Annotated in this window: 418 protein-coding genes, 34 tRNA genes, 6 rRNA genes, 1 other RNA gene, 22 pseudogenes, 2 riboswitches and 2 other annotated features (2 of these 485 running past the window's edge); of the genes and pseudogenes, 100 read left to right on the top strand and 381 right to left on the bottom strand. The window is 42.0% G+C overall.

The genetic code is table 11. The features are described 5' to 3' along the window. The 15 genes from bgaA to miaA all read right to left on the bottom strand — a co-directional run. On the bottom strand, positions 1–2,441 hold the start of the coding sequence (bgaA, locus tag M9H69_RS03670) for an LPXTG-anchored adhesin/beta-galactosidase BgaA (protein WP_250315942.1). It extends 4,795 nt beyond the left edge of the window; the window shows 2,441 of its 7,236 coding nt (coding positions 1–2,441); the start codon lies at positions 2,439–2,441; its stop codon lies beyond the left edge, outside the window. A 406-nt stretch (positions 2,442–2,847) separates the two neighbouring features. Then, a complete protein-coding gene (locus M9H69_RS03665; RefSeq protein ID WP_250315941.1) occupies positions 2,848–3,405 on the bottom strand; it encodes an SMI1/KNR4 family protein in 558 nt (185 codons plus the stop codon). Between the two features lie 14 nt (positions 3,406–3,419). Then, entirely contained in the window at positions 3,420–5,168 is a 1,749-nt protein-coding gene (locus M9H69_RS03660) for a glycoside hydrolase family 13 protein (protein ID WP_250315940.1), read from the bottom strand. Positions 5,169–5,364: 196 nt separating this feature from the next. Further along, positions 5,365–6,321: a hypothetical protein gene (locus M9H69_RS03655; RefSeq protein ID WP_250315939.1), complete on the bottom strand. Its 957-nt coding sequence runs from the start codon at positions 6,319–6,321 to the stop codon at positions 5,365–5,367. 18 nt (positions 6,322–6,339) lie between these two features. After that, on the bottom strand, positions 6,340–7,089 hold the full coding sequence (locus M9H69_RS03650; protein WP_250315938.1) for a hypothetical protein: 750 nt from the start codon (positions 7,087–7,089) through the stop codon (positions 6,340–6,342). Then, on the bottom strand, positions 7,086–7,673 hold the full coding sequence (locus tag M9H69_RS03645; RefSeq protein WP_250316167.1) for an SMI1/KNR4 family protein: 588 nt from the start codon (positions 7,671–7,673) through the stop codon (positions 7,086–7,088). Before M9H69_RS03645 ends, M9H69_RS03650 begins: the two co-directional genes overlap by 4 nt. Before the next feature lie 44 nt (positions 7,674–7,717). Beyond that, the gene (locus M9H69_RS03640) at positions 7,718–8,782 is read right to left on the bottom strand and encodes an ankyrin repeat domain-containing protein (RefSeq protein ID WP_250315937.1); all 1,065 of its coding nucleotides are present in this window, start codon (positions 8,780–8,782) and stop codon (positions 7,718–7,720) included. Positions 8,783–8,784: 2 nt separating this feature from the next. Beyond that, positions 8,785–9,222 (bottom strand): hypothetical protein, encoded by a 438-nt coding sequence (locus M9H69_RS03635; protein WP_250315936.1) that lies wholly within the window; start codon positions 9,220–9,222, stop codon positions 8,785–8,787. Positions 9,223–9,240: 18 nt separating this feature from the next. Beyond that, positions 9,241–9,456 (bottom strand): hypothetical protein, encoded by a 216-nt coding sequence (locus tag M9H69_RS03630; RefSeq protein ID WP_250315935.1) that lies wholly within the window; start codon positions 9,454–9,456, stop codon positions 9,241–9,243. Then, positions 9,428–9,775 (bottom strand): hypothetical protein, encoded by a 348-nt coding sequence (locus tag M9H69_RS03625; RefSeq protein ID WP_250315934.1) that lies wholly within the window; start codon positions 9,773–9,775, stop codon positions 9,428–9,430. The genes M9H69_RS03630 and M9H69_RS03625 overlap by 29 nt, the downstream gene beginning before the upstream one ends. A 202-nt stretch (positions 9,776–9,977) precedes the next feature. After that, positions 9,978–10,733: an SDR family NAD(P)-dependent oxidoreductase gene (locus M9H69_RS03620; protein WP_250315933.1), complete on the bottom strand. Its 756-nt coding sequence runs from the start codon at positions 10,731–10,733 to the stop codon at positions 9,978–9,980. A gap of 20 nt (positions 10,734–10,753) precedes the next feature. After that, positions 10,754–11,683, bottom strand: coding sequence for a ribonuclease Z (gene rnz / locus M9H69_RS03615; protein WP_250315932.1), 930 nt, complete (start codon positions 11,681–11,683; stop codon positions 10,754–10,756). Positions 11,684–11,697: 14 nt separating this feature from the next. Then, the gene (locus M9H69_RS03610) at positions 11,698–12,321 is read right to left on the bottom strand and encodes a cystathionine beta-lyase (protein WP_250315931.1); all 624 of its coding nucleotides are present in this window, start codon (positions 12,319–12,321) and stop codon (positions 11,698–11,700) included. Next, positions 12,314–13,552, bottom strand: coding sequence for a GTPase HflX (gene hflX / locus M9H69_RS03605; RefSeq protein ID WP_250315930.1), 1,239 nt, complete (start codon positions 13,550–13,552; stop codon positions 12,314–12,316). The genes M9H69_RS03610 and hflX overlap by 8 nt, the downstream gene beginning before the upstream one ends. Further along, positions 13,545–14,429 (bottom strand): tRNA (adenosine(37)-N6)-dimethylallyltransferase MiaA, encoded by an 885-nt coding sequence (gene miaA / locus M9H69_RS03600; RefSeq protein WP_000850168.1) that lies wholly within the window; start codon positions 14,427–14,429, stop codon positions 13,545–13,547. Before miaA ends, hflX begins: the two co-directional genes overlap by 8 nt. A gap of 120 nt (positions 14,430–14,549) precedes the next feature. On the opposite strand from miaA, the gene M9H69_RS03595 reads away from it, so the two are divergent. Further along, positions 14,550–14,720, top strand: coding sequence for a DUF3042 family protein (locus M9H69_RS03595; protein WP_001051782.1), 171 nt, complete (start codon positions 14,550–14,552; stop codon positions 14,718–14,720). Between the two features lie 73 nt (positions 14,721–14,793). On the opposite strand, the gene M9H69_RS03590 is transcribed toward M9H69_RS03595, so the two are convergent. Then, complete coding sequence (locus M9H69_RS03590) at positions 14,794–15,237, bottom strand: flavodoxin (RefSeq protein WP_250315929.1); 444 nt, start codon at positions 15,235–15,237, stop codon at positions 14,794–14,796. A gap of 102 nt (positions 15,238–15,339) precedes the next feature. On the opposite strand from M9H69_RS03590, the gene M9H69_RS03585 reads away from it, so the two are divergent. Together M9H69_RS03585 and M9H69_RS03580 are read left to right on the top strand one after the other, a co-directional pair. Next, positions 15,340–16,275, top strand: coding sequence for a DHH family phosphoesterase (locus tag M9H69_RS03585; RefSeq protein ID WP_250315928.1), 936 nt, complete (start codon positions 15,340–15,342; stop codon positions 16,273–16,275). 95 nt (positions 16,276–16,370) lie between these two features. Beyond that, the gene (locus M9H69_RS03580; RefSeq protein ID WP_000710762.1) at positions 16,371–16,613 is read left to right on the top strand and encodes a type B 50S ribosomal protein L31; all 243 of its coding nucleotides are present in this window, start codon (positions 16,371–16,373) and stop codon (positions 16,611–16,613) included. A 122-nt stretch (positions 16,614–16,735) separates the two neighbouring features. On the opposite strand, the gene M9H69_RS03575 is transcribed toward M9H69_RS03580, so the two are convergent. The 7 genes from M9H69_RS03575 to M9H69_RS03545 form a co-directional block, all read right to left on the bottom strand. Beyond that, a complete protein-coding gene (locus M9H69_RS03575; RefSeq protein WP_250315927.1) occupies positions 16,736–18,070 on the bottom strand; it encodes an Nramp family divalent metal transporter in 1,335 nt (444 codons plus the stop codon). A 221-nt stretch (positions 18,071–18,291) separates the two neighbouring features. After that, positions 18,292–21,468 carry a carbamoyl-phosphate synthase large subunit gene (carB, locus tag M9H69_RS03570; RefSeq protein ID WP_250315926.1) on the bottom strand — a complete coding sequence of 1,059 codons (3,177 nt, stop codon included), beginning with the start codon at positions 21,466–21,468 and terminating at the stop codon, positions 18,292–18,294. 448 nt (positions 21,469–21,916) lie between these two features. Further along, positions 21,917–22,996: a carbamoyl phosphate synthase small subunit gene (locus tag M9H69_RS03565; protein WP_000166845.1), complete on the bottom strand. Its 1,080-nt coding sequence runs from the start codon at positions 22,994–22,996 to the stop codon at positions 21,917–21,919. A 49-nt stretch (positions 22,997–23,045) separates the two neighbouring features. Further along, positions 23,046–23,969 carry an aspartate carbamoyltransferase catalytic subunit gene (locus tag M9H69_RS03560; protein WP_250315925.1) on the bottom strand — a complete coding sequence of 308 codons (924 nt, stop codon included), beginning with the start codon at positions 23,967–23,969 and terminating at the stop codon, positions 23,046–23,048. An 18-nt stretch (positions 23,970–23,987) separates the two neighbouring features. Further along, a complete protein-coding gene (gene pyrR / locus M9H69_RS03555) occupies positions 23,988–24,509 on the bottom strand; it encodes a bifunctional pyr operon transcriptional regulator/uracil phosphoribosyltransferase PyrR (protein WP_000850018.1) in 522 nt (173 codons plus the stop codon). Between the two features lie 210 nt (positions 24,510–24,719). Further along, positions 24,720–25,349, bottom strand: a complete 630-nt coding sequence (nth, locus tag M9H69_RS03550) for an endonuclease III (protein WP_000244437.1) — start codon at positions 25,347–25,349, stop codon at positions 24,720–24,722. Continuing rightward, a complete protein-coding gene (locus M9H69_RS03545) occupies positions 25,350–25,892 on the bottom strand; it encodes a YceD family protein (RefSeq protein WP_000773192.1) in 543 nt (180 codons plus the stop codon). Between the two features lie 168 nt (positions 25,893–26,060). On the opposite strand from M9H69_RS03545, the gene M9H69_RS03540 reads away from it, so the two are divergent. Together M9H69_RS03540 and M9H69_RS03535 are read left to right on the top strand one after the other, a co-directional pair. After that, on the top strand, positions 26,061–26,390 hold the full coding sequence (locus tag M9H69_RS03540) for a hypothetical protein (RefSeq protein ID WP_000389554.1): 330 nt from the start codon (positions 26,061–26,063) through the stop codon (positions 26,388–26,390). A 492-nt stretch (positions 26,391–26,882) separates the two neighbouring features. After that, positions 26,883–28,442: an ATP-binding cassette domain-containing protein gene (locus M9H69_RS03535; RefSeq protein ID WP_250315924.1), complete on the top strand. Its 1,560-nt coding sequence runs from the start codon at positions 26,883–26,885 to the stop codon at positions 28,440–28,442. Positions 28,443–28,486: 44 nt separating this feature from the next. Here M9H69_RS03535 and htpX read toward each other — a convergent pair whose 3' ends face one another. Further along, complete coding sequence (gene htpX, locus M9H69_RS03530; RefSeq protein WP_061416545.1) at positions 28,487–29,386, bottom strand: zinc metalloprotease HtpX; 900 nt, start codon at positions 29,384–29,386, stop codon at positions 28,487–28,489. A 1-nt stretch (position 29,387) separates the two neighbouring features. Continuing rightward, positions 29,388–29,948 carry a LemA family protein gene (locus M9H69_RS03525; protein ID WP_143989420.1) on the bottom strand — a complete coding sequence of 187 codons (561 nt, stop codon included), beginning with the start codon at positions 29,946–29,948 and terminating at the stop codon, positions 29,388–29,390. Positions 29,949–30,041: 93 nt separating this feature from the next. On the opposite strand from M9H69_RS03525, the gene rsmG reads away from it, so the two are divergent. Together rsmG and M9H69_RS03515 are read left to right on the top strand one after the other, a co-directional pair. Further along, the gene (rsmG, locus tag M9H69_RS03520; RefSeq protein WP_000801953.1) at positions 30,042–30,755 is read left to right on the top strand and encodes a 16S rRNA (guanine(527)-N(7))-methyltransferase RsmG; all 714 of its coding nucleotides are present in this window, start codon (positions 30,042–30,044) and stop codon (positions 30,753–30,755) included. Between the two features lie 255 nt (positions 30,756–31,010). Beyond that, a complete protein-coding gene (locus M9H69_RS03515; RefSeq protein WP_195215527.1) occupies positions 31,011–32,294 on the top strand; it encodes a uracil-xanthine permease family protein in 1,284 nt (427 codons plus the stop codon). A gap of 44 nt (positions 32,295–32,338) precedes the next feature. Here the strand turns inward: M9H69_RS03515 and M9H69_RS03510 are convergent, their stop codons facing one another. The 9 genes from M9H69_RS03510 to M9H69_RS03470 all read right to left on the bottom strand — a co-directional run bounded on the left by M9H69_RS03510 (position 32,339) and on the right by M9H69_RS03470 (position 41,312). Then, positions 32,339–33,244 (bottom strand): DMT family transporter, encoded by a 906-nt coding sequence (locus tag M9H69_RS03510; RefSeq protein WP_247917977.1) that lies wholly within the window; start codon positions 33,242–33,244, stop codon positions 32,339–32,341. Between the two features lie 8 nt (positions 33,245–33,252). Beyond that, positions 33,253–34,188 (bottom strand): serine hydrolase domain-containing protein, encoded by a 936-nt coding sequence (locus M9H69_RS03505; protein WP_250315923.1) that lies wholly within the window; start codon positions 34,186–34,188, stop codon positions 33,253–33,255. After that, positions 34,185–34,910, bottom strand: coding sequence for a CppA family protein (locus tag M9H69_RS03500; RefSeq protein ID WP_250315922.1), 726 nt, complete (start codon positions 34,908–34,910; stop codon positions 34,185–34,187). The genes M9H69_RS03505 and M9H69_RS03500 overlap by 4 nt, the downstream gene beginning before the upstream one ends. Positions 34,911–35,020: 110 nt before the next feature. Next, a complete protein-coding gene (gene gla, locus M9H69_RS03495) occupies positions 35,021–35,890 on the bottom strand; it encodes an aquaglyceroporin Gla (RefSeq protein WP_250315921.1) in 870 nt (289 codons plus the stop codon). 156 nt (positions 35,891–36,046) lie between these two features. Next, entirely contained in the window at positions 36,047–37,213 is a 1,167-nt protein-coding gene (locus M9H69_RS03490) for an ATP-grasp domain-containing protein (RefSeq protein WP_250315920.1), read from the bottom strand. Between the two features lie 12 nt (positions 37,214–37,225). Then, positions 37,226–37,966 (bottom strand): esterase family protein, encoded by a 741-nt coding sequence (locus tag M9H69_RS03485; RefSeq protein WP_070657005.1) that lies wholly within the window; start codon positions 37,964–37,966, stop codon positions 37,226–37,228. A gap of 20 nt (positions 37,967–37,986) precedes the next feature. Then, complete coding sequence (locus M9H69_RS03480; RefSeq protein WP_250315919.1) at positions 37,987–38,811, bottom strand: alpha/beta hydrolase; 825 nt, start codon at positions 38,809–38,811, stop codon at positions 37,987–37,989. Positions 38,812–38,946: 135 nt separating this feature from the next. Then, positions 38,947–40,161, bottom strand: coding sequence for a tRNA uracil 4-sulfurtransferase ThiI (gene thiI, locus M9H69_RS03475; protein WP_084872808.1), 1,215 nt, complete (start codon positions 40,159–40,161; stop codon positions 38,947–38,949). An 8-nt stretch (positions 40,162–40,169) separates the two neighbouring features. After that, positions 40,170–41,312 carry a cysteine desulfurase family protein gene (locus M9H69_RS03470; RefSeq protein WP_084872806.1) on the bottom strand — a complete coding sequence of 381 codons (1,143 nt, stop codon included), beginning with the start codon at positions 41,310–41,312 and terminating at the stop codon, positions 40,170–40,172. Between the two features lie 137 nt (positions 41,313–41,449). Between M9H69_RS03470 and M9H69_RS03465 the strand changes: the two genes are divergently transcribed. Next, positions 41,450–41,875 carry a DUF6556 family protein gene (locus M9H69_RS03465; protein WP_033605538.1) on the top strand — a complete coding sequence of 142 codons (426 nt, stop codon included), beginning with the start codon at positions 41,450–41,452 and terminating at the stop codon, positions 41,873–41,875. 43 nt (positions 41,876–41,918) lie between these two features. On the opposite strand, the gene M9H69_RS03460 is transcribed toward M9H69_RS03465, so the two are convergent. The 5 genes and pseudogenes from M9H69_RS03460 to M9H69_RS03440 all read right to left on the bottom strand — a co-directional run bounded on the left by M9H69_RS03460 (position 41,919) and on the right by M9H69_RS03440 (position 48,907). Further along, the gene (locus tag M9H69_RS03460; protein ID WP_284453900.1) at positions 41,919–44,216 is read right to left on the bottom strand and encodes a DNA translocase FtsK; all 2,298 of its coding nucleotides are present in this window, start codon (positions 44,214–44,216) and stop codon (positions 41,919–41,921) included. A 131-nt stretch (positions 44,217–44,347) separates the two neighbouring features. Beyond that, complete coding sequence (locus M9H69_RS03455) at positions 44,348–45,136, bottom strand: HEAT repeat domain-containing protein (RefSeq protein WP_250315917.1); 789 nt, start codon at positions 45,134–45,136, stop codon at positions 44,348–44,350. Positions 45,137–45,296: 160 nt separating this feature from the next. Beyond that, positions 45,297–47,262 (bottom strand): annotated as a pseudogene (locus M9H69_RS03450) (fructose-specific PTS transporter subunit EIIC). Then, positions 47,259–48,170 carry a 1-phosphofructokinase gene (gene pfkB, locus M9H69_RS03445; RefSeq protein ID WP_250315916.1) on the bottom strand — a complete coding sequence of 304 codons (912 nt, stop codon included), beginning with the start codon at positions 48,168–48,170 and terminating at the stop codon, positions 47,259–47,261. The pseudogene M9H69_RS03450 and the gene pfkB overlap by 4 nt, the downstream one beginning before the upstream one ends. Then, positions 48,167–48,907 carry a DeoR/GlpR family DNA-binding transcription regulator gene (locus M9H69_RS03440; RefSeq protein ID WP_250315915.1) on the bottom strand — a complete coding sequence of 247 codons (741 nt, stop codon included), beginning with the start codon at positions 48,905–48,907 and terminating at the stop codon, positions 48,167–48,169. Before M9H69_RS03440 ends, pfkB begins: the two co-directional genes overlap by 4 nt. Positions 48,908–49,068: 161 nt before the next feature. Between M9H69_RS03440 and M9H69_RS03435 the strand changes: the two genes are divergently transcribed. Further along, positions 49,069–49,156, top strand: a tRNA-Ser gene (locus tag M9H69_RS03435). A 154-nt stretch (positions 49,157–49,310) separates the two neighbouring features. Here the strand turns inward: M9H69_RS03435 and ssrA are convergent. The 4 genes from ssrA to M9H69_RS03415 all read right to left on the bottom strand — a co-directional run bounded on the left by ssrA (position 49,311) and on the right by M9H69_RS03415 (position 52,526). Continuing rightward, positions 49,311–49,658: a transfer-messenger RNA gene (gene ssrA, locus M9H69_RS03430) on the bottom strand. Between the two features lie 60 nt (positions 49,659–49,718). After that, positions 49,719–50,354, bottom strand: a complete 636-nt coding sequence (locus tag M9H69_RS03425) for an SGNH/GDSL hydrolase family protein (RefSeq protein WP_250315914.1) — start codon at positions 50,352–50,354, stop codon at positions 49,719–49,721. Position 50,355: 1 nt separating this feature from the next. Beyond that, positions 50,356–51,183: a Cof-type HAD-IIB family hydrolase gene (locus M9H69_RS03420; protein ID WP_250315913.1), complete on the bottom strand. Its 828-nt coding sequence runs from the start codon at positions 51,181–51,183 to the stop codon at positions 50,356–50,358. A 23-nt stretch (positions 51,184–51,206) separates the two neighbouring features. Beyond that, positions 51,207–52,526: a CapA family protein gene (locus tag M9H69_RS03415; protein WP_250315912.1), complete on the bottom strand. Its 1,320-nt coding sequence runs from the start codon at positions 52,524–52,526 to the stop codon at positions 51,207–51,209. 155 nt (positions 52,527–52,681) lie between these two features. Here M9H69_RS03415 and def point away from each other — a divergent pair, with 155 nt between their 5' ends. Together def and rlmB are read left to right on the top strand one after the other, a co-directional pair. Then, positions 52,682–53,293 carry a peptide deformylase gene (gene def / locus M9H69_RS03410; protein WP_250315911.1) on the top strand — a complete coding sequence of 204 codons (612 nt, stop codon included), beginning with the start codon at positions 52,682–52,684 and terminating at the stop codon, positions 53,291–53,293. Positions 53,294–53,337: 44 nt separating this feature from the next. Continuing rightward, on the top strand, positions 53,338–54,066 hold the full coding sequence (gene rlmB, locus M9H69_RS03405) for a 23S rRNA (guanosine(2251)-2'-O)-methyltransferase RlmB (protein WP_195215510.1): 729 nt from the start codon (positions 53,338–53,340) through the stop codon (positions 54,064–54,066). Positions 54,067–54,102: 36 nt separating this feature from the next. On the opposite strand, the gene trxB is transcribed toward rlmB, so the two are convergent. The 7 genes from trxB to M9H69_RS03370 form a co-directional block, all read right to left on the bottom strand. Next, the gene (trxB, locus tag M9H69_RS03400) at positions 54,103–55,014 is read right to left on the bottom strand and encodes a thioredoxin-disulfide reductase (protein ID WP_250315910.1); all 912 of its coding nucleotides are present in this window, start codon (positions 55,012–55,014) and stop codon (positions 54,103–54,105) included. Between the two features lie 65 nt (positions 55,015–55,079). After that, positions 55,080–55,304, bottom strand: coding sequence for a DUF4059 family protein (locus tag M9H69_RS03395; protein ID WP_000926603.1), 225 nt, complete (start codon positions 55,302–55,304; stop codon positions 55,080–55,082). A gap of 77 nt (positions 55,305–55,381) precedes the next feature. Continuing rightward, positions 55,382–56,125 (bottom strand): amino acid ABC transporter ATP-binding protein, encoded by a 744-nt coding sequence (locus tag M9H69_RS03390; RefSeq protein WP_061597819.1) that lies wholly within the window; start codon positions 56,123–56,125, stop codon positions 55,382–55,384. After that, the gene (locus tag M9H69_RS03385; RefSeq protein WP_061597820.1) at positions 56,125–56,925 is read right to left on the bottom strand and encodes an amino acid ABC transporter permease; all 801 of its coding nucleotides are present in this window, start codon (positions 56,923–56,925) and stop codon (positions 56,125–56,127) included. Before M9H69_RS03385 ends, M9H69_RS03390 begins: the two co-directional genes overlap by 1 nt. A gap of 156 nt (positions 56,926–57,081) precedes the next feature. Then, positions 57,082–57,438 carry an arsenate reductase family protein gene (locus tag M9H69_RS03380; protein ID WP_250315909.1) on the bottom strand — a complete coding sequence of 119 codons (357 nt, stop codon included), beginning with the start codon at positions 57,436–57,438 and terminating at the stop codon, positions 57,082–57,084. A gap of 12 nt (positions 57,439–57,450) precedes the next feature. Next, positions 57,451–57,966, bottom strand: coding sequence for a methylated-DNA--[protein]-cysteine S-methyltransferase (locus M9H69_RS03375; RefSeq protein WP_198006243.1), 516 nt, complete (start codon positions 57,964–57,966; stop codon positions 57,451–57,453). Next, entirely contained in the window at positions 57,963–58,457 is a 495-nt protein-coding gene (locus M9H69_RS03370) for a GNAT family N-acetyltransferase (protein ID WP_000405849.1), read from the bottom strand. Before M9H69_RS03370 ends, M9H69_RS03375 begins: the two co-directional genes overlap by 4 nt. A gap of 134 nt (positions 58,458–58,591) precedes the next feature. On the opposite strand from M9H69_RS03370, the gene M9H69_RS03365 reads away from it, so the two are divergent. Both M9H69_RS03365 and trhA read left to right on the top strand, forming a co-directional pair. After that, positions 58,592–59,038, top strand: coding sequence for a DUF1836 domain-containing protein (locus M9H69_RS03365; protein ID WP_250315908.1), 447 nt, complete (start codon positions 58,592–58,594; stop codon positions 59,036–59,038). Beyond that, positions 59,035–59,682 carry a PAQR family membrane homeostasis protein TrhA gene (gene trhA / locus M9H69_RS03360; protein ID WP_001097972.1) on the top strand — a complete coding sequence of 216 codons (648 nt, stop codon included), beginning with the start codon at positions 59,035–59,037 and terminating at the stop codon, positions 59,680–59,682. The genes M9H69_RS03365 and trhA overlap by 4 nt, the downstream gene beginning before the upstream one ends. Positions 59,683–59,701: 19 nt before the next feature. Here the strand turns inward: trhA and pdxT are convergent, their stop codons facing one another. From pdxT to nox, 3 genes are all read right to left on the bottom strand, one after another. Next, positions 59,702–60,283, bottom strand: coding sequence for a pyridoxal 5'-phosphate synthase glutaminase subunit PdxT (pdxT, locus tag M9H69_RS03355; protein ID WP_250315907.1), 582 nt, complete (start codon positions 60,281–60,283; stop codon positions 59,702–59,704). Next, complete coding sequence (pdxS, locus tag M9H69_RS03350; RefSeq protein ID WP_250315906.1) at positions 60,284–61,159, bottom strand: pyridoxal 5'-phosphate synthase lyase subunit PdxS; 876 nt, start codon at positions 61,157–61,159, stop codon at positions 60,284–60,286. Positions 61,160–61,309: 150 nt separating this feature from the next. Further along, entirely contained in the window at positions 61,310–62,689 is a 1,380-nt protein-coding gene (gene nox, locus M9H69_RS03345; protein ID WP_250315905.1) for a H2O-forming NADH oxidase, read from the bottom strand. A 307-nt stretch (positions 62,690–62,996) separates the two neighbouring features. Between nox and M9H69_RS03340 the strand changes: the two genes are divergently transcribed. Genes M9H69_RS03340 through M9H69_RS03330 form a run of 3 tightly spaced genes read left to right on the top strand, consistent with a single transcriptional unit; the run spans position 62,997 to position 65,812 of the window. Further along, positions 62,997–63,926, top strand: a complete 930-nt coding sequence (locus tag M9H69_RS03340; RefSeq protein WP_284453903.1) for an FAD:protein FMN transferase — start codon at positions 62,997–62,999, stop codon at positions 63,924–63,926. A gap of 18 nt (positions 63,927–63,944) precedes the next feature. After that, positions 63,945–64,550, top strand: coding sequence for an NADPH-dependent FMN reductase (locus M9H69_RS03335; protein WP_250315903.1), 606 nt, complete (start codon positions 63,945–63,947; stop codon positions 64,548–64,550). A 17-nt stretch (positions 64,551–64,567) separates the two neighbouring features. Then, positions 64,568–65,812 (top strand): NAD(P)H-dependent oxidoreductase, encoded by a 1,245-nt coding sequence (locus M9H69_RS03330; RefSeq protein WP_000673667.1) that lies wholly within the window; start codon positions 64,568–64,570, stop codon positions 65,810–65,812. An 83-nt stretch (positions 65,813–65,895) separates the two neighbouring features. On the opposite strand, the gene M9H69_RS03325 is transcribed toward M9H69_RS03330, so the two are convergent. The 5 genes and pseudogenes from M9H69_RS03325 to M9H69_RS10405 all read right to left on the bottom strand — a co-directional run. Beyond that, positions 65,896–66,153 carry a DUF896 family protein gene (locus M9H69_RS03325; protein WP_000377481.1) on the bottom strand — a complete coding sequence of 86 codons (258 nt, stop codon included), beginning with the start codon at positions 66,151–66,153 and terminating at the stop codon, positions 65,896–65,898. 44 nt (positions 66,154–66,197) lie between these two features. Then, positions 66,198–68,234, bottom strand: a complete 2,037-nt coding sequence (gene glyS, locus M9H69_RS03320) for a glycine--tRNA ligase subunit beta (RefSeq protein WP_250315902.1) — start codon at positions 68,232–68,234, stop codon at positions 66,198–66,200. Between the two features lie 212 nt (positions 68,235–68,446). Continuing rightward, the gene (gene glyQ, locus M9H69_RS03315) at positions 68,447–69,364 is read right to left on the bottom strand and encodes a glycine--tRNA ligase subunit alpha (protein WP_000038736.1); all 918 of its coding nucleotides are present in this window, start codon (positions 69,362–69,364) and stop codon (positions 68,447–68,449) included. Positions 69,365–69,687: 323 nt separating this feature from the next. Continuing rightward, positions 69,688–74,199: a S8 family serine peptidase gene (locus M9H69_RS03310; RefSeq protein ID WP_250315901.1), complete on the bottom strand. Its 4,512-nt coding sequence runs from the start codon at positions 74,197–74,199 to the stop codon at positions 69,688–69,690. 234 nt (positions 74,200–74,433) lie between these two features. Next, positions 74,434–75,305: pseudogene (locus tag M9H69_RS10405) on the bottom strand (IS30 family transposase); the annotation flags it as partial. Here M9H69_RS10405 and M9H69_RS03300 point away from each other — a divergent pair. Continuing rightward, positions 75,297–75,431 (top strand): annotated as a pseudogene (locus M9H69_RS03300) (transposase); the annotation flags it as partial. The pseudogenes M9H69_RS10405 and M9H69_RS03300 overlap by 9 nt on opposite strands. A gap of 71 nt (positions 75,432–75,502) precedes the next feature. On the opposite strand, the gene gtfB reads toward M9H69_RS03300, so the two are convergent. The 4 genes and pseudogenes from gtfB to M9H69_RS10400 all read right to left on the bottom strand — a co-directional run. Next, the gene (gtfB, locus tag M9H69_RS03295) at positions 75,503–76,831 is read right to left on the bottom strand and encodes an accessory Sec system glycosylation chaperone GtfB (RefSeq protein ID WP_250315900.1); all 1,329 of its coding nucleotides are present in this window, start codon (positions 76,829–76,831) and stop codon (positions 75,503–75,505) included. Positions 76,832–76,861: 30 nt separating this feature from the next. After that, the gene (gene gtfA / locus M9H69_RS03290; RefSeq protein ID WP_250315899.1) at positions 76,862–78,391 is read right to left on the bottom strand and encodes an accessory Sec system glycosyltransferase GtfA; all 1,530 of its coding nucleotides are present in this window, start codon (positions 78,389–78,391) and stop codon (positions 76,862–76,864) included. A 14-nt stretch (positions 78,392–78,405) separates the two neighbouring features. Continuing rightward, positions 78,406–79,089 (bottom strand): hypothetical protein, encoded by a 684-nt coding sequence (locus tag M9H69_RS03285; protein WP_250315898.1) that lies wholly within the window; start codon positions 79,087–79,089, stop codon positions 78,406–78,408. 213 nt (positions 79,090–79,302) lie between these two features. Further along, positions 79,303–79,821: pseudogene (locus M9H69_RS10400) on the bottom strand (IS30 family transposase); the annotation flags it as partial. Here M9H69_RS10400 and M9H69_RS03275 point away from each other — a divergent pair. Further along, positions 79,817–80,218 (top strand): annotated as a pseudogene (locus M9H69_RS03275) (transposase); the annotation flags it as partial. The pseudogenes M9H69_RS10400 and M9H69_RS03275 sit on opposite strands and share 5 nt — an antisense overlap. A 37-nt stretch (positions 80,219–80,255) precedes the next feature. Continuing rightward, positions 80,256–80,738 (top strand): annotated as a pseudogene (locus M9H69_RS03270) (transposase); the annotation flags it as partial. Positions 80,739–81,102: 364 nt separating this feature from the next. On the opposite strand, the gene M9H69_RS03265 reads toward M9H69_RS03270, so the two are convergent. Both M9H69_RS03265 and M9H69_RS03260 read right to left on the bottom strand, forming a co-directional pair. Further along, positions 81,103–84,507 (bottom strand): mucin-binding protein, encoded by a 3,405-nt coding sequence (locus M9H69_RS03265; protein ID WP_250315897.1) that lies wholly within the window; start codon positions 84,505–84,507, stop codon positions 81,103–81,105. 364 nt (positions 84,508–84,871) lie between these two features. Further along, positions 84,872–85,807: pseudogene (locus tag M9H69_RS03260) on the bottom strand (IS30 family transposase). Between the two features lie 89 nt (positions 85,808–85,896). Here M9H69_RS03260 and M9H69_RS03255 point away from each other — a divergent pair. Next, positions 85,897–86,097: pseudogene (locus M9H69_RS03255) on the top strand (transposase); the annotation flags it as partial. Between the two features lie 43 nt (positions 86,098–86,140). Here the strand turns inward: M9H69_RS03255 and M9H69_RS03250 are convergent. The 6 genes and pseudogenes from M9H69_RS03250 to M9H69_RS03225 all read right to left on the bottom strand — a co-directional run bounded on the left by M9H69_RS03250 (position 86,141) and on the right by M9H69_RS03225 (position 96,647). Then, positions 86,141–87,316, bottom strand: a complete 1,176-nt coding sequence (locus M9H69_RS03250) for a family 1 glycosylhydrolase (protein WP_084919713.1) — start codon at positions 87,314–87,316, stop codon at positions 86,141–86,143. 40 nt (positions 87,317–87,356) lie between these two features. Beyond that, complete coding sequence (locus M9H69_RS03245; protein WP_250315896.1) at positions 87,357–90,662, bottom strand: hypothetical protein; 3,306 nt, start codon at positions 90,660–90,662, stop codon at positions 87,357–87,359. A 330-nt stretch (positions 90,663–90,992) separates the two neighbouring features. Continuing rightward, positions 90,993–91,988 (bottom strand): accessory Sec system protein Asp3, encoded by a 996-nt coding sequence (asp3, locus tag M9H69_RS03240; RefSeq protein WP_250316164.1) that lies wholly within the window; start codon positions 91,986–91,988, stop codon positions 90,993–90,995. Between the two features lie 35 nt (positions 91,989–92,023). Further along, positions 92,024–93,586, bottom strand: coding sequence for an accessory Sec system protein Asp2 (gene asp2, locus M9H69_RS03235; RefSeq protein ID WP_250315895.1), 1,563 nt, complete (start codon positions 93,584–93,586; stop codon positions 92,024–92,026). Continuing rightward, the gene (asp1, locus tag M9H69_RS03230) at positions 93,573–95,165 is read right to left on the bottom strand and encodes an accessory Sec system protein Asp1 (RefSeq protein WP_250315894.1); all 1,593 of its coding nucleotides are present in this window, start codon (positions 95,163–95,165) and stop codon (positions 93,573–93,575) included. The genes asp2 and asp1 overlap by 14 nt, the downstream gene beginning before the upstream one ends. A 499-nt stretch (positions 95,166–95,664) precedes the next feature. Continuing rightward, a pseudogene (locus M9H69_RS03225) lies at positions 95,665–96,647 on the bottom strand (IS30 family transposase). A gap of 130 nt (positions 96,648–96,777) precedes the next feature. On the opposite strand from M9H69_RS03225, the pseudogene M9H69_RS03220 reads away from it, so the two are divergent. After that, positions 96,778–97,895: pseudogene (locus M9H69_RS03220) on the top strand (IS3 family transposase). Positions 97,896–98,141: 246 nt separating this feature from the next. Here M9H69_RS03220 and rpsR read toward each other — a convergent pair. The 7 genes from rpsR to M9H69_RS03185 form a co-directional block, all read right to left on the bottom strand. Continuing rightward, entirely contained in the window at positions 98,142–98,381 is a 240-nt protein-coding gene (gene rpsR / locus M9H69_RS03215) for a 30S ribosomal protein S18 (RefSeq protein ID WP_000068664.1), read from the bottom strand. A 31-nt stretch (positions 98,382–98,412) separates the two neighbouring features. Next, on the bottom strand, positions 98,413–98,883 hold the full coding sequence (locus tag M9H69_RS03210) for a single-stranded DNA-binding protein (protein ID WP_000609613.1): 471 nt from the start codon (positions 98,881–98,883) through the stop codon (positions 98,413–98,415). An 11-nt stretch (positions 98,884–98,894) separates the two neighbouring features. Further along, a complete protein-coding gene (gene rpsF / locus M9H69_RS03205) occupies positions 98,895–99,185 on the bottom strand; it encodes a 30S ribosomal protein S6 (protein WP_195216784.1) in 291 nt (96 codons plus the stop codon). A 135-nt stretch (positions 99,186–99,320) separates the two neighbouring features. Continuing rightward, positions 99,321–100,526 (bottom strand): MFS transporter, encoded by a 1,206-nt coding sequence (locus M9H69_RS03200; protein ID WP_250315893.1) that lies wholly within the window; start codon positions 100,524–100,526, stop codon positions 99,321–99,323. 125 nt (positions 100,527–100,651) lie between these two features. After that, on the bottom strand, positions 100,652–101,995 hold the full coding sequence (gene asnS, locus M9H69_RS03195; protein ID WP_434481177.1) for an asparagine--tRNA ligase: 1,344 nt from the start codon (positions 101,993–101,995) through the stop codon (positions 100,652–100,654). A 152-nt stretch (positions 101,996–102,147) separates the two neighbouring features. After that, a complete protein-coding gene (locus M9H69_RS03190) occupies positions 102,148–103,326 on the bottom strand; it encodes a pyridoxal phosphate-dependent aminotransferase (protein ID WP_250315892.1) in 1,179 nt (392 codons plus the stop codon). A 9-nt stretch (positions 103,327–103,335) separates the two neighbouring features. After that, positions 103,336–103,812, bottom strand: coding sequence for a DUF5590 domain-containing protein (locus M9H69_RS03185; RefSeq protein WP_250315891.1), 477 nt, complete (start codon positions 103,810–103,812; stop codon positions 103,336–103,338). A gap of 248 nt (positions 103,813–104,060) precedes the next feature. Here M9H69_RS03185 and M9H69_RS03180 point away from each other — a divergent pair, with 248 nt between their 5' ends. Then, a complete protein-coding gene (locus M9H69_RS03180; protein ID WP_250315890.1) occupies positions 104,061–104,609 on the top strand; it encodes an NAD(P)H-dependent oxidoreductase in 549 nt (182 codons plus the stop codon). Between the two features lie 31 nt (positions 104,610–104,640). Here M9H69_RS03180 and yaaA read toward each other — a convergent pair whose 3' ends face one another. The 4 genes from yaaA to M9H69_RS03160 form a co-directional block, all read right to left on the bottom strand. Next, on the bottom strand, positions 104,641–105,369 hold the full coding sequence (yaaA, locus tag M9H69_RS03175; RefSeq protein ID WP_250315889.1) for a peroxide stress protein YaaA: 729 nt from the start codon (positions 105,367–105,369) through the stop codon (positions 104,641–104,643). Positions 105,370–105,444: 75 nt separating this feature from the next. Beyond that, on the bottom strand, positions 105,445–107,040 hold the full coding sequence (locus tag M9H69_RS03170; protein WP_250315888.1) for a hypothetical protein: 1,596 nt from the start codon (positions 107,038–107,040) through the stop codon (positions 105,445–105,447). An 11-nt stretch (positions 107,041–107,051) separates the two neighbouring features. Next, a complete protein-coding gene (locus M9H69_RS03165; RefSeq protein ID WP_250315887.1) occupies positions 107,052–107,462 on the bottom strand; it encodes a peptide deformylase in 411 nt (136 codons plus the stop codon). Between the two features lie 103 nt (positions 107,463–107,565). After that, positions 107,566–110,262 (bottom strand): cation-translocating P-type ATPase, encoded by a 2,697-nt coding sequence (locus M9H69_RS03160; protein WP_250315886.1) that lies wholly within the window; start codon positions 110,260–110,262, stop codon positions 107,566–107,568. 307 nt (positions 110,263–110,569) lie between these two features. Here M9H69_RS03160 and mntE point away from each other — a divergent pair, with 307 nt between their 5' ends. After that, positions 110,570–111,757 (top strand): CDF family manganese efflux transporter MntE, encoded by a 1,188-nt coding sequence (mntE, locus tag M9H69_RS03155; protein WP_250315885.1) that lies wholly within the window; start codon positions 110,570–110,572, stop codon positions 111,755–111,757. Positions 111,758–111,794: 37 nt separating this feature from the next. Here the strand turns inward: mntE and M9H69_RS03150 are convergent, their stop codons facing one another. The 8 genes from M9H69_RS03150 to cdaA form a co-directional block, all read right to left on the bottom strand. Further along, complete coding sequence (locus M9H69_RS03150; protein WP_250315884.1) at positions 111,795–113,666, bottom strand: ABC-F family ATP-binding cassette domain-containing protein; 1,872 nt, start codon at positions 113,664–113,666, stop codon at positions 111,795–111,797. Then, on the bottom strand, positions 113,663–114,862 hold the full coding sequence (locus M9H69_RS03145; RefSeq protein ID WP_284453899.1) for a CCA tRNA nucleotidyltransferase: 1,200 nt from the start codon (positions 114,860–114,862) through the stop codon (positions 113,663–113,665). Before M9H69_RS03145 ends, M9H69_RS03150 begins: the two co-directional genes overlap by 4 nt. Further along, positions 114,859–115,626: a 4-hydroxy-tetrahydrodipicolinate reductase gene (gene dapB / locus M9H69_RS03140; protein ID WP_250315883.1), complete on the bottom strand. Its 768-nt coding sequence runs from the start codon at positions 115,624–115,626 to the stop codon at positions 114,859–114,861. Before dapB ends, M9H69_RS03145 begins: the two co-directional genes overlap by 4 nt. 263 nt (positions 115,627–115,889) lie before the next feature. Further along, on the bottom strand, positions 115,890–116,738 hold the full coding sequence (locus M9H69_RS03135) for a DegV family protein (RefSeq protein ID WP_221161006.1): 849 nt from the start codon (positions 116,736–116,738) through the stop codon (positions 115,890–115,892). 2 nt (positions 116,739–116,740) lie between these two features. Next, the gene (locus M9H69_RS03130; protein ID WP_001050095.1) at positions 116,741–117,115 is read right to left on the bottom strand and encodes a DUF1149 family protein; all 375 of its coding nucleotides are present in this window, start codon (positions 117,113–117,115) and stop codon (positions 116,741–116,743) included. Positions 117,116–117,188: 73 nt separating this feature from the next. Further along, the gene (gene glmM, locus M9H69_RS03125) at positions 117,189–118,541 is read right to left on the bottom strand and encodes a phosphoglucosamine mutase (protein WP_250315882.1); all 1,353 of its coding nucleotides are present in this window, start codon (positions 118,539–118,541) and stop codon (positions 117,189–117,191) included. A 28-nt stretch (positions 118,542–118,569) separates the two neighbouring features. Continuing rightward, positions 118,570–119,352, bottom strand: coding sequence for a CdaR family protein (locus M9H69_RS03120; RefSeq protein ID WP_001230923.1), 783 nt, complete (start codon positions 119,350–119,352; stop codon positions 118,570–118,572). Continuing rightward, on the bottom strand, positions 119,339–120,196 hold the full coding sequence (gene cdaA, locus M9H69_RS03115; protein ID WP_001011078.1) for a diadenylate cyclase CdaA: 858 nt from the start codon (positions 120,194–120,196) through the stop codon (positions 119,339–119,341). Before cdaA ends, M9H69_RS03120 begins: the two co-directional genes overlap by 14 nt. Positions 120,197–120,332: 136 nt before the next feature. Between cdaA and M9H69_RS03110 the strand changes: the two genes are divergently transcribed. Further along, complete coding sequence (locus M9H69_RS03110) at positions 120,333–121,301, top strand: NAD(P)/FAD-dependent oxidoreductase (RefSeq protein WP_250315881.1); 969 nt, start codon at positions 120,333–120,335, stop codon at positions 121,299–121,301. 32 nt (positions 121,302–121,333) lie between these two features. On the opposite strand, the gene whiA is transcribed toward M9H69_RS03110, so the two are convergent. The 9 genes from whiA to M9H69_RS03065 form a co-directional block, all read right to left on the bottom strand. Further along, complete coding sequence (whiA, locus tag M9H69_RS03105) at positions 121,334–122,245, bottom strand: DNA-binding protein WhiA (RefSeq protein WP_250315880.1); 912 nt, start codon at positions 122,243–122,245, stop codon at positions 121,334–121,336. Next, positions 122,242–123,219 (bottom strand): YvcK family protein, encoded by a 978-nt coding sequence (locus tag M9H69_RS03100; protein ID WP_250315879.1) that lies wholly within the window; start codon positions 123,217–123,219, stop codon positions 122,242–122,244. The genes whiA and M9H69_RS03100 overlap by 4 nt, the downstream gene beginning before the upstream one ends. Next, complete coding sequence (gene rapZ, locus M9H69_RS03095) at positions 123,216–124,106, bottom strand: RNase adapter RapZ (protein WP_250315878.1); 891 nt, start codon at positions 124,104–124,106, stop codon at positions 123,216–123,218. Before rapZ ends, M9H69_RS03100 begins: the two co-directional genes overlap by 4 nt. Before the next feature lie 51 nt (positions 124,107–124,157). Then, on the bottom strand, positions 124,158–124,538 hold the full coding sequence (locus tag M9H69_RS03090; protein ID WP_250315877.1) for a RidA family protein: 381 nt from the start codon (positions 124,536–124,538) through the stop codon (positions 124,158–124,160). Between the two features lie 9 nt (positions 124,539–124,547). After that, positions 124,548–125,135: a ribosome biogenesis GTP-binding protein YihA/YsxC gene (gene yihA, locus M9H69_RS03085; protein ID WP_020900580.1), complete on the bottom strand. Its 588-nt coding sequence runs from the start codon at positions 125,133–125,135 to the stop codon at positions 124,548–124,550. An 8-nt stretch (positions 125,136–125,143) separates the two neighbouring features. Continuing rightward, positions 125,144–126,376 carry an ATP-dependent Clp protease ATP-binding subunit ClpX gene (gene clpX, locus M9H69_RS03080; protein ID WP_250315876.1) on the bottom strand — a complete coding sequence of 411 codons (1,233 nt, stop codon included), beginning with the start codon at positions 126,374–126,376 and terminating at the stop codon, positions 125,144–125,146. A gap of 201 nt (positions 126,377–126,577) precedes the next feature. Then, positions 126,578–127,084: a dihydrofolate reductase gene (locus tag M9H69_RS03075; protein WP_250315875.1), complete on the bottom strand. Its 507-nt coding sequence runs from the start codon at positions 127,082–127,084 to the stop codon at positions 126,578–126,580. Positions 127,085–127,202: 118 nt separating this feature from the next. Continuing rightward, the gene (gene cmk, locus M9H69_RS03070) at positions 127,203–127,877 is read right to left on the bottom strand and encodes a (d)CMP kinase (protein WP_000849413.1); all 675 of its coding nucleotides are present in this window, start codon (positions 127,875–127,877) and stop codon (positions 127,203–127,205) included. A gap of 9 nt (positions 127,878–127,886) precedes the next feature. Continuing rightward, the gene (locus M9H69_RS03065) at positions 127,887–128,393 is read right to left on the bottom strand and encodes an SAG1386/EF1546 family surface-associated protein (protein ID WP_049549902.1); all 507 of its coding nucleotides are present in this window, start codon (positions 128,391–128,393) and stop codon (positions 127,887–127,889) included. Between the two features lie 45 nt (positions 128,394–128,438). Here M9H69_RS03065 and M9H69_RS03060 point away from each other — a divergent pair, with 45 nt between their 5' ends. Further along, positions 128,439–128,642 carry a ferredoxin gene (locus tag M9H69_RS03060; protein ID WP_250315874.1) on the top strand — a complete coding sequence of 68 codons (204 nt, stop codon included), beginning with the start codon at positions 128,439–128,441 and terminating at the stop codon, positions 128,640–128,642. Between the two features lie 87 nt (positions 128,643–128,729). Here the strand turns inward: M9H69_RS03060 and M9H69_RS03055 are convergent, their stop codons facing one another. The 7 genes from M9H69_RS03055 to M9H69_RS03025 all read right to left on the bottom strand — a co-directional run bounded on the left by M9H69_RS03055 (position 128,730) and on the right by M9H69_RS03025 (position 136,026). Then, the gene (locus M9H69_RS03055) at positions 128,730–129,701 is read right to left on the bottom strand and encodes a glycosyltransferase family 2 protein (RefSeq protein WP_250315873.1); all 972 of its coding nucleotides are present in this window, start codon (positions 129,699–129,701) and stop codon (positions 128,730–128,732) included. Then, positions 129,685–130,704 (bottom strand): UDP-glucose 4-epimerase GalE, encoded by a 1,020-nt coding sequence (galE, locus tag M9H69_RS03050; RefSeq protein ID WP_250315872.1) that lies wholly within the window; start codon positions 130,702–130,704, stop codon positions 129,685–129,687. The genes M9H69_RS03055 and galE overlap by 17 nt, the downstream gene beginning before the upstream one ends. Positions 130,705–130,827: 123 nt before the next feature. Continuing rightward, complete coding sequence (locus M9H69_RS03045; RefSeq protein ID WP_250315871.1) at positions 130,828–131,001, bottom strand: hypothetical protein; 174 nt, start codon at positions 130,999–131,001, stop codon at positions 130,828–130,830. 6 nt (positions 131,002–131,007) lie between these two features. After that, a complete protein-coding gene (locus M9H69_RS03040) occupies positions 131,008–132,111 on the bottom strand; it encodes an NAD(P)/FAD-dependent oxidoreductase (RefSeq protein WP_250315870.1) in 1,104 nt (367 codons plus the stop codon). Between the two features lie 16 nt (positions 132,112–132,127). Next, positions 132,128–132,925, bottom strand: coding sequence for a Nif3-like dinuclear metal center hexameric protein (locus M9H69_RS03035; RefSeq protein ID WP_250315869.1), 798 nt, complete (start codon positions 132,923–132,925; stop codon positions 132,128–132,130). Continuing rightward, positions 132,912–133,589 (bottom strand): tRNA (adenine(22)-N(1))-methyltransferase, encoded by a 678-nt coding sequence (locus M9H69_RS03030; protein WP_250315868.1) that lies wholly within the window; start codon positions 133,587–133,589, stop codon positions 132,912–132,914. The genes M9H69_RS03035 and M9H69_RS03030 overlap by 14 nt, the downstream gene beginning before the upstream one ends. Before the next feature lie 100 nt (positions 133,590–133,689). Then, positions 133,690–136,026 (bottom strand): cation-translocating P-type ATPase, encoded by a 2,337-nt coding sequence (locus tag M9H69_RS03025; RefSeq protein ID WP_250315867.1) that lies wholly within the window; start codon positions 136,024–136,026, stop codon positions 133,690–133,692. A 133-nt stretch (positions 136,027–136,159) separates the two neighbouring features. Here M9H69_RS03025 and M9H69_RS03020 point away from each other — a divergent pair, with 133 nt between their 5' ends. Continuing rightward, positions 136,160–136,909, top strand: a complete 750-nt coding sequence (locus tag M9H69_RS03020) for a lysophospholipid acyltransferase family protein (protein WP_061598145.1) — start codon at positions 136,160–136,162, stop codon at positions 136,907–136,909. Positions 136,910–136,951: 42 nt separating this feature from the next. Here M9H69_RS03020 and M9H69_RS03015 read toward each other — a convergent pair whose 3' ends face one another. The 35 genes and pseudogenes from M9H69_RS03015 to pbp2b form a co-directional block, all read right to left on the bottom strand. Beyond that, the gene (locus M9H69_RS03015) at positions 136,952–137,644 is read right to left on the bottom strand and encodes an alpha/beta hydrolase-fold protein (protein ID WP_250315866.1); all 693 of its coding nucleotides are present in this window, start codon (positions 137,642–137,644) and stop codon (positions 136,952–136,954) included. Next, complete coding sequence (locus tag M9H69_RS03010; protein ID WP_250315865.1) at positions 137,625–138,635, bottom strand: ABC transporter substrate-binding protein; 1,011 nt, start codon at positions 138,633–138,635, stop codon at positions 137,625–137,627. The genes M9H69_RS03015 and M9H69_RS03010 overlap by 20 nt, the downstream gene beginning before the upstream one ends. A 19-nt stretch (positions 138,636–138,654) precedes the next feature. Beyond that, complete coding sequence (locus M9H69_RS03005; protein WP_250315864.1) at positions 138,655–139,410, bottom strand: ABC transporter ATP-binding protein; 756 nt, start codon at positions 139,408–139,410, stop codon at positions 138,655–138,657. A 1-nt stretch (position 139,411) separates the two neighbouring features. After that, positions 139,412–140,458: a FecCD family ABC transporter permease gene (locus M9H69_RS03000; protein WP_250315863.1), complete on the bottom strand. Its 1,047-nt coding sequence runs from the start codon at positions 140,456–140,458 to the stop codon at positions 139,412–139,414. A 160-nt stretch (positions 140,459–140,618) separates the two neighbouring features. After that, a complete protein-coding gene (locus M9H69_RS02995) occupies positions 140,619–141,230 on the bottom strand; it encodes a CadD family cadmium resistance transporter (protein WP_000531728.1) in 612 nt (203 codons plus the stop codon). 479 nt (positions 141,231–141,709) lie between these two features. After that, complete coding sequence (rpsO, locus tag M9H69_RS02990; RefSeq protein ID WP_001018251.1) at positions 141,710–141,979, bottom strand: 30S ribosomal protein S15; 270 nt, start codon at positions 141,977–141,979, stop codon at positions 141,710–141,712. 144 nt (positions 141,980–142,123) lie between these two features. After that, positions 142,124–144,832 carry an FtsX-like permease family protein gene (locus M9H69_RS02985; RefSeq protein WP_250316161.1) on the bottom strand — a complete coding sequence of 903 codons (2,709 nt, stop codon included), beginning with the start codon at positions 144,830–144,832 and terminating at the stop codon, positions 142,124–142,126. Then, complete coding sequence (locus M9H69_RS02980) at positions 144,828–145,529, bottom strand: ABC transporter ATP-binding protein (RefSeq protein WP_000323386.1); 702 nt, start codon at positions 145,527–145,529, stop codon at positions 144,828–144,830. Before M9H69_RS02980 ends, M9H69_RS02985 begins: the two co-directional genes overlap by 5 nt. 118 nt (positions 145,530–145,647) lie before the next feature. Continuing rightward, on the bottom strand, positions 145,648–146,340 hold the full coding sequence (locus M9H69_RS02975; protein WP_000240120.1) for a phosphoglycerate mutase: 693 nt from the start codon (positions 146,338–146,340) through the stop codon (positions 145,648–145,650). Between the two features lie 188 nt (positions 146,341–146,528). Next, positions 146,529–146,909 carry a hypothetical protein gene (locus tag M9H69_RS02970; protein WP_250315862.1) on the bottom strand — a complete coding sequence of 127 codons (381 nt, stop codon included), beginning with the start codon at positions 146,907–146,909 and terminating at the stop codon, positions 146,529–146,531. 327 nt (positions 146,910–147,236) lie between these two features. Further along, positions 147,237–150,029: an isoleucine--tRNA ligase gene (gene ileS, locus M9H69_RS02965; RefSeq protein ID WP_250315861.1), complete on the bottom strand. Its 2,793-nt coding sequence runs from the start codon at positions 150,027–150,029 to the stop codon at positions 147,237–147,239. Positions 150,030–150,280: 251 nt separating this feature from the next. Beyond that, the gene (locus M9H69_RS02960) at positions 150,281–151,075 is read right to left on the bottom strand and encodes a DivIVA domain-containing protein (RefSeq protein WP_250315860.1); all 795 of its coding nucleotides are present in this window, start codon (positions 151,073–151,075) and stop codon (positions 150,281–150,283) included. An 8-nt stretch (positions 151,076–151,083) separates the two neighbouring features. Continuing rightward, positions 151,084–151,875, bottom strand: coding sequence for an RNA-binding protein (locus M9H69_RS02955; RefSeq protein ID WP_250315859.1), 792 nt, complete (start codon positions 151,873–151,875; stop codon positions 151,084–151,086). Continuing rightward, positions 151,872–152,132 carry a YggT family protein gene (locus M9H69_RS02950; protein WP_000576499.1) on the bottom strand — a complete coding sequence of 87 codons (261 nt, stop codon included), beginning with the start codon at positions 152,130–152,132 and terminating at the stop codon, positions 151,872–151,874. Before M9H69_RS02950 ends, M9H69_RS02955 begins: the two co-directional genes overlap by 4 nt. Next, positions 152,132–152,662, bottom strand: coding sequence for a cell division protein SepF (locus M9H69_RS02945; protein ID WP_250315858.1), 531 nt, complete (start codon positions 152,660–152,662; stop codon positions 152,132–152,134). Before M9H69_RS02945 ends, M9H69_RS02950 begins: the two co-directional genes overlap by 1 nt. A gap of 9 nt (positions 152,663–152,671) precedes the next feature. Further along, positions 152,672–153,343, bottom strand: coding sequence for a YggS family pyridoxal phosphate-dependent enzyme (locus tag M9H69_RS02940; protein ID WP_250315857.1), 672 nt, complete (start codon positions 153,341–153,343; stop codon positions 152,672–152,674). Positions 153,344–153,346: 3 nt separating this feature from the next. Next, complete coding sequence (ftsZ, locus tag M9H69_RS02935; protein ID WP_250315856.1) at positions 153,347–154,603, bottom strand: cell division protein FtsZ; 1,257 nt, start codon at positions 154,601–154,603, stop codon at positions 153,347–153,349. Positions 154,604–154,619: 16 nt separating this feature from the next. Next, positions 154,620–155,990 carry a cell division protein FtsA gene (ftsA, locus tag M9H69_RS02930; RefSeq protein WP_250315855.1) on the bottom strand — a complete coding sequence of 457 codons (1,371 nt, stop codon included), beginning with the start codon at positions 155,988–155,990 and terminating at the stop codon, positions 154,620–154,622. A 233-nt stretch (positions 155,991–156,223) separates the two neighbouring features. After that, positions 156,224–156,928 (bottom strand): YwaF family protein, encoded by a 705-nt coding sequence (locus tag M9H69_RS02925; RefSeq protein ID WP_250315854.1) that lies wholly within the window; start codon positions 156,926–156,928, stop codon positions 156,224–156,226. A gap of 196 nt (positions 156,929–157,124) precedes the next feature. Then, positions 157,125–157,736, bottom strand: a complete 612-nt coding sequence (locus tag M9H69_RS02920; protein WP_250315853.1) for an NUDIX hydrolase N-terminal domain-containing protein — start codon at positions 157,734–157,736, stop codon at positions 157,125–157,127. Further along, positions 157,723–159,096: a UDP-N-acetylmuramoyl-tripeptide--D-alanyl-D-alanine ligase gene (locus M9H69_RS02915; protein ID WP_250315852.1), complete on the bottom strand. Its 1,374-nt coding sequence runs from the start codon at positions 159,094–159,096 to the stop codon at positions 157,723–157,725. Before M9H69_RS02915 ends, M9H69_RS02920 begins: the two co-directional genes overlap by 14 nt. Positions 159,097–159,179: 83 nt before the next feature. Then, positions 159,180–160,223, bottom strand: coding sequence for a D-alanine--D-alanine ligase (locus tag M9H69_RS02910; RefSeq protein WP_250315851.1), 1,044 nt, complete (start codon positions 160,221–160,223; stop codon positions 159,180–159,182). 237 nt (positions 160,224–160,460) lie between these two features. After that, a complete protein-coding gene (locus M9H69_RS02905; protein WP_250315850.1) occupies positions 160,461–160,988 on the bottom strand; it encodes a thiol-disulfide isomerase in 528 nt (175 codons plus the stop codon). Positions 160,989–161,041: 53 nt separating this feature from the next. Further along, positions 161,042–161,671 carry a hypothetical protein gene (locus tag M9H69_RS02900; RefSeq protein WP_250315849.1) on the bottom strand — a complete coding sequence of 210 codons (630 nt, stop codon included), beginning with the start codon at positions 161,669–161,671 and terminating at the stop codon, positions 161,042–161,044. Then, positions 161,668–162,283: pseudogene (locus M9H69_RS02895) on the bottom strand (hypothetical protein). The gene M9H69_RS02900 and the pseudogene M9H69_RS02895 overlap by 4 nt, the downstream one beginning before the upstream one ends. Continuing rightward, positions 162,280–162,912 carry a hypothetical protein gene (locus M9H69_RS02890; RefSeq protein WP_084920137.1) on the bottom strand — a complete coding sequence of 211 codons (633 nt, stop codon included), beginning with the start codon at positions 162,910–162,912 and terminating at the stop codon, positions 162,280–162,282. Before M9H69_RS02890 ends, M9H69_RS02895 begins: the two are co-directional and overlap by 4 nt. After that, entirely contained in the window at positions 162,909–163,517 is a 609-nt protein-coding gene (locus tag M9H69_RS02885) for a hypothetical protein (protein ID WP_250315848.1), read from the bottom strand. The genes M9H69_RS02890 and M9H69_RS02885 overlap by 4 nt, the downstream gene beginning before the upstream one ends. Next, complete coding sequence (locus tag M9H69_RS02880; RefSeq protein ID WP_084920141.1) at positions 163,514–164,131, bottom strand: hypothetical protein; 618 nt, start codon at positions 164,129–164,131, stop codon at positions 163,514–163,516. The genes M9H69_RS02885 and M9H69_RS02880 overlap by 4 nt, the downstream gene beginning before the upstream one ends. 14 nt (positions 164,132–164,145) lie before the next feature. Then, positions 164,146–165,671: pseudogene (locus tag M9H69_RS02875) on the bottom strand (virulence protein). 181 nt (positions 165,672–165,852) lie between these two features. Next, entirely contained in the window at positions 165,853–166,485 is a 633-nt protein-coding gene (locus tag M9H69_RS02870; protein WP_084920143.1) for a hypothetical protein, read from the bottom strand. Next, positions 166,475–168,133, bottom strand: coding sequence for an LXG domain-containing protein (locus M9H69_RS02865; protein WP_250315847.1), 1,659 nt, complete (start codon positions 168,131–168,133; stop codon positions 166,475–166,477). The genes M9H69_RS02870 and M9H69_RS02865 overlap by 11 nt, the downstream gene beginning before the upstream one ends. Continuing rightward, positions 168,124–168,480 carry a hypothetical protein gene (locus M9H69_RS02860; RefSeq protein ID WP_250315846.1) on the bottom strand — a complete coding sequence of 119 codons (357 nt, stop codon included), beginning with the start codon at positions 168,478–168,480 and terminating at the stop codon, positions 168,124–168,126. The genes M9H69_RS02865 and M9H69_RS02860 overlap by 10 nt, the downstream gene beginning before the upstream one ends. A gap of 3 nt (positions 168,481–168,483) precedes the next feature. Continuing rightward, positions 168,484–168,759: a TIGR04197 family type VII secretion effector gene (locus M9H69_RS02855; RefSeq protein ID WP_250315845.1), complete on the bottom strand. Its 276-nt coding sequence runs from the start codon at positions 168,757–168,759 to the stop codon at positions 168,484–168,486. A 305-nt stretch (positions 168,760–169,064) separates the two neighbouring features. Further along, positions 169,065–169,661: a recombination mediator RecR gene (gene recR, locus M9H69_RS02850; RefSeq protein WP_000966754.1), complete on the bottom strand. Its 597-nt coding sequence runs from the start codon at positions 169,659–169,661 to the stop codon at positions 169,065–169,067. A 10-nt stretch (positions 169,662–169,671) separates the two neighbouring features. Continuing rightward, a complete protein-coding gene (pbp2b, locus tag M9H69_RS02845; RefSeq protein ID WP_250315844.1) occupies positions 169,672–171,714 on the bottom strand; it encodes a penicillin-binding protein PBP2B in 2,043 nt (680 codons plus the stop codon). A 255-nt stretch (positions 171,715–171,969) separates the two neighbouring features. Between pbp2b and M9H69_RS02840 the strand changes: the two genes are divergently transcribed. After that, the gene (locus tag M9H69_RS02840) at positions 171,970–172,821 is read left to right on the top strand and encodes a MurR/RpiR family transcriptional regulator (RefSeq protein ID WP_250315843.1); all 852 of its coding nucleotides are present in this window, start codon (positions 171,970–171,972) and stop codon (positions 172,819–172,821) included. Positions 172,822–172,836: 15 nt separating this feature from the next. On the opposite strand, the gene M9H69_RS02835 is transcribed toward M9H69_RS02840, so the two are convergent. The 24 genes from M9H69_RS02835 to nrdR form a co-directional block, all read right to left on the bottom strand. Next, a complete protein-coding gene (locus tag M9H69_RS02835) occupies positions 172,837–173,721 on the bottom strand; it encodes an ROK family protein (protein ID WP_250315842.1) in 885 nt (294 codons plus the stop codon). Positions 173,722–173,738: 17 nt separating this feature from the next. Then, complete coding sequence (locus M9H69_RS02830) at positions 173,739–174,656, bottom strand: dihydrodipicolinate synthase family protein (RefSeq protein ID WP_250315841.1); 918 nt, start codon at positions 174,654–174,656, stop codon at positions 173,739–173,741. Between the two features lie 169 nt (positions 174,657–174,825). Continuing rightward, on the bottom strand, positions 174,826–175,470 hold the full coding sequence (locus M9H69_RS02825) for a YesL family protein (protein ID WP_250315840.1): 645 nt from the start codon (positions 175,468–175,470) through the stop codon (positions 174,826–174,828). 20 nt (positions 175,471–175,490) lie between these two features. Further along, positions 175,491–175,943: a YhcH/YjgK/YiaL family protein gene (locus tag M9H69_RS02820; protein WP_250315839.1), complete on the bottom strand. Its 453-nt coding sequence runs from the start codon at positions 175,941–175,943 to the stop codon at positions 175,491–175,493. 444 nt (positions 175,944–176,387) lie between these two features. Continuing rightward, the gene (locus M9H69_RS02815) at positions 176,388–177,227 is read right to left on the bottom strand and encodes a carbohydrate ABC transporter permease (protein ID WP_001183243.1); all 840 of its coding nucleotides are present in this window, start codon (positions 177,225–177,227) and stop codon (positions 176,388–176,390) included. 15 nt (positions 177,228–177,242) lie between these two features. After that, the gene (locus tag M9H69_RS02810) at positions 177,243–178,109 is read right to left on the bottom strand and encodes a carbohydrate ABC transporter permease (protein ID WP_250316160.1); all 867 of its coding nucleotides are present in this window, start codon (positions 178,107–178,109) and stop codon (positions 177,243–177,245) included. A gap of 219 nt (positions 178,110–178,328) precedes the next feature. Next, positions 178,329–179,657 carry an extracellular solute-binding protein gene (locus M9H69_RS02805; protein WP_000672118.1) on the bottom strand — a complete coding sequence of 443 codons (1,329 nt, stop codon included), beginning with the start codon at positions 179,655–179,657 and terminating at the stop codon, positions 178,329–178,331. Between the two features lie 113 nt (positions 179,658–179,770). Further along, the gene (locus tag M9H69_RS02800) at positions 179,771–180,469 is read right to left on the bottom strand and encodes an N-acetylmannosamine-6-phosphate 2-epimerase (protein ID WP_001135658.1); all 699 of its coding nucleotides are present in this window, start codon (positions 180,467–180,469) and stop codon (positions 179,771–179,773) included. 233 nt (positions 180,470–180,702) lie between these two features. Further along, the gene (locus M9H69_RS02795; protein WP_250315838.1) at positions 180,703–184,095 is read right to left on the bottom strand and encodes an SIALI-17 repeat-containing surface protein; all 3,393 of its coding nucleotides are present in this window, start codon (positions 184,093–184,095) and stop codon (positions 180,703–180,705) included. Between the two features lie 337 nt (positions 184,096–184,432). Further along, positions 184,433–185,413: an acetylxylan esterase gene (locus tag M9H69_RS02790; RefSeq protein WP_250315837.1), complete on the bottom strand. Its 981-nt coding sequence runs from the start codon at positions 185,411–185,413 to the stop codon at positions 184,433–184,435. A 317-nt stretch (positions 185,414–185,730) separates the two neighbouring features. Further along, complete coding sequence (gene recG / locus M9H69_RS02785; protein ID WP_250315836.1) at positions 185,731–187,746, bottom strand: ATP-dependent DNA helicase RecG; 2,016 nt, start codon at positions 187,744–187,746, stop codon at positions 185,731–185,733. An 18-nt stretch (positions 187,747–187,764) separates the two neighbouring features. Continuing rightward, entirely contained in the window at positions 187,765–188,868 is a 1,104-nt protein-coding gene (gene alr / locus M9H69_RS02780; protein WP_250315835.1) for an alanine racemase, read from the bottom strand. After that, entirely contained in the window at positions 188,858–189,220 is a 363-nt protein-coding gene (gene acpS / locus M9H69_RS02775) for a holo-ACP synthase (protein ID WP_250316159.1), read from the bottom strand. The genes alr and acpS overlap by 11 nt, the downstream gene beginning before the upstream one ends. A gap of 44 nt (positions 189,221–189,264) precedes the next feature. Further along, positions 189,265–190,296 (bottom strand): 3-deoxy-7-phosphoheptulonate synthase, encoded by a 1,032-nt coding sequence (locus M9H69_RS02770; protein ID WP_250315834.1) that lies wholly within the window; start codon positions 190,294–190,296, stop codon positions 189,265–189,267. Between the two features lies 1 nt (position 190,297). Then, a complete protein-coding gene (locus tag M9H69_RS02765) occupies positions 190,298–191,329 on the bottom strand; it encodes a 3-deoxy-7-phosphoheptulonate synthase (RefSeq protein ID WP_084940561.1) in 1,032 nt (343 codons plus the stop codon). A gap of 79 nt (positions 191,330–191,408) precedes the next feature. Next, positions 191,409–193,922, bottom strand: coding sequence for a preprotein translocase subunit SecA (gene secA, locus M9H69_RS02760; protein ID WP_001274107.1), 2,514 nt, complete (start codon positions 193,920–193,922; stop codon positions 191,409–191,411). A 142-nt stretch (positions 193,923–194,064) separates the two neighbouring features. Continuing rightward, positions 194,065–194,355, bottom strand: a complete 291-nt coding sequence (locus M9H69_RS10380) for a hypothetical protein (protein WP_350027870.1) — start codon at positions 194,353–194,355, stop codon at positions 194,065–194,067. A 131-nt stretch (positions 194,356–194,486) separates the two neighbouring features. After that, the gene (locus M9H69_RS02755) at positions 194,487–195,083 is read right to left on the bottom strand and encodes a LemA family protein (RefSeq protein WP_250315833.1); all 597 of its coding nucleotides are present in this window, start codon (positions 195,081–195,083) and stop codon (positions 194,487–194,489) included. Positions 195,084–195,243: 160 nt separating this feature from the next. Further along, positions 195,244–196,095, bottom strand: coding sequence for a TPM domain-containing protein (locus M9H69_RS02750; protein WP_250315832.1), 852 nt, complete (start codon positions 196,093–196,095; stop codon positions 195,244–195,246). A gap of 223 nt (positions 196,096–196,318) precedes the next feature. After that, entirely contained in the window at positions 196,319–197,629 is a 1,311-nt protein-coding gene (gene der, locus M9H69_RS02745) for a ribosome biogenesis GTPase Der (RefSeq protein ID WP_250315831.1), read from the bottom strand. 13 nt (positions 197,630–197,642) lie between these two features. Further along, positions 197,643–198,356 carry an NADPH-dependent oxidoreductase gene (locus M9H69_RS02740; protein WP_250315830.1) on the bottom strand — a complete coding sequence of 238 codons (714 nt, stop codon included), beginning with the start codon at positions 198,354–198,356 and terminating at the stop codon, positions 197,643–197,645. After that, positions 198,353–199,249, bottom strand: a complete 897-nt coding sequence (gene dnaI / locus M9H69_RS02735; protein WP_250315829.1) for a primosomal protein DnaI — start codon at positions 199,247–199,249, stop codon at positions 198,353–198,355. Before dnaI ends, M9H69_RS02740 begins: the two co-directional genes overlap by 4 nt. Further along, the gene (locus M9H69_RS02730; protein WP_250315828.1) at positions 199,250–200,413 is read right to left on the bottom strand and encodes a DnaD domain protein; all 1,164 of its coding nucleotides are present in this window, start codon (positions 200,411–200,413) and stop codon (positions 199,250–199,252) included. It lies immediately after the preceding gene. Continuing rightward, a complete protein-coding gene (gene nrdR, locus M9H69_RS02725) occupies positions 200,414–200,887 on the bottom strand; it encodes a transcriptional regulator NrdR (RefSeq protein ID WP_001203678.1) in 474 nt (157 codons plus the stop codon). 140 nt (positions 200,888–201,027) lie between these two features. Here nrdR and M9H69_RS02720 point away from each other — a divergent pair, with 140 nt between their 5' ends. Genes M9H69_RS02720 through M9H69_RS02710 form a run of 3 tightly spaced genes read left to right on the top strand, consistent with a single transcriptional unit; the run spans position 201,028 to position 202,837 of the window. Further along, entirely contained in the window at positions 201,028–201,393 is a 366-nt protein-coding gene (locus M9H69_RS02720) for a GntR family transcriptional regulator (RefSeq protein WP_000119122.1), read from the top strand. A gap of 4 nt (positions 201,394–201,397) precedes the next feature. After that, on the top strand, positions 201,398–202,093 hold the full coding sequence (locus tag M9H69_RS02715) for an ABC transporter ATP-binding protein (protein ID WP_000173183.1): 696 nt from the start codon (positions 201,398–201,400) through the stop codon (positions 202,091–202,093). A 15-nt stretch (positions 202,094–202,108) separates the two neighbouring features. Next, positions 202,109–202,837: an ABC transporter permease gene (locus tag M9H69_RS02710; RefSeq protein WP_000498776.1), complete on the top strand. Its 729-nt coding sequence runs from the start codon at positions 202,109–202,111 to the stop codon at positions 202,835–202,837. 98 nt (positions 202,838–202,935) lie between these two features. Here the strand turns inward: M9H69_RS02710 and M9H69_RS02705 are convergent, their stop codons facing one another. Further along, positions 202,936–203,790, bottom strand: coding sequence for a helix-turn-helix domain-containing protein (locus M9H69_RS02705; protein WP_000427008.1), 855 nt, complete (start codon positions 203,788–203,790; stop codon positions 202,936–202,938). Positions 203,791–203,891: 101 nt separating this feature from the next. On the opposite strand from M9H69_RS02705, the gene M9H69_RS02700 reads away from it, so the two are divergent. Next, on the top strand, positions 203,892–205,112 hold the full coding sequence (locus tag M9H69_RS02700; RefSeq protein ID WP_350027871.1) for a caspase family protein: 1,221 nt from the start codon (positions 203,892–203,894) through the stop codon (positions 205,110–205,112). Positions 205,113–205,124: 12 nt separating this feature from the next. Further along, on the top strand, positions 205,125–206,303 hold the full coding sequence (locus M9H69_RS02695) for an N-acetylmuramoyl-L-alanine amidase family protein (RefSeq protein WP_084920179.1): 1,179 nt from the start codon (positions 205,125–205,127) through the stop codon (positions 206,301–206,303). 112 nt (positions 206,304–206,415) lie between these two features. On the opposite strand, the gene M9H69_RS02690 is transcribed toward M9H69_RS02695, so the two are convergent. Beyond that, entirely contained in the window at positions 206,416–207,111 is a 696-nt protein-coding gene (locus M9H69_RS02690) for an LrgB family protein (protein WP_001288938.1), read from the bottom strand. After that, on the bottom strand, positions 207,104–207,481 hold the full coding sequence (locus M9H69_RS02685; protein ID WP_250315826.1) for a CidA/LrgA family protein: 378 nt from the start codon (positions 207,479–207,481) through the stop codon (positions 207,104–207,106). The genes M9H69_RS02690 and M9H69_RS02685 overlap by 8 nt, the downstream gene beginning before the upstream one ends. 196 nt (positions 207,482–207,677) lie before the next feature. Between M9H69_RS02685 and M9H69_RS02680 the strand changes: the two genes are divergently transcribed. The 7 genes from M9H69_RS02680 (at position 207,678) to queF (ending at position 211,225) form a co-directional block, all read left to right on the top strand. After that, on the top strand, positions 207,678–208,058 hold the full coding sequence (locus tag M9H69_RS02680) for a MarR family winged helix-turn-helix transcriptional regulator (protein WP_250315825.1): 381 nt from the start codon (positions 207,678–207,680) through the stop codon (positions 208,056–208,058). A 96-nt stretch (positions 208,059–208,154) separates the two neighbouring features. After that, positions 208,155–208,376 (top strand): DUF4649 family protein, encoded by a 222-nt coding sequence (locus M9H69_RS02675; RefSeq protein WP_000570266.1) that lies wholly within the window; start codon positions 208,155–208,157, stop codon positions 208,374–208,376. Between the two features lie 15 nt (positions 208,377–208,391). Next, positions 208,392–208,706, top strand: a complete 315-nt coding sequence (trxA, locus tag M9H69_RS02670; RefSeq protein WP_001029581.1) for a thioredoxin — start codon at positions 208,392–208,394, stop codon at positions 208,704–208,706. 203 nt (positions 208,707–208,909) lie between these two features. Next, entirely contained in the window at positions 208,910–209,563 is a 654-nt protein-coding gene (gene queC, locus M9H69_RS02665; protein ID WP_250315824.1) for a 7-cyano-7-deazaguanine synthase QueC, read from the top strand. Next, complete coding sequence (gene queD, locus M9H69_RS02660; protein ID WP_250315823.1) at positions 209,563–210,006, top strand: 6-carboxytetrahydropterin synthase QueD; 444 nt, start codon at positions 209,563–209,565, stop codon at positions 210,004–210,006. The genes queC and queD overlap by 1 nt, the downstream gene beginning before the upstream one ends. Next, positions 209,999–210,715: a 7-carboxy-7-deazaguanine synthase QueE gene (gene queE, locus M9H69_RS02655; protein WP_250315822.1), complete on the top strand. Its 717-nt coding sequence runs from the start codon at positions 209,999–210,001 to the stop codon at positions 210,713–210,715. The genes queD and queE overlap by 8 nt, the downstream gene beginning before the upstream one ends. A gap of 18 nt (positions 210,716–210,733) precedes the next feature. Beyond that, positions 210,734–211,225 (top strand): preQ(1) synthase, encoded by a 492-nt coding sequence (gene queF / locus M9H69_RS02650; protein ID WP_000082587.1) that lies wholly within the window; start codon positions 210,734–210,736, stop codon positions 211,223–211,225. A 298-nt stretch (positions 211,226–211,523) separates the two neighbouring features. On the opposite strand, the gene M9H69_RS02645 is transcribed toward queF, so the two are convergent. Both M9H69_RS02645 and M9H69_RS02640 read right to left on the bottom strand, forming a co-directional pair. Further along, positions 211,524–212,192 (bottom strand): MIP/aquaporin family protein, encoded by a 669-nt coding sequence (locus tag M9H69_RS02645; protein WP_250315821.1) that lies wholly within the window; start codon positions 212,190–212,192, stop codon positions 211,524–211,526. Positions 212,193–212,337: 145 nt separating this feature from the next. Beyond that, positions 212,338–212,685, bottom strand: a complete 348-nt coding sequence (locus M9H69_RS02640; protein WP_125848464.1) for a winged helix-turn-helix transcriptional regulator — start codon at positions 212,683–212,685, stop codon at positions 212,338–212,340. Between the two features lie 150 nt (positions 212,686–212,835). Here M9H69_RS02640 and M9H69_RS02635 point away from each other — a divergent pair, with 150 nt between their 5' ends. After that, positions 212,836–213,225: a nuclear transport factor 2 family protein gene (locus M9H69_RS02635; protein ID WP_250315820.1), complete on the top strand. Its 390-nt coding sequence runs from the start codon at positions 212,836–212,838 to the stop codon at positions 213,223–213,225. Between the two features lie 168 nt (positions 213,226–213,393). On the opposite strand, the gene pepF is transcribed toward M9H69_RS02635, so the two are convergent. From pepF to M9H69_RS02605, 6 genes are all read right to left on the bottom strand, one after another. Next, positions 213,394–215,190 carry an oligoendopeptidase F gene (pepF, locus tag M9H69_RS02630; RefSeq protein ID WP_250315819.1) on the bottom strand — a complete coding sequence of 599 codons (1,797 nt, stop codon included), beginning with the start codon at positions 215,188–215,190 and terminating at the stop codon, positions 213,394–213,396. A gap of 10 nt (positions 215,191–215,200) precedes the next feature. Beyond that, positions 215,201–215,944 carry a 16S rRNA (uracil(1498)-N(3))-methyltransferase gene (locus tag M9H69_RS02625; protein ID WP_250315818.1) on the bottom strand — a complete coding sequence of 248 codons (744 nt, stop codon included), beginning with the start codon at positions 215,942–215,944 and terminating at the stop codon, positions 215,201–215,203. Position 215,945: 1 nt separating this feature from the next. After that, entirely contained in the window at positions 215,946–216,896 is a 951-nt protein-coding gene (gene prmA / locus M9H69_RS02620) for a 50S ribosomal protein L11 methyltransferase (RefSeq protein WP_250315817.1), read from the bottom strand. Between the two features lie 137 nt (positions 216,897–217,033). Continuing rightward, on the bottom strand, positions 217,034–217,468 hold the full coding sequence (locus M9H69_RS02615) for an NUDIX hydrolase (protein ID WP_000421346.1): 435 nt from the start codon (positions 217,466–217,468) through the stop codon (positions 217,034–217,036). A gap of 49 nt (positions 217,469–217,517) precedes the next feature. Beyond that, positions 217,518–218,060, bottom strand: a complete 543-nt coding sequence (locus tag M9H69_RS02610) for a hypothetical protein (RefSeq protein WP_076984747.1) — start codon at positions 218,058–218,060, stop codon at positions 217,518–217,520. 37 nt (positions 218,061–218,097) lie between these two features. Beyond that, positions 218,098–218,568 (bottom strand): DUF3013 family protein, encoded by a 471-nt coding sequence (locus tag M9H69_RS02605; protein ID WP_250315816.1) that lies wholly within the window; start codon positions 218,566–218,568, stop codon positions 218,098–218,100. Between the two features lie 115 nt (positions 218,569–218,683). Here M9H69_RS02605 and M9H69_RS02600 point away from each other — a divergent pair, with 115 nt between their 5' ends. From M9H69_RS02600 to M9H69_RS02580, 5 genes are all read left to right on the top strand, one after another. Then, positions 218,684–219,955 carry a replication-associated recombination protein A gene (locus M9H69_RS02600; protein ID WP_084939878.1) on the top strand — a complete coding sequence of 424 codons (1,272 nt, stop codon included), beginning with the start codon at positions 218,684–218,686 and terminating at the stop codon, positions 219,953–219,955. Positions 219,956–220,217: 262 nt separating this feature from the next. Then, positions 220,218–220,290, top strand: a tRNA-Lys gene (locus M9H69_RS02595). A 57-nt stretch (positions 220,291–220,347) separates the two neighbouring features. Next, positions 220,348–220,803 carry a hypothetical protein gene (locus M9H69_RS02590; RefSeq protein ID WP_063641718.1) on the top strand — a complete coding sequence of 152 codons (456 nt, stop codon included), beginning with the start codon at positions 220,348–220,350 and terminating at the stop codon, positions 220,801–220,803. Positions 220,804–221,026: 223 nt separating this feature from the next. After that, a complete protein-coding gene (locus M9H69_RS02585) occupies positions 221,027–221,542 on the top strand; it encodes a DUF308 domain-containing protein (RefSeq protein ID WP_000672740.1) in 516 nt (171 codons plus the stop codon). Between the two features lie 62 nt (positions 221,543–221,604). Continuing rightward, a tRNA-Lys gene (locus tag M9H69_RS02580) sits at positions 221,605–221,677 on the top strand. 138 nt (positions 221,678–221,815) lie between these two features. Here the strand turns inward: M9H69_RS02580 and M9H69_RS02575 are convergent. Both M9H69_RS02575 and M9H69_RS02570 read right to left on the bottom strand, forming a co-directional pair. Further along, complete coding sequence (locus M9H69_RS02575) at positions 221,816–222,904, bottom strand: AI-2E family transporter (protein ID WP_250315815.1); 1,089 nt, start codon at positions 222,902–222,904, stop codon at positions 221,816–221,818. A 9-nt stretch (positions 222,905–222,913) separates the two neighbouring features. Continuing rightward, positions 222,914–224,203, bottom strand: coding sequence for a DUF308 domain-containing protein (locus tag M9H69_RS02570; protein WP_250315814.1), 1,290 nt, complete (start codon positions 224,201–224,203; stop codon positions 222,914–222,916). A gap of 801 nt (positions 224,204–225,004) precedes the next feature. On the opposite strand from M9H69_RS02570, the gene M9H69_RS02565 reads away from it, so the two are divergent. Continuing rightward, on the top strand, positions 225,005–226,150 hold the full coding sequence (locus M9H69_RS02565) for a low temperature requirement protein A (protein WP_250315813.1): 1,146 nt from the start codon (positions 225,005–225,007) through the stop codon (positions 226,148–226,150). A 519-nt stretch (positions 226,151–226,669) separates the two neighbouring features. Here M9H69_RS02565 and M9H69_RS02560 read toward each other — a convergent pair. Beyond that, on the bottom strand, positions 226,670–227,929 hold the full coding sequence (locus M9H69_RS02560) for a S41 family peptidase (RefSeq protein WP_000750496.1): 1,260 nt from the start codon (positions 227,927–227,929) through the stop codon (positions 226,670–226,672). Positions 227,930–228,008: 79 nt separating this feature from the next. After that, positions 228,009–228,464, bottom strand: coding sequence for a GNAT family N-acetyltransferase (locus M9H69_RS02555; protein WP_057489309.1), 456 nt, complete (start codon positions 228,462–228,464; stop codon positions 228,009–228,011). Between the two features lie 69 nt (positions 228,465–228,533). Between M9H69_RS02555 and M9H69_RS02550 the strand changes: the two genes are divergently transcribed. Further along, entirely contained in the window at positions 228,534–229,193 is a 660-nt protein-coding gene (locus tag M9H69_RS02550; protein ID WP_057489308.1) for a prepilin peptidase, read from the top strand. Here the strand turns inward: M9H69_RS02550 and trpA are convergent. From trpA to M9H69_RS02480, 14 genes are all read right to left on the bottom strand, one after another. Beyond that, on the bottom strand, positions 229,165–229,941 hold the full coding sequence (trpA, locus tag M9H69_RS02545) for a tryptophan synthase subunit alpha (RefSeq protein ID WP_001127003.1): 777 nt from the start codon (positions 229,939–229,941) through the stop codon (positions 229,165–229,167). The genes M9H69_RS02550 and trpA overlap by 29 nt on opposite strands. Further along, on the bottom strand, positions 229,934–231,157 hold the full coding sequence (trpB, locus tag M9H69_RS02540) for a tryptophan synthase subunit beta (RefSeq protein ID WP_000331254.1): 1,224 nt from the start codon (positions 231,155–231,157) through the stop codon (positions 229,934–229,936). The genes trpA and trpB (M9H69_RS02540) overlap by 8 nt, the downstream gene beginning before the upstream one ends. Beyond that, positions 231,135–231,734 carry a phosphoribosylanthranilate isomerase gene (locus tag M9H69_RS02535; protein WP_000169925.1) on the bottom strand — a complete coding sequence of 200 codons (600 nt, stop codon included), beginning with the start codon at positions 231,732–231,734 and terminating at the stop codon, positions 231,135–231,137. The genes trpB (M9H69_RS02540) and M9H69_RS02535 overlap by 23 nt, the downstream gene beginning before the upstream one ends. Continuing rightward, on the bottom strand, positions 231,721–232,488 hold the full coding sequence (gene trpC, locus M9H69_RS02530; protein WP_000076563.1) for an indole-3-glycerol phosphate synthase TrpC: 768 nt from the start codon (positions 232,486–232,488) through the stop codon (positions 231,721–231,723). Before trpC ends, M9H69_RS02535 begins: the two co-directional genes overlap by 14 nt. After that, a complete protein-coding gene (trpD, locus tag M9H69_RS02525) occupies positions 232,485–233,489 on the bottom strand; it encodes an anthranilate phosphoribosyltransferase (protein WP_250315812.1) in 1,005 nt (334 codons plus the stop codon). The genes trpC and trpD overlap by 4 nt, the downstream gene beginning before the upstream one ends. A 10-nt stretch (positions 233,490–233,499) precedes the next feature. Continuing rightward, positions 233,500–234,066, bottom strand: coding sequence for an aminodeoxychorismate/anthranilate synthase component II (locus tag M9H69_RS02520; protein WP_250315811.1), 567 nt, complete (start codon positions 234,064–234,066; stop codon positions 233,500–233,502). Beyond that, positions 234,063–235,424: an anthranilate synthase component I gene (trpE, locus tag M9H69_RS02515; protein WP_250315810.1), complete on the bottom strand. Its 1,362-nt coding sequence runs from the start codon at positions 235,422–235,424 to the stop codon at positions 234,063–234,065. The genes M9H69_RS02520 and trpE overlap by 4 nt, the downstream gene beginning before the upstream one ends. A 305-nt stretch (positions 235,425–235,729) precedes the next feature. Then, positions 235,730–235,955, bottom strand: a binding site (T-box leader). Continuing rightward, the gene (trpB, locus tag M9H69_RS02510) at positions 235,952–237,130 is read right to left on the bottom strand and encodes a tryptophan synthase subunit beta (RefSeq protein ID WP_045592556.1); all 1,179 of its coding nucleotides are present in this window, start codon (positions 237,128–237,130) and stop codon (positions 235,952–235,954) included. It overlaps the preceding feature by 4 nt. A 162-nt stretch (positions 237,131–237,292) precedes the next feature. Next, positions 237,293–237,524, bottom strand: a binding site (T-box leader). Between the two features lie 33 nt (positions 237,525–237,557). After that, positions 237,558–238,787 (bottom strand): DegT/DnrJ/EryC1/StrS family aminotransferase, encoded by a 1,230-nt coding sequence (locus M9H69_RS02505; protein ID WP_212576532.1) that lies wholly within the window; start codon positions 238,785–238,787, stop codon positions 237,558–237,560. A gap of 42 nt (positions 238,788–238,829) precedes the next feature. Beyond that, positions 238,830–239,522 (bottom strand): sugar transferase, encoded by a 693-nt coding sequence (locus M9H69_RS02500; RefSeq protein WP_000922228.1) that lies wholly within the window; start codon positions 239,520–239,522, stop codon positions 238,830–238,832. Between the two features lie 104 nt (positions 239,523–239,626). Next, entirely contained in the window at positions 239,627–241,369 is a 1,743-nt protein-coding gene (locus M9H69_RS02495) for an ABC transporter ATP-binding protein (RefSeq protein ID WP_250315809.1), read from the bottom strand. Beyond that, positions 241,359–243,104, bottom strand: a complete 1,746-nt coding sequence (locus M9H69_RS02490; RefSeq protein ID WP_084873448.1) for an ABC transporter ATP-binding protein — start codon at positions 243,102–243,104, stop codon at positions 241,359–241,361. Before M9H69_RS02490 ends, M9H69_RS02495 begins: the two co-directional genes overlap by 11 nt. Positions 243,105–243,310: 206 nt before the next feature. Next, a complete protein-coding gene (locus tag M9H69_RS02485) occupies positions 243,311–243,946 on the bottom strand; it encodes a DUF421 domain-containing protein (protein WP_000174434.1) in 636 nt (211 codons plus the stop codon). Continuing rightward, on the bottom strand, positions 243,943–244,398 hold the full coding sequence (locus M9H69_RS02480; protein WP_000675323.1) for a DUF3290 family protein: 456 nt from the start codon (positions 244,396–244,398) through the stop codon (positions 243,943–243,945). Before M9H69_RS02480 ends, M9H69_RS02485 begins: the two co-directional genes overlap by 4 nt. 133 nt (positions 244,399–244,531) lie before the next feature. Here M9H69_RS02480 and M9H69_RS02475 point away from each other — a divergent pair, with 133 nt between their 5' ends. From M9H69_RS02475 to M9H69_RS02460, 4 genes are all read left to right on the top strand, one after another. After that, positions 244,532–245,359, top strand: coding sequence for an exodeoxyribonuclease III (locus M9H69_RS02475; protein WP_084873450.1), 828 nt, complete (start codon positions 244,532–244,534; stop codon positions 245,357–245,359). An 11-nt stretch (positions 245,360–245,370) separates the two neighbouring features. Further along, complete coding sequence (locus M9H69_RS02470) at positions 245,371–245,757, top strand: bleomycin resistance protein (protein ID WP_061588685.1); 387 nt, start codon at positions 245,371–245,373, stop codon at positions 245,755–245,757. Between the two features lie 346 nt (positions 245,758–246,103). Then, positions 246,104–246,199: riboswitch (purine riboswitch) on the top strand. Positions 246,200–246,318: 119 nt separating this feature from the next. Continuing rightward, the gene (locus M9H69_RS02465) at positions 246,319–246,900 is read left to right on the top strand and encodes a xanthine phosphoribosyltransferase (RefSeq protein WP_061588686.1); all 582 of its coding nucleotides are present in this window, start codon (positions 246,319–246,321) and stop codon (positions 246,898–246,900) included. After that, positions 246,900–248,162 (top strand): nucleobase:cation symporter-2 family protein, encoded by a 1,263-nt coding sequence (locus M9H69_RS02460; RefSeq protein WP_033584292.1) that lies wholly within the window; start codon positions 246,900–246,902, stop codon positions 248,160–248,162. Before M9H69_RS02465 ends, M9H69_RS02460 begins: the two co-directional genes overlap by 1 nt. A 32-nt stretch (positions 248,163–248,194) precedes the next feature. Here M9H69_RS02460 and M9H69_RS02455 read toward each other — a convergent pair whose 3' ends face one another. The 3 genes from M9H69_RS02455 to M9H69_RS02445 form a co-directional block, all read right to left on the bottom strand. Then, positions 248,195–248,599: a PaaI family thioesterase gene (locus tag M9H69_RS02455; protein ID WP_084873451.1), complete on the bottom strand. Its 405-nt coding sequence runs from the start codon at positions 248,597–248,599 to the stop codon at positions 248,195–248,197. 69 nt (positions 248,600–248,668) lie between these two features. Further along, positions 248,669–250,150: a UDP-glucose--hexose-1-phosphate uridylyltransferase gene (locus M9H69_RS02450; protein ID WP_084873453.1), complete on the bottom strand. Its 1,482-nt coding sequence runs from the start codon at positions 250,148–250,150 to the stop codon at positions 248,669–248,671. Positions 250,151–250,168: 18 nt separating this feature from the next. Continuing rightward, positions 250,169–251,347: a galactokinase gene (locus M9H69_RS02445; protein WP_084873455.1), complete on the bottom strand. Its 1,179-nt coding sequence runs from the start codon at positions 251,345–251,347 to the stop codon at positions 250,169–250,171. A gap of 164 nt (positions 251,348–251,511) precedes the next feature. Here M9H69_RS02445 and galR point away from each other — a divergent pair, with 164 nt between their 5' ends. After that, positions 251,512–252,516 (top strand): DNA-binding transcriptional regulator GalR, encoded by a 1,005-nt coding sequence (galR, locus tag M9H69_RS02440; protein WP_084873456.1) that lies wholly within the window; start codon positions 251,512–251,514, stop codon positions 252,514–252,516. 33 nt (positions 252,517–252,549) lie between these two features. Here the strand turns inward: galR and M9H69_RS02435 are convergent, their stop codons facing one another. Further along, positions 252,550–253,440, bottom strand: a complete 891-nt coding sequence (locus M9H69_RS02435) for a cation diffusion facilitator family transporter (protein WP_084873458.1) — start codon at positions 253,438–253,440, stop codon at positions 252,550–252,552. Between the two features lie 132 nt (positions 253,441–253,572). On the opposite strand from M9H69_RS02435, the gene M9H69_RS02430 reads away from it, so the two are divergent. Together M9H69_RS02430 and M9H69_RS02425 are read left to right on the top strand one after the other, a co-directional pair. Next, complete coding sequence (locus tag M9H69_RS02430; RefSeq protein ID WP_250315808.1) at positions 253,573–254,127, top strand: TetR/AcrR family transcriptional regulator; 555 nt, start codon at positions 253,573–253,575, stop codon at positions 254,125–254,127. A 28-nt stretch (positions 254,128–254,155) separates the two neighbouring features. After that, positions 254,156–254,488 (top strand): hypothetical protein, encoded by a 333-nt coding sequence (locus tag M9H69_RS02425; RefSeq protein WP_000935020.1) that lies wholly within the window; start codon positions 254,156–254,158, stop codon positions 254,486–254,488. A 34-nt stretch (positions 254,489–254,522) separates the two neighbouring features. Here M9H69_RS02425 and pnuC read toward each other — a convergent pair. Next, positions 254,523–255,029: pseudogene (gene pnuC, locus M9H69_RS02420) on the bottom strand (nicotinamide riboside transporter PnuC); the annotation flags it as partial. A 39-nt stretch (positions 255,030–255,068) separates the two neighbouring features. On the opposite strand from pnuC, the gene M9H69_RS10360 reads away from it, so the two are divergent. From M9H69_RS10360 to M9H69_RS10355, 5 genes are read left to right on the top strand one after another with little or no spacing between them, the layout of a single operon-like run. Next, positions 255,069–255,764 carry an IS6 family transposase gene (locus M9H69_RS10360; RefSeq protein ID WP_001015294.1) on the top strand — a complete coding sequence of 232 codons (696 nt, stop codon included), beginning with the start codon at positions 255,069–255,071 and terminating at the stop codon, positions 255,762–255,764. Beyond that, positions 255,757–256,014 carry a plasmid replication protein gene (locus M9H69_RS02405; RefSeq protein ID WP_001287840.1) on the top strand — a complete coding sequence of 86 codons (258 nt, stop codon included), beginning with the start codon at positions 255,757–255,759 and terminating at the stop codon, positions 256,012–256,014. The genes M9H69_RS10360 and M9H69_RS02405 overlap by 8 nt, the downstream gene beginning before the upstream one ends. Before the next feature lie 12 nt (positions 256,015–256,026). Beyond that, positions 256,027–256,254, top strand: a complete 228-nt coding sequence (locus tag M9H69_RS02400) for a hypothetical protein (RefSeq protein WP_001152920.1) — start codon at positions 256,027–256,029, stop codon at positions 256,252–256,254. Further along, a complete protein-coding gene (locus M9H69_RS02395) occupies positions 256,242–256,403 on the top strand; it encodes a hypothetical protein (RefSeq protein WP_250315807.1) in 162 nt (53 codons plus the stop codon). Before M9H69_RS02400 ends, M9H69_RS02395 begins: the two co-directional genes overlap by 13 nt. A 14-nt stretch (positions 256,404–256,417) precedes the next feature. After that, positions 256,418–256,546, top strand: coding sequence for a hypothetical protein (locus M9H69_RS10355; protein ID WP_002878297.1), 129 nt, complete (start codon positions 256,418–256,420; stop codon positions 256,544–256,546). A gap of 81 nt (positions 256,547–256,627) precedes the next feature. Here the strand turns inward: M9H69_RS10355 and M9H69_RS02390 are convergent, their stop codons facing one another. From M9H69_RS02390 to M9H69_RS02330, 13 genes are all read right to left on the bottom strand, one after another. Continuing rightward, positions 256,628–257,428, bottom strand: a complete 801-nt coding sequence (locus M9H69_RS02390) for an energy-coupling factor ABC transporter ATP-binding protein (protein WP_000103848.1) — start codon at positions 257,426–257,428, stop codon at positions 256,628–256,630. Next, positions 257,415–258,251, bottom strand: a complete 837-nt coding sequence (locus M9H69_RS02385; RefSeq protein WP_000343048.1) for an ABC transporter ATP-binding protein — start codon at positions 258,249–258,251, stop codon at positions 257,415–257,417. The genes M9H69_RS02390 and M9H69_RS02385 overlap by 14 nt, the downstream gene beginning before the upstream one ends. Beyond that, positions 258,227–259,018, bottom strand: coding sequence for an energy-coupling factor transporter transmembrane component T (locus M9H69_RS02380; RefSeq protein ID WP_250315806.1), 792 nt, complete (start codon positions 259,016–259,018; stop codon positions 258,227–258,229). Before M9H69_RS02380 ends, M9H69_RS02385 begins: the two co-directional genes overlap by 25 nt. After that, on the bottom strand, positions 259,018–259,620 hold the full coding sequence (locus M9H69_RS02375; protein WP_000846130.1) for a hypothetical protein: 603 nt from the start codon (positions 259,618–259,620) through the stop codon (positions 259,018–259,020). The genes M9H69_RS02380 and M9H69_RS02375 overlap by 1 nt, the downstream gene beginning before the upstream one ends. Before the next feature lie 337 nt (positions 259,621–259,957). Next, on the bottom strand, positions 259,958–261,478 hold the full coding sequence (locus M9H69_RS02370) for an ABC transporter permease/substrate-binding protein (RefSeq protein WP_250315805.1): 1,521 nt from the start codon (positions 261,476–261,478) through the stop codon (positions 259,958–259,960). Continuing rightward, entirely contained in the window at positions 261,471–262,199 is a 729-nt protein-coding gene (locus M9H69_RS02365) for an ATP-binding cassette domain-containing protein (protein ID WP_250315804.1), read from the bottom strand. Before M9H69_RS02365 ends, M9H69_RS02370 begins: the two co-directional genes overlap by 8 nt. Positions 262,200–262,271: 72 nt before the next feature. Then, the gene (locus M9H69_RS02360) at positions 262,272–262,715 is read right to left on the bottom strand and encodes a MarR family winged helix-turn-helix transcriptional regulator (RefSeq protein WP_250315803.1); all 444 of its coding nucleotides are present in this window, start codon (positions 262,713–262,715) and stop codon (positions 262,272–262,274) included. Positions 262,716–262,858: 143 nt separating this feature from the next. Next, positions 262,859–264,052: an O-antigen ligase family protein gene (locus M9H69_RS02355; protein WP_250316158.1), complete on the bottom strand. Its 1,194-nt coding sequence runs from the start codon at positions 264,050–264,052 to the stop codon at positions 262,859–262,861. A 132-nt stretch (positions 264,053–264,184) separates the two neighbouring features. Beyond that, a complete protein-coding gene (gene gtfA, locus M9H69_RS02350; RefSeq protein ID WP_250315802.1) occupies positions 264,185–265,627 on the bottom strand; it encodes a sucrose phosphorylase in 1,443 nt (480 codons plus the stop codon). Between the two features lie 205 nt (positions 265,628–265,832). Then, on the bottom strand, positions 265,833–266,666 hold the full coding sequence (locus tag M9H69_RS02345; protein WP_250315801.1) for a carbohydrate ABC transporter permease: 834 nt from the start codon (positions 266,664–266,666) through the stop codon (positions 265,833–265,835). A 16-nt stretch (positions 266,667–266,682) separates the two neighbouring features. Next, positions 266,683–267,555 (bottom strand): carbohydrate ABC transporter permease, encoded by an 873-nt coding sequence (locus tag M9H69_RS02340; protein WP_250315800.1) that lies wholly within the window; start codon positions 267,553–267,555, stop codon positions 266,683–266,685. A gap of 18 nt (positions 267,556–267,573) precedes the next feature. Further along, a complete protein-coding gene (locus M9H69_RS02335) occupies positions 267,574–268,824 on the bottom strand; it encodes an extracellular solute-binding protein (protein WP_250315799.1) in 1,251 nt (416 codons plus the stop codon). 12 nt (positions 268,825–268,836) lie between these two features. Continuing rightward, complete coding sequence (locus M9H69_RS02330) at positions 268,837–270,999, bottom strand: alpha-galactosidase (RefSeq protein ID WP_250316157.1); 2,163 nt, start codon at positions 270,997–270,999, stop codon at positions 268,837–268,839. Between the two features lie 107 nt (positions 271,000–271,106). Between M9H69_RS02330 and M9H69_RS02325 the strand changes: the two genes are divergently transcribed. Together M9H69_RS02325 and birA are read left to right on the top strand one after the other, a co-directional pair. Next, entirely contained in the window at positions 271,107–271,967 is an 861-nt protein-coding gene (locus M9H69_RS02325) for an AraC family transcriptional regulator (protein ID WP_250315798.1), read from the top strand. After that, the gene (gene birA, locus M9H69_RS02320; RefSeq protein WP_235080914.1) at positions 271,964–272,902 is read left to right on the top strand and encodes a bifunctional biotin--[acetyl-CoA-carboxylase] ligase/biotin operon repressor BirA; all 939 of its coding nucleotides are present in this window, start codon (positions 271,964–271,966) and stop codon (positions 272,900–272,902) included. The genes M9H69_RS02325 and birA overlap by 4 nt, the downstream gene beginning before the upstream one ends. 104 nt (positions 272,903–273,006) lie before the next feature. Here the strand turns inward: birA and M9H69_RS02315 are convergent, their stop codons facing one another. Continuing rightward, the gene (locus tag M9H69_RS02315) at positions 273,007–273,711 is read right to left on the bottom strand and encodes a hypothetical protein (RefSeq protein ID WP_250315797.1); all 705 of its coding nucleotides are present in this window, start codon (positions 273,709–273,711) and stop codon (positions 273,007–273,009) included. Between the two features lie 221 nt (positions 273,712–273,932). Between M9H69_RS02315 and M9H69_RS02310 the strand changes: the two are divergent. Next, positions 273,933–274,907, top strand: a pseudogene (locus M9H69_RS02310) (transposase). A gap of 62 nt (positions 274,908–274,969) precedes the next feature. Here the strand turns inward: M9H69_RS02310 and M9H69_RS02305 are convergent. From M9H69_RS02305 to rlmD, 23 genes are all read right to left on the bottom strand, one after another. After that, positions 274,970–275,057 (bottom strand) — tRNA-Ser (locus tag M9H69_RS02305). A 6-nt stretch (positions 275,058–275,063) separates the two neighbouring features. Continuing rightward, positions 275,064–275,137: transfer RNA gene (locus tag M9H69_RS02300), tRNA-Ile, on the bottom strand. 33 nt (positions 275,138–275,170) lie between these two features. Beyond that, positions 275,171–275,241 (bottom strand) — tRNA-Gly (locus M9H69_RS02295). Positions 275,242–275,257: 16 nt separating this feature from the next. Then, positions 275,258–275,330: transfer RNA gene (locus M9H69_RS02290), tRNA-Phe, on the bottom strand. Between the two features lie 3 nt (positions 275,331–275,333). Continuing rightward, a tRNA-Met gene (locus M9H69_RS02285) sits at positions 275,334–275,407 on the bottom strand. Between the two features lie 11 nt (positions 275,408–275,418). Next, positions 275,419–275,508, bottom strand: a tRNA-Ser gene (locus M9H69_RS02280). An 11-nt stretch (positions 275,509–275,519) separates the two neighbouring features. Then, a tRNA-Ile gene (locus M9H69_RS02275) sits at positions 275,520–275,593 on the bottom strand. A 13-nt stretch (positions 275,594–275,606) separates the two neighbouring features. Then, positions 275,607–275,680: transfer RNA gene (locus tag M9H69_RS02270), tRNA-Met, on the bottom strand. Between the two features lie 5 nt (positions 275,681–275,685). Next, positions 275,686–275,759, bottom strand: a tRNA-Pro gene (locus M9H69_RS02265). A 15-nt stretch (positions 275,760–275,774) separates the two neighbouring features. Beyond that, a tRNA-Arg gene (locus tag M9H69_RS02260) sits at positions 275,775–275,848 on the bottom strand. An 11-nt stretch (positions 275,849–275,859) separates the two neighbouring features. Next, a tRNA-Leu gene (locus tag M9H69_RS02255) sits at positions 275,860–275,945 on the bottom strand. Between the two features lie 7 nt (positions 275,946–275,952). Then, positions 275,953–276,024, bottom strand: a tRNA-Gly gene (locus M9H69_RS02250). 27 nt (positions 276,025–276,051) lie between these two features. Then, positions 276,052–276,124, bottom strand: a tRNA-Thr gene (locus M9H69_RS02245). 12 nt (positions 276,125–276,136) lie between these two features. Then, a tRNA-Leu gene (locus M9H69_RS02240) sits at positions 276,137–276,218 on the bottom strand. A gap of 5 nt (positions 276,219–276,223) precedes the next feature. Next, positions 276,224–276,296, bottom strand: a tRNA-Lys gene (locus tag M9H69_RS02235). Positions 276,297–276,320: 24 nt separating this feature from the next. Next, positions 276,321–276,393 (bottom strand) — tRNA-Asp (locus M9H69_RS02230). Between the two features lie 4 nt (positions 276,394–276,397). Further along, positions 276,398–276,470 (bottom strand) — tRNA-Val (locus tag M9H69_RS02225). Positions 276,471–276,474: 4 nt separating this feature from the next. Then, positions 276,475–276,590 (bottom strand): 5S ribosomal RNA (gene rrf / locus M9H69_RS02220). Between the two features lie 76 nt (positions 276,591–276,666). Then, positions 276,667–279,569, bottom strand: a 23S ribosomal RNA gene (locus tag M9H69_RS02215). Between the two features lie 122 nt (positions 279,570–279,691). Beyond that, positions 279,692–279,764, bottom strand: a tRNA-Ala gene (locus tag M9H69_RS02210). A 51-nt stretch (positions 279,765–279,815) separates the two neighbouring features. Beyond that, positions 279,816–281,364, bottom strand: a 16S ribosomal RNA gene (locus M9H69_RS02205). Together the 16S, 23S and 5S rRNA genes with 19 tRNA genes alongside form the textbook arrangement of a ribosomal RNA operon. 244 nt (positions 281,365–281,608) lie before the next feature. Next, a tRNA-Glu gene (locus M9H69_RS02200) sits at positions 281,609–281,680 on the bottom strand. A gap of 67 nt (positions 281,681–281,747) precedes the next feature. Beyond that, positions 281,748–283,103 (bottom strand): 23S rRNA (uracil(1939)-C(5))-methyltransferase RlmD, encoded by a 1,356-nt coding sequence (gene rlmD, locus M9H69_RS02195; RefSeq protein WP_250315796.1) that lies wholly within the window; start codon positions 283,101–283,103, stop codon positions 281,748–281,750. 37 nt (positions 283,104–283,140) lie between these two features. On the opposite strand from rlmD, the gene recX reads away from it, so the two are divergent. Continuing rightward, positions 283,141–283,917 (top strand): recombination regulator RecX, encoded by a 777-nt coding sequence (recX, locus tag M9H69_RS02190; RefSeq protein ID WP_250315795.1) that lies wholly within the window; start codon positions 283,141–283,143, stop codon positions 283,915–283,917. 88 nt (positions 283,918–284,005) lie between these two features. Next, a complete protein-coding gene (gene ntdP, locus M9H69_RS02185; RefSeq protein ID WP_000775318.1) occupies positions 284,006–284,539 on the top strand; it encodes a nucleoside tri-diphosphate phosphatase in 534 nt (177 codons plus the stop codon). Positions 284,540–284,609: 70 nt separating this feature from the next. Here ntdP and M9H69_RS02180 read toward each other — a convergent pair whose 3' ends face one another. The 16 genes from M9H69_RS02180 to M9H69_RS02105 form a co-directional block, all read right to left on the bottom strand. Next, entirely contained in the window at positions 284,610–285,377 is a 768-nt protein-coding gene (locus M9H69_RS02180; RefSeq protein ID WP_000567567.1) for an epoxyqueuosine reductase QueH, read from the bottom strand. A gap of 137 nt (positions 285,378–285,514) precedes the next feature. Further along, positions 285,515–287,137, bottom strand: coding sequence for a chaperonin GroEL (gene groL / locus M9H69_RS02175; protein WP_084938825.1), 1,623 nt, complete (start codon positions 287,135–287,137; stop codon positions 285,515–285,517). A 15-nt stretch (positions 287,138–287,152) separates the two neighbouring features. Next, on the bottom strand, positions 287,153–287,437 hold the full coding sequence (gene groES / locus M9H69_RS02170) for a co-chaperone GroES (protein ID WP_000917328.1): 285 nt from the start codon (positions 287,435–287,437) through the stop codon (positions 287,153–287,155). Positions 287,438–287,745: 308 nt separating this feature from the next. Further along, positions 287,746–288,141, bottom strand: a complete 396-nt coding sequence (locus M9H69_RS02165) for a single-stranded DNA-binding protein (RefSeq protein ID WP_250315794.1) — start codon at positions 288,139–288,141, stop codon at positions 287,746–287,748. Positions 288,142–288,217: 76 nt separating this feature from the next. Further along, positions 288,218–288,979 (bottom strand): SDR family NAD(P)-dependent oxidoreductase, encoded by a 762-nt coding sequence (locus M9H69_RS02160; RefSeq protein WP_250315793.1) that lies wholly within the window; start codon positions 288,977–288,979, stop codon positions 288,218–288,220. A gap of 41 nt (positions 288,980–289,020) precedes the next feature. After that, on the bottom strand, positions 289,021–289,647 hold the full coding sequence (gene ytpR / locus M9H69_RS02155) for a YtpR family tRNA-binding protein (protein ID WP_250315792.1): 627 nt from the start codon (positions 289,645–289,647) through the stop codon (positions 289,021–289,023). Positions 289,648–289,662: 15 nt separating this feature from the next. Then, a complete protein-coding gene (locus M9H69_RS02150; RefSeq protein WP_250315791.1) occupies positions 289,663–289,980 on the bottom strand; it encodes a thioredoxin family protein in 318 nt (105 codons plus the stop codon). Continuing rightward, entirely contained in the window at positions 289,977–290,276 is a 300-nt protein-coding gene (locus M9H69_RS02145; protein WP_009755236.1) for a DUF4651 domain-containing protein, read from the bottom strand. The genes M9H69_RS02150 and M9H69_RS02145 overlap by 4 nt, the downstream gene beginning before the upstream one ends. A gap of 177 nt (positions 290,277–290,453) precedes the next feature. After that, a complete protein-coding gene (locus M9H69_RS02140; protein WP_250315790.1) occupies positions 290,454–292,061 on the bottom strand; it encodes a CTP synthase in 1,608 nt (535 codons plus the stop codon). A gap of 317 nt (positions 292,062–292,378) precedes the next feature. Next, on the bottom strand, positions 292,379–292,969 hold the full coding sequence (gene rpoE, locus M9H69_RS02135) for a DNA-directed RNA polymerase subunit delta (protein ID WP_000418415.1): 591 nt from the start codon (positions 292,967–292,969) through the stop codon (positions 292,379–292,381). Between the two features lie 273 nt (positions 292,970–293,242). Continuing rightward, on the bottom strand, positions 293,243–293,956 hold the full coding sequence (locus M9H69_RS02130; RefSeq protein WP_250315789.1) for an MAE_28990/MAE_18760 family HEPN-like nuclease: 714 nt from the start codon (positions 293,954–293,956) through the stop codon (positions 293,243–293,245). A gap of 7 nt (positions 293,957–293,963) precedes the next feature. Then, positions 293,964–295,211, bottom strand: coding sequence for a DUF262 domain-containing protein (locus M9H69_RS02125; protein WP_250315788.1), 1,248 nt, complete (start codon positions 295,209–295,211; stop codon positions 293,964–293,966). A gap of 55 nt (positions 295,212–295,266) precedes the next feature. Next, positions 295,267–297,918 carry a valine--tRNA ligase gene (locus tag M9H69_RS02120; RefSeq protein ID WP_250315787.1) on the bottom strand — a complete coding sequence of 884 codons (2,652 nt, stop codon included), beginning with the start codon at positions 297,916–297,918 and terminating at the stop codon, positions 295,267–295,269. A gap of 11 nt (positions 297,919–297,929) precedes the next feature. Continuing rightward, positions 297,930–298,988 (bottom strand): hypothetical protein, encoded by a 1,059-nt coding sequence (locus tag M9H69_RS02115; RefSeq protein ID WP_250316156.1) that lies wholly within the window; start codon positions 298,986–298,988, stop codon positions 297,930–297,932. A 57-nt stretch (positions 298,989–299,045) separates the two neighbouring features. Beyond that, the gene (locus tag M9H69_RS02110; RefSeq protein WP_250315786.1) at positions 299,046–299,612 is read right to left on the bottom strand and encodes a GNAT family N-acetyltransferase; all 567 of its coding nucleotides are present in this window, start codon (positions 299,610–299,612) and stop codon (positions 299,046–299,048) included. A gap of 279 nt (positions 299,613–299,891) precedes the next feature. Then, positions 299,892–300,287 (bottom strand): helix-hairpin-helix domain-containing protein, encoded by a 396-nt coding sequence (locus tag M9H69_RS02105; protein ID WP_042902047.1) that lies wholly within the window; start codon positions 300,285–300,287, stop codon positions 299,892–299,894. A 280-nt stretch (positions 300,288–300,567) separates the two neighbouring features. On the opposite strand from M9H69_RS02105, the gene M9H69_RS02100 reads away from it, so the two are divergent. After that, entirely contained in the window at positions 300,568–300,810 is a 243-nt protein-coding gene (locus M9H69_RS02100) for a DUF898 family protein (RefSeq protein ID WP_250315785.1), read from the top strand. A 42-nt stretch (positions 300,811–300,852) separates the two neighbouring features. Here the strand turns inward: M9H69_RS02100 and M9H69_RS02095 are convergent, their stop codons facing one another. The 14 genes from M9H69_RS02095 to M9H69_RS02030 all read right to left on the bottom strand — a co-directional run bounded on the left by M9H69_RS02095 (position 300,853) and on the right by M9H69_RS02030 (position 312,246). Further along, on the bottom strand, positions 300,853–301,107 hold the full coding sequence (locus tag M9H69_RS02095; RefSeq protein ID WP_000119707.1) for a DUF1912 family protein: 255 nt from the start codon (positions 301,105–301,107) through the stop codon (positions 300,853–300,855). A 9-nt stretch (positions 301,108–301,116) separates the two neighbouring features. Further along, entirely contained in the window at positions 301,117–302,451 is a 1,335-nt protein-coding gene (locus M9H69_RS02090; protein ID WP_250315784.1) for a DUF438 domain-containing protein, read from the bottom strand. After that, positions 302,451–302,684 carry a DUF1858 domain-containing protein gene (locus M9H69_RS02085; protein WP_000368739.1) on the bottom strand — a complete coding sequence of 78 codons (234 nt, stop codon included), beginning with the start codon at positions 302,682–302,684 and terminating at the stop codon, positions 302,451–302,453. Before M9H69_RS02085 ends, M9H69_RS02090 begins: the two co-directional genes overlap by 1 nt. A gap of 108 nt (positions 302,685–302,792) precedes the next feature. Continuing rightward, complete coding sequence (locus tag M9H69_RS02080) at positions 302,793–302,975, bottom strand: hypothetical protein (protein WP_000505781.1); 183 nt, start codon at positions 302,973–302,975, stop codon at positions 302,793–302,795. Positions 302,976–303,191: 216 nt separating this feature from the next. Continuing rightward, on the bottom strand, positions 303,192–303,542 hold the full coding sequence (gene rbfA / locus M9H69_RS02075) for a 30S ribosome-binding factor RbfA (RefSeq protein ID WP_001273601.1): 351 nt from the start codon (positions 303,540–303,542) through the stop codon (positions 303,192–303,194). Positions 303,543–303,793: 251 nt separating this feature from the next. Then, a complete protein-coding gene (gene infB / locus M9H69_RS02070) occupies positions 303,794–306,586 on the bottom strand; it encodes a translation initiation factor IF-2 (RefSeq protein WP_250315783.1) in 2,793 nt (930 codons plus the stop codon). A 16-nt stretch (positions 306,587–306,602) separates the two neighbouring features. Next, positions 306,603–306,902 (bottom strand): YlxQ-related RNA-binding protein, encoded by a 300-nt coding sequence (locus tag M9H69_RS02065; RefSeq protein ID WP_001041396.1) that lies wholly within the window; start codon positions 306,900–306,902, stop codon positions 306,603–306,605. Then, a complete protein-coding gene (gene rnpM, locus M9H69_RS02060; protein ID WP_250315782.1) occupies positions 306,895–307,188 on the bottom strand; it encodes an RNase P modulator RnpM in 294 nt (97 codons plus the stop codon). Before rnpM ends, M9H69_RS02065 begins: the two co-directional genes overlap by 8 nt. Before the next feature lie 21 nt (positions 307,189–307,209). Further along, the gene (gene nusA / locus M9H69_RS02055; protein ID WP_000032280.1) at positions 307,210–308,346 is read right to left on the bottom strand and encodes a transcription termination factor NusA; all 1,137 of its coding nucleotides are present in this window, start codon (positions 308,344–308,346) and stop codon (positions 307,210–307,212) included. Between the two features lie 42 nt (positions 308,347–308,388). Then, entirely contained in the window at positions 308,389–308,868 is a 480-nt protein-coding gene (gene rimP, locus M9H69_RS02050) for a ribosome maturation factor RimP (RefSeq protein WP_000338695.1), read from the bottom strand. Between the two features lie 126 nt (positions 308,869–308,994). Further along, complete coding sequence (gene trmB / locus M9H69_RS02045) at positions 308,995–309,630, bottom strand: tRNA (guanosine(46)-N7)-methyltransferase TrmB (RefSeq protein ID WP_001266088.1); 636 nt, start codon at positions 309,628–309,630, stop codon at positions 308,995–308,997. Beyond that, positions 309,627–310,421: a cell cycle regulator CcrZ gene (ccrZ, locus tag M9H69_RS02040; RefSeq protein WP_250315781.1), complete on the bottom strand. Its 795-nt coding sequence runs from the start codon at positions 310,419–310,421 to the stop codon at positions 309,627–309,629. Before ccrZ ends, trmB begins: the two co-directional genes overlap by 4 nt. 47 nt (positions 310,422–310,468) lie before the next feature. After that, complete coding sequence (locus tag M9H69_RS02035) at positions 310,469–311,518, bottom strand: ABC transporter permease (protein ID WP_250315780.1); 1,050 nt, start codon at positions 311,516–311,518, stop codon at positions 310,469–310,471. Next, positions 311,515–312,246, bottom strand: coding sequence for an ABC transporter ATP-binding protein (locus M9H69_RS02030; RefSeq protein ID WP_131200793.1), 732 nt, complete (start codon positions 312,244–312,246; stop codon positions 311,515–311,517). Before M9H69_RS02030 ends, M9H69_RS02035 begins: the two co-directional genes overlap by 4 nt. Before the next feature lie 67 nt (positions 312,247–312,313). Here M9H69_RS02030 and M9H69_RS02025 point away from each other — a divergent pair, with 67 nt between their 5' ends. From M9H69_RS02025 to M9H69_RS02015, 3 genes are all read left to right on the top strand, one after another. Next, positions 312,314–312,724 carry an HIT family protein gene (locus M9H69_RS02025; protein WP_001278323.1) on the top strand — a complete coding sequence of 137 codons (411 nt, stop codon included), beginning with the start codon at positions 312,314–312,316 and terminating at the stop codon, positions 312,722–312,724. A gap of 9 nt (positions 312,725–312,733) precedes the next feature. Further along, positions 312,734–313,012, top strand: a complete 279-nt coding sequence (locus M9H69_RS02020; protein ID WP_000777742.1) for a hypothetical protein — start codon at positions 312,734–312,736, stop codon at positions 313,010–313,012. Between the two features lie 63 nt (positions 313,013–313,075). Next, complete coding sequence (locus M9H69_RS02015) at positions 313,076–313,735, top strand: hypothetical protein (RefSeq protein ID WP_250315779.1); 660 nt, start codon at positions 313,076–313,078, stop codon at positions 313,733–313,735. Positions 313,736–313,812: 77 nt separating this feature from the next. Here M9H69_RS02015 and dnaJ read toward each other — a convergent pair whose 3' ends face one another. The 12 genes from dnaJ to M9H69_RS01955 all read right to left on the bottom strand — a co-directional run bounded on the left by dnaJ (position 313,813) and on the right by M9H69_RS01955 (position 329,661). Next, positions 313,813–314,949, bottom strand: a complete 1,137-nt coding sequence (gene dnaJ, locus M9H69_RS02010; protein WP_001066316.1) for a molecular chaperone DnaJ — start codon at positions 314,947–314,949, stop codon at positions 313,813–313,815. Positions 314,950–315,404: 455 nt separating this feature from the next. Next, positions 315,405–317,228, bottom strand: coding sequence for a molecular chaperone DnaK (dnaK, locus tag M9H69_RS02005; RefSeq protein ID WP_009730619.1), 1,824 nt, complete (start codon positions 317,226–317,228; stop codon positions 315,405–315,407). 489 nt (positions 317,229–317,717) lie between these two features. Then, positions 317,718–318,233, bottom strand: a complete 516-nt coding sequence (gene grpE / locus M9H69_RS02000; RefSeq protein ID WP_250315778.1) for a nucleotide exchange factor GrpE — start codon at positions 318,231–318,233, stop codon at positions 317,718–317,720. A 26-nt stretch (positions 318,234–318,259) separates the two neighbouring features. After that, a complete protein-coding gene (hrcA, locus tag M9H69_RS01995) occupies positions 318,260–319,294 on the bottom strand; it encodes a heat-inducible transcriptional repressor HrcA (protein WP_195217384.1) in 1,035 nt (344 codons plus the stop codon). Between the two features lie 160 nt (positions 319,295–319,454). Further along, positions 319,455–319,967 carry a DUF2812 domain-containing protein gene (locus tag M9H69_RS01990; RefSeq protein WP_250315777.1) on the bottom strand — a complete coding sequence of 171 codons (513 nt, stop codon included), beginning with the start codon at positions 319,965–319,967 and terminating at the stop codon, positions 319,455–319,457. 34 nt (positions 319,968–320,001) lie between these two features. Continuing rightward, positions 320,002–320,577, bottom strand: coding sequence for a DUF2812 domain-containing protein (locus tag M9H69_RS01985; protein ID WP_250315776.1), 576 nt, complete (start codon positions 320,575–320,577; stop codon positions 320,002–320,004). Further along, entirely contained in the window at positions 320,577–320,897 is a 321-nt protein-coding gene (locus tag M9H69_RS01980; protein WP_250315775.1) for a PadR family transcriptional regulator, read from the bottom strand. Before M9H69_RS01980 ends, M9H69_RS01985 begins: the two co-directional genes overlap by 1 nt. 112 nt (positions 320,898–321,009) lie before the next feature. After that, a complete protein-coding gene (gene glnA, locus M9H69_RS01975; protein ID WP_001122897.1) occupies positions 321,010–322,356 on the bottom strand; it encodes a type I glutamate--ammonia ligase in 1,347 nt (448 codons plus the stop codon). 36 nt (positions 322,357–322,392) lie between these two features. Then, complete coding sequence (glnR, locus tag M9H69_RS01970) at positions 322,393–322,749, bottom strand: transcriptional repressor GlnR (RefSeq protein WP_007519249.1); 357 nt, start codon at positions 322,747–322,749, stop codon at positions 322,393–322,395. Between the two features lie 76 nt (positions 322,750–322,825). After that, the gene (locus M9H69_RS01965; RefSeq protein ID WP_007519247.1) at positions 322,826–323,353 is read right to left on the bottom strand and encodes an FUSC family protein; all 528 of its coding nucleotides are present in this window, start codon (positions 323,351–323,353) and stop codon (positions 322,826–322,828) included. Positions 323,354–323,488: 135 nt separating this feature from the next. Next, the gene (locus M9H69_RS01960; protein WP_001096770.1) at positions 323,489–324,688 is read right to left on the bottom strand and encodes a phosphoglycerate kinase; all 1,200 of its coding nucleotides are present in this window, start codon (positions 324,686–324,688) and stop codon (positions 323,489–323,491) included. Positions 324,689–324,936: 248 nt separating this feature from the next. Then, positions 324,937–329,661, bottom strand: a complete 4,725-nt coding sequence (locus M9H69_RS01955) for an endo-beta-N-acetylglucosaminidase (RefSeq protein WP_250315774.1) — start codon at positions 329,659–329,661, stop codon at positions 324,937–324,939. Between the two features lie 333 nt (positions 329,662–329,994). On the opposite strand from M9H69_RS01955, the gene M9H69_RS01950 reads away from it, so the two are divergent. Further along, positions 329,995–331,626 (top strand): Na/Pi cotransporter family protein, encoded by a 1,632-nt coding sequence (locus M9H69_RS01950; protein ID WP_250315773.1) that lies wholly within the window; start codon positions 329,995–329,997, stop codon positions 331,624–331,626. Between the two features lie 96 nt (positions 331,627–331,722). Here the strand turns inward: M9H69_RS01950 and M9H69_RS01945 are convergent, their stop codons facing one another. Continuing rightward, positions 331,723–332,019: a bacteriocin immunity protein gene (locus M9H69_RS01945; RefSeq protein WP_250315772.1), complete on the bottom strand. Its 297-nt coding sequence runs from the start codon at positions 332,017–332,019 to the stop codon at positions 331,723–331,725. Positions 332,020–332,040: 21 nt separating this feature from the next. Further along, positions 332,041–333,105 (bottom strand): glutamyl aminopeptidase, encoded by a 1,065-nt coding sequence (gene pepA / locus M9H69_RS01940; protein WP_250315771.1) that lies wholly within the window; start codon positions 333,103–333,105, stop codon positions 332,041–332,043. 234 nt (positions 333,106–333,339) lie between these two features. Between pepA and M9H69_RS01935 the strand changes: the two genes are divergently transcribed. The 4 genes from M9H69_RS01935 to M9H69_RS01920 all read left to right on the top strand — a co-directional run bounded on the left by M9H69_RS01935 (position 333,340) and on the right by M9H69_RS01920 (position 337,065). Continuing rightward, complete coding sequence (locus M9H69_RS01935; protein ID WP_250315770.1) at positions 333,340–334,299, top strand: ABC transporter permease; 960 nt, start codon at positions 333,340–333,342, stop codon at positions 334,297–334,299. Beyond that, the gene (locus M9H69_RS01930; RefSeq protein WP_250315769.1) at positions 334,289–335,245 is read left to right on the top strand and encodes an iron chelate uptake ABC transporter family permease subunit; all 957 of its coding nucleotides are present in this window, start codon (positions 334,289–334,291) and stop codon (positions 335,243–335,245) included. Before M9H69_RS01935 ends, M9H69_RS01930 begins: the two co-directional genes overlap by 11 nt. Beyond that, positions 335,242–335,994 carry an iron ABC transporter ATP-binding protein gene (locus M9H69_RS01925; RefSeq protein ID WP_250315768.1) on the top strand — a complete coding sequence of 251 codons (753 nt, stop codon included), beginning with the start codon at positions 335,242–335,244 and terminating at the stop codon, positions 335,992–335,994. Before M9H69_RS01930 ends, M9H69_RS01925 begins: the two co-directional genes overlap by 4 nt. 99 nt (positions 335,995–336,093) lie before the next feature. Further along, entirely contained in the window at positions 336,094–337,065 is a 972-nt protein-coding gene (locus tag M9H69_RS01920) for a siderophore ABC transporter substrate-binding protein (protein ID WP_000858286.1), read from the top strand. Between the two features lie 31 nt (positions 337,066–337,096). Here M9H69_RS01920 and yidD read toward each other — a convergent pair whose 3' ends face one another. The 10 genes from yidD to M9H69_RS01870 form a co-directional block, all read right to left on the bottom strand. Beyond that, positions 337,097–337,339 carry a membrane protein insertion efficiency factor YidD gene (gene yidD / locus M9H69_RS01915; protein WP_002876431.1) on the bottom strand — a complete coding sequence of 81 codons (243 nt, stop codon included), beginning with the start codon at positions 337,337–337,339 and terminating at the stop codon, positions 337,097–337,099. Next, positions 337,339–338,061, bottom strand: coding sequence for a pseudouridine synthase (locus tag M9H69_RS01910; RefSeq protein WP_001222211.1), 723 nt, complete (start codon positions 338,059–338,061; stop codon positions 337,339–337,341). The genes yidD and M9H69_RS01910 overlap by 1 nt, the downstream gene beginning before the upstream one ends. After that, positions 338,048–338,617: an SMC-Scp complex subunit ScpB gene (scpB, locus tag M9H69_RS01905; RefSeq protein ID WP_000105288.1), complete on the bottom strand. Its 570-nt coding sequence runs from the start codon at positions 338,615–338,617 to the stop codon at positions 338,048–338,050. Before scpB ends, M9H69_RS01910 begins: the two co-directional genes overlap by 14 nt. An 18-nt stretch (positions 338,618–338,635) precedes the next feature. Next, positions 338,636–339,364, bottom strand: coding sequence for a segregation/condensation protein A (locus M9H69_RS01900; RefSeq protein WP_250315767.1), 729 nt, complete (start codon positions 339,362–339,364; stop codon positions 338,636–338,638). Then, positions 339,364–340,098, bottom strand: coding sequence for a site-specific tyrosine recombinase XerD (gene xerD, locus M9H69_RS01895; protein WP_284453897.1), 735 nt, complete (start codon positions 340,096–340,098; stop codon positions 339,364–339,366). The genes M9H69_RS01900 and xerD overlap by 1 nt, the downstream gene beginning before the upstream one ends. Then, complete coding sequence (gene cbpB / locus M9H69_RS01890; protein WP_000560697.1) at positions 340,095–340,556, bottom strand: cyclic-di-AMP-binding protein CbpB; 462 nt, start codon at positions 340,554–340,556, stop codon at positions 340,095–340,097. Before cbpB ends, xerD begins: the two co-directional genes overlap by 4 nt. Beyond that, positions 340,553–341,074, bottom strand: coding sequence for a metallophosphoesterase (locus tag M9H69_RS01885; protein ID WP_250315765.1), 522 nt, complete (start codon positions 341,072–341,074; stop codon positions 340,553–340,555). The genes cbpB and M9H69_RS01885 overlap by 4 nt, the downstream gene beginning before the upstream one ends. Then, on the bottom strand, positions 341,050–342,021 hold the full coding sequence (locus M9H69_RS01880; RefSeq protein WP_250315764.1) for a nucleoside-triphosphate diphosphatase: 972 nt from the start codon (positions 342,019–342,021) through the stop codon (positions 341,050–341,052). Before M9H69_RS01880 ends, M9H69_RS01885 begins: the two co-directional genes overlap by 25 nt. After that, positions 342,018–342,812, bottom strand: a complete 795-nt coding sequence (racE, locus tag M9H69_RS01875) for a glutamate racemase (protein WP_007522320.1) — start codon at positions 342,810–342,812, stop codon at positions 342,018–342,020. The genes M9H69_RS01880 and racE overlap by 4 nt, the downstream gene beginning before the upstream one ends. A 207-nt stretch (positions 342,813–343,019) precedes the next feature. Further along, a complete protein-coding gene (locus tag M9H69_RS01870; RefSeq protein ID WP_250315763.1) occupies positions 343,020–343,265 on the bottom strand; it encodes a YneF family protein in 246 nt (81 codons plus the stop codon). Between the two features lie 324 nt (positions 343,266–343,589). On the opposite strand from M9H69_RS01870, the gene M9H69_RS01865 reads away from it, so the two are divergent. Next, a complete protein-coding gene (locus M9H69_RS01865; protein WP_250315762.1) occupies positions 343,590–348,713 on the top strand; it encodes an SIALI-17 repeat-containing surface protein in 5,124 nt (1,707 codons plus the stop codon). Positions 348,714–348,781: 68 nt separating this feature from the next. Here the strand turns inward: M9H69_RS01865 and mraY are convergent, their stop codons facing one another. The 4 genes from mraY to rsmH are packed head-to-tail and all read right to left on the bottom strand — an operon-like array spanning position 348,782 to position 353,301. Then, positions 348,782–349,762, bottom strand: a complete 981-nt coding sequence (gene mraY, locus M9H69_RS01860; RefSeq protein WP_250315761.1) for a phospho-N-acetylmuramoyl-pentapeptide-transferase — start codon at positions 349,760–349,762, stop codon at positions 348,782–348,784. Position 349,763: 1 nt separating this feature from the next. Then, complete coding sequence (gene pbp2X, locus M9H69_RS01855) at positions 349,764–352,019, bottom strand: penicillin-binding protein PBP2X (protein ID WP_250315760.1); 2,256 nt, start codon at positions 352,017–352,019, stop codon at positions 349,764–349,766. A 3-nt stretch (positions 352,020–352,022) separates the two neighbouring features. Beyond that, the gene (gene ftsL, locus M9H69_RS01850; RefSeq protein WP_250315759.1) at positions 352,023–352,340 is read right to left on the bottom strand and encodes a cell division protein FtsL; all 318 of its coding nucleotides are present in this window, start codon (positions 352,338–352,340) and stop codon (positions 352,023–352,025) included. A 10-nt stretch (positions 352,341–352,350) separates the two neighbouring features. Then, on the bottom strand, positions 352,351–353,301 hold the full coding sequence (gene rsmH, locus M9H69_RS01845; protein ID WP_000159388.1) for a 16S rRNA (cytosine(1402)-N(4))-methyltransferase RsmH: 951 nt from the start codon (positions 353,299–353,301) through the stop codon (positions 352,351–352,353). A gap of 163 nt (positions 353,302–353,464) precedes the next feature. Between rsmH and M9H69_RS01840 the strand changes: the two genes are divergently transcribed. The 4 genes and pseudogenes from M9H69_RS01840 to M9H69_RS01825 all read left to right on the top strand — a co-directional run bounded on the left by M9H69_RS01840 (position 353,465) and on the right by M9H69_RS01825 (position 355,120). Beyond that, positions 353,465–353,659 (top strand): helix-turn-helix transcriptional regulator, encoded by a 195-nt coding sequence (locus tag M9H69_RS01840; protein ID WP_001082467.1) that lies wholly within the window; start codon positions 353,465–353,467, stop codon positions 353,657–353,659. Positions 353,660–353,674: 15 nt separating this feature from the next. Beyond that, positions 353,675–354,217 (top strand): DUF3278 domain-containing protein, encoded by a 543-nt coding sequence (locus tag M9H69_RS01835; protein WP_250315758.1) that lies wholly within the window; start codon positions 353,675–353,677, stop codon positions 354,215–354,217. A 10-nt stretch (positions 354,218–354,227) separates the two neighbouring features. Beyond that, positions 354,228–354,568, top strand: a pseudogene (locus M9H69_RS01830) (hypothetical protein). Between the two features lie 12 nt (positions 354,569–354,580). Then, on the top strand, positions 354,581–355,120 hold the full coding sequence (locus M9H69_RS01825) for a DUF3278 domain-containing protein (RefSeq protein ID WP_250315757.1): 540 nt from the start codon (positions 354,581–354,583) through the stop codon (positions 355,118–355,120). Between the two features lie 113 nt (positions 355,121–355,233). Here M9H69_RS01825 and M9H69_RS01820 read toward each other — a convergent pair whose 3' ends face one another. Genes M9H69_RS01820 through M9H69_RS01805 form a run of 4 tightly spaced genes read right to left on the bottom strand, consistent with a single transcriptional unit; the run spans position 355,234 to position 358,129 of the window. Further along, positions 355,234–355,842, bottom strand: coding sequence for a TipC family immunity protein (locus M9H69_RS01820; protein WP_250315756.1), 609 nt, complete (start codon positions 355,840–355,842; stop codon positions 355,234–355,236). Between the two features lie 10 nt (positions 355,843–355,852). Then, positions 355,853–357,505, bottom strand: a complete 1,653-nt coding sequence (locus M9H69_RS01815) for a T7SS effector LXG polymorphic toxin (RefSeq protein ID WP_250315755.1) — start codon at positions 357,503–357,505, stop codon at positions 355,853–355,855. Continuing rightward, on the bottom strand, positions 357,495–357,854 hold the full coding sequence (locus M9H69_RS01810) for a hypothetical protein (protein ID WP_250315754.1): 360 nt from the start codon (positions 357,852–357,854) through the stop codon (positions 357,495–357,497). Before M9H69_RS01810 ends, M9H69_RS01815 begins: the two co-directional genes overlap by 11 nt. Further along, positions 357,851–358,129, bottom strand: a complete 279-nt coding sequence (locus M9H69_RS01805) for a TIGR04197 family type VII secretion effector (RefSeq protein WP_250315753.1) — start codon at positions 358,127–358,129, stop codon at positions 357,851–357,853. The genes M9H69_RS01810 and M9H69_RS01805 overlap by 4 nt, the downstream gene beginning before the upstream one ends. A gap of 201 nt (positions 358,130–358,330) precedes the next feature. On the opposite strand from M9H69_RS01805, the gene M9H69_RS01800 reads away from it, so the two are divergent. From M9H69_RS01800 to M9H69_RS01790, 3 genes and pseudogenes are all read left to right on the top strand, one after another. Then, positions 358,331–358,807, top strand: coding sequence for a glutathione peroxidase (locus M9H69_RS01800; RefSeq protein ID WP_250315752.1), 477 nt, complete (start codon positions 358,331–358,333; stop codon positions 358,805–358,807). A gap of 341 nt (positions 358,808–359,148) precedes the next feature. Further along, positions 359,149–365,289, top strand: coding sequence for an alpha-L-fucosidase (locus M9H69_RS01795; RefSeq protein WP_250315751.1), 6,141 nt, complete (start codon positions 359,149–359,151; stop codon positions 365,287–365,289). A gap of 192 nt (positions 365,290–365,481) precedes the next feature. Continuing rightward, positions 365,482–365,715 (top strand): annotated as a pseudogene (locus M9H69_RS01790) (IS3 family transposase); the annotation flags it as partial. A gap of 33 nt (positions 365,716–365,748) precedes the next feature. Here the strand turns inward: M9H69_RS01790 and M9H69_RS01785 are convergent. Beyond that, the gene (locus tag M9H69_RS01785) at positions 365,749–366,261 is read right to left on the bottom strand and encodes a GNAT family N-acetyltransferase (RefSeq protein WP_250315750.1); all 513 of its coding nucleotides are present in this window, start codon (positions 366,259–366,261) and stop codon (positions 365,749–365,751) included. A gap of 141 nt (positions 366,262–366,402) precedes the next feature. On the opposite strand from M9H69_RS01785, the pseudogene M9H69_RS01780 reads away from it, so the two are divergent. After that, positions 366,403–366,561, top strand: a pseudogene (locus M9H69_RS01780) (site-specific integrase); the annotation flags it as partial. A 107-nt stretch (positions 366,562–366,668) separates the two neighbouring features. Here the strand turns inward: M9H69_RS01780 and M9H69_RS10395 are convergent. From M9H69_RS10395 to M9H69_RS01770, 3 genes and pseudogenes are all read right to left on the bottom strand, one after another. Next, positions 366,669–366,776, bottom strand: a pseudogene (locus tag M9H69_RS10395) (30S ribosomal protein S9); the annotation flags it as partial. A 94-nt stretch (positions 366,777–366,870) separates the two neighbouring features. Continuing rightward, positions 366,871–367,818, bottom strand: coding sequence for an AEC family transporter (locus M9H69_RS01775; protein ID WP_250315749.1), 948 nt, complete (start codon positions 367,816–367,818; stop codon positions 366,871–366,873). Positions 367,819–367,895: 77 nt separating this feature from the next. Continuing rightward, complete coding sequence (locus M9H69_RS01770; protein ID WP_250315748.1) at positions 367,896–369,521, bottom strand: malolactic enzyme; 1,626 nt, start codon at positions 369,519–369,521, stop codon at positions 367,896–367,898. 358 nt (positions 369,522–369,879) lie between these two features. On the opposite strand from M9H69_RS01770, the gene M9H69_RS01765 reads away from it, so the two are divergent. Next, the gene (locus tag M9H69_RS01765) at positions 369,880–370,233 is read left to right on the top strand and encodes a helix-turn-helix domain-containing protein (RefSeq protein WP_250315747.1); all 354 of its coding nucleotides are present in this window, start codon (positions 369,880–369,882) and stop codon (positions 370,231–370,233) included. A gap of 134 nt (positions 370,234–370,367) precedes the next feature. Then, entirely contained in the window at positions 370,368–371,270 is a 903-nt protein-coding gene (locus M9H69_RS01760) for a LysR family transcriptional regulator (RefSeq protein ID WP_250315746.1), read from the top strand. A gap of 53 nt (positions 371,271–371,323) precedes the next feature. Here the strand turns inward: M9H69_RS01760 and M9H69_RS01755 are convergent. Together M9H69_RS01755 and M9H69_RS01750 are read right to left on the bottom strand one after the other, a co-directional pair. Beyond that, a pseudogene (locus M9H69_RS01755) lies at positions 371,324–372,255 on the bottom strand (ISL3 family transposase); the annotation flags it as partial. Between the two features lie 149 nt (positions 372,256–372,404). Further along, a complete protein-coding gene (locus tag M9H69_RS01750; protein WP_250315745.1) occupies positions 372,405–375,179 on the bottom strand; it encodes a cation-translocating P-type ATPase in 2,775 nt (924 codons plus the stop codon). Between the two features lie 265 nt (positions 375,180–375,444). On the opposite strand from M9H69_RS01750, the pseudogene M9H69_RS01745 reads away from it, so the two are divergent. Further along, a pseudogene (locus tag M9H69_RS01745) lies at positions 375,445–375,630 on the top strand (transposase); the annotation flags it as partial. Positions 375,631–375,722: 92 nt separating this feature from the next. Here the strand turns inward: M9H69_RS01745 and rpsI are convergent. From rpsI to M9H69_RS01690, 11 genes and pseudogenes are all read right to left on the bottom strand, one after another. After that, a complete protein-coding gene (rpsI, locus tag M9H69_RS01740; protein WP_000075969.1) occupies positions 375,723–376,115 on the bottom strand; it encodes a 30S ribosomal protein S9 in 393 nt (130 codons plus the stop codon). 18 nt (positions 376,116–376,133) lie between these two features. Continuing rightward, positions 376,134–376,580, bottom strand: a complete 447-nt coding sequence (rplM, locus tag M9H69_RS01735; RefSeq protein ID WP_002876943.1) for a 50S ribosomal protein L13 — start codon at positions 376,578–376,580, stop codon at positions 376,134–376,136. Between the two features lie 210 nt (positions 376,581–376,790). Continuing rightward, on the bottom strand, positions 376,791–377,990 hold the full coding sequence (locus tag M9H69_RS01730) for an ABC transporter permease (protein ID WP_001245399.1): 1,200 nt from the start codon (positions 377,988–377,990) through the stop codon (positions 376,791–376,793). Next, a complete protein-coding gene (locus M9H69_RS01725; RefSeq protein WP_250315744.1) occupies positions 377,987–378,880 on the bottom strand; it encodes an ABC transporter ATP-binding protein in 894 nt (297 codons plus the stop codon). The genes M9H69_RS01730 and M9H69_RS01725 overlap by 4 nt, the downstream gene beginning before the upstream one ends. 252 nt (positions 378,881–379,132) lie before the next feature. Further along, entirely contained in the window at positions 379,133–381,538 is a 2,406-nt protein-coding gene (gene pheT / locus M9H69_RS01720) for a phenylalanine--tRNA ligase subunit beta (RefSeq protein WP_250315743.1), read from the bottom strand. A 75-nt stretch (positions 381,539–381,613) separates the two neighbouring features. Continuing rightward, positions 381,614–382,088: pseudogene (locus tag M9H69_RS01715) on the bottom strand (GNAT family N-acetyltransferase). Between the two features lie 24 nt (positions 382,089–382,112). Further along, complete coding sequence (gene pheS, locus M9H69_RS01710; protein ID WP_250316155.1) at positions 382,113–383,159, bottom strand: phenylalanine--tRNA ligase subunit alpha; 1,047 nt, start codon at positions 383,157–383,159, stop codon at positions 382,113–382,115. A gap of 310 nt (positions 383,160–383,469) precedes the next feature. After that, positions 383,470–383,889: a chromosome partitioning protein ParB gene (locus M9H69_RS01705; RefSeq protein ID WP_250315742.1), complete on the bottom strand. Its 420-nt coding sequence runs from the start codon at positions 383,887–383,889 to the stop codon at positions 383,470–383,472. A 27-nt stretch (positions 383,890–383,916) separates the two neighbouring features. Next, on the bottom strand, positions 383,917–384,567 hold the full coding sequence (locus M9H69_RS01700; RefSeq protein WP_250315741.1) for a phosphatase PAP2 family protein: 651 nt from the start codon (positions 384,565–384,567) through the stop codon (positions 383,917–383,919). Beyond that, on the bottom strand, positions 384,557–385,120 hold the full coding sequence (locus M9H69_RS01695) for an ECF transporter S component (protein WP_250315740.1): 564 nt from the start codon (positions 385,118–385,120) through the stop codon (positions 384,557–384,559). The genes M9H69_RS01700 and M9H69_RS01695 overlap by 11 nt, the downstream gene beginning before the upstream one ends. A gap of 153 nt (positions 385,121–385,273) precedes the next feature. After that, positions 385,274–385,492, bottom strand: a riboswitch (FMN riboswitch). Positions 385,493–385,532: 40 nt separating this feature from the next. Continuing rightward, positions 385,533–386,036 (bottom strand): tRNA (cytidine(34)-2'-O)-methyltransferase, encoded by a 504-nt coding sequence (locus M9H69_RS01690; RefSeq protein WP_007522363.1) that lies wholly within the window; start codon positions 386,034–386,036, stop codon positions 385,533–385,535. Between the two features lie 401 nt (positions 386,037–386,437). Here M9H69_RS01690 and trkA point away from each other — a divergent pair, with 401 nt between their 5' ends. Together trkA and M9H69_RS01680 are read left to right on the top strand one after the other, a co-directional pair. Then, positions 386,438–387,787, top strand: coding sequence for a Trk system potassium transporter TrkA (gene trkA / locus M9H69_RS01685; RefSeq protein ID WP_250315739.1), 1,350 nt, complete (start codon positions 386,438–386,440; stop codon positions 387,785–387,787). A 3-nt stretch (positions 387,788–387,790) separates the two neighbouring features. Further along, the gene (locus M9H69_RS01680) at positions 387,791–389,230 is read left to right on the top strand and encodes a TrkH family potassium uptake protein (protein ID WP_001043438.1); all 1,440 of its coding nucleotides are present in this window, start codon (positions 387,791–387,793) and stop codon (positions 389,228–389,230) included. 88 nt (positions 389,231–389,318) lie between these two features. On the opposite strand, the gene M9H69_RS01675 is transcribed toward M9H69_RS01680, so the two are convergent. The 5 genes from M9H69_RS01675 to M9H69_RS01655 all read right to left on the bottom strand — a co-directional run bounded on the left by M9H69_RS01675 (position 389,319) and on the right by M9H69_RS01655 (position 395,800). Then, positions 389,319–390,248, bottom strand: coding sequence for an ATP-binding cassette domain-containing protein (locus M9H69_RS01675; protein WP_001291313.1), 930 nt, complete (start codon positions 390,246–390,248; stop codon positions 389,319–389,321). 10 nt (positions 390,249–390,258) lie between these two features. After that, complete coding sequence (locus M9H69_RS01670; RefSeq protein WP_000159803.1) at positions 390,259–391,326, bottom strand: ABC transporter ATP-binding protein; 1,068 nt, start codon at positions 391,324–391,326, stop codon at positions 390,259–390,261. 8 nt (positions 391,327–391,334) lie between these two features. Next, positions 391,335–392,261 (bottom strand): oligopeptide ABC transporter permease OppC, encoded by a 927-nt coding sequence (gene oppC / locus M9H69_RS01665; protein ID WP_000103693.1) that lies wholly within the window; start codon positions 392,259–392,261, stop codon positions 391,335–391,337. Then, the gene (locus M9H69_RS01660) at positions 392,261–393,757 is read right to left on the bottom strand and encodes an ABC transporter permease (protein ID WP_221161208.1); all 1,497 of its coding nucleotides are present in this window, start codon (positions 393,755–393,757) and stop codon (positions 392,261–392,263) included. Before M9H69_RS01660 ends, oppC begins: the two co-directional genes overlap by 1 nt. 66 nt (positions 393,758–393,823) lie before the next feature. Beyond that, positions 393,824–395,800, bottom strand: a complete 1,977-nt coding sequence (locus M9H69_RS01655) for a peptide ABC transporter substrate-binding protein (protein WP_250315738.1) — start codon at positions 395,798–395,800, stop codon at positions 393,824–393,826. Between the two features lie 303 nt (positions 395,801–396,103). Between M9H69_RS01655 and M9H69_RS01650 the strand changes: the two genes are divergently transcribed. Continuing rightward, positions 396,104–396,174: transfer RNA gene (locus M9H69_RS01650), tRNA-Cys, on the top strand. A gap of 133 nt (positions 396,175–396,307) precedes the next feature. Here the strand turns inward: M9H69_RS01650 and M9H69_RS01645 are convergent. The 11 genes from M9H69_RS01645 to M9H69_RS01595 all read right to left on the bottom strand — a co-directional run bounded on the left by M9H69_RS01645 (position 396,308) and on the right by M9H69_RS01595 (position 405,098). Continuing rightward, complete coding sequence (locus M9H69_RS01645) at positions 396,308–397,639, bottom strand: hemolysin family protein (RefSeq protein ID WP_250315737.1); 1,332 nt, start codon at positions 397,637–397,639, stop codon at positions 396,308–396,310. A gap of 135 nt (positions 397,640–397,774) precedes the next feature. Next, the gene (locus tag M9H69_RS01640) at positions 397,775–398,599 is read right to left on the bottom strand and encodes a DNA/RNA non-specific endonuclease (RefSeq protein WP_250315736.1); all 825 of its coding nucleotides are present in this window, start codon (positions 398,597–398,599) and stop codon (positions 397,775–397,777) included. 40 nt (positions 398,600–398,639) lie between these two features. Further along, on the bottom strand, positions 398,640–398,834 hold the full coding sequence (locus M9H69_RS01635; RefSeq protein ID WP_061415718.1) for a DNA-directed RNA polymerase subunit beta: 195 nt from the start codon (positions 398,832–398,834) through the stop codon (positions 398,640–398,642). Beyond that, positions 398,821–400,104 carry a UDP-N-acetylglucosamine 1-carboxyvinyltransferase gene (murA, locus tag M9H69_RS01630; RefSeq protein ID WP_084874506.1) on the bottom strand — a complete coding sequence of 428 codons (1,284 nt, stop codon included), beginning with the start codon at positions 400,102–400,104 and terminating at the stop codon, positions 398,821–398,823. Before murA ends, M9H69_RS01635 begins: the two co-directional genes overlap by 14 nt. A 23-nt stretch (positions 400,105–400,127) precedes the next feature. Beyond that, complete coding sequence (locus tag M9H69_RS01625; RefSeq protein WP_084911818.1) at positions 400,128–400,358, bottom strand: DUF1146 family protein; 231 nt, start codon at positions 400,356–400,358, stop codon at positions 400,128–400,130. 55 nt (positions 400,359–400,413) lie between these two features. After that, positions 400,414–401,451 (bottom strand): SepM family pheromone-processing serine protease, encoded by a 1,038-nt coding sequence (locus M9H69_RS01620; RefSeq protein WP_250315735.1) that lies wholly within the window; start codon positions 401,449–401,451, stop codon positions 400,414–400,416. Next, positions 401,435–401,923, bottom strand: a complete 489-nt coding sequence (coaD, locus tag M9H69_RS01615) for a pantetheine-phosphate adenylyltransferase (protein ID WP_250315734.1) — start codon at positions 401,921–401,923, stop codon at positions 401,435–401,437. The genes M9H69_RS01620 and coaD overlap by 17 nt, the downstream gene beginning before the upstream one ends. Beyond that, positions 401,913–402,452, bottom strand: coding sequence for a 16S rRNA (guanine(966)-N(2))-methyltransferase RsmD (gene rsmD, locus M9H69_RS01610; protein ID WP_250315733.1), 540 nt, complete (start codon positions 402,450–402,452; stop codon positions 401,913–401,915). The genes coaD and rsmD overlap by 11 nt, the downstream gene beginning before the upstream one ends. A 64-nt stretch (positions 402,453–402,516) precedes the next feature. After that, the gene (asnA, locus tag M9H69_RS01605; protein WP_000747987.1) at positions 402,517–403,509 is read right to left on the bottom strand and encodes an aspartate--ammonia ligase; all 993 of its coding nucleotides are present in this window, start codon (positions 403,507–403,509) and stop codon (positions 402,517–402,519) included. Between the two features lie 109 nt (positions 403,510–403,618). Then, positions 403,619–404,302, bottom strand: a complete 684-nt coding sequence (locus M9H69_RS01600; RefSeq protein ID WP_084940416.1) for a Bax inhibitor-1/YccA family protein — start codon at positions 404,300–404,302, stop codon at positions 403,619–403,621. Positions 404,303–404,357: 55 nt separating this feature from the next. Next, entirely contained in the window at positions 404,358–405,098 is a 741-nt protein-coding gene (locus M9H69_RS01595) for a TrmH family RNA methyltransferase (protein ID WP_009730686.1), read from the bottom strand. A 33-nt stretch (positions 405,099–405,131) separates the two neighbouring features. On the opposite strand from M9H69_RS01595, the gene M9H69_RS01590 reads away from it, so the two are divergent. Then, positions 405,132–405,410, top strand: a complete 279-nt coding sequence (locus M9H69_RS01590; protein WP_001174620.1) for an acylphosphatase — start codon at positions 405,132–405,134, stop codon at positions 405,408–405,410. A 77-nt stretch (positions 405,411–405,487) separates the two neighbouring features. Beyond that, positions 405,488–406,417, top strand: coding sequence for a membrane protein insertase YidC (gene yidC / locus M9H69_RS01585; protein WP_033588985.1), 930 nt, complete (start codon positions 405,488–405,490; stop codon positions 406,415–406,417). Positions 406,418–406,489: 72 nt separating this feature from the next. On the opposite strand, the gene pflA is transcribed toward yidC, so the two are convergent. The 12 genes from pflA to M9H69_RS01525 all read right to left on the bottom strand — a co-directional run bounded on the left by pflA (position 406,490) and on the right by M9H69_RS01525 (position 417,161). Beyond that, a complete protein-coding gene (gene pflA / locus M9H69_RS01580; protein ID WP_001288279.1) occupies positions 406,490–407,284 on the bottom strand; it encodes a pyruvate formate-lyase-activating protein in 795 nt (264 codons plus the stop codon). Positions 407,285–407,405: 121 nt separating this feature from the next. Further along, positions 407,406–408,662, bottom strand: a complete 1,257-nt coding sequence (locus M9H69_RS01575) for a diaminopimelate decarboxylase (RefSeq protein ID WP_250315732.1) — start codon at positions 408,660–408,662, stop codon at positions 407,406–407,408. Between the two features lie 66 nt (positions 408,663–408,728). Beyond that, complete coding sequence (gene purR / locus M9H69_RS01570; RefSeq protein WP_002874197.1) at positions 408,729–409,556, bottom strand: pur operon repressor; 828 nt, start codon at positions 409,554–409,556, stop codon at positions 408,729–408,731. Positions 409,557–409,660: 104 nt separating this feature from the next. Beyond that, positions 409,661–410,602 (bottom strand): 3'-5' exoribonuclease YhaM family protein, encoded by a 942-nt coding sequence (locus M9H69_RS01565; protein ID WP_250315731.1) that lies wholly within the window; start codon positions 410,600–410,602, stop codon positions 409,661–409,663. Next, complete coding sequence (rmuC, locus tag M9H69_RS01560; protein ID WP_250315730.1) at positions 410,592–411,848, bottom strand: DNA recombination protein RmuC; 1,257 nt, start codon at positions 411,846–411,848, stop codon at positions 410,592–410,594. Before rmuC ends, M9H69_RS01565 begins: the two co-directional genes overlap by 11 nt. A gap of 1 nt (position 411,849) precedes the next feature. Continuing rightward, positions 411,850–412,512, bottom strand: a complete 663-nt coding sequence (locus M9H69_RS01555; protein ID WP_250315729.1) for a thiamine diphosphokinase — start codon at positions 412,510–412,512, stop codon at positions 411,850–411,852. Further along, positions 412,475–413,131: a ribulose-phosphate 3-epimerase gene (gene rpe / locus M9H69_RS01550; protein ID WP_250315728.1), complete on the bottom strand. Its 657-nt coding sequence runs from the start codon at positions 413,129–413,131 to the stop codon at positions 412,475–412,477. The genes M9H69_RS01555 and rpe overlap by 38 nt, the downstream gene beginning before the upstream one ends. Positions 413,132–413,141: 10 nt before the next feature. Further along, positions 413,142–414,020, bottom strand: a complete 879-nt coding sequence (rsgA, locus tag M9H69_RS01545; protein ID WP_250315727.1) for a ribosome small subunit-dependent GTPase A — start codon at positions 414,018–414,020, stop codon at positions 413,142–413,144. Position 414,021: 1 nt separating this feature from the next. After that, positions 414,022–414,894, bottom strand: coding sequence for a 16S rRNA (adenine(1518)-N(6)/adenine(1519)-N(6))-dimethyltransferase RsmA (rsmA, locus tag M9H69_RS01540; RefSeq protein WP_250315726.1), 873 nt, complete (start codon positions 414,892–414,894; stop codon positions 414,022–414,024). 19 nt (positions 414,895–414,913) lie between these two features. Further along, on the bottom strand, positions 414,914–415,621 hold the full coding sequence (locus tag M9H69_RS01535) for a dimethyladenosine transferase (RefSeq protein ID WP_250316154.1): 708 nt from the start codon (positions 415,619–415,621) through the stop codon (positions 414,914–414,916). Between the two features lie 203 nt (positions 415,622–415,824). Then, a complete protein-coding gene (gene rnmV / locus M9H69_RS01530) occupies positions 415,825–416,388 on the bottom strand; it encodes a ribonuclease M5 (protein ID WP_250315725.1) in 564 nt (187 codons plus the stop codon). Next, complete coding sequence (locus tag M9H69_RS01525) at positions 416,388–417,161, bottom strand: TatD family hydrolase (protein ID WP_250315724.1); 774 nt, start codon at positions 417,159–417,161, stop codon at positions 416,388–416,390. The genes rnmV and M9H69_RS01525 overlap by 1 nt, the downstream gene beginning before the upstream one ends. A 151-nt stretch (positions 417,162–417,312) precedes the next feature. Between M9H69_RS01525 and M9H69_RS01520 the strand changes: the two genes are divergently transcribed. Further along, entirely contained in the window at positions 417,313–419,157 is a 1,845-nt protein-coding gene (locus M9H69_RS01520) for an APC family permease (RefSeq protein WP_250315723.1), read from the top strand. Positions 419,158–419,356: 199 nt separating this feature from the next. On the opposite strand, the gene rpmH is transcribed toward M9H69_RS01520, so the two are convergent. Beyond that, entirely contained in the window at positions 419,357–419,491 is a 135-nt protein-coding gene (gene rpmH / locus M9H69_RS01515; protein ID WP_000831902.1) for a 50S ribosomal protein L34, read from the bottom strand. A gap of 144 nt (positions 419,492–419,635) precedes the next feature. Continuing rightward, entirely contained in the window at positions 419,636–420,850 is a 1,215-nt protein-coding gene (locus M9H69_RS01510) for a pyridoxal phosphate-dependent aminotransferase (RefSeq protein WP_195217332.1), read from the bottom strand. A gap of 246 nt (positions 420,851–421,096) precedes the next feature. Between M9H69_RS01510 and M9H69_RS01505 the strand changes: the two genes are divergently transcribed. Continuing rightward, entirely contained in the window at positions 421,097–421,549 is a 453-nt protein-coding gene (locus M9H69_RS01505) for a universal stress protein (protein WP_000079165.1), read from the top strand. A gap of 33 nt (positions 421,550–421,582) precedes the next feature. On the opposite strand, the gene M9H69_RS01500 is transcribed toward M9H69_RS01505, so the two are convergent. Further along, the gene (locus tag M9H69_RS01500; RefSeq protein ID WP_250315722.1) at positions 421,583–422,977 is read right to left on the bottom strand and encodes a Cof-type HAD-IIB family hydrolase; all 1,395 of its coding nucleotides are present in this window, start codon (positions 422,975–422,977) and stop codon (positions 421,583–421,585) included. A gap of 65 nt (positions 422,978–423,042) precedes the next feature. On the opposite strand from M9H69_RS01500, the gene M9H69_RS01495 reads away from it, so the two are divergent. Then, on the top strand, positions 423,043–424,005 hold the full coding sequence (locus M9H69_RS01495) for an asparaginase (RefSeq protein WP_250315721.1): 963 nt from the start codon (positions 423,043–423,045) through the stop codon (positions 424,003–424,005). Positions 424,006–424,058: 53 nt separating this feature from the next. Here the strand turns inward: M9H69_RS01495 and ccpA are convergent, their stop codons facing one another. Next, positions 424,059–425,069 carry a catabolite control protein A gene (ccpA, locus tag M9H69_RS01490; RefSeq protein WP_007519606.1) on the bottom strand — a complete coding sequence of 337 codons (1,011 nt, stop codon included), beginning with the start codon at positions 425,067–425,069 and terminating at the stop codon, positions 424,059–424,061. Between the two features lie 203 nt (positions 425,070–425,272). Here ccpA and M9H69_RS01485 point away from each other — a divergent pair, with 203 nt between their 5' ends. Further along, the gene (locus M9H69_RS01485; protein WP_000886045.1) at positions 425,273–425,590 is read left to right on the top strand and encodes a DUF960 domain-containing protein; all 318 of its coding nucleotides are present in this window, start codon (positions 425,273–425,275) and stop codon (positions 425,588–425,590) included. Between the two features lie 50 nt (positions 425,591–425,640). On the opposite strand, the gene M9H69_RS01480 is transcribed toward M9H69_RS01485, so the two are convergent. From M9H69_RS01480 to M9H69_RS01450, 7 genes are all read right to left on the bottom strand, one after another. Next, positions 425,641–426,924, bottom strand: a complete 1,284-nt coding sequence (locus M9H69_RS01480) for a DUF308 domain-containing protein (protein WP_250315720.1) — start codon at positions 426,922–426,924, stop codon at positions 425,641–425,643. Next, on the bottom strand, positions 426,917–427,738 hold the full coding sequence (folK, locus tag M9H69_RS01475) for a 2-amino-4-hydroxy-6-hydroxymethyldihydropteridine diphosphokinase (RefSeq protein WP_250315719.1): 822 nt from the start codon (positions 427,736–427,738) through the stop codon (positions 426,917–426,919). The genes M9H69_RS01480 and folK overlap by 8 nt, the downstream gene beginning before the upstream one ends. Before the next feature lie 41 nt (positions 427,739–427,779). Continuing rightward, positions 427,780–428,334 carry a GTP cyclohydrolase I FolE gene (folE, locus tag M9H69_RS01470; protein ID WP_000380933.1) on the bottom strand — a complete coding sequence of 185 codons (555 nt, stop codon included), beginning with the start codon at positions 428,332–428,334 and terminating at the stop codon, positions 427,780–427,782. Continuing rightward, positions 428,315–429,637 carry a bifunctional folylpolyglutamate synthase/dihydrofolate synthase gene (locus M9H69_RS01465; RefSeq protein WP_250315718.1) on the bottom strand — a complete coding sequence of 441 codons (1,323 nt, stop codon included), beginning with the start codon at positions 429,635–429,637 and terminating at the stop codon, positions 428,315–428,317. Before M9H69_RS01465 ends, folE begins: the two co-directional genes overlap by 20 nt. Position 429,638: 1 nt before the next feature. Next, a complete protein-coding gene (folP, locus tag M9H69_RS01460; protein WP_033585464.1) occupies positions 429,639–430,613 on the bottom strand; it encodes a dihydropteroate synthase in 975 nt (324 codons plus the stop codon). A 75-nt stretch (positions 430,614–430,688) separates the two neighbouring features. Further along, positions 430,689–431,396 (bottom strand): CPBP family intramembrane glutamic endopeptidase, encoded by a 708-nt coding sequence (locus M9H69_RS01455; RefSeq protein ID WP_033585462.1) that lies wholly within the window; start codon positions 431,394–431,396, stop codon positions 430,689–430,691. A gap of 54 nt (positions 431,397–431,450) precedes the next feature. Then, complete coding sequence (locus M9H69_RS01450) at positions 431,451–432,869, bottom strand: NCS2 family permease (RefSeq protein ID WP_250315717.1); 1,419 nt, start codon at positions 432,867–432,869, stop codon at positions 431,451–431,453. A gap of 187 nt (positions 432,870–433,056) precedes the next feature. On the opposite strand from M9H69_RS01450, the gene M9H69_RS01445 reads away from it, so the two are divergent. The 4 genes from M9H69_RS01445 (at position 433,057) to M9H69_RS01430 (ending at position 436,955) form a co-directional block, all read left to right on the top strand. Then, positions 433,057–433,869 (top strand): Cof-type HAD-IIB family hydrolase, encoded by an 813-nt coding sequence (locus M9H69_RS01445; protein ID WP_250315716.1) that lies wholly within the window; start codon positions 433,057–433,059, stop codon positions 433,867–433,869. Between the two features lie 282 nt (positions 433,870–434,151). Then, entirely contained in the window at positions 434,152–435,141 is a 990-nt protein-coding gene (locus M9H69_RS01440; protein WP_042768291.1) for a PTS sugar transporter subunit IIB, read from the top strand. Positions 435,142–435,216: 75 nt separating this feature from the next. Continuing rightward, positions 435,217–436,029, top strand: coding sequence for a PTS mannose/fructose/sorbose transporter subunit IIC (locus M9H69_RS01435; protein ID WP_250315715.1), 813 nt, complete (start codon positions 435,217–435,219; stop codon positions 436,027–436,029). A gap of 14 nt (positions 436,030–436,043) precedes the next feature. After that, positions 436,044–436,955: a PTS system mannose/fructose/sorbose family transporter subunit IID gene (locus tag M9H69_RS01430; RefSeq protein WP_250315714.1), complete on the top strand. Its 912-nt coding sequence runs from the start codon at positions 436,044–436,046 to the stop codon at positions 436,953–436,955. Positions 436,956–437,012: 57 nt separating this feature from the next. Here the strand turns inward: M9H69_RS01430 and M9H69_RS01425 are convergent, their stop codons facing one another. From M9H69_RS01425 to M9H69_RS01395, 7 genes are all read right to left on the bottom strand, one after another. After that, positions 437,013–439,241: an HAD-IC family P-type ATPase gene (locus M9H69_RS01425; RefSeq protein WP_250315713.1), complete on the bottom strand. Its 2,229-nt coding sequence runs from the start codon at positions 439,239–439,241 to the stop codon at positions 437,013–437,015. Positions 439,242–439,404: 163 nt separating this feature from the next. Then, positions 439,405–440,739: an aminopeptidase C gene (gene pepC, locus M9H69_RS01420; protein ID WP_250315712.1), complete on the bottom strand. Its 1,335-nt coding sequence runs from the start codon at positions 440,737–440,739 to the stop codon at positions 439,405–439,407. A 109-nt stretch (positions 440,740–440,848) separates the two neighbouring features. Continuing rightward, complete coding sequence (locus M9H69_RS01415; protein WP_250315711.1) at positions 440,849–441,571, bottom strand: pseudouridine synthase; 723 nt, start codon at positions 441,569–441,571, stop codon at positions 440,849–440,851. Between the two features lie 178 nt (positions 441,572–441,749). Continuing rightward, a complete protein-coding gene (locus M9H69_RS01410; RefSeq protein ID WP_139689538.1) occupies positions 441,750–441,980 on the bottom strand; it encodes a GlsB/YeaQ/YmgE family stress response membrane protein in 231 nt (76 codons plus the stop codon). A 9-nt stretch (positions 441,981–441,989) separates the two neighbouring features. Continuing rightward, the gene (locus M9H69_RS01405; protein WP_250315710.1) at positions 441,990–443,231 is read right to left on the bottom strand and encodes an aminopeptidase; all 1,242 of its coding nucleotides are present in this window, start codon (positions 443,229–443,231) and stop codon (positions 441,990–441,992) included. Positions 443,232–443,252: 21 nt separating this feature from the next. After that, complete coding sequence (locus M9H69_RS01400; protein WP_139689540.1) at positions 443,253–443,405, bottom strand: hypothetical protein; 153 nt, start codon at positions 443,403–443,405, stop codon at positions 443,253–443,255. 19 nt (positions 443,406–443,424) lie between these two features. Next, positions 443,425–447,816 carry a PolC-type DNA polymerase III gene (locus tag M9H69_RS01395; protein WP_250315709.1) on the bottom strand — a complete coding sequence of 1,464 codons (4,392 nt, stop codon included), beginning with the start codon at positions 447,814–447,816 and terminating at the stop codon, positions 443,425–443,427. 218 nt (positions 447,817–448,034) lie between these two features. Here M9H69_RS01395 and M9H69_RS01390 point away from each other — a divergent pair. Beyond that, positions 448,035–448,523, top strand: a pseudogene (locus M9H69_RS01390) (transposase family protein); the annotation flags it as partial. 166 nt (positions 448,524–448,689) lie between these two features. Here M9H69_RS01390 and M9H69_RS01385 read toward each other — a convergent pair. From M9H69_RS01385 to pbp2a, 19 genes are all read right to left on the bottom strand, one after another. Beyond that, a tRNA-Pro gene (locus tag M9H69_RS01385) sits at positions 448,690–448,763 on the bottom strand. A gap of 15 nt (positions 448,764–448,778) precedes the next feature. Beyond that, a tRNA-Arg gene (locus M9H69_RS01380) sits at positions 448,779–448,852 on the bottom strand. Between the two features lie 11 nt (positions 448,853–448,863). Continuing rightward, positions 448,864–448,949 (bottom strand) — tRNA-Leu (locus M9H69_RS01375). Between the two features lie 7 nt (positions 448,950–448,956). Then, positions 448,957–449,028: transfer RNA gene (locus M9H69_RS01370), tRNA-Gly, on the bottom strand. A 27-nt stretch (positions 449,029–449,055) separates the two neighbouring features. Next, positions 449,056–449,128: transfer RNA gene (locus M9H69_RS01365), tRNA-Thr, on the bottom strand. Positions 449,129–449,140: 12 nt separating this feature from the next. Continuing rightward, positions 449,141–449,222, bottom strand: a tRNA-Leu gene (locus M9H69_RS01360). Between the two features lie 5 nt (positions 449,223–449,227). Beyond that, positions 449,228–449,300: transfer RNA gene (locus M9H69_RS01355), tRNA-Lys, on the bottom strand. 24 nt (positions 449,301–449,324) lie between these two features. Beyond that, positions 449,325–449,397, bottom strand: a tRNA-Asp gene (locus tag M9H69_RS01350). Between the two features lie 4 nt (positions 449,398–449,401). Beyond that, positions 449,402–449,474: transfer RNA gene (locus tag M9H69_RS01345), tRNA-Val, on the bottom strand. Between the two features lie 4 nt (positions 449,475–449,478). Further along, positions 449,479–449,594 (bottom strand): 5S ribosomal RNA (gene rrf, locus M9H69_RS01340). Positions 449,595–449,670: 76 nt separating this feature from the next. Beyond that, positions 449,671–452,573, bottom strand: a 23S ribosomal RNA gene (locus M9H69_RS01335). A gap of 122 nt (positions 452,574–452,695) precedes the next feature. After that, positions 452,696–452,768: transfer RNA gene (locus tag M9H69_RS01330), tRNA-Ala, on the bottom strand. A gap of 51 nt (positions 452,769–452,819) precedes the next feature. Further along, a 16S ribosomal RNA gene (locus M9H69_RS01325) occupies positions 452,820–454,368 on the bottom strand. Between the two features lie 244 nt (positions 454,369–454,612). Next, a tRNA-Glu gene (locus tag M9H69_RS01320) sits at positions 454,613–454,684 on the bottom strand. Positions 454,685–454,749: 65 nt separating this feature from the next. Further along, positions 454,750–455,223 (bottom strand): hypothetical protein, encoded by a 474-nt coding sequence (locus M9H69_RS01315; RefSeq protein WP_001049389.1) that lies wholly within the window; start codon positions 455,221–455,223, stop codon positions 454,750–454,752. A gap of 120 nt (positions 455,224–455,343) precedes the next feature. Beyond that, positions 455,344–455,880 (bottom strand): transcription termination/antitermination protein NusG, encoded by a 537-nt coding sequence (gene nusG, locus M9H69_RS01310; protein ID WP_000376728.1) that lies wholly within the window; start codon positions 455,878–455,880, stop codon positions 455,344–455,346. Between the two features lie 51 nt (positions 455,881–455,931). Next, entirely contained in the window at positions 455,932–456,108 is a 177-nt protein-coding gene (gene secE, locus M9H69_RS01305; protein WP_000505776.1) for a preprotein translocase subunit SecE, read from the bottom strand. Between the two features lie 9 nt (positions 456,109–456,117). Then, entirely contained in the window at positions 456,118–456,270 is a 153-nt protein-coding gene (gene rpmG / locus M9H69_RS01300; RefSeq protein ID WP_009755504.1) for a 50S ribosomal protein L33, read from the bottom strand. A 52-nt stretch (positions 456,271–456,322) separates the two neighbouring features. Beyond that, a complete protein-coding gene (gene pbp2a / locus M9H69_RS01295) occupies positions 456,323–458,518 on the bottom strand; it encodes a penicillin-binding protein PBP2A (RefSeq protein WP_084912008.1) in 2,196 nt (731 codons plus the stop codon). An 86-nt stretch (positions 458,519–458,604) separates the two neighbouring features. Here pbp2a and M9H69_RS01290 point away from each other — a divergent pair, with 86 nt between their 5' ends. Continuing rightward, on the top strand, positions 458,605–459,480 hold the full coding sequence (locus M9H69_RS01290; RefSeq protein ID WP_080566840.1) for an RluA family pseudouridine synthase: 876 nt from the start codon (positions 458,605–458,607) through the stop codon (positions 459,478–459,480). A 70-nt stretch (positions 459,481–459,550) separates the two neighbouring features. Here M9H69_RS01290 and gap read toward each other — a convergent pair whose 3' ends face one another. Both gap and M9H69_RS01280 read right to left on the bottom strand, forming a co-directional pair. Next, positions 459,551–460,561 carry a type I glyceraldehyde-3-phosphate dehydrogenase gene (gap, locus tag M9H69_RS01285; protein WP_000260673.1) on the bottom strand — a complete coding sequence of 337 codons (1,011 nt, stop codon included), beginning with the start codon at positions 460,559–460,561 and terminating at the stop codon, positions 459,551–459,553. Positions 460,562–460,738: 177 nt separating this feature from the next. Beyond that, positions 460,739–461,373, bottom strand: the end of a protein-coding gene (locus tag M9H69_RS01280) for an ABC transporter permease (RefSeq protein ID WP_198006247.1). It continues 667 nt past the right edge of the window; only the last 635 of its 1,302 coding nucleotides appear in the window; its start codon lies beyond the right edge, outside the window; the stop codon is at positions 460,739–460,741.

Below are 461,373 nucleotides of genomic sequence, written 5' to 3'. Positions count from 1 at the left end.
TTTTTGTTGAAGGTCTTAACTCCAAGAGATTGACCGTTCAAGAACAATTCAACGCTAGCAGCGTTAGAGTAAGCACGAACTGGAATCTTACCTTGAGCATCTTCTACTTTAGAGGCCAAGTCTCTATTTTCCCAGTTCCAGTGAGGAAGGAGGTGCACCATAGGTTTCTTCTTAGCAGAAACCCATTGGCTTTGGTAGAGGTAGAAGTCATGTTTTGGAATTCCCGCTGTATCTACAATACCAAAGTAAGAGCTCTTAACAGGAGTTTGGTTTTGGTTGTGCCATGGTGTAGGCTCACCGATATAATCTGTACCTGTCCAGATAAATTGTCCAGCATAGCCAGCATTGTCACGGTCAAAAGTCCATGAATCTGTTGCAGTTTTACCCCAACCAACACGGTCATTACCATAGTCAGACTGTTCGTAATTACGCTCAGGTCCGTTACTATGTTTCAATTCCTGTTCAGGGCGATAGTAACTTCCACGTGTACGGGTAGCTGAAGATGTTTCTGAACCGTAAATCAACCAGTTTGGATGTTTCGCACGAAGTTTCTTGTAGTTATCTTCTGAGTAGTTAAATCCAACCGCATCCAGTTCATCAGCAATTTTCTCATGTCCACCACTACCATTACCGAAACGGAACTTATCTGCTCCCATGGTAACGTAACGAGTTTTATCAACATCCTTGATAACTTTTACCAAACGTTTAACAGTTGCTAGAGAGTGGGCATCCCCATTAGCTTCACCGATTTCATTACCAATTGACCACATGAAGACAGCTGGGTTATTTTTGTCTCTTTCGACCATGGTACGAAGATCGTAGTCAGACCATTTTTCACCTTTTCTTGCTTCTGGGTGAGTGGCATCTTTTTCAAAGAAACGTCCGTAGTCATAAGGTTTCTTGCCATTATACCAAGTATCAAAGGCCTCTTCCTGAACGAGTAAGCCTAGTTCTGCTGCGATTTGCAGGGTTTGAGGACTTGCAGGGTTATGAGTTGTACGGATGGCGTTAACCCCCATCTCCTTCATTTGTTTGAGACGACGGTATTCTGCTTTATAGTTTTCTTCTGCTCCAAGCGCTCCGTGGTCATGGTGCAAGGAAACACCATGGAATTTAATGCGTTCGCCATTCAAAGAGAAGCCTTCATTTGGTGTCCAGTGATAGTAACGGTAACCAAACAAATCCTTCTTAGCATCCACCAATTGACCATCGCGGTACACTCGCGTAATCAATTCATACAAGGCAGGTTTGTCATTTAAAACTGTCCAGAGTTTTGGTTTTTCAACTTCTAAAATAGCATCTAGGCTTGTTGACTCATGTGCTTTCAAGGTACGACTTGCTGTACGAACCACGCCTGTTACGGCCTGACCACCACGTTCAACAATTTGATATTCTGCCACAAGCTCATGGTCTTTATCGTCTGTATTGACGATTTTGCTGGTCACATGAGTTTCAACCTTGCCATGTTGCTGTTGTTCTAATTTTGGCGTTAAGATAGTTGTTCCATTTTTCTCAACATGAACCTTATCTGTCACTTGCAAGGTCACATCACGGTAAATACCACTTCCTGAGTACCAACGGCTACTTGGTTGTTTGTTAACAGCATGGACAGCAATCACATTCTCACGACCATCTTTGTGAAGGTATTTGGTGATATCATATGAGAACTGGTTATAACCATTTGGATAATGTCCCACTAACTGGCCATTGACATAGACTTGAGAGTCCATGTAGACGCCATCAAAGGTCACACGAACATTTTTCTTGAGATCTTTTTCATCAAGTTTAAAGGTCTTGCGATACCAAGCTTCACCACCATTGAGCTGTCCACCTTCGTTTTGGGCAGGTGATTGATGGTCAAAATCGTTAAAGATACTCCAGTCGTGTGGGAGATCCAATTTTTGCCATGTTGATACATCGGCATCTGATTTCACAGCTTCTTTAGGATTCGCATTGAGTTTAAAGTGCCAATTTTGATTAAAATTCACTTTTCTATCTTCAATCATTTGATTCACTTCTTCATTTGTCGCAGCTTTCAAATCTTCCTTGACAGGCTTTTCTTGACTTGAAGCTTGAGATTCTACCTTTGGAGCTGTTTCTTCAGGTTTTAGTGACGCTTTCTCCTCTTTTGGAGCTACAGGTTCATCTTCTTTCTTCTCTGGCTTGCTTGCTTCAATTGGAGCAGCTTGACTTTGGTCGACACTTGTAACATCCTTGTGCTCTGCTACAGCTTGATCTTCTTTTTCCTCCACTGCCGGACTTTCCTCTTTTGCTTGTTCCACAGTGCGGGTGATAGGAGTTTCATCAGCGAAAACTGGTGATTCTCCAACAACACTTCCTCCAAATAGAACCGTACAGGTTCCAATCATCACAGAGCAAGCGCCTACGGCAAACTTACGAATGCTGTAGACTCTTTTACGATTCCAATGGCCTTTTTCCATAAAATCCTCCTTTAGTAACCGCTTCCATTTTCTTATAAGCGTATTACTTTTTCATAGCCTTTTACCCCTATTTTATAAAATAATATAGGGAATTTCAATACCCTAAACACAAAAAATCATATTTTTGATTGTTTTTTCTATAATTAGTAGAAAAGTTTAAAAATCTGAATGTACATTTAATGAATGGTTTTACTAAAAAAAGGCGGTGGGACAGAAATAGATAGACAAAGTCTCGATTTCGTAGTCCCAGCCCCGCGAGGATGATTAGGAGCTTTTTGGAGTCTAAAAGACGAACAAAAAGTTCAATTAGCTACTGCGTCAAAGTTTGATTGCTAATAAAAAGTGAGGTCGGGATTTTTTGTCCCAACCTCTTTTACGGACTATCAAACTGATATTTCCTTATAGATTATTGACTAGATTTCCCCTTTTCCAAAAGCTTGACCATCTCATTTTTACGTTCTTCTAGCTCTGCAATTTGATGGAGTAAAAGTCCTGAAAAATCACATTCAAGCTCTTCAGTTTCGCCACTATTATACCAATCTAGAGCTACTATATGATTGTCCTTATCAAAGCAAAAAATCACATCTCCATCCCCGATGATAGACAGAAATGGAATATAATCCACAAAGCCCAGAGCGTGTAATTCCTTGGTTTTAAGACGAATGTCTAAGAAGTCTGGGATGCCATTTGCAATTCCCAAGACCTTAATACCTCGACAGAAGGTCCAAAATGGTGCTACATCGTAAGCCTTGGCTCTTGGCCATAGCTCTTCTCTGACTTCCATAAAGAGACCTCCCAGAGATGACATGGTGAATACCCTGAAATCTTCTGGCAGACGAATGCCGTATTGATTTTCAAAATCCTGAACATCTTCTTCCGATGGTTCATTACCCATGCAGGCGACAACCTGATAAGTTTCCTTATCATAGTGACGAAAATACTCATAAACTTCCTTGAGTGCCATTATTTTAATCCTTTTTACTCAGAAATAATAACTACAAATCCATCTGATAAGATAACCTCTTGTTCATCTTTAAGATGGCAATGACTCGCTAAATCAACAGAGTCTCTTTCTAAAACAAAATTCTCTTTAGACTGATTAAAGATTGCCTGAACTTCTTTTCCTTGGTAGTTCCAGCTCAAAGCAAGAACATCTGGTTTCACTTCTTGCAAGCAATATGAACCATGCTGAATCATATTTGCCACTTCCTTACGGACCTTGATTAATTTCTTCATGAAATTCAGCATATCATTGTCCCCAGACACACGGTCCCAAGGCATGACACGACGGCAGTCGGGATCTGGTCCACCTATTAATGCAAGCTCTGTTCCGTAATAGATACAAGGAGTCCCTTTTTGAAGGTAGAGGAAGGTTAAAGCAGCCTTGACATGTTGCACATTGCCTTTGGCAGTTGTGAGGATACGCTCTGTATCGTGAGAATCCAGAAGGTTAAACATCACTTCTGAGATTTGTTGCTTGTAGTACATTGACTGGCTATTGATTTCTGAAATAAACTGCTCTGTCTTTTTATGCTGACGCAAGAAATAATCCTTGATACTTTCAGAGAGCGGGTAGTTCATGACAGCATGGAACTCATCCCCTTTTAGCCAAGGTTGAGACGTATGCCAGATTTCACCTAAAATATACAAATCAGGCTTTTTAGCGAGAACTGCCTTTCTAAAATCTTTCCAGAACTGATGGTCAATTTCATTGGCAACGTCCAAACGCCAAGCATCGATATCAAAATTCTCAATCCAGTAGGTCGCAACACTTAAAAGATAGTCTTTGACTTCAGGATTTGCTGTATTTAACTTAGGCATATAGCTAGCAAAGGCAAAGGTATGATAAGGTAGTTCTCTCGCGTTTTTCAGTTTATCCTCTGTAATTGGGAATTCTTGAATATGGAACCAATCTTTATAAGGTGACTTTTCTCCATTTTTTAGAACATCCTGCCATTGGGCAGACTGGTCGCCAATATGATTAAATACCGCATCTAGCATGATCTTGATACCACGTTTGTGAGCTTCCTCGACTAGAGTAGCAAAGACTTCCTTGTCTCCAAAGTGACGGTCGATTTCAAAATAATCCGTCGTATCGTACTTATGATTGGTTGTAGCTTCAAAAATCGGACATAGATAAAGTCCAGTGATTCCCAAATCTTTTAGATAGTCCAGATGGTCGATAATCCCTTGCAAGTCTCCACCAAAAAAATCATCCCTGTTAGGCGCAATGGCAGAATCCCACTCTCGAGCTCCATCAGGAGTTAGATTAGGATTTCCATTAGAAAAGCGTTCTGGGAAAATCTGATACCAAACGGTATTTGAAACCCAGTCAGGAACTTGACAACCGTCAATTTCGTGAATATAAGGAAGCTTAAAGCCATTGCCTTCAGCATCCAAGTTTTCTTGAGTATGTTCTACACAACCCTTATCACCGTAGAAAACACCCTGACTCTCCTCATCAAGGAGTTCAAAGAGATACTGAATCCGTGCAAAATCAACAGAGACCGTAACCTGCCAATAATCAAACAAGGCGTCTGAAGTTACTTTAGTCATTTCTTTCTTGGCTTCATACTTATCCTCGATAAAGATAAAGGGATCTCCATAATGTAAAATGACTTGCTGGACATCATTTTTCTTGGTTCTGATTCGGATATGTAGCTGACCTTCTTTGTAAAGATAAGCATACTCTGATTCTGGTCTATGATAAATGGCTGTTAATTCCATATTTTGTCTCCTAAATAATCATCATCAACAAAAACGCAAACGTTTTCATAATTGCTATTTCTAGTATACTATTTTAAGATTCGATTTGCAATACTTGGTCAAATTTGACAAGAAAACACCTCAAAATAAATATTGCAGACTAACCAAGAAATTTCAGCACCTATCTATAAAAAGCTCCCAAACTCAGCCTCACAGCCTAGTCAATCCGACAAAGGGCAAGTTCTTTTAATCCTCTGTCGTAAAGGAAGGTTAAACAAAAGTTGTCTGTCATATTTTGAAGCTTGTGTTTACTCATTCCTCTAGGCAAGGCTATATCGCACCATTCTCTCGTTGCCAGAGAAAATAGCTTTTGCTTACCCTTCCAGTCATCATTCTTAAATAAGGGGCTCAGGATAAGATAAGGCGAATCCGTAAAAATTCCATTGACACCAGCTTTTTTGCCTAAAGCCTTTAAATGTTCAGATTCTAATAACTTTTCGATAATACGACCATCACTAGAGATTTTAACAAGAGCATAATAGTCCATGCCCCATTTATTGACAGAGGTTTGACTTTCTCCAGAGCTAAAGGCATAGAGCTCTTGCTTCCAAGATTTCATACTATCGATTTTAGGACAAAAACTTGAGTTCGTGTCGTGGTGATTTAACTCTTTTTTATCAATATGCGAATAAGTGGTCCACTTCGCCTGCTTTTTCTCTCGATCAAATTCTAAAAGGGCAAAGTTTCTTGCCTGATTTGTATAAACTTGATTTTCAAAACACACGGGTATCTGGTCGCTATCTGATACGATTTGAAAATATCTCTCTTGTGCCTTTTTAGGAAGTATACTTTGCGGATCCTTTATGGCAATGATTTCTGGATGAGAAAAATCACCAGTATAATAGACTATTTCCTTGCCAGCCTTGATGATGCCAATATTTTGTCCATCTGTAAAGAGTAGAGGCTCTTCCTCCCAAACATGGTCACAATACCAAGCATCTATCTCCTTCACACCCAAAGGAGATACTTCTAGCAGACAGTAGCGATTGCAAGCTTCTTTCTCACTGGTTAAGACAAAGGCTCTACCATCAGGTAACATGACAGAATTGAAAACACTATTGTAGTCCTTGTCTAGTTCCCATTTATTCAATAGACTTAACTTTAACTTCCCCATTTCCTCTCTCCTAATCCATCACCACTCGTTGATGGCAAATAGAATGGCTGATCTAATATTTCTTAGCAATTGATCTGAAAGTTCATCGTATACTTGACCCAGTCCCTTGTCTTGTGCCAGCCATCCAGGTTCATCATTCCAGGAGCCCATTCCTCCAAAAACATCCGCTGCACTTGCAGCTCTAAATATGCTTAGATGTTGCGGTGGAATTTGAGGTTCTGCCAGTCCTTTACCAGATTCTGGGTCTAGCAAAAAGTTTCTAGCAGAGTGAAAGACTTTGGCAAAGTTGTCACATTCAATTTTAATTGCTAAATCTTCTATACGAGCCAATATGTCCTTAAATTCTTCGATATTATTTTCATAGTGGGGAATGTCTTGAGAAGACCTTTCCCATTCATACTCGGTGTAGGTAACATCCCAGCCCCTGCCTGCGGAAGCAGATTTCCAATTTGGTAGGAAATAACTTGCCTTCCCATCTTTATAAAAACAGAGAATTGAACTCTGTGTCGTATTGGAAAAACCTAAAATACCTCTGTCATTTACTGAGATAGGGCAAAATAATTGTAAGTCCTTCAAACCCTTTTCCTTAAGATTTTCAAACCAATCAGATACAGATAGTTCTATAACTTCCCCTTTTTCTGACGGCAAAATTTGAAAGCTCAACTTATTTGTATATTTTTCAGGCTTATAGCATATTTCTTTACCACTTTTTAAAGCCTTCCTAGCTGCTGCCACGATACAGGCAATCTGATACATTTGTCCGTTCATATGATCTCATCCATTATCCCTTCAATCAGATTTGTAAGGCTTTCAGCCGCATAGATCACCTGATCAGGATCATGGATGTAACAAATAATCTGCCCTTCCTGACCCTCCTGGTCTGGATCAAAATCCAGCATAAGATAACAAGAGTCACAATACTGGGCAAAAGGAAGCCATTTTTTATTAAAAAGATAGGGCTTTATTCTACTATCACGCATGTTTTCTAGGTCTTGACTAGAAAAATAGTCGGGAAATTCTGTTAACAAAGCATCCCTATTTTGAAAGTACTTTTTACAAGTCTCAATTTCCTGTAGACTCATGAGAGAAAAAGTCAAATCTCTCTGGTCAATTACACAAGGTAAAATAGAGAGGTATTTACTCCCATTTTTATAGCTATAGAGCTCTTTGAAGTCACTAGGTAGACGAATGCCAAATATTTCCTCAAAGGCTTGAAGCTCTTCCTCAGAAGCACCAGAAATGCCCTGATAATCTTCCAGATATCCTTCCTCTACAGGATCATCCAAATCCCAGTCTTCAAAACACTCACAAATATAAGTTTCTATTTTTTTAACTTGGTCAATTAGTTGCATCATTTCACCATGATTTCTTTATTTTAACTAGCTTAAAATTTCTTTCAACGATTATAACTTGGTTCTTCTAGATGAATGGGGTTAGGATTTTGCTTAATCCAAGCAAGAGCAAATTGGCAGAGACGGTCCAGACTTGCTTCATCATCATTCTCTTTGCTGTGGATTTGCGCAATGACTTGCTTGATTTCTTCTAATTCTTGATCTGAAAGAGAGCTTCCTAAAGACAGGTATTGAGGGAGAGCTTGAAGCATTTTTCTATAGTCTCTGTCCCAGTTGGCCCCACCATTGCGATCCAGTTCATCTCGAACTCTGCCTGGTATACGGATAGCTTCTCCCTGAACAGTTTTGGCTGGCCCACTCGAAGGGATTAAGAAGGACCAAAGTTCCTCATATTGTTCCTCCCAGGATCCTTCTACTAGCTTAATCGGTGAAACTCCATCGTGGGTTATTCGTTTGGCTACAGGCTTAACATCAAATATCTCATAGAGCTTCGTTAAGCCTTTATCTGCAGCCTCTATGTAGTCAGGATGGATACCTTCTCTGTGAAATTCAAAATCCTTACCAATATTTTCAACCTTTTCTTTCATAGCAGAAGTTTTCTTAGCGCCCGCCTCTACCAACATGGTGGCAATTTCAGCTGTTTGGGCAATATAAATCCCCCGACAAACCATCAAGACTGAAGCTAGAGGAGTTCTACCCATATCATTTTTGGCATTAACATCTGCTCCTTTGTCAATCAGAAGTTTGACAGTCTTAGGATGGAAAAACTCAGCTGCTACATGTAGGGGTGTCTCACCATAGGTATTGGTTTTTTCAATGTCTGCACCCAATTCGAGCAAGAGTTTTACAGTATCTCTCCCCATGGTTGCCTGACGATACAAAGGAGTTGCTCCATAATAATCAGGGATATTGATATCTAGGCCCTTTTCTACCAGCCAGATAACCAATTCATCCGGGACTCCTCCCATATGCAGAGGTGTACATAAGCTAAATCTTCCATCATGAGCGGTTAATTCACAACGATCATAGACTGCTTTAAGGGCTTCAATATTTCCTTCATCCATTAAATCCTTAAACTCTTTTGGTAATGTAACTCTTTTCTTTGCCATTTTTAGTTCCTTTCTTCTGATTCAGCATCTAGGGCAAGCCAATGAAGTTTGTCAACCGTTTTCAAAGTCAGGACTTGTCCATCATAATCATTTTTCAACTCAAGACCGTTTTGCTCAATAGATATATGATTGTACCAGTGGTCTAGGCTGGCGTATTCCCCCGTATGAATGTTGATGAGCATGCTCGTTATGGGATTCCAAGTCCCTTTCTTAACTGTTTCTGCTAATAGGTAGTAAGCATCTAAAAATATGAGATTTCTCCCATAGATCCAAAAGGGCAGATCAAGCCCCAACAAAGGCAACTTGGCAGAAAAAATCTCATCACCGTGTGGTGGAACGGTTTCATAATGAAATTCTATCTCACTGCCATAATAGGCAATCAGGGCTCCGTGACATCCGATATTTTGAGGAATCCCTTCCTCAGCTACAATAAATTCCATGACCTGCTCCTTCTATTTTCAATCATAAAACCCGACCAGACTCTGCCAAAATATCAAACTGGACGCATGACCTATTCTAGTCATCAAGCGGATGAAGTCACTTTCACAACCCTTCCAAACTGCAGATTGGGCCGTTCCCATGGCTCTAACAAATGCTAGAAAATCTGGTGTCAGCCATATTTTTTCATCATAGTTCATCTCTGCATCAAGAGCATAGACCGCCCCAGATTGCAATGATGATCAAGCCTCTTTCTTGTAGAGTCGAGTAATCGTGGTATTCCAAATTGCGATTGATCAGCCAAGTAAGACTAGTGTCGTCCCCATATCCAAACTGGTAACTTAAAAAACCGACCTGCCCCCAGTTATAGACCAGAATATACTTCCTAAAAATCGGATCCAAATCTTGTATTTGTAGTTGTTTTTTCAAACGATCCAATTCAGACACAGGCACTTCAGTATGGCTCAGGACAATTCCTTCTCTTATCTCAGGGTCAAGCCCTTGTATCGCTTCCTCAATAATGGAAATAATTTGGTCAATTGTCAATAATTCCATTGTCAACCTCCGGCTATACATAGGGCATTATCTAGGGTAAGCTAGCTGGTTTGGGACTTCATTTATCTAATGAACTTTCTTATCTCAATTATACTCCAAAACTATCAAATAGAGATAAACTACCAGTATTTTCAGGGATTATTTTTGATCAACAACTTCTCCTTATTAAAGCAAAAAGCCATTCCTCAAGGGAACAGCTTTCTCACTTATAATTAAAGATTTCTCTTGCCAACTTATCTGCTAGCTTGGGAAAGAGGGTATAAAACTTATGGGCTAGATTGAGTAAGACTGGGAGATTAAGCTCTCGTTTATTTCTTCCTATGGTCTTAACGATTTTTTTCGCAACCGTATCTGGCTCCAGCAGGAAACGGTCAACCGACTTGAGGTAGCTACCATCTGGGTCTGCCTGGTCAAAAAAGGCAGTACGAATAGGTCCTGGATTGACCGTTGTCACATAGACTCTATAGGGCATAAGTTCAAGGCGAAGAGCATTTGAAAAACCAATAGCCGCAAACTTGGTCGCTGAGTAGAGACTGGACTTGCTAGTCGCTATCAACCCTGCCATGCTAACGATATTGATGATATGGCCTTTTCGACTTTCCTTCATTCGACACCCAATGCGACGAGAAAGGTTCATCAGGGCAAAGGTATTAACCTCAAACATCTGATGAATGTCTTTGTCAGAAATCTGGTCGAAATCTTCAAAAATTCCATATCCAGCATTGTTAATCAAGACATCAATCTTGCCATAACGGAGATAGAGGTCAGCGACCAGAGTTTCTAGGGCTGAGTCATCAGTAATGTCGATTTCAATCCATTCCACATTAGGATGATTTCCGTAGAGTTGTGCCAGTTTTTCCTTGTTTCTACCTAGCAAGATCAATTGGTCATCTGGCAAGAGTTTGACCATTTCTTGGGCTAAGCCACCGCTAGCTCCGGTAATGAGAATAGTACGCATACTTATCCTTTCTCAATCTTCTAGATTTCCACTTCTTCCAAGTCTTTAACCACATGGACATTCTCAAAAATACTAGCTGCATCTTTCTTAAGCTGGCTGATATCTTTTGAAAGGAAACGAGCACTGATATGATTGAGCAAGAGGCGCTTAGCACTGGCTTCTGCTGCTACTTGTGCTGCCTGCATATTGGTTGAGTGACCGTGATTGCGAGCAATTTTTTCATCTCCCTTGCCATAAGTCGACTCATGGACAAGGACATCGGCATTGACAGCTAAACGCACACTAGCATTGGTTTTTCGGGTGTCTCCTAGAATAGTGATAATCTTACCAGGACGGGGAGCTGAGATATAGTCTGCCGCCTTGATTTCAGTCCCATCATCCAAAACAACATCCTGGCCGTTTTTGATTTTTCCAAAAAGCGGACCAAATGGGACACCAGCAGCCTTGAGCTTCTCAGCATCCAAGGTTCCTTCCAAGTCCTTTTGCATGACACGATAGCCAACACAGAAAATAGTGTGGTCCAGCTCCTCTGCATACACAGTGAATTTATCGGTCTCAAGGATTTTCCCTAGAGAATCTTGGCCAAACTCATGAAAATGAATGCGGTAAGGCAGACGAGAACCTGACACACGAAGACTAGTTAAGACAAAGGACTTGATCCCTTGCGGTCCATAGATGTCCAAATCTGTCTGCTCTTCATTGGCCTGAAAGGCACGACTAGAAAGGAATCCTGGCAAGCCAAAGATATGGTCTCCATGCAGGTGAGTGATAAAGATTTTGCTGACCTTACGTGGTCGAATCGTGGTTTCCAGAATGCGATTTTGCGTTCCTTCTCCACAGTCAAAGAGCCAAACTTCGTTAATCTCATCCAAGAGTTTCAGGGCGAGACTTGAGACGTTGCGGGCTTTAGAGGGCTGACCAGCCCCCGTTCCTAAAAATTGAATATCCATTTGATACTTTCTAATTAATCAATATATAACATGGCTGTGCGGTTTTCCGATCGGAAATAGCGCTTGCCAGAAAAAGCAACAGCTTCTTGTAATAAATCCTCTTGGCTATAACCTTTGAGACGTTTGCAACCATCAGCCAAGCTTTCCAAATCTGTCAAAGCTGTGAGACTCTCCACACTAACAACTTCTTCGTCTCCGGCATCCTTCATGTAAATCTTTCCAGACTCTTCAAAGACGAGTTGATGGGGGAAAATTTGCGCAATCTCAAAAAGCAAGTCATTCGAGATTTCCTCTTCATTTTCAGAGAAAATCCTTCCCAGTCCTTCACTCTCGTAGCAAAATCCAAAAGATTTGCCAGATAAATTAAGACGAATGAAAGGCTTATTTTCAAAGGTGAAACTTGGCTCAGCATTGTAGAGGTTCAATTCCTGGCTTAGTTCTGCAAAATAATCCGTCGCAGCTTCAGGACTCTTTTTCTGGTAGAGTTCTGCAAAGTAAGCATTCACTACACTGGGCGGAGGGGTAATGAGAGCCAACTGCTCTTGTTCTGTTTTGCCAGCTAGAAGTTGATCCAGATAGACCTTATCCAGACTTGTATAGCCCCCATATTTTAGAGCCAAGGTTTTAATATCAGTCATAAAATTCCGCTAACCTCCATTTGTTTTTCTCCGAAATATAGCCTGTAATCGCTTCTCCATCATCTTGGTAGTCACGATCTTCAAGAATCGCTACACTTTCCAAATCATGAATCTTGTAGGACTTAGAAAAAGGCACCCGTAGAGTAAAGGATTCAAAAATATCCTTGATTTTCTCTAAAAATAAAGCCTGCAACTGCTCACGACTATCCTCAGACTTGGCAGAAATGAGGGCATACGGCGTTTGAGTAGGCGTGAAATCCTCCACCAAATCCGCTTTATTATAAAGGGTCAGACGAGGAATATCCTCCATATCCAAGTCTTTCATGATAGACAGAACCGTTTTTTCATGCTCCTCGTGATAAGGATTGCTGGCATCAATGACATGAACCAGAAGGTCTACATGCTTACTTTCTTCCAAGGTTGACTTAAAACTGGACACCAATTCTGTTGGCAAATCTTGGATAAAGCCAACAGTATCAGTCAAGGTAACCTGAAGATTGCCTCCCAGATGGATACTCTTAGTCGTCGCGTCCAGAGTCGCAAAGAGTTCGTCCGCTTCATACTGGGTCTTACTGGTCAAGGTGTTCATGATGGTTGACTTCCCAGCATTGGTATAACCAATCAAACCAATCTTAAAGGTACTTGACTCCAAGCGTTTTTCTCTGACTGTCGCTCGATTCTTCTCAACTACCTTAAGCTGACGCTCAATATCTGTGATTTGATTGCGAACACTACGTCGGTTCAGTTCCAACTGACTCTCACCTGGACCACGGGAACCAATTCCCCCTGCCTGACGGCTGAGCATAATTCCCTGACCAACCAAGCGAGGTAAGAGGTACTTAAGCTGGGCCAAATGCACTTGAAGTTTTCCTTCATGGCTTCGAGCTCGCATAGCAAAGATATCCAGAATCAACTGCATACGGTCAATCACCTTGACACCCAGAACTTCCTCTAGATTGACATTTTGCCGTGGTGTCAGACGATTATTGACGATGACAGTGCTAATTTCTTCCGCATCTACCATCAGTGCAATCTCTTCCAACTTACCAGAGCCAACAAAGGTCTTGGAATCATATTTTTCACGTTTTTGTCTGTAGCTATCGACTACGACTGCCCCAGCTGTCTTAGCCAGACTGGCCAACTCTTCCATGGACAGGTCAAAATTATCCATGCCCTGCAGTTCAACACCAATTAGCAGGACCCGTTCTTCTTTTTTCTCCGTTTCAATCATTTAAAAACTCCTCAATCTGGCTTAGAATACGCTCCTTCACGCCAGACTCTCCTATCTGATAAAAGGTCACCTGCATGCGATTACGGAACCAGGTCAACTGACGCTTGGCAAAACGACGGGTAACCTGTTTGAGACTCTCACTAGCTTCCTCTAAAGTCTGCTCCCCACGGAAATATGGAAATAGTTCCTTGTAGCCAATTCCTTTGGCTGCCTGCGCATCAGGGTAATGGTCAAAAAGCCACTTGGCCTCATCCAAAAGCCCAGCCTCAAACATCAGATCCACTCGGTTGTTGATACGTTCATAAAGCTGACTACGCTCATCATCTAAGCAGATAATCAGAGGTTCATACAAAGTCTCTTGATTTTCCAAATCCTGACCAAAATGGGCAATCTCCAAGGCGCGCATGGCACGACGACGGTTAAACTGGGGAATTTCAAGACCTGCTTGCTTCACGAGATGGGCTAATTCCTCATCTGAATAAGGCTCCAAGCTAGCCCGATAAGCTAAAATCTCCTCATGAGGTGTTTCTCCACCTAGATGGTATCCTTCCAGCAAGCTCTGGATATAAAGCCCTGTACCACCCGCGATAATAGCAAGCTTACCACGGTTATGAATATCCTCAATAGCCTTCTTAGCTTCTGAAACAAAATCAAAAGCCGAGTAAGACTCGGTCACCTCTCTGACATCAATCAAATGATGAGGAACAGATGCTTGCTCCTCTGGGCTGGCCTTGGCCGTCCCAATATCCAACCCTCTGTATACTTGCTGACTGTCACCGCTGACCACCTCTCCACCAAAGCGCTTGGCTACTTCAATAGCAAGGGCTGTCTTCCCAACAGCAGTCGGTCCAACAATCACAATTATTTTTGTTTTCATCTTTTTTCCTTGAAAAATTCCCATTTTTTCGTTACTATTATTATATCACAAAAAGGTCAGTCAGAAAAATGCTACCTCTTAAGGAGCCTGGCTGATCGGGAAGATAAAGGAGGAAGACTCATGGCTAAAGGATTCGCAAAAGGTCTTGTAACAGGTGTCGCGGGAACTGTCGCTGCCGTTGCAGGTGCAGTATACGCAATTAAAAAGAAAGTGATTGAGCCAGAAGAGCAAAAAGCAGCTTTCATCGAAGAAAACCGCAAAAAGGCAGCTCGCCGTCGCGTATCACATTAATATACAAAAGAAGTTGAGAAATCTCAACTTCTTTTGTATATTAATGTGACTTCCAGTCAGCGCAGTTTGATTCTTATCCTACTTTTGCAGCCAATTCTTCTGCGAATTGTTCCAAGCGTTCGATGTCTTCTTCTTCGGCAGAAAGGTCTACTTTAACGCACTCTGAACCTTTTTCTGCTCCTGTCGCTACAAATACGCGATCAAAGTCATCAACAGCCTTACAGAATTCGTCGTAGAAGGTATCACCTGATCCAACAACCCCGTAGATTTTGCCATTCAAGTTGATATCTGCTAGGTCTTCGTAGAAGTCCATCATCTCATCAGGCAATTCTCCATCACCATAAGTATAGGTCGCAACGATTGCGATGTCCGCCTCCAAGAAGTCTGAAGCGTCAACAGTTGTACATTCATCCACATCGACATCCAAGCCCAAGTCACGTAATTTGTCTGCTACAATATCTGCAATTTCTTCGGTATTACCGGTCATACTGGCAAATACAATTTTTGCTAATGCCATATCGTCCTCCTCAATTTATCTTCCTCCATTATATCATATCTTTTTCATTTTAAAAATAAAAATTCTTGTGCTACAATGAAATGAGAAAGAATTGAGGTTATTATGGAAATTTGCCAGCAAATATTAGAGAAAATCAAAGAATACGATACCATTATCATTCATCGTCATATGAAACCAGATCCTGATGCCATAGGGAGTCAGGTAGGCTTGAAAGCTCTTCTTACACACCATTTTCCAGAAAAGACCATCAAAGCAGTCGGTTTTAACGAACCAACTCTATCCTGGATGGCGGAAATGGATACTGTCCAAGACAGTGACTACCACGAAGCTCTTGCTATTATTTGTGATACAGCGAATCGTCCTCGTATCGATGATAAACGCTATGAACAAGCTGCTTTCACCATCAAAATCGATCACCATCCAAATGATGATATCTATGGTGACCTATCTTGGGTGGATACAAGTTCAAGCAGTGCTAGTGAAATGATTGCTCTATTTGCTCAAGAAAATCAGCTGGCTTTGTCTAGTGAAGTGGCACGACTTCTCTATGCAGGAATTGTCGGGGACACTGGGCGTTTTCTCTACCCTTCAACTAGTGCCCGTACCTTTAGAATAGCTGGCCAGCTCCGAGAAGTTGATTTTGACTTTGCTGGATTGTCTCGTCAAATGGATACCATGAGCTTCAAGATTGCAAAATTGCAAGGGTATGTTTATGATCACTTAGAAGTTGATGATAATGGGGCTGCACGCGTTCTGCTTACTCAAGACATCTTGGAAAAATATAAGGTTACGGATGCTGAAACGGCTGCGATTGTCGGGGCACCTGGTCGAATTGATACCGTTAAGGCTTGGGCCATCTTTGTTGAGCAAGTTGACGGTCACTTCCGTGTGCGTATGCGCAGTAAAATCACCCCTATCAATGAAATTGCCAAAGAACACGACGGAGGAGGACATCCATTAGCTAGTGGCGCCAATTCCTATAGTCTAGAAGAAAACGAAATCATCTATCAAAAGTTAAAAAACTTGCTTAAAAACTGATAAAATACTTGCCAAACTTATCAGAATCTGATAGACTAGTAAGGTAACAATCTATGGCTCGCAAAGAGACCATGGCAGAAAGGAAATATTGCAAAATGAAAAAAGATATCCATCCAGAATATCGCCCAGTTGTCTTCATGGACACAACTACTGGTTACAAATTCCTTAGCGGTTCAACTAAACGCTCTAACGAAACTGTTGAGTTTGAAGGCGAAACTTACCCATTGATCCGTGTGGAAATTTCATCAGACTCACACCCATTCTACACTGGACGTCAAAAGTTCACTCAAGCAGATGGACGCGTGGATCGTTTCAACAAAAAATACGGTCTCAAATAATCATAAAAAGAACAGTTACTACTGTTCTTTTTTTTACTTCTTTTTATGTTTTTATGAACCAACCACTGCTATTATCTCAATATCAAGCTTCAAGCTAGTACCGAAAACTAATTTGAACAAGTTTAAAAAATATCAAAAAGAAGTTTGATATTGAGAATGGTTAAGATAATGGAAACTGCGTAACCTAGGATTGTGTTCCACTTGGCATTGGTGAATTCTCCCATCAGTGACTTTTTAGAGGTTAGATAAATCAAGGGGAAAATTGAAAACGGAAGAGCGATTGAAAGAAAGACCTGTGAATAGACCAATAACTGATCCAAGGTTTTTTCTTGATACCCAAATAAAACGGCGACTATAATCACAGGTAGCAAGGCAAAAATACGGGTACCGATACGGATAAGCCACTGAGGCAATCTTAGATGTAAGAAACCTTCCATGACAATCTGTCCTGTCAAAGTGCCTGTAATGGTCGAATTTTGACCACTTGCTAAGAGGGCTAGAGCAAATAAAGTTGACAAGGTTGAGCTGGCTATCGCTCCTGCTATTGTCGAATCCTGTAAAGCATTATACATTTGGGAGAAAGCTGAAATTTCAGATGCATGACCAAAAAAGAGGGAGGCACCTAAAATGAGAAGTAAGGAATTGACAATAAAGGCTAGGGACAACTGAAGATTTGAATCCCAGGTCATAAAGCGAACTGCTTTTCGAACATCCTTCTTATCTTTGTGATTGATTTTCCTTGTTTGGGATAGAGAGGAATGGAGATAGAGATTATGGGGCATGACTGTCGCTCCTACAATCCCTAGAGCCAAGGTCAATTGACTTTCATGACCCGGTAACGGTGTTTCAAATAAAGTTGAAGTTGGCAAATAACCACCAATGATCCCCTGGATACTTGGATTGGCTAAGGCCACAAGATAGGTAAAGATGGCTAATATGGTTAAAATAAGGGTCGTAACAATAGCTTCAATTTTTTTGAAACCAAATTTCATCAACAACAACAAAAGAAACACATCTAAAACGGTTAAGAGGATAGCAATCATAATCGGTATTTTAAACAAAAGATTTAAGGCAATCGCTGAACCTAGAACCTCAGCCAAGTCTGTCGCCATTAAAGCTAATTCTAAAATCACCCACAAACTATAGCGAAGCCACTTGGGAGCATGATGAGCTGTTGCTTGTGCTAGGTCCATCCTAGTCACGATACCGAGCTTCCCAGCCATCTGTTGTAGCTGCATAGCAATGATGGATGAAATTAAAATAACAAATAAAAGGCTGTACTTGTAGGAGGCGCCACCAACCACACTGGTGATCCAATTTCCAGGATCCATGTAGCCAACTGCCACAAGTGCACCAGGTCCTAAGAATGCTTTTAGATTTTGCCAAAAATGATTGTTATTTGGAGTCTCAATAGATTGATTGATCTCAGAAAGAGAGACTTTTTCATAAGAGGACATAGGGATTTCCCACTTTCTAATCTGTCTTTACATATTTCTTAATAGAATATTTTTTTGAAAGAATGATGAAAATAGTTTACCTATTTCCAATTCACCCTTATTATATCACATTTTAGAATGATTCCTAATAAAAGAAATGATAGTTGAAATAGGCAATATCAGTATTGTAAAAGCCAGCGTTTTTTGACGCTGGCTTTAAAACTGTGAAAAATATTTCTCAACTAGATCGCTTCTGTGACAAAACTACGGCTTTCAAGCACCTTAAGCATGGCATTAGCAGTATCTAGGGCTGTAAAGAGTGGCACACCGTGTTCAATGGCTGAACGACGGATTTGCTCACCATCTTCGTCAGCAGTTCGTTTGGTTCCGACAGTATTGATGATCGCTTGGATTTTTCCTTTACGAACATAGCTTGGGATATCCTGTTCATCGTCACCAATCTTACCAACAGGTTGGGCTTCTAGTCCATGACTGGCAAAGAAGGTTGCTGTCCCTTCTGTTGCGAGGATACCATAGCCAATATTTTGGAAACGGCGAGCCAAGTCCAAGGCTTCATCTTTAGCATCATCTGCAATAGTGAATACAACATTCCCGAAGGTTGGTAAGTGAAGATAAGAAGCTTCAAAGGCCTTGTACAAAGCTTTTTCAAGAGTTGTATCAGAACCCATAACTTCACCTGTTGACTTCATTTCAGGGCCTAGTAAGCTGTCTACCTTAGCTAGTTTCGTAAAGGAGAAGACAGGCGCCTTGATATGAACGCGAGTGCTTTCTGGATAAAGGCCATCTTGGTAGCCAAGTTCTTCAAGACTTTGACCAAGAATGAGCTTAGTTGCTACCTGAGCCATCGGAATATTGGTCACTTTAGAAAGGAATGGCACCGTACGGCTGGCACGTGGATTGACCTCAATAACATAGACTTTTTCGTCCTTGATGACAAACTGGATGTTCATCATCCCAAGACAATTAAGACCGATTGCTAGGCGTTTGGTATAGTCTGCGATGGTTTCCTGCACCTTTTGAGACAAGGTTTGTGGTGGGTAAACGGCCATTGAGTCACCTGAGTGGACACCGGCACGTTCGATGTGCTCCATGATACCAGGGATAAGGACATTTTCTCCGTCTGAGATGGCATCAACTTCACACTCTTGCCCAACAATGTAAGAGTCAACAAGAACTGGGTGGTCTGGACTAGCCTTAACAGCTGTACGCATGTAAGAACGGAGGTCTTCTTCGTTTTCAACGATTTCCATAGCACGTCCACCTAAAACATAAGATGGGCGAACTAAGACTGGGAAACCAATCTTGCGAGCTGCAAGCACAGCTTCTTCTTCATTAGTTGCTGTTTGACCTGGTGGCTGAGGAATATCCAAGTCTTTAAGGGCCTGCTCGAAGAGGTCACGGTCTTCGGCACGGTCTAAGTCAGCGACTTGCGTACCAAGGATGGTCACACCTGCTTTTGCCAATGGCTCCGCAAGGTTGATAGCTGTTTGACCACCAAACTGAACGATAACGCCTTTTGGTTGCTCCAAGTCGATAACATTCATCACATCTTCGAAAGTCAATGGTTCAAAGTAGAGCTTGTCAGATACCGAGAAGTCTGTAGAAACGGTCTCTGGGTTTGAGTTCATGATAATAGCTTCATAACCAGCGGCCTGAATAGCCTTAACCGAGTGAACAGTTGCGTAGTCAAACTCAACCCCTTGACCGATTCGGATTGGACCCGAACCTAGGACTAGTACAGATTCCTTGTCAGACTTGATAGACTCATTTTCCCATCCATAGGTTGAATAGAAATATGGCGTTTCAGAGTCGAACTCTGCCGCACAAGTATCGACCATCTTGTAGACTGGGACAATCTTGTTTTCCAAGCGAAGTTGACGAACTTGATCGGCAGTCGTTTCCCAAAGCTCCGCAATCTTACGGTCTGAGAAACCATTGAGTTTAGCTGTTTTCAAAACTTCTAAATCTTGTGGATGGGCACCCAATTCTTGCTCGATTTCAAAGATATGCAAGAGTTTATCCAAATAGAAGATATCAATCTTGGTCAATTCAGAAATTTCTTCTGGTGTGTAACCACGGCGAATAGCTTCTGAAACGTAGAAGAGACGGTCATCTTGGGCTTTCACAACCTTTTCAATCAAAGCATCATCAGAAACTGCTGCAAGTTCCGGCATTTCATTGTGGTGCACCCCAATTTCAAGGGAGCGACAGGCCTTAAGGAGAGATTCTTCGATGTTTCGACCGATAGCCATGACTTCTCCAGTGGCCTTCATCTGTGTCCCAAGACGGCGCTCACCTTTTTCAAACTTGTCAAATGGGAAACGTGGAATCTTGGCAACCACGTAGTCAAGGGCTGGTTCAAACATGGCATAGGTTGAACCCGTGACTGGGTTAATAACCTCATCCAAGGTCAAACCGACGGCAATCTTAGCTGCCAATTTAGCAATCGGATAACCCGTCGCCTTAGAAGCAAGGGCTGACGAACGCGATACACGAGGGTTTACTTCGATAACATAGTACTTGAAGCTATGCGGATCAAGGGCCAGCTGAACGTTACACCCACCTTCAATCTTGAGAGCGCGGATAATGCTCAAGCTCGCGTCACGAAGCATTTGGTTTTCATAGTCTGACATGGTTTGCGCAGGGGCGAATACAATGGAATCTCCTGTATGAATTCCAACTGGGTCAAAGTTTTCCATGTTACAAACAACGAGGGCATTGTCAGCTGAATCGCGCATGACTTCGTATTCGATTTCTTTGAAACCTGCGATTGAACGTTCAATCAAACATTGGGTAACAGGTGACAGTTTCAACCCATTTTCAGCGATTTCACGCAATTCTTCCTCGTTGGCACACATACCACCACCAGTACCACCTAGGGTAAAGGCTGGACGGACGATAACTGGGTAACCGATTGAAGCAGCAAAGGCTACCGCTTCTTCAACTGTGTTGACAATTTCAGATTCTGGAATTGGTTGCTCAAGCTCTTCCATCAATTGTTTAAAGAGGTCACGGTCCTCCGCTTGATCAATAGCAGATAATTTAGTACCCAGAAGTTCTACTCCCAATTCATCTAGAATACCGTTTTTAGACAATTCCATGGCCATATTGAGCCCTGTTTGACCACCAAGAGTTGGAAGCAAAGCATCTGGGCGTTCCTTACGGAGAATACGTGTCACAAACTCCAGTGTAATCGGTTCGATGTAGACCTTGTCCGCAATTTCCTTATCCGTCATGATAGTGGCAGGGTTTGAGTTCACCAAGACAACCTCATAACCTTCCTCTTTCAAAGACAAGCAAGCCTGGGTCCCAGCGTAGTCAAACTCAGCAGCCTGACCAATAATAATCGGACCAGAACCAATCACCATAATTTTTTGAATATCAGTACGTTTAGGCATTTTTAAGATATTAAGGGCGTCAAGCAGACAAAGCTAAAATAGGAGTTATGACGAAGAACTATCAGTTCTAGGAATAACTATCTTTTTAGCGCCGTCCGTAGCCCGTATTCAGTTCAGCAAATACGGACCACCCTTCTCCTTTCTATTCGGCAACTCTCAGGTTGCCATTAAATAAATTCTCCGACGATTTTTTAGAGAAACGATATTTTTCGATAAAAAATCTAGTGCAGGGAGTTTTTAGTTCGCCCGATAGGGACTAAAAGAAACGCCCTGCCTTTCTATTCGTCGCCTCACAGAGCGACATGAAATAAGATATAAAGGACGAATAGAAAGCGATTGAATTTTAGGAAACCAAGGAAGGATTGACAATCCAAGTCGGTTTCTCTAAATTCCGAGCTTTCCGTCCGTGTTCAGTTACATAAGTTCTCCGACGAGCTTTTACTCGTTCTTAGTTTGATTGTTTAAAAGCTTCCATCATCTCGATAAACTCGTCAAAGAGGTAGCTTGCATCATGAGGACCAGGAGCTGCGTCTGGGTGGAATTGTACAGAAAAACCTGGTTGGTATCTGTGGCGAACTCCTTCAACTGATTTATCATTGATTTCTTCGTGGGTAATGATCAAATGATCTGGCAAGTCCTCACGGCTAACTGCATAACCGTGGTTCTGGCTGGTGAAGTCTATACGGCCTGTAGCAATCTCACGTACCGCGTGGTTAAATCCGCGGTGACCAAACTTCATCTTGTAGGTCTTAGCCCCATTTGCCATGGCAAAGAGTTGGTGTCCCATACAAATTCCGAAAATTGGAATTTTTCCTTGCACACCACGAATCATGTCCAGTGCTTCTGGAACATCTTCTGGGTTACCTGGACCATTTGACAACATAACTCCGTCAGGATTGAGGTGGAGAATTTCTTCCGCTGTTGTTGAATACGGAACGACGGTCACATTACAGTTTCGTTTGGAAAGTTCACGTAAAATTGAGTGTTTAAGACCAAAGTCTACTAAGACCACACTCAAACCAACTCCTGGAGCTGGATAGGAAGTTTTAGTAGAAACCTGCTTGATATTGTCTGTCGGCAGGACTGTTGCTTGAAGCTGGTCAGTTACATGGTCCATACTGTCTCCAACATGAGTCAAGGTTGCACGCATAGTACCGTGCTTACGAATAATCTTGGTAAGTGCACGCGTATCAATTCCTGAAATCCCTGGAATTTTCTTGGCTTTCAAAAATTCATCCAACGTCATTTGGTTGCGCCAGTTGCTAGCTCGACGTGCTTCTTCAAAAACGACAACTCCCTTACAAGTCGGAATAATGGATTCGTAATCATCACGATTAATTCCATAATTTCCCACCAAAGGATAAGTAAAGGTCAAGATTTGTCCATTATAAGACTGGTCTGTAATGGACTCTTGGTAGCCGGTCATCCCTGTGTTAAAGACGATTTCGCCTGTTACATCAATATCTGCTCCGAAGGCCTTGCCTTCAAAAACTGTGCCATCTTCTAATACTAGAAGTCTTTTTGTCATATTTTCACCTCTCGTGGACGCTCACTGGCGTCTTTTAACGTCTTGTGTTTTAATTGGCGTTTCTACTCGCCAATACGGATTCTAAGATTGCCATTCGAACAAAGACACCGTTGGTCATTTGTTGGACAATGCGTGATTTTGGAGCTTCAACCAAGTGGTCAGCAATTTCCACATCTCGATTAACTGGAGCTGGGTGCATGATTATTGCTGTTTCTTTTAAGCGATCATAACGTTCTTGAGTCAAACCATGTTGGGCATGGTAGTCTTCTTTTGAAAAGACTGCACCACTATCATGGCGTTCATGTTGAACGCGGAGCAACATCAAAACATCCACCTGATCAACAATCTCATCAATAGTTACAAACTGTCCATAGTCCGCAAACTCTTGACTTCTCCATTCCTCAGGTCCTGCAAAGAAAAGTTCAGCTCCCAAGCGTTTCAAAATTTGCATATTGGATTTGGCAACACGTGAATGATCCAAGTCACCTGCAATAGCAACCTTGAGACCCTCAAAGTGACCAAATTCCTCATAAATGGTCATCAAATCAAGCAAGCTCTGACTAGGATGTTGACCTGAACCATCTCCACCATTGATGATGGAAGTCTTAATGGTTGGACTCGTAATCAATTCTTTGTAATAATCGACCTCTGGGTGGCGAATCACGCAGACATCTACACCAAGCGCAGACAAGGTTAGGATTGTGTCATACAGTGTCTCACCCTTGTTTACTGAGCTGGTCTTCACATCAAAGTCCAGTCGCTCCAGCCCTAGCTTAATCTCTGCCACTTCAAAGGACTTATGTGTCCGTGTAGAATCCTCAAAGAAAAGATTTGAAACAATCGGATGGTCTTCATAAGGAAGCTGGGCTCCATTTTTAAACTCAATTCCTCGCTTAATCAATTTCATCACTTGATCGACAGTGAGGTCTTCCATGGACACCACATGGTTCAATGCTTGTTGATTTTCTGACATGGCTACTCCTTCAGCTTTCTAAGCTTCTTCAGTAATCAGAACTCTGTCTTGGCCATCAAGTTCTGTCATCTCTACGATGATTTCTTCAGAACGACTGGTTGGGATATTTTTCCCAACGTAATCTGGACGGATTGGCAATTCTCTATGTCCACGATCTACTAGCACCGCAAGACTCACGCGCGCAGGACGACCATGTCCGACAATGTTATCGATAGCAGCACGGATGGTACGACCTGTATAAAGCACATCATCCACCAAGATAACTTCACGGTCTGTCACATCAACAGAAATCAAAGAAGTATCTTCTCCGCTTTTAACATCATCACGGAAAGGTTTGGTGTCCAATTCCACAACAGGAACAGTGATATTTTCCAACTGCTCCAAGCGTTCTTTGATACGATGAGCGATGAAAACACCACGCGTTTTTATCCCAGCTAGGATAATCTTATTCAAATCTTTATTGCGCTCAATAATCTCATAAGTAATTCGCGTAATCGCTCGTTTGACAGTCAATTCGTCTACAACTTCTTTTGTCTTCATGACAAACCTCCAAAAAGAAAAGTCTCCTTCTACAAGGAGACTTGAAATGTATAGCCAAGCGAGCCCTACTATAAATAGTATAGACTTCACCCTTCTACTTTATCGCGCTCCTTGCCTGCCTCACGGGACAGGTTTAAAGGACTATTTAGTTATCATTTACTATAGCACAAAGCACCCTTAAAATCAAGCAAAAACTTTTTCAGAGTCCCCTTAAACATTACTAAAATCATATAATTGGGGATAGTGATCGCATTCTGGATTTTTGGGATGGCAGATAGCTCGTCCAAAGTAAATCATGGCCTGGTGGGCTGCTAACCACTCTTCTGGTGGTAGAACGTCCATGACACGTTTTTCTACTTCAAGTGGCGTAGCTGATTTTTTAACGATATCGTGATGCTTACAGATCCGCTCCACATGAGTGTCCACTGCAAAAGCTGGAATTCCAAAGCCCACACTCATGACAACATTGGCTGTCTTGCGACCAACTCCTGCTAGACTTTCTAATTCCTCTCGAGTCTGAGGCACTTGACCGTCAAAATCGTCTAGTAACTGTTGGGCACATTTTTTAAGAAATTTAGCCTTATTTCGATACAGTCCTAGACGGGAAATATGTGAGGCAATTTCACTTTCAGTCGCGACAGACATGGCTTGAGGCGTTGGAAAGGCTGCAAAGAGGCCTGGTGTGGCCTTATTTACTGCGGCATCTGTGGTCTGGGCTGACAACATCACTGCAACCAGTAGTTCAAAATGATTAGTAAAATCAAGACTAGGCTTAGCATCTGGAAAAAGGGCAATAATTTCCTCTATGACATGACGGGCACGTTTCTTGGATAAAACCATCTACTCGTCTCCATTAAATAGTCCTTGTAAACCTGCAAAAGGACTGTTTTCTTCTTTCTTGACTGCTTGTTGGGCTTGGTATTCTTCCTCAGTCATGATTTGCCAGTCATTTCCTGACACAAATCCTTGGCCCGCCTCTTCTTCTGCCGTCAAGACCTTGATTGGGATATTGAGCAAGATATTATCTGCTACGCTCTCAGCAAGGTCGATTTCCCCATTTTCGATAGGCAAGACCAAGTCATCATCTAGAACTTCCTGGTCTAGTTGATTGGTTGCTCCTTCCATGAAAACCTCTGTCACTGGATAAGACTCTGCCAACTCAACTGGCTCCATACTGCGGCTGGAAGCAAGAACAATGGTATATGACAACTGATAGTCTAAAAAATACAGACGGTCTTCATACTGCACCTTCCCCACTGCAAGGATATCTTTGACATCTAAAATCTCTTGATTTCGTTTACGCAAGTCTGCTGCCAGGTCTAAAGCTTGTTCAAAGTGTAGACCTTCAGGCTGCTTACGAATTTCTTGAATATTTAACTTCATATTTCCTCCATAAAGATGTACTCACTTGATTATACCATGAAAAGGCTATAAATCAGCTTTCCAAACTTTGATATTAAAACCTCATTTTTTAACATATTTACTATGACATATTTCCTATTTAGTGCTATACTATAGGCAAGAATACACCAGAGCAGGGAGGATGCTCATATGGAAGACAAAGCACTCATCACTGAAGCTTACCAACTACTTTCCGAGTTAAATAAAAGCTACCAAAGCTGTAAACAAGGTACAACCGATGATTTCCGTCTACAAGAACTGCTAAATACTACTCTGCAAGAGCTTAAAAAAGCAGAAAAGTTGGATAATAGTATCTTAATCGACCTTGAGAAATTTTACCAACGTACCAGTCTATTGATTGGACTTGGTAGTCTAAAACTAAACGATCAAGCACGCACCGCTTGGCGCAACTATGACAAGTTCCATTACCAGCATGTCAAACACGTACTGACTCTCTATGGACCTGTTTTCGGATTCTGATACTTTTCGAAAATCTCTTCAAACCACGTCAGCTTCCCCTTGCCGTTGGTATGGGTTACTGACTTCGTCAGCTCTATCTGCAACCTCAAAGCTGTGCTTTGAGCAGTCTTCGGATCGCTTCCTAGTTTGCCCTTTGATTTTCATTGAGTATAAAAACTAGAATTTCCTGTTTTCTATTGACAAAATTTCCTCAAAAGTATAGGATAGAGGTACTAATACTCGGAGGTAAGGGAGACATGAACAACTAAGTCTATCAAATAAAGAACCTTTATTTAGTAGATCTTGTTTTTGTCTCTTTTTGCATGCTCTTTTTATACTAGATTTTCTAGTATCTTGTCCCCATTGAAAATCAAAAAAACTAGAAAGCTAACCGTCTGCTCCTTTTAGGTTGGGGTAGGCAGCTCCAAGCTAGTTTGACGACCTTTTCAACGAGGATAATAGAGTTTTTAACAGTGACTTTGGGCTCTACTAGATAAAGTAGAGCTTTTTGTTATGCACTATCGACATTCTAGAAAGGGCAACAATATGATAAAAATCAATCATCTAACCATCACGCAAAACAAAGATCTACGAGATCTTGTATCTGACCTAACCATGACTATCCAAGACGGGGAAAAGGTTGCTATTATTGGTGAAGAAGGAAATGGCAAATCGACTTTACTACGAGCTTTAATGGGGGAAGCATTACCTGATTTTACTATCAAGGGCGACATTCAGTCTGACCTTCAATCACTGGCCTACATTCCTCAAAAACTAGCTGAGGACCTGAAAAAGAAAACTCTACATGACTACTTCTTTTTGGATTCTGCTGATTTAGACTACAGTATTCTTTATCGTTTGGCGGAGGAGTTGCACTTTGATAGCGACCGTTTTGCTAGCGATCAAGAAATTGGCAGTCTATCAGGGGGCGAGGCTTTGAAAATTCAGCTCATACATGAATTAGCCAAACCCTTTGAGATTCTATTTTTAGATGAACCTTCAAATGACCTAGACCTTGAGACGGTTGATTGGCTAAAAAGTCAGATTCAAAAAACCAGGCAAACTGTTATTTTCATCTCCCATGATGAAGACTTTCTTTCTCAAACGGCAGATACTATTGTCCACTTGCGACTGGTCAAGCATCGAAAAGAAGCGGAAACGCTAGTCGAGCATTTAGACTACGATAGCTATAGTGACCAGAGAAAGGTTAGTTTTGCCAAACAAAGTCAGCAAGCTGCTAACGACCAGAGAGCTTATGACAAAACCATGGAAAAGCATCGTCGCGTCAAGCAAAATGTAGAAACTGCCTTGCGTAACACTAAAAACGATGTTGCTGGGCGCTTACTGGCTAAAAAGATGAAAAATATACTCTCTCAAGAAAAACGCTTTGAAAAGGAAGTCCAGTCCATGACCCAAAAGCCACTTGACGAGGAACAAATCCAACTTTTCTTTTCAGACATCCAACCATTACCGGCTTCTAAAGTCTTAGTCCAACTGGAGAAGGATAGTTTGTCCATTGACGAGCGCATTTTAGCTCAGGAGTTACGACTAACGATCCGTGGCCAAGATAAAATCGGTATCATCGGGCCAAATGGTGTTGGGAAATCAACTCTGTTAGCCAAGTTACAAAAACTGCTCAGCGCCAAAAGAGAGATTTCGCTTGGTTTTATGCCACAAGATTACCATAAAAAACTGCAATTGGATCTATCTCCAGTAGCCTATCTCAGCAAAACTGGGGAAAAAGAGGAACTACAGAAAATCCAATCCCACCTAGCCAGTCTCAATTTCAGCTATCCAGAGATGCAGCACCAAATTCGCTCCCTATCTGGCGGTCAACAGGGTAAACTTCTACTTTTGGATTTAGTGTTGCGAAAACCAAACTTTCTACTTCTGGATGAGCCTACACGTAATTTTTCTCCCACTTCTCAACCCGAAATCAGAAAACTCTTTGCCTCCTATCCAGGCGGTCTAATCACTGTTTCGCATGACAGACGCTTCTTAAAAGAGGTCTGTACGAGTATCTATCGTTTGACAGAGGAAGGTTTGGAAGTCGTTGATTTACAAGATTTATAAATGTTGAACATAGCAAAAATCCAGAGACGAGCTCTGGATTCTTTTTACATGTGTTTCAAGCGTTCGATTCGTTCTGATATAGGTGGGTGGGTGTAAAATAGTTTTTGGAGTCCACCACCTTTCTTGGGATCATTGATGTACAGAGCGCTGCTGGCATCATCGACATGGTGATGCATTGGCTCGCTATTATCCAACTTGCGCAAGGCATTGATCATCCCTTGAGGATTGCGAGTCAGCTCCACACTGGATGCATCCGCCAGAAATTCCCTCTGACGGGAAATTGCAAGTTGCACCAAAGTTGCCGCGAGAGGTGCTAGAACAATGGCTAAGAGAGAGATAACAAGCATGATAATCTCCAAACCATTTCCATCGCGATCATTATCACTCCGTCTGCGACCTGCGCCACCCCACCACATCATCCGTCCTGCCATACTAGACAGAAGGGTAATAGCACTGGCAAGGGCAACAGCAATGGTCGAAATGCGGATATCGTAGTTTCGGATATGACTGACCTCATGCCCCATAACAGCTTCCAGTTCCTCGCGATTCATGATAGCCAGAAGACCCGAAGTAGCTGCGACAGCTGCATTCTGCGGATTCGAACCTGTTGCAAAGGCATTTAAAGAAGAATCCTCAATGATGAAAACACGCGGCATAGGAATCTGAGCGACCATGGCCATATCTTCCACTACATGGTAGAGGTCTGGTGCTGTTTGCTCATCAACCTCACGCGCCCCATTCATAGACATGACAATCTCTGTCGATTGAAAGATCATGGTCAGAGCGTAGATAAGACCGATAATCAAGGCAATAATCATACCCCCAAGACCTGAGCGCATGAAGAGATAGCCAACCGCATAACCAACCAAGGCCAAGAGTAGGAAGAAAACCAGCAACAAAATCCAAGTTTTTCGTTTATTGCTCGCAATTTGATCAAACAACATCTTAGTCACCTAAACCGCTAAAGTCAACTTTAGGAACTGCCTTTTCCTCTTCAGGTGTTTGAAGGAAGTCTGCAGCTTTAAAGCCAAATAGTCCTGCGATGATATTACTTGGGAAGCTTTCAAGTTTTACATTGTAGTTGCTGACAACACTGTTGTAGAGTTGGCGAGAGTAAGAAATTTTATTTTCTGTATTGGTCAACTCTTCTTGCAATTTGATAAAGTTAGCACTAGCTTTCAATTCTGGGTAATTCTCTGCTACTGCAAAGATACCAGAAATCTGGCGGGTAAGGGCATCACTGGCCTTCATAGCTTCTGCTGGTGAAGTTGCTGCAGCTACTTGTCTACGAAGTTCTGTTACTTTTTCCAAGGTAGAACCTTCATATTTGGCATAGCCTTTGACTGTTTCAATCAAGTTTGGGAGGAGATCATTACGACGCTTCAACTGAACATCGATCTGGCTCCAAGCCTCCTTGGTCTGCATACGATTTTTAACCAAACCGTTATAGCTAACAATCACAAAAATAACAATCAGAGCCAAAACTCCAAGAATAATCCAAGTCATAATCTTATTCCTTTCTGCTTTTAGATTACTACCAGTATATCAAAATTTTAACGAATATGGTAAAATAAGATGATACTAGAGAAGGAAAGTACTATGAAACCAGAAACATTTTACAGCCTACTAGCTGAGCAAAATCTTCCACTTTCGGACCAGCAAAAGAACCAATTTGAACGATATTTTGAACTCTTGGTCGAGTGGAATGAAAAGATTAACCTGACCGCTATTACAGACAAAGAAGAAGTTTATCTCAAACATTTTTATGATTCGATTGCACCTATTCTGCAAGGCTTGATTTCAAATGAAACTATCAAACTTCTTGATATCGGGGCTGGGGCAGGATTTCCTAGTCTACCCATGAAAATCCTCTATCCTCAGTTAGATGTGACCATCATTGATTCGCTCAATAAGCGCATCAACTTCCTTCAGCTTTTGGCTCAAGAGTTGGATTTGGATGGTGTTCACTTCTACCATGGACGAGCAGAAGACTTTGCTCAAGACAAGAACTTCCGTGCCCAGTTTGATGTGGTGACAGCTCGTGCAGTTGCCCGTATGCAAGTCTTATCTGAGTTGACCATTCCCTACCTTAAAGTTGGTGGAAAACTACTGGCGCTCAAGGCCAGCAATGCTCCTGAGGAATTGTTAGAAGCCAAGAATGCTCTCAATCTCCTCTTTAGCAAGGTAGAGGACAACCTCAGCTACGCCCTTCCAAATGGAGATCCCCGTTATATCACAGTGGTCGAAAAGAAAAAGGAGACGCCTAACAAGTACCCAAGAAAGGCCGGCATGCCAAACAAACGCCCACTTTAATTTTTTTAGTAAAAAAATTATTTACAAAACGGACCTCGCTCTCCCATTTCCAGGCTCGGGAAAAATTCGTTTACAAAACGAATTTTTTCTGCTATACTATCCTAAGCAAAGGTTTTTAATGTCATCCTGTGAGGTGACGAAGGCGCAGATTTATATAAATTTTTAAAAGATAACTATTTTTTAAAAAGTCTTACTCTGAGGGCCTATTGCTATAAAATAATGGGCTCTTTTTTGGTGCCCAAAAGTGAGGTTTTTATGAAACAGGAATCAACTGTTGACTTGTTACTAGACGTTGATCAACGTCCTTCTGCTGGTAAAGGTATTCTTCTCAGCTTCCAGCACGTATTTGCCATGTTTGGTGCAACCATTCTCGTTCCCTTAATTTTGGGAATGCCTGTATCGGTTGCTCTCTTTGCTTCTGGTATTGGAACACTTATCTACATGATTTCTACTGGCTTTAAGGTTCCAGTTTATCTAGGTTCTTCATTTGCCTTTATCACGGCTATGTCTCTAGCCATGAAAGAAATGGGGGGCGATGTATCTGCCGCTCAAACTGGAGTTATCCTGACTGGTTTGGTCTATGTCCTTGTAGCAGCAAGTGTTCGTTTTGCAGGTACGAAATGGATTGACAAACTCTTGCCACCAATTATTATCGGACCTATGATTATCGTTATCGGTCTTGGACTTGCTGGTTCAGCTGTAACGAATGCTGGACTTGTAGCAGATGGAAACTGGAAAAATGCCCTTGTAGCCGTTGTTACGTTCTTGATTGCAGCCTTTATCAATACAAAAGGAAAAGGTTTCCTCCGTATCATTCCTTTCCTCTTTGCCATCATCGGTGGATACCTATTTGCCCTAGTTCTTGGATTAGTTGACTTCACTCCTGTTCTTCAAGCCAACTGGTTTGAAATTCCTGGTTTCTATTTACCATTTAATACGGGTGGTGCCTTTAAAGAGTACAACTTGTACTTCGGTCCTGAAACCATCGCCATCTTGCCAATCGCTATTGTAACAATTTCAGAACACATTGGAGACCACACAGTTTTGAGCCAAATCTGTGGCCGTCAATTCTTGAAAGATCCAGGTCTTCACCGTACTCTTCTCGGTGACGGTATCGCGACATCTGTATCAGCCTTCCTCGGTGGACCAGCTAATACGACTTACGGCGAAAATACAGGGGTTATCGGGATGACTCGTATCGCTTCTGTCTCTGTTATCCGTAACGCGGCCTTCATCGCCATTGCACTTAGCTTCCTTGGTAAATTCACTGCCTTGATCTCAACAATCCCAAGTGCTGTGCTTGGTGGCATGTCCATCCTTCTCTACGGAGTTATCGCCAGTAACGGGCTAAAAGTTTTGATTAAAGAGCGCGTTGACTTCAGCCAAATGCGTAACCTCATCATAGCTAGTGCCATGTTGGTACTTGGACTTGGTGGAGCCATCCTCAAACTCGGCCCAGTTACACTTTCAGGTACTGCTCTATCAGCCATGACAGGAATTATCTTAAACTTGATTTTGCCACACGAAAATAAAGAATAATCATCTATACACACAAAATCCACTCGATTGAGTGGATTTTTTTATTACTTACTCTTTATTTCCAGCAGTAAATCTTTCAAAGAAATAATGGTCACGGCTAGTAAAATCATAGCCATACCGACAAAATCAATCGCATAAAACTGTTCCTTCATAATCAGAAAGGCAAAGAAAACGGCTGAAATTGGCTCTATGGAAGCTAATAAACTAGACTTAACAGGGCCTATCAGACTAGCCCCTTTTAGGAAAGCTGTATAGGCAAAAACCGTTCCGATGATGATAATCCCAGCAAATGCAAAGAGAAGATCTAAGCTAGTCGGTATGCTGGCCTGTAAAACTCCTGTGAAAGGAATAGCCACTACACCAGAAATAACCATACCGACACCAATCACCAAAATACTGCCCCACTTCTTAATCAAAGCAATGGGAAGGATGATATAGAGGGCATAGGTTAGGGCAGAAAAGAGGCCCCAGAAAAGACCAGCAGGTGTGACAGACAACTGGTCAAGTTCCCCATGCGTCGCGATAAGAAACGTTCCTCCAATTGCTAAACCAATTGAAATAATCTCAGCCAGAGTAGGCGCCACCTTGTCCTTGATACAAGTATAAACCAAGATCCCAACGGGGCATACATACTGGAGAACTGTCGCCGTGCCAGCATTGGTTTCCTGAATGGCAGAAAGATAGGCAAACTGGTTTAAGAAAAGTCCAAACAAGGCAAACAACAGCAGAGATAAAAGACTTTTTCTGTCTTTTAAAAAAGCATAGAGTTTATCCTTTGCAGTCATATAGGATAAGACTACCAGTGCCAAACCTGCAATGATAAGCCGCAGATTGGTCAAGACTAGAGCAGAAATCCCGTGTGCCATCAGGTATTGGCCACTGGTTCCAGACAAGCCCCAAGCAATCCCTGCCACTACTGTATACAGAGTTCCTTTTACGGTTTTTGACATGCTTCTCCCTACTCCTCTTGACGAATGATTTTCATGACTTGATTTCGGTCAACTATCCACTGGGCACGCTCATCCTTTTCATACGTTCGATTGGACAGAAAGATGACAGCTTCCTGCTTCTCCCGATTCCACATAATAAAGGTACCTGTATAACCCGTATGGTCGAGCCAAGCTCCTTCCAGATTCCAGGCTAGGGAACGCTCCTTATCATCTAAAGGAGAGAAACTTCGGCTCAAATCTGCCGCAAAATCATCTTTCAAGTAATGTTCCAGAAAGATCTGTAAATCCTTAACAGTCGAAAACAAACCAGCACTTCCAGCGTGTTTCCCTAATAGACGGGCTTTGGGATCGTGAATGATTCCGACCTCCACTCCTTTCACTGTTGGTACAGCTTGCTCAATGGGGCCGAACTGAGTCTCTTTCATCCCCCATGGTTCCAAAACTTGTTTTTTTATAATCTGATCCAAGTCTTGGTTAAAGATTTTTTCCAAAACAAAGCCTAAGAGTAAAAAGTGAACATCTGAGTATAGAAAAGCAGGCTGATTTCGTCTATTGAGGTGAAACATGGCTTCTCTCAATTCCTCTGCACTTAACTTGTCACGGTTGGGAATGAAGGGGTCTAAATCTGTAGCATGGGTCAGAAGCTGCCGTATAGTGATATCAGGATAATCACACTCCGATAAAAAATCCGTCACTGGTATATCAATGTCTAGTTTCCCCTGCTGCCACAAGAAGGTAAAAACCGTCCCCACTCCCACGACCTTACTCACACTAGCCAGATCATAAACCAAACCGCTTTCTGTCTTCAAGCCCCGTTCTGGATCACTCAACCCTAGATAAGACTCTTTCCATTCACCATCCTTATAATACGCAAAAGAGGCCCCGGGATAAATCCCTGCCTCGATTTGATTTTCTATTTTTCTTAGAATTTTTTCCCACTTCATGCTTCTTCAAACCACAATTCAATGTTATTGGTATCTTTACCCAGGAAGAATTTTTCAGACTTAGGGACAAAGTAGCCTGTCTTTTCAAATTTCTGACGAAGACTGGTTAGATCAAAATTTCTTACTAAAAATTTCAACATCGTCAAGTCCCAAGTGACATTGTTTTCAACAGCCAAATCTAGTCCTTGCCCTTTAGTAAAAGTGATTACTTGCGCTACTCCTTCAGGATCAAGTAAGCTCTCTGTCCCCTCAGGCAAACGCAACTCCATAGAAACCTCAAATTGGCTCAAGTATTTTATACCTGTATTTGAATAAAATTCAGGAACAGTTTCCAGTGGAACCAAATCTCTTATATCATTTTCTGCATGAACAAGGATCACATCCTCTTCAGGAGAAACAATCTCAAAAGCATATCCACGACTTCCTTTAAACAAGCGAGGAAGAGACTTCATTTGAGAAAGAAGGGCCTCGATTTCGGAAGGATCCTCAACCTTTATCAAGAGCCTAGCTAGCTTCTTAAGTCCTTCAACTCTGCGAGTTCGCATGCTTGGAGCCTCTTCTAAAATCAATCTCTCCGTACCCGTCTGGTCGCCTAATGAAAGAAAGGCAGACTCTTCTAGTAAGGGTTTCATTCCTAGAGTTTCAATATAAAATATCTCATTTAATTTTCGATTATTAACTTTCAAAGTCGGAACGATCCGAACAATCTCATTCACATTCATAAATTCCTCCAACTCTTTTATTTTAAAGGATTTTCGAATATTTTACAAGCCATATCTATTTTATTTAGAAATTTTACAAGAAAAAAACTGGGATTCCCCAGTTTCATTTCTTATAGGTAAAGTAGTTTAAAGATTGCTACTGCTGCAATTCCCGCTGCAATTGGAGCTACAACCGGAACCCATGCATACCACCATTTTGAATCACCCTTGTGTTGACCAAGAACTGATTTTGGAAGGAGTTCGTGAAGAAGACGTGGTCCAAAGTCACGAGCTGGGTTCAAACCAGGTCCAGTAGGTCCACCGAGTGAAGTTACCAAGGCCATTACTAGGAAACCAAGTCCTAAATGAGCAACTGAAAGACCTGCTGCTGTGTGTGGTGCTATTTGAGCCTTAATAGCTAATTCAGAAAAGTCAACTGTTTGATTAGCCTGCGTTGCCATTTGCTTCATGTATTGCATTACTTCCGCACCAAAAAAGTTTTTAGTCATTCCTAGGGCTGCAAAGAACAGAACAAACGAACCGACAAACTCATTGATAAAACCATTTACACTTGCTGCGAAACGTGATTCTTTTGTACCGTGATCAACATTTGAAATCGTTGAGAAAGTACCCAAAATGTTATTAGAATTCTCTGTTTTCAAGTAGTAAGGACGGTGAGTTGCAACAACCATAGCTTGACCAAAAATCGCTCCTAAAACTTGCGCAAGGATATAATATGGTACTTGTCCCCAAGGGAAAAGTCCACTCACAGCAAGTCCAAGTGTGAAGGCTGGGTTGATGTGGTTCCCAGATACATTACCGAACATCAAGGCTGGGATCATAACCCCCATACCGTAACCAACCGCGATAACGAGCCAGCCACTTTGGTGACCTTTCGTACCTTTAAGTTCAACGTTAGCAACTGCACCATTACCAAGAATGATCAGAATGGCAGTTCCCAAAAATTCAGTGGCATATTTAATAGCCCATGTAAAATCCATTTGATAGATTCTCCTTAATTTTTTTAGACAATCCTTATTCTATCAATTTTTAGGCCTTTTAGCAACCGATTTTCTAAAAGAATCTCTGGAAAACGCTTTATTTAACTTATCTTTAAGAAAAGGACAAAAGAAGTCAAACTCCTTTCATCCTATTCCTTACTCTTGACGTTGACCAAAGTCTGCTAACATCTGATCCAGCTCCTCACGACTTGGAGTTGTCAACATATAGAGGATATCTCCTTGTAACTCTGCAAAGGCTGCTGGCATGATTTTCTTAGCCTTAAAACCTCCTTGGTATTTAGCTAGTAACTCCTCTTCTGAGTAAACATAATGAGAACTTAAACGCCGAGCAGTCGCCAAGCAATAGAGGGGTTCAAAATATGAACCAGGGAATGGCTCTCCTGCTACGATAGCCGCATAACCTCGGTAGAGGTCAAAAGAGTGGGCATAATTGTAAACATCAATGGTAAAACCACCTGCCGGACGGTTATTATACTCAATAGCGATATAGTCATCTCCCTCACGGAAGAATTCGATATGGAAGAAACGCTCCTTCATGCCAAATTCCTTGACAATGGCTTCACCATACTTACGCAATTTTGGATCCATATCCTTGAGAACATAATAGGCATTATCCATCTTGTAAAGCATGAGATCCAGTGGTGTATGGGCGTAGTCAAAAGTCGTTGAAAAGACAATCTTACCGTCCTTGTCCACTATTCCGTCAAAGGTACAGATTTCGCTAGAAGTGACAAATTTTTCAAAGAAATAGACGGTTGAATGGTCCCATTCTGCCTTAAAACGGTCCACATCTGTTTGGTTTTCAAGTTTAAAGGTTGCTGCTGCTCCCACACCGTTGTCTGGTTTGGCAATCAATGGTAAACCGATCTCCTCCACAGCCTGAGCTACATCGGTCTCTGTTTTAATCACTGCTCCCGGAACAACAGGTACTCCTGCCTTTTGGAAATGTTTTTTCATTTCAGACTTAAACTTGGTCTTTTTGAGGTCATCGGGTTTAGCACCAAAGACATTGAATTGCTCACGAAGGGCTGCATCCAGCTCAAGCCAGTATTCATTGTGGGACTCGATGCGGTCGATAGGACCGTGCTTGTAGAAAAGAAAGGCAACTGCACGTTTGACTTCGTCTATGTTCTCAAGATTGTCCACACGGAAATACTCGGTTAGGCTATTGCGCAAAGGTTCATCTAGTTGTTCGTAAGGCTCCTGACCAATTCCCAAAACGGTGATGCCTTTATTAGCTAGCTCGATGGTAAACTGTTGAAAGTTTTGTGGATAGTAGGGTGAAATAACAAGATAATTCATAGGCAACTCCTTTTATAGATTCATGTGACCAAGGAAATAAGGCATTTGTTTACGCCACCAATCCCAGTCATGGGCAACATCATGTCCCCACTCAGCAAACCAGGCAGGGATTTGTTTCTTGTCAAAGGCTTCTTTCAGTTTGTAGAAGGACGGCAGACCATCTTGTTCCCAAGCACCGAGACCCGTACAGACGACAATCTCCGCCTGACGGTAACGATCGATAAACCAGCCGTCATTCTGATTCCAAATATAGTCAACTGGTGAGTTTTGATAAATGGCATCGTCATTGTAGTAATCTCCAACAAAGAAACGTGCGTCGTAAACACCGCTGAGAGCAATCACTTTGGTAAAGACATCTGGATGCTGGAGGAAGAAATTGAGTGCATGGTAGGCCCCCATCGAGCAACCCGTCGTCATCATACCGTCAAACCAACCTGTCTTATGCTTGATAAAAGGAATGGCTTCCTCAATCACATAGCGTTCGTAAGCGCGATGCATCTCCGCCTGGTCATGACCATTTTTCCAAGTGGCCAACCAGCTCTCACTATCAACGCTGGAGAGAGTAAAGAACTGAACACGGCCTTCTTCGATAAAGGAAGCACAGGCATCAATCATGCCAAAATCATAGTATTCGTTGTGACTGCCACCAGATGAAGCAAAAACCACAACTGGAATCCCAGCATGTCCATAACGGTTGAGGTACATTTCACGGTTGAGATTGCCACTCCAGTGGCTGAGATTTTCAATATGCATTGGCTTTCTCCTTTCTTAACTTACCATTTCTCTGCAAAAAATCGAAGACAGTCTGGCAAATTTTCCGACCATGGAATCTCACTATGGATGGCACCAGACTGAACTTTCAAGACCAGATTATCCAAGCCTACTCCACCTGCAATCAAATCACGGTAATACCGAAGCGACGAATCGATATAGGCTTGTTTGATATTGCCAGCCATTAGGGTCTTGTCCGTATCGTCTGCTTCTTCTGTTCCTACATAGATGAAAATGCGCTGTTCAGACGACAATTTCTTACGCTCGATATAGCGGTTAAAGGCTTCTTGGTGAAGCCAGTTAGCAGATGAGAAGACACCTAGACAACCAATTCTTTCTTGGTACTCTAGTCCGATAAACTGGGTAATATTGCCTCCTAGAGACGAACCAATCATAGCCGTATGCTGGCGATCAGCTTTGGTACGGTAGGTCTCATCGATAAAAGGCTTGACCACCTTCATGACAAACTCAGCATACTCCACACCCTTACCGCCAAACTGCTGGCCTGGGATAGGAGATTCTTGAAACTTCCAAGCTGCGTATTCATTCATTCTTCCCATACCATCATTGTCGATGGCTACAACAATCATGCGGCTGATGTCAGGATTTCGCTTAATGGCTGGAATAATTTTCCAAGAGTGTCCGATATAGGACTCCTTGCTGTAAAAGACATTTTGCCCGTCATGAAAGTAAACAACAGGGTAAAAACGGTCTGTGTCTTTCTCGTAGTCCTTAGGCAGGAGCACACGCACACGACGCTCCTTTCCTGTATAAGGTACCTTGAGTTTGTGTTCTTTCATTTTTAAGTAAAAGTAGGAATGATTCATTGTCAGAAAACTCTCTATATTCAAAATTTTATCTCATTATACCATAAAAATAGAAAAAAAGTCAGTTTTGTTTCCATTTTTGGATTAAAAACTAACTTTTTCATTTATTTTTCTGAATTCTTCTGGATTTTCTGATTAGAGGAGATTATCAATCAGGTTATCAACCTCATCTTTTTCAGCTTGAGGTGTAATCTCAGTAATCATGATCCCAGCTACTGCTCGCTCAACCAAACCTTCAACATCCATGCGTTCTTCATACTGCTCCGCATTCTTAATCTTAGGATTGGTCTTAGGACGATCAGGTGCAAAAATAGTACAGCAGTCCTCAAAAGGCTGGATAGAAATTTCAAAGGTATCGATTTCCTGCGCAATGTCAATGATTTCCAACTTGTCCATAGTAACCACAGGGCGGATGATAGGAGTGTTGGTCACAGCGTTGATAGCCTGCATGCTCTCCAGAGTTTGGCTGGCTACTTGACCAAGACTTTCCCCATTGATGATAACCAAACCATTTCGTACCTCACGGATACGGTCGGTAATCCGCATCATAAAACGACGGGTCAAGGTCATGAGGTAGGCTTCTGGCGCTTTAGCCTTGATTTCCTCTTGAATCTCAGTGAAAGGCACCTCGATAAACTGGATATTCCCACCAAACTTGGTTAATTTACGAGTCAAATCTTGGGCTTTTTTGAGAGCACCTGGACTAGTGTAAGGTGGGCTGGCAAAGTGAACGGCCTCAATATCTACCCCACGTTTAAGAGCTAGATAACCTGCCACAGGTGAATCAATCCCTCCTGACAACATGAGCATCCCCTTACCAGAAGTCCCCACAGGCAAGCCACCTGCTCCTCGAATAGTCTCATAAGAAATATAAGCCGCTTCCTCACGAATCTCCACCTGAAGATTGATATCAGGATTTTTCATTTGAGCTTGGACATTTGGAATAGCTTCGAATACTGCTCCACCAAGTGTTTGGTTGAGTTCACGACTGTCGAGTTCAAAGTTGTGGTCGCTACGCTTACTAGAAATCTTAAAGGTCATGCCTTCCTTGTAGATATCTGTCATGATCTCTTGGACAGAAGACTTCAGAACTTCTACAGATTTTTCAACCTTATATACTGGAGAAAAATTCTGAATCCCGAAGACTTGTTTGAGAGATTCTGCAACTGCTGTGTAGTCGGCTCCATTCAGGTAAGCGTGGGCACGGTCGCGATCAGCGGTTACCTTAACTTGGGGATAGATGGACAAGACGTCCGAAATATTATTACGAAGTTTATTGATGAACCGCATACGGTTTTTGCCCTTGGTTGATAACTCTCCGTAGCGAATCATAATTTCTGAATACTGCATGAATGCTCCTATCTTACTTTTCTAGTTTGATTGTAAATTAATTTTAGTTTGGTCAAAAACTGCTCAACCTGACTCATATCATTTTCAAGGTCCAGACTTAGACGCACAGCTGACTGAGCCTTATCTTTGTCCACTCCCATGGCAATCAAGGTCCCCGCAGGTTTTCCAGCCTTGGATGAACAAGCCGAGGTTGTGGAGATGAAAATATCATAGTCTTCAAATGCGTGAACAATGACTTCACCACGAACACCCTTGATTCCAAAAGTCAGGAGATGAGGGGCAAAGTCTTCCTCATCTGAAAAGACAAAAATATCTGGATAGTCCAAAAGCGCTTGGCGAATGACTGATTTCATCTGCCCTGCCTTATTAGTAAAGATAGCTAACTTTTCCATAGACAAACGGAGAGCCTTGGCTGTCGCTGCAATCCCTGCTACATTTTCAGTTGTTGAACGATAATCACGCTCTTGACCACCACCTGTCAAAAGAGGCGTAATTTTCTTACCAGACTTGATATAGACAAAGCCAACACCTCGGACACCATGAAATTTATGACTTGAGAAGGTCGCAAAATCTACACGATCTGTCAGATATTTTTCAGTCGGAATCTTAGCGAGTGCCTGAACTGCATCAACGTGGAAGGAAATAGTTGGCTTGTCTGCCAACAGTTCTGAGATGGCCTCAATAGGTTGAATAGACCCAATTTCGTTGTTTACTGCCATGATGGAGACGAGGGTCGTATCAGGTCGTATCAAAGCTCCTAGAGCCTCAACATCCACAAACCCTTTCTCATCAACTGGAGCAAAATCCACCTCAAAACCTTGACTTTTCAGCCAAAGGGCTGATTCCTTGACTGCTGGATGTTCAATGGCTGATACAATGATGTGCTTGCCAAACTGGGCTTTTTCAAATGCCACACCCTTGATGACCCAGTTATCTCCTTCTGTTCCACCAGAAGTAAAGAAGATTTCATCACTCTTCTTGCCAATCAAATCTGCAATTTGCTGCCGGGAAGCATCTAAAATTCGTGTTGCCTGATCTCCCAAACGATGGAGACTGGATGGATTTCCTACAATTTTCGAAGCGACCTGCGTATAGGTTTCAAGTGCTTCAGGATAAGGCTTGGTCGTTGCCGAATTATCAAAGTAGATCATGTTTTCTCACGCTTTCTAAAATCACTTCTTCTATTGTATCATGAAACGAAGCTTGCGACAAGAAAGGGCAAGTCCTCTTTTTTTAAGATTTTTTTAAAGAAATGAGGTATAATAAATCATAATTAAAGGAGAGTATCATGTCTAACTATCATAGAACTTCAAAACCAAAAACAGAACACATCAAAAAGGGATTTACTGTCTTTCAAAAAACGATTGCTACCATCGGTAGTATCCTTGGTCTAATCACCGCTACTATTACCATCATGAACGCTATGGATAATAACAAAAACAACAAAAAAGAACCAACGACAACTCAAACAACTGTTGTCAAGGAGATTCAAAAGGAATCCCCTCAGGAAAATACTACACCTAACAAGGACAACACTTCTACTAAAGAAAATACCCCGCAAGAAGAAACTCCTCAATCCAATAAAAAGGAAGAGCAAAAAGAAGAGAAGAAAACAACAACTCAGGGTTCTTCTACACCTTCCTCAACAAAAGAAACAACTGATAGTGGAAACTCGTCCAAAACGACTAGTTCCGAAAACAAAAGCAATCAATAACTACTAAAATAGCTTCCTTCCAGCTTTGGAAAGAAGCTATTTTTTATTGTTGCAATACTTTTCGTGGTTTGGTTCCTTCAGCTGGACCGATAACACCCGCCATTTCGAGTTCTTCCATAAGGCGGGTCGCACGGTTAAATCCAACCGACAAACGACGCTGAATCATCGAAGCGCTAGCTTTCTGAGTTTCGATAACCAAAGCCTTAGCTTCTTCAAAAAGCGGATCGCCGCCAGCTTCACCATCTGAAAATTCTCCTTCATTTTCAGAAACCTCACCTGGATCAAAACTCTCATCGTAGTCCGCATCCGCCTGAGCCTTGATGAAGTTTACAATGCGCTCGACATCGTCATCTGAGATGAAGGATCCTTGTAGACGGACTGGGTGATTTTCATCGATTGGTTTAAAGAGCATATCTCCTCTACCAAGCAATTTTTCTGCTCCATTTTCATCCAAGATGGTTCGTGAGTCTGTACCTGATGAAACTGCAAAAGCCACACGAGACGGGACATTGGCCTTGATAAGACCAGAGATAACATCGACTGATGGACGTTGCGTTGCGAGAATCATGTGAATCCCTGCGGCACGCGCCTTCTGTCCGAGACGAATGATGGCATCTTCCACTTCCTTGCTAGCCACCATCATGAGGTCTGCCAACTCATCTACAATGACAACAATTAAAGGCAGCGCTACTTGTTTGTACTCGGATTGGCTATTAAATTCCTCGACCTTAGCATTGTAACCAGCGATATTTCGCACACCAACCTTAGCGAAGAGTTCATAACGGTTTTCCATCTCATCCACAACCTTTTGCAGAGCCTTGCTGGCCTTGCGTGGATTGGTCACAACTGGAATCAAGAGATGAGGAATGTCATTGTAAACCGATAACTCAACCATCTTTGGATCCACCATCATAAACTTGACTTGGTCTGGTCTTGCTTTCATAAGAATGCTAGCGATAATACCGTTAACTGCGACTGATTTTCCTGATCCTGTCGAACCTGCAACAAGTAGGTGGGGCATCTTAGAAAGGTCAAAGGTGCGAGCAGTTCCATTGACAGCCTTCCCTAGGGGAATTTCGAGGAGATTCTCTGGTTTAGTCTGAGACTGTTCCCAGAGCTCACGGAAGGAAACAGTCGCAATTTCAGAGTTAGGAACCTCAATTCCGACTAAGGATTTACCAGGTATTGGAGCCTCAATCCGAACATCCTTGGCCGCCAGAGCAAGCGCTAAGTCGTCTGCCAGATTGGAAATGCGGTTAACCCGTACACCGACTGCTGGTTTGACTTCATACTTGGTTACTGATGGGCCGATTTCAGCCCGTTCAACCGTTACCTTGATACCGAAGCTAGCAAAGGTTTCTTCTAAGATTTTGATATTTTCTCGAACAATCTTCTTTTCCTTGGACTGATCTTTGGGTTTATCTGGCGCAAAGAGTTGCAAGCTTGGCAGCTTGTATTCAAGGGCTTCCTTAGCAGAAAAATCAACCTGCACCTCTTCATCCTCAAAGTCTTCTTCCACATCTGGAACGTCAAAATCAGCTTGAGGGAGGATAATCTCCGGTTCACTCCATTCTTTTTCAGGAATTGGCGGAAGATCATAGTCTGGAACTTCTGATAAGATTTCTCCCGTTTCAGGATCTACAGGAGGAAGCGGTAGTGCATCCTGTTCTTCTTGTTCTCTCTGAATTCTAGCAGCTTCTTGACGAGCCTTCTCTTCTTCTCTCTTGATGAAGCGTTCCTGTTTTCTCTGTTCCTGTTTTTCCATGAAGGATCTGAACTGAGCTCCAATAAAGGCTGCAACATCATAAATAGACCAAGGACTGACCAAGAGAGCCCCAACTAGAATCAAAAGAACTCCAATAAAGTACGATCCGATATTGGAGAAAAGAAAGGATATGGGGATATAAAGTCCAACACCTAGCAGACCTCCACCAGCAAAGCTAGTCACCCGGATACCAGTCAGATCCGTCATAACTTGAGCCAAGGTCCCTTTTAGAACTGACTGCTCCAAACCAAACTTCCAGACAAGATAGGCCTCAAAAATTAAGAGTAAGCCAGCGAAAATACAGAGAAATCCTGACAGAAGTCCTTCTCGCTTACGTATCCATTTAAATAGAAAGAGATAAATGAGGAAGGCAAATATTGCCAGATAAGCTAGGCTACCCACCAGCAAGCGAATTAAATTGTAAAGAGTGATACCTGCTGCACCGAGCTTGAGGGCCGCAATAATCAACAATAAGGCAATTCCTAAGGAAATCGACATCCTCTGGATAGCCTGTTTTCTTTCGAGTTCTGCTTTAGACGGTCTCCGTCTTGTTTTACTTGTATTTTTGTTTGCCATGCTTCTATTATACCATATTTCAGAAACATCTAGAGAAATCAAAAAAATGACTGCATCTACTAGACACAATCATCTTTCGTTGATATTTCTGAATTTTCTATTCTATATGATTTTTCAACAACCTTGTCTCACTACTTCTTCAAAAATCTAATTGCTGATTTTCTTGCCTTCTCAATCTTCTCAATTTCCAACTTCTCTACAGCAGATGTAGGAATCCATTTTTTCCCAAATAAAACTTGAGCTGCTTCTATCATCAGAGCACAAGCCCGAAAGTCCTTTTCTTCTGGAATCGCCTCTCGAAACAAATCCTTCGTTTTCTCCATCAAGACTTCTTTTTCAACTTGATGAAAAGATAATTGCATCAAACTACTGGCAGACCAGGCACGACAAAGTGCATCTTGGTCAGTCAAGAGATGTTGCCCTAAGATTTCTATCTCACTTATTGAACCAATCCAACCTAGGGCAATGATTAGCTTTCTACGATTCGAAGCTTCTGAACTAGGTAAAAGAGATATTAGAACAGGAAGTACTTGCTTGCAAGAAGATGCATAAAAATCTCTATGTCTTACTTTGGAAAGGATTTTCGCTAGGAAATAAACAATCAAAATGCGTTGACTCTCATCTTCCTCTTGATTGAGAGTTTCCAAAAGATAGTCTATTCCCTCCTGCCCATGCTGGTCAAAACTTGCTTCAAAATTTAGGTCAGTTCCTTCCTCCCAATCGTTGCAAATGAGTTCAAAATGAAAGGCAATTTCTGGGCTCCTACCTAAATCAGCTATAAAATGAATTCGTTTAGAATCAGGAAAATCTTCCTCTACCAAGCTGGCATAGGTTCCTTGTAACGCTTCTTTTGTATGACTTTTGCGACCGAACTGTTCCTTTTCTAGTTTGTCGATTCCTTCTTTTCTAGAATCACTCATGACACTTATCTCCTCTAAGATATTTGTAGAACTTCAGCATTCTATCATTTAAATTCTCTAAGATTTACCTCTATTATATCACTTTGAAGACCGTTCTCCCTAACTCCATCATCAAAAAATGACTGCCCACTTTCGTGTTCAGTCATTTGAGTATTTGTGATTATTTTTCTAATGGTTTACGAAGGGAACCATAAACCACACCACTTACAATCGCACCAATCAAGACAAAGACTAGGTAAAGTAGGGCATTTGAAGTTAGAGCGATAACGAAGATTCCTCCGTGTGGTGCCATCAATTTGATACCAGCAAGACCAACGAGTCCTCCTGCTACTGCAGAACCAAGGATGAAGCTTGGGATAGCACGAGCTGGGTCAGCTGCACCAAACGGAATCGCTCCCTCAGTGATAAATGACAAGCCCATGATAATGTTTGTCAAACCAGAGTTACGTTCTTCTTTGGTAAATTTATCTTTGAAAAGAAGGGTTGCGACAAAGATAGCAAGTGGTGGAACCATTCCTCCCGCCATAACTGCTGCCATGGCTACAGAACCACCTGAGGAAACAGTCGCTGCAAGCGTACCTGTACCAAAGACATAGGCTGCTTTGTTGACTGGTCCACCCATATCAACAGCCATCATTCCACCAAGAACGATACCGAGAAGGACAGCTGAGCCTCCTCCAAGACCGCCTAGAAAGTCATTCATAGCAGTGTTGATTGCTGCCATCGGGATGTTAACAGCTAGCATAACAAATCCAGTCAAGATTGTTCCAAGAAGTGGCAAGAGTAGGATAGACTTAGCACCTTCAAGTGAACGAGGAACTTTAACGTATTTCTTGATAGCAAGAACCAAGGCTCCTGCGATAAATCCACCAACAAGGGCACCTAGGAAACCAGATGATACACCTGCAAGAGTTGAAGTTGCTTCACCACCTGCTGCATAAGGGATTTTACCAAAGGCAAAACCTTCTTTGGCAATAGCACCAGCCACAAAACCAGCTACCAAACCTGGTTTTTCAGCAATAGAGTAGGCTACATAACCAGCAAAGACTGGAAGCATCAAGCCAAAGGCAGCCCCACCGATTTTCATGAACATGGAAGCTAGCTCATGGTAGGATCCGAGATTGCCAAGACTATCCTGTGGCACACCAAAAGCTCCGTCGATCAAGAAAGCAAGGGCAATCATGATACCACCACCGATAACGAATGGTAACATTTGAGATACACCACTCATCAAGTGTTTGTAGAAAGCGCCACCAAGGCTTTGTTTTTCGTTGCTTGCTGTTGCAGCCTTTGCTCCATTAGCAGCACGATAAACTTCAGCATCTCCTGAAAGAGCCATGTTAATCAATTCTTCCGTCTTACGGATACCGTCAGCAACTGGACGATTAACCAATGGTTTGCCATCGAAACGATCCATCTCGACCGCCTTGTCTGCAGCGATGATAACAGCTTTAGCCTTACGGATGTCTTCTGCAGTTAGTTGGTTACCTACACCACTAGCACCATTGGTTTCAACCTTGATCCCAACACCCATTTCAGCAGCTACTTTTTGAAGGGCCTCTTGGGCCATATAAGTGTGGGCGATACCTGTTGTACAAGCTGTAACAGCTACGATAAAGTCAGCAGATTCATTTACAGGTGCTTGGACAGGCTCCTCAGCTTTTTCTGAAGCTTGGTCAAAAAGTGCAATCACTTGGTCAGCTGATTTCACTTGACGAAGTTTGTCAGCAAAACCGTCCTTCATCAAGTATTGAGACAATTCTGCCAAGGCAGCCAAGTGAGTATCATTAGCGCCTTCTGGAGCTGCAATGAGCTGCAATCATGAAGAAGAGGTCAGTTGGTTGCCCATCCAAGCTCTCATAGTCAACACCCTTGTTTGACTTAGCAAAGAGAACTGTTGCTTCTTTGACAGCAGAGTTTTTACTGTGAGGCATAGCGATTCCATCACCCAAACCAGTAGAAGTGAGAGCTTCACGCGCTAAGATTCCTTCTTTAAAGGTTTCAAAATCCGTCACATAACCGTGATCTACCAAGCTATGAATCATCTCTTCGATAGCTGCTGTTTTTTCAGTCGCCTGCAAATCCAGCAACATGACATCTTTTCTCAATAGGTCTTGAATTTTCATCGTTTTTCTACCTCAACTTTTTCATAAGTTTCTTTTATAAATGCTGCAGTTGCCAAGTCATCAGAGAAAGTAGTTGCTGTCCCACAAGCCACTCCCCACTTGAAGGCTTCTACTGCGTCTTTTGATTTGACAAATTCACCTGTAAATCCAGCAACCATAGAGTCACCAGCACCAACTGAATTTTTCACTGTTCCCTTGATAGGTTTTGCGAAGTAAGCTCCCTCAGATGTGACAAGAAGTGCACCGTCTCCAGCCATAGAAATGATGACGTTTTGTGCTCCTTTGGCCAGTAACTGACGAGCATAGTTCTCGATTTCATCTAAACTTTCGAGTTTCACTCCAAAGATAGCTCCAAGTTCGTGATTGTTTGGTTTAACCAAAAGTGGCTGATAGTCCAAACTATCAATCAATGTCTGTCCTTCAAAGTCACAAACCACTTGCGCACCAGTCTGGCGTGTCAAAGCAATCAAATCCTTGTAGATAACATTGCCTAGGTTCTTAGCACTCGAACCCGCAAATACCACCGTATCATCTGCTGTCAAACTAGATAGGATAGCTTTCAATTCTTCTAGCTGAGCTGGTTCCACATTTGGACCCGTTCCATTGATTTCTGTTTCTTGGTCTGCTTTGATTTTAACATTGATACGAGTATCTTCTGCTACTTGGACAAAACGTGTTTCGATTTCCTCTTCTGCCAGAGTATCTGTGATAAATCTACCAGTAAATCCTCCAATAAATCCAGTCGCTGTATTTGGAATATCCAAGCGTTTCAAAACACGACTGACATTAATTCCTTTCCCACCAGCAAACTTATCATCACTGTCCATACGATTGACACTTCCAACTTGAACTTGGTCCAAGCGAACGATATAGTCAATGGATGGATTGAGTGTGACTGTATAAATCATACTTCTATTACCTCCGTTTTCTTCTTAATAGCCTGCAAGAGCTCATGCCCTTGACTTGTGATGACAATAGCGCGTTTAAGTGGTGCTACCTTGGCAAAGCAAGTTTGACCAATCTTAGACGAATCGGCCAAGACATAGGTTTGTTTGGCATTCTCCAAAATAGCACGTTTCACAGCTCCCTCCTCCATATCTGGAGTCGTATAATAACCATCGTCGACACCATTCATCCCGATAAAGGCACGGTCAAAGTGCAATTGATTGATTTGATTAAGAGCAACACCACCGATACATGCATCTGTTGCCATCTTGACACTTCCTCCAACCATGACAGTTGGAATCTGTTTTTCAACCAACTGAACCGCATGGTGAATGGAGTTGGTCACAACTGTAATATTCTTATTAACCAATTCCTTGATTAAAAAAGCAGTTGTCGTTCCAGCATCAATAAAGATAACATCTTGTTCCTTGATGAGAGAGGCTGCTTTTTGAGCAAGCAACTTCTTCTCTTGAAGGTTTTTGACAGATTTTTCTTGAATGGTTTCTTCTTCCTGCAAGGAGTGAGGTAATTCTGCTCCACCATGCACACGGCGAAGCTTGTTTTCCGCCTCCAACTCGTCCAAATCTCTTCTTACCGTTGATTCTGATGTTTCTAATAGACTAACCAATTTTTCTAGAGAAACTACATGATGTTGATTTAACTCCTCTAAAATCAGTTGCTTTCGCTCAGTTTTTAACACCAAATCACCTCCTGTTATCGTTTACACTATTCATTCTAGCACAATCCCTACCAAAGTCAAGCATTTTTTATCATTTTCTTTCAAAATCTATCATTTTTCTTATTTCCAAAATTTTTATTGCAAGATAAGTGGCTTTATGGTAGACTATTTGAGTAGGTATTGGAAGATTACTCAAGAGGCTTAAGAGGCCGTGTTGGAAACGCGGTAGGCGTGTAACAGCGTGCGTGGGTTCGAATCCCATGTCTTCCGTAGAAAAGAAAAATTATTTTTTTAGATACAACAAATGTTGTATCTTTTTTTGTATCCCTTTTTCGCAAAAGAATACCAAGGAATACCAAAGATAAAAATAAAAAACGTTGATTTAACAACGTTTTACCAAGAATTGCAAAAGAATGCAAAGGAATAATGGAGCCGGTGGGAGTCGAACCCACGTCCAAACATCTGCCAACATATTTGTCTACAACCATAGGTTATGTATTGTTTTAACAGTCCCTCGACACATAACTCAAGCCTAGGAACTGCGAGTCTATTAATCTCTTATCAAACCACTAGACAAGGCTTGATCGTATCTCGCTAATCATAAGACCTGTCATTGAACACGAGCAATCCAAATCAGGTCACGCCTGCTGGTTTTTAGGCAGCTAAAGCGTAAGAAGTGTTATTTTTTGCAGTTATATTTAACTGAGCGTTTACGTCGCCACACGGGTTGCAAAATATGCCTCATAATGCCTGTCGAATCCGTAACGACCCCAAAAGACAATAGAACCATTATAACCTATCTTCATAAAAAATGCAAAATCAAGCCACCTCTTTAGAAAAGATACTCTTTTAAGGCTTCCGATAAGGCTTGATAACCGGCTACACTTAGATGGAGGCCATCTGTTGTATAGTCTTTTTTGAGTTGCCCTTCTGAATCTGTCAAACTATCATAAATCGGCACAAAATCTACCTGCATATAGGCGGATACTAGAGCCTCATAGGCTTGATTCCATTCTCTAATCTTTTCATTGGTTCGGATATAAACAGTCTGCTTGTATTTCTCTCCCTCATTGACTGGCAAAATGGATAGGAGCTTTATTTGTGACAACGGATAATCTCGGGCAATTGATTGGATCACTCGCTCAAGATTATCCAAGGCTTCATTTATAGGAATATCTTTTCCGATATCATTTGTCCCAATTAGGAGAACAATTTGATCCACAGCATCACCATAAAGATGGGCATCTAGATTCTCTAATAACAGTTTCGTCTGGTAGCCTCGGATGCCACGATTGACAATCGTCTTTGCAGTCCCAAACAACTCTTGCAATGGGTAGTATTCTACAATCGAATCGCCGATAAAAATTACATCTGGCTCTAGAACAGAAACTTGATTCAATTCACGATACTTGGTTTGAATCTTCTCCTGCTCTTTTAGGAGCCAATTTTCTAATAACTGTACTGCCACCTTATCCCTCTTTCTCTAACCAATTTTCTAGAACTTGATAAACACCAGCCTGGCTGTTAGCTGGTGCTAGTGCAGTCGCAACTGCCTTGGCCTCATCATCTGCATTTTCCATCGCATAGGCAATACCAGCCATCTCCAACATCTCGACATCATTTTCACTGTCACCAAAAGCCATAACTTGTTCCGATTGCAAATTCCAGCGCTTGAGTAATTCTTCCAATCCCCAAGCCTTGTGAACACCAGCCTGTAGGATATCGATACAACCATAACCACTGGAAACAGCTCTTACATGCCCATCAAAGAGATCATTGATTTCCTGCAAAACAGAACTAGAACGTTCTTCACCGACGACCATGCTCATCTTTAACACTCCACCGAAGAGGTCCGAGCTGAGCTCTTCAACAAAGTTTGTATGCCGATAGAGTTTTTCAATCATCTCAGGAGTCATAAATTTATCAAGTTCTGTAAAAACAGTTCCTTTCTTGACAAAACTCCCATTCATACTAGTGACAACAAATTGATCTCGACACTCCCTCCCTTTAAAATGAACTAAAGCCTTGTCAACCATAGCATCATCCCAAGTCTGTGCTTGAATCAGTTTATTATTTTCAAAAATACGCGCCCCATTGGCAACTACTAGGATCACTCGTTCAGCCAAGTGTCCCAATAGTTCTCTCATACGATGAACTTCATTCCCCGTCGCAATGACAAAACGGATATCCCTTTGATCCAGCTGATCTAAAATCTTTTCCAAGCGGGGCAGATCCAGCTGACCTCTCGGGTCTAGCAAGGTTCCATCCATGTCTGTTGCAATTAATTTAATCGTCATCCTATCTCCTTTAGGGTGAGCACCTACCACTTCAACCCTACATGTTCATTCATTTCTTTATAGGCCGTGTCAATTCGTTCCTTGGTCGCCTCGTCCAACTGATCACGATGACTGCCTCCCTCGATGAAGTCCTCTAGGATATAGGTCTGATAGAGGAAGAGCGGATAGCCTTCTGGAGAGTAAGTTCCTTTTGGAGTTCGATTAACCCAAGTTGGATGCGCTTTGGCAGTTTCAATCCTAGTCTTGCCATCTTTTTTCTTAATGGTCACATCCATGAGAACTCCTCGCTCCGTCCATTTGGCATTTTCCTCGTCTTGCATGGTTTCAATGCGTTGATTTGAGAGGAAATTTCCCATGGAATAGATGATCAATTTTTTGTCACCATCTTTTTCAACGGTTTCAGCAGGTTCAACGACATGAGGATGCCCTCCAAAGATAATATCAGCTCCCCAGTCAATCATCTTGTGGTACAGTGTTTTCTGTTCTTCCGTTGGTTCTAATTGGTACTCAATTCCCATCTGAGGCATGATGACAGTAATATCCGCTTCTTGCTCAGCTCGTTCAATTTCTGCCTTCATCTTATCTTCATTCAGGTCAGAAAGATAGCGATTATAATCCTCTTGAGAGATATACTGCTCAATGCCATTAAAACCGTAAGAATAGGCCAGGAGAGCTACCTTGATACCATTGACTTCCTTGATAACTAGCGGAGCTTGGTCACGGGATTCATGTGTATAGACTCCTATGGGTGTCATTCCTGCCTTTTCAATAGCTTCTGCTGTCGAAACCACTCCCTCTATCTGAGAATCCAAGATGTGATTGTGAGCCAAGTCTAGAACTTGATAGCCTGCATCTTTGATCGCATCCATGACTTCTCCAGGTGCATTAAAGAGAGGATAACCTGCCAAATAGTGATCCTTGTTCACCGTTCCTTCAAAGTCACCAAGCACTAAGTCCGCTTGCTTGAGCCATGGTTTTACATATTCAAAATTTTCGTGGAAATCGTAGCTACCGTCTTCTTTCAGAGCCGTTCGGTAGATAGGAATATGGTAGAGAAGGTCACCATTTGCCATGATACGGGCTGTCGTTTCATCAGACTGATCTTCCTTGGATTGACCAGACGTCCGAGCAGAATCAAGAGTTTGACCACTCGGACTTGTTCCCTTGTTCCCTTGTACTGCTTGGCCCAACAAGTTCAGCCCCATAGACAAGGTAACTGCAAGTAGCAACACCGTAATAAACTGAGCATTTGTCCAAGATTTATAATTCCTAAAGAAACCAATACCACTCTTCAACAATCCAAAAATAGGACCATGAGACCGTCTATCTTGTCGCTTTTCCATCTTTATCCCCCCCTTGCTTTTACTGCAAGCCTTTTCTTCTATTATACCACAGACAAAAGAGGAATACCGTTTATTATATTATTTTTTAGGAACTTCTGTGACTTTCTTTCTCGTCTATTTTGTGTTATCATGTAGAGGTAATGAAAGGAGAGAAAATGTCTGCTATAGAACGTATTACAAAAGCTGCTCATTTAATTAATATGAACGATATTATCCGTGAGGGGAATCCGACTTTACGCGCGGTTGCTAAGGAGGTCACTTTCCCACTGTCTGACCAGGAAATCATCCTTGGAGAAAAGATGATGCAATTCCTCAAAAATTCTCAGGATCCTGTTATAGCTGAAAAGATGGGGCTCCGCGGTGGGGTTGGATTGGCCGCTCCTCAGTTAGATATCTCAAAACGCGTTATCGCTGTTTTAGTGCCAAATATTGTGGAAGAAGGTGAAACTCCACAGGAAGCCTACGACCTGCAAGCTGTTATGTACAATCCAAAAATCGTCTCTCACTCTGTTCAGGACGCCGCCCTCGGTGAAGGAGAAGGGTGCCTATCTGTCGACCGTGTAGTTCCAGGCTATGTTGTTCGTCATGCCCGTGTCACTGTTGATTACTTTGACAAGGACGGAGAAAAACACCGTATCAAGCTCAAAGGATACAACTCTATCGTTGTCCAACATGAAATTGATCATCTAAACGGAATCATGTTTTACGATCGTATCAATGAAAAAGATCCCTTTGCTATCAAAGATGGACTCCTCATCCTCGAATAAAGAAAATCCCGTTGCAAGACGGGGTTTTGTGTTATAATAGAGGCATGAAAACAAATGATATTGTCTATGGCGTCCACGCCGTTACAGAAGCCCTCCTTGCAAACACAGGAAACAAACTTTATCTCCAAGAAGATCTAAGGGGAAAGAATGTTGAAAAAGTCAAGGAACTAGCTACTGAGAAAAAGGTATCCATTTCTTGGACTTCAAAAAAATCCCTCTCTGAAATGACCGAAGGTGCTGTCCACCAAGGTTTTGTTTTACGAGTGTCCGAATTTGCCTATAGCGAGTTGGATCACATCCTTGCAAAAACACGTCAAGAGGAAAATCCACTTCTATTGATTCTGGATGGTCTAACTGACCCCCATAATCTAGGTTCTATCTTAAGAACTGCTGATGCGACCAATGTTTCAGGTGTCATCATTCCCAAGCACCGTGCTGTCGGAGTGACTCCTGTCGTTGCCAAAACGGCCACAGGTGCTATTGAGCATGTACCGATTGCCCGAGTGACCAACCTCAGTCAAACCCTAGAAAAACTCAAGGATGAAGGATTCTGGACCTTTGGAACGGATATGAACGGTACTCCTTGCCACAAGTGGAATACAAAAGGGAAAATCGCCCTCATCATCGGAAATGAAGGAAAAGGCATCTCTAGCAACATCAAAAAACAGGTCGATGAGATGATTACCATTCCCATGAATGGACATGTTCAAAGTCTCAATGCAAGTGTGGCCGCAGCCATTCTCATGTACGAAGTTTTCCGAAACAGACTATAAAAAAGTTTCCAATCACTTGATTGGAAACTTTTTTGCTTAACTATGTTCTGTGATAAATTTATAGGCTTCTTGACCAGCGATAGCCCCATCCCCAACTGCTGTTGTTACTTGGCGAAGGTCTTTCTGGCGAACATCTCCAACCGCAAAGATACCTTCAATGGCTGTCTTCATGTGGTTATCTGTTACAATCCAGCCTGACTGGTCTTGAATATTCAATTCTTTAACAAAATCGCTAACAGGATCCAAACCAACATAGATAAAGACACCTCCAAAGGCTTGCTCTGTTACTTGACCTGTTTTCACATTTTCAAATACGACAGATTCTACTCGGTTTTCACCCTTGATTTCCTTAACTACAGAGTCCCAGATAAAGTTGACTTTCTCATTTGCAAAAGCACGGTCTTGCAAGACCTTTTGAGCACGAAGTTGGTCACGACGGTGAACGATAGTAACAGTCTTGGCAAAGCGAGTCAAGAAGAGAGCTTCTTCTACCGCTGAATCTCCACCACCGACTACGAGCAAGTCTTGGTCACGGAAGAAAGCTCCATCACAGACTGCGCAGTAAGAAACACCACGACTATTCAGTTCTTCTTCTCCGGGAACACCCAAGAGACGGTGTTTTGACCCAGTTGCCACGATGACAGTACGGGTTTCGTAAACTTGATCATCAGTGATTACCTTCTTATAGTCCCCCTGGTCTTCAATATTTTCAACATAGCCATAAAGATGCTCCACTCCAAGGTTTTCAAGTGGTTCAAACATTTTTTCAGCCAATTCAGGGCCACTGATGTTGGCATAACCTGGATAGTTTTCAATATCAGATGTATTGTTCATTTGCCCGCCCGGCAGACCACCTTCAATCAAAGCCACTTTCAGATTGCTTCGGGCAGCATATAAGACAGCCGTCATTCCCGCAGGCCCAGCACCGATAATAATCGTATCGTACATTTTGATTCCTTCTTTCTTGTTGTAACTATCTTTATTCTAACTCATTCTTGCTGATCACGCAAGGATTATGCCTTGAAAACCAAGAGCAAACTCATGACGGCAAAGGATAACACCGGAACGACCAAAACTCCAATCATAATCATATCATAGAGATGAGCTTGACGAGCCTTGGCTGTCTTGTCCACACCAGACATGGCTCTCAATCCAATCCAAATCCCCAAAAAAATTACAACCAGGATGGTCGTTAAGATCAAACTCTCGAAATATAAAGAAAACAGTTGCAGCAGCATGATCTCTCTCGTTTCTATCTTTTTTAAAGAGTAAACTCAGCTAGTCCAACTAACTGAGTTTTCCTTTTTCTATTATATCAAATATAAGTCCGTTTGTAACTAGCGAAGAATTCTTTTGTTCGTTCTTCTTTCGGATGATTGATGATTTCATCCGGTGTGCCAGACTCGATGATTTTCCCCTTATCTAGGAACAAAATCTTATCTGCAACTTGGGCTACAAAAGACATGTCATGACTAACCAAAATCATGGTCTGACCTGACTTGGCAGCATCTGCAATAGACTTTTCTACCTCACCGACCAATTCTGGGTCGAGGGCTGAAGTGGGTTCGTCCAAGAGCAAGACATCTGGTTTCATAGCAAGCGCACGCGCGAGGGCAACCCGTTGCTTCTGTCCACCTGATAAGTGGCGAGGATAATGGTTTTCACGGTCAGAAAGACCAACCTTGGCCAACTCTTCCTTAGCGATTTTGGTTGCTTCCTCGTCCGATAATTTCTTAACAACAACCAAACCTTCCTTGACATTGTCAAGAGCAGTTCGGCGCTCAAACAAATTAAACTGTTGGAAAACCATAGACAACTTGCGACGAAGGGTTAGGATTTCTTCTTGGCTAATCTGAGAAAAATCAACTTTAAAATTGTCAATCTGAATCGTTCCACTATCTGGAGTTTCAAGGTAGTTCAAACTACGAAGAAAGGTTGATTTCCCAGCTCCAGATGAACCAATCAAAGCCACTACCTCACCTTTTTGGATATCTAAGTTTAGATGATTCAAGACTGTCTGTCCTGAAAAGGATTTGCTTAAATTTGAAATCTTAATCATTAACGAAGGTCCCCTTTCACATCTGTAGATACTGCACCCGGCGCTGAAATAGCCATTTTTCTCTCGATGAAACGACCGAGGCTTTCAATTCCGATATTGACTACCCAATAAACAAGGGCTACGGAGATGAAACGCTCAAAGTAACGATAATCTGCTCCACCCAAAATTTGAGCCTGGGCAAAGACTTCCACAACCCCCGCACTAAAGGCTAGAGAAGTTCCCTTGGTCAAACCGATAAGAGAGTTAATCAAAGTCGGTGTCGCTACCACCGCTGCATTGGGAATAATCACACGACGATAAACTTGAGCACGAGTCATACCCAGACTACGCGCCGCCTCAATTTCACCTGGGTTAACAGAAAGGATGGCTGCACGAATCGTTTCACTTGCATAAGCCGCCTCATTAAAAGCAAAGGCCACAATCGCAAAAAACGCCGCTGGAATCGCATTGATATTAAAACCAGTTCCCCATTGTTGATTGAGTGCTTTCAGAGCAAGTGGAATCCCGTAGTAGGTCAACATAAGTTGGACTAGGATTGGGGTGCCTTTTAAGAAGCTGACAAAAAAGGCCTGCAAGGGATATAGAATCTTAACACGATTGATTTTAACAATGGCGAAAACCAAGGCCAGCACCAAGCCAAAAATCGCACCTCCAAGCGTCAACATCAAGGTTGTAGGCAGTTGTTGGACAATCCTTGGAATTCCATCAAAAACCGAACGCAAGCTAAAGAGCTTACCATCCGGAATGAGCTGCATCAAACTTTGGTACCAATCTGATGCTAAAAATGTTGTAACAGTCATAAAAACATCCTCTCCTGATAATGATTCATTCTACCATACTTCTGCTCACAAGCAAATTATTTGCTACGGGTAAAGCAGACTTTGTCTACCTTCTAGTTTATCACACTTTAAAACAGGGAAGCTATATATTTTACCTATCAAGGAGATAGATAAAAACTATTTCAAGCCCAGTTCCCCGTAGGATTTTCTATAGCCGATTTGCTTAACAGCACCATTTTCCACTAAGATTGGGCGTTTTAACAACATGCCATCACTAGCCAGAAGCTTGGCTGCTTCTTGTTTTGACAAACTTCCCACCTTATCTTTCAGGCCCAGTTCACGGTATTTGATCCCGCTGGTATTGAAAAATTGTTTCACTTCAAAACCGGAAGTTTCTAACCAGTTCAAGATCATTTCTTCACTTGGTGTTTCTTCTACAATATGGATATCTTGATAGTCAAGTCCGAGTTGGTCTAGTTCATTTTTTGCTTTCTTACAAGTTGAACATTTTGGGTATTCGATAAATTCTAACATCTTCTTTTCTTTCTATTTTTTATTTTCTTGAAATGCTGCACCTTCATGTTGCAAGAGCCAGGCTTTCTTTTCGACTCCCGATGCATAGCCTGTCAGACGATTGCCTGATCCCAGCACACGGTGACAGGGTACGAGGATGGACCAAGGATTACGCCCCACTGCTCCGCCAATAGCTTGGGCAGAATCCACCTGCAAATCTTTCGCTATTTGACCGTAAGTCACTGTTTGACCATAAGGAATGCTCTGTAAGTAGGCCCAGACCCACTTTTCAAAATCCGTCCCAATGGGAGCCAAGGGTAGTTTTGACAAATCCTGGGATTGCCCATCAAAGTAAACATCTAAATGGGAAACAATTTGATCCAATATCGGATGACTGGCAACCTCTTCTATCTGTTCAGCTGTCAAACCTCTCTCAAAATGAGTTTGGTCCTGTACCCAAATTCCATACAGATATTGCTCGTCAGCAACTAAGGATAAGGTTCCAATTGGCGACGGGTAGAGCATTTTTGCGTACCTTTTTCCCATCATTTTTTTAATTTCTGATAGGCCAAGCGTTCCCCATCAACTGGAACTTTACCGACCTGTTGGAAACCTAGCTTTTCAAAGATATGCTGCATGGCCTTGTTTTGTGCATGCGTATCTGAACGAAAATCTAGGTAATCAAATCCTTCAATCAAGCCTTCTAGGAAAGTCTGAGCAACACCTTGTCCTTGTACATCTGCTGCCACAGCGATACGGTGAAAGACCAGATATTCTGATTCTTCCCCCTGCCAACTTCCTTCATAAATGGCTTCATAGGCTTCCTCTGGGCTCTTGGTCACAGCAGCATAGGCTAGCAGTTCTCCCTCTTCCAAGGCCACATAAGCTTGGCCTGAGATAATATCATCAATAATGATGTCAGCATTTGGATAGCCATTTTGCCACTGGCCACTACCAGACTTAGCTAAACACTTTTTGGCATCCTCCATCACCTGCATAATCGCATCTACTTCGTTTGGAAAAGCTAAACGAATCTCCATCTCTTCCCCTCATTTCTAACTAATTTCTCTCATCATAGCATAATTTAAAGCTTTCTACAAGCAGTTGAAACTTGACTTTTATTTTTTATTATTTTATAATCTAGTTATCGAAACTAGATAAAAAGGAGTTGGAAATGAATTCTAACTTTTCCTACCCAAAATGGGAAGACATTCCAAACATTGACCTCTATCTGGATCAGGTTTTGCTTTATGTCAATCAAGTCTGTGCCCCTATCTCTCCAGATAAAGACAAGGGGCTAACAGCATCCATGGTCAATAACTATGTCAAACATGGTTACCTGACAAAGCCTGACAAGAAGAAATACCAACGCAAACAGATTGCCCGTTTGATTGCCATCACTACTCTCAAGTCTGTCTTTTCGATCCAAGAAATCGCCCAGACACTTAATACTCTACAAACTCAAGCAAGTTCAGACCAGCTCTACGATGCTTTTGTGGACTATATGAACCATGGGATTGATCCAGAAAATCCTATTATCCAAACTAGCTGTCAAACGGTTAAACTCTATCATCAAACTCTGGACTTAATCCTTATCAAAGAAGAGGAGGAAAACCAATGAATACCAGTCTAAAGCTCAGTAAAAAACTCAGTTTTGGAGAGGAAATTGCTAATAGCGTGACCCATGCTGTAGGTGCCGTTATCATGCTCATCCTACTCCCTATTTCATCCACCTATAGTTATGAAGCACATGGATTTTTATCGTCTTTTGGCGTTTCTATCTTTGTTATCAGTCTATTTCTCATGTTCCTCTCGTCAACCATTTACCACTCTATGGCCTATGGTTCGACCCACAAATACGTCTTGCGAATCATCGACCATTCTATGATTTATGTGGCTATCGCAGGCTCTTATACGCCCGTCGTCTTGACTTTGATGAATAACTGGTTTGGCTATCTGATCATTGCCATTCAGTGGGGAACAACCATCTTTGGCATCCTCTATAAAATCTTTGCTAAAAAGGTCAATGAGAAATTCAGCCTTGCCCTTTACCTGATTATGGGCTGGTTGGTTCTAGCTATCATTCCTGCCATTATCAGTCAAACAACGCCAATTTTCTGGAGTCTCATGGTAACTGGCGGACTCTGTTATACAGTTGGAGCTGGATTTTACGCTAAGAAAAAACCTTATTTCCACATGATTTGGCATCTCTTTATCCTAGCGGCATCTGCACTTCAGTACATCGCCATTGTTTATTACATGTAAAAAAGTTGAGAATCTTTTCTCAACTTTTTTCTTTACACATATTGATAAAACACTGGTGCAAGCGAGCATCATCTGTCAATTCTGGATGAAAAGAGGTTACCAGCATATTTTTTTCTTGCGCAGCAACGATTTGATTATCAACTGTTGCTAGAATTTCTACACCCTCTCCAACACTACTGATAATCGGACCACGGATAAAGGTCATGGGAATCTGACCGACTCCCTTACATTCTGCCTCTGTATAGAAGCTTCCTAGTTGGCGCCCATAGGCATTACGCTCAACTACTATGTCCATAGTCGCTAGATGACTTTCTTCCTGAGAAGTGATTTCCTTAGCCAGCAAAATCAAGCCTGCGCAAGTACCAAAAACTGGAAGTCCAGATAAAATAGCTTCTCGGATGGGAATCAACATGTCCTGGTCACGCAAGAGTTTGCCCATAGTCGTAGACTCGCCTCCTGGCAAAATCAAACCTGACAAGTCACTCTGATATTGTTCAAAATCCTCTAAATTTCTGATTTCAACACTAACAACACCTAACTTTTCTATCACTTTTGCATGTTCTGCAAAGGCACCTTGCAAGGCCAATATTCCAATTTTCATCTATTTTCCTCGCTCAGCCATGAGAATTTGGATTTCATTCTCATTAATTCCAACCATAGCTTCCCCTAGGTCTTCAGAGATTTGAGCCAAAATTTGAGGATTTTGGTAGTTGGTTACGGCTTTAACAATAGCACTTGCTCGTTTAACAGGATCGCCTGACTTGAAAATACCTGAACCGACAAAGACGCCCTCTGCCCCCAATTGCATCATTAACGCAGCATCTGCTGGTGTTGTCACACCTCCGGCTGCGAAGTTGACAACTGGTAATTTTCCATGTTGGTGGACGTATTGGACTAATTCAACAGGGACTTGCAAGTCCTTGGCAGCCACATAGAGCTCATCTTCGCGTAGATTTTGAATGCGGCGAATTTCTTGATTCATCATACGCATATGGCGAACGGCTTGGACGATATCTCCTGTACCCGGTTCTCCTTTTGTCCGAATCATGGAAGCTCCCTCAGCGATACGACGCAAGGCTTCACCCAAATCCTTAGCTCCACAGACAAAAGGAACTTGGAATTCTTTCTTGTCCACATGGAAACGATCGTCTGCTGGAGACAGCACTTCACTCTCATCGATATAGTCAATCTCAATAGCCTCTAAAATCTGAGCTTCAACAAAATGCCCGATTCTGACCTTGGCCATCACTGGAATACTGACCGCTTCTTGGATTTCCTTAATCATCTTTGGATCACTCATACGAGAAACTCCACCAGCTGCACGAATATCAGCTGGAATCCGTTCCAAGGCCATAACAGCTGCCGCACCAGCAGCCTCTGCGATACGAGCCTGTTCAGGGTTCTGAACGTCCATGATAACCCCACCTTTGAGCATCTGTGCCAAGTTTTTATTTAGTTCATAACGATTTTCAGTCATTTCTTTATCCTCATCATTTGTATTGGTAGCTACCATTTCATTTTAAGCCAGATTAGAATGAAGTACAAGATAGAAAAACAATAATTGTCTGGGTACAGTAACATAAAAAACTATCTGACCTTAATTTAAGGCCAGATAGCTCAGCTATTGTTATTTTTCAGCTGTAAGTGCAGCCATTGTAATGTAGTTGTATGGTTTGTTGAAATGTGGCAAGAAGAATAGGTCTGTCAATGCCAACTTATCAATTGTCACATGTTCTTGGATAGCAAGCGAGAACATATGGATTCCCATACTGATAGCAGAATCACGTGATACCATTTGAGCGCCAAGAATTTCGCGACTGTCTTTGTCAAAGACAATCTTGATGGCAACCTCGTGGTTGTCATGCTTCATAAATTCTGGTTTTTGAAGATCGTTAAAGCCAGTTTCAGTTGCATTGTAACCTGCTGCTTTTGCTTTTTCAAGAGTCAAACCAGTTGAAACCATGTGAAGACCATAGATTGAAATACCGTTTGAACCTTGCACACCGATTCCTTCCAATTCATGTCCACAAGCGTTATAAGCACCAACGATACCAGTACGTACAGCATTAGATGCAAGAGCGATGTAGCTTGTATCTTTACGAGCATTGTCATAAACAGTTGCACAGTCACCAACAGCGTATACACCTGGGATAGATGTTTCTTGTTTCTTGTCTACAAGGAAGGCACCGTTGCGGAAAAGTTCAATCTTACCATCTGCAAGAGCTGTGTTTGGACGGAAACCAACAGCAAGAACCACCATATCCACATCAAATGTTTCTTTGTCTGTTACCAAGCGTTCAACTTTACCATCACCTTGGATTGCTTTAACTGTTTGACCAAGTGCCAAGCGGATGTTATGGTCTTCCAAGTTTTTCGCCATCATTTGGGTAAAGTCTTTGTCATAGTAGCCGTTCAAAACAGTGTCTACAATATCAACAAGCACCACTTCTTTTCCAAGACGTTCGAAAGCTTCAGCCAGCTCAACACCGATATAACCACCACCAACAACGGCAATGCGCTCAAGGTGTTTGCTCTTGTCAGCAAGTTTTTCGATGACTTCTTCTGCATTTTGGTACAACTTAACAAATTGTACATTTTCAAGAGTTGCTTTGAATTCGCGGTTGCCCTTAACGATTTCAACACCTTCAATTGGAGGCAAAATTGGAGTTGAACCAGTAGCAAAGATTAATTTATCATAAGACTCTTTGTGTTCTTTACCTTCAACTTCAGCAGTCACAACTTTGTTATCGTAGTCAATTGAAAGAACTGGTGAGTTCATGTAAATTTTAGCACCTTTTGCTTCCAATTTTTCTTTATCAGAGTAGAAGAGACCTTCTGGGCCATCAATTTGTTCCCCGATCCAAAGCGCCATTCCACAACCAAGGAATGAAATATTTGAGTTTTGGTCAAATACTACGATTTCGTTCTCATGACCAAAGTTATCCAACATCGTATTAATACAAGCTGTACCAGCGTGGTTAGCACCAACTACAACGATTTTACTCATAGAAAAATTCCTACCTTTAATTTTTGATTTACTATTCTAGTATATCATTTACTGTTAGCGTTTACAAGACATTTGCTCAGAATTCTCTTTTTTTCAGAAAAAAATACACTTATTATTAACAGGCCTTATTTTTCTATCGTTTTCGTTCTAATTTTGAGCATATTTCTTGACTTTTTGTCAAAATTCATTTGTGAAAACGCTGACTTTATGGTATGCTAGTTATATGGAAATAAAATGTAAGGGGTTTAATTTTTCTTTAACCAACTTATATTGAATGATTTCCTATGAAAAGAAAGGAGCTGGTAGCTTGCCTCTTCATTCACGTTCTGAACGGCTAATGGGAACAACTATCACGATTTCATTAGTAGATGAGCGGGCAGAAATCCTGCTTCAGGGCGCTTTTGACTTGCTCAAAGAGCTCGAATACCGCTTCAACGCCAATAGTCAAGAATCCGAACTGATGGAAATCAACTACCAGGCTGGAATCACACCTGTTAAGGTTCATCCTGACCTGTTTGAACTGATTGCTCTTGGACTAGAGCACAGCCTAGCTCCCTCTAGCCATCTAAATATCAGTATCGGTCCCTTGATTCAAACCTGGCGAATCGGCTTTGCAGATGCACGACTTCCAGAGTTAAACGAAATCGAAGCTGTCTTGCCTCTAGTTAACCCGCATTTTATTAAGTTGGATCCGACTAACTCTACTATTTTTTTAGAGAAGAAAGGAATGAAGCTTGATTTAGGTTGTTTAGCCAAGGGCTATAGTGCAGATAAGGTTGCCCAGTATTTGAAAACACACGGTGTCACCTCTGCCTTGATCAATCTCGGAGGAAATATCCTCACCATCGGGAATAACCAAGCCAAAGAAGGGAAAGCCTGGCAAATCGGTATTCAAGATCCGCGAAATCCTCGTGGCAATCATCTCCTAACCATTCCTGCTTCTAACAAATCCGTTGTTACTTCAGGTATCTATGAACGTCACCTGACAGTAGATGGAAAAGACTATCACCATATCTTTGATAGTGAGACAGGATTTCCTGTCGAAACCAATCTTGCTAGCCTAACGATTGTCTCTAGTAAATCCATTGATGGTGAGATTTGGACAACCCGCCTTTTCGGAGAACGAAGCGCTTCTATCCTCTGGCAAGTCGAAAGTATAGATGGGATTGAAGCCATCCTCATCGACAAAGAGGGACGCCTTGCATGTTCTTCAGGCCTTCAAAATTGTATTATGTAAAAAGAGAAAGGAAATCTCATGCTAAAACTTATTGCCATTGTTGGAACGAACTCTAAACGTTCTACAAACCGCCAACTGCTCCAATACATGCAAAAACACTTTGCTGATAAAGCTGAAATTGAACTCGTTGAAATCAAGGATATCCCTGTTTTCAATAAGCCAGCAGATAAGCAACTTCCAGATGAAATTCTTGAAATTGCTGCTAAAATTGAAGCATCTGACGGTGTGATTGTCGGTACTCCTGAGTACGACCACTCTATCCCTGCAGTTTTGATGAGCGCTCTTGCTTGGCTATCTTACGGTATCTACCCACTTTTGAACAAACCAATCATGATCACTGGTGCTTCCTATGGTACACTTGGTTCATCTCGTGCCCAATTGCAGCTTCGTCAAATCTTGAACGCTCCTGAAATTAAGGCAAATGTTCTACCAGATGAATTCTTGCTTTCTCACTCTCTTCAAGCATTTAACCCAAGTGGCGACTTGGTTGACCTTGATGTTATTAAAAAATTTGATGCCATCTTTGATGACTTCCGTATCTTTGTGAAGATTACTGAGAAATTGCGCAATGCACAAGAATTGCTTCGCAAAGATGCTGAAGAATTCGACTGGGAAAATTTGTAAGATAGGAGACCGAAAGAATGAAATTTGTTGGACTTGTTGGATCAAACTACGATCAATCATATAACCGCAAACTCTTGGAATTTATCCGTCGAAATTTCAAATTCAAATTTGAATTAGAAGTTCTTGAAATCGACGAAGTTCCAATGTTTAACCAAGACGAAAAATGGGACGAAAGCTTCCAATTGCGTTTCTTGTATAACAAGATTACACGTGCTGATGGTGTCATTATCGCTACTCCTGAGCACAACCACACTATCTCAGCTTCACTCAAATCTGTACTCGAATGGCTTTCATACGAAGTTCATCCATTTGAAAACAAGCCTGTTATGATTGTGGGTGCATCATACTATGACCAAGGAACATCACGTGCCCAAGTTCACCTTCGTAAAATCCTTGACGCTCCAGGTGTTAATGCCTACACGCTTCCAGGTAACGAATTCCTTCTTGGTAAAGCTAAGGAAGCTTTTGATAACGACGGAAATATCACCAATGAAGGAACTGTTAAATTCCTTGAAACTTGCTTAGATAACTTTGTAAAATACGTAGGAGTCGTTTCGAAATTGAAAAAACCAAAACCAATCGAACCAGAAGACTTGGATTGTGGAAAACCAATCGCTACAACCATCACAGAAGTTGATCCTGACGATCCAGAATGGGTAGAAAAAGTTGCTGCAATCACTGGAGCTGTTTCTGGTGATACCTATGTCAAACTGGACCACGGTATCCTGACAGTTAACCAAATTGATATGTTCTTGAAAGCTATGCCATTTGAATTGACATACGCTGACGATAACAACCAATTCCTCTACTACAATAACGCTCACCAAGATCCAGACACCATGTTTGCCAAACGTGTACCACCTCAATCAGGTAACCGTATGTCGACTGTTCACAATTCTCTTCCACCAGCACGTATGAAGAATGTAGAGTGGGTTATCGGAACACTTCGTAACGGAAACCAAGAATACGTCCGTACAATCGTTCCAGGTTCTCCTGCAGGTGTCATCAACACCCACAACTACCAAGCGATGTACTATCCTGACGGATCATACGCTGGTATCAATGAAATTGTCTTTAACTTCCAACCATGGCTTGACTGGTACCTAAAAGAGACTGGTCAACGTTTGGTAGGTGGTAGCGGACCATTTGCTCCTGCCGCTGGAGGTCATGGGGATGCTGATGCTACTTCTGGTGCTTCTGATTCAGGTGACGCTGGAGGCCACGGTGGTGGCGCAGACGCTACTTCTGGCGCAAGCAACTAAGAAACACAAAAGGAGCCAAATGGCTCCTTTTTTTTATTGCAACAGAAAAGGGGATTGTAAATCATCTACAAACCCCTTTCATTTTATGAGTTAGGATCATCCAAACTACGACCATGTAAACCTTTTTCACGTTGCACTTGGCGTAGTTTTTCTGGCGTTACGTCATTTCCTTCCTCGTCCACAATTTTAATTCCTTCAATATGGTGACGAACAGCACGACGATATCCTTCAATGTATTCCTCACGAAGTTTAGCTTGTTCCACTTTTTCAGCAGAAGTTAAGCCTTCTGTTTTTTTCTTTTTAGCGAGCTCGTTGATACGAGCGATTTTTTTTGAATCCATGTTTATCTCCTTTGTAAAAAGATACAGTTTGTTTAATAGAGAGTCTACTTGGTATTGATTTGGTTAAAGCGTGCAAGCTTAGCTGCTTTCCTGGTTAATTGCGACAAGATGGCCAATCGATTTTGACGAATATCTTGATCATCGGTCATTACCATAGTATTCTCAAAGAAAGCATCAATAATTGGGCTAAGCGCAAAGAGTTGTTCTAATTGCTGACTTGCAGTCCCTGATAAAACGAGTGACTCTACTGCTTCCGCCAAGGCTTTCTCTTCTTCATTTTCAAAAAGAGCAGAATCAACTGTTTCAGATCCTTCAGCTTTCTCAGACAAGTTGAAAGCACGTGAGAGAGATTCGACAGATGATTTGAAGTTTTCTTCTTTGCTTGCTTCTACAAGAGCACTTACTGCTTCCAACATATCCGCCACGACAAAGTTCGAGCTTGCAAGAACCGCTTCCTTAATGTCTTTTGGAGTTGAACCCATCATCTTATCAACACGAGCCTTGATAAAGTCCATGACCTCTGCTTTATTTCCATAAGTCAAGCTGTCAAATTTCAAAGTGTAAAGGCTATCAATCAACTCATCCATAGCAATGTGCCAACCAAAAGCATCCAAAATACGAACTACACCTTGCGTTGCACGACGAAGGGCATAAGGGTCATTAGAACCTGATGGAATCAAGCCCACTGAGAAGAAACTCAAAATCGTATCCAATTTGTCTGCAATGGCTAGAATGGCTCCGATCTTGCTCTCTGGGAGAGCTCCATCCGCTGATGTAGGCATGTAGTGTTCACGAATGGCAGCCGCAACTGCTGGAGTTTCACCAGCAAGAAGGGCATATTTCTCACCCATAATTCCTTGGAGTTCATCAAACTCACCAACCATCCCTGTCAACAAGTCAAACTTATAAATGGATGCTGCGCGGGCAAGATCAATCGTTTCATCCACTGATAAACCAGCTTTTTCCGCCAAAAGGACGGCAATCTGACCTGTACGAATCATGTGTTCACGAAGGGAACCAATCTTTTCGTGGAAGGTGACGTTGTTTAATTTTTCAACAAGGTCAGAAATAACCAATTTTTGGTCTTCACGCCAGAAGAATTCACCGTCTTCCAAACGGGCAACCAAGACTTTTTCATTACCCTTGATGACATTTTCCAAATACTCTGCATTTCCATTACGAACAGAAATGAAGTTTGGCAAGAGTTTACCATCCTGATCACGAACAACAAAGTAACGTTGGTGTTCCTTCATCGAAGTCACCAAAACTTCTTCTGGAACTTCAAGGTATTTGGCATCAAAACTTCCCATGAAGGCAGTTGGGTATTCAACCAAGTTCAAGACTTCGTTCAGCAAGTCAGCATCAATCTCGATACGTACACCATGTTTTGCCTCGATTGCCTTGATTTGGTCAACAATCATTTGCTCACGTTCACGAGGATCCGCGATTACAAACTGTGCACGAAGGTCTTCTTCATAGCTCAATGCTGACTGAATCTTGGTTTCTTGTCCCAAGAAACGATGACCACGGCTCACACGACCACCCTTGATATCAAGGAAATCCAAATCAAACTCTTGCTCGTCCAAGAGAACTGTCAAAGTGTGTACAGGGCGGATATACTCAAAAGTGTTGTTAGCCCAGTGCATGCTGACAGGGAAAGTCAAGGACTTCAAGACATCTACAACACCTGGAACAATGTTCTCAACTGGTTGGCCCACTTCTTCCTTGGTAACATAGACATATTCTTCACCCTTGATTTCACGGAATTCAATATCTTCAACTGTCAAGCCTTTCCCACGGACAAATCCTTGAGCTGCTTTGGTGAAGTTTCCATCACCATCCAAGGCAATTTTCTTTGCTGGTCCCTTGAAATCTTCTGTCAAATCAGACTGTTTGTCCGCAAGACCAGTCACACGAACAGCCAAACGACGTGGTGTTGAGAAAGTTTGAATGGCTTCAAAAGACAGGCGGTTTTCCTTGAGGAAGGCTGCCATTTTTTCACCTAGTTGTTTTTCACTTGGAGTTACTACGTAGGCTGGTAACTCTTCAAGACCGAGTTCTACTAATAAGTTTTTTGTCATATTTTTTTCTCCAAAAAGTATCTTTTTATTTTCCAGTTTGCCTTATGTGATTGGCACGCAAGCAACCAACTTCGTTGTTTCATTGCTAAAATTGGAGCCAAAAGTCTCCAATTTTGCCTAGTATCCTTAGCTTCACTAAGGATACCTTCATCACTGCGGCAACTGGCTAAGGGCTCACTCTGTTCGCCCATTTTCGCAATTTGTCACTCTCTTTACTCAGCGTCTTCTGCTAAGAGTTTAGCTCTTGTTTCTTCATCCAAGAGTGGATAACCCAGGCGCTTGCGTTCTGCGACAAAGGTTTTGGCTACGACACGGGCCAAGTTACGGATACGAGCGATATAGCCCGCACGCTCGGTTACAGATACGGCACCACGCGCGTCAAGCAGGTTAAAAGTGTGTGAACATTTGAGAACATAGTCATAGGCAGGATGAACCAAGCCCTCTTCCAAGGCACGACCAGCTTCCTTTTCAAACTTATCAAAGTTTTCAAGCAACATTTCTTGATCCGAAATTTCAAATGAATATTTTGAGTGCTCGTACTCAGGCTGGATGAAGATTTCTCCATATTTTACGCCATCGGCCCACTCGATATCATAGACAGAGTCCACTTCTTGAATGTAAGAAGCCAAACGTTCCAAACCATAGGTAACTTCCGCAGTCACAGGGCCAGTTGCCAATCCACCAACTTGTTGGAAATAAGTGAACTGAGTGATTTCCATCCCATCAAGCCAAACTTCCCATCCAAGACCAGCTGAACCAGTCGATGGATTTTCCCAGTTATCCTCAACGAAACGAATATCGTGTTCCAAAGGATTGATTCCCAATTTTTCCAAAGATTCAAGGTAAAGTTCCTGAATATTTGATGGAGATGGCTTCATAACCACTTGGAATTGGTGGTGTTGGTAGAGACGGTTAGGGTTTTCCCCATAACGACCGTCAGCAGGACGACGTGATGGCTCTACATAAGCCGCATTCCATGGCTCAGGCCCGATAGCACGAAGGAAAGTGTAAGGACTCATCGTCCCCGCACCTTTTTCATTATCATAAGCCTGCATAAGCATACAACCTTGGTCATTCCAAAATTGTTGCAAGGTAAGGATGATCTCCTGGAAAGTCAATTTTTTAGACATTGTTTACTCCTTTTTTTATAAATTCTTGTGACTTTGGATACAAAAAGAACCGTGTCTTTACTCCTAAGTCTGTGACCTAGGGGCGTCAGAAACGCGGTTCCACCCTAATTTATTACTTCATTGTTTTAAAAAATACGACAGAAAGCGCCAGTTTCTTACCTTGTCCTACTTGGCTCCCACTATCCCAAGCTCGCTTGAAGAACGCCATAAGACTTTCTTTCCTAGCTAGTATTATAGCAGATTTCCTAGCTAGTGTAAACCAAAAATGAGTCTGAAAACAAAGTTTCAGACTCATTTATCAGTAAAGCTTCAGAAACTCCTGTTTAAGGATGTCTTCTTGCTTTTGGTTTTTTGCCATGCAGATTTCTCTTGGCTTGTTTCAATGCTGTAATGGCATCTTTGACATCTTCTTGGCTCGCTCCTGGATCATTTAAGAGTTCCTGTGCTTCTTTAAAGACTAGAAGATAAGCTGCTTTTTCTTTCTTATCTGCATAGATAAATCTCGCATTCTTTTCTTGGAAGAGACGTTCATCCTTGACCAGTTTCTTTAAACTAGAGAAGTCTGTGGCCTTGCCATTTAGTTTGCTTTTAGCTGTTGCTAGGACAATGAGAGATTGGTCAATTTGATCCTGTTTGACTTTAGGATCCACAGCAAGTAAGGCGATTTCTTGGAAGGCACGATCATAAGCTCGACGTACTTTTTCCTTGGCATTAGCATATCGTCCAGTTTTAGTCGTTGCATAGTAAGCTTTCATAGCTTCTTTCAAGGCTGCCACGTTCGAATCTTTTCCATCCAAAGCCTTACCAGCAGCTTCAAGACTAGCGAGAACTCCATCAATCAATTCTTGTTTCAACTTGCTTGACAAGGCTGACCGCGCCACTTGGAAAGCTTGGTCATAAGCTTTTCTCTTATCTGCACTACTATTAAAGTAACGAGACGTTTCTACCAGTTCTTTTTGTTGATTTACCGCAGCAATCAAGGCCAACTTAGACACAACAGATAGGCGCAAAGCATTATTTCGACCTGGATGAACGAGCAAGGAAACGAGATTTTCAAGGAGTTCATATCCAGTCGGTAAGCCGATCTCTACAGTATAACGACCTATAGCAACTTTCTTACCGAAGGCGTATTGACCGTATTTTTCAGCAGGAAGAGTGATACTTGTCCCATCTTCTCCTTTCAGAACTACTGTAGTTGTCTTTGGAACTGCTTGATTGAAGGAAACAGATACTGGTGCATACTCTAGGAGTTTTGCTAGGAAGGTAATGGTTTGGAAACTATTTTCTTCCGTCAGGTCAAACTCTTGGGACAAGGCACTGATAAATTTCAATTCTGTTCGGTCATAACTGAAAATTTCTGCCGTATAATGACCAAACTGTAAGAAATGAATCGCTTTTGACTTGTCGACATCAACATATTGCCCCTCGCTATTTTTAATTCGATAGACGTAGAGGGTATCAATATCTTGGTTTGTTTTCGCATCCTTCAAGGCGATTTTCACTCGACCACTATTTTGATCGCGCACAAGTTCAGCAAGCGAGATATAGTCTACATTTCCTGCATAGTCCTCTACAAGATAGTAAATATTAGCCTTGTCAACATCCTTAGGAAGTGTATAACTACCGTCAGCATTGGCCTTGATTAGATGGGTGTTTTCAAACGCACGCATTCCAGACTGGTCTTTCCCAGTTAGAACCATGGTCCCTTTCTGGTCAAATGGTGTAATATAGAAGACTTTTTCTGAAAGGATACCGCCTTGACCAACGTCTTTTGGTTTGCGAGCTACGAATTCTTGATTTCCATCTTTAAAGCGAATATATCCACTTGTGATGACAGGTTTTTGAGTATCAATTTGAATTTTAAAGGTCGTGTATTGTTCTTTGGCACCTGGAACGTCTGGTGTATAACTGATAACATAGTCATATAAACCATCCGCAACGGTATTGCCATCAAAATCTTGACCTCTCCAAGCAGTATTATCTAAAATATAGCTCTTCAGATTTCTACTGTCTCCATCAAAATAATTCTTACGGAGATCCCTTGCATCGCCCTCCCAAATAGGATGTTCATGCTTGGTATCCGTAGCTGCATAAACTGTTGCCCGAAGATTTACAAGATTTCTCAAAGCAACCGTTTTGTATTCAACCAGATCTTTGTTTCCATCATCGTTTGGAGAAATGGCAATACGGACATTCCCTTTTTCATCCAACTGAAGAACATGCTTACCTTCAGCATTTTGTTCAATCCCAAGAACGGTAATTCTGCGTCCTTGGCGTTGGCCTTGAGAAACAAGAAGGTCATTTTGCAAGGTTGCTAGATAGGTCGCATCATTAGAGTAGTTAACTGCAGGATTTTCCTTGTCTACTTCCGTGTAAAATCCGTTTTTCCCTTCTCGAACAAGGTTGTAAATTGGTTTTTCGACAGCGGGGAGATTTTGGAATTCACCTCGGAAGCCCATAAATGCAAGACTTACAATATCCCCATCATCTGCTGGATCTACAAAGCGAACAAACCCTTCAAGGAAATAGCCATTTGGCATTTGTTTGCTGAGTTCAGCAGCAAATTTTCGAGCATCCACTTTAACAGTGACTGTTTGACTGCTGTGGGCTTTGACCGTCACTTCAGGCCAGACTGTCTCCGTTAGTTTTCGAGGTCGAAGGGTGAATTTTCCATCTTGGACTTCATCTGTATTGGTATTCACCACCATCTTGAGAGTACGGTCAGTATCTGAAATATTGTGTACAGTGACCTTGAAAGTAAATTGGTCTCCAACATTTCCTAAAGTCACGCTTGGATAACCATTTTCACCCGTTACATAGAGGTCGGTTGAAACTGCAGCAGCTGTATCCACAATACCAGAACCTTGCTGACGAGGAGAGGTATAAGTGCCTGTGTCCTTATTAACATGTGGTTTTGCAGTTGACATGATCAAGGCCTTGACAGTCTCTGATACTTGCTCAGGAGTCAATTCTGGATGGTGTTTTTGAAGGTATTCCTTAACCAGAACTGCAACACCCGTAACGTGAGGAGCCGCCATACTGGTTCCGCTGATACTACCGTAGGTATTGTCATTAAAGGATGAGTAGATATTGCCACCAGGAGCTGTTACGTCTGGTTTCAATTGTCCATCAGTAGTCACTCCCCAACTTGAAAAGTCAGATAGCTGATTGGCTACATCAGAAGGGCGATTATCCATCTTGTCATTAAAAACAATCTTATATTTTCCTGATTTTAAGGCTTCACCATACTGTTTAGAAATGAATACAGAAGGAATTTTCTTTGCTTCATCATCAATAGCCATATTGATGTTTGCGCCCTCTACATTATTGTAGATCAAAGCACCAACTGCACCGTGTTTTCGTGCATTTTTGATCTTCTCTGAAAAGTTCATGGCTCCACGCTGAATGAGGGCCAGTTTCCCAGTTAAATCCAACTTCGCAAAGTCTTCTTCACGACCTAACCCTGCTTCGACATATTCATACTCTTTTCCTTTTTCAAAGTCCTTATCTGCCTCAGGTTGATTATAATCAAATTTTCCGTTATGAAGGCCGGCATTTCCCTCTAGACCTTTGACTTCAAAAACCGCTGTTGTCAATGTTTTGTTGTTGACAGAAGCAACTGAAATTGAGTCTTCAACAGTGGATGGATTTCCAACTAAGCCATAGTCTGGGTTTTCAGCTAGTGGTTTTGAATAACCATTTCCGAATGTATTGCTATTTCCTGCTGAGATAAGAACAGAAACTCCCTTGGCACGAGCCCGTTTGATAGCATCCACAATATCAGAACCAGCATCTACCATAGAACCAGTGCTAGATCCCAAACTCATATTAATAGCATCTGCTCCCAAGGCAACTGCGTCATCAATCGCCTTTACATAAAGAGCCGAACTGGTCGTCTTTTGGCGATCTGAAAAGACACGCATAAACATGACTTGGGATTCTGGTGCAACACCATAGACCTTTTCACCATTCGGTGCTTCTTTATCAGGGTTTCCAGCTGCAATCCCTGTTACGTGCATCCCATGAGAAGTTCTTTCTGCTTCTTTGATCTTATTTGTTCCGTCAAAGTAGTCATAGGCATAGACAACCTTATCGCTATACCATTTACCGTAGTCGATTCCAGCAGCCTTTTTAGCTGCTTCGATGGCTTCCTTGTTTTTAAATTTTGCTTTTGACGGATCCGAAATTCGAAGAACCTCATGATTCAAATCAAGCCCAGAGTCAATTATGGCAACAACGGTCCCTGTCCCCTTGTAACCAGCCTTCCAAGTTTTCGGTACTGTGATGATATCATTGCTTGAAAGACTATTTGGTTTTGCAGACTCAGTTTTTTCTTGTTCTTTTTCAGTGGTTGTTGTTTCTCCAGTAGTTTTAGGAGCTGTCGTTGCTTGAGTCTCTTTTTTCTCTATGGTAGAGGCCTTCTCAGTGGCAGGCGCAGTAGTCGTATCGACTGTTGTTTCTTTTTGGACGACACCTTGATTTTCTTCATTTGCAACTGCGCTATCTTTTCCTGATTCTTGAGATTCGACAGTTTTATCAACTGGGGCTTCTACCCTAGCATCTTGTTTACTAGCATCCTCTTTAGAAGTTTCAACTTCCTGTTTCTCTCCAGCTACTGGAGCTATCACATTAGTATTGGTTTGGTCAGTTGAAGAGCTTGAGTGTTTATCATCTTTTATCTCTGTCTTGATTTCCTGAGTTTGAGCTTGATTTTCACCTGTACTCTGCTCATTGGCATTAACTTGACTTGCTCCAAAAACCAAAGCAGTCCCCAGCAAAACTGAAGCAAGACCAAATTTGTATTTCCGTAATGAAAAACGTTGTCGTCTATCCATAAATAATCTCCTTTTTCTTTAAAGTATACCCATTATAACGCAAATAATCAAAAATTTTCATAAAAATCTGAATTGTCACAAAAATGTAATATTTGCGTATGTAATGTTCTTATTTAGTTTTATTGTTCGTGTTATTTGCTATATCAAACCGATATTTTCTGGATTCATTCATTTATTTCAACTTCTGAAACTATTTTATTATGCAAATAATTTGGATTTTTCTACCTTGAATTGTCAAATTAAGTGCACATTTTCTTCATAGAAGACTTCATAAGGAGTTTTCCAGTTAAGACATTTGCGTGGCCTATTATTAAGTTTGTTCTCCCACAGCTGAATGGTGTGCTCATCAACGAATGTTAAATCACTTCCTTTTGGAAAATATTCTCTTAGTAGTCCATTCGTATTCTCATTAGTCCCTAGTTGCCAAGGTGCATGAGGGTCAGGAAAATAGACCTATACCTTTAATTTGTCAGTCAAGTCTTGATGATTCGTGAATTCTTTTCCTCTATCTGGAGTGACGGTTTCTTCCGGTAAGGGCTCCAACATTTGTACCATAGCCTCTATGACAAGTTTGCTTTTCTTGACAGCTACCTTCTGAATTTTTAGAAAACGAGAATAGCGATCCGTTAGAGTCACTAAGCAAGCTTTTCCAGTTTTACCTGTAACCGTATCTGCTTCCCAATCACCGACCCTAGCTCGCTTGTTTGCTTCTTCGGGTTTTTCGTGAATGGTATGAGAAATAGAAATTCGCCCTCTTTTTCGACATAACCTTTTGTATGACGTGTTTTCCCACGATGGCGGAGCTTGCGAAGGACACCACGAGCACCATGTGAAAGCCTGTTGTCAAAGTGACCGCGATAGATGGCTCTATAGATTGTTTGATAACTAATAACAGCTTTTCCATACTCTAATCGTAACCGACCTTCTATTTCTTAAGGATACCATTGATAATCGAGAAATAGATGTTTGATGGTATTACTCAAATTGTGGTCTATTTCAAGCATCCGTTTCCGCCCACAGTGTGATTTAGCAATATGGTAAGATTCCTGTGCCTGATTGGGAGAATAACTTCCTGATTTTGTATGTCGTTTCCACTCGCAACTAATAATCTCATTAAACTCATCAAACGAAATGCCTTTGGTTTTCGGAACTTTGAAAACTTCAAAAAACAGATTTTCATCACTCTGAACATCAAAAAAGAAAGGACAAAATTTGTCCTTTCTCGATCTTAGCTGACTTCAACCCACTACAGTTGACAATGAGCCTTTAAAAGTTATTTCACCTAATATAAAAGTATTCACAGCTAAAGAATAGTCTGATATTGTCCTAAATCAGACTGATTTGCTGCTTCTTTCTGTTTAGAAAGAGCCTCATTCATCTCTGATGAATGAGCAAGGACACTTTGAATCTTCTCTACCATGCCTGAAACATTTTCTGCTGGGTAAATGTGACTATCTGCAGTAAATCGATGGCTATGACAAGTGTTTGTGAAGCTGAGAATCAACATATTGTTCTCAAAGGCCGTGCGACAGGCATTAAGGATTTCATCGCTGATATTGATATCTAAATACAAATCACATTTCTCAAAAAGCTCAGTAACTCTAGCTGGGCGGATATTTGGATAAAGCGAAACATTTGCGAAACGATTTAGTCCCATTAAATGACTGGACATTTCTGTAATCGCTCCAATATGAAAATGAACATTTGGTAGCTTAGTCACAAGTTCTTCAATCTGCTCAAGCTGATCACTATTAGTCAAAATCAAGGCTTTCGGATTCATGTTATTAAGGCGTTGATAAGCATAGATATATCCAAGATTGTGGAAATAGTTTTTTTCTTCAGGAGCCACCAAGTTTTGAATTTTCTCATAAGCCTGCTTATCTTGAACAGCAATACGAACGTTTCGATTCGTTAGCTTCATAGCCGCTACCATATTACCTGGTAACTCTTCTCCAATAGGCTCTTGCCAGAAAAGAACATCCTCTGCATAACCATTTTTAGGAGGAAGAGAATAGGCCACAAAGAAAGGAGTCGATAGCGAATTATAAATAATTCGATCTGTATCGTACCCACGATATTGGAGGTAAAAGATAATAAATTCTTGTTTGGATTTAAAGATATGTCGTTTTCCTTCAAGTGTCAGGATAATATCATCCGTCAAATGATTTTCCATAATCACCACGACGTTGCTCTGGTCAAAATAGCGAGTATGGGTCGGACGTTGTGACTTATCATAAGTTATCTGCGCAAAAAGTCGCCCTTTACGATTGTAAATATCTGCTACTCGAACTTGTCCCTCTGAATCCAACCATTCGACAGCCCGAACGCGTCTTTCGTGAGTTGGTTGACGATAAAAAATATTAGCACGTTTCTTACCCATGTCTAGAATTTCGCCATTCACATTACTAGAGCGAATTTCCCATAAGTGAGGTTTTGGAACCAGATTAAAATAAAGAGGTCGACTTTCTGGTGTCTCTAAATCTCCTGTGAAATAACTATAAGGAGACTCAACATCTGGAGCAAGATAACCATCGTCTTGGACAACAACAATGGGACAATCTAGCCCTGCTGTTTTTAGTGAACGTAACAAATCAAAACTTGCCTGATCACATCGTTCAAACAAACAAATCATAGTTTTTATACCTTTCTTTCTGAATACTATTTAGTTTGTCTGAGCAGATTGGACAAGATCAGACCAACGCTGAGCGATATGCTCATCAAGATAAGGTTTGGCTACCTCATAAGATACACGAGACAAATCTTCCTGAGAATGTTGAGTTAATAACTGAACAATCTTTTCCGCATATTCTGTCGTCATGGCGTCCAGATTATCTGGGCGAGCCTTGGGAATCAGGTAGCCATTTTCTCCATCGCGAATAAAGGTCGGATTACCATAACGTACATCAAATCCAATAATAGGCAGACCAGAGCCTACTGCTTCTAGCAAGGTCAGACCAAATCCTTCACTAGTGGATGCAGTCAAATAAGCTGAATAGTTCTTATAAACATCTGTTAGATGATGATGCCCCATTAAACGGATATAATCTCCTGCCTCCAAATCTTCAATCAAGTTCCGAAGCATAGCCTCCTCACTACCAGTACCATAGATGTCAAAAGTGAGCCTTGGCAAATGTTCATGTGCCTTCACCACAGAGCGAAGCAGCCAATCAATGTGTTTTTCACTTACTAATCGAGAAGCTGTCATCACACTAAAAGCCTTCCGTTCCCCCTTTGGTCGACGTAGCTTATCCAAACTCCCCACAGGAATAGTCCATATTTCCTTTGGTTTAATATTTGTATACTGTGCAAACTGCTCTGTGAGAAGTCTTGTCTGAACATCCGTCGAATTGATGATGTAGTCTACCTCATCAGCATATTCAAACTGATACTCGTAATAATTATTCCACAAGATATAGTCTTTTTCTGCAGGATTTTCACTGAAGTGGTCAGCATGAACGATAACAGCTAATTTGGCCTTCCCTTTATTAGCAAAAATCGGTTGCCCAATATCTGTCCCCCTATCCAAAATCAGTAAGTCTTTGTCGGTCAACTCTAAACTTCTCATGAAATGGGCAACAAATTCCTGCTTGGAGTAGAAAACATGATTTGGAAAACGATAGATTTGTGTCTCCTGCTTGCCGTTCACCTCATCGATAATCTCTTCATAGGCTACACTACCATCTTCATTAAGCCAGGTCCGTTGGTAGAGACGAGCACGACCATCTACAGGACTATAATACTCAACAAAGTTCTTGACGTAAGTATAATATTCCTTCTGAATCAGACATCCCCGTGAAACAATTTCTGCTCGATCAATCAACTCATTATCCATATCGCTAGCATAACAAGTCACAAAATCATTGTCTCCAAATATAACTCGGAAAGTTTTATTTTCAGGATTACGGATAATCTCTAGGGGCTCTCTATCAAAACCACCTAAAACGTGAGCTAGGGTGTAGGTCGTGGGCGCAATTTCAACATCAGTGAAATACTGATAAAGCCAGATAACTTCAGAATCTTTGAATCCGATATTTCTGGTCAGATGCTCAATATTATCAGATGAAATAAAATCCATAAAGATGAATTTTGCATCTAAACTCACACTGCGAAATAATCTTGCTCGATAGATTTGAGCATACTCCACTCCACTGCTCGCCCAGCCTATTCCCAGATTGATGTTATAAATTGTCATAAATCATATTCCTCTTACAAAAAGGTATCGTCTTCAACTCTTGAAAGATGTTTGGTATTTTCCTCTTGTTGCTCTTCTTTAGTTAGCTCATTCTCAAAAGAAATGAGGTAATTAACAGGAGCTGAACTTTCTGAACCTGTCTTGGCAGTAATGTTTTCAATCTTTACAACTTCTATTTGAGGTACGGAATCCTTTGACTTCTCTTCCTCTCCTGCAAACAAGTCTAATTCTTCTTGCTCTTCGTCAGCCAAAGAATCTTCAAACAGAGTTGCAGCATCAATTTCTTTATCTAGATTTTCATCTTCTAAAAAGCCATCAACCTGATTTAGAAGCTTCTTTATTTTTTCCTTTTGTAAATGATATAATCTCTCAGCTTCTATACGTTTTTTTGTCAAGATATCAATCTCTTCCAGAATAGATTCGCGTATATCCAGATAATCCTTTTGTGCTTTTTCTAAAACTTCTTTGGCTTCTTGCTCTGCACTTTTATGAGCCGAAATGACAAGTGATTTCGCATAAATAACAGCTTCACCTATTTCTTTTTCTTTATCCTTCATAGAATCAATTTTTTTACGCAAAGATTCGATTTTTTCATTTTTTTTCCGAATTTCACTATAAAACTCTTCCTCCAAGGATTCGATGCAATCGTCAACTTCCTTCGCACGATAACGGCCGAACAATGTTTTTCTAAGTCGCATTCTGCTCCCTCTATTCTTTATTTATATAATATATACCACGATACCCATTGTAGCATAGATTAGCTTGTATTGCCATTATTTTCTAACTCTCACACCCCAAATAACGGCCCATATCTGGACAGTTTATAAAACTATAAACAACGGCTCTATAATATTTGTAGTGGGTAAATTCCCTATGGATATTATGGAGCCTATTTATTGTATCTTGAATTATCAAATTAAGTGCACATTTTCTTCATAGAAGACTTCATAAGGAGTTTTCCAGTTAAGACATTTGCGTGGCCTATTATTAAGTTTGTTCTCCCACAGCTGAATGGTGTGCTCATCAACGAATGTTAAATCACTTTCTTTTGGAAAATATTCTCTTAGTAGTCCATTCGTATTCTCATTAGTCCCTAGTTGCCAAGGTGCATGAGGGTCAGGAAAATAGACCTATACCTTTAATTTGTCAGTCAAGTCTTGATGATTCGTGAATTCTTTTTCTCTATCTGGAGTGACGGTTTCTTCCGGTAAGGGCTCCAACATTTGTACCATAGCCTCTATGACAAGTTTGCTTTTCTTGACAGCTACCTTCTGAATTTTTAGAAAACGAGAATAGCGATCCGTTAGAGTCACTAAGCAAGCTTTTCCAGTTTTACCTGTAACCGTATCTGCTTCCCAATCACCGACCCTAGCTCGCTTGTTTGCTTCTTCGGGTTTTTCGTGAATGGTATGAGAAATAGAAATTCGCCCTACTTTTCGTATGCACTTAACCAATAAAGAGATTCTAGACAAGTTTTTGAGCTATTCAGAAGACTTGAAACACCACTATAATCTCTATCAACTCTTGCTTTTTCACTTTCAGAATAAGGAGCCGGAGAAATTTTTCGGACTCATTGAGGACAATCTAAAGCAGGTTCATCCTCTCTTTCATACTGTCTTTAAAACCTTCCTCAAGGACAAAGAGAAAATCGTCAATGCCCTTCAACTACCCTATTCAAACGCCAAATTGGAAGCCACTAATAATCTCATCAAACTCATCAAGCGCAATGCCTTTGGATTTCGGAACTTTGAAAACTTCAAAAAACGGATTTTTATCTCTCTGAACATCAAAAAAGAAAGGACGAAATGTGTCCTTTCTAGATCTTAGCTGACTTCAACCCACTACAGTTAACAAAGAGCCAAATAAGTTACTTAGGCTTTCTGAACGCAGACAAGGTGTTTTAGAGGAGATGGTAACATTGGCTCAACCTTTGCCAGAATACGAGATTCTTCTCTCTATTCCTGGAAGAGCTGAAACCACAGCGACAAATATTATTGGCGAACTTGGTGACATTCGTCGATTCCACTCTGCCAATCAAATCAATGCTTTTATTGGCATTGAACTCAGACACTATGAATCTGGGGACTTTCTAGCCAAGGAACACATCACCAAACGTGGGAATCCCTATGCCAGAAAGATTCTCTTTAAGTGCATTCATAATATAGCTTCACCTAGCCACACCAACCCTTGTCATATCGCAGACTTCTATGAGAAACGGAAAAGACAATCGCAAGTGACTTCAACCAAACCACACACGATTGCCTCTATACATCGTCTCATCACAACAATGTATTACCTCATAACGCATAACAAACTTTATGATTATACTTCTACCCAAAATCGGTAAAATTGTTTATGCCATATTATTGTAACACCTTATAAAAAATCACTAGATAAGGTGTTGGTTTTGTGTACACTTTTTACACTAAACTTTAGTTTTAAAAAGACAATTTCCTTAGTTGGACTATGAAACTCAAACTATTTTTTATCGAATACCTTGATATGCTTGACAAATAGTAGAAAAGGACTTAGTCCGGTGCAATACAGAACTAAATCCTTTCAATAATTATTTGTCTAACTTTTTAGATAGTATACAAGTCAGGCAACTAAGATTGGCTACAGGCCTTTTCCCACTAAATCATCCATCTTTAAACTATTTACAGTATTTCTTCAATGAATGACTGGACTGTTTATACCTTATAAAAAGTTTATTAGTTCTCTTTTTTATGACGTCCTGCCAAACCAAGAATTGATAGAAGTAAGCCTAGACCTGTCAGCGTTGCAAGGTTGGAACCAACTTGGGATTCACCTGTTCGTGGAAGAGTAGGTGCAGGGCGTTCAGAAGTGAACGGTTTCGTTGGAGGCTCTGGTTTAACTGGAGTATCCGGAGTATTAGGAACTTCTGGAGTTACTGGTGCCGCAGTATAATGTACATCCTTAACAATATTCTCTTGGGTGACTGCTTCAGACGGAACTGTCTCGACATCTACGCTATAGCCTGGAATCACTGGCGATGGGACTGCATCATAGTTTACTTTGTCGCTTGTCCAAGGTGTTGTTGAAACCTCTGTGCCTGTGATTTTATCTTTTGTTACTGTACGAGTCCAAGTCGCTGTTTGCACCTTATCTGCTGGTGTTTGTTCCCCAGCACCGTGGTAACGAACAGTCAAGTTTACATCCTTGCTTTCTTGGATATCAGTTGTACCATGCTTCAAGTGAACAACCACATTTTGATCGTGGCTACTGTCAAGGTCGAACTTAGCTGGAAGCTGGTCTTTAGAAACCAATTCATAACCTTGAGCTAGATAAGCATTCACCATTAAATCATATTTTTCTCGGGCACTGTCTGGAAGAGGAGTATCAGAGCCTCCGCTGGTAAGTACTTCCTTATCTTTCAGCGTTTTTTGAGCAGTGTCGTCAATGATGGTATAGGTTACTTTTTGCTTATCTGCTTTATAGGTAACCGTTTCTTCAATATCTGCGCTATCTCCCGTAATCTGTTCAACGGCTGCTACAGTTGCCTTATCTGGTGTATAACCATCAACAGTTGGAGAAACTACCTCTGGGAAGGTGCTCTCTGACGGACTCCAGACGCCTTCCTGGATGATCCGGCCAGCCACCAAATCCTTGGTATTGGTCCGCTTGAACTCCAGCGTCTGAACCTTAGACTCTGCTGCCTGGCTCGCGTCCTCATAGACATACTGGATCGTCTCGTTCACCGTTTTCGTTTCTTCAACTGGAACCGTCTTATGGCGCAGACGCACCGTGACATTCTGATCCGTCGCATCGTCGGTATCAAACTGAGTCGGAAGAGATTCTTGCGATACCAACTCATAGCCCTGGGCCTGATAGTCGGAGACAACTTGGTCATACTTCGTCTGCGCCTGTGTTGGAACCGCCCCCTTAGAAACGCCCGTTTCCAGCAGCACCCGTTCTGCCAGAGTGCGGCTGTCTGTCTCATCAATGACCGTATAAGTCAGTTGCTGCGCATTGGCCTTGTAGGTGACCTTACGTGCCACATCGTTGCTGGTTGCACTGATGTTCGCAACTGCATCAACTGTCGGAAGATCCGCTGTGTACCCTGCAATTACAGGAGAGGTTACCTCTGGGAAGGTGCTCTCTGACGGACTCCAGACGCCTTCCTGGATGATCCGGCCAGCCACCAAATCCTTGGTATTGGTCCGCTTGAACTCCAGCGTCTGAACCTTAGACTCTGCTGCCTGGCTCGCGTCCTCATAGACATACTGGATCGTCTCGTTCACCGTTTTCGTTTCTTCAACTGGAACCGTCTTATGGCGTAAATGGACTTCAAAGGTTTGAATAGTTTCATCGTACGTCACACCGACGCTTGGATAATTATCTGAAACAACTTCATAGTGTAAGTTTTGGTAATACTGAAGCGTTGCGGCAGTCCTATAGGTATCTGTTTGACCATAATAACCCATCAGCTCTTTAGTCTCTAAAATCTTCTTATTATCGTCATCATCAAGATAAACAACCCTGGCACCTCCTATTGCCTCAATATAATAGTTATATACATTTGTAACCCCCAACCTCACTGTGCCCATTGCATTTTCACTTGACGATACATATTTATAAACTTTTCCATTGAAATGCACCCGTTCTTCATGTGACGCTACATAAGATTCTCCTGTGGGCGTCCCTTTAGGCTTAATTATTTGTGTTTCGGTCAGTTTAGTCGTTGTTCCTTGAATATAATTATCAAGCAATACTGTTCCGGCTGTGTTGTAACTGAAAAAATTATAACTGAGGTCAGGCTTCGTTAAAATAAAAGGAGAAGGTAACCTACTTGTAATTGCTAACCAGTACCCGCTATCAAACTCTGAATCCCTACGCATGGTAAACGAGATAACATCGCCATTATCTATTACACCAGCGATACTAGTCTTATAAAAATCCGGATGGTTATATCTATCTGGGATATTTTGTGTCGGACTACTTGCAGCTAAACGATTATCAGATTGTTTTTCAACATACGAACCAGTTATTTTTACTGGTTTGAAGTTATAGTCTGCTATCCCCTCTTCATGCTTCTTTCCATCAGCACGTATCGTTTTTGACAAACTTGTCAGTGCCAATATAGCTGGAGCTGCTTGCTTAAATTGGATGATATTATTATTCTCGTCATAAAAACGAATTTTTACACCATATCTAGAAGGAGCAGTTAAGTTATAAAAAGTATAAATTCCCTTAGTTGGATCTTTCTCAGCAAAACCGATTATTCCTATCCCATTATTTAAATTTTTTACTTCATAAACAACTTTAGCAATTTTTGTACCATTATAGCTAGAATTTTGTAGATTTGTGTAAGTAGCTGTTATAGTTTGACCTTTGTTAATTTTGGGAATCACAAAATTCCCTGATGCAGAAGTTTTGTATGCAGCTATTGGATTATTAGCAAATGTCCTACCACTACCTATATATTCTTCATATGAGTACGCTCTAGGCGCATCTTGCTGACCGAATTCTGTCGTCCCACTAATTGATAAACTAGCATTCGGCTCACTTTGAAAGTTTAACCCCTGAGTTACAACTTCACTAAGATAACCGGGCTTTTGAGTGTTACTTTGAGCTGTTGCATAATCACTGTTATATTTATCAGTTGACTCTCGTATACTTTGGGCTTGCTCTTTTTCACGAGCAATTGCATCAGCCTCTAAGTTTGCAGCTTCTTCTTGTGTATTAGCTGTTCCAATGTTCTCAGTTGGTTTTTGTTTTACTTCAATATTAGAAGCTTGAGCAGTAGCAATAGCATCTTTTAATTCTTGATTTTCAACTGTTACATTTGGCTGTCCTTCAGCAGGATTCCCAGCAGCTACCATCGAAACAGACACAGGTGCTGATGAAGCTGCCAACGATTTTGCTTCAGCAACTTCGGCTGCAACAGTTTTCGCTTGAACAATCAAGCTGGTATCAGAAGCTTCTGCTACAGGAGCTAAGGCGGTTGTCTTAGTAGCCTTAATTTCATCAGCTACCACACCTTCATGGAAGCTAAACATTGCAATAATCCCAAATATTAGAACTCCAATCGCACCATAAACTTTATTCTTACGGATTGAACCATGTCCCTTTATTTCACCAGTTTTCTTAAACATTAATATATTATATTCCTTTTTATAATTAATTAACTCTCTTGATCTAATTCCTCCTAAAAGAGAAATAACAAGAGATTTTTATGCTAAATCTCAAGCTTTTATCATCACTTATAGTGGCTTCATATTTGATTTAATATCAACAATCTATCTTACTTTTTTAGTTTGCTAATATAATAAAACAGATAGTCCAGAGGGTTTAAATAACTATCTCTAAACTGTCTGACGATACTTAAAAAATTAATCACCTCATATTGTATATTATACTTTAGTTAGTGGAATAATTCAATCAATATGCAAGTAAAATATACAAAGATTGTGTAATTTCGTTTTTGTATAAGATAAATTGCAAGAATAAGCGCAACATTTACTCTAACTCATCCACTAGAGCTTCATAAGCAGTTCTGTAAGCTAAACATTTTTGTGGTCGGTGATTGATATCATATAAGGCCTTGTTCAAAGCCTCATCAGATATAGCAGCTAAATCTGTTTTCTTTGGGAAGTATTCTCTTAGTAAGCCATTTGCGTTTTCATTGCTTCCTCTCTGTCAAGATGAATAGGCGTCCGCAAAGAAAAAGGAAATTCCTAAATTCTCTACCAGAGGATAGCAGGCGAACTCTTTTCCCCTGTCTGAAGTAAAGGTTTTAAGAGTCTCTTTTGGAAATAGCTTACAAAGTTGTTCGATGGCTGAAAACATGGCTTTGGCTGTTCTATCTGGTATCTTGAAAGCTAAGTAAAAACGAGTTTTTCGCTCTAGAAAAGTCGCTAAACATCCCTTGCTTTTGCCTCTGGAAGACACTACAGTATCAAGTTACCAGTGGCCAAAAGTTTTACGATTCCGGATCTCTTTAGGACGTTTGGCAATCGACCTGCCAATCCTAAATCTTCCACGTGTTTCTTTAGGTTGTCGAGTTTTGCCTTTACGACGAAGGATACTCAAATCCAGATCAATCAAACCAGCATAGAGCCAGTTATAGATGGTTTTAAAACCTACCATTGGCTTTTTTTCAAGCTGATAGCGACCACAAATCTGTTCAGGCGACCAGGAGCATTTTAAACAGTCCTCAATTTCCTTTTTCAACGTTGGTGTCAAACGAGACTTCCGACCTTTTTGCTTAGCCCTGTGGTCGTACTGTTCCTGTGCTAAGACGGCGGAGTAAGCATTTTGGCATCGTCTTAACTCTCTTGAAATGGTAGACTTATAGACGCCAAGTTTACTTGCAATTTGGCAAGGTTTCAAACCTAATTCCAAGTAGGTTTCTATCTTTATTCGGTCGGTTATGGTAAGATGGAAGTAGCTCATAGTTTTTCCTCGGGTTCTGTTTGTATGGTTACTTACAGCTTACACCAATGAAACGCTATGAGTTTTTTTGGTGCACTATATTTTACAATTTATCGAAAGATAAGGACAATATTGTGAATGCGCTAAAACTGCCCTACTCAAATGCAAAACTTGAAGCTACTAACAACCTCATCAAGGTCATCAAGTGCAATGCTTTCAGCTTTCGGAACTTTGATAACTTTAAAACTAGAATTCTCACCGCTTTGAACATTAAAAAGGAGAGGAACAAAATGATCCTCTCCAGGTTGTAACTTTTCTTCAACCCACGACAGTTGACAAAGAGCCACTTTTATTTTAAAAATCAAGTTCCACCCAGCTGAGAGGTGTATAGCCTAAAAGTTCAACACCATCAAACTCTACTGCTTTAACGATTCCTTGAATATTTGTTTTCAATTCTTCCATAACAGAGTTATCTGCATCATCCAAGACGAGTTCATCTTCTACGACAAACAATGCTTTTTGGTAACGATCATATAGACTATTCATAACCAAACGAAGACCGACTGGATTAGCTGATTTTTTAGTTCTAGTCTCAGCTACATACTTATCAGCAAAAACTTCTTCAGAGTTATTAGATGCATGATAACTAAAACTTACAAAATCAACTGTTCCTCTGTTTAAGATAGAAAGATCTTCATCTGAAATATCTAAAGCAATCTGCTCACGTTCCAAGCGACGCAAGAAGTGGTTCGGATAATAACCACGAACTTGAACATCCGTAAATAAATAGTTTTTACGATTCTTAACTTCAGCTTCCATAGCATCCATAGCATTGTCAATTTGCTGGCTATAGTTTTGACTAACGACAAGCATTCCACCAAACTGAAACTCTGGATTGATTGTTTTACCTAATTGAACGACGCGGGCAGAAGCAACTAATTGATAATGAGCTGCTTGCCAGATTAACTGTTCACGATTCTCACTATTTTCAAATAATAATCCTCCCCCCAAAAATGGTAAATGGTGCAAAATATTAAACTCATTGAATGTAATCCAGTATCTCACCTTGTCTTTAAAATAACGGAAAACGGCTTCTGCATAGCGCTCAAAGAGTTCAATCATCTGACGATTTCTCCATGCACCATATTTTTCATGTAGGTTAAGAGGGATATCAAAATGACTGAGGGTAACAATTGGCTCGATGCCTTTTCTCAGAACTTCGTCAATGATTATTTCATAATATTTCAATCCTTCTTCACTTGGCTGCAACTCTTCTCCAGTTGGAAATAGATGAGCCCAAGAGATAGAGATACGATAGGCATTAAAGCCCATGGATTGAATCAAATTCAAATCCTCAATATAGTTTCTTGAACTGATCGGTTTAGATTGTCCTAGTAAATCGTAAAAACCTAGTGGTACTGTTTTATAGTCGATTTTCCCGTGCAACACTCCTCCACGAAATTCACCAACTGAAAGAACATCTGTTGTTCCTAAACCTTTCCCACTATTTGACAAAAAATTTCTAATCATGACGACTCCTTCTATTTTTTCTTTATAAATTAGATTGTTATTATTTAAAAATATCATTATTTATTAAATGATTCTTTCTGCCCTTGTTATGAATAATAGAGCTCAAACCAGATAATCTACTTACGACATTTTTAAACTCACGAGATAGTTGCTGAAAAGCTGGTTTTTGCATATTCCCTTCCTTCTCTTGCCCTATCCATGAATTTCCATTCTCAGAATCCCCCCATGGCTGAGTTACTTGAATACTTGTCTCATACACAAACTCAGAAGAACTTTCAGAGAATGATTCAGATTCTAAAATGCCGGTTTCTTCACTATCGGATACAAGATCTGATGTGATGAGTGAAACGGAGTCGCTATCTTGTTGGGATTCTGATTCACTGTAACTCTCGCTTTCTGATACAAATTCAGAAGAACTTTCAGAGAATGATTCAGATTCTAAAATGCCGGTTCCTTCACTATCGGATACAAGATCTGATGTGATGAGTGAAACGGAGTCACTGTCTTGTTGGGATTCTGATTCACTGTAACTCTCGCTTTCTGATACAAATTCAGAAGAACTTTCAGAGAATGATTCAGATTCTAAAATGCCGGTTCCTTCACTATCGGATACAAGATCTGATGTGATGAGTGAAACGGAGTCACTGTCTTGTTGGGATTCTGATTCACTGTAACTCTCGCTTTCTGATACAAATTCAGAAGAACTTTCAGAGAATGATTCAGATTCTAAAATGCCGGTTCCTTCACTATCGGATACAAGATCTGATGTGATGAGTGAAACGGAGTCACTGTCTTGTTGGGATTCTGATTCACTGTAACTCTCGCTTTCTGATACAAATTCAGAAGAACTTTCAGAGAATGATTCAGATTCTAAAATGCCGGTTCCTTCACTATCGGATACAAGATCTGATGTGATGAGTGAAACGGAGTCACTGTCTTGTTGGGATTCTGATTCACTGTAACTCTCGCTTTCTGATACAAATTCAGAAGAACTTTCAGAGAATGATTCAGATTCTAAAATGCCGGTTTCTTCACTATCGGATACAAGATCTGATGTGATGAGTGAAACGGAGTCACTGTCTTGTTGGGATTCTGATTCACTGTAACTCTCGCTTTCTGATACAAATTCAGAAGAACTTTCAGAGAATGATTCAGATTCTAAAATGCCGGTTCCTTCACTATCGGATACAAGATCTGATGTGATGAGTGAAACGGAGTCGCTGTCTTGTTGGGATTCTGATTCACTGTAACTCTCGCTTTCTGATACAAATTCAGAAGAACTTTCAGAGAATGATTCAGATTCTAAAATGCCGGTTCCTTCACTATCGGATACAAGATCTGATGTGATGAGTGAAACGGAGTCACTGTCTTGTTGGGATTCTGATTCACTGTAACTCTCGCTTTCTGATACAAATTCAGAAGAACTTTCAGAGAATGATTCAGATTCTAAAATGCCGGTTTCTTCACTATCGGATACAAGATCTGATGTGATGAGTGAAACGGAGTCACTGTCTTGTTGGGATTCTGATTCACTGTAACTCTCGCTTTCTGATACAAATTCAGAAGAACTTTCAGAGAATGATTCAGATTCTAAAATGCCGGTTCCTTCACTATCGGATACAAGATCTGATGTGATGAGTGAAACGGAGTCGCTGTCTTGTTGGGATTCTGATTCACTGTAACTCTCGCTTTCTGATACAAATTCAGAAGAACTTTCAGAGAATGATTCAGATTCTAAAATGCCGGTTTCTTCACTATCGGATACAAGATCTGATGTGATGAGTGAAACGGAGTCACTGTCTTGTTGGGATTCTGATTCACTGTAACTCTCGCTTTCTGATACAAATTCAGAAGAACTTTCAGAGAATGATTCAGATTCTAAAATGCCGGTTTCTTCACTATCGGATACAAGATCTGATGTGATGAGTGAAACGGAGTCACTGTCTTGTTGGGATTCTGATTCACTGTAACTCTCGCTTTCTGATACAAATTCAGAAGAACTTTCAGAGAATGATTCAGATTCTAAAATGCCGGTTTCTTCACTATCGGATACAAGATCTGATGTGATGAGTGAAACGGAGTCGCTATCTTGTTGGGATTCTGATTCACTGTAACTCTCGCTTTCTGATACAAATTCAGAAGAACTTTCAGAGAATGATTCAGATTCTAAAATGCCGGTTCCTTCACTATCGGATACAAGATCTGATGTGATGAGTGAAACGGAGTCGCTGTCTTGTTGGGATTCTGATTCACTGTAACTCTCGCTTTCTGATACAAATTCAGAAGAACTTTCAGAGAATGATTCAGATTCTAAAATGCCGGTTTCTTCACTATCGGATACAAGATCTGATGTGATGAGTGAAACGGAGTCACTGTCTTGTTGGGATTCTGATTCACTGTAACTCTCGCTTTCTGATACAAATTCAGAAGAACTTTCAGAGAATGATTCAGATTCTAAAATGCCGGTTCCTTCACTATCGGATACAAGATCTGATGTGATGAGTGAAACGGAGTCGCTATCTTGTTGGGATTCTGATTCACTGTAACTCTCGCTTTCTGATACAAATTCAGAAGAACTTTCAGAGAATGATTCAGATTCTAAAATGCCGGTTTCTTCACTATCGGATACAAGATCTGATGTGATGAGTGAAACGGAGTCGCTATCTTGTTGGGATTCTGATTCACTGTAACTCTCGCTTTCTGATACAAATTCAGAAGAACTTTCAGAGAATGATTCAGATTCTAAAATGCCGGTTCCTTCACTCTCAGACAAAAAATCTCTGACTGACAAGGACTGCGAAACACTAATTGATTCTAACTCTGCTACACTAGCACTTTGACTAGACAATAAGCTTTCCGAATCAGAGACATATAAACTATGACTCATAGATTCTTCAACAGAAGAAACAGAGAGAGATTCTGATACCGAAAAAGAATCACTAATCGAGTACGAATTAGACATTGAATTGCGCAAAGAGTAGCCCTTTTCAGAAATGCTTTGACTATAAGATTCACTATAAGAAACTGCGATGAATTCACTTAGTGAAGCAAGTGCACTAGTCGATAAACTCAAGCTAACATTTTTTATCAATTCAGCCATGTTTAAACTATTTTTTTCTTGAAAAGCTTCTAGAACTTCCATAACTGAAACAGACTCTAATGGTAATTCAAAACTCTCACTGGCCTTCCTCACCATTTCTTTTTGTACCTTCACCTTTTTGCTAACAGGTTTCAATTCAGTTACGTCAGAATAGTGAACATCATAATCATTCTCTTCCTCATTGACCAATCGCTTGATTTTCGATAACAGGAGTTGAAATCCTGATAACTCTTCTTTTTTACTCATTATATTATTTTTTCTCCTAAAAAACTATTTATCACCACTATTATAAGGTTTGAAGTTCAATCTGTCAAAGCATTACCCGGAAAAGAACACTAATTTTCTTTTGTTACTCACATCAATATAAAAATAAGTTTTATTATATACAATATGTAAGTTTCAGTTTATTATTTTTTCACACATAATATTTCCCAAAATTTTTTAAACCAAAATGTGAGAAACTTTTATAGCGAGCCGGACTGTGATGCTTTCTATTATCCCATTTCGCTAAAATTTATCACACCTTAGCTAGAATTTGCTATAAATTTTAGTCAAGTAATCCATAGAAAGTTGTTCTCAGTTTATATTTCTCCTCATCCACTCTTCTGTTGTCTCTAAATCTATATTCTGTAATAAAACCGACTGATTTAATAGATAGACAAAATTGAATAATTCTTGAGTTTCAATTTTTAAACTTGCAAATTTTTTAACTCTGGTTGAATCAAATCGATATAGCAATAAATCCCTAAAAATCGGATAATTCACTCGTTTTCGATGACGTTCCAGTAAGCGATGATAGTCTAATTCAGCTAGAAAATTATCTGTCACTAAAGCATAGGAAGTTGAAAATTGTTTTGAGTAAAACAGAGCTGCAATATTTGAAATAGGCCCATAGCCAATAAAAGCCACTTTTTCAAAAGCATAATGTCCTGACAAATCCTCAATTTTTTCAAGTAAAATTCTGAAAAAATCTTTTTCCATATATAAAAGTGCATCTTTGTAAGAAGAATTCACCATCACTAAGTTTGAAAAATGTTTTTGCACTCTTTCTGGAACAAAACCTGTCCGATTGAGATCAGGCTCTGTAAAGCAAACGTAAATGGTATTCTTCTCATTGTCCTTATGAAGCAAATCTGAAATCCAATAACGAGCAACTGTATAGTCTGCCACACCTTCTTGGGCAATATAAATCCCTTCAAACAAGAACCTCTGACAACCTCCACTGACCAATTGAATTTTATAATGATGGGTGTCAGTTGGCACATAAACACTCGCTATCTCCTCGGGTTTCACACTATGAGAAAAAATTTCCTCATCAGCCGAATCTATAAAGATAACTTTTAAATAAGTTGAATTCTCAGGAAGAGTTTCTAGGTAGCTTCCAATGACATATTTCTCTCCCCGCTTCAAATCAGGAAGTTGGCTTGTATTTCTCAAATCCTGATAATTGGCTTTCGAGTACCATTCGTGAATAACTGTCCCAGACGGCATAAATTGATTCTCATATAAAACTCGACCATCCTCTAAGACCCTGACAGATGAACCATATAAATACTGAGATACACTTTGCATATCCCAATAAGCAAAATAGACTTCCTCCTTATATCTCACGAATTAAACTTCCTTTCAAAACCATTCATTAATAGTGCTATGTATTGATTAAAAAACCATCCAACAACACCCTGCGTATCATCATTATGTCGTCCCTCAAATCCCTTGCTGATCATGCTAACCTTATCATTACGATTTTCGAGCTCTTCCTCCAAGGCAGAATAAGCACGGCCATCATAATCATCCTGACACATATAAGCTATGATAAATTTTGTCCTTGAAAAATCAGCAGCTCTAAAGGATTTCCAAAAATACTCATTTAGTTTTGTTGCTGTTTCATCAGATGGCTTGCCCATCGTACGATAAAGGATGTCCAAAGACGTTGGGAATCCGCCAGGACGGAGGGAAGACTCATTTACAGCAATATCACCTAAATTTACCAAGGGTTTACCGACAATAACAGTGTGAGGTTCTAGTTTAGAAGCATAATAGAGAGCGCCAAATGTCCCCATTGATAAACCAGACAAAACTAGCTGATCAGCTGTAAATTCTAATTCATCCAAACAATGATGAATCACTTGAATAAGCTTTTGCTCTAACTCATCTGACCCAAGATAAAAGCCACCACCCTCTAAACGCGGATCTCCAATTAATAAAAAGGGAGCTCCCATACCAGCCATCATATCGAATCCTTCAAAGCCTTCTGCTTGACGATAACCTGAAAAATATACATTGAGAGGTGGTTTCAAATCACCCGGATGGAAGAAATAAATCAGTTCCTCTCTATTTTTATCAATAATGCGATTCCCACCAACTAACAAGTCACCATAGCCTAAATGAGAATCTCGATGATGAAGAGGACCTATTTTCACGATGCCTTGTCCCTTAGCTTGAATACTAATGCTTAGATAGTAGGAATCCTGCGTGTCTAAAACTAGAGGCTTGTCATAGACCGCTTCATCATAAATCCATTCTTGCATTGGAGAAAGCGCGACAGGATACCCTTTGATAATATAGCGGACTGAGCAGTCTCCTAAGATCCTAAATTCTGGCCACAAGTCCAAAGGGGTATCTGCATCCAGATAAATATTATACTGATAGTTCGCTAGGGGTTGATAATCCTCCCCGAATTCTCCAGCCAAACTGAGATAATTGCTTCCTTCATAATTAATCTGGCCACTAAAGCAAGGATGAACTGCTAAATGATTTACTTTGAGCTTGGAACCACTTTGCTGAGAAAAAAAAGCACGAGAAAAACGGTACAAAATCTGCTCAGGATTTTCAAATTGCGACTTGACTGCTCTCTTACGAAACAAGAATGTTTTCAAATCTTTCGTAGTAATCTGGCAACGTTCATGGTAAAACAAACGATAAGGCTGAATCAGGCTATCCAGAACAGTGATGTATTCGAAATGTTCTAGCGTATCCACCAATATAAGGTCATAAACCTTTGCAAGCCTTGCCCTATCTTCTCTGCATCCACTCAACATCTCAATATCAGTAGGCACAAATGACACCATCCCCTCTGGCTTAACAAATGTCCACCTTATATTACTAGGAATATCATATTGCTCCTGCCAGTTCTCATCAGCAATTTGTAGAACACTAATCTCTCTCATTTTCCTTTAATTCCTTTATTGTGTTTTTCCACATTTCGATAATTTCTCCCTTTTTGTACTGCTCGATCTTACTAGATGAATGTTCCTTGCATTTATATGCAGACTCTATATCCGTCAAGTAATACAAGACTACATTTTTAAGGTCAGAAATATCAGTTAGAATCGATCCATTTTCTCCATGCTTGACATAAGATGAACTATATAAATTAATCTGAGGTATCCCCCCACTTATCCCAACAATTTGTGTGAATTTATCTGCTGGGCTTCCCAAATCAAGGATGACGCGAACATCTTTCATCATTTTTGCCATTTCAGCAGAACTGTGGAACGTCCTAAACTCCATTCGCTCTCTGAAGTTCTTCTCATTATCAAAAGTAGCTTTTTGATCTATGGAGTTTATGCCTCCATGAATTGATGTTTTTTCTTCTAAAGCTAGCTTGTTTAATAAATATTCTTTGACAAATTGTCTGATAAATACTACTCTTTCAGACTCCAAACTTTGAGTTCCAATCAATAACTTCATCCACTCATCCTCTAGCATCATATCAAATATGGTCCTAAAGACAGTTTGAAGATGTTCTTCAGGTAAAGTATCAACATTGACATAGACAGTTGCTGGCTTTTCCTGCTGGCTTTCTTCTGCCTGCAGACGAATGTCATAAGGAGCCACCTCATAATAAGGGGGAAGCTGGGCTTTGCCGATCAGTTCATACATCTTTTGAACCTTACTGAAACTATCAACAATAAAGAATGGTGTACCTTGCAAATTCTCTAGGATTTCTTCTCTGTTCTCAATTGGGTAGCGTTCAGCAAAGAAAGAGAAGGCAAGATTGTAATGCCTCTTAGCCTTGTGGAAAAGATGGTTATGTTGAGGATCTGCTGAAACAATGAGCATATCATCTCTTGTTAGGGCAGAAGATAAATACTGGTCCAGTTTTTCCTTGATTAGCTCCTCAATATCACTATAAACATCCTTTGCGAATGCTTCTTGGACTTCAGGATTGACAAGCACTTGATGATTATCTCTTGTCAAGAATTCCCTAAACTGCCACTGACCTTGTGGATTCAGATAATCTTGATGGTCTGGCTGATTATTTTCAAAATAAATCACACTAGAAACTATGCCTCGATCATCAAAGACCAAACGGTGATCCATCTGATTATTTTTAAAATAGATAATATCGAAAATATTGCCAGTCTGAGAAAAATTAATCTGGGCATAGTGGTTCTGATTTAAATAAACATCTACAAGAAAGGGAGTATAAAAGAATTCCGCTCCCTGTGGCCATTTCAAATCATCCAAACCGAGCTTTCGGGGCAAAACATCTGTCAAACTTTGTAGACTATCAAACAGATTCCACATACCAGCTGGCTCGATTTTCTCCTGATAACAGAGGATTCGAATATGGGGCGAATAGTTCAACACTAGAATTCTACTATCCTTACCAGCAGATTGAAACATCTGTAATAAGTTCATGGTATCATCAAACATCATCTGTTTTGATGAACAATAAAAAGGCAAAGCAGTTGAATACCATTTCCTACCTTGACAATACCAAGATGGTACAAAGTAAAACATTTCCCTCTATCTCCTTAGCATTCAATTTTTCATTGTAGTCAGTTCCAATTTTCAAGATGTGCATATTTCCTATGGAACAAGCGATAATACGGGAGAAGTCTCCTAGAGATACACCTTGATAAAGCATAAGAATAAACCAATTCTCAAAACAAATCCCTTGATTTCCAAGCATTTTCATCTGAGAAATGACATAAAAGTCTCTGAAAGACGATCTATTTTTGTTAGATTAATTTCTTATTTTTTCTGAGTGAATCGTTCTATAAAAATCCACCAATCCCCTTTAGTATAGCATATTTAGCGACTTTCTTCAAACGTATCTTAGCTCTTTAAAACTACGCTGATTGCAAAGTTAGCAGAAAATTGTTCGCGGTCCATCTTCTTTTTTGAAGCCAGCAAACAGAATCACAACAAATCTACATAACTTTATTGGCTCTATAATATTTGTAGTGGGTAAATTCCCTATGGATATTATGGAGCCTATTTATTGTATCTTGAATTGTCAAATTAAGTGCACATTTTCTTCATAGAAGACTTCATAAGGAGTTTTCCAGTTAAGACATTTGCGTGGCCTATTATTAAGTTTGTTCTCCCACAGCTGAATGGTGTGCTCATCAACGAATGTTAAATCACTTCCTTTTGGAAAATATTCTCTTAGTAGTCCATTCGTATTCTCATTAGTCCCTAGTTGCCAAGGTGCATGAGGGTCAGGAAAATAGACCTATACCTTTAATTTGTCAGTCAAGTCTTGATGATTCGTGAATTCTTTTCCTCTATCTGGAGTGACGGTTTCTTCCGGTAAGGGCTCCAACATTTGTACCATAGCCTCTATGACAAGTTTGCTTTTCTTGACAGCTACCTTCTGAATTTTTAGAAAACGAGAATAGCGATCCGTTAGAGTCACTAAGCAAGCTTTTCCAGTTTTACCTGTAACCGTATCTGCTTCCCAATCACCGACCCTAGCTCGCTTGTTTGCTTCTTCGGGTTTTTCGTGAATGGTATGAGAAATAGAAATTCGCCCTCTTTTTCGACATAACCTTTTGTATGACGTGTTTTCCCACGATGGCGGAGCTTGCGAAGGACACCACGAGCACCATGTGAAAGCCTGTTGTCAAAGTGACCGCGATAGATGGCTCTATAGATTGTTTGATAACTAATAACAGCTTTTCCATACTCTAATCGTAACCGACCTTCTATTTCTTAAGGATACCATTGATAATCGAGAAATAGATGTTTGATGGTATTACTCAAATTGTGGTCTATTTCAAGCATCCGTTTCCGCCCACAGTGTGATTTAGCAATATGGTAAGATTCCTGTGCTTGATTGGGAGAATAGCTTCCTGATTTTGTATGTCGTTTCCACTCGCAACTAATACTAGACGGATGACGATGAAGCAACTTAGCAATTTGAGAAAAATTTAGGCCTTACATACGGTAAATGAGAATACTTTCACGCTCATCTATGGTAAAATGATGGTAGCTCATAAGATTTCCTTTCGTAACTAGTTTTGTTCAATTCTATTTTACTAGAAAATCGGCACTACCCCCATAAAATGAGACACAAGAAAAACACTCCTGTTGAAATCTGGTAAACTAGAAACAGGAGTGTTTTGTTATGGTAAAAAAAGCCTATTCAGTAGAAACTAAGTTAGCCTGTATCGAAATGAAGAAGATAGGTAAATCAAATAAGGTTATCATGGATACCCTCGGTGTTAAAAATGTCAGTCAGGTGAAGACTTGGTGGAGATGGTATCAGAATGATGAATTGTACCGTTTCTACCAACCTGTGGGGAAACAATATACTTACGGTAAAGGGATGAAACAGTTATCTGAAGTCGAACAGTTACGTTTGCAGGTAGAATTACTAAAAAAGTATCTGATCTTGGTAAGAGAATCGACAAAGTAAATCTTATCAAGCTAGTGGAAGAGTATCAGAAAACCTACCCTGTATCTCTTATTTTAGAGTATTTCAGCGTCAAACGCTCAACCTTTTATCGCTGGAAACAGGAGCGTAAGAATTCTCAAAAAAGAGACGAAATAGCAGATAAAATCGAAAAACTCTGTATGGAAAATCACTTTATTTACGGCTATCGAACCATCACTCGCTTGCTCAAGAAAGTTTATAACCTCGTCGTAAATCGCAAGAAAATCTATCGTATCATGAAGGAAAAAGGCTGTCTCTTCCGTGTACGGCCCAAGAAGGGGACTGAATTAGGAAAGCCTTACCATGTAACAAACAATAAGTTGGATCGTGATTTTCAGGCAGGCAAGCCTATGGAGAAGCTGGTAACGGACATCTCCTACCTCTACTTTGGCAACTGTAGGCTCTTCATGGAACTCTATAATCGTGAAATTGTGGCTTATACCATCTCAGATTGCCAGGATACGGATTTTGTGCTTGACACGCTTCATCAACTCGAATTACCTCAAAGGACACTCTTACACAGTGATCAGGGGTCTGTCTACACCTCCAAAGCCATACTATCAGGCTTGTACTGAAAAAGGCATCACCCGCTCCATGTCCCGTAAAGGAACGCCAGCAGCTAATGCCTATATCGAATGATTCCATTTTGTTCTCAAGTCTGAAACCTTCTATCTCCATAAGTGGAGAAACTTAACCAAAGATAGTATAACAGATATTGTCAAAAATTACATCCTATTTATAATGAAACTAGAATTCAACAGAAATTAAATGACCAGTCTCCTGTAGAGTACAGAAAACTGGTCGCATAAGAGGGGTTTTCTCTTGTCCCAGTACGGAGTGCAGTGCCGGTTTTTTTCGTTCTCTCATTTCCATGCTCGTAAAAAAAGGCCCACCCGGGTCTTAATTCGCTTTCTTATTTTCAAACTCATGAAAAAGAGGTCTACCTGGACCCAACTCGCTCTCTCATTTCCATGCTCGTAAAAAAGACCCGTAAGGGTCTTAATTCGCTTTCTTGTTTTCAAGCTCATGAAAAAGAGGTCCAGTGGACCTCTTTTTTAATCTTCGTTTACGAAAGGCATCAAAGCCATTACGCGAGCGCGTTTGATAGCTGTTGTTACTTTACGTTGGTTTTTAGCTGAAGTTCCTGTTACACGACGAGGAAGGATTTTCCCACGTTCTGAAACAAAACGGCTAAGAAGCTCAGTATCTTTGTAATCAACATATTCAATTTTGTTTGCTGCGATGTAATCAACTTTTTTACGGCGTTTGAATCCGCCACGACGTTGTTGAGCCATGTTTTTTCTCCTTTATAGTATTAATTGTCCATTAGAATGGTAAATCATCATCTGAAATGTCCAATGGATTTGTTGCTCCAAATGGATTTTCAGAACGTGAAAAGTCTGGTACTGGGTTTGCAGGTGCTGATTGACCAGCAGTTGGTGCAGAATAAGCTCCACCTGAATGTCCTTCGCGCACTCCGCGACTTTCCAACATTTGGAAATTATCCGCCACGACTTCTGTTACGTAAACACGTTGTCCTTGCTGGTTATCGTAACTTCGAGTCTGAATACGACCTGTGATCCCGATAAGAGAGCCTTTTTTAGCCCAGTTAGCAAGATTTTCAGCTTGTTGGCGCCACATAACGACATTGATAAAATCAGCCTCACGTTCGCCATTTTGACTCTTGAATGTACGGTTTACTGCAAGAGTAAAAGTCGCAACTGCTACATTTGATGAGGTATAACGCAACTCAGCGTCACGCGTCATACGCCCTACAAGTACAACATTGTTAATCATAATCTACCTTCTTACGCGTCAAGTTTGACGATCATGTGACGAAGAATGTCAACGTTGATTTTTGAAAGACGGTCAAACTCTTTAAGAGCTACGTCGTCGTTTGCTTCAACGTTAACGATGTGGTAAAGTCCTTCACGGAAATCTTGAATTTCGTATGCAAGACGACGTTTTTCCCAATCTTTTGATTCAACAACAGTTGCACCGTTGTCAGTCAAGATAGAGTCAAAACGTGCTACCAAAGCGTTTTTCGCTTCTTCTTCAATGTTTGGACGAATGATATAAAGAATTTCGTATTTAGCCATTGATATGTTCCTCCTTTTGGTCTAATGACCCCCAGTCTTTGCAAGGGGTAAGTGAGGTTCGCTCACAATAAACCATTATACTAGAAAAACTGACAGATAGCAAGTAAAAAAGATAAAAGTGAAAAAATAACTTTATTACTTAGAAATAACATCCTCTTTGAGTTCCAAAGCTCTGGCCATCTCTTTCAAAATGAAAAATAGCAAAAAGCTGGCTAGCACTAAAACGAGCCCTAAGTAAAGGAAGGCTACTACAAATCCTAGATAGTCAATCAACCATCCTGTCAGAGGAAAAATGATGATCATACTTAGGCTGAACATCATAGAGTAGACACTTAGCATGGTTGCCCGTACCTCGCTTGGGAGTCGCTTTTGTAAATCATTATCAAAAATCGGCTGAAAGAGGGCATATAAGGCGTTACTGAGCCAATAAATCAAAATGTAAATCAGTGGCGTACCAAAATAGGAAAGCAAATAAGTTCCTCCCGTCAAGAGTACAAGAATTGGAAAGAGTTTTAAGGCTGAATACCTCTTTCCAATCTTACTTGCTAGATAAACTGCCCAGATATTCAAAACACTGCCGATCAGCATGACTATCGAAATCTGCCACCCTTCTAAGTCAGGCAGTTGATTTTGATAGTAAAAATAAAACATGCACATCAGTGTCCCGATGATTTGGGAAAGAATCATCCAACTAAAAAGACTGGGGTTTCTCCGCAACTCCTCTTTGACAGTCCAGATTATTTTTTTCATTGTCAGACGCTCAGATTTTTGTGCTTTAACACTAGGCTCTTTTAGCATCCAAGTTAGGAAAAGAACGATTATCGAAGTAACAATCATGATATAGTAGGTCAAGTGCAATTGACCATGGACAAAAAATCCCGCTAAAACAGTCCCCAAAGACCGAGTTCCTTCTGCTACTCCTGACATAAAACTTGAGATAGTCAAGTAGCGCTCTTTTAATCCAGCCTCCACGGCCGAATCATAAACCATAGCTGCACTCGTCCCCGAATCAAAATTATAAGACAAGGCACTCACCACCATAGCGAGTGCGTAAATCCAAAAATTACCTTGTCCTAGTAACATGAGAATAGACGACGCTATTCCAGCTATTCGACTTAAATATAGATTGGTTTTATAGGAATAGCGGTCAGCTAACATTCCAGAGGGAATTTCACAGATGACACTGGTGGCATGAAAAATACTTTCCAATAAGCCAATCTGCCAAAGCGACATCCCGTTTTGACTGAGAAATAGAATCCAAAAGCTGGTAATGCCCAGAAAGGCAAAAAATTCCACACCAGCCATGAGACCGATATTCTTCCGGTAATTTCGTTTAAACATAGTTTCTCCTTTAACAAGTGTATTTGTATCTTTGTGTTTGTCACTTGTTAAACTGTGCTTTACATGTTCTCCACCTCTTCTTTCTTCTACTTTGAAAAAACGCCCCTAGGGCGTTTTGATTTATTTTATGGTTTGATACGGTGCAACATACGTGGGAATGGAATGGCTTCACGGATGTGTTTGGTTCCAGCTGCGAAGGTTACCATACGCTCGATACCGATACCAAATCCACCGTGTGGCACTGTACCGTATTTACGAAGGTCAAGGTAGAATTCGTATTCTGTACGATCCATTCCAAGTTCTTCCATCTTAGCGACAAGGGCATCATAGTCTTCCTCACGCATAGAACCACCGATGATTTCTCCATATCCTTCTGGTGCAAGCAAGTCTGCACAAAGCACGCGCTCTGGATTTCCAGGAACTGGTTTCATGTAGAAGGCCTTGATAGCTGCTGGATAGTTGATAACGAAGGTTGGGACACCAAAGTGGTTTGAAATCCAAGTTTCGTGTGGTGAACCAAAGTCATCTCCATGCTCCAAATGCTCGTAATCAGCATCTTCATCGTTTTCATGTTCTTGCAAGAGGTCAATAGCTTGATCGTAAGTGATTCGTTTGAATGGCTCTGCAATGTAGCGTTTCAAAAGCTCTGTATCGCGTTCCAAAGTTTCCAAGGCTTGAGGAGCACGGTCAAGAACACCTTGAAGAAGGGCTTTAACATATGCTTCTTGCAAGTCAAGTGACTCATCATGTGTCAAGTAAGAGTACTCCGCATCCATCATCCAGAACTCAGTCAAGTGACGGCGTGTTTTTGATTTCTCCGCACGGAATACTGGACCAAAGTCAAATACGCGACCAAGAGCCATAGCACCCGCTTCAAGATAAAGCTGACCTGATTGGCTCAAGTAGGCTGGTGTCCCAAAGTAGTCTGTTTCAAAGAGTTCTGTTGAATCTTCAGCCGCATTTCCTGAAAGGATTGGGCTATCAAACTTCATGAAGTCGTTCTTGTCAAAAAACTCATAGGTTGCATAGATAATAGCGTTACGAATTTGCATGACCGCTACTTGCTTACGAGAACGGAGCCACAAGTGACGGTTGTCCATCAAGAAGTCTGTTCCGTGTTCTTTTGGCGTGATTGGATAATCTTGAGATTCACCGATCACTTCGATATCTGTGATATCGAGCTCATAACCAAACTTAGAACGTTCGTCTTCTTTGACAATTCCTGTCACATAAACAGACGTTTCTTGGCTCAAGTGTTTGATCGTTTCAAATTTTTCAAGACCTACCTCTTCACCAAATTTTTCAATAAAGTTTGGTTTGAAGGCAACTCCTTGGAAAAAGGCTGTTCCGTCACGCAATTGCAAGAAGGCAATTTTCCCTTTTCCTGATTTATTGGCAACCCAGGCTCCGATGGTCACTTCTTGACCAACGTAGTCTTTTACTTCGATGATTGTTACACGTTTTGTCATAATCTATCTTCCTTTTTTCGTTTAACTTGTCCGAAGACATCATTACCCACTATTTTACCATAAATAGACTGCGATAGCTAGGTTCGACTAGAGAAAATTCGCGAGATTTTCGTTACAAAAAATCTTCGCCAAAAAGGCGAAGATTTTGAGTTTTATTTTTCCATAAATTGATGCAAGCGACGAATGGCTTCTTTCAAGGTGTCCAAGTCAGTTGCATAACTAAGACGAACATTTTCTGGTGCTCCAAATCCAGCTCCTGTAATCAAGGCCAGACCAACTTCCTCAAGAATAGCCGTTGTAAAGTCCGTCACATCGGTATAACCCTTCATCTCCATCGCTTTTTTAACATTTGGGAAGAGATAGAAGGCTCCTTGGGGCTTGACAACTTCAAATCCTGGCACTTGGCACAAGAGAGGATAAATGGTATTCAAACGTTCCTCAAAAGCCTGGCGCATGGTTTCGACAGAGTCTTGTGGCCCAGTTAGGGCTTCAATGGTAGCATATTGCGATACGGCAGTCAGGTTAGAGGTTGTTTGTCCTGTTAGTTTGCTCATAGCAGCAATAATCTCAGGATTTCCCACAGCATAACCTACCCGCCAACCAGTCATGGCATAGGCCTTAGATACACCGTTAATCACGATGGTTTGCTTGCGAATGGCTTCTGACAGACTAGAGATTGGAACAAATTCGTTCCCGTTATAAACCAAACGACCATAAATATCATCTGCTAGGATAAGGACATCATGCACAACAGCCCAATTTCCGATAGCCAAGAGTTCCTCACGAGAGTAGATCATACCGGTCGGATTCGATGGCGAATTGAGAACCAAGACCTTGGTCTTATCTGTTCGAGCTGCTTCTAGCTGCTCTACTGTTACTTTAAAGTGATTGTCTTCCTTTGCCTGGACAAAGACTGGCACACCTTCTGCCATCTTGACCTGGTCTCCATAGCTGACCCAGTAAGGTGTAGGGATGATGACTTCATCACCTGGATTGACCACAGCCATAAAGAAGGTGTAGAGAGAGAACTTAGCACCAGTGGCAAAGGTAACCTCGTTAGCCGCTACGGAATACCCATAGTAGCGTTCAAAATAGGTATTAACCGCAGCCTTTAAGTCTGGTAGACCTGAAGCAACTGTATAAAAGGAAGCACGGCCATCACGAATCGCTTCCACCGCCGCATCCTGAATATTTTCAGGAGTATGAAAATCTGGCTGTCCCAAGGTTAAGAAAAGAACATCCTTTCCTTGAGCTTTTAATGCTTTGGCTCTTGCATCACTGGCTAGAGTAACACTCTCTTCCATTTCTAGTACACGCTTGGATAGTTTCATATGCCCTCCTTATTGGATCACTGCTCCTGTTTCAAAGTCCACCAGATAGTAGTGGTTTCCTGATTTAACTTCCCAAATCGGCTTGTCCTGATAGCGACCAAAGGTGACTTTGTCAATATCGCTAGCTCCTTTTTCCCTCGAAATCGTCGCTGCCTTGTCTTGAGAAATCCCCTTATCAAGCTGATAAACGTAAATCTTATGTTCATTCTTTTCAATCAGTACGGCAATGGCCTCTTGCTTTTTATTATGTCCTAAAACGCTGTAATAACCTTCTAGTCCATTATAAAAATCAACCTGATCTGCCTTTTCCAATTCTGCATACTGCTTGGCCAGTTTTTCTCCTTCAACCCTAGCATCTTGATAGGGTTTCATGCTGAGTGATATCAGATAAAGAAAGGAAGTCGTCATGACTAGCAGTACCAGAGAAATGCCGATTCCATATTGTATAAGTAGCTTATTTTTTGCTTTTTTCTGTCTTAGTTTCACTTGTCTATTTTACCATCTCTCCTCCTTTATTACAAGTGAAGACAGGAACATTCCGAGATTATTTTCCCTTTGAAATTAAATACAATATCTGCCTGTCTATCAAATACTGTTTTCTCAGAACTAAGTTTTTCCACCCCTAACAAGTAAACTTAGCTGAGCACATTTATTGCTAATTAGTATTATTTGTTGTAACATAGATGGTGACAAAAGAGTTCACTCTTTGAATTTTAAACTAAAGGAGACACGTCATGTCTAAAAAAGTACTATTTATCGTCGGTTCATTACGCCAAGGTTCTTTCAACCACCAAATGGCCCTCGAAGCTGAGAAAGCACTTGCCGGAAAAGCGGAAGTTAGCTATCTTGATTATTCAGCTGTTCCTCTCTTCAGCCAAGATCTTGAAGTTCCAACTCATCCAGCTGTAGCTGCTGCTCGTGAAGCAGTCCTTGCTGCGGATGCAATCTGGATCTTCTCTCCAGTCTACAACTTCTCTATCCCTGGAACAGTGAAAAACTTGCTTGACTGGCTCTCTCGTGCCATTGATTTGTCTGATACACGTGGTGCTTCTGCCCTCCAAGACAAGTTTGTTACTGTCTCATCTGTAGCCAATGCCGGTCACGAACAACTCTTTGCGATTTATAAAGACCTCTTGCCATTTATCCGCACACAAGTCGTTGGTGACTTCACTGCTGCACGTGTTAATGACTCTGCTTGGGCAGACGGAAAATTGGTGTTAGAAGAAGCAACTGCTTCATCACTTGAAAAACAAGCTGAGGACCTTCTTGCAGCCATCAACTAATCCAGCAAAAACCAGCTCGAATGAGCTGGTTTTATGCTTGTTTCACAAAGACGAGTTCTAAGTTACTTGATAAATCAGGTCGGTATTCAAAGCCGGCGAAGCGGAGCTTGCGAGCTTGGTCAACCGTTTGGACTTGGCCCTCTATTAGAGCTGTCAGAAAGGCACCACGCGCTTTCTTTGAAATGGTTGAGTGGATTTTCAACTGGCCTGCCTTGTCCTCCATAAATTTGAAGGTCACCATCTTTTCTCTGATTTCCTTAGAAAATACGGTTTCAAACTCTGATGACAAGAGAGAAAAAATCAAGTCCTCATCCTGTAGTGCCTCATCGTAGGCTGATTTCCAATGGCTCTTTAGGGTTTTTCCAGCGACTTTTAACTTCATCAAAAAGTCCAAACGGTGAGGAGCCATAGGTGATAAGGCTGGGACAACGCCATACAAAGCCGAGGTAATTAAAACATGATTTTTAAGATAGGCTTGTTCAGTCTCAGTCAACTCATCTCGCTTGATGTGGCGATACATGAGACCGTCAAAGAGTTTCAAAGCTGGATAATGTTTAGCCCTCTGATCTTTTAGAGCTTGAATATGAGCGTATTCTTCTTCTGCTTTCTCAGCTGATACCTTGTAAAAGCTCTCTAATTCACTGGCTGAGTAGCACGCCAGTGAGTCAAGGACTGCCTGACTTTCTTCACTCAAGGGGAGCGCTTCGACAAGAGGAAGGTTTGTGTTCATTTCTTTGGCTGTTGGGATTAAAATTTTCATATTGTTAGTGTAGCATATTTTTCAATCGTGACCAAGAATTTCATCTGAAAACCTCGGTATTAGCCGAGGTTTCTTTTACTTGACTTTAAATGTTTTGAGGAAATTATCTTTTCCAACCTGACCTTCGAAGGATTGACCATTTTCAAGGTAAGGAAGGTCGTCCGATACTGAGGCCTTGACCTTATAGATTTTGCCATCAACTTTGAAGAAGTAGACGGTATCACCCTTGATGACAGCTGATTTAAGATCTGATACGATACCTTTGATATTTTTCACCGTTTCGTTATCCAGCTCGAGGTCATTTTTATTGGCATATTTGATGAGGAGTTCATCTACCGTAGCTGCTACGATGACGTTTTGGTACTCCACTGCATCGACCAATGCATACTCCTTGACCAAGCCTGCATTGTCCTTCAAGCCCATGATATAGAGAGGTTTGTCATTGAGATTAACAAGGATAGGGAAGGTAGCCCTGTAGGCCTTCTCCTGAACCGCTCCTTCAGCTGAAGCACGGGCAGATTCTTCGGTTGCTGAAGCTAGATTGTACTTGGTGATTTCACCAGTGCGCATGTTTTCAAGGATAAATCCTAGATTACTTTCGTCAGCATTTGCTGAAGTCACACCCGTGTAGAGATAAATGTCATTTCCGATAGAAAGATAGTTATAGCCCTCTGTCGTTTGGGTAACATTTTTCTTAGAAATCAAGGCATTCCAGAAGCCATCTTTATATTTGCCGTTGTAGTTGATTTGCTCGATGGTTTCTTCGGCTGGATATACACGATCCACCCATTCTGGCACTTCATCCAAGCTGTATTCCTTAGTTTCTCCATTGGTGGCGTCTAAGATAATAACAGATGAAGGACGAGGCACTCCTAGACCAAACTGTTTTTGATAAACGGTTGCTACATAGAAGGGATTGCCTTCATCATCCACCTCAAAGGATGGCGTTTTAAAAATCTTGGTCGGATACTTGATCCGAAGATGGCGTTTGACGTCTCGGTTAAAATACTCAGAGTCCGAATACTTCATCGGTGTTTTTAAATCTACCAATTCCGCATTTCCTGTCACCATATCAACCTTGATATACTCGCCAATCCCCTTGGACTGATTATTAAACCATTTAATCGGGTCGGCATATTCCAAAGGTGTCACCCGATAGGGCTTGCCATCAACTGTCAGCTGGGTATAAGTATCTGCTGCTACGTACTGGGAGACCTTATCCGTCAGAGACCCCAGGTAACGGTCACCAATCTTTTCTGCAGTGCTCCGATCTAGGATTGGAACCTTACTGGTATCACTCTTAGGAAAATCTTTAAAGTCTTTTTCTGTGATGGACACCACATTAGCATAATTTTTTGCTTGGAAAAAGCTAGAAGTTACTAGGCTTACCAGACCAGCAAGGGCAAAGATGAGTCCCGCGGCCAGCAACAATCCTCCACCTAGTCTATTAAAATGAATCCCTTCCAGATTGAGTTCGTTGGCAACCTTGCCATGACGTAGGTGAACTGTCTTGAGAAGATTGGTATCCTTGCGGAAGCTAAACAAAATTCCCATCACCACCAAATGTCCGCATAGGAAAAAGATAAATTCCCAACTCGTAAGATTAAGTGGTGGTAAAAAGATATACCAGGTCGTTGCGATAAAAACAAGTTCAAAGAGTATGCGTTTCATCTGAGTTCCTCCTAAATAATTCGTCCTTCCAAATGATCCAGTTCATGTTGGCAGATCTGAGCTGGAAAACCTGTCAGCGTAATGGTCTGTTCCTGCCACTTGCTATCGCGATAGGAAACCGTAATCGTTTCATAACGAGTCGTTGATCGCACCCCAGTCAAAGACAAACAACCTTCCTCTGTCTCGTAAGGTCCTTTATAAGAAAGAAGAATGGGGTTAAACATGACCAAGGGAACTAGGCCAAGGTTAAAGATAATGACACGCTTCTGCACGCCAATCATATTGGCCGCCAGACCGACACAGGTCTCGCGATTGGCCAGCAGGGTATCCTGTAAATCTCTAGCCAGATAAAGGTCTTCCTGGCTTGCAGCTTTCGAAACTTGCGACAGGAATAAGACATCTCGGACAATTTTCTTTTCCATTTCTTTCGCTCCTTGCCATTTTACTTTATTATAGCATAAAAGTGGATAACTCCTAACTATTCTCCTCAAATGCAAAAAAAGCCATCCGAAGATGACTTTCTTTTTAAATCGCGTTCTTATCAAAACCAAGCTTGCGTTGAACAAACTTAACGATTTCTACGATAAGTATCATTGAGAAGCTTCCAGCCAGAACAATGGCCCATTGTGACAAGTCTAGTTTGCTTACGTGGAAGATGCTTTCTAATGGGTCGATAACAATAGTTGATGCTAGTAAAATAAATGAAACCAAGATTGACCAGTTGAAAGTTTTAGATTTAAATGGACCAACAGTCAAAATAGACTGGTAAACAGATTTAACGTTGTAGGCATGGAAGAGCTGGATCAAACCAAGTGTTGCAAAGGCCATAGTAAGAGCATCAGCGTGGATAGCTTGATTGTCACCCACATGAACTGGGTAAAGAAGGGCAAGACCATAAACGGACAGAACAAGGGCGCCTTGAAGGAGACCTTGATAGATAATGGAACTCATGACCCCACCTGAGAAGAAGCTTGACTTGCGTCCACGTGGTTTGTGGGTCATAACACCTGGCTCAGCTGGCTCAACACCGAGAGCAATAGCTGGGAAGGTATCCGTTACCAAGTTAATCCACAAGAGATGAACTGGCTGTAGGACATCCCAACCAAACAAGGTTGACAGGAAGATGGTTAATACTTCAGCCGTATTGGCAGAAAGAAGATACTGAATAGTCTTTTGAATGTTTGAGAAGACCTTACGTCCTTCTTCAACTGCGACGATAATGGTCGCAAAGTTGTCATCCGCAAGAATCATATCAGAAGCCCCCTTAGAAACCTCTGTACCAGTTATTCCCATACCGATACCGATATCAGCTGTTTTCAGAGCTGGCGCATCATTAACACCATCACCTGTCATGGCAACGACCTTACCTTGATTTTGCCAAGCTTTCACGATACGAACCTTGTGTTCTGGAGATACACGCGCGTAAACAGAGTATTGACCAACGACTTTTTCAAATTCTTCATCTGAAAGTTCGTTCAATTCCGCACCTGTCAGAACATGGTCCGCCGTATCTTTTTCATCAATGATTCCCAGACGTTTGGCAATGGCTTCCGCTGTGTCTTGGTGGTCACCAGTGATCATGATTGGACGGATTCCTGCTTCTTTAGCCACACGAACGGCTTCTGCTGCTTCGGCACGTTCAGGGTCAATCATCCCAATCAAACCAGTAAAGATCAAGTTGTTTTCAAGCTCTTCAGAAGTAAGATTTTCTGGAATACTATCGATAATCTTATAAGCTCCTGCAAGGACACGCAGAGCTTGATGAGCCATGTCAGAGTTATTTGTGTGAATTAATTCAGTGACTTTCTTATCAATCGGAGCGACATCTCCAGCCTTATCACGAGCAACACAACGTTTCAAGAGTTGATCTGGAGCCCCTTTGACTGCTACGAGGAATTTACCATCTGGCAATGGATGAACCGTTGACATGAGTTTACGATCTGAGTCAAACGGCAATTCAGCTACACGAGGATATTTCTCTAAGAACCCTTTAACATCGTAGCCCTTGTCCAAGGCATACTGGATGAAGGCTGTTTCCGTTGGATCCCCGATCAGGTTTCCTTCCGCATCAATCTTGGTATCATTAGCCAAGACAACTGAACGAAGTAGTGGCATGTCCAAGCCAAGTTCAATATCATCAGCTGAATCATGTAGGACTGCGTCATAGAAGACTTTTTCGACTGTCATCTTGTTCATAGTAAGCGTACCAGTCTTATCAGAAGCGATGATTTCAGTTGAACCAAGCGTTTCAACTGCTGGCAACTTACGAACGATAGAGTTTCGTTTTGCCAAAACTTGAGTACCAAGGGCAAGAACGATGGTCACGATAGCAGGAAGTCCTTCTGGGATGGCTGCAACAGCAAGCGCAACAGAGGTCATCAACTCACCAAGTGGATCTTTGCCTTGGATGAAGACTCCAACTACAAAAGTAACAAGGGCAATAACCAAAATTGCATAGGTTAAGACCTTAGAAAGGTTGTTCAAGTTTTGTTTAAGAGGTGTATCCGTCTCATCAGCATCTTGGAGCATGCCAGCGATATGACCCACTTCAGTATACATACCTGTATTGACAACAACACCAAGACCACGACCATAAGTCACGTTTGAGTTTTGGAAGGCCATATTGACACGGTCACCAATACCAGCATCTGCAGCAAGCTCGACTGTCAAGTCTTTTTCAACTGGAACAGACTCACCTGTCAAAGCCGCTTCTTCGATTTTAAGAGAGTTGGCTTCTAGCAAACGTAGGTCTGCTGGTACCACATCACCAGCTTCAAGGGCAACGATATCTCCTGGCACCAATTCTTTGGAATCAATCTCTGCCATGTGCCCATCACGAATAACGCGAGCAGCTGGACTGGACATAGACTTGAGGGCCTCGATGGCTTCTTCTGCTTTTCCTTCTTGGTAAACACCAAAGGCAGCGTTGATGATAACCACGGCTAGGATAATGATGGCATCTGCGATATCTTCACCACCAGATGTTATGACTGATAAGATAGCTGCAGCAATTAGGATGATAATCATCAAATCCTTAAACTGTTCAATGAATTTAACCAAGAGAGATTTTTTCTCACCCTCTTCCAGTTCATTGCGTCCATATTCAGCTTGGCGTTTTTGCGCTTCGCTTGACGAAAGGCCTTGCTCAGTTGCTTCAACTGACTTCAAGACCTCTTCAGGACTTTGAGTATAAAACGCTTGGCGTTTTTGTTCTTTTGACATGCGTCTCCTCCTTGACATTGTGTGCAAAACAAGTTCTCTTTTTGTTTTATGACAAACAAAAAGAGACTTGTTAATCATAACAAGTCTCGCTGTTTAAGATAGGGCCGGAAGGTATACTTTGCAGTACACAATTCGGAATGACGACACTATCACAGGTTTCTGCCAGCTACTCCCTTGAGTAGTACTATTATATCAAAATTTGAAAAGTTTTCAATCATTAAAATTCGATGAAGGTGGACTAAATTTGAATTTTCCCGCAAAAACCAGTATAATGAAAGAATATTACTTATACTGAAAAGGAAGTTTGATGAAACAATCAATCTCAAATCTCAAGTTAGCTGAGCGTGGTGCCATTGTCAGTATCTCGACCTACTTACTCTTGTCTGCGGCAAAATTAGCAACTGGTCATCTACTTCATTCATCCAGTTTGGTAGCGGATGGTTTCAACAACGTATCCGATATTATCGGAAATGTTGCTCTTCTGATTGGCATTCGGATGGCTCGCCAGCCTGCAGACCGTGACCACCGCTTTGGACACTGGAAGATTGAAGATTTAGCTAGTTTGATCACTTCCATCATCATGTTCTACGTTGGCTTTGATGTGCTTCGGGATACCATTCAGAAAATTCTCAGTCGGGAACAAACGATTATCGATCCTCTGGGAGCATTTCTAGGAATCATTTCTGCAGCGGTTATGTTTGTCGTTTATCTCTATAACACACGCCTCAGTAAGAAATCCAAATCCAAAGCTCTAAAGGCAGCAGCTAAAGATAATCTTTCCGATGCAGTCACCTCGCTTGGTACTTCCATTGCTATCCTAGCCAGCAGTTTTAATTATCCGATTGTGGATAAATTAGTCGCTATCATCATCACTTTCTTTATCTTAAAGACAGCCTATGATATCTTTATCGAATCGTCCTTCAGTCTTTCAGATGGTTTTGATGACCGGCTACTAGAAGACTACCAAAAGGCCATCATGGAGATTCCAAAGATTAGTAAGGTCAAGTCCCAAAGAGGGCGTACCTATGGTAGCAATATCTACCTTGATATCACGCTGGAGATGAATCCTGATTTATCAGTCTATGAAAGTCACGAAATTGCAGACCAGGTCGAATCCATGCTAGAAGAGCGTTTTGGAGTATTTGACACCGATGTCCATATCGAACCTGCTCCTATACCTGAAGACGAAATTTTAGACAATGTCTACAAAAAACTACTCATGCGCGAGCAATTGATTGACCAAGGAAACCAACTAGAAGAACTCCTTGCTGAGGACTTTATCTATATCCGTCAAGATGGAGAGCAGATGAATAAAGAGGCCTATAAGGCTGAAAAAGAACTTAAAGCTGCAATTAAGGACATTCAGATTACCTCCATTAGTCAGAAAACCAAGCTCATTTGCTATAAGCTAGATGGCATCGTCCACACCAGTATCTGGCGTCGCCATGAGACTTGGCAAAATATCTTTCATCAAGAGACTAAAAAAGAAGAATAGAAAACTCCTGTCGTAATGACAGGAGTTTTCTATTCACCTAACTATCAAAGTCACTTAGGTATTCATAGCGTTCGTATTTTTCAAGGAGTTCTTCATTTTTCTCATCTAGCTCTTTCTGAAGCGTCGCTAGTTTGCCAAAGTCAGAACCATTTGCCTGCATCTCTTCTTCAATAGCAGCGATACAATTTTCCAAGGTTTCAATATCCCCTTCAATGCTTGCCCACTCCTTCTTTTCTTGGTAGGTCATACGTTTCTTGTCTTCACGTACCTTGACCACTTTCTCCTTTTCGGCCTTTTGCACTTGATTGGCCATCTCTGTTTCAAAGGCTTTTTCGTCAAGATAGTCTGTGTAATGACCAAAGAAAGGACGAATCTTGCCATCCTCAAAAGCAAGAATCTTAGTTGCTACCTTATCCAAGAAATAGCGGTCATGGCTAACTGTCAAGACAGGGCCTGCAAAACCTTGCAAGAAATTCTCTAAGACTGTTAAGGTCGCAATATCTAGGTCATTTGTCGGCTCATCCAAGAGAAGAACATTTGGTTTTTCCAAGAGCAATTTGAGAAGATAAAGGCGTTTTTTCTCTCCACCAGACAATTTCTCAATCAAGGTTCCATGCGTCGAACGTGGGAAGAGGAACTGCTCTAGCAACTCTGCAATGGAAGTCGTAGAACCACCACTAGTCTTAACCTCTTCTGCTACTTCCTGCAGGTAATTGATGACCCGTTTGCTTTCATCCAAGCCTTCAATTTGTTGAGAGAAATAGGCGATGCGAACAGTTTCCCCTCTCACAACTTGTCCTTCAGTTGGCTCAAGACTTCCTGCAATCAAGTTGAGTAGGGTTGATTTCCCAACACCGTTGTCCCCAACGATACCGATACGGTCTTTAGCTTGCACCAAAAGGTTAAAATCTTGCAAAATAGGCTTGTTCTCATAGGCGAAGGAAACATTCTGAAACTCGATGACTTTTTTTCCAATCCGACTGGTTTCAAAGTTCATGGTCAAGTCTGCCTCAGCAACGCCGCCTGAAACTTCTTTTTTCAAGTCATGGAAACGATTGATACGAGCCTGCTGCTTGGTCGCACGCGCTTGCGGTTGTCTGCGCATCCAGGCTAATTCTTGCTTATAGAGTTGTTCTTTTTTGTGGAGCATAGCTACGTCACGCTCATCCTGCTCTGCTTTGAGGCGAACATAGTCCTGATAATTTCCCTGATACTCGGTCAAGCCTGCTCGGTCCAGCTCGAAAATTCGCGTTGACAGCGCATCTAGGAAATAACGATCGTGGGTGATAAAAAGGACGGTTTTCTTGGAATTTTTCAAAAAGAGGGTCAGCCACTCAATGGTTGCAATGTCCAGGTGGTTGGTCGGCTCATCCAGTAGCAAGAGATCGTGGTCTCCAAGAAGAACTTGCGCCAACTGAACCCGTCTTCTCAGACCACCTGACAATTCACCAACTGGAGTCGACAAATCCTGAATACCCAACTTGCTGAGAACCGTCTTGACCTGACTCTCGATTTCCCAAGCTTGGAGAGAGTCCATCTCTGCCATGACCCGTTCCAAACGAGCCTGCTTGTCCTCGCTGTAGTTGAGCATGATCAACTCATACTCACGAATGAGCTGAATTTCCTTGAGGTCGCTGGAAAGAACCGTATCCAAGACCGTCTTGCTATCATCAAAATCTGGATTCTGAGTCAAGTAGCCAATCTGATAATCATTCTTAGCTGAAAAGGGGCTAACGTCCCCATCAAAGCCAGAAGTGCCAGAAAGGACGTCCAAAAGGGTTGTCTTACCCGTTCCATTAACACCAATCAGACCAATTCTATCCAAATCATGGATAATAAAGGAAATATCCTTAAAAACGGTCTTGTCACCAACGGATTTGCTTAGTTTTTCAACGATAAAATCACTCATTTTTTCTCCCTCAGGTAAGCATGGATTGCTTGACGATCATTTTCCAACTCTCCATCGACAATGGCAAACTCAATCTCCGTTAAAATCTCTCCCAAGTCTGGTCCTGGCTGGTAACCATATTCCTTAATCAGAACTCCTCCGTTAATCTGGATTTCTTTCTTATCATGAATGGTCAAACTCTGGTAAGTTTCTGTGATGGCTTGTGGGTTGACTTCTTTCCCTTGAGCCTGACGAAGACGTTCAGCTTGTAGAAGGGAATCCAAGTCAAAGCGGTAACAATCGCGCTTGCTCAGCTCTCCTTCTTCTCGCAAAACCAAAATAGTCAGCAAATCCTGTACTTGCTTGGCAAACTGGCGTGAGGTTTTCCAAGCTTTCAAAAATGGCTGTGCATCTTTAATCTCCAAAGCCCACAACAGAGCTGCCCAGGCTTGTTCAGAAGATTCAAAAGTGAAATCAGTCTCCAAAACAAACAGTCTGTTGAGCTTGCCCTGGCTTCCTGCCATGTCTGGAAGATAGTCATAAGCTCGACTCTCAATCATGGAAGACAGACCAACTCGCCAAAAAGGAGCCAGCAAGAGTTTATCAAACTCAACGAAGGTGCGCTCCACAGAAATTTTCTCCAAGAGTGGCGTCAAAGTCTTCATCGCCACAAAAGTTTCTGGTTCAAGTTTAAAACCGAGACTGGCCTGAAAGCGGAAACCACGCATAATACGCAGAGCATCTTCGTTGAAACGCTCACTAGCCACTCCAACTGCTCGCAAGACTTGGTTTTTCAAATCTTCTAAACCATGGAACAAGTCAATAATTTCGCCTGTCTCATCCAAGGCAAAGGCATTAACTGTGAAATCACGGCGCTTGAGGTCCTCTTCTAGCGAACGCACAAAGGAAACCGCACTGGGTCTACGATAGTCCACATAGACATCCTCTGTTCGAAAGGTTGTTACCTCATACTCCTCGTCCCCATCTAGGACCAAGACGGTTCCGTGCTCGATTCCGATGTCAGCTGTACGAGGGAAAATATGCTTGGTTTCTTCTGGATAGGAAGAAGTCGCAATATCCACATCGTGGATGGGACGATTGAGGAGGGCATCTCGAACAGAGCCCCCAACAAAATAGGCCTCAAAGCCTGCTTCTTTAATTTTTTCTAATACTGGTAAAGCCTTCTGAAATTCAGAAGGCATTTGCGTTAATCTCATAATAAGTGTTCTAATCCATAGACAAGCTCATGACGCTTGACAACTTCTTTGATTCCCAAATTCACCCCTGTCATGAAGGAGCTGCGATCATAGGAGTCATGACGAAGGGTCAATCCTTCCCCCTGATTGCCAAAGATGACTTCCTGATGGGCTACCAAGCCTGGTAGACGGACTGAGTGTATGCGCATGCCATCAAAGTTAGCACCACGAGCACCTGCAATCAATTCTTCCTCATCAGGCGCACCTTGCTGAATAGACTCTCGAACTTCCGCCATTAACTCGGCAGTTTTAATAGCTGTTCCACTCGGAGCATCCTTTTTCTTGTCATGATGGAGCTCGATAATCTCCACATTTGGGAAATATTTGGCAGCCTGCACCGCAAATTGCATCAGCAAGACAGCTCCCAAGGCAAAGTTAGGCGCAATCAAGCCACCCAAATCTTGTTCACGGGAAAATGCTTTGAGTTCTGCAATTTCTTCACTAGTGAAGCCTGTTGTTCCAACCACTGGAGCAAAGTCATTTTCAAGGGCAAAGCGCGTATTTTCGTAAGCAACGGCTGGTGTAGTAAAATCTACCCAGACATCTGCTTCAAATCCGGCTAAATCAGCCTTATCATTGAAGACAGGAATTCCCTGCCATTCTGACTCAGACTCAAACGGATCCAAAACCGCGACCAAGTCCAAGTCCGGATCAGCAAAGACCATCTGACAGGCAGCTTGGCCCATCTTTCCCTTAAACCCGGCGATAATTACTCGAATACTCATCTCTACTCCTGTCTAAGATACAAAGCCTGTAAGAACATAAAGTGAAAATAGGAGTTCTGATCAAGGAGTGTCTACTCCTTGGAAGAACTATCTTTTTCACACAGGGTTCTAGGCGTGTTCAATTATCAAGATACAAAGGACGTTAGTTACACATGAAAAATATGGAATGACGCTGACTTTCCACGAAAGGAAAGACAGGCATCTTTTTCAAGAGGCAGGCAGGCCATGTTCAATTTCTAAGATACAAAGCTTGTAAGAACAATCTAGACGACTGGCGTATAGCTTAAAGCGATACTACCTTCTCCAAGGTGGGTTCCAATGACACTACCAAAGGTATCAATTGGAATCTCATCAGTCACACCACTCTCCATCAAAAGCTGACGTAAGTCCGCTGCCTTTTGAGGAGCATTGCCATGGATGACTGTGATACGGTAATTCCCATCTTTTGTCGACTCTTTGATGATTTCCACCAAACGTTTGATTGCCTTCTTTTCTGTACGAACTTTTTCGTAAACTTCAATCACACCTTGGTCATTGAAGTAAAGAATGGGCTTGATACTGAGGAGATTCCCTAAGATGGCTGCCCCATTTGACAGACGTCCTCCCTTAACCAAGTGGTCGAGGTCATCTACTATGATAAAGGCTGAATTATCAGCAATTTGAAGAGCTAATTTCTCCTGAATCTGAGCAAAATCATCGCCCTGTTCTGCCCATTCAAAGGCACTCTCTACCATAAATCCTAGAGGGGAACTTGTGATATGGGTATCTGGAAAGGCAATGGTCAAGCCATCATACTCATCCAACATGTATTGGATGTTCTGATAAAAACCTGAAATCCCTGACGAAAGAAAGAGTCCCAAAACATGGGTATAACCTTGTCCTTTCAAGGAACTTAGAATCTCATCCAATTTGGCAATACTTGGTTGACTGGTTTTAGGCAATTCTGCAGACTGAGCCATTTTTTGATAAAATTCCTCAGCAGTCAGATTGACACCTTCAACATACTCCTCCCCATCAATATTGACAGGAATATCCAAGATAAATAGATTCTCTCTTTGCAGCGTCTTCTCCTCTAAATAGGCTGAAGAATCTGTAATGACAGCTAATTTCATGACTAAAACTCCAAATTGATCCCTGGAAGATCCAAGGCGATTTCTGTTACTTCATACGTCAAACGGTTGAGCATGTTCAAGCATGGACGTGCCAAGGTTTCAACTTCTTCTTGGTTAAATTCACTTGGTTCGTTAACAATACGACCTTCCACATGGTTAACTTGAGAAATCGTTCCACTGATAACAAATTTGTCAAAGACAATCATAAAGCTCAAGATAACAACTAGCGAGGTTACTTGGTTTTCTTGGTCGTATTGGAGCAACTGGAAATTCACATCTACCTTGGTTTCAGGAGCCCCATTTTCATTTTCCCATTCAAAGTTACGAGCATCAAAGTGATACTGGCTAACAAATTCTTGTTCTCGTTTAAGATTCATTTCTCTCTCCCATTGCTACAATTTACTATGCAATTGTACCACATTTTTATCATTTCATCTAGTTTTCTAGGCTTTAGTCAATACCGATCTCATCTTTAACAACAGTAGCAATCGTATCTACATAGTAATTGACTTCTTCTGTTGTAGGTGCCTCTGCCATAACTCGCAATAGAGGTTCGGTACCACTTGGGCGAACAAGGATACGGCCGTTTCCTGCCATTTCTCCTTCCATCTTTTCGATGATTGCCTTGATGGCTGGTACTTCCATGGCTTTTTCTTTCATGGCATTTTCCACTCGGATATTGACCAGTTTTTGTGGGTAAATCGTTACTTCTGATGCCAGTTGAGACAAGGTTTTACCGGTTTCCCGTATAACTTTTGTTAGTTGAACGGCAGTTAACTGTCCATCACCTGTCGTATTGTAATCCATCAAGATAACGTGACCAGACTGTTCACCACCAAGGTTGTAGCCTGATTTTCTCATTTCTTCGACAACATAGCGGTCACCAACTGCAGTGACTGCTTTGTTAATGCCAGCACTATCCAAAGCCTTGTGGAAACCAAGGTTAGACATGACGGTTGTCACGATGGTGTTTTGAGCCAACTGGCCTTTTTCAGAAAGATATTTCCCGATGATGTACATGATCTTATCACCATCGACGATGTCGCCATTTTCATCAACAGCAATCAAACGGTCACTGTCTCCGTCAAAGGCCAAACCAATAGCTGACTGGCTTTCTTTGACCACTTCTTGAAGAGCTTCTGGATGTGTAGAACCCACATTCAAGTTGATATTAAGACCATCTGGAGTCTCACCAATAACAGTTATTTGAGCCCCAAGGTCTGCAAAGATTTGACGAGCACTCGTAGACGCTGCACCGTTTGCTGTGTCCAAGGCCACTTTCATTCCTTCAAGAGGAGTTCCAGTTGAAACAAGGTAGCCTTCATACTTACGTAAACCTTCTGGATAGTCCACTAAGGTTCCCAAGCCTTCGGCACTTGGACGAGGAAGGGTGTCTTCTGTAGCATCCAGCAAGGCTTCTATTTCTGCTTCTTTTTCATCATCAAGTTTGAAGCCATCCCCACCAAAAAATTTAATTCCATTATCAAGGGCTGGGTTGTGACTAGCGGAAATCATGACACCTGCACTGGCTCCCTCAGTTTTGACCAAGTAAGCTACTGCTGGTGTTGCAAGGACACCGAGTTTGTAGACGTGAATCCCTACAGAGAGGAGACCTGCCACTAAGGCTGATTCTAACATTTCTCCTGAGATACGTGTATCACGTCCTACAAAGACTTTAGGGGCTTCTGTTTCGTGTTGGCTAAGAACATAACCACCAAAACGTCCCAGTTTAAAGGCCAATTCTGGCGTCAGTTCTACGTTTGCTTCTCCACGGACTCCATCGGTCCCAAAATATTTACCCATTTTATTTATCATCCTTTTCTATTATTTATTATTGTTTAGACGAATCTGATTTTGTTTCTGAACTCGTTGAAGACGAACTGCCTTCTGAGGAACTTGTTGACGAGTTACTTGAACTAGACGTTGCTGTTTTTGTTGTAATTTTCATAGTTGTGTCAAACGGCATAATGACGCTTGGTAAGACATTTCCATTTTTATCGACTGCTTGTAGAGGAACAGAGGACGAGTAGTTTCTAGTTATCCGTTCACTCGTCGGTAAGATGGCAATGACACGATCTACTTTGGAGAGGGTTTCCTCATCACTAATAACCGTTACTTTTTCATCTGATACAGTAACTGTATCGATTTTCACGCGAGAATCAATCTGACTAGGATCAATCTCCGGCACAACAATGACATTGTCTCGTTTTGCTTTTTTACCAACCTTCACTGTTATCTTTTGCGGTGTCGCAACAGCCGTCAAACCACTCGGTAAATTTTCAATAGTCAGAGGAACTTCGATGGTTCCTACACTAGCATCAGAAAGATCAGCCGTCACCTTAAATTTGCGGGTACTTTCCTGCATCTCACTCGCCAAAGCAACTCTGTTTGACCCTGTTAGAAAGACCGTCACCTCAGATGTAAAACCACTGATAAAATACTGATCACTGTCATACTGAATATCAATTGGGACATTAAGAACTGTGTTTGTATAAGTCTCCGTCCGCACCTGTCTGGCACTGTTGCTATTCTGATAGTTTGTCAAAGTTGCATAGATAAAGAGAATGCAGGCGAAAAAGAAGGAAGAAATGATGTATAGACTATTTTTTCTCATGTTTCAATCCTCCTAGCAAGCGCTCTTTCAGACCTTGCTTTTTCTCTGATTTTGGAAGTAAGATTCTTCTTAATTCAGATTCAAACTCTTCCAAGGTCAAATCGTGCTTAAAGACTCCATTATAGGTGATGGAGATTCCACCCGTTTCTTCCGAAACCACAAAGGTAAGAGCATCTGATACTTCCGACAAACCAATCGCCGCCCTGTGACGCGTTCCAAACTCCTTGGAAATCCCGGTATCTTCAGTCAAGGGTAGATAGGCTGAAGTTACAGCAATTCGGTCTTCCTTGATAATGACAGCACCATCATGCAAGGGAGTATTGGGAATAAAAATATTAATAAGCAATTCAGCCGAAATTTTAGCATCTAAAGGGATCCCTGTCGAGATGTATTCCTGCAAGGTTCTTACTCGCTGAACCACTACAAGCGCCCCAATCTTACGAGGACTCATGTATTCAACTGATTTCACAAATGCACGAACCATCTGCTCTTCCGCACTGATAGGGGCATTGGAGAAGAAATCAGTAGCCCGGCCCAATCGCTCCAAACCTGTTCGAATCTCTGGTGAAAAGATAACCACCGCTGCAATCACCCCGTAGGTGATGATCTGATTGATCAACCAGGAAATAGTCGTTAAACCAATCATATTGGAAAGAATCTGGGCTAGAATAAAAACTAAGACTCCACGGACCAATATCATAATCTTGGTGCCTGCAATAGCTTTAGTAAAATGATATAAAATATAAGTCACAATGAGAATATCAATCAGATTGGTGACTATACTCCAAGGACTTGAAAACAAACTCGTCCAGTATTGTAAATTGGATAATTGTTGAAAATTCATCCTTGGCCTCCTCCCTGTCAAAACACTTTACTCATCATTATACCATTTTTTGCCCATTTTTTCCCTATCCTACCTCATTTTAAATTAAGCAAAAATATGATAAAATAAACTGACTAGAAAAAACAAAGGAGAAATCATGTCTCAACTCTATGATATTACCATTGTAGGTGGCGGTCCTGTCGGGCTCTTTGCTGCCTTTTACGCCCACCTACGCCAAGCCAAAGTCCAAATCATCGACTCTCTTCCCCAGCTCGGTGGTCAACCAGCTATCCTCTACCCTGAAAAGCAAATCCTTGATGTTCCAGGTTTTCCAAACTTAACCGGAGAAGAGTTGACCAATCGCTTGATTGAACAGCTAAACGGCTTTGATACTCCCATTCATCTCAACGAAACCGTTCTTGAGATTGAAAAACAAGAAGAAGGCTTTGCCATTACAACCTCTAAAGGTAGCCACCTGACTAAAACAGTTATCATTGCCATGGGTGGTGGTGCCTTCAAACCACGTCCGCTCGAATTAGATGGCATTGAGAACTATGAAAATATCCACTACCACGTTTCCAATATCCAACAATACGCTGGGAAGAAAGTAACCATCCTTGGTGGTGGGGACTCAGCAGTGGACTGGGCTCTGGCTTTTGAAAAAATTGCACCAACTACCCTTGTTCACCGTCGAGATAACTTCCGCGCCTTGGAACATAGTGTGCAAGCCCTGCAAGAATCGTCTGTAACCATTAAAACACCGTTCGTCCCTAGCCAACTTCTCGGAGATGGAAAAACACTCGACAAACTAGAAATCACCAAAGTCAAATCAGATGAAGCCGAAACTATCGAAGTAGACCATCTCTTTGTCAACTATGGTTTTAAATCATCTGTCGGAAATCTTAAAAACTGGGGTCTAGATCTCAACCGTCATAAGATTATCGTCAATAGCAAGCAAGAATCTAGCCAAGCAGGTATCTATGCTATCGGCGACTGCTGTTACTATGAAGGAAAAATTGATTTGATTGCGACAGGACTGGGGGAAGCTCCAACAGCTGTTAACAATGCCATCAACTACATCGACCCTGACCAAAAAGTGCAACCAAAACACTCAACAAGTTTATAAGAAAAGAACCACGGATTGAACAATCCGTGGTTTTATAATTCATCTGCAATCTTGTTTATTTTTCGGAGTCTGTGGTTGACGCCACTTTTGGTTAAGGGATTGCTCAGGCTATCTGCCAACTGCTGGATAGAGTAGTCTGGATGCTGGATTCGCAACTGAGCCACCTCTTGCAAATCCACAGGTAAATTTTCCAAACCCATTCTATCTTTGATTTTACTGATATTATTAATGGTCTTCATACTAGCAGAAACCGTCCGAGCGATATTGGCTGTTTCAGCGTTATTGGCTCGATTGAGATCGTTACGAGTTTCACGCAAAATCTTGACACGCTCAAAATTATCACGCGCCTGCATGGCCCCAATCACGATCAAGAAATCCATGATGTCTTCTGCACGCTGGAGATAGGTAACTGCACCTTTCTTGCGTTCAATAACCTTGGCGTCCAATAAAAACTGCTGAAGGAGAGAGGCCAATCCTTGGGCATGGTCCAGATAAACAGAACTAATCTCCAACTGGTACTTGCCAGACTCAGGATCTCGGATGCTACCATTTGCCAGAAAGGCCCCACATAAGTAAGCACGACCAGCCTCCTCATCCGCTAAGATATCGGGATCAATGCCTGTCTCCAAACCAAAGAAGGAATCCGCAAGCCGCAAATCAGCTAAAAGCTCCTGCACCCTCTCATCGGTATAGACCGTGTAGACACGATTCTTACGAAGATTGCTCCTCTGATGATGTCGAATTTCTGACTTAATATCATAAAAATGGAGAAAGGACTCATAGAGGTGCCGAGCTAACTTGGCATTTTCAGTCACGACGGAAAAGGTCAAGCCTGAAGTCGAGAGACCGATACTGCCAGACATCTTGATAATGGCAGACAATTCATGACGACTGAGATGATGTTGACCAAGAATTTCCTCTTTTACTGCAACTGTAAAACTCATTTTCTCACCTGTATAATGCGCATCAATTCATCTACAATCAAATCGCCATCATGGAAGGCACCTCCATTTTCCAAACGAAGGAAGTTGGATGAAATCACACGAGGAACCTGCTTGCAAAGACCAGCAAAGTCATGCTCTACCTGAACCAAATATTCATCAAAACGGTTGGTATCCATGTATTCTCTAGGAACCTTTTCGATATTGACCAAGACCGTGTCGATAAAAGGCCGACCTAAGTGTCGATGGAGAACTTCCACATGGTTACTGTCTGAAAAGTGCTCTGTTTCCCCACGCTGGGTCATGATATTGCAGACATAGGCGATCTCTGCCTTAGTCTCCAAGAGAGCCTGCCCAATCTCCTCAATGACAATATTTGGCAAAATCGATGTAAAGAGTGAACCAGGCCCCAAGACAACCATGTCACTCTCGAGAATGGTAGTAACTACTCGACGGCTGGCTTGGGGTGTTTCATCATCCAAGGTATTGGTCACATAGACATGGTCGATCATGCCTGGATGATCAGCAATATGGCTCTCACCTGCTACCTCAGAACCGTCTTTAAAGACTGCATGCAGTGTCAAAGGCTGATCGCTTGATGGGTAGATTTTTCCTGTTGTGTGGAAAAAGAGACTTAGCAACTGCATGGCATTATAAGTGGACCCCTGCATTTCAGAAAGCCCTGCTATAATGATATTTCCTAGAGGATGACCCGCAAAAGCACCAGCGTCTTCTGAAAAACGGTACTGAAAAACCTTCTCATAAAACTTAGGCATATCCGACATGGCTACCAGGACATTGCGAAGATCACCTGGTGGTGTCAGCTGTTGGATATTCTTTCTTAGCTCACCAGAAGAGCCACCATCATCAGCTACCGTTACGATGGCCGCAATATCAACATCCTTTTCTCGCAAGCTTTTCAAAATGACGGGGATACCTGTTCCTCCACCAATCACCGTTATCTTTGGTTTTCTCATGAACGGTTTACCGTTTCCTTTCTTCTGTCTTTGTCACGATGGCTTTCATTGACAGGCCAATTTTTAGCAAGGTCCTCAGCAATTCGTTTGGCAAAGGCAACACTACGGTGCTGTCCACCTGTACATCCTACTGCAATGGTCAAGACGGACTTGCCTTCTTTTTTGTAACTTGGCAAAATGGGTTCAATCAAAGCGAGTAAGTGCTGATAGAAACTTTCCGATTCTGCATGTTTCATGACATAGTTGTAGACAGGCTCATCCATTCCCGTTTGATTGCGCAGTTCTGGTAGGTAATAGGGATTTGGCAAGAAACGGACATCAAAGACCAAGTCTGCATCAATAGGGATACCATACTTGAATCCAAAAGACATGACTTCGATACGAAAAGACTGGGCTTGCTCTTGGTCTGAAAATTGCTGAGCAATGGTTTTACGAAGTTCACGCGGAGTGAGTTCGGTCGTATCCACCACATTTTGGCTCATGTTTTTCAAAGGTGCCAAGAGTTCACGTTCCAGCTTGATGCCATCTAAAATCCGACCATCTGCTGCTAGAGGGTGACTTCGTCTGGTTTCCTTGTAACGAGCGACCAATTCCTTATCTGCTGCGTCTAAAAAGAGAATTTTGAAATCCAAATCATCTTGGTTTTCCAATTCATCCAAGACAGCTTGAATCTCAGAAAAGAAAGAACGGCTACGCATGTCGACTACTAGGGCTAACTTGTGGTCATCATCCTTGGTCTCTACCAACTGTAAAAACTTTGGCAAGAGGGCTGGTGGCATATTGTCAATGGTAAAATATCCCAAATCTTCAAAAGACTGAATGGCTACCGTTTTCCCTGCACCACTCATCCCTGTCACAATCACCAGGTGAAGTTGTTTCTTTGTCATCTATCTCTCCTTATATCAAAAAAAGTTTGGCAGAGCCAAACTTCAACTAGCTTATCCAATCTCTGCGATTACTTCAATTTCGACTTTTACATCACGAGGAAGACGTGCAACCTCTACAGCTGAACGAGCTGGAAATTCCTCTTTAAAAGCAGTCTGGTAAACCTCATTAAAAGGAACAAAATCGTTCATATTGCTCAAGAAGCAAGTTGTTTTGACAACGTGGTCAAAGTCTGTTCCTGCTTCAGCCAAAATCGCACCGATGTTTTTCAAGACTTGTTCTGTCTGTTCTTGAATGGTCTCTCCTACGATTTCACCAGTTTCAGGAGATAGGGGAACTTGACCGCTAGCAAATAAAAGATTGCCAACGATTTTCCCTTGAACATAAGGTCCGATAGCCTTTGGAGCTTTATCTGTATGAATTGTTTTTGCCATTTCTTTCCCTCACAATTTTTCTAATATTGCATCCCAAGCCTGATCCATCCCCGCCTTGCTGACAGATGAAAAGAGGATGAAGTCGTCACTTGGGTCAAAGTTTAATTTCTTTTTGATTGCTGATTCATGCTTGTTCCACTTACCACGAGGAATCTTGTCTGCCTTGGTCGCAACGATGATAACCGGAATTTCATAATACTTGAGAAATTCGTACATCTGCACATCATCTGCTGACGGGTCGTGGCGGAGGTCCACCAGACTGACCACTGCACGAAGATTTTCCCGAGTGGTCAGGTACTCCTCAATCATGCGCCCCCACTTTTCACGTTCCTTTTTTGAAACGCGGGCATAACCATAACCTGGTACATCCACAAAACGCATCTTGTCATCAATATTAAAGAAGTTGAGAAGCTGGGTTTTCCCAGGTTTCCCTGATGTACGGGCAAGATTCTTGCGGTTTAGCATGGTGTTGATAAAGCTAGACTTGCCAACATTGGATCGTCCTGCAAGGGCAATCTCTGGCAGTTCATCCTGCGGATAGTGAGACTTATTAGCCGCACTGAGCAAGATTTCAGCATTGTGTGTATTAAGTTCCATACTCACCTCTAGGCTGTTTCTAGGATTGGTTTTTCCGTTCCATCGACAGCTTCTTTTGTGATGCGGACCAATTTCACATTTTCCTGACTTGGTACTTCAAACATGACATCTAGCATGGTTTCTTCGATGATGGAGCGAAGACCACGAGCCCCTGTCTTCCGTTCAATGGCCTTATTGGCGATTTCTCGCAGGGCTTCGTCGTCAAATTCCAACTCAACGTCATCATAAGAAAGCAAGGTTTGGTATTGTTTCACCAAGGCATTTCTTGGCTCTTTCAGGATGCGAACCAAGTCATCGACCGTCAATTGCTCAAGAGCTGCAAAGACAGGCAAGCGTCCAATCAACTCAGGAATAATCCCGAATTTTTGAATATCTTCTGCGATGATTTCTTGCATGTAAGAGCTGTTCTCATCAATCGCCTTGTTATTTTGGCCAAAACCGATGACTTTTTCCCCCAGACGTTGTTTGACGATTTCTTCGATGCCATCAAAGGCACCACCCACGATAAAGAGGATATTCTTGGTGTCCACTTGAATCATCTCTTGTTGTGGATGTTTGCGTCCACCTTGAGGCGGTACGCTGGCTACAGTTCCCTCGATAATCTTAAGAAGGGCTTGTTGCACCCCTTCACCAGAAACGTCACGTGTGATCGACACGTTCTCGCTCTTCTTGGCAATCTTGTCAATTTCATCAACGTAGATAATCCCACGTTCTGCACGTTCGATGTTAAAGTCAGCAGCCTGCAAGAGTTTGAGGAGAATATTTTCCACGTCCTCACCCACATACCCAGCCTCAGTAAGAGCTGTCGCATCTGCAATCGCAAAAGGCACGTTCAAGCTCTTAGCCAAGGTCTGGGCCAAGAAAGTTTTCCCAGAACCCGTTGGGCCAATCATCAAGATGTTTGACTTCTGCAAATCCACATCTTCTGACTCTTCACGCGTATCATGGAAATTGATGCGTTTGTAGTGGTTGTATACAGCTACTGCCAAGGCACGTTTGGCACGATCCTGACCAATCACATAGTGGTTCAAGATATTGAGGAGCTCGATTGGTTTTGGCACTTCAGACAAGTCTGCCAAGACTTCCTCAGCCAACTCCTCCCGAATGATTTCCTGGGCCAACTCCACACATTCATTACAGATAAAGGCGTTGTTCCCAGCGATTATTTTCTTTACTTCTTCTTGGCTCTTGCCACAAAATGAGCAATAAACCATCATATCATTTTTCCTATTTGTAGGCATGATTTCCTTCCGTTCTAATTTATCATTCTATCTAAAATAAGGTCATATAAAAAGCGTGGACACTGTTTACTAGATTGGTAAAAGCATTCAACCAGAGTAAGGCAGACAGTCCATAGCGCTTCTTACGAAAAGCCTGTGCTCCAGTCAAAATACAGATTACACACAAAAAAGCTGTAAAAAATCCAAATATACTGCGCTCCATTAGACTTCCTTTCTATCTCGGTATTCGATGGTAAAATCATAGTCGTTTTTCTCATCTCGCTCATAAGATTTGCTTGCGACTGTCTCAAAACGAGACAAGTCAAACTCCTCAGGGAAATAGGTATCTCCCTCCACCTGAGCATGAATCTGTGTCACAATGATTTCATCTAAATAAGGCTCAAAAGCCTGAAAAATCTGCTTTCCGCCAATGATATAGAGATTTTTTTCCTGACTCTGATACCACGCTAAAACAGACTCCACATCTTGAAATACGAGCGCCCCATCTATGACTTCTTCGCTATTGCGCGTTAAAATCAGGGTTTGCCGTTTTGGAAGCAGACGACGTCCCATGCCATCAAAGGTCACTCGCCCCATCAGTATAGCATGATTTAAAGTTGTTTCCTTAAAATGTTGCAACTCTGCCGGCAAATGCCAAGGGAGACGATTTTCCTTCCCAATCACACCTTTTTCATCCTGGGCCCAAATGGCTATGATTTTCTTTGTCATGCTTCCGTCCTTTTTATTGATATTACTATTCTATCAAAATTCTCCCAAAAAGACTGTTTTGAAACGCGCGCAAAAGAGAGAAAAGGAGCAGGCTTCATTTAGCCTGCTCCTCTCGTCCCTAGGACATATATTTTTTTGCTTCTGATTCAATTTTTTCGACCACTTCTTGGATACTTAGTCCAGTTGTGTCAAGATAAACTGCATCCTCAGCCTGTTTGAGAGGTGAGGTTTCACGATGACTGTCCTTGTAATCACGCGCAGCAATCTCTTCTTTCAACGTTTCCAAATCTGTCTCAATGCCTTTGGCAATATTTTCCTTGTAACGACGCTCTGCTCTTTCTTCAACAGAAGCCACTAAGAAAATCTTGAGTTCAGCTTGTGGTAAAACAACTGTCCCGATATCACGCCCATCCATGACGATACCACCTTGCTGAGCAATCTCTTGCTGGAGCGAAACCAGTTTCTCACGCACCTCAGGAATGGCAGCAATGCTTGAAACCTTGTTGGTCACTTCATTTTCACGAATCGGATGCGTAATATCAACATCCCCTACAAAAACAAGTTGCTCACCTGTTTCTGAACGACCAAAACTAATGGGGTGTTGGTTAAGAAGCTCAAGAAGTTGGTCTACATTTCCTGCATTCAACTGGTGTTTGAGCGCTATATAAGTCGCAGCACGGTACATAGCACCTGTATCGAGATAAGTATAACCAAAATCCTTAGCGACAATCTTTGCGACCGTACTCTTACCACTCGAAGCTGGACCATCGATAGCAATTTGAATTGTCTTCATGACCGACTCCTATCTTGTCTTAATCACATCACCTGGGTTGGCAAACCAAGATCCAGATGACATGTGAGAAGGATTTAGAGCCTCTAGCTGGGCAATGGAAATCCCTGCACGTTGAGCAAGAGCTGCTTCTCCCTCTCCAGGATGTACTGTAAGTGTTCCTTCACCTTCTGTATGTTCTTCCGAACTGCTCTCTGAAGGTGTTGATTCAGAAGAAGCTGTTTCCTCTACCTTGCTACTTGAAGATGATGATGCTTCTACTTTAGAACTTGAACTTGTAGAAGGAGACGATGCATCATAGAAGTCCTTCAAAGATGAAGTACGATTGCTTCCTCCGGTTGATAGGTAAATCAATACAACTACCATTGCTACAACGATTACAAAGAAGAGGCTAGCTAGAACTGTCAAGACACGATTGGCAACAACGCCTTTCCCTTTTTGTTTCCGGTGTCGACGCTCTGATCTTGTTTCTTCCTCATTGTTTTCGTAAATATCTTCTTGCCACGGTTCTTTTTCCATACCTTACTCCTTGTTTTTTTTACATTTTCTTATTACAATATAAATATGAAAGTCACACTTATACCCGAACGGTGCATCGCCTGCGGGCTTTGCCAAACCTACTCTGAACTCTTTGATTACCATGATAATGGAATCGTTCGATTTTACGATGATCCAGTTGAATTGCAAAGAGAAATCGCTGAGAGCAGCGATGTTCTGGAGGCCATCAAAAATTGTCCTACAAGAGCACTTCTAAAAGATCCATCGTAGGAAGCAGGGAATGAATGTTATTGATTTTTTCTCATTTTTCCCACACTTACTAGTTTAGCATATTTCTAGGTAAAATTATAGTCTTTTTCAGTTATTTTTTCCTTCAATAATAGAAAGGTCACTTTTTTCTTTGACGAGATAGAGTGGTCTTTTTTTGGTTTCTAGATAAATCTTACTAATATACTTACCGAGAATACCAATCGTCAGAAGTTGAATCCCTCCAAGAAAGAGGATGACAGCCATCAAAGACGTCCAACCAGATGTCGGATTTCCCAAGATAAGAGTCCGAAACACTACAAAAAATGTCATCACAAAAGAAAGAAAACAAGATAGGAGTCCCGCTACAAAGGCTATACTCAAGGGAAAATCTGAAAAGTTAAGAATCCCTTCAATCGAGTAGAAAAAGAGTTGTCTAAAACTCCAACTGGTCTTGCCAGCCTGTCGTTCAACGTTTGGATAATCAAGATAGTGCGTTTTAAAACCCACCCAGGCAAAGAGTCCTTTAGAAAAACGATTGGACTCGGTCAGGGTTAAAATAGCATCTACCACAGACCTTCTCATCATGCGAAAATCACGGACACCTGAGGGTAGAGCCACTGGGCTAATTTTTTGCATGAGGCGGTAAAAGAGGTCAGCACAGAAACTGCGGAAAAAGGGTTCCCCCTCCCGACTAGTTCTCCGTGTCCCAACACAGTCTAAGTCTGCATTCTGGTCTAGTAAGGCCTTCATTTCGAGCAACATACTTGGAGGGTCCTGGAGGTCTGCATCCATCACGACCACCAGGTCCCCAGTCGCATACTGCAAACCTGCGTATAAGGCTGCCTCTTTCCCAAAATTTCGAGAGAATGAGACATAACGGACCGCAGGATTTTGCTCCCGATAGGCCTTCAAAAGCTCTAAGGTCCCATCACTTGAGCCATCGTCTACAAAGACATATTCGACCTCTGCTCCCAAGTCAGGAAGCAGAGCTTCCACAGACTGATAAAAAAGAGGAAGTACTTCCTCTTCGTTTAGACAAGGGACGATGATTGAAATCATCATCTTAGTCTTCAAATCCATTTGGATGCTTGCTTTGCCAACGCCATGCGTCTTCACACATTTGGGTGATGTCGAGTTCTGCTTCCCATCCGAGCTCTGCTTTGGCTTTTGCTGGGTCTGAGTAGCAGGCAGCGATATCACCTGGGCGGCGTTCTACGATGCGGTAAGGAATAGGACGTCCCACTGCTTTTTCCATATTTTGGATAATTTCAAGAACAGAGTAGCCCTTGCCTGTTCCAAGGTTATAAATGTTAAGGCCAGACCCCTTTTGGATTTTTTGAAGAGCTGCAACGTGACCTTTAGCCAAGTCAACAACGTGGATATAGTCACGAACACCAGTGCCATCTTCCGTATCGTAATCGTCTCCGAAGACTTGCACTTGCTCTAATTTTCCAACAGCTACCTGAGTCACATATGGTAAGAGATTGTTTGGAATACCGTTTGGATTTTCTCCTAAATCTCCACTCTCATGTGCTCCAATTGGATTAAAGTAACGAAGCAAGACCACATTCCATTCTGAGTCTGCTTTGTAGATATCGGTCAAGATTTCTTCTAGCATGAGTTTGGTACGACCATACGGATTGGTCACTGAAAGTGGGAAATCTTCTAAGATTGGAACTGTGTGAGGATCTCCATATACTGTCGCAGAAGAACTGAAGATGATATTCTTACAGTTTGCTTCTTCCATAACTTTTAAAAGACTAAGAGTTCCAGCGATATTGTTGTCATAGTAGGCAAGAGGGATACGGGTTGATTCGCCAACAGCCTTCAAGCCCGCAAAGTGAATGACACCAGTCGGTTCTTCCTGCTTGAAAATATCTCTGAGAGTATCCGTATCACGGATATCCGCCTCATAGAAAGGCACTTCAACCCCTGTAATTCTCTCAACAACTTCTATACTTTTACGATTGCTATTGACAAGATTATCCACTACAACCACTTGATGACCTGCTTGGATCAACTCAATAACAGTGTGGGTTCCGATAAAACCTGCTCCACCTGTTACCAAAATTTTTTCTTGCATCTTTTTTCCTCGATTCTCGAATTATTTTTTCTTATTTTACCATTTTTGATAGGGAATGTCATTTGCCATCCTAGAGGGGAGACTAAAATTTCAGTAAAATGCTTATACTCTTCGAAAATCTCTTCAAACAACGTCAGCTTCACCTTGCCGTGGATTGGTATGGTTACTGACTTCATCAGTTCGATCCACAATCTCAAAACAGTGTTTTGAGCTGACTTCATCAGTTCTATCTACAACCTCAAAGCCATGCTTTGAGCAGCCTGTGGCTAGCTTCCTAGTTTGCTCTTTGATTTTCATTGAGTATTATTCGCTTTTTACTCGTTTGACATAGTTTGCAATTGGATAGTTTACTGGGTCCAGAGTCAATTCCTTGTCTTGGATTAGTTGAGCTAAATGGTAACCAATGATAGGACCCGTTGTGAGGCCTGATGAACCTAGACCACTAGCCGCATAGACACCTGCTAAGCCTGGCACCTGTCCAAAGAAAGGGGAGAAATCACGAGTATAAGCACGGATTCCCACACGCTCAGCTCTGGAAGTCGCTTTAGCTAAGGCTGGATAGTGAGGTAAGGCTGCCTCCTCCATTTGTTGGAGCAAGGTTTCATCTACTGTCAAATCAAATCCCATATCATTTTCGTGGGTAGCGCCCAAGGACAATTTCCCACCTGCAAAAGGGATCAAATCCCACTCCCCTTCTGGCATGACAACAGGATAGGATTCCATATCTTTGGAAATCTGATAATCTTGGAGTTGCCCTTTCTGAGGACGAACATCTACCTCATATCCTAAAGGTTCCAAAATATCCCCCAACCAAGCTCCCGTCGCTAAAACAACCAATTCAAACACCTCTTCGCCAATCTGATAGCCGGATGCTAATGGTGTCAGACTCACTTTTTCTTTGACCAGCTTGACTTGACTGGCTTCTAGCAAACGAGTCACTAAGAGGTGGCCATCTACTCTCGCCCCACCAGAAGCATAGAGCAAGTGGTCAAATCCCTGCAAACCAGGGAATAATTCATTTGCAGACGCTTGGTCCAGAATAGCTAACTGGCCTATCAAGGGAGATTCTTCCCTGCGCTGAAGGGCTAGCTCATAGAGTTCTTTCAACTTGGATTCGTCCTTTTTCAAGAGAAAAACTCCTGAGCGTTGGTAAAAGTCGATTTCCTGATCAGACTTTTCTAAATCAGCCAACAAATCCACATAAAAGTCAGCCCCCAAGCGTGCCATCTTGTACCAAGCTTTATTACGTCGTTTTGAAAACCAAGGACTGATAATTCCCGCTGCTGCCTTGGTAGCCTGTCCCTGCCCATGGTCAAAGACGGTTACCTCAAGGTCACTTTCTTTCGAGAGGTAGTAGGCAACTGTTGCCCCCACAATCCCTGCTCCAATAATGGCAACTTCTTTCATTGTTTTCACTTTCTAACTAGATATGGTGGAAAGGATTGGTCGATGCTTGACTAGGCAAAATCTCAATAGGCCAGCCCTTTTCTGCCTTCCATTGGGCAAGGAGCGCAGTAATTTTTTCGACAAAAAGGATTTCGATATAGTGGCCCGGGTCCAGCGCCAACAAGCCATCTGACAACATATCCTGAGCTGTGTGGTAGTAGATGTCACCAGTAATATAGACATCTGCCCCCTTTGCCAAAGCATCAGGATAGAAAGACTGACCACTACCACCGCAAATGGCAACTCTTGAAATTTCCTTCTTCAAATCACTCTCTTGATAATGCACCATGCGAAGACTATCTAGACCAAAAACATGTTTGACATGACTGGCAAATTCTTCATATGTTTGAGGTTGAATGTCACCAATACGCCCAATCCCACGTTCTGGGCCTGTTTCCTGCAGATAAGTGGTCTCCTCGATACCTAGCATCTGGCAAAACCAGTCATTGAGGCCATTTTCAACGATGTCAATATTGGTGTGACTGACATAAACGGCAATGTCATGTTTGATGAGGTCGATGTAAATCTGATTTTGCGGACGGCTGGCGACCAAGTCCTTGATGGGACGGAAAATCGGCGCGTGCTTAACGATAATCAAATCCACACCCTTTTCAATGGCTTCAGCCACCGTTTCTTCACGAATATCCAGGGCAACCATAATCCTTTGAATATCCTTGTCTAGAGTTCCAATTTGCAGGCCACGACTGTCTCCCTCCATGGAAAATTCCTGAGGACAAAAGTCTTCATAACGTTTAATCACTTCACTTGCTAACATGGAGCACCTCCTTGATGGCTTGAATTTTATGAGCTAGAACTTGACGTTCTTCCAGATTTTTTTCTGGGATTTGTCCGAGGGCGAACTCTAGCTTAACAGCTTCTTTTTGCCATTTTTGGACAAATACTGGACTGACCTCTTTGGACAAGAAAGGTCCAAAGCGAACATCACTGGCAGATAACTTCATTTGTCCTGCTTCCACAACTAGAATTTCATAAAACTTGCCTGCTTCTTCTAGGATGCTTTCTGCTACGATTTGAAAACCGTGGTCTTGTAGCCAGATGCGCAAGTCGTCTTCACGATTATTTGGCTGGAGGATTAAACGTTCTACACTCGCAAGCTTATCCAATCCTTCTTCCAATATCCTAGCAATCAAACGACCACCCATACCTGCAATGGTGATAACCGATACTTGGTCGACATCTTCAAAGGCTGCTAAGCCATTGGCTAAACGAACTTGGATTTTCTCCTTTAGACCGTGAGCCTCAACATTTTTGACCGCAGACTGGTAGGGACCTTCCACCACTTCCCCTGCAATAGCACTTTTAATTTGGCCTCTTTCGACCAACTCGATAGGCAGATAAGCATGGTCACTCCCCACATCAAGTAACACAGCACCTTGGGGCACAAAGGACACCACCAATTCTAATCTCTTTGAAATCATCTTCTCTCGCTTTCCAAAACTCTATTACCTTTTATTATACCATATTTCAGCTAGCAATCTTGCACCTAAAAAACCGCAATCCACAGATTGCAGTCTTTCTTTATTTTCTAGCTTGATAACGACTAGTTAGAATGAAAATCAGGGTAAAGACCAGCATCATAGTTCCATAAACAGGCAGTGTTTGTCCAGTTAAGGTTGATATTTCAAGCAGTTTCTGGATTCTTGGGAAGAGAGCTGTAGTCAGGAAGCCTCCTACTGACCAAACAATCAAGAGAACACGCCAGAGGGTAAATGGCATGCAGGCTCTAAATACGGATAAGAAACCGATAGACCCAAGGAGATAATAGAGGAGAGTTGACATTTCTAACTCAGACCAACCTTGACTCGCTCCAAATATTTTCACAAAAAGAACGCTGAAGACGACCATAAGGGCACTTGGTAGGGCACGAAGCATGGATCTTCTGAGGAAATTTGGCTCAACAGGTTTGATATTTCGCTCAAAAGTCAGAACGAATGGTGGGAAACCTTCCACGAATTGGTCGATCATGGTAATCTGGATCGGGATGAAAGGGAAAATCAAGATCCACTCAGACCGTCCCAGAAGAACACTGGCGATACAAATCACCGCTAACAGGAAGGAATAGATGGTCTTAATCAAGAAAATCGGTGCGATATGAGCGATGTTATTGACCACGCGACGGCCTTCAAAGAGAATCTCAGGAACATCATTAAAGTCTGAGTTCAAGAGAACCAGATTAGCAATCTGACGCGTCGCCGGATCTCCTTCAGCCATCACGATAGAACAATCCGCCTCACGAAGGGCCAGGATATCATTGACTCCGTCCCCTGTCATTGCTGTTGTATGCCCTACTTTTTTCAGCGTTTGGATGATGAGTTTCTTTTGATGAGGGGAAACACGTCCGAAAATAGCTGTTTCTTCAGCCATGGCAATCAATTCCTCATCCGTGATTTTTGAACAGTCTACATAGCTTTGATAGTCTGCAAAGCCAGCCTTCTGGGCAATGCTGGATACAGTGACAGGATTGTCTCCAGAGATAATCTTGAGTCCCACTTCCTGGGAACGGAGGTAGTCTAGTGTCTCAGCTGCTCCTTCTCGAATGGGGTCCAAGATTTCCAGCAAGGCAAGAGCTTGAATATCAGATGGTTTTTGTGGCTTGTGGTGGTCTAGTTTTTCGTGACTGAGAGCCAAGACCAAGACACGAGAACCTCGCTCCAAGGCCTCTCTGGCTTCTGGTACTTCAGAGTCCAACAACATCTCAGGCGCCCCTAAGAAAACTGTCCCTAGCCCTTCCAACTCCATAGCTCCCCACTTGCGGTCGCTAGAGAAAGGCAGATTGGAAAGCATAGGATAAGCAACTTCTCCCACAAAACGCTGGCGAATGGCTTGAGCTGTAGGATTTTTATCCTCACTATGATATATATAGCTGGTCAGAATGCTTGCAATAGTCTCTTCACCATACGTTTCCGTCAGAGGAAGAACCGCCTCCACCTGCATCTTTCCTTGGGTGATGGTCCCCGTCTTGTCCAGACAGAGCATATCCACGCGCGCCAAGGTCTCAACAGAGTACATCTCCTGCACCAAGACCTTTTTCAAGCCCAGCTTGATCACCGCAGTCAAGAGCGAAGTGATGGTCAAAAGGGCGATTCCCTTGGGCAACATACCCAAAAGTGCTGTCGAAGTATTCACTACAGAAGACTTGAGAGGCAAGCCTTTTAACATCAAGGCTTCTAGCAGGAGAGCTAGACCAAAGGGAATGATAATCTTCCCAGTAAAACCTGCTAGCTTGTCCAGCGATTTCATGATACGAGAGTTGATGGGTTTAACAGTCTTGGCTTCCAGCATGAGTTTGGAAGCATAGTTTTCTGCCCCGACATGGCGGACACGGGCTAAAACTGACCCACTGGCTAAGAAACTTCCAGACAAAAGCAAGGCGTCAACTTCCTTTTGCACCAAATCACTCTCACCCGTTAACATGGCTTCATTGACTTCCGCAAAGCCTTCTAAAACCCGCGCATCACTAGGAATCTGCTCCCCAGCAGACAGACGAATCACATCACCTAGAACCAACTCTTCTGGATTGATGGCAATTTCCTGACCCTCACGGATGGTTTTGACCTTTTCCTTGGTCATGAGATTGAGCTTGTCCACCATGTGTTTGGCCCGTAGTTCGGTAACAATCCCAGAAAAAGCGTTAAAGCAGATAACAGCAAAGAAGACCAAATTGCTCCAAGCCTGCACAAAAGCTAGCGCTAGAGCAATAACAAAGTTTAATGCGTTAAAAAGTGTAAAAACATTTCGTTTAACGATTTGCCAAGTACTGGTACTGGCCGAAGCGGTAAAGTCATTGACCAAACCTTGAGCCTGTCTTTCCTTTACTTCTCTTTGGGTTAATCCCATAATCTTATTTTTATCCATGAATTCTATCATATCATTTTTTCTAGAAGAATTCTAATCTCATCCAAAAACTGTTGGTTGATAACTGAAAAAGTTTGCCAGTAGTCTTTTGATAAGGTATAATAATAAAAGCAATACAATTGAAGGAGTTCTCATGTTCTATACTTATTTGCGTGGACTAGTCATGCTGATCTTGTGGTCCATCAATGGCAATGCCCACTACCACAATACTGATAAAATCCCTAGTAAAGATGAAAACTATATCCTAGTAGCACCTCATCGGACTTGGTGGGATCCAGTTTACATGGCTTTTGCGACCAAACCAAAACAATTCATCTTTATGGCCAAAAAAGAGCTGTTTAACAACCGCATCTTTGGCTGGTGGATCCGTATGTGTGGCGCCTTTCCTATTGACCGGGAAAAACCTAGTGCCTCTGCCATCAAGTACCCTATCAACGTCCTCAAAAAAAGCGATTGCTCTCTCATCATGTTCCCAAGTGGGAGCCGTCACTCAAATGATGTCAAGGGTGGAGTTGCCTTGATTGCCAAAATGGCCAAGGTCCGTATCATGCCTGTCACCTACACAGGTCCCATGACCTTAAAAGGTTTGGTTAGCCGTGAACGTGTGGATATGAACTTTGGAAATCCAATCGATATCTCAGACATTAAGAAAATGAATGATGAAGGAATCGAAATGGTTGCAGACCGTATCCAAGCAGAATTCCAACGTTTGGACGAAGAAACCAAGCAATGGCACAATGATAAAAAACCAAATCCACTCTGGTGGTTAGTCCGCATCCCAGCCCTCATCCTTGCTGTGATTGTTGGTATCCTAACGATTATCTTTACCTTCATCGCAAGCTTTATCTGGAATCCAGATAAGAAGAGAGAGTCTCTTGGTTAAAAAATACAATTATCCCTTGGCTTTTGCCAAGGGATATTTCTTTTATTCGATTTTCCATTTTTGGGCCAACCAGTTGGAAAAGGCTAGGAATCGTTCAGCCACTTGCTCATGATGCCCATAGGGATCAAAGACAAACTGACTAGTCGGATAGTGTTTCTGAAGACTGGTATGAATCTGCTCAGCATAGACTGGTGCTTGAGCCAAGCGATTGGTATGATGGGCTCCTTCTGTTTGACCATTCTGTAAATACAGCAAACAATCTAAATTTTTCACCTTTTCTTCCCTGCAATAAGTCGTAAAATCAGGATACCAAAAGGAACCGCAGATAGAGAAGATACAGGAGACCTTATCAAAACGGAAAAGACTGTATACTGCCGCCAAACCACCTAGTGAGTAACCTCCATAGGCAAGGCGATTTTTGTCCAGGCGATAAAGCACCTGCAACTTTTCTAAAAGACTACCAAATAAATGACCATGATAGGCATTTGCCTGACCGCCAAAATCTTGAGCTCCATCTCTCAGAGCAGCTGCCTTCCATGGAGTGTAGTCGTCTAGGCGATTTTTAGAGGTCAAGCCCACTAAAATCACAGATTCTGAAAGGGAGGATAGGAAATCCAAGTTTCCATCATTCAAAAGAATCGCTGGATAGGTTTGACTGGGATCATAGGTCGAAGGAAGGCTGACCTTGACTTGGATCCCTTCCCAATCAAACTCATTATTTATTGATAAAGTCATTGATTTTCTCAAGGGAATCAATCACTGCTGGACCATAGTCCATCAACTCATCGTAGGAAATGGTCATGATTTTTTGATTCTTAATTGCAGGAACGTTTTCCAAAACTTCATTTGCCTTCATCAACTCTACTGCGTTGGCATCCAATTTTTTATTGCGGTCGCTGGTCACATAGATAATCAACTCAGGATCCATTGACACGAGATTTTCCAAGGTCAAGCCTGATGTTCCCGTTGCAACGTTGGTATAACCAAGTTGATTCAACAAGCTCTCTTGCAAAGCAGACTTGTAAGCACCGAAGGTTTCGTCATTATAAGCAACCATAATCAAAGCCTTTTTCTTTTCACCTTGGCTTTCTGGATTGGCTTTCTTAACAGCATCAATTTTAGCTTGTAATTGGGCTGCGTATTCATTAGCCTTGTCCTGAACATTGAAAATCATTCCAAGATTTTTAACGTCTTCTACAATATTTCCCAAATCTTGCTGAATCGTTGAGAGAGAAGCTTTTTGTGTATAGACTGGGATTTTGTTTTCATTCCAAGTGCTAACTGTCCCCAAGGATTTTTCAGAAAACATCATGTTTCGACCCATCACAGCATCTGGCTCATAAGAAAGGACTGTCTCTTGTGAGACTGTTTTTTTATCTCCAATTTGAGGAATAGTCGCAATTGCGTCCTTGTATTTGTCCGTCACAGCATTATCAGGGTTAAGCATGCCAGCAATTTTATCCTTCAAGCCCAACTCCAATAAGATTTCAGTGGTTGATAGATTGTTGGTGATAACTTTTTCAGGTGCCTTGTCAAAGACTTGTTCGACTTCATTTCCCTTAGCATCATAGGTTTTGACCGTTAGTGGATAAGTCGTCTTTGTGTTCGCCTTTTGACTTGTTTCTGTGCTAGACTGTGTGGTAGTTTTTTCTGTAGTAGTATTGCCACAAGCTGTCATGGTTAGGGTAGCTACTGTTACGAGTAAAATGCTTAGTGTTTTTTTCATCTTGTTTTCCTTTTCATTCTTATAAATAGTGAATCATAGCTTGCTGATCCTCGGTCCAAGTAACCTGACTTTGAACTCCGTATACAGTTTGCAATGACTCAGGGGTGATGGTCTCCTTTGGAGTCCCTTGGTAAAGGATTTCTCCCTCTTTCATCAGATAGAGATAATCCGAATAGCGACAAGCAAGTTGAATATCATGTAGGACAGCTAAAACATTGACCTTGAGATTCTTCACAATGGCCAACAAGTCTAGCTGATACTTGATATCCAGGTGATTGGTAGGTTCATCCAGGAGCAAGAGAGTCGGTTCTTGCGCCAAGGCGCGGGCTAATAAGACTCGTTGTTTCTCCCCCCCTGACAGGGACGAATAAAGACGAGTTTTCTTCTCAAGCATATCCACCTTGACGAGAGCATCTTGAACGAGGGCATAATCCCTTTCCTTTTCCTTCTGTAAAAAAGAGAGATGGGGAGTTCTTCCCAGCAAGACGATTTCCTCAACTGTACAATCAAACTGCAATTGATTAAACTGGGTGACAACTGCCATTTGCTTGGCTGTTTCTTTGAGTGACCAATGCTCCAGTGGCTTTCCATCTAGTCTTATCAAGCCTTTATTCGCCTTTTTCTGACGATAGAGGAGTTTAAGCAGACTGGTTTTTCCACTTCCATTTGGCCCTAGTATCGTATGAAATTGATGCCCCTCAACCTTAAGAGAAACTCCTTTTAAGATTTTTTTCTCTCCTAGTCCAAAGTGAACATCCTGACAAATCAAGTCCATATCAGGCCCTCACCTCCCTTCGCCTACCTCCAACAATGTAGATAAAGAAGGGAGCACCTACTAAGGCTGTGAAAATACCAATAGGCAACTCAGCATTTGGAATGATGATACGGGAGAGTACATCTGCCCAGACCACAAAGAGGGAACCAAGTATGGTCGCAATAGGAAAAAGCCTCCTGTAATTCGTTCCCACTAACCCTCGAGCTAAGTGAGGAGTAATCAGACCAACAAATCCAATAATCCCACAGGTTGCCACTAAGACTGCTGTCAGCACAGCCACCATGGTCACATAAAGATACCAATAAAAGCGTAAGGGAATGCCCAAAGTTAAAGCAGCCTCATCTCCCATCATCATCGCATTAAAAACACGATACTGAGTAGAGAAAAATAGAAAGGCCATTCCTACTACTACAGTTGGCAGAACTAAGTCAGACCAGGTAGTCCCGGCAAGCGAGCCCATGGTCCAAAACTTAATGGTCATCACACTGTCAGCATTAGCACCCACTGAGATAATAAAGTTGGAAAATGCCAGAAAAAGAGCATTGACCACCGTTCCTGATAAGATCAGACTGGAAGTTGTCATCCTTCCCTGCATGGAGGCAATGATGAGGACAGTGATTGTTGCCAAAATAGCTCCAAGGAAAGCTCCAAGGCTAATCACCAATTTTAAACCAAGAATGATGCTCAAAGTTGCCCCTAGAGTTGCACCCGCAGAAATTCCTAAGACATAAGGCTCTGCGATGGGATTGTTCACTGTAGACTGCATCACGCTACCACACATGGAAAGACCAACCCCTACTATCAGAGCGAGCAATACTCGGGGGAATCTCATGTTCCACACAATGGCAAGAGTAGACTTGGAAACCTCTCCTATCTCAAGAGGAAACCCCAACCTGCTCAAAATGATCCGATAGGTATCTCCTAAGTCAATCGCTACGGACCCCATAGAAACTGCTAGAAAGAGGGAAATCCCTAAAATACCTAGCAAAACACCTAAAAGTAACACAAATTGCAGGTCCCGTCGGCTTCCAGAAAATTTGGAAAGCATGAAAACCTCCTTAAACAAAATTAAAAATTTAGAAAATTCTCATAAAAAGTATACCATATTTCCATTGGATGAACAAGGATAGAAACATAGATAGAAAAAGCCCTCTGAAGTCAGAGAGCTGATTTGAGCTCGGGCTAAAATCCTAGTGAAACAAAAAAATCTACACGATCAGAAAAGTCTCTATCGTGCCATTTTCATACATGATGTATAGTCCAAGTAGAATGAATACTATGGGCACAATGATTCGCTCGTATTTTTCAATTGTCTCGAATATTAACGGAATAGAGGATAACATCCGACTAATCTCGCAAAAGATAATTATGCCGATTACAAACACAAGCAACGCCACGAGGGTCTGTGACCAATCTAACGAAGCAAAATAAGGTATATAGATACCTAAATTATCTCCACCAGACGCAATTGTCAGCAATGTAACTGTCCAAAACAGTTGATTTGCCTTGCTTTGTTCTAATCTTTCAATAATTTCTTCCTCTTCTTCCTCACCTTCTCCAACAATTGCAAAGCGAATCCCTAAATAGATAGGGATTAAACCAAGCAATCCAACCATCCATTCTTCAGGCACGAAATTAACGACATAAGCAGCAACTAAACTCGCCCCTACAAGTAAGCCTGTTCCTAGATATTGCCCCGCATAAATATGCCATTTCTGTTTATTCTGTGATAGCTGTGCAAATAAAATAATTAAAATAATTAAATAATCGATACTGGTGGAAATATAAACACCAATAGCAGATATGATTGTCTGTCCCATAAAAACCTCCTGTATTAGTCAGTAATAAATCAGCAGATTTTAGGAGAGCACAGACACATTAATTTAGCTATCGCTAGTGGGTAATGTCGAACGTAGGAAAGCATTTTACTCCTCCTCAAAACGTAGTTACAAAGTAATTTCTAACTGGAATTCGGTGACTACTTCTATGTAAAGTATAACATACTATACTTTACTTCGTAAAGTGTGGGCTCTCCGAGGGGGCTTGCAGACAGTTACTCGGCTTTTCAAGCCGAGTAACTGCGCACCTTCATGGTGTCATTAGCTGATACCATTTGAGGTTTTTGTAGTCTCCAAAATTGTGACCGATAAAACCTCAATAAAAAAGCTCTCTGAAGTCAGAGAGCTGATTTGAGCTCGGGCTAGAATCCTAGTGAAAAAGATGAAACTCCTTGTGTTCATCGAACACTGTTTCCTTTCCCTATTTTCATACGGTTTTTTTAACGCCCTTAGCATCATAATTAACGACGAAGTCCTAGAGAGTTGATTAACTCACGGTAACGGTTAACGTCGTTCTTACGCAAGTATGCAAGCAAGTTACGACGGCGACCGATTTTCTTCATCAATCCACGGTAAGTAGCGTGGTCTTTTTTATGTTGTTTGATGTGTTCGTTAAGGTGGTTGATTTCCCAAGTAAGGACAGCAACTTGAACCTCTACTGAACCTGTATCACCTTCGTGACGTGCATATTGTGCGATGATTTCATTTTTTTTCTCTTTTGAGATTGCCATGATGTTTCTCCTTTTTATTTGGCTTCATCCGAGTGACAGGTTGGCATGCCTGTAACCAAGAAGAAGTTATTTGTCTTTACGACAGTTCTTATTCTACCAAGAAGCAGGGACTTTGTCAACTAATTTACTGTTTAAAACAGTGAATTACTCTACTGATTTCAGGGCTTCGAGCATATCCACTTTTCTTAAGTGGTGATTGACAAAGACGCCCAGTAAGGCTAAGATTACAGTCACTGCGACGATTGGAAGAGCATAGACTTCCCAGCTGACTCGTGGATAAAAAAGTATGGTGGCAGGTGAAATCATTTGTATCAAAAATTGATGTAAATAGTGGCCAGCTACCAAACCGAGAGCAATTCCCACAAGGGACAGCACCATAGTCTCACGGTAGATATAGAGGGTCACTTCTTTATTATGGAAACCGAGAACCTTGATAGTGGAAAGTTCACGGATACGTTCTGCCACATTGATATTGGTGAGATTGTAAAGAATGACAATGGCTAGTAAAACGGAAACAAGGACAAGGATGGCCATGGTTTTATTGAGCGAACTAGCCACGGATTCAAAGAGATGGATAGCTGTTGCATTTTGAACCACCCCAGAAACAGCTGCTTTTTCCATAAAGATAGCTGCTTCTCTCTCGATATTGGAAGGTGTTGGCTCTTTTAATTTTACTAGGTAGGTATTGTCTTGTGGACTGGTACCGTAGACTTGTTCGTATGTGTCTCGTTTGAGATAAACAAAGTGTCCAACATAGTTTTCAGAAATAGCCGATACCTTGATTTCCTTCCCATCAAGCTCCAACTCGTCCCCAACCTTAACATTTGCTAGTTGAGCTAGTTTTTGACTCACGACCGCTCCATCTGTGATCTGCACCTCTTGGCCATTTTCCTCTAATGCGATAAAGGGCTTGAAGTCTTCTCCACTAGTAACCATCATGGTGATGGTTTGAAGTCCTGCTTTTCCTTTAAAATCTTTTTCAATGGATTTAGAATAAATCTTTTGATAAGCATGGATAGATTCAGCCTGCAAGGCACTTTCTAAATCTGCTTTTTCTTGCTCACTCGCACTGCTCTTTTCTGCTACAATCATCTGGTATTGCTGGATTTGTTCAAATTGACGATCGACAACTCCTCCCACAGAAGACTGAATGCCAAGACCTGCAAATAGGAGAGCAACCGAACCCGCAACTCCAAAAATGGTCATCAACATCCGTTGCTTATAACGGAAAATATTTCGCGCCGTAACCTTATGAGTAAAACTCAAACGACTCCAAATAAAGCTCAGGCGTTCCAGCAAAATCTTTGATCCCTTAACGGGAGGTTTTGGAAGTAAGAGTTGGGCTGCTTCATCGTGTAGTTCCCTCCGTGCCACCAGATAAGCCGGCAAAACACTGGATACCCAACTTAAGGTTAGGGCAAGGAGGCTATAAGACCAGTAAAAATACTCCTGACTTTTACCAACGACCATCCCAGCTGTTATAACATCCGAAATCACGCCTGCAAGGAGATAATGTCCTAGAAGCGTTCCTAAAATGGTTCCTACAGTTCCTGCAAGAAAACCATAGAGGACAAACTTGGCAATTATATCTTGATTCCGGTAACCTAGGGCCTTGAAAATACCGGCATTGGTACGTTCTTCATCCACAAAGCGAGTCATAGTTGTAAAGGTCACCATTGCAGCGACCATATATAGCACAACAGGGAAGATATTCCCGACAGAACGAATGCTTGCTGAAGCGTTACTGTACATGAGATAGCCTTGACCCCCTGGCATGGTTTGGCGATTGTATACGTGATATTTCGGCTCTGCCAGTTCATCAAGCTCTTTCTGACGCTGTTCAATCTTCTCTTTTTCCTTAGTTAGATCACTCTCTGTCTGAGCCAGTTTTTCTTTTTGAGTCGCCAGTTCTTCCTTTGCTTTTATCAGCTGTCCCTCGATTTGACTCTTTTGCGGTTCTGGTAAAGCGGTCGCTTGTTCTTCTTGGGTTTTCAAGCGACTTTCAGCCTGCTCTAACTGACTATTGCCATTTTGAAAGTTGCTTTCAGCAGTTTGGAGCTGTTCTTTCCCCTCTTCCAAGCTCTTTTGCCCATTGGCTTTGATGCTTACCAATCGTTTTTGACCATTATCGGCTAGCAAATCTTGCAACTCTTCCTGATGTTGGGTTCGTTTGGTTTTATAGTCTGATGAAAAAGCATCCAGATTTTTTAAATCATCATAGCGCACACGCGCAATACTATAAACATCTGAATCAAACTGGCTGGGCAAAATCACTCCATAGCCAGCCAAGCTTCCATTTCCACTGCTAGCACTCCCTAAGTCTTTTTGAGAAAGCATCTCACCCGACTGAACAAATCCAGTAATTGTAAAAGTTTGGGATTTTAGGACGGACTTCCCTTCTTCTTTCTTAGTAAAGGTAATGGTCTGCCCAATCTGATAGCGGTCTTTCCAGAAGTCGGCTAGGGCAATTTCCTCATCAGCCTCTGGCAGTCGCCCTTCTGTCACTTGGAAGGTTGAAATCCCCTCTGGCTTGGAATAAAGTCGAACCGCTTCTTCACTATTTTCAACGGTTAGGTCTGCCATATAACCAAATTCAACACTTGCTCCTTGAAGGGCCTTTAATTCGTCTTGGTCTTCTTTGTCCAAGCCATAATCAGCTATCACTGCCAGATCTAGGGTATTGGCTTTACGGAGATAATCCCCTGCCGTACGTTCCATATTTGGACTGGCCACTTTGAGACCAATAAGGGCTAAAGAACCCAGCATCATCAAGGTCAGGATAGAAACAAAGCGTCCCTTTGAAGCCGTCACTGACTGAAATAGGTCTTTCCGATACGTTTTTTTCATGCTAATACTCCAATGTATCGATATCCTGCGGATGCTCATTGACCGTCATGCTCTTAACCGTGGCATCGCGCATATGAATCACCCGATCTGCAATAGGGGCTAGCGCGCCATTGTGGGTTACGATAATCACCGTTGCTCCTTTTTGACGAGACATGTCTTGGAGAATCTTCAAGACTTGCTTCCCCGTCTGGTAATCCAAGGCACCCGTCGGTTCATCACAAAGGAGGATTTTAGGATTTTTGGCTACAGCACGTGCAATGGAGACTCGCTGTTGCTCCCCTCCAGAAAGCTGGGCTGGAAAGTTATTCAGGCGATGAGCCAGACCTACATCTTTGAGCACTTGCTCTGGATCCAAGGCATCTGTCACGATTTCTGAAGCCAGTTCCACATTTTCCTTGGCTGTCAGATTGGAGACCAGATTGTAAAATTGAAAAACAAAGCCTACATCTTCACGACGATAGTTTGTTCGTTGGTGCGAACTATAGTTGGCAATATTGGCACCATCAATCCAAATCTCCCCCTCATCATTGGTATCCATACCTCCTAAAAGATTGAGAACGGTTGATTTTCCAGCACCTGAAGCACCAAGTATGATAACCAGCTCCCCTTTTTCAATTTCAAAATTCACATCACGATTAGCCACAATCTCTGTATCCCCAACCTGGTAACGCTTGTAGCTGTGTTTCATCTCAATATAAGCCATCAGACACACCTTCTCTCAAACAAATTACTTCCTATTATCATTATAACGCTTTTTCAACTAGTTGGAAACCAGAAGCAAAAACAAAAAGCCTAGGAATCCTAGGCTTTCTGTTTATAGATTATTTTCCAAGATAGTATTCTTTTACGACGTTCAATTTTTCGTCGAATTCGAATACCAATGGTGGGAAGTTAGGGATTTCTACACCCATGATTTCATCATCTGACAAGTGTTTGATGTGTTTTACAAGGGCACGGATTGAGTTACCGTGAGCTCCTACGAATACGTTTTTACCATCTTTAAGTGCTGGAGCGATTTTATCTTCCCAGAATGGAAGGGCACGTTCCAAAGTCACTTTCAAGTTTTCAGCATCTGGAATGACTGAATCGTCAAGTGAAGCGTAACGACGGTCAGTATGTGCTGAGTATTCGTCATCATGAGGCATTGCAGGAGGCAATACATCGTATGAACGGCGCCAGATATGAACTTGCTCATCACCAAATTGTTCAGCAGCTTCAGCTTTGTTTTTACCAGTCAAACCACCGTAGTGACGTTCGTTCAAGCGCCATGATTTTTCAACTGGAACCCAGAGTTGGTCAGCAGCTTCAAGAGCCAAATTTGTTGTTTTAATCGCACGTTTCAATACTGAAGTGTAAGCTTGGTCAAATTCGATACCAGCTTCCTTGATCAATTTACCAGCGTCAATCGCTTGTTGTGTTCCTTTATCAGACAAATCAACATCAGCCCAACCAGTGAAAAGGTTAGCTTTGTTCCATTCAGACTCACCGTGGCGAGCAAAAACCAATTTTACCATTAGATGGATTCTCCTTTTATTTTTCGAGGTTTCCCTCGTTTATCTATTCTATTTTACACAATTTTTCACAAAAAAGCTAGTTAAAATCAACTAAAAAGAGAAGAGCTTATCAGTCTTCTCTTTATCACACTATCATAATTGTTCTCGATAGAGGATGAAATAGTCCCCAAAAAATAATTGGAAAACTACTACTCTTCAATTACAAATTTTTTCAATGTTCCAAAGTAAAGTGAACCACCAATAATGGTTAGAATTCCACCTACCCATCCCAAAAATGGAATCAAGCCGACCGCACCACCTACAATGAGCAAAACAGAAGGTGCATTCGTAACACGTTCATCATCTTTATAATAAACAATAGCCACAATTCCCAATACTAAAACAGCAATTTTAACCAATGACAAAATAATTGAGAGCCCTGTCAATGTCCCAACCGTTACATCTGCGTCTTCAGTTGCCGCAGCAGCTCCAATAGCCAGGATAAACATGATGACTGGCGCTAAAAGCAATACAATTCCTGAAATAAGACCAAAAATAGCGTTGACACGAGCAAGTGTATTTGTTTTCATAATAATCTCCTTAAAATTTTTATAGGTATTATTCTATCATAATTTATCTAAAAATTAAACAATCTTATAAAATTTTATAATAAATATTGATTTTCAAAAAATAATTTTAAGTTCTATAGTCTCTTTATAATTAGTAAAAATATAAAATTATGAGAAAACTGAATAGTTGATTATGTTAATTATCTACACGGACAGGCCAGGAAGAACTTCATTTGAAGAAATGGACTAGTAAATTTTCCCATGATAAAACGCATAATATCAAAGCACTTGAACTCTTGATATTATGCGTTTCTTATGATTTTAGCGACCTTTCTCAGTCTATTCTGATTATTTCGCTTCAAATCCTTCTGCGACTGCATCTGCAAAGTTTTCTTCTACGATACTTGCACAGTGGTCACAGATAACTGCGTGGTAGCTACGTTCTGCAGTAGTTGGATCGATACGACGGCAGCGCTCACATACTTCACCTGCAGCGCGTTCAACTGTGAAGGCTACATCCTCAAAGCTAACTGCGCCTTCTGGAGCTGGCCCTTCTGCAATAGTCAATTCTGACACGATCAAAAGTTGAGCTACATTGCTATCCAATGCTCCAAGAAGAGTTTTCACCACTTCATTTGGATAAACTGTCAAGTGGGCTTCAAGTGATTTACCGATTACTTTTGCATTACGAGCTGCTTCCAAGGCTTTTTGAGCCTGTCCACGGAAGTCCATGAAGGCTACCCATGTATCCAAGATTTCTTCTTGGTTGGCAAAAGTTTCAGCTTCTGGTAATTCTGACAATTGAACGAATTCCTCTGCTTCAAACTCAAGATATGACCAGATTTCTTCTGCAGTGTGAGGCAGAATTGGTGTCAAGAGTTTGGTGATTTTCACAAGAATGTCATAGAAGACTGTTTGCATTTGACGGCGTTCGAGTGATTTGGCACCTTCGATGTAGACAACGTCTTTGGCGAAGTCAAGGTAGAAGGCAGACAAGTCAACGTTGATAAAGTTCACCAAGGCCTTGTAGATGGTTAAGAATTCAAAGTCAGCATAAGCATCACGAATGGTCTTCACAAGCTGGTTAAAGCGAATGGTCATGTACTTGTCAACAGAACGAAGCTCATCGTAAGCCACTGCGTCTTGAGCTGGGTTAAAGTCAGATGTATTGGCAATCAAGAAGCGAAGTGTGTTACGGATCTTACGGTAAGTTTCAGAGACTTGGCTCAAGATATCCATAGAGATACGCACGTCGTTGCTTGAGTCAACACTTGTTACCCAGAGACGCAAAATTTCCGCACCAAATTGTTTTTCAACATCACTTGGCGCAATGGTATTCCCAAGAGATTTAGACATCTTTTCACCTTTACCGTCAAGGGCAAATCCTTGTGACAAGATTTGTTTGTATGGCGCTACGCCATGGTTGGCAACAGATGTGATGAGTGATGAGTTGAACCAACCACGGTATTGGTCAGAACCTTCAAGGTAGAGATCAGCTGGGTAAGTCAACTCAGGACGGTTTACTACAACTCCATTCCATGATGAACCTGAGTCAAACCAAACGTCCATGATGTCTGTTTCTTTCTTGAACTCACCATTTGGAGAACCTGGATGGGTAAAGCCTGCTGGTAAGAGGTCTTTGGCATCACGTTCCCACCAGATGATAGAACCGTGTTTCTCAAAGAGTTGAGCCACATGTTCAATAGTTTCAGCTGTCATGATTGGTGCTCCGTCTTCTGCATAGAAGATAGGAAGGGGAACTCCCCAAGCACGTTGGCGAGAGATAACCCAGTCGCCACGATCACGGATCATGTTGTAAAGGCGCACTTTACCCCATTCTGAATGGAATTTCACTTTTTCAATTTCATCCAAGATTTCTTGGCGGAATTTAGATACAGAGGCAAACCATTGTGGTACTGCACGCCAGATGATTGGTTTTTTCGTACGCCAGTCAAATGGATATGAGTGAGAAATTTCTTCTTGAGCAAGGAGAAGGTCGCCAAGTTTTTCGATAACAGTCGGCACAACCTTGTCATAGAATTGACCTGCAAAGTCAGGACCAGCATTTGCCATCATGATCCCGCGTTCATTGACGGTTACAGCAACTTCAAGTCCATTGGCAACACCGACATTGTAGTCATCCTCACCAAAACCTGGAGCTGTATGGACGATACCTGTACCAGAGTCAGTCGTAACGTGGTCACCAAGGATTACCAGTTCATCTACTGCTGTATCCCATGGGTGGACTGTCACAATGTGATTCAATTCTTGCCCACGATAAGTCGCCAAGACTTGGACATCAGTCCAATCAAACTTTTCAGACAAACTAGCCAACAATTCTGAAGCAACCACAAACTTACGAGTTTCACCAGCTGGTTGAACGACTACGTAATCAATATCCGCTCCAACTGTCAATCCACGAGAAGCAGTGATGGTGAATGGAGTTGTTGTCCAAACAACGATATACGTATCTGTATCGAGGACACCTTTACCATCTTTTACCTTGTTGGCATAGTAAAGAGAAGTTGAAACTAAGTCATGGTATTCAATTTCCGCTTCTGCAAGGGCTGACTCAGATGACCATGACCAATAAACTGGCTTGGCACCACGGTAGATATAGCCTTTCTTGGCCATTTCACCAAAGACACGGATTTGAGCTGCCTCATAGTCTGGAGTCAAAGTCACATAAGGATTTTCCCAGTCCCCAGAAACCCCCAAACGTTTAAAGTCTTCCCGTTGTTTATCAACTTGAGAAAGAGCATACTCACGGCAAAGTTTCAAGTACTCAACCAAGTCCATTTCTTTGCGTTTAACACCTTGTTTTGCCAAGACTTGCTCGATTGGCAAACCATGTGTATCCCAACCTGGGATGTATGGTGCATAGAATCCTGACATAGACTTAGAACGAACAATAATATCTTTAGAAATCTTGTTCATAGCGTGTCCAACGTGAATATTTCCGTTTGCATACGGAGGTCCATCATGCAAGGTGAAATGTGGTTTTCCTTGGTTCAATTCTTGACGACGTTGGTAAAGTTTTGCTTCTTCCCATTCTTTTTGCCAAACTGGCTCTTTGGTTGGAAGACCAGCACGCATTGGAAATTCAGTTTTTCCAAGATTAAGGGTATCTTTGAGTTTCATTATATCTCCTTTATTATATAGACAAAATAAAAACCACGACTCGCAAAAAAGGACGAAAATCGTGGTACCACCTTTGTTCGAAAAAAGACAGGGTCTCTTTTCCTCTTTTCCCGTAACGTGGGGAACGTCCAGTCTTACTGCTTTCAGACTGGATTGCTTGAGAGGATAATCTAACCACTAGGGATTGCAGGACTCTCACCATCTCCCGCTCGCTGATAATATAGTTGGTTCGATCTTGTTCTCACATTTTCTTATAGGATAAGAACAGATTCTTTGTTTGCATCTTCCTCAGTTGCTGCAGTAGCTTCTACTTCAACTGACTCTTCATGCTGGACAAGTTCTTCTGTATGTTGATTTTGTTGGGCTTCAAATTCAGCCAATTCTTTGTTTCCAGCCTCGATACGAGCTTGCAATTCAGCAACCTCTTCTGGAGTGAATTGACGAGTCATATCAATTGGTTCTTCCTCTGGTTGTAAAGATACGGATTCACCAAGAACTTCACCAACCACTTCTTTAAAGGCTTCATCACTTGTCTGAAGGTAAGTAGCTGTTGGGCGAAGAATATCTTCCCAATCAGATGATTCAACAATAGCTAACTGACTTTCAATCGTTGATTTAAGACGCTGATGGAATACACGGCTCTTGTTCTTCAATTCTTCAGTTTCAACAGCAACTTTCTTAGCATTATCTGTTGCCTGACGAAGAATTTCGTTTGCCTTGTATTTCGCTTCTTCAAGCAAACGCTGAGCATCTTGTTCAGCTTGTTGAATAATATTGTTTGAACGTTCTTGAGCAGCTTGTTTAACACGCTCCGCTGTATCTTGAGCAATCAAAACTGACTGACTCAAGGAATCCTTCATCTCATCAAAGTAAGACAAACGTTCTTCCAAACTCTTGATGTGTGTCTCTTTATCGTGATTGCTACGAACCAAGTCTTCGTAGTCACGAACAACGATATCCAGAAATTCATCTACTTCTTCTGGATCAAAACCTCTAAATCTTGTACCAAAGGTTTTATCTTTAATTTCTAATGATGTAATTGGCATACTTTTCCTCACTTACTTAATAATAATTGAATGCTTAATTTTATCTTGTCTTTTTTTGTCTGTCCATTGTCTTTAACAATTTTTAGACGACCAAACTTTCTCACACTGATCAAATCTCCAACTGCAACCTGGTAATCAGATTTTTCAACCAGATGATAGTTTACCTGGACAGATTTTTTCTCAATCAGTTGACTGGTTTGATTTCTAGATAATTTCAAGGCACTTGATAAGAGGGCATCCAATCGAAAACTCGAAACTAAAATTTCTCGTTCTCTAAAGTCAATTTTAGATATAATCCTATCGGTAAAAGGACGTTCCTCCAGCGATACAGGAAGTCTGCCAATCTTTCTTATTCCATCCTGAAAAAGAGGAATAAAATCACGATTGACAAAAATCTGTGCTCTCTTTTCATCTACCAAGATATCACCAAATAATTTACGGTCAATTCCTAGCTGGTTGATGATTGTTCCCAATATTTTTCCATGGCTCAGCTGTTCAAACTTGCTCGGATAGCAAATTTCTAACAAGGTCATTTCAAAGTCTGATATTTCCGGTTCAAAGTAATCTGGATACAGAAGAACACGAACCGACTCCGTCGGAAGAAAATCACCACTACTTTGGCAACCCAGTTCATATGTCCCAGCTAGCACCCTCAAGATCTGTTCCTGATGGGGATTGATAAAAGGAGTAAGCACTGGTGCATATGTATCTTCTACCCGCTTGATCCACTCTAAACCCTTATCAATAAAGGGAATATCATCTTGGGAAAAATGCTGATAAATGGATCGATCTACTGTCATAGTAATAGCACTAGTCGTGTTAAGATATTTCCAAGAAACTGGATCAGAATCAACGCGGCCCAGACAGTAAAATCAAGACCAGCAAATTGTAAATTGAGCTTACGAAGTGGCTCGATAACTGGACGAGCAAGTCTGATGACTAAGCGACCTAGTTGACTTTCATAGGCATTTGGAAACCATGAAAGAAGAGCAAATGCAACGAGAATGATGGAGTAAATGCTAACTGCATTCTGGATTAAACGGATTAAGAAAATCATTATCTTGCTCTATTTCGTTTAATATCAAAGCCGAACTCGGCACCTTGTGATTCGTCTGGAAATTTGATATCCTCAATATTCACGATAACGTTGACAGGCGTCAATAGATACATCGTACTCGCAACTTTTTTCATATTTCCAGCCAAGACGTGACGGGCTCCGTCCAAGTAATCAAGGCAGCGACGCGCTTGTACTTCTGTCATGTATTGGAAATCAATCAAGATGCTTTCATTTCCAGTTAACAAATCAACAATCTCAGTTGCATCCTCATACTTTCTTGGATAACGAACATCAATCGTCACTTTCTCATCTGAGTGATGGTTTTGCTTTGCCAACTCTTGTTGACGAGCATGGAGGCGAGTAATATTCGCATCTTTTGCTGATCCTGACTGAGCAGGTGCTGGTAATTCTTTAGAAGATGAGATAGCTGGGCTAACTGTTTCCTCTTGTTGAGTCTGGTAGTTAGTCGTTTCTTCCCCATCTTCTGTAAAATAATCTATAAATTTATCGAATCTATCTTTTAAAGACATAGCTCTCTCCTATTTAAAAAATGCTGTACCGATTCGAACAAAGGTTGAGCCGAACTGAATCGCTTCTTTAAAATCACGACTCATTCCCATACTTAGCTCTGTCATCGGCATATTAGGGATTTGTTTTTCTCTAATTTCTGCTTGCAGAGCCTGCGTATCCTTGAAAATTTCTTTCAATTCATCACTGCCTGCCTCAAAAGGAGCCATGGTCATTAAACCAACATACTCAATCTGATCTAACTTAGCCAATTCTGGCAAAAGTTCTAGCAATTCTTCTTTTGAAAACCCATGCTTGCTTTCTTCCCCAGAAATATTAACCTGCAAGAAACACTTGATAACATGATCTGTTCTCTTTTGAATTTCCTGTGCTAACTTTAGGGAGTCTAAAGCATGAAAGTAATCCACATATGGGATTACTTCTTTTACTTTCCGTCTCTGTAGTGTTCCTATTAAATGCCAAGTGACTGGGTAATCTTTCAAGGCCTGATATTTTTCTAAAAATTTATCAACTCGATTTTCACCGATATGATGGATGCCAAGCGGAAGCAAGGCTTCCGCTGTTTGTACATCTACATATTTTGTCACTGCGATTACTGAAACAGCATCTATATTACGGTTGGCTTTTTGACTAGCATCAGCAATTTGCTGAAAAACTAATTCAGTATTTTTTTTCAAATTCATTGATTAACGATTTTTGAAGAATGGAGGTGTATCCAATTCATCCTCATCTTGTGAAACTGGTGTTTCAAAGCGTTCAACTGGTGAAACAACGGGATCTGTTTGGCGAACAATTGACTCACGGCGCAAGTCCCAATCTCCAAAAGCAGATGCTTGGTTGGTTTCAAAGCGACGTGGACTTGATTTAGGCAGTTCTGCTGTCTCTTCCAAGTCGAATTGACGGTGAAATGTGTGTGCTTGTGGAGTTTTAGTTGATGGTCGACCAACTGGTTGGTTGGTAGCAGACCCGACTACTTTTTCTAGTCGTTCTTGACGAACACCTGTCGCTACAACAGTCACACGGATTTCATCCTTCATGCTTTCGTCGATAGATGTTCCAAGCCAGATGTTTACACCTTTGCCAGCTGCTTGATTGACAATTTCTGAAGCTTCTTCTGCTTCAATCAACGTTAAATCAAGACCACCAGTAACGTTGACAATCACATCCTCGGCACCATCGATAGTTGTTTCAAGAAGTGGAGAGTAAATTGCTTTACGAGCTGCTTCAACAACGCGCTCTTCACCACTACCAATACCGATACCCATAAGGGCATTCCCTTTATTTGCCATTACAGTTTTCACGTCAGCAAAGTCAAGGTTAATTAATCCTGGGTTCGTGATCAAGTCAGTAATCCCTTGAACACCTTGACGAAGAACGTTATCTGCTTCACTAAGAGCTTCAAGAAGCGGTGTTTTCTTGTCAACAATTTCAAGCAAGTTGTTGTTAGAGATAATCAACAAAGTATCAACATGCTCGCGAAGTTCATTGATTCCTTCTACAGCGTACTGACCACGTTTGCTTCCTTCAAATCCGAAAGGACGTGTCACGACACCAACTGTAAGAGCACCAAGATCTTTAGCGATACGTGCAATAACAGGGGCAGCACCTGTACCAGATCCACCACCCATACCAGCAGTGATGAAGACCATGTCTGCACCGCTGATTGCTTCCGTCAAAGCTTCTTCGCTTTCTTCTGCAGCTTTGCGTCCAACTTCTGGACGTCCTCCAGCACCCAAACCACGAGTCAATTTTGGACCAAGTTGGATAACGGTTTCTGCTTTCGTACTGCTAAGGGCTTGTACATCAGTGTTGGCTGCGATAAATTCTACACCAGCAACACCTTCGTCAACCATGCGGTTAATGGCGTTACCACCACCACCACCGACACCAATTACCTTAATAACTGCGCCTTGAGCTGCTGCTGTATCAAATGAAAATGTCATAATTTCTTATCCTCTTTTATTCATCAAACATGCTTCCGATTAAACCACGGAAACGTTCTGTTAGCTTCGGTTTACTTTGAGAACTTGCTTGGAATTCTTCCTTGGGAGCAACTGGAGTTTCCTGTACAGTTTCAACTGGAGTTGTCTGTGTTGGGCTTGGTTGCGCCACAGGATTCAAACGTTGATTTGGAATGCCAAAGTTGATTGGTTTTTGACGAAGGAATTCATCTCCTTTAACTGCTTTTTGAGCAAGAAGATTGACTTCAGTCAATTTACCAGCAAACTCAGATAAACTAATCACGTGAGCAAATGCAGGGTTGCGAATTCCCACTTGGTTTGGTACGTGAAGTTTTACTCGAACACCAAATACTTCTTGGGCTAATTCAACAATTCCTGGCAAAATTGCATTTCCACCGATAAGGACGATACCACCTGGCAAATCTAACAAGTGTCTTCTTTCCAACTCTTGTTTGATTTGGTCAAAGATATGTTTGATACGTGCTGAAATAATTTCTGCCAAGTAGCTTTCTGTCACTTCAACAGGTTCTACTTCGCCAATTACTTCAACTTGGAAAGTTTCATTACTTGCAAGTGGAACGTAAGCTTCACCATAGTTCAGTTTCAAACTTTCAGCAATTTTTTGAGATGTTTTTAAGACTTTAGAAATGTCTTTTGTAACGTAATCTCCACCTTCTTGGTAGATATTGGTGAATTGCAATTCCTGGTTACGGATAGTCGCTACAGTAGTCTGACCTCCACCCATGTCAATGACAGTCGCACCAAATTCACGTTCACCTTCATTGAGAACGGAGTTCACAATCGCCAAAGGTGAAATAATCACATTATCAACCTGGATACCTACACGTTCGACCGTCTTGCGAAGATTGTGTAGAATCGTACGAGGACCTGTGTAAAGCAGACCACGCATTTCCAAACGGACACCCATCATACCACGAGGGTCACGGATTCCTTGGAAACCATCCACGATGAATTCTTCTGGAATAAAGGTAATCACTTCACGATCAGGAGTCATGCTCTTTGTCAAAGCTGATTTAACAACATCTTCAACATCCTGATCTGTAATTTCTTTTGTATCTGATGTTACAGGAATCATTCCTTGTGTTGGTTCGACCTGCAGAAGATTTGCTGGAAGACCAACGTTGACAGACTTGATAGAAATACCTGCTTTCTCTTCTGCCTGTGTGATTGCGGATTTGATTGCCGAAGCAGCCGCTTCAATATCAACAATAATTCCGTCTTTTACACCTTTACTTTTGGCATTACTAACACCAATTACATTTACTTCGCCATCTCTATGCTCAGCAACTAACACCTTAATGGAGCTAGTTCCGATATCTAAGCCTGTAAAAAAACCATCTCTAGTCATTACATCGCATCCTCTCTATCTTCCAAGTTTCTCACTTCTATTTAATAACTATGTTTGGGCATAGCTATTCAAAGAATATTATAACACAAAAAAACTAATCATGCTTAGTTTTTCGTAAATTTCCTGCATGTTTTTTGAGAAAATAGTAGAAAATTTTTCTTCTGGAAAAAGTTTTTGATGTTCTTGTCAACAATTCGATAATATTTATAACCCATCAAAAAAAGAAGGTCTTTTTAGACCTTCTCTTGAATAAATTCTTCCGATTTTTGCTGTAAAAAAATCTCTAGCAATTTTGCTGTTACGCAAATTGCTATCACGATAACGCTCGAAACAATAAGGTAATTCAAAAGTTGTCCGTGATTTCCAACAAGTGGCGGTCTCGTTAAGAAACCATAATCCCCACTGACAACTAAATTAACAACCCATATCAAAGCGTTCAAGGTGAAGGTAATCACCGCTACATTTTTGAAGTTGAGCAGGGAAGCTTCATAATTCTTAAACAAGTATAGGAGCGCATTCCCCAAAAGTGCCACATGTCCGATAACGAAGGACAGGATGGTCACGTGTGGAAACGGATAAGGATCAAATAGTGGATAAGTCAGAGCCACTGTTGCCCCAAAGGTTCCTAGAAGGGCAAAGTATTGCTTGTACTTAGAGGTTCCCGGGATCAGGAGCAAGACAAACATGGCTACACGGCAATGATAGAAGGGTAAACTTTCTGACAGGGGCAGATGGTTTCCCCAATACCAGCTATACAGAATAATCAGTTGAACAGATTGAAGAATCTGAATAAATCGTTGGTAAGCCACTTTGTCACGAAAACGATAAGAAGTGTAGAAAGTAAAGGCCAGTATACATAACAAACCAATATACCAGTGGAGTTCAAACTGGGGCGGTTCTGATATCTGCGTGGTAAACAATTGATCCCACAAATTCATATTCTCTTCCTCATTCATCTAGCCAGAGGCGGTAAAAAATTCACTTTCTCCAGCTTTTAAATTTTTTGAAAAAACTTGATTCTATGCTATTCATAGAACACTTACGTCTTAAATTCGCAACCTATTATATCATTTGTATTGCAGAAATGCACTTTACAGACACCTTTTTTTGATTTGTCGACTTCTCTAGCACAAACTAATCGACATATTGGTCTCTTTGTCCTCTATAAACTTGCCAAAGAATCTCCATTTGCTCCTTGGTGATGCGTTTTTCAGATAGGGCCGGCAATTGGTCAATGGCAAAAAATTGAAGCTCAGCAATTTCTTGATTCTCTTGAAATTGTCCGTCAAGAAGTTGGCATTCAAAGACAAACTTTGCATATTGTTTGCTCTGTAGTTGGAAACGATTGGTATCAAAAACTGCAAGTAACCTTTCAGCTTTTGCTGTAAAACCGGTTTCTTCTTCAATTTCTTTAAGAATATTTTCGGTTGGAGAATAGCCAACTTCACCAAAACCACCTGGCAAAGCCCAACTTTCCTCTCCTTGTCCCCTAACCAGACAAATTTTTTCATCCTCAACAATCCAAGCACGGACGTCCATTAAAGGAGTCGCATAAGCGGAAGTCGGTTTCAAGACTTCTGCCACTTCTTCTGAATCTATGTCTAATCCCTGATTCAACATTTCAGATAACAGGCTTCGCAAGTCCTCGTAACGCTCGCGGTCGAAAGGATCTTTTGTAAAGGTTAATCCAGTATCTGTAATGGCAATCATTCTTTGAAGATACTTGACAAAATCACTTGCATTCATTTTCTAAACTTTCTACCAACTTAGCTAGATTCATAGAGTTCGAGCCTTTGAGCAAGATTTGGTCATTGGCACCGAGGCTTTCCTTAACTTGCTTGACAAGGTCTTCAAATTGGTCCTCGTTGGCTGTTTTCTTGAAATAAAAAACGTGACCGATTGGGAACATTTGACTAGCCAGTTGGCTTAATTCCGCAATATCTTCTCCATAGAAAATAACGGTATCCAGCACATCTGGCGAGAGGCTCAAAATCATCTGATTATGGAGTTGAACAGACTGGCTACCTAATTCCTTCATATCCGCCAAAACTGCTATTTTCTTGCCTCCTTCGTTGGCTGGGATGGCAGAGAATGTCTCCAAAATCAACTTCATAGCAGTGGGATTGGCATTGTATACGTCAGACAGAATATCTGCTCCATTGGCTGCTTTCTTCCACTCGGTGCGGTTACGCGTCAATTCTAGGTTCTGGAAAGCCTGACGAATCTGTTCCTCTGAAACTCCTTCTTGTAGAGCCACATAAGCAGCAATCATAGCATTGGTGGCATTGTACTTACCTGTCACTGGCAAATCAAGGGCTTGCTCCAAGAAATTGGCCTTAAAGGTCAGACTATCCTTGCGTTCAAGCAAGTCTGTAATTTCCAGCTCTGCTCCTTGTCCAAAACGAACCACCTTTTTATCTGTTGGCAAGTAGTCCTCTACAATAGGGTCAGCTGGCGCCAAAAGCAAAGAACCTGAAGCCATACCGTCTGCAATTTGCATCTTCCCTTTAGCAATCTCTGAACGGTCTTTGAAAAAGGCCAAATGGGCTTCTCCAACCAAGGTCACGATGGCTGTCTTTGGGTGTGCCAATTCAGACAAGAGATGGATATCTCCCAAGTGATCCTGTCCCATCTCCAAGACCAACTTTTCTGTCCCCTCAGGCATGTGAAGAACCGTGTAGGGAAGGCCAATCTCGTTATTGTAATTGCCTTGGGTTTTGTAGGTCTTGTAGGTTGTTGATAGTAAATGTGCCAACATATCTTTGGTCGTTGTCTTGCCATTTGAACCCGTAACAGCAAAGACATCAACTGCCGTTTTTTCAAGATAGTAGGCTGCGAGGGTTTGAAAGGCAGACAACACATCGTCTACTAGAATGTAGGGATGATTTGCAACCTCTTTCTCAGACAGGGTTACTACTGCACCATTTTCAAAAGCTGTTTCGATAAAATCGTGGCCATCACGCGCACCTTTGAGGGGCACAAATAAGTCCCCTGCAGCAATCAAACGACTGTCAAACTCAGCTTTTTCTAACTGAGCATCCGCAAAAAGACTAACATCATTTTTAGCTCCAACAGCTTGGGCAACTTCATGGATCGTTAATTTCATTTCTACTCCTTTAAAAAGGGTTGAAGTCCGAGAACTCTAATCACCTACAGTGAAGGTTCGGGCTTCTACCCCTTCTTTCATTTTTATAGCAAATGCGCTTCGTGCTTGTTAAAGCTCTCCTTAGCAAGGTCAACCAAACGCTCAATTAGTTCTGGGTAGCTGATTCCCATATTGTCCCAAAGTAGTGGGTACATAGACCACTGGGTAAAACCTGGCATAGTATTAAGCTCATTTAGGAAGATCTCGCCCTTATCTGTATAGAAGAAATCGCAACGAGAGAGACCAAGACCACCGATTGCACGGAAGGCAGTTTCAGCATTTCGACGCATGACAGCTACCACATCATCACTGATCCTAGCCGGGATATCCATGGTAATCTTGTTATCGATATATTTGGCATCATAATCATAGAAGGCAACATCCTTGACAACTTCTCCTGGCAAAGTGCTCTTGACATCGTAGTTCCCCAAGAGACCAACCTCGATTTCACGCGCATTCACACCTTGCTCTACCAAGACACGGCTGTCATATTGGAAGGCAAGTTCCAAAGCTTGGCGGAGTTCTTCTTGGTTTTCAGACTTAGAAATACCGACACTTGACCCCATGTTTGATGGTTTTGTGAAGACTGGATAAGTCAATTTTTCTTCAACTTCAGCGATTTTAGCAGTCACATCATCACCTTCGACGACGGCCACATAAGGAACTTGGGCAATTCCGACAGATTCTAGAACTCGCTTGGTCGTAATTTTATCCATGGCAAGACTAGATGACAAGATATTGCAACCTACATAAGGCATTTTTAAAACTTCCAAGAATCCTTGAACAGAGCCATCCTCTCCCATTGGGCCATGAAGAACTGGAAAGACCACTGCACCTTCTTCGTAGATGGCACTTGGTGCAACTTTCTTATTCCAATCAATCGTTTCATTGGTCATGAGACGATCCTCTTGACCTGGAGTCTGGCTAAATTCTTGCGTTTTGATAAAGTCACCTGACTGGCTGATAAAGAAAGTCTTGACTGTGAAACGGTCGTAGTTGACCGCACGCATGACACTTTCAGCTGACAATACAGACACCTCACGTTCTGCACTGCGTCCGCCGTATAAAAGAATAATCGTTTGTTTCATATTGCTTGTCCTAATTCTAATAGAATACTCGTTCTTTAGTATATCATATTTGCTTCTTTTTTGAAACTTGTATCTAAAAAAGCCCTCATTTGAGAGCTGAAATTTTACCTATCCACCACTTGAGCTTCAAAATGGGCTGGTTTGTCATCTACAGCATCTTTTTCTAGTAAAATTCCTCAACACGCCCAGTTGTTCATACGGCATTGTATTGAACAAGAAGCCACTTTCTCTGGTAAACTAGCCATACAAAGTCTGATACATCTTTTGCATGAAAGCCTCAAGCTCTTTTTGAACAATTTTTAATAGTCGCTCTTCTTCGGCTTGGGGGATAGTCACACTCTCTTTTATATTTTTTTCATTTATTTGAAAATAGGCGCTAGAAACTAAATCAAAGTTCTTATCCAATTCATATAGTACACTAGTTATTTTACCATCTATCTCTATTCTAAAATAAGCAGTAACCCCATTCTGTCCCGGATTTGAGATATCCAAATCGATGTCTCCTTTTATCTCTATGGAGTCAATTCCTCCATCCAAACGAATAGCTCCATCAGGAGGAACGACATAGCCTTCTTTTCGGATGTCAGACGCATATTTTCCTGATGCCATTAAATGATGAAGAGCTTCAATTCTTTCATTTTTCTCAAAGGCTTCTTTTAAAGTACTAGATTGTCGGAAATGATTGTAAGCAAAATATGAAGGAATTGCTAACAGAAACAAAAACAATACAATCAACCACTTAAACTGTTTTACTTTATCTGACATTAGTTTCTTCTCCTATTCAACACTCTCTTTCACATAAGTGTTAGTGTAAATTATTACTCATCTTCCTCGTCATCATAAACTGGCTCGCCATGGATTTTGATGTATTCTTCATTTCTACGGTCATCTTCTTCCCAAACTGGGTCCCTCACATCGTCCAAAAAGGGAATTTCTTCCAAACTCAGCTCATTAGCTTCTTCATAACTCATCGAAAGGATATCCTCATGTCGATTTTTAAATTCCTCCACACTTAACCAGCTCTCTTTATCATCTTCGCTAATCTGACCATCAATAGCAGTCGCAATTTCAATGGCCATAATATAGAAAGCACGTTTATCAACAGTGAGAAGGTCAAGATGCTTAGAAGCAATTCTTAAACATTCACCTTTCTCACGAAAATCCGACATGATAGCATCTTCATAGTCTAGCTGTATATATTCTGACTTATGGGATAAAAAATCATATTTTATCCCTTCCTTAATCTGAACACTTTTCCATCTATCATCATGAGTTTTCTTGTCTAATTCTAAGTGAACAGAAAGTTTCTCAATTGGTAGTTCTAGATACCCAGCATACGACAAATCCGGCTCTATTCCATCTTTTTCCTCAAACCACATCCTTTTCGCTAGTTCCATGTAATTAAATGGAATTTCTTTGGTGTAATCACCTTTGATATATAGTCTCACTCGTCTTCCTCATCGTCATCCAACTCCACTTCTCCATGAATTCGGATGTACTCTTCGCGCTTCCTATCCAATTCTTCCCATAGGGGCTCATCAATGGCTTTCATAGCCTTTATCTCTTCTAAACTAATATCAACCGCTTCGTCGTAGGTAAAATGTAATAGATCCGCATGTTTCGTTTTGAATTCTTCAATATTCAGCCATGTTTCTTTGTCATCTTCGCTGATTTGACCGTCAATGGCAGATGCTACCTCAATCGCCAGGATATAGAGAGCTCGCTTATCAACCGTTAGAATATCCTTATGAGTCGTGATGATTCGTAGATAGTCTCCTTTTTCTCGTCCATCACTTTCATAGGAATCTTCAAAATTTAAATTTAAATTTTCACGCTTAAAAGTCGCCCAAGAGTCTTTTCCTATTCTAAAATCAGCCTTTCCCCAACGCTCATCATTTGAAGAAAATTTATCTAGAGTTAAACTCAAATAAAAATTATCATCAAATGCATAAAAAACTAACTTTCACTCCCTTACGTTCCTTGAACCACATTTTCCAAGGATATTCCATACATTTTTGGTATATACTAGTTTCGTAGTTACCTTTAAGATATAATTTCACTCGTCTTCCTCACCGTCATAAACTCGTTCACCATGGATTTGGATGTACTCCTCACGCTTCTTATCCAATTCTTCCCAGATGGGATCGTCAATAGCGTCAATCGTTTGAATTTCTTCCAAACTCATCTCATTTGCCTCCTCAAAGGTTAGAGATAAGATATCTTGGTGCTTTTCCTTGAATTCCTCGATTGTTAACCATGTTTTCTTGTCATCTTCGCTAATTTGTCCGCTAAAGATTGTAGCAATCTCAATTGCCATGATATAGAAAGCTCTTTTATCAAGAGTGAGCAGTTCAAGATGAGTAGAAGCAAGACGCAAACAGTCTCCATTTTCTCGAAAATCTGTTACATAAGCATCTTCATAATCTAAATTTACTTCTTCATCAATTTGTGAAAAAAAGCGATATTTTATCCCTTCTTGTATTGGGGCATGCAACCAACGTTCATCATAATCCTGTTTATCTAGTTTTAGATGAATTGCTATATCATTCCCATCTCTGATTTGAAGAAAACCAGAATAGGAGAGAGGGATACCTTCTCCTTGATAAGTTTCAAACCACATTTTCTTAGCTAGCTCTAAGTAATCAAATGGAATTTCTTTGGTGTAATCACCTTTGATGTAAAGTCTCATAAATCTGAGATATCGCCTCCATGTGCTAGTATATATTCTTTTCGACGAGTGGCTTCTTCCTCCCAAAGAGGGTCGTCTACAACATCCATCATTTGAATTTCAATCAAACTTCGTTCATTTGCTTCTTCAAAAGTCAGAGATAGAATAGCCTCGTGCTTTTTCTTAAATTCCTCGACTGTTAGCCATGTCTTCTTATTATCCTCGCTAATTTGCCCGTCAATGACCTTTGCAATCTCAAGCGCCATAATGTACATGGCGCGTTTATCAACTGTCAAAACTTCTAGATGGGTAGTTAAAATACGAAGATAGTCCCCCTTTTCATTATAATCTGTAGCAAACGCGTCTTCAAACTCTATCTCAATACATTCCTTAATATGTGAAAAGAGACTTCGTACCCCTTCCTTTAGGGGAACACTAGACCATCGCTTATCTGCAGTACTTTTCCTCAAGGATAAATTTACAGAAAAATCCTCTTTTAATGCATCATTATTCCCAGCATTTGAGTAAGAAACTTGCTCATCTTCTGGAAACCACATTTTTCCAGCTAGTTCCAAATAACCATAAGGTACTCTTTTTGTATAATCGCCTTTAATATAAACTCTCACTCGTAGTCCTCATCGTCATAAACACGTTCACCATGGATTTTGATGTATTCTTCCCATCCTCTGTGTAATTCATCCCAAAGTGGTTCATCAACCGCCTCCATAATCTCTAGTTCCTCCAAACTAATATCAACCGCTTCATCGTAGGTCAAATTCAGCAAGTCTATATGTTTCGTTTTAAATTCTTCAATACTCAGCCATGTTTCTTTATCGTCTTCGCTGATTTGACCGTCAATGGCAGATGCTACCTCAATCGCCATAATATACATCGCACGCTTGTCAACCGTTAAAATATCTAGATGAGTAGAAATAATTCGCAAATAATCACCTTTCTCACGCCCATCGCTTTCATAAGAATTTTCTAGATCCAATGTCAAGTTTTCATATTCAAATGTCTTCCAAGGGTTTATATTTGTATTAAAATTTGCACTCTCCCAACGTTCGTCATTATATTTAAATTTATCCAACCGTAAATTCAAATGTAAATCTTCATCCCAAGCATAGGAAAAATCGAGCGGAATTCCTTTTCGCTCTTTGAACCACATCTTTTGAGCTATTTCTTTAAACTCTTCATAAAAATCAGTCTTGGTGTAATCACCTTGTAAATATAACTTCATGCATACCTCCTGTTTTAATTCGCATAATACCTTTGATAAGCTTTCCAAATTCTATCAATAATTTGCTCTCTAACCCCCTTGCTGAGTTTACTTAAACTTTCATTTGAATTTACCCAGTCTACAATAGAATCTTTTCCTATTATTCTATCTATCCTTAGATGCTCGTTTAGAGGATAGCTAGATTTCCCACTTCCAGATTGTACTTGAAATTTACCACTCTGTGGTTCAGAATCAACACGGATTTTTACATTTTTCCCTTTCACACGTGCTTCTATCTGTTTCCCATGAGTAATACTTGTCTTTTTATTAGCTTTCCAGCTGTCGTAGTTGCTAGAATAATTAACCTGAATTTCGCCATTTTGTAAGGCCGTCTTTGTGATAGCTGATAAGCTAGTTACTGCTCCACTAGCTATCAGTACATTTCCATATTGTACCCCTGATACAGATGCTGCGGTACCAGCTACGATACTTGTCCCTGCTGTTGGCGGACCAGCCATTATACTCAAGACTTCGAGGGCACCACTCGCAAAGTAAACTCCCAATCCAGAGAATATTTGAGCTACTCCACTCCAAAATTCGACTGAATTTGCTTCAAAGTTTTGTGCTTTTAGTTCATCAAACTTTTTGTTAACCAAATGAGTATAGTCCGCATCGTATTTCCCGTTTTTTGAAACAACATAGCCTTGTTCAAATGGATAAATGTCAATGATATTCCCTGTTTCGTCAATCTTAAGAGTGTGATTGTAGTCGTCGATTATTTTATCCCATTCGGACTTGTCGTGACCTTTTAAACGCTTTTTAATTCGGCACGATAGTAGGCATCACCATCTTCCGATAGCATCATATCCCTAGAAGCTTTATTGATGGCACGAGTTTCTGAGTCTTGAAAATCTCTTTTGGCATGCGAAACAATCTTCACATCCTTCATCTTCTGCACCCAGCTCATGTCCACACCGCCCGCATAGTAGTTACCATCGCTATCAACAATGATTTTACTTAGTTGCATGGCTCCTTTGATGGCTAAGCCAAGGACTTCTAGACTATCGTTGAAATACTGGGAAACCTGTGAGATAAAAAATTCTAGTTTTTCAATCTTGTCATCCAAATCTTGAATACCTGACTCGATTTGAGACTTGGTATTGTAGAGGATGGTCTTCTCAGAGAAGGCTTTCCCCCAATTGAGACTAAAGAGGTCCGTGATTTGATTTAGCCAGTTCTCCCTCACTTGAATCTGAGCTTCTACGATAGCTAACTGCTCTTCCCTCAATTTTTTTAGTTCCTTGAGCTGATCTAGGTCCAAATCACCATATCCAGAGACCTGAGCATCCACATTCTTGTAGGAAGTCAACTCTAGTTGGATATCGCCTACCGCTTCTTGTAACTTCTTGATGCTGGGGATGATAATGTCTGTAAAGACACCTTTGTCAGCTGTGTAGGCTGCTCCTGACAGCTCACCTGAGTCTAAAGAGGAAATCAGGTGGTCACATCCACTAGATAAGCGGTCCGTGACTTCATTTGCGACTTGGAGGTTGTTCGTCATGGCCTGAATCAATTCTTGGGATTCTTGTGCGCTGGTTTGTCGTCTACTTGGTGATGGTGATTGTGTAGGACTTGTTATTGGTTACATAAAAAAACTTTCTCCCCTTAGTAGTTGACAACAATTCCATTCTTTACCAAATGAATACCTTTTTGATTGTTTGGAAGTTCTCTATCATCATGCTCTATCCATTCTGCAAAATTTCGTTCTCTTTCCTTTTTCTATGCTGACCCGACCACCTGATACACTGCAACAATACTATCATACGAAGAACCAAATAGACCAATCGAAAGATTTTCATCTTTCCAAGAGCTGATAAGAAGTTTTTCCTTGCATTCCCCACTTCTTGAACTAACTGCTCAACCGTCTTACCTGTTTCCTCTTTAATAGCAACTGCATTCTTTGAAATCAAATAATAATTTTGTTCTAAACTGCTGATATAGGCTTTGGAAATTGGCTCGTCTAAGAAAAAATATACTCTATCAGCATACTCATCTTCAGACAGCGTATAGTATACTTCAGCTTCACTCCCCCATTTTTTAGGAAAACTAGTTATTCTAATATTTCCATAATCTAAATGCATAATTCCAACTAAAACGTCATTAGTCCATTCTTCCGCATAATGGTATAATTTCATTTTCTTATCTACCATTGGCCAAACTATAACATACCGACTATGCATGAATTCCTTAGTTAATGCAGAGTTACTTGCCAAACTGGTCGCACCAATCTCATATACTGACCAAATAAGAACCATGAGCATTAAGACAGCTTGAGTTGGTTTGTTTTTATAATAGTTTTTCATTTTATTTAACATTTTGCTCTCCGATAGAAGGATTGGGTTTATCTAAATCTTTTTGGAAATGTTGGATAGCATTCATAAATTTTTCGAAAGTTGATGATTGTTCACTAGAATGAGAAGAGACATATAATTTATAAGTTTCTTCTAATTTCTTCATTCCTTTCGTGTAATCCCCTTCTCCAATATTTTGAACAAATTCATAAGCTCTATAGCCAGATGTTCTCTCAACACTATCATAGTATGAGTTTGTAACATCAACTACACTATCTCCGTTCTTCATTTTGTGGTAAATATTAACAGCATCTAAATCTGAACGATAATCATCATTGCCAAGACTAGGAGAAATTCCCATAGCACCAGCTACATCACCTTGCCAACCCGCTAAATCATCCTCATTTTCTATTCCATGATTATCTGTAAAATGTGCAGAAATGGTGGCAGCCATATGAGAATAATCTATTGTTCCTCCAAATTGAAACAACAATTCCCTTACTCTTGCTTTCTGCTTCTCGTCTAATTTATTATAATTTCCTTGACCATATGCTTTCTCAGAAGCTAAATTCAGTTTACCTTTTATCTCATCATTTGTATCTCCCTCTTCAATCTTTTCCAATCTCGCAAAATTATGCTGATTCTGGATAGCTTTCTGAATCATATCAATTTCATAATCTTTTAATCCATATTTTTTCAGTATGTATTTCAGTTTATCGTTTATGCCAACTATTATACCATTCACCCCGTTTGGACTATATAATCCAGCGACAATTTGCCAAGCACCATAAGATTTATCACCATAAGAGTATGAAGCAACTATCTTAAAGAATTCTACATTTGCTTTTTTAGTCCCATATTTCTTTTCCATACTAGCATATAATTTTAGTAATATTTCTGATTCAGTTTGACTAAACCCATATTGCTGTTGGAGTGTCTGAATAGATTTTTGTTTTTTACTTATTGGTATGGATGTCTCAATTTTTTGATTTTCAATCTTCACATCCTTCATTTTCTGTACCCAGCTCATGTCCAGACCGTCCGCATAGTAGTTGCCATCGCTATCGGCAATGACTTTACTTAGTTGCGTAGCTCCTTGAATCGCTAAGCTAAGGACTTCTAAACTATCACTGAAATACTGGGAAACCTGTGAGATAAAAAATTCTAGTTTTTCAATCTTGTCATCCAAATCTTGAATACCTGACTCGATTTGAGACTTGGTATTGTAGAGGATGGTCTTCTCAGAGAAGGCTTTCCCCCAATTGAGACTAAAGAGGTCCGTGATTTGATTTAGCCAGTTCTCCCTCACTTGAATCTGAGCTTCTACGATAGCTAACTGCTCTTCCCTCAATTTTTTTAGTTCCTTGAGCTGATCTAGGTCCAAATCACCATATCCAGAGACCTGAGCATCCACATTCTTGTAGGAAGTCAACTCTAGTTGGATATCGCCTACCGCTTCTTGTAACTTCTTGATGCTGGGGATGATAATGTCTGTAAAGACACCTTTGCCAGCTGTGTAGGCTGCTCCTGACAGCTCACCTGAGTCTAAAGAGGAAATCAGGTGGTCACATCCACTAGATAAGCGGTCCGTGACTTCATTTGCGACTTGGAGGTTGTTGGTCATGGCCTGAATCAATTCTTGGGATTCTTGTGCGCTGTATTTTACTCCCATGGTAGCCGATTCCTTTCCGCTATCAGTTCTTCTCTGGCTTCATCGAAAGACCGACGAGCCTTCTTCGTTTGTTTTTCCAAGGCATCCAGTTCCTCCTCTACATAAGAGTTGACCTGTCGCTGAATGGTTCTATTATCACTTTCGATTTGCTCTATCACTTGACGAGAACTGGGTGAGAGAGACAATAGATTTACCATGCGATGGTGAATGCTCTGAATATCCGAGTAAAAGTTTGTCAACTGCTGTTCATATTGCTTTTTAGTTGCTCGGAGTCTGTCTTCCTTATCGTCAATCTTGACAATCTCTCGCCAAAGTTTGTAGCGCTTTTCTTCATTTCTATCTGCCATTCCTTAGTAACTCCATCTCTTGGCTTGCTCTATATCACGTTTTTCAATCCTATGAGCAATTTCTGGAAACTTATTTGCTTGGGTCAAAATAGCTGAACTAAAATCACTAACTGCCTGAAGCATTTGATTGCAGGCCAGACGTCCCGCTTCCATCCCAGCAATTTCAGAAGTATATGAAAATTCTACCTGCTGATTTTGCTTGTCGCTCGTGTCATACCCAACCAACTCATTAATAGCCGCCTCTGCTGCTATCGTACTAGATTTTATCTTTCCACCCATACCTCAAACTCCCCTTATTAATTATATATTGACCATATCATAACACAAAAATAGTACGATTTCAAAACAAATCATAAGGAACTAATACGCCTATCACCTTAGAATAAACTCCATCATTCGGTGAATGAGTTTGACAGAGACCGCACTAGTGATTTTGGAGATCCCCTTTCTGATTCCTTATAGTTTGAGTAGTTTTATTAGCAAGGTTTGTCCTCCCTTTGTGAGAAACAGAAAAAAACAAAGCCCTAAGAAAAATTCCTAGGGCTTGTCTTATACGTCAAAATGAGCTACGTTTTTACTGACTCCTACAACTCTGTCCGATTTTCAATGGCTCGTAAGAGTGTGACCTCATCCGCATACTCGATATCTGCTCCCACGGCTAGTCCTCGTGCTAGACGAGTGACTTTGATACCAGCTGGTTTGAGCAAACGAGAGAGATACATAGATGTCGCTTCTCCATCTGCTGTCGCATTGGTTGCCACGATCACCTCTGAAACCTCACTATCCATGAGACGGGTCATGAGACTCTTGAGGTTGATATCGTCTGGGCTGATACCATTCATAGGAGAAATGAGTCCATGCAAGACATGATAGAGTCCATGGTATTCTTGGATATTTTCCATAGCAGCCACATCGCGACTATCCTCTAGCACCAAGATCGTTGTCTGGTCTCGAGTCGGATCTGTGCAGATAGAGCAGGGATCATCATCGGTCAAGCGACCACAGATGGAACAATAGGTCAATTCCCGCTTGGCAGATAGGAGATTTTTTGCAAATTCATTGACATCGTCATCAGACATTCCAATGGTATAGAAGGCGAGACGAGTAGCCGTTTTGATCCCGATACCTGGAAGCTTCGAATAACTATCAATTAACTTGGCAATAGGTGTTGGATACAGCATAAGTTCCTTTCTAATTCATTGGATGTTGTTGGTTATAAAGATTGATGATATCACGCGCAATTGAAGGTCCGACACCATTTGTTAGGTTGGTGTTATGAGGAAAGACGACTGCGACCGCGATTTGAGGATTATCGGACGGAGCATAAGCAACTGCGTTGGTATTATTGGCCTTTTGACCGCCATTAACATAACTTTCGGCCGTCCCCGTTTTCCCGCTTATGGAAACGGCTGCGCCATTTGAAAAGGCACGACCAGTTGTCAGAGCGCTCGTTCCATGCGAAACTTGATAGAAACCTTGGTGCAAGAGGGCCATATCCGCTTCTGAGATATTGATCTTGTTCAGTTCCTTGGTGGCTGTTTCTTGAACTAGATTACCTAAGCCACCTTGTTCATTGTTTCCATAAACTCCCTCAACGATGTGAGGAGCCAATCGTACGCCATTGTTTGCAATGGTTGCGACATACTGGGCTAACTGCATAGGTGTGTAGTTATCAAACTGGCCAAAGGCGTTATTAATATAGTTGGCCAAATCAAATTCTTTTGGTGTAAATCCTGTAGATTCATCTGGGAGGTCAATCTCTGTTGAAGCTCCAAGTCCATATTCCCCAAAGGTTGATCGCAACTTGCCCATTGCAGTTTCTAACTGATCAGTTGCGACTATCATATTTGGCTGGTAGGACTGCCCCATGATCCCTAGCGCAGTCTGAACCATGTAGGTATTAGAAGAGTACTCTAGAGCCTCAACTGCTGTGATAGGGAAGGAGCCATAGGACAAGGTATACCATGAATTGATCGGAGCCGAACCTTGGAAAACAATCGGCTGATCTGTCAAAGTTTGATTTCCTGACAAGACCCCATTTTCCCAACCAGAGCTAAGGGTTGCCGCCTTAACGACAGACCCTGGTACAAAGACATTGGTTATCGTTCCAAGCGAATCTGAACTTAATTCACCGGATTCGACATCATGCTTGACACCTGACATAGCTAGAACTGCACCGGTTTTAGGATTGAGGGCTACAGCGTAGACTCCTTCAGAGTATTTGGCTCCACCGTTACCCAACTCCGAGTTGAAGTAGCTCTTGAGTAGATCATCCACACCATTCTGGAAAGCTAGGTCAACCGTTAACTTGATATTGTTTCCTTTGCTTCCTTCTTCGACATTTTCTACACTTTCCATATTTCCGTGTTTGTCGAGGTGGATTTCTTTGACGGAGCGTTTGCCTTGGAGAACATCTTCATATTGCTTTTCAAGATAGGAAGTTCCCACTCGGTCATTGAGAGAATACCCTTTTTTAAGATAGGCATCGACTTCCTCTGCTGGAAGACCTGATTTTTCACTTGATACACTACCTACAATTGAAGACAAAGAAGTGTCTAGGACTTTTCTATCCCATGAGGTTGAAATACTGATACCTGGTAATTCCTTGGACGCTGATGCAACGAGAGCAACTTGGGTATCATCTAAGGCATCCGTAGAAATGGTACCTGTCGCAAAATTTTCAACGGCATTGAGCTGACTAAAGAGATAGATCTCCTTTTTCTGGTCATCTGTATAATTGAGTTGACTCACGTCAATACTTTCAACCGCATTATTGTAGAGAGTCGCTTCAGATAAGCGGTTCCCATCTGAATCTAGGCGTTTATCATTTGGCAAGGATTCGACTGTTTTTTTGTAAACGTCCTGGTCCGCCAAGTAGTAGTCTGCAATCTGACGGTCTGTCAAATTAGGGGAGGTTACATTCACATATGTGAGAAGTTTCTTGGCTGTCTCCTTCAATTCTGCTGCTGTCATTTTATTGTTTCGTGTGAAAGACACAACTTGCTTGACAGTGTTTTCTACCAAGGGTTTCCCTGCTGCATCATAGATTTGCCCACGAGCTGAACTGGTTGTTACCCTTGTCTGGCTGGCTGAAGCCAATTTTGTTTCATAAAAATCCTTATTGAGCACCTGCATATATAACAATCGACCAATAATGGCCATAAACAACAGGATAACAATAGCAAACAGTAAATTAAGCCGAATAGGAATCGAATGGCTATTGAATTTTCTCATACAACTAAGACTCTTTTCTAGAAAAATTTCCAATTTTCACCTTTATTACATATAAGATAATAGAGCAAACAGGTGAAGCTCAGTACTTTTCATTGTACCATATTTTACGGAGAAACTCTTGGAAAAGTCGAAGCATTTTTTGACTTTTAACTGAAAATGCCTTTTTATTTGGTTATCCTGACTTCTATGATATAATGATAGTAATAGTTAGGAAAGCGTTAACCTTTAAGACTTTGACTCATAAAAAGGAGCCTCATGAACAAACCAGACATCGCAACCATAATCGACCTCCATTTTGAAGAATTAACCGAGCTTGAGCAAGAAATCGCTCGCTATTTTTTACAACCTGAAACGATCCAAGATGATCTTTCTTCTCAGCAAGTTACCCAGAAATTACATATCTCCCAAGCAGCGCTGACCCGCTTTGCTAAAAAGTGTGGTTTTACAGGTTACAGAGAATTTGTCTTTCAATACCAGCATCAGGCGAGTAAACAGGACACTCATTCGCACAAACATAGTCCTTTGACCAAACGTGTTTTGCGAAGCTACAGTATCATGCGAGAACAAACACAGGATTTGATTGACGAAGAACAACTGGAACGAGTCGCCCAGTTAATCGAAGATGCTGAGCGTGTCTACTTCTTTGGAACAGGCAGTTCCGGTCTTGTCGCTCGTGAAATGAAATTGCGTTTCATGCGTCTGGGTGTGGTCTGTGAAGCCTTAACCGATCAGGACGGCTTTGCATGGACGACCAGCATCATGGATGAAAATTGTCTCGTACTCGGTTTCTCACTTTCTGGTACAACTCCTTCTATTTTAGACAGTCTATTAGACGCAAAAGAGATGGGGGCGAAGACTGTACTCTTTACAAGTGTTCCCAATAAAGATAGTCAAGCCTATACCGAAACAGTCCTTGTGGCAAGCCATAGTCAATCTTCTTACATCCAGCGTATTTCCGCTCAACTCCCTATGCTCTTCCTTATAGATTTGGTTTACGCCTACTTTTTGGAAATCAATCGTGAAAGCAAGGAGAAAATCTTTAATAGCTATTGGGAAAATAAAAAACTCAATGGCTATCGTAGACAAAAACGCGTTAGAAAATCCTAGTTTGGTTGAACCAAACTAGGATTGTTTTGTTTTGAAATGATAATAGGCTCCCAACATACCTGCTGTATTTTGGTGATGGGCAAATTCTAATCGTGTTTTTTCAGCTAGACTCGGTACCAAGGCTGCCTTCAAGGCTGTGCGGATCTTGGGTTTGAGAATAGCCTCTTGCCCCATAATACCACCACCGAGAATGACCACTTCTGGATTGGCGACGTAGCAAATATTTGCCAGACCTTTTCCAAGGTAATCTACCATCCGGTCAATACCAGCCATGCAGATCTTGTTTCCTTCAGTGGCTTCCTTAAAGATACGACGACCATTCCACTGATCAACTGAATCACCATGAGCTGAAGCCACATACTCTACCAAGGCTGTCGTAGAAGCCAAATCTTGGAAAGCACCATCCTGCATATGCATATAACCGACTTCACAGGCTGAATTGCTAAATCCATGGAAAACTTTCCCATCCATAATCAAGCAACCACCGATACCTGTTCCAATGGTCAAGCAAAGTGTCACACTCGCTCCCTTTCCTGAACCAGATACTGCCTCAGCAAGACCTGCGCAGTTGACATCATTTTCAATTTCACAAGGAATATTAAAGCTAGTCTCGATTTCCTTCTTGAACTGGGTTCCTGCATAGTTAGGAATTTGAGGCCCAGCATAGAAAATCTCACCTTTGTCTGGATCGACCATTCCCGCTGAAGAAATGGCAACACCTGCTACTGGACCTTTTTCTAAATAGCTGGCTACGATATCTTTTGTCTTTTGTAAGATATGGGGTCCACCCTTTTGCGCCTCAGTTGGCATTTCATGCGATTCAACAAGTTGGCCTTCTTGGTCAATCAAACCATATTTGATGTTGGTTCCACCAATATCAATTGCAACGTAGTGTGTCATAAATACCTCCTTATGGATTAGAGGAAGCGCTCCTTGGTTTCACGAATCAAGGCTGCAGCTGCTTCTACAACTGGGCGATCTTCTTCAGTTACTGGTGTCAATGGTGAACGAACTGAACCAATGTTCAAACCTTCATTGATCTTCAAAACTTCTTTGATGACACCGTACATATTTCCATGTGCAGCAGTCAATTTACCAATGATTGCATTGATAGCGTATTGCAATTCACGAGCTGTTTCCAAGTCTTTGTCAGCAATCAACTCATTAAGTTTCAAGAAGAGTTCTGGCATCGCACCATAAGTACCACCGATACCAGCTTTGGCACCCATGAGTCGTCCACCTAGGAACTGTTCATCTGGACCATTGAATACGATGTGGTCTTCTCCACCAAGGCTGACAAAGGTTTGGATATCTTGAACTGGCATAGAAGAGTTCTTAACACCGATAACACGAGGATTCTTCAACATTTCAGTATAAAGACTTGGAGTCAAAGCAACACCTGCCAATTGAGGAATATTGTAGATAACATAGTCTGTGTTTGGTGCTGCAGCACTAATGTCATTCCAGTATTTGGCAACTGAGTATTCTGGCAAGCGGAAGTAAATCGGTGGAATCGTTGCAATGGCATCTACACCCAAGCTTTCCGCGTGGCGAGCAAGTTCCATACTGTCTTTGGTATTGTTGCAAGCTACGTGAGCGATGATGGTCAATTTGCCCTTAGCAACTGCCATGACTTCTTCCAAAATCAACTTGCGGTCCTCTACGCTTTGGTAGATACATTCACCAGAAGAACCGTTGACATAGAGACCTTGAACTCCCTTATCAATGAAGTATTGAACCAAGGTACGCGTACGCTCTGGACTGACTTCTCCTTGATCATCATAACATGCGTAGAAGGCTGGAATGACACCTTCGTATTTTTTCAAATCTGACATAGATTTTCTCCTAAGATTTCTTTTTTCTGCTAAGAGCAGTTCTATTTTTACAAGTTTAGTATACACCTTGTGAAAATCGCTTTCAATATCTTGTATACACTTAGATTTTAGTTTCTACTTGTATTTTAGAAACTGTAACGATTGAAAGTAGTTTCAGAAACAAGCCATCCTACTGGTATTTGGCGAAGATTTTCTCCATCAAACCTGCTTGGAGAAAGACTAGCAAACCAAAACCAAAGAGGATAAAGGCTGACCCACCCAAAAGGAGAGTGAAGGCGGATAGATAAAGAACCATCACAATGAGAAAGAGAGTGGCTAACATGAGGAAGAACCATGGAAAGTTAAAACTTGCTAGGATAAGCCCTTTTTGCAACACTTCTTTCCAAGACAAATCATAGCGCGCAGCAATGGGATAACTAGCCAGCATCACCAGAGTGAGGAAGATGAGAATCCCCAAACAAATAGCTTTCACAATCTGGAAAGGCAAAGCTGTCTGACCCCAGAAGAGATAGAGATCTAGAAGGCTTAATGACACAATGCCTAACTCCAGCAAACCTAATTGGAAACCCAGTTTCAGATTTTGCTTGAAGGCTCTTAGATAAGTTCTAAAGACTGGTACCCGTCTGCTTCTCTTAATCTCAAACATGGTCTCGTAAAGACTGATTTTCGCCACTCCAATCGTCACGATGGGCAAACAAGAGACGACAAAAAGAAGATTGACTGTGACGATATCCAAGACCTTCTCACTGAAACGCATGAGAAAATTATCTGTATCAAATGCTGCCTTGATTAGGCTTACTCCTTTTTGTGCCATGTTTGCTCCTCCTGATTCTTTTAATCAATCAAAATTTTAAAGAGATATTTGCGAACCTTCTCTTCCATACCTGCATAACCATTTGGCTGGTGAGGTTCTCCTGGGAAGAAAATCGCAAAATTGTGATAACCCAACAAGAGTGGGTAGCCTTCATGACAATGGACAAAACCAATGTCGCTTGCTTCATCAAATGCTACCGCCTCGTCTTTGATACGTGAACCGTATCTCGAATATTCATGCCCTTCTACCAGCAAATGCAAATCTGCATAGTTCTTATGATGCTCAAATTGGTTATTTTCAGCCTGATTGAGGACATTTTCCTGAACAACTAGAAAGACCTTGTCCCCGTCAATCTCATACTTACCGAGTTCGAAAGAATCCTTACGGTGCTGATAGAGATAGTCGATAGCCTTGTCTAGATTGGGATGGATTCCCTTGTAAAAGGCGATGTTTTTCAAATCGTCAAAAATCATACTGTTTCCTTCGTTTCTGATAATTACTATTTTTCAGTTCCGAATTATCCTTTCTCTATTTCCCTATAATAGTGCGGACGGAAGCAAATTCCTTCAGAATTTCATTCCTAATTTTTGAGCCCTTTGCTCTTTCATCGTCAGTCTCAAAAATTCCGTCTAAGATAAGCGTAAATTGCTTATCTTAGATACCACTAAAGCGGGAAATAGATACAATAAAACAAACCTACTCTAACTAGTATCATGAAAAGAGTTCATTCTTAAGTTTATAAGTGTCTGACAAAATCTCTAAGGTAAGCAAATACCCAACATTTTGTAGACACTTATAACTCTGTATTCTCTTATACTCAATGAAAATCGAAGAACAAACTAGGAAGCTAACCGCAGGCAGTACTTAAGTATGGCAAGGTGATGCTGAAGTAGTTTGAATTCGATTTTCGCAGAGTATTATCCTTTAACCGCTCCCATAGTAATCCCTTGTGTGAAGGATTTTTGGAAGACAAGGAAGACGGTTACGATTGGTACGGCTGCAAGAGCTGCACCAGCCATGATCAAACCATAGTTAGTTGCCATTTCGGCCTGCATGGTCGCAACCCCGAGTGAGATGGTCAAGTTTTGACGTGAAGTCAACATAACCAACTGCATGAAGTAGTCGTTCCAAGTATTGATGAAGGTAAAGATTGCAAGGGCTGCAAATCCTGGCTTCACAATAGGGAAGGCTACGCTCCAGAAAGTACGAATTTCACCACAACCGTCGATTTTAGCTGATTCAAGCAATTCTGTAGGGATGTTTTCACTGAACTGTTTCATGAGGAAGACCCCAAATGGCCATCCAATCAAAGGCAGGATAACTGCCCAGAGAGTATCGTGAATTCCCATGAAGTTGACGATACGTACCAATGGTACAAGGACAACTTGTTTTGGAAGAGCCATGGCAGCGATAAAGACTGCAAAGAGAATGCGCTGACCATAGAAACGTTTTTTAGCCAAGACATAACCTGCTAGAGAAGAGGTGGCACACACTAGGAACATGGTTACCAGTGAGATAAATACAGAGTTCCACATCCACTGCATAGCAGGGTTTTGCACCATGAGTTGTTGGAAGTTCTCCATGGTTGGCATTTTAGGGAACCACTGTGGTGGAATCATAATGGTATCAGGTTGTGATTTGAAGGCCCCTGTCAAGATCCAGTAGAATGGAAAGATGAACAGTACGGTCAACAAGAGCAAGATAATCGTTGAGATAACAGTAAAAGCTGTTAAGGGTTTCTTTTGTGTAGGTTGCATAACTGTCTCCTTTCTTTAGTATTCTACGTCGTTTCCGAGGATCTTGAATTGAGCAAAGCTGACAATGGCAATCATCACTGCCAAGAAGACACCGATGGTATTTGCATAGCCGTACTCTGTCAATTGGAAGGCTTTTTCGTAAAGGTAGTACATCAAGGTACTTGTTGAGTAGTTTGGACCACCAGAAGTCAACAATTGAATCAAGGCGAAACATTGGAATGAGTTGATGGTTGTGATGATCGCGATGTAAAGAGTTGTTGGAAGAAGGCTAGGCCATTTGATCTTCCAGAAGACTTGAAATTCAGTCGCACCGTCAACACGCGCTGCTTCAACTAGTGAATTGTCAATATTTCCCATGGCAGCGATATAAAGGATAATCGGTTGACCAACAGATGTTGTCAAAAGGATAATCATAATCGCTAGCAAAGCCCAGTTTTTGTCACCCAACCAAGAAATGTTTTGGCTGATGACATGGCTTGACTTAAGGACAAAGTTCAAAATCCCTGATAGAGGGTCATAGATCCATTTCCATACAACCGTTACGGCAACACTACCTGTTACAACTGGTAGGAAGAAGACGAAACGATAGAAAGATCGAGCAATGGCATTTTGATGATAGGTTTGAGATGCTACAAAGAGCGAGAAGAGAACCACAATCGGAACAGATCCAATAACCAGGATAACGGTATTGATCAAAGACTTCACAAAGACAGGGTCTTTAAACATGCGAATGTAGTTTTCCAAGCCCACAAACTCAAATTTAGTCATGGAGTAGTTGAAGAAACTTGTAATGAATCCCATAATCATAGGAGCCAAGACAAAGATCACAAAGAAGAATAATACTGGTGCTAGGAAAGCGTAGGAAATCACTGTTTCCCGCATACGAATTTTATTGACTTTCACAGTCGGCACCTCTCTTTCAAATAGAATAGTTTTTGATTTTCTTGAACTGTTTTAAAACCAAAATGAAATTTTTTAAGATTCGCTTATGTAAGAACTTCATTTTAATTTCGTGACAGTTCCTACCATTTCAAACAAAAGTCCCCCTTTTCTTACACCATAGTGCACAGGGAAAAGGGGGGAATCAATCTGACTTAGTGCTTATTGTTTTGTAGCTTTTTTGATTGTTTCGTTAGCTTTTTCAGTGAAGGCTTTCAAAGCATCCGCTGGTTTTTCGTCACCATTTGATACAGATTGCAACATTGGGAACCAAAGTGTTCTCATTTCAGCAAATCCGTTGATAGTGTTGTAGTATGGTGAATAGTATTTAGTCCAGCCACTGATTGTTTCCATACGTTTGTCTTCATAAAGTTTGCCAAATGAGGTACGAACTGGGAAGGCACCTGTACGAACTACGTCTTTAGGACCCCATTCCTTGTCATCTGCAATGAATTGAACGAATTTCTTAGCAGCTGCGATTTTCTTATCGTCTTTGTTGTTAAATACTGCAAATCCGTTTACAAGGTATTCAAGAGATGGTTTACCAGAGTCTGATGGAAATGGTACTTCTACTACGTCTACCTTACTTGCTTCCAAGAGTTTCGCTTGGATACCGTTTTGAGCTGGTGCCCAAAGGATTGTGTATGAAGTTTGACCGTTCGCAAAGTTTTGGATGTCTGCTCCACCGTCAAATTGTGAACCATTGTTCAACAAACCGTCTTTAATCCAGCTAGCCGCTTTTTCAAGACCTTTGACGAATTTAGGATCGTCTGTTGTATATTTGGTTACGTCTTTGTCTGTTACAGAACCGCCATAAAGGTTTGCGATGAAGGCACGTGTTCCTTGGTCTCCCCCTTGACCAGAACTGAACAATGAACCTGGTGTATAGCCTTTATCTTTAAGCGCTTTCAAAACTTTTTCAAAGTCATCAGTTGTCCAACCTTCTTTTACAAGGTTTGCAACTCCAGCATCTTCCAACATTTTCTTGTTCATTGCCATATAGAATGGAGCTGAACTGATTGGATACATGTAAGCTTTGTCACCAGCCTTACTTGCTTGTACGATGTTTTCATTATTGACATCTTTGACGAATTCGTCTGTGAAGAGGTCGTTCAACTCAGCCAATTTACCATTTTTACCGTATTGGATGATACGTCCTGGCGCGTCAAAGAGTACGTCTGGCGCTGTTCCTGCTTCGATGGCTGTTGTGATCTTTTCAGGACCTGACTTGAAGTCAATGGTTTCCAATTTCACTTTTACATCTGGATTTGCTTTTTCAAAAGCTTCGATGATTGATTTTTCATAAGTTCCAACACCGTCACCAGTTTTTTCTTGTGTGAAGACTGGGAATGCCCACCAAGTGATTTCTGTTTTTCCGCTATCACTACTAGAGCTTCCAGCATCTTTACTTCCACCAGAGTTACCACAAGCCGCAAGGCCAAGAATCGCAGCACCCGCAAGTACTGTACAAGCTAGTTTTCTAAATTTCATTTGTATTCTCCTAATTGATAAGCGTATCCATATTGGATAATGAGTTCTTTGAATTTGTATACGTTTTTATTTTATCCGACTCATCGACCACTCTCCTCTGTTTTGAGATTGTGTTATTTAAGACCGGCAACAAAGCGTTCCGTAATCTCTTTTGGTCTAGTAATTGCTCCACCGACAACGATGCCTCGCACCCCATATTCAAGGATTTGTTTGGCTTGTTCAGGTGTATGAATTTTCCCTTCAGCGATGACATCCACTCCTGCTTCACAAAGCTTTTTGATCAGTTCAAAGTCTGGACCATCTACTTTAGGACTATAAGAAGTGTAACCTGATAGGGTTGTTCCTACAAAATCAATCCCTGCTTCAACTGCTGCGATTCCCTCTTCAAACGTACTGGTATCAGCCATTAAGAGTTGATGCGGATATTTTTCTTTGACTTGTCGGATAAAGTCTTGGATTTCCAAACCATCGTAACGTTCACGTTTGGTACAATCCAGAGCAATGACCTCAATATCTAGTTCAGCCAGTTCATCAACTTCTCTCATCGTAGCTGTAATGAAAGGCTCCTGTGGCGGATAGTCACGTTTGATGATTCCGATAATTGGGAGTTTCGTAACCTCCTTGATCTCCTTGATATCGCGAACACTATTCGCTCGGATACCGACTGCTCCACCTTGCTCAGCCGCTTTGACTAGCAAGGGAATGACTCCTCCCGCTTCTGTATAAAGCGGTTCGTGAGGAAGTGCCTGGCAAGAGACAATGATTCCATCTTTGATTTGTTCAATCAAGGCTTCTTTGCTGATCTGTGGCATCCTCTTTCCTCCCTTTCTTGTTCTTATGGGCTTATTATATATTATTTGTTAAGCGCTTTCAATAGCTTATGGTAGAATAGATTTCAGTTTCAAAAGTATTTTATAGAACAGACTATCCTGAAAGTAGTTTCAGGCCTCTTATGATTTCGAATCAACCTGAATGTCATCAAAAAAGATAGCAGGCTTGAAAACCTGCTATCTCTTCTGAGACTTGCTATAATAGCTTTTGCTTATTATTCTTTTCTCTTCTTTCCAAATGCAAAGAGTGATAAGAGGACTCCCGCAAGGCCAAGGGAAATTAGTGAGCTGGTTCCCTTGCTTCCCGTATTTGGAAGTTCATCTTGTTTAGCTGCTGGCGCTTGATAGGTCACATCTTGGCCTAGAGACAGTTTGTTGTCTGCAGCTGCCAATACTAGATTGGTGTCTCCCTTGTACTCTGGCACTTCATGGACTGCTGCCTCAGCGCCATTGACTCCACCCTTATACTCTGGCAAGTCATTTGAAGCTGCCAAGACAAAGTTAGCACCTCCGCTATATTCTGGAACCTCGTTTGAGGCTGCTTGAACTGCATTCACTCCTCCTTTAAATTCAGGAATCTCATGGACTGCTGCCTCAACTGCATTGACACCACCTGTGAATTCTGGTTTTTCTACCGTTGGAGCCGGTTCTTCACCTACCGTTGCCAATGGACCGGTGTACTCTGGTACCTCTGCTACAGCCGCTTCTTCTGCATTGACACCACCTGTGAATTCCGGTTTTTCTACTGTTGGAGCTGGTTCTTCACCTGCTGTTGCCAATGGTCCAGTGTACTCTGGTACCTCTGCCACAGCGGCTTCTTCTGCATTTACACCTCCCGTGAACTCTGGAACTTCATGGATAGCAGCTTCACTGCCATTAATACCATCGCTTAGTTTAGAGCCAGCTAAAGAAACTGGTAAATTGTGCATGCTTTCAATTGCACCCTCTGCAAGACCTGTAATCCTTTGTCCCATATCCTCTGGATCTATTGTGAATAGGAGAGTTTTTGTATCGTACTGGGTCATAAAGGTTGCTGTCTTGCCATTTGCCAATTGAAGGGTCGGAGCCTTGTTTACCAATACTTCCGAATCGAACTCCATAGCAATGATACCTGGCCATTTTTGGATAGCATATTTCACTTTTGCTTCTTTAGGAGAAATTCTTTCCTTGGTCAAGAAATCCCAGTTGAATTTCTTGAAGGAAAGTGTGTATGGAACACCTCCAGGAGCATGGTGTTCGTATAAAAGTCCAAATTCATCTGGCCCGATTTGTTGGAGTGAGTTATAAGCATACTCACCTTCTTGAATCAAATGGTGGTGCAACCAAGTTAGCTGACCATCTTCTTCTACACGAGCCACTCGAATATAACCATTTTTACGACCAGGACCATTTGCATTTGCCAAGAGAATATACTCTTTGCCATTTTGAACCGTGTGAGTCGCAGCCATTTGAACATAAACGTCTGGCACATCGTAGCGTTCAACGTTATTGTCCCAAGTTAGACCACCATCATGACTGGTTGCAACCTGTAGATCTTCTGTCAACCCACGCATAAAGAGTTTGAGGTCCCCATTGTTTAACTGAACAACTGAAGCTTCCGTATTTTGAGCATAATAATTACTCATGGTACTTGAATCGACTACTGTACCATCATAAAGTGTACGATTGTCGTTGACACCACCACCCATATGCCATGTCTTACCATGGTCGTCTGAGTAGATGATTCGAGATGATTGAGAACCATTGAGGTGGTTAGCCCGGTTGGTCGTATAGACAGGAACGACGATTCGACCTTTATGTGGTCCAGTACGAAGGGTAATCCCCACTCCAGGACCTACTCCTAGGAATTTCATCCAATCGGCTTTGACCATCGGAGTAATATCTTGAGGCGCTGACCAGGTCTTCCCGTCGTCATCGCTGTAAGACATCCATAGGTAGCTATCCTTCGCAATTCTAAATGGAGAAGTTTTGTTTGTTGTGAAGTAGATATTGCCCAGTAGCTGGTCACCCTTGTATAGATCACCCTTGTCGCTATAGGCCGGTTTAACAGGTTCTACAACAACACGGTAGTCTGTTGCTTTACCATCTGGAGTGTAAACTGTACCATTTTCTCGAATAGTATAAGCTTCCTGTTCACCTTCTCGATAGAGGAGTTGATAGGTTTTACCATTGATTTCTTTGTAGGCTTCTTCTTTTTGCGAAGACATTCCAAAGATTCCTTTTCCTTCTGGGAACATGTCATAAATGGCAAAGATGCGTTTGGTTTCAGGATCTTGAGTCAGGGTCATATCGATATTCACTGGTGAACCGATTGATGGGTCAGAAGCTTTTGGATTGTCACGTAAGTTGGTAATGGTTACTCGGTCACCCCAAGTTTTACCATTATCTTCACTACGTCTGATGACCATACCGATATCTCCCCAGTCACTCGAATGGAGACGGCGTTCATCTGCACCAGCGATTAAAGTTCCTTTATCTGTCTTGAGCAGAGCTGGAATACGATAACTCTTGATTCCGTCTTTATTTGGTTGATTGTTCCTACCACCTTCAAAGACGTCTTCTTTCTCAGTAACTTTTGCTCCCTCAGGAAGTTTCTGTTCCAATTCACCTCTTTCAAATAATTGACTCCGTGTTTGAACTTCATCTGGGCTTAAAGCACGATCGTAAACAGTTAGGTTTCGAACTTGTAGGTTTGATGCCCAAACTGTTTTATTGCCCCGTTTGGTTGCTCCAAGTTGAGCTTGATTAACATCTGGCATATCTTTGATGAAGTTACCAGATTTGAGACTTGTTCGAGATAAGACACCGTTCACATAGAGACGAACTCGACCATGAGGTAACTCTGCTGTCGGTTGTTCGACAGTAAAGGTCACTGAATTCCATTGTCCAGGGCGAACTTTCAATGGAGCATCTGTATACTTATCGTAGAACTGCTCCCCGTTAGCGCCACGCCCTTCAATAAGAGCTGTATTATCAAGGACAGACATAGTAAAGTACTCATTTTCCTTGGTGTCACTGGATACAGAGAAGAGATTATAAAAGCGTGGAGCTGATGCATCTGGTTTGAACTCCATGTGAACTGTAGCATTTTTTAGTTGCTTTAGTTTATTTAGTTCACTTGATAAATCAACTCTCTGACCATTTGCTGCATTGGTTTCAACATCTTCTTTTTCAAGGACAGGATTAGCATTTTTTAAATCTCTTGAGTAATAGTCACGAGGAATAGCACCCTGATCCTCTGATTCCTCTTCCTTATTTGCTTCTTCTGCAGGGGTTTCGGTAGAGGATGGGGTTTCTGATTCTGCACTCTCATTTTTTTTCAAGTGATCTTGGTCCACCTCAACGCCGTTGTCTTGTGCTGCTGCCAATTTACCAGCCAAATCCTTATCCAAATGAGCAAGATCTCCCGAGGACGCTTCTTTTGGCAATTCTGATAAACCTTGACCAGGTTTGACAGTTTCTGTATTGGCCCCTGCTGCATTGGCTTGCTCTTGAGCTAAGACTGGATTTGCTCCAAATACCACTGTAACAATCACTACCGATGCTGCACCAACTGCAAATTTTCGAATTCCGTATCGCTGTTTCCGATCTAAAGATTTGTAATTCATGTTTGTCCTTTCACTTTTCATAAAATAAAGCGCTTTCTTTTTCTTTAAAAATTTTTATTGTCTCTCAAGAGACAAGTTTTTACAAGAAAGTATCCAACTTAATGAGAGCTCCCAATCCTCTCCCATTTTCTGCTGAGCTCGAGTTTTTAATCACCCAGCAGCCTTTTTCCTCCTTTCACAAGTGACTTTTCCTTTATTATACAATAAAGTCTTATATTTATATCTGTGTTCCCACAGAATAGATTTTACTTTTAAGGATATTTTAATATTTTAATTTTTCTAAAAGTACTTTCAGGTTTTGGACATAAAAAAGAGAGCTCCTGGGCTCTCTCATTCATTATCTTACGTACTTAAAAGGAATCTCGCTGCCACAGAGCCAGTTATAAACTTGGTCATTGACAAAAACATTCATGGCTTCGTGAGCATACTCTGGCATGATGCGATAGGCCTTGTCACAGGTCAGACGGTTGTATGTCGCAAACTGAGTAATAGGATAGCAAACATCGTCATCCAAGCCCGTAATCATCTTGACCTCACCTTGAATGCGATGGGCAAGATTTTTCACATCGATATAGGCAAGGGTCGCCATGATTTCCTCTTCTGTTTCATGGAAGGGATCGTGGAACTTGAAATATCGGAAAAGTTCATCATAGGCCTCGCTGGTATTGCCAATCTCGAGCACCCGTCTAAAGTCTGACAAGAAAGGATAGATGGCAACTGTTTTCTGAATCCGAGGATTAAGCGCTGCTGCAACCAGAGCTAAGGCCCCTCCTTGTGACGCACCATAGCTGGAAAGCCGATTCTCATCTACCTGAGGCAGACTAGCAATAATTTCGATCAACTGATAAATATCCAGATAGACATCCTTATAAAAGAGATGATCCCGACCTTCCACAGCACCACGGATGATATGCCCCTTAACGGTATTCCCTAGAGGAGAACGCAAGCCATCTTGCGAATAACCTGACTGGCCTCGAACATCCATAGAAACAACCCCGTAACCAGCCACGGTGAAGGCCAGCATGTCGGCCCAGTCCCAACCACGTCCCATATAGCCATGAAAGTGAAAGATTAGGGGAACTTTACCCTCACTCTTTGGAAGGACGACACGTGCGTAGACCTTGCCTTCATTGGTTCCTTCAAAGGTTAGCTCATAGCACTTGACTTGAGGAATATGAAAATCCCTTTCCTCCAACTGGTAGGCAGGAAGAGAGGAAACTTTTTTGACCTCCTCATCCCAGAAAGCATCAAAGTCCTCTGGAACCTCATCCCTTCCTTTATAAGTCTTGATTTCTTCTAGAAAATCTGGATTTTTCATAGAATGCTCCTTTTGTTTTGTAATCGCTATCATAACTCTAGCATATCTAGAAAAGCAATGCAAGAAAGAATGGGAAACAGAAAGTGATTTTAGATTCTCCTCCCTCAAACTGATCGTCTGAAAGTAGTTTTAAAAATAAAAAGAGCGTTTCCGCTCTCTGTGTATCAATAGGTGCTAGCTCCTTTCTCTAGTTTGACGGTTTGGAATTTCTTTTGGTAGGTTACTTTAATAGTCATGTGAGAATCCTCGTTTCTTTTTGATGACTCTAGTATAAGACCCAAACCTAAAAGCTAGCTTATAGATTTCTTAGAAAAGGCTTAATCCAGATGTTCTCTCTTCTCTAGGTGGAGAGCAATCATGCGCCACTCCGGATCCTCTTTCCAACCTTCTATCGAACTAATGTAGCTGGCAACCTTTCTGGCTTCTTCTAAAATAGGAAAGTCTTCGATAATATCAGCCACTTGAAACTCTGGAAGTCCTGACTGTCTGGTTCCAAAAATCTCACCCGAACCACGCATTTTCAAATCCTCCTCCGCAAGGACAAATCCATTGGTCGTTTCTGTCATGATGCGCATGCGGTCCTTCCCAGAGTCCGTCTTGGGATTAGCCACAAGAACAGCGTAAGACTGCTTGTCCCCCCGACCGACACGACCTCTGAGCTGGTGAAGCTGGCTGAGACCGAACCGGTCTGCATCCATGATAATCATGACAGTCGCATTGGGAACATTGACCCCAACCTCAATAACCGTCGTCGAAACCAGAATATCCGTTTTTCGCTCTTTGAACTCCTGCATAATCTGGTCTTTTTCGTCACTCTTCATCTTACCATGTAGAAGAGCCACTTCGGCCTTACCAGCAAAATGAACCGTCAACTCCTCAGATAAGGCAATAGCATTTTTCAGATCCAGAGCTTCAGATTCTTCGATTAGGGGAGAGATGACATAGGCTTGGGAACCTTTTTGAATTTCCCCCTCTAGCCAAGTCAAGACCTGAGGCAGTTGCTCATGCTTGATCCAGCGAGTCACAATCGGCTTCCGCCCTGCTGGCATCTGGTCAATAATGGAAACATCCATATCGCCAAAGGCTGTGATAGCAAGCGTCCGGGGAATGGGAGTCGCCGTCATCATGAGAACGTCTGGATTGTCTCCTTTTTCCCGCAGAACACGCCTTTGGCCCACACCAAAACGGTGCTGCTCATCAATAATAATCAAACCAAGACGAGCATAATCAACCCCATCTTGTATCAAAGCATGGGTTCCGATAATAAAGTCAGCCTCACCCTTGGCAATGGTCTCCAAGACTTCTCTTTTTTCTACAGCTTTCAAGGAACCTGTCAAGAGAGCCAGTTTCAAGTCTGGAAAAAGGTTCTGTAAACTCTCAAAGTGTTGCTCCGCAAGGATTTCTGTCGGAACCATGAGAGCCGCCTGGCAGCCAGCCGTCACCGCCGCAAACATGGCCAAGCCAGCAACCACAGTTTTTCCGCTCCCCACATCCCCTTGTAGGAGACGATTCATGTGATGGTCGGACTTCATGTCGGTCAAAATCTCCTGCAGACTCTTTTCCTGAGCTTGGGTCAGGGCGAAAGGCAGATTTTCTTTGACAGCCGTTACTTTTTCCTGAGACCAGTTCAGAATCAGACCGCTTCCCTGAACTCTATTTTCAGACTTGAGCGTCTGCAACTGCATCTGAAAATAAAAGAGTTCCTCAAACTTGATACGGCGAAGGGCCTGCTTGTATTCTGCCAAATCCTTAGGAAAATGCATAGCGCGGACAGCCTGGCAACGAGACATGAGTTTGTATTTATCAAGTAAAGACTGGGGAAGATTTTCCTCAATCAAGAGGTCTAACCCCTGATCAAAGGCCGTTTTGATGACCTTGACCAGACTGGCCTGACTGATTCCTTGAGCCAGTCGATAAACAGGTTGGAGGTCATCTTCCACCTGAGCCAGAACCTTCATCCCAGTCAGACTGGCCTTAGCACGGTCCCATTTCCCAAAGACAGCAAGGGTTGCACCCAACTCTATCTTATCAGCCAAATAGGGTTGGTTAAAAAAATTCACCGCAAAAACGACTTCTCCCTGCTTGAGGCTAAAACGTAGGCGATTGCGCTTGAAACCATAATACTGGACACTAGCAGGAGTCACGACTTGACCAGACAGAACCGCCTTTTCCCCATCTTCCAGATCTAGCACCTGCTTGGTCTTAAAGTCTTCATAACGGAAAGGAAAGTAGAGCAAGAGGTCTTGTAAGTTTTCAATTCCTAGTTTGGCGTATTTTTCGGCTGACTTTGGTCCCACACCAGGCAAGACATGCAAGGGTTGATGTAGATTCATGCTCCACTCCTTTCTTTTCTAATGATATTCTCTCGGAATGCGATCGCTGAGAAGACAGACCACCTCATAATTAATGGTTCCGCGGTAGGTCGCTACCTGAGTTGCTGTGATTTTCTTGTCGCCGTTGGAGCCAATCAGGGTGACTTTGGTTCCCAAAGGATAAAGCTTAGGCAGACGAATGGTGATTTGATCCATAGAAACCCGTCCGACAATTGGGCAAGCTTGGCCATCTACCAAGACGGAGAAATTCTGCATATCTCGTGTCCAACCATCTGCATAACCGATTGGCACCGTCGCGATGACTTGCTCGCTATCTGCCTGATAGGTCGCTCCATAGCCCATACAAGCTCCAGCAGGAACAGTCTTGACATGGACCAGGGCAGACTCCAAGGTCAAGGCTGGAGTCAAGTCATAAGGCAAGGTCAGAACCTCTCCACTTGGATTGAGACCATACATGGAATCTCCCATACGAACTGCATTGAAAATAGTCTCTGCATGCCAGAGGGTCGTTGCCGAGTTGCTGGCATGAACCAGCTCTGGAACTTCCTTCATACTTGCCAAAATAGCTTTAAAGCATTCTAACTGCTGATTAAAGTAGGTATCTGATTCCTCATCTGCAGTCGCAAAGTGGGTAAAAATTCCTTCAACGCGAGCACCATGTTGCTTGAGCAAGTCTTGAGCCAGATCAGCTTCACTGGCCTCTCTAAAACCAATCCGTCCCATTCCTGAATCAATCTTGAGGTGGACAGTCAAGCCAGTTAAATCTGCTTCCTTGTCTAACAGCGCTTGAATCCACTCCAATCCTGCCACTGTCAAGGTGATATCGTATTCTTTAGCCAGAGAAACGGCTTCTAGCTCAGAAACTCCTAAGATGAGGATTTTCTTGTCAATTCCTGCTTGGCGCAACTCAATAGCTTCATCAATATTGGAAACGCAAAATCCATCAACATCATCTTGGATAGCAGTGGCAACAGCTACCGCCCCATGTCCATAAGCATTAGCCTTGACTACTGCAAATTTGAGCGTACCATTAGGGATATGACTTCCCATTTGTTGTATATTTTGTCGAATAGCTCCCAAACGAATCAGAGCCTTGGTTGGTCTATGTGGACTAGCTTTCATGATTTTCCTCCAAAATGACACTGGCTGTCACAAACTGATCTGTATGGCTGATTGACAGCCAAATTTTTCCTGAAAATGGCGCCTGACTAAAATAGGGAGCTCCTCTTTCATTGTTCAAAACTTCCAAATCCTGAAAGGTCAGTTTGCCAATTCCTGTCCCCATAGCCTTGGAAAAAGCCTCCTTAGCTGACCAGCGACCGGCCAAGTATTCAATCTGTCTGCGCCCTTTGAGACTGGCAAAGCGCTCCATTTCTTTAGGTGTCAGCACGCGCTTAGCAAAGCCCTCACGTCGTGTAACTGCACTTTCTATCGAAGCTAATTCTTCGATGTCAATTCCGTGTCCAACTATCATACTCACAAAAGGAGTTGAGATTCCCCCAACTCCATCCTTTTCACTTATTTTGTTAAGGTAGTATAAATTTCTTCTACCAAGGCTACTGTATTTTCCCAACCTAGACAAGGGTCAGTTATGGAGCAGCCAAAGACCTCTGGTTGATTTTGGCGGCCATCTGCTAGGTATGATTCGATCATAAAGCCTCGAACCGTCTTTTTAATCTTTTCATTCCAGTCACGATTCAGCAAGGCTTGACGAACAATGCGAATTTGTTCCATATACTGCTTGCCCGAATTGTCATGGTTGGTATCGATGATAATGAAGGGATTTTCAAGTCCCATAGTCTCATAGCGATTGATGGCATTTAAGAGGGTTTCATAGTAGAAGTTGGGTTCATTTTTACCATATTCGTTCATGGCACCGCGAAGAATAACGTGGGCCAAGGGATTTCCTGAAGTTTCCACTTCTTGGCCATGGTAAAGGAAGGTTTGCTTGTTTTGAGCTGCATATATGGCATTAAACATGACCCCAAGGTTCCCAGATGTTGGATTTTTCATCCCAACTGGAGCATCAATTCCAGAAGCTACAAAACGGTGTTCTTGGTCTTCCACTGAACGAGCCCCTACAGCATGGTAGCTGACCAGATCATCGACCAAAACGAGATTTGACGGGTAGAGCATCTCATCAGCTGTCGTCAAACCAGTCTCCGTAACCACACGGTAGTGCAACTGACGAACAGCTTGCAAGCCATTAATCAAGCTTGGAGCTTTCGAAGTATCGGGCTGATGAACCAAACCCTTATAGCCATCTCCATTGGTACGAGGTTTAGCTGTATAAACACGCATCACGATAAAGATTTTATCCGCAACTTTTTTCTGCAAGTCTGCTAAGCGGCGAGCATATTCGAGTACTGCTTCTTCATTGTCCGAAGAGCAAGGCCCCATCACCAAAAGGATTCGGTCATCCTCACCCGAAATGATGGCTGCCAACTCTCTATCGCGGACTTCTTTTTTTCGCAATGCTTCAGGTGACAACTGGGTCTCAGCCTTGATTGCTTCAATATCAATTTCTTGACCTTTTTCGATAAATGCCATCTTACTCTCCTAGCGTTTGGTAAATTTCGCGAACAAGTGCTTCTGTGTTGTCCCAGCCTAGACACGGATCTGTAATGGACTTACCAAAAACTTCAGGTTCATTTTGACGTCCATCTTCTAGATAGGACTCAATCATAAAACCACGAACGTATTTCTTGATTTTCTCATTCCAGTCACGGTTAATCAAGGTCTGACGAACGATACGGATTTGATCCATGTACTGCTTGCCTGAATTGTCATGATTGGTATCAATGATGATAAAGGGATTTTCTAAGCCCATCTTTTCATACTGGGCAATGGTATCCATCAAATTGTCATAGTAGTAGTTAGGAATATTTTTCCCGTATTCATTCAAGGCACCACGAAGAATGGCATGGGACAATGGATTCCCCGTTGTTTCCACCTCTTTACCGAGGAAGAGGAAACTCTGTTTATTTTGCGCTGCATAAATCCCGTTAAACATAACATTGAGATTTCCAGATGTGGGATTTTTAAATCCTGTTGAGAAATCTGCTCCGCTCGCTACAAAACGGTGCTGTTGATCCTCTACAGAACGAGCTCCAACAGCCATATAAGAAATCAAATCATCCACTAGCGGAAGATTTTCAGGATAAAGCATCTCATCCGCTGTTGTCATGCCAGTCTCAGAAATAACGCGGTAATGTAAATGACGAACAGCCTTGATTCCATTGATCAAGCTAGGTGCTTCTTTAGCATTTGGTTGATGAATCAAGCCCTTATAGCCGTCTCCATTGGTACGAGGTTTAGCCGTATAGACACGCATGACCATAAAAATACGATCTTTGACCTCTTCTTGCAAAGCAGATAGACGCTTGGCATACTCGAGAACCGCCTCTTCATTATCAGATGAACATGGTCCAATCACCAAGAGAATACGCTGGTCTTCCCCACGGATGATGGCTTCCAATTCCTGATCACGTTGATTTTTTCTCGCAAGAGCCGCTCCCTCTAATTTAGACAAGGCGCGAACTTCTTCAATGTTAATTTTAGGACTTTTAGCTGTAAATACCATGATTCATCTCCTTATAAAGCAAACGGACACCAAGCAAAAAATGATTTTTACCAAGTATCCGCCTGTATCTTATCTCATATTATTGTCTCTTACCATGACAATTCTTGAATTTCTTACCAGAGCCACATGGGCATTGATCATTTCGTCCAATTTGGCTCAAGTCCACATCTTTTGGAAGCTGAGTCTGCTGCGCTGCGATATTACGAGTCGCAGTTGTACTGATATTGTGTTCAGTTTGAGGACGTTCCTGTTCGTGGATTTGTGCTTTCATCATCAAGCGAGTTACATCGAATTCAATTGATCCAATCATGTCATTAAACATGCGGAAACCTTCTGCTTGATATTCTACAACAGGGTTGTTTTGGGCATATCCACGAAGACCAACAGCATTTCGCAACTGGTCAAGAGCATCGATATGGTCTGTCCACTTGTTGTCTACAACACGTAGAATCAAGACCTTCTGGAACTCTTTCACTGCTTCTTCATCACGAAGTTTGGCAACTTGGCTATCATAAACCTTCAATGCACGTTGATACAGTTCATCTTTGATGGCCTGATCTGACAGACCTGCAAAATCTGAACGGCTGATTGAATCTTCTGGCAGCAAGTTATATTTAGCAAAGTTCAAGATTGCTTCCAGTTTTTCATCTTCTTTCGAACGAGCATGCGCATCTACGATTCGGCCAATGGTACGACGGATCATAGCATGGATTTCTGGTGCCAAGTCACGATCTGCAGTAATGACATCATAACGTTGTGCATAGATGATTTCACGTTGTTCACGCATAACATCATCGTATTGAAGGACTTGTTTACGAGTGTCGTAGTTGTTTCCTTCTACACGTTTTTGAGCTGCTTCAACCTGACGCGTCAACATGCGAGATTCGATAGCTTCGTCAGACATGTTGAGGCGTTCAAAGACACCCTTCAAGCGTTCTGAACCAAAACGTTTCATCAAATCATCTTCAAGAGACAAGTAGAATTGTGACTCACCTGGGTCTCCTTGACGACCTGAACGTCCACGAAGCTGATTATCAATACGACGACTTTCGTGGCGCTCTGTACCAATGACGCAAAGTCCACCAAGTTCACGAACCCCTTCACCAAGCTTAATATCGGTACCACGACCGGCCATGTTGGTTGCGATAGTAACTGCGCCACGCTGACCAGCGTTCATGATGATTTGCGCTTCTCTGTAGTGGTTCTTCGCATTCAAGACTTCGTGAGGAACACCTGCCTCTACCAGTTTCTTAGAAAGAAAGTCACTCGTTTCAACTGCAACTGTACCTACCAAGACCGGCTGACCTTTTTGGTGACGAGCTTTTACATCTTCAACTACAGCCTTAAATTTCGCATCAAGACTGGCATAGAGAAGGTCTGAGTGGTCGATACGTTGGATTGGACGGTTGGTTGGGATTGGGATAACACGAATGTTGTAAATTTCGCGGAATTCTTCTTCTTCTGTTTTACCAGTACCTGTCATACCTGCCAATTTCTTATACATACGGAAGAGGTTTTGGTAGGTGATAGAAGCTGAAGTCTTCGTCTCATCTTGGATTGGCACACCTTCTTTGGCTTCAATCGCTTGGTGCAAGCCGTCAGAGTAACGACGACCTTCCATGGTACGACCTGTAAATTGATCGACGATTAGGATTTCCTGTTCTTCGCTAACCACATAGTCAATATCAAGAATCATGATATAGTTGGCACGGAGGGCATTGTCGATAAAGTGGGTAAGAGCTACGTTTTCGACATCATAGAGATTTTCCAGTTTGAAATAGCTCTCAGCCTTGTCAATCCCAGAATCAGACAAACCAATCGTCTTAGACTGAATGTCAATAATATAGTCATCCTTATCCAAAGACTTCACAAAATGATCCGCCATATGGTAGAGTTGGCTAGTCTCAACTGCATTGGCACCTGAAACGATCAAAGGAGTACGAGCTTCATCGATCAAGATCGAGTCAACCTCATCGACCAAGGCATAGTTAAGCGGACGCTGTACCATGTTTTCTGCACGAACGACCATATTGTCACGAAGGTAGTCGAAACCAATCTCTGAGTTGGTTGAGTAGGTAATATCACAGAGATACGCTTCTTTTTTCTCCATTGGAGATTTGGCTGCTAAGTTAATCCCTACTGACAGACCGAGCCATGAGTACAATTCACCCATCTCAGTCGCGTCACGTTCTGTCAGGTATTCGTTGACAGTAACTACGTGAACCCCTTTACCTGCAAGGGCATTGAGGTACACCGGCATGGTCGCCGTCAAGGTTTTCCCTTCACCAGTACGCATCTCTGGAACGTCACCATGGTGAAGAACAATCCCACCCATGACCTGAACTTTATAAGGGAAAAGCCCAAGGACACGTTTTGCTGCTTCACGGACTACCGCAAAAGCCTCATATAACAGCGAATCAAGTGATTCCCCCTTATTGTAGCGTTCTTTAAATTCGTCAGTTTTTGCTTTTAGTTCTTCGTCCGACATTGCGGCCATTTGGCTCTCATAGTTAAGAACCTTATCAGCCATCTTTTCTAGACGACGAAGTTCTCCTTTATCATTTTCGATAATTGTTTTTAAAATATTAGCCATTATTTTCCTTACTTTAGATTCTGAATATTTTAGAATGTTCTTTTAATTTTAGCATATTTACCATTATTTTTCAAGAAAGAATCCTTGTTTTACAAGGAGAAAAAAGGGTTAGAAACTAGTCTAGTCCATCATTATTTTATGTTTAATTTCCCAAGAATGCAGGTAATATCCCAAAATACCAAAAGAGATTAATCCAGAAGGCCATGCATAATAGCACTCCCAAGAGAAAGAGACTGATTTTTTTAATCAGTACGGAGTATAGGATGGATAACACACCAAAAACCACAAAGAGTTTTTTCATAACGAAATAATAAATTGAAACTCCCCCCACTTGCCAATCCCAAGGAAGGAAAAACATGAGGAACCAGAGAAAGCAAATCGTAAGAATATATCTCTTGTAGTGCGCTTCAAGAAAGGCTTTTGTTTTCTCCATAGCAGACCTCCATTTCAGTCACTGTCTCTTCCCATTTATTATACCAAAAAAACCTGGAAAAGGCTTTCCAGGTTTGAGTTTGAAATCACTAGTCATACTAGAGAAATCCCTTTATTCATAGTCGATTCACTTTATTGACTTGATGAAGATGTTCCAAAATCGACTTTAGGAACTGTCTTGGCTTCTTCTGTTTCTTTGAAGGTTTCAGCTTCTTTAAAGTTCATCATATTCGCAAAAAGCACGGTTGGGAAACTTCTCAACTTTTGATTGTACTCGGCTGCGACCTTATTATAATCCTTGCGTGCTACAAATATTCGATTTTCACTTCCTGAAAGTTCGACCATTAGTTGCTCAACATTGTGATTGCTCTTGAGTTCTGGATAATTCTCCGTCAAGGAAATCAAGCGGGAAAGAGCAGAGCTCAATTCTCCCTGAGCCTTTTGGTTTTCTTCCGAAGTTACTGAGCTACTACCGATTTTAGCTCTAGCATCAGCAATCTTGGTAAAGACTTCGGTTTCATGTTTCATTTGTCCTTTAACGGACTCCACCAAGTTACCAATCAAGTCCGAACGACGTTGGAGGGCTGTAGAGACATCGGCCTGTGCCTGCTCCACTTTAGTCTGTTCACCAACCAGACCATTATAGGTCGTCACTGCGGAACAACTTCCCAGAACTAGTAGTCCAAAGAAAATCGCCACTATTGAGAGAATTACTTTATTTTGTTTCATATCAAAACCTTAACACTTTCTTTTATCAACTTTTCTGAGAAAATACTCAGATTTTAAATCAATTTCCCAAACTTTGTTTTTATTTTTAATTAAGGAGTGAACTGTTGCAAAGGAGTCACCTTACTGTATGGAGAAATTGGTTTGAGCAATATACAATCACTCACCAGTCATCAGACGAACCGCCACCATCAAAGCCACCGCCGTCCCAGCCACCAGATGAGTCGGAGCCTGAGTCAGACCAAGAGGATCCTGAATCTGATGAGTCACCGCCCCACCAGCCACCGCCAGAATCATCGCCATGTGAACCTCCACCACGACCTCCAGATATAAATCCGATAATCATCACGATGAAGTAAATGAGAATTCCAAATCCGATAACTCCGTCACTCGAACTGCTTTTTCGATGACGTCTCGAAGAACTCCTCTCACCAGCATACCTTTCAAATTCCCTTAAGCGACTAGAATTGGTCGCATAGTCGTAACTACTTTTAGAACTTGAAGCAGTCGTACTCGATCCACTATAGAACATGTAGTTGAGATTGTTGACTATTGAGAGAACACCCTTGTTATAGTCACCATTTTGAAAGTAAGGACGTGCTGTTGTCAAGAACCTGTGAGTCTGATAGTCTGTGATTTTACTGGCCACATTATTACTGGTTTCAATCCGTGATTTTCTATCTTGGACTGCTACCACAATCAAGACACCGTGATTGTCTCCCGAATAGCCAATCTTCCAAGCTCTAGCTGTTTTATTGGCTACTGTTTCGATTGTTTCTCCATCTAGACTTTTCACAACATAAACGCCCATTTGGAATTTTTCTGATTTTTTACTATTGACATTATTCAATTCTCGTATCTGACTTATAGTCTCATCCGTTAAATAATGATCCGGGTCATAGATCCCGTACTCAGGTTTTTCAGGTGCTGTGAATGCTGACAAAAAGAGAAAGACCATCAGCAATCCAAGCAAGCGAACCAACAAACTATGTTTAAATAATCTTCTTCTTTTCATAATAACCTCCCTAGTAAAGGAAAATTGATTTAAGGAATTATAGCATTTTGATTTTTACAAAGAAAGTACATTTTCATTACAAATAGATTACAAAAGCTAGGAAAATGATTGAAATTTGATGACAGATTCTCCTCCAATTTGATAAAACTTTTACTCCTTTTATAGAAAAAAGAAGACTATGAAGTCTTCTTTTAGTTTGTTTTTGTAGAAAAACAAGCTAGGCTTACTTACGTTTTCTCGCGATCAAGTGAATCGGGGTCCCTTCAAAGACAAAGGCCTTGCGGATTTGATTTTCCAAGAAGCGCAGGTAAGAGAAGTGCATGAGTTCTTCTTCATTGACAAAGATGACAAAGGTTGGTGGCTTGGTTGCCACTTGAGTCGCATAGAAGATTTTGAGGCGTTTTCCTTTGTCTGTCGGTGTTGGATTGATAGCAATGGCATCCATAATGACATCGTTCAAGACAGCCGATGGGATACGGGTGTTTTGGCTTTCACTGATTTGCTTGATCATCTCAGGCAGTTTGTGGAGACGTTGCTTGGTAAGAGCTGATACAAAGACAATCGGAGCATAAGGCAGGTATTGGAACTGCTCACGGATATCTTCTTCCCAGTTCTTCATGGTGTGATTGTCTTTCTCAAGGGTATCCCACTTATTGACCACGATGATCATCCCTTTACCGGCTTCGTGGGCAAATCCAGCGATACGCTTATCATACTCACGAATACCTTCCTCGGCATTGAGGACCATCAAGACCACGTCAGAACGGTCAATGGCACGCATGGCACGCATGACAGAGTATTTCTCCGTATTTTCATAGACTTTACCAGACTTACGCATACCAGCTGTATCAATCATGGTAAACTCTTGTCCATCCGTATCTGTAAAGTGGGTATCAATGGCATCACGCGTTGTCCCAGCTACTGGACTAGCAATCACGCGGTCTTCTCCCAAAATGGCGTTGATCAAACTGGATTTCCCAACGTTAGGACGGCCAATCAAGCTGAACTTGATTACGTCTGGATTTTCTTCTTCAACTTCATTTGGTAGATTTTCCACGATGGCATCGAGCACATCACCTGTTCCAATACCGTGGACAGACGAAATTGGCAATGGTTCACCCAAGCCTAGCGCATAGAAATCAAAGATATCATTTCGCATTTCAGGGTTGTCAACCTTGTTAACAGCAAGGATAACTGGTTTATGGGTCTTATAAAGTTTACGGGCTACGTATTCGTCCGCATCGGTGATTCCTTCTTTCCCAGACACCACAAAAACAATGACATCGGCTTCTTCCATGGCAATTTCTGCCTGGTGCTTGATTTGCTCCATGAAGGGAGCATCGACGTCGTCAATCCCTCCCGTATCAATCATACTAAAGGAACGATTGAGCCACTCACCCGTTGCATAGATACGGTCACGTGTTACACCCTCGACATCTTCTACGATTGAGATCCGCTCACCAGCGATCCGATTAAATAGGGTTGATTTCCCAACATTGGGACGTCCCACAATGGCAATAGTTGGTAAGGCCATGTTTTCTCACTTTCTACAATAACTTTTTCTGTTCTAGATTTTTCCGAGTTGAACTAGGTTCGGCTTGACCAAACTGCTCTGCCAAACGCTGACTCCAAGAGGTCGTCGCACGCGCACCAGCATAGTCCGCTTGTACTTGGTCATAGTCCAAAATCGCTTCAACTGGCTGTTCTTGGTATTCTTCCTCAAAAACCACTTGACTCAAAGGCAGTCTTGGTTTGACATCATGTTGTTGATTTGGCACGCCAAGGGCAATCCCAAAAACAGGGTAGGTATAGTCAGGCAGGTTAAAGAGCGCTGCCACTTCTTCCGACTTGTAACGGACTAAACCGATAATCACACCACCATATCCCAGACTCTCTGCTGCAAGCAAGGTGTTTTGACCAGCAAGCGCCGCGTCTACAGACGTGATAAGGAGGCCTTCCACTCCTTGAGGTTGGAAAGTATCCGTATGAAGACTCGCTCCCTTTTCAGCTCGGTTCAAGTCACCGACAAAGAGCAAAAAGGCAGCTGACTGGCGAATGGCTTCCTGCGGAACCAACTCATATAAGGCATCTTTCTTCTCTTGACTGCGCACAAGAATCACAGAGTAGGATTGAAGATTTTTCCAGGACGACGCCATTTGCCCAGCAGTCAAAATCTCGTCCAAGTCTGCTTGAGGAATTTCTTGCTCCTTAAAGCGACGAACTGAAGTATGAGCTTTCATCAGTTTAATGGTTTCTGTCATCGGCGATTTTCTCCTTCTAGTCTCGTTTCCTCTGCTAAATAGCGGATTCGTTCCATGACCCGTCTAGCTTCCCAAGTCTCATCATTTCCATTCTTTCCTTTGGCAAAATGTTTTTCCAAATCTTGGAAATTAAAGTTGGAAGTAAAGAAGGTCGGCAAATCTTCCTGCATGCGATACTGAAGAATAACTTGGAGAATCTCATCACGCACCCAAGGAGTCGACTGCTCTGCGCCAATATCATCCAATACTAAGACCTCTGCTAACTTGATGTCATCCACCAGGGTCTTCACAGAGCCTTCACCGATGGCATTTTTCACATCAATGACAAAACTTGGATAGTGGAGAATAGTCGTTGAAGCCCCACGTTTTTCAGATAAGTCGTGAGCTAGGGCCGCCATCATGAAACTCTTTCCGACACCAAAATCTCCATAAAGATAGAGGCCTTTTCGGATGCTTGGGTAAAGGTTAACAAAGGCATAGAGTCTCTCAAAAATCGGCAAACGACCTAGATCATCCAGGTCAATCTGAGCCAACTTCGCTTTCTTGAGACTTGCTGGTAGATTGATCAACTTGAGACGATTCTTTATAGCTGCCTCTTTTTCAGCCGCGATTAGTTCTGGTGTTTCTTCATAAGACACATCCGCATAACCGTGATTCATGACCAAGATAGGCTTGTAGCCACGCGCTATATAGTCCGCATCCCCACGAAGAAACTTATCTCGTTCTGTGATATATTGGTTGAACTTGGAGATGCTACGATTTAACTCCTCTTGGCTGAGGGATTCTTTCTGGATAAAAGCCGCTACATCGGGGTCCTTCATGATCTGCTGGACTAGGTCCTGATACTGAAAACGACTTGTCTGACGTTTGATTACGTCACCAACACTTTCCATCTAGTCTCCTCCTTCTTCTAATCGGGCTAGCATTTCTTGTTTTTTACGTTCTAGTTCCAGACGAGTTTCCTCGCTGGTTTGATTCTTGTATTCTGGATTACTCCACTTGGGTACATTTGTCTTAGCCGAGCTTGTCTTTGATTTTTGATCTTCCTGACCTTTTTGCTGGTGTTCTCGAATCCGAAGCACGGCTTCCTCTGCTGTCCGAATCTTGCGATAGGCATAGTCGTTAGCAACTTTCATGGCGTATTTTTCATTGACATTGGCCGAATCAACCTTGTTAAAGGTTAAAAGTAAGACGATATTGATGACTTCGTCCAACAAGCCTAAAGACGCCATCTGGTGAAGGAGCTCTCTTTCACTCTGGGTGATGTTTCCCTTACGTGTTTGCTTGATTTCGGCTAAAAATTCCAGGGGAGTTTTATTCTTTGCTTCCCTGATAATGGTCATTTCTTTGGGGCTAAAGTCAGAAGACGCTGGTTTTTGTGCTATCTTTTCACGCATGCGTTTGACTGAAATAACCTGAGCCACTGTAGTCGCCTTGGCTAATTGATAGGTTTCAAACCAGGTCCATTTTTTTTCGTCTGCAATGGCAAACAATTCCAAAACATCTGCCTGCTCGTTTTCAAAACGCAAACCATCTCGAGCCATCAAGCGCTGAAAATGTTCCAAATCAAAATCATTTTTCATCTTGATTTTAGACTCGATTGCAGTCACTTCTTCGGTCAAGTTTGGAAAGACTTGGCTCAAAGAAACAGAGAGTGCTTCTCCCTCACTTGGAGCCTGCTTCATGGAAGCAAGCGCAGTATCCCCAATCTTTCTCTCCAACAGTCTACTATAGACAGAATGACTTAAAAATTCCTGACTAGAGAGGGGTGAATGAAGCTGTAATTCATAGGTTTCTCCCTTTTGATAAAGGGTTAATAAATTCAAAGCAGATAAAATTTTAAAGGATTGGAGCAAGGTCGGCATGCCGAAGTTTAAGTGGTTGAGGATATGGGAAAAGAGATGCTCCTTTTGCCCTCCATCCCAAAAGGTAATGGCATATAGATAGAGGCTCAGTGCCTCCTGACCGATAATCGGGAGGTAGCACTGCACCAGAGAAGAGGTATCTTGCGACACCCGATTATTCTTTAGAAAAGAAAAACGGTCATTTGGCTTCATTTACTTTTCCTTTTTCTTTTTTGAGGACTGGGTGATCTGCTGGAGCAGACTCTCCAACTCACTCACATCCTTAAAGCTACGATAAACACTGGCAAAACGAACATAGGTAATCTCATCAAGCTCTGCCAATTCTTCCATGACTAAAGATCCAATATATTCACTTTGGATCTCATTCTCACTGCGACTACGGAGTTTTTGCTCAATGCGATTGACCACCATGTTGATTTCATCACTTGACACAGGACGCTTCTGGGCTGAACGGATAATCCCATTAAAGATTTTATCTCTTGAAAATTGTTCTCGCGTACCGTCTTTTTTGACGACAACTAGCGTTCTTTCTTCTACTCGTTCATAGGTTGTAAAACGATGCTGACACTCGTCGCACTCACGTCTTCGACGGATGGTATTTCCTTCTTCGGCTTGTCGACTATCAACAACACTAGACTTGGTAGCCCCACATTTTGGACAACGCATGCATTTCCCTCCTTGTCGTTTTCTTTTCATTATACCATTTTTTGAGCAATTCCCAAAACAATTCTTATTTTTACTTGACAAGTTTTTTGTTTTATTGTATTATTTAATTAGAACAATAAAGAAAAAGAAAGGAGACTATGATGTCCTGGTCATTTGATAATACAAAACCCATTTATTTACAGATTATGGAAAAAATTAAACTACAGATTGTTTCCCATGAACTGGAACCCAACCAACAGCTCCCAACCGTAAGAGAACTGGCGAGCGAGGCTGGGGTCAATCCCAATACCATCCAGCGCGCCTTGTCTGACCTTGAACGTGAAGGATTCGTTTATAGCAAGCGAACAACTGGTCGTTTTGTCACCGAGGATTTGGACCTCATCGTTCAGTCCCGCAAACAACTTTCCGAAGAGCAACTGCAACACTTCGTCTCTTGCATGCTTCAATTTGGCTACAAAAAAGAAGAACTGCCAAATGTATTAAGCGACTATATCAAAGGAGTTTAAGACTATGACACTACTAGCACTTGAAAATGTATCAAAATCATATGGAGCAACTGCGGCACTTGACAATATCTCACTAGAGATCTCAGCTGGAAAAATTGTCGGGCTCCTTGGACCAAATGGATCCGGAAAAACAACCTTGATCAAACTGATTAACGGTCTCCTTCAGCCAGACAAAGGACGTGTCCTCATTAACGGACAGGATCCAAGTCCTGCTACCAAGGCGATTGTCTCTTATCTACCAGACACAACTTATCTCAATGAGCAAATGAAGGTTAAAGAAGCCCTGACTTACTTTAAAACCTTCTATCAGGATTTCAATCTTGAACGCGCCCAACATCTGCTTGCAGACCTTGGCATTGATGAAAATAGTCGCTTAAAGAAATTATCAAAAGGAAACAAGGAAAAGGTCCAACTAATCCTGGTTATGAGCCGTGAAGCCCGCCTCTATGTTCTTGACGAACCAATCGGAGGTGTGGATCCAGCTGCCCGTGATTATATCCTCAACACCATCATCAATAACTATTCCCCAACTTCTACGGTCCTGATTTCAACCCACTTGATTTCAGATATTGAGCCAATCTTGGATGAGATTATCTTCCTCAAAGACGGAAAAGTCGTTCGCCAAGGAAATGTTGATGATATTCGTTACGAGTCAGGTGAATCAATTGACCAGCTCTTCCGCCAGGAATTTAAAGCCTAAGCAAAGGAGATTATTATGTTTTGGAATCTAGTTCGTTATGAATTTAAGAATGTCAATAAATGGTATTTAGCGCTCTATGGAGCTGTGCTTGCAATTTCAGTTTTAATTGGAGCTTTTCTTGGTAGCCTTAGTCAGAGTTACAATTCTAACAATGCTGTTTATTTCATCTTCTTTTTGGTACTAGTCTTTGGAGGACTCAGCGTCACTCTTTGGATTGCAACAATCTTTTTAATCATCCGAAGATTCAAGGGGAGTGTTTATGACCGCCAAGGGTACTTGACCCTAACCTTGCCTGTCTCTGAGCATCAAATCATCATCGCAAAACTTTTAGGTGGTCTTGTCTGGTCCATCTTAAGCTATATCGTCTTTATCTTGAGTGTATTGATTATCTTCTTCTTAACACCAATAGAAAAAGACTTCACTGTCCTCTATAACTTCATTTCCCCTTACCTCAGCTACGGCTGGCTGTATGCCCTATCACTATTTGTCGGTTCGATTACATGGATTTTATCCATTTACCTCTCCATCTCAATCGGACAACTCTTTAATGAGTATCGAACAGCTATGGGGATTCTAGCCTATATCGTCATTGCCATCGTCATTGGTTATGTTTCTCTCTTTTTCCGAATTGAAAATGACTTTAACATGATGATTGGTACAGAAATTCTGCGCGATCTCTTTTTATCAGCTATCTACTATCTCGGTACCTACTATATCTTGAAAAACAAGGTTAATTTGCAATAGTTTAAACGTCAAAAAAGGATAACATCTCATCACTGAGAGGCTATCCTTTTCTTTATCTCATTTTTTAACTAGATTAAAAAAATGAATCCATCTAGCAATTAAAATATAAAATCTGATCTAAATATCTCGTTTAATTTCTCTATTGTGTCACTATCATTATATTCCTTAAATATTCTCATAGCTTTAGAACATTCTTTCTTACCTATCTCTACTCGATTAGTTTTAATATGATAAACACCTCTTAAAAAAAGCAAATAATTTTTTTCAAAATAATATCCTTGTCTCGTAAGTAAATTTTCTAAATCATCTATAAAAAATTGAGCGCTATCTAACAAATTATTTTTTAACAGTAATTCCAAGTTAAATAAATATAAAGGAATTACCCTGCGAGCTCCCGTTTCCGTTTTTAGAAAGTGTCGTGTTTTCTTGATTACTATTCTATATAGTAAGCTAATGGTTTTTGTATTCATAAAAAACACCGAATTATAGAAAATTTTTAGTTCATACTCCATCCAAGTATCTACAGAAAGCAGATATTTTATTAATTCATTGCATTTAGATGAATTATAAGGAAGGTTTGCAAGACGGTTGATCTGTTGCTCAGTAATCAATTTTATATGGTAATTGCATAAACTTTTTTCTTGCTTTTGTCTTAACTCTATTTTCTGGACTAATTCTTGAAGTAAAAATATATCTGAAGAATTTACAGCATTTTCTAACTCTCCCCAAAAACATACCTTTTGGGAGTAATAACAGTGAACTAACTCTTCAAATTCTGAAAATGAGGTTCCAAGGCGATCTAACAGAATATAAAAATGATTAATAGATAACTTCGTAACTCCATTCTCGAACCGAGAAATTGTTGATTCACTAATTTCATTACACGCTAAATCTTTCAGACGAAAATTTTTTGAAATACGGATATCTTTTAAAACGGCTCCAAAATTTTCCATATCAATTCTCTTCCATTTCTGCAATAAATAAAACGAGCTTTTTTTATTCTGATATGATTATATCAAAATAAAAAAAAAAGGAAAATATTATTATGAAAGTTTTGAAGAAAATTTCATTATCAGCAGTTGCTTTACTTAGCTTGGGAGCATCCCTGCCAACCAATAATCCAGTTTCTGCTCAAGAATCCTCCACTCAAACGACTTATAGTAAGTCAAGTGGAAGTTGGATAAAATCTGATAGCCGTTGGTGGTATGAGCATTATGATGGTTCTTATACTACAAATGGATGGGAAAAAATAAATGACACCTGGTACTATTTTGATAGTGAAGGTTGGATGAAGACAGGTTGGATTAAAGAATATGGAAAATGGTTTTTTCTAGATGATAGTGGAGCCATGAAAACTGGATGGTGTTGGGATTCGGGTAGTTGGTATTATTTAGATACTAGTGGTGTCATGCAAACAGGGCTACAGACTATCGAAGGTGAACAATATTATTTAGATACTAGCGGAGCTATGCAGACGGGTTGGCACAATATCGGAGATGATACCTATTTCTTTGCTAATAGTGGCGAAAGCCGAAATATCAATCGTCGGGCTTTAGTTCTTGGTGAAACATCTACTCCAGCAGTACCTATCGCAGATGTTAATGCGATGGAAAAGGTATTTAGCAACCAAAATTTCAGTGAAGTTGTTCGTTTCCCAGATAGAACTAAGTCTGAGATTATTGCAAAAATGCAAGAACTATTTGAATCTTCTACCGAAAGTGATGTGAACTATCTTTACTTTACTTGTCATGGAGGAAGAGATGGAAGAATCTATATTGGGAGTGATAAAACAGCATTTTCTGGTTGGGAATTGGCGTCCATTTTAAAACAATACAAAGGTAAGTTTGTTGTTATGCTGGATTGTTGTCATGCTGGAACAATTATCTCTAAAGATAATACGGAGGCATCCAATGAAGAAGCCTCTACAGAATATTTTGATTTGAACGAGTTTGTATCAGGATTTTCTAATATGAATGGTAACGAAAAATCAGGTGAGATGATTGACTCTAAATTTTTAGTACTATGCTCATCAAGAGGTGCAGAATACTCTAGTGGTGGATCATTAAGTTTAGCGACTAAATATTGGTCTTTAGGTTCAGGATGGAATCCTCTACAGAATTCACAAGTATCTTTAATAGCAGACCAAAATTATAATCATAGAATCACGTTAAATGAACTGTATACATACTCTCGTGAACAAGTTTTGAAACAAAATTCTAACCAGCATATTGAAGTTTATCCAGACAACAGTCAATTTGTTTTATTCAAAAAATAAGGAGTTCATAAAATGAAAGTATCAAAAAAAATTACACTACTTAGTTTGTCATTGGCAGGTTTCGTTTTATTGACTCTACCTCAAGCAGGAAAGGCATTTGAACTTAAAGAAGACTGGGCTTTTAAAGGCGGCATTCGATACGAGAATGGGAAAGTCAGTAAGATTAATAATGGATATGAAGTAAATATTAAAGTGTTAGATTTACCTAGTACTAGCAAAATCGAATGGACAGTTAGTTTAAATGGAGAAAAGCAAAATACTAGCTTTTTAGCGGAGGAAAGAACGGTATCTAAAACTGAAGATAAGGGACGTTTTTTACACTTTTATATCCCTTATGGATATCGTGGGGATATTGTAGTAGAGGCTAAGAGTGGTACTGAAGTAAAAACTTGGTCTACTAAGGTAGTTGACGATGTTGATTCAGATACTGCTAAGAGTGGCTACTTTGTTTTAGATGGTGACCAAATCTTAGAAAGTTCATGGGATTCTGTAAATGAGTCTTATGTTACAACGCTTCCAACCGTAATATCAGGAAAATCTGTTGTTGCTTGGCGTGAAGAAGGAACTCTTAATTTAATTAAACCAGGAAGAATTGCTCGGCAATATAATAGCAGTGGATTATATGTAAAACTTTCTCCAATCTTTGAAACTGCTAGCTGGCTACAATCAAACCAAAATTGGTACTATCAAAAACAAGGTCAACTAGTTAAAGATGCTTGGATCAATAATCAGGGAACATGGTACTTTATGGATGATGAAGGGGTTATGTTTAATCAAACATGGCTATACCGAGGTGGTAGCTGGTATGCCTTTAAATCATCAGGAGCTATGATTTCAGCTGATTGGCTATATGATAATGGCTCTTGGTATTACCTAAAAGATTCAGGTTCTATGGCGACAGGCTGGATTAAAGATGGTGGCTCTTGGTACTACCTAAATGATTCAGGTTCTATGGCAACAGGTTGGATTAAAGATAGTGGAACTTGGTATTACCTAAAAGACTCAGGTTCTATGGCAACAGGTTGGATTAAAGATAGTGGAACTTGGTATTACCTAAAAGACTCAGGTTCTATGGCGACAGGTTGGGTCAAAGATAATGGTAAGTGGTACTATCTCGCATCATCTGGTAATATGCTTCGTAATACCTATACACCTGATGGCTATTATGTAGATGATAGTGGAGCTTGGTAATAATCTAGAGTATAAATCTTATTCTATTAACTATTAGTTATAGATTCACAGGCTAAATGATATAAAAGCTACATGACAATACAAAAAGCAAGGAACTTAAATTCCTTGCTTTTTAACTCAATATCAAACTGGCTACTATTGGACTGACAAAGACGTAGAGAATACCGGTGACACCGATGGCCAAGCCACCCATGGCTCCTGCTACCGAGCCGTATCGAAAGGCTGTTCCTGTTCCGACTGCATGACCTGTTCCACCGAGGGAAAGACCAACTGCCACTGGATCGTCAATTTTCAACCACTTCAAAAGGGTTGGTCCGATCACACTGGTTAAGATCCCAGTCGCTACTACGACGACCAAGGTCACAGTCGTTAAACCCTGCAATTTTTCTGTAATCCCCACTGCCATAGCGGTTGTTACTGACTTGGGAAAGAGAGAAATGGCTAGGAAAAAGTCCATACCAAATATTTTCGCTACTATGGCAGTGAAGCTAGTATTGACCACTACTGCTAGCAGACTACCAAAGAGAATACTCCGAGCATGGTGCTTCATCAAGTGAAAACTCTTATAAAGCGGAATCCCTAGAGCCACTGTCGATGGGACAATCAAATTATTCAGATAAACCCCACCTTGGTAGTAATCTTGGTAAGAAATACCTGTCGCCTTAAGAAGGATGATAATAAAAATTGCCGACAAAAGCAAAGGTGTTGTCAAAGGATGGGGAAAACGTCTGTAAATCAGCATTCCCACTAGATAAGCTAGGATAGATAATGCAATCCCAAACAGAGGATTCGATACAAATTCACTCATTTCGTTCTCCCTTCTCATAATCTCCCTCAAAACGTCTCTTGATAAACTGAACCACTAGGGCTATGAGGATAATGTTGATGACAGCCGCAAAAAAGACAATCAAAACGATGGGCAAGAGATAGGGGGCAATCACATCAAACTTTTCCATGATACCAACTGCTGGTGGCAAAAAGAGAATGGTCATATTGGCCAGCAAGAAATTCCCAACCATGTTGACATGCCTGGTTCTCAACCACTTGAATTGTAGGGCTAGAAAGAGAATAATCAAACCGATAATACTGCCTGGGATGGGCAGATGAAAGAAACTGGAGATTCCCTCACCGATTAGAGAAATCACAAAGAGAATCATTAATTGAACATATAATTTCATCCTAAACTCCATGAAATAAACTTCTTGCATACCAGTTTACTCTTTTTTCAGAAAATTTCAAGGAAATATTGAAATTCTTCTTTCTTGCAAGGATTAGTTAAAAGTAGTATAATAATTGCATGCGCAATCATCTTGTGTTAGAGAGAAAGTCAGTAATGACTTTGTGATTTTTACTTTGAAAAGAAAGGAGAACGCAATGACCTATTTGGAAAAGTGGTTTGACTACAACCGCCGTCAAAAGGAAATGGAAGCCTTGTTAGAAGAAACCATTGCCCAACAGAGTGAACAAAAGCTAAACTTGAAAGAGTTTTACCTGCTCTACTATCTGGATCTAGCTGATGAAAAATCCTTACGACAGATTGATTTACCCGATAAACTCCATCTCAGTCCGAGCCCTGTTTCTCGAATGGTGGCTCGTCTGGAAGAGAAAAACTGCGGTTTGCTTAGTCGCAGATGTTGCGATCAGGATAGACGGGCTAGTTTTATCTGCCTGACTGACGAGGGACAAACGACCCTAGCTTACCTGCAAAAGGCCGTCGAAGAAAGATTAGAAACCAGTCTTGACTTTATTTCTTAATCAGTTTTTTTAAAAAGTTGCGTGCGCAATCATTTTTCTTGACATTCCTCTTTTCAAGGAGTACAATAAAGTCAAGATCGAACAAAGGAGTTTAATATGATCGAAATTACCTATCTAGACACCAGCAAACAAGAGAGAACCATGACTTTCGAGTCTTACGAAGACTTTGAACGTTCTCAACAAGCTTGCCTTATCGGTGTCGCAGATTATTACCCCGTTCAAAAATTAACCTATAATGGTCATGATTTGGACTACCATGGGACTTATGGAGATGTCTTCTTCTATCTCATGAAACAAGATTTAAGCCAATATAACTAAAAAAGGAGAAATACAATGGCAAAAGCAATTACAGATGCAACATTTGAACAAGAAACAAAAGACGGATTAGTCTTGGTAGACTTCTGGGCAACTTGGTGTGGTCCATGTCGTATGCAAGGTCCAATCTTGGATAAATTGTCTGAAGAACTTTCAGAAGATGTTTTGAAAATCGTTAAAATGGACGTTGATGAAAATCCAAACACAGCTCGTGCCTTTGGAATCATGTCTATTCCAACTCTTCTCTTCAAAAAAGACGGCCAAGTGGTGAAACAAGTTGCTGGTGTTCACACTGCAGAACAAATCAAGGCCATCGTTGCTGAATTGAGCTAATCACACGAGAGACCAAGTACTTTATTTGGTCTCTTTTTTTCTTGCCCTTTGCCATTTTTCAAAAAATATGCTAGACTGTAGGTAGAATATTACGATGTTTGGGACATGCCATCGCTAAAAAAAACCTCTACTTGGTATTTTTTAGCTCCCCTAAAGGGAGCTTTTTGCGTGCTCTGAACATTTCCCATTTTGGAAGGAGTACTATGAAACGTCAATCAGCCTTGGTCGTCTTTAGTGGCGGTCAAGATTCCACAACTTGCCTCTTTTGGGCTAAAGAACACTATGAAACAGTCGAAGCTGTCACCTTTGCCTATGGCCAACGTCATCATCTCGAAATTCAAGTTGCTAGAGAAATCGCTAAGGAACAAGGCATTCGTCATCACATCTTAGATATGTCTCTGCTGGGACAAATCACTGAAAATGCGCTGACCTCTGATATGGAAATCGAGCAAAAAGAGGGAGAGGTTCCCAATACCTTTGTTGACGGTCGCAACCACCTCTTTCTTTCCTTTGCGGCAGTTCTTGCCAAGCAACGAGGCATTAAAGACATCGTGACAGGTGTCTGCGAGACAGATTTTTCAGGCTACCCTGACTGCCGGGATGTCTTTGTCAAATCCCTTAATGTTACGCTCAACCTTGCCATGGATTACGACTTTGTTATCCAAACACCTCTCATGTGGCTAGACAAGGCTGAAACTTGGGAATTAGCCGACCAACTAGGTGCCTTTGAATACGTTCGTGAAAAGACCTTGACCTGCTACAATGGGATTATCGGAAGTGGCTGCGGAAATTGCCCAGCCTGCCACCTACGTCAGCATGGTTTAGATGTTTATCTTTCACAGAAAGGAGAGGGCTAATGTTTTTCGCACCTAAAGAAATCAAACAGGAAACTGGGGAGTCTCTTGTCTACAATCCTCACAGAACCTTGGTATCAAAAGAATTTACCTTCGACGCTGCCCATCACCTCTTTCACTATGAGGGAAAATGCAAATCCCTTCATGGTCACACCTATCATCTGCAGATTGCTGTCAGTGGATTTTTAGATGAACGTGGCATGACCTACGATTTCGGAGATATCAAAGCTATCTACAAGAACTACTTAGAGCCCCACTTGGACCATCGTTATCTCAATGAGACCCTGCCCTATATGAATACGACTGCTGAAAATATAGTTTACTGGATTTTCCAAACCATGAGTCAAGAGTTGCCAGATGAACGTGGTCTCCGTTTGGAATACGTTCGCCTCTATGAAACTCCGACTGCCTTTGCAGAGTTTAGACGGGAGTGGTTAGATGACTAGGGAACGTGTCCTCAAACTACCTGTTCTGGAAATTTTCGGCCCAACCTTTCAAGGTGAAGGCCGTGCTATCGGGCAGAAAACTATGTTTGTCCGCACTGCAGGTTGCGACTACCACTGCGACTGGTGCGACTCCGCCTTTACTTGGGATGGTTCTGAAAAACCAACTCGCATGACGGCTGACGAAGTCATTGCTGCCTTGGATAAATTGGGGACCTACGACTATGTAACTCTATCTGGGGGAAATCCTGCTATCCTAGCAGCCAACATGGCCGAATTGGTCACTAAACTCAAGGAACGTGGAGTCACTCTAGCTGTTGAGACCCAAGGCTCCCGCTGGCAAAATTGGTTGAAAGACATCGACCAGATTACTCTGAGTCCAAAACCTCCTTCATCCAAGATGGAAGTCAACTTTGAGACCTTGGATTTCATCGTTTCCCAACTGGATCCAGACAAAGTCACCTTTAAAATCCCTGTCTTTGATGACGCCGATTTGGCCTTTGCCAAAGACATTCAAGAACGCTACCAACCAGATGTTCTCTTCTTATCAGCAGGAAACCCTGAGCCCAAGGCTAGAGGCAATATCGTTCAAGACCAACTAGACCGCCTCAAAGAACTCTGGGAACGTGTCGCTGCTGACGATAGCTGGGGCAATGTCCGCGTCCTTCCTCAACTCCATACCCTCCTCTACGACAACCAACGTGGTGTTTAAGATTAGAAAGAAAAAATCATGTCACAACAAGAAGAAATGAAAAACCTAAGCCTACTGGGCAACAAAGAAACCAACTACATTTTCGAGTACCAACCAGAAGTCCTCGAATCCTTTGACAATCGTCATGTGGAAAATGACTATTTTATCAAATTTAACTGTCCTGAATTTACCTCACTTTGCCCAATCACTGCTCAGCCAGACTTTGCGACTATTTATATTTCCTACATCCCTGACAAGCTCTGTGTTGAGTCAAAATCCCTCAAACTCTACCTCTTTAGCTACCGAAATCATGGAGATTTCCACGAAAACTGTATCAACACCATCGGGAAAGACTTGGTCAACTTGCTAGACCCTCGCTATTTAGAAGTCTGGGGAAAATTCACTCCGCGCGGTGGCATTTCAATCGACCCCTACTACAACTACGGTAAACCTGGAACTAAGTATGAAGGCTTGGCAGAACAACGCCTCTTCCAGCACGACCTTTATCCAGAGAAAATTGACAACCGCTAAACTCATACTCAATGAAAATCAAAGAACAAACTAGGAAGCTAGCCGCAGGTTGCTCAAAGCACTACTTTGAGGTTATAGATAAGACTGACGAAGTCAGCTCAAAGAACTGCTTTGAGGTTGTAGATAGAACTGACGAAGTCAGCTCAAAACACTGTTTTGAGGTTGCAGATAGAACTGACGAAGTCAGTCACATATATAATCAAAGGTGAAGCTGACGTGGTTTGAAGAGATTTTCGAAGAGTATCATACGAAAAAGCCTTGCTCCTCAAGATGAGGAGCAAGGCTTTTTGAGTTTCAATTATTCTTCTGTTCCAAGAAAGTTTTTCGCAACAAGAGCTGCAAGAATACCACCAACGATTGGGGCAAGGATGAAAATCCATACTTGTTGAAGGGCTGCACCACCTACCAAGACAGCTGGTGCCAAGCTACGGGCTGGGTTTACTGAAAGGCCAGTGATGTTCAAGCCCACAAGGATCAAAGCTGTCAATGACAAACCAATCACCAAACCAGCGATTGCACCATTACCTTTGCTTGCTGATGTTACAGTCATGATAACTAGGACAAACAAGAAAGTTGCGATGACTTCAAACAAGAATCCACCAAAGACAGTGACACCGTTTGCTAAGGCATTTTCACCAAGACTAGCAGTTGACATGCCCGAGTTAGACAAGAGGAAGAATACTGCAGCTGACGCAAGGAAAGCTCCAACTACTTGTCCAAGGATGTAGTTTACAAGCTCTGAAGATGACAAACGTTTGTTTACAAACATAGCGATCGAAACCGCTGGATTCAAGTGAGCCCCTGAAACAGTTCCGATTGAGAAAGCTGCAACTACGATGGCCAAACCAAAAGCAAGAGCAATCCCAAGGTGGCCAAGACCTTCAACACCATTCCCAAAAACAACAGCTCCTGTTCCGATGAACACAAGCATAAATGTACCGATTAATTCAGCAATAAATTTTTTCATGATAAGTCTCCTTTTTTTAAACTATGTATTAGTCTATCAAAAGAAGGAAAGGGTTTCAAGAAAATTGACTGGAAATTTACTGGTTTGCCTTACTGTCTTTTAATTGAGGGATGCGATTAAAAATACATTCCCTCTATAGGACTTATCAGTTGCCTATCTCATTAGCATTTAGCAACTTGATATAATCTAGACCCCATTTCTCGACAGCATCTAAAACAACTCTGAATTCCTGCCCCATTTCGGTTAAGCTGTACTCAACTCGTGGGGGAACTTCGGCATAGACCTTTCGTTGAACAATCTTATCCTTTTCTAATTGACGGAGATGACGGGTCAAAATAGTTTGAGTAATCCCAGGCAATAATCTCTGCAATTCTTTAAATCGTTTGGTACCCGTACTCAACTGATAAATGATTACCAGTGCCCATTTCCCTGTTAAAACCCTTTGCGTTGTCGCAAATGGGCAAATACCATACTCACTCACTTTATTTGGCATAAAACATCTTCTTTCTATTTTTTTTAAAAAATTTATCTTTTAGTAGCAACAATAGTACTACTTTTGATACTAGCTATCAAAAAAGTGTCTACTTATTTTTTTGATTTTAACTGTTACAATTATACCATAAAAAAGAAATGGAGAATAGATATGTCAACAAACTTAGAAATTTTCAACGCTTATAACCAAGCTTTAATTGCTGGTGACTTTCCTGGTGTCTTTGAAACGATGGCAGATGATATTGTCTGGCATCAACCTGGTAATCATAATATATCTGGCACAGTTATTGGTAAGGACAAGCTAGGATCTCACCTAGCTACATTTGCTGAGAAAACTAATGGAACCTTTAAGGTGATAACAAATTGGGTTTCTGACAATAAGGATTTAATCGCAGCTAATGTTACTTTTCTCGGAACACGTGCTGATGGTACTGAACTCAATATGAACGGGATTGACCTCTTCCGTATTGAAGACGGAAAAATCAAAGAAGTTTGGCTCTTCTCTTCAGATCAAGCTGAAGAAGATAGCTTTTGGGGATAATTTAAGAGGCCGGGACAAAAAATTTTGATTTTAGGAATTCTTTATTATAAATTTTTAAAATCGATAGATTAGAAAAAAAGCGAACAAGACAGAATTCTGAGTATCAGATAACTCATTTTGTTCGCTTTTTTTATTTAAGGTTAGACTTTTGTCCCAGACTCTTTTAATTTACTCCCCCAACTCAGCACTGTAGGCGATAATCTGATCAACTGTGTCAGACAAGAACTGGATGGTATCACGTAGTGGTTTATCTGTTGAGATATCGGCTCCGATAATCATGGCTGACTCAAGTGGTGTCTTGCTACCACCTGACTTAAGAAGATTGATCCAGTCTTCAGCTCCAGTTTCTGAATGTTTCAGATGAAGGTAACCCGCAGTCGAGATCACAAGTCCAGCTGAGTAAGTGTAGCTATACAAGCCCATGTAATAGTGGGCTTGGCGCATCCAAGTGAGTGCCGCATCGTCGTCAATTTCAATAGCATCTCCCCAGAAATCTGTCAAAACTTCCTTCATAATGCTGTTGAGCTTGCTTGCTCCAAAGGTCTCCCCTTCTTCAATCAGTGTATATACCTTGCGCTGGAAGGCTGCTTCCAAGAGGTGGGTAATAAAGTTATGGAAGTAGGTATCTGTCAAGCGGTGGGCAAGAGCAAAGCGTTTTTGACGAGGATCGTCAGACTGATGTTCCAAATAATCACTTAAAAGCAATTCATTGAAGGTTGACGGCGCTTCGACGTAATAAGTAGACATGTGGGCATTAAAGTAACTCTGATGATTGTCAGAAAAGATAAATTGACCAGAATGCCCGATCTCATGAATCAAGGTATAGACATCGCTCAAACGGCCTGTCCAACTCATAAGGACATAAGGGTGCACGCGATATGGATCCGCCGCATAACCACCAGAATCCTTGCCACTATTGGCAGCGAAGTCCACCCAACGTTCTTCTTGATAGCGCGCAACTTCCTGACAATATTCTTGTCCCAAAGGTTCTACTGACTTCATGACCAAATCATAGGCGTCGTCAATAGTCACTTCAGGATTAAGAGCGCTATCCAAGTCCAATTTCCAGTCAGCAAAAGTCATCTTTTCAAGACCATTAACCTTGGCAACATGCTTGAGGTATCTCTGAGCTACTGGTGCAAAGTCCTTCATGATGAGGTCAATCTGGCGGTCAAACATGGCACGATCCACTTCTTGCTCAGCCAGAAGATAGTCAAAGACTGAGTCGTAACCCTTCATATCTGCCAATAGTTTTTCAGACTTAACCTGAGCTAGATAGGTTGCCGCAGCTGTATTCTGGTGCTTACGGAGTCCTTCTGAGAAGGAACGGAAGGATTTCTCACGAACCTCAGCATCCTCGTGGTTTTGATAGAAGTTCTCATAGGTCACAAAGCTATTTTTGTAGGTCTTGCCATGGGCTTCAAAGTCAGCCATTTCAAAGTCCCCAGCTCGCATCTTAGTGTAAATGTCCTGTGGACTGTAGAAAACTTCACCCAGATTGGTCAAGGCCTTTTCCACATCAGCCCCTAGATAGTGGGCTTTTTTGATTTTGGCTTGACGAATGGCTGCCGTCAAGTGAGGCAATTCACCCAAACGGTCTAAGACCTCCTCATCTGCAACCACCAAGGCGTCGTCAAAGAAGGTCAAGGCTACGCTGGCGTCTGTTTCAAATTCCATCCCAGCTTGGGCGATATTAGCAAAATCTTCATTGCTATAGTCTGTCGTCTGAGGCATAAAGGCATAATTGCCGATATGACTCATCTGGATATAGATTTGTTCCAATTCCGCAAAGGCCTTCTCGAAATCCTCAAAAGTGTGAAGATTACCCTTGTAATCACGGCTAAATTGGTTGATGTCTTCGCGCGTTTTCTCGATTGCACGCAAGAAATCCTCACGGTCTTGGTATAGGGCAGTTAAATCCCAAAGTTCCTTTTCTGGAAATTCTGAACGGTGTTTTTGTTCCATTTTCTTCCTCTTATTTCTCTAATTCTAATAATACGCTAAGGGCTGATAGAGCGTAAAGCGGCGCTGTTTCTGCTCGCAAGATGCGAGGGCCAAGCCCTGCCAAGACGGCTCCTTTAGCTTCAAAACTTTCAATTTCTGCTGGTGAGAGACCGCCTTCTGGGCCAAAGATAAAGAGCAATTTGGCTCCTTTTTCAAGACCAGTGACTGCTTGTAAGAGAGCAGCGGTTTCTCCTTCTTTAGCTAACTCTTCATAGGCCACTACGATAGAGTCAAACTGGGCCAGTTGGGCTAGAAAATCTGCTTTTTTCTCGAAAAGCTGGATACTTGGAACGAGATTACGCTTGCTTTGCTCTGCTGCTCCAAGGGCGATTTTTTCCAGTTTTTCGACTTTTTTGCCCAATTTCTTGCCGTCCCATTTGGCAACTGACCAATCGGCAGGGAAGGCCCAGATTTGGCTAGCACCAAGTTCTGTTACTTTCTGAGTGATGAACTCCAGCTTATCTCCCTTGGGAAATCCTGATGCGATGGTCACTTGGATTGGCAGTTCCACATTGTCAGCTAATTCTTGAATCAACTCAAACTGACGTTTTTCCACATCTAGCACGCGCGCCAAGCGCTTGATACCATCATCAAAGACCAAGGTCACCTCATCATCTTCTTTCAAGCGCATGACCTGAAACATATGCTTGCTGGTTTCCTTGTCCTCAATAGTGACAGGAGAGACTGCACTGCCCTTGACAAAATACTGCTGCATGCTAGCCTCCAATCACACCTGAAATATCCTTGGTTTTCTTAAAGACACAGGCATTCCATTCCCCTTGAATCATGTGAGTTTCAAGGAAAAATCCAGCTGACTCAGCTGACTCTCGCACCATGTCCCACTTGTCCTTGATAATCCCACTCATAATCAGGTAGCCTTCGTCCTTGACCAAACGATAAGCATCGTCTGTCAGATGAATGAGAATATCCGCCAAGATATTAGCCACAATGACATCTGCTTCAATCTCCACACCCTTGAGCAAATCTCCAGCAGCAACATGGATGTTTTCCATGCCAGGGTTGAGCTCAATATTTTCCTGAGCCACACGAACTGCCACATCATCTAGGTCATAGGCGAAAATTTCCTTGGCACCAAGCAGCGAGCTAGCGATAGAAAGGACACCTGAACCAGTCCCCACATCTAGCACCGTTTCGCCACCACGAAGAACCTGCTCCAAAGCAAAGAGGCTCATCTTGGTCGTTGGATGCGTTCCAGTCCCAAAGGCCATACCAGGATCCAGTTTGATAATCTTTTCTCCCGCAGTCGCCTCATAGTCCGTCCAGGATGGCACGATGGTCAAATCATGGGTGATACGAGCTGGTTCATAATATTTCTTCCAGTTGTCTGCCCAGTCTTCCTCAGCCAAGGCAGTCGTGCCCATCTTGACCTCTCCTAGATCCATAAAATCGGTCAATTCTGCTAGACGAGCCTTCAAGTCCATTTCAACCGTTACCACATCAACCGTATCAGGATAGTAGGCGGTCACCACAATTTCTTCTTGTTGCTCGACCTCAGGGAAAATCTCACCGAAGCGATCCACATTTCCCACATAGTCCATACTGTCCTCGATCGCAACACCTTGCGCCCCCAGCTCAATCAAGAGATTGGAGACCAGCTCCTCTCCCTCACGCTTCACTGTAACTTTTAACTCTTGCCATGTTTCCATAATTAAGATACCAAGCCCGTAAAACACAAAGCCAAAATAGGAAACTCTCTGAAGACGCTTGTGTCTAAGAGAAGTTTATCTTTTTGGCACAGTGTTTAGGGCGGGTTCAGTTTAGAAATGTAACCGAACCATCCTTTCTATTCACTTTCTTTTAAATAATCCCTCAATCTCGCCTGTAGCTGAGGCACAGCTTGTTTAGAATTCAAAAATTCCTCAATGCTCATCAGCTTATAAGCCTGTCCTTCATCTCCAAAGTTGATATTGTCGAATTGTTCTTGACTTAGCTGACCGACCATAAAGACAGACTGCCGACCTTCATAGAGCATGCTGGGGTAGACCTTGCTCCAGAGCAGGCAATCCTCAGTCAGATGAATTCCTAGTTCTTCATAAACTTCACGCGCTGCGCACTCGAAAGGACTTTCGTCCCCTTCGCGACCACCACCTGGCAATTCCCACATATTGGGCCAAGGGATATTGTCCTTGTCATCACGCAAGATGGTCAGTAGCTTATCTCCACAAAAGAGGGCAATTTTACAACCCGTAAAATCCAAGTGTTTATCCAATAATTCCATGATGATGACCTTTTCTTATCATAACTACTACTCTATAGAAAACCCCTAGCTAGCTTTCTTCAATCACCTTTTGGCAATCTGCATCCCAGTATGCCTGCCATCTACCATGTTTTTTAGCAAAATAAACGGTAAACTCATCATTTACATAATCTGCAACATAGCGAAGATTAGGCGGATTTTCCTCAAAACTTAATACCCAAGGATGGAAGTAAAATGTCCTTTCCCACCTCTTCTGAGTATAGCCCAAATCCTTGGCAAACTGAGGGATGGGTTGTTGCATCTCACTTTCCAAACAAGACTGAATGGCATTGTCAATACTATTTAAACGAGCTAATAGTTGTTGAAACTGCTCTTCTTCCTCCGTCTTAAAACCAACTAGAAATTCAAATTCCGCAAAATCTTCAGGAAATTCAAGTTCTGTGATTTTACCATCCTCTGCGTAGCGTCCCTCCTCATTAACGAGGCGACGAGTTCCAAACTTCAATACTCGCTCGAAATCTAGATCCGCAAAGCGATTGCGAGGAAGAGAAGAGGAAGAAAACTCAGATTTATCTGACTTTCTCATAAAAATTTGTTTGATTTTCTCTAACATGCTCTCTCCTCTTTGAATTCCTTATTTTTAAAGTTTCCTAGTATCTCGGATAAGGATAAAACTCTCCTTCTTCCAAGCCGACTTTTCCTTCTTCAAAGACTTCTTGGTTCCATTCCATGACAAATTCTTCTGCTTCTGGGTCTTCCAAAAAGTCCATGAGCGCATCCAGCCCAACCTCTGCAGTGTCTTTGAGGAATAGGGAAAAATAGGCTAAAAATTCACGAGAGAATCCTTTTTTAGGTAAGTAAGGAATGACAGTCAGATAATCGTCCGCATTGACTGTTGACTTGGCAGGATTGTAGAAAAGAACTGCTTCCTCAAAGAGAATGTCGTCTGATGACACCTCTCCGTCCTCGTCCAGCATCTTTACTCCTGCAGCATTTTGTGCCTCTAATAGAAAACTGACTTCAACCGCATGATTGCGCTTGTCCCAGCTAATCTCAAAGTCAAAAGGAAAGTTCTTGTCCAATTCTTCCTCTAAAACATCTAAAAATCCGTATGTTGCCATTTTGTCCTCTTTCTATGCGACTCTTAAATCGCCCCGAATACTCGGAATTATGCTAAAATAGATACTACCATCTTACCACATATACATCAGAAAATCCATGTTAGAAAGGACTGCTATGCCTGACAATCTCGCACTTCGCATGCGCCCAAAAACCATCGACCAGGTCATCGGTCAGAAGCATCTAGTCGGATCAGGAAAAATCATCCGCCGCATGGTGGAGGCCAACCGCCTGTCCTCCATGATTCTCTACGGACCTCCGGGTATCGGAAAGACCAGTATCGCCTCTGCCATCGCTGGAACGACCAAGTATGCCTTTCGGACCTTCAATGCGACTGTTGATAGTAAAAAGCGACTGCAAGAAATCGCCGAAGAAGCTAAATTTTCTGGAGGACTGGTTCTGCTACTGGACGAGATTCACCGACTAGATAAAACCAAACAAGATTTTCTACTTCCCCTCTTGGAAAGTGGTCTGGTCATCATGATTGGGGCTACGACTGAAAATCCTTTCTTTTCAGTCACTCCAGCCATTCGTAGCCGTGTTCAGATTTTTGAGTTAGAACCCTTGTCCAATCAAGATGTCAAAGGAGCGATTCAGATAGCTCTATCTGACCCTGAGCGTGGATTTGATTTCCCAGTTGAGCTAGATGAGGATGCGCTGGATTTTATCGCAACATCTACCAATGGAGACCTCCGTTCTGCCTTTAATTCACTAGATTTGGCTGTTCTCTCTACCCCTGAGAATGACAAGGGCATCCGCCATATCACTCTTGATATCATGGAAAATAGCCTCCAGCAGAGCTATATTACCATGGACAAGGATGGGGACGGTCACTACGATGTCCTCTCAGCCCTGCAAAAGTCTATCCGTGGCTCGGATGTCGATGCCAGCCTCCACTACGCGGCCCGCTTGATTGAGGCTGGGGATCTGCCTAGTCTCGCTCGTCGTTTGACCGTTATCGCCTATGAAGATATCGGTTTGGCTAATCCTGAAGCTCAGATCCATACTGTAACTGCTCTAGATGCTGCTCAAAAGATTGGCTTCCCAGAAGCTCGCATTCTCATTGCCAATGTCGTGATTGACTTGGCCCTTTCTCCAAAATCCAACTCAGCCTATGTGGCGATGGACAAGGCCCTTGCTGATCTCAAAACATCAGGGCATTTGCCTATCCCTCGACACCTGCGCGATGGCCACTACAGTGGAAGCAAGGAACTTGGGAACGCCCAAAACTATCTCTATCCCCACAACTATCCTGGAAATTGGGTCAAGCAGGACTATCTGCCAGAAAAAATCCAAAATCACCACTATTTTACTCCAGAAGATACCGGCAAATACGAACGAGCCTTGGCGCAACGCAAGGAAACCATTGATAAATTACGGGACTTGTGAAATCCTTTTCAAAAAAATAAATTTTCCTCTTGATTTTTTTTGAAAAAGTGGTATCATATAAACATAGAAACGCTGTGGTGTACGACTTCACACTTAAGTGTTGACCGACTATTTTTGTATTATTAGGGAAACAAAAGTCTTCTAACAGCATGTAGGCCGTCTCACACGGAAACAGCTTCAGTTAGAGCGAGTTGCCCACCTGCTTAATTGCGCGGGTTCAATACAAACCGTGAAGTTTCGGCACCAATACAGCTTTTTCTTTGCCTCCTTAGCTCAGTTGGTAGAGCAGTAGACTCTTAATCTATGGGTCGCAGGTTCGAGCCCTGCAGGGGGCATCTAAATACAACAGGAAAACCCTTGGAATCAGGGCTTTTTTTGTGTCCTCCCTACTTATGTCCCATCAACAGATGCTCAAGATATATTTTGTGTGTAAAAAAATTCTTTTGCTCCTCTACGAAAAACAAAAAAGCTATCCTACCTTTGCAAATTTGGATAAGATAGCAGAATATTTTAATGCAACTCCAACCCAACTATTTGGAACTAGTAAAGAGATTGAGTTAGAAAAGAGTGTTCTTGAATCTAATGAATACTCTGATAAAGTAAGTGAGATTTTAAAAGCTGTCAAATACATCGAAGATTTTCTAGAAACTGATGGACAGTACTTAGAGGATTTACTTTACTTAACAAGAGGCAACCAACTATACACAGAAGATGGAGATGAGTTGTATATTGATCCAACTTCTCAGAAAAGAACACTTCATAACCAATATGAACCTGGTTTTATTGTAGCAAGGGATAAATCTCCACTAGAACTCTTAATTGAAAATAAGGAATTGTTTGATAAATAGAAAAAGCGAGGATAACCTCGCTTCAGATTGAAGTTAAAATCTTTAGAAGACACTTTTATAAGGACTTTGTCTTCAATCTGTGAAAAGGAGTGAAAACTCCTTTTCTTTTTGTAAATCAGACTGAAACTTCCAAATTTTCCATTTTGTTTATTGACATTTCCTCTAAAAAGGTGTATAATATTTTTATTATCAAACTATACTATACTATATAGGGGGTATTGAAATGAAATTTTCTAATCGTTTACTGCTATTCCTTGCAGGAGTTGTTTTTGTCCTTTTAGGACTTTTCCTATTTACAAACCCAGTAGCTAATCTTGTTGCTTACAGCTGGTGGATTGCATTTGGTTTACTGGTTTCTTCTATAGCAGCTATTTTAGGCTATTTCTCTGTACCAAAAGAGCTTCGCTCACCAGCTCATCTTTTCCAAGGGATTGTTAATCTTCTCTTAGCTCTTTACCTCGTTGCCTATGGCTTTGTGACGCTGCCAGTTGTCATTCCAACTATTTTAGGAATTTGGTTAATTGTAGAAGCCATTATAGTTTTCTTTAAAGGCAATCGTTTGGGATTGATTTTCCCTATTATTGGCAACCATATCATGTGGATAGCGTTGCTTGCATTTTTACTAGGTCTAGTGATTTTGTTCAATCCAGTAGCTACAAGTGTCTTTGTCGTTTATGTCGTTGCCTTTGCATTTTTAATTGTTGGTTTCACCTATATCCTTGATGCCTTTCGTAAATAATCTAGCTGCCATTTTGGGCATATTAAAAAAGCTGGGAAGTTACATTCTCAGCTTTTTCTGTTGCTTCCTTAGCTCAGTTGGTAGAGCAGTAGACTCTTAAGCTATGGGGCGCAGGTTCGAGCCCTGCAGGGGGCATCTAAATCAACAGAAATAAGCCTTGAAACCAAGGCTTTTTTTAACGTCTAATAGCTTTTTGTAGAAAAGTATTTAAAAATAAAAGAGAAGAGAATCTCTCACTCTCTTCTCAGTATATCTTATTAAATTTAGTTTTTCTTAATCTACCTGATTTTCCTTTGCAACGACAAATTCTTTAACCAGTCGATAGATAACAGCAAATACGGGGGTAAAGAATATCATTCCAAGTAGTCCGAAAAGATTCCCTCCGATACTAGCAGCCGCAAGCGTGAAAAGGGCTGGTAAGCCAATAGATTGACCCACAACTTTGGGATAGATAAGATTTCCCTCAATCAGTTGTATGATTTGATATAGAAGAAGAGAAAGTAAGGCTTGAGTAGGACTCACTGTGAAGATAAAAATCGCTCCCACAACACAAGCAATCATAGGCCCTACATAAGGAATGAACGATAGCACTCCTGCAAAGATACCTGTCATTACCCCATAAGGTAGTCCAAACAGGCTGTAACCAACCGCTATCATAACTCCTATGATAACTGCTTCAATCAGCTGACTCATCAAAAATTGGTCATAAGTCTCTAGTGCTACTTGTCCAATGTAAGTCAACTTTATCACCACCTTCTCTGGAAGAAAAACTTTTAGAAGTCGACTCGTCATCGCTGCCAAATGTTCCTTACTGGATAAAAATGAAAAGGTAAAGACTATAATCAAAAAGGCATTCATCAAACTTGAAAAAATATTGCCGATATTACTAGTCAGACCGGATAAGAAGGTTATCAAAGCTTGGCTAATAGAACTAGATTGTCCCTGTATGCCTGATACGATAGTTGACAACATGTCTTTGGTTACAAATTCCGAGCTGTCTAGCAATTTCCTAAGTTGAGTCAGGACTGTTGAAAGGACTGTTCCCAGCTGACTAATAGTCTGAGCTAGGGTTGGCAGCACCAAAACCAAAAAAGCAATCACGATTAAGATAAGAGCTAGGAAAACAAGTACCATGGCAATCGGACGACGCAACTCTGCCTTTACCTTCAATTTAACTAAATACTGTTCAATTTTTTTCATAGGAACATTAAGCACAAAAGCAATAACAGCACCATAAATCAAGGTTGATATTACATCAAAGAGAGAGATTGCTCCTGATATAAAGCTCGATGCATTCAGAATTACAAGAGCAACCAGCCCTATAAAAAGGATTAACGGAGTATATTTTTTAACTAAGTTCATAAATTCTCCTTAATAAACATGTTTAGATACGACTATACTATTTGGTTTTTCAAACTCTCGGTCAAGGTAAGCTTGGTAAGTTCCTGGTGCGATAAATCCTTTGGGTGAGAGGATATCTGTTCCAGCCTGACCGACTATGGTATCTGCCAAGAGCACACAATTTGTGGATAAGACAAAGTAGGATTTAAACTTAGATTTGATAAATTTATAAAGTTCCCCATCCGTCTCATGTCTGATTTTATAAGCGTAGGTGTAGTCTTCCTTACCATCACCTGTCGTGATTTTATCCGCACTTGGCTCCCATGGAATCGTCAGTTGTTTCAATTCAGTCAACTTTTTTTGAATTGCTTTTTCCATTTCAGGTGTCAAATCTATTCCATAACCAAAAAGTGTTTTTTGACTCTCACGTTTACATAGATCAATGTACTTATCGCGGTCACAGAAATATAAGACACCATCTCCTACCATACCAAATAAGGTCTCAGATGACGGATCATAGTTGCCATAAGAAATAACACGGCCCTGATAGAAGATATCCACATGACCAATAGCTGAAAACAGGGAGGTCTCAGCTGTATGAACAAAAATTTCTAGCTCTGCTGTCTTACCAGACTTCACTATTCCAAGATGGATATCTTCTTCCTCATCAGCATTTTCCAGCATAAATTTGTTAACTTTTGCTAAAGTTCTTGCAGGGATGAGAGCGGCTAGGACAATAGGTAAGCTCATTCTTACACGACGTTTGAGATGGTTTTTCCCAATTTCCCCTTCAAATAAGAAACCGTCACGGATATTGGACAGACCATAAAGGAAAAAATAAGCCCCTAAAACAAAGAGTTGAAAGACAGAATTTCCTGTAGAGGACAAAAGACTAGTCCCACCAAGAAAAACTAGTACGAGTCCATCTAGTAAGAGACGAAAACGAGGTCGAATTTTGTTTTTGCGGTAGAGAACATAGGTGACAAGGTTAATACTAGCATGAAAAATCTGATAAACTCCAATCACAAGAGCCAAAATATAAATCGGCACATCCGTCGCAAGATTGGAGCCAAGCAAATATCCCAGCACTAACAATTTAACCAGTGCAACTCCCAAGGTGTCCGTTGACTGACTTTTTTTGAAAATACGTAATACTAAATCTAAGACCGTTGCTATCCAAGCTAAAAACAGAACCAGTCGAATAACCTTTACTGGCAACCAAGTCCCCGTGACCATCAAGATGAGACCTAGCAGAACAAACAAGAACCCCTGAGCAAGTAATTTCTTACCTGTCAGACCTAAAGATAGAATTTTCGCCATATAAAAACCTTTCAACAATAAAAATTAAACACTCCGATTAAACTGACTAGTAAATAGCCAACACTACAAACAGCCTGTGCCAGCAACATATGGTGACTAGAAATGACTGTAGTAATGTCACCATCTTGTCTTATGCACTTCTAAAATTTGTTATATTGATTAGAAACCAGAGCTTATAAAAACTAGCTAAACTCGAGAGATAGACACAATTGCGACGAAAAAATGTATAACCAATTCAACTTGTTAAGGTAAGAAAGCATTATTTCCAATCTATTAATTATTCATCTATTACGTATTATGACACAATATTCCCTATAGTTCAACTTTTTACTTGTTTTTATATTACACGGACTAAAAAGTTTTCAACAGTTGATTGCATTTGTTTTAATAAGTTTTAACCTTTCTTGGTTAGATAAAAAAAGAACCATACAGTTTAGAATCTGTATGGTTTTTGCCCCACTTTTGTCCCATTTTTAAATCATGACATTGAAAATACCTAAAATCACTTATATTTCAATATTTTTAATTGCTCTCAATATGAAAGTCCTTTCCAAATCCCTGTAGGGGGCATCTACATACAACAGGAAAAACCTTGAAATTCAAGGCTTTTTTGTGTAGTCTTAGCACTAAAAACGATAGAAAAAGCGGCCCTTCTGTACTGACCCCAAAAGTTGGACAGAAAAAACCTAACTTTTGTGGCGCAGTTCATTCGCGCCACATAAAGTTATTTAAGCATCTCCTTTTCTCTCATTACCATTTTCTGTTATAATAAATTGTACTTCTAAATAGAAAGGTCTTAAGATGACAACTCTTATTAAACATAAACGTGTAGAATTTTCAGAACTTTTTTATGACTTAGTTTTTGTTTTTGCAATTTCAAAAGTAACTACTTTAATCGACCATCTTCATAACGGTATTTTGACTTGGAATTCTTTCCTTGATTTTTTCATTGCTATTTTGGTTCTCATCGATTCCTGGATGATTCAAACCGATTATACCAATCGCTATGGAAAGAACTCTTTATTTAACATGGTAATCATGTTTATCAAAATGGGACTTTTACTCTTTATAGCCAATATGATTGGACCTGATTGGCAACAATATTTTCATTATCTCTGTTGGGCTATTGGTACATTAACCCTTACCTTATTTTTTCAATATTTGGTTGAATTTTTTAGAAAATCAACCGATGATGTTGAACGGGAAAGTATCAAAGGTTTTCTATGGATAACAGGTCTAGGAAGTTTAGGAGTCTATCTAGCAGCTCTTCTTCCTATTTACGTTAGAGTCTATATCTTCTTTGCTAGTATTCTGTTTATCTTTATTATGCCAAGTATCTTGCTTAATAAAGATAAGCATTACCAGGTAAATCTCCCCCATTTAATCGAGCGCATCTCCCTTCTTGTCATTATTACGTTTGGAGAGATGATTACGAATCTAGCTAACTTCTTTACAATCGAGAATTTCTCGATTTATTCGGTTCTTTATCTCATTATTATGATCTCTCTGTTCTTGTTTTATTTTGGTCAATTCGACCATGCTATTGATGAAAAATCTAATCAAAAGGGACTATTTCTAATTTACAGTCACTATCCTATTTTCATTGGACTTATGATGATGACTGTATCGATGAGTTTTCTTCAGAATCCTGAAGCTAATCTTCTCGTTGCAACCAGCTTCTCTTATATCGGATTTGGCCTCTTTCAAGCTGCTGTCCTAGTAAATGGGCCCTATAACAAACACTATCTTCGCTATTCGAAAAGTTACTACTGTGTCCAAGCGACACTCTATCTGGCTGCCTTTATTCTCTCTTTAATCTTTGCTTCTAATCCTATAATAGTAGTGAGTATAACAACCATTTTAGCTCTAGCTATAGCCATTCATTTTATTTATTTTTATATGACACAGAATAAAAAATATTCCAAATCTAACTGGGAGTTATTTTAATGAGTTTATAACATTAAAAAGCTTTGGGAACCAAGGCTTTTTTTCATTAATTTGTTTTTCCATTTTATCCTCCGATTTGAACTCGCACTGACATTTATTTATAACAAAACTATATATCTAGAATAGCATAATCATTAGGTATTATAGGTTTTCAAACCAAATACGAGTCATTCGTTTTTGCCCCACTTTTGCCCCATTTTTAAATCCTGACATTGAAAATACCTAAAAGTATTTCCCTAAAATCAGCTATATTTCAACATTTTTGTTTATTTTCAATATGAAAAGTTCTTACAAATTCATGCAGGGGGCATCTAAAAACAACAGGAAAAGCCTTGGTTTCAGGGCTTTTTTTGTGTCCTCCCTACTTTTATTCCATCAACGGATACTCAAGATGTATTTGGTGTGTAAAAAAGTTCTTTTACCCCTCAGTGATACAATCATTTTACTCAATTACAAGCAGATCGAAAGCAAAAGACTTAGCTCTATTTCATACAGAACTAAGTCTTTTATTTAAACAATCTAATGTTTCCTCTTCATCTCAATCAACTTCAGACATTTATCTAGATCTACATCTCGTTCAAAATGTGCAGGAGTCCAAGGGATTTCTATATCAGGAAGAACACCTTTGTCCGTCATCCCTTTGCCTTTATCTATAGCCAACCAGCGAGAAGTTGGGAACATCAAAAAGTAATCATCATAATCTACCTTGCAACAATTTGAGTAGTCTAAAATACCAAGCGTTGGACGGCCGATAACTGTTACTTTCTTAAAATTCTTCATCATCTTGACAAAATTATCTCCTGATGATGCACAATAAATATCCGACAAAACAAAAATTTGCTCTGGATAGTGACCACCCTTAACACCTGGAAAAAGCTCGTCCTGATCATCCTGATACCGAACATAGCCTTTCCCTCGATTTTGGAGTAAGTTATTACGAAAATCTTCAAGCAGTTTCACCGTATCAGGACTGATATTTTCTTGTTGAAGCCATGTTTCAAAGTCTTTTAAGCGTTGTTCGACATTTCCTTCTGTATAGAGAATTTCCATTCCATCATCCTGTAAATCAAGAGTGTCATAGCCTTTCCCTTCCTCCAAGCCAAGATGTAAGAGCGGAAAATACAAAGAATCCGTGCCCCCATTGTTGTAACGGACATCTATAATAAGAGTTTCTGTCTCAGTAATCCTCTGCAAGCACTCTTGGTATAAACGGCTAATCGCTTCTTCATCCATAAAATTATCTAAGCGTAGATAGAGGATATCTGACTCCAACTCTTTCCAAAAGATCTGAGCTTTTTGAGCTTGCTGGCTAGCACGAACTGTAATAGACATCTCCTGCCCATCTCGCAAGACGGTCACTCGCTCTGCTATCAGTAGCAAATCTGCCCATTCTCGGTATCGTCTTTCTGGAGTCAGACTAATAAAGTACTTTGGGTGTTGCAAAGCTACTTGCTCCAAACTCATCCCGTCCATACCGAGGATTCGATCCCCCACTCGGAGGCCTGTATCTTGGTTTGCTTCCTCGACAAACATTTCCTGCTCACTTATCCTCAAAAGAAAACCTTTCGGACCTGATTTTTTATCATGAAAAGAAACATGCCCAATAATCCCAAAACTAGCAAGATAAGTCCTGACTTGATAGAGAAATTCTTGCTCAGTCATATCATCTGTAATCTTTTCTAGAAAAGGCTGAGGGTTGCACCCTTTGCGATCTTTTACTGTAGATGAATCATGTGTCATAATCCAAACAATGTCTTTAAAAATATCTGTTTTTTTCATACGAGCCGTTCCTTCTACCTTTAAAATAGTATAGCCTTCTTCACAGCGAAAAAGGAGTTTTTACTACAAAGTTAATCTGCTATCTCCCCTTTTTCATGATGTATTTTCGTATAGGTACTTCAACCATTTGAACGATTTCAAATCCTTCTTTTTGGTAAAGATTGTAAGCTGTTTGATTTGCCTCGTAGACATTTAGAGAAATAGTGTCTATGTCTTCATTTTCAAAGGCCAAACTAATAAATTTCCTTAAAGCCTGGCTACCTAAGCCCTGCCCCTGTTTCTGGGGGTTGATAAAAAATCTCCCGATATGAAGATTCCTGTCTTCTAGCCTGATTTTCTGGATAAGCCCCACAAACTCTTGTCCATCAAAGATAGAAAAGATTCCTTCCAAATCTTGCAAGGCTTGAATTGTTAAGGGGAAAGGAATCTTTGGTCCCATCCATTGTTCTTGAAAGGATTTGCCAAGGGAGTTGGACCATTGGCATACGTGCTGAGCATTTTCTGTGCTCATATTTTCTTCAAAACGAATTGTCATCTTGACCTCACCATCTTATCTATGTTTCTCCATTATACTACTTCTCCTATTTTTTACGAATAGATAAGTATGATTGATCTTTATTTTTTTCTTGTAGGGAGCATTCTCGCTTCCTTTCTGGGTTTGGTCATTGACCGTTTTCCTGAGCAATCCATTATCCGACCGGCTAGTCACTGCGATTCCTGTCAGACTCGCTTGCGTCCGTTAGATTTGATTCCTATCCTCTCTCAGCTCTTCAATCGCTTTCGCTGTCGCTATTGTAAGGCTCACTATCCTGTCTGGTATGCCCTTTTTGAATTGGGCTTGGGTGCCCTCTTTCTGGCTTGGTCATGGGGCTTCCTTTCCTTGGGCCAAGTCATTCTAATAACTGCTGGCTTGACCTTGGGAATCTATGACTTTCGCCATCAGGAGTATCCCTTACTGGTCTGGATGACTTTCCACCTAATCCTCATGGCCTGCTCTGGTTGGAATCTGATTATGTTCTTTTTCCTTGCCCTTGGAATCATGGCCCATTTTATCGATATCCGCATGGGAGCAGGGGATTTTCTATTTCTGGCTTCTTGTGCTCTCGTCTTTAGTCCGACCGAATTACTCATCTTGATTCAGTTCGCTTCTGCGACGGGCATTCTGGCCTTTCTACTGCAAAAGAAAAAGGAAAGACTTCCTTTCGTGCCTTTCCTCTTACTTGCTGCTTGTGTGATTATTTTTGGTAAGCTACTGCTTGTTTGATAAAGTCCTCAATCGGCTCTCCTTGGTGGAGAGCTTTTACAATTTTTGAACCGACGATAACGCCATCTGATACCGCATTGAAGCGTTCTACATCAGCCTGGCTAGACACACCAAAACCTGTCAAGACTGGGATGTCAGCTACTTGATGCAATTGCGCCAAGTGCTTGTCCAAGTCTGCACGGTAATTTCCTGATTTCCCTGTCACCCCATTGACAGCAACGGCATAGACGAATCCTTCAGCTCCCTTGATCAACTCTTTTTGGCGCTCAAGTCCTGTGGTCAAACTAACTAGGGGAATCAAGGCAATGTCTGTATCTGCCAAAAAGGGCTCTACAAAGTTGGCATGCTCATGAGGCAGGTCTGGAATAATCAAGCCCTTGACCGCTGTATCTGCCAAATCTTTAACAAAGTTCTCAACACCGTACTGAAAGAGGGGGTTAAAGTAGGTCATGATGACAAGTGGAATTTCTGTCTGAATGGTTTTCAAAGTTTCAACCAAAGCCTGGGTAGAAGTCCCATGAGCTAGACTACGCAAGCCTGCTTCTTCGATCACAGGTCCATCTGCAACAGGGTCTGAAAAGGGAATACCCACTTCAATAGCTGAAACACCCAAATCTTCTAAAAAGTGGATTGTTTCAGCAAGACCATCCAAACCTTTCTCATGGTCTCCAGCCATGATATAGGGAACAAAAATTCCTTTTCCAGCTGCTTTGATAGCGTTCAATTTTTCTGTTAAAGTCTTAGGCATGGGCTTCTCCCTTCTTTGCTGCATCTACTTCCAAGCGGTCTTTGACTTGAACTACATCCTTGTCCCCACGACCGGATAGGCAGACAATCATTGACTTGTCTGGACCAAGTTCTTTGGCCAATTTCACTGCAAAAGCGATAGCATGGCTAGATTCCAAGGCTGGGATAATCCCTTCCACGCGAGACAAGAGTTGGAATCCTTCCAAGGCTTCCTCATCTGTCACAGGAACATAGCTGGCACGTTTGATATCGTGGTAGTGAGAATGTTCTGGACCGATACCAGGATAGTCCAAACCGGCTGAGATAGAGAAAGCTTCAAGAATTTGACCATGAGCATCTTGAAGCACATCCATAAGAGAACCGTGGAGGACACCCGGACGACCCTTGGTCAAAGTCGCTGCGTGGTGCTCTGTATCCACACCTAGTCCTGCCGCTTCAGCCCCATACATGGCTACTGACTCATCTTCTACAAATGGATGGAAGAGACCAATAGCATTAGAACCACCACCAACACAGGCTACCAGGGCATCTGGCAAATCTTGACCTGTCAAGTCACGGTACTGTTGTTTGGCTTCTCGACCAATGACACTTTGGAAATCACGAACGATTTCTGGGAATGGATGAGGTCCCAAGGCAGAACCAAGGATATAGTGGGTATCGTCGATATTAGCCACCCATGAACGAAGGGCTGCATTGACCGCATCCTTGAGCACGCGCGAACCATCTGTCACGGCCTCGACCTTGGCTCCCAAAAGCTCCATGCGGAAGACATTAAGGGCTTGGCGCTTGACATCTTCCTCACCCATGTAGATGGTACATTCCATGTTAAAGAGGGCCGCAGCTGTTGCAGTTGCCACACCGTGCTGACCAGCGCCTGTTTCAGCGATAATTTTCTTTTTACCCATGCGTTTAGCAAGCAAAACTTGTCCCAAGGCATTGTTAATCTTGTGGGCACCTGTATGATTGAGATCTTCCCGTTTGAGGTAAATCTTGGCTCCGCCGATATGCTGGGTCAAGTTTTTTGCATAGTAAAGGGGAGTTTCACGCCCTACATACTGGCGCAAAAGTTGGGTCAATTCCTCTTGGAAACTGGGATCTTCCTGACTTTCAAGGTAGGCTTTTTCCAACTCCAAAACTGCTGTCATCAATGTTTCTGGGACAAAACGTCCGCCGAATTTTCCGTAAAATCCATCTTTATTTGGTTCTTGATATGCCATTCTTTGCCCTCTCTATAAATCTTCTAATCTTTTCATGATCTTTTTGTCCATCTGTCTCCACTCCGCTAGATACATCTACTGCATAGGGAGTAAAGTGTTGAATTGCTTTTACTACATTATCTTCATTAAGCCCACCTGCGATAAAGATGGGCTGAACTAGTCCTGTCGTATTCAGTTGACCCCAGTCAAAGGTCTGGCCACTCCCAGCAACAGGGGCATCAAAGAGTAGATAATCTGCCTGAGAATTGGGCACATGTCCATTTCCATCCACTTGCACAGCCTGAATGCTGGCACAAGGTAAATCCTCAAACAAATCATCCCCTACCTGACCATGAACTTGAATCAAGTCCAAGCCAACTTTTTCAATCGCTTCTAACAGTTGAGCTCGACTTGGTAAAACAAATACACCAACCTTTTTAACGTTGACAGGAATGAGCTTTGCCAGCTCAGTAGCCTCTTCCAAGGTCACCTGTCTTTTACTAGGGGCGAAGACAAAACCGATGTAATCCACCCCTGCTGAAACGGCTGTTTCCACCGCTTCTTTGGTCGATAGTCCACAAATCTTAACCTTTGTCAATCTGCAACTCCTTGATTCTCTGGGCTACATCTTCTGCCTGCATGAGAGCTGTTCCCACCAAAACTCCGTTAAAGTATGGTGCTACACGTTCCGCATCCTGCCTTGTGAAAATAGCAGATTCAGATATGTACAAGCAATCATCTTTGAAGTGTTTAGCCAAGTCTACACTGGTCTGCAAGTCGACTTCAAAGGTGGTCAAATTGCGGTTATTAACCCCAATAATCTCAGCACCAAGTCTGTGGGCTACTTCTAGTTCAGCTAGATTGTGAGTTTCCACCAAGACTTCCAGACCAAGCTCTGTCGCGTAGTCATACAGTTCCTTGAGGCGTTCTTCTGACAAGGCCGCGACGATGAGCAAGATAACTGTCGCGCCGGCATTGCGAGCACGGATGATTTGCTTTTCATCGATGATAAAGTCCTTGTTGAGCGTTGGAATGTTTACCTGACTGGAGATCTCACGTAAATAATCCAAATGCCCTTTAAAGAAAACTTCATCTGTCAAAACCGAAATCATCACTGCGCCATTCGCTTCATAAGTCTGGGCCTGTTGCACAATATCCACATCTAGATTGATATCTCCCAGACTAGGGCTAGCCTTCTTGACCTCAGCGATTACCTGCAAACGGTCCCGGTGATTCTTCAAAAATTCTGCTAAGCGATAGGTCTGGCGCAAAGGCTGGATTTGCTCCAGCTCCATTTGCTCGGCCTCACTCGCCTTCTGCTCTAAAATTCGTGCTAAAAATTCCTGACTCATTTTTGGTACTCCTGTAACAGTCTGAGTTTTTCAAAGGCCTTGCCACTAGCAATCACTTGACGAGCCAAGGCAACTCCTTCCTTGATACTATCTACCTTACCATTGGCATAGAAACCAAGACCAGCATTTAAAACTGTCGTTTCCAAGAATGGACTTGGTTGGTTTTGAAGAACGCTGAGCAAAATTTCTGCATTTTCCTGAGCATTCCCTCCACGAATATCTTCGATAGCGTAGCCTTTCATCCCCAAATCCTCTGGAGTGAAGCTTGACAAGGTGATTTCGCCATTTTCAAGAAGAGCAATCTTGGTTGTTCCGTTCAAGCCAGCTTCATCCAGCCCTTCTGGTCCAGCAACCACGATGGCACGTTTGCGACCCATATTTTTCAAAACCTGAGCGGTGCTTTCTAGCAGTTCTGGACGACTAATGCCAAGCAACTGTGTTTCCAAAGCCATTGGGTGAATCAGTGGACCAGTCAAGTTCATAATCGTTGGAATTCCTAACTCCAAACGAGCTGGCATGATGTACTTCATAGCTGGGTGCATATTTTTAGCGAAGAGAAAGACGATTCCAGTTTTATCGAAAACCTTACCAAGTTCAGCTGGTTTGAGGTCAAGATTGATGCCTAATGCTTGAAGGACATCTGCCGAACCTGATTTAGAAGAAATCGAACGGTTACCGTGCTTAGCCATATGAATACCACCACCAGCCAAGACAAAGGCTGCAGTTGTCGAAATGTTAAAGCTGAAAGACTTGTCCCCACCTGTACCACAGTTATCCATAGCATCATGGATTTCAGTTGGAATATGTTGGGCATGCCCTCTCATGACTTGTGCAATGGCTGTGCGCTCTTCCGGTGTTTCCCCCTTCATCTTAAGGGCCAAGAGGAGAGAAGCAATCTGCGCTTCGGTTACACGCCCAGTTACGATACGCTCAATGACGTCCGTCATTTCCACACCTGATAAATGTTCAAATTTTGCTAATTTTTCAATAATCTCTTTCATCCTAGTTTCCTCACTTTACAACATTCTCGATAAAATTCCGAATAGAAGACAAGCCATCTGGCGTTCCGATACTTTCTGGATGGTACTGGAAGCCATAAATCGGCAGGCTTTTGTGTTGAATTCCCATAATAGCTTGGTCATCAGTCGAACGAGCTGTCACTTCAAAGTCTTCAGGCATTTCTTCAATCAAAATACTGTGATAACGCATGACTGGACGACCATCCTCAATACCCTGATAGAGAACAGATGGCGCTTCAAAGCTGATATGGCTTTGTTTCCCATGCATGACCTTGGGAGCCAAACCTAGCTTCCCACCAAAGACTTCTGCGATAGCTTGATGGCCCAAACAAATACCTAGAATCGGCTTCTTACCTGCAAAGTCACGAATCATGTCTTCCATCTTTCCAGCATCAACCGGCCAACCAGGGCCGGGAGAAAAAACCAGACCATCTGCTTTTTCAGCTTCTTCATACAGCTTGGGATCATCATTTCTCAAAACCTGCACTTCTGCGAAATTCCCAATGTACTGCGCCAAGTTATAGGTAAAGGAATCATAGTTGTCAATCAATAAAATCATGGTCTTAGTTCTCCAATTCTAGTCATAGATTTAGCCTTGTTAATGGTTTCTTGGTATTCGTTTTGGGCTATAGAGTCGTAGACAATCCCTGCTCCAGCCTGCACATAGGCTGTTTGATTTTTGAGAATCATAGTTCGGATGGCAATGGCTAAATCCATATCACCCGTCGCAGACAAGTAGCCGATTGCTCCTGCGTATACGCCACGTTTTTCTGTTTCCAGTTCATAGATCCGTCTCATGGCCCGAATCTTTGGTGCTCCTGAAACTGTTCCAGCTGGAAGTGTAGCTTTCAAGGCATCCATAGCAGTGAGTTTTGGAAGCAAACGCCCTTTCACCACGCTAGTCAAATGCATGACATATCGGAAAAGTTCTACTTCCATATACTTTGTAACTTGGACACTTGCTGTCTCAGCAATTCTACCAATATCATTACGTCCCAAGTCTACTAGCATTCGGTGTTCTGCCGTTTCCTTTTCATCAGAAAGTAGGTCATTTGCTAAAGCTGCATCATCTTCATCATTGGCACCTCTAGGTCGTGTACCTGCAATTGGATTGGTTGTCACGATGCCATTCTTGACGGAAACCAAGCTCTCAGGACTTGCACCGATGATTTGATAATCTCCAAAATCATAAAAGTAGAGGTAATTTGATGGGTTTGTCACGCGGAGATTTCTGTAGAAGTCAAATGGATTTCCAGTAACTTCTGCTGAGAAACGCTGGCTGAGCACGCATTGGAACATATCACCATTACGAATCAAGTCACGAGCTGTTTCGACCATTTGCTCAAACTTCTGAGGAGCGATATGGGGTTTGAAGTCTAGCGGAGATAAATCCAAATCTTCAAATTCATTTGGAGCAGGAATGCGTAATTCCTCAAGCACTTGGTTCAAGGCTTCTTGCAAATCTTCTTGACTACGCTCGCTATAGAGAGCATCTTCGATGACATGGATTTTTTCCTTCTTGTGGTCAAAGACCATGTAACTCTCATAGACAAAGAAATGCATGTCTGGAGTCCCAATTGTATCCTCAGGGATTTGACCAATTTCTTCATAAAGAGAAATCATATCGTAACCAACAAAGCCAATGGCTCCCCCACCAAAAGGGAGGTCTGAATGGTGCTGGCTCTTATGAGTCACTTCATAAAGGAAATCCAAGGGATCCCGATCAATCACTTGACCATTTTGATAAAGGACTCCATTTTCAAACTGAATCTCAAAAACTGGATTATAGGCTAGGATAGAAAAACGAGCGGTTTCCTTGTCTTTCGGAATACTCTCTAAGATCACCTTGTGTTGCCCTTTTAAGCGCATATAAGCCAAGATTGGTGATAAGACATCTCCATAAATGATTCGTTCCATTGTAATTTCCCTTTCAGTTTCTTATTTTTAATTTTTTGTCTTTTTTCTATTTCCCTTAAATAGTGCGTACGGGAGCAACTTTCTCCGAAATTTCATCCCTAATTTTCGAGCCTTAGGTCTCAAAAATTCCGTTCTAGATAAGCATCTTTGCTTCTCTAGAATACCACTATGGCGGGAAATAGCGGTTCAATGCTCACTTCGTTCGCAAATATTTTATAGAAATCTACCTATTGATGAAGCATAATTTAAAACTGAATAGCCACACCTATAATACATATATAAAAATCCCCACGCAAAATAACTTGCGTGAGGACGAAATTCGCGGTGCCACCTCAATTATAGGATTTCTCCTATCTCTCATTCCTGTCTCAGAACCTTCCTGTAACAGGCTGTGCGATAAAGGGCACTCCCTTGAGAATTATGTTTTCTTCTCTCGTTTCAGATGGACCCAACCTTACAGCTTTCTCTTCTTGTTTCCAGCAACCACAAGCTCTCTGTGAGAGAAAAGACTGTAATTTTTCCATCTCTTATTTTTTAGCTTCTAGGTAGTCTGCAATCGCAGCTACGTCCTTGTCTCCACGACCAGAGACATTGATGATGATAATCTCATCTTTACTTAGTTTCGGTGCACGTTTTACCGCTTCTGCGATCGCGTGCGAACTTTCGATCGCTGGGATAATCCCTTCAGTCTTGCTGAGAAGGAGCAAGGCTTGAACAGCTTCTTCATCTGTCGCTGCTACGTATTCCACGCGACCTGAATCTTTAAAGTAGGCGTGTTCTGGGCCAACCCCTGGATAGTCCAAACCAGCTGAGATAGAGTAAACTGGCGCTAGCTCTCCATCTTCCTTAAAGACTGCATAAGTCTTCATACCGTCGACAATTCCGACACTACCTTTTGTCATAGTGGCTGCGTGCTTGTCTGTGTCAAGTCCGTGACCGGCAGCTTCGACCCCAACCAATTTGACTTCTTCATCAGCCACATACTGTGAAAAAGCTCCAATAGCATTGGAACCACCACCTACACAGGCAATGACGTAGTCTGGTAAACGGCCTTCTTTTTCTAAGATTTGACGGCGAGATTCTTCACTGATGACCTTTTGGAATTCATGAACGATGGTAGGATAAGGATGAGGCCCTACAGCAGATCCCAAAACGTAGAAGGCTTCAAGGTCATTCATCCATGCTCCAAAGGCCGCATCAACCGCATCCTTAAGAGTTCGTGTCCCCGTTTCAACTGCGTGAACAGTCGCTCCCATCATCTCCATACGGAAGACATTGAGTCGTTGACGCTCCACATCTTCTGCCCCCATGTAGACATCACAGGCCATACCAAACTTAGCTGCAGCAGCTGCTGTCGCAACACCGTGCTGACCAGCTCCTGTTTCTGCAATCACTCGTTTTTTGCCCATACGTTTGGCAAGAAGAATTTGTCCTAAAACATTGTTAAGCTTGTGAGAACCAAGGTGATTAAGGTCTTCGCGCTTGAGATAAATCTTAGCTCCACCTAGGTGGTCTGTTAAACTTTCCGCAAAATAAAGCGGTGTTTCGCGACCAGAATAATCCTTCAAGTAATGGCGAAATTCTGCCAAAAATTCTGGATCATCCTTGTATTTATCAAATGTCACTTCTAACTCATCCAACAAAGCCTGAATCGGCTCCGGTACAAAACTACCACCAAATTGTCCAAAATAACCTTTAGTTGTCATAAAAATTTCCTTCTTTCTGTATGAATTCAGCTTTTTGTTTGCTTTTAGTAGTAGGCAAGGAGCTGCAGATAGAACTCAAGTTCATCAAAGCGACTTAAGGCCCTAATAAAAGATAAACAAAATGACCGAAAGAAAAAAGCCCACACACAGAATCTACTTCCGTGTGAGGGCGTTGGTAACGCGGTGCCACCTCAATTATAAAAGGACTATCCCCCTTTATATCTCTGCCTTGTCTAACAACAAGTTGCACTGTAAGGTGTGCGCACCGAATTTTCATTGTTTCAAATTCATTTTTAAAATCAGCCCACTTTCACTACTTCCAACCACCTGTTCACAATCACCACAGGCTCCCTGAAGATCAAAAATAACTACTTTTCTGATTTATTGAGAATATTATATGTTATTGTTCTATCTTTGTCAAGATTTTTTATGATTTTTTTCCTGAACCGAGGATTTCTTCGGAAATTCTCACTAAAGTCTTAACGATGTAATCAACTTCTTCATTGCTTAATTTTGTATGAAGAGGAAGTGTAATTTCATTTTCAAAGAAGGCATAGGCTCTTGGATAATCTGCCATATCAAAGCCAAGATTCTTATAGGCTGTCAAGAGAGGAAGTGGTTTGTAATGTACGTTACTTGCAATTCCTGCTTTAGCCAATTCTTGGATGATGAGGTTGCGTTCTTCTAAGCTTGCTCCTTCTACATGGGTGATGTAGAGGTGACGACAAGATTCGACAGTATCAGTCTTGTGTGCCAATGGGTGAATACGAGTACCCGCGAAACCACGATTATAGCGGTCCACGATGTCCTTACGACGTTGCAACAAACCAGGGTAACGATCCAATTGTACCAAACCAATCGAAGCCATGATATCCGTCATATTGCACTTGTAGGCAGGTGTTACGATATCGTACTCCCATGAACCCAATTGCATCTTAGCAAGAGCATCCTTAGTTTGACCATGAAGGGAAAGGATTTGAAATTCCTTGTACATTTCTTCGTCGTCAATCGCCGGATTGGCCTTCCAAGTCGCACTTCCTCCCTCAGCCGTTGTAAAGTTTTTAACGGCATGGAATGAGAAGGAAGTAAAGTCAGCGATAGAGCCAGCAGGGTGTCCTTTGTAAGTAGATCCCAAAGCATGGGCACTATCAGAGACAAGCACAATACGGTTAAAGACCTTTTGCCATTTACTTGAAGCAGTAAAGAGATCGCGTTTCTTCTCCACAATTTGGAACAAACGATCATAGTTGCAAACAATCCCTGCAAGGTCTACTGGAATGATCACCTTAGTCTTTTCAGTGATGGCTTGCTCAAGCAAGTCATAGTCCATCTCAAACGTATCTGCTTGAATATCCACCATGACAGGTGTCGCTCCTACGTGTGTGATGACACTACATGAAGCTGTATAGGTCATGGCTGGAACAATGACTTCATCTCCAGGTCCCACTTCCAAAACACGTAAAATCAACTCAAGAGCGGCTGTCGCAGAGTTGAGGCAGACAGTCTTAAGTGTCTGTGTGTATTGGGACAAGCGACGCTCCAGTTCTTTTGTCTTAGGACCTGTTGTGATCCAACCAGAACGTAGGGTATCCGCTACTTCAGCAATTTCAGCTTCGGTAATATCAGGTGGTGAAAATGGAATATTGTAATTTGGCATTGATTTGCTCCTTTTATCTGTACTCATTTTCTCATGACTACTTTATTTTAGTACCTCAAACACGGTTTGAAACATGATTTTGATGTCTCCAAGGAAACTAAATTCTCGGAGATAGGCGAGATTATAGCGCATCTTTTCAGGGAGGACATGTTCGACATAGGCCTGGTCAACTGACAGACCTTTCTCCGTCATTTGACTGATGATGGTGTCCTCATCCTTGTAGTTGATGCTGGCTGGAGAGGTGATTCCTGCTGGCAAGAGCAAGGTCGCCATCATTTCAGGACTATACTGCTCGGTGTAACGTGGCACCTCAGGTCTTGTTCCAACAAAGGACATCTCGCCTTTAAGGACATTGACTAGCTGAGGTAGTTCGTCCAAGCGCACACGGCGAATGAAATTTCCCACTTTGGTAATACGGCTATCGTTAGCAGAAGTCACTAGACTTCCTTTTTTATCCGCATCCGTTACCATAGTACGGAACTTCCAAATCTTGAACGAACGGTTGTACTGGGTCACGCGCTCTTGCTTGTAAATGACAGGTCCCTTGCTATCCAACTTGATCCAAATGCTCAAGATAAGAAAGATGGGAGAAGTCAAAATCAGTAAAACCAAGGCCAGAACCCAGTCCAGACAACGCTTGAAGATCAGCGAACCTTTCCTTTTAGAGACAAGCTGGTAGTAAGACTCAACCTCGCTTGATTGCATTTCCACGGGCAAGTCTTCCCATTTCAGCATGCTGTTTCTCCTTTGTTTTTATTATACTATTTGTCAACATTTTTCATTATACCACAAAATGGAAAAGGCGGTGCAAGAAATCTGTAATTTAGAGGAATTCTTCTTTAGGTAAGAGCCCCTGCCTGCAAACTATACATCTTGTGATAGGTTCCTCCCAAGGCCAAGAGTTCCTCATGGGTTCCACTCTCAATGATGCGTCCCTTGTCCAAAACATAAATGCAGTTGGCGTCCTGGATGGTCGAAAGGCGGTGGGCGATGGCAATGGTCGTCCGTCCTTTTCTCATTTTAGCCAGAGAATCCTGAACCAAACTTTCTGTCTCCGAGTCAATATTGGCTGTCGCTTCATCCAAAATCAAGATTTTAGGCTGACTGGCGACTGTTCTGGCAAAGGCAAGAAGCTGGCGCTGACCAGTAGAAAAGCTCGAACCACGCTCGGAAACAGGGGCATCATAACCCAGCGGAAGGTCCTGAATAAAGGAATCTGCATCGACAAAGGCAGCTGCAGCCTGAATCTCTTCATCACTAAGTTCTTGATACATGGCAATATTGGACTTGATAGTCCCGTGATAGAGGAAGGGATCCTGTAAGACCAGACCGATGTTCTTTCTCAGCTCTTCCTGACTGTAGTTTCGGATATCCACACCATCCAAGAGAACGCGGCCTGACTGAAATTCATAAAAACACATGAGGACATTGATAATCGAAGATTTCCCAGAACCTGTATGTCCTACAAAGGCAATGGTTTCTCCCTTGTTAACAGAGAAAGAAATATCATCTAGGATCTGGTGTTTGCCATCATATGAGAAACACACATGTTCAAAACGGATATTGCCTTCTTTGACTTTAGCTTGCCCATCTTTTTGAAGAGGCTCATAGGTCGTTTCGTCAATCAAGGCAAAGACACGGCCTGCAGATACCATAGACGTTTGAAGGGTTGAAAAGTTTTGCGTCACCTCAATCAGGGGATCAAAAAGGCGGTTGATGTACTGGATGAAGGCATACATGGTTCCAGCTGTTATCCCGATAGACAGACCACGGTAACCAAAGTAAGCCATCAAAACGGCGTAGCCTAGAAGTTTCAGCAAACTCATGGCAGGTCTCAAAAAGAGGGCATCCAAGGCTACAGAACGGTTGGCATAGACCAAGTGTTCTTGGTTGATTTCATCAAATTCTGCCTGCAGGCGCTTCTCTTGATTAAAGGCCTGGATAATCCTGATTCCCTCGATATTCTCTGCCAGCTTACTATTGATATCCGACAAAAGACTTCTGGTTTTTTCGATGACTTTCACTGACTTTTTCCGATAGAGATTGACCAAAAGGAAAATCAAGGGTAGAAATAGCAAAACTAAAGCTGTCAAACGAAAATCCAGCACCAACATGGTATACAGAGTTGTCAGAAAGATAAAAACTGCTGAGATAAAGCTGGATAAAATCCCTGAAAACATATCACTGATAGTCTCGGTATCATTGGTCAAACGAGAGACGATGGAACCTGCTGGCGTCTTGTCAAAATAAGACATGCCCAGTTTCTCCATATTGGCAAAGGCATCTCGACGAATATCTCTGACAATAGTGTAGGACACCCTCGCAAAGAGAAGATTGCCAACATACTGGACCAGAGTTTGCAGGATATAGAGGCCATAGTAGGCTAATAAAACTGTAATAGCAAACTGATTGAGATTGCTGAGGTACTGGTCGATAAAGTGGGAAGCTACAAGGGGAATGACACTTTTAATGACCGTCGTCGCAAGGAGAAAACTGAGTTCCAAAAAGGTCAGGAGTCCATAGGGCTTGAGATAAGACATCAAGCGCTTCAATACAGCCCATTGTTCTTGCTTATTCTGCATCTTCTTCTCCTTTCATTTCCAACTGCTGAGACTGGTAGGTTTGGGCATACCAGCCATCTAGAGCTAGCAGGTCTTCGTGCGTACCTCGTTCGATAATCTGTCCATTTTGCAGAACTAAAATCAAATCTGCATGGACAACCGCACTGAGACGATGTGCTGTAATAATGGTTGTCTTATCCTTCCGCGTCTCCTTGAGATTGTCGATGATCGCATACTCTGTCTTGGCATCCACGGCGGACAAGGAATCATCTAGAATTAAGATATCAGGATCTAAAATCATAGCCCGACTCATGGCCAGACGTTGCTTTTGACCACCTGAAAGACTGACTCCTTTTTCACCGATAACTGTATCAAATCCCTGAGGCATGTCTACAATATCTTGGTAAACTTGTGCTAGCTTGGTCGCTTCCTCAACTGCTGAAAGGGGCAAGTTCGGATTGCCGAAGCGGATATTGTCTAAGATAGAGGTCGCAAAGAGGAACTGGTCCTGAGGAACATAGCCCATGAGACTGCGAAGATCTGTCAGACGATAGTCTCGAATATCGTGATCGTTTAGGTAAATGGCACCCTTATCCACATCGTATTCACGCAAGAGGAGCTTAATCAAGGACGTTTTCCCAGAGCCTGTCTGCCCGACCAAACCAAGAGTTTGCCCTTTTTCCAGACCAAAGTGAATATCCGTCAGTGTTTCCTCATTTTCAAAGGCAAAGCTGTCAATGGCGTACTCCAAACGTCCATTTTCAATACCGTCCAGAGGACATTCAGGATCTTTTACAGGTGATTCCTGAGACAAAAGATCCTCAATCCGTTGGTAAGAAACCTTGCCTCGCTGAGTGATATTAAAGAGGAAGCCAATGGCCATAAGAGGCCAAACTAGCATATCCAAGTAGCTGATAAAGGTGACCAGATTCCCAACTGTAATCTGCCCCTCCTGCACCATTAAGGAACCGACCAAGAGGGTTAAAACATAGGATGAACCAACAAACAAGAGAACCATGGGGTCAAAGAGACTGTCGTATTTCATGGTTTGGAGGTTCTTTTGAAAGGTCAATTCATTAACTGCCTGAAAGGACTTCAACTCATCCGCCTGATAACCGAAAGACTTGGTCACTTTAATACCCGATACAGACTCCTGCACCTTGTTATTGAGTTCGGAAAAGGCAGCCTGTGATTCGCCAAAAGCCTTGTGTGTCTTTCTCCCTAGACGACTAGTCGCATAAGCCATGAAAGGCAGGGGAAGAATAGCAACCAAGGTCATCTGCCATGAAATGCTAAAAAGCATGGTCAGCAAAGTCACCAGAGCCGTGATGGAAGCATCCACTGCTGACATGACTCCTCCACCTGCCAGACGCGTTAGGGCATTGATATCATTGGTGGCGTGTGCCATCAAGTCCCCCGTCCGATAGGTTTGATAAAAGGCTGGCGACATCTTAGTAAAATGCTCAAACAAGCGAGACCGCATAATCTGCCCCAGACGATAGGAAGTCCCAAGGATATACATACGCCAAACATAGCGCAGATAGTACATCCCAAAGGCTGCCAGCAGTAGATAAAATAGATTAAGAAGGAGGTCCTGATGGGTTAATTGTCCCGACGTAATGGCATCAATGACCCGTCCCATGACCATGGGGGGAATAAGGTTGAGGACAGAGACCAAGACCAAGGCCACAATCCCGACTAGATAACGGCGTTTTTCTAACTTGAAAAACCACCAGAGTTTTTGAATAATGGACATAAAATCCCTTTCTGATTGCAAATGGAAACCTGAGGCCAAGACTCAATGAAAATCAAAGAGCAAACTAGGAAACTAGCCGCAGGCTGCTCAAAGCACTGCTTTGAGGTTGTAGATAGAACTGACGAAGTCAGTAACCTACATACGGCAAGGCGACGTTGACGCAGTTTGAATTTGATTTTTGAAGAGTACAAGACCCCAGGTTTTTCTTATTCATAAGTTACGACTGAGACGACACCCTTGTCATACTCAGCGATAAAGATATTGGCCACATTGTCATACCCTTGTTTGCTGAGGTTATCAAGCAGCCATTCTTCGCTCCGACCAATGGTCTCCAAAATTTCGACTTGGATAACACCGTCTGTGACAACAGGATACTTGGGATTCTCATCTCCCATTTGGACTACGATGAGTTGACCGTTCTGCTCCTGCATAGCGCGTTTGACTTGTTTCATTTGGAAAATTCCCTGACTACGGAGCTTAAGAGCTACGTCCGCTGCAGATAAACCAACCGAACGGCAGGCTTCTGGATCAATCTTCCCATTTTTGATGAGCAGGGTTGGCTTCCCATCAATCAAACGTTTCACAAAGTGAACATTGTTGTTGAGCCATTTGAGAGTCAAGACCAAAATGGTCCACATAATCAGGATAACTGCATACTGAAGGATACTGATGGCGCTATTGTAAATCACCCCACCGATGATCCCCCCAAGTACATAGTTCTGAATTTGGTCTATTGCTGAGTTAGGCGCTAGGTTACCCTTTCCTGTCACATTGATTACAAAAACCAGAGAAAAGAGACCCAAGGCTAGTTTGATTAAAATTTCGATATAATTGAGTGTCATTTGTTCACCTCCACCAGTTCAATTGCATCTGTTTTATACAATTCGACTTTCTCTAGCAGGTACTTGTCTGGCTCACTTCCGTTCAAGGCACGGTAATAGCGATCTCCGACCTTGATAAGTGCGCCATCAGTGTCGGCAGAAGTATTGACATAGACTTCTGACTTGTCTACTCCCAATTCTTTGGAAACAAGCTCGATGAAATGAAGTGAAGCTTGAAATTTATTGTTAGAAACTTGATTGTTTTGATAAGTCGTGATGCTGACCAAAAGGAGAGCTAATAAGGTCAAAGCTGAAATCATGACCAACTCACGAAATTTGGTCCCCTTTTTATCATGATAAGCCTTGAAAGCTAAAAATCCTGTCACAGCTAATAGGACAATCCCTAAACCAATCATGATACCATTTTGCTGACCAATTTGGCTGAGGACATAGTCATAAGAATAGAATTTCATGTATTTTCACTCCCTTTCATAAAATCATTCTTAATTATAAATGAAAGAGGGTGATTTTTCAAACCATACGTTGGGGAAATACGCCTTTTTTTGATATAATATAGTCTATAATCTGAATGAAAAAGGTAACTTTATGAAACTCATCTCATGGAATATTGATTCCCTCAATGCAGCCCTAACGAGTGACTCAGCTCGTGCAAAATTGTCCCAAGAAGTCCTACAAACCTTGGTCGCTGAAAATGCTGATATCATCGCTATCCAAGAAACCAAGCTTTCTTCAAAAGGGCCTACAAAAAAACACTTGGAAATTTTAGAAGAACTCTTCCCAGGTTATGAAAACACTTGGCGTTCCTCTCAAGAACCTGCTCGCAAAGGCTACGCTGGAACCATGTTCCTTTATAAGAAAGAACTCACACCAACGATTAGCTTCCCAGAAATCGGTGCTCCTTCTACCATGGATTTGGAAGGCCGCATCATCACCTTGGAATTTGATGCATTTTTCGTGAGCCAAGTATACACACCAAACGCTGGAGACGGTCTCAAACGCTTGGAAGAACGCCAAATCTGGGATGTCAAATATGCTGAGTATTTGGCTCAACTTGACAAAGAAAAACCAGTCCTTGCGACTGGAGACTACAACGTAGCTCACAAGGAAATCGACCTTGCAAATCCTGCCAGCAATCGCCGTTCACCTGGATTTACCGACGAGGAACGCGCTGGATTTACCAACCTCTTGGCAACTGGATTTACCGATACCTTCCGCCATATTCACGGTGATGTCTCAGAGCGTTATACTTGGTGGGCGCAACGCAGCAAGACTTCTAAAATCAACAATACAGGCTGGAGAATCGACTACTGGCTCACTAGCAACCGCGTGGCTGACAAGGTGACCAAGTCTGACATGATTGACTCAGGTGCGCGTCAAGACCATACGCCCATTGTCATGGAGATTGAACTCTAAGGAGAAAGCTAATGGACTATCAAGCTGTCATTCCTGAATTTGTAGTATCTGACCTCGAAAAGTCACGCCACTTCTACTGCGACTTGCTGGGATTTTCTGTCGAATACGAGCGTCCAGAGGAGAAATTTCTCTTCCTCTCGCTTGAAGACTGCCAACTTATGCTAGAAGAAGGCAGCACAGAAGAATTAGCCCAACTAACCTATCCTTTCGGGCGCGGTGTCAATATTTCCTTTGGCATTGAAGATGTCCCTCAGCTCCACCAAAAACTGCTGGAAGCTGACTATCCTATCCATCGTCCGCTGACCAAAAGAGAATTTCGTGTTGGGGATCACTATATCTATCCTCATGAATTTGCCGTTTTGGATCCAGATGGCTATTTTATAAGATTCAGCGAGTAAAAAAATAGAGACTGGAAAAATCTTTCAAATCAGAAAAAGGCATATTGTTAGGTCTTGAAAAATCCTGATAATGTGCCTTTTATAATGGAAAATTCTTCTAATACTCTTCGAAAATCTCTTCAAATCACGTCAGCTTCCATCTGCAACCTCAAAACAGTGTTTTGAGCAACCTGCGGTTAGCTTCCTAGTTTGCTCTTTGATTTTCATTGGGTATAAATGTTAGCTTACAATTAAGCTTTTGCTCTTTTTTCTTCAATTTGTTCGTTTTTTATATCTAAACATTAACAAAATATTTGATTTATAAAGTTAATTAGTGTAAAATAAAAACATTGGCGTCAGCCTATTTAAAATTGAATATCATTTTACTTGTTTATGTCGTGAATTGGCACGACGTTTCTACAAGGTGCCGGAACACCTAACAATGAGTATGTCAGCTGAAGGTATGGTGTTGGCCATGCCTGTTTGGAGGGCTTGCTTATCTGTTAAGTAGGCCCTTTTTCTATTTCCTGCCAGAATCCCTAAACAAGCAAATGAAGCATCTTTTAGACTTTAGGAGGTCTTATGAAATTATTAGAAGAGCGCATCCTTGAGGATGGGCATATCTTGGGTGACAACATCCTCAAGGTGGATTCCTTTTTAACTCACCAAGTTGACTATAGCTTGATGCGAGAGATTGGTAAGATTTTTGCGGAAAAATTCGCTTCTGCTGGCATTACCAAGGTCGTGACCATTGAAGCGTCAGGCATTGCACCAGCCGTTTTTACTGCCGAAGCCTTAGATGTCCCTATGATTTTCGCCAAGAAAGCTAAAAACATCACCATGAACGAAGGCATCTTAACCGCCCAAGTCTACTCCTTTACCAAGCAGGTGACAAGCACCGTTTCCATCGCTGGAAAATTCCTCTCACCAGAGGACAAGGTCTTGATTATCGATGATTTCCTAGCAAATGGACAAGCTGCCAAAGGCTTGATCCAAATCATCGAACAAGCCGGAGCAAAAGTTGAAGCGATTGGTATTGTGATTGAAAAATCTTTCCAAGATGGTCGTGATTTGCTTGAAAAAGCAGGATATCCCGTCCTATCACTGGCCCGTTTGGATCGTTTTGAAAATGGTCAGGTCGTATTTAAGGAGGCAGATCTCTAATGCAAAAACAAGAAAAACACTCGCAAGCAGCCGTTCTTGGCTTGCAGCACTTACTAGCCATGTACTCAGGTTCTATCCTGGTTCCCATCATGATTGCGACAGCTCTTGGCTATTCGGCTGAGCAGTTGACCTACCTAATCTCCACAGATATCTTCATGTGTGGGGTGGCCACCTTCCTTCAACTCCAACTCAACAAATACTTTGGGATTGGACTACCAGTCGTTCTCGGAGTTGCCTTCCAATCCGTCGCTCCTTTAATTATGATTGGACAAAGTCACGGTAGCGGAGCTATGTTTGGTGCCCTTATCGTTTCTGGGATTTATGTAGTTCTGATTTCAGGCATTTTCTCAAAAGTTGCCAATCTCTTCCCATCTATCGTAACAGGCTCTGTCATTACCACGATTGGATTGACCCTGATTCCTGTCGCTATTGGAAATATGGGAAATAACGTCCCAGAACCAACTGGGCAAAGTCTTTTGCTTGCAGCCATCACTGTTCTAATCATCCTCTTGATCAACATCTTTGCCAAAGGATTTATCAAGTCTATCTCCATTTTGATTGGTCTGGTTGTTGGAACTGCCATTGCTGCTACCATGGGCTTGGTTGATTTCTCCCCTGTTGCAGCAGCACCGCTTGTCCATGTCCCAACTCCCCTCTACTTTGGGGTGCCAACCTTTGAAATCTCCTCTATTGTCATGATGTGTATCATCGCAACGGTGTCTATGGTTGAATCCACTGGTGTTTACCTGGCCTTGTCTGATATTACCAATGACCCAATTGACAGCACGCGTCTACGCAACGGTTATCGTGCAGAAGGTCTGGCCGTACTTCTAGGAGGAATCTTTAACACCTTCCCTTACACAGGATTTTCACAAAACGTTGGCTTGGTCAAATTGTCAGGTATCAAGACCCGTCTTCCAATCTACTACGCAGCTGGTTTCCTAGTTCTCCTTGGACTCCTTCCTAAGTTTGGCGCCCTCGCCCAAATCATTCCAAGCCCTGTCCTTGGAGGGGCCATGCTGGTGATGTTTGGTTTTGTTTCCCTTCAAGGGATGCAAATCCTCGCCCGTGTTGACTTTGCTAACAATGAACACAACTTCCTTATCGCAGCTGTTTCCATCGCTGCTGGTGTAGGTCTAAATAACAGTAATCTCTTCGTCAGCATGCCGACAGCTTTCCAAATGTTCTTCTCAAACGGAATCGTCGTAGCCAGCATACTGGCCATTGTCCTCAATGCAGTATTAAACAGGAAGAAGAAATAAGAAAAAGAGGTGTGAGCCTCTTTTTTGTTTCTTTATATCCTTACCTGTCTTTCTTCTGACCTTTGTCCTGTGACAAACATGGTAAAGGTGGCTTTGCAGACATTTCTGCCTTCTTGATTGGTGATATCGACATCCACGACACAGGTTGTGCGTCCATGATGGATACATTCTCCTTTAATGGTCAGCACATCGTCGAGTTTTCCTGCCTTGAGGTAGTTGATAGAGGATTGGAGCGTCACTCCATCTAGCCCCAGCGAGATAACCACCAAACCACTAATCTGGTCACAAAGGGTAAAGAGATAGCCACCATGGGCATTGCCATAGTAGTTGAGCGACGAGTCCACTACTTTTGTCGTCACCACAACATGACCATCTCTCATTTTTTCTATTTCGTAATTTTCAAAGGCAGATATAGCGTCAAAATGCAAATCTTTCATCGTTTCCTCCTGATATTTCAAACGACACTATGATACTACTTTTTATAGGACTGTGCAAGGAGAAAGCTCCTAGTCTGGCAAAATTCCGACCTGTTCTACAAAGCGCATAAAGGCTGCCTGTCCTTGTTCCGTCTGCTTGTAAACCCCTGCGTCTTCCAGAACACGCGCAAAGATAGCGCCTACAGAGTCCTTGACGATTTCAAGGGCTTTTTCTTTATCTTTTAGGTCTGGATGTTGGACTTTGAGCTGGTCTGCCCATTTCTGATGATAGTCGGCAACTGAGACTTCTTCTTCTACGAGGTAGCTAGCGACTTGCTCCACTTCTGCTTTCAAACGAGGTGGTAAGATTGCCAAGCCCATGACCTCAATCAAGCCGATATTTTCCTTCTTGATATGTTGGACATCCTTGTGGGGATGATAGATACCGTCAGGATGCTCTGACGATGTCTGATTGTCCCGCAAGACCAAGTCCAATTCAAACTGTCCATCGCGTTTACGGGCAATCGGTGTAATGGTATGGTGTGGTGTTCCATTACTTTCTGCCAATACTTGCACACTTGGATCTGAATACTGTCGCCATTCCTGCAAAATCTTATCAGCCAAGTTGATCAAATCTTCTTTTGAATACGAGGTCAAACGTAGCACTGACATAGGCCACTTGACAATCCCAGCCTTGACCTGCTCAAAACCAGCAAATCGGAAAGTCTTTTGCAAAGGAGCCAATTCCATAGGAAATACGTGACGGCCTCCCTGATAGTGGTCATGGGTGAGAATAGAGCCCCCTACGATTGGCAAGTCGGCATTAGAGCCTGCAAAATAGCCTGGAAACTGCTCTACGATCGCCAGCAGACGCTCAAAGCTCTGACGGCTGATAGCCATGGGACGATGCTGACCATCTAAGAAGATACAGTGCTCATTAAAATAAGCATAGGGTGAATACTGGAAGCCCCACTCCTGACCCGCCATTTCGAAACGGATAATGCGGTGATTGCTGCGAGCTGGATGGTTAACCCGACCATGGTAGCCTTCGTTCTCTAGACAAAGCTGACACTGGGGATAATTGCTAGCTTGTACCAACTTGGCCGCCGCAATCTCTTTCGGATCCTTTTCAGGTTTAGACAGATTGATGGTAATCTCAAGTTCTCCGTAATCAGACGGCACACGATAAGCAATATTTTTAGCAATGGCCTTAAGCTTGATGTAGTCATTTTTCTGGCTGAGTTGATAAAAATCTGCTATCGCCTGCTCAGGAGAGTGAGCATAGGTTGCCCAGAAGTCACGATTGACCTGACTTGGACAAGGGGTCACCAAGTCCATCAGTTCAGCACCTAGGATTTCACGCGCAGTCTGACTATCTTCAATCGTCTCTAAACGAACCGCTTCCTCGACCAGCTGGTCCTTAAGGTCAATCACTTTATCCAGATCCGTCTCAACTTCCAAAATACCTTCGCCCACTCGTGCCAAAATACGATTGGTCAGGTAGATTCGATCCATTTCCTCAAATGAACTTTCAGCAATAACGTGTGTTACAAATTTATCTACTAAGGTCACGATAGAGCCTCCTTTTAACTAGTCAAGGACGCGAGTGCCACCTGCAACTTCAGCGATATAGAAGCTTGGAGCGTATCCAACGACTTCCTCGTAGTGCTTGCCAACAGCTTCCTTAAAGGTCTCAACAGCGTCTTTTTGCACCAAGGCAATGGCACAGCCACCAAAACCTGCCCCTGTCATACGAGCACCAAGAACACCTTCTTGATTCCAAGCTGTGTGAACAAGAGTATCCAATTCCAAGCCAGTTACTTCATAGTCATGTTCTAGAGAGACGTGAGAAGCATTCATCAAGCGACCAAATGTTTCCAAATCACCTGCTTGAAGAGCTGCTTGAGCTTTAAGGGTACGTTGGTTTTCAAGCACAGCATGGCGTGCACGTTTCAAACGATTTTCGTCTTTAATCAGATAGCTGTATTGGTCAAAGGCCCACTCGTCCAATTCACCCAAGGTCTGAATATCTAAGGCAGCTTGCAATTCTTCCACTGCTTTTTCACACTCAGCACGGCGTTCATTGTACTTAGAGTCTGCTAGTTCACGACGTTTATTGGTGTTCATGATAACAACAACATTGTCCTTCAAATCAAGTGGCACCAAGTCGTACTCCAAGGTGTTGGTATCTAGGTAAATAGCACGTTGGTCAGCTCCCATACCGATGGCAAACTGGTCCATGATACCAGAGTTGACTCCGATAAAGTTGTTTTCTGTTTGTTTTCCGATTTTAACCAAATCCAAACGGTCCAGTTTTAAACCAAAGAGATGCTCTGCCACAACCCCTGTCAAAAGTTCCAAAGATGCTGATGAAGACAAGCCTGCACCATTTGGGATATTCCCATAAACATAAAAATCAAACCCTTTGTCAATCACATGTTCAGCTTCTTGCAAGAAATAAAGAACCCCTTTTGGATAGTTGGTCCAGCTGTGCTCTTTTTCAAATTTGAGGTCAGCAAGAGGCACTTCGATGATACCATTGTCCTCAAAGTTGGCTGAGTAGAAACGCAAAACTTGGTCGTCACGCTTGCGAGCCGCCCCATAAGTTCCCAAGGAAATAGCCGCCGGAAAAACGTGCCCACCGTTGTAGTCTGTGTGTTCACCAATCAGATTGATACGACCTGGTGAAAAGAAAGTTTGGTCTGCTTCTTGACCAAAAACGGCAAGAAAGTCTTTGCGAAGGGCTTCAGCAGTAAGATGTTGTGTCATATGAATTCTCCTTTGACTGTCCGTTAAGTCACCTTAACGTGTAATCGTTTTCTTCTATTGTATCCAAGACTTTTACCAAGGTCAATCCTTTTTACTAAAGTTTTACTAAACAATCGGTAAAAAGAAGAAAAATATGATATACTAGCCTAAAAGGAGGAGGATTTATGGCTACCTTAAAAGACATCGCACAGCTAGCCTCTGTCTCTATCGCGACCGTATCCCGTGTCCTCAATCGCGACCAGAGTCTATCTGTTACAGAAGAAACCAGACACCGTATTTTAACTGTCGCTGAAGAGCTGGGCTATACCAAGCATCTAAAGACAGGCGAATCCCACAAACCCAAGCAAAAGATTGCCATTATCCAATGGGTCAGCGAACAAGGGGAGTTGGACGACCTTTACTACTATCAGATTCGTCTCGGTATTGAAAAAAGAGCCCAAGAGTTGGACTATGACATCTTGCGCTATTTTAATGACCATCCTTTTACCCTGAGCGAGGAAGTGATTGGCATTCTCTGTATCGGAAAGTTCAGCCGGGCTCAGATTTCTGCCTTTGAAGAATACCAAAAGCCTTTAGTCTTTATAGACAGTGATACCCTCTCACTAGGTCATACCTGTATTATCACCGACTTTTACACTGCTGTGAAACAAGTTGTCGATCACTTCCTCAGCCAAGGGCTAGATCGTATCGGGATTCTCACAGGCCTTGAAGAAACAACCGACCAAGAAGAAATAATCCAGGATAAGCGGCTAGAAAATTTCAAAGACATTACCCAAGCAAATGGAATCTACCATGAAGAACTGGTCTTTCAAGGGAGCTTTACTGCCCAGTATGGATATGACTTGATGAAGGAGGCCATTCACAAGTTGGGGGATAAACTCCCTCCAGCCTTTTTCGCTGCCAGCGATAGTTTAGCCATCGGCGCCCTCCGTGCCCTCCAAGAAGCTGGAATCAGCCTACCAGACCGCGTCAGCCTCATTTCTTTTAACGACACTAGCCTGACCAAGCAGGTCTATCCTCCCCTTTCTAGCGTCACCGTCTATACCGAGGAAATGGGGCGAGCAGGTATGGATATTCTTAACAAGGAAGTTCTCCACGGTCGCAAAATCCCTAGCTTAACCATGCTGGGAACCAGACTGACTTTGAGAGAAAGTACAAGGAATGAATAGGATAACAAAACGACCTCTAGCGAGGTCGTTTTTCTAATGATGATGCCCATGCTTCTGCTCTAATTCTCTCACCTTCCGTCTATGTTGCGCATGATTGCTTTGACTGCTATCTACTTCAATAGTAATATTCTGCACGCCTCTTTCTTCTAAAAATTGACGCAACACTTCTTTGGTCTCCATCATCTGTTCCCAGTCCTTGATACAAATGTGAACAATAGCATTGTTCTCTAGACCGTCCATGGACCAAATACTAAGTTGATTGATACTTTTGACATTGGGTAGAGCCTCTAAATCCTTCTCCAAATCACTTGTCTCGACTCCTTCTGGCACAGCATCTAGGAAAATTTTCAGTGCGCTCCAAAAGCGAGGAATGGCTTTCGACAGAATAAAGATAGAAATAACCAGAGATAAAAGTGGATCAAGGATATACCAATCTGTAAATCGGAGGATAATCGCCATTAGAATGACAGCCAACCAACCAAGAGTGTCTTCCAAAAAATGCAAGCTAAGAATTGACTCGTTCTTTGTCTTTCCTTTACGAACTACCAGACTTGCTAGCACATTAATGGTTACTGCAATGATTCCCAGCCAGAGGATGCCCTCCTCATTGACAGGTTGTGGGTGAGCGATCTTTGTGACATTTTCCAAGATCACTAGGACAGACCCTATCATAAGAATCACAGCCGTTAACATGGCCCCTAAAAGGCTAAAACGTTTGTAACCCAAGGTGTACTGCCTATCTTCTTCACGGTTTGAAATCGTTTCTAAAAGGGCTGAGATGCCAATGGCTATAGCATCCCCCAGGTCATGAACAGAATCAGCAAGAACTGCACTTGAACCAAAGATTCCTCCAGCGATAAATTCAACAATCGCATAGCTTAAATTTAAGAAAAAAGCTAGCCAGATAGATGTTTTAGAACTCATTTCTCTCCCTCCTTTGGTATAATGGATATATACATACTTCTTTCATTTGTATTATCTAATAAAATCCAAAGAAAGGATAGAAGCAAACTGTCAGTCCTGTTCAGTTCTGAACAGTTTGTCTCAAGTGTCTATATGCCAAAAAGAGACCGTCGAGTCAACAAGACTAAAAAAGCCATCTATCAAGCTTTTTTACAACTTTTGAACGACAAAGGCTATGATACCACTACTGTTCAGGATATCATTGACCTAGCAGATGTTGGACGTTCTACTTTTTACTGTCACTACGAGAGTAAGGAACTCCTTTTAGATGAGCTCTGTCGCTACCTCTTTCATCATCTCTTTGAAAGAGAAGGACACTTTACTACCGAGGACTACCTCGCACATATCTTTTTACATTTTCAGAAAAACCAGGACCATGTCACCAGTCTCCTTTTTTCCAAAAACGACTACTTCCTCCGCCAACTACACAAGGAACTCGAACACCACGTTTATCCCATGGTGGCGGATGACTTGCAAGAGGCCTATCCGAACATACCGGCTTCCTACCTCAAACATTTTGTAGTAACCAATTTTATCGAAACACTGACCTGGTGGCTAAAAAAAGGAAAATCATATACCGAAGACCAAGTAGTGAGATTTTACTTAGATGTGATTGAGATGACTTCTACAAAATCACTCGAGATTTAATCCTGTTTTACAAAGAAAGGAATCAACCATGTTAAATTCTATTATCCTAGGAATACTGACAATTGTACTAGCTCTCGGTTTTTCACTTCTCCATCTCGCAGCTGCTTTCGCAGCCATGAAAGAAAAAAACTACTGTCGGGGAAATATGTGTATCTTGGTGGGAAGCTGTCTCACCTCACTAGCTCTTGCTATCTTTTTCTTTGTCCCGCTTGCAACGGTCATCTTATGGATAGTGGGCTCTAGCATCATCTGCTACGGTGCTTACTGGAATGGGCAACAGCAAGAAAGTCAACATATATCGCACCACATCATTCGTATAACGAGCGCTATCGTTATTACCGTGTTACTCATTTTGCTCTAACACAAAAAAGGATCTTCTGATCCTTTTTTATTTTTTAAGCGCTTTTTGCTGCCTTGCTCCACTGGTACCAACCAACTAGACTGTTAATGAGATAAATCAGGTATTTCCCTTGGATTTGCAGGCTTTCTCCCCACCAGAGATAGATTGAAAAGACATTAGTAGCCGCCCAGAATATCCACTGTTCACGGTAAACAGCTGTCATGAGGATTTGCCCTACACCATTGGTCGCATCAGTGATAGAATCACGATAGGGACGATTAGCTCCGATAGACTGATAAATAAACCCAAAGGCCAACCACCAAAGAACACTAATAGAAAGATACTTTGTCCAACCCTTGCCGTCTAGTTTACGTGCGACAAACTCTTGTTGTTCTTTCTTAAACTGGGCTTGATAAATCCAAACCAAGAGACCAATTGGCTGCATAATTGTAAAATAGAGAGTTGTTAAAACCTCACCATAGAAGCCTTTTTGAAGGGCAAACACCAGATAAATGATGGAATTAATCAAACCAAATAGGTAGTTACTAGCACGACCTTCAGCTTCTCAAAGAGCAGAAAAAAGGTTAGTAAGGCTTGAGAGATGAATCATTTTAAAGGCAAACAATTCCAACAAGACATCATCATTGTCGCTGTTGGTTATTACCTACGTTACAATCTGAGCTATCGTGAAGTTCAGGAATTGCTTTATGACCGTGGAATAAATGTTTGTCACACTACGATTTATCGGTGGGTTCAAGAATACAGTAAAATCCTCTATCATCTCTGGAAAAAGAAAAATAAACAGTCCTTCTATTCGTGGAAAATGGATGAAACCTATATCAAAATTAAGGGGCGTTGGCATTATCTCTATCAAGCGATTGATGCGGACGGTTTAACATTGGATATCTGGTTACGAAAGAAACGTCGAGCAGACGATAACAGCTATAAGTTAGAAGATACCGCCTATCAAGAAGATAAAGCACGCAAAGCAGAAACCGAAGATAAGCTAGCTATTGAAGCAATGAAAAGCAAGTACACCACGCTATTGCTAGAAAATATGTTGCTAAGTCCGTTTGAAATGCAAGATACAAAAATCATGGCAGGATTGCAAGTCCATGTTTACCCCCTCTATGACGAACTGAAAGAATTAAGAGGGCTAAATAGTGTCAAAGACCACTTGTCTTATGTTGCCAGCAGACGTGAAGAATATTCTAAGCATAATATCGCACGCTACCTCAAAAAAGCCATTGAACAATATCTACCAACGGTTAAAAGGCAGGACTTAAACCATGAGTGAAGACTTAAAAACGATCAAAGAGCTGGCGGATGAGTTGAGTGTTACAAAACAAAATATTCAATATCACTACCAAAGGTTACCAAAAGAATTACAGCTTAAAAGTTCCAATGGGTCTAATCTAATAAATTCTAAAGCAGAAAAAATAATTTTAGGTAAAGTAGAAAGTAGTAGCAAATCAAATACCAAAGACCAACAAATAAGTAGCAAAGACCAACAAATAGAAAAACTAACTAATTTGTTAGACCAGTAACAACGATTAGCCTTGCAAGATAAAAAGTTGCTAGAAGAATACAAGGCGGAAAATGATAACTTAAAAGCCCTCAAAATGCCCTCACAGGAAACAGAATTCAAACACTTAGACAATCAATATAAAGATGAAGTGAACGCTCTTAAAGAGAAGTTGGAAAATTTGCAGGAACAAATCAAAGATCAAAAAAGGATAGAAGAACAAGAAAAACCAATAAAATGGTGGGGACTATGGCGAAAATAGATGATTCAGTTAAAAAGAAAGTTCCAGAATTGCGATTTAAAGGATTCACGGATGAATGGGAACAGCGTAAGTTGGGAGACGAAGTTCGAATAGTGATGGGACAGTCTCCTAATTCAGAAAATTATACTGATGATTCTAATGGGCGCTAAAAATGCGAAGACCTATGAAGACCTATTTTGTATTAGTCAAACAAAAAATCCAAAAGAAATGGTATATGATTATGACCATGAAACAAAGTAAAATCAAACCGAGTGATCTGAGGAAGCACCCGATGATCATGAAACGTTATTAAACACAAAAGTCACCCATGTGAGTTCTTGCCAGAAGCTGAAGTTAATCCTTCAACCTGGAAAACCCGCAGAGGTGACTTTTTCTATACATCTCGATTTTTCTGGCAATAATCATTAACCGATAAATATGTCTGTGAATCACCCAGCGACTCCGCTATGTCCATAATCCGCGGTGGTAGTAATCCCACTCGCTGGACAAGTTCGTGATTGCTGAACAATTCCCGTGGACTGCCGGCGAAGCCAAACTTCCCGTGTTCCATAACATACACCGACTCAAACTCGGCGGCGACCCAATCCATGTCATGGGTGATGGTCACAACTTGGTGGCCCGAATCAGCCAACTGATGGAAAATTGCGGTCAACTTGCGCCGGCTTTCCCAATCAAGCGACATCATCGGCTCATCAAATAAATAAATCGCCGGATCCACTGCCAAAACTGTGGCAACGCTCAACAGCTTGCGTTCCGACAATGACAGGTCATATGGACTTTCAGCTGTTTTATCATCCAAGCCAACTCTTTTTAGAGCCGCTAAAGCCCGCCTCGTAATCGTGTCGTGGTCATCCATGACCTGCGCGACATTCCACTCCACCTCTCGTTGAACGGTCGGGTTGAAAAGCTGATCGTCAGGATTCTGAAAAGTAATCCCAACCTTCAGTAACTTTTCGACTGGTTTAAGATCATTAAAATTTTCTCCATCGATCTTAATCACACCGGTTTGTGGTGTCAGCAAGCCCGTCAACAATTTGAAGAGCGTTGATTTGCCGGCACCATTTTGGCCGACAATCGCCACCATCGGATCGGCGAAGTGTTTGTCTTCAACATCCAAGCTAAAGGACCGTTCCGGATAAGTGAACGTCAGGTGGCTCAGTTCAATTGTGGACATAACGAACCTCCTTCAGATCAGCGTAATTCACCGGATACCGGCCATCAGCCAAGTGCCAATCCATTTTTTGAGCAAGTTGCTGGATTGTCGGGGCTGGAATCTGCCAGTCAGCTGCCAAATGATTAAACACCTCACCCGGCCTGCCCTGGGCTACCATTTGACCCTCGTGCAGCACCCACACAACGTCGGCGACTTCGCACAAATCGTCAATTTCACTGGTGACAATGAAGACAGTCGTCTCTTTGACTTGGGCCAGCCATTGGAAAAATTGCCGGCGGCCAAGGGGATCCATCTCACTGGTCGGATCATCCATAATCAAAACAGCCGGATTAGCCACAATCGCCGTGGCAATTGCCAACCGCTGGATCTGACCACCGGAAAGGCTCTCGGGACGCAAATTCAGCTGTTCAATCAGCCCCATTTGCGTGGCAACTTCTTCAACCCGTTTTTGAATCAGTCCTTCAGCCATTCCCTGATTAATCAAGTCAAAGGCGATTTCATCGGCAACCGTGTCTGCCAACCCGCTTAGTTGGCCAGCTGGATTTTGCAGTACAACTCCATTCATGGCATTATAAACGGGCCAATTGTCGGACACTCGCTGGCCAAACATGTGCCAATCGCCCTCAATCTCAGCAGACACAATTTTGGGAATGACCCCTGCCAGCACACGGCACAAAGTCGATTTGCCGGAGTGGCTATTCCCGATAATCCCAACCACCTGGCCGGTATGAACCTCCGCGTTAATCTGACGCAGTTGTGGTTGCTCAGTACCCGGATAACGGGTGGTCAAATTTTCAATTACAATCCGTTTATCTTCGTCCATATCTTCCACCCAATCAATAAAATTGCCAATCCAGTCAGACCAATGTGCAGCGTCCGCGACAGGCGATACACGCGCTGGGAGGTTCTGACAGTCCGGTTGAGATTATCAAAACCTCTCAGTTGGAGAGAAATCGACCGCGTCATCGATTGATCCAAGGTCTTAATCACCAATGGAATTAGAACCGGCAGGACTGACTTTAATTTCTGAATCAACGTTTTTTGCGGATTGGTTCCGCGAACTTTTTGTGCCTGCTGGATTTTCCGCATATTGCGCATCATTTCCGGCAAAATATAACACACCGACATCAGAACGTAGACGGTTTTATAAGACAATCCGGACAGTTCCAAATAGGCCGCGTTTTCTGAAATACTCGTGGTCACCATAAAAAAGCCACTGGTCAAAATAATCACCAATACTCGACAACTCAGAGTGGTGGCGTAAATCAGGCCTTCTTTGTAGAACGACACCCCAAGCACAGAAAACAGCACAGTTTGATTCCGACTGTAAAATAACCCTTGGATGATCAGCATGGTGCAAATCAGAAACAGGCTGAATCCCAGCGCCTTAAAGGTGGTAGAACTCAATTTGGAAAATAACAATAGCAGTGTTGCGACAAGAATTAATCCGGCCTGAAGCAATAAATTCATACTGGCAAAGCTCAACAACGTCATGTCCAAGATGAACAAGAGCTTAGTAATCGGATCGATCACCTGGTACCACTTGAGCTTGACCCGTGGCGCTCCAGAAATCAATGTTTTATCAGTCATCATTTATCATCGCTAAAGAAGTGCACCATCCGCTTCGGCAGCTGACGATAGATGAAGAATGCCAGGTAGGCCACGCAGACTTTATCCAAAATATCCAAGACAAACTCATCGGTAAATGAGGCCAGCCACACTGGTGCATGATTGGCGACCATTACCGCAAACAATGAGTCACCCCAAGCGATACCGGTCTGACCACCCCAAAAGATGACGTTGAGCGGCGTTGAAATGACAGCTGAAACGATGGCAATAATAATAGCAGAAACAAATACTCGTCGCGCTGACGAGAACCACCCATTGGCGTGCAAAACTCCGACAGCAATCCCAATTCCGATGCTGGTAATCGCATACACGGTTGAAATTGGCGATAAGGTCAGCCCATAGATCACGTTGTTGATGAAACCACTAATGGCACCGGCAACCGGCCCAGCCAACATGCTGGTAAGAAAGGTTCCCAAAGACCCCAGCCAAACGGGCAACTTTAACCCCTCCGCCAAGGCTTTGGCAACATAGTTAATCCCCACGGCAGCGGGAATCAAAGTCATGGTGGCAGCACTTAACTTAAATTTCCACATACTGGTACGATGAATCGGTTCTGTTTTCATAATCTTCTCCTTTTGTTTTTAAAGAGCCGTGTCTGGATAGACTTTCGGACGCAACGCTCTATTATATATCTACTGAACTGTCTATACACAAGATTTCCATCCTTAGTCGACATGAGCTGGAAATCTTTATTTGTTAAGTAGTTCACAACACATTATACACCTAATTTCTGAATAGTCAAGTGTATTTACAGTAAAATTTTAGAAAATCCTAAAAATTTCCTCTTCCTTTCCATTTTAAGTGACCTTCAGTAACTCTAACATCAAAAAAGCCCAGACAAAAATATCTGAGCATTCTTCTATATGGTCATTTAAAGAAGTTGAGTTTGACATTTTCAATCTATTTCTTCAACAATCCTTGTTCTTGTAGAAACTCCTTGGCTACTTGTTCTGCTGACTTGCCTTCAACACCGACTTGGTAGTTGAGCTGGCTCATCTGGCTTTCAGTAATTTTACCAGCCAATTTATTGAGAACTGTCTCCAACTCAGGATGTTTCTTGAGAAGAGCTTCTTTCATAAGAGGAGCCCCTTGATAAGGTGGGAAGAGTTGCTTGTCATCTTCCAAGACCTGTAAATCATAACGCGCCAATTCTGCATCCGTCGAATAGGCATCTGTGATTTGAATATCGCCCGACTGAATTGCCTGATAGCGAAGAGCTGGCTCCATGGTCGCTACGTTGAGATTGAGACCATACATTGATTGCAAGCCCTTATTTCCATCTTCACGGTCATTAAATTCGAGTGTAAAGCCTGCCTTCAACTGTCCTTCCACTTTTTTCAAGTCCGAAATAGTCTTCAAGCCATATTCTTGAGCAATTTTTTTCGGAACAGCTACAGCGTAGGTATTTTGATAAGACATAGGTTTGAGATAGGCTAGATGATCCTGTTTGGCAATGCCATCACGCGCCACCTGATAAACCTGATCCGGCTCATGACCTACCTTGGGTGATGGCTGAAGCAAACTTTCAGTCACCGTACCGGTAAATTCAGGATAGATATCAATATCGCCTTTTTTCAGAGCTTCATAGAGGAAGCTTGTTTTCCCAAAATTCGGTTTAACAGTCGCAGTCATACTGGTATTTTCCTCAATTAGGAGTTTATACATATTAGCCAAAATTTCTGGTTCTGGTCCCAATTTCCCAGCAATCACCAAGTTTTCTTTCTCTTTTTGAGCTAAGAGGGCTGGACTATAAGACAGACCGAGCAATAAGGTCACCAAGGCAAAACCAGAGAAAATCGTCCGCAATTTTGCTTTTTCCATCACTTTTAGCAGGAAGTTAAAGGCAATGGCCAGCACTGCAGAAGAAAGGGCTCCAATCAAAATCAGACTAGTATTATTACGGTCAATTCCCAAAAGGATAAAGGAACCCAGTCCGCCTGCCCCAATCAAGGCTGCCAAGGTCGCCGTACCGATAATCAAGACAGCTGCCGTCCGAATCCCAGACATAATGACAGGCATGGCAAGTGGAATTTCAAACTTCTTGAGACGCTCCCATCTAGTCATCCCAAAGGCAATCCCAGCCTCTTGCAGACTTGGATCAATTCCCTTTAGCCCCGTGATGGTATTTTGCAAAATCGGAAAAATCGCATAAATCACTAGTGCTGTCAAAGCAGGCAAGGTTCCAATTCCCATCAAGGGAATAAAGAGTCCCAACAAGGCCAAAGAAGGGATAGTCTGGAAAATCCCTGCAATCTGCAAGACCCAGTCCGCCATCTTTTCATGATAACGAAGAAATACCGCTAAGGGGACTGCAATAAAAATAGCCAGTAACAGGGTCAAAAGTGACAACTGCAAATGTTGAGATAGAGCTGTCAACCAATCACTAAAACGATCCTGAAAAGTTGCAATTAAATTAGTCATGAACACTACCTCCAAACAAGTCTGCTACAAATTCTGTGGCAGGAGCTTTTAAAATCGTCTCGGGATTCGCCACCTGACAAATCTCTCCATCCTGCAAGACAGCAATACGGTCCGCCAACTTCAAGGCCTCATCCGTATCATGGGTCACAAAAATCGTTGTCATCCCAAACTCTTTATGCAATTCTTTCGTCAGAACCTGCAACTGTTTTCTCGAAATTGCATCTAGAGCTGAAAAGGGCTCATCCATGAGGAGGATCTTAGGCTGACCAATCATGGCACGGACAATCCCGACCCGTTGCTGTTCTCCACCAGATAATGCACTCGGAAGTCGATGCCCATACTCAGCTACTGGCAAGCCAACTTTAGCTAAAAGCTCTTCTGTTTTCTTCGCAATTTTTTCCTTAGTCCAGCCCTTCATCTCAGGAATGAGAGCAATATTTTCTGCAACCGTTAGATTGGGAAACAGAGCAATGGCCTGTAAAACATAACCAGTAGAAAGACGAAGTTCACGCTCATTATAGTCTTTGATGCGCTTGCCATCCATATAAATATTTCCATCAGTGGGTTCCAAAAGACGGTTAATCATCTTAATCATGGTCGTCTTACCGGACCCAGAAGGCCCAACTAAAACCATGAACTCCCCATTCTCAATCCGTAAATTGACATCTCTCAAAACATCCTTTTCTGTATAGCGTAGCGCTACATTTTTGTATTCAATCATTCTTTGTCCTCAATTTAAAACTTCCCTTGATTGGTCAAGTTACCAAACTTTTAATAACTAATTTACCCCATTCTAAACCCCATTTTCCTCCTCTTTCAGATTAGCCAAAATTCTTTCTTGAAAGGCTTCAAACTGACGAATTTCTTCCTCAGTGAATCCTTTATAAAAAATTGCATCCAACTTTTGACTAACACGATAGCCAACATCTTTCTGGGACGAACCAAGTTCAGTCAAAACGACATACTTCTTTCTCTTGTCTATTCCACATGGACTGATGGTAACCAGGTTTTGCTCCTCAAGTTTCTTTATCATGGTTGTGAGCGTATTGTTGGTGAGACCAGTCGCCAGCGCAATATCTGTCGCAGTTGCACAGCCAGTTTCACTATTCCATAAGACAGCGAGAATCTTTCCCTGTTCACTTCGATAAAGAGCCTCCGGATCCTGACTCAGTAACTTTTGAAAAATCCGCCCATTCAGCAAACGAATATGATGGGCAACTAAATGACTATCTTTCATGACCTCTCCATTTTATTTCTATATCGAATTGTTTTTATTGTAACACCTGCCGTTCCATCTGTCAATTATTTCGACTTAGAAATAATTTCCACCAACAAAAAAGACCTCCTACCCAAAGTAGAAGATCTTCACTATTTATAAACTTAATCCGTCATGTCTGATACCAAAGTTCGACGCTCCAATGGAATACTGCACATAACTAACAAGAAAATGAAACCTGACTGAATCCAGAAAAGGGCCAAGTCAAAGATTCCATGCACAGCAACCACTGTAAGGAAAGATAGATAAAGACCGATAATTGGACGTTTCCCCGACTCCTGACTCATATCCATCATCAAACGAACAGGAGCAACAGAAGACAAAGCTAATAAAATGGTTCCCACAATTCCGTAACTCAGAATCGTATCAATATAAAGGCTGTGAGCATGTTCATGATAAGGAGCATTTATCCGAGGATAAGAGTGCATATAGGTCAATGGCCCCTCCCCCCAAAAAGGATTTTGCTTAAACAAGGCCATCCCAGCATCCCAGATAGAAATGCGTTCTTCCATAGAAGAATCTAAAGTTCCCATCCGAACTCCCAAATCACTAGAAAAAAGGAAACTCAAGCCAATCGCAAAGACCCCAATACTAAGCCAAAAGGCCTTCCAGTTTTTAATGGTCGTAAAGAGATAAATGATGGCTCCAGCGATAATAGCAGGAAAGGCTGTTCTATTTTGCGTGAAATTTAAACCAAAAAGATTTACAAAACCTGCTAGCACACAAAAGACTTTCAACCATCTTAGCTTCGTCGTTGTAAAGAGATAAAAGGCAATCATGATACAGAAGCAACAAATGATCCCATAGTAGTTAGGATTAAAGAAGGTGACCTCTGCACGGTTCTGGTGCCATACTTGCATATTGGGCGAAAGAAAGGCATAGTTAAATTTCTTTACAATTTGGAAATGCTCCAAAGTGGCAAAAGCCGCAGAGAGCACACTACCAAACAAGATTGTCTGCAGTATCAGTCGAAAGAAAGCATGTGTCAGACGTTTCTGGTAAAAACTAAAGAAAATGAGGAAGAGAAACATCAGTAAAGATGCAACCAATCCAAGCCAGTTCTTGGCAACGATAGAGATGATACTACTGTAAGCAATAAAAAAGAGAAGTACAGGATGTTTGATTAATCCTTTGATAATTCCCTTCATCTCCCCAGTAACAAGTAAACCTATCAAATATAAAGCAAAGAGCGCTAAGAACAAATAAAAAGGTAAAAAGATACTTATGATCATCAAATACAAAAAGAAATCTTTTTTCGAAAGCCCTCTTATCTTATCCAGTAATCCAATTGATTTCAAAACGGATCCTTTCTGTTCTGGATTTCTCCAGAAGATAAATGCTAAACTATCTTTATATTCTACCATTTTTTCCGTCATTTGGGAACAATGAACACGTTTTCGCCACAAAAAAACTCTTTCATTAATATAGCACTAGAACTGAATTTTTCTGCCGTTTTCCAATACTTGATAGGTCTGACTTTGCAAATCAATTTCTGCTACTGCTGTTACGGACTTGTCTTTATTTTGACGTTTGATTACAATGCTGTGAGCTGTTGGTGTTTCAACGTCAATAGTTCCTTCTAGGTCAAAGGCCTCTGATTGATTACGGAAAGAAAATAGATTGAGAAGAGACTTCACCACAGGACGTTGAACTTCTTCTGCTATTTCCTCGTTGCTATAGTAATGGCGATTAATATTTCGACCTTCTTTGGTTTCTTCTAACAATTTCAAGTCATTCTTGCCTGCTAATAGCCCCACATAGTAAAGCTGAGGAATGCCTGGAGCAAAAGCTTGAATCAAACGAGCGAGGAAATACTTGACATCATCATCTCCAAGCGCAGAATAGTAGGTTGAATTGATTTGGTAGATATCTAGATTGTTATACTCTGCACTGGAGTACTTCCGTTTGACATTTGCTCCAACCTTATAGAGCTCATTTGAAGCATAGTCAACTTCCTCATCGGTCAGGATATCTTTGACATCCACCACTCCAATTCCATCATGAGTATCTAGTGTCGTAAATTGCTTCATCGGGCTCATCTTTAACCACTTAGCCAAGCGCTCTGTTCTGGAACTGTAAAGAGTATAAAGGGTCACCATTGGAAGGGCAAAATCGTAAACATAGTAATCATGGTCCGCTATTTTAAACTGAATCGAATAGTGTTCATGAATCTCAGGTAAGAGCTCTGTCCCATACTCAGCAGCGATATCTCGAACTTTGTCCAATAAATCCCAAATATCTGGTTCCACAAAGAAATCATTGGTATCCAATTTCTTCACTGCATAAGCAAAGGCATCTAGACGAATCAAATCACAACCATTACTTGCCAGGTGCTGAATGGTCTTACGGATGAATGCCATCGTTACTTCTTTGGTCACATCAAGATCAATTTGTTCCTCACCAAAAGTATTCCACAAATGTTCTACTGAACCATCTGCAAAAACAATCTCTTGCTTTGGTGCACGATCCTTACGCTTGTAGATTAAATCTACGTCAGACTGTGTCGGACGGTTCTCTGGCCAAAACTTATCCCAGTTTAAAAAGAGATCTTTAAATTCACTGGCTTCATGTTTTTCTTGATAGTCCTTATAATACTTGGATTGACGAGAAATATGATTAATCATAAAGTCAAACATAAGATAATATTTCTCACCTAAACGCTTAACGTCCTCCCAATCACCAAAAGCTGAATCCACTTCATCATAGTCAACTGGCGCAAATCCACGGTCACCTGTTGATGGGAAAAATGGTAGAAGGTGAACTCCTCCAATAGCATCGCCAAAATGTTCTTCCAAATTCTTATATAAGTCTTTAAGATTATTTCCCAGACTATCTGAGTAAGTAATCAACATAGTTTTATTTTGAATGGTCATAGATGTTCTCCTTTTTCTGATGAAAGCCAAGTCTTATATGACCTGGCTTCGTAAATGAAAGATATTTAAAGATTTTTGTTCACTTCGAACTTGTACTAATATAGACTGTGATAAACTAAGTACTACTTTCTTGTCTTCTACATAGAATTGTCAACAAGCTGAACTGGTCCTCTCTATCAGAAATTATAGATTCCCTGAGCTCCTCTTACTTCACTGCCCCGTTGCTCATTCCTGAAATGATATGTTTTTGGAAGATGAGGTAGACGACAGTGATTGTTACAATTCCCACAATATAGGATGCAAAGCTTGGTCCATAGTCATTAAAGTACTGACCTTGGTAGTTGTACTGGAAAAGAGGCAAAGTCCACATCTTGGAATCCTTATTCAAAATCAACAGTGGCAACATAAAATCATTCCAGAACCATAGAGCATTGATGATCAAAGTTGTAGCATGCATGGGTTTCAGCATTGGAAAAATGATTCGACGGTAAGTTGTAAATCGATCAGCCCCATCAATTTCCGCAGCTTCATCTAAACTATCTGGTATACTGATTTTAATATAACCAACATACAAGAAGAGAGTCTGTGGAATAGCATAAGTTAGATAGAGTAATACCAATCCCCACATATTTGCCAGACCGAGTTTACTCATCATAACTGTGATGGGAATCATAATCACCTGAAATGGAACAAATATTCCTAAAATCAAGAGCGAATACATAATTGCAAAGGCTTTTTTCTTGGACATGTTTCGAGCAATGGAATAAGCTGCAGCTGGTATAAAGAAAGCTACTACAATCAATGATAACACCGTAATAACAGCTGAATTCCAGAAATAGCCTCCAATCCCATCCGAAATTAATCGTTCATAATTACTTAAGGTAAAAGGATTGGGCAAACTAAAGAAATGATTCATGATATCCTTGGTTGTCTTGAAGGAACTGAAAACCGTTACCAACAAAGGAACAAGTATAAGAATACCACCTACTATCAAGAGGACATATTTCCAAAACTGATTCAATTTTTCTTCTTTTTTCATGTGTAGGACTCCTCTATTAGATTTCAAATTTCTTTGATAGCTTGATTTGGATAAGAGAAACAATTCCAATGATTAAGAATAAAATCAAGGCAATTGCATTCGCATATCCATATTGATTACTCTTGAAAGCATAGTTGTAGACTAAAAGTCCAAGAGACGTTGTAGCATTATTTGGACCACCACTCGTCAAGGCAAAAATTTGGTCAAAGGCTGTCAAACCGGACTTAAGTGCCAGAATAAAAACCATAGAAATCGTTGGCAGCAAATAGGGTAATTCAATCTTCCAAAAAATTTGTTTACTGGTTGCACCATCAATTGATGCAGCTTCTAAAATATCAGATGGAATACTCTGAAGACCAGCTAGAAAGAGAATGATTGGCATTGCTACTCCTTGCCATAGAAGAACAAAAATAGTAGCCACTACCGCTCCGACAGGTGTTCCTAATAGACTCTCTTGTAAAAAGCTAATTCCTAAAATTCTTCCAATCGTTGGAAGACCATAGTTGAAAAATTGTTTAAAAATCAAGGAAACTGTCAAACCAGATAAAACAGCCGGGAAAAAGAACCAAGCTCTAAAGAAGGTCTGTCCCTTCATCTTAGAATTTAAGGCTCGTGCCACAACCATCCCAATCGTAATCTCTCCAACAATCAATGCTAGGGTTAAAATCAAAGTAAAAGCAATAGCTGTGAAGAATTTCCCATCAATCATCAGCAATTTGTAGTTATTCAAACCAACAAATTTATAATTATAGGTCAATCCAGTCCAGTTAGTCAAACTATAGAAAGCACCTTGTACCATTGGAAAGTAAAAGAAGATAGCTTGTAAAGCAAGCGGGATGAGCAAAAATGTCCAACCCCAGTATTTATTTAAAAATTTTCGAATAGCCATATCATCTTAACTCCTATTCTAGTCCAAATCTGCCTTCATTGGATTAAAGAAAGCATTGAGATTGTTTGCCATATTTTTCAGATTTTTATCCATCAGGTAACCTGCACTTAGATTAAAAAAGTCTTCTTCAGAGTTCCAGCGTTGGCCCAACCAAACATAATGTTTGTCCGTAAAAGCCAGTTTAGAAATAGCTGCAAGCGCTGAATCTTCTTTTTCCTGTATGCCTTTCACCGCAACTGGTGATCCATCTACATCATAGTATGACTGCATAGCTTTTGGACTAGTCATATAGCTGATAAATTCTTCGGTTTCTTTCGGATGTTTGGTAGTAGCTGAAGTTGATAATGCCATGTCCCCTGCACCAACAGTGACTTCTTTTCCTACTTCTTCTCCAGGAAAGGCAAACATCCCCACCTCAAATTTTGGATCCTGTTGATTAATTGCGGCTAATGCCCATGATCCTTGTGGCATCATCAAAGCTGTTTCACTCGAAAATGCTACCACCGCATCATTATAAGAGGCTCCACGCCAACCATCTTGAGCATTATCTGCCAATAAATCGAGTCGTTCTGCATCTGCTTTTAAAATAGCATCATCTGCAGAGATAGCGTTTGGTTTTGAAAAGCGAAGGTAGTTATTAGCCGCGTCTCCACTGCCTGTAATAGTAATGAGAGAAAGTTGGTGGTAACCATTTAATGTCCAGCCTTCATTGCCTGCAACTGCAAATGGAGAATTCCCACTATCTTTTATCTTTTTAACAATCTCTTGAAACTCTTTAAAAGTCTTCGGTTCCTCAAGTCCTAATTCTTTAAATTTTGTTTTATTGTAATAGATTCCATAGAGGTTAGCAGTTAAAGGCACACTATAAATTTTGTTATTGATTGCATACTTTTCGGCATAGTCATTCTTGATGTTCTCAAGATAGGGTTTTCCTGTCATATCTGCAAAATAACCTGCCTTCGCCCACTCCTGAAAATCCATATTTTGAGGATAGATATTAATAATATCTGGAACATCTCCTGATAAAATACGAGTCTTTAGAACAATTCCAGCTGAAGGTACTGTAGTCAGCTTCACATCAATATTAGGGTGTTCCTTTTCAAAATCATCCACTATCCTTTGCAAGGTATCTGCCATCTCGGTCTTCTGGTTAAAAAACTCAATCGTTACCTTGCCATCAGCTGACTTCTCTTGACTACTACAAGCTGACAGTCCCAAAAGGCAGAGTCCTGTAGTAGCAATTAAGCTCATCTTTTTATACCATCTCATGATTTTATCTCCTTATCTTCTAATGAAATGTAACTGCCTGCTGAGATAATCTCCCTGCGGAAGCCCCATAGTAATACCCGCATACATGAGTTCTGCGCCTGAGTAAACTACACCATTTTCCTGTAATTCATACCGTCCCTCTTCATCCAAATCTTTTAACTTTAAAGTTGTTTCTATTGTTTCCACAACTGATAGGACTCGAACGTAGGTTACAATCGTTTGATTTCCATAGTTGAATTGTACAGCTGCTTCATTGGAGCCAACATCTGGATTGAGTAGCCTATACTGGTTTCCCAACTGGACTACTGGTCGCAATTCTTTATACAAGTTCACCTGATTAGCAATCTCAGCTTTCTCATCATCTGATAAACTTGTCAAATCAAGCTCATAACCCAGATTTCCCATCATTGCTACATGACCACGAGTTTCCAATGGTGTCATTCGTCCCATCTGATGATTTGGTACTGCTGACACATGAGCCCCCATAGAAATGGTTGGATAGAGATAGGATGAACCGTATTGAATTGGTAAACGTGCAATAGCATCAGTATTATCACTAGCCCAGACTTGTGGGAAATAACGCATCATACCAAGATCATTTCGTCCACCACCACCAGAGCAGGACTCAAAGAGAATATGACTGTGTTTCTCTGTCAGATAAGAAACGAGTTCGTAAAGCCCCAACATATACTGATGAGACTGCATCTGGGTTTCCAGATAAACTGAACCATTCCCCAGATTAGTAATATTACGATTCATATCCCATTTGATGTAGTCAATTTTATGATGAGAGAGGAGTTCATCTAAGACATTTTTCAGATATTCTACTACCTGTGGATTGGCAAGATTAAGTACTAATTGATTTCGAGAGTAAGTATGCTCATAACCTGGAACCTGAATAGCCCAGTCAGGATGTTTACGATACAAGTCGCTATCAACGGAAATCATCTCAGGTTCTAACCAAAGCCCAAACTGCAAACCTCTTTCATGGATAGCTGAAATCAGACTTTCTAGACTTCCACCCAGTTTTTTCTCATTAACAATCCAATCACCTAAAGCACGATTATCATCAAAGCGATTACCAAACCACCCATCATCTAATACAAAAAGTTCTATTCCAACCTTCTTAGCTTCATCAGCTAATTCTAACAGTTTTTCTCTCTGAAAGTCAAAGTAAGTAGCTTCCCAGTTATTGATAAGAATTGGGCGTTCTTTTTTAGAAAATTTACTTGGCATAATGTGCTTAAGTACAAAATTCTGACTTTCATGACTGATACCGGTTAATCCCTTATCTGAATAGGCCACTAAAGCTACCGGTGTTTCAAAGTTTTCCTTAGGATCCAACTTCCAAGAAAAATTTTCTGGATTAATCCCAATAGCCACCCGAACTTCATTCAGTTGATTTTTTTGGACAAAAGCTTCGAAGTTTCCACTATACATCAGTTGAATAGCAAACACATTCCCAGCATCCTCTGTAGCTCCTTGATCACATAGTAGAAGAGCTGGTGTTTGAGCATGCCCAGAAGCTCCACGGTTCGAACTAATTGAAAAGATTCCTTGCTCTACCTGTTGACGTCGAACAGTCTTTTCACGAGCATAAGCTCCCTGTAAAGTCACTATTTCGTAAGCTGCAGCAGGAAAATCAGCCATAAAAGAAAAGTCCTTATGAATGACAACTTCCTGATTACTATTATTCTCCAATTTGCTATAACTAGCAATTGTCGCATCATTATCAAAAGCTGTATAATACAAAGTCAGACTAAGTTTAGCTTGAGGATCTTCTAAAATCAAGACAAGCGTCTCTGTATCATCCATGCTGTGAGGAGAAGGTAAGCCCTGTGGACCATTCTGACCTTTTAAAATCTTTGCTTCTACAAATCGAAAGTCTGTTACTTCAGTTGCATCATGCTGAACCTGTAAAGTTGGTTTTCTAAAGTCACCCAAACCATGTTGTCCAAAAATTTGACGTTGCGTATCCAAACTAAAGGTGCGATTAGTAGCTGTTGGATTACCTGAAAAAGCATGATCGCGTTCATAAACACTATTAGAACCTCTATAATTCTTAATAGTCTTTCCTAAATGTTTTAATAATAAGAACCCATCCCTATTTTCAATAATCAAACTTAAACCTTTACTCTCAGCGTAAAATAGATTATTCTCTATCCGAATTCCCATAAATTGTACCTCATCCATTTCTTGATAAAATTTTAGCAAATAAAAGCGCTTTCCAAAATAGAAAAATGTCTCTAAAGTATGGTAAAATGTTAGGTAGGAGGTGGCCCATGCTCGTTTTTTCAGAATACCAGACTGGAACAATTGATCTTTCTCTTAGCTTCTACGGTTATGAAGAATGCACGCCTAACTACTCTTTTGGCCCAGCTATTCGAGATACCTATGTACTACATTTCATTACTAAAGGAAAAGGTCAGTTCCATTATAAGGGGAAAATTGTTGATTTAAAGACAGGAGATTTCTTTCTACTAAAACCAGATGAATTAACATTCTATCAAGCAGATAGCCAGGATCCTTGGGCTTACTACTGGTTGGGGATCTCCGGAGGGAGGGCACCTGACTACTTTGCTCTATCTCAAATTTCTGACCAATCCTACTTAATTCAATCAGAGCACTGTCATACCCAGACAACTGCAAAACTCATCTCAGATATTGTCCGCTTCGCTCAGATTACAAAATCAAATGAATTGGCTCAACTCCACATCATGGGACAACTTCATGAACTAATGTTTCATCTAGGAACTATTGCTCCCAATCAGAAAAAAGAGAATATTTCATCAACCCACCAACTCTATCTTGACTGCAAACGATTAATTGATAGTCACTATCCACAATCGCTCACCATTCAAGATTTAGCTAAAGAGCTATCGGTTCATAGAAGTTACTTAACTAGTGTGTTTAAAGAGTTTCACCAACTCTCTCCAAAAGAGTATTTACTTTTCGTTCGAATGAAGCGCGCTCAACAGTTACTAGAACACACCAATGAAACAATCAAAGTCATTGCATATTCTGTGGGTTTTTCAGATCCACTACATTTCTCAAAAGCCTACAAGCAGTATTTTCATAAAACACCTAGTCAAACTCGAAAAGAATACTCTCATTCCCTCTCAGCTAGAAAGGAAAATCAATGAAATCACACCAACTAGTTTACCAAATATTAGCTAGAGAAAACGATTATGTTAGCGGAGAAAAAATCGGAGAAGAACTGAATTTAAGCCGCACGTCCATATGGAAAGCAATCCAACGTCTTCAACAAGAAGGCCTAGAAATTGACAGTATCAAAAATAGAGGCTACAAGCTTATTCAAGGCGACCTGATATTGCCTGATTTGATTCAAGAGAAAACCAACTTAATCGTTCACTACAAACCTGAGACCAAATCAACCCAAACAGATGCAAAAGAAGGAATTGAAGCTGGAAACAAAGGAAATACACTCTATCTTTCAACCTGTCAAACAGCAGGTCGTGGACGCTTTCAACGTCCCTACTATTCCCCATCTCAGGGAGGCATCTATATGTCCCTGCATATTCAACCAAACCTTCACTACGAAAAGCTCCCATCCTATACTCTCCTTGTAGCTGCTGCAGTCTACAAAGCCATTAAAAACCTAACTATGATAGAAGTAGATATCAAATGGGTAAATGACATCTACTTTAAAAATAAAAAAATAGCAGGTATCCTCACCGAAGCAATGACATCAGTTGAGACAGGCTTGGTTACAGATGTCATTATCGGACTTGGAATAAACTTTGCTATAGAAGACTTCCCAGAAGACCTAAAAGAAAAAGCAGGTAGCCTATTTATGCCACCTGCACCTATCACACGAAACGAACTAATCTCAGAAATTTGGCGTTGTTTCTACCAAACAGCACCTGAAGAACTACTCTACCTTTATAAAGAACACTCTCTTGTTCTAGGAAGAGAGGTCAGTTTTATCCAAGATCAGACTAAAAAAAAAGGAGTCGCCAAGGACATCTCCGACAAAGGACAACTCCTTATTCAGCTTGATGACCAGACAGAAATCTGGCTCAATAGTGGTGAAATCTCACTCACTAGCTGGGCTTAACAAACAGCACTATATGATGTCTAGAATCTCATCTAGCAAGCATATAGTGCTGTTTGAATGTAGAAAGTAACAGATATATAAATAGCTAGCTTCCTATCAACAATTTACAGGTGGATAGCTTTTGAGGCATTCTTTTTATATGCCGTGCTATGTACCAAAGAAGCTCCATAGCAGTGATTCTCATATTCAAGCATAATCAATGGCAGCGCAAAAACTTTAACAGCATATAAAAGCACCCAAAACATAAAGACTTCAGCTTTTATATTCACCAAATTTTTACTAAACATCTCATACAAGAACCATGCATTTAAAGCCATATTGAAGAGACTTGCTAACGTTGCTGAGACTATATTGGTTTTCAATTTTGGATGATAACATTTAGCCACATATAAGGCCAATATTGAAATATTATAAAGGCAAATCGGTTGATAATTTTCTCTATAAATAACCAGCGTCTTACGATTATAGAACAGGAAACCATGAGGTCCATGATGATATTCATTTATCCAGACATGGCTAAGACCTCTAATCTCATTCCAATCTACAAATAAATCAATTTTTCTTAGATAAATCCCAGTTTTATGGATTGAACACTTCCATTTGAACATGAAAGATAAAAGAAAAGTAAGGAGCAAAACCACAACTGTAACAATCCTCAACTCCTCTTGCCCGATAGTCAAGGATAGGTTAAAAAAGCGAATTTGCGCTTTTTTTGCATCTAAGATAATTGAAATCACAGTTAGAAATACTACAAAGATAAATAGTATAAATCTATAAAAAATACTACGAAATTTTACTCCATTTTTCATCTTGATTATCCCCCAGCCACTTAAAGTCCCTAACCCTAGTATACCACTAAATTTAGTCTATTTATGATTTTTTCTAGTATGAAAGTTATTGAAATAGCATTAGATAATAGAGCTCTATAATTCTGTAGTGAGTAAAATCACTATGGAGATTATGAAGCCTAGAAAAAAGTCCCATAAAATCTATAATGAAAAGCGACCAAACCATCATTAGAAAGAATCATATGGAACCATTACATTTTATCACAAAACTACTAGACATTAAAGACCCCAATATCCAGATTATATCGTTAATATGAATACCTACAAGGAAGTCATCGCTAAGCTAGATTATCCAGCACCTAAATGTCCTCACTGCCAAGGAAAAATGGCTGTCGCAGAGACTCCCTTAGTTAAGAAAAAACACCAAATCGCTCAAAAATTAATCGAGAAAGTCCCTATAACGGCCATCGCTGAAAGCTTGGCTATCTCCACTTCCACCGTCATTCGTAAACTGAAAGAGTTTACATTCAAGACAGATTTATCTTATCTTCCAACTCACATGTCTTGGGATGAATACAGCTTCAAGAAAGGCAAGATGAGCTTCATTGCACAAGATTTTGACAAGCTCGATATCATCACGGTTCTTGAAGGCAGGACACAAGCTATCATAAGAAATCACTTTCTTCGCTACGATAGAGCTGTTCGTTGTCAGGTGAAAATCATTACTATGGATATGTTTAGTCCCTACTATGACTTGGCTAAACGACTTCGCTTTCGAATTTCTAGGCTCATGCTGAAACAGTCTACAAGACTGTTTCACTTCCAATCGTATGCATTTAACGAATAAAGAAATTCTAGACAAACTATTGAGCTATTCAGAAGACTTGAAATACCACTATAAGCTCTACCAGCTCTTGCTTTTTCACTTTCAGAATAAGGAACCTGACATATTCTTCGGACTTATTGAGGACAATCTAAAGCAAGTTCATCCTCTTTTTCAGACTGTCTTTAAAACCTTTCTCAAGGACAAAGAAAAGATTGTCAACGCCCTTCAGTTACCCTATTCTAATGCAAAATTAGAAGCGACTAACAACCTCATTAAACTCATCAAACGAAATACCTTTGGTTTTCGGAACTTTGAAAACTTCAAAAAACGGATTTTCATCATTCTCAACATCAAAAAAGAAAGGACGAAATTCGTCCTTCCTCGATCTTAGCTGACTTCAACCCACCACAGTTGACAAAGAGCCAAAAAAAGAGCCTAGAAGCTCTTAACGTACGGAGAATGGGGGATTCGAACCCCCGCGCCGGTTACCCGACCTAACGATTTAGCAAACCGTCCTCTTCAGCCTCTTGAGTAATTCTCCTATTAATGGGCACGAGTGGACTCGAACCACCGACCTCACGCTTATCAGGCGTGCGCTCTAACCACCTGAGCTACGCGCCCAAGTTTAAAAACTTGGTATGAACTTTCGTTCAAAGCGGGTGACGAGAATCGAACTCGCGACAACAGCTTGGAAGGCTGTAGTTTTACCACTAAACTACACCCGCTTAATAAAACAAAATATGGCGCGAGACGGAATCGAACCGCCGACACATGGAGCTTCAATCCATTGCTCTACCAACTGAGCTACCGAGCCAAATTGCGGGAGCAGGATTTGAACCTACGACCTTCGGGTTATGAGCCCGACGAGCTACCGAGCTGCTCCATCCCGCGTTAATATAAAAAGGAGGATGTGGGATTCGAACCCACGCACGCTTTTACACGCCTGACGGTTTTCAAGACCGTTCCCTTCAGCCGGACTTGGGTAATCCTCCATTATTTACAATGGACCTTGTAGGACTTGAACCTACGACCACTCGGTTATGAGCCGAGAGCTCTAACCAGCTGAGCTAAAGGTCCAACAAGATCAATATAGCGGCGAAGGGGATCGAACCCCCGACCTCCCGGGTATGAACCGGACGCTCTAGCCAGCTGAGCTACACCGCCATGAATCGGGAAGACAGGATTCGAACCTGCGACACCTTGGTCCCAAACCAAGTACTCTACCAAGCTGAGCTACTTCCCGCGTTAAATAAAAAAATGCACCCTAGAGGAGTCGAACCTCTAACCGCCTGATTCGTAGTCAGGTACTCTATCCAGTTGAGCTAAGGGTGCTCATCATTATATGCCGAGGACCGGAATCGAACCGGTACGATCGTTACCAATCGCAGGATTTTAAGTCCTGTGCGTCTGCCAGTTCCGCCACCCCGGCCTCTCTAAGCGAACGACGGGATTCGAACCCGCGACCCCCACCTTGGCAAGGTGGTGTTCTACCACTGAACTACGTTCGCATCGACCTCTTATTCTATATAAAAAAATGCCGGCTACATGACTTGAACACGCGACCCTCTGATTACAAATCAGATGCTCTACCAACTGAGCTAAGCCGGCTGCTTTCTATTATGCGGGTTAAGGGACTTGAACCCCCACGCCGTTAAGCGCCAGATCCTAAATCTGGTGCGTCTGCCAATTCCGCCAAACCCGCAAATATGACCCGTACTGGGCTCGAACCAGTGACCCATTGATTAAAAGTCAATTGCTCTACCAACTGAGCTAACGAGTCTAAAATAACTTCCGTTATCTTAAACGGTCCCGACGGGAATCGAACCCGCGATCTTCGCCGTGACAGGGCGACGTGATAACCGCTACACTACGGGACCTATATGGGAGTTAACGGGATCGAACCGCTGACCCTCTGCTTGTAAGGCAGATGCTCTCCCAGCTGAGCTAAACTCCCTCGAGCTAAGCGACTTCCATATCTCACAGGGGGCAACCCCCAACTACTTCCGGCGTTCTAGGGCTTAACTGCTGTGTTCGGCATGGGTACAGGTGTATCTCCTAGGCTATCGTCACTTAACTCTGAGTAATACCTACTCAAAATTGAATATCTATCAAATAATTAGAAAACCTCACGCTTCGTATCCTCAGCTACTTTGGATAAGTCCTCGAGCTATTAGTATTAGTCCGCTACATGTGTCGCCACACTTCCACTTCTAACCTATCTACCTGATCATCTCTCAGGGCTCTTACTGATATATAATCATGGGAAATCTCATCTTGAGGTGGGTTTCACACTTAGATGCTTTCAGCGTTTATCCCTTCCCTACATAGCTACCCAGCGATGCCTTTGGCAAGACAACTGGTACACCAGCGGTAAGTCCACTCTGGTCCTCTCGTACTAGGAGCAGATCCTCTCAAATTTCCTACGCCCGCGACGGATAGGGACCGAACTGTCTCACGACGTTCTGAACCCAGCTCGCGTGCCGCTTTAATGGGCGAACAGCCCAACCCTTGGGACCGACTACAGCCCCAGGATGCGACGAGCCGACATCGAGGTGCCAAACCTCCCCGTCGATGTGAACTCTTGGGGGAGATAAGCCTGTTATCCCCAGGGTAGCTTTTATCCGTTGAGCGATGGCCCTTCCATACGGAACCACCGGATCACTAAGCCCGACTTTCGTCCCTGCTCGAGTTGTTGCTCTCGCAGTCAAGCTCCCTTATACCTTTACACTCTGCGAATGATTTCCAACCATTCTGAGGGAACCTTTGGGCGCCTCCGTTACCTTTTAGGAGGCGACCGCCCCAGTCAAACTGCCCGTCAGACACTGTCTCCGATAGGGATCACCTATCCGGGTTAGAGTGGCCATAACACAAGGGTAGTATCCCAACAACGTCTCCTTCGAAACTGGCGTCCCGATCTCTTAGACTCCTACCTATCCTGTACATGTGGTACAGACACTCAATATCAAACTGCAGTAAAGCTCCATGGGGTCTTTCCGTCCTGTCGCGGGTAACCTGCATCTTCACAGGTACTAAAATTTCACCGAGTCTCTCGTTGAGACAGTGCCCAAATCATTACGCCTTTCGTGCGGGTCGGAACTTACCCGACAAGGAATTTCGCTACCTTAGGACCGTTATAGTTACGGCCGCCGTTTACTGGGGCTTCAATTCATACCTTCGAGTTACCTCTAAGCACTCCTCTTAACCTTCCAGCACCGGGCAGGCGTCACCCCCTATACATCATCTTACGATTTAGCAGAGAGCTGTGTTTTTGATAAACAGTTGCTTGGGCCTATTCACTGCGGCTGACCTAAAGTCAGCACCCCTTCTCCCGAAGTTACGGGGTCATTTTGCCGAGTTCCTTAACGAGAGTTCTCTCGCTCACCTGAGGCTACTCGCCTCGACTACCTGTGTCGGTTTGCGGTACGGGTAGAGTATGTTTAAACGCTAGAAGCTTTTCTTGGCAGTGTGACGTCACTAACTTCGCTACTAAACTTCGCTCCCCATCACAGCTCAATGTTATAGAACTAAGCATTTAACTCAATTCACACCTCACTGCTTAGACAGACACTTCCATTCGTCTGCTTTAGTTAGCCTACTGCGTCCCTCCATCACTACATACTCTAGTACAGGAATATCAACCTGTTGTCCATCGGATACACCTTTCGGTCTCTCCTTAGGTCCCGACTAACCCAGGGCGGACGAGCCTTCCCCTGGAAACCTTAGTCTTACGGTGGACAGGATTCTCACCTGTCTTTCGCTACTCATACCGGCATTCTCACTTCTATGCGTTCCAGCGCTCCTCACGGTACACCTTCTCCACACATAGAACGCTCTCCTACCATACCTATAAAGGTATCCACAGCTTCGGTAAATTGTTTTAGCCCCGGTACATTTTCGGCGCAGGGTCACTCGACTAGTGAGCTATTACGCACTCTTTGAATGAATAGCTGCTTCTAAGCTAACATCCTAGTTGTCTGTGCAACCCCACATCCTTTTCCACTTAACAATTATTTTGGGACCTTAGCTGGTGGTCTGGGCTGTTTCCCTTTCGACTACGGATCTTAGCACTCGCAGTCTGACTGCCGACCATAATTCTTTGGCATTCGGAGTTTATCTGAGATTGGTAATCCGGGATGGACCCCTCACCCAAACAGTGCTCTACCTCCAAGAATCTTTATGTCGACGCTAGCCCTAAAGCTATTTCGGAGAGAACCAGCTATCTCCAAGTTCGTTTGGAATTTCTCCGCTACCCACAAGTCATCCAAGCACTTTTCAACGTGCCCTGGTTCGGTCCTCCAGTGCGTCTTACCGCACCTTCAACCTGCTCATGGGTAGGTCACATGGTTTCGGGTCTACGACATGATACTAAAGCGCCCTATTCAGACTCGGTTTCCCTACGGCTCCGTCTCTTCAACTTAACCTCGCATCATATCGTAACTCGCCGGTTCATTCTACAAAAGGCACGCTCTCACCCATTAACGGGCTCGAACTTGTTGTAGGCACACGGTTTCAGGTTCTATTTCACTCCCCTCCCGGGGTGCTTTTCACCTTTCCCTCACGGTACTGGTTCACTATCGGTCACTAGGGAGTATTTAGGGTTGGGAGATGGTCCTCCCAGATTCCGACGGGATTTCTCGTGTCCCGCCGTACTCAGGATACTGCTAGGTGCAAAGACTATTTTAAATACGAGGCTCTTACTCTCTTTGGCTGATCTTCCCAAATCATTCTTCTATAATCTTTGAGTCCACATTGCAGTCCTACAACCCCGAAGAGTAAACTCTTCGGTTTGCCCTCCTGCCGTTTCGCTCGCCGCTACTAAGGCAATCGCTTTTGCTTTCTCTTCCTGCAGCTACTTAGATGTTTCAGTTCACTGCGTCTTCCTCCTCACATCCTTAACAGATGCGGGTAACAGGTAGTACCTGTTGGGTTCCCCCATTCGGAAATCCCTGGATCATCGCTTACTTACAGCTACCCAAGGCATATCGTCGTTTGTCACGTCCTTCTTCGGCTCCTAGTGCCAAGGCATCCACCGTGCGCCCTTATTAACTTAACCTTATTTTCTGACCTTTCAGTCATAAACTCTTTTAATACTACAGCGTTTCGGTTTATTTTCTTGTTACTATTTGATATAGATATTCAATTTTCAATGTGCATTACTTGGTGATCCCTCACCAATGGAGCCTAGCGGGATCGAACCGCTGACCTCCTGCGTGCAAAGCAGGCGCTCTCCCAGCTGAGCTAAGGCCCCACAAGACCTCTCAAGACTAAACAAGACCAATGCGCAGTTCCTTATCCTTAGAAAGGAGGTGATCCAGCCGCACCTTCCGATACGGCTACCTTGTTACGACTTCACCCCAATCATCTATCCCACCTTAGGCGGCTGGCTCCTAAAAGGTTACCTCACCGACTTCGGGTGTTACAAACTCTCGTGGTGTGACGGGCGGTGTGTACAAGGCCCGGGAACGTATTCACCGCGGCGTGCTGATCCGCGATTACTAGCGATTCCGACTTCATGTAGGCGAGTTGCAGCCTACAATCCGAACTGAGACTGGCTTTAAGAGATTAGCTTGCCGTCACCGGCTTGCGACTCGTTGTACCAGCCATTGTAGCACGTGTGTAGCCCAGGTCATAAGGGGCATGATGATTTGACGTCATCCCCACCTTCCTCCGGTTTATTACCGGCAGTCTCGCTAGAGTGCCCAGCTGAATGATGGCAACTAACAATAGGGGTTGCGCTCGTTGCGGGACTTAACCCAACATCTCACGACACGAGCTGACGACAACCATGCACCACCTGTCACCTCTGTCCCGAAGGAAAGCTCTATCTCTAGAGCGGTCAGAGGGATGTCAAGACCTGGTAAGGTTCTTCGCGTTGCTTCGAATTAAACCACATGCTCCACCGCTTGTGCGGGCCCCCGTCAATTCCTTTGAGTTTCAACCTTGCGGTCGTACTCCCCAGGCGGAGTGCTTAATGCGTTAGCTGCGGCACTAAACCCCGGAAAGGGTCTAACACCTAGCACTCATCGTTTACGGCGTGGACTACCAGGGTATCTAATCCTGTTTGCTCCCCACGCTTTCGAGCCTCAGCGTCAGTTACAAGCCAGAGAGCCGCTTTCGCCACCGGTGTTCCTCCATATATCTACGCATTTCACCGCTACACATGGAATTCCACTCTCCCCTCTTGCACTCAAGTTAAACAGTTTCCAAAGCGTACTATGGTTAAGCCACAGCCTTTAACTTCAGACTTATCTAACCGCCTGCGCTCGCTTTACGCCCAATAAATCCGGACAACGCTCGGGACCTACGTATTACCGCGGCTGCTGGCACGTAGTTAGCCGTCCCTTTCTGGTAAGATACCGTCACAGTGTGAACTTTCCACTCTCACACTCGTTCTTCTCTTACAACAGAGCTTTACGATCCGAAAACCTTCTTCACTCACGCGGCGTTGCTCGGTCAGACTTCCGTCCATTGCCGAAGATTCCCTACTGCTGCCTCCCGTAGGAGTCTGGGCCGTGTCTCAGTCCCAGTGTGGCCGATCACCCTCTCAGGTCGGCTATGTATCGTTGCCTTGGTGAGCCGTTACCCCACCAACTAGCTAATACAACGCAGGTCCATCTGGTAGTGATGCATTTGCACCTTTCAATGAATTATCATGCGATAATCCATTTTATGCGGTATTAGCTATCGTTTCCAATAGTTATCCCCCGCTACCAGGCAGGTTACCTACGCGTTACTCACCCGTTCGCAACTCATCCAAGAAGAGCAAGCTCCTCTCTTCAGCGTTCTACTTGCATGTATTAGGCACGCCGCCAGCGTTCGTCCTGAGCCAGGATCAAACTCTCATTAAAAGTTTGAGTTCTCACTCATTTCTGTCACTGACAGATTTATTGTTTTTTTTCATTGTTCAGTACTATAACCTTAGTTATAGTGCCCTGCACATTGGTTCGTCTTGTTCAGTTTTCAAAGGTCTTTGTCACTCAATCTCTCTCAAGCGACAACTATATTAGTATATCACAGCCACTCTCGCTTGTCAACACTTTTTTGAAACTTTTTTGAACTTTTTTCATCAAGTGTTCCATCCGCAACATACCATAGTCCGTACGGGATTCGAACCCGTGTTACCGCCGTGAAAAGGCGGTGTCTTAACCCCTTGACCAACGGACCTTGAGCTTTTCAGCTCTTTCTATTATACCTACTTTTCCTACTTTGTCAAGAACTTTTTCCAGTGAATTTAATTTTTCTTCACTAACTTAACAACTGCTTCTGTCCGTGCAGTGTGGGGAAACATATCGACCGACTGGATATACTGGAGATCATAGACTTTTACTAGTTTAACCAAATCTCGTGCCAAGGTCGAAACATTGCAGGATACATAGACCATTTTTTCTGGAACATAGGTCAGAATGGTATCCAACAGCTTATCATCTAAGCCTGTACGAGGAGGATCGACTATCAATGCATCCGCTCGGTAGCCTTCTTGATACCAGCGTGGAATAATCTCTTCAGCTGTTCCCGCTTCGTAATGGGTATTGTCAAATCCCATTTTTTTAGCGTTTCTCTTGGCATCTTCTATGGCTTCTGGAATAATATCCATCCCTCTGAGACTCTTGACCTTATTTGCGAAGGCAAATCCAATCGTCCCAACACCGCAATAGGCATCAATCAGATGATCTTCTTTGCTGACATCCAGAGCCTTAACTGCTTCACTATAGAGAATTTCTGTCTGCTCAGGATTAAGCTGATAGAAAGCTCGAGGGGAGAGAGAAAACTCATAGTCGAGTACTCCTTCTTGAATACTCTCTTGGCCCCAGATAATTTCCGTCTTTTCACCATAGATTTCACTTGTTTTCGCTGTATTTGTATTGACTGCAACTGTGACGACTTCTGGAAAATCTTTAACTAAGTCTTTTACCAGCTGGGTTAAATTAAGCTGACGATTCGTAACAATGATTATCTGAACTTGCCCCGTTTTTCTTGCTCTTCGTACCATGATAGTGCGAACACCGAGCGTTTTTCTCTCATCTGTAATTGGAATTTGGTGGTAAGTAAGAAGTTCAGCTAGGCGATTCGCAATCACTTGGGTTTCCTTATCTTGTACCAAACAGTCTTTCAACTCTACGAGATAATGAGAGTTTTGCGCATACAAACCTGCCTTGACCTGATTTTTAAATTTTCGAGTCTGGAATTGAAGCTTAGCACGGTAGTACTTTGGTTCCTGCATTCCGATAGTTGGACGGATTTCATAGTTTTCATATCCTGCAGGAGCAAATTTTTTCAGGGCTTGGTGGAGCAAATCTGTTTTGAACTCTAACTGTTTATCATAGTGGAGGTGCATGATTTGGCAACCACCACATTCATTATAAATCGTACAAGCTGGCACGACCCGAAATTTTGACTTCTTATTAACCTTTAGCAATTTGGCTTCAACAAAGTTACGTTTAATAGTAGTAATCTGACAATAGATATCTTCTCCTTTGAGGGCGCCTGGCACAAAAACGAGGGTTTTCTGATAGAAACCGATTCCCTCACCATTGATGCCCATCCGCTTGATTTTTAAAGGTATTTTTTGTTTGACTTTCAGATTCATACCCCTATCTTATCACATTTTAGGGTATAATAGAACTATGAAAATCACAAAACTTGAAAAGAAAAAACGCCTCTACCTGATGGAGCTAGATCATCAGCAAACCTTTTATATCACTGAAGATACCATTGTGCGTTTTATGCTGTCTCGAGATAAGGTCATTAGCAAAGAGGAACTGACCGAGATTCAGGATTTTGCCCAGTTTTCTTATGGTAAAAATCTTGCTCTCTACCATCTATCCTTCAAGGCTCGTACTGAAAAAGAAGTTCGTGAGTATCTGAAAAAGTATGATATTGACGAAAAAATCACTAGTCAAGTTATCGCTAATCTTAAAGAGGATAACTGGATTAATGATCGTCAGTATGCCTACTCTATCATCAATGCTAATCAACTTTCTGGAGACAAGGGACCTTATGTGCTAGCTCAAAAACTGTCTCAAAAAGGGATTGCCAAATCAACTATTGATGATGTTTTAAAGATTTTTGATTTTTCAGAGGTTGCTCAACATATTGCAGAGAAACTGCTTAAAAAATACGCTGGAAAGCTTCCCGCTCGTGCCTTGCAGGATAAGATTATTCAAAACTTGACCAACAAAGGCTTCTCCTATGCTGATGCTAAAAATGCCTTTGACGACTTGGATAGTAAAGTTGACCAAGAAACGACTCAAGAACTTATTTTTAAAGAGCTAGACAAACAATATGCTAAGTATGCTCGAAAGTATGAAGGATACGAACTAAAGCAACGTTTGACTCAAGTTTTAGCCCGAAAGGGCTACGATTTTTCGGATATAGCTAGCGCTCTCAGAGAATATCTTTAACATTTTCGTTTAAAATTCAAAAAAATTAGACCAATTTATGATATAATAGTAGACGATAAACTTATAAATTGTAGAAAGTTGGTTAGTTATGAAACTTCCAAAAGAAGGCGACTTTATTACAATTCAAAGTTATAAGCATGATGGGAGTCTTCACCGTACTTGGCGGGACACCATGGTACTAAAAACAACAGAGAACGCCATTATCGGCGTCAACGACCACACACTTGTTACCGAAAGTGACGGTCGTCGTTGGGTGACTCGAGAACCGGCTATTGTTTACTTTCACAAAAAATATTGGTTTAATATCATTGCCATGATTCGTGATAATGGGATTTCCTACTATTGCAATATGGCTAGCCCCTACTATCTAGATGAGGAAGCCCTGAAATACATTGATTACGATTTGGATGTCAAGGTCTTCACTGATGGTGAAAAGCGTCTCTTGGACGTTGAGGAATATGAGCGCCATAAACGCAAAATGAAGTATTCTGATGATTTAGACTATATTTTGAAAGAGCATGTTAAAATCCTTGTTGATTGGATCAACAATGGACGCGGTCCTTTCTCAGAGGCCTATGTCAACATTTGGTACAAACGCTACATAGAACTAAAGAATCGGTAAAGTTGTCAAGCCGGGGTGAGAGCCCTGGTTTTTTTATTTTAACAACCCAGCTTTACAGCTGGGTTAATTGCTATATATCTAATTTAGTAACAGTAAACTTGATATGAGAATAATCTTTTTCAACATCCTTATCCAACAAGAAAGCCGTGGCGTCCTTCTTAACCTGAACCAAATCAATATTTTGAGCCTGGGCTGCATAGACGCATCCACAATAACATTGACGGTAGATATCATACTCTTCACACATCTCCACTGATCGTTTATAGCCTTGATTTTTCTTGAAATCACTTGGGAGATAGTGGGTGGTATAAATCTTTTGCACATCAATTCCGATACTGTTGATGGTTTGAGAATTCTTATGGGGACTGATGGTCAAGGCTGAACCAAAGTAGTCAAAACCCAAGTCCATAGCTACCTGTGCTGTTTTGTCCAAACGGTAGTCAAAACAAACCTTGCAACGATCGCCACCTTCTGGTTCTTCTTCCAGTCCTCTGACTAACTTCCGGTATTCATTGGGTTCATAGGGAGCTTCTAGGTACTGGACCGTATTTCCTGTTCGCTCATTGAAATCACTGACAAATTTCTTGGTGACGTAAGCTCGCTTGTGGTATTCTGCCTTGGGATGGATATTGGAATTGGCAAAATAGATGGTCACATCCGCGTATTTTGTCAGGTATTCTAGGGTGTAGGTACTACAAGGAGCACAGCAAACATGCATGAGAATAGTGGGACGTTGCTCATTCTTTTCCCAAACCTGAACCATTTTCTGCATAACACGGTCATAATTAATCTTCTGATTGGGATTCATCTTGCTCAGAATTTCTTCTACATCAATCATGTTCTTCTCCTTTTACTAGTTTTATTTTATCATATAAGTTAGGAGAGCTCAAACCAATTTAGAAGTGAATATCATAAAAAGAAGGGATATGCATTCCCTCCTTTTGCGGTTTTTATAAGTTGCTTTCTACAGAAAGCTTACATCATACCGCCCATCATGCTTGGATCCATGGCCGGAGCTGGGGCTACTGGTTCTGGTTTATTGGCTACGACTGCTTCTGTAGTCAAAATCAAGCTGGCTACAGATGCTGCATTTTGAAGAGCTGAACGGCTCACTTTAACTGGGTCGATAATCCCTTGATCAATCATGTTGACCCACTCACCAGTTGCTGCATTGAAACCTGTACCAAGCTCAGCATTTTTCAAACGATCGATAACGATAGATCCTTCGAATCCTGCATTGTGGGCGATTTGACGAACAGGTTCTTCCAAAGCACGGAGAACAATATTGCGTCCTGTTGCTTCATCTCCTGTCAATTCCAAATCAGCTACGGCTGGAATGACATTGGCAAGAGCAGTTCCACCACCTGCAACGATTCCTTCTTCAACAGCTGCACGAGTAGCGTTGAGGGCATCTTCAATGCGGAGTTTCATTTCTTTCAACTCAGTTTCAGTTGCAGCTCCGACCTTGATGACTGCAACACCACCTGACAATTTTGCCAAGCGTTCTTGCAATTTTTCTCGGTCAAACTCTGAAGTTGTGGTTTCGATTTGAGACTTGATAACCGCAACACGGTGAGAAATCGCTTCAGGATTTCCTGCACCTTCTACGATAACAGTGCTGTCTTTGTCCACAGTTACTCTCGCTGCTTGACCAAGCGCCTCAATGGTCGCGTCTTTCAACTCAAGACCAAGGTCTTCTGTGATCACTGTTCCACCTGTCAAGATGGCGATGTCTTCAAGCATGGCTTTACGACGGTCACCAAAGCCAGGAGCTTTGACAGCTACGACATTGAAAGTTCCACGAATCTTGTTCAATACAAGAGTCGGAAGAGCTTCGCCATCCACATCATCTGCAATAATCAAGAGCGGACGATTGCTTTGGAGGATGCTTTCTAGCAGTGGCAAGATTTCTTGGATATTGGAAATCTTCTTGTCTGTAATCAAGATGTATGGATTTTCAAGGTCAGCCACCATCTTTTCGCTATCTGTCACCATGTACTGTGAAAGGTAACCGCGGTCAAACTGCATTCCTTCTACGACTTCAAGCTCTGTTTCCATACCACGTGACTCTTCAATAGTGATGACTCCATCTTTGCCCACTTTTTCCATGGCTTCAGAGATGTATTCGCCGACTTTTTCAGAACGAGAAGATACAGCGGCAACCTGAGCGATGGCTTCTTTATTGGCAACAGGGATGGCATTGTTTTTCAAGGCTTCTACAGCTGCGGCAACCGCTGCTTCAATCCCCCGACGAATGCCGATTGGATTGGCACCTGCTGTGACGTTCTTGATTCCTTCACGTACGATAGCTTGGGTCAAGACAGTTGCAGTTGTCGTTCCGTCACCTGCGATATCATTGGTTTTAGAAGCTACTTCTGATACCAACTTGGCACCCATATTTTCAAAATGGTCTTCTAGTTCAATTTCTTTGGCAATAGTAACACCGTCATTGGTAATCAAGGGTGAGCCAAATGATTTTTCCAACACAACATTACGACCTTTTGGTCCTAAGGTTACTTTAACTGTGTCTGCTAGGATATCAACACCACGAACCATAGCTGAACGAGCATCAGATGAAAATTTAATTTCTTTTGACATACTTACTTTCTCCTTCTATTCTTCAATGATTGCCAAGATGTTGGCTTCGCCAACGATGATGTACTTTTCATCGCCATCTTTTACATCAAGACCTGCATGTGCTTCAACTAAGACACGGTCTCCAGGCTTAACGCTTGGAGCTACCAAGTCACCGTTCAAGGTACGAACACCTTGTCCAGTAGCTACAACTTGGGCTGTTTTTGTTTTTTCTTGGGCTGAGCCTGCAAGGACAAAGCCTCCAACAGTTTGTTCTTTTTCTTCGATTTTCAAGACCACACGGTCTCCTAATGGTTTCAACATCTGTTTTCCTCCATGATGAGATACATATTATTAGCACTCTTTGTATATGAGTGCTAATTCATAATTCTATTGTATCACTTGGTCAGAAATAGTCAAGAAAAAAGTCTGACTTTCTCAAGATAAAAAGCCTGAGACCAACTCAGACTTTTTAATGTTTATACTCAATGAAAATCAAAGTGCAAACTAGGAAGCTAGACGCAGGCTGCTAAAAATACAGTTTTTAGGTTGTAGATAGGACTGACGAAGTCAGTTACCTATACCTACAGCAAGGTGAAGCTGACGTTGTTTGAAGAGATTTTCGAAGAGTATTAAAATGGCAATTCCTCCTCTTCCAAAACCAAATCTGCCAAATCCTGTCCGGCATTATTTTCACGCATGGCTCGTTGGGCACGACTTTCCAAAAGTTGGAATCCTGTCACAAGAACTTCAGTCACATAGTTCATCTGGCCATTTCTCTCAAAGCGACGGGTACGAAGTTCTCCATCCACAGAGATAAGACTACCTTTAGTTGCGTAGCTTGCCAAGGTTTCAGCCAATTTTCCCCAAAGAACAAGATTGACAAAATCAGCTTCGCGTTCCCCATTCTGGTCTTTGTAACGACGGTTCACAGCGATCGTTGCGCGCGCTACTGACTTGTCATTGTTGGTTTTGTGCAATTCTGGTGTAGACGTCAAACGCCCAATCATGATAACTTTATTATACATTTTTCATCCTCCTACTTATCTATTCGCAGGAAATCAAAAAAAGTTACAGAAATTTGTAACTTTTCAAGGAATTTTTTTACTTTTTATGAACCATGAAACCTGTCGCCTGTTGATTGGCCATAATGGTTATATCTGTAATCTGCACACGACGAAGCTGACTGGTCACATAGATCACTGTGTCTGCAATATCCTGAGCTTGCAAGGCTTCGATTCCCTGATAGACCGCCTCAGCTCGCTCTTTGTCTCCATGAAAACGTACGGTTGAGAAATCTGTTTCAACAATTCCAGGCTGAATGGTCGTAACCTTGATATCCGTTGCGATGGTATCAATTCGCAGACCATCTGAAAAAGTTTTAACTGCAGCCTTGGTGGCTGAATAAACAGCTGCACCCGCATAGGCGTAGATTCCTGCGGTTGACCCCATGTTGATGATATGCCCTTGATTGGCTTTTACCATTGCTGGCAAGAAAGAACGAGTGACTGCCATCAACCCCTTGACATTGGTATCCAACATGGTCAGCATATCCAACTCTTCATAGTCCTGATGGGGAGCCAAGCCAAGAGCTAGTCCAGCATTATTGACCAAGATATCAATCTGCCCTATCGTTTCCAATATATCGGAGCAAACAGTCTTGACCATAGTCATATCCGTCACATCCAGTGGAAAGGTCCAAACTGTTTGATTTGGAAAAGTTTCTGCAAACTCCGACTTAAGGGCTTCTAGTCTGTCTGTCCGTCGTCCTGTTAGAACGACATTCTCCCCCTGCTCCAAATAAGCACGCGCAATCGCTTCACCAATTCCTGATGTCGCTCCTGTAATCACAACATTTTTTGCCATCTTATTTCCTTCTATCTGATCTATCAGATATTAACAACTTCTTAGGCAGTCCAGTGTTTAGCTGGATCAAATGGAGTTCCAACAACTTGGTCTTCTGATAATTCAATAATACCACGTTTTTGCGGAGCATTTGGCAAATGCAACTCACGAGGACTGCACATCATGCCAAAACTCTTTTCACCACGAAGTTCACCTGGGAAAATGAGATTGCCTTTTGGCATCATCGCTCCAGGAAGAGCGACAATGGTTTTCAAACCGACACGCGCATTAGGAGCACCTGCAACGATTTGCACTGTCTTATCACTCGCGACGGCAACTTGGCAGATGTTGAGGTGGTCACTATCTGGGTGAGCCACTATCTCGACAATTTCACCGACAACAAACTTAGGTTCTTTGTCATTGACAATTTCTTCCACAAAGCCTTCCGCCTGCAATTCTTGGTTCAAACGAGCGACTTGCTCATCTGATAAAAAGACTTGACCACGCCCTGCAATTTCAAACAAACTTGAAACTTCGAAAATATTCCACGCTACTGTTTCTCCATTTTCTTTGAGGAAAACACGAGCTACTTTGCCTTTGCGCTCCACGTCCAACTTGGCATCGCCGCTATTTTTCACGATAACCATAAGGACATCGCCGACATGCTCTTTGTTATATGTAAAAATCATTCTTTCCTTTTTCTCCTATTTCAGTGCTGCTAAAAAGTCATTAATTTGTTCCTTGCTTTTACGGTCGCGATTGACAAATCGACCGATTTCCTTGTCCTTTTCTAGCACAACAAGGCTAGGAATCCCGTAAATATCCCAGAGCTTGGCTAAATCCATATACTGATCTCGGTCCACTCGAATAAAGGTGAAGTCTGGATTGGTCTCCTCAATCTCTGGCAAGGCTGGATAGATATAACGACAATCGCCGCACCAATCCGCCACAAAAAGGAAAACCTTCTTGCCATCCTGTTCGACAAAACCTGCGAGCTCTTCTATACTATTGGGGGTAATCATAAGACTTCCTCCTCGTAGACTAGGTCTTCATTTTCATAGACAAAGGTATAGTGACGGCCATCCTCGAAAATGACCCCTCCGACGAGTCGCTCTAGGCTACTTTCGTAGACTTGAACATAGAGAGTCGCAATCTCTCCCATATCTGAGAAAAGATCCCGCACGATAGCGGTTAACTCCTCTTGCGTCTTCATGAGTTTGTGATTATCTGCTGCTTTTTTGGCACCCAAAGCAAGGGCACTTAGACCAGCCACAGTCAAGCCAGTCATCCATAATTTCTTAGCTTTCATACCTTTCATTGTAACACAAAAAGGGGTTTAGGACAAATGAGGAAGTAGCAGAAAAACAAGTAAAAATCCTCTTCCCTCGGTGAGGGGAGAAGACTTCTAATTCTTATTGCCAAGTGCCTGAGTTAGCAAGACTTTCCTGAATAAATTTAAAAACCTCTGAGATTGTTCTCAAAGGTTAGAATTTTGCTAATTACTGTTTTCAACTGCTGCAGTGACAAAGGCTGTGTAGAGTTCTTCTGGACGGTTTGGACGGCTGGAAAGTTCAGGGTGATACTGACAAGCCACAAAGAATTTATTTTCAGGGATTTCCACGATTTCTACCAAACGATTATCTGGAGAAACTCCTGAAAATACAAAGCCTGCTGCCTCAAACTGTTCACGAAAGGCGTTGTTAAACTCATAACGGTGACGGTGACGGCGTTGCACCACTTCTTGATTGTGATAAGCGGCTGCTGCCTTAGAGCCACGCTTCAACTTAGATGGATAAAGTCCCAAGCGAAGGGTCCCCCCCATATCCTCAACATCAATCTGATCACGCATGATATCAATAATAGGGTATTTTGTTTCTGGTGCAAGCTCTGCAGAATTGGCACCTTCAAGCCCTAAAACGTGACGAGCAAACTCGATACAAGTCAACTGCATTCCCAAGCAGACTCCCAACATTGGAACATCATTCTCACGCGCATAACGGATGGCTTGGATTTTCCCTTCCGTACCACGTTGACCGAAACCGCCTGGTACGATGATTCCGTCCGCATCCGACAAGAGCTCCGCCACATTCTCTGCTGTCACATCATTGGCATTGATCCAATTAATCTTCACTTCTGCGTCGTTGGCATACCCAGAGTGTTTTAAGGCTTCGACCACAGAGATGTAGGCATCTTGCAACTCCACATACTTACCAACGAGGGAAATCTTGACTTGTTTCTTGAGGTTCATGACCTTGTCCACCATAGCTGACCATTCTGTCATATCCGCTGCTGGTGCGTCTAGTTTCAAATGGTCACAAACAATTTGGTCCATACCTTGCGCCTGCAAGTTTAATGGAATTTGGTAAAGATGTTCGACATTCAAAGACTCGATAACGGCTTCTGGAGCTACGTCACAAAACTGAGCTAGTTTATTTTTAATGCCCTGACCAGCTGGTTTCTCGGTACGAATGACCAACATATTTGGCTGGATTCCCAAACCACGCAATTCTTTTACAGAATGTTGAGTTGGCTTGGTCTTCATCTCACCAGCAGCCTTGAGGTAAGGAAGCAAGGTTGTATGGATGTACATGACATTATCTGCACCCACATCTGCCTTCATCTGACGAAGAGCCTCTAGAAATGGCAAGGACTCGATATCCCCAACGGTTCCACCAACCTCTGTGATAATGACATCAGAGTCAGTCGTTACAGCGGCACGCTTGATTTTTTCTTTCAAAGCATCTGTGATATGAGGAATGACTTGAACAGTTGCGCCAAGGTACTCGCCACGGCGTTCTTTACGAAGAACTTCACTGTAGATTTTACCAGTTGTCACGTTGGAATATTTGTTGAGATTGATATCGATGAACCGTTCATAGTGACCCAAGTCCAAATCGGTCTCAGCCCCATCATCTGTCACAAAGACTTCCCCATGCTGGTAAGGACTCATGGTTCCCGGATCGATATTGATATAAGGGTCAAACTTCTGAATAGTCACCTTTAGACCACGATTTTTCAAGAGACGACCCAGACTTGCTGCGACAATCCCTTTCCCAATAGACGATACCACACCACCAGTTACAAAAATATATTTCGTAGACATAGATTCCTCTTTCTAAAATGCTCAAGGCCTTATTAACTACGAGGGGACATAGAAAACAAGACCCTTATGAATAACGACTTTTCAAGAAAAACTTCCTGAAAAACAAAAATAGCTCCCTAGTAACTAGGGAGCCCCGACCTCTAAAAGAGGTGCCCGAACAATATGATACCTTAAAGCAGAACATTTGTCAACCCGAATTGGTAAAACATGAAAATAAGAAGATTACTTTCAGAAAACCAACTAAAGATCCGCATCCAAACGGATGACCTGCTCAAGCAACAAAAAAAGAGATCTTACGATCTCCTCTGTGAAGTCTTTTACTCTTCTTCACTCGTTTCAGCGTCATCGTCAGAAAACTCGTCGTCTTCTTCGTTAAGATCCACATCTTCACCCAAGTCATCAGGAGCGATTTCGTTGATTTCTGCATCGTAAGCTTCCACTTCATTTTTCTCATCATCTGGATTTTCATCATCGTATGAAAGAGCTGGATCTGCTTCGTATGCATCTTCGTCTTCTGGATCATCCGCATTGTAGTCAATGGCATCTGAATCGCCATCCATAAAGGCATTGACGCGTTTTTTCTTAGCTTTTGGTGCTACTTCATCGTCGTCACTTTCTTCAAGAGCGATGATCTCTTCGTCGATTTCGTCCACACCATACCATGAACGAAGACCCCATTTGTTGTCTCCAAGAGAGATGAAGCTACCGTCAAAGTTCAACTCTGTGTAGAACAAAGGCAAGGCTTCGCGGATATCACTGTTTGATGTTCCAAGGTAGTTTTGAATTTCGTTTACAAGATCGCTAAAATGCATCTCATGATCGCGACCACGAAGTTCCAAGATAGCACGCGCTACCTCAATCATAGATAGTTCACTTTTTTCTTGCCCAGCAAATACTTCTAATTCCAAAGCGTTTCTCCTCATTTTTACTACTATCGCCAGAGCGAACAAACTCTGACCTCATTTTATCATGTACTCTTTATTGTACGATAATTTTGCGGAATAGTCAAAGGTTAAATGGGAGAAAGTGGCAGGACTTTTTATTTCTTTGCTAGCCAGCCGATGGCATCGTGAGGTGGGTTTTCGGTATCAATCCAGATGAATTCGATGCGCAACTATATAAGAAAATTAAGGTGAAATATTGAAAATTTATAGTATTTTCAATTATATAAATACGATGATTTAGATGCTATTCAAAATGTTATTTGATTTTGAATCAATAGGAAAACCTGTAACCGTCTCGAATTTGTCAATCATACATTTAATAATTTTTTGAAAAAATTCAACATATTCCTTAAATTGCTCATTTTCTACTGAAAATTTATAATTTTCATGTGCAATACTATTTCGAATATCTCTATACTTTAATATAAACACTTCTGCAGAAAAATTCTCGACTGTCTTAACCCCCCCGACTACTTCAGTTCGAGATAAGTTAATATTCTTTAACAAATCTCTTTCATTAAATATTTGCTCAAAAATATCTGGATAGTGTTCCTTTAGCTTATGATCATGTAGGAACTCAAATTTCAAATATTTAGATAATTCCTCCCTAGGTATTTTATCATATAGAACAGTTCTAATGGAGTCAAATGTTTTTGTTTGAGGATTAGTTAGTAAATTTTGTAATTTTTTATCATTTTTATTAGTATTAATAAAATATTTCATTGCTATAGAACCTTTTAAATCTTCAAGCTTAATACCTTTTGAGCTTAAAGTAATATTTTCAACATAACACTGAATTAAAAAATCTAAAAAATATTCAAATGTTGTAAATACTGATAAATAAAGTGAATTGAGTAAGAATGTACTAGCTTCATCATCCAATTTTTTTAGGTCATTTTCATAAATATCAATATACTTTTTGTAATTCTTAAAAATATTATCTACATCCATGTTACATCTAATTCCTGATTAATTTATTTAAGATTTTTCCCCACTCGTATCTTTTTAACACATTAGATGTGTTATTTGTTCCTCTCACAAATAAACCTTCATCGCTTTTACTAAGAAACTCTAAAAACGACTCTTTGATTTTTTCCTTATATTGTCTTACTTCATCAATTGAAAATCTTGATAAGATAACTAACTGGGTTTCAGCTACAGTCTTATTGATACTAGTTGCAAGTTCATTACTACTAATTCGCTTAAAAGCATCGTTACCAAAAACAATATTTACTTTCTCTATAGATTTTAAAATGAAATCTTCTAACTCCTCAGATTTTTCTACATCATTCCTATATTCTTTTAAAAACTCAATGATTGCTGTATTCAATCTTCCACCATAAGTGCGTTCCTTTTTCCCATCTAATAGTTTCGGATTTCGCACTTCAATTTTTTTAATAGCAGCAAACGATTCATCAATAAATTCATTTATAACAAATGCACGTAACAAAATTTCGTTATAACCGTATCTCTTCTTAAGGACTACTCTTTTCCCAAATATTTCATCAACAATATCTAATTCACAAGTTTCATTTAATTTGGACAAAAATACGCCTCGATACATTACATTTAATAATTCTTGTCCATTTAATTTTATGGAACCTTGATTTATTCTTGAAAATATATCATATTTAATATCCTCCGATGAATCCTTCTGAATTATAACAATAGGTAGTGAAACATTTTTAAACTTTCTCTGAATCCTATCATCAAGTTCAGCAAAGGTCTTTTTATTAAAATCAGACAACGTTGAGAGTCCACTTAATTCCAGAGGATCCATATAATTTAGATATTCATTTCCTTTCTTAACATTGTTTAAGTCATCTTCATTAAGAATTGATTTAAAAAAAGTAAAAACTGTTGTTAAACGTTGTTGCCCATCAATTACTTCTAGCGTGTCATCATCATTTTCTGATAAAAATATAGTTGGTATAGGAATTGACAGCAATAAAGATTCAATAAATTGTGACATTGTTTTTTGATTCCAAACAAATTTCCTTTGGTAGTCAGGCTGTAAAATCAACTCCCCTTCTTTTATCATTCGTATTAAATCTGAGGTAGATTTATCAACTTTATCTATATATAGTTTTCTACTAGATGTAGTTGACTCAACTTCATCCTCAACTTCAGCATCAATATCAATTCGCTCATTATCAATATTTTCTAAAAGCGTATCTTCAGAATACAATTCTAAAATGTTAGTCAAAATATTTTCTCCTTTATTATCTATATATCAAACGATATCCGCTGTGTTTTTGTGTTTATTTCACCAACTTCTTCATCTCATCAATACGTGCGACGGTAGCATCGTATTTAGCTTGGTAGTCGGCTTGTTTGTCGCGTTCTTTTTGGACGACTTCTGGTTTGGCATTGGCTACGAAGCGTTCGTTAGAGAGCTTCTTACCGACCATATCCAGTTCTTTTTGCCATTTAGCCAGTTCCTTGTCGAGACGAGCCAATTCTTCTTCGACATTGAGGAGGTCAGCGAGTGGCAAGTAGATTTCTGCTCCTGTGATGACGCTTGACATAGCGAGTTCAGGTGCAGGGATGGTTGATGCGATTTCCAAGTATTCTGGATTTGTGAAGCGTTTGATGTAGTTGACATTGCTGTTAAAGAAGGCTTCCAAGTCGTTATCGCTTGTCTTAACAAGAATCGTGATTGGCTTGCTTGGAGCTACGTTTACTTCTGCACGCGCATTACGAACAGCACGGATCAGGTCTTTGAGACTCTCTACACCAGTGTGAGCCGCAAGGTCTTCAAAGGCTGGATTGACAGTTGGGTATGCTGCTGTAACGATAGAGCCTTCTGAAATTTGTCCAAAGATTTCCTCTGTCACGAATGGCATGATTGGGTGAAGGAGACGAAGGATCTTGTCCAAAGTGTAAAGGAGAACAGAACGTGTGATGACTTTCTCTTCTTCATTATCGCTATAAAGGACTTCCTTGGTCAACTCAACGTACCAGTCCGCAAACTCATCCCAGATGAAGTTGTAGAGGATGTGCCCAGCCACACCAAACTCAAACTTGTCGAAATTCTCAGTGACCTTACCGATCGTTTCATTGAGGTTGTGGAGAATCCAGCGGTCAGTAACGTTTCCAGCTTCCTTGTTGGCAACTTTTTCCACATTAGCAGTTGCTTGCTCAAGGGTCAAGCCTTCATTGTTCATGAGGATGTAGCGAGAGATGTTCCAGATCTTGTTAATGAAGTTCCATGAAGCATCCATTTTCTCGTAAGAGAAACGCACATCTTGCCCTGGAGCAGAACCGTTTGACAGGAACCAGCGAAGGGCATCAGCACCGTATTTCTCGATGACGTCCATCGGGTCAATACCGTTTCCGAGAGACTTAGACATCTTACGTCCTTGCTCGTCACGGATGAGACCGTGGATAAGCACGTTTTGGAATGGCTGACGGCCCGTGAATTCCAAAGATTGGAAAATCATACGAGACACCCAGAAGAAGATGATATCGTAACCAGTTACCAAGGTTGAAGTTGGGAAGTAACGTTTGAAGTCTTCTGAGTCAACATCAGGCCAGCCCATGGTTGAGAATGGCCAAAGGGCAGAGCTGAACCAAGTGTCCAAGACATCTTCGTCCTGAGTCCATCCGTCACCTTCTGGAGCTTCTTCGCCAACGTACATTTCGCCCTCAGCATTATACCAAGCAGGGATTTGGTGACCCCACCAGAGCTGACGAGAGATAACCCAGTCGTGAACATTTTCCATCCATTGGAGGAAGGTATCGTTGAAACGAGGTGGGTAGAATTCTACCTTGTCCTCTGTGTCTTGGTTGGCAATAGCATTTTTCGCCAATTGGTCCATCTTAACGAACCATTGCGTAGACAAGCGTGGCTCAACCACGACACCTGTACGCTCTGAGTGACCAACACTGTGGACACGTTTTTCGATTTTAACGAGGGCGCCGATTTCTTCCAACTTAGCAACGACTGCCTTACGAGCTTCAAAACGATCCATGCCAGCGAATTCGAAGGCAAGCTCGTTCATGGTTCCGTCGTCGTTCATGACGTTTACTTGTGGCAAGTTATGGCGTTGACCAACCAAGAAGTCATTTGGATCGTGGGCAGGTGTGATTTTCACGACACCAGTACCAAACTCAGGGTCTGCGTGTTCGTCTCCAACGATTGGAATCAATTTATTAGCGACTGGAAGGATGACGTTTTTACCAATCAAGTCCTTGTAGCGTGGGTCTTCTGAATTGACGGCAACGGCAACGTCCCCAAACATCGTCTCAGGACGAGTTGTCGCAACTTCAAGGGCGCGTGAACCGTCTTCCAGCATGTAATTCATGTGGTAGAAGGCACCTTCAACGTCCTTATGGATAACCTCGATATCAGAAAGAGCTGTGCGAGCTGCTGGGTCCCAGTTGATGATAAACTCACCACGGTAGATCCAGCCTTTCTTGTAAAGTTCAACAAAAACCTTGCGGACGGCTTTTGACAAGCCTTCGTCAAGAGTGAACCGTTCGCGAGAGTAGTCTACAGAGAGTCCCATCTTGCCCCATTGTTCCTTGATAGTCGTCGCATACTCGTCTTTCCATTCCCAGACTTTCTCGAGGAATTTTTCACGACCTAGGTCATAACGGCTAATACCCTCTCCACGCAAGCGCTCCTCAACCTTAGCCTGAGTGGCAATCCCAGCGTGGTCCATCCCTGGAAGCCAAAGGGTATCAAAGCCTTGCATCCGTTTTTGACGGATGATAATATCTTGCAAAGTTGTATCCCAAGCGTGACCAAGGTGAAGTTTACCAGTTACGTTTGGTGGCGGAATAACGATTGAATAAGGCTTAGCCTTTTGATCGCCTGAAGGCTTGAAAACATCAGCGTCAAGCCATTTTTGGTAACGACCAGCCTCAACCTCGGCTGGATTGTATTTAGGTGAAAGTTCTTTAGACATGTGTGTTCTCCTTAATTTAGTATTCTTAAAACTATTTTTGAAACCCGTTTTTTGTTCTTCAAAAAGCGATAAAATCGTATTGGATGACGAAAAATATTTGGTTGTTCTTTTCTTATTAATTTTTTTCTTAACCTTCTTCGTTCCTTTTCTAGTAATTCTAAATCCACTTTTCTGTTTTCAAAACTATAAACTTTAGATTCTAGACGTATTATATCATTGTTAAGTTTAGTAGCTTTAACATCTATTTTTGAAGATTTTATGGTCGAAGATTTCTTTTGAAATTGCTCTATTGCTTTTACATAATCCTCATCTACTCTATTTGATATCAATTGAAGATAATAGAATTCATAAATATAAATTAATAAAGCGATAAAAGCAATTGAAAAATGCTTTAGAAAGGTAGTATAAACTATAGCCGTACCCCAGTTAATAAAGTAAGGGGCAACAAAAAAAGCTAAAAAGACCATTAATTTCTCATGATGATTTTTAGAAGGATTTATTTTTAGAAAACCAACAATATATCCTTGTAACATAAAAGCTAAAAATGAATAACTTAACCCCCCTAGAGCTACATGAGACCAATCAGACTTTGTTAAATCTGAATCTACTAAATATACCAAGTAGATAGTAAAAACACAAAAAAATATTTGAACTATCCATGATAAAGCATTTAAATATTGAAACTTAGCCTCTTGCTTTCTTCTTTCCCAGTCATGTTTTAATAGAAGCTCTAAAAAGTAGATAGTATTTTTATAATTCCCCTTAGTAAGACTATCCCAAATATGCCCATCATTCATAAAATAAATTCTTGTATTTTTAATATCAAGATTATAGCCATAGGGATTAATATGACCCTTTAATCTTATAAAAGCACTTCTGCGTTTAGAAAAAATTTGAAGATCCTCAATAATACCCTCAATTTTTTTCCTCCACTCAGTTCGTTCTTTCACAATATAATCAAGTTGATTTCTTTTACTATTATTAGCAAAAACTAGAATCGCACTTAATACAGCTCCTATACCAGCTCCACTGATCAGAGTAATAATCTGACTTGTTTCCAAGCTTCTCACCTCGTTTTCGAAATTCTTCAATAAATCTCAACTGTTCGAAATTCTCAAACAGTTCAGCTAACAGTTTAAACTCTCCCACTCACTCCTCAGCAAGCCATATATCAGACTGTCACAGCGATTGCCTTGGGCATCTTTGCGCTCTCTTATGCGAGCTTCGAGGGTGAATCCAAGTTTCTCAGCGACTCGTTGACTTTGGATATTGTAGCCAAAGCAGACCAGTTCTATCTTGTGAAACCCCAATTCTTTAAAGCCAAGGTCAATCAAGGTACGCGCTGCTTCTGGTACATAACCTCGTCCCCAATAGTCTGGGTGCAAGGTGTAGCCAATCTCCAGTACATCGTCTTCGTGCCGATGGTTGAAATCAACAGAGCCGATGACTTTATCGGTTCCTTTGACGACAATTCCATAACCAGCTGGGAGATTGTCCTTTTGATTGCGGTCTGGAAGGATATGCTCCAGATAATAAATCTCATCCTCCAAGGTCTGGACGGGCGGAAAGCCTGCTGGGTAGGCGACTTCTGGCAGACTAGCGTAGGCATGGATATCTTCGGCATCCGCAACTGTACGGACTCGCAAGACAAATCGCTCGGTCTCTATTCGTTCTGGCAACTCTTCTCTTGTCATCCTTCTACCTCGCTTTCTACAAAAAAATCGCCCCTGCCATCTACATGACAGGGACGAATGTGTTTATCCGCGGTACCACCCAATTTCGGGCAGATGCCCGCAACTCTCGTCTTTATAATAAAAAGACAATATTATTTCATTTTTCATCCATCAGCAACCAGTTTTGACACATTTATGGACTTCTCAGCACCGCCACTTTCTGTAAAATGTGGGATTCAAAACACCTCTAATGGCTCTATTGTAGCAAGTTTTTGACGGAAATGCAAGGGACAAGAAAAATTACTTGAAGCTGATTCCGTGTTCTTTTAATTTCTTAATCGTAGCTGGACCGATTCCCTTCAAGGCAAGGAGTTCTTTTTCTGTCCAGTTTTTGAAGTCAGAAGCTGACTTGATGCCTTCATCATAGAAAGTCTTAGCGCGATCTACTGAGAGGCCACCCAAAGTAGCTGCGAAATCTTCTACTGAATTCGCCACTTTTTGAGCTTGTTCCTTGGTCGCTTCTACTGCTTGTTCCACTTTTTTAGAGACAACTTTTCCTGCTTGGCTGGCAGATTTTTCCGCATGTTTCACGACTTTCTTTGTCTCTTCTACAACCTTGGTCACTGTAGTTGAAAATGCACCTGAACGACGAAGGCTATTTCGCAATTGTTTTTTACGTTGGAGTTTCTTTGACATGATAAAATCCTTTCAATAAAAAATCCCTGCTCTGACAAGGATTTAATAAAGATATTCTATCAAGATTTTGGAAAAAAATCAAGAAAGGAAACGAGATTGTCCTTAAAAATCTAGCCGTTTTTTCTTTCAATCTAATTCGACAATGATTCAACTTCTTGATAAAATATGTAGTAATGTGCAAGATTAATTCACATAAAAAGCTGATAAGGAGAACAATATGAATAACGAAAGTTACTTTGATGGTGGTCTTTTGAGCTAGGTTAGATATGCTATCTTAGCCATGATCATCATAGGCTTTACTATTGGAATCACTACGCCTTGGGCAGTTTGTATGATGCAAAACTGGAAAGTCAAGCGCACTGTCATCAATGGACGTCGCCTCTATTTTGACGGAACAGGTTCTCAATTATTCAGGAACTGGATCAAGTGGTTCTTGCTCACCATCATCACTTTGGGCATCTATTCATTCTGGTTGCATATCAAAATGGAACAATGGATCACCAAACACACACATCACGTATAAACAGAAAAAGTGCGTTCATACGCACTTTTTGATTTGCAACGATTAATAGTTTCTCTCGCCAAACAAGCCCTCTGGCAAATCATGAAATCCCTTGCCTGCTTTGAAGTTTTCAAACTTACCCAGCAAGAACTGGTAGGCATCCAAGCGACTCTCGTAGCGAATCATGGCATCTTTGGCACGTTCGTCTTGGTCTTCTTCGTAGACCTTTTGACTTTCCTTGTGCGCCATGTCGTTGATCATGATCTGGGTATTAACCCAGGCCTCAAATTCCTTCATAAATTCTTGTTCGTAACTCATTGCTTCTCCTTATTCTAATCCACGGAAGTAGTCCGTATCAATCTCACGGTAGGGCTGAATGTCCTGAACATACTCCAGCACACCTTGGAATTCCCCGTTCTCATCGTGTACCGCAGCGTAGGTGATGTGGACAAACTTGCCTCGCGACTCAGACTTGAACCACATTTCATACTTGTCCTTGACCCCTTCACGAAGACCTTTCATAACGGCCTTTACCTTGTCTAGGTACTTAGGCGGATGGCAGAGTTCTACATTACGCCCGACTTGGGACGGCGTCCGTTTGAAAATCATCTCATCAGCTGTCGTATTGTCATTGTAATACTGGAAAATGTCGTCTTTATTGACAAAGGTGATCTCCATGGGAAGGTGGTTGAGGATGAGGTTAGCCTGCTCGACAGAGAGATAGCCATTGCCAAAAGCCTGTTGACTATGACGGTCCAGCACCGCTTCCTTTTCCTTAGGAGTAAAGGTAATGGTAAACTGACCTTCAGGCGTATCGATAACTTGCTGAACTTGACCTTCTGCCGTGTCTAGTTGTACTGGCTCCTCTGCGCTCTTTTCCTCAACAAAGCTCTGTCGTTCTGGCACCCATTTCTCTGACGGACGGATGATGGCATAGCCGTAGGCATCGCTCTCCTCCGCAATCTGAATCCAGTCATCCTGGGTGAAAGACTCAAGGAGAATCATGAGAAGGATGGACTCTTCCTTGAAAATCATACTTTCAAACTCTGTCGCAAAAGCTTCGAAAGTTTCCTTTACAGTGGAAATCGACACTTCTGGTAGTGACTTGGTTGTCGTTAGAGCTGTTTGAAAGAGTTCCCTAATCTGGTCATCCACTCCCCACATAACTTTTGGAGGTGAATCGTGTCCATAGCGCTCCATGATGGGGAAAAAGAGCTCTTCCTTGCGCTGGTAGTGGATATCAAATTGCCCCAACAGCCCCATTTGACGGACCAAACCCTTACGCATCTCTGCCAGCATTTCCTCGTCTTCCATAGACTCATAGGTATCTAACAATCTCCGAATGCGAATCAAGGCAGCACGGAGAGCCAGATTTTCATCCTTGAAGACGCGAACGGGGTGGCCAGGATGCTCGGTATCCTCTACTTCAACACCCTTAACAGCATTTTTAAAAAGATTAGCATGGACATCACAAAGCTCCATGACATCTTCAAAGGTGACACCTGAGTCTGAGTTCATCAGCTCGTGCTCCATGAGGGAAATCTCGATGGCTGACACACCTGTAAAGGTCGCATCAAAACGCTCCTGAACTGACTCAGGAGAGGCGCCATTGTGCAATTCTAACAAAATATCCCGTAGGATATGAATCCGTTCATCTGCCATTAGTCTAATCCAATCACTTCGTAACCATTCGCTTCCAGTGTGCGGACAATCTTGTCCATAGGAGTTCCTTCAAGCTTAGAACCCTGTTTGAGTGATACCTTGCGACCAACTGTATTGCGCATCAAGGGATTAGCAAGTGGTTTAAAACCCAGCTCCACTAGGATTTCCAAGACTTCTGGATGCTTGTCCACCACTTCTGCAACGGGAATTGACACATCTATGATATTATCCATGACGACCTCCATGTATGTTCTAAAATGATTTTACTGCTTATATTATACCATATGGGAAGAGATTAAAAAACTAGCAGCGGAGTTCCTGCTAGTTTCTTTCATTTCAAGTTATTCCTTATCATCTGGTTTTGCGAGCCACTGGGCTACATCCATCAGCTTGTCAGCAAGCAGTACTTTCCCGAAACCTACTAGAGCATTGTCGTCTTTTTTCATGTTCTTCAGAACTTTGACGCTTTGCATCACAAAAAAGTAATTCCCGTAAGTCTTGGCTAGAATTTTAATGAATCCCATATTATCTTTCCTTTTCTAACTGCAGTTTCTAGCCGATTGCTATACCAGACTAGCTAGTTATTGATAAGAAATCATTTCATCTCACTCTTTCCAATTTCTATACTATCATACAAGTTGAGCTTTATAAAGCTTTTTAACAATTTTTTACTCTAGAGAGATTCCCCCAGTATTTTTTATTGCCATTTCTCCACCAAAAAAGAGGGTTCCCCCTCTTTCTTAGTTCTTATCCAGATTGCGTAGCATCTCGTCAATCTTGTTCCCATATTCGATGGATTCGTCTTTGACGAAGGTCAAATCTGGGATTTTGTACAATTTCAAATTGCGACCAAGTTCACGTTTGATAGTACCAGTTGCTTTTTCAAGCCCGATTTGGGCTTTTTGATTATCCGAAGCGAGGTTACTCAAAATGGTGTAGTAAACCTTGGCTACAGACAAATCACCTAGCATCTGAACATCTGTGATGGTCACACCTTGGACACGTGGATCACGGACTTTCTTTTGCAAAATCTCATTGACTTCACGCTTGATTTCCATGCCCACACGATCCGTACGGAAATGATTTGCCATGATATTCCTTTCTCTACTTTGAACCAAAAGCTAGGCCAGCAGACCTAGCTATTTTTAAACTTCTTGATTTTCATTTCAAATTGAAACAAAGTTCAATTTGAAATCATCTGCTTCTTTCGCCGTGGTGAAAGTGATGGAACTGATTTATCAGTCCCATCACAGGGGATTTTTGAGACCCTAGGCTCAAAAATAAGCAATGAAACCATCGGTTTGCTTGCGTCCCTCACCACCTAAGAAAGGAGCAAAAAATCTTATCTCTTGATTTCTTCCATGACATAAGCCTCAATCACATCATCCATCTTGATATCATTGTAGCCATCAATCATCAATCCACCTTCACGGCCGTTTGTAACTTCTTTGACGTCATCTTTGTAGTGTTTCAAGCTTGCAAGTTCACCATCATAGATAACAACACCATCACGAATAACACGGACTTTAGAGTCACGGGTAACTTTACCACTCGTAACCATGAATCCACCAATGGTTCCCACTTTAGATACCTTGAAGGTTTCACGGATGATTGCTTCACCGATAACTTTTTCTTCGAATTCTGGGTCAAGCATTCCTTTCATGGCTTCTTCCATCTCTTCGATAACCTTGTAGATAATGCTGTGGAGACGGATTTCTACATCATCTTCTTCTGCTTGTTGACGCGCTTGTGGTGTAGGGCGCACATTGAAACCGATGATAAAGGCATTTGAAGCTTCCGCAAGAGTCACATCAGATTCGTTGATGGCACCGACCGCTGAGTGAACTATGGTAACTTTGACACCTTCTACATCGATCTTTTGAAGCGAGGCAGAAAGGGCTTCAACTGAACCTTGTACGTCGGCCTTGATGATGACGTTAACAGACTTGAGCTCACCTGCCTTAAGCGTATCAAAGAGGTTTTCAAGGCTGACACGTTGGGTTACTTGACGTTGCTTCATAAGAGCACGTTTCGCACGTTCTTCACCTGCTGCACGCGCAGATTTTTCATCTTCGTAAACGGCAAAGTGATCACCCGCCATTGGCGCTTCGTTTAGACCTGTGATAGATACTGGCGTTGATGGTCCAGCAACCTTAACACGACGTCCAAGGTCATTGGTCATGGCACGGACACGACCGAAGGTATTTCCGACAACGATAGGATCTTGGACATTCAAGGTTCCTTGTTGCACAAGAAGGGTTGCGACCGCACCTTTTCCTTTATCCAAGCGAGCCTCGATAACTGTACCGATCGCACGCACTGTTGGGTCTGCCTTGAGTTCTTGGATTTCAGCCACAAGAAGGACCGTTTCCAAGAGTTCATCGATATTTTGGTTGAATTTAGCTGAGATTTCGACAAATTCAGAATCTCCACCCCAAGCAGTTGACATAACTCCATGCTCTGCCAATTCACCGATAACTCGTTCTGGGTTAGCACCTGGTTTATCAATCTTGTTGATGGCTACGATGATTGGAACGTTCGCTGCTTTTGAGTGGTTGATGGCTTCGATAGTTTGAGGCATAACCCCGTCGTCGGCCGCTACAACCAAGATGGTAATATCGGTAACAGAGGCACCACGCGCACGCATAGATGTAAAGGCCGCGTGTCCTGGCGTATCAAGGAAGGTAATCTTCTTGCCATTTTCCACGATTTGGTAGGCACCGATATGCTGAGTGATACCTCCTGCTTCACCTGTCGCAACACGAGAATTACGAAGGGTATCCAAAAGGGTTGTCTTACCATGGTCAACGTGTCCCATGATGGTTACAACTGGTGGACGCTCAACTAATTCATCTTCATTAAGATAGCCATCTTCGACAAAGAAACGTTCGATGTCGGCATTATCCACTTCAACCTTTTGTTTGGCTTCGATACCGTAATCCACCATGAGGAGTTCAATGGTTTCTCCATCCAAGGATTGGTTTTGTGTGGCCATAATTCCCATCATGAAAAGCTTCTTAACGATTTCAGCTGGTTCACGTTTGATACGTTTTGCGATTTCCGCAACAGTCATACCATCTGTATATTCGAATTCTGTTGGCAATTCATGGAACTTGCGCTCTGTAACAGGTTTTGGAGCCTGATTACGATTGTTCTTGTTATTGCCTTTTTTGTTCTTCTTATTGTTATTCCAGTTACTATTTCTTTGATTTCTCACTTGATTTTGACTACTTCGATTCTTTTGTTGTTTTCTAGGACCATCTTCTTCGTGATCATAATCGTCACGTTCTTTGTCTGGTCGAGCTTGTTTTTTACGACGTGTATCCACTGGCGCTTCTTTCGCTACAGGAGCTACTGTTACGGCTGGCTGCGTTTGTTCAGCTAGCTTAGCAGCTTCTTCAAAGATTTCCTCTGGCTCCTTGCGTTTATTAGCTTGAGCCAAGGCTTCTTTGGCAGCTTGCGATTGTTTGAAGCGCTCCTCGCTTGAGCGTGCGTACTCTGCATTTTGCTCTGCTTTTAGGGCTGCTGCACGGGCTTTAAAGTCAACACGTGGTCCAGCTGGTTTTGGCTGGAAGTCTTGTTGCTGACGGCGATTATTGCCACGATTCCCTTGACCTTGTGGTTTTTTCCCTTGGTCATTAAAACGGCGGTTGTCGCGGTTCCCTTGACCAGGTTTACCACCATTACGGCCGTCGTTTTTCTGACGGTTGCCGTTTTGTTGTTGGTCACGGTTGTTGCCCTTGTTTTGTTTGCGTCGCTCTGCCTGCTCTTTGGCACGCGCCTCACGCTCCGCCTTGAAGTTTCGACTTTGTGGTCTCGCTGCCACTACTTTTTCTTCCTTAGGAGCTGCGGGTGTAGCTGGTTTACTTTCTTCCTTAGCAACAGCTGGTTTAGCTGATGCAGGCTTTTCCGCTTTCTTTTCTACACTTGCTTTTGGTGCTGCAGGTTTTACTTCTGCCTTAGGAGCAGGTGCAGGTGTAGATTTAAAGCTTGCTTCAATCTGTTTAGCTACTGCTGCTTCCACGCTCGATGAGTGGCTTTTTACATCCAAGCCCAACTCTTTTGCACGCGCTACAACTTCTTTACTTTCTTTTCCAAGTTCTTTTGCGATTTCGTACAATCTTTTCTTAGACAAATCATGTCCTCCTCTTCTATTCCATAAGAGACCTCATTTTCTTTGTAAATCCAGCATCTGTCACAGCCAAAACCTTTCTCGATTTTCCAACTGCTATGCTTAATTCCAGTGTTGAAAACACGGTTATAACTTCTACTTGATAATAGTCACTTTTATCTTGAATCTTCTTGGTTAGATTGGGGCCAGCATCATGGGCTAGAAAGACTAGCTTGGCTTTCTGGTCTTGGATGGCTTTAACCACCAATTCCTCACCTGATATGATCCGGCCTGCTCGTTGAGCAAGTCCCAAGAGATTACTTATCTTTTGCTTATTCAAGCCCTAACTCTCTTCTTTTTACTTTGTGATCCACATAAGCGATCAACTCGTCATAAAAGCTTTCTTCCACTTCCATGTTAAAGCTGCGGTTAAAGACTTTCTTCTTTTTTGCCTCTTGGGCTTCTGCATTGTCTAGCTTGATATAAGCGCCACGACCATTGGCCTTGCCTGTCGGATCGATAAAGACTTGTCCTTCTTTGTTCTTGACAATGCGGAGCAAATCACGCTTGTCAATCACTTCGTTAGATACAACAGACTTGCGCAAAGGGATTTTTCTTGTTTTCATCTTTCCCTCCTCTAGCAGCTTTTATTCTTCGATCAATTCATCCGCAACTGCGTAATCAACTTGACCTGCTTCTTCCATAGCTTCAAACTCACTGGCAGACTTGATATCGATACGGTAACCTGTCAAATGAGCTGCCAAGCGAACGTTTTGTCCACGACGACCGATGGCAAGAGAAAGCTTGTTATCAGGTACAACGACCAAGGCACGTTTGCTATCATTTTCATCAAAGATAACTTGGTCAACCTCTGCAGGTGCGATAGCATTGTAGATAAACTCAGCTGGATCCGCTACCCACTCGATAACGTCGATATTTTCTTCAACAGGAATCATACGGTCGCTCTTAGCATCGTAGCGAGCTGGGTGGAATTTGCTGGTGATTTTCTTGATATTAGCTCCACCACGACCAACGATTGTCCCGATAGCATCCACGTTTGGATTGTGGCTGCGAACGGCAACTTTAGTACGGTCACCAGCTTCACGAGCCACGCTCATGATTTCAACAGTTCCGTCATAAACTTCTGGAATTTCTTGCTCCATCAAGCGTTTGATCATTTCTGGGTGGCTACGGCTAACAAAGACGTTGACACCACGAGGATTGTCTTCAACCTTGTAAACATAAACTTCGATACGATCGTGGGAAGCAAAAACTTCACCAGGGATTTGGTCTTGTTTTGACAATTGGGCTTCAATGCTACCAAGGTTGACATAAATGAAGCGGTTGTCAAAACGTTCTACTGTACCAGACATGATTTCTTGTTCATGTTCTTTGTAAGTATTATATGTGATGGCACGTGTTTGCTTGCGCATTTTTTCCATGATGGTTTGTTTAGCAGATTGGGCTGCTACACGACCAAACTCAGCTGGTGCTTCTTCAAACTTAATCTTATCACCAAGCTCATAGGCTGAATTAATAGCAAGGGCATCTTTCAAGCTGATTTCCAAACGGCTATCAAATACTTCATCTACGACTTCACGAACAGTATAGACAGTAAAGTCACCTGTTTTTTCGTTGAAGTCAATAGCTACGCTATCTGACTGACCATAGCGTCTACGGTAAGCGGAACGAAGCGACTCTACTACTGCGTCGATGATGTCTTCTTTTTTGATTCCCTTGTCTTCTTCCAAAATGCGGAAGGCCTCTAGCATTTCTTTACTCATGTTCTTTTTACTTTTGAATCCTCAAAAGCTATCCTTTCTTTTCTATAGTTTTACTGCTAAACGTGCTTTTGATACTAAACTGTATGGAATTTGAACAGTTTTCTTACGTGTCTTGTCCATATACTCCATAGTCAACTCATCCTCTTCGAAGGATACTAAGGTCCCTTCAAAGACTTTTTGCTTATCGATGGCTTGGTAGAGCCCAACATGAATGTATTTCCCAACCGCTCCAGCGACAGCATCCTTGGTTTTCAAAGGACGTTCCAAGCCTGGACTGGTAATTTCTAGGAAATATTGTTCTGGGAAGGGATCGGGCTTGATGGTGTCTAAGACAGGACTGATAATTTCTGTCAGGTCTGCCGTGTCGTTCAAGGTAATTCCTTCGGGTTTATCTACAAAAATACTGAGAATCATGTCACTGCCAATCTTTCCATACTCGATATCCACGAGCTCGAAAGGTGCTTGGATGACAGGTTCTACAACTTCTCTAACTAATTCTACGATTGTTGCGATTGCGTCCACCTCCTCATAAGCAAGAGGCGAAGATATTTCCCCGCCTCTCTTTCTCATATTCTTACTATCAGTATAGCACGTTTGTCAATTTATGTAAAGCATAAGCACTCAAACAGCTGGTTTTCAAGCTATTTCTTAAAATTCTGCCTCAACTCGGTAGATCACTTGACCTTTGCTGGAGAATTTTTGCTCATACTCCGTCATGACATTGCCTTCAAAATCACTGGCATGCAAGTCCAGCCAAACACCATTGAGTTTCATCCCATACTGAGAAAAGCTCACTAGACTGTACTCAAACAAGCCACGGTTATCTGTCTTGAAATGGATTTCCCCATTCTCAGGCAAGATGCGCTTGAAGGTATCCAAGAAACTCTTGTAAGTCAAACGACGTTTTTCATGGCGTTTTTTAGGCCAAGGATCTGAAAAGTTCAGATACAAGCGATCAATTTCACCGTCTTCAAAGTAGTCGGTCAAATCTGAACCATCTACCCACAGCAATTTGATATTGGGTACTCCAACTTCAAGCACCTTATCCAGAGCATAACTCAATACCGACTTTTGAATGTCAATCCCGATGTAGTTGATATCAGGGTTTTGTTTGGCCATTCCTGAAACGAAGGCCCCTTTCCCACTTCCAACCTCAACATGAATAGGATGATCATTTCCAAACAAGTCTCGCCATTTCCCTTTAGCTTCCAAGGGATTGAGGACAACATACTGGGGATTAGCCTCTAGTAACTCCGTCGCCCCTTTACGATTTCTAACTCTCATCTCTTCTTTCCATACTTATCACGGAAGACGCGCAAGGCATAAATCTCCCGGTTTACATTGTCTAAATCTTGATTTTCACAGTATTTGGCAATCTGGTTCAAGTAAGAATACTGACCATACCAATACAATTTATCTAACACTGTCTGATTGTACTTATAGCCGTAGTCTCTCAACCATTGACGCCACTGATAATCTGGAATGTAGTGGCATAGCAAATGCGCCACATCAAACATACGATCCGTCAGACGAACCGAATCCCAATCCACTAGATAAACGAGTCCACTCTCTGTCTCAATCCAATTACTATGGCGAAGATCCCCATGCACAATCGTTGCATGGTCTTCTCTAAAACCTGGAACCGTCTTACCTAGCTCCGCAATCACACTGTTCAAATAGTGATTCTGCTTCAAGATTTCTGGTACTTCTTGTTGCCAAGAACGCAATAAATCAACTGGTGTTTCCATTGTATATCCCAAACGGCTCAACTGCTTCATCAAGGGACGCGAGCGGTGAAGACGGTTCAAGATATTGATAATCTGCTTGCGATTCATATCGTAAGGGGTCAAGATTTTGCCCGTCAGCCATTCCTGAGCACACATATCACTGCCATCTGGCAAACGACGAGTCCATAGTAATTGAGGAGCGATTTGTTCTCTGGCTAGGCCAGGTAGGATTGGAGAGGTGTTCATTTTTACAAAGACGCGCTTCCCATCAGGGTAGCTTCCCATATAAGCTTTGCCGCTCTTCCCAGGGATAGGGGTCAGCGTTAGCTCATTATCACCCAAGTCCATTTCTTTCCTCCGTATAAAGTTTCCTTACTATTCTACTAGTTTTTAGTCTATTCGTCAACCAATCTTTTTAGTTGGTAAGGCAAATAAAACAGTTGTAGGAAGAGACTAGCCCCTACAAGAGCCAACAAGGCTATTTTTTCTTGAAAAACCACTGCTCCGACCAGCAATTCTAACAAAAGAACTGCAATTCCCACACCGACTACAATCTGTTTCAATCCCCTCTCTTTCTCCCCTTTTTCTAATGGAAAGAGCTGGGTCAAGTATTGGTAGTCAAAGGCATGATAGAGGGCCAGTAACTGGAAGAGCAAGAGGTAGTTAAATAGAACTACCACTGCCGTTGCGATCCAAACTTGCTCGATAAAGAGCAAAGCTAACAAGGATAGGAACAAGAGGCGCAAACTGAGAGCAAAGAGATCTCCATTTCGCAGGTAAGAACGAAGGTAGAGGTTTTGCCAGATCTTGCCAGGTACCTTTTGAACAGCCTTTAGGATAAAGTCCAGATAGGCCCGACGCTTGACACTATTTGAAACGCCCTTGACCTGAGTAAAGAGAGCAAAGAAACGAAGCAAGACTTGCTTGCGCTTGCTTTCTTGGGCAATCACATAGTCCCAGTCCAGTCCAGTTTCAGTGAAAAATTTGCTGGCTTTTTGACGAAAGACTAGGTATTTCCCAGCTCCTAATAAAAGCACATAGGCAAGAAAGACTGGCAAACCATAGCCCATGGCTAAAAATAAGGGCGCAAATAAAAGCAAGAAAAGGGTTTGGACAAAGAGCCAAAAGACCAGTGAGCGTACCGTCTGCTCTTTGAGATGGGACTTAACCTCTTCTTCACTGACTAAGAGAAAGAGCTTGTCAGGTGCCTCCATATATGTGGCAATCCCTCCCCAAGCCAAAAGCAAGGTAGATACAATCCCCAAAAACAAGAGGATGGGCCAATGATTTTCAGGAAAATCTTGCAAGAGTTGACTGTACTGGTAAGATAGAAAACCGATGAGAACTAGTAGGAACAAGACAAAGTGGTCATTGAGAACATAACGCAGATAACCGACACACTCCTTACGAAAAGCCTGCTTTCGCTTTAAAAACAAGTCTTTCATAACTCCTCCTCTTTGGTCAGAGCCAAGTAAATATCATTCAAACTCGCTTCAGGCATGTCAAAGGCTTCGCGGAGTTGCTGGAGGTTCCCCTGAGCCCTCACCTCCCCCTTGTGGAGAATAACAAAGGCGTCACACATCTTCTCCGCCGAGTCCAGCACGTGGGTACTCATGAGGATAGACTTGCCTTTTTGCTTTTCTACTTCCAAAAGCTGAATCAAGTCAGAAATAGCCAGCGGATCGAGGCCAAGAAAAGGCTCGTCCACGATAAAGAGGCTCGGATCCACGACAAAAGCACAGATAATCATGACCTTCTGCTTCATCCCTTTGGAGAAATGAACTGGAAACCAGTCCAATTTTTGGTCCAAACGAAACATTTTCAACAAAGGTTCTACTCGCTCAAAAGCTATATTTTGCTCAATACCATAAGCCATGGCAACCGTCTCGATATGCTCCCTGAGGGTCAGTTCTTCATACAAGCTAGGCGTCTCTGGGATGTAGCCAATCTGCTTGCGGTAGCTAGTCGCATCTTCTCGCAGGGTCAAACCATTAATCTTAATTTCCCCACTGTAAGGAGTCAAAAGACCGATAATTTCATTGATAGTCGTTGATTTTCCAGCACCGTTGAGACCAATCAAACCGACCAACTGCCCACTTTCAACTGTAAAGGACACATCTTTCAAGACAGGGACGTGAACATAGCCTCCTGTCAGGTTTTTAATTTCTAACATATTTTCTCCGAATCTGGTATAATGTAGCTATATTATATCAAAATTCAATACAGTAGAGGTGGATTTTATGTCAGATTGCATTTTTTGTAAGATTATCGCAGGGGAGATTCCTGCTTCAAAAGTATACGAGGATGAGCAGGTTCTTGCCTTCCTTGATATCTCTCAAGTAACACCTGGACATACCTTAGTAGTGCCAAAAGAGCACTACCGCAATCTTTTGGAGATGGATGCTACGAGTGCCAGCCAACTCTTTGCCCAAGTGCCAACAGTGGCTCAAAAAGTCATGAAGGCTACCAAGGCTGCCGGCATGAATATCATTGCCAACTGCGAGGAAATCGCTGGTCAAACGGTCTTTCATACCCACGTTCACCTCGTTCCTCGCTACGGTACAGAAGATGACCTCAAGATTGACTTTATCGCTCACGAACCTGACTTTGACAAACTTGCCCAAGTCGCTGAAACCATTAAAAACGCTTAAGGAGATGCCATGAAACTATCAAATCTACTGCTATTCGCAGGAGCTGCAGCTGGAAGTTATTTTGTCGTGAAAAATCGCCAAGCCATTCAGGATGAAGTGCTAGATACAACTGACCGCGTCGAAGCTATCAAGGATGATTTGGATATCATCCAAAACAGCCTACAAATCATCGACCAACAAAAATCCCTTATCAAGGAATACCAAAAAGATTTAACCTATAAATTCAAAGTCTTGGAAAAGGATTTCCAAACTAGAATGGCGGTCCTCCAAGAAGAAAAACAAGAATAAGAGAGCCTCCAAGTTTCCTTAAATCCTTTTTGGGTTACTAGATTCGAACAGAAAAGGGAGGGAATGAAAGTGAAACAGTTTTTAAAAGTTCTAGCGAAGGTCATCGCGATCCCTTGTGGCTGTCTCTGCCTTCTGACGGCTCTAGCATTTCTACTACTGATGAATCTTTTCAAGGCCTCACCGAGTGACATCCAAAAAGGGAATGAATCCTTAAAACAAATATTTATCTCTCTTGACATGCCTCCTGAGAAAGTAGAATCAGATGGACACTATCAATACGAGGGAGGGGGCTTAAATTTTTATGTTACTTTTTCAGAAGAAGTTGTCAATAGCCACCCCGTTCTAAAGGAAAGTCCAAAACTCTCCAAAAACCGACTTAAAGTCTATGTCCTCCAGATAGGAGATATTTCCTACTATAAAGTAGGAGACAACTTGTTCAATCACGGTTTAATACAATTTTTAGAGGAGGAGGGCGAGAAGTATTTCCAAGAAAAAGGAAAGAAATCAAATTCTTCTTACACAATTCTAGCTTGGAAGGATCAGGCAAGTCTCAAAAAGGGAATCGCATTCTATGAAAAAGCCTTGACCTTGGTAGATATTCAAGATAACTCGGTAATCAAACACATTGATACTATTACCATTAAGCCTGGCAAGGAAGTGGAAATCAAGCAACTCATCCAAGAGATGGATGAGGCTAGCTTGCTCACTCAAAAGTATAAATAGTAGACTAACTGGAAAATGATTTTTCGACGCTAAATGTTCAAAGATAACACAAAAAGAGCCAGTCGGCTCTTTTTACTTTATTCTCCTTCAAAGGCATCTTTTATGTGGTCAAAGAAGCCTTTTTTCTTTGGATTGACTTTCAAGTCACCTGCAGCTGCGAATTCTTTAAGCGCAGCTTTTTGGCGGTCGTTCAAACCTGTCGGAGTCACGACATTGACAGTCACGTATTGGTCACCAACGGCACCGCCACGAAGGCTCGGTGCTCCCTTACCACGTAGACGGAATTTCTTGCCAGTCTGAGTTCCTTCTGGAATGACCAATTCAACATCACCATGCACGGTTGGAATTTCCACAGTATCACCAAGAGCTGCTTGGACAAAGTTGAGGTTCAGATTGTAGAAGATAGTGGTTCCTTCACGTTCAAACTTATCACTAGCTTCTACTGAAACCACCACATACAAGTCACCATAAGGTCCACCGTTAAATCCTGCTTCACCTTGACCCGCTAGGCGGATTTGTTGGCCTGTTTCCACACCCGCAGGGATCTTCACATGTACGCTATGAGCTTGTTTTTCATGACCTGTTCCGTGACAAGTTGTACATGGATCTTTGATTTCTTTTCCGCGACCATGACAGACATCACAGGTTACTTGGCGGCGCATCATACCAAGAGGAGTCTGCGTATCGACGTTAATAACACCAGCGCCATGACAGCGTCCACAAGTGACTGGACTTGTCCCTGGCTTAGCACCAGATCCATTACATGTACGACAGCTAGCTTCACGATTGTATTTAACTTCCTTTTCTGTTCCGAAGATAGCTTCTTCAAAGGTCAAGTTCACACGGTACTGGAGGTCATCCCCTTGACGAGGAGCGTTTGGATTGCGCGAAGCTCCGCCTCCACCGAAGAAACTTGAGAAAATATCCTCAAAACCACCGAAGCCACCTGCTCCGTCAAAGCCACCAAAACCACCGGCACCACCAAAGCCACCGTTGGCACCTGCAGCACCATATTGGTCGTAGGCTGCACGTTTTTGGTCGTCACTCAAAGTCTCATAGGCTTCTTGAACTTCCTTGTATTTTTCCTCAGCACCAGGCTCCTTGTTGATATCTGGGTGGTATTTTTTGGAAAGCTTACGATAAGCCTTTTTGATCTCGTCTGCCGAAGCGTTTTTTGACACCCCCAGACGATCATAAAATTCAGTATTGTTCATACAAGATACTAAGAGCGAACAGAAAGCGACTGAAATTTAGGAAACCGACAAGAAATCCTGATTTCTTAGGAGGTTTATCTAATTTCCAAGCTTTCCGCTCGAGTTCAATTACGAACACCCTTATTCCTTTCTGTTAATATTGCGGAACGAGACCACGATTTAAGTCGGGTTCAATTCCTTTCTTTTATATTCCCAAACAAATCAGGTTCAGTCCCTTTTTACCGAAAAACAGAGGCTGGGTTGCAACCTCTGGATTTCTTCTTATCATTACGACGTTCGAGTTTTAAAAATCAAACTAGTAATGCTAAATCGAGCACTCCCTAACCTCTTGGTGAAAAAGAGACGTAGCTGTTTTCGTTTTAGCGAACTACAGATATGGCTACCTTTAGGTGCAAATCTTCCTAGAAACTAAAAGATTCCTATTTTCACTGTGAGGTTTTAACGGGCTTTGCATCTTATTTTTCAGTAAACTCTCCGTCTACGACATCATCGCCTGCGTTTCCTGTTGCTTGCGCGCCTTCTGCTCCTGCTTGAGCTTGTTGAGCAGCTGCGGCTTGTTCGTAGAGTTTAACAGCAAGGCCTTGAGCTTTTTCGTTCAACGCTTCAAGTTTTGCTTTCATTTCATCCAAGTTGTTGTCTTCTTGAGCTTTTTTAAGGTCATCAAGGGCAGCTTGGGCAGCATCACGTTCTGCATCGAAGCCTTTGCCTTCAGTTTCCTTGATGGTCTTTTCAGTCGCAAAGATAGCTTGGTCTACTTCGTTACGAAGATCTACTTCTTCCTTACGTTTCTTATCTGCTTCAGCGTTTGCTTCTGCATCTTTCATCATGCGGTCGATTTCTTCGTCTGTCAAACCTGAGTTAGATTGGATAACAATTGTTTGTTCTTTTTGAGTTCCAAGATCTTTAGCCTTAACAGACACGATACCGTTCTTATCGATATCAAATGTTACTTCGATTTGTGGGATACCACGAGGTGCAGCTGGGATATCAGTCAATTGGAAACGTCCAAGAGTCTTGTTATCTGCTGCCATTGGACGTTCACCTTGAAGAACGTGGATATCAACGGCTGGTTGGTTGTCTGCTGCTGTTGAGAAGACTTGTGACTTAGATGTTGGAATAGTAGTGTTGCGATCGATAAGTTTTGTAAATACTCCACCCATTGTTTCGATACCGAGTGATAATGGCGTTACGTCAAGAAGGACAACGTCTTTAACATCACCAGTGATCACACCACCTTGGATGGCAGCACCCATGGCAACAACTTCGTCAGGGTTTACTGATTTGTTTGGTTCTTTACCAGTTTCAGCCTTAACAGCTTCTACAACGGCTGGGATACGAGTTGAACCACCAACAAGGATGACTTCATCGATTTCTGACAAGCTCAAACCTGCATCTGAAAGGGCTTGACGAACTGGAACTTTTGTACGTTCAACAAGATCACGAGTCAAATCGTCAAATTTCGCACGAGTCAAGGTCATTTCTAAGTGAAGAGGTCCAGATTCACCAGCAGTGATGAATGGCAAGCTGATTTGAGTTGAAGTTACACCAGAAAGGTCTTTCTTAGCTTTTTCAGCCGCATCTTTCAAACGTTGAAGAGCCATCTTGTCAGTAGACAAGTCAATACCATTTTCTTTCTTGAATTCTGCAATCATGTGATTGATGATTTTTTGGTCAAAGTCGTCACCACCGAGTTTGTTGTCCCCTGCAGTCGCCAATACATCGAAGACACCGTCACCCAATTCAAGGATAGATACGTCGAATGTACCACCACCAAGGTCAAATACCAAGATTTTTTCTTCTTTGTCAGTCTTGTCCAAACCATAAGCAAGAGCTGCTGCAGTTGGTTCGTTGACAATACGTTCTACTTCAAGACCAGCGATTTTACCAGCGTCTTTTGTAGCTTGACGTTGTGCATCATTGAAGTAAGCAGGTACTGTGATAACAGCTTTAGTTACTTTTTCACCAAGGTAATCTTCAGCGTAACCTTTCAAGTATTGAAGGATCATAGCTGAGATTTCTTGTGGAGTGTATTCTTTTCCGTTAGCAGAAACTTTTTCAGAAGTTCCCATCTTAGATTTGATAGAGATAACTGTATCTGGGTTTGTGACTGCTTGACGTTTTGCAGCGTCACCAACGATGATTTCACCGTTTTTGAATGAAACTACAGATGGAGTTGTGCGGTTTCCTTCTGGATTTGCGATGATTTTGCTTTCAGTTCCTTCAAGAACTGCTACTGCTGAGTTTGTTGTACCTAAGTCAATACCGATAATTTTAGACATGTGTTTTTCTCCTTAAATTTTATATTCTATTTTTCTTTTTGATACTCTTCTTAGATGGCGGCGCTGTCAGAGCTTGACTTCGTCAATCTCTTTGACTAAACTTTGAGCCTAAGGTCTTAAAGTTTGCGTAAATAACGCCACGGCGAAGAGTATCGCCTTTGGTTCGCTTCGCTCACTATTGCAAAGCTGAACTACTTTTTTATCTTTCTTTCATAGTTTATTGTCATTTCGGACAAGTTTTCTATTATGTAAATTGCGACATGAGGAGTCGAAATTATACGCAGTAGCTGATTGGCAGTTCACTTCGCAAATGCTTGTGACCAACCTAATCACCCTTGCGGGGGTGCGTCAACGAAATCACAGATTTCTGACTTACCACATAGTTGAACACGCTCTAAGCTCTGTGTAAAAAAGATAGATTTCCTTGTGTTCATCGAACACTTCGTCAATCTCCTATTTTTACTGTGAGCTTTTTACGGGCTTTGTATCCTAGTTATAAACCACCACCATTGCTGGTCTTAGGATACGGTCATGGAGTTTGTAGCCTTTTTGAAAGACTTGGGCGATGGTATCTGCTGGATGTTCATCGTCTGCTGGGAGAGTTTGGATGGCCATGTGATAGTTATGGTCAAATTCGCCGTCAGCTGCGATTTCTTCGATTCCTTCTTCTTTCAAAGCGTGAATCAAGCTCTCTTGCACCATCTCCAATCCTTTTTTCACATCATCTGTCAAACCTTCAACTGCTAGTGCACGTTCTAAGTTGTCGAGCGATGGTAAGATTGCTTTTGCTAGGTCCTGGCTACGGTAACGTTGCAAGTTTTGACGTTCTTCATTGGCACGGCGCTGGATATTTTGCATTTCCGCATGAGCACGAAGGTATTTGTTTTCGAACTCATCCGCACGTTCATTTGCCAAGTCCAACTCAGACTTCTCAGGAGTTGTTTCTTCAGTTGTTTCCACAACTTCCTCTTCTTTTATTTCTTCGTTTTTTTTATCTTGGGCCATTTTCGCCTCCTTTAATGATTTCAAAATTAATTTACTTCGTAATGATTACTGCTGAGGTAGCGATAAAAATCTGTCAATTTCATGGTCAAAACACGATTGACCACATTGACTTGGTTGACCAATCGCTGGTAATCCAGATTGACCGGACCGATAATCGCTAGAATTCCAAAACCACGATAAGGGATGAGGAATTTACTACTAATCACTGCTAAATCAGCTAGACAGGACTCTTGACTGTCTGCAACACGGACATTTTGCATCTGATCTTCATGCAAACCTTCACGAATCTCCAGAGCCACCTTTTGCGGTTGGTCAAAGAACTGATAGGCTGCTAGATTGGCAAAATTCAAGAGATTGACTTTGCCCGACACTACAATGTTTTCGTTGAACATTTCTTTAAAAATATGTTCAAAGAGATCCATGACATTGTCCGTTGTTGTAAAGTAACGCTGGATAATCTGCGGAATTTCCGTCCGAATCTTGTAGTGAATATCTAGAACAGTGTGTTCCAAGAAACGTTCCTGAATGATGCTCTTCAGTTTCAGCAAATCTTCCTGCAAGAAGTTCCTTGGAATCAGAAATTGACTGGTAACCGTTCGCGACTCGTCTAGGGTGAATACTGCCAAGGCTGTATGTTGCCCTAGAACAACGATATCAAAAGCTGTCAACCGTTGCCTGCTCGGCTCAACATCCAGTGCCACTACCGTACAGGCACTCAAGTCTGTTAGTAGATTAGCAGCCTCTTGCAGAATATCCTCTAGCTTGAAGAATTCCTGATCAAAGGCTTTGACAATCTCATAAACCTCATTTTCAGCCAGTCGGTCAAAATCCAGTGAGTGTTTCACATAGTACTGAAAACCAGCAACACTTGGCATCCGACCGCTTGAAGTATGAGCTTTCTCAAGCAAACCCTGCTTCTCTAAAGCCGCCATGTCATTACGAATGGTAGCACTACTAGAGTTAATAGACTCTTGCAAGGCTTTGGATCCGACAGGTTCGTGCGTTTTGGTAAAGATGTCAATAATCAGATTTAAAATATCCTGCTGACGCTCTGTAACCATCTCATCACTCCTCTCTGTCCGATTGATTAGCACTCTATGCGCCAAAGTGCTAATTCATGATTCTATTATACACCCTTAGAAGAGAATGTCAAGACAAAAACTCAAAAAATTAGCACTCTTTTGTTAAGAGTGCTAAAAATCAGTCTGAAGACCTAGAAACTTATTTTTCATCTACTTGGTATTTCCTTTTAAGTCTGAAAAAACCATGGATTAGATAAGAAATTAAGCAAGCGTATAACAAGAAAATAATAAAGAAAGACTGAGACAAGTTTTCTCGATACAAACTCATACAAACAACAAAACCACCTAAGAATGCGGCTGTACAGGAACGAAGTCTAGATTGCATAACTTTCCATCCGAGACTCTTACTCATATAAACTTGATCCTCTGAAAGTATATCAGAAGCTGGTTTACGAAGAATTGAACAAAAACCTCTTTCTATTAATTCCCAACTGCTATTTCTAAAATCTTGTAGTTCATGCTTATACTTTTTAAGAAATCTAGAATCATAGATATGATAGATGACATCATCTGGTTGGCATTGTTCAAAATAGAAAAAACCAAAACGATTAGTTCTATATCTCCAACCTTTCAAGTGCATCTCATGTAAATATTCTTCCTCCTTGTCCAAATCAACTATTGTAAAAATCCGAAATTGTACTTCACTATTCATTGTCTTACCTCCAGATTAGAAAACAGGTATTGCTTCATTTATCAGATAATTCTTTCCACTTTTGAAACAATCTCCAAAAAATATAAGAAATCTGAACCACCAGAGCAAACAATAAAACACAATCTATGATAGTAAGCAAAAACACTAGCCCGCTAAAAACGTCTCTTTCACTGAGTAACTTTAAGAACAACGGAATCAACATTGACAAGAAAAACAAGACAGGAAGCAACCGCAGTCTTAAAATCCGATGAACCATATCCAACTTCCCTGCCGCATCATTATAAATTTCAAACTCTGCATCCGATTCAATCTCAGAATGTGCTTTTCTAAAGTAAGAAAAACCATTAAAGTCTGTAATATGCTCCCAGCCACAGTCTTTAAACAGTTGCAAATAAGAGGTTTTCTCTGATGTTTTCATTGGGTAAAAATCCAACTGATAAGGCACTTGTTCAGGCTGACACTTTTCAAAGGTATACTTAACCGCAAACAACAAGATAGAATAGCTTACTTTTCTAAGTTTCCAGCCTTTAGCATGCATTTCTCTAAAGTATAGAGCCTCCCTATCATAATCCGCAATGGTAAAAATTCGGTAAACAATTTTCTTTTCCATCATCCTTCCTCCCGACTATTTCTGTAAAGTCGTTCAATACGTTTCAATTCTATCTCCAAAACTTTTCGTCCCAAATCTGTTATCTGATAAATTTTCCGTTTTTCCTCTTCTCGGACAAAGAAAATCAAGCCATCCTTTTCCATCTTTGACAAGGTCCCATACATGGTCCCTGGACTAATCGAAACTCGCGAATCTGTCATCTCCTTGACCTTTTGTGTGATACCATATCCATGGTTCTCCTTCTGTAGACAAAACAAGATATAAAAACCCGTTTCCGTCATCGGAAGATAAACACGCCTGATCTTATCTGTTAATTCCATTTAACCACACTTCCTATTTAATTCGATATATCGCACTTCGTTATATAAAATATATCACAGTTCGATATAAAATGCAAAAAAAAGATCACCCTCAGGCAATCTTTCTTCTATATTAGTAAAGATCTAAATAATTATCAACTTCCCATTGTGAAACGAAGGTTGCGTAGCTAGCCCACTCAATACGCTTGGCTTCAAGGAAGCTAGTGTAAATGTGTTCACCTAGGGCTGCCTTGACCACTTCATCTTCTGTTAAAGCTTTCAAGGCGTTATGAAGAGTTGATGGAAGATCGGTAATTCCAGCTTCCTTACGCTCTTCTGCTGTCATGATGTAGATATTTTCTTCGATAGGAGCTGGTGCTTCGATTTTGTTTTCAATACCATGCAAACCAACTTCCAAAAGAACAGCCATAGCGATGTATGGGTTTGCCATTGGGTCCACCGAACGCAGCTCAAGACGAGTTCCCATACCACGTGAAGCTGGTACGCGCACAAGTGGCGAACGGTTACGACCAGCCCAAGCAATGTAAACAGGCGCTTCATAACCTGGAACCAAACGTTTGTATGAGTTAACTGTTGGGTTCATGATAGCAGTATAGTTGTAAGCATGCTTGATCAAACCACCAAGGAAATGATAGGCCGTTTCAGATAACTGCATTCCTTTTGGATCATTTGGGTCAAAGAAGGCATTGTTTCCTTCTGCATCAAACAAGGACATATTACAGTGCATACCTGATCCAGCAATACCAAATTTTGGTTTCGCCATAAAGGTTGCGTAAAGACCGTGTTTGCGAGCAATGGTTTTTACAACGAGTTTAAAGATTTGAATCTTATCACAGGCACGGAGGACTTCATCATACTTGAAGTCAATTTCATGTTGTCCAACCGCGACTTCGTGGTGACTTGCCTCTACTTCAAATCCCATTTTGGTCAAGACATTCACAATCTCACGACGTGTATTGTCTGCAAGGTCAGTAGGGGCCAAATCAAAGTAGCCACCCTTATCATTTACCTCAAGAGTCGGATCCCCATTTTCATCGAGCTTAAATAGGAAGAATTCTGGTTCTGGACCAAGGTTGAAGGATTTGAATCCTACTTCTTCCATGTGACGAAGAGCACGTTTCAAATTGCCACGAGGGTCACCTGCAAATGGTTTACCTTCTGTTGTATAGACATCACAGATCAAACCTGCAACACTTCCGTTTTCATCTCCCCAAGGGAAGACTGTCCATGTATCCAAGTCTGGGTACAAGTACATATCTGACTCATTGATACGTACAAAACCTTCAATAGAAGATCCATCAAACATAGCCTTGTTTGACAAGACTTTATCTAACTGTTCATCTGTAGCAGGAATTTCGACGTTTTTCATCGTTCCCAAAATATCTGAGAACATGAGACGAATAAAGGTAACATTTTTTTCCTTGACTTCACGACGAATATCTGCAGCTGTGATTGGCATGGTTTTTCTCCTTAATATATGACTACTTGCGATTGCCTAACCGCGACCAAAAGGTGAATGTGCTGAAGCAAAGCGGCCCTGCTGGAGGAGTTCATTGTGAAGTGCGCGACGCACCTCCGTCTGACTCACCACTTTCTTGGACTTCGCCTCACGTTCAGCATATTTTTTCTTAATCGCAGCAATATTATGACCTTCAGAGATATAATCTTTGATTTCAAGCAGACGATCCATATCATTCAACGAATACATGCGACGGTTCCCTTCGTTTCGATCAGGTTTAATCAACTCTTGATCTTCATAATAACGAATCTGACGCGCCGAGAGATCGGTCAATTTCATAACACTGCCGATAGGAAAAACAGCCATATTTCGGCGAAATTCTCTTTCCTTCATTTACGATTCCCTTCCTTCTGTCTATTATAGTCTAAAAAAAAACAAACGTCAATCGATAATGTTATAAAATGTAACATTATTTTTCTTTTTTCTCTAAAAAGAGATGAATACGATCAATATCATAATTTACGAGAATTGCGACAAAAACTCCCATGAAAGTTTCCGATACACGCGCAAACACGTACAAAATTGTTTCACCGCTCGGTATTGATAGGGTAATGATTAACATAGCTGCTACACCACCAATAACCCCTGATTTATTATTCATGGCTACATTTGTCATAATGGTTAACATAGTGCAGATTGGAACAACCACCAAGGTCACCCAAAATGCTCCGTGAAATAAGGTATTTAAGAGAAAAAAGATAAGGGCGTAGAAACCACCGATACTATTTCCTAGAATACGTGAAGTCCCAAAATGGACACTCTTATCAAAACTCTCCCTCAGACTAAAAACCGCTGTCAAAGCACCGATTTGAAGACCTTTCCAGCCAAAAAAGCCAAAAATCAAAAGAACTAGAAAAACGGCAATTCCCGTTTTAAAAGTCCGCATACCAAGTTTGAACTGTGACTTATCAAATTTATATTTTTTAAAATAACTCATAATCTCAACTTTCTACTACCATTTTAACATAAATCAGTTGATTTTATGAGTAAAAATCAATAGGAAGCGTTTTTAATTTAGGCTATAAAAAAGAGGAAACAGAGTTCCTCTTTTCTTTGATTCATTTATAAAATCTTATTTTTCTGTGAGTGCAGCCAATCCTGGTAATACTTTACCTTCAAGGAGTTCCATTGATGCTCCACCACCAGTAGAGATCCATGAGAACTTGTCTGCGCGACCAAGGTTGATCGCTGCAGCAGCTGAGTCACCACCACCGATGATTGATTTCACACCTGGTTGTTTCACGATAGCGTCCATGACACCGATTGTACCAGCTTGGAAGTCAGGGTTTTCAAATACACCCATTGGTCCATTCCATACAACTGTTTTAGCACCAGTCAAAGCTTCGTCAAATTTAGCGATAGATTTAGGACCGATATCCAAACCAAGGAATCCTGGATCTACTGCTTCACCTTCAGTGTCTTTCACTTCAGTGTAGTCAGCAAATGCGTTTGCTTCTTTTGAGTCAACTGGCAAGATCAATTTGCCGTTTGCTTTTTCAAGAAGAGCTTTCGCAACATCCAATTTGTCTTCTTCTACAAGTGAGTTACCAATTTCGATACCTTGAGCTTTGTAGAATGTGTAAGTCATCCCACCACCGATAAGGACTTTATCAGCTTTTTCAAGCAAGTTTTCGATAACACCGATCTTGTCTGAAACTTTTGAACCACCAAGGATAGCAACGAATGGACGTTCTGGAGCTTCAACTGCTTCTTGGATGTAGGCAATCTCGTTTTCAAGAAGGAATCCAGCAACTGCTTTTTCAACGTTTGCTGAGATACCAACGTTAGATGCGTGTGCACGGTGAGCTGTACCGAATGCATCGTTTACGAAGATACCATCTCCAAGTGATGCCCAGTATTTACCAAGTTCAGGATCATTTTTAGATTCTTTCTTGCCATCAACATCTTCGAAACGAGTGTTTTCAACCAAGAGAACTTGTCCATCTTCAAGAGCGTTAACAGCGGCTTCCAATTCAGCACCACGTGTAACACCTGGGATAAATTTAACTTCTTGTCCCAATTTAGCAGCCAAGTCAGCAGCTACAGGAGCAAGTGATTTACCTTCTTTGTCCGCTTCTTCTTTTACACGTCCAAGGTGAGAGAAGAGGATTGCACGTCCACCTTGTTCAAGGATATACTTGATAGTTGGAAGAGCTGCAGTGATACGGTTGTCATTGGTAATCACGCCATCTTTAACAGGTACGTTGAAGTCAACACGAACGAGAACTTTTTTCCCTTTCAAGTCAACGTCTTTAACAGTTAATTTTGCCATTTGATATGACTCCTTCTTTTTTTATACGTGTTAATTATATCACAAAATCAACAAAAGAGATAGCAAAACCCTAAACTTTTCTTGTTCTTTCTTGCAACTGAAATTAGGATTTTTTTAAATCAAATCAAGAAAAACCTTATCAAATAACTAATCAATGCGAGATAAAATAATCAAAACAAGGCCTGACCGACTTGCAGTCAAACCTTGTTTTTTAGTTGTTATGAGAAATTCCAAGAATTCTAAATCGATTAGTCTTCTTTTTTCTTTCTAGCAAGCAAGCCGTAGCCACTCATTACTCCGAGAAGTCCCAGCGCTACTAGACTAGCATCTGTTTCTACACCAGTATTTGGAAGTTGATTTGTTGCCTTTTCAACTTTTGCCGATGCTGCTAAAGACGCTTGGTCTGTTGTTTGTGAGACTTGATCCTCTTTCGTTCCTACTTCAACAATTTCTGGAAGAGCTTCCTTGAGAACCTCAATAGAATGAAGGGTGCGTTTGCCCTGAGCATCAACTTCTACAAAGCGACGAACTTGGCCTTCCACACCTGCTTGAACTAGCTGACGTTGACCTTTCAGAAGGCTTGCATTTGGTCGCTCTTGACGTTCGAAGGAAACTGTTCCCTCTTCAACTTCCAGTTTCGGAGTTTCTAGAACTAAATCTTTCACACCTTCAGCTGGTTGGTTGCTTGATAGAACTTTTGTTCCAACTTCGGTGATTTCTGGGATTGCTTCCTTGACTACCTCAGTCGAACGAAGAGTGCGTTTGCCTTGGCTATCTACTTCTACAAAGCGACGGACTTGACCTTCAACTCCAGCTTGCACAACACGGCGTTGTCCTTTGAGAAGTTCGGAGTTTGGTCGCTCCTGACGTTCAAAGGCTGTTGTTTCAGTTTCAATAACTAGTTCAGGAAGGGCCTCAACCGTTGGAGCCACTTCATTTGGATCCACACTTCCAACATGGTGGCTTTCTTCTGCAGGAGCTAGTTTCTTATTCAACTTTTCTTTCATTTCCGCAAAAGCTTGTGGAGTTGGCATCTCTGAAGCCAACAAAGTTTCTGCTTGGGCAATCAACTCAGCTTGAGAATCTTTTTCACGAAGGGATTCGAGCAAGCCTTCCAACTCTTCTCTAGCAGTCTGATAACGTTGATTTCCATCCAAGGCTGTCCCTGCTTGTTTCAACTCATTCAAAGCCCGATTGACTTCTTCTTGGCTAGCATTATGGTTTTCTGCTACAGCTTTGGCTGCATTGAGCTTCTCTACTAGCGCTGCTTGTTTGTCCTCGCTTGAGAAGGTGTAGGCAAGGGTTGACTGACGGCCTTGGGCAGCAGTAATTTCTTGTTTGAGGTACTCGTCGTTGACAGCTGCTTTTGGAGAAACCAAGACATCGAACTCAGCTGTGTGTCCCTTGTAATGAAGGGTCAAGGTCTGACGACCAGTCTTTTGAGCATCGTAGCCCGTAATTTCAACACCTTGGTCCGTGAAGGCATGACTTTCTTCTGTCTCATCATCATAGAGAACTCCGAAGCGCCCTTCTGCAAGATCCAGTTGATCACCTACTAGATAGTCCGTTTTCGGTTTCTGAGTAATGTACAGACCTGCTACTTCCTTTGGTTTTCCTTCATCTTGACCAGTCACTTGTACTTTTAAGTCACCAGTAACCGAAAGTCCAAGGTAGCTGACTGTAAGCTTCTGTTCCCCTTTTTGATGAGCGTCGTAGCCAGATACTGTCACACCTGAGTGAGTAAGGTTAATCAGCTCATCGGCTTGCTCCCCTTCATATTGAACACGGAGGGTCCCACCTCTAAGGTCAAGTTTTTCTCCCTCTTTGTAAACTATCTTCTTAGGTCCTTTTTCAAGGCTAACTGCAGCAATTTTTCTCTCATCCTGCGGAATTGCTACTGCCAAGGTGTTACTGATTTCTTTGCCAGGTAGTTGGGTACGATAGTAGAGGAGAGTTGGTTGCTTGTTAAAGCCCAATGGTGCAGTTGCCAAGTCGCCACCAGTTTCAGTCTTCAAGGTTGCAATCGGTGTTTGTGAATCAGCCTTGTCGTAAACGGTGATGGTTGCACCCGCTGGAACATCAGAGAAGCCTAGTTGAACTTGGTGGTTTCCAAGTGAACGGGCAGCTACCTTAGCCATTGGAATATTTTGACTTTCTGTGTCCAAGGTTTCGTACATCTTCCAGTTGTAGATACGAATGGCCTTCCAAGGTGTCCCATTATCTGAAGTGATAACTTTTAGGCGCCAGTCTTGGGCAGTGATTGGTTTGTCAAGAGTGATATCTGTAACGTGCGCTTTGTTGCCACGGACCTCCTTAGCTAACTTCCATTCACCATCCGCATCTTTATAATAAAGGTCAAAATCCTTGGTGTTCATCAAACCGTCGTTTACGGATTCTCCACCAGCTCCCGCATGATCCATGACCCATCTAACAACAGTACGTGGCTTGGTCAAGCGAATATCCACACTACCGCTCAACTGAGCTGAAGACCATTTATCTGACAAGCTAGTAATGGTGCCGTTCAACATACCTTCGATGCCTTCCCCGCCTTCAGTATTCGGGAAAGTGCTACCAATAACCGTTGCCCCTGGAACAATATTTTCAGCTAAAGGTCTTGGAAGAGTCGTATCCTGAACTGTCATCCCCCAGTTGAATGACGCAGTTGCAGCCTCAGAACGGAGCCCATTTTTACCAACTGCAACGACCTTCAATTCTTGAGTCCTACCAGTCGCATTAGCAGAACGGCTAACTTTTGGCAAGTAGATGGTTGAAGCAGATGATCCTGTCAACAAACGCCAGTTATCACCGTCTTTTTCGTAGACTTCATAGAAATCCGCATCTTGGTTACCCGAAAATTGAACCACTGCTTCAGCTTCTTGGGCATTCTTAAGAGATTGCTTCACTACAGAGAGACCTGTCGGGGCTTGTGGCGCTTGGTGATTGTCTGAAATGGTTAATTGACCTAGGTTGAACTGATAATCTTTTACAGCTCCTTCATGCTCGAAGAAGAGTTTGACTGCATAGATGGTTTTACCTGCTAGTGAGCTGAGGTCAAATTCTTCATTCTTCCAGTCATCAGAGAGAGTCAGTTCTTTCCATGCAGCTGCATCCTCAAATTTGTAGTCTGGTGTTGTAGAGAAAGCCATATAAACTTTAGAGCCTTTTCCTCCCTTGTGGGCAACACGAAGTTTGGTTTTCTCTGTTACTTCTAGTTTGGTAGAATACAAATTCACATCCTGGTCCGTCTTACCAGCTACATCGCCTGAGAATTTAAGGGAGTTTCCTCCATTATAGGCATCTGTAAAGTCATATTCTGCACGAAGTTTTTCCCCTGTTGAAGTCTGCCACCAGCGCCATGTTGGCAAGACACCAGAAACCGAACGGTAGTTCCACTCAGAATCCTTAGAAACTTTACCGTCTACAAACCATTTTCTACCATGACCTGTATTAAAAGAGGTCGTGAAGGTCCGGCCCACTGCTGGTGTGCGATCAGCAACTAAATTGGCAATTCCATACCACTCTTTATCTGCTGGTTTTTGAGCCGTTGGATCTCCTTGGTAACCTGTAAAGAAGATGTCTTCGTTCTTGTGGTAGTCTTCGCCTGTTTTTCCTAGACTGGTAATCGTATCTGGTGCAAAAAGTCCTAACGACAAGCGCAACTTGCCTTTTTCATCTAAGAGGGCATCCCAGTTAACCTTAGTCTTATATGAACCACCTTGTTGCAATTCCAGGCCTGCAAAGACATCATACTGGCTACGTTCTAGCCATTTGGCCATCTCTACGGAGTGGTCATTCTTTTCCTTGTTCCAGTTGAAGTTAGCAAAGAATTGATCTGCAGGGACCTTGTCACCTTCCTTTTGCATGAATTGGTAGTTGTAGTCTCCCAAGCCATCTTCGTGGTAACGGCCGTATTTGTAGGTCATGGCATCGTACCAAGCATACTTGATTGGGTGGTTGACCTTAGCTGCGTATTCTTTTGTATAGAGCATGAATTGGCGCATTTTTTCACCAAGAGGTGCTACCAAATCGCCCGTTGTTTCCTGGTTAATGAAATAGCCATCAAATCCGTAGTACTTAGCAAGATCGACGAGTTTTCGTGCGATAGGGAAGGTGCCATCTGCATCTTGTTTCAAAGCAGCGGCAAATTTCTCTTGGTCGGCAATGCTGTTTGACCAGTTGAAAAAGAGTGTTCCATAAACGGGAACTCCGTTGCGGTGGCCTGCATCAATGACATCTGGAGTTGGAACTAAGCCTTCCCAGAAGACCATTGAATCCAAGTATTGCCAGTAGTCAAAAGCGTAGGCCTTGAATTCTTCTCCACCAACAGAAGCGTGGTCTTTGGCCTTTGAGTTGGTATTTGCCAGCGCCTGGACCTTGGCTCTTCTGCTTGCTTTTTCATTGACCAACTGCCCTCTGTGGCGCTTGGCGAGTTCAACTGAGGAACGGTTAATGGGATCATCCTGACGCGCACCCGGTTCCCATTTCAACAAATCTTCCCATGTATCAAATTTGATTTCTTTTGGTCGGAGACTCTTTTCTTCATTTTTAGGAACGTCTGCTAGAGTCGGTTTGTCGGCTTTCTTCTCAGCAACTTGAGGAGCTTCCTCTGATTTGACTTCTTCTTTTTCAGTTGGTTGAGCAGGTTTGTCAGCTTTATCCGTCGGAGTAGGCTTCGCTTCTTCTTTTTCATTAACTAGATCCGTTATTGCTGGAGTGTTTTCTGAAATAGGTTGCTCAGCTACTTTGTTCTCTGTTTCCTCTAATTGCTTTTCGATAGCTGCGGTGTCTGGATTAGTTGTTTCACTGGCACTTGTCGCTTGAGTGCTCGTATTAGTAGCTGTTTCAGGGGCAGAGACCTGTTCCGCAAGAGCTGGGCTCGCAAATAGAGCTGAACCAATCATCAAGGAACAAGCTCCGATTGACAGTTTTCGAATACTGTAACGGCAACGTTTTTCAAAAAATAGATCTTTCATCTTTTCCTCCTAATATAATAAAAAGTAAGCGCTTTACTTTTTTGATAAAAAGTAACTGTTCTCAGTGCTCACCACCCGAACAGGATCATCTTCATTTTATCCTATATAAAAGCGATGTCAATCTATTTAACATAAAAACTATAACTAGGATAATAATCAGTAAAATTTGGACACAATCCTATAAATCATCTATCTTAAAGGGAAACTATCTCTCATTTTAAAAGAAAGTTCTTGTTTCTCATGAAAATTTCAGCTAAACACTTGTGAGATTTACTTTTATCCTTTAAAATAGAATAGGAGAAATTCCGTTATTATTTTTCGGAGGAAAAAGAAATGTCCATTAATTGGCAGGAAATTTTATTTCACTTTTTAGGTGGTCTGGGACTATTTTTATATAGTATCAAGACCATGGGAGACGGTTTGCAACAAGCTGCTGGAGATCGCCTTCGTTTTTACATTGACAAATATACCAGCAATCCCTTCTTCGGTGTGCTGGTTGGTATCGGTATGACGGCGCTGATTCAATCAAGTTCTGGTGTTACAGTCATTACAGTGGGACTTGTCAGTGCAGGACTTTTGACATTGCGTCAGGCTATCGGTATTGTCATGGGTGCCAATATTGGAACCACCGTTACATCCTTTATCATCGGTTTTAAGCTAGGAGATTATGCCTTGCCTATGCTCTTTATCGGAGCTGTTTGTCTTTTCTTCACCAAGAATCGCTCCATCAATAACATCGGACGGATTATCTTTGGTGTGGGTGGTATCTTCTTCGCCCTCAATCTTATGAGCGGTGCAATGGAGCCCCTAAAAGACCTGCAAGTCTTTAGAGACTACATGGTTGAACTAAGTAAGAGTCCTATTCTAGGTGTCTTTGTCGGAACTGGACTGACCCTACTCATTCAAGCTTCATCCGCAACTATCGGTATCTTACAGAACCTGTACGCAAGTGGTTTGATTGACCTACAAGGTGCCCTACCGGTCTTGTTTGGTGATAATATCGGAACGACCATTACAGCCATCATTGCTTCTCTTGGAGCCAATATCGCTGCCAAACGTGTTGCCGGTGCCCATGTCGTCTTTAACGTGATTGGTACGGTCATCTGTATTGTCTTTCTTGTACCTTTCACTGGCTTGATTCAATGGTTTGAATCTACTCTCAATCTAGCTCCAGAAATGACCATTGCCTTTGCCCACGGAACCTTTAATATTACAAATACCATTATCCAGTTCCCATTCATTGGTGCCTTGGCTTACATTGTGACCAAGCTCATTCCTGGTGAAGATGAGGTTGTCAAATACGAAGCTCTCTACTTGGATGAACAACTCATCAAGCAGGCTCCTTCTATCGCTCTAGGAAATGCCAAAAAAGAACTGCTTCACTTGGGGAACTATGCTGCAAAAGCTTTTGACCTTTCCTACGACTACATCGTCAATCTAGATGAAAAACTAGCTGAGAAAGGCCATAAGACTGAAGAAGCAATTAACACAATTGACGAAAAACTCACTCGTTACCTGATTAGCCTTTCAAGCGAATCCTTGAGTCAAAAGGAAAGTGAAATTTTAACCAATATTCTTGACTCATCACGTGATTTGGAACGGATTGGAGACCACGCAGAAGGGTTAATCAACCTAACAGACTATCTCCAACGCAAGAATGTTCAGTTCTCTGAGGCCGCTTTGGAAGAGCTAGCTGCGATTTATCACGCTACCACTGAGTTCATCAAAGATGCCCTTGATAGTGTGGAAAACAATGATATTGAAAAAGCTCAAAGGCTGATTGAACGTCATAAAGAAATCAACAATATGGAACGCGTTCTCAGAAAGACCCACATCAAACGCCTTAACAAGGGCGAATGTTCAACACAAGCTGGGGTCAACTTTATCGACATCATTTCCCACTACACTCGTGTATCTGACCATGCTATGAACCTAGCTGAAAAGGTCATTGCTGAACAAATCTAATAGGTAAGAAACCACCTTGACTTAGGTGGTTTTTTCGTTACTTAATCAAGAATATCTTTTCTACCATATATAAAAACGCTTTGATTCACAATGGAATCAAAGCATTTTAAAGAGCTCTCCAAACATAATAGCAGAAACCGCGGTTCCTCTGCACTTAGCTTCTTCTCTTTTGATAAAGCGAGCCAAGTTGATCAACTCAGGTGCTGGGTGTTTGGGATTTCTGAACAATTCAAGATTGACCAGACCTGAGAGACGAACTGCCAGCAATTGCTCATTTGTAGTAGGTAGTTTTTTAGCAGTCTCTAGGAGAGCAGCAACTAAATCTTCACTCAAATCATGTCGAGCATGGTTGTAAAGATCTTTTATAAGGCCTTCTAGGTTTGGTTCTGTCATCCCAATCAACCTCCCTTATGTTTAATATTTCTTAATCAAATCAACCGTTGAACGATCCAATTTTTTCACCAAGGCTTGCAAGAAAGCTTGGGCTTCTAAGAAGTCATCCATAGCGTAGAGGGTTTGGTGAGAGTGGATATAACGGGCACAGACACCGATAGTTGTAGAAGGAACACCACCATTTTTCAGATGAGCTGCTCCAGCATCCGTTCCGCCTTTACCACAGTAGTATTGGTACTTGATACCAGCTTCCTCAGCCGTTGTCAAAAGGAAATCTTTCATTCCTGGGAGAAGCAAATGACCTGGATCGTAGAAACGAATCAAGGTTCCATCGCCAATCTTGCCTTGACCACCATAAACATCACCAGCAGGTGAACAGTCAACTGCTAGAAAGACTTCTGGGTCAAACTTAGTTGTAGAAGTATGAGCACCACGGAGACCAACTTCTTCTTGGACATTAGAACCCAGATAGAGTTCATTGTCAAGCTTTTGACCTGACAAGGCTTCAGCTAACTCGCTCACCATGAGAACACCGTAGCGGTTGTCCCAAGCTTTGGAGATGATATTTTTTTCATTGGCTGTTAAAATTGCAGAGCTATCTGGTACGATGGTATCACCAGGACGGATGCCAAAACTTTCTGCTTCAGCCTTATCCGCGAAACCACCATCAAAGACGATATCTGCAATAGCTGGCATGGTTGGTCCACCTGTTCCACGTGTCAAATGTGGTGGAACAGAGCCTGAAATCACGGGAATTTCACGACCGTCACGAGTAAAGAGTTTAAAGCGTTGGCTGCTGACTACCATAGGGTTCCAGCCACCGATTTCAACGACACGGAAGGTCCCATCTGGCTTGATCTCACTGACCATAAAGCCAACTTCGTCCATATGAGAAGCAACCAAAACACGGGGCGCGTCCGTAGCTTCTGAATGCTTGATACCAAAAATACCACCCAAGCCATCTGTCACTACTTCATCCACGTGCGGTGTCAACTTTTCACGAAGATAAGTCCGGACAGGCGCTTCATGACCTGAGATCGCAGCAAGCTCTGTTACTTCTTTGATTTTTGAAAATAATGTTGTCATATCAGTTCCTTCTTTCTGTCCTCCATTTTACCACTTTTTATAGGAGAAGGATAGTGGGAAGGTGGATTGGTTTTTACTCATTTTTTCCAATAAAAGAGAGGGGCAGATGTAATTTCAGAAATTTTTCTTTCTTTTTACATTAAATTGTCAGAAAATTTATTGACAGATTAAAGAAATCGTGTTACATTATCTCCAAGGGTATTTTTATAGCAAATCTACATGAAAGGACGGGGCATGAAACTTTCTCATATTTTAACAGGCTTACTTCTACTCCTGGTCTTTCTCTCCATTACCATTGGAACCAGTGATTTTTCTTGGGAAAAATTCTTTGCTTTTGACCAACAGACTTGGCTTCTCTTTCAAGAGTCGCGTCTTCCAAGAACCCTCAGCATTCTCCTTGCAGCCTCTAGCATGAGCATGGCAGGACTCCTCATGCAGACCATTACTCAAAATCAGTTTGCTGCCCCAAGCACAGTCGGAACGACAGAAGCCGCCAAACTGGGAATGGTGTTGAGCCTCTTTGTCTTTCCGTCTGCGAGTCTGACCCAAAAGATGCTCTTTGCTTTTGGCTCATCCATTTTATTTACCCTCTTCTTCCTGGCCTTTATGACTATTTTTTCTATAAAGGAAAGGTGGATGTTGCCCTTGATCGGGATCATCTATAGTGGGATTATCGGTTCTATCACAGAAGTTATCGCCTACCGTTTCAATCTAGTTCAGAGTATGACGGCTTGGACCCAGGGTTCCTTCTCCATGATTCAGACCCATCAGTATGAGTGGCTCTTCTTAGGCCTCATTATCCTGATAGCCGTTTGGAAATTATCCCAAACCTTTACCATCATGAATCTGGGTAAGGAAACCAGTGAGAGTTTGGGAATTTCTTACTCCCTACTTGAAAAGCTGGCCCTATTTCTAGTGGCGCTAACGACAAGTGTCACCATGATTACCGTGGGTGCCTTGCCTTTTCTCGGAGTCATCGTTCCCAATCTTGTCCGCAAGCGCTATGGAGATAATCTGAGTCAAACCAAACTCATGGTCGCTCTGATCGGTGCCAATCTAGTTCTGGCCTGTGACATCCTCTCTCGAGTCTTGATTCGGCCCTATGAGCTGTCTGTCAGTCTCATTCTAGGAATCATCGGTAGTCTCGCCTTTATCCTACTTTTATGGAGAGGGGGACAAAAAGATGCAGTTTAAAAGCAAACATACCAGGCTCTTCTGCCTTCTCATTATTCTGGCCATCGGAGCTTGTCTCCTCTACTTTTGGCCTATTAGTCACCTATCTGTCTTTGCTTGGAAACTTCGTTCTCAAAAGATTGTCGTTTATCTCTTGGTAGTTATCGCGACAGGGATTTCGACCATTAGTTTTCAAACCCTGACGGAAAATCGCTTCCTGACACCTAGTATTTTGGGAATCGAATCCTTCTATGTCTTGCTACAAACCCTGCTACTGGTTTTTGAAAGCAAATTTCTACAGCTTGAAAAGTCTCCTATCTTAGAATTTTTAATCTTACTTCTTGTCCAATCCCTCTTCTTTCTTGCCTTACAAGGCTACTTGAAGACACTGATGAAACAAGATCTGGTCTTCATTCTGCTAATCTGTCTAGCACTCGGAAGTCTCTTTCGAAATATCAGTACCTTCCTCCAAGTCCTGATGGATCCAAATGAATACGATAAACTGCAGAACAGTCTCTTTGCCTCCTTTCAGCATCTCAACACTTCCATCCTAGCCATCGGTTCTCTAATCATCCTCGCTTTAACAATCTTTTTCTTTCGAAAAGCAGTCATTCTGGATGTCTTACACCTGCAAAGAGAAACAGCTCAGATACTGGGACTCGATGTTGAAAAAGAACAGAGAGAACTCCTCTGGGGCATCGTACTTTTGACCTCAACGGCAACTGCCTTGGTAGGACCTATGGCCTTCTTCGGCTTTATGCTGGCCAATCTCACTTACCTGATTGTCAAAGATTATCGACACAAGTTACTCTTTATCGTGGCTATTCTGATTGGATTTATTAGCTTGACCTTGGGGCAAGCCCTCATTGAACGAGTCTTTGCACTGGAAATTCGCATCAGCATGATTATCGAGAGTGTGGGTGGCTTCTTATTCTTTATCTTACTTTATAGGAGGGCACGTCGGTGAAACTGGAAAACATTGACAAATCCATTCAAAAACAGGATATTTTGCAAGACATTTCGCTTGAAGTCAGTCCTCAGAAACTGACAGCCTTTATTGGTCCAAATGGTGCTGGAAAATCAACTCTCCTCTCCATTATGAGCAGACTAACCAAGAAGGATCAGGGAATTCTCAGTATCAAAGGTCGTGAAATTGAAAGTTGGAATTCGCAAGAACTGGCTCGAGAGCTTACCATCCTAAAGCAGAAGATCAATTACCAAGCCAAATTGACTGTAGAAGAACTGGTCAGTTTTGGACGTTTTCCCTACAGCCGTGGTCGACTGAAGACAGAAGACTGGGAAAAAATCCGAGAAACTCTGGACTATCTGGAACTGACAAACTTAAAAGACCGCTACATCGATAGTCTGTCTGGTGGACAGCTCCAACGTGTCTTTATCGCCATGGTACTAGCCCAGGATACAGACTTTATCTTGCTGGACGAACCACTTAACAACCTCGATATCAAGCAAAGCGTCAGCATGATGCAGATTCTCAAGCGACTGGTGGAGGAACTAGGGAAGACCATTATCATAGTCCTCCACGATATCAACATGGCCAGCCAGTATGCAGATGAAATTGTTGCCTTCAAGGACGGTCAAGTCTTTTGCAAGGGAACGACTGCTCAAATCATGCAGGCTGACCTGCTCAGTCAACTCTATGAGATTCCTATCACGCTAGCTGATATCAATGGCAAAAAGATCTGTATCTATAGCTAGTAACTCAGAAACTCATGTTAGAGAATTCTCTGTCTCTTAGCTAATAAGCCTATCTAAGAGACTCCCTACATCGTTATCACATTTTAAAAAGGAGAAATCATGAAAACATCCCTTAAACTTTATCTTACTGCCCTAGTGGCCAGCTTCTTGCTCCTACTTGGTGCATGTAGTACAAATACAAACTCAAGCACTAGCCAGACAGAGACAAGTAGCTCTGCTCCAACAGAGATAACCATTAAAAGTTCACTAGACGAGGTCAAACTTTCAAAGGTTCCTGAAAAGATTGTGACTTTTGACCTCGGTGCTGCGGATACTATTCGTGCTTTAGGATTTGAAAAGAATATCGTCGGAATGCCTACAAAAACTGTTCCGACTTACCTAAAAGATCTTGCAGGAAATGTCAAAAATGTTGGTTCTATGGTTGAGCCAGACCTAGAAGCCATTGCTGCTCTTGAACCAGATCTAATTATCGCTTCTCCACGTACCCAAAAATTCGTAGACAAGTTCAAAGAAATTGCTCCAACTGTTCTCTTCCAAGCAAGTAAGGACGACTACTGGACTTCTACCAAGGCCAACATCGAATCCTTAGCAAGCGCCTTTGGTGAAACTGGTACACAGAAAGCCAAAGAGGAATTAGCCAACCTAGACAAGAGCATTCAAGAAGTCGCTACTAAAAACGAAAGTTCTGACAAAAAAGCCCTTGCTATCCTCCTCAATGAAGGAAAAATGGCTGCCTTTGGTGCCCAATCTCGTTTCTCTTTCTTGTACCAAACCTTGAAATTCAAGCCAACAGACACTCAATTTGAAGACTCTCGCCACGGACAAGAAGTCAGCTTTGAAAGTGTCAAAGAAATCAATCCTGACATCCTCTTTGTCATCAACCGTACCCTTGCCATCGGTGGTGACAACTCTAGCAACGATGGCGTCCTAGAAAATGCCCTCATCGCTGAAACTCCTGCCGCTAAAAATGGAAAAATTATCCAACTAACACCAGACCTCTGGTATCTAAGCGGAGGCGGTCTTGAATCAACTAAACTCATGATTGAAGACGCACAAAAAGCTTTGAAATAAGCAAGAAAACCCAACATCAAATGATGTTGGGTTATTTTTCTTCTTGGTTTCGTTTGAGTGAAAAGTGGTCTGGTACGGGATCCTTGCCTGTTTTCGACCAGGGATGGCAACGTAAAATCCGAGCCAAACCCATCAAGACACCCTTGAAGCCATGTTTTTCAATAGCCTGGATCATGTAGTTGGAACAAGTAGGCTCAAAACGACAAGAGGGGGGAAAGACTGGTGAGATAAAACGTTGGTAAAAGCGTACTGGCGCTATTAAGATTCGTTTCATTATTTTTTAGTTACCGCCATGGTGTGTAGTTGGCTGATTTCTTTTTTGTTAAGGCGACGAGATTCTCCCGGACGAAGGCCTGTCAAATCTAAGTGTCCAAAACGTGTCCGAGACAACTTATCCACTTGAAGACCGACAGCTTCAAACATCTTTTTAACTTGGTGGTTACGTCCTTCGTGAATGGTCAACTGTACCACAGAGCGATTTTTAACTGGATCCACTTTGAGAATTTCATAAACAGCTGGCTTGGTTTTCTTGCCATCAATCTCAAGTCCGCGGGTCAAGGGACGGAGATTGTCCTTATTGGCCACACCTTTAACACGCGCGACATAGACCTTGTCAATCTCATTACGAGGGTGAATCATCTCATCCGTAAAATCCCCATCATTGGTCAAAATCAAAACACCTGATGTATCCCAGTCCAAACGTCCAACTGGGTAAATACGCTCTTTTACATTTGGCAAGAGATCCACAACAGTCTTGCGGCCCTTGTCATCTGTCACACTGGAAATCACACCGCGCGGTTTATTGAGAAGATAGTAGACCTTTTCTTCGTTATAGATAGGTTGACCTTCAACTTCAACCTTGTCTCCAGCCTTGATGGTCGTTGCTAGTTCACGCACCACTTGGCCGTTGACCGTCACCAAGCCTTGCTTGATCAGCTCTTCTGCTTTTCTCCTACTGGCCACACCTGCGTGGGCAATATATTTATTGATTCTCATCTTCTTCTATCCTTTCACCAAATAATTGGCTTTCTTGGGCTTGAATCTCAAGCTCATCAATCACTGGCAATTCTTCTAAATGGTTTATCCCCATGTAATCTAGGAAATAATCCGTAGTCACATAGAGATTGGGACGACCCAACACTTCTTTTTTCCCATCTTCTCGTATCAAGTCAAAGGCCTGTAACTTTGCCAAAGCCCCACTCGAATTGACCCCACGGATGGCATCAATTTCTATCCGCGTAATGGGCTGCTTGTAGGCAATGATGGACAAGGTCTCAAGGGCCGCCCGAGATAAACTCTGGTTAATGGGCGCCTTGGAGTATTCCTTTAAAATCGCTGCAAATTGAGGCTTGGTCACCAATCTGTAAGCGCCACCTGTCTCAATCAGGGACAAACTCGACTCTTGGTCTTTTTCATACTTTTGGGCTAATTTTTCTAAACTCTGCTGGATGCCTGTCGGGGGAAGCGATAGGAGTTCAGCCAACTGACGGACTCGAATCCCATCTTCACCTGCTACAAACAAGAGCGCTTCTATTTCTGCTAAAGTACTCATCTTTCCTCTCTATCAAGTCTAGCTTTGTGCCTCTTGACTTTCTTCCTTCTTTTCCATGAGATAGATATCTCCGAAACTCTCCTCTTGCACAAGGATCAGTTCCTGGGTTTTGATTAACTCTAAGGCCGCCAAAAAGAGGGTAATGACCTCTTGGACATTCTGGGCTTCCTTGAACAAATCCTGCAAACGCAACTGGTCTCGTCCAGTCAAGGACTCCTTTACGATGACCATCATATCCTCAATCTTATACTCATCCCGCAAGATGGTCGTGTGGTTCTGAGCGAACTCCTCTTTTTTCTTGGCTAGGATATTTGAAAAAGCCAAAAAGAGGTCAATAGTCGTCCTATCATGCACAAGCTCTGCATCCTCGTAGATCAACTCTGTCGGCGCTTTGGAATAATACTGGGCCCGATCTTGGTGCTTAGCCTCCAAGTGCTCACCCAAGAGTTTAAACTTACGATATTCTTCGATTTGGGAGAGGAGATCCTGCTCCAGGTCATCCTCCAAATCTGCCACTTCTGCCACCTTTGGAAGAAGTTTGCGGCTCTTGATTAGCATGAGCTGACTGGCCATGACCATGTACTCGCCCGTCACTTCCAGACGCATGGCCTGCAGGGTTGAGACATAGGCTAGATACTGTTCGATGACTTCCGTAATGGGCACATCGTAAATATCCATCTGATACTTGGAAACCAGGTGCAAGAGCAAGTCCAGGGGCCCTTCAAAATCTTTTAATTTAATATCCATTATCTATATTTCTCTAAGGTCAGGACTGTTTTTAATCCTAGTTTTTTTGCAATTTCGTACAAATCGACCTTGTTTTCTATTTGTCTTAGAATGAACTGTTCCCGCAAGGCTTGGGCTGATAAGGCTGGGAAACCTTTCTCCTTGACAAAGGACTCCAGCTGACGAAAGGCCCACTGACGAGAATAGGCTTTCCCTCCCCTTTCAAAGAGATAGGTCTGCCCCATCAAGGGTTCCAATTCTGAAAGCAAGGTCGTGGGAATAGTGACAATCCTCTGTTGGGAAGCCTTGTTGATTCTCAAAACTTGAAAATCCAGATTGATATCCGCAACCTTGAGAGCTAAAATTTCGCTTGGCAAGAGTCCCATTTCTAGGATTAAGAGCGCCAGCAAGCGTCCTTCTGGATAATCACTTTCCTGCCAAAAAGACTCTAGGTCTAACAGTTCTGGCTTTTCGGTCTTCTTTTCAGCTTGTTTGGCTAATTCCAAGCGGTAAAAACTGTCCACCTCTCCTCTTTGATAGAGAAAGTAGAGAAATTGGTTACAGGCCGAAAGTTTTCGCTTCTGGGCGCTCATTTTTAGGTTAGCAAGCTGGGCTTGGTAAATCTTGAGACTGGTCTCAGAAATCCGCTCCCCTACCATATCTAAAAATTGCTCCAGATCATACTTATAAGATTGCTTGGAATTGGCAGACAAACCCTGCTTTCCCTCTAAAAAGTCTGAAATCCTATCTCTCATTTGCATCGAATCTCATATTCCTTACTAAAGTCATGCAAAAGGGCATTGACGGCCTTGAGGATGGACTTGCGCGTGATGATTCCTTGGAAAATTCCTTCACCATCTACCACTGGCAAGAAGGGTTCATCCACCAGTTTATGGAGGACTTCTGTGATGTTATAGTCTGGAGCGACAACTGCCACATCCGTCTTGGTCATATTGACGATATCTGTCGTTGCCATCTGTTCATCCGTCAAACCTTGCTCCATTTGATAAGCCAAAATGTCTCTCAGACCAATGGTTCCGACAAAGCGTTTGTCAAAGGTCACAACAGGGATACGGGTATAGGTGATTTGGCTCAGCACTAGAATCGCATGGTCAGCGTTATGGGTATCAATCAAAGCTGCTAGATTCTCAGCAGGGGTAAGAAAAGTTTCTTCCTGCTCCAGTAAAAATGCTTCAAATTCCTTGGCAATCATCGAGCGAACTCCTTGGACAAGCCTGGATAAATCTCATGATCACGTGTCAAAAAGTCTACTTTGAAATAGCTGTCATCAATCTCCACTCGAGCATAGAGACATTCTCTGATAGTCCCTCGTGGTTGGCTGATGGAGCCTGGATTTAAAAAGAGTGTTTTGCCTTCCATCCAAGCACTTGGCACATGCAAATGACCATAGAGACAGATGTCGGCATCTTCTTCCTGAGCCCAGTAGTCCAACTTTTGAAAGTTGAAATTGATATCAAATAAGTGTCCGTGAGTCTGGATAATCTTGGTCGGACCAAGTTGGGTCACCAAACGTTCTGGGTAGCCCGCATAAAAGTCCATGTTGCCTTTGATGACATGGATGCCCTCCCAAAGTGGAGCATCAGGACGGAGTTCTGAGTCACCATCGTGAAAAATGGCATCGACTTTCCCCAGATAGCGATCGCGAATTTCTTCCACAATCAAGCTATCGCCATGGGAATCACTCATTACAATGATGGTTTGCTTTGCCATGATGGAAATACCTCCAAAAGTTTCTTAACGGCTAAGGCTCGGTGGGATTGGCTATTTTTTTCTTCAAGGGTTAGCTCTGCTGAGGATTTACCTGTCTCTCCTACCAGGAAGAGCGGGTCATAGCCAAAGCCATTCTCCCCCTTAGGTTCAAAGTTAATGTAGCCTGGCCAGTCAGCTTCGACAACCAAACTTTCCTTGTTTGGACTAGCTACAACCAGGGTTGTGTGGAATTGTGCCGAACGGTCCTTGAGTTCAAAGACCATGGCCAATTCGTGCAAGAGTTTAGCATTGTTTTCACGGTCGGTTGCTCCTACACCTGCAAAACGAGCTGACCAGACACCTGGCAAGCCACCAAGGACATCGACTTTGAGACCTGAGTCATCTGCTAGCACCATCTTTCCTGTTAATTGAGAAATGGTTTCTGCCTTGAGGCGGGCATTTTCTTCAAAAGTCATGCCTGTTTCAGCTACTTCAGGCAGATCTGGATAGTCATTGAGATTTTCCACATCGTAGCCTAACTTGTCAAAGATGGCTCGGAATTCCTTGGTCTTGCCCTCGTTACGAGTCGCAATGAGCAGAGTTTCTCTAACCTTGCTAGTTTCAAAGAAGGCTTCTACATCGACTCCTTCTTTAGGCAATTCGACATGCAAAAGCTTCTCATTTTCAACCAAGAGCAGAACTCCCTGACGTTGGATGACTTCTAGATTGCGGCCTGCTTCGGCATTTAAAATCTCAACGATAAAGGAGAGCAGACGGAAGTTAGAAGACCAGCGCATCACTGTTATCGTAATCGGGAAGCCATTTTCTTCGTCACGAAAAATCCGCGCTAAATCCATAAAATCAAGCTCGAGAGGATCTTTGATAAGGCTATAGATGCCTCCATAGACATCCCAGACACCGACATACCAGTCCTGGTCGTCCTTGTATTCATAAATTTTGTTTGTCATAAAGTTACATGCTCCACATGAATCTCTTTTTCCAGCCATTCTGCTCCAATCTGGGCAAAACTTTGGCTATTGGCTGTTGTGTAAAAACGATGTTGAAGAGGTCCCGCATCTCGGCTACGATTGATTTCAAAATAGTTCAGCAAAACCGAGATATCCCGCACACACTCTGCCCCACTATCGATGAGCTGGACCTTTGGTCCCATGACATTTTGGATGATAGGGCGAAGGAGTGGGTAATGGGTACAGCCCAAAATCAGGCTATCCACTTTGCCGACCAAGGGACGCAGGGTTTCATAAACCACTTTCTTGGTAACACTGGTTGACAGGGCACCAGACTCCACCAAGGGGGCAAACTTGGGACAGGCCAAACTTTCCACCTGTAAGTCTGGATCCAAATCATGGATTTTCTGACGATATATGTCTGATTGTACCGTCATAGGGGTTCCAATCACTCCGATTTTCCCGCCTTGACTGGACTTGATAGCTGCCGAAGCTCCTGGCAAAATCACACCTAGGACAGGAATGTCTAGTTTCGCCTTGATTTCTTCCCAGACGACCGCGGTCGCAGTATTACAAGCAATGACAATCATTTTGACATCCTTGGTCAAGAGAAAGTTGACCAACTGCCAAGTATATTCACGAATTTGCTCAGCAGGACGAGGGCCGTAGGGCGCCCGAGCCGAATCTCCAATATAGACGATTTCTTCATGGGGAAGCTGGCGCATGAGCTCACGAACAACAGTCAAGCCCCCGACACCCGAATCCAAAAAACCAATTGGTCGATTATCCATACAGTCTTCTTTCTAGTCTTCTTTTTCTGATTGATAGTTCATCATGATTCCTTATCCTGAACGAACTGACCGACAGCTCGATAAAATGTCAACTGCCTCTCTCTTAATCATAATCAAATATCAATAGAATGCAAGGAAAAAGTCTTATCCTTGAGAACTATTGAACATAGTGAGAAGTCTGGAACTTTCATCCCAGACTTTTCCTATTTATTTCTTTTTATTGTTAGCAAGGGCTGCTTTTTGTTGACGGATGATTTGGTGGTAAACTTGTTGAACCTTGGCTTCGCTTGGTTTTTGACCATTTGCGCTCAAGAGAGCACGAACTGCCTCAGCGTTCAAACGTGGGTTGTCAGCAAATTCTTTTTCGATCTGCTTACGAACCAAATACATACCTCCAAGAGCTCCTCCTAGAAAAGCTAGCACAATCAAGATAACTGCTAAAAGTAAATCCATTCTTTTTCTCCTGTTTCTTTTTGAGTCTTCTATATTATACCATAAAGTGACTTTTCTGACTAGTTTGTTTTACGCTTTCAGGGATGGAGTTAAGCCAATTCTAAGCTAGTCTTACATTCAGAATGAACTATGAAATTACGAATAATTCCACCCTTTCCTCTCTTTCTTCTACTATTTTAAGAAAAAGCAATATCAAATATGTTTTTCACCAGAAACCTCTTGACAAATGCTAGATGACCAGTAGAATGGGAGGTAAATAGAAACAAAAATATAGGGATTTGTCTTACAAAATGTAAACGGTTCCAAATGCTAAAGGAGATTTCTATGGATAAAAGATTTTGGGAGAAATCCTGTCGCTATAGCATCCGCAAACTAACGGTTGGGACTGCTTCTGTTTTGCTGGGGGCTGTTTTTCTAGTCAACCATACTGTAGCTGCAGACAGTGTTGAGGTCAAGCAAACTGAACCAACCTCTGTCGAAGCTATCACTAAGCCTGATAGTGAACCCAAAGCTGCTGAAGCTACTGAAACTACAAAACCGTCTCTAGCCGAGAGTCCAGTAGTTTCCGAAAGCAAGCCAGCTAACGAGACTCAGACGACAAATAGTCAAGCTAGTGAAGAAGCCATTGTAGAAGCTAAAGAAAATAAGGAACCTGAAAAAGCAGATCAGCCTGTGACAAAGCAAGAAAACTATCAACTCAACTACGATCAACCAACAGCTCCCTCCTATGATGGATGGGAAAAACAAGCCCTTCCTGTCGGAAATGGAGAAATGGGAGCCAAGGTTTTCGGACTCATTGGGGAAGAGAGAATCCAGTACAACGAAAAGACCCTCTGGTCAGGAGGACCACAACCCGATAGCACCGACTATAACGGAGGAAACTACAAGGAGCGCTACAAGGTCTTGGCTGAGATTCGTAAAGCCCTCGAAGCTGGTGACCGCCAAAAAGCAAAACAGCTAGCTGAACAAAATCTGGTTGGACCAAACAACGCCCAGTATGGACGTTACCTAGCCTTTGGAGATATCTTCATGGTCTTTAATAACCAGAAGAAAGGGTTAGATACTGTAACTGATTATCACCGTAATCTGGATATCACAGAAGCCACTACAACAACTTCTTACACCCAAGATGGGACGACCTTCAAACGCGAAACCTTCTCCAGCTATCCTGATGATGTCACTGTGACCCACTTGACCAAAAAAGGAAACAAGACGCTTGACTTTACCCTTTGGAATAGCCTGACAGAAGACTTGCTTGCTAATGGTGAATACTCTTGGGAATATTCCAACTTTAAGAATGGTCATGTCACTACAGATGAACATGGAATCCTTCTAAAAGGAACTGTCAAAGATAACGGCCTCAAATTTGCATCCTACCTAGGAATTAAAACGGACGGAAAGGTGACTGTTCAGGACGAAACTCTAACCGTTACAGGCGCAAGTTATGCGACCCTCTATCTCAGTGCCAAGACTAACTTTGCTCAGAATCCAAAAACCAACTATCGAAAAGACATTGACCTCGAAAAAACAGTTAAAGGGATTGTCGAAGCTGCTAAGGCCAAAGACTACGAGACACTTAAAAAGGACCATATCAAGGATTATCAAAGTCTCTTTAACCGCGTTAAACTAAATCTAGGCGGAAACAAGACTGCTCAAACGACAAAAGAGGCCCTTCAAGGCTATGACCCAGAAAAAGGGCAAAAATTGGAAGAACTCTTCTTCCAATACGGACGTTATTTACTCATCAGTTCGTCTCGTGATCGGACAGATGCCCTTCCTGCCAACCTACAAGGAGTCTGGAATGCTGTAGACAATCCACCTTGGAACGCTGACTACCACCTCAATGTCAATTTGCAAATGAACTATTGGCCTGCCTACATGAGCAACCTTGCTGAAACTGCCAAGCCAATGATCAATTACATTGACGACATGCGCTATTATGGTCGTATCGCTGCCAAGGAATACGCTGGTATCGAATCCAAAGACGGTCAAGAAAATGGTTGGCTGGTCCACACTCAGGCGACACCATTTGGCTGGACTACTCCAGGCTGGAATTACTATTGGGGTTGGTCTCCAGCAGCCAACGCTTGGATGATGCAGAATGTCTATGACTACTATAAGTTCACCAAGGATGAAACTTATCTAAAAGAAAAGATTTATCCAATGCTCAAGGAAACCGCTAAGTTCTGGAACTCCTTCTTGCACTATGACAAGACCAGCGACCGTTGGGTGTCTTCTCCATCCTACTCACCAGAACACGGGACCATCACAATCGGGAACACCTTTGACCAGTCGCTAGTCTGGCAACTATTCCACGACTACATGGAAGTTGCCAACCATCTGAAAGTCGACCAAGACTTAGTCACAGAGGTTAAGGCTAAATTTGACAAACTAAAACCCCTTCATATCAATAAAGAAGGACGTATCAAGGAATGGTATGAGGAGGACAGTCCACAATTCACTAATGAAGGGATTGAAAACAACCACCGCCACGTTTCCCATCTAGTTGGGCTCTTCCCTGGTACGCTCTTTAGCAAGGACCAGGCTGAATACCTAGAGGCTGCGCGTGCTACTTTAAACCACCGTGGAGATGGTGGTACTGGTTGGTCTAAGGCTAATAAAATCAACCTTTGGGCCCGTCTCTTAGACGGTAACCGTGCCCATCGTCTACTCGCTGAACAGCTCAAGTACTCAACCCTAGAAAACCTTTGGGATACCCACGCACCATTCCAAATCGACGGAAACTTTGGGGCAACTAGTGGGATGGCAGAAATGCTCCTCCAATCTCATACTGGCTATATTGCGCCATTGCCAGCCCTTCCAGATGCTTGGAAAGACGGTCAAGTTTCTGGTTTGATTGCCCGTGGTAACTTTGAAGTCAGCATGAAATGGAAAGATAAAAACCTGCAAAGCTTGTCCTTCCTGTCAAATGTCGGTGGAGACCTAGTTGTAGACTATCCAAATATCGAAGCCAGCCAAATCAAGGTCAATGGCAAACCAGTCACGGCAACTGTGCTTAAAGATAATCGCATCCAACTGACAACACAAAAGGGGGATGTCATTACCTTTGAACATTTCCCTGGTCGTGTAACCAGTCTGACAGCCGTTCGACAAAATGGAGTCACTGCCGAACTCACCTTCAACCAAGTAGAAGGTGCTACCCACTATGTCATCCAAAGACAAGTGAAAGACGCGTCTGGCCAAACCTCTGCAAGCAAAGAATTTGTAACCAATCAAACCCACTTTATTGACCGATCACTGGATCCTCAACATGCCTACACTTATACCGTCAAGGCTATGCTGGGCGAAGTTCCTACCCAAGTATCTGAACAGGCCACTGTCGAAACATACAGCGAGTTGATAGACGACCGAGATAGCCGTATCCAGTACGGAGCCGCCTTTGGAAACTGGGCAGACTCAGAATTATTTGGAGGAACAGAGAAATTTGCTGACCTTTCAAAAGGGGACTATACAGACGAAGATCTCACTGCTACCATTCCTTTCACTGGCGTTGGTATCGAAATCTATGGACTGAAATCGTCTGAACTAGGTCTTGCCACTGCTAAAATTGATGGCAAAGAGGTCGGGGAGCTTGACTTCCATACTGCTGGGGCAACTGAAAAAGGTAGTCTTATCGGTCGTTTCGCAGGATTGTCTGACGGACCTCATACACTGACTCTTCGTGTTAAACGTGAGCACAAAGGACGTGGTAGTGAGCGCTCGAAAATTTCATTAGACTACTTCAAGATCCTAGCAGGAACAGGTAACACGATAGAAAAAATGGATGATCGCGATTCACGCATCCAGTATGGTTCCCAGTTTAAGGACTGGTCTGACCCTGAACTCTACGGAGGTACGGAAAAATACGCTGACATTAACAACAGCTACCCAAGTACTGCTTCAGAAGCTCAGGCAACTATTTCCTTTACAGGGACAGGTATTCGTATCTTTGGCTTGAAGAGCCTCGCTCTTGGACGAGCACGTGTTACACTAGATGGCAAAGAAATGTCAAGTCTAGACTTCTACACTTCAGGTCCAACTGAAAAGAGGGCCTTTATTGGCGAATTTACAAATCTCACTGATGGTCCGCACACCCTAACATTACGTGTTGATCCAGATTCGCCAGAAGGTCGCAAGAAAATCTCTCTTGACTCCTTTGATATCATCAAAGCTCCAGCTGTTGGTTTAGATAGCCCTAGCATCGCGCCTCTTAAGGAAAATGACAAAACCATTTCCTTAAGCCTACCAGCTGGAGATTGGGAAGCTATCGCAGTGACCTTCCCAGGTGTCAAAGATCCTCTAGTCTTACGCAAAGTGGATGAAACGCATCTGGTTACAAGTGGAGATCAGACTATCCTATCAGTCCAAGACAATCAAGTTCAAATCCCAATCCCTGAGGCTACTGATAGACAAACTGGAAAAGCGATTGAAGCTTATGCCATTCAAGGAACTAGCACAAGCAGTCCTGTCGTAGCCGTCTTTACTAAAAAAGATGAGAAAAAGGTTGACGAGAAGCAACCAACTACAAGCAAGGGGGACGAACCAGCTCCTACTGTAAAAATTCCCGAATACACCGAGCCTATCGGAACAGCAGGACAAGAAGAGCCACCTACTGTTGAAAAACCTGAATACACTAAACCTATCGGAACTGCGGGAGAAGAAGAAGAGCCAACAGTAAAAATACCTGAATACACCGAGCCTATCGGAACGGCAGGGCAAGAGGAAGCCCCTACTGTTGAAAAACCTGAGTACACCGAATCGATCGGAACAGCAGGGCAAGAGGAAGCTCCTACTGTTGAAAAACCTGAGTACACTAAACCTATTGGGACTAGCGGGGAGCAGACCGCTCCAACCCTTAGCCTTCCTGGCTATCCAGTTCGAGTCTTGAAAAATAAGGAGACTGGAGTGGAAATCATCGGTGGAGCCAGCGACTTAGAAGGAATTTCTCACGTTTCTAGCCAACGTGTCTTAGCTCAAGAACTCTTTGGCAAGACCTATGATGCTTACGACCTACAACTTAAAAATCCAACCGATCATAGCTTGCAGCCAAAAGGCTCTGTCTTGGTTCGCTTGCCTATTTCAGCTAACGTAGAAAAGGTCTACTACATCACTCCGACCAAGGAGTTGCAAGTCCTTGATTTCACCGTTCGAGACAGAAAGGTAGAATTCATCACTAGTCATTTCAGTACCTATGCTGTCGTCTATCAAGCTGCTGGAACAAGCTCTAACACAGAGGAAAAAACAAGTGCTTCAGATACAGAAACCTTAGCACACGAGACTGAACAACTTTCATCTAGTCCTAGCCTTGCTAAAACTGGATATCATTCTCCTAAAGAAGAACTTCCAGCAACAGGAGATGCGTCCAACCCACTCCTCTTCTTAGCAGGCCTCAGCCTAGCCCTCACAGCCACTTTTATGTTAAAAGGAAGAAAGGATGACTCCAACTAACCTTTAAGCACACAAAAACAGGATGAAGGTGATCTTCATCCTGTTTTATTTTGTAATCAAAGGTTATTTTATAGTAGGTATAAAACGGCTAGGGTCAAGAGACTTGCTAGAAGCCCAACTCCCCAAAAGAAGAAGTCAACCTTCCACTCACTCCAAGGATTGCCCTTGCCTGAGAATCCTCCAAGCTCAAAATGATGATGCACAGGTGTCATACGGAAAATACGCTTTCCACCACTAAATTTGAAGTAGGTAACCTGCATCATAACAGAGCTTGTCTCAAAAACATAGATAATCCCAATCAGCAAAAGGGTCCATTCTTGGTGGAGCGCCATAGAGATTGCTGCCAGCATTCCACCAAGAGCCAAACTTCCCACATCTCCCATAAAGACCTTGGCAGGTTTGTGGTTAAAGACGAAGAAGCCTAGCAAACCACCAATCATGGCAAGAATCACAAGAAGAATATCCAGTTGATTTTGCATATAAGCAATCACACCGTAGGCCGACAGGCTAATCACTACGGAAATACTTGCTAAGCCGTCGATCCCGTCAGTCAGATTCACCGCATTTGAAAAGCCAACTAGCCAGAAAAGGGCAAAGAAGATATAGAAAATACCCAGATGAACTTGGTAGCCAAAAACTGAAAGCATGTCGCCACCACGCTCATAAAAGAGGTAGAAAATCACTCCTCCAAGCAACTGGAGAGCAAGCTTTTGCTTAGGATTCAATCCTTCGTTGATCTTACGGAAAATTTTGAGAAAATCATCCAAAAAACCTACCAAACCATACAAAACCAAGATAAACAAAATCATGCCTACATTGTTAGTCAATTGTTGGGTAAAGAGAGCGACAAGGAAGCTCACTACTACTGCAACGATCAGGAAGACAAGACCTCCCATGGTTGGAGTCCCAGCTTTAGCTTGGTGTTGCTTGACATCCTCGTGCATCTGCTGTCCTGTAATCTGCGCTTTTCGATAAAATCGGATAAAGGCTGGAATACCTATCAAGGTCAATAGAAAGGCTAGAACTCCAGCATTAATGGAACTAATCATGTTAATCTCCTAAAGTTATTTTCATTTTTTTAAGGTCTTTGAGAGCAGTATTGGCACGGACACTTTGTTTCTTGACCGTTTTGCCACTACCTTCCCACTCGACTTCTATATTTAGCCATTTAGCAAATGTTTGCACATTTTCATCTGTCCAGCCATACATATCAGGCATTTCTTCTACCTTATCAGATAGGATCAAGATCTGCTGATTAGCTTCCAAATTATCTCCTTCAGAAACCGAGAGCTCCTTGATCTTGGTTCCTGTTCCGATAACGATTGGTTGGACAAGGTTACGACGCAATTCCTCTGCTAGGTCACCCGGAGTAAAGTCCTTGGTAGCTGGCATCGCATAGCTTGTCGTCTTGCTGACCTGATCTAAGCTCTTGGCAGTTGACTGAAGATTGAGGGATTCTTTCATAGCAGAGGCTCGCTCAAGGATCGGGTTGGCAAACTCTCCCAGCTGAACACCCGAATAATGCACTGGCTGTTGCACCGTCACATAGAGGATAAAGTCAGGATTTTCTGCAGGATGCATCGACACAACAGAGAAGATATAGTTGGTCTCACCTGTAAGGTAACCCCCATTCTTCTCATCGGCAATCTGAGCAGTCCCTGATTTCAGGGCGACATTCTGACCTGGAACATTGACATTCGGCTTTCCTATGCTGTGGTTGTACATGGTACCGTAGACAGGATCTGTTCCGACCATGACCATGTGCTCCCGAGTAGAGGACGCTGCTGCTTTTGACACAGGATTTCCGACAATTTCCTTTTGAGACTTACGGACAGACTGGTCATTTGGATCATAGAGGGCACTGATAAATTTCGGCTCCAACATAACCCCATCGTTGGCAATAGCTGTAAAAGCACGAAGCATCTGGGTCTGGGTGACAGAGATCCCTTGTCCAAATGCACTCATGGCAATATTGACAATGTTATCAGCAGGTAATTGACCTGTGTACTCATCTGTCAGACCAAAACGAGTCGGTACCCCAAATTTAAAGCGGTTAAGGTAGTCCAACCAGGTTGCATCTCCCATCTTTTGCTCAAGCAAGGTCATCCCGATATTACTTGAGTGGGCAAATCCTTGAGAGAAGGTCATGGTGCCACCACTAGTCAATCCTTCATTGACGTCCCAGTCTCGAATGGTCGCATCAGCTATTTTCAATTCACTACTGTTAAAGTACTCGCCACCAGGGAAGGTATTGTTATCAATAGCTGAGGCCAACATCATCACCTTCATAGTTGATCCTGGCTCGTAGTTACTTTGATAAAGAATGTCTCGCCAGACAAAGTCTTTCGTGATGCCATCCTTGGTATCGGCATTGAAGGTCGGCCGTTGGGTCGTAGCCAGAATTTCCCCTGTCTTAGCGCTGACCAAGGTAGCCGTCATATACTTGCCTTTTACCTTTTCCTGGAATGCATCCATCTGGGTTTCCATAAAGGATTGCAAGGGACTAGAAAGGGTTGTGTAGACATCCTTTCCATCTACTGTTTGTTGGGAAGCTTGATCGGTACCCGGAACGATGTTTCCCAGACGATCCTTCTCATAAGTGATAATCCCATCTGTACCTGCCAGAATGCTATTTAAAGAACTCTCCAAACCAGATGTTCCAATCAAGCTCTTGGTGCCATCCTCATTTTCATGGAGTTGTGCTAAACCGATAAAGGAAGAAGCAAACTGACCATTGGGGTAACTACGATTAGGGCTGGTTGTAAAGTCAACTCCCTCGACACCAGCAGTTTTGAGGTCGTTTTTAATGGCCATCATATTGGCATAGGTAATCCCATTTCCCTTGGTACCAAAGGATACCTGTTTTAGATCTGGCTGAGAAAGCTGTTCTTTGACATAGGACTCCTCCATATCCAAATACTTATGGAAAATTTCAGCTACCTTATTAAATTGAGAATCCTCTACATAGAGAATTTTGCCTGTTGCTGACTTGTAGGTCTTGTCAATAATAGCATAGATATTATAAGATGTCGCATCTTCTGCAATAGGCGTCCCATTTCGATCATAAATGGTCCCCCGCTTGGCTGGAATCGTCTTGGTTGTTTGGTGAACCTTTTTGGCTTCTTGAACCAAGTCCTTACCAAATTTTTTACCCGTTCCGATAATGACCGCAAAGTTGACCAAAAAGACAGCGAAGAGTATGACAGCCAATAAACTCAGGCTTTTCCCTACTCTTCGACGGTTTTCTTCTGGAGATTTGCGATTACGAACGGCATAACGGATGATTTTTTCTTTCCACTGTTTCATTTCTTACTCCGTTGCTCGGATATTTTCGTTATTCAGCTGCAAATTCTTAGAGTTTGCAATTTCTTTCAAACGTTCTGAACGAATCAATTCATTGACCTCTTGCTTGGCATCGTCTAGCTCGGTTTTCTTTTCTTCGATTTGAGCATTGACCTTGGTCAATTCATTCTGAACTTGTAATAGCTTGGTCTGCATAAACACAACGCTAACTGCCAGGATAATCATTGTTGCAGCAATCGAAACATAGAAGGCCTTTTCCACACGTGAAAAACCTTTAAACTTCGTTTGCAATAACTGGCTTGTTTTTTCGATTCTTTCTACCATGTTTTTCCTCTTACTTGTGAATTTTTCTAGCCACGCGCAACTTGGCTGAATGCGAACGGTTGTTGGCTTCTAGCTCTTCTGCACTTGGCAAGATTGGCTTACGGGATACCAATTCCATCTTAGGTTTAAGATCGTCTGGAATGAAGGGCAAGCCTTTCGGAACTTCCACTGTTGAAGCTTCCTTGAACAGTTGTTTGGTCAAGCGGTCTTCCAAAGAATGGAAAGTAATGACTGAGATTCTACCATCCAGAGCCAGCATGTCCATGGCCTGCTGGATGGACTCATCTGCCGCTCCCAGCTCGTCATTGACTTCGATTCGGATAGCCTGAAAAATCTGCTTGGCAGGGTGCCCCTTCTTCTTGAGCTCCTTGGCAGGCTTGGCAGACTTGATAATCTCTGCCAGCTCAGTCGTCGTCTCGATTGGTTTCACTTCACGCGCTTGCTCAATCTTGCGGGCAATCTGTTTAGAAAACTTATCTTCGCCATACTTGAAAAAGATCCGAACCAAGTCATGATAGTCATAATGATTGACCACCTCATAGGCCGTCAGACTAGCTTCCTGATTCATGCGCATATCCAGTGGTGCATCTTTTTTATAAGAAAAGCCACGCTCACGCTGATCCAGCTGAGGACTGGACACTCCCAAGTCATAACAAATTCCATCAATTTCCTGGACACCAGCCTCCTGCAAACGTGCCTGCAAATGACGGAAGTTATCCTTGATAAAGGTTACCATCCCTTTTTCGATATAGGGTGCCAACCGTTTTTGCGCATTGTCAATGGCATTCTGGTCCTGGTCAAAGGCATAGAGATGCCCTTTTTCGCTCAATTTACTTAATAAATATTCGCTATGGCCCGCTCCGCCCAAAGTCGCATCAACGTAGATACCGTCAGGTTTTACGTCAAGCATATCAATCGTTTCATGAAGCAAGACCGTTACATGATGAAATTCTTTTGTCATATCTTATCTATTTTACCACAAATCCGACCAGCTTGCACTTGTCAGACGAGGCTAAGTTTCTTCGAAAAAAATTCCCCCAAAAAATGTCATATATACTTGACACCTCACCTCCAAAAGAATATAATATAGTCAAATATATGCGACATATCAAAAAGGAGACCCTATGAATCGTGTCAAAGAATTCCGCAAGGAACTGGGCATTTCTCAGCTCGATCTCGCCAAAGATATCGGTGTCTCGAGACAGACCATCAACATGATTGAAAACGACAAGTACAATCCAACCCTGGAACTCTGTCTCAATCTCGCCCGCAGCCTCCAAACTGACCTTAATAGTCTCTTTTGGGAAGACGATTTTTAAAAAAGGAGCAAACAAATGAAAAAAGAAACTCTCACTGACAAACTTATCAAACGCATATACAGCATTTCTGATCCACTTGACGAATACAAACGACACGAAGCTGATCGTATCGGTAACCAAGTCTTTATCGTTCTCTTTTATCTGATGACATTTGGCAATCTTATCCCGCTCGTTCTTGCTTATAAATACCCGCAAATTGTCGCTATCGCTTATCCTCTCGTGGTGTTTGGCATTTCGATGGTAGCTGCCCTCTATGTGGTCTCTCAAACCAAGAAAACGGGCATCACAGCTATTGATCCCGAAATGCTGAGTCAAAAAGAAAGTAAACAGCTACATTTTCCGGGTCTAAAAGCCGGTCTGATCTACGGCATAGCGATATTTTTTATAATGCCACTCATCGATACCCTAACCAGTGAAAATCCAAATTTCATCAGTTCTCTTCTGAATTCAAAACATATTTTAAAAACTATACTGGGAGCGTTCTTTTTTGGACTGATGATGCAAATTGTTGTCTCTCTTCGCATTCAAAAGGCAAAGAAAGACCAAGAAGACGACTAGGAGGTGCCTTATGAAATCACTAGCTAGACTACTGATCATTCATGTTTTTATCAGTATCTTTGTTACCTTTTTCCTACTTTCTGGACATATTGAGCATCCTTTCTTGATTATCTTTCTTTTATTCCTTCCTGTATTGAACAAGGGACAGAGATTCCAGAAAATCCAATCAAAAAAATACGTCTTCTAAACGCATCTCTCTGTTTTATCCTCATATCCTTTCCACAACTTTTAGCCAACCCTGTCCAATGGAAATTTCTAATATTCCTAGTCGTAACCATCATCTCAAGTTTGTCCTACTTCTATAACTTTTATCAAGTAGTTAAAGAAGTAGATCAAAAACAGTTGATTTAGAAGATTACTCCAATGAAAAAAGAAGATTTCACCACTCGCTTACTCAAACTATTCTTTCACATACAAGGCCCCTTTGATGAATGCCGCCAAGAGATAATCTACAGGGCTGGTGCTCGTGCCTTGATCCAAATCGTTTACTCCTCTCTCCTACTCTTCTTGTTCTATCTCCTATTTGGACGCTTCATAGAGTTGGTTCGAGATGCCATGCCCTACCTCTATTTTGGACTTATCTTCGCCCTCTCATCTAGGGCGAGACTAGCAGTTCGCGACTTACATTTGGACAAGGACGACCAGTCCGAGATTCATCACAAAAGCTACAGCAAAAGTCAAATCAAAGTTCGTAGTTGGGGTGTATTCATCAGTATTCCAATTGGCTTGTTTGTCTTATCAGCCTTTCACAAACTCTTTGTTCAGCATCTTCCCCTCGATACCTTTTGGGACAATCTCTCTCAGTTCGATAAAATACTCCCTTTACTAGTCTTGGGTTTGGGAATTGGTGCCATCTTTGGAACCATGATCTACGCCTTTTTATCGGAACACGTTAAAAAATAGAGCAAGATTCGCTAATTTCTCATTTTATAGGCAAAGAATCCCACCTAGATCGTTCTAGGTGGGATTTCCTCTTCAATTCATAGGATAATTTCCAAAACATCTACTGACCCTCGTCACCAATTCTCCCACTGGGTTTCAATCTTGACCTCACCATAGTTGCTTGGCGAGTACTTGCTGTCATAAATGGTACACCAATCTTTCAAGACTTTCTGGTTGACGATTTCGTCGTAGTCCTTCTCTAATTCTTCTTTGGTTATGTTATATTTTTTTAAATAGTTTCTTACTTTTTCTTCATCATCAAGATATTGACCTGGTTGCCTTGGCTCTTCAAAAATCGCAAGCCCTTTTTTGAGAATTTTCTTTTTTATATTATAGTGTGCTGAATACCATAGGGTAATATCCGAATTAATCCTTTTTTCAAAACGTATCGTCATTCCTTTAATACCTTCTCCAAAATTAAAGCTAATACTTATGTCTTTATAACCTTCAGGATGAGTTTGATACTTCCCTGAAGGGGTGTATGCAAAATATTCTCCATCGTTAGGCCAATCGGGTCTGATTTTAAACCCATCTATGTTTCTTAAAATATTATTTGACCGATATGTTTTCTCCGTTTCTTGGTAGATTTCATCAAAAATGTTTTTAGGTTGACGCACAAAAAAGTAGAAACAGGATAATACAATTAGTGCGAACAACACTATTAAAGCTAATATTTTTTTCATCATCATTCTCCTAATCTGCCACAGCTTCTAAACGATTTAAAAACTTGGACACTCCTGGATATTTTCTTTCAATATATGTTTTAAGAGCATCTTCTCCATCTAGCTTAATATCCGTTGGTCGCAAACTATCATAAATAGTATCTCTGACTGTATCCCAATCCTTATTTTTTAGGAATTCTCTTTCTCTCTGAGAGGAGTCTTTTTGAAGGTCAGCATAGTAAGAAGATGTGGCTTGGTCATAGGATTGTCCCTTCTGCATACGGCCGATAAGATTGACCGAGTCCAAATCTGCCTTGTAATCATCCTCGCCAATGCTTGGTTTCATATCCGTAGAATTTTTAGTCGTGTCTCCCTCCCATCCAGAAAGATCTTTGACATTCTCTCTACCGCCATAGACATCAGCTAACTGAACTTGATTAGGATTAAGATGAGTAGCCATAGTGATGGACTGGTGGGTAAAGTCTGCATGGCCCGCTCCATTGTTAGAATAGGTCTTCAGTTTGCTATCCCAAAATTGGTCAAAGTTACCCTTATCACCATAAATCCCTTCATAAGTACTTTTATAGGAATCATAATGGTTAGTTCCATTTTTTTGATCATCATCCTTAATTTTTTCTATGTTATCAGATTCCCCACTTGACATCTCATGCTGCAGTCTAAGATTATAATACAGTTCTTTGGCCTTTTCTTCTTTCAATCCCAGTTCTTGATAAATTTCAAGAATTGGTTTTAAAGTTCTCAATTTTTGGCCTGTCTGCGGATCACTCACAAATTCGTAATAAAAATATTGCCACAATCCACCTGCCGTTTCATTCCACTTAAAATCATTATAGTTTGCCGCACCGACGACTCGCAAAAAGATATAGTCACGGAACTCTTGGCTAGAGGTTGGGAACTTCTTATCTATCCCTTGCTTGATGGTCAAGAGTTGCTGGGCTGTCTCTGCATCAAAGCCGTATTCTGCCATCATGGTCTGGACAAAGGCCTTCTCTTGACGACTAAGTTTTATGTCCTTTGTGTCAGAATAGGCAGACAGGTAGTTGGCCCAAGTCAAGTCAGATGGAACTTTAAAGACTCCCGTCTTTGCATCCCAACTCGTTTCAATCTGGGCCAGTCCACGACTCAGTTGAACATCGATACTGTCTAGTTCGTCGAACAGTCCTCCTGAGTAGCTATCATAGGCACGCAGGTTTCTCAAGATTGTTTCATAGACGCGTTTATTGGCATGATGTCCTCGCATGAGTTCCACATTACTGCGTCTCAATCTCCCCTTTTCTTCACTATCCATGGTCAAGCTCGAAAGGGATTGGTTGACTTCATCTAGATAGGCAATCATTTGGTCTTCCTGTCGGATCTTATCAAGCAGATCATCCTCACGCCAACTCTTGCTGTCGACCATCGTTTGGTAGTCATCTGGTAATTTCTTGATGACTTGAGAGAAGGTTTCTGCATAGAGTTGTCCCCCTTTGCTCAAGGGTAGCAAGACACTTGCAAAAAAACTTCTAGCCGAATCATAGGCATCGCCCTTTAGACTCTCTGTATCCTCTGAAAACTTTTGGATGGCTGATTGCAAGTCTTGATAAGCTTCCACCTGTGATTGGCACATGGTCGCTACACTCGAACTTTGTAGTTGTGATTGTTCCAAGTACATATCAATGCCCATGACGTGTCTCCTCCTCTCTTTCTAGTTCCTTGCGTCTTTCATAGTAAACCGCATCCAAGTCTCCCTCTAAACGGAACTTTTCTTTTTTCAAATCATCCATGCGGTAGCTGAGGTCCTCAAGGATTTGGTTTTTAAGTTGGTTTCTTTGCAGGAGCGTTTCTTCCAACTGTCCTGCATATCTGCTCTGATAGGCCGCCTCCCACAAATCACTTTGATAACAGTGGCTAGCTCTATCATATCCTTCAAAGGTTTCTATCAGTTCTTTGGTGCGATACTTCTCTTTTTCATTGTCTTCTAGCTGGTACAAGAGTTCTCGCTCTCTTTTCTTCAACTCATCTAGCTTGCTCATGCATTACTCCTAAAACTATTTGCAGCAGCCTCATCTACCGCCTCAAAATCACTCGCTACAGAGTGAAGTCGTTCGGAAGTTAGGGTGACAGCGGCTGTTATCTGACTAGCTAGATTTTGATCCTTTGTCAGACATTGATGAGCCTTGTTATTCCCTTGAAGGGTCGTTAAGTCATCCTGACTAGCCGCAGCGATCGCTGTTAACGATTGACAAGCATTTTTAAGCTGAGTCGCATATGTTTGCGCAAGATTTATATCACTTTTTACTGTTGACATGGCTGTTTTATCCTTTTTCTGATTCCCTAGTGATAGGTACACTCCATTTAGCTATATAGGCCTATTATACCATGTTTCATAAAAGGAGCATCATTTTGTCCTGATTTATGTACAATTGTGTATTATTTTGACAACTTCTCCCATCCAACTCGACGAAAAAAAGAAAAACTGTTACAATGTAGAAAAAGAAAAGAGGCCCTCATGACCAGTATATATAATTTTTCCGTTTTAAACCAAAACAACCAAGCAACTCCCCTGGAGAGCTATCGTGGCAAGGTTCTCTTGATTGTCAACACTGCTACTGGATGTGGTTTAACGCCCCAGTACCAGGGACTTCAAGAACTCTATGACCGCTATCAAGATCAGGGCTTCGAAATCTTGGATTTCCCTTGCAATCAGTTCATGGGACAAGCACCCGGCAGCGCAGAAGAAATCAATAACTTCTGTAGCCTACACTATCAGACTACTTTTCCTCGTTTTGCCAAGGTCAAGGTCAACGGCAAGGAAGCAGATCCTCTTTATCGTTGGCTAAAAGACCAGAAATCTGGCCCACTAGGAAAACGAATCGAATGGAATTTTGCTAAGTTTCTCATTGACCGAGATGGGCAAGTCCTTGAGCGCTTCTCTTCCAAAACAGACCCCCAAACCATCCAAGAGTCTCTTCAAAAAATACTCTAATTTCTTTTTAAAACGTATCCTTTCATTTAGTTTGAGCTCTAAAAGGATGCGTTTTTTCTTTAAAAAGTAACTGATTTTCTTTAATTTATATTTATTTTTTTGCTTTTTGCTCTTGCAATTCTTTCATTAATTTAGTATATTTGTTATATTAAAAGTTTTCAGTCATTTTAAGGGAGAAATGACCTTTTAAATTTTTTTATCTTAAAATGAAAGCGCTTTATAAATAGGAGGTAAGGTGGCTTACAAATTATCAGAGAGTTTTTCATTAAATCAAGTTGTAACCAAGTCAGACTTGGGCTCGGGCAGTAGCTGACTGCCTTTCTAAAAACTAGGAGTATATTATGAATCGATACCTTTTTGAAAAAGGGCAAACATTTAGCATTCGGAAGTTGACTGTAGGTGTGGCCTCTGTCATCGTCGGACTGGCGTTTTTTGCTTCTGGAACCGTGCGTGCGGACGAAACCTCCCCTGCCACGACATCCAATCTTGACAAACAGATTGAGCAAGTCACAGATATAGAACAGACCAAGGCTGAACCAGTCAAAGAAGAAGGCCGAGTAGAGACTGAAAAACAAGAAACACCTGTTGCCGATACCAGCAATGCTGATTTGCTCCCTGAAGACATCCAGGACCGTGCCTATCCTGACACACCTGTCAAAGGACTCGACACGACTACTATCGTTGACCAGAAAGCTAGTCCAAAAGTAGAAACTAAGAGCATTCTAAAGGATAAGGAAGAAGCTCCAAAAGAAACTGAGAATGGAAACCGTGCTATTATTAACGGTGGACAAGACCTCAAACACATCAACTACGAGGGACAACCTGCAACTGCTGCTACTATGGTTTACAGCACTTACAATGCAGGAGAGCAACGTTACCTCGTTTCAGGATCTGGTATCTTTGTAGCCCCTAACCTGATCCTTACTGTTGCTCATAACTTCCTAGAAGCAAATAAAGAAACTGGCGAAGGTCACATTCGTGGTGGGAAATCTGCCCAGTTCTACTATAACGTTGGTTCAAACAGCGAAAAGAAAAACTCACTTCCATCTTCTGGAACTACGGTTTTATTTAGAGAAAAGGATATCCATTTCTGGAATAAGAAGGAGTTTGGAAAAGGCTATAAAAACGACCTTGCTCTTATAGAAGCTCCTACTCCTCTTCCAATTGCTAGCCCAAACAAAGCAGCAACCTTTGCACCTTTAGCAGATCACAAGACGCATCAACCAGGAGAATCCATTAGTACGATTGGCTACCCAACTGACTCGAGCTCGAAAGAGTTAAAACAGCCTATCCTAGCTGGCCAACTTTACAAGGCAGACGGAACTATCCGATCTGTTGAGTCTTATGATGATAAGGGAACGACCGGTATCACCTACCAAACCACTTCTGTATCTGGTTTGTCTGGTGGTGGGATTGTAGATAGCCAAGGAAAAGTTCTCGGTGTTCACCAACACGGAACCGTTGACAATGGTGTTCCTGAAAAGGATCGCTTTGGTGGCGGACTCGTCCTTTCACCTGAACAACTGAAATGGGTTAAGGACATGATTGCCAAATATGGTGTGAAAGGCTGGTACCAAGGAGATAACGGAAATCGTTACTACTTTACCGATGAGGGGCGTATGCTTCGGAACGAAACAGCTGTTATCGGAAGCAACGAATATTCCTTCAACCAAGATGGGATTGCTACCTTAACCAAGGGAGTTGAATACGGACGTGTGGTTATTCAACACGAAGATGAAGAAGGAAATCCAGTCAAAGATAATGATACTTTTATCGAACAGACGAGTGTCGGAGCAGAATTCAACTATAACTTTAAGTCAGAAATCGAGAAAACGGACTTCTATCAGAAGAATAAAGACAAATACGAAATTGTATCCATTGATGGCGTAGCAGTCAATAAACAACTAAAAGATGCTTGGGCTGAAGAGCACAATGTTGTCAGCAAAGCGCCTGCCGGTACACGTGTCATCAAGGTGGTCTATAAAGTCAACAAAGGCTCCTTCAAAGTTTACTACCGTCAAAAAGGAACCACTACTGAACTAGCGGAAGCGACAGTTGATAACAATGACGGCCAAGAGTATGACGTTTCCTTTGTCAACACCTTCCATGCAAAAGACATTGCTGGCTACCGTCCAGTAAAAGTTAGCTTGGAAGCAACTATCCAGCAAAAAGGGGTGAATGAGGTCGTCTTTGAATATGAGCCAGTCGCTAATACAGCTAATCCAACGACTCCAACACCACCAGTAGCTCATCCAGAAGATAAGGAAACCGAGATTGGCAATCATGGGCCTCTTCCAAGCAAGGCTCAACTCGATTACCACAAGGAAGAATTGGCGGCCTTCATCCACTACGGAATGAACACTTATACCAATTCTGAATGGGGAAATGGGAAAGAAGACCCCCGATACTTCAATCCAACCAACTTGGATACTGACCAGTGGATTCGCACTCTGAAGGAAACAGGCTTCAAACGAACCATTATGGTTGTTAAACACCACGACGGTTTCGTTGCTTACCCTTCTAAGTATACAGATCATACTGTAGCTGCTAGCCCATGGAAAGATGGAAAGGGTGACCTTCTCGAAGAAGTTTCCAAGTCTGCTAGCAAGTATGACATGAATATGGGTGTTTACTTGTCACCATGGGATGCCAATCATCCAAAATACCATGTTGCAACCGAAAAAGAATACAACCAATACTATCTCAACCAACTAAAAGAAATCCTTGGAAATCCAAAATACGGAAATAAAGGGAAATTTATCGAGGTTTGGATGGACGGTGCGCGTGGTAGCGGTGCCCAAAAAGTAACCTATACTTTTGATGAGTGGTTCAAATATATCAAAGAAGCTGAAGGAGATATCGCCATCTTCTCTGCTCAACCGACAAGCGTTCGCTGGATCGGAAATGAACGTGGTATCGCAGGTGACCCTGTATGGCATAAAGTGAAAAGAGCCAACATCACAGACGATGTGAAAAACGAATACCTCAACCATGGTGACCCAGATGGTGATATGTACTCTGTGGGGGAAGCTGACGTTTCGATCCGTTCTGGTTGGTTCTACCATGACAATCAACAGCCGAAATCACTCAAAGAGTTGATGGACATCTACTTCAAGTCTGTTGGTCGTGGAACCCCTCTCCTTCTCAATATTCCACCAAACAAAGAAGGAAAATTCGCAGATGCAGATGTAGCTCGCTTGAAGGAATTCAAGGCAACTCTAGACCAAATGTATGCGACTGACTTTGCGAAAGGTGCCACTGTAACAGCAAGTTCTACTCGTCAGAACCACCTCTACAAGGAAAGTCACCTGACTGACGGTAAAGATGATACTAGCTGGGCGCTCTCAAATGATGCCACAACCGGTAGCTTTACAGTCGATTTAGGACAAAAGAGACGCTTTGACGTTGTCGAACTCAAAGAAGACATCGCCAAAGGTCAACGTATCTCTGGTTTCAAGATTGAAGTCGAAATCAACGGTCGCTGGGTGACTTACGGTGAAGGTTCAACTGTTGGTTACCGTCGCTTGATTCAAGGTAAACCTGTAGAGGCACAAAAAATCCGTGTAACCATCACTGGTGCTCAAGCAACTCCAATCTTGACCAACTTCTCAGTCTACAAGACACCAAGCAGCATTGAAAAGACAGATGGCTACCCTCTTGGACTTGAATACCACTCAAACACAACGGCAGATACAGCCGGAACAACTTGGTACAATGAATCTGAAGGTGTTCGTGGTACTTCTATGTGGACCAATCAAAAAGATGCCAAAGTAAGCTATACCTTCACAGGAACCAAGGCCTATGTCGTCTCTACAGTCGACCCAGGTCATGGAGAAATGTCCGTCTACGTTGATGGCCAAAAAGTTGCGGATGTGCAAACTAAGAACGCAAGCCGTAAACGCAGCCAAAAAGTCTTTGAGACAGGTGATTTAGCACCAGGCCAACACACTATTACTCTTGTAAATAAAACAGGCGAACCAATTGCTACAGAAGGGATCTACACCCTAAACAATGATAGCAAGGGAATGTTTGAACTCGAATCTACTAACTACGAAGTCGAAAAAGGAAAACCAGTCACTGTTAAAATTAAACGTGTTGGTGGAAGCAAGGGAACTGCTACTGTTCGCTTCATCACAGAACCTGGAACTGGAGTTCACGGTAAAGTTTACCAAGATACAACTCAAGATGTGACTTTTGAAGATGGAGAAACAGAAAAGACTGTGACCATCCCAACGATTGACTTTACAGAACAAGCCGACTCTATCTTTGACTTTAAAGCCAAGCTCACTTCTGTTTCTGATGGTGCCCTGCTCGGTTTCGCTACCGATGCAACCATCCAAGTGATGAAAGCTGAATTGCTGATCAAGGATCAAACAAGTTATGATGACCAAGCTAGTCAGTTGGATTACAGTCCTGGCTGGCACCATGAAACCAATTCCGCAGACAAGTACCAAAAGACGGAGTCTTGGGCTTCCTTTGGTCGCTTAACTGATGAGCAAAAGAAAAAGACAACCGTAACAGCATACTTCTACGGTACTGGTCTTGATATCAAGGGCTATGTTGATCCAAATCATGGTATCTACAAAGTCTTCCTAGATGGCAAAGAAGTTCCTTATCAAGATGGCATGGGAAATGCGTCGACTATTGATGGTAAGAAATACTTTAGCGGTCGTGCAGCCCAACGCCAAGGCAATCAAACTCTGGTTAGCCTAAAAGGTCTGGACGAAAACTTGCACGCAGTCACCCTTCAACTCGATCCTGATCGAAACGATTTGTCTCGAAATATCGGTATTCAGGTAGACCAATTCATCACTCGTGGCGAAGGTAGCGAACTCTATAGCAAGGCAGATATCATCCAGTCTATCTCTAAATGGAAAGATGATCTGTCAAACTTTGATTCAGCAGGCTTGAAAAATACGGCTACTGCACGCCAAGCTTTCCAAGCAAATCTAGAAAAATTGAGGAACCAACTCAGTACTGATGCTGTGGATGTTCAAGAAGTCATGTTAACGGTCAGTGCCTTACAAGATATCCTAAGCAAGGACGAAAACTACCAAAAACCTGGCGAAGGACCTAGTCCAGAACAGCCTGCTGAACCGAAACAGCCGGAAATCGAATACAATAAGGCCATGGCTAGCTTGACAGAAGCCATCGAGAAAAAAGTCGGTGAGCTTGGATCCAACAAGGAAGCTAAGAAGAAATTATTAGAAATTGCTGACCAAGCCATTGCTGCAATCCAAGAAGCTAAGACTCAGGAAGCAGTCAATCAAGCGCTAGAAACTGCTCTCGAACAAATCAGCAAGCTCGAAGCAGCTCAGCCTGAAAAACCGGCGCAACCTGAAAAACCAACTCAACCGGAAACTCCAGCTCAGCCTGAAAAACCTGCTCAGCCTGAAAAACCAGTTCAGCCTGAGAAACCTGCTCAGCCTGAAACTCCAGTTCAACCGGAAAAACCTGCTCAACCGGAAAAACCTGCTCAGCCTGAAAATCCGACTCAACCTGAGAAACCTGCTCAACCTGAGAAACCAGCACAACCTGAAACCCCAGCGCAACCGGAAAGTCCAGTTCAACCTGAGAAACCTGCTCAACCGGAAAAACCTGCTCAGCCTGAAAAACCGGCGCAACCGGAAAAACCTGCTCAGCCTGAAAAACCGGCGCAACCGGAAACTCCAGTTCAACCTGAAAAACCAACTCAACCGGAAACTCCAGCTCAGCCTGAAAAACCTGCTCAGCCTGAAAAACCGGCGCAACCGGAAAAACCTGCTCAACCTGAGAAACCAGCTCAACCTGAAACCCCAGCGCAACCGGAAACTCCAGCTCAGCCTGAAAAACCAGTTCAACCTGAGAAACCTGCTGAACCTGAGAAACCTGCTGAGCCTGAAAAACCTGCTCAACCGGAAAAGCCAGTTCAGCCTGAGAAACCGACGCAACCGGAAACTCCAGTTCAACCTGAGAAACCAATCACTTCTTCAAGTCCTGAGGAAGGGGTTAAAGACCTTGTCTTTACACTTCCAAGCTTGGAAATCGTCAATAAGGTAGTACCGTTCAAGACTATTCGTCACGAAAACCCACAATTAGACAAAGGAAAAGAGCAAGTTCTATCAGAAGGAAAAGACGGTCTTTTAGTTGAGTATGTTGAAGTGGACGGTGATAATCGCAAGGTTCTCCAAACAGAAGCAACTCCAGCTCAAGATCGAGTGATTGAGGTAGGTAGCAAACAAAGCTCAGTTGGTACAGAAGCGCCACCAGTTGTGACTCTTCCTGAGTATGTTCTACCAAGAGAGACTGAAAAACCGACTCCAGCCGTAACAGATAATTCATCAGCAAAAGATGAAAAAGCTCCTATTACAGCTACGGTCAAAGAAGACAAGGAAAGAGAACTCCCTGCAACTGGGGAACAAGAAGCAACTGCTTTCCTCTTCTTGGCAGTCATTACTTCTATCTTGTCTCTCCTCATCTTCCAAAAGAATTTCAAAGACTAATAACCCTCTTTGATTGATTCTTTCTAATTATTCAGTTCCCCCGTTGAGAAGACCAGTTGGTCTTCTCTTTTTCTATTTTGAATGATTAAATTAAGTGCACCATTTACCACAAAATACTTCATAAGGAGTTTCCATGTTAAGACATTTTCGTTGTATATTATTAAATTTATCTTCCCACAGCGATAAGGCTAGCAATATCAGCACATTTCTTATTATCAATTTTTAGAGAAAAAAGAAATTCAGCCATCCATATCACGTAAGGGTAACAATCCAGACAATGGTATGATGGAATCTTTCTTTGATATTTTATAATTAGAGATGTTTTATGGTTTTGAAAAGGAGATTGTCAATTACATAAATTACTACAACAAACGAATTAAAGTCAAACTAAAAGGACTTAGCCCTGTGCAATACAGAACTAAATCCATTAACCTTGTTAGTAGACTGAAAATGATGATATTATGGCCTCCTTATCTCAAATACTGCTGTATGAACCCACTCATTATGAATTTGTAAGTCATTTTCTATAACCCTACTAAAGGTGAAGCCATTTTTTAAAAGCACCCTCTGAGAGGCTAGATTACCTGTTGCCGTTCCTGCAATGATTCTATTGAAATCATAAGTCGTGAAGGCTTTTTCTAAAACGAGTTTAACCGCTTCGCTGGCATAACCTAAATTGTTAACATTTTCCCCAATCCTATACCCAAGTTCTGCTGTATTTCGATCACTCTCTAAGACACTTAAATTGATTCTCCCAACCATAACACCTTGCGAATTTCTAATAAGATGCATGTAAACAGCACGATTCCTTTGTCCCGTTAACAATTCCCTTGTAATTTCTTTAAAACCTTCTAAATCAAAAAAGTTAGCTGGTCTAGGAGGTAAATTTCGTTCAAAATACTCTCGATTTTCTTTTTCAAAAGAATAGACGTCTAGACTATTTTCTTCAGACAACAGCTCTAAACTGATCATTACAAATCCTCTCCCATCATTATCTACATTCAAATTTTCTCATGTTTACGCAAAGTGAAATTTACAGAATTTAAAGAGATTCTTTTATTTTCTGTATAGTTTCTACATTATAACACAAAATACTATGGATAAGCATAATGTTCAAGCGCCACACCAGCAAAACAAGCTGGAGTTTCGCTTGAAGAAATTTCTGAAGCGCTCACCCATAGTGATACGATTACAACTAAGACCTATGTTAACACTTCTAATGTGATTCCAATGGCTGTTGGAAAATTTGCTTTAAAGTCTCTAAAACAATAAGGTAAAAATAAGGTGAACTTTGAGGTAAACTTTTCAAAAAAAACACGAAAAAAGCACCCATAAGGTAAACTTTTGAGTGCTTTGAAACGTTGATAGTATCGTATTGATTAACGTTTTGAAAATTGTGATGCTTTACGAGCTTTCTTAAGACCTGGTTTGGAAAGTATGAGTTTCATTTGGACTAAAAATAGCGTAATATCAAGGCTTTTCAGAACTAAAACCACTTATTTATTTCATAAAATTTGAATCAATATTTTTTAAATAGGGGAATTTCTTAACGCATAACTTTCAATCCTCCCCTCTTCCTTCTTATCCTAATAAAGTTTGTAATATTGGAATAACAACGATAAATAGAATCGTACTTAAAGTCACTACATTCGTAGAGAATTCCACATCTCCTTTTCCTTGATTAGCAAGGATTGGGAGAACAGCCAGAGATGGTGTAGCAGACTGAATCATAAAGGTCTTAAATTCTACTGTTGCCATATTTGGGGCAAAAAACTTCAATACAAGAAGCATGATCAGAGGAGCTAGGATAAAGCGTCCAACCAAGGTGACAATTGTATCTTTATCAAAAGCAATGGTATTCAAGCCTGCCTTAGCAAGAACAATACCAATATAAATCAGAGATAGGGGAGTGACGATGTTTCCAACATAGGTTAAGGTATTCGTTGCGAAATCTGGAATAGAGATTCGGAGAATCAAAAATAGCAGGGCGACAAGAAAACCTACAAGCGGAGCTGGTAGCAATTTCTTCCAGTCAAATTTACTTGTCTCCTTGCTTTGACCCGATTTACTGTCACTCGTCATCAAATACACGCCCAATGTCCAGGTGGAAATCGTGTTGGTGATATAGTAAATTAAGAAATAAGGAAGGGCCTGATCCCCAAAAAGAGCAACGTTTAAAGGTAAACCAATAAAAATAGTATTGGCATTCACAAAGGTATTAATCATAGTTCCTCGCCGTCCTGGACGAACCTTGAAAACCACAACTGCAATATAAGCTACGATATAACCCAAGATAAAGGCCACAAATGTATAAAGGAGACCTCCAGAAAGACTGATTAGTTTATCTAGTGTTAGATATTTCATCACCGACACAAAGATTGACGCTGGCAAGGCTACATTCATGATCAAACGAGATAGGTTAGGTCCAAAGGCATCTCCAAACCATCCCTTCACCTGAAGAATATACCCCAAAACAATAATAGCGATAATCGGAATGATACTCGTAATCGAGGTTAAAAAGAGTGACATAGGTATCCTTTCTAAATTACTTAAGTCCACAGCCCATATAAATTTGTCGCTAGCGAATGATAGACAGCAGCAATGAATTATTTATACTCTGGATACCATTTCAAATCACGAACTGCTTTAGCCATATCAGTTTCTTTAGCACGTGCAAGACCTTGTTCTTGCGCTTTTTTAGCGACTGCTTCTGCTACTTTAACAGAAACATCTGCTACATACTTGAATGGTGGCAAGACAGGAGCTCCTGGTTGACCTGGATTGATAATACCACTCAATGAATGAGCCGCTGCTCCAATCATTTCATCTGTCAAAAGACTTGCTTCAGAAGCCAGCATACCTAGACCAAGACCTGGGTAAATCAATGCATTATTTGCTTGACCAATCACATAGTCTACACCTTTATAAGAAACCGTATCAGCAGGAATTCCTGTTGCGACAAAAGCCTTACCATCTGACCATTCAATCAAATCTTTGGCACTAGCTTCTGCTAGTTTGGTTGGATTTGACAAAGGGAAGATCATCGGACGCTCTGTATTTTCACACATGGCCTCTACTATTTCTTTAGTGAAGGTATTAGGCTGAGTCGAAGTTCCTACAAGAATGGTTGGCTTCACAGTCTTCACTACTTCAAGCAGGTCAGTCAACTTGTCTGCGTTACTAAAGTCAGCACGTTTCTTAGCAAACGGTTTTTGTTCAGGAGTTAGGTCATCCATGTCATCAAAGAGAAGACCTTGTTTATCAACCATAAAGAAGCGTTTATAAGCTTCTTCTTCAGAAAGACCTTCACTCACCATTTCGCGAAGAACACGAGAAGCAATTCCTGCACCCGCAGTACCACCACCATAGCAGAGATAAACTTGATCTGTTAATTTTTCACCACTAATATCTAGTGAACCAAAGATACCACCCAAGGTAACGATTCCTGTACCTTGAATATCATCGTTAAAGGTTGGAATTTGTTTCCGGTATTTTTCAAGAATATTGGCAGCATTCAAGCGACCGAAGTCTTCCCAGTGAAGGTAGAGTTTAGGAAAGAGACGTTCTGCTGTTTGAACAAATTGGTCAATGAAGTCGTAGTAACGATCTCCGCGAACCCGTTCGTGACGATTTCCCAAGTAATTAGGATTGTTACGAAGTTCTTCACGGTTAGTTCCTGCATCAATGACTAAAGGAAGGACCATAGAAGGATCGATTCCAGCAGCACCCGTGTAGACCATCAATTTCCCAACAGAAATATCGACACCATTTGTTCCCCAGTCACCGATTCCAAGGATTCCTTCTGCATCTGTTACAACAATGAGACGAATCTCGCGATTCCCAGCAGCATTTTTCAAAGTGGCTTCAATATTTTCAGGATGATTGATATCAAGATATCCCGCATATTGTGGATCTACAAAGAGGTCACTATAACCTTCAATGGTATCAGCAATGGTTGGATCGTATACAATTGGATTGAATTCCTCCAAATGTTGAGAAAAGAGGTAATAGAAAAGAGTCCGGTTCGTATTAAAGATTTCCATTAAGAACAAACGTTTTTCCAGATCATTGACCTTTGTTTGCATTTGTGCATAGGTTTGCACTGCTTGCTCCTCGATGGTTTGAACGTAAGGTGGCAATAACCCAATAAGGCCTAGTTCCTTTCGCTCCTCTAAGGTAAAGGCAGTACCTTTATTCAGGAAAGGGTTGTTTAAAATATCATGTGCAGTCATAGTGCAACCTCCTTTTTACTTCTATTATACCACTTAAAATGAATTGTTTGGAAAACTTTGTTGTTTAAAAAATACAATCGTGTGCGCATATGTTATAATGAGTCTACGAAGGCAATTTTCTAATAAGCTCTTTATACTTAAAACACCATTATTAATGGCACTTTAAGTTGTTATATTTTATAAAGTTCTGAACTCATAAAACTCTCAATGATCACTCTTTACTAAAAGTTTCGAGCAAAAGAAACTAATCATACAAATTGGCAATCCGAATTAAAATAAATATCATATAAGTTTGTTATGCAATACTTTGTATTTTTTAAGATGTTTTTTTGTCATGCAAAACTTGTATTCTATTTATATGACGAATAAAAACTATTTACAACAATATATTTCCCAAAAAGTGAAATATTTTCGAACACAGAAAAAAATGAGCCAGGAAGAACTTTCGGAACAAGCAGGACTTGGGCTTAAGTATATCAATCAACTTGAAAACCAAAATGTGAATCTGACCATTCACAGTCTTGAAAAAGTGATTGTCGCCCTAGAGATGACCCCAGAGGAATTTTTCAATTTTGATAGCCTTGAATCAACCTCTGATAAGACCGACAATCTTTCACTCAAAAGAATCAACATGAAGATTAAACAGCTCCCTATTGATAAACGAGAAAAGATGTTAGTCATTTTTGAAAGTATCTTAGATAATCTTAGATAACCTTTGATATCCCTGACTCACTTACATTTTAACCGGTGAATACTCGTATAGTCAAATTGTAGGATACGGATAAAAAGTATTTATCTGGTGATTTCCACTTATTTTCCTTCTCCAACTAATGAAAGTGAGCCCATATGAATTTAAAAGATCTACAATATTTTTATGACCTCTGCCAGCTTCAATCCTATACGGAAGTAGCAAAACAACACAAAGTCAGCCAACCATCTATTTCTTATGCCATCAAGCGCTTAGAGGAATCTTTTAATTGCAAATTGATTCACCATGATCCTTCACATCGCTCCTTTAAACTAACTAATCAAGGACAAATCCTTCTGAAGCATACAGAACTGATTTTACCTGAGGTTATTGCTACTCGCAAAGAAATTAATCGCTCTTTGGCGCATTGCTCTACTGTAGGATTCCCTCCTATTATCATTCAGTATCTTTTCTCTGTCTTAAATAAAGAAACTGAATTTGATTTTTTAAAAAAGGTGCGCCCTATCCGCGGTGGCTCCGTAGAATTATTAAATCTTCTCCTTAAGGGAGAACTAGATGCGAGCTTACTCGGCTTGATTGAACCACTCAATCATCCTTCAATAGAGACACATGAACTCTTTCATAAAGAACTGTATGTTGTTTTATCTAAGAACCATCCTCTTGCTACTGCTCTTTCCCTCACTTTTGAAGATTTAGTAGATCAATCCTTTATACTTTTAGACGAACACTTTGTTCACCTGAAAGCTTTTGAACTACTTAATCAAAAGCATCAAAACAAGGCAGAAATATTCTTCAAGAGTGACGACATTGTCATCATTAAAGAACTTTTAAAGAAAGGGATTGGCGTTAGTTTACTGGCTGATATCGCACTTTCTGATGAAGATGATGATTTAATAAAAATCCCTCTAATACCGGAGGACCAGATAACATTTACAGTTTATTACGCTTATCTCAAATCAGCTACACTGTCATCAGAAGTAGAGGATTTATTTAATTACAAACCAAAAGAACTTGGCTCTTTGTCAACTGTAGTAGGTTGAAGAAAAGCTAAGCTCGAGAAAGGACGAAATTCGTCCTTTCTTTTTTGATGTTTAGGGCGATAAAAACGCTTATCACTCAATTTACGGCTATCTTGTTCAATGAGTTTCCAGTAGCGCTTAATAGCCTTGTATTCAAAAGATTTTCGTTCAAACTGATTCATGATTTGAACACGCACACGACTCATAGCACGGTTTAAGTGTTGGAGTAAAACAGTCCAGTGGACTGTTTTAGCCTGAGTTCAGAAATATAATAACGAAGGGTGAAAACGATCGAGAACGATTTTAGCACATGGAAAAGGCTGTTTAGCTAATTCATAGTAGGGACTAAACATATCCATAGTAATGATTTTCACCTGACAACGAACAGCTCGATTGTAGCGAAGAAAGTGATTTCGGATGACAGCTTGTGTTCTTCCTTCAAGAACAGTGATGATATCGAGCTTTTCAAAATCTTACGCAATGAAACTCATCTTCATCTCCCGATTAAAACAGTCACTTCCCTAACTGTTTCAACATCCCATGATATAATCTCAGGAAGATGCGAAAAATCATGCTTAAAGTGGAAGTCATTGAGCTTTCAAATGACAGTTGAAGTTGAAATGGCCATCTGCTGAGCAATATCGGTCATAGAAGTCTTTTCAATTAGCTTCTGAGCGATCTTTTGGTTGATGATACGAGGGATTTGGTGATTCTTCTTGACGATAGAAGTCTCAGCGACCATCATTTTCGAACAATGATAGCACTTAAAACGACGCTTTCTAAGAAGAATTCTAGTAGGCTTACCAGTCGTTTCAAGGTAAGGAATCTTAGAAAGTTTTTGAAAGTCATATTTCTTCATTTGCTTTCCGCAATCAGGACAAGATGGAGCCTCATAGTCCAGTTTAGCGATGATTTCCTTGTGTGTATCCATATTGATGATATCTACAATCTTGATGTTTGGATCTTTGATATCAAGCAGTTTTGTGATAAAATGTAATTGTTCCATATGATTCTTTCTAATGAGTTGTTTAGTCTCTTTTCATTATAGGTCTTATGAGACTTTTTTTCTACAATAAAATAGGCTCTATAATATCCATAGGGGATTTACCCACTACAAATATTATAGAGCCTAAAAAGTAAGCCATCGGCTTACTCTTAATCAAATAGTCGGTGCCTTATTTCCTCTAGAGCCATAATGATAAATGGACAGACGAGCAAATAGAGCCAATCATCAAAACCAATCGGAGCTGTATTAAAGAGAGTGTGGAAAAGAGGTACATAGGACAGGATAATAAAGAGAATGATTTCTAAGATAATCCCCAGACTAATAATCTTATTTGCAAATGGTTTGATTTTGAAAATAGATCCTCTACCTTTGCGACTATTCATAGCCATACCAATCTGCGTGAAGATGATAGCTCCCAAAGTCATGGTTGTTGCCTCTCGATAAAGAGGTCCTGAACTAGCTAGATGATTCAGATGTCCTTGATTAACCCAATAATTAAGGAAGAAGGCACCCATAGCCAAAACAGACTCAATCATACCATACCAAGCAAAGGCTTTTAATAATAATTGCCGATTTAACAAACGATCTGATAGGCGTCTTGGTGGCCTGTCCATAATGCCTTCTTCTGGTGGCTCAACCCCCAATCCCAAAGCGGGCATCATATCTGTTCCAAGGTCAATCGCTAGGATTTGCATAACTGTTAAGGGAAGAGGAATGCGCCCCAAAGAGAACAAGAAGAAAGTAGAGGGTACAGCTTCAGGAGTATTGGAATTAAAAATATAGGTAAGGAATCTTTGAATATTTCGATAAACGGCACGTCCTTCTTCAACAGCATGGACAATAGAAGCAAAGTGGTCATCCGTTAAAATCATATCAGCAGATTCCTTGGCTACGTCGGTTCCAGATACCCCCATAGCTACACCGATATCAGCCTTTTTAAGAGCAGGGGCATCATTAACACCATCACCAGTAACAGCGACAACTTCACCAAGTTCCTGAAGTGCATTGACTACACGATATTTTTGTTCAGGAGCCACACGAGCAAAAACAATCTCGCCTTTAAGAGCTACTTTGAGCTCTTCGTCGGTCATATCTGCCAGTTCAAGCCCTGATATCACTCGTGCATTGTTACCTTTTACAATTCCAATTTTCTTGGCAATACTAAGAGCTGTCAAACCATAGTCACCTGTGAGCATGATAATGCGAATACTGGCACGGTGACATTGCTCAATTGCTTCACGTACACCTTGACGTGGAGGGTCACTCATGGCAACAAGTCCCACAAAGACCATATCTTCTTCGAGGGTCCGCATATCCCACTTGTCTTCTCTAATATCTTCGCTTTCCAAAGGACGATAAGCAACAGCTAAAACACGTAAGCCGTCACGAGCAAATTGATCGTTAGCAGCAAGAATTGCTTGACGTTCTGTAGCAGTCATAGATTTGATTGCTCCTTGACCATCATAATAGTCTGAGCAAAGTTCCATCACTTCTTTAGGCGCACCCTTAGTGATGGAAATATGGTGACTGCCATCCAGACTTTTTTCGAGACTATGTACCGTTGTCATTCGTTTACGATCCGAATCAAAGGGAATTTCTTTGATACGAGGAGCCCAGTTGTGGTTGTCATTTAAATCAATACCTGCTTTTTCTGCAAGAACATTAAGACAAGCTTCAGTCGGGTCTCCCAAGACCGTATAATCGGGATTGTCAGCACTTGGCGCAACCACTTGAGCATTACTAGCCAAGTGAGAAAAGCGAACCAAACGATTCAGGAGATCATTTCCCTTCAGAGAAACAGGGTCACCATCCTTCTCAATATGCCCTTCTGGTGCATAACCTAGCCCAGTCACCTCATAATTACCCGACAAGGTCCATAAATGATTAACTGTCATGGCATTTTGAGTTAGGGTCCCTGTTTTATCTGAGCAAATAACAGAGGTTGCTCCAAGAGTCTCAACAGAAGATAATTTCTTCACTAAAGCATGTTCTTTAGCCATGCGTTGTACAGCCATAGCTAGAGAGAGGGTAACTGTAGGAAGTAACCCCTCAGGGATAAAGGCAACAATCATTCCCAAGGCAAAGATGAAAGCTTGAGAAAGAGGCTGATGGACAAATAGTGTTGCTGCAATCATAAAGAAGAGACCTACAGATACTGCGATAACCGAAATCTGTTTGGTCAAATGGTCCAGTTCCTTTTGCAGTGGGCTCTTTTCCTGAGCTAGGTTTTGCGTCAAGTCTGCAATTTGTCCAAACTCAGTTTCCATACCGATAGCAGATACTATAAAATGTCCTGACCCAGAGGAAACTGTGGTCCCTGCAAACACCATATTGTCATATTCCAATTCAGTCTTATCAGGAGTCAAATCTGCTTGGTCTGATTTATAAATGGGATTAGACTCACCAGTGAGGGCAGACTGATTTACCTGCAAGTCTGTCACAGCAACCAAACGTCCATCTGCAGAAATACGGTCACCTTCTTCAATGAAAACCAAATCACCTGGCACCAAGTCCTGTGCAAGGATTTTATCTTCCTTTCCATCACGAAGAACTCGGGTATAGGATGGAAGAAGCTTATTCAGTGCTGCCGTGGCTTGACTAGCCTTATATTCTTGAATAAAACTAAAGAGACCATTAATGATATTGACCAGCCAAATCGCAATTCCCAACTCCAAGCTATGGGAAATCACAGCAATAAAGCCACCAACCCACAATAAGAGGGCCATGAGACTGGTAAAATGTTTGACAAAGGTCAACCAAATAGGTTCTTTCTTACTTTCTTTCAACTGGTTAGGACCATAAGTTGCTTGCCTCTTTTTTACTTCTTGTGAGTTTAACCCTTGAGGACTTGTTTGCAACACTTGATAAACCTGATCAGGGGCACAGGTTCCTAATGTAGTCCCCTTCTGTCTAGAATCACTCATAATCCTTTCCTCGATTCTAAATCATTAAAGCGATTTCATATTTACACCCTCATTATACTCCTTTTTCAGAAAATGTTGAAAGAAAAGGCTCTATAATTCCTATTGTGGCTTTACCCACTACAGAAATTATAGAGCCGAGAACTTTAGCTTGTATACCCAATAGCTAAAGTTCTTTTGGTAGTGTAAAATAAGCCGTGTAAACACAAACAGGAAGAAATCCGTTATAGTAGAGTTACGAAACATTACTGGAACGAGGTTTATTCCTATGACACAGTTTACTACAAAACTACTTAACTTCTTAGCCCAAAAGCAAGATATTGATGAATTTTTTCGTTCATTCCTTGAAACAGTTATGAACGATCTGCTTCAAGCAGAGTTATCAGCCTTTTTAGGGTATGAGCCTTACGATAAAGCTAATTATTTTAAAGCCAACAGTCGTAACGGAACGTATTAACGTAAATTCAAGGTTCAAATATTTGGGGTGAACAGAAAAAGCATCCCGTATTTTTGATACGAAATGCTTTCAATAAGTGTAAATAAGTTTTAACGTTTACTAAATTGTGATGCTTTACGAGCTTTCTTAAGACCTGGTTTCTTACGTTCAACTTTACGTGAGTCACGTGTAAGAAGTCCTGCGCGTTTCAATGAATCGCGGAAGTCTGGGTCTACTTGAAGAAGGGCACGAGCGATACCGTGACGGATAGCTCCTGCTTGACCAGCGTATCCACCACCTACAACGTTAACGAAAACGTCGTATGAACCTACAGTTGAAGTAACTGCGAATGGTTGGTTGATAACAAGACGAAGGTCAGCGTGTGGGATGTACTCTTCAACATCTTTTTTATTAACAGTGATTTTACCAGTTCCTGGAACAAGGCGAACGCGTGCAACAGCGTTTTTACGACGTCCAGTACCTGCATATTGTGCTTGTGACATACTTTATTGTTCCTTTCCTTAGATAAGTCCTGAAATATCAAGAACTTCTGGTTGTTGTGCAGCGTGAGTGTGCTCAGCTCCAACGAATACTTTCAATTTCATACCTTGAGCGCGTCCAAGAGTATTGTGTGGAAGCATACCTTTAACTGATTTTTCAATCAAACGTACTGCATTTTTAGAACGAAGTTCACCAGCAGAGATTGATTTCAATCCACCTGGGTGGTTTGAGTGAGTGTAGTAGATCTTATCAGTTGCTTTTTTACCAGTCAATTTAACTTTTTCAGCATTGATAACGATTACGAAGTCACCTGTATCAGTGTGTGGTGTAAATGTTGGTTTGTTTTTTCCGCGAAGTACGCTAGCAACAACTGCTGAAAGGCGTCCAAGAGGTACATCAGTTGCGTCAACAACGTACCATTTGCGTTCTACTTGGCCTGGTTTAGCCATGAATGTAGTTTTGTTCATGATTTCTCCTATATGAATATCGTTTTTGTTTACAGGGCGGATGTTCCGGTCCGCGGGGTATTTGAAAGGTTCCGGGGCCTTACAAATGGGGTAAACAATACCGTCTACTATCATACCAAATTTTACTACTAAAAGTCAATAGATATGAAAAATATTTTTGCCGATTTCAGTGTTTAACATCTAGAAAAACCTCGCTTTTGCGAGGCTCTCCTATTTATAAGCTAAGGCGCGTTTAAAGGTTTTCCAGATTCCCAAATCATCTGTTTGAAGGACTAGACTAGCATACATGCGTCCGATAAAGGCTGTTGCAGTTACTGCAAAAACAACCGTTATGGCAAGTGAAATCCAAGCTTCTAGACCACTTGCATACCCATTAATAGCTCTAAATGGCATAAAGAAGGTCGAGATGAAAGGAATATAGGAACCAATTTTCAGAACTAAATTGTCTCCTGCAGCACCTAGAGCGGTCACTCCAACGAATCCTGCGATAATCAAGATCATCAATGGTGACAAGGCTTTCCCTGAATCCTCAGGACGAGAAACCATAGAACCTAGAAAGGCTGCCAAAACAACATACATAAAGAGACTAACCAAGACAAACAATAAGGTATTGAGCGAGAAGGCATCTCCTAGATGATTTAAAATACCAGATTGAGCTAAGATTGGTAGGTCTTTAAAGAGAAGAATGGCAGCCAGACCACCCACGACGTAAATCCCAATATGAGTCAAAATCACAAGAAGCAGAGCCAGCATGCGAGCATAGAAATAATGACTAGCTCGGATACTAGAGAAGACCACTTCCATGATTTTGGTTCCTTTCTCGCTAGCCACTTCCTGAGCAGTGACACTAGCATAGGTAATCAAAATCATATAAAGGAAGAAACCAAGCCCTGCGGCCGCAATGGTTTGGACAATTTTTTTGTTTTCCTTAGATTCATCAATCTTCTCAGTAAAGTCAACAGTTTGACTCAGGCGCTTTTCCTGCTCTTGAGACAAATTAGCTGCCGAGCGATTAAGTTGGTATTGAAGCTCATTGAGTTTATTGGTTACTGCTAGCTTGATGCCACTTTCAAGAGAAGTTTCACCATGATAGACGGCCTTGAGGACGCTGTCCTCTTGGTCAATGGTTAGGTAACCCTTGATTTTCTCATCTTTGATAGCAGCTTGGGCACTGGCTTCATCCTTGTAATCAAAGTTGATACCATTGGTACCCTTGAGTCCCTCAGCTACAGATGGCACTGTTGTTACTACCGCTACCTTGCTATTTTTAGCCATCGAAGAATTTTGGAGATAGCCGATTCCTACAGATAAGGCTAAAAAGAGGAACGGCGAAATCACCATAAAGAAGAAACTCCATGACTTGACATGTCGAAGATAGGTTTCCTTCATTACAACCCACATATTTCTCATACTTCCACCCCTGATTCTAGTTTAAAGATTTCATCGATTGTTGGAGCTTGTTGGTCAAAGGTCGCGATGTATTGACCTTGAGTGAGGATTGGGAAGAGTTCTCTTCCAGCGCTCTCATCATCTAGGATCAATTTCCAACTACCTTGCTTGGTTAAGCTCACCTGTTTGACATGAGGAAGACTTTCCAGTTCTTCCTTGCTTCGTTCACTTGAAACAAAAAGACGTGTTTTCCCGTATTGATTGCGAACATCCTGAACTGGTCCATGCAAGACCACACGCCCATCACGAATCATCAGGATATCATCGCAAAGTTCCTCAACATTGGTCATGACATGGTCAGAAAAGATAATGATTGCACCGCGCTCTTTCTCTTTCAAGATGACCTGTTTGAGCAACTCGATATTGACTGGATCTAAACCACTAAAAGGTTCATCCAAGATAATCAAGTCTGGTTCATGGATCAGGGTGATAATGAGCTGAATTTTCTGCTGATTCCCTTTGGAAAGACTCTTGATTTTGTCGGTCAATTTGCCCTTCACTTCCAATTTTTCCATCCATTGAGGGAGTTTTTCCTTGACTTCTTTGGCATCCATGCCCTTTAGAGTCGCCAAGTAGCGAACTTGTTCAAAGACTGTCAGCTTGGGCATAAGACTGCGTTCCTCAGGCAGATAGCCAATCCGAGCGTAGGTTTCCTGACGCATCTCCTGCCCATCCAGACTGATCTCTCCTTGATACTCTAAAAATTTCAACATACTGTGGAAAATCGTTGTTTTCCCAGCACCATTTTTTCCGACCAGCCCTAAAATTCGTCCTGGGCTTGCCTGAAAATCGACACCAAACAGGACTTGCTTGGAACCGAAACTTTTCTCTAGATTTCTTACTTCTAACATTTTCCACCTCCGAGATATGTTGTACTTATTATACTCCTTTTTGATAGCCTTTACAACGTTTTGTGTCTATTTTTATTGAGATTATTTATAGTAAAAATCTACCAAATCTAAGTTTTTTAAGCGGTTCAGTGATAACTTAAGTATAGCTCATTAAAGGCTTTCTGAGATGATTCCTCTCTCAACTGTTGCTTTTCTCTTCTGAACTGTCCTTTTGAAACTAAAAATCCACCCCGAAGGATGGATTTTAGACTATTAACGCACTTCTGCATTCACTTTTTCTTCGAGTGATGCTTGGATTTTTTCCATGTAGCGTGCGACTTCCTCGTCTGTCAAGCTATCTTCTGGATTTTGGAAGGTTAGGCTATAAGCCATTGACTTCATGCCAAGTCCCAATTTTTCACCTGAGAAGACATCAAAGAGTTTAATATCTGTCAAACGTTTCACGCCGGCAGCTTGGATAGCGTCTACAACTTCTTGATGGCTAATTTCTGCCTTGAGAAGTAGAGCAATATCACGGCTAACTGCTGGGAATTTGGTAATTTCAACAAATGGAGTAGCCGGTTGGAGCGCAGCTTCGATGGCTGAAAGGTTAAGTTCCGCTACATAAGTTTCTGGGATATCGTAAGCCTTGGCAGTGACTGGATGTACTTGTCCGAGGAAACCAAGAACTTGGTCACCAAGTGAAATCACAGCTGTACGACCTGGGTGAAGGCTAGCGATTTCAGATGTTGCTGTATAGGTCACTTCTAATCCTAAGCGAGCAAAGAGGGCTTCAAGGATTCCCTTAGCATAGAAGAAATCAACTGGAACTGCTGCTGTTTGGAAATCTTTTTCAGCAACCAAGCCTGTCAAGGCAAAGGCAAAGCTGTTGATTTCGTTTGGCAGGTCTTCTTTTGGATTGCCTGTTTGTTCAAAGACTTTTCCAATCTCGTAAAGAGCCAAGTTTTTGTTCTTACGAGCCACATTGTAGGCAACCGTATCAAGGATACCTGAGACCATATTTTGACGGAGAACGGAGCGATCCACTGTCATTGGCCACATAAGTTCTGTAAGGTTACTTGGTTGAGCTGTGAACTCAACTGCTTTTTCAGGAGTTGTTAGAGCGTAGGTAATGATTTCTGTCAAGCCTGCCCCTTCAGCAATCGTACGGACTTGGCGACGCAATTTTTGTGTTGCAGTCAATTCACCTGCTGTACCATCATCTTTTGGAAGACTGGTTGGCAAACGGTCATAACCATAGATACGAGCGATTTCTTCAAAGAGGTCCGCTTCGATGGCGATATCCCAACGACGACGTGGAACGCTAACGGTAAAGCTGTCTTCATTTCCAGAAAGACCAAAGCCAAGACGACGGAAGACATCTTCGACATCAGCGTATGAAAGTTCTGTTCCAAGGACACGGTTGACATCGGCAAGAGTTGAAGATACTTCTACATCTGAAGTGTCAAGCTCACCCGCTGAAACGATGCCCTTACGCACCGTCGCACCTGCAAGTTCTGCAATCATGCTAGCTGCAGCATCCAAGGCCTCATTGACTGTTGCCACATTGATCCCTTTTTCAAAACGAGAAGATGATTCCGAACGAAGGTTAAGGCGTCCGCTAGTCTTACGAATGGATGTGCCATTGAAAACAGCAGCTTCTAACACAACACGACTAGATTTTTCAGAGATTTCTGTAGCCTCTCCACCCATGACACCTGCAAGGGCGACTGGTTTGTCAGCAACAGTGACGACTAAGTCATTTGTTTCCAACTCACGTTCTTCACCGTCCAAGGTCACCAACTTTTCACCAGCACGCGCTTCACGCACACGGATGTCAGTCCCTTCAAAGGTATCCAAGTCAAAGGCATGCATAGGCTGACCAAAGTAGAGTAGGATATAGTTGGTCACGTCGACCACATTGTTAATCGGACGGATGCCTTCGTTCATAAGAAGATTTTGCAACCATTGTGGACTTGGTGCGATGGTCACATTGTCCAAGATACGGGCCGCATAATATGGCGCCTTATCTGTTTCAATCCCTACAGAAAGAGAATCTGCTACACTTTCATTTGTTTCTGTTAAACTGAATTCCTTAAAGCTAACTGCCTTGTCATAGATAGCTGCCACTTCGTGCGCTACTCCACGCATAGATAGAGCATCTGCACGGTTTGGAGTGATTGAAAGTTCGACAATTTCATCATCCAAGTCTAGGTAAGAAAAGACTTCGTCCCCAGGAATAGCATCTTGAGGCAAGATTTGGATACCATCTGCGAATTCCTTTGGCACAACTGAGTCCGAAATACCTAATTCACCAAGTGAACAAATCATTCCGAGAGACTCTAAACCACGGATTTTCCCTTTTTTGATTTTGTAGTTGTCCGCGATACGAGCTCCCGGAAGTGCCACCATGACCTTGATACCAGCACGCACATTTGGAGCACCACAAACGATTTGACGGGCTTCTTCTTCGCCAACGTTAACCTGACAAACATGAAGGTGAGTTTCTGGCACATCTTCGCAAGACAAGACCTCACCGACGACAATTTTTGAGAGACCAGCAGCCGGTGATTCGACACCTTCGACCTCAATCCCTGTAGTTGACATTTTTTCAGCCAACTCTTGTGATGGCACATCAATGTCCACCAATTCTTTTAACCATTTATAAGATACAAGCATAATTTAGTTTTCCAGAATGACAGTTGTCACTCTAGTTTTTTCCTTTCCTATCATTTCAATAGAAGAATCCTCTTCTTACCTTAATTTCTTTTTTAGTAACCAATCCGTATCTACTTTTTGACCAACCATAAAACGATGTTGGCTAAATTTTTCAAAACCATATCGATTATAAAATACTTGAGCTTTTGTACTATGTTCCCAAACACCTAGCCAAGCCCAGAAAAACCATTTTTTCGGCAAATTCCAGAGCGAATTCAAACAGTTGCTTACCAAGTCCAAATCCTTGGAATTTTTGTAGCACATAGAGGCGTTGAATTTCAAAAGCGTTCTCTAATTCTCTCTCAGTTTGAGCATTTCCCCAGTTGACGTTGAGAAAACCAGCTATCTCCTCTTCATGCATAATGAAATAGGTTTCGGAGTCAGGATTTTCCAACTCAGTTGACAAAACTCTCAGACTATAAGCCTCTTCAAAGTATTCCTGTAACTGCTCTTCCGTATTATCATGAGCAAATGTTTCACGAAAGGTTTGTTTGGCAATTTTGGACAACACCCCAATATCTGCCTTTTCTAATCATTATTTAAACTGTTCTGAGAAGCGGACATCTCCTTGGTAGAATCCACGGATATCGTTGATTCCGTAGCGAAGCATGGCTACACGCTCTTGACCAAGACCAAAGGCAAAACCAGAGTATACAGTTGCATCGATACCACTCATCTCAAGGACACGTGGGTGAACCATACCGGCCCCCATGATTTCGATCCAACCTGTTTTCTTACATACGTTACAGCCTTCTCCGCCACACTTAAAGCAGGAAACATCCACCTCAACAGATGGCTCTGTGAATGGGAAATAGGATGGACGCAGACGGATCTGACGCTCTTCACCAAACATTTTTTGAACGATCAATTGAAGCGTTCCTTGAAGGTCAGCCATAGAGATGTTTTTCCCAACAACCAAACCTTCGATTTGGTGGAACTGGTGACTGTGGGTTGCATCATCCGTATCACGACGGAACACACGCCCTGGTGAGATCATTTTCAAAGGACCTTTTGAAAAATCATGGGCGTCCATGGCACGCGCTTGAACTGGAGACGTGTGAGTACGAAGCAAGATTTCTTCTGTGATGTAGAAAGTATCCTGCATATCACGAGCTGGGTGATCTTTTGGAAGGTTCATACGCTCGAAGTTATAGTAGTCTTGCTCCACTTCAAAACCATCCACGACTTGGTACCCCATCCCGATGAAAATATCTTCGATTTCTTCACTGGTTTGTGTAAGAACATGACGGTGACCAGTCGCAACTGGACGACCTGGAAGTGTTACATCTATGCTCTCACTAGTCAGTTGAGCTGCGACTTTCTTTTCTTCCAAGAGTTTCGCTGTTTCCTCAAAGGCTGCTGTCAAGACATCACGAGCTTCATTGACGTGTTTCCCGATGACAGGGCGCATTTCAGCAGAAACATCTTTCATTCCTTTAAGAATCTCCGTAAGCGAACCTTTTTTACCAAGGACAGAGACACGCAATTCTTGCATCTCTTTTTCATTTTCAGCAGTAATCTGCTTCAAGCTAGCCAGCGTTTCTTCGCGAAGCGCTTTTAATTGTTCTTCAATAGTTGACATAATTCCTCCATCAGTCGCTCGTAGATAAAAAGAAAACCACATGTCAAAAACTCCACTCGGAGCGTTGACACGCGGTACCATCCGTTTCATCTGACAAGTCAGACCTTCATTTTTAAATCCATGCGCAAGTGAATTCACTCAGCTTTCATATAGAGAGCTTGCAGTCATGGCTCTCCTCCCTGATATACTTCCCTTGAGTTACTAGTCTTGCGGATTCCTATTCAATTACTACATAGTTTATCAGATTTTTAGTTAAAAAACAAGTTAGACCAGACTAATTTCAATATAAAAAGGAACAAGATGCAATGCACTACCTATTTGTAAGATCTGTTTCATCCGCTTTCCTTTTCAATAAAAGAGTTGCTGCTTGATTAAAACCATCACACCAGTTATACCATTTTGCTTCATACTCATCTTGAGCTAGGATACGGTCTTTTAAATCCAAAACAGAGTAAATCTTTCTTTCCTCGCAAGCTTGCGCATAGAGATAATACAGTTCATCGCCACCATCTCTATCCCACTCAGCAGAAATCATATTCCTACCCGCCAATAAAGCCTGATAAGCCCTGTGATGGCCATCTGTAATTAACAAGAAATCTCCTAACGCAAGAATACTGATTGGAGCAACATTGATTATTTCTGTCGACTGATAAAGTGTCTGGATGCCTTCTAGTTTCTTTTCTGATAAGTATAGTTGAGTCGGATGGAGAGCTTTTATGTTGACTTTCATTTCCTCCTCCTCAAGGGAATTCGATATTTACTTCTGCTTACCTTTAAATCTCCATTGGAAGCGTAGCTTGTCATAGAAGGGAAATTCGATAAACAAGACTCCCAAGCCCACACAGAGACTGGCAAGGACGTCTGATGGATAGTGAACTCCCAGATAGACTCTTGATGCCAGCACACTGACTAGGTAGAGGCCAAGGACGATTTGCACGATTTTTCTCCAGACTGGATTTTTCATCCGTTGACTGAGAATGACAATCAGAGTGCCTACCATCAAGGTTACAGCCAGAGAATGGCCACTTGGAAAAGAAAAACCCTTCTCCTCTACCAAGTGTAAGATAGCTGGCCGTGGGCGCTGGTAGATGTTTTTGAAGGTCACGATTAAAAGACCGGCTAAGGCTAGATTACCCGCCATGAAGTAGCTTTCTATCTTCCACTGCTTACGATAAAAGATAAAGGCTGCGATGGTAACCCAGGTGATAATCACTGGAATATCAATCAAATGCGTAAGGGTACGGAACAGAACTGTCAAATAATCTGGCAAGTCCCCACGAATGACAGTCTGAATTGGTTGATCAAAACCGACCAGCATTTCAGGATAGAACTTAACCGTATAGCCAAGAAGGACGAAAAGTAAAAGGGCAAAACTGCCCTTCATTAAAAATGTTTGTTTATCTCTCATAATGTTTTAAGGTTGGTTTCAAGAGGACATACAACAACCAGAATGAAACGGCAAAGATGATACCCTCAATCAAGTTAAAAGGTAAAACCATTGTCATTAGGTAGTTAGAAAGTCCCAAAATTTTTCCAATATCAAAGTTGGCAAACTGCGCGTACAAAGGAACCGCATAAACATAGTTGAGAACCAACATAGTAGCAGTCAATCCGATGGTTCCCGCTAGAGATGCTAGTAGGAAACGAAGAGTGCTACGTTCCTTTTTCCAAATCAAACCAAAGGCGATAACAAAAACTCCCAAAGCTACGATATTCATTGGCAAACCAATGTAGGTATTCACTCCCTGGCTATTCAGAAGCAACTTCAAGAGTGAGCGAAGCAAGAGAATTCCTAATGCAGCTGGCAAATCCATCACCACCAAGCCCACAAGGACTGGCAAGATACTAAACTCGATCTTGAGGAAGCTTGCCGCTGGCAAGAGCGGAAAGTCAAAGTACATCAGCACAAATGAAATGGCTGATAAAATCGCAATGGTCGAAAGTCGACGTGTGTTTGTCATAACAGGTTCCTCCAATTTTCTATAAAATCAGAAGAAGTTGGAAAGGATCCCTCTATCTATTCTCACTTTTTATATCCCAAAAGTTTCCCCTCACTCTTTTGAGCAAGCGGTTGCAATTTATCTATAAACTCATCAGAACAGACAAAGCTATTCTTTCGTCTTCTCCCATCCAGACTATACTGTCGGTTGTGGAATCACACCACATCAGCTTGCGCTCGCGGACTTCTTTAACTAAGATATCTTGGAGTAATCTAGGCGTCGCAGTCGAAGATAATACTTAAAGTATATCGAGACAAGACAACGACGAGAAAGCCAAAATAGCTAGTTAAAGTCACCGCCGGTCGGGAATTTCACCCAGCCCTGAAGACCCTTTAATCATAACAAAAAACGCTTGCAAGTGCAAGCATTTTGTTTATTTCAATTTATCTGCTTCATAGGTGTGAACGAGTTCGAGACCTGCAAAGTTCTGCTGGCGGAGGGCTTCATAAACAATCATGCATACGGTATTCGAAACATTGAGACTGCGGACGTGTTCATCGTTCATCGGGATACGGAGAGCTTTCTCAGGATGGTCTCGCATAAAGTCCTCCGGCAAGCCCTTGTCTTCACGTCCAAAGAGAAAATAATGGTCTTCGTCAGTCGATAAATCTGCCTCAGAGTACACCTTTTCCGCAAATTTTGAAATCAGATAGAGTTTACCCTTCATCTGAGACATGAAATCTTCCAAACTGTCATAAAAATAAATCTCTAACTTATCCCAGTAATCCAAACCTGCTCGCTTCATCTTGCGGTCATCGATAGGAAAGCCCATTGGTTTGATGATGTGGAGGGGAGAATTGGTCGCAGCACAAGTACGCGCGATGTTGCCAGTATTTTGTGGAATCTGAGGTTCAAATAAAACAATGTGATTTGTCATAATTGGCTTCCTTTTATCATTGCAAAAAAATAGCCACACTGCCCGGAGTCAAGCTCAGCAAACAGCGTGGTTAAGGCGTCGTTAACTTACCTCACAACAGGTTTGAAGTAAATCAGCGAAACTACTTCCTTAGTATAACACTTTCAGAATCATTGTCAATAGAAATGACTTGATTTTTTTACTTTTTTTGATAATATTTCCATACTTAGTCATTCTTTTTCTGAGAAAGGATATTAAATGAGCGAAATCATTTCATATAATAGACATTTCTATGAAAGGTGACCGATTTTATCTTTGAAAACTTAAAAAAAGCTTTTCTTATCCTCTGAAATGGCTTGGCAAGTGCATTTTTTGCGAAAAAAGGGTATGATAGTTACATCATGAAAAAGTAGGGTTTTTATATGAAAATTGTCCTTGTTGGTGGAGGGAAAGTCGGCTTCGCCCTCTGTCGTTCACTGGTTGCAGAAAAACACGACGTTGTCCTCATCGAACAAGATGAGGATGTTCTCAATCATATTGTCAGTCGCTTTGATATCATGGGACTCCTTGGAAATGGAGCAGACTTTGCTATCTTAGAGCAAGCCGGCGTTCAAGAGTGTGATATCTTTATCGCTCTAACGGAACACGATGAAGTGAATATGATTTCAGCAGTACTTGCTAAAAAAATGGGCGCTAAAGAAACCATCGTTCGAGTGCGAAATCCTGAATACTCCAATGCCTATTTCAAAGAGAAAAATATTCTTGGATTCTCACTTATCGTTAACCCAGAACTCCTAGCCGCCCGTGCTATCTCAAATATCATTGATTTTCCGAATGCACTCTCAGTTGAGCGGTTCTCAGGGGGAAGGGTCAACCTGATGGAGTTTGTTGTCAAAGATTCCAGTGGTCTCTGTCAAATGCCAATCTCAGATTTTCGTAAAAAATTTGGCAATATCATTGTCTGCGCTATGGAACGAGACCATCAACTTATGATTCCGAGCGGTGATATCACCATTCAGGATAGAGATAGAATTTTTGTTACTGGGAATCGTGTGGATATGATGCTTTTCCATAACTATTTCAAATCACGTACAGTGAAAAGCTTGCTCATCGTTGGTGCTGGAAAAATTGCTTATTACCTACTTGACATTTTAAAAGATAGCCGTATTGACACTAAAGTTATCGAGATTAATCCTGAGAGAGCTCGTCTCTTCAGTGAAAAATTTCCAAATCTCTATATCGTACAGGGAGATGGAACTGCCAAAGATATCTTGCTTGAGGAAAGTGCTCCCAACTATGATGCAGTTGCAACTTTGACTGGAGTTGATGAGGAAAACATCATTACCTCTATGTTCTTAGACCGTGTTGGTGTCCATAAGAATATCACCAAGGTGAATCGAACTAGCCTTTTAGAGATTATCCATGCACCTGATTTTTCAAGTATCATCACACCCAAAAGCATTGCAGTGGATACCATTATGCACTTTATCCGTGGTCGAGTAAACGCTCAATACTCAGACCTTCAAGCCATGCACCATCTAGCAAACGGTCAAATTGAAACTCTTCAATTCCAAATCAAGGAAGCTAATAAAATGACTGCCAAACCTCTTTCACATCTGAAATTGAAGAAAGGGGTTCTCATCGCAGCCATTATCCGAAAAGGAAAAACAATCTTCCCTACTGGAGAGGATAGACTTGAGGTAGGAGATCAGTTACTCGTGACGACCTTATTACCAAATATCACCAAGATTTATGATCTGATTGAGAGGTAAAAGATGAATAAAAGTATGATTCGTTACCTCCTCTCAAAACTTCTCTTGATTGAGGCGGTTCTCCTTCTAGTACCCGTTAGCGTAGCAACCTATTATCAAGAATCCAGCCAAGTATTTACAGCTCTCTTTACAACAATTGGAATTCTAATACTTCTTGGTAGCTTGGGAATTTTACGGAAACCCAAAAATCAGCGAATTTATACTAAGGAGGGAGTCTTAATCGTCGCCCTCTGTTGGATTCTATGGTCTTTCTTTGGAGCGCTTCCCTTTGTCTTTTCAGGACAAATCCCAAGTGTCATCGATGCCTTCTTTGAAATCAGTTCTGGTTTTACAACTACAGGAGCAACCATTCTGACAGATGTCTCCGTTCTCAGCCGTTCCCTCCTCTTCTGGCGAAGTTTTACTCACTTGATTGGAGGGATGGGGGTACTCGTCTTCGCGCTTGCCATTATGGACAATGCCAAGAATGGTCACTTAGAGGTGATGAAGGCTGAGGTCCCTGGGCCTGTCTTTGGCAAGGTTGTATCCAAACTGAAAAATACCGCCCAGATCCTCTATCTGCTTTATTTAGGGCTCTTCTCACTTTTTGTAGTCATCTACTATCTAGCTGGCATGCCTCTATTTGATAGCTTTGTCATCGCTATGGGAACGGCAGGAACCGGAGGCTTCACCGTCTATAACGACGGAATTGCCCACTACGGCAGCTCACTCATCACCTATCTCGTCAGTATCGGAGTTCTGGTTTTTGGGGTCAACTTTAATCTCTACTACTACCTCATGCTCCGTCGGGTTAAGGCTTTCTTTGGAGATGAAGAACTTCGCACGTATGTAATCATTGTCCTAGTTTCTACCGGCTTGATTACTCTCAATACGCTCCACCTCTACCAAGGTGTCTCTAAGAGCTTTGAAATGGCCCTCTTTCAGGTTTCCAATATCATTACAACAACTGGTTTTGGTTATGGAGATATTACCAACTGGCCCCTCTCCTCCCAATTTATACTCCTCTTCCTCATGGGAATCGGTGGCTCTGCTGGATCAACCGCAGGTGGACTCAAAGTTATCAGAGGACTCATCCTTTCAAAAATTGCAAAAAATCAGATCTTGTCCATCTTATCTCCTCATCGCGTATTGACTCTACATGTCAATAAAACTGTGATTGATAAGGATACCCAGCACAAGGTCCTAAAATATTTTGTCATTTATGTGATGATTTTACTGTCACTTATCTTCATTGTCAGTCTAGATAACAATGATTTTCTAGTTGTTACCAGTGCTGTCTTCAGCTGTTTCAATAACATCGGACCTATTCTAGGTACAACTTCTAGTTTTGCTATCTTTAGCCCCATCTCTAAAATCCTTCTCTCATTTGCAATGATTGCAGGTCGTCTAGAGATTTATCCCATTTTGCTTCTCTTTATGAAACGTACCTGGTCCAAACGCTAATCACAATAAAGCTCCCCTTTTACAAGCTAGTGAAAGGGGAATTTTTCTATTAAAAATGAGAAGACCTTTCGGTCCTCTCTTAATCTGTTTATTTTTTAAGAGCTTCCTTGTAACGAGCAAGTTCTGCTTGATTGGCCCAAACATAGTGACCTGGACGAATTTCCACCATAGACGGCTTGTCTGTCTCATAGTCATGTTGGCTAGGATCATAGACTTTCAAGACCTTCTTACGTTCCAAGATTGGATCTGGAATCGGTACAGCAGATAGAAGTGCTTGAGTGTACGGATGAACAGGATTGTTAAACAACTCCTCTGTTTCCGCTACTTCAACGATAACACCCTTATAGATAACTGCGATACGATCTGAGATAAAGCGAACAACTGACAAGTCATGCGCGATAAAGAGATAGGTCAAGCCCAATTCTTTTTGAAACTTCTTGAGCAAGTTCAAGACTTGCGCACGAACAGACACGTCCAAGGCTGAAATCGGCTCATCCGCAATAACGAAATCAGGTTCCATCACAAGAGCACGGGCAATCCCAATACGTTGACGTTGACCACCAGAAAACTCGTGTGGGTAACGGGTCAAGTGCTCTTTCAAAAGACCGACTTCATGAATCATCTTTTGAACTTTTTCTTTTCGCTCTTCTTCGTCTTTGAACAAGTGGTAGTTGTAAAGACCTTCAGAGATGATATAGTCAACTGTCGCACGTTCATTTAAACTGGCTGCAGGGTCTTGGAAAATCATCTGGATACGGCGGATCAACTCTGAAGATTCCTTATGAGATTTTTTCCCATTGATCTTATGACCGTCAAAGATGATTTCACCTTTACTAGTATTATTCAAACCAATAATGGCACGACCAATCGTCGTTTTCCCACTACCAGATTCACCAACGAGAGAGAAAGTTTCTCCCTTGTTGATAAAGAAGTTAGCGTTTTTAACGGCAACAAACTTCTTACTTCCTTCACCGAAGGAAATTTCTAAATCTTTAATTTCTACTAATTTTTCAGACATTTCCTTCCTCCTAGTCTTCTAGATGAGCAAAGCCCATTTTATCACGAATTTTATCATGTAAATCTGCGATGATTTCTGGTTTTTCAACCTTAGGAGCATTCTCATGAAGCAACCAAGTCTTAGCCCAGTGAGTATCAGTGACTGAAAACTGAGGCGCTTTCTGTTCAAAGTCAATTTGCATCGCATAATCTGAACGAAGGGCAAAGGCATCACCTTTCAACTCAGTATAAAGAGACGGTGGTGTTCCTGGGATAGAGTACAATTCCCCTTTATCGTCAGCAAGCTGAGGCAAGCTAGACAAGAGACTCCAAGTATATGGATGACGTGGGTCGTAGAAGACTTCCTCAACAGTACCGTATTCTACAATTTCACCAGCATACATAACCGCTACCTTATCCGCAATACTTGCTACCACACCAAGGTCATGGGTGATAAAGATAATAGTAAAGTGGTACTCATTTTGCAAGGTTTTAAGCAAATCAATGATTTGTGCTTGAATGGTTACATCAAGAGCCGTTGTTGGCTCGTCACAGATCAAGATATCTGGACGACAGGCAAGGGCAATCGCAATAACGATACGTTGGCGCATCCCTCCAGAATATTGGAAAGGATACTCGTCAAAACGTTTTTCAGCGTCTGGAATTCCAACCTTGTTCATATAGTCGATTGCCATTTCTTTGGCTTCCTTAGCTGTTTTCCCTTGGTGTTTAACGATAACTTCTGTGATTTGGCTACCGATTGTATTAATTGGATCCAAACTTGTCATTGGGTCTTGGAAGATGGTCGCAATTTTAGCACCACGGATTTTCTCCCACTCTTTGTTTGAAGTCAAGGCTGTCAAGTCTTGTCCACGATAATCGATGCTTCCTTGGGCAATGCGCCCATTGTCTTCTAACATCCCTGTAAAGGTTTTTGTTAATACAGATTTACCAGAACCAGACTCACCTACCAAGGCAAGAACTTCTCCTTCAATCAGTTCTAGAGAAACGCCTCTGATAGCCGTCAGAACCTTGTCACGAACGTCAAATTCCACGACGATATCGCGAGCAGTCAAAATTACATTACTTTCTTTTGTCATGTCTACTCCTATCTATGTGTACGTGGATCACTAGCATCCGCTAAGTTCTGACCAACAACGAATAGAGATAGGGATACCAAAATCAAGGTTGTCAATGGAATCCAGAACAAGTACGCGTTGGTCGTAACGTTTTGTGAGTAATCTGAGATCAAACGTCCCAAACTTGGCACTGTTACAGGCAACCCCAATCCAAAGAAGGAAAGGAAAGCCTCATAAGAGATAAAGCTTGGCAACATCAAGGTCATTGTAGAAACAATAACAGATACCAATTGTGGCATGATATTTTTCACGATGATTTTGAAGGTTGGTGTTCCAAGAGTTTGAGAAGCAAGGTTGTATTCCAAGTCACGGTAACGCATGATTTGAATACGAATTGAATAAGCAATACCAATCCAAGTCGTCACACTCATAGCGAAGATCAAATTCCAGAAACCAGCACCAATTGAGTAAGTCAAGACGATAACAATCAAGAGAGATGGAATGTTTGAAATAATGTTATAAACTTCCATCATGACGCGGTCAACAGATTTTGAAATTCCCCAGATTCCACCAACAATCACCCCGATCACAAGGTTGATAAAAGTAGCAATTACAGAAATGAGGATAGAATTACGCGCACCAAACCAAACTCCATCAAACAAGGATTTACCATTGCTATCAGTACCAAACCAGTGTTCGGCATTGGGCTTAATAAAACGAGCGCTAAAGTCATTAACCTTACTTACATCGTTAAAGTCAAAGTCTGAAAACATCGGATAGATAAAACTCATCAAAATAATAGCTACCAATATTCCCAACATAATGACTGTTGATTTTTTCTTTAAAAACTGTCTAAATACAGAGCCCCAGTAAGAGTAGGCAGGAGCATCAATCGTTTCAGAGGCAAAATCATCACGTTTTACGAACTGAAATTTTTCTTTATCAATTGTTGACATTATTTGCCTCCTTTCTCTGTCAATTTAATACGTGGGTCAAGCATAGTCATCCAGATATCTCCTACAAAGAGTGAGAAGATAGAAATACATGTAAAGATGAAGACGAGACCAACTACCATTGAGTTATTTGATGCCTTAACAGAGTCAATCAACATTTTACCCATACCTGGGAAGGCGAAGACTGTTTCTGTCAATGTTGCACCACCAATAACCCCGATTACGGCACCTGGAATACCTGAAACCAAAGGAACCATGGCATTTTTAAAGACGTGTTTATTTGAAATTTCTTTTTCAGATAAACCTTTTGCACGAGCAAAACGGACGAAGTCTTGAGATTGCAAATCAATCATATAACGACGAATCCAGATTGCTGTACTTGGTGCTCCCAGCAAACCTAAAATGACTGCTGGCAAGACATAGGAACGCCAATCTCCAGCACCTAGGATAGGGAATGAGTCTGGAAGACCAATAGATGATCCAATCAAGCGAACGATATAAACCAAAGCAATCGTTGGAAGTGCAAGCAAGAAGGTTAGAGCGCCTGTTGAGAAGCTATCAATCCAAGTATTCTTGTGGCGAGCCATAGCAGATCCAAGAGGAATCGCAATAGCATACGAAATAACCAAACCAATCAAACCAGCAACAGCTGAGCTTGCAATCATAGATGGATATTGGTAGTTACTTTCTGTAGCTGTATATGGATCGTCCTTACCATAGTTAGCTATTTCACGCGCATCTGCTTGACTTGGAGATTTGTAGGTACGAGAGTAAATATCTACAGACGAAGTCTTTTTACCCGTAGGGAATTGAACTTCTGATGTCTTGGTTTGTCCTTGGCCTTGTGTGATAACTTGAAGCACTGGCGTGTTCGCATAAGTTGGGTAGGAGTCACCCAAGTTAATGTTCACAAAGTTTTGGTGTACAAACGGGAATTGATTGTTGAAATACAAAAGGTATTTATGTTTGGTACCTGAACCAACCAATGACCAACCGATAGCAGGGTCATTTTCAAAACGAAGATAACGTTCCAAGTTTGGATTTTCAGGGTCTTGAATCTTGTTTGTATGATCAATATCAAGTAAGTTCGCATAGAATTTGAAAACACGTTCAAAAATTGGAATTTCACGCGTAGCATAGAACTGACCACTCTCTGAAAAGACACCTAACGTCCAACCATTACCGAGTTGGTTGATGTATTTTTCGTAGATTGCCTTATTGGTATCATTGGCATCTACTGTTACAGATGAGTCCATTGAGCTAGCTTTTTCTTGCAACTCCTTAGTATCGTAGTACTCGATATAGCCCATACGTTCATAAACGGTATTCTCATAATTATCCCGCTTATCTGGAGTCGTTGCAATCTTGTTGTAGTTGGTATCCTGCTTGAAAATCAGTTTCCGAGGAACCATCGTATAGATAATCGTGTAGGTCAAGGTTGTCACCAAGAAAATAGACAACAATGAGCGCAAGACACGCATAAAAATATATTTTTTCATATCGTTTCCTTTTAAAATCCCAAAAGAACCTTCTCCTCATGGAGAGAAAGTTCTCTTGAGAGTTATTTATTTAACGTGATTCGTCAATTCTTTTTGAACTTTTTCGTTTGATTCTTTTTTCTCTTTGAGCCATTTCTCACGAGCTTGTTCGTAATCAGCTTTCGTTACAACCTTGTCTTGCAACTGAATATACTTGAAGTATACATCTGAGCTCTTATCTCCAGACTGGCTGTATGATGCTGAGAATGGTACAACACGAGAAATGAATGGTGCAGCACCACTTGATGACATAGCTGGCAAGAAGAGTGAGCTATCTGTCAACCAAGCTTGGGCAGCCGCGTATTTTTCATAACGAACATTCAAATCGCTTGTTTCTTTAGCAGCTTCATCAACTAGCTTATCGTATTCTTTCAAACCAACTTGAGCAGCCGCAGCGTTATCTGCACCTTCGTAACCCATGTATGTTTTTGTTTGTTCAGCATTCGTTGTTTTCAAGATATCAAGGTAAGTTGACGGATCTTCATAGTCTGGGTTCCACCCAACTGCTCCTGAGAGATCCCAATCTTCTGCCGCAGCGCTTGCAGCATAGTAAGTGATATTGTTCAACTCATCTTTAGAAACTTGTTGGATATCAATGACTACATTGCCTTCACCAAGTACTGTTTCAACGGATTGTTTGAAAGATTGGATACGTGCGATATAGTTTTTAGATGTTTGGTCTACTGGAATATCCAAGTGGATAGGGAATTTCACACCTTCTGCTTCCAATGCAGTTTTAGCTTTGGCAAATTCGGCTTTGGCTTTATCGGCGTTGAAGAGTCCATCTTGACCATCCGCAAAGTTTACATTCTTCCACTCATCACCATAAGTAGCCATCTTTTCAGTTACCAAGTCACCGAAAGTTTTTTCACCTGCAGAGACAAAACCTGGTTTCACAAAGAGGTTACGAACTGCAAGAGGAGCACCTTCTTTACCATTGATTTGTGCTGAGTAAGAAGTACGGTCAAAGGCAAAGTTCAAGGCCTGACGGAAATCCTTGTTAAGAAGGGCTTTCTTAGTAGAAGTTTTCTCTTCGTCAGTTGTCTTAGAAGTGTATTTGTAACCTTGACGGTCAATATTCACACCCAAACCAGCAATACCAGGTCCTGATGGAGTGTAGAAGATATTGTCTTTGTATGTTTCTTCTACCTTAGAGTAGTTTGAACTTGTTGGGAAAAGGCGAGCATAGCTGTATGCTCCACTTGTAAAGTTACGTTCAATGGACTCTTGGTCTGACCCATCATAGAAAGCAAGAGTAACTTTATCAAGGTGAACATTATCCTTATCCCAGTACTGCTCATTCTTAGCAAATTCGATAGAAGATTTAGTAGTCAAACCTTTTAGCAAGAACGGACCATTATAAAGCAAGGACGTAGGATCTGTTGCTTTGGCAAAATCTGATCCTTTTGATTTTTCAAAATCTTCGTTCAATGGCCAGAAGATTGAATAAGCCATCTTAGAGTTCCAGTATGGTTCTGGTTGGTTCAATGTATACTCAAGAGTATAATCATCAACTGCCTTCACACCTACCGTAGAAAAGTCTTTTGAATTTCCAGACAAATAATCAGACAATCCTTTAACAGAAGTTTCTGCTAAATATAGGGCTTCGGATTTCTTATCTGCTGCGTGTTTCAAACCATTTACGAAATCTTTAGCTGTTACTTCAGCGTACTCTTCTCCATCAGATGTCATCCATTTAACACCTTTACGGATTTTGTAGGTATAAGTCAAACCATCTTTTGAGACTGACCAATCTTCTGCCACTGCGGGAGTCAAATTCCCATATTTGTCATTTGTGAAGAGACCATCAATACCATTTGAAGTGGCAATCTTAGTACTTTGTTTACCTGAAATGAGGTAATCCAACGTTTCTGGGTCAGCTGAATAGATATAACCATAATTTTTTGGCGCCGTTGAATCAGATGATTTAGAACCGCAAGCAGCTAGTACTCCAGTTGCTAATAAAGCAACTCCTGCTGCAACCAATACTCTACTTTTTTTCATGTTTTTAACTCCTCTTGAAAAATTTAGGCTTATTGAAGATTATAACATATATCTTCTAAAAAGTAAACGAATTTTCAGAATATTTAGGCGTGCATCCATAAAAAACTTTCATTTGTCAAATTTCTTTATTCTTTGTTTGCTATCTATCGAGTCATAAAGCAAACTTAATGTTCATAAAGCCTGATTTTCAGGTTTCCTTTCTCCATTTTCTACCCAGTCAGAAAGGGCAATCTTCTAAATTGGATTTTCGATTAAGAAACTATTGACGGGAAATGATTTTCAAGGTATAATAATAAACGTTGAGGCGGTATAGCCAAGTGGTAAGGCACGGCTCTGCAAAAGCTTGATCGTCGGTTCAAATCCGTCTACCGCCTTTCAGTACCTGAATTAACAGGAATTAACCGAATAAAAAGCCCGGACAATCGGGCTTTTTTGTTATTCCAAATAGATAGGGATAACTGTATCTACAATATAGATTTACAAAAAGCAGTGACTCAAGTCACTGCTTTATTCTGTTTCTTCTTCAGTCTCTATTTCAGTGATTTGGACTTTTACCTTGGTAACACGTCCGTTTTTCACCTTGTCATTGGTTAGGATGATTTGTTTGTTTTGGCTGACCAATTCATAACTGAGTTTTTCAGTCGTTGGAATCATTCCCACACCCGTCAAATAATAACCGGCGATGGTATCAACATCATCACTTTCCAATTCTACATCAAAGTAGTCATTAAAATCATTAAGATTCATGGTGCCTTGAACGATATAGGTGTCTTCTCCTATTTGATGGACTTCAATTTCAGCCTTGTCAGTCTCATCATCAATCTCACCAACAATTTCTTCTAAGAGGTCCTCCAGAGTTACCAAACCAGCCATTCCACCGTATTCATCTAGTAAGATGGCCATTTGATTTTGGGTATTTCGAAGTTCTTTAAGGAGATCGTCCACAAAGATAGTCTCAGGAACAAACAGTGGCGTTTGGAGAATTCGTTTCCAGACAATATTGTCAAAGCCATCCACAAAAGCGGCATTCAACAAGCGCTTGGTGTGAATCAAACCAATCACATTGTCCTTATCCCCATCATAAACAGGGATACGTGAGAAATTTTGCTTTAAAATACTCTCGATAATCGTTTGACTGTCATCCTGAATATCTACCATAAAGGCATCTGTTCGGGGCACCATTAGCTCACGAGCCATTAGTTCATCTAAAGAAAAGACTCCCTGTAGCATTTCAATCTCATCTGCATCCAGTGTTTCTTCACTATTGGTGAGCATGTACTCTATTTCATCACGTGTCATCTTTTCATCCGCATCATCAAAGGTCATTGGTGTTAAACGACTTAACAAATTGGTTGAAGCAGATAACAGCCAGACAAAGGGACTGACAATCTTTCCAAGACCAATAATAATTGGTGCTGTTCGAATTGCCAAAGCATCTTTCAGATTGAGGGCAATCCGTTTAGGATATAGTTCACCAAAAACAATAGAGATGTAGGTCAAGAATGCCAAAGAGAGGAAACTTGCAATGGCATAAGCTGTTTCTCCGTTCCCCATCCAAGAGGCAATTACTTGTCCAAGTGTATCTGCCAATTTTGCCCCTGACAAGATCGTGATCAAGGTGATACCGACTTGAATTGTTGATAAAAAGTGGTTAGGATTTTCAAGTACCTTTAACAAACGAATGTAACGTTTGTCTCCCTCTTCTGCCTTTTGTTCTACTCGGGAACGGTTTAGTGACACCATTGCCATCTCAGTGGCTGAGAAAAAAGCATTTAACAAGGTCAAGATAAATAATAATACAAACTGTAGCAACAAATTCTGACTGCTCGGGTCTTCCATAGTCCTTCTCCTAAAATAGTATCTTGTGTTTCATTATATCATAAAATTCTTCAGGATTCACATTATTTTTCATTTAAACAACAACTCCCCTGCCTCTAGAAGACAAAGGAGCTATTTTTATTGTATCTATTGTTTCTAATCTGTCACTGTTACTTGCCCTGTTCGGTAATCAAGCTGGATTCCCTTTTGAACATTGGGGATTAGCACGTTGAACTCCAATTCGCCATCCGAAGATTTGGCTTCAATTTGTGAAGCAGATGGAACTAGATCCTCATTTGTCGCATAGTGGAGTGTCACGCGGTAACGGACCCTCTTATTTTTGTCCAAGGATTTTCTGACCAAACTCTCATAGTAGTTCTGACCTGTCGAATCTTCAGCCTGCGCTTGGTTAGCCCAGGCTGTCTGGACTGCAATATTCTTAGGATTGCTGGTAGAGGCATCAAAACCATCCAAACCACCTATCAAGGCATAGCCCAGCAGGTGTCCTCTATCGACTGCATGTGTGTAGGCTCCCTTTAGATTCTTAACCTGATGCCATCCTGGTGGCGTCCAAGAGGTGGATCCATTTCCTGTTTCTTCACGATTCTTATACTGCCGAGTCGCTTTGGATAAGATGGCATTGGCAACAGTTGGGACTGTTTCTTTTCCAACTGTCTTTGTTTTATTATCCGCATAGGGTTTGCTTGAAACCTTGGCATCTAGATTGGTTTTATTGCCATTGACAACAAAAGCCCCTGCTCCATTCCACTCGAGATCCCCCTTGATTTGGTTCTTTATCGACTCAGTTAAGACACTTTCAGCCAGCTCCTGACTGGGAGCTTCTGAAGCTTGTTTTTTCTGACTAACCTTAGTTCGAGGGCTATTTGATGCCGATTGCATCTGCTTGATATAATAGCTTCCCGCAGCCAAGAGTAAGAATAGAAGTAACCCTATCAAAGTCTGTCTTGTTTTTTTGTCCATTTTTCTCCTTATTTCTTTAGAAAAAGACTGGTCTCCCAGTCTAATTTCCTGTAAATTTGCTAATCAATTCCTGCCACTTTGCCGGAGACAATATTGCCCATGGATCCTGTCCCTTTCCTAGGATGCCATAGCCAACCATCAAGCCGATTCCTAAAGCAAGGAAACCTATCAAGAGAACAATAAAAATCAACAGTAGGCGACGGAGTACATAGCGTAAGTTTTTATTCTTCTTCATCATTTGCCTCAATTCGCTGAATCTTCGCTCCTAGCTGAGCCAATTTCTCATGGAAGCGGTAATAACCTCTATCAAGGTGGACTAATTTACCGACAACTGTTTCTCCCTGCGCAACCAGACCTGTCAAAATCAAAGCAGCACTAGCGCGAAGGTCCGTTGATAGAACTTCTGCCCCCTGTAAAGCCTGTCCCCCTACAATACGAGCTGTATCACGGATAATCTCTGAATGCAAGCCCATACGGCGCATTTCCTCCAAGTGTTGGAAGCGATTCTCAAACACCGTTTCCACCATGGTGGATTCCCCTTTTGCAACTGTCATCAGAGCTGTAAATTGTGCCTGCATATCTGTTGGAAATCCTGGATGTGGCAAGGTTTTTACATGAACAGCCTTGAGATTTTCAAGTCGAGAACGAACACGAATACCTTCAGATTCCTCTGTCACTTCAACACCCATCTCAAGTAGTTTTGAAATCAAGGGACGATTATGCTCCCATACTGCATCACGAACGAGAACATCCCCACCTGTCATAGCTGCAGCCACCATAAAGGTTCCGGCTTCGATACGGTCCTGTACCACATTGTGGGTCGTACCATGGAGTTCCTCAACACCAATCACGGTGATTGTTTCTGTGCCAGCTCCCTTGACCTTGGCTCCCATTTCATTAAGGAAGATAGCGAGATCAACAATTTCTGGCTCACGCGCAGCATTTTCAATCACTGTCACACCATCAGCTAGAGTTGCTGCCATCATGAGGTTTTGTGTTGCGCCGACACTAGGGAAATCCATGTAGATATGAGCGCCATGCAAGTGGTCTGCCTTGGCTTCGATGTAACCAGCTGCCTGAGTGATTTTTGCCCCCATAGCTTCCAAACCTTTGAGGTGGAGGTCGATCGGACGACTCCCGATGGTGCACCCCCCTGGCATAGAAACTTTGGCATGGCCTACACGAGCAAGGATTGGTCCCAAGACAACGATGGATGCTCGCATCTTGCTGACATATTTATAAGGAGCTTCCTCCGTGATATCACCAGTCGCATCGACCTCGACAATATGAGCTTCCTCATCAAAGTCCACCTTGGCATTCAGACCACGAACTACTTGATTCATGGTGAACACATCTGACAAGATAGGAACGTTCTGCAAGACTGTCTTACCCTTGCTTGCTAGAATAGTCGCTGCCAACAAGGGCAAGACTGCATTCTTTGCTCCCTCGATCGTCACACTCCCGACCAGACGATTATCCCCGCCTTGAACCACAATTTTTTCCATAGTTGTTTCCTTTACTTTTGATTTTATAATAGTCCTCTAAGCGCTTCTTGCCACAGTTGATATAAACTGATAAAGAATGAACTCAAGATGTAGCCCATTACAATACTAAAGAAGCCTACCAACAAACGAACTTTTTTTGTGTTAGTAGAGGTCACTTTTAAAACCTTTTCCCATCTCACAAGATCTTTCAAAAGGTAAAAACTCAAATAAATAAAGAGTATATGACTACTTAGAGTGAATAATAATTGAACCATTTGACTATTATACCATCTTATCCGCTTGCGCGCTAGTTTTCGATTTTTCTACGAATTAGGGGTTGTTTTTAAGGTAATCAATCGCATCCTGCAAGGTTTTAACGGGAACGATTTTCATCTCTGTCTTGATAGTTTTGGCAGCTTCTAGGGCTGTTTCATAGTTGCTTTTCGCATTGGGATCTGCTTTTTTTGCTTCCTCAGTGACTGGATTGTCAGGGGCAAAAAAGACGTTGGCTCCCTGACGAGAGGCTGCAACTACTTTTTTGTCAATTCCACCAATGTCGCCAACATTTCCGTCCCGATCAATGGTTCCCGTTCCCGCAACGATACGGCCATTACGAAGTCCTGGATCTGCTATCTGGGTGTAAATAGCTAGACTAAACATAAGACCGGCACTTGGTCCCCCGATACCAGCTGTTGAAAAGCGAATGGGAACATTACTGGTCACTTCCGTACGGTCAATCAAACCAATCCCAATCCCGTTTTTCCCATTTTCTAGAGTGATAATTTTACCTTCAGCAGACTTGACTTTTCCGTCTTCCTCATAGGTCACTTTGACCGTGTCCCCTAATTGTTGAGAGTTGACATAGTCGACCAAGTCTTTGGAACTGTCAAATGTTTTGTCGTTAACAGCCGTCACTGTGTCTGCAATGTTCAGAATGCCTTTAAAAGTTGAATTGTCTGTCACGGTTAAGACGTAAACACCCAGATACTTGAGTTCGATATCCTTTCCAGCCGTCTTCAATCCTTGATACTTGGCCATGTTTTGGGACGTTTGCATATAGAACTGATTGATCCGCATAAACTCTGCATCCGTAGAGCCACCCGTAGTCTCCTTGGCACTTCTAATATCCGTGAAAGGTGTTAACCAAGCATAGACAAGATGCGACAGAGTTGCATGCCGAATACCAACTGTCACAAACTGGTAAGCTCCTGCTTCTGTATCTTCTGTTTCATTGACTTTTAAAACTTGACGAATATCTTCCGCTCCACCTGGAACTTCTATGTAGTAAGGTAAAGGTACTACAAAGGCTAAAAAAGTCACTACTAGTGCTAGGATGACATATAAGGGCCATCTAGTTTTTTTCTTCATGTTCTAATTCCTCCACAACACTGTTTGGGACATATTGCTGAATCTCCTGACCAAACTTCAGAAGTTCTCTCATGGCTGAAGAGCTAATATAAAGATGCTCTGGGCGACTATATAGGTAAATGGTTTCGATTTCTGGAGCCAGTTGATGATTGTAGTAATCAAAACTAGACTCGTATTGCAAGTCGGTGGCATTCCGCAAGCCACGGACAAGAGTTTTAGCTCCCAGTCTCCTTGCAACTTCGACTACCAATTCATCATGAGAAGCCAGCACCTCTACATTATCTAAATGCGCCACCGCTTTTTCGACTGCCCGTTTGCGGTTTTCAACAGGAAGAAAACCTTGTTTGCGGGGATTGTAGAACACCCCGACATAGAGCTTATCAAAGAGTTTGCTGGCACGTTCAATGATATCCAGATGTCCATTTGTCATCGGATCAAATGATCCTGTAAATAATCCAATTTTATCTGACATAGACTGTCACCTTACTAATCCCATATATTTTTTCCTTCCAGATGCCTAGGCAGGTAATTTCTTCTGGAAGTTCTACAGACTTATCGGTTTCACAGACAACCATGACCTCTTGGGAGAAAAGGTTTCTTTCTGCCATTTTTTCGATATCTGCAACGATTTGTTCCTTGGCATAGGGAGGATCTAAAAAGACCAGGTCAAAGGGACCTTTCACTTGCTCCAAGGCCCGTTCAGCCTCCATCTTTAAGAGCTGAAATTTGGAAACTTCCTTGGTCATCTGGATATTTTCAGCGATGATAGCTTGTGCCTTTCGATCCCGTTCCACTAGGACAGCATGGGACATCCCACGCGAGACTGCCTCAATAGATAAGCCACCACTGCCAGCATAGAGATCCAAGACACGACCACCCTCAAAATAGGGACCTATCATGTTAAAGATAGCTCCACGCACCTTATCCGATGTCGGCCTCGTCGTCTTTCCTTCTAGCGTCTTGAGAGGACGCCCTCCGTAGATTCCTGATACGATTTTCATACCGTTTATTATACCAAATTATAGGCAAAAAGAGAAAGAAAACCGAACCTTGCGGTTCGGTTTTCTACAAGATATTTTCGTAAGTATCGCGGACTTCTTGAGGCCAAACACTAGTCTGAACTTCTCCAATGTGTTTCTTGCGAAGTAAGAACATGGCCATCCGAGACTGTCCGATACCCCCACCGATTGTCAATGGGAAAAGACCGTTAAGCAGGGCTTTATGCCATTCCAGCTCAAGCCGATCTTCGTCTCCTGTAAGAGCCACCTGGCGACGAAGTGTATCCTCATCTACCCGAATCCCCATTGAGGAAAGTTCAAAGGCACAACCAAGAGATTCGTTCCAAACTAGAATATCGCCATTCAACCCTTTGTAGCCATTTTCAGACTCTGTTGTCCAGTCATCGTAGTCAGGTGCACGGCCGTCATGAGGTTTGCCATCAGGCAACTCGCCACCAATACCAATCAAGAAGACAGCACCAAACTCTTTACAGATTGCATTTTCACGCTCTTTCGGTGTCAAATCTGGATAGCGTTCCACCAACTCTTCTGTATGGATAAAGGTGATTTGTTTTGGCAAGATGGATTCAATATCGTAGCGCGCTTCTACGGCTAGCTCTGTCAGACGAATAGCCTTGTAAATCTTCTCAACGGTTTCTTTGAGATAAGCGATATTGCGTTGACCATTTGGAATCACTTTTTCCCAGTCCCACTGGTCCACATAAACTGAGTGAGTCGCATCAAGCGAATCTTCATCTGGACGAAGGGCCTTCATATGAACAAATAGACCTTCACCTTCTCCAAAACCAAAGCGAGCCAAGGTGTGGCGCTTCCATTTGGCTAGTGAGTGAACGACTTCATAAGTTTCATCTGGAATCTGCAAGACCTTTACGGATACTGGATGTTCGACACCGGACAGGTTATCCTGCATCCCATCACCAACCTTGCTCAAGATAGGACCTTGAACTTCAACAACTTCTAACTTATCTTTCAAATACTGGGTAAAGGTGTTTTTGACAAAGGAAATCTCTTCTTGCTGATGGATAAAACTTTTCTTCATAAACGGCTCCTCAAAAATTAGTTAAAAGCATTATACACCTATTTCCAAGAAAAGAAAAGAGTAAATAAGAAAAAGTCAGTGCTCTTTCGAACACTGACTCTGTCATTCATTAATCGTTTCGACCAAAGATTCGTAAGATGCTAAGGAAGAGGTTGATAAAGTCTAGGTAGATGCTGAGTGCCATTGAAATGACCCAACCTGTCGCTACTTGTCCTCGTGACTGCTCATAAACATAGCGAATCTTTTGGTTGTCCCAAGCAATCAAACCTGAGAAAACCAAGACCATGGCAATACTAATCATGTAGTCAAAGAAGCTATTAGCTAAAAATAGATTCACAACCATGGCAATGATGAGGCCGACAAGCGCTGCCATCAAAGCTCGTCCCATTCCACTCAAATCTTTCTTAGTGAAAATTCCGATTACCGCCATGACAAAGAAGAGAAGGGCACTGGATACAAAGGCTGATAAGACGGTCCCAGGTGTATAAAAGGCTACGACAAAACTGAGCGTAAATCCATTTAAAACAGAATAAACTAAAAATACTGGGAGAGCTGCTGGGCTGTTCTTCGCAGCCATGCTACTTGCAACAAAGACTAGAGCAAGTTCTGCAAAAGTTGCAATCACCAGCCAGAGACGACCATGCATTAAAAAGTAAATCAACTGGGACTGAAAAACTGTCAACATCAAAGCTGACACGAGAGCTGATAGACCAATCCCAAGTCCTACAAAGGCATAAACCTTAGCGTAAAATTGATTGAGACCTGAACGTTCTTGAATAATCGTTTGATTCATTCTGATTCTCCTTTTCTCTATAAGTATGTCTTGATTATAACAAAGATTTTATAAATTAGCTAAAATAAAACATCAATATACCTGCGGCAACTGCCACGTTGAGACTTTCTGCTCGACCTTTCATGCCAATATGAACCAGCTGATCAGCACTCTCAGCCATGACAGGACTAATCCCCTGCCCTTCATTTCCCATGACTAAAGCAAAGTTTTCTAAGGGAGAAAGCTCACGATAGTCCTTGGATTCTTTGGATAAGGTCGTTGCTAGAATGGGCAAGTTGCTCTTCTTTGCCTCTTCTACAAAAGCGGCAACGGGCATGCGATAGATGGGCAAGTGAAAATGACTTCCTTGCATGGAACGCAGGGTCTTGAGACTGTAGATATCTGCTGACTTATCTGAAACAATAACCCCTGTAAAGCCTGCCGCATCCGCCGTCCGAATCATGGTACCCACATTACCAGGATCTTGGACATTCTCTAAAAATAGAAACTTACCCTGACGGAAATCAGGCAGTCCCACTTCTTCTTTTTGAATAACAGCGACAATGCCTTGAGGGGTTTGCGTATCTGCTAAATCCCGCAAAATCTCCTCTGAAACCCAGATAGTTTGAGAAAAAGCAGCTAACTGACCTCGGTAACTTTCCAGAGCAAAGATCTTCTCAATCCTCACCCCAGCTTGAACAGCTTCTTCAAATAAGTGCCAACCTTCAATCAAATAGGCAGACTTTCGATATTTTTTTTGATGCAATTTCTTGGCATTTTTTACCACTGAATTGGCTTTTGAGGTTATAATAGTCATAGAAACATTATAACACAATCAAAGGGGTTTGGTATGCAAAAGGTTAGAATGATTGCCCAAGGCAGAGTACAGGGTGTTGGTTTTCGCTGGGGTGTTTATACTTTAGCTCTTGAAATCGGTGGCATCACTGGTCGGGTATGGAATAACGACGATGGCACAGTGGAAATTCTTGCTCAGGCAGACTCCTCTGCCACTATGGCAAAATTTATCCAAGAAATCCGAAAAGGTCCGACACCTTTTTCAAAAGTTACCTATCTAGATGTGCAGATGAGCAACTTTTCATCCTATTCGGACTTCAAAGTCGCAAATTAGGTCTCCAGAACTATTGTATATTTTACAAAAAAACAGTAGAATAGAAAGGTATAATTTTTAAAGAAGGAATGAAAACATTGAAATCTATTAAACGTTTTGCCCTCTCAGCTATGGGAGTGGCTATGCTACTTATCTTGACAGGCTGTGTCCAAGTAGACAAAGCAACAGGACAACCTACTGGTTTTATCTGGAACACTATCGGATCGCCTATGGCAGAGGCTATCAAATACTTCGCTACTGATAAAGGTCTAGGCTTTGGTGTGGCTATCATTATCGTAACCATTATCGTACGTTTGATTATTTTGCCACTTGGTATCTACCAATCATGGAAGGCAACGCTTCACTCTGAAAAGATGAATGCTCTCAAACATGTGCTCGAACCACATCAAACACGCCTTAAAGAGGCAACAACTCAGGAAGAAAAACTAGAAGCACAACAGGCTCTCTTTGCTGCACAAAAAGAAAACGGCATCAGCATGTTCGGTGGTGTAGGATGCTTCCCTATCCTCATTCAGATGCCTTTCTTCTCTGCTATCTACTTTGCAGCCCAGTATACTGATGGAGTATCTAGCTCTACCTTCTTGGGTATCAATCTCGGTTCTCCAAGTATGATCCTTGTCGCCTTCGCTGGTATCCTCTACTATCTCCAATCACTCCTTTCACTTCACGGAGTAGAAGACGAGATGCAAAGAGATCAACTCAAGAAAATGATTTACATGAGCCCACTCATGATTGTCGTCTTCTCCCTCTTCGCACCAGCCAGTGTGACACTTTACTGGGTTGTCGGTGGTTTCATGATGATTCTCCAACAGTTCATCGTTAACTATGTTGTTCGTCCAAAACTTCGTCAAAAAGTACGTGAAGAATTTGCCAAAAATCCACCAAAAGCAAGTTCAGCATCAACTACAGGCGGGCGAAAAGATATCACTCCTAACCAAGCAACTGCAATTACGACTACTAAGAAACATAAAAAACGTAATGCTGGTAAACAACATTCTAGAAAATAAAGTAACGGCTTAGCTGAAAGGCTAGGCCTTTTTTGCATCACAAAAGCCTGATGTTTCCATCAGGCTTCTTTTTTATCCATGTACACGTTTCATATAGTCTTGATAGCTTTCTGTATCCATGAGTTTTTTGGCATTCTTGACACGGTCTGCTGTTGGTGGTTTTACCCCTTCAAGTGAGTATGGAATTCCAAGTTCACGCCACTTGAATTCTCCCATAGTGTGATAAGGTAGAATTTCAAACTTATCAACGTTTTTGAGGGTTTTGACGAATTTACCAAGTTCGATCAAGTCCTCATCTCTATCTGTCAAGCCTGGAACCAGCACATGGCGAATCCACACAGGCTTCCCAATATCTGATAGATATTTTGCACAAGCCAAGATGTTTTTATTGGTTTGGCTGGTAACAATTCTGTGTTGTTCATCGTTGATTTCCTTGATATCCAAGAGAACCAAATCTGTCACCGCCATGAGTTTATTAAACTTTTCGAGATAACGTGGTTTATTACGGAACGGAAGGGCACAGGTATCCAAGGTACAGTGGATTCCTTTTTCCTTGGCCTTGGTAAAGAGGGCAATTAGGAAATCAATCTGTAAGAGGGCTTCTCCTCCACTGACAGTAATTCCTCCCTTGTCTCCCCAAAAACCACGGTAGCGAAGAGCTTCTGTCAAGACATCGTCTACTGTCCGTTCGCGTGATTTATTGGTCTCCATAGCCCATGTGTCGGGGTTATGACAGTACTGGCAACGCATGTGACAACCTTGCAAAAAGACAATGAAACGAATCCCAGGGCCATCTACCGCCCCAAAACTCTCTGTCGAATGCACCATTCCTGTCACTTGTCCATAGTCAATTGTTTCTTCAGACATATCGTCACCTTCCTTGAAACCGTTTTATAGTTTTATTATATCACGAGTAAGGTGAAAAACAAGGTTTTTTTGTCTATTTTTTAGAAAGCAATCTGTTTTTCACTTTCATTTTCAATTTCTTTTAATGATCCGATTCAAAATCAAAACCATACAAGGTTGCGAAATAGTCCTCAGGGCGCTCTGCACGGCGGATTTGGTGGGCTTTGCCTTCTTCAGTATAGAGGATTTCTGCCGAGCGTAGTTTGGCATTGTACTGATAACCCATGGAGAATCCATGTGCACCTGTATCATGAATTACCAGCAAATCACCGATTTCTGTATGAGGTAGTTCGCGATTGACGGCAAATTTATCATTGTTTTCACAGAGTGAACCGACCACATCTACCACCTCAATTGGTCCATCTGGATGAGTAAGATTCGTGATATGGTGGTAGGCTCCATACATGGCTGGGCGCATGAGGTTGACTGCTGATGCATCCACACCTAGATAGGTACGGTAGGTTTTCTTTTTATGAGTTACTTTGGTGACGAGAACTCCATGAGGCGCCAGCATAAAACGCCCCAATTCAGTGAAAATCTTGACCTGACCAAGACCTGCTGGCGTAAGGACTTCTTCATAAACCTTACGCACCCCTTCACCAATCATCGCAATATCATTTGGCTCCTGGCCTGGACGGTAATTGACACCAATACCGCCAGAAAGATTGATAAAGTCTAGCGAAATGCCCAACTTTTCCTTGATTTCAACAGCCAATTCAAAGAGCTGACGTGCCAACTCTGGATAATAGAGATGGATGACAGTATTGGATGCTAGGAAAGAGTGAATCCCAAAAGTCTTAGCTCCTTTTTCCTTTAAGATGGCAAAAGCTTCAAAGAGTTGATTCTTGGTCATGCCAAACTTGGCTTCCCCGGGATTGTCCATGATATCTGTTCCTAGCTCAAAAACGCCTCCAGGATTGTAACGACAAGAGATGATTTCTGGAATGCCTGCCGCTCGCTCCAGATGTTCAATGTCTTCAAAAGCATCCAAGTTAATGGTTGCGCCCAATTCACGCGCATAAGCGTACTCTTGGTCTGGGGTATTGTTAGAAGAGAACATGATCTCAGAACCGGGAAAATCCAGTTTGTGACTCATCAAGAGCTCCACATAACTAGAACAGTCAACACCACAACCTTCCTCTTTGAGAATTTTCAAGATGGCTGGGGTTGGAGTAGCCTTAACTGCAAAATATTCTTTGAATCCCTTATTCCAAGAAAAGGCCTGGTTGACGGCTCGCGCTTTCTCGCGAATCCCCTTCTCATCATACAAGTGAAAAGGAGTCGGGAACTCTGCAACAATTGTTTCTAAATCTTCTCGGCTGATAAATGGTGTTTTCATAAGCTTCCTTCTATTCTGTTTGCAAAGAAAGGCTGGGACAATCGTTCCAACCTTTAGTTCTATCTCTTATTTGTCTTCGTCAAAGATATTTCCAATCTCAACATCGATGGATTGGTTCTTGACATCAATATTGGTTACTTTCAAGAGTGACTTGTAATCAAACTGCTTTTCACGTTCTTCTTGGGCATTGTCTGCAAAGACTGCGACACCAGCTAGTTCAGAATCGAACTCACGCAAGAGACTAATCATCCCGTTGACAGTTCCGCCACCTTTCAAGAAGTCATCCACGATCAAGACTCGACTGCCTGCCTTGAGGCTGCGTTTTGAAAGGAACATTTTCTCAATACGGTCACCACTTGAACCTGAAACATAGTTGACACTGACCGTTGAACCTTCGGTAATTTTTAAGTCACGACGCACAATGACAAATGGAACATTGAGGACATTGGCAACTGCATTTGCGAGTGGCACACCTTTTGTTGCTACTGTCATAACGGCATCGATTTTTTGGTCCATAAAGCTCTTGGCAATGATACGACCAATATTTTTCAAAATGGCAGGCGTACTAAGCAGATCAGACAGATAGATATAACCACCTGGCAAGATACGATCACTTTCTGAAAGTTTGTCACGCAAGTCTGCGATCATTTCTTTGGCTTCATGACTAGAAATTGATGGTGTAAAGATAACGCCACCACCTGCTCCAGTCACTGTCTGGATATGGCCGATTTCGATTTCTTCAAAAGCACGCTTGATAATCACGATGTCCTCTGAGATAGATGATTTAGCAGATTCGTACTTTTCCGCAAAGGTGTTGAGACTGGTTAGTTTGTATGGATTATTAATCAAATAGTTGGAAATGACAACCATCCGATCACTTCTTCTTAATTTCATTTTTATTTACCATTCCATTTAATTTTGATATTTTATCCATTATACCATATTCACATAAAAAAACGAACATTATTGCGTAAAAAATGCTCGTTTTTCTTAAATTATTAATCTAAATCTGGTTTATAGAAGGAACGATTGTCCATAGCGAAGATTTTATTGGTCATCTCTCCTTTGTCCACCAAAGCTAGAGCTGTTGACATCATCATCATGCTGGCATCGAGATTGTCAATCATGTGAATAATCTCTGCCTCCATAATGCGTGGACGGACTGGACTTCCATACTCTAGCAAGCCATGATGACTGAGGATGACATGGCGTAATAGCACCACTTCTTCTCTGGTATCATCGATGCCGAGTTCCATGACTGTCTTGGTAATTTCGCTATCGATGAGGGCGATATGGCCGATGAGATTGCCTCGCACTGTGTACTCCGTCTGATCAGGACCACTGAGTTCTAAGACCTTGGCCAAGTCGTGCAGCATAATCCCAGCATAAAGGAGGCTCTTGTTGAGCTGAGGATAGATCTCGCTAATGGCATCTGCCAAACGCACCATGGTGGCTGTATGATAGGCTAAACCAGTTTCAAAGGCATGGTGGTTGGTCTTGGCAGCTGGATAGGAGTAGAATTCCTTATCATACTTGGTGTAGAGACTGCGAACGATACGCTGCCAGACAGGATTTTCAATCTTGAAAATCATTTGCGACATGTAGTCACGAATCTCCTTGACATCAACTGGAGATTTGACCTTGAAGTCAGCTGGATTATTGGGTTCCCCAGGCTGAGGTAAACGAAGGGTAATTTGATTGACTTGAGGAGTGTTGTTATAAACTTCTCTGCGCCCCTGCATGTGGACTACTTTCCCTGCGGTAAAAGCCTCAACGTTATGAGGTTGGGCATCCCAGAGTTTCCCTTCAATCTCGCCACTATCATCTTGGAAGGTAAAGGCTAGGTAGTTTTTCCCAGCTCTTGTCTGTCTTAGGTCAGCTGATTTGATCAGGTAAAAGCCTTCAAACAACTCATCTTTTTTCATGTGACTAATCTTCATATTCTTCCTCATCTTCTTGGAAATGGAGTAGATCAAGCGCAGGCTCACCTTCTGATAACTCAATGTGACGGAGCGTTCGCTCAATAGCTGTGGTACGACGGTTTAATAATTCATCAATATTGCCAGAGGCATGTTGAAGATGTTTTTGTGCCTTAACCAAAATCCCCCCGAACTTGCCAAACTCGGTCTTGACGCTAGCTAGGGTTTTGCTGATATGGTCGGCACTCTTTTGGATATTGAGAGTCTTGAAGCCAACTGATAGAGAGTTAAGCAGGGCTGATAGGGTACTTGGACCTGCGACAATAATCTGCTCCTCCCGTCTCAAATCATCAAAGAAGACCGGATTACGAACAATTTCTGAGTAGAGACCCTCCGTCGGAACAAACAAAACTCCAAAATTGGTCGTTCGAGGTGGCGCTAGATACTTGCTCTTGATATCGTTGGCAAAGCGCTTAACGCTTGCTAAGAGGAATTTACGACAGCGTTCAATCTCGTCCTTATCACCTGCTTCATAGGCTTCTTCTAGGCGGTAATAATCTGCCAGTGGAAACTTGGAATCAATTGGTAGATAGACGTATTCCTGGTCGCCTTGCCCAGGCAACTTGATGGCGTATTCCACACGTTCACTGGAGTTTTCAACCGTTGCATATTCTCGTTCGTACTGGGTAGGCGTCATGATGTCTTCGATGATTTGCCCCAGTTGCAATTCTCCCAGAATGCCTCGCGTCTTGGTTCCAGAAAGAACCTTGTTGAGGGCTCCGACATCACGGGCAACTGTCTGCATTTCTCCAAGACCTCGATTGACAGACTCCAGTTGCTTGGAAACTGTCTCGAAGGAAGCCTGCAAGCGCGTCTGCAAGGTTTTTTCTAGCTTTTCCTCGACCGTCTGGCGCATTTGTTCTAAACGTTGCTCATTGGATTCCTGTAGGGCTTGGAGACGTTGGTCGGTCTTGTCCCTGGTTTGCAAAAGATTATCTGTCATTTCTTGACGGACTTGAGTCAGCCCTTGGTGCAACTCCATTCGCACTTCCTGCAAGCGGTCGCTGACAGCCACTTCCAAATCTTTTTGGTCTAACTGGCTGGCTTGTCTAGCTTGTTCAAAGCGGTAATCCAACTGATCTGACAGATGATCTGCCTGATCCTCCAAACTCTTGCTTAGGTGTTTCTCTTGCTTATCTTGCCTTTGCCAAATGAGAAAGAGTCCAGCTAGGTTGGCAATTAATAATAGTAATAATACAGTCTCCATCCTACCTCCTGTCCTTGCTATGCAGCACGACGACATAGCCATCTGGGCAAGTTACCGAAACTTCCCTATCTATATATTCGTTAGAAGCGTACACTTTTTTAAAGAAAAAATTTTCCTCTATCAACTCGTACTTGGCACCAAGAATGGTCAACTGACTATCCCGAACCGGCATAAAGGCTAGATAGTCATAGTCTGAACGAGACTCTAGTTGACTGGTCCCTTCTGGACAATAGCTAATCACATTTTGCCCGTCCTCAATCGCTATCTGGCGCATATAGGGTGCCAATTGGGGATTGCTTGGAAGAAAGACATTGGCCAGCATATGGTCAATACGACCACCCAAAGCACCAAAAATAGTGACTTGAGCCTGAGGATTTTGCTCAAAGATGGTTAAGAGAGCCAATTCCAGATCCGTATCATCCTTTTCTGGCTGAGCTTGGACAAAATGTTGGGCTCGTTTTTGAATCAACTGACGTTCGTCTGCGGTTACCGAATCAAAATCTCCAACTGCTAGAGCCAGAGGTAGATCTTCTTCCAAGACCCAGAGCGATCCTCGATCCACACCGACAAAGCAATCAAAATCCGTCCGATAATGACCACGGTCTCCACCTGCAAAAACTGCAACCCTAGTCCAGTTGTTTTCTGAGCGTTTGCACTCGTTCATTGACATCTCCCTTAAAGACATAAGACCCTGCTACAAAAACGGTCGCTCCAGCTTCTTTGGCTTGAGCAATGGTCTGGTCATCAATACCGCCATCGACTTCAATTTCAAAATTCAAACCTTTTTCCTGACGAAGAGCAACTAACTCACGAATCTTATCCATGGTTTCAGGTAGAAAGGCTTGCCCGCCGAAGCCAGGGTTAACCGTCATGACCAAGACTTGATCAACTAGGTGAAGCACGTGCTTAATCGCTTCAACAGGTGTCCCGGGATTGATAACAACCGAAGGTTTAACACCAAGCGAACGAATTTTTTGGAGGGCTCCATGGATATGAGGTGTTGCCTCTACGTGAATGCTGATGATATCTGCACCTGCACGCGCAAAGTCTTCTAAATGATGCTCAGGATTTGCTACCATCAAGTGGCAGTCAAAGACCATCTTGCTATGGGGGCGAAGAGCTTCAACCACACCTGCACCAAAACTGATTTGTGGTACAAAGTGACCATCCATAATATCGATATGGGCGTATTCTGCACCAGTTGCTTCTAGGCGTTTGATTTCACGTTCAAAGTTGGCATAATCTGCTGCCAGAATTGACGGAGCAATCTTGTATTGAGACATGGGTTTCTCCTTATTTTGGAATTTTTTTGCTGACTTTTTTATAGGTTTCTCTGCGATTTTCAATTTCGCTGAGGAATTGTAGGTAGTTGTCAAAACGGAAGCTGGCAATGATGCCCTCTTCTACAGCTGGCTTGACGGCACAGGACGGCTCATGGGTATGGGTACAGGTACGGAATTTACAGTCGCGACTGACACTAGCAATCTCTGGAAAGGCCTGATTGAGGTCTTCTGCTGTTGACACTTCGTAGTCCAGTGATGAAAATCCCGGCGTGTCCGCAATCTTTCCACCATTGAGGTTGTAAAAACTAACAGCCCGAGTGGTATGGCGACCACGACCCAAACTGTCTGAAATTTCTCCTGTTTCAAGATTGAGGTCCGGTGCGATTTTGTTGAGAAGGGTTGACTTCCCAACACCTGTCTGCCCCATAAAGACTGTAACCTTGCCTATTAACAAGGGCAGGAGTTCTTCCTTACGGGTCACAAAGTCATAGCCAATGTCACCGTAAGTCTGCTGGTAAAAATCCAGTTCTCCTCTATCTTCCAGCATGTCCATTTTAGAAATATAGACGATAGGATGGATGCCCTTGTGTTCCAAGAGAACCAAGAAGCGATCCAGTAAATTGCTATTAAAATCCGGCTCCTTGACCGACATGATCACCACGGCTTGGTCGATATTGACAATAGGCGGACGGACCAGGCTATTTTTCCGTTCGTGAATCTTGAGAATGTAACCTTCTGAATTTTCCTCCGCAGAAAAGTCTACCCAGTCCCCGACGTAGGGTGTATGACCTTTTTTACGGAAATTCCCGCGCGCGCGTGTCTGGTAAACTTGACCGTCACTCTCCACATAGTAGAAGCCCGCCAAGGCTTTAATGATTTGTCCCTGCATCCTAGAGTCCTTGCCCTTTAAGTGCATCTGCTAGACTGGCAAATTCTTCCAAGCTTAGTGCTTCTCCACGCACACTTGGTGACAAGCCCGCCTGATCCAAAGCCTTGGTCAGTTTGTCCTTGATTTCTTCGGTTTTGCCAAAGTAACCTGTCAAGTTGTTCCACAAGGTCTTACGACGATGGGTGAAGCTAGCCTTGGAAACCTTAAAGAAGAAGTCCTCGTCTGTTACTGCTACAGCCGGCTCTGGACGGCGCACCATTTTTAAAATGGCTGAGTCCACATTTGGCGCAGGCACAAAGACCGTACGAGGCACGATGAAGGCAACCTTGGCTGTCATATAATACTGCACAGCAATCGACAAACTACCATAAGCCTTGGTATTTGGCTGTGCTGAGATGCGATCCGCCACTTCTTTTTGCATCATGACGACAAACTCACTAAAAGGAATGCCACTCTCGATCAAGTGCATGAGAATAGGCGTCGTAATGTAGTATGGCAAGTTGGCTACTACCTTGATTGGTAGTTCAAGATTTTTGAAATTCTGGATATACTGTGCCAAGTCAACCTTAAGAATGTCCTCGTTTACTACAGTAACATTGTCAAAATCACGTAAAGTATCTGCTAAAATTGGCACCAAACGGTGGTCAATCTCAAAAGCCATAACTTCTGCCGCACGCTCAGCCAAAAACTCCGTCAAGGCACCAATTCCTGGGCCAATTTCGATGACATTGACCTGGTCATCAATCTCAGCCGTATCCACGATTTTTTGAAGGATATTGGTATCCGTCAGGAAATTTTGCCCGAAGGATTTTTTAAAGGTAAATCCGTGACGCTCCAGCACTGCCTTGGTCACGCTATAATCTGCAATTCTCATCTATTCTCTTTTCTAATTATTAGCTAAAAATAATATATAGAAGCCACACAATTCCTAGTACCAATACAATCCAAAACACAAAATGAATACGATGCTTGTTTGAATCGGATCCAGTCATATCAAGCGCTTTCTTATCTTCTTGGGGGTTCATTTTCTTCAATTCATCCTGATAGGCAACCGAATCTAGAATATTGTCTTCTGGCAATAATTCTGAAGCATAATAATCAGGAAAACCCATAGCAAGGCCAATTAGGTTCTTATCTGTTAGAGAAAAATCCAAATCTTCTGGTTGATTTTCCTGAATAGCTCGGATATTTTTTAACAGTTTATCAGAAACTACAGACACTTGGTCCATAAAAACTACATCCAAAACATCAAATCCAAGCACATCACCGTCTTTGACATTTGCAAGAATATAACGAACAAAGGCATCATATAGTTGCAAGGCTTGCGGGGCATTTTCTTCTAAAAAGGACCGATTTTGGAGGGCATTTTGCTGGAATTTTTCAATAGAAAGTAAGATATCTACATTCTGCTCTTGGTAAAACTTTTCTGCTTCCTCTTCATCTTCTTCGAGTTTTTCTGCTGTTTCCCAGAGAGCAATAGGAGCTTTTAAATCTTCTTCATCCCAAAACAATTGCCAAAAACAAGGTATTGTGTAAATTCCCTCTGTTAGAATACGAGCTTCATCTCCGTTTTTTAAGTAAATATGGCTTCTATTGGCCATGTTGTTTCCTTTCAATTTTTTAAAAGTAAGATATGGAATTCTACTCATCCCTCTTCCGTAGATAAATCTATATAGACTTTCAACATATCTTCAGAAATTTCAAGTTCTATCTTATGAGGTAGGACACCAGTTCCCATACAGCCAGCATCTCAATCTATTCACTTCTATTGTAACACATTCCGCCTACATTTTGGGACGGTTTCTCAATCCTCATAACTGGTCATAGCATCTTCAACTTCAGCTAGACTAATGCCAAACAACTCTAAGCGCTTAAGGAGTTGCTTGCCGTTAGAATAGCCGATTCGGAGCTGATCGCCTAGATACTCTCGGCGTCTACGGCTGTCTGCTCCCGCTAGGAAACCTAGGCGAATCAAGTCACCACGACTGATGTTAAACTCGTTCTCGCTTTCAAATTGCTCTGTCACCTGAGTCAGCGCTGTTTTTAGATCTTCATAGCTGGCGTGTTCAATTCCCAGAGAACGTCCCTTGGACTTGGATTTGGGAACAGCCTCATCTCGCTTGAGAAAGGCATGTTGTACCGTTGGAATGGCCGTCATAATCATGCGACGAATGCGCTCCCCATTAAAATCTGGATCTGTAAAGACAATGACTCCATGCAGTTCATGCAGGCGACGAATCCGCTCTATATCCTGGTCATTTATTGCGGAACCTCGTGTTTCATAGGTCTCTACATCAAAGTAACGTTTGAGATTGGCCGTATCATCGCGACCTTCGACCACAATGACTTGGGAAATTTTTTCTTTCATCACTTGCTGTCCAATCCAAAGATACGCTCCGCATTTGCAGTTGTTACTGCGGCTAACTCCTCAGTCGTCATCCCACGCAAATCCGCGATAAAGTCCACCACATAGCGGGTGTAGGCTGTCTTGTTTTCACGGCCACGTTTAGGAACAGGAGGCAGGTAGGGCGCATCCGTCTCTACCAAAATCTTGTCCAAAGGAAGTTCTCTAGCAGCTTCTTGGATATCCGTTGCTTTCTTAAAAGTCACCACTCCTGAGAAAGAAATGGTCATACCAAGCTCGATAAACTTCTCAGCCCACTTGAGAGAGCCCGAAAATGAATGCATAATCCCACCACGAGGACCAACGCCCTCGCTCTTGATAATCTCATAAGTATCTTCTAGCGCATCACGAGTGTGGACCACAAAAGGCAAATCCAAGTCCTTAGACAACTGAATCTGACGACGAAAAACCTGCTCCTGCACTTCCTTAGGTGCTGTCATCCAATGGTAGTCCAGACCAATCTCACCTAAAGCGACAACCTTGGGATGCTTTAGCTTTTTAAGCAAGTAAGCTTCGACCTCGTCTGTGTAAGTCCCTGCTTCCGTTGGATGCCAGCCAATAGTTGCGTAGAGTTGCTTATACTCATCTACCAACTCTAGGGCACGTTCAATGGTCGGTTTATCAAAACCAACAATATTCATCTGTGTCACACCCATCTCAGCAGCCAAGGCGATTTCTTCTGCCTCATGTCCTGCAAATTCTTCTACATTTAAATGTGTGTGCGTATCAAAAATCATCTCTTCTAACCTCGTTTTCTTCCCTCTATTATACCAAAAATAGCATCCCTCGGCTTGTAAAAATATTCTAATACCAATCGTTCTCCCTTGACTACCTTTTTTCAAAGCAGTATAATAACACTTATTGAAATTTTCAGTAAAGGAAAAGAAAATGTTTAGAAAATTAAAATATACCTTTATCGGTCGGCCACTCAAGTCTCTCACAGACAGCGAAGGGGGCTTATTAGGAAAAATGCAGGCACTTGCAATGTTATCCAGTGATGCCCTGTCTTCTATTGCCTATGGACCTGAACAAGTCATTCTCGTTTTAGTCAGCCTCTCTCCTCTCGCTATTTGGTGGAGCCTCCCTATCGGTATCTTTGTCCTTTTACTCCTCGCTAGTTTGACCATTTCCTATCGTCAAATCATACACGCTTATCCTCAAGGCGGAGGAGCTTATATGGTCACTCGGGAAAATCTCTCCCCCGAACTGGGCTTGATTGCAGGAGGCAGTCTCCTTGTTGACTATATGCTGACAGTAGCCGTATCCGTTGCGTCTGGAGCTGATGCTATTACAGCAGCCATCCCTGCCCTCCATCCCTACAATCTTCATATCTCTATTTTCCTAGTCTGCCTGCTCATGCTCTTGAATTTAAGAGGCTTGAAAGAATCTGCCAGCTCTCTGATGATTCCCGTCTACCTCTTTATCTTCAGTACCGTCTTTCTCTTGCTTTATGGGTTCTTTCAACTATCTACAGGCTCCCTAAACTATCAAGCGACTTCAACCATTGGGCAAACTGTTCCAAGCCTTTCCATCGTTCTCCTATTGAGAGCCTTTACTAGCGGTTCTGCCTCTCTAACTGGGGTTGAGGCTATTTCAAATGCAGTCCCATTTTTCAAAACTCCAAAAGAAAAGAATGCTGCTCAAACCTTGACCATCATGTCACTGATTTTAGGATTTCTTTTTGCAGGCATCACCTTCCTAAACTACTGGATGGGCATCACGCCTCAACACGGAGAAACCATCCTTTCGCAAATGGCCAAGGGCATTCTTGGTGATTCATTTTTTGGTCATGCTAGCTACTATCTCTTCCAGTTCTCGACAGCCTTGATTCTAGCTGTAGCTGCAAATACTGGATTTTCAGCCTTCCCTATGCTGGCCTACAATATGGCAAAAAACAAGTACATGCCCCATCTCTTTATGGAAAAAGGGGATCGCCTTGGCTACTCCAATGGTATCTTAACTCTGGCTTTTGGGGCTATGATCCTTCTTCTCATTTTTAATGGGAATACTGAACGCTTGATTCCTCTTTATACTATCGGAGTCTTCGTTCCCTTTGCCCTTTCTCAGACTGGGATGATTCGCCATTGGAAAAAGGAAAAAGGAGCAAACTTCTTAAAATCTGCCTTCGCTAATATCCTTGGGGCCATCATTTGTTATGCCATTGTCCTCATTTTACTCCTCTTCAGACTGGGTGATATCTGGCCATTCTTCCCAATTATCCTAGTTTTAACCTTCCTCTTTTTGTCCATTCACAACCATTACCAAAAAGTGGCAAAACAACTACGACTCTACGAAGGAATTGAAAAACGCACTTATGACGGTAACCTTGTCCTTGTCCTAGTAGGAAATGTCACTCGAGTAAGTATCGGAGCCATCAACTACGCTCAAAGTATCGGTGACGAAGTGTTGGCCATGCACATTTCTACTAAAGAAACGGCAGAAAAAGACCAAGAAATTCTTCAGGAATTTGCCGATTACTTCCCAAATATCACTCTGAAGAATATCAACACTAGCTACCGCGACATCATCACCCCTAGCGTCAAGTATGTCAAACGAATCGCCCAAGAAGCTAAGCAAAAAAACTACACCGTTACAGTCCTTGTCCCACAGTTCATCCCTAACAAGCCTTGGCAAAATATCCTGCACAATCAAATGAGCCTCAAACTAAAATACGCTCTCAGATGGCATGAAGACGTCGTTGTCGCTAGCTACTCTTATCACTTAAAAGAATAAACAAAAGCTCAAAATCATTTGTTTTTGATTTTGAGCTTTTTTATCTGAACTTCTCAAATTTTCTCATAGATCAGAGACTTATTCCATGATACAAAACTCATACGGAAATGTATGAATCCTTCACTATCTATACTTGTTGAGCAAAACAAAAGCCAGTAGACTCGAGTTCCTACTGGCTTCTTTGCTGAATTTGTTTGGATTATGCAGCCAAAACTTTGCGTCCTTTACGACGACGAGCTGCCAATACGCGACGACCGTTTTTAGTTGACATACGGTTACGGAATCCGTGTTTGCGCGCACGACGAATTTTACTTGGTTGATAAGTACGTTTCACGATGAATACCTCCTCATAGATTTTGTATTCGTTTAGCCGGCTATAAAGTGATCAGTTACTAAACATACTTTACTATTCTATCTGATTCTGATACTTTTGTCAATAGCTCTAGGCAAATGTTTCCAGCTTTTTCTAATGTAAGCCCTATCTACGATACTGTTTCAAGAAACGAGTCATCTTTTCTTGGATTTGTGCTAACTCATCTACACGAGGGAGGTAAACGATACGGAAATGGTCTGGTTCTTGCCAGTTAAAACCGCGACCATGAACCAAGAGAACCTTTTCCTGCTTCAAGAAATCAAGAACGAACTGTTCATCATCATCGATGCGATACATATTGCGGTCAATTTTAGGGAAAATATAAAGTCCGGCTTTGGGTTTAACAGCAGATAAACCAGGAATATCTTGAATGGCATTGTAAATGAAGTTTCTTTGCTCGTAGATCCGTCCACCAGGAAGGAGCAATTCGTCCACTGACTGGTGCCCACCTAGCGAGGTTTGTACGACTTGCTGGGCCAAAACGTTAGAGCAAAGGCGCATGTTGGACAGCATATTGAGACCTTCAATATAGCCCTTGACATGTGTCTTAGGTCCAGATAAGACCATCCATCCTATACGGAAACCAGCGATACGGTGAGATTTTGAAAGACCATTCATGCTGACACAGAAGACATCTGGAGCCAGACTAGCTACTGAGACATGCTCATGACCATCCATGACCATACGGTCGTAAATTTCATCCGCAAAGATGATCAAGTCGTTTTGACGGGCAATCTCAATAATATCCAACAAGAGTTCCTTGGGATAAAGAGCTCCTGTCGGATTATTTGGATTGATGAGAATAATAGCCTTGGTATTTGAAGTGATTTTTGACTTGATATCGTCAATATCAGGGTACCATTCTGCAGCTTCATCACAGATATAGTGAACGGCATTTCCTCCAGCTAGGCTGACAGCTGCTGTCCAGAGAGGATAGTCTGGCATCGGTACCAAGACCTCATCACCATTGTCCAAAAGCCCCTGCATGGACATGACAATCAACTCACTGACACCATTTCCAAGGTAGATATCATCAATATCCACATTTGGAAATTTCTTCAGTTGGCAATACTGCATGATAGCCTTACGCGCCGAAAAAATACCCTTAGAGTCAGAGTAACCTTCGCTATCACGCGCATTCATAATCAAATCATGAATGACCTCATCTGGCGCTGTAAAGCCAAATTCTGCTGGATTTCCTGTATTCAGGCGTAAAATCTTTTCTCCGTTTGCTCGCATACGCATGGCTTCTTCCAAAACAGGACCACGGATATCATAAGCAACATGCTCTAGCTTGCTAGACTTGTTAAATTCTTTCATCTTTTTTCCTCAATTCATCGAGATAGTAACATTATACCACTAGAAAGTCGCTGCGACAAGCTTCCATAAACAAGGAAACAAAAGAAAAAACATTGACAAAGAGAATCCTCACTAATTCTCTTTTCTTTTATTTCTATATACGCACTAAGTCTATGACCAACAATATGGTTTAAAATATGATTTTTACTTTACTTCTTTAGTGAAAAGGGTTACAATAAAAGCAAGAAAATTTCAGGAGGTTTCATTATGGCACAACGTTACCAAAATGTTATGGTCGCAATTGATGGTTCTAAAGAAGCGGACTTGGCTTTCGTCAAAGGTGTTTACACTGCTCTACGCAATGAATCCAGGCTCACCATTGTCCATGTTATTGACACACGCGCTCTTCAAAGCGTATCTACCTTTGATGCTGAAGTTTACGAAGAACTCCAAGCCGATGCTGAAAGTATGATGAAAGAGTACGAAAAGCGTGCAAAAGATGCTGGTTTAACTGATATCCACATCGTCATCGAAATGGGAAATCCCAAAACTCTCCTCGCTCGGACGATTCCGGACGCAGAAAATGTTGACTTGATTTTAGTTGGTGCTACAGGTCTCAATGCCTTTGAACGCCTCTTAGTCGGTTCTTCATCTGAATATATTCTCCGCCATGCAAAAGTCGATTTGCTGGTCGTGAGAGAAAGTGAAAAAACATTGTAAATAGTAAGAAAAGGAGCCTAGAGCTCCTTTTTATTACTTATTATTTCTGTTTCTTTCTTTATGTCGCTCATAAGCCTTAAGCTGACGTTGTAGCTCCTGTTTAATGGCAGGTTCTGGAGCATATTTTTCTTCCCAGTCATCTGGTTTTAAAATCTTGTGTGTAACTGGGTCAAAATGAGCTTTTCCATCAGGGAAGACCTTCCCCATATTCGCTTCATGGACAATATCAAAAATACGTTCTGGATCTACTCCCATCAAAACAAAACTACCGTATGTGAAATACAGTGTGTCGATCAAAGCATCCACTTGACCGACCAAGTTTTGGTTAGCAGGTGTCTTTTTCGCCACTTTCTCTGCTGCCTTATCAAGTGCTTCATGCATGCTTGCAAGGGACTCTTGGAATTCTTCCTCCGAAGAACTTGCCGCGCGAACAAACTCTACTAATTCTTCAATTTTAAAGTCTGCGCGGTGGGTTGCACCTTCAACATCCCATGCTTGTGGTTCTTCTTGAGTTCGTTCATCCATCATGTGGTGGAAGGTCTTGACTTTATTAAAGTGGTAGTCCCGACTGACAAACACTTTTTCTGAAGCCAAAACACCAAAGTGCTCAAGCGCCTTGTGGATGCCATCTTGTTGATTACTTGCCGTAATGTGTTTAGCAACCTCTTTGGCACTGCTACTGCCATTTCCCATAGCGACTGACATACCGACACCTGCTAACATCTCCAGGTCGTTGTCGGAATCACCAAAGGCCATGACTTGGTTGAGAGCAAAGCCATATTCTTTCCCGACCCGACAAATGCCTTCTAGTTTGGAATTTCCTTGGTTAATGATATCTGCGGCAAAAGGATTGCTTCGAGTCAATTTCAAGTCTTGAAAATCAGCTGCTGCCTTCTCAGATTCTTCTGGCGTCATCAGCATCAAAACTTGATAAATGGGTTGGTTAATCAAGTTAAGTAGGTCGTCTTCTTTTTGAGGAACTGCCTTGCTGACCATTCGATTAAAAGAGCGGCTAACGGTTCTTGTCAGCACTGTCGGGATAAAACGACTAACCAGTTGGGAAAAGGATCCGAGACCAAATGACATAATTTTCGAACCAACAACGGCATGCTCGGTTCCAAGAGCGATTTCTTTACGCTCCTTTTTAGCATAAGCAATCAGTTGACGCAGGCTTGATTTAGCAATCGGACTTGCAAAGAGTACCTTTTCTTTATTAAAAATGTATTGGCCATTGTAGGTCACTGCAAAGTCTAGGTCCAAGTCTTCCATCAATTCCTTGACAAAAAACGGCCCTCGTCCTGTCGCTACTCCAACAAGTACCCCTTGCTCTTTAACAATCTTAATCGCGTCCTTAGTGGATTTCAAAACACTCTTGCGATCGTTGACTAGCGTTCCATCGATATCAAAAAAAACAGCCTTGACTTCCATCCTATCCCATTCTCCCCTTTTGTGTTACAATGATTATACCACATTTCAGAAAGAGTGACTAAATCATGCCTAAGAAAATCCTTGTTTTGCATACAGGTGGGACCATTTCCATGCAAGCAGACGCCACTGGTGCCGTTGTAACTAGTCAGGACAATCCCATGAACCATGTTTCCAATCCGCTTGAAGGGATTGAGGTTCATGCCCTAGACTTTTTTAATCTGCCAAGTCCCCATATCAAACCCAAGCATATGCTTGCACTCTATCATAAAATCAAAGAGGAAGCTAATAACTACGATGGAGTTGTCATCACACATGGTACAGATACCTTAGAAGAAACAGCTTACTTCCTTGATACCATGAAAATCCCACACAAGCCCATCGTTCTAACAGGAGCTATGCGTAGTTCCAACGAACTTGGTAGTGACGGTGTATACAACTATCTGAGCGCTTTACGAGTTGCCAGCGATGATAAAGCAGCCGACAAGGGCGTTTTGGTCGTCATGAACGATGAAATTCATGCAGCCAAGTATGTTACCAAAACTCATACAACCAACGTCAGCACCTTTCAAACCCCAACACATGGACCACTTGGCCTCATCATGAAGCAAGAAATCCTCTACTTCAAAACAGCTGAGCCTCGTGTCCGTTTTGATCTCGAACATATTCAAGGTCTGGTTCCCATCATCTCAGCCTATGCAGGTATGACAGACGAGCTGATCGATATGTTAGACTTGGAACAGCTGGATGGCTTAGTCATTCAAGCTTTTGGAGCAGGTAATGTTCCCAAAGAAACAGCTCAAAAGTTGGAAAATCTCCTGCAAAAAGGAATCCCCGTCGCCTTGGTCTCACGTTGTTTTAATGGTATTGCTGAACCTGTCTATGCCTACCAAGGCGGAGGGGTGCAGTTGCAACGAGCTGGTATTTTCTTTGTCAAAGAACTCAACGCTCAAAAAGCTCGCCTCAAATTATTAATTGCCCTTAACGCTGGACTAAAAGGACAAGCCTTAAAAGACTATATGGAAGGCTAATCCTCTTCTCTAGAACGCAAAATCAGGAAATCTTCGCGATTCCCTGATTTTTTCTATTTACGTTTTCGTGTTGAACGACGTTCTGTCAAACCATGAGGTAGGAGAACTTCACGTTCTTCCAACTCTTCCTTATGCATAATCTTAGTCAACATACGCATACTGATAGCACCTAAGTCATAAAGAGGTTGGGCAATAGTCGTCAAGTTTGGACGAGTGAATCGTGCAATTTGAGAGTCATCTGTCGTGATGATTTCAAACTCTTCTGGCACAGATACACCATGGTCAGCCAAACCATTCAACACACCCGCTGCCAATTCATCACCTGTTACAACTGCGGCTGTAGCTTGTGATGAAATCAAGCGTTCTGCCAAGACATAGCCATCGTCATAGCTGTATTTTGATTCAAAGACCAAACCCTCGCTATAAGAATGTCCAGCTTTTTTCAAGGCTTCCTTGTAACCGATCAAACGAACCTTGCCATTGATATCATCGACGAGTGGTCCACTCACAAAAGCAATTTTCTCATTTTCTTTGAGAAGATAGCTCACAGCATCAATCGTTGCTTGTTTGTAGTCGATATTCACACTTGGAAGTTGGTGTTCGACATCCACAGTACCAGCAAGAACAACCGGTGTCCGTGAACGAGAAAACTCTGAACGAATCTTTTCAGTCAAGTGATAGCCCATAAAGATAATCCCATCGACTTGTTTTGAAAAGAGAGTGTTAACCACTGAAACTTCCTTTTCATCATCCTCATCACTATTTGCTAGGACAATGTTATACTTGTACATTTCAGCAATGTCGTCAATTCCCTTAGCAAGCGTTGAGAAATAACCATTGGTAATGTTCGGAATCACAACTCCGACTGTCGTTGTTTTCTTGCTAGCTAAACCACGGGCTACCGCATTTGGACGATAGTCCAAGCGATCAATCACTTCTAGGACTTTTTTTCGAGTGTTCTCTTTAACATTCTTGTTGCCATTAACGACACGGCTAACCGTTGCCATTGAAACTCCTGCTTCACGGGCGACGTCATAAATCGTTACTGTATCATCTGTGTTCATTCCGTTTCCTTTCTATAATGAAAATTTCGCTTTCACGCATCTACTTACTCCATTTTATCACTTATTGTAAACACTTTCAAGTATTTTTAGGAGAAACTTTGAAAAAATTTCACAGTTTATTCCCATTTTGAAAAAGCAAGTAGGATTTCTTGATTTTTAAGACATTTTGCTGTATGATAAGGAAAATAAAGAGGGAGGAAAACATGGCTTTTACAAATACACAGAGACGTTCCGCTAGCTTTGGTGTCGTGACCAGCTTGCCTGATGATGTCATTGACTCTTTATGGTATATTATCGATCATTTCCTGAAAAATGTCTTTGAATTAGAAGAAGAACTTGAGTTTCAACTGCTCAACAATAAGGGGACCATCACCTTCCATTTTTCTAGCCAGCACCTTCCGACTAGCATTGATTTTGATTTCAATCATCCTTTCGATCCGCTTTACCCTCCTAGGGTCCTTGTTTTAGACCTAGACGGCAGAGAAACCATCCTCCTTCCAGAAGAAAATGACCTATTTTAAAAACTCTAGCTTCTCGGCGTAAACTGCTGAGGAACTAGAGTTTTCTTTTTCTAATAAATGGATCGACTGACAACTAGACCGTTTGGTTTTGTATACTCTAAGTCAAGATAATCCTGATAAGTCCCTGGCACAATGAAACCTTGGGGACTCAATATATCAGTCCCAGCTTTTCCTACGATAGAGTCTGCCAGCAAGACACAATTGGTACTGAGAACGAAGTAGGTCTTAAACTCGGATGAGCTGAATTTATAGAGGGTCGCATCTGCTTCCTCTTTTAGTTGGTAGGAGTAGGTATGCTTGACCTCTCCCTCTCTTCTTTTCATCAACTGCGAACTTGGTTCCCAAGGAATTAACAGGTCTTCTATCTCCGCTAGGCGATCTTGGATAGCTGTTTTCTGTTGGTCCGTCAAACTCAGACCATAAGCAAACAAGGTCTTCTGACTTTCCCTCTTACAGAGCTCGATATATTTTTCCCGATTGGCCTTAAACAAAACACCGTCTCCAACCATGCCGAATAAACGCTCTGAGTGAGGATCATAAGAGCCATAGGAAATAACCGTCCCTTGATAACAAATATCCACATGTCCCATAGCAAGAAAGAAAGAGGTTTCTGAGGTATGAATAAAAATTTCTAGATCAACTACCTGATCGTTTTTTCTTTCTGAATGAACTTCCCCTTCTTGACTTTCATGATTTGACAGCCACTCATTCAATTTGCGCAAGGTGCTGATAGGGATCAGAGCTGTCACAAAGATAGGCAGAGTCATTCGCATTCGTCGTTTCAGCTTGGGATTGTTTTCTATCTTTTCAAAAAAGAAACCGTCCCGGAGGCTACTGGCTCCTAGCATGAGCAAGTAAAACCCAAGCAAGAGCAATTCAAAATTCGCTGCATCGTGAAAAGGAGAGATGCTATAAAGCCCGAATCCTATCATCCATACAGCATCAAAGAGATGATGGAGCCGAGGATGAATGGCATTTTTTCGATAGAGAGACCAGGTCACAAGACTAATGATGCCCGTAAACAGCTGGTAGCTCGCAATGATAAAAACCAGGAGATAGAGGGCAAGGTCTTGCAAGATGATAGAGTCAAACACCAGAGCCGCAACCGCCAGCTTGCCCAAGGTTACAAAGATATTTTCCCGACGTTTTTTATCTTGAAACCAGCGAGTCAACAAGTGCCAAACTGCTGACAAGGAAAAGTAGCCCAGCAGCAACTGGTACCCCATTCGCGGAATGACTTGTCCAAAACGAATCAATAGAAGCCCTAAAACAATAGCAAGTAGTCCCTCCCCAATACTCTTCCACTTACTATAGGTCTCGGAAAGCTTAGGCATTTCCTTGCTCCAACTGGTCAACCAAGTATCGAATTGGTTGCTTTAGGATCGGATGGATAAAATGGGGAGCTATTTCCACTAACGGCTCAAGAACAAAGAGGCGTTCTGCTATATAAGGATGAGGCAAGATGAGTTCGTCTGTGTAAATGATCTGGTCCTCCACAAAGAGTAGGTCCAAATCAATCAAACGAGGCCCCCAATGCACTTCTCTCACCCGTCCCATTTCTGACTCAATGGCTAATAATGTTTCTAACAAGACTGGTGCTGGTAGCCAGGTTTCTACTTCAATCACCTGATTGGCAAAGCTATCTTGTTCCACACCACCCCAAGGCTCCGTCGTCAGGATACTGGACTCTTTGAGAATATGGATACCTCGAGTCCGCAGTTTATCAATAGCTTGTTCCAAGTTCGCTTTCTTGTCTCCCATATTACTTCCTAGAGCGATAAAGGCCCGCTGCTTACGACGGCGAATGGTCACCGAGCAAGTATCTAACGGTAAATGAACTGGAGCCCAAGGTTTTTTTAGTTCCAACTCAATCTCTTGGACAAGAGGATAGGTCTCAAAGGTACGTTCAACTAGTTTGTAGGCTACCGTTTCAATCAAGTCCTCAGTGCTTTCCTGAAACCAAGTCGTCCACTGCTGACACAGTTCTCCGTAATGGACTGAGGCTGTTAAATCGAATTCTGTAGCCGCCTTGGTCATATCATAGGATAAGCTTGCGGAAATAATAAACTTTTGCCCCAATTCTTTCTCACTAGGGAAAAGACCATGATAGGCAAAAATTTCCAAATCTTTAATCTGCAGTTGATCCATAACTAGTCCTTTCTAGAAAAATCCGCATGAAGCGGATTCTTTTATAGTCCCATTAGACGATAAGCCTGGTCTCGGAGGTCTTTATCCGTCTCAAATACGCCACGGGCTACAGTAGTCAAAGTCGCAGTACCTGGCTTTCTGACACCACGCATGCTCATACACATATGTTCCGCCTCAATGACAACAAAAGCTCCTTTAGCACCCAGATAGTCCATCAAGGCATCGGCCACTTCAATATTCAACCGTTCTTGAATCTGTGGTTTTTTAGAATAAACTTCAACCGTACGGGCTAGCTTGGACAAACCTGCCACTCGTCCATCTGGAATATAGGCAATGTGCGCTCTCCCGTAAAAGGGCAAGAAGTGGTGTTCACACATGGTGTGGAAAAAGATATCTTTTTCCACTACCATATTATCATCGATAATCTCAAAGGATTTTGACAGGTGTTCCTCAGCAGTTTGGCCAAGACCTGAAAAAATCTCTTGGTACATACGGGCTACACGAGCAGGTGTTTCCTGCAAGCCCTCGCGGTTAGCGTCCTCACCAACAGCCTCGATAATCATTTTTACAGCCGTTTCAATCTTTTGTGTATCCATTCTCGTTCTTCCTCTCCATCAGATAGGCTCTCACTTGGCTCAAGAAATACAAGGAACCCGTGACAATCCTAACTGTTTGTTTCTCTTCTTTTTTATCTGTCAATTTCTGCTCTAGAAAATCCTGCCAACTTTGGTAATTGAGATTTCTAGACTTTGCTGTCTCTTTCAGCACGTTTTCATCAGTCGCCCGACTATCGTCAAAATGGGTTACAGTCAATTGACTATCTGGCACCGTTTCTAGCAAATCCAGCATATCCTCCAAAGCCTTGGTTTTGATGCAGGTAAAGAGGATTTCCTTATGATAATCCGCAAACCGTTCTCGCAAGGTTGCCAACAAAGCCTTTATCGCATGAGGATTGTGGGCCCCATCCAAGAGCAGCAAGGGGTCACCAGACACGACCTCCAAACGCCCTGGCCATCTGGTTTCTTTCAAAGCTTGAGCAACCAAGTCATTACTTGCCAACTCCCGCCCATCTTCTTGACAAAAAGTATCAAGTAAAGCTATGGCCATCCCCGCATTCTCTATCTGGTGCAAACCAAGCAGGCCTGTTTGAAAGCAACCTTGTCTGACAGAACTGGTATAATCAAAGATTTCACCCGCTACTACGCTTTCTTGATGACGAACCTGGTAATCTTTCACATAGGCAAGTCTAGGCGCATTTTTAGCTTTTGCAATAGGGTCTATCACAGTCAAGGCTTCAGGAACAATATGACCTGTCACCAAGGGAATACCTTGTTTGATAATACCAGCCTTCTGCTCTGCTATGGCTTCCAAGGTATCACCAAGTAGGGCTACATGATCCAGTCCAATGGTCGTAATTCCTGTTAAAATTGGCTGACAAACATTGGTACTATCCAGAAGGCCACCCATACCGACTTCCATGATGGCTACATCTACTTGCTCTGAGGCAAAGTAATCATAAGCTAGAGCTGTGATAATCTCAAATTCGGTTGTCCCCTGCAAATTGGTAGCAGATTCCCCCTCAAGCAAAGACTGATAGTCTGCCATGAGGGCTTCTAGTCTCGCTTCGGGGATGGATTCCCCATTAATGCTAATCTGATCCGTATAATGAATGAGATAGGGCGAGCTGAACACCCCAACTCTCAGACCTAGCCCTTCCAGCATCTTTTTCAAAAAAGCAATGGTCGAACCCTTGCCATTGGTCCCTCCGATATGGATGACCTTGAGTTTGAGATGGGGATTGCCTCGCAGAGCTAGGAGTTCTACCATGCGTTCCAAGCCAAAATGCGGTTGGTCCGTCCGGTAGTGGGCAATCCATTGATTGTTTTGAATTTCGTTCATCTTATTTATATTGTTTTAAATCTAGATTTTCTGCATCATCTGCCAATCGAATAGCTGACGCAATTTCAACCGCCATCCTGTGACTGGCTACATCGTGCACGCGCACCACTTCCACACCCTGTCTCGCAGCGATACTGGTTACATGAGCCGAAGCTGTGTCCCGATTGCGGAAACCGACTTCCGTTTCAGGATTGACTTCAAAGCCATTTTCCTCCAGGATATTAATGACAAACCGCTTACGCGAAACTCCAAGAAAGATCGGATATCCTTGCTGGTGTAATTTATCAAGGTCCCGTAGAAGGAGTAGATTTTCCTTCTTGGTGAGACCAAAGCCAATCCCTGGATCCAGCAAAATGTTTTCTCTTGCAATTCCAGCTTCCTCCGCTCTCGCTAGAGCACGTTCAAAGAAAGCCTCCATCAAGTCTTCGATTGGCACTTTTTCAAAGTCAGCTAACTCTTCTTCTGTAAAAGCTTGCCCAAAACCAAAATGAGGAAATATGAGTGAACTAGGGTGCTGAGGTCGAGCCATAACTGGATTAAACATGATAACCACTTTTGCTCCAGCCTTAGCAACCACATCCGCCATTTTTTCATCACCCATAAGACCCGTGATGTCATTTACCAGATTGGCACCAGCAGCCAAAGCAGCCTCTGCCACCTGACTTTTCCATGTATCGATAGAAATGAGGACATCACTTTCCTCACGGATAGCTTTAATCACTGGAACAACACGCTGGATTTCCTCTTCTATCTCAACATAGCTACTGCCCGGCCGAGTCGATTCTCCACCGATATCGAGCATGCACGCTCCTTCTGCTATCAATTTACGGGCTTGCTGGAGCGCCTGCTCAAGAGCAAAAAACTGCCCACCATCCGAAAAGGAATCTGGGGTTACATTGATAATGCCGCAAATGGCTGTTTTTACGTGGTTGACTTTATTGGACATAACGGTCACTTCCTTAAGGTTCTTTACCATATTATCTCTCTATTTTACCATAAAAAGAAAAAGATGGACACGCTAGTATTCATCTTTTCCAAGTAGGTCAATGGTTTAGAATGATAGACCTAGATTTCTACTAATCAATACCAATAAGGCCAACAAACAAAATGCAATACCATTGAGAATCATATGAAGCAAAATGGACATCTCCAAGCGCTCAGTCTTATAGGCTGTCCAAGTCAAAACCGTTGACATTCCTCCATAAATAATCACAGAAGGTAAATTGGTTGGCATATGGAGTAAGGCAAAGACGATTGCACCAACAACAAAGCCAAGTTTTTCTTTTCCACGGAAGATCTTTTTTGGAATAATTCCACGACACAAAATTTCTTCACAAATCGGCGCAATCAAGACTAGTAGGAAGAAAGTTGAAATCAAGGAACTATTCTGAACCAAACCATTCAGTATTGATTGGTTATTGGTTGTTGCCTCATTTGTTAGTCGAAGCAGGAGTGAACCCAAGAGATTTGTCGCAAAAATCACCAGATAACTCAGTACCAAGCGAGCCAAGTCTTTTGCCTTAAAAAAGGATAGATTAAAAGTAGCAAGTTGTGTTTTTCGTGCACCAATAATGAATACAATCAAAACGACTATGGATAGAGCACCTACTAAGAGCCCTGACTGTAAAATCGGAAACTGTTTGTTTGCTAAAAACAAAGCAAGTCCTATGGGAAATTGAGATAGAACAAAAGCTACCAAAAGGATGATCACCCATTTCCCTCTGTTTAAAACCTCTTGCCAAATCGTCTTATCTTTCATGATGTACCTCCTTATATTTAAAAAGGGGAGACTCCCCTTTTTCTATTATATCATTTATAGCGCCATACTGATATAGTTAAGGATAAACAAGGCATCCAAAATCCAAATCATCGCGTGCACGTCCTTTGCTTGACCTTTGACAACTTTTGTTAACGTATAAGTCAAGAAACCAACTGCAATCCCTTGTGTGATAGAGTAGCTGAATCCCATGAAGATAGATGTAAAGAAGGCAGGGACAGCTTCAGCCATATCATCCCAATGGATGTTTTTCAAACTACCAAGCATCATAATCCCAACGATAATCAAAATTGGAGCCGTCGCAGCTGATGGAACAATTGCCAAAAGTGGACTAAAGAAACTTGAAATTGCAAAACAAACCGCAACTACCAAGGCAGTCAACCCAGTACGTCCACCAGCACCGATACCCGCCGCAGACTCAACATAAGTCGTAACGTTTGAAGTACCTGCAATGGCACCTACTGAAGTTGCCACCAAGTCAGAGTAAAGAGCCTTGTCCAATTTAACTGACTCATGGTTTTCCCCACTTGTCGCAACGATACCAACTTTTTCACCAGTACCGATAAGAGTACCGATTGTATCAAAAATATCCGTTAGTGAGAAGGCAAGAATAGCCATCAAGGTTTCTGGTAAACGTGAAGTGTTTGAAATCAAAGATCCTAAACCTTCTGAACCAAGAGCAGCACCAAACAAAGTTCCTAAATCATTAACCGCTGATGAAAGATTATTGCTAGCAAAGTCGATCCCTGACAATTTGACAACACCAACAGCAATAGCAAGGACAGTCGTTGTTAAAATAGAAAGAATAATTCCACCCTTGATGCCTTTAACAACAAAGAAGATGGTAATAGCCAAACCTGCAAGAGCCACCAATACGGCTGGAGTATTGAAGTCTACCAAGCCTGGAACGGCCGCTGAGTTTGCAGTAAGTGCAGCTTGAGCCTTGTCTGCTCCTTCACCTGCTACCGTATAAGTACCTGGATCGATTGAGAATTTCAAGAGACCAGCATTCTTAATTCCAACATAAGCAAGGAAAACACCAATACCAGCCGAAATAGCTGAACGAAGTGTTGTTGGAATAGATTCGATGATCATTTTACGAACATTTGTTAAGGTGATAATCAGTGAAATAATTCCACAAATGAAGACCATACCAAGAGCTTCTTTCCAAGTATAGCCCATCCCAAATACAACTGTAAATGTGAAGAAGGCATTTAGTCCCATACCTGGTGCTTGTGCGTATGGCAAATTAGCATAGAAAGCCATCATCAAAGTACCGACTACAGAACCGATAATTGTTGCCAAGAACACACCTTGAACAGGCATACCCGTTTGGGAAAGCATTTGAGGGTTTACAAAGAGAATATAGCTCATTGCAAAGAATGTTGTTAAACCAGCAAGCACCTCTGTACGGACATCTGTCCCGTGCTCTTTTAGTTTAAATAGTTTGTCCATTTTTAATCTCCTTTTGTTTTTTACGAACAATATTAGTATTATATCATTTATAATTCACCTTTTCAATATATTTGTTTGATTTATTTAATAAATCAAAGCAACTGTAGTTTTTGTTCTTATCTGCTTTTCTTCCCTCTTTTTGATATAATAGTAGACATCTTATCTGGAAACGACTAGGAAGGTTTATATGACTAAAAAAATTATCGCAGTCGATTTGGACGGAACCCTGCTGAATAGTGAAAGCAAGCTCTCCGATTTCACCAAAGAGACGATCAAAAAAATTTCAGAAAAAGGACACCATGTCATCATCACGACAGGCCGTCCGTATCGTATGGCAAAAGACTTCTATCGTGAGCTAGAATTGCATACTCCCATGATTAACTTTAACGGTTCCCTTACACATCTACCAGGACAGGCTTGGGAGCATGAAAAGTGCTTGACCTTGGACAAAAAATATCTCCTAGACATGGTTAAGCGCACGGAGGACATCCAGGCTGATTTTATTGCAGGAGAATATCGAAAAAAATTCTATATCACGACTCCGAATGAGGAAATTGCAGACCCTAAACTATTTGGCGTAGAGAACTTCCGGCCAGAAAATCAATTCAAACCCGAACGAGTAACCAAAGATCCCAACTGCATTCTCTTGCAAACAAGGGCTGAAGACAAATACGCTTTAGCGAATGAAATGAATCGTTTTTATCAGCACCAACTAGCTATCAATACATGGGGCGGGCCCCTCAACATCCTCGAGTGTACTCCCAAGGGTGTAAACAAGGCCTTTGCTCTAGAGTACTTGCTCAATGTGATGAATCGTGATAAAAAAGACTTAATCGCCTTTGGTGATGAGCATAATGACACTGAAATGTTGGCATTTGCAGGCAAGGGATATGCTATGAAAAACGCCAATCCTGCTCTTCTTCCATATGCAGACGAACAACTTCCTCTGACCAACGAAGAAGATGGAGTTGCCCACGCTTTACAAAATTTGTTCCTATAAAAGGAAAGATTGCAGGGGCGCAATCTTTCCTTTTTGTTTTCATTCTGTTTTCACTAAAGCAGCTCATTTTCTGTATTTTTATATTAAATTTTCTATTACCATTTTCATTTATTTCTCAAAATCATTGATATATTAATATTTTTAAAAAGTCATTCTATGAAAACTTTTACATCTTTTTAGAAAAAGTAGTTGATTTTTATATGAAAACGGTTTATACTTAAAGTTAGGCTTAAAGTTTTCTTAAACATACAGTCAAACATTTTATAAGGAGGAATGACAATAATGAGTATCGGAATCATTATTGCGAGCCACGGCGAATTTGCTGCGGGTATTCATCAGTCAGGATCTATGATCTTTGGTGAACAAGAAAAGGTTCAAGTTGTAACCTTTATGCCAAATGAAGGTCCAGATGACCTTTACGCTAAATTCAACAACGCTGTGGCTGCATTTGACGCAGAAGATGAGGTTCTAGTATTGGCTGACCTTTGGAGTGGTTCTCCATTCAACCAAGCTAGCCGCGTGATGGGAGAAAATCCAGAACGTAAGTTTGCCATCATCACAGGACTGAACTTGCCGATGTTGATCCAAGCCTACACAGAGCGCCTTATGGACGCGAATGCAGGTGTGGATAAAGTCGCTGCGAATATCATTAAAGAAGCCAAAGATGGCATCAAGGCTCTTCCAGAAGAGCTTAACCCAGTTGAGGAAGTTGCAAGTGCTGCAGCTGCTCCAGTTGCACAAGCTGCTATTCCAGAAGGAACAGTTATCGGTGACGGTAAACTGAAAATCAACCTTGCTCGTCTAGACACTCGTCTCCTTCACGGTCAGGTTGCCACTGCTTGGACTCCAGATTCAAAAGCAGATCGTATCATCGTTGCTTCAGACAACGTTGCAAACGACGATTTGCGTAAAGAATTGATCAAACAAGCAGCTCCAAACGGAGTAAAAGCTAACGTTGTCCCAATCCAGAAATTGATCGACGTTGCAAAAGACCCACGTTTCGGCGAAACTCATGCCCTTATCTTGTTTGAAACACCTCAAGATGCACTTCGTGCTATCGAAGGTGGCGTGCCAATCAAGACCCTTAACGTTGGTTCTATGGCTCACTCAACAGGTAAAACAATGATTAACAACGTTTTGTCTATGGACAAAGAAGACGTTGCAACCTTTGAAAAAATGCGTGACCTCGGTGTTGAATTTGACGTACGTAAAGTACCAAACGACACGAAAAAAGATTTGTTTGACTTGATTAAGAAAGCAAACGTTCAATAATGTTAATCTGTTTCGATCATTTTTGAAAACAGGATTAAATACTTTATTAAAACTAAATAGAAAAGGAATAAAACCATGTCAGATATTTCAATCATTTCTGCTATCTTGGTTGTAGTTGTTGCCTTCCTTGCAGGTCTTGAAGGTATCCTCGACCAATTCCAATTCCATCAACCAATCGTCGCATGTACCCTTATCGGACTTGCAACTGGTAACCTCGAAGCAGGTGTTATGCTTGGTGGATCTCTTCAAATGATCGCCCTTGGTTGGGCAAACATCGGAGCTGCCGTAGCTCCTGACGCTGCTCTTGCATCTGTTGCTGCAGCAATCATCTTGATCAAAGGTGGAAACTTTACTACTGAAGGTATCGCTGTTGCAACTGCAACAGCTATCCCTATTGCCGTAGCTGGACTTTTCTTGACAATGATTGTTCGTACAATCTCAGTTGTCTTGGTTCACTCAGCTGATGCTGCTGCTAAAGACGCAAACTTTGCTGCCGTTGAACGCGCTCACTACTTTGCTCTTGTTCTTCAAGGTCTTCGTATCGCAATCCCTGCAGCCTTCCTTATTGCTATCCCTGCTTCTGCTGTTCAAGACGCTCTTGGTTTGATGCCAGACTGGTTGAACGGTGGTATGGCTGTTGGTGGTGCCATGGTCGTTGCCGTTGGTTACGCTTTGGTTATCAATATGATGGCGACTCGTGAAGTATGGCCATTCTTCGCTATCGGTTTTGCTCTTGCAGCAATCTCTCAATTGACTTTGATTGCCCTTGGTGTCATCGGTGTTGCCCTTGCCTTCATCTACCTCAACCTTTCTAAACAAGGTGGAAACGGTGGCGGAGGAGCTGCAACTTCTAACGATCCAATCGGTGATATCCTAGAAGACTACTAGAAAGGGGAACAATCATGGCTGAAAAAATTCAATTATCAAAATCAGATCGCCAAAAAGTTTGGTGGCGTTCACAATTCCTTCAAGGTTCTTGGAACTACGAACGTATGCAAAACTTGGGTTGGGCTTACTCTTTGATCCCAGCTATCAAGAAACTTTACACTAAAAAAGAAGACCAAGCTGCTGCTCTTGAGCGTCACCTTGAGTTCTTCAACACTCACCCATACGTAGCTGCTCCAATCATGGGGGTTACTCTTGCACTTGAAGAAGAACGCGCTAACGGTACTGACATCGATGACGCTGCTATCCAAGGTGTTAAAATCGGTATGATGGGACCTCTTGCTGGTATCGGTGACCCAGTCTTCTGGTTTACAGTTCGTCCGATCCTTGGTGCCCTTGGTGCTTCACTTGCTGCAACTGGTAACATCGTTGGACCACTTCTCTTCTTCTTTGGATGGAATGCAATCCGTATGTCTTTCCTTTGGTACACACAAGAGTTTGGTTACAAGGCTGGATCTGAAATCACTAAAGACATGTCAGGTGGTATCTTGAAAGACATCACTAAAGGAGCTTCTATCCTTGGTATGTTTATCCTTGCCGTTCTTGTACAACGTTGGGTATCCATCAACTTCACTATCAACCTTCCAGGTAAACAATTGTCAGAAGGTGCCTACATCAACTTCCCAGAAGGTGCTGTTACAGGTGGCGAATTGAAGGGTATTCTTGGTCAAGCGCTTAGTGGTATGAGCCTAGATAGCGTTCAACCACAAACACTTCAAGGTCAGTTGGACTCATTGATTCCAGGATTGATGGGACTTCTCCTTACTTTCCTTTGCATGTGGTTGCTTAAGAAAAAAGTATCTCCGATCACAATCATCCTTGCCCTCTTTGCAGTTGGTATCGCAGCTCGTTACTTCGGTATCATGTAAACCATCGAGAATATAAATAAAAAAGAATCAGGTAATAAACCTGATTCTTTTTGTGTATCAATTTTTTCTTCTAGTCAGATAATGCAAGCCTCCAATCACCACTGCTAGGATGGCTACATAGACGACTTGGGTGGTTTCTAAAGGCACATACGCTCCTTGCAGGATAAAGGTATTGACAAGCACTCCAACAAGGGCTGCAAGGCTCAAAAACGTGAGCAAGAGCAACTTGTATCGATTAAATGGCAGACTGACCTTAGCAACTAGACACAAACCATTGACCAAAGCAAGGAGGAAGCAAATAAATTTGACCTGACCTGGGACAGTGATAAAGAAGTTCGTCAGGAGAACACTAGCGACTAGAATGCCACCACCAATCGCAGCATTGGTCAAAATATCTCGCATAAAATGTGTGCTGACCTTTTCTTTATTGGACTCAAAAGTTAGGAAGAAGGATGGAATCCCAATCGTAATGGCTGAAATGATTGTAAACTGAATGGGGATAAAGGCGAATTCCAAACCAAATACCACACTCAAAATGGCAAAAACGATGGAGAAGAAGGTTTTTGTTAGAAAGAGAGAGGCTACCTTTTGGATGTTATTGATGACCCGGCGACCTTCCATCAAGATATCATAAAATACCGCAAAGTCATCGGTCAAAAAAATAATATTGGATACACTTTTGGCTGCGCTAGTAGCACCATTCATAGCAAAACTGATATCTGCTTTCTTGAGAGCCAGAACATCATTGACCCCGTCACCGCTCATTGCAACTGTTTTACCAGCATTTTGCAAAATAGATACCATCTTTTGCTTCTGTTCAGGTGTCACACGACCAAATATTTCGTGTTCCAAGACCACTCTTTCAAAATCTTGTTCACTCACCTTGGTCATATCAATCGCACGGGCTTCTTCCTTAAAACCTGCCTTACGAGCCACCCCATATACAGCCACATGATTATCACCACTGATAATCTTCACTTCAACACCTTGAGATTCGAAATAGTCAAAGGTTTCCTTGGTATTGTCCTTAATCTCATCTGACAAAACGACGTGCCCTAGTAGTTCCATATTGGCTGGACTCATGATGTGGTCCTTACTATGGGCAAGTGTCAAGATTCGAAAACCTTGCTGTTTCAGATGCTCATAGTAGGCATCCATCGGCTGGGTAAAGCCTAGAAATTCATAAGCACCGAAGAAATAGGTCCCACCCTCTTTTACTTGGACAAAGGAATACTTGTTTTTACTTGAAAAGGCACCGACTTCTTGAACTTCCCACTTTTTCTCACAGGTTAAGTAAGTCTTCAGAGCTCGCGAGGTTGCATTTTCATCCTCAAAATAAGCTAGATAAGAAGATAGTTTCTCCGCTAGCTTATCATCTATTTCTTGGACCTTCATACTACCAGTCGTGATGGTTCCTGTCTTATCAAAACAAAGAACATCTACACGCGCCAAGGTCTCTACACAGTATAGTTCCTGCACCAGAACCTTCTTTTTAGCCAACTTCATGGCTGCTACCGCTAGGGAGACGCTAACCAAGAGAATCAAGCCCTCTGGAATCATGCCGACCAAGGCACCTGAACTTCCCAAGACAATTTCAACATAAGACCGTCCTAGACTAAAACCTCTGACATAGAGCAGAATGGCAACTGGCACCAGCAAGATCGAGACGATTTTTAAAATCTTATCCATGTAATCGCGTAGTTGAGAAGGGTATTTTTTGAATTCCTTGCTGGATTTTGCGAGTTTGTTGATATAACTATCGGGTCCGACCGCCGTTGCCGTAACCAGACAAGTACCGCTGACGACATTGCTTCCGCTCATCAGCTGGTCACCAACCGTTTTAAAGACCGAATCACTCTCACCAGTCAGCAAAGACTCATCCACTTCAATATTTCCTTCAAGCACTTCTGCATCGACAGGCACCTGATCACCCAGATTGAGATACAGGTACTCACCCAGAACGATGTCCTCTGGATCAATCTCAATCGTTTGACCATCTCGATTGACCTTGTACTTACTTTTACCAAGCAAACTTAGCTTTTCTAAGGCATTTTTTGAACGCACTTCTTGGAAAATCCCGATGGCTGTATTGATAGCAATCACACCTAAAAAGAGCATATTTTCAAATCGCAAGGTTGTGGCTACCAGAACTGCCAGAGCCAAGTTCATGGCATTAAAGAAGGTAAAGATATTTGAAACGACGATTTCCTTGGTTGTTTTATAAGGTTTAATGTCACTGATATTTCGTTGACGATCCTTGATGTCTTGGCTACTTAAATACTTCATTTCTACTCCGATATCCTTTTGTACTACTATAATAACACATATCCTTTCCTCTGTCACTTAAAGACTCAAACTAAGAAAGACTTACTTGTCAAGCATCATCTATCCCCACTTTAAGAAGAACTTAAAAAGAGGCTAGGATTCCCCTAACCTCTTTTCTATAGCTTTATTCTGCCAAGGCACCCATTGGATCCCATGGTGCAAGTACGATTGGTTCTGCTTCATAGGCAGCTTGTTCTTCTGCTGTCAGCAATTCTTTACGGACAACGATTTGATAGGTGTATTCATCCATCCAAGCGTCTGAGGCGACGAAGTAACCATCTGTACCGACCTTGTCTCCCCATGAGTTTTCAACCTTCCACTTGGTTGACTTACCATTTTCGTCCAAGTCCACACCTGTCAAGACCATGGCGTGGGTCATCAAGCTTTCGCTGTAGTCCAAACGTCCAGCTTTGTCTTGAGTGAGTTGAATGTCCATGCTTGATTCAAAATCATAAACATCTGTTGCAAGAATTCCAGCTTTGCGGTTGCTGAGCTGGCCGACATCTGAACCAAACCAAACAGTTTCTCCTGTTTGCATTTGGACAATCGCCAATTCTTTCAAGCGCTCCATTGGAACGTTGATGTAGCGAACTGCACGGCTACCAACCACATTCCCCAACATCTCAACTGTGTAAGATTTGCCGTAAGGCTTGTCAGCAGTTGGTGCGTTGATAACAGAAACATAATCTTCTAGAGGAAGATTGACATATTTCTTGTAAAATTCCTGTGGTGTGATTCCTTTTTCACTTTGGTAATTGTCATCCTTATCACGATAAGCAAAGTCAAATTTACGTGGTGGAAGTCCTAGTGACATAGCAAGGAAGTTAAAGATTTCTTGCAAGAGGTCTTCTTTCTTAGCTTGAACAGTCACTTGGTCTGCACCAGAAGCGAGCAAGTCACGTAAGATTTGGGCATCTTGGCGAAGCAATTTATTAAGGATGGCATTGAGCTCACGGCTGCTGCTAGATGAAACAGACTCAGGATAAATAGACTTGGGAACGACACCGTATTTCTCAAAGAGGGACACGACCATATCCCACTGACCGCCGTCTTGTTGGGGTGTTTGGAGTAGGAAGCTAACCTTGCGGCTCGTCAATTCTTGGTCTGCAGTCGCAATCACTTGCTCCAAGAACCAGTTTGATTTCTCATACTTGTCCCAGAAGAAGGTGTGGGCTTGTGACAGTTCAAAGTTTTCGAGCTTGTATTGAGAGATAAGTTTGTGGCGGAAGGTGTTGAGAGCTGCAAACATCCAGCAACGACCAGAGGCTTTTTGGTTAGTAACCTTGTCCTTGGTCAAATCAAGCGAGAAAACAGGTGTGTTGTCAACATGGCTTTGACGACGTTCTAGGGCTGCAAAAATTCCGTTATGGCTTGCAGCATTTTCGATAGCTTGGTATTTTACATTTGCTTCATAGTTAGCAAATAAATTATCCGTAAATGATTCTTGAATCGCGTTCATAGATTCCTCCTTTTATTCTACTGTCTATTATAACTCTTTTCACAAAGGAAGCAACTGAAAAACATAAAAGGCAAGGACATTCTCCTCACCTTTTCTAACATAATCCAAACTAAGCAATACTAGCAAAGAGCTCCTCTAACTCCTCCTTGGTCAGGCGACGCCATTCTCCTTGTTCTAAGTTCTCATCCAAGACTAAAGTTCCCATCGTCAAACGTTGTAGGTCCACCACTTCCTTGCCACAGTAGGCTACCATGCGTTTGACCTGATGAAACTTCCCTTCAGCAATGGTCACCCGAACCTGGCTCTCATCCTTATCTGAATCCACCGACAAAATCTCCAGTTTTGCCGGCTGGCAGGTAAAGTCCTTAAGTGGAATACCCTTGCCAAATGTTTCCACATCTTCTTGGGTCATGATTCCCTTGACTTGAGCCAAGTAAGTTTTATCCACATGACGCTTGGGCGATAGAAGGGCATGAGCCAGCTGACCATCATTGGTCAAGAGCAAAAGACCATGCGTATCGATATCCAAACGTCCTACAGGAAAGACTTCTTTGGCACGTCCATAGTCGTCCAACAAGTCCAGAACCGTTCTATGCTTGGGATCTTCAGTCGCCGAAATGACTCCTTGGGGCTTGTTCATCATGTAGTAGACAAACTCTTCATACTCCAGCACTTGACCGTCAAAACGAATCTCATCTCTTTCTTCATTGATCTTCAGTTTAGCTGACTTTTCTTTCTTGCCATTAACCGTCACGCGTCCAGCCTTGAGCAAGTTTTTGACCTCCGTCCGACTTCCCACAGCGCATGCAACTAAAAATTTATCTAATCTCATAGAACTATTATATCATACTCAAAAGGAGGCTAGTACAATGACCAACCTCCTTTTCGTTTCATACTCTTCAAAAATCAAATTCAAACCGCGTCAACGTCGCCTTGCCGTACTCAAGTACAGCCTGCGGCTAGTTTCCTAGTTTGCTCTTTGATTTTCATTGAGTATCGGATTTAAGAAATTAACTTCCTCGTCTCCAGAAAATAGCTAAGACAACCATAGCACCTAAAACAGCTGGGATAATGGCCGTTCCTGCTATAATTGGACCCCAAGTTCCGAAAAGCAAGTGGCCCAAAAAGGCACCAATCCAGCCGAGAAACATTTTTCCAAAGCATCCCATGCTCTCTCCACGATTGGTTAAAGCACCTGCCAAGAGTCCCACTAGGAGACCAACAAACATACTTCCAAGCATAGCTTCTCCTTAAATTGCCCAGTCTCCATTGCGGAAGAGCGGTACGCGTGTTCCATCCTCACGGATACCATCGATATCCATTTGATTCGAACCAATCATAAAGTCCACGTGAACATCTGAACGGTTCAGTCCAGCAGCTTCAAGCTCTTCTTCGCTCATCTCTGCCCCACCAACAACGCTGGTTGCATAGGCTGCACCGATAGCCAAGTGGTTTGAGGCATTTTCATCGAAAAGGGTATTAAAGAAGGTAATTCCTGACTGAGAAATTGGACTTGGATCTGGTACCAAGGCACATTCACCCAAGGCACGCGCACCAGCATTTTCAAAGACAAGATCTTTCATAACTTGATCGCCTTTTTCAGCTGTAATATCAACGATTTGACCATCCTTGAAAGTTACTTTAATCCCTTCAATGATATTTCCGTTATAGCTAAGTGGTTTTGTAGAAGTGACATAACCATCCGCGCGACGGAAGTCAGGAGCCGTAAAGACTTCTTCTGTCGGCATATTTGGCAAGAAACCTTCGCCTTGAGCATTGACAGCTCCAGCTGATTCCCAAACGTGATTTTTCGGCAATCCAAGTGTCAAGTCTGTTCCAGGAGCTGTGTAGTGAAGGGCTGAGAATTGTTCTTTATTGAGCATTTCTGCCTTGCTCTTGAGGATAGCAGCATGCTCTTCCCAAGCCTTAACGGGATCTTCTTCGTAGACACGGCAAGTTTTGAAAATTTGGTCCCAAAGGAAATCGACTGCTTCTTCATCGCTCGCAGCATTTGGAAAGACTTTCTTAGCCCATTCAAGTCCAGCAGCGGCAGCCACTGTCCAGCTAACCTTGTTGGACTGAGTTGCGATACGCATTGGCTTCATGGCAAGTCCCATAGCTTTGGCAGAAGCCGAAAGCTTGTCAGCATCCACGCCGTTCAAGGCACCTGGATCAGATGAGCGAACTCCAAGACGGCTAGCCTTGTTCTCCAAGAGATAGTTCATCTCAGCAATCTTGTATTCTGGTACATTGTCCAAACGCTCCATCGGCGCGTGAAGGAATTTCTCGCGGTTGATAACATCATCAGTCCACTGAACAATAACCTCATGCGCACCAAGTGCATATGCTTCTTTAACGATTAGATGCGCCAACTCGCGTTGCTCCACATCGATAGAGAGTGCTAAAGTATGACCAGGTTGCACGTTGATTCCGTTTGCAACCAACAATTTCGCATATTTTTCTAGATTTTCTTTAAAATTTGGTAAAACCATTCTATTCTTCCTTTTCTTTTGTTATTTTTCCTTCAAAGCAGAAAATAACCCTGCTAAAGCAATGGCACCAGACAAGAGCGCTGTCGATAGAAGGATTGTCTGATCAGCAAGTTCCAATTGATAATCAAACACCTTTTGCGCTGGCTTATCCTGAGCGGAAATGGTAAGTTTCATAAAAACCTCTTTCTATATTTTAGAAAAACTCATCAAACAAACTCAACTGGTTATCCTCTGGCATATTGCCGAGAATCCCCATTTCATCCATCTTTTCAACCAAGGTTGATGACAGTCCGCCACGCTTGCGCAACTCAGTTTTAGAGAGGAATTCCCCTTCTTTTCGAGCACGCACCAACTGCTTAGCAACGTTCTCTCCCAGACCATCCATTGCGACAAATGGTGGGATAAGAGTGTCTCCGTCAATGATGAATTCAGTCGCATCACTACGATAGAGGTCTAACTTGCCAAACTTAAAGCCACGTTCCCACATTTCATTGACAATCTCAAGAGTGGTATAGAGGTCAATCTCCACATTAGAGGCTTCATTATTCTTCCGTTTTTCAGCGATTTCTTCCATTCTACGTTTGATGGCATCCAAGCCCGCACCCATGGTCTTGATATCAAAGGCCTTGGCTCGGATTGAGAAATAAGCACAGTAGTAATAAATCGGATGGTGAACCTTGAAGTAGGCCACACGCAAGGCCATCATAACGTAGGCGGCCGCATGGGCCTTAGGGAACATGTACTTGATTTTCCCACAGGACTCGATATACCACTCTGGCACCTTATTGGCCTTCATAGCCTCGATGTAGCCATTTCGCTCCTCTTCGGAAATCTTTAGCCACATGCCCTTACGTACCCGTTCCATGATAGTAAAAGCCATCTTAGGTTCAAGACCAGCATGCATGAGGTAAACCATGATGTCGTCCCGACAGCCGATAACGGTTGATAGATCCGCAATCCCTTGCTTAATCAAATCCTGAGCATTTCCCAACCAGACATCGGTACCGTGGGACAGACCTGAGAGCTGAAGCAACTCCGCAAAGGTTGTTGGATGAGTTTCATCGACCATGCCACGAACGAAGTTAGTTCCAAACTCTGGAATTCCCAGCATACCCGTAGGCGTTCCGATTTGCTCAGGTGTCACCCCAAGTACTTCAGTTCCTGAAAAAAGGGCCATCACACCTTCATCATCCATAGGGATTTCATTAGGGTCAATACCAGACAAATCCTGAAGTTTCCGAATCATGGTTGGATCATCATGTCCCAGTACATCGAGTTTGAGGACATTCTCATCGATATCGTGGAAGTTAAAGTGAGTGGTCTGCCATTCAGCCGTCACATCATCTGCTGGATACTGGACAGGCGTAAAATCGTAAACGTCCATGTAGTTCGGAATAACAACGATTCCCCCCGGGTGTTGTCCTGTTGTCCGCTTGACACCAGCCGCACCCTGAGCGAGGCGTTCTACCTCTGCATCACGATAAAACTTCCCATAGTCCCGCTCATAGCCCTTGACAAATCCATAAGCGGTCTTGGCAGCCACCGTACCAACCGTTCCTGCACGGAAGGCATACTCTTCACCAAAGATATCACGCACATCCAAGTGGGCGCTAGGCTGGTCTTCTCCCGAGAAGTTCAAGTCAATATCGGGAACCTTATCTCCATCAAAACCAAGGAAGGTCTCGAACGGAATATCCTGTCCATTTTTGCTAAGTTTATGACCACAGTTTGGACAGTCCTTATTAGGCATATCAAAACCTGAACCGTAAGAACCATCCGTGATAAACTCACTATACTGACACTGACCACAAACATAATGAGGAGAGAGTGGATTAACCTCCGTAATCCCAATCATGGTCGCAACAAAACTGGACCCAACAGACCCACGAGAACCAACCAAGTAGCCCCGTTCATTGGAACGTTGCACCAGCATCTGCGATGCTAGATAAATCACGGCAAATCCATTCCCCAGTATGGATGTTAATTCTTTTTCAATCCGCAAATCAACAATATCTGGCAGCGGATTTCCATAAATCTCAAAGGCCTTCTTATAGGTCAGCTCAGCAACTGTTTCTTCCGCCTTGTCAATGAAAGGCGTGTACAAGTCACCCTTAACCACCTCAACAGGCTCAAAGGTTTCTGCCAAGGCATTGGTGTTTTCAATAACCAGTTTACGAGCCATTTCCTCGCCCAAAAAGGCAAATTCATCTAACATCTCATTGGTTGTTCTAAAATGAGCCTTTGGCAGAGGAGCTGGCTGGGCATGCTCACCGTGACCAATGGTTCGGTTAATCATAGCCCCCTGTCCCAAACTACGGACGATAATTTCACGGTAAATCTCTTCTTCTGGTTCGATATAATGCACATTACCCGTAGCCAGAACAGGTTTGCCAAGACGGTCCCCGACCTCTATCAAACTCTTGATAATAGTTTGGAGTTCCTCCATATCCTTAACCTGCTCTTTAGCAATCAATGGTGCATAAATAGCTGGTGGCATAACCTCGATAAAGTCATAATACTTGGCCACCTCAACCGCCGCATCTACACCTTTGGAAACGACCGCATCAAAAACTTCACCTTCAGAGCAAGCTGTTCCTAAAATCAAGCCCTCCCGATGAGCATCTAGAACCGTTCTCGGAATCCGTGGTACCCCTTCAAAGTACTTGGTATTGGACAAAGAAACCAGCTTAAAGATATTTTTTAGACCTACTTGATTCTTGACATAGATGGTCGCATGCTTGATCCGAGCTTTTTTATAAGAGTCTGGACTAATCAAATCAATATTCAGTCTGGCCAGATCAGTCACACCATGTTTTTCTGCTACATCCTTGATAAAGATAAAGAGCAAACGACCAGTAGCTTCCGCATCGTAGTTGGCCATGTGGTGGTGGTCCAGTGCCACACCAAAACGCTTGGTCAAAGGTCCTAAACCATGACGTTTATACTCAGGATAGAGGTTTCTAGCAAACTCCAGCGTATCAACAACTGGCTGGCTAATCTTAGGCAGACCATGACGCTCATAGTTGGCATTCATAAAGCCAACGTCAAAGGTAGCATTGTGGGCAACTAGAACCGTATCCTTGCAGAATTTCTGGAATTCTTGCAAAACTTGTTCTAGTGGCTTGGCATTTTTGACATGGTCATCTGTAATACCAGTCAACTCGGTAGTAAAGGCTGACAAGGGATATCCAGGATTGATAAATTCGTCAAATTCAGCAATAACATTTCCCTTGTACATCTTAGAAGCCGCAACCTGAATTAAGTCATTATAGATGGCTGAAAGTCCCGTCGTTTCCACGTCAAAAACCACGTAGGTTGCTTCTGACAAGTCCATCTCCGCTTCGTTGTAAACGATAGGAACACGGTCTTCAACGATATTGGCTTCCATTCCATAGATCAGCTGAATTCCAGCTTTCTTAGCTGCCTTGTAGCCATGTGGGAAAGACTGAACGTTTCCATGGTCCGTGATGGCAACCGCCTTGTGTCCCCACTTTGCAGCTGTCGCAATGATTTCCTCTACTTCTGGCAGAGCATCCATGGTCGACATATTAGTATGAGCATGAAACTCAACCCGACGCTCACCTTCTGGCATTAAATCCTTCCGCTCATAGTGAACAACTTCCTGCACATCCTGCACGTTCATAGTCAAATCGCGTGTGAAGTTATTCATCTCTACATTCCCACGAACACGAAGCCAGGAATTTTTCTTAATGATGTCAAACTTCTGAGCCTCTTCTTCATTCTTAACCCATTTTTGCATTGAAAAACTTGAAGTGTAGTCCGTCATTTTAAAGTTAATCAAAACGCGACCAGTTCTGGTCACCTTATGCTCCACATCAAAAACGACCCCTTCAAAGACCAAACGATTTTCCTCAGTCGTCACATCAATCATCTGGATAACTTCAGCCTTATCCAATTTTGGTTTTGCTGCAGCCTTTTTAGCCTGGAAATCAAAGGCCGATTTCTCTTCTACTGGAGGAGGAGCCATTTGTTCTAGTTGCTCCATAGCCCGTAAAGCCTCTTCATTGGCAGCTTGAACGATTTGTTCATTCTCCGTATGGAAGGCTTCCTCCTGCTCCTGCGTAAGAGCATCATTCTTTTCGATTTGGCAGACAAAAGCTGGAAAACCAAATTTTTCAAGTTGCTTTGTTAAATTAGGAAGATGATTTTTCTTAAAGTGTTCCTTATCAATCACCTCTGAACCTTCAATAAAGAGCTGATTTCCCTCTGCACGAACTTGTAAATTCTGATAAAGAGACTTAAACCCTTGGCTAGCACATGGACCTTCAGAAAAAGCCTCCTTATAGTAGGCCTGCAAGAGTTCATTTGAAAATTCTTGAGAGAGAGCCCTGATTTCGAAAACAGCTTGATTCCCTGTCTTAGAAAATTCTTCACGAAGCCCTTTCTTTAACTCTAAAAAGATTTCAATCGGTAAAATATTAGAAAATACAAAATGAAATTCCCAAATCTTACTAATTTTATGAACCACAACACGCTCAATACTTGCATTAACAAGTGTAGGATCCTGTCTCAATTGATCAGAGACTCCTATTTGATTCATTAAAATTTCAAACTTACTTGACATCCAATTTCCTCACATTATTCTCTTACTATTTTACCATAATTAAAGAAAATATATAGCCACTACCATTCCTTAAACCCTGCTAGTTTTCCTAAATTCGGCTCTATAATATTTGTAGTGGGTAAATCCCCTATGGATATTATGGAGCCTATTTTGTTGTAGAAAAAAGTCCCATATGATCTATAATGAAAAGCGACCAAACCATCATTAGAAAGAATCATATGGAACCATTACATTTTATCACAAGACTACTCGATATCAAAGAATCTAATATCCAAATTATGGATGTTGTTAATAGAGATACACACAAGGAGATCATCGCTAAACTGGACTACGACGCCCCATCTTGTCCTGATTGCGAAAATCAAATGAAGAAATATGACTTCCAAAAGCCTTCCAAAATTCCTTACCTTGAAACAACTGGTATGCCTACTAGAATTCTCCTTAGAAAGCGACGTTTTAAGTGTTATCAGTGTTCGAAAATAGCGGTCGTCGAAACCTCTCTCGTCAAGAAAAATCACCAAATCGCGACCATCGTCAACCAGAAAATCACTCAAAAATTAATCGAGAAAGTCCCTATGACAGCTATTACAGAAAGTCTATCTGTCTCTACTTCGACAGTCATTCGTAAATTGAAAGAATTCAAATTCAAGACAGATTTATCTTTTCTTCCAACCCACATGTCTTGGGATGAATACAGCTTCAAGAAATGATTTTCATAACTCCGAACATCAAAAAAGAAAGGACGAAATTCGTCCTGTCTCGATCTTAGCTGACTTCAACCCACTACAGTTGACAAAGAACCACAAAAAAGAAGATTCTCAGAATCTCCTTAACACATATAAAAAAGATACCCTTAAGTATCCTCGTAATCGATCGGGAAGACAGGATTCGAACCTGCGACACCTTGGTCCCAAACCAAGTACTCTACCAAGCTGAGCTACTTCCCGCGTTAAATAAAAAAATGCACCCTAGAGGAGTCGAACCTCTAACCGCCTGATTCGTAGTCAGGTACTCTATCCAGTTGAGCTAAGGGTGCTCATCATTATATGCCGAGGACCGGAATCGAACCGGTACGATCGTTACCAATCGCAGGATTTTAAGTCCTGTGCGTCTGCCAGTTCCGCCACCCCGGCCTCTCTAAGCGAACGACGGGATTCGAACCCGCGACCCCCACCTTGGCAAGGTGGTGTTCTACCACTGAACTACGTTCGCATCGACCTCTTATTCTATATAAAAAAATGCCGGCTACATGACTTGAACACGCGACCCTCTGATTACAAATCAGATGCTCTACCAACTGAGCTAAGCCGGCTGCTTTCTATTATGCGGGTTAAGGGACTTGAACCCCCACGCCGTTAAGCGCCAGATCCTAAATCTGGTGCGTCTGCCAATTCCGCCAAACCCGCAAATATGACCCGTACTGGGCTCGAACCAGTGACCCATTGATTAAAAGTCAATTGCTCTACCAACTGAGCTAACGAGTCTAAAATAACTTCCGTTATCTTAAACGGTCCCGACGGGAATCGAACCCGCGATCTTCGCCGTGACAGGGCGACGTGATAACCGCTACACTACGGGACCTATATGGGAGTTAACGGGATCGAACCGCTGACCCTCTGCTTGTAAGGCAGATGCTCTCCCAGCTGAGCTAAACTCCCTCGAGCTAAGCGACTTCCATATCTCACAGGGGGCAACCCCCAACTACTTCCGGCGTTCTAGGGCTTAACTGCTGTGTTCGGCATGGGTACAGGTGTATCTCCTAGGCTATCGTCACTTAACTCTGAGTAATACCTACTCAAAATTGAATATCTATCAAATAATTAGAAAACCTCACGCTTCGTATCCTCAGCTACTTTGGATAAGTCCTCGAGCTATTAGTATTAGTCCGCTACATGTGTCGCCACACTTCCACTTCTAACCTATCTACCTGATCATCTCTCAGGGCTCTTACTGATATATAATCATGGGAAATCTCATCTTGAGGTGGGTTTCACACTTAGATGCTTTCAGCGTTTATCCCTTCCCTACATAGCTACCCAGCGATGCCTTTGGCAAGACAACTGGTACACCAGCGGTAAGTCCACTCTGGTCCTCTCGTACTAGGAGCAGATCCTCTCAAATTTCCTACGCCCGCGACGGATAGGGACCGAACTGTCTCACGACGTTCTGAACCCAGCTCGCGTGCCGCTTTAATGGGCGAACAGCCCAACCCTTGGGACCGACTACAGCCCCAGGATGCGACGAGCCGACATCGAGGTGCCAAACCTCCCCGTCGATGTGAACTCTTGGGGGAGATAAGCCTGTTATCCCCAGGGTAGCTTTTATCCGTTGAGCGATGGCCCTTCCATACGGAACCACCGGATCACTAAGCCCGACTTTCGTCCCTGCTCGAGTTGTTGCTCTCGCAGTCAAGCTCCCTTATACCTTTACACTCTGCGAATGATTTCCAACCATTCTGAGGGAACCTTTGGGCGCCTCCGTTACCTTTTAGGAGGCGACCGCCCCAGTCAAACTGCCCGTCAGACACTGTCTCCGATAGGGATCACCTATCCGGGTTAGAGTGGCCATAACACAAGGGTAGTATCCCAACAACGTCTCCTTCGAAACTGGCGTCCCGATCTCTTAGACTCCTACCTATCCTGTACATGTGGTACAGACACTCAATATCAAACTGCAGTAAAGCTCCATGGGGTCTTTCCGTCCTGTCGCGGGTAACCTGCATCTTCACAGGTACTAAAATTTCACCGAGTCTCTCGTTGAGACAGTGCCCAAATCATTACGCCTTTCGTGCGGGTCGGAACTTACCCGACAAGGAATTTCGCTACCTTAGGACCGTTATAGTTACGGCCGCCGTTTACTGGGGCTTCAATTCATACCTTCGAGTTACCTCTAAGCACTCCTCTTAACCTTCCAGCACCGGGCAGGCGTCACCCCCTATACATCATCTTACGATTTAGCAGAGAGCTGTGTTTTTGATAAACAGTTGCTTGGGCCTATTCACTGCGGCTGACCTAAAGTCAGCACCCCTTCTCCCGAAGTTACGGGGTCATTTTGCCGAGTTCCTTAACGAGAGTTCTCTCGCTCACCTGAGGCTACTCGCCTCGACTACCTGTGTCGGTTTGCGGTACGGGTAGAGTATGTTTAAACGCTAGAAGCTTTTCTTGGCAGTGTGACGTCACTAACTTCGCTACTAAACTTCGCTCCCCATCACAGCTCAATGTTATAGAACTAAGCATTTAACTCAATTCACACCTCACTGCTTAGACAGACACTTCCATTCGTCTGCTTTAGTTAGCCTACTGCGTCCCTCCATCACTACATACTCTAGTACAGGAATATCAACCTGTTGTCCATCGGATACACCTTTCGGTCTCTCCTTAGGTCCCGACTAACCCAGGGCGGACGAGCCTTCCCCTGGAAACCTTAGTCTTACGGTGGACAGGATTCTCACCTGTCTTTCGCTACTCATACCGGCATTCTCACTTCTATGCGTTCCAGCGCTCCTCACGGTACACCTTCTCCACACATAGAACGCTCTCCTACCATACCTATAAAGGTATCCACAGCTTCGGTAAATTGTTTTAGCCCCGGTACATTTTCGGCGCAGGGTCACTCGACTAGTGAGCTATTACGCACTCTTTGAATGAATAGCTGCTTCTAAGCTAACATCCTAGTTGTCTGTGCAACCCCACATCCTTTTCCACTTAACAATTATTTTGGGACCTTAGCTGGTGGTCTGGGCTGTTTCCCTTTCGACTACGGATCTTAGCACTCGCAGTCTGACTGCCGACCATAATTCTTTGGCATTCGGAGTTTATCTGAGATTGGTAATCCGGGATGGACCCCTCACCCAAACAGTGCTCTACCTCCAAGAATCTTTATGTCGACGCTAGCCCTAAAGCTATTTCGGAGAGAACCAGCTATCTCCAAGTTCGTTTGGAATTTCTCCGCTACCCACAAGTCATCCAAGCACTTTTCAACGTGCCCTGGTTCGGTCCTCCAGTGCGTCTTACCGCACCTTCAACCTGCTCATGGGTAGGTCACATGGTTTCGGGTCTACGACATGATACTAAAGCGCCCTATTCAGACTCGGTTTCCCTACGGCTCCGTCTCTTCAACTTAACCTCGCATCATATCGTAACTCGCCGGTTCATTCTACAAAAGGCACGCTCTCACCCATTAACGGGCTCGAACTTGTTGTAGGCACACGGTTTCAGGTTCTATTTCACTCCCCTCCCGGGGTGCTTTTCACCTTTCCCTCACGGTACTGGTTCACTATCGGTCACTAGGGAGTATTTAGGGTTGGGAGATGGTCCTCCCAGATTCCGACGGGATTTCTCGTGTCCCGCCGTACTCAGGATACTGCTAGGTGCAAAGACTATTTTAAATACGAGGCTCTTACTCTCTTTGGCTGATCTTCCCAAATCATTCTTCTATAATCTTTGAGTCCACATTGCAGTCCTACAACCCCGAAGAGTAAACTCTTCGGTTTGCCCTCCTGCCGTTTCGCTCGCCGCTACTAAGGCAATCGCTTTTGCTTTCTCTTCCTGCAGCTACTTAGATGTTTCAGTTCACTGCGTCTTCCTCCTCACATCCTTAACAGATGCGGGTAACAGGTAGTACCTGTTGGGTTCCCCCATTCGGAAATCCCTGGATCATCGCTTACTTACAGCTACCCAAGGCATATCGTCGTTTGTCACGTCCTTCTTCGGCTCCTAGTGCCAAGGCATCCACCGTGCGCCCTTATTAACTTAACCTTATTTTCTGACCTTTCAGTCATAAACTCTTTTAATACTACAGCGTTTCGGTTTATTTTCTTGTTACTATTTGATATAGATATTCAATTTTCAATGTGCATTACTTGGTGATCCCTCACCAATGGAGCCTAGCGGGATCGAACCGCTGACCTCCTGCGTGCAAAGCAGGCGCTCTCCCAGCTGAGCTAAGGCCCCACAAGACCTCTCAAGACTAAACAAGACCAATGCGCAGTTCCTTATCCTTAGAAAGGAGGTGATCCAGCCGCACCTTCCGATACGGCTACCTTGTTACGACTTCACCCCAATCATCTATCCCACCTTAGGCGGCTGGCTCCTAAAAGGTTACCTCACCGACTTCGGGTGTTACAAACTCTCGTGGTGTGACGGGCGGTGTGTACAAGGCCCGGGAACGTATTCACCGCGGCGTGCTGATCCGCGATTACTAGCGATTCCGACTTCATGTAGGCGAGTTGCAGCCTACAATCCGAACTGAGACTGGCTTTAAGAGATTAGCTTGCCGTCACCGGCTTGCGACTCGTTGTACCAGCCATTGTAGCACGTGTGTAGCCCAGGTCATAAGGGGCATGATGATTTGACGTCATCCCCACCTTCCTCCGGTTTATTACCGGCAGTCTCGCTAGAGTGCCCAGCTGAATGATGGCAACTAACAATAGGGGTTGCGCTCGTTGCGGGACTTAACCCAACATCTCACGACACGAGCTGACGACAACCATGCACCACCTGTCACCTCTGTCCCGAAGGAAAGCTCTATCTCTAGAGCGGTCAGAGGGATGTCAAGACCTGGTAAGGTTCTTCGCGTTGCTTCGAATTAAACCACATGCTCCACCGCTTGTGCGGGCCCCCGTCAATTCCTTTGAGTTTCAACCTTGCGGTCGTACTCCCCAGGCGGAGTGCTTAATGCGTTAGCTGCGGCACTAAACCCCGGAAAGGGTCTAACACCTAGCACTCATCGTTTACGGCGTGGACTACCAGGGTATCTAATCCTGTTTGCTCCCCACGCTTTCGAGCCTCAGCGTCAGTTACAAGCCAGAGAGCCGCTTTCGCCACCGGTGTTCCTCCATATATCTACGCATTTCACCGCTACACATGGAATTCCACTCTCCCCTCTTGCACTCAAGTTAAACAGTTTCCAAAGCGTACTATGGTTAAGCCACAGCCTTTAACTTCAGACTTATCTAACCGCCTGCGCTCGCTTTACGCCCAATAAATCCGGACAACGCTCGGGACCTACGTATTACCGCGGCTGCTGGCACGTAGTTAGCCGTCCCTTTCTGGTAAGATACCGTCACAGTGTGAACTTTCCACTCTCACACTCGTTCTTCTCTTACAACAGAGCTTTACGATCCGAAAACCTTCTTCACTCACGCGGCGTTGCTCGGTCAGACTTCCGTCCATTGCCGAAGATTCCCTACTGCTGCCTCCCGTAGGAGTCTGGGCCGTGTCTCAGTCCCAGTGTGGCCGATCACCCTCTCAGGTCGGCTATGTATCGTTGCCTTGGTGAGCCGTTACCCCACCAACTAGCTAATACAACGCAGGTCCATCTGGTAGTGATGCATTTGCACCTTTCAATGAATTATCATGCGATAATCCATTTTATGCGGTATTAGCTATCGTTTCCAATAGTTATCCCCCGCTACCAGGCAGGTTACCTACGCGTTACTCACCCGTTCGCAACTCATCCAAGAAGAGCAAGCTCCTCTCTTCAGCGTTCTACTTGCATGTATTAGGCACGCCGCCAGCGTTCGTCCTGAGCCAGGATCAAACTCTCATTAAAAGTTTGAGTTCTCACTCATTTCTGTCACTGACAGATTTATTGTTTTTTTTCATTGTTCAGTACTATAACCTTAGTTATAGTGCCCTGCACATTGGTTCGTCTTGTTCAGTTTTCAAAGGTCTTTGTCACTCAATCTCTCTCAAGCGACAACTATATTAGTATATCACAGCCACTCTCGCTTGTCAACACTTTTTTGAAACTTTTTTGAACTTTTTTCATCAAGTGTTCCATCCGCAACATACCATAGTCCGTACGGGATTCGAACCCGTGTTACCGCCGTGAAAAGGCGGTGTCTTAACCCCTTGACCAACGGACCTTGAGCTTTTCAGCTCTTTCTATTATACCTACTTTTCCTACTTTGTCAAGAACTTTTTTACCTCTTTACCGAAATTCTGAAAAAATAAGGGAAAGTTCTCTTAGAAGAGCTTTACGTCCTCTGAAGACTTCCCCTCCCATGAGACGGTCCACTAACTCTTGTTTCTCCTCACTTTGCTTGGATTTGTAAGTCTTTAGAAGTTCGTGAAAGAGATAATAATCATCCAGTCTGAGTCCTTTTTCTCCTAGGCGATGGCTAATCTCACTCACCTCTTCATAGGGTTCTTTGTTGAAACGGCGCTTATGGCTTTCCTGTTTTCGAATATTATCCAGGATGCGATTTCTAAATTTTGTTTTAAAGCAGACATATAGTCGATGGCGCTCACCCTCTAGCAACTCTGGATGGCTACTGACCAGTTCATAGAGGCACATCATGCCCTCCTGGTCCCAGTCCTCTTTCTCCCACAGATGTAGATGATAATCTTTGCGACACTTATGGACAATCCCCTTCGTTTCTTCGTATAGTTCTTTCAGATTCATAGACCTCTCCTTTCTGCATTTAGTTTAGCAAAATGCACGAACCCATGAATCTATTTCCTCTATTCTATACTTCTTTCTCTCTCAACGGCACATAAAAAGAGAGGCAAGGCCTCTCTGGGATTATAATTCTGCAATTTGGTTTAGGTTTACTTCTGCAATCGTATCATTACCAAACATAGAGATAATCATCTTCACTTTATTGTTATCAATTTCGGTAATTTTACCTGTGTAGTCTGCAAAAGCGCCATCAATGATGCGGACAGTCTGACCAACTTCAACGTCAATATCAAACTCTTGAACAGTTTGTCCCATTGAAACCAGAATATCACGGATTTCTTGTTCCAATAGCGGAGTTGGTTTTGATCTGTTACCGTGGGATCCGACGAATCCTGTTACGTTTGGTGTATTTCGAACGACGAACCATGCTTCATCTGTCATGACCATTTCTACAAGGACATAACCTGGAAAGCGATTCTCTTCAATTTCTTTTTTCTTTCCATTTTTCTCAACTTGCACAGTTTGTGTTGGAATCTCAACACGTAGAATATTATCCAACATGTTATACGTTTGTGCACGTTGCAATAGATTTTCTTTTACCTTATTTTCATAGCCAGAATAAGTTTGTAGAACAAACCATCCTTTGTCAAAACTATCCATGATATTTCCTTTCATAATAGAAGAAACTAGCAGAAGTTCTCCGCCTTTCTTCTAAAAAATGTTAATAAATCGAATCAAACCTGAAACAATCAACTGGTCAAAAATGTAAATGATGACCACAAAGAAGGCTGTGTATTCCATAATAGAGCGAAAATCTCTCCAGCTTTCCTTGCGAGTTGGCCACGTTGTTTCTTTAAGAAGTTTAAAAATATCCTTAATAAAACCCATCGTTCTCTCCTATCTCGTTTCTCTATGTGTCGTATATTTCCCACAATGTTTACAAAATTTATTTACTTCTAGTCGTGTTGGCTTGGGGTTCCCACTAGTTTTGATTGAGTAATTCCTTGAACCGCAAACTGCACAAGCTAGGCTTGCTTTTTTTAGTGCCATAACGCCTCCATCTTATCTATTATAACAAGAAACCTAGGCTTTGACAAGCCTCTTAACGAAATAGATTAAGGAATGAGTCCCATATTGTCTGGGCTTTTTCTTTTATCTTAGCTTCTGAAATCGCACGTCCCGCTTCATCTACAAGATTTTGTGCACGGCTACGAATATCCGCTATCGGATCCTCCGACTGGTTTGCCTCATTTTCAATAGCTTGTTTTTTAGTATTTTCTGGTTCAATCCCATTTTGTTTATAAGCATTCTCAACTGTAAAAGTGCTACCTGGAGTGTAAGGCAAAATGGTATTAGCCATACTTCTAAAGACGTGGGCTGCTCCATTTGATGTCGAACCTGCCAGATAATGGTTTTCATCCGTCGTCGGGAAACCGAGCCAGTGGGTAATTACCACATCTGGAGTATAGCCAATCACCCACTGGTCACTAGTATATACTGAATTAAAAGCAGCCTCAGTAGTACCTGTCTTTCCAGCCATAACATAATCTGTTGGCGACGAACTAATTCCTGTACCATTGGTAAATGTTCCTAGCATCATGCTGGTCATTTTATCGGCTACCGACTTATCAATCACTCGTTTTTGGGAATTTTTATGACTCTTGATGACCTGGCCACTGGCATTTTCAATACGAGTGATAAAATGCGCTTCAGGCATCAGACCTTCATTAGCAAAGGTTGCATAGGCTTGCGCCATCTGGAGGGGATTCGTCTCTACGCCTCCACCGAGAGCGACTCCAAGAACTCGATCAACATTTTCCATATTCAGGCCAAATCTCTCCCCAGCGTCAAAAGCTTTGTCAATACCTAATGCATTTACAGTCGCAACTGCCGGTAAATTGAGTGATTCAGCCAAAGCCTGATACATAGGTACTTCTGGAGATGTCTTAATGCCCGCATAATTGTCCACTTGATAACTATCGTACTGCATCGTATGATTATCCAGTTGCTTGTTTAAGGCCCATCCTGCTTCTACTGCAGGTGTATAAACGACTAAAGGTTTAATGGTTGAGCCCGGGCTACGCTTAGACTGAGTGGCATAGTTGAAATTACGGAAGCCTGGTTTGTCATCGCCAGCTACGCGGCCAACAACGCTACGTACCCCACCTGTTTTAGGCTCTAAAGCAACACTACCTGATTCGGCGTGTGTTCCGTCTTCTGCCTTTGGAAATAGTGAGGTGTTTTCGTAAACAACCTGCATGTTGGCTTGGTAGTTTTGGTCAAGTTCTGTATAGATTCGATAGCCGTTGTTGACAATCTCTTCTTCTGTGAGATTGTACTTGGAAACCGCTTCGTTGACAACTGCATCAAAATAGGACGGATAACGATAATCTGAAACCTTCCCTTCATACTTATCTTGCAGTTGAGAAGCCATATCTGTTCCAGCTGCTTCGGTCTCTTGATTTTTATCAATATAACCCGCTGCAACCATATTTTGCAAAACAGTATCCCTACGATTGGTTGAAGTTTCAACAGAATTTAATGGATTATACAATTCTGGTCCCTTGAGCATCCCTGCTAGAGTGGCCGCCTGATCAAGCGTTAGTTGTGAAGCCGATACACCGAAATATTTCTTACTCGCATCTTCAACACCCCATACCCCATTTCCAAAGTAGGCGTTATTGAGGTACATAGTAAGGATTTGCTCCTTGCTGTATTTCTTTGTCAACTCTAAGGCAAGGAAAAACTCCTTGGCCTTCCGTTCAACGGTCTGGTCCTGGGAAAGATAGGCATTTTTCGCCAACTGTTGAGTGATGGTAGACCCCCCTCCAGAACGACCTGCTGTAAGGATGGCTAGAAAGAAACGACCGTAGTTAATCCCATCATTTTTATAGAAGGAACGGTCCTCTGTCGCGACAACAGCATTCTGCAAGTCTTTGCTGATATCTGCCAGCTCAACATAGGTCCCCTTTTGACCGGATAGGGCTCCTGCCTCTTTTTCTTCGCGGTCAAAAATCAGAGTTCGGGTTTTTAGGGCATTTTGTAAGTCATTGACATTGGTAGACTTGGCTATCGCAAATAGGTAGGTCCCTACTAGCAAACCTGCACTTAACCCTAAAATGATGACAATCTTTGTCAGATGATAGCGACGCCAAAATTTCCGAATTGCCCCTACTTGTGACAATTTTTTTCTATCGCTCCGAGAACGACGCATACTAGTAGAATCCGACTCCGCCGATTCATTCGTTTCTTTTTTAAAGAGAGAAAGAAACTTCTCAAATAATTTATCTAATTTCATGCGTTTATTTTATCATCTTCACCATGGGAACTCAAGAATTTAGCTACTCCCTATCCAAATAGGGCTTTTTTTGTTACAATATCTGTATGCAATTCATATTTACATTACCCGAATCCCTGCCTCAAATGACGGTCAAACAATTTCTAGAGGAACAACTCCTCATCCCTAGAAAAATCCGTCACTTTTTGAGAACCAAGAAGAACATCTTAATTAACCACGAAGAAGTTCACTGGAACGAGATGGTGAAACCAGGGGATATTTGCCAATTGACTTTTGACGAGGAAGATTATCCCAAAAAGGAAATACTTTGGGGAAATCCAGACCTCGTTCAAGAAGTTTATCAGGACCAACATCTTATTGTCGTCAACAAACCTGAGGGTATGAAAACTCACGGTAATCAACCAAACGAAATCGCCCTTCTCAATCATATCTCTGCCTACGTTGGACAAACTTGCTATGTCGTTCATCGTCTAGATATGGAAACCAGCGGGCTAGTGCTTTTTGCTAAGAACCCTTTTATTCTTCCCATTCTTAATCGCTTGTTGGAGAAAAAAGAAATTGCTCGCGAGTACTGGGCACTCGTAGAAGGACGAGTGGAGAGTAAAGAACTTGTCTTTCAAGATAAAATCGGGCGTGATCGTCATGATCGCAGAAAACGAGTAGTAGATCCCAAAAATGGGCAATACGCTGAAACACATATCAGTCGATTAAAGCAATTCCCAAATAAGACTTCTCTGGTTCGTTGCAAGCTAAAGACCGGTCGAACGCATCAGATTCGTGTTCACCTCTCTCATCACAAGCATCCTATCTTGGGCGACCCTCTCTATAATAGTAAATCAAAAACAAGTCGGCTTATGCTTCATGCCTTTCGCCTTTCTTTTACCCATCCACTCACCTTAGAAAAATTGAGTTTCACTGTTCTATCGGATACTTTTGAAAAAGAATTAAAAAAGAATGGATGACATTATCATCTATTCTTATATATACAAAAAAGCAAGGCCAGAAAGCCTTGCTTTTTTATCGACTCAAGAATTATTTAGCGATTTTTGCAAAGTATTCAAGAGTACGAACAAGTTGTGAAGTGTAAGACATTTCGTTGTCATACCATGAAACAACTTTAACCAATTGTTTACCGTCAACGTCAAGAACTTTAGTTTGAGTTGCGTCAAACAATGAACCGAATGACATACCTACGATATCAGAAGATACGATTGGATCTTCAGTGTAACCGTATGATTCGTTAGAAGCTGCTTTCATAGCTGCGTTTACTTCATCAACAGTAACGTTCTTATCAAGAACTGCTACCAATTCAGTTACAGAACCTGTTGGAACAGGAACACGTTGAGCAGCTCCGTCCAATTTACCGTTCAATTCAGGGATAACCAAACCGATTGCTTTAGCAGCACCAGTTGAGTTAGGAACGATGTTAGCTGCAGCAGCACGAGCACGGCGAAGGTCACCTTTACGGTGTGGTCCATCAAGAACCATTTGGTCACCAGTGTAACCGTGGATAGTAGTCATCAAACCTTCAACGATACCGAAGTTGTCATGAAGAGCTTTAGCCATTGGAGCCAAACAGTTTGTAGTACATGAAGCACCTGAGATAACTGTTTCAGTACCATCAAGAATGTCATGGTTAGTGTTAAATACAACTGTTTTAACATCTGATCCACCAGGAGCAGTGATAACAACTTTCTTAGCACCACCAGCGTGCAAGTGTTTTTCAGCAGCTGCTTTAGTAGCAAAGAAACCAGTTGCTTCAAGAACGATTTCTACACCGTCGTTAGCCCAGTCGATTTGTTCTGGATCACGTTCAGCAGAAACTTTAACGAATTTACCGTTAACTTCAAATCCGCCTTCTTTAACTTCTACAGTACCGTCAAAACGACCTTGAGTTGTATCGTATTTCAACAAGTGTGCAAGCATCACTGGATCTGTAAGGTCGTTGATGCGAGTAACTTCAACACCTTCTACGTTTTGGATACGGCGGAAAGCAAGACGACCGATACGTCCGAAACCGTTAATACCAACTTTAACTACCATTAGTGATTTCCTCCTTATGAAAATCCTGAAAATTTTATTGTGAAAAGAGTAACTTGGATCACTACAAATCACCTTTCAACGAACCTATTATATAACTATTTGAGCTTAATTGCAAGTGCTGACCTTGATTTTCTATGTCAGTTTCTTTTTGATAGGATGCCTCTGTAATTTCTTTCTCTACTCATAGCGTAAGGATTCCACTGGATCCATTTTGCTAATCTTACGTGCTGGGAAGAAGGCAGAAATATAGCCAAGAAACAAAGCAAAAATGAATGTCCCTAAAATAGAGAGAAGATTTAATTCAAAAACTTTAGAGATTGATGGATAGAAATGGTGAACAATAACATTCGCTAGACTTCCTATCCCTTGAGCAATGATGAAAGCTATAAACAAGGCAATTCCTACAATCCAAAGAGCTTCGTAGATAAAGATTCCTTTCACATCTCTATTTTGATAGCCAACAGCCTTCATGACACCGATTTCCTTAGAACGTTGCATGATATTGATATAAATGATGATGCCTATCATAACTGCTGCCACCACAATCGCTTGTGAAGAAAGTACAATCAGCAATCCCTGAATGACACGAATAAAGGTAATCACAATATCAAGAACGGCCTGTTGAGAAAGAACTGTATACTTTTTATTTTTCTGCAATTCTTCTATTACTGTTTTCGTACGAGATGGGTCTTTAAGCTCCAAAATAAAATAGGATACAGCCTTTGTGAATTCAGCTTCTTTTAAAATCGTTTCCATCTGGTTGGAAGACATGAAACTATTGCTATCCTCTGCATCATCTTCGTCATTGATGA

The sequence above is a fragment of the Streptococcus oralis genome, from assembly GCF_023611505.1.
Taxonomy (GTDB): Bacteria; Bacillota; Bacilli; order Lactobacillales; family Streptococcaceae; genus Streptococcus; species Streptococcus oralis_CT.
The sequence above is the reverse complement of the archived record's forward strand: the minus strand, read 5'-3'. Positions and strand labels throughout refer to the sequence as shown.

Excerpts from the sequence above, each read along its gene's own strand:
- M9H69_RS02905 (WP_250315850.1), bottom strand. The coding sequence starts at position 160,988 with ATGTCAGATAAAGTAAAACAGTTTAAGTGGTTGATTGTATTGTTTTTG.
- M9H69_RS01800 (WP_250315752.1), top strand. The coding sequence starts at position 358,331 with ATGACCAGTATATATAATTTTTCCGTTTTAAACCAAAACAACCAAGCA.
- M9H69_RS03665 (WP_250315941.1), bottom strand. The coding sequence starts at position 3,405 with ATGGCACTCAAGGAAGTTTATGAGTATTTTCGTCACTATGATAAGGAA.
- pfkB (WP_250315916.1), bottom strand. The coding sequence starts at position 48,170 with ATGATTTATACAGTCACACTCAATCCATCCATTGACTATATCGTTCGC.
- racE (WP_007522320.1), bottom strand. The coding sequence starts at position 342,812 with ATGGATAATCGACCAATTGGTTTTTTGGATTCGGGTGTCGGGGGCTTG.
- recG (WP_250315836.1), bottom strand. The coding sequence starts at position 187,746 with ATGAATCTACATCAACCCTTGCATGTCTTGCCTGGTGTGGGACCAAAG.
- yaaA (WP_250315889.1), bottom strand. The coding sequence starts at position 105,369 with ATGAAAATTTTAATCCCAACAGCCAAAGAAATGAACACAAACCTTCCT.
- M9H69_RS02635 (WP_250315820.1), top strand. The coding sequence starts at position 212,836 with ATGTCAACAAACTTAGAAATTTTCAACGCTTATAACCAAGCTTTAATT.
- M9H69_RS02865 (WP_250315847.1), bottom strand. The coding sequence starts at position 168,133 with ATGGGAGTAAAATACAGCGCACAAGAATCCCAAGAATTGATTCAGGCC.
- pdxT (WP_250315907.1), bottom strand. The coding sequence starts at position 60,283 with ATGAAAATTGGAATATTGGCCTTGCAAGGTGCCTTTGCAGAACATGCA.
- M9H69_RS02095 (WP_000119707.1), bottom strand. The coding sequence starts at position 301,107 with ATGAGTTACGAACAAGAATTTATGAAGGAATTTGAGGCCTGGGTTAAT.
- M9H69_RS03455 (WP_250315917.1), bottom strand. The coding sequence starts at position 45,136 with ATGAGTGATTCTAGAAAAGAAGGAATCGACAAACTAGAAAAGGAACAG.
- cmk (WP_000849413.1), bottom strand. The coding sequence starts at position 127,877 with ATGAAGACAATTCAAATTGCTATCGATGGTCCAGCTTCGAGTGGTAAG.
- M9H69_RS03660 (WP_250315940.1), bottom strand. The coding sequence starts at position 5,168 with ATGGAATTAACAGCCATTTATCATAGACCAGAATCAGAGTATGCTTAT.
- grpE (WP_250315778.1), bottom strand. The coding sequence starts at position 318,233 with ATGGCCCAAGATAAAAAAAACGAAGAAATAAAAGAAGAGGAAGTTGTG.
- M9H69_RS02675 (WP_000570266.1), top strand. The coding sequence starts at position 208,155 with ATGATCGAAATTACCTATCTAGACACCAGCAAACAAGAGAGAACCATG.
- M9H69_RS02100 (WP_250315785.1), top strand. The coding sequence starts at position 300,568 with ATGATCATCATAGGCTTTACTATTGGAATCACTACGCCTTGGGCAGTT.
- M9H69_RS01500 (WP_250315722.1), bottom strand. The coding sequence starts at position 422,977 with ATGGAAGTCAAGGCTGTTTTTTTTGATATCGATGGAACGCTAGTCAAC.
- M9H69_RS03055 (WP_250315873.1), bottom strand. The coding sequence starts at position 129,701 with ATGGATTTGAAGACTAAGATGATGATTTCAATCATCGTCCCTTGTCTA.
- M9H69_RS01430 (WP_250315714.1), top strand. The coding sequence starts at position 436,044 with ATGGCTGAAAAAATTCAATTATCAAAATCAGATCGCCAAAAAGTTTGG.
- trpA (WP_001127003.1), bottom strand. The coding sequence starts at position 229,941 with ATGCCTAAGACTTTAACAGAAAAATTGAACGCTATCAAAGCAGCTGGA.
- M9H69_RS03380 (WP_250315909.1), bottom strand. The coding sequence starts at position 57,438 with ATGTTAGAATTTATCGAATACCCAAAATGTTCAACTTGTAAGAAAGCA.
- rmuC (WP_250315730.1), bottom strand. The coding sequence starts at position 411,848 with ATGGAGACTGTATTATTACTATTATTAATTGCCAACCTAGCTGGACTC.
- M9H69_RS01410 (WP_139689538.1), bottom strand. The coding sequence starts at position 441,980 with ATGCTTGGAAGTATGTTTGTTGGTCTCCTAGTGGGACTCTTGGCAGGT.
- M9H69_RS02160 (WP_250315793.1), bottom strand. The coding sequence starts at position 288,979 with ATGGCAAAAAATGTTGTGATTACAGGAGCGACATCAGGAATTGGTGAA.
- M9H69_RS01910 (WP_001222211.1), bottom strand. The coding sequence starts at position 338,061 with ATGAGAATCAATAAATATATTGCCCACGCAGGTGTGGCCAGTAGGAGA.
- M9H69_RS02455 (WP_084873451.1), bottom strand. The coding sequence starts at position 248,599 with ATGAAAGATTTGCATTTTGACGCTATATCTGCCTTTGAAAATTACGAA.
- M9H69_RS02765 (WP_084940561.1), bottom strand. The coding sequence starts at position 191,329 with ATGGTATTTACAGCTAAAAGTCCTAAAATTAACATTGAAGAAGTTCGC.
- mntE (WP_250315885.1), top strand. The coding sequence starts at position 110,570 with ATGAAACAATCAATCTCAAATCTCAAGTTAGCTGAGCGTGGTGCCATT.
- trxB (WP_250315910.1), bottom strand. The coding sequence starts at position 55,014 with ATGTACGATACGATTATTATCGGTGCTGGGCCTGCGGGAATGACGGCT.
- mraY (WP_250315761.1), bottom strand. The coding sequence starts at position 349,762 with ATGATTAGTTCCATTAATGCTGGAGTTCTAGCCTTTCTATTGACCTTG.
- trpB (WP_000331254.1), bottom strand. The coding sequence starts at position 231,157 with ATGGCATATCAAGAACCAAATAAAGATGGATTTTACGGAAAATTCGGC.
- M9H69_RS01730 (WP_001245399.1), bottom strand. The coding sequence starts at position 377,990 with ATGAGAAATATGTGGGTTGTAATGAAGGAAACCTATCTTCGACATGTC.
- M9H69_RS03210 (WP_000609613.1), bottom strand. The coding sequence starts at position 98,883 with ATGATTAACAATGTTGTACTTGTAGGGCGTATGACGCGTGACGCTGAG.
- nusG (WP_000376728.1), bottom strand. The coding sequence starts at position 455,880 with ATGGATAGTTTTGACAAAGGATGGTTTGTTCTACAAACTTATTCTGGC.
- clpX (WP_250315876.1), bottom strand. The coding sequence starts at position 126,376 with ATGCCTACAAATAGGAAAAATGATATGATGGTTTATTGCTCATTTTGT.
- M9H69_RS02405 (WP_001287840.1), top strand. The coding sequence starts at position 255,757 with ATGAGTGAAGACTTAAAAACGATCAAAGAGCTGGCGGATGAGTTGAGT.
- M9H69_RS02830 (WP_250315841.1), bottom strand. The coding sequence starts at position 174,656 with ATGTCAGATTTGAAAAAATACGAAGGTGTCATTCCAGCCTTCTACGCA.
- M9H69_RS01990 (WP_250315777.1), bottom strand. The coding sequence starts at position 319,967 with ATGAATAGTGAAGTACAATTTCGGATTTTTACAATAGTTGATTTGGAC.
- M9H69_RS01965 (WP_007519247.1), bottom strand. The coding sequence starts at position 323,353 with ATGAGTTATTTTAAAAAATATAAATTTGATAAGTCACAGTTCAAACTT.
- M9H69_RS02085 (WP_000368739.1), bottom strand. The coding sequence starts at position 302,684 with ATGGATAATATCATAGATGTGTCAATTCCCGTTGCAGAAGTGGTGGAC.
- trxA (WP_001029581.1), top strand. The coding sequence starts at position 208,392 with ATGGCAAAAGCAATTACAGATGCAACATTTGAACAAGAAACAAAAGAC.
- M9H69_RS01900 (WP_250315767.1), bottom strand. The coding sequence starts at position 339,364 with ATGGATATTAAATTAAAAGATTTTGAAGGGCCCCTGGACTTGCTCTTG.
- queD (WP_250315823.1), top strand. The coding sequence starts at position 209,563 with ATGTTTTTCGCACCTAAAGAAATCAAACAGGAAACTGGGGAGTCTCTT.
- M9H69_RS02335 (WP_250315799.1), bottom strand. The coding sequence starts at position 268,824 with ATGAGATGGTATAAAAAGATGAGCTTAATTGCTACTACAGGACTCTGC.
- M9H69_RS02470 (WP_061588685.1), top strand. The coding sequence starts at position 245,371 with ATGGACTATCAAGCTGTCATTCCTGAATTTGTAGTATCTGACCTCGAA.
- hrcA (WP_195217384.1), bottom strand. The coding sequence starts at position 319,294 with ATGGTTACAGAGCGTCAGCAGGATATTTTAAATCTGATTATTGACATC.
- M9H69_RS01440 (WP_042768291.1), top strand. The coding sequence starts at position 434,152 with ATGAGTATCGGAATCATTATTGCGAGCCACGGCGAATTTGCTGCGGGT.
- M9H69_RS03010 (WP_250315865.1), bottom strand. The coding sequence starts at position 138,635 with ATGAAAAAAACACTAAGCATTTTACTCGTAACAGTAGCTACCCTAACC.
- M9H69_RS03065 (WP_049549902.1), bottom strand. The coding sequence starts at position 128,393 with ATGGAAAAAGAACCGTGGCAAGAAGATATTTACGAAAACAATGAGGAA.
- M9H69_RS01885 (WP_250315765.1), bottom strand. The coding sequence starts at position 341,074 with ATGGCAAAGCAAACCATCATTGTAATGAGTGATTCCCATGGCGATAGC.
- M9H69_RS03335 (WP_250315903.1), top strand. The coding sequence starts at position 63,945 with ATGCTAAAACTTATTGCCATTGTTGGAACGAACTCTAAACGTTCTACA.
- M9H69_RS01445 (WP_250315716.1), top strand. The coding sequence starts at position 433,057 with ATGACTAAAAAAATTATCGCAGTCGATTTGGACGGAACCCTGCTGAAT.
- M9H69_RS03030 (WP_250315868.1), bottom strand. The coding sequence starts at position 133,589 with ATGATTTCAAAGAGATTAGAATTGGTGGTGTCCTTTGTGCCCCAAGGT.
- M9H69_RS02860 (WP_250315846.1), bottom strand. The coding sequence starts at position 168,480 with ATGGCAGATAGAAATGAAGAAAAGCGCTACAAACTTTGGCGAGAGATT.
- M9H69_RS02815 (WP_001183243.1), bottom strand. The coding sequence starts at position 177,227 with ATGCAACCTACACAAAAGAAACCCTTAACAGCTTTTACTGTTATCTCA.
- M9H69_RS02480 (WP_000675323.1), bottom strand. The coding sequence starts at position 244,398 with ATGAAATTCTATTCTTATGACTATGTCCTCAGCCAAATTGGTCAGCAA.
- M9H69_RS01705 (WP_250315742.1), bottom strand. The coding sequence starts at position 383,889 with ATGAAAGTCAACATAAAAGCTCTCCATCCGACTCAACTATACTTATCA.
- M9H69_RS01935 (WP_250315770.1), top strand. The coding sequence starts at position 333,340 with ATGAAACTTTCTCATATTTTAACAGGCTTACTTCTACTCCTGGTCTTT.
- gap (WP_000260673.1), bottom strand. The coding sequence starts at position 460,561 with ATGGTAGTTAAAGTTGGTATTAACGGTTTCGGACGTATCGGTCGTCTT.
- ftsL (WP_250315759.1), bottom strand. The coding sequence starts at position 352,340 with ATGGTAGAAAGAATCGAAAAAACAAGCCAGTTATTGCAAACGAAGTTT.
- M9H69_RS02915 (WP_250315852.1), bottom strand. The coding sequence starts at position 159,096 with ATGAAATTAACGATCCATGAAGTTGCCCAAGCTGTTGGAGCTAAAAAT.
- M9H69_RS02615 (WP_000421346.1), bottom strand. The coding sequence starts at position 217,468 with ATGGAATTATTGGATAAACACTTGGATTTTACGGGTTGTAAAATTGCC.
- M9H69_RS02610 (WP_076984747.1), bottom strand. The coding sequence starts at position 218,060 with ATGTTAGAGAAAATCAAACAAATTTTTATGAGAAAGTCAGATAAATCT.
- M9H69_RS01455 (WP_033585462.1), bottom strand. The coding sequence starts at position 431,396 with ATGAAAGATAAGACGATTTGGCAAGAGGTTTTAAACAGAGGGAAATGG.
- M9H69_RS03005 (WP_250315864.1), bottom strand. The coding sequence starts at position 139,410 with ATGGACTTGATTTGTCAGGATGTTCACTTTGGACTAGGAGAGAAAAAA.
- rpmG (WP_009755504.1), bottom strand. The coding sequence starts at position 456,270 with ATGGCACTAAAAAAAGCAAGCCTAGCTTGTGCAGTTTGCGGTTCAAGG.
- M9H69_RS02690 (WP_001288938.1), bottom strand. The coding sequence starts at position 207,111 with ATGAGTGAATTTGTATCGAATCCTCTGTTTGGGATTGCATTATCTATC.
- M9H69_RS02890 (WP_084920137.1), bottom strand. The coding sequence starts at position 162,912 with ATGAGACTTTACATCAAAGGTGATTACACCAAAGAAATTCCATTTGAT.
- M9H69_RS03100 (WP_250315879.1), bottom strand. The coding sequence starts at position 123,219 with ATGAGAAAACCAAAGATAACGGTGATTGGTGGAGGAACAGGTATCCCC.
- M9H69_RS02770 (WP_250315834.1), bottom strand. The coding sequence starts at position 190,296 with ATGGCATTTATCGAAAAAGGTCAAGAAATTGATATTGAAGCAATCAAG.
- scpB (WP_000105288.1), bottom strand. The coding sequence starts at position 338,617 with ATGAGTACTTTAGCAGAAATAGAAGCGCTCTTGTTTGTAGCAGGTGAA.
- ntdP (WP_000775318.1), top strand. The coding sequence starts at position 284,006 with ATGAAACTTCCAAAAGAAGGCGACTTTATTACAATTCAAAGTTATAAG.
- rsgA (WP_250315727.1), bottom strand. The coding sequence starts at position 414,020 with ATGCAGGGACAAATCATTAAAGCCTTGGCGGGCTTCTACTATGTGGAG.
- M9H69_RS02430 (WP_250315808.1), top strand. The coding sequence starts at position 253,573 with ATGCCAAAAAGAGACCGTCGAGTCAACAAGACTAAAAAAGCCATCTAT.
- M9H69_RS03645 (WP_250316167.1), bottom strand. The coding sequence starts at position 7,673 with ATGCAACTAATTGACCAAGTTAAAAAAATAGAAACTTATATTTGTGAG.
- M9H69_RS02920 (WP_250315853.1), bottom strand. The coding sequence starts at position 157,736 with ATGAATGCAAGTGATTTTGTCAAGTATCTTCAAAGAATGATTGCCATT.
- M9H69_RS03060 (WP_250315874.1), top strand. The coding sequence starts at position 128,439 with ATGAAAGTCACACTTATACCCGAACGGTGCATCGCCTGCGGGCTTTGC.
- M9H69_RS03365 (WP_250315908.1), top strand. The coding sequence starts at position 58,592 with ATGAATTCTAACTTTTCCTACCCAAAATGGGAAGACATTCCAAACATT.
- M9H69_RS02685 (WP_250315826.1), bottom strand. The coding sequence starts at position 207,481 with ATGAAATTATATGTTCAATTAATGATTCTCTTTGTGATTTCTCTAATC.
- rbfA (WP_001273601.1), bottom strand. The coding sequence starts at position 303,542 with ATGGCAAATCATTTCCGTACGGATCGTGTGGGCATGGAAATCAAGCGT.
- M9H69_RS01435 (WP_250315715.1), top strand. The coding sequence starts at position 435,217 with ATGTCAGATATTTCAATCATTTCTGCTATCTTGGTTGTAGTTGTTGCC.
- M9H69_RS03250 (WP_084919713.1), bottom strand. The coding sequence starts at position 87,316 with ATGATTAGAAATTTTTTGTCAAATAGTGGGAAAGGTTTAGGAACAACA.
- M9H69_RS01955 (WP_250315774.1), bottom strand. The coding sequence starts at position 329,661 with ATGAAAGATCTATTTTTTGAAAAACGTTGCCGTTACAGTATTCGAAAA.
- asp2 (WP_250315895.1), bottom strand. The coding sequence starts at position 93,586 with ATGAGAGAGATTAGTGTTCTACAAATTGCTGATGAGAACTGGCAGGAG.
- M9H69_RS02460 (WP_033584292.1), top strand. The coding sequence starts at position 246,900 with ATGCAAAAACAAGAAAAACACTCGCAAGCAGCCGTTCTTGGCTTGCAG.
- birA (WP_235080914.1), top strand. The coding sequence starts at position 271,964 with ATGAAATCACACCAACTAGTTTACCAAATATTAGCTAGAGAAAACGAT.
- M9H69_RS02570 (WP_250315814.1), bottom strand. The coding sequence starts at position 224,203 with ATGGCGAAAATTCTATCTTTAGGTCTGACAGGTAAGAAATTACTTGCT.
- M9H69_RS02800 (WP_001135658.1), bottom strand. The coding sequence starts at position 180,469 with ATGCCACAGATCAGCAAAGAAGCCTTGATTGAACAAATCAAAGATGGA.
- M9H69_RS03310 (WP_250315901.1), bottom strand. The coding sequence starts at position 74,199 with ATGGATAGACGACAACGTTTTTCATTACGGAAATACAAATTTGGTCTT.
- M9H69_RS02130 (WP_250315789.1), bottom strand. The coding sequence starts at position 293,956 with ATGGATGTAGATAATATTTTTAAGAATTACAAAAAGTATATTGATATT.
- M9H69_RS01575 (WP_250315732.1), bottom strand. The coding sequence starts at position 408,662 with ATGAAAACACCATTTATCAGCCGAGAAGATTTAGAAACAATTGTTGCA.
- hflX (WP_250315930.1), bottom strand. The coding sequence starts at position 13,552 with ATGATTGAAACGGAGAAAAAAGAAGAACGGGTCCTGCTAATTGGTGTT.
- M9H69_RS02870 (WP_084920143.1), bottom strand. The coding sequence starts at position 166,485 with ATGTTAAATAAAATGAAAAACTATTATAAAAACAAACCAACTCAAGCT.
- M9H69_RS02820 (WP_250315839.1), bottom strand. The coding sequence starts at position 175,943 with ATGATTTTTGACGATTTGAAAAACATCGCCTTTTACAAGGGAATCCAT.
- M9H69_RS03045 (WP_250315871.1), bottom strand. The coding sequence starts at position 131,001 with ATGAAAATCAAAGAGCAAACTAGGAAGCTAGCCACAGGCTGCTCAAAG.
- rplM (WP_002876943.1), bottom strand. The coding sequence starts at position 376,580 with ATGAACAAAACTACATTCATGGCTAAACCAGGCCAAGTAGAACGCAAA.
- M9H69_RS02625 (WP_250315818.1), bottom strand. The coding sequence starts at position 215,944 with ATGCAGCAGTATTTTGTCAAGGGCAGTGCAGTCTCTCCTGTCACTATT.
- M9H69_RS01950 (WP_250315773.1), top strand. The coding sequence starts at position 329,995 with ATGTCCATTAATTGGCAGGAAATTTTATTTCACTTTTTAGGTGGTCTG.
- M9H69_RS01565 (WP_250315731.1), bottom strand. The coding sequence starts at position 410,602 with ATGAAGATTAGTCACATGAAAAAAGATGAGTTGTTTGAAGGCTTTTAC.
- M9H69_RS02970 (WP_250315862.1), bottom strand. The coding sequence starts at position 146,909 with ATGAAAACAAATACACTTGCTCGTGTCAACGCTATTTTTGGTCTTATT.
- M9H69_RS02960 (WP_250315860.1), bottom strand. The coding sequence starts at position 151,075 with ATGCCAATTACATCATTAGAAATTAAAGATAAAACCTTTGGTACAAGA.
- M9H69_RS01760 (WP_250315746.1), top strand. The coding sequence starts at position 370,368 with ATGAATTTAAAAGATCTACAATATTTTTATGACCTCTGCCAGCTTCAA.
- ileS (WP_250315861.1), bottom strand. The coding sequence starts at position 150,029 with ATGAAACTCAAAGATACCCTTAATCTTGGAAAAACTGAATTTCCAATG.
- M9H69_RS02435 (WP_084873458.1), bottom strand. The coding sequence starts at position 253,440 with ATGAGTTCTAAAACATCTATCTGGCTAGCTTTTTTCTTAAATTTAAGC.
- M9H69_RS03590 (WP_250315929.1), bottom strand. The coding sequence starts at position 15,237 with ATGGCATTAGCAAAAATTGTATTTGCCAGTATGACCGGTAATACCGAA.
- ytpR (WP_250315792.1), bottom strand. The coding sequence starts at position 289,647 with ATGATTTTTACATATAACAAAGAGCATGTCGGCGATGTCCTTATGGTT.
- M9H69_RS01690 (WP_007522363.1), bottom strand. The coding sequence starts at position 386,036 with ATGACAAATCACATTGTTTTATTTGAACCTCAGATTCCACAAAATACT.
- M9H69_RS03635 (WP_250315936.1), bottom strand. The coding sequence starts at position 9,222 with ATGGAATTTATTGTAGCTGAGGAAGGGATTCCTCAAAATATCGGATGT.
- miaA (WP_000850168.1), bottom strand. The coding sequence starts at position 14,429 with ATGAAAACAAAAATAATTGTGATTGTTGGACCGACTGCTGTTGGGAAG.
- trkA (WP_250315739.1), top strand. The coding sequence starts at position 386,438 with ATGAAAATTGTCCTTGTTGGTGGAGGGAAAGTCGGCTTCGCCCTCTGT.
- M9H69_RS03565 (WP_000166845.1), bottom strand. The coding sequence starts at position 22,996 with ATGACAAAAAGACTTCTAGTATTAGAAGATGGCACAGTTTTTGAAGGC.
- M9H69_RS02910 (WP_250315851.1), bottom strand. The coding sequence starts at position 160,223 with ATGAAACAAACGATTATTCTTTTATACGGCGGACGCAGTGCAGAACGT.
- rsmA (WP_250315726.1), bottom strand. The coding sequence starts at position 414,894 with ATGAGAATTGCAGATTATAGCGTGACCAAGGCAGTGCTGGAGCGTCAC.
- M9H69_RS03190 (WP_250315892.1), bottom strand. The coding sequence starts at position 103,326 with ATGAAACTATCCAAGCGTGTACTAGAAATGGAAGAGAGTGTTACTCTA.
- M9H69_RS02695 (WP_084920179.1), top strand. The coding sequence starts at position 205,125 with ATGAAAGTATCAAAAAAAATTACACTACTTAGTTTGTCATTGGCAGGT.
- M9H69_RS01960 (WP_001096770.1), bottom strand. The coding sequence starts at position 324,688 with ATGGCAAAATTAACTGTTAAAGACGTTGACTTGAAAGGGAAAAAAGTT.
- M9H69_RS01495 (WP_250315721.1), top strand. The coding sequence starts at position 423,043 with ATGCCTAAGAAAATCCTTGTTTTGCATACAGGTGGGACCATTTCCATG.
- oppC (WP_000103693.1), bottom strand. The coding sequence starts at position 392,261 with ATGTCAACAATTGATAAAGAAAAATTTCAGTTCGTAAAACGTGATGAT.
- M9H69_RS03130 (WP_001050095.1), bottom strand. The coding sequence starts at position 117,115 with ATGAATCTTAAACGAGAACAAGAATTTGTTAGCCAGTATCACTTTGAT.
- M9H69_RS01770 (WP_250315748.1), bottom strand. The coding sequence starts at position 369,521 with ATGACTGCACATGATATTTTAAACAACCCTTTCCTGAATAAAGGTACT.
- M9H69_RS01655 (WP_250315738.1), bottom strand. The coding sequence starts at position 395,800 with ATGAAAAAAAGTAGAGTATTGGTTGCAGCAGGAGTTGCTTTATTAGCA.
- M9H69_RS01415 (WP_250315711.1), bottom strand. The coding sequence starts at position 441,571 with ATGAGATTAGATAAATTTTTAGTTGCATGCGCTGTGGGAAGTCGGACG.
- M9H69_RS02710 (WP_000498776.1), top strand. The coding sequence starts at position 202,109 with ATGTTTTGGAATCTAGTTCGTTATGAATTTAAGAATGTCAATAAATGG.
- M9H69_RS03285 (WP_250315898.1), bottom strand. The coding sequence starts at position 79,089 with ATGCGACTTAGAAAAACATTGTTCGGCCGTTATCGTGCGAAGGAAGTT.
- M9H69_RS01815 (WP_250315755.1), bottom strand. The coding sequence starts at position 357,505 with ATGGGCATTGATATGTACTTGGAACAATCACAACTACAAAGTTCGAGT.
- pheS (WP_250316155.1), bottom strand. The coding sequence starts at position 383,159 with ATGTCAACTATTGAAGAACAATTAAAAGCGCTTCGCGAAGAAACGCTG.
- M9H69_RS03390 (WP_061597819.1), bottom strand. The coding sequence starts at position 56,125 with ATGATTAAGATTTCAAATTTAAGCAAATCCTTTTCAGGACAGACAGTC.
- M9H69_RS02150 (WP_250315791.1), bottom strand. The coding sequence starts at position 289,980 with ATGATTACCCCCAATAGTATAGAAGAGCTCGCAGGTTTTGTCGAACAG.
- M9H69_RS01810 (WP_250315754.1), bottom strand. The coding sequence starts at position 357,854 with ATGAGCAAGCTAGATGAGTTGAAGAAAAGAGAGCGAGAACTCTTGTAC.
- M9H69_RS02975 (WP_000240120.1), bottom strand. The coding sequence starts at position 146,340 with ATGGTAAAATTGGTTTTTGCTCGCCACGGTGAGTCTGAATGGAACAAA.
- M9H69_RS02180 (WP_000567567.1), bottom strand. The coding sequence starts at position 285,377 with ATGATTGATGTAGAAGAAATTCTGAGCAAGATGAATCCCAATCAGAAG.
- M9H69_RS02795 (WP_250315838.1), bottom strand. The coding sequence starts at position 184,095 with ATGAATTACAAATCTTTAGATCGGAAACAGCGATACGGAATTCGAAAA.
- M9H69_RS02395 (WP_250315807.1), top strand. The coding sequence starts at position 256,242 with ATGGCGAAAATAGATGATTCAGTTAAAAAGAAAGTTCCAGAATTGCGA.
- M9H69_RS01820 (WP_250315756.1), bottom strand. The coding sequence starts at position 355,842 with ATGAAAAAAATATTAGCTTTAATAGTGTTGTTCGCACTAATTGTATTA.
- M9H69_RS03480 (WP_250315919.1), bottom strand. The coding sequence starts at position 38,811 with ATGAATCATTCCTACTTTTACTTAAAAATGAAAGAACACAAACTCAAG.
- trpB (WP_045592556.1), bottom strand. The coding sequence starts at position 237,130 with ATGACAACTAAAGGTTATTTTGGACAATTTGGTGGTAGTTTTGTACCG.
- gtfB (WP_250315900.1), bottom strand. The coding sequence starts at position 76,831 with ATGATTTGTTTGTTTGAACGATGTGATCAGGCAAGTTTTGATTTGTTA.
- M9H69_RS01645 (WP_250315737.1), bottom strand. The coding sequence starts at position 397,639 with ATGGAAGACCCGAGCAGTCAGAATTTGTTGCTACAGTTTGTATTATTA.
- M9H69_RS01695 (WP_250315740.1), bottom strand. The coding sequence starts at position 385,120 with ATGACAAACACACGTCGACTTTCGACCATTGCGATTTTATCAGCCATT.
- M9H69_RS02945 (WP_250315858.1), bottom strand. The coding sequence starts at position 152,662 with ATGTCTTTAAAAGATAGATTCGATAAATTTATAGATTATTTTACAGAA.
- M9H69_RS03090 (WP_250315877.1), bottom strand. The coding sequence starts at position 124,538 with ATGGCAAAAACAATTCATACAGATAAAGCTCCAAAGGCTATCGGACCT.
- M9H69_RS02680 (WP_250315825.1), top strand. The coding sequence starts at position 207,678 with ATGACCTATTTGGAAAAGTGGTTTGACTACAACCGCCGTCAAAAGGAA.
- pbp2X (WP_250315760.1), bottom strand. The coding sequence starts at position 352,019 with ATGAAACAGTGGAAAGAAAAAATCATCCGTTATGCCGTTCGTAATCGC.
- M9H69_RS01400 (WP_139689540.1), bottom strand. The coding sequence starts at position 443,405 with ATGAAACTTACCATTTCCGCTCAGGATAAGCCAGCGCAAAAGGTGTTT.
- M9H69_RS03170 (WP_250315888.1), bottom strand. The coding sequence starts at position 107,040 with ATGAAACGCATACTCTTTGAACTTGTTTTTATCGCAACGACCTGGTAT.
- M9H69_RS01590 (WP_001174620.1), top strand. The coding sequence starts at position 405,132 with ATGCAAAAGGTTAGAATGATTGCCCAAGGCAGAGTACAGGGTGTTGGT.
- pepC (WP_250315712.1), bottom strand. The coding sequence starts at position 440,739 with ATGAACGCGATTCAAGAATCATTTACGGATAATTTATTTGCTAACTAT.
- M9H69_RS03000 (WP_250315863.1), bottom strand. The coding sequence starts at position 140,458 with ATGCTTTCCAAATTTTCTGGAAGCCGACGGGACCTGCAATTTGTGTTA.
- galE (WP_250315872.1), bottom strand. The coding sequence starts at position 130,704 with ATGCAAGAAAAAATTTTGGTAACAGGTGGAGCAGGTTTTATCGGAACC.
- M9H69_RS01945 (WP_250315772.1), bottom strand. The coding sequence starts at position 332,019 with ATGACAGAACCAAACCTAGAAGGCCTTATAAAAGATCTTTACAACCAT.
- M9H69_RS03575 (WP_250315927.1), bottom strand. The coding sequence starts at position 18,070 with ATGTCCTCTTATGAAAAAGTCTCTCTTTCTGAGATCAATCAATCTATT.
- M9H69_RS01635 (WP_061415718.1), bottom strand. The coding sequence starts at position 398,834 with ATGAAGAAGAATAAAAACTTACGCTATGTACTCCGTCGCCTACTGTTG.
- M9H69_RS03470 (WP_084872806.1), bottom strand. The coding sequence starts at position 41,312 with ATGATCTACTTTGATAATTCGGCAACGACCAAGCCTTATCCTGAAGCA.
- M9H69_RS03160 (WP_250315886.1), bottom strand. The coding sequence starts at position 110,262 with ATGTCAAAAGAACAAAAACGCCAAGCGTTTTATACTCAAAGTCCTGAA.
- M9H69_RS02980 (WP_000323386.1), bottom strand. The coding sequence starts at position 145,529 with ATGGCTTATATTGAGATGAAACACAGCTACAAGCGTTACCAGGTTGGG.
- trmB (WP_001266088.1), bottom strand. The coding sequence starts at position 309,630 with ATGAGAGTTAGAAATCGTAAAGGGGCGACGGAGTTACTAGAGGCTAAT.
- M9H69_RS03145 (WP_284453899.1), bottom strand. The coding sequence starts at position 114,862 with ATGAGATTAACGCAAATGCCTTCTGAATTTCAGAAGGCTTTACCAGTA.
- dapB (WP_250315883.1), bottom strand. The coding sequence starts at position 115,626 with ATGAGTATTCGAGTAATTATCGCCGGGTTTAAGGGAAAGATGGGCCAA.
- M9H69_RS03525 (WP_143989420.1), bottom strand. The coding sequence starts at position 29,948 with ATGACTTGGATTATTCTTGGAGTTTTGGCTCTGATTGTTATTTTTGTG.
- dnaK (WP_009730619.1), bottom strand. The coding sequence starts at position 317,228 with ATGTCTAAAATTATCGGTATTGACTTAGGTACAACAAACTCAGCAGTA.
- M9H69_RS01980 (WP_250315775.1), bottom strand. The coding sequence starts at position 320,897 with ATGGAATTAACAGATAAGATCAGGCGTGTTTATCTTCCGATGACGGAA.
- M9H69_RS01425 (WP_250315713.1), bottom strand. The coding sequence starts at position 439,241 with ATGAAGTATTTAAGTAGCCAAGACATCAAGGATCGTCAACGAAATATC.
- M9H69_RS03035 (WP_250315869.1), bottom strand. The coding sequence starts at position 132,925 with ATGTTAGCAAGTGAAGTGATTAAACGTTATGAAGACTTTTGTCCTCAG.
- M9H69_RS01555 (WP_250315729.1), bottom strand. The coding sequence starts at position 412,512 with ATGAACGAGTGCAAACGCTCAGAAAACAACTGGACTAGGGTTGCAGTT.
- trpC (WP_000076563.1), bottom strand. The coding sequence starts at position 232,488 with ATGAGTCAGGAATTTTTAGCACGAATTTTAGAGCAGAAGGCGAGTGAG.
- M9H69_RS02360 (WP_250315803.1), bottom strand. The coding sequence starts at position 262,715 with ATGAAAGATAGTCATTTAGTTGCCCATCATATTCGTTTGCTGAATGGG.
- M9H69_RS02605 (WP_250315816.1), bottom strand. The coding sequence starts at position 218,568 with ATGGCAACATACGGATTTTTAGATGTTTTAGAGGAAGAATTGGACAAG.
- M9H69_RS01600 (WP_084940416.1), bottom strand. The coding sequence starts at position 404,302 with ATGAATCAAACGATTATTCAAGAACGTTCAGGTCTCAATCAATTTTAC.
- cbpB (WP_000560697.1), bottom strand. The coding sequence starts at position 340,556 with ATGATTGCCAAGGAATTTGAAGCATTTTTACTGGAGCAGGAAGAAACT.
- pdxS (WP_250315906.1), bottom strand. The coding sequence starts at position 61,159 with ATGACTGAAAATCGTTATGAACTAAATAAAAACTTGGCACAGATGCTC.
- M9H69_RS01870 (WP_250315763.1), bottom strand. The coding sequence starts at position 343,265 with ATGGATTTACTTTTAGCAGTTATCTTGATTGTGCTAGCTTTTCTAGGA.
- queF (WP_000082587.1), top strand. The coding sequence starts at position 210,734 with ATGTCACAACAAGAAGAAATGAAAAACCTAAGCCTACTGGGCAACAAA.
- M9H69_RS10355 (WP_002878297.1), top strand. The coding sequence starts at position 256,418 with ATGAAGACCTATTTTGTATTAGTCAAACAAAAAATCCAAAAGAAATGG.
- glyQ (WP_000038736.1), bottom strand. The coding sequence starts at position 69,364 with ATGTCTAAAAAATTGACTTTCCAGGAGATCATCCTTACCTTGCAACAA.
- M9H69_RS01880 (WP_250315764.1), bottom strand. The coding sequence starts at position 342,021 with ATGACAAACAAAATTTATGAATACAAGGACGACCAGGACTGGTATGTC.
- asp3 (WP_250316164.1), bottom strand. The coding sequence starts at position 91,988 with ATGCAAAGTGTATCTCAGTATTTATATGGTTCATCTGTCAGGGTCTTA.
- asnA (WP_000747987.1), bottom strand. The coding sequence starts at position 403,509 with ATGAAGAAAAGTTTTATCCATCAGCAAGAAGAGATTTCCTTTGTCAAA.
- M9H69_RS03650 (WP_250315938.1), bottom strand. The coding sequence starts at position 7,089 with ATGAACGGACAAATGTATCAGATTGCCTGTATCGTGGCAGCAGCTAGG.
- M9H69_RS03510 (WP_247917977.1), bottom strand. The coding sequence starts at position 33,244 with ATGTCAAAAACCGTAAAAGGAACTCTGTATACAGTAGTGGCAGGGATT.
- M9H69_RS02090 (WP_250315784.1), bottom strand. The coding sequence starts at position 302,451 with ATGGCAGATGAACGGATTCATATCCTACGGGATATTTTGTTAGAATTG.
- M9H69_RS02640 (WP_125848464.1), bottom strand. The coding sequence starts at position 212,685 with ATGCCAAATAAAGTGAGTGAGTATGGTATTTGCCCATTTGCGACAACG.
- queE (WP_250315822.1), top strand. The coding sequence starts at position 209,999 with ATGACTAGGGAACGTGTCCTCAAACTACCTGTTCTGGAAATTTTCGGC.
- M9H69_RS01640 (WP_250315736.1), bottom strand. The coding sequence starts at position 398,599 with ATGGACAAAAAAACAAGACAGACTTTGATAGGGTTACTTCTATTCTTA.
- M9H69_RS01480 (WP_250315720.1), bottom strand. The coding sequence starts at position 426,924 with ATGCCTAAGCTTTCCGAGACCTATAGTAAGTGGAAGAGTATTGGGGAG.
- M9H69_RS02500 (WP_000922228.1), bottom strand. The coding sequence starts at position 239,522 with ATGCTGAAATGGGAAGACTTGCCCGTGGAAATGCAATCAAGCGAGGTT.
- rsmD (WP_250315733.1), bottom strand. The coding sequence starts at position 402,452 with ATGAAAATCGTATCAGGAATCTACGGAGGGCGTCCTCTCAAGACGCTA.
- M9H69_RS03385 (WP_061597820.1), bottom strand. The coding sequence starts at position 56,925 with ATGACTGTTACAACATTTTTAGCATCAGATTGGTACCAAAGTTTGATG.
- ftsZ (WP_250315856.1), bottom strand. The coding sequence starts at position 154,603 with ATGACATTTTCATTTGATACAGCAGCAGCTCAAGGCGCAGTTATTAAG.
- M9H69_RS03620 (WP_250315933.1), bottom strand. The coding sequence starts at position 10,733 with ATGCGTACTATTCTCATTACCGGAGCTAGCGGTGGCTTAGCCCAAGAA.
- der (WP_250315831.1), bottom strand. The coding sequence starts at position 197,629 with ATGGCCTTACCAACTATTGCCATTGTGGGACGTCCCAATGTTGGGAAA.
- M9H69_RS02955 (WP_250315859.1), bottom strand. The coding sequence starts at position 151,875 with ATGACAGTAGATCGATCCATTTATCAGCATTTTTCCCAAGATGATATT.
- pepF (WP_250315819.1), bottom strand. The coding sequence starts at position 215,190 with ATGGAACAAAAACACCGTTCAGAATTTCCAGAAAAGGAACTTTGGGAT.
- pyrR (WP_000850018.1), bottom strand. The coding sequence starts at position 24,509 with ATGAAGACAAAAGAAGTTGTAGACGAATTGACTGTCAAACGAGCGATT.
- rpe (WP_250315728.1), bottom strand. The coding sequence starts at position 413,131 with ATGTCTCAATACAAGATTGCTCCGTCAATTCTGGCAGCAGATTATGCC.
- M9H69_RS02465 (WP_061588686.1), top strand. The coding sequence starts at position 246,319 with ATGAAATTATTAGAAGAGCGCATCCTTGAGGATGGGCATATCTTGGGT.
- M9H69_RS03545 (WP_000773192.1), bottom strand. The coding sequence starts at position 25,892 with ATGAAGTTAAATATTCAAGAAATTCGTAAGCAGCCTGAAGGTCTACAC.
- M9H69_RS03395 (WP_000926603.1), bottom strand. The coding sequence starts at position 55,304 with ATGCTGCTGCAACTGTTTTCTTTATATTTCGAGAGTTTGATCTTAACG.
- M9H69_RS02145 (WP_009755236.1), bottom strand. The coding sequence starts at position 290,276 with ATGAAAGGTATGAAAGCTAAGAAATTATGGATGACTGGCTTGACTGTG.
- M9H69_RS02345 (WP_250315801.1), bottom strand. The coding sequence starts at position 266,666 with ATGAAAAAAGAAGAAAAATTGAATCAGTTTTGGAAATATGTCCTCTTG.
- M9H69_RS10360 (WP_001015294.1), top strand. The coding sequence starts at position 255,069 with ATGAATCATTTTAAAGGCAAACAATTCCAACAAGACATCATCATTGTC.
- whiA (WP_250315880.1), bottom strand. The coding sequence starts at position 122,245 with ATGAGTTTTACAGTTGCAGTAAAAGAGGAAATTCTTGGTCAACATCAT.
- M9H69_RS03015 (WP_250315866.1), bottom strand. The coding sequence starts at position 137,644 with ATGACTTTATCAATAAATAATGAGTTTGATTGGGAAGGGATCCAAGTC.
- M9H69_RS01670 (WP_000159803.1), bottom strand. The coding sequence starts at position 391,326 with ATGACAAAAGAAAGTAATGTAATTTTGACTGCTCGCGATATCGTCGTG.
- M9H69_RS03655 (WP_250315939.1), bottom strand. The coding sequence starts at position 6,321 with ATGGGGAAGTTAAAGTTAAGTCTATTGAATAAATGGGAACTAGACAAG.
- M9H69_RS03625 (WP_250315934.1), bottom strand. The coding sequence starts at position 9,775 with ATGGAATTATTGACAATTGACCAAATTATTTCCATTATTGAGGAAGCG.
- M9H69_RS01825 (WP_250315757.1), top strand. The coding sequence starts at position 354,581 with ATGAAAAAAGAAGATTTCACCACTCGCTTACTCAAACTATTCTTTCAC.
- acpS (WP_250316159.1), bottom strand. The coding sequence starts at position 189,220 with ATGATAGTTGGACACGGAATTGACATCGAAGAATTAGCTTCGATAGAA.
- def (WP_250315911.1), top strand. The coding sequence starts at position 52,682 with ATGTCTGCTATAGAACGTATTACAAAAGCTGCTCATTTAATTAATATG.
- M9H69_RS02035 (WP_250315780.1), bottom strand. The coding sequence starts at position 311,518 with ATGAAAGACTTGTTTTTAAAGCGAAAGCAGGCTTTTCGTAAGGAGTGT.
- M9H69_RS02560 (WP_000750496.1), bottom strand. The coding sequence starts at position 227,929 with ATGAAAAAAACAGATATTTTTAAAGACATTGTTTGGATTATGACACAT.
- M9H69_RS02565 (WP_250315813.1), top strand. The coding sequence starts at position 225,005 with ATGACAACTCTTATTAAACATAAACGTGTAGAATTTTCAGAACTTTTT.
- folE (WP_000380933.1), bottom strand. The coding sequence starts at position 428,334 with ATGGATACACAAAAGATTGAAACGGCTGTAAAAATGATTATCGAGGCT.
- M9H69_RS02475 (WP_084873450.1), top strand. The coding sequence starts at position 244,532 with ATGAAACTCATCTCATGGAATATTGATTCCCTCAATGCAGCCCTAACG.
- M9H69_RS03135 (WP_221161006.1), bottom strand. The coding sequence starts at position 116,738 with ATGAAATTAGCTGTCATTACAGATTCTTCAGCCTATTTAGAGGAGAAG.
- M9H69_RS02995 (WP_000531728.1), bottom strand. The coding sequence starts at position 141,230 with ATGGGACAGACAATCATATCTGCTATTGGTGTTTATATTTCCACCAGT.
- M9H69_RS02925 (WP_250315854.1), bottom strand. The coding sequence starts at position 156,928 with ATGAATTTGTGGGATCAATTGTTTACCACGCAGATATCAGAACCGCCC.
- M9H69_RS02375 (WP_000846130.1), bottom strand. The coding sequence starts at position 259,620 with ATGAAAACAGAACCGATTCATCGTACCAGTATGTGGAAATTTAAGTTA.
- M9H69_RS02555 (WP_057489309.1), bottom strand. The coding sequence starts at position 228,464 with ATGACAATTCGTTTTGAAGAAAATATGAGCACAGAAAATGCTCAGCAC.
- M9H69_RS01525 (WP_250315724.1), bottom strand. The coding sequence starts at position 417,161 with ATGATTTTTGATACGCACACACATTTAAATGTAGAAGAATTTGCAGGA.
- glnA (WP_001122897.1), bottom strand. The coding sequence starts at position 322,356 with ATGCCAATCACAGCTGCAGATATTCGTCGTGAAGTCAAGGAAAAAAAT.
- pbp2a (WP_084912008.1), bottom strand. The coding sequence starts at position 458,518 with ATGAAATTAGATAAATTATTTGAGAAGTTTCTTTCTCTCTTTAAAAAA.
- groES (WP_000917328.1), bottom strand. The coding sequence starts at position 287,437 with ATGTTGAAACCATTAGGAGACCGTGTGGTCTTGAAAATCGAAGAAAAA.
- M9H69_RS03375 (WP_198006243.1), bottom strand. The coding sequence starts at position 57,966 with ATGATGGGAAAAAGGTACGCAAAAATGCTCTACCCGTCGCCAATTGGA.
- M9H69_RS01985 (WP_250315776.1), bottom strand. The coding sequence starts at position 320,577 with ATGGAAAAGAAAATTGTTTACCGAATTTTTACCATTGCGGATTATGAT.
- M9H69_RS02715 (WP_000173183.1), top strand. The coding sequence starts at position 201,398 with ATGACACTACTAGCACTTGAAAATGTATCAAAATCATATGGAGCAACT.
- M9H69_RS03330 (WP_000673667.1), top strand. The coding sequence starts at position 64,568 with ATGAAATTTGTTGGACTTGTTGGATCAAACTACGATCAATCATATAAC.
- M9H69_RS01765 (WP_250315747.1), top strand. The coding sequence starts at position 369,880 with ATGACGAATAAAAACTATTTACAACAATATATTTCCCAAAAAGTGAAA.
- glmM (WP_250315882.1), bottom strand. The coding sequence starts at position 118,541 with ATGGGTAAATATTTTGGGACCGATGGAGTCCGTGGAGAAGCAAACGTA.
- folP (WP_033585464.1), bottom strand. The coding sequence starts at position 430,613 with ATGGTAAAGAACCTTAAGGAAGTGACCGTTATGTCCAATAAAGTCAAC.
- M9H69_RS02110 (WP_250315786.1), bottom strand. The coding sequence starts at position 299,612 with ATGACAAGAGAAGAGTTGCCAGAACGAATAGAGACCGAGCGATTTGTC.
- pepA (WP_250315771.1), bottom strand. The coding sequence starts at position 333,105 with ATGACAACATTATTTTCAAAAATCAAAGAAGTAACAGAGCTTGCTGCG.
- M9H69_RS03585 (WP_250315928.1), top strand. The coding sequence starts at position 15,340 with ATGGAAATTTGCCAGCAAATATTAGAGAAAATCAAAGAATACGATACC.
- M9H69_RS03110 (WP_250315881.1), top strand. The coding sequence starts at position 120,333 with ATGTCTCAACTCTATGATATTACCATTGTAGGTGGCGGTCCTGTCGGG.
- M9H69_RS02750 (WP_250315832.1), bottom strand. The coding sequence starts at position 196,095 with ATGAAAAGAAGAAGATTATTTAAACATAGTTTGTTGGTTCGCTTGCTT.
- M9H69_RS03540 (WP_000389554.1), top strand. The coding sequence starts at position 26,061 with ATGGAAGACAAAGCACTCATCACTGAAGCTTACCAACTACTTTCCGAG.
- asp1 (WP_250315894.1), bottom strand. The coding sequence starts at position 95,165 with ATGTTTTACTTTGTACCATCTTGGTATTGTCAAGGTAGGAAATGGTAT.
- M9H69_RS02505 (WP_212576532.1), bottom strand. The coding sequence starts at position 238,787 with ATGCCAAATTACAATATTCCATTTTCACCACCTGATATTACCGAAGCT.
- alr (WP_250315835.1), bottom strand. The coding sequence starts at position 188,868 with ATGAAAGCTAGTCCACATAGACCAACCAAGGCTCTGATTCGTTTGGGA.
- rapZ (WP_250315878.1), bottom strand. The coding sequence starts at position 124,106 with ATGACAAAGAAACAACTTCACCTGGTGATTGTGACAGGGATGAGTGGT.
- nrdR (WP_001203678.1), bottom strand. The coding sequence starts at position 200,887 with ATGCGTTGTCCAAAATGTGGGGCTACCAAGTCTAGTGTTGTTGATAGT.
- M9H69_RS02025 (WP_001278323.1), top strand. The coding sequence starts at position 312,314 with ATGTCAGATTGCATTTTTTGTAAGATTATCGCAGGGGAGATTCCTGCT.
- M9H69_RS03025 (WP_250315867.1), bottom strand. The coding sequence starts at position 136,026 with ATGGATAAAAATAAGATTATGGGATTAACCCAAAGAGAAGTAAAGGAA.
- M9H69_RS02485 (WP_000174434.1), bottom strand. The coding sequence starts at position 243,946 with ATGACACTCAATTATATCGAAATTTTAATCAAACTAGCCTTGGGTCTC.
- thiI (WP_084872808.1), bottom strand. The coding sequence starts at position 40,161 with ATGCAGTATTCAGAAATTATGATTCGCTACGGAGAGTTATCAACCAAG.
- M9H69_RS02575 (WP_250315815.1), bottom strand. The coding sequence starts at position 222,904 with ATGAACTTAGTTAAAAAATATACTCCGTTAATCCTTTTTATAGGGCTG.
- M9H69_RS01840 (WP_001082467.1), top strand. The coding sequence starts at position 353,465 with ATGAATCGTGTCAAAGAATTCCGCAAGGAACTGGGCATTTCTCAGCTC.
- M9H69_RS02370 (WP_250315805.1), bottom strand. The coding sequence starts at position 261,478 with ATGACTAATTTAATTGCAACTTTTCAGGATCGTTTTAGTGATTGGTTG.
- M9H69_RS01920 (WP_000858286.1), top strand. The coding sequence starts at position 336,094 with ATGAAAACATCCCTTAAACTTTATCTTACTGCCCTAGTGGCCAGCTTC.
- secA (WP_001274107.1), bottom strand. The coding sequence starts at position 193,922 with ATGGCTAATATTTTAAAAACAATTATCGAAAATGATAAAGGAGAACTT.
- M9H69_RS02855 (WP_250315845.1), bottom strand. The coding sequence starts at position 168,759 with ATGGGTGGAAAGATAAAATCTAGTACGATAGCAGCAGAGGCGGCTATT.
- queC (WP_250315824.1), top strand. The coding sequence starts at position 208,910 with ATGAAACGTCAATCAGCCTTGGTCGTCTTTAGTGGCGGTCAAGATTCC.
- M9H69_RS01485 (WP_000886045.1), top strand. The coding sequence starts at position 425,273 with ATGGCTTTTACAAATACACAGAGACGTTCCGCTAGCTTTGGTGTCGTG.
- recX (WP_250315795.1), top strand. The coding sequence starts at position 283,141 with ATGAAAATCACAAAACTTGAAAAGAAAAAACGCCTCTACCTGATGGAG.
- carB (WP_250315926.1), bottom strand. The coding sequence starts at position 21,468 with ATGCCTAAACGTACTGATATTCAAAAAATTATGGTGATTGGTTCTGGT.
- trhA (WP_001097972.1), top strand. The coding sequence starts at position 59,035 with ATGAATACCAGTCTAAAGCTCAGTAAAAAACTCAGTTTTGGAGAGGAA.
- coaD (WP_250315734.1), bottom strand. The coding sequence starts at position 401,923 with ATGTCAGATAAAATTGGATTATTTACAGGATCATTTGATCCGATGACA.
- M9H69_RS10380 (WP_350027870.1), bottom strand. The coding sequence starts at position 194,355 with ATGGAGAAAACAAAAGCCTTTCTTGAAGCGCACTACAAGAGATATATT.
- rsmG (WP_000801953.1), top strand. The coding sequence starts at position 30,042 with ATGAAACCAGAAACATTTTACAGCCTACTAGCTGAGCAAAATCTTCCA.
- recR (WP_000966754.1), bottom strand. The coding sequence starts at position 169,661 with ATGCTGTATCCAACACCTATTGCCAAGTTAATTGATAGTTATTCGAAG.
- trpE (WP_250315810.1), bottom strand. The coding sequence starts at position 235,424 with ATGGAACGAATCATTTATGGAGATGTCTTATCACCAATCTTGGCTTAT.
- M9H69_RS03515 (WP_195215527.1), top strand. The coding sequence starts at position 31,011 with ATGAAACAGGAATCAACTGTTGACTTGTTACTAGACGTTGATCAACGT.
- M9H69_RS01395 (WP_250315709.1), bottom strand. The coding sequence starts at position 447,816 with ATGTCAAGTAAGTTTGAAATTTTAATGAATCAAATAGGAGTCTCTGAT.
- M9H69_RS01750 (WP_250315745.1), bottom strand. The coding sequence starts at position 375,179 with ATGAGTGATTCTAGACAGAAGGGGACTACATTAGGAACCTGTGCCCCT.
- M9H69_RS01680 (WP_001043438.1), top strand. The coding sequence starts at position 387,791 with ATGAATAAAAGTATGATTCGTTACCTCCTCTCAAAACTTCTCTTGATT.
- M9H69_RS03580 (WP_000710762.1), top strand. The coding sequence starts at position 16,371 with ATGAAAAAAGATATCCATCCAGAATATCGCCCAGTTGTCTTCATGGAC.
- M9H69_RS01505 (WP_000079165.1), top strand. The coding sequence starts at position 421,097 with ATGGCACAACGTTACCAAAATGTTATGGTCGCAATTGATGGTTCTAAA.
- asnS (WP_434481177.1), bottom strand. The coding sequence starts at position 101,995 with ATGACAAAACGTGTAACAATCATCGAAGTAAAAGACTACGTTGGTCAA.
- M9H69_RS03200 (WP_250315893.1), bottom strand. The coding sequence starts at position 100,526 with ATGTTTAAACGAAATTACCGGAAGAATATCGGTCTCATGGCTGGTGTG.
- M9H69_RS01700 (WP_250315741.1), bottom strand. The coding sequence starts at position 384,567 with ATGAGAGATAAACAAACATTTTTAATGAAGGGCAGTTTTGCCCTTTTA.
- pflA (WP_001288279.1), bottom strand. The coding sequence starts at position 407,284 with ATGTCTGAAGAAACAATTGACTATGGACAAGTGACAGGAATGGTGCAT.
- dnaI (WP_250315829.1), bottom strand. The coding sequence starts at position 199,249 with ATGGAAAGTGTTGGTGACGTAATCAAACGTCAGACAAGTCGTTTTCAG.
- M9H69_RS03040 (WP_250315870.1), bottom strand. The coding sequence starts at position 132,111 with ATGAAAGAAGTTGCCATTATTGGAGCAGGGATTGTGGGGGCAACAGTT.
- M9H69_RS02390 (WP_000103848.1), bottom strand. The coding sequence starts at position 257,428 with ATGTCCACAATTGAACTGAGCCACCTGACGTTCACTTATCCGGAACGG.
- M9H69_RS02315 (WP_250315797.1), bottom strand. The coding sequence starts at position 273,711 with ATGAAAAATGGAGTAAAATTTCGTAGTATTTTTTATAGATTTATACTA.
- M9H69_RS01450 (WP_250315717.1), bottom strand. The coding sequence starts at position 432,869 with ATGGACAAACTATTTAAACTAAAAGAGCACGGGACAGATGTCCGTACA.
- galR (WP_084873456.1), top strand. The coding sequence starts at position 251,512 with ATGGCTACCTTAAAAGACATCGCACAGCTAGCCTCTGTCTCTATCGCG.
- pbp2b (WP_250315844.1), bottom strand. The coding sequence starts at position 171,714 with ATGAGAAAATTCAATAGCCATTCGATTCCTATTCGGCTTAATTTACTG.
- M9H69_RS03325 (WP_000377481.1), bottom strand. The coding sequence starts at position 66,153 with ATGGATTCAAAAAAAATCGCTCGTATCAACGAGCTCGCTAAAAAGAAA.
- M9H69_RS02835 (WP_250315842.1), bottom strand. The coding sequence starts at position 173,721 with ATGACACACTACGTTGCAATTGATATTGGTGGAACCAACATCAAATAT.
- nusA (WP_000032280.1), bottom strand. The coding sequence starts at position 308,346 with ATGAGTAAAGAAATGCTAGAGGCCTTCCGCATTTTGGAAGAAGACAAG.
- M9H69_RS03245 (WP_250315896.1), bottom strand. The coding sequence starts at position 90,662 with ATGAGTAAAAAAGAAGAGTTATCAGGATTTCAACTCCTGTTATCGAAA.
- M9H69_RS02385 (WP_000343048.1), bottom strand. The coding sequence starts at position 258,251 with ATGGACGAAGATAAACGGATTGTAATTGAAAATTTGACCACCCGTTAT.
- M9H69_RS02755 (WP_250315833.1), bottom strand. The coding sequence starts at position 195,083 with ATGAAACAAAATAAAGTAATTCTCTCAATAGTGGCGATTTTCTTTGGA.
- murA (WP_084874506.1), bottom strand. The coding sequence starts at position 400,104 with ATGGAAAAAATTGTGGTTCAAGGCGGGGATAATCGTCTGGTCGGGAGT.
- M9H69_RS02840 (WP_250315843.1), top strand. The coding sequence starts at position 171,970 with ATGAACAAACCAGACATCGCAACCATAATCGACCTCCATTTTGAAGAA.
- M9H69_RS02590 (WP_063641718.1), top strand. The coding sequence starts at position 220,348 with ATGTCCCATCAACAGATGCTCAAGATATATTTTGTGTGTAAAAAAATT.
- yihA (WP_020900580.1), bottom strand. The coding sequence starts at position 125,135 with ATGGAACTTAATACACACAATGCTGAAATCTTGCTCAGTGCGGCTAAT.
- M9H69_RS01865 (WP_250315762.1), top strand. The coding sequence starts at position 343,590 with ATGGATAAAAGATTTTGGGAGAAATCCTGTCGCTATAGCATCCGCAAA.
- M9H69_RS01520 (WP_250315723.1), top strand. The coding sequence starts at position 417,313 with ATGTTTAGAAAATTAAAATATACCTTTATCGGTCGGCCACTCAAGTCT.
- M9H69_RS03120 (WP_001230923.1), bottom strand. The coding sequence starts at position 119,352 with ATGAGAAAAAATAGTCTATACATCATTTCTTCCTTCTTTTTCGCCTGC.
- M9H69_RS03560 (WP_250315925.1), bottom strand. The coding sequence starts at position 23,969 with ATGTCAGAAAATCAACAAGCATTGAACCATGTGGTGTCCATGGAAGAC.
- M9H69_RS01405 (WP_250315710.1), bottom strand. The coding sequence starts at position 443,231 with ATGGTTTTACCAAATTTTAAAGAAAATCTAGAAAAATATGCGAAATTG.
- glyS (WP_250315902.1), bottom strand. The coding sequence starts at position 68,234 with ATGACAAAAAACTTATTAGTAGAACTCGGTCTTGAAGAGTTACCAGCC.
- rpsI (WP_000075969.1), bottom strand. The coding sequence starts at position 376,115 with ATGTCACAAGCACAATATGCAGGTACTGGACGTCGTAAAAACGCTGTT.
- rsmH (WP_000159388.1), bottom strand. The coding sequence starts at position 353,301 with ATGACAAAAGAATTTCATCATGTAACGGTCTTGCTTCATGAAACGATT.
- M9H69_RS01725 (WP_250315744.1), bottom strand. The coding sequence starts at position 378,880 with ATGTTAGAAGTAAGAAATCTAGAGAAAAGTTTCGGTTCCAAGCAAGTC.
- dnaJ (WP_001066316.1), bottom strand. The coding sequence starts at position 314,949 with ATGAACAATACTGAATTTTATGATCGTCTGGGGGTGTCAAAAAACGCT.
- M9H69_RS02325 (WP_250315798.1), top strand. The coding sequence starts at position 271,107 with ATGCTCGTTTTTTCAGAATACCAGACTGGAACAATTGATCTTTCTCTT.
- M9H69_RS01675 (WP_001291313.1), bottom strand. The coding sequence starts at position 390,248 with ATGTCTGAAAAATTAGTAGAAATTAAAGATTTAGAAATTTCCTTCGGT.
- M9H69_RS02950 (WP_000576499.1), bottom strand. The coding sequence starts at position 152,132 with ATGATTTTCTTAATCCGTTTAATCCAGAATGCAGTTAGCATTTACTCC.
- M9H69_RS02425 (WP_000935020.1), top strand. The coding sequence starts at position 254,156 with ATGTTAAATTCTATTATCCTAGGAATACTGACAATTGTACTAGCTCTC.
- yidD (WP_002876431.1), bottom strand. The coding sequence starts at position 337,339 with ATGAAACGAATCTTAATAGCGCCAGTACGCTTTTACCAACGTTTTATC.
- M9H69_RS02940 (WP_250315857.1), bottom strand. The coding sequence starts at position 153,343 with ATGAATTTGAAAAAAAATACTGAATTAGTTTTTCAGCAAATTGCTGAT.
- M9H69_RS02380 (WP_250315806.1), bottom strand. The coding sequence starts at position 259,018 with ATGACTGATAAAACATTGATTTCTGGAGCGCCACGGGTCAAGCTCAAG.
- M9H69_RS02020 (WP_000777742.1), top strand. The coding sequence starts at position 312,734 with ATGAAACTATCAAATCTACTGCTATTCGCAGGAGCTGCAGCTGGAAGT.
- ccpA (WP_007519606.1), bottom strand. The coding sequence starts at position 425,069 with ATGAACACAGATGATACAGTAACGATTTATGACGTCGCCCGTGAAGCA.
- M9H69_RS01660 (WP_221161208.1), bottom strand. The coding sequence starts at position 393,757 with ATGAAAAAATATATTTTTATGCGTGTCTTGCGCTCATTGTTGTCTATT.
- nox (WP_250315905.1), bottom strand. The coding sequence starts at position 62,689 with ATGAGTAAAATCGTTGTAGTTGGTGCTAACCACGCTGGTACAGCTTGT.
- M9H69_RS03180 (WP_250315890.1), top strand. The coding sequence starts at position 104,061 with ATGTCTAAAAAAGTACTATTTATCGTCGGTTCATTACGCCAAGGTTCT.
- rnmV (WP_250315725.1), bottom strand. The coding sequence starts at position 416,388 with ATGAAAGAAAAAATTTCCCAAGTCATTGTGGTCGAAGGTCGCGATGAT.
- M9H69_RS03150 (WP_250315884.1), bottom strand. The coding sequence starts at position 113,666 with ATGAGTGATTTTATCGTTGAAAAACTAAGCAAATCCGTTGGTGACAAG.
- M9H69_RS02720 (WP_000119122.1), top strand. The coding sequence starts at position 201,028 with ATGTCCTGGTCATTTGATAATACAAAACCCATTTATTTACAGATTATG.
- M9H69_RS03640 (WP_250315937.1), bottom strand. The coding sequence starts at position 8,782 with ATGGCAAAGAAAAGAGTTACATTACCAAAAGAGTTTAAGGATTTAATG.
- M9H69_RS02550 (WP_057489308.1), top strand. The coding sequence starts at position 228,534 with ATGATTGATCTTTATTTTTTTCTTGTAGGGAGCATTCTCGCTTCCTTT.
- M9H69_RS03165 (WP_250315887.1), bottom strand. The coding sequence starts at position 107,462 with ATGGAAAAGAAAATTGTCCGAGATGTCTTATTCCTGTCGCAAGTTTCG.
- M9H69_RS01930 (WP_250315769.1), top strand. The coding sequence starts at position 334,289 with ATGCAGTTTAAAAGCAAACATACCAGGCTCTTCTGCCTTCTCATTATT.
- M9H69_RS03485 (WP_070657005.1), bottom strand. The coding sequence starts at position 37,966 with ATGCATATTGAAAATCTCAGCCACTGGAGTGGCAATCTCAACCGTGAA.
- rlmB (WP_195215510.1), top strand. The coding sequence starts at position 53,338 with ATGAAAACAAATGATATTGTCTATGGCGTCCACGCCGTTACAGAAGCC.
- M9H69_RS03505 (WP_250315923.1), bottom strand. The coding sequence starts at position 34,188 with ATGAAGTGGGAAAAAATTCTAAGAAAAATAGAAAATCAAATCGAGGCA.
- M9H69_RS02495 (WP_250315809.1), bottom strand. The coding sequence starts at position 241,369 with ATGCAGAATAAGCAAGAACAATGGGCTGTATTGAAGCGCTTGATGTCT.
- M9H69_RS01315 (WP_001049389.1), bottom strand. The coding sequence starts at position 455,223 with ATGAATCTGAAAGAACTATACGAAGAAACGAAGGGGATTGTCCATAAG.
- pheT (WP_250315743.1), bottom strand. The coding sequence starts at position 381,538 with ATGCTTGTATCTTATAAATGGTTAAAAGAATTGGTGGACATTGATGTG.
- rpsO (WP_001018251.1), bottom strand. The coding sequence starts at position 141,979 with ATGGCAATCTCAAAAGAGAAAAAAAATGAAATCATCGCACAATATGCA.
- M9H69_RS01595 (WP_009730686.1), bottom strand. The coding sequence starts at position 405,098 with ATGACTATTATAACCTCAAAAGCCAATTCAGTGGTAAAAAATGCCAAG.
- M9H69_RS03500 (WP_250315922.1), bottom strand. The coding sequence starts at position 34,910 with ATGAATGTGAATGAGATTGTTCGGATCGTTCCGACTTTGAAAGTTAAT.
- M9H69_RS02490 (WP_084873448.1), bottom strand. The coding sequence starts at position 243,104 with ATGTCCATTATTCAAAAACTCTGGTGGTTTTTCAAGTTAGAAAAACGC.
- folK (WP_250315719.1), bottom strand. The coding sequence starts at position 427,738 with ATGGATCAACTGCAGATTAAAGATTTGGAAATTTTTGCCTATCATGGT.
- M9H69_RS03420 (WP_250315913.1), bottom strand. The coding sequence starts at position 51,183 with ATGACGATTAAATTAATTGCAACAGACATGGATGGAACCTTGCTAGAC.
- M9H69_RS02140 (WP_250315790.1), bottom strand. The coding sequence starts at position 292,061 with ATGTCTACGAAATATATTTTTGTAACTGGTGGTGTGGTATCGTCTATT.
- gla (WP_250315921.1), bottom strand. The coding sequence starts at position 35,890 with ATGGATTTTACATGGGCTATTAAATATGCCACTGAATTTTTGGGAACT.
- nth (WP_000244437.1), bottom strand. The coding sequence starts at position 25,349 with ATGGTTTTATCCAAGAAACGTGCCCGTCATGTCATAGAGGAAATTATT.
- M9H69_RS01465 (WP_250315718.1), bottom strand. The coding sequence starts at position 429,637 with ATGAACGAAATTCAAAACAATCAATGGATTGCCCACTACCGGACGGAC.
- M9H69_RS02805 (WP_000672118.1), bottom strand. The coding sequence starts at position 179,657 with ATGAAATTTAGAAAACTAGCTTGTACAGTACTTGCGGGTGCTGCGATT.
- M9H69_RS03490 (WP_250315920.1), bottom strand. The coding sequence starts at position 37,213 with ATGAATTATCTTGTTATTTCACCCTACTATCCACAAAACTTTCAACAG.
- M9H69_RS03020 (WP_061598145.1), top strand. The coding sequence starts at position 136,160 with ATGTTCTATACTTATTTGCGTGGACTAGTCATGCTGATCTTGTGGTCC.
- M9H69_RS02705 (WP_000427008.1), bottom strand. The coding sequence starts at position 203,790 with ATGGAAAATTTTGGAGCCGTTTTAAAAGATATCCGTATTTCAAAAAAT.
- M9H69_RS02165 (WP_250315794.1), bottom strand. The coding sequence starts at position 288,141 with ATGTATAATAAAGTTATCATGATTGGGCGTTTGACGTCTACACCAGAA.
- M9H69_RS01290 (WP_080566840.1), top strand. The coding sequence starts at position 458,605 with ATGCAATTCATATTTACATTACCCGAATCCCTGCCTCAAATGACGGTC.
- groL (WP_084938825.1), bottom strand. The coding sequence starts at position 287,137 with ATGTCAAAAGAAATTAAATTTTCATCTGATGCTCGTTCAGCTATGGTT.
- M9H69_RS02015 (WP_250315779.1), top strand. The coding sequence starts at position 313,076 with ATGAAAGTGAAACAGTTTTTAAAAGTTCTAGCGAAGGTCATCGCGATC.
- htpX (WP_061416545.1), bottom strand. The coding sequence starts at position 29,386 with ATGTTGTTTGATCAAATTGCGAGCAATAAACGAAAAACTTGGATTTTG.
- M9H69_RS02790 (WP_250315837.1), bottom strand. The coding sequence starts at position 185,413 with ATGAAAAATCCAGATTTTCTAGAAGAAATCAAGACTTATAAAGGAAGG.
- M9H69_RS02120 (WP_250315787.1), bottom strand. The coding sequence starts at position 297,918 with ATGTCTAAAGAACTTTCACCTAAATACAATCCAGCCGAGGTTGAGGCT.
- M9H69_RS01795 (WP_250315751.1), top strand. The coding sequence starts at position 359,149 with ATGAATCGATACCTTTTTGAAAAAGGGCAAACATTTAGCATTCGGAAG.
- gtfA (WP_250315899.1), bottom strand. The coding sequence starts at position 78,391 with ATGACAATTTATAACATCAATCTGGGAATAGGCTGGGCGAGCAGTGGA.
- M9H69_RS02445 (WP_084873455.1), bottom strand. The coding sequence starts at position 251,347 with ATGACACAACATCTTACTGCTGAAGCCCTTCGCAAAGACTTTCTTGCC.
- M9H69_RS02030 (WP_131200793.1), bottom strand. The coding sequence starts at position 312,246 with ATGTTAGAAATTAAAAACCTGACAGGAGGCTATGTTCACGTCCCTGTC.
- M9H69_RS02330 (WP_250316157.1), bottom strand. The coding sequence starts at position 270,999 with ATGGGAATTCGGATAGAGAATAATCTATTTTACGCTGAGAGTAAAGGT.
- ccrZ (WP_250315781.1), bottom strand. The coding sequence starts at position 310,421 with ATGGACTTGGGTGATAATGAGCTAACGCTGACCCCTATCCCTGGGAAG.
- secE (WP_000505776.1), bottom strand. The coding sequence starts at position 456,108 with ATGGGTTTTATTAAGGATATTTTTAAACTTCTTAAAGAAACAACGTGG.
- M9H69_RS02825 (WP_250315840.1), bottom strand. The coding sequence starts at position 175,470 with ATGGCACAAAAAGGAGTAAGCCTAATCAAGGCAGCATTTGATACAGAT.
- trpD (WP_250315812.1), bottom strand. The coding sequence starts at position 233,489 with ATGAAAGAGATTATTGAAAAATTAGCAAAATTTGAACATTTATCAGGT.
- M9H69_RS03535 (WP_250315924.1), top strand. The coding sequence starts at position 26,883 with ATGCACTATCGACATTCTAGAAAGGGCAACAATATGATAAAAATCAAT.
- M9H69_RS02600 (WP_084939878.1), top strand. The coding sequence starts at position 218,684 with ATGCCTGACAATCTCGCACTTCGCATGCGCCCAAAAACCATCGACCAG.
- M9H69_RS03370 (WP_000405849.1), bottom strand. The coding sequence starts at position 58,457 with ATGGAGATTCGTTTAGCTTTTCCAAACGAAGTAGATGCGATTATGCAG.
- rnz (WP_250315932.1), bottom strand. The coding sequence starts at position 11,683 with ATGGATATTCAATTTTTAGGAACGGGGGCTGGTCAGCCCTCTAAAGCC.
- M9H69_RS03610 (WP_250315931.1), bottom strand. The coding sequence starts at position 12,321 with ATGACTGATATTAAAACCTTGGCTCTAAAATATGGGGGCTATACAAGT.
- M9H69_RS02585 (WP_000672740.1), top strand. The coding sequence starts at position 221,027 with ATGAAATTTTCTAATCGTTTACTGCTATTCCTTGCAGGAGTTGTTTTT.
- M9H69_RS02730 (WP_250315828.1), bottom strand. The coding sequence starts at position 200,413 with ATGAAGCCAAATGACCGTTTTTCTTTTCTAAAGAATAATCGGGTGTCG.
- M9H69_RS02340 (WP_250315800.1), bottom strand. The coding sequence starts at position 267,555 with ATGGCTATTCGAAAATTTTTAAATAAATACTGGGGTTGGACATTTTTG.
- M9H69_RS03465 (WP_033605538.1), top strand. The coding sequence starts at position 41,450 with ATGTCTAACTATCATAGAACTTCAAAACCAAAAACAGAACACATCAAA.
- M9H69_RS03415 (WP_250315912.1), bottom strand. The coding sequence starts at position 52,526 with ATGGAAAAGCGACAAGATAGACGGTCTCATGGTCCTATTTTTGGATTG.
- gtfA (WP_250315802.1), bottom strand. The coding sequence starts at position 265,627 with ATGACCATTCAAAATAAAACTATGTTGATTACTTACTCAGATAGTCTG.
- rnpM (WP_250315782.1), bottom strand. The coding sequence starts at position 307,188 with ATGAAAACAAGAAAAATCCCTTTGCGCAAGTCTGTTGTATCTAACGAA.
- M9H69_RS01510 (WP_195217332.1), bottom strand. The coding sequence starts at position 420,850 with ATGAAAGAATTTAACAAGTCTAGCAAGCTAGAGCATGTTGCTTATGAT.
- rpsR (WP_000068664.1), bottom strand. The coding sequence starts at position 98,381 with ATGGCTCAACAACGTCGTGGCGGATTCAAACGCCGTAAAAAAGTTGAT.
- M9H69_RS02645 (WP_250315821.1), bottom strand. The coding sequence starts at position 212,192 with ATGAAAAAATTTATTGCTGAATTAATCGGTACATTTATGCTTGTGTTC.
- M9H69_RS02810 (WP_250316160.1), bottom strand. The coding sequence starts at position 178,109 with ATGCGGGAAACAGTGATTTCCTACGCTTTCCTAGCACCAGTATTATTC.
- M9H69_RS02105 (WP_042902047.1), bottom strand. The coding sequence starts at position 300,287 with ATGTCAAAGAAACTCCAACGTAAAAAACAATTGCGAAATAGCCTTCGT.
- M9H69_RS01535 (WP_250316154.1), bottom strand. The coding sequence starts at position 415,621 with ATGGCCAATAGAAGCCATATTTACTTAAAAAACGGAGATGAAGCTCGT.
- M9H69_RS01625 (WP_084911818.1), bottom strand. The coding sequence starts at position 400,358 with ATGGTTCAATTATTATTCACTCTAAGTAGTCATATACTCTTTATTTAT.
- M9H69_RS02520 (WP_250315811.1), bottom strand. The coding sequence starts at position 234,066 with ATGATTTTATTGATTGACAACTATGATTCCTTTACCTATAACTTGGCG.
- M9H69_RS01835 (WP_250315758.1), top strand. The coding sequence starts at position 353,675 with ATGAAAAAAGAAACTCTCACTGACAAACTTATCAAACGCATATACAGC.
- M9H69_RS02740 (WP_250315830.1), bottom strand. The coding sequence starts at position 198,356 with ATGACAGAAACCATTAAACTGATGAAAGCTCATACTTCAGTTCGTCGC.
- xerD (WP_284453897.1), bottom strand. The coding sequence starts at position 340,098 with ATGAGAGATAGGATTTCAGACTTTTTAGAGGGAAAGCAGGGTTTGTCT.
- M9H69_RS01620 (WP_250315735.1), bottom strand. The coding sequence starts at position 401,451 with ATGAAGAAAAAAACTAGATGGCCCTTATATGTCATCCTAGCACTAGTA.
- M9H69_RS01785 (WP_250315750.1), bottom strand. The coding sequence starts at position 366,261 with ATGATCAGTTTAGAGCTGTTGTCTGAAGAAAATAGTCTAGACGTCTAT.
- M9H69_RS02365 (WP_250315804.1), bottom strand. The coding sequence starts at position 262,199 with ATGATTGAATACAAAAATGTAGCGCTACGCTATACAGAAAAGGATGTT.
- M9H69_RS03460 (WP_284453900.1), bottom strand. The coding sequence starts at position 44,216 with ATGGCAAACAAAAATACAAGTAAAACAAGACGGAGACCGTCTAAAGCA.
- M9H69_RS03265 (WP_250315897.1), bottom strand. The coding sequence starts at position 84,507 with ATGTTTAAGAAAACTGGTGAAATAAAGGGACATGGTTCAATCCGTAAG.
- M9H69_RS01775 (WP_250315749.1), bottom strand. The coding sequence starts at position 367,818 with ATGTCACTCTTTTTAACCTCGATTACGAGTATCATTCCGATTATCGCT.
- purR (WP_002874197.1), bottom strand. The coding sequence starts at position 409,556 with ATGAAATTAAGAAGAAGTGATCGGATGGTTGTCATTTCCAACTATTTG.
- glnR (WP_007519249.1), bottom strand. The coding sequence starts at position 322,749 with ATGAAGGAAAGAGAATTTCGCCGAAATATGGCTGTTTTTCCTATCGGC.
- M9H69_RS02880 (WP_084920141.1), bottom strand. The coding sequence starts at position 164,131 with ATGAAGTTATATTTACAAGGTGATTACACCAAGACTGATTTTTATGAA.
- ftsA (WP_250315855.1), bottom strand. The coding sequence starts at position 155,990 with ATGACTAGAGATGGTTTTTTTACAGGCTTAGATATCGGAACTAGCTCC.
- M9H69_RS02080 (WP_000505781.1), bottom strand. The coding sequence starts at position 302,975 with ATGGGATTCATTAAAATTCTAGCCAAGACTTACGGGAATTACTTTTTT.
- cdaA (WP_001011078.1), bottom strand. The coding sequence starts at position 120,196 with ATGAATTTTCAACAATTATCCAATTTACAATACTGGACGAGTTTGTTT.
- M9H69_RS03075 (WP_250315875.1), bottom strand. The coding sequence starts at position 127,084 with ATGACAAAGAAAATCATAGCCATTTGGGCCCAGGATGAAAAAGGTGTG.
- rlmD (WP_250315796.1), bottom strand. The coding sequence starts at position 283,103 with ATGAATCTGAAAGTCAAACAAAAAATACCTTTAAAAATCAAGCGGATG.
- rpsF (WP_195216784.1), bottom strand. The coding sequence starts at position 99,185 with ATGGCTAAATACGAAATTCTTTATATCATTCGTCCAAACATTGAAGAA.
- M9H69_RS01805 (WP_250315753.1), bottom strand. The coding sequence starts at position 358,129 with ATGTCAACAGTAAAAAGTGATATAAATCTTGCGCAAACATATGCGACT.
- prmA (WP_250315817.1), bottom strand. The coding sequence starts at position 216,896 with ATGGAAACATGGCAAGAGTTAAAAGTTACAGTGAAGCGTGAGGGAGAG.
- M9H69_RS03595 (WP_001051782.1), top strand. The coding sequence starts at position 14,550 with ATGGCTAAAGGATTCGCAAAAGGTCTTGTAACAGGTGTCGCGGGAACT.